This is a genomic window from Clostridium sp. OM05-9 (assembly GCF_003481465.1).
GTDB classification, from domain to species: domain Bacteria; phylum Bacillota; class Clostridia; order Lachnospirales; family Lachnospiraceae; genus Coprococcus; species Coprococcus ammoniilyticus.
The window spans coordinates 115,343-491,748 of sequence record NZ_QULF01000002.1; the positions used below are offsets into that span (position 1 = coordinate 115,343).

General features: G+C 40.6%; 336 protein-coding genes, 5 tRNA genes, 1 other RNA gene, 2 pseudogenes and 1 other annotated feature (1 of these 345 cut by a window edge). Of the genes and pseudogenes, 167 read left to right on the forward strand and 177 right to left on the reverse strand.

Features of this window, described 5'->3' with window-relative positions; genetic code table 11:
• The 9 genes from DXB77_RS03625 to DXB77_RS03665 form a co-directional block, all read left to right on the forward strand.
• On the forward strand, nucleotides 1–294 hold the final stretch of the coding sequence (locus DXB77_RS03625) for an insulinase family protein (protein ID WP_118662683.1). The gene continues 2,637 nt to the left of window position 1, outside the view; 294 of the gene's 2,931 nt are visible here — the last part of the coding sequence; its start codon lies off the left edge, out of view; its stop codon occupies nucleotides 292–294.
• A gap of 121 nt (nucleotides 295–415) precedes the next feature.
• The gene (gene era, locus DXB77_RS03630; RefSeq protein ID WP_008402838.1) at nucleotides 416–1,321 is read left to right on the forward strand and encodes a GTPase Era; all 906 of its coding nucleotides are present in this window, start codon (nucleotides 416–418) and stop codon (nucleotides 1,319–1,321) included.
• On the forward strand, nucleotides 1,318–2,061 hold the full coding sequence (recO, locus tag DXB77_RS03635) for a DNA repair protein RecO (protein ID WP_118662684.1): 744 nt from the start codon (nucleotides 1,318–1,320) through the stop codon (nucleotides 2,059–2,061). The genes era and recO overlap by 4 nt, the downstream gene beginning before the upstream one ends.
• A 65-nt stretch (nucleotides 2,062–2,126) precedes the next feature.
• Entirely contained in the window at nucleotides 2,127–3,524 is a 1,398-nt protein-coding gene (locus DXB77_RS03640; protein WP_021943736.1) for a glycine--tRNA ligase, read from the forward strand.
• Nucleotides 3,525–3,803: 279 nt separating this feature from the next.
• Nucleotides 3,804–6,440, forward strand: a complete 2,637-nt coding sequence (gene ppdK, locus DXB77_RS03645; RefSeq protein WP_118614923.1) for a pyruvate, phosphate dikinase — start codon at nucleotides 3,804–3,806, stop codon at nucleotides 6,438–6,440.
• 228 nt (nucleotides 6,441–6,668) lie between these two features.
• Nucleotides 6,669–7,631 (forward strand): cation diffusion facilitator family transporter, encoded by a 963-nt coding sequence (locus DXB77_RS03650; protein ID WP_118662790.1) that lies wholly within the window; start codon nucleotides 6,669–6,671, stop codon nucleotides 7,629–7,631.
• A 117-nt stretch (nucleotides 7,632–7,748) separates the two neighbouring features.
• The gene (locus DXB77_RS03655) at nucleotides 7,749–8,651 is read left to right on the forward strand and encodes an SGNH/GDSL hydrolase family protein (RefSeq protein WP_118662685.1); all 903 of its coding nucleotides are present in this window, start codon (nucleotides 7,749–7,751) and stop codon (nucleotides 8,649–8,651) included.
• Between the two features lie 511 nt (nucleotides 8,652–9,162).
• Nucleotides 9,163–10,149, forward strand: coding sequence for an FG-GAP-like repeat-containing protein (locus DXB77_RS03660; RefSeq protein WP_118662686.1), 987 nt, complete (start codon nucleotides 9,163–9,165; stop codon nucleotides 10,147–10,149).
• Nucleotides 10,061–16,777 carry a fibronectin type III domain-containing protein gene (locus DXB77_RS03665; RefSeq protein ID WP_118662687.1) on the forward strand — a complete coding sequence of 2,239 codons (6,717 nt, stop codon included), beginning with the start codon at nucleotides 10,061–10,063 and terminating at the stop codon, nucleotides 16,775–16,777. The genes DXB77_RS03660 and DXB77_RS03665 overlap by 89 nt, the downstream gene beginning before the upstream one ends.
• A gap of 113 nt (nucleotides 16,778–16,890) precedes the next feature.
• On the opposite strand, the gene DXB77_RS03670 is transcribed toward DXB77_RS03665, so the two are convergent.
• On the reverse strand, nucleotides 16,891–17,592 hold the full coding sequence (locus DXB77_RS03670; protein ID WP_243023277.1) for a DUF6198 family protein: 702 nt from the start codon (nucleotides 17,590–17,592) through the stop codon (nucleotides 16,891–16,893).
• Nucleotides 17,593–17,874: 282 nt separating this feature from the next.
• Here DXB77_RS03670 and DXB77_RS03675 point away from each other — a divergent pair, with 282 nt between their 5' ends.
• The 7 genes from DXB77_RS03675 (at nucleotide 17,875) to sigG (ending at nucleotide 27,399) form a co-directional block, all read left to right on the forward strand.
• Nucleotides 17,875–18,783, forward strand: coding sequence for a LysR family transcriptional regulator (locus DXB77_RS03675; RefSeq protein ID WP_117822716.1), 909 nt, complete (start codon nucleotides 17,875–17,877; stop codon nucleotides 18,781–18,783).
• A 120-nt stretch (nucleotides 18,784–18,903) separates the two neighbouring features.
• Complete coding sequence (locus tag DXB77_RS03680; protein WP_118662688.1) at nucleotides 18,904–20,556, forward strand: alpha-amylase family glycosyl hydrolase; 1,653 nt, start codon at nucleotides 18,904–18,906, stop codon at nucleotides 20,554–20,556.
• A 377-nt stretch (nucleotides 20,557–20,933) separates the two neighbouring features.
• Entirely contained in the window at nucleotides 20,934–23,507 is a 2,574-nt protein-coding gene (locus DXB77_RS03685) for a tubulin-like doman-containing protein (RefSeq protein WP_118662689.1), read from the forward strand.
• Between the two features lie 153 nt (nucleotides 23,508–23,660).
• Complete coding sequence (locus tag DXB77_RS03690; protein ID WP_118662690.1) at nucleotides 23,661–24,365, forward strand: 4'-phosphopantetheinyl transferase superfamily protein; 705 nt, start codon at nucleotides 23,661–23,663, stop codon at nucleotides 24,363–24,365.
• A gap of 51 nt (nucleotides 24,366–24,416) precedes the next feature.
• Entirely contained in the window at nucleotides 24,417–24,920 is a 504-nt protein-coding gene (locus tag DXB77_RS03695) for a helix-turn-helix transcriptional regulator (protein WP_117822707.1), read from the forward strand.
• A gap of 2 nt (nucleotides 24,921–24,922) precedes the next feature.
• Nucleotides 24,923–26,521 (forward strand): peptide chain release factor 3, encoded by a 1,599-nt coding sequence (locus DXB77_RS03700; RefSeq protein WP_008400679.1) that lies wholly within the window; start codon nucleotides 24,923–24,925, stop codon nucleotides 26,519–26,521.
• Nucleotides 26,522–26,622: 101 nt separating this feature from the next.
• Nucleotides 26,623–27,399: an RNA polymerase sporulation sigma factor SigG gene (gene sigG / locus DXB77_RS03705; RefSeq protein WP_021943748.1), complete on the forward strand. Its 777-nt coding sequence runs from the start codon at nucleotides 26,623–26,625 to the stop codon at nucleotides 27,397–27,399.
• A gap of 292 nt (nucleotides 27,400–27,691) precedes the next feature.
• Here sigG and DXB77_RS03710 read toward each other — a convergent pair whose 3' ends face one another.
• Nucleotides 27,692–27,919 carry a hypothetical protein gene (locus tag DXB77_RS03710; RefSeq protein ID WP_118662691.1) on the reverse strand — a complete coding sequence of 76 codons (228 nt, stop codon included), beginning with the start codon at nucleotides 27,917–27,919 and terminating at the stop codon, nucleotides 27,692–27,694.
• Nucleotides 27,920–27,934: 15 nt separating this feature from the next.
• Nucleotides 27,935–29,320: an argininosuccinate lyase gene (argH, locus tag DXB77_RS03715; protein WP_118662692.1), complete on the reverse strand. Its 1,386-nt coding sequence runs from the start codon at nucleotides 29,318–29,320 to the stop codon at nucleotides 27,935–27,937.
• A gap of 199 nt (nucleotides 29,321–29,519) precedes the next feature.
• On the opposite strand from argH, the gene DXB77_RS03720 reads away from it, so the two are divergent.
• From DXB77_RS03720 to DXB77_RS03755, 8 genes are all read left to right on the forward strand, one after another.
• Complete coding sequence (locus DXB77_RS03720; protein ID WP_226801002.1) at nucleotides 29,520–30,587, forward strand: transglutaminase domain-containing protein; 1,068 nt, start codon at nucleotides 29,520–29,522, stop codon at nucleotides 30,585–30,587.
• A 91-nt stretch (nucleotides 30,588–30,678) separates the two neighbouring features.
• Nucleotides 30,679–31,203 carry a DUF1700 domain-containing protein gene (locus tag DXB77_RS03725; RefSeq protein ID WP_117785011.1) on the forward strand — a complete coding sequence of 175 codons (525 nt, stop codon included), beginning with the start codon at nucleotides 30,679–30,681 and terminating at the stop codon, nucleotides 31,201–31,203.
• Between the two features lie 119 nt (nucleotides 31,204–31,322).
• A tRNA-Val gene (locus tag DXB77_RS03730) sits at nucleotides 31,323–31,395 on the forward strand.
• Between the two features lie 15 nt (nucleotides 31,396–31,410).
• A tRNA-Met gene (locus DXB77_RS03735) sits at nucleotides 31,411–31,484 on the forward strand.
• A 145-nt stretch (nucleotides 31,485–31,629) separates the two neighbouring features.
• Nucleotides 31,630–32,178, forward strand: a complete 549-nt coding sequence (gene ispF / locus DXB77_RS03740; protein WP_117807645.1) for a 2-C-methyl-D-erythritol 2,4-cyclodiphosphate synthase — start codon at nucleotides 31,630–31,632, stop codon at nucleotides 32,176–32,178.
• Between the two features lie 12 nt (nucleotides 32,179–32,190).
• Nucleotides 32,191–33,117 (forward strand): GNAT family N-acetyltransferase, encoded by a 927-nt coding sequence (locus DXB77_RS03745; RefSeq protein ID WP_118662693.1) that lies wholly within the window; start codon nucleotides 32,191–32,193, stop codon nucleotides 33,115–33,117.
• A 59-nt stretch (nucleotides 33,118–33,176) separates the two neighbouring features.
• Complete coding sequence (locus DXB77_RS03750; protein ID WP_118614950.1) at nucleotides 33,177–33,698, forward strand: DUF6106 family protein; 522 nt, start codon at nucleotides 33,177–33,179, stop codon at nucleotides 33,696–33,698.
• Nucleotides 33,699–33,764: 66 nt separating this feature from the next.
• Nucleotides 33,765–34,181 carry a hypothetical protein gene (locus tag DXB77_RS03755; RefSeq protein WP_021943756.1) on the forward strand — a complete coding sequence of 139 codons (417 nt, stop codon included), beginning with the start codon at nucleotides 33,765–33,767 and terminating at the stop codon, nucleotides 34,179–34,181.
• 138 nt (nucleotides 34,182–34,319) lie between these two features.
• Here DXB77_RS03755 and DXB77_RS03760 read toward each other — a convergent pair whose 3' ends face one another.
• On the reverse strand, nucleotides 34,320–34,553 hold the full coding sequence (locus tag DXB77_RS03760) for a hypothetical protein (RefSeq protein WP_021943757.1): 234 nt from the start codon (nucleotides 34,551–34,553) through the stop codon (nucleotides 34,320–34,322).
• A gap of 148 nt (nucleotides 34,554–34,701) precedes the next feature.
• Between DXB77_RS03760 and DXB77_RS03765 the strand changes: the two genes are divergently transcribed.
• From DXB77_RS03765 to DXB77_RS03790, 6 genes are all read left to right on the forward strand, one after another.
• Complete coding sequence (locus DXB77_RS03765) at nucleotides 34,702–35,355, forward strand: epoxyqueuosine reductase QueH (RefSeq protein ID WP_347475288.1); 654 nt, start codon at nucleotides 34,702–34,704, stop codon at nucleotides 35,353–35,355.
• A gap of 165 nt (nucleotides 35,356–35,520) precedes the next feature.
• On the forward strand, nucleotides 35,521–36,594 hold the full coding sequence (locus DXB77_RS03770) for a carbamoyl phosphate synthase small subunit (protein WP_117807642.1): 1,074 nt from the start codon (nucleotides 35,521–35,523) through the stop codon (nucleotides 36,592–36,594).
• On the forward strand, nucleotides 36,594–39,797 hold the full coding sequence (carB, locus tag DXB77_RS03775) for a carbamoyl-phosphate synthase large subunit (protein ID WP_117784906.1): 3,204 nt from the start codon (nucleotides 36,594–36,596) through the stop codon (nucleotides 39,795–39,797). Before DXB77_RS03770 ends, carB begins: the two co-directional genes overlap by 1 nt.
• A gap of 80 nt (nucleotides 39,798–39,877) precedes the next feature.
• On the forward strand, nucleotides 39,878–41,536 hold the full coding sequence (locus tag DXB77_RS03780; RefSeq protein ID WP_117807641.1) for a putative manganese-dependent inorganic diphosphatase: 1,659 nt from the start codon (nucleotides 39,878–39,880) through the stop codon (nucleotides 41,534–41,536).
• 26 nt (nucleotides 41,537–41,562) lie between these two features.
• Nucleotides 41,563–42,210, forward strand: a complete 648-nt coding sequence (locus tag DXB77_RS03785; protein WP_118614953.1) for an HAD-IIIA family hydrolase — start codon at nucleotides 41,563–41,565, stop codon at nucleotides 42,208–42,210.
• A 118-nt stretch (nucleotides 42,211–42,328) separates the two neighbouring features.
• Nucleotides 42,329–43,207: a TIGR01212 family radical SAM protein gene (locus DXB77_RS03790; protein WP_118662694.1), complete on the forward strand. Its 879-nt coding sequence runs from the start codon at nucleotides 42,329–42,331 to the stop codon at nucleotides 43,205–43,207.
• Between the two features lie 33 nt (nucleotides 43,208–43,240).
• Here DXB77_RS03790 and DXB77_RS03795 read toward each other — a convergent pair whose 3' ends face one another.
• Nucleotides 43,241–43,633: a helix-turn-helix transcriptional regulator gene (locus DXB77_RS03795; RefSeq protein WP_021943764.1), complete on the reverse strand. Its 393-nt coding sequence runs from the start codon at nucleotides 43,631–43,633 to the stop codon at nucleotides 43,241–43,243.
• Nucleotide 43,634: 1 nt separating this feature from the next.
• Entirely contained in the window at nucleotides 43,635–44,051 is a 417-nt protein-coding gene (locus DXB77_RS03800; protein ID WP_117807639.1) for a helix-turn-helix transcriptional regulator, read from the reverse strand.
• Between the two features lie 181 nt (nucleotides 44,052–44,232).
• Here DXB77_RS03800 and thyA point away from each other — a divergent pair, with 181 nt between their 5' ends.
• From thyA to mnmA, 17 genes are all read left to right on the forward strand, one after another.
• Nucleotides 44,233–45,063 carry a thymidylate synthase gene (thyA, locus tag DXB77_RS03805; RefSeq protein WP_118662695.1) on the forward strand — a complete coding sequence of 277 codons (831 nt, stop codon included), beginning with the start codon at nucleotides 44,233–44,235 and terminating at the stop codon, nucleotides 45,061–45,063.
• Between the two features lie 131 nt (nucleotides 45,064–45,194).
• Complete coding sequence (locus tag DXB77_RS03810) at nucleotides 45,195–46,304, forward strand: heavy metal-binding domain-containing protein (protein ID WP_117807637.1); 1,110 nt, start codon at nucleotides 45,195–45,197, stop codon at nucleotides 46,302–46,304.
• A 2-nt stretch (nucleotides 46,305–46,306) separates the two neighbouring features.
• On the forward strand, nucleotides 46,307–47,329 hold the full coding sequence (locus DXB77_RS03815) for a rhomboid family intramembrane serine protease (RefSeq protein WP_117807636.1): 1,023 nt from the start codon (nucleotides 46,307–46,309) through the stop codon (nucleotides 47,327–47,329).
• A gap of 40 nt (nucleotides 47,330–47,369) precedes the next feature.
• Nucleotides 47,370–49,877: a hypothetical protein gene (locus DXB77_RS03820; RefSeq protein WP_118662696.1), complete on the forward strand. Its 2,508-nt coding sequence runs from the start codon at nucleotides 47,370–47,372 to the stop codon at nucleotides 49,875–49,877.
• Between the two features lie 57 nt (nucleotides 49,878–49,934).
• Entirely contained in the window at nucleotides 49,935–53,477 is a 3,543-nt protein-coding gene (locus tag DXB77_RS03825) for a hypothetical protein (protein ID WP_226801004.1), read from the forward strand.
• Nucleotides 53,478–53,703: 226 nt separating this feature from the next.
• Nucleotides 53,704–54,690 carry a rod shape-determining protein gene (locus DXB77_RS03830; RefSeq protein WP_021943771.1) on the forward strand — a complete coding sequence of 329 codons (987 nt, stop codon included), beginning with the start codon at nucleotides 53,704–53,706 and terminating at the stop codon, nucleotides 54,688–54,690.
• A 17-nt stretch (nucleotides 54,691–54,707) separates the two neighbouring features.
• A complete protein-coding gene (locus tag DXB77_RS03835; RefSeq protein ID WP_118662697.1) occupies nucleotides 54,708–56,741 on the forward strand; it encodes a YgiQ family radical SAM protein in 2,034 nt (677 codons plus the stop codon).
• 217 nt (nucleotides 56,742–56,958) lie between these two features.
• Nucleotides 56,959–58,143, forward strand: a complete 1,185-nt coding sequence (locus DXB77_RS03840; RefSeq protein WP_008400709.1) for an acetyl-CoA C-acetyltransferase — start codon at nucleotides 56,959–56,961, stop codon at nucleotides 58,141–58,143.
• A gap of 49 nt (nucleotides 58,144–58,192) precedes the next feature.
• Entirely contained in the window at nucleotides 58,193–58,984 is a 792-nt protein-coding gene (locus tag DXB77_RS03845; RefSeq protein ID WP_008400710.1) for an enoyl-CoA hydratase-related protein, read from the forward strand.
• Nucleotides 58,985–59,135: 151 nt separating this feature from the next.
• Complete coding sequence (locus DXB77_RS03850; RefSeq protein ID WP_117822690.1) at nucleotides 59,136–60,008, forward strand: 3-hydroxyacyl-CoA dehydrogenase NAD-binding domain-containing protein; 873 nt, start codon at nucleotides 59,136–59,138, stop codon at nucleotides 60,006–60,008.
• Nucleotides 60,009–60,044: 36 nt separating this feature from the next.
• A complete protein-coding gene (locus DXB77_RS03855; RefSeq protein WP_008400712.1) occupies nucleotides 60,045–61,211 on the forward strand; it encodes an acyl-CoA dehydrogenase in 1,167 nt (388 codons plus the stop codon).
• Nucleotides 61,212–61,227: 16 nt separating this feature from the next.
• Nucleotides 61,228–62,013, forward strand: a complete 786-nt coding sequence (locus tag DXB77_RS03860) for an electron transfer flavoprotein subunit beta/FixA family protein (protein WP_008400713.1) — start codon at nucleotides 61,228–61,230, stop codon at nucleotides 62,011–62,013.
• Nucleotides 62,014–62,040: 27 nt separating this feature from the next.
• Nucleotides 62,041–63,102, forward strand: a complete 1,062-nt coding sequence (locus DXB77_RS03865) for an electron transfer flavoprotein subunit alpha/FixB family protein (protein ID WP_118662698.1) — start codon at nucleotides 62,041–62,043, stop codon at nucleotides 63,100–63,102.
• Between the two features lie 245 nt (nucleotides 63,103–63,347).
• Nucleotides 63,348–64,871: an MATE family efflux transporter gene (locus tag DXB77_RS03870; protein ID WP_118662699.1), complete on the forward strand. Its 1,524-nt coding sequence runs from the start codon at nucleotides 63,348–63,350 to the stop codon at nucleotides 64,869–64,871.
• 130 nt (nucleotides 64,872–65,001) lie between these two features.
• Nucleotides 65,002–66,189, forward strand: coding sequence for a cysteine desulfurase NifS (gene nifS / locus DXB77_RS03875; protein WP_118662700.1), 1,188 nt, complete (start codon nucleotides 65,002–65,004; stop codon nucleotides 66,187–66,189).
• Nucleotides 66,190–66,288: 99 nt separating this feature from the next.
• Nucleotides 66,289–66,729 (forward strand): Fe-S cluster assembly scaffold protein NifU, encoded by a 441-nt coding sequence (nifU, locus tag DXB77_RS03880; RefSeq protein WP_118662701.1) that lies wholly within the window; start codon nucleotides 66,289–66,291, stop codon nucleotides 66,727–66,729.
• Between the two features lie 75 nt (nucleotides 66,730–66,804).
• The gene (gene mnmA / locus DXB77_RS03885) at nucleotides 66,805–67,893 is read left to right on the forward strand and encodes a tRNA 2-thiouridine(34) synthase MnmA (RefSeq protein WP_118662791.1); all 1,089 of its coding nucleotides are present in this window, start codon (nucleotides 66,805–66,807) and stop codon (nucleotides 67,891–67,893) included.
• 102 nt (nucleotides 67,894–67,995) lie between these two features.
• On the opposite strand, the gene DXB77_RS03890 is transcribed toward mnmA, so the two are convergent.
• Nucleotides 67,996–68,811 carry a histidinol-phosphatase HisJ family protein gene (locus DXB77_RS03890; RefSeq protein WP_118662702.1) on the reverse strand — a complete coding sequence of 272 codons (816 nt, stop codon included), beginning with the start codon at nucleotides 68,809–68,811 and terminating at the stop codon, nucleotides 67,996–67,998.
• Between the two features lie 414 nt (nucleotides 68,812–69,225).
• Here DXB77_RS03890 and gap point away from each other — a divergent pair, with 414 nt between their 5' ends.
• The 8 genes from gap to eno all read left to right on the forward strand — a co-directional run bounded on the left by gap (nucleotide 69,226) and on the right by eno (nucleotide 77,833).
• Entirely contained in the window at nucleotides 69,226–70,263 is a 1,038-nt protein-coding gene (gene gap / locus DXB77_RS03895; protein ID WP_021943780.1) for a type I glyceraldehyde-3-phosphate dehydrogenase, read from the forward strand.
• Between the two features lie 146 nt (nucleotides 70,264–70,409).
• Complete coding sequence (locus DXB77_RS03900) at nucleotides 70,410–71,621, forward strand: phosphoglycerate kinase (protein WP_117807626.1); 1,212 nt, start codon at nucleotides 70,410–70,412, stop codon at nucleotides 71,619–71,621.
• 78 nt (nucleotides 71,622–71,699) lie between these two features.
• Nucleotides 71,700–72,452: a triose-phosphate isomerase gene (gene tpiA / locus DXB77_RS03905; RefSeq protein ID WP_021943782.1), complete on the forward strand. Its 753-nt coding sequence runs from the start codon at nucleotides 71,700–71,702 to the stop codon at nucleotides 72,450–72,452.
• Nucleotides 72,453–72,711: 259 nt separating this feature from the next.
• Entirely contained in the window at nucleotides 72,712–73,485 is a 774-nt protein-coding gene (locus DXB77_RS03910) for an ABC transporter permease (RefSeq protein WP_117807625.1), read from the forward strand.
• A 10-nt stretch (nucleotides 73,486–73,495) separates the two neighbouring features.
• Nucleotides 73,496–74,329, forward strand: coding sequence for an ABC transporter ATP-binding protein (locus tag DXB77_RS03915; protein WP_117807624.1), 834 nt, complete (start codon nucleotides 73,496–73,498; stop codon nucleotides 74,327–74,329).
• Nucleotides 74,330–74,346: 17 nt separating this feature from the next.
• Entirely contained in the window at nucleotides 74,347–75,891 is a 1,545-nt protein-coding gene (gpmI, locus tag DXB77_RS03920; protein WP_118614974.1) for a 2,3-bisphosphoglycerate-independent phosphoglycerate mutase, read from the forward strand.
• An 18-nt stretch (nucleotides 75,892–75,909) separates the two neighbouring features.
• On the forward strand, nucleotides 75,910–76,335 hold the full coding sequence (gene mscL, locus DXB77_RS03925; protein WP_118662703.1) for a large conductance mechanosensitive channel protein MscL: 426 nt from the start codon (nucleotides 75,910–75,912) through the stop codon (nucleotides 76,333–76,335).
• Nucleotides 76,336–76,543: 208 nt separating this feature from the next.
• Complete coding sequence (gene eno, locus DXB77_RS03930; RefSeq protein ID WP_021943787.1) at nucleotides 76,544–77,833, forward strand: phosphopyruvate hydratase; 1,290 nt, start codon at nucleotides 76,544–76,546, stop codon at nucleotides 77,831–77,833.
• Nucleotides 77,834–77,840: 7 nt separating this feature from the next.
• Here eno and DXB77_RS03935 read toward each other — a convergent pair whose 3' ends face one another.
• Nucleotides 77,841–79,088 (reverse strand): nucleotidyltransferase family protein, encoded by a 1,248-nt coding sequence (locus DXB77_RS03935; RefSeq protein ID WP_118662704.1) that lies wholly within the window; start codon nucleotides 79,086–79,088, stop codon nucleotides 77,841–77,843.
• A gap of 322 nt (nucleotides 79,089–79,410) precedes the next feature.
• Here DXB77_RS03935 and recA point away from each other — a divergent pair, with 322 nt between their 5' ends.
• The 12 genes from recA (at nucleotide 79,411) to DXB77_RS03995 (ending at nucleotide 91,381) form a co-directional block, all read left to right on the forward strand.
• Nucleotides 79,411–80,442, forward strand: a complete 1,032-nt coding sequence (gene recA, locus DXB77_RS03940) for a recombinase RecA (RefSeq protein WP_117807620.1) — start codon at nucleotides 79,411–79,413, stop codon at nucleotides 80,440–80,442.
• Between the two features lie 19 nt (nucleotides 80,443–80,461).
• Nucleotides 80,462–81,067 carry a RecX family transcriptional regulator gene (locus tag DXB77_RS03945; RefSeq protein ID WP_117807619.1) on the forward strand — a complete coding sequence of 202 codons (606 nt, stop codon included), beginning with the start codon at nucleotides 80,462–80,464 and terminating at the stop codon, nucleotides 81,065–81,067.
• A 143-nt stretch (nucleotides 81,068–81,210) separates the two neighbouring features.
• Nucleotides 81,211–82,767, forward strand: coding sequence for a ribonuclease Y (rny, locus tag DXB77_RS03950; RefSeq protein WP_021943791.1), 1,557 nt, complete (start codon nucleotides 81,211–81,213; stop codon nucleotides 82,765–82,767).
• Nucleotides 82,768–82,855: 88 nt separating this feature from the next.
• Entirely contained in the window at nucleotides 82,856–83,395 is a 540-nt protein-coding gene (locus DXB77_RS03955; RefSeq protein WP_117807618.1) for an NUDIX hydrolase, read from the forward strand.
• Between the two features lie 133 nt (nucleotides 83,396–83,528).
• On the forward strand, nucleotides 83,529–84,023 hold the full coding sequence (locus DXB77_RS03960) for a hypothetical protein (RefSeq protein ID WP_147340246.1): 495 nt from the start codon (nucleotides 83,529–83,531) through the stop codon (nucleotides 84,021–84,023).
• Nucleotides 84,024–84,189: 166 nt separating this feature from the next.
• Nucleotides 84,190–85,068 carry a site-specific tyrosine recombinase XerD gene (gene xerD, locus DXB77_RS03965; protein ID WP_117807616.1) on the forward strand — a complete coding sequence of 293 codons (879 nt, stop codon included), beginning with the start codon at nucleotides 84,190–84,192 and terminating at the stop codon, nucleotides 85,066–85,068.
• 253 nt (nucleotides 85,069–85,321) lie between these two features.
• Nucleotides 85,322–86,170, forward strand: coding sequence for a formate/nitrite transporter family protein (locus DXB77_RS03970; protein ID WP_118662705.1), 849 nt, complete (start codon nucleotides 85,322–85,324; stop codon nucleotides 86,168–86,170).
• A 189-nt stretch (nucleotides 86,171–86,359) separates the two neighbouring features.
• Nucleotides 86,360–86,755: a hypothetical protein gene (locus DXB77_RS03975; protein WP_117807614.1), complete on the forward strand. Its 396-nt coding sequence runs from the start codon at nucleotides 86,360–86,362 to the stop codon at nucleotides 86,753–86,755.
• 56 nt (nucleotides 86,756–86,811) lie between these two features.
• Nucleotides 86,812–88,014, forward strand: a complete 1,203-nt coding sequence (locus DXB77_RS03980) for an ABC transporter permease (RefSeq protein ID WP_118662706.1) — start codon at nucleotides 86,812–86,814, stop codon at nucleotides 88,012–88,014.
• Between the two features lie 30 nt (nucleotides 88,015–88,044).
• The gene (locus DXB77_RS03985) at nucleotides 88,045–89,328 is read left to right on the forward strand and encodes an ABC transporter permease (RefSeq protein WP_182439428.1); all 1,284 of its coding nucleotides are present in this window, start codon (nucleotides 88,045–88,047) and stop codon (nucleotides 89,326–89,328) included.
• A complete protein-coding gene (locus DXB77_RS03990) occupies nucleotides 89,329–90,006 on the forward strand; it encodes an ABC transporter ATP-binding protein (RefSeq protein ID WP_117807611.1) in 678 nt (225 codons plus the stop codon).
• Nucleotides 89,972–91,381 (forward strand): hypothetical protein, encoded by a 1,410-nt coding sequence (locus DXB77_RS03995; protein WP_117822658.1) that lies wholly within the window; start codon nucleotides 89,972–89,974, stop codon nucleotides 91,379–91,381. Before DXB77_RS03990 ends, DXB77_RS03995 begins: the two co-directional genes overlap by 35 nt.
• A 231-nt stretch (nucleotides 91,382–91,612) precedes the next feature.
• Here the strand turns inward: DXB77_RS03995 and aroC are convergent, their stop codons facing one another.
• The gene (aroC, locus tag DXB77_RS04000; RefSeq protein WP_118662708.1) at nucleotides 91,613–92,710 is read right to left on the reverse strand and encodes a chorismate synthase; all 1,098 of its coding nucleotides are present in this window, start codon (nucleotides 92,708–92,710) and stop codon (nucleotides 91,613–91,615) included.
• Between the two features lie 345 nt (nucleotides 92,711–93,055).
• On the opposite strand from aroC, the gene rpsO reads away from it, so the two are divergent.
• The 20 genes from rpsO (at nucleotide 93,056) to DXB77_RS04100 (ending at nucleotide 118,956) form a co-directional block, all read left to right on the forward strand.
• Entirely contained in the window at nucleotides 93,056–93,322 is a 267-nt protein-coding gene (rpsO, locus tag DXB77_RS04005; RefSeq protein ID WP_008400751.1) for a 30S ribosomal protein S15, read from the forward strand.
• A gap of 216 nt (nucleotides 93,323–93,538) precedes the next feature.
• Nucleotides 93,539–95,641 (forward strand): polyribonucleotide nucleotidyltransferase, encoded by a 2,103-nt coding sequence (locus tag DXB77_RS04010; RefSeq protein WP_117807608.1) that lies wholly within the window; start codon nucleotides 93,539–93,541, stop codon nucleotides 95,639–95,641.
• Between the two features lie 28 nt (nucleotides 95,642–95,669).
• A complete protein-coding gene (locus tag DXB77_RS04015; protein WP_118662709.1) occupies nucleotides 95,670–98,066 on the forward strand; it encodes a N,N'-diacetylchitobiose phosphorylase in 2,397 nt (798 codons plus the stop codon).
• 169 nt (nucleotides 98,067–98,235) lie between these two features.
• Nucleotides 98,236–98,895 carry an ATP-dependent Clp protease proteolytic subunit gene (locus tag DXB77_RS04020; RefSeq protein WP_118615031.1) on the forward strand — a complete coding sequence of 220 codons (660 nt, stop codon included), beginning with the start codon at nucleotides 98,236–98,238 and terminating at the stop codon, nucleotides 98,893–98,895.
• Nucleotides 98,896–99,018: 123 nt separating this feature from the next.
• On the forward strand, nucleotides 99,019–99,894 hold the full coding sequence (locus DXB77_RS04025) for an undecaprenyl-diphosphate phosphatase (RefSeq protein WP_118662792.1): 876 nt from the start codon (nucleotides 99,019–99,021) through the stop codon (nucleotides 99,892–99,894).
• A gap of 27 nt (nucleotides 99,895–99,921) precedes the next feature.
• Nucleotides 99,922–102,687: a DNA translocase FtsK gene (locus tag DXB77_RS04030; RefSeq protein WP_118662710.1), complete on the forward strand. Its 2,766-nt coding sequence runs from the start codon at nucleotides 99,922–99,924 to the stop codon at nucleotides 102,685–102,687.
• 111 nt (nucleotides 102,688–102,798) lie between these two features.
• The gene (locus DXB77_RS04035; RefSeq protein ID WP_118662711.1) at nucleotides 102,799–104,469 is read left to right on the forward strand and encodes a formate--tetrahydrofolate ligase; all 1,671 of its coding nucleotides are present in this window, start codon (nucleotides 102,799–102,801) and stop codon (nucleotides 104,467–104,469) included.
• Nucleotides 104,470–104,486: 17 nt separating this feature from the next.
• On the forward strand, nucleotides 104,487–105,329 hold the full coding sequence (folD, locus tag DXB77_RS04040) for a bifunctional methylenetetrahydrofolate dehydrogenase/methenyltetrahydrofolate cyclohydrolase FolD (RefSeq protein WP_117807603.1): 843 nt from the start codon (nucleotides 104,487–104,489) through the stop codon (nucleotides 105,327–105,329).
• An 18-nt stretch (nucleotides 105,330–105,347) separates the two neighbouring features.
• Nucleotides 105,348–106,664 (forward strand): 30S ribosomal protein S12 methylthiotransferase RimO, encoded by a 1,317-nt coding sequence (gene rimO / locus DXB77_RS04045; protein WP_118662712.1) that lies wholly within the window; start codon nucleotides 105,348–105,350, stop codon nucleotides 106,662–106,664.
• Nucleotides 106,661–107,191, forward strand: a complete 531-nt coding sequence (gene pgsA, locus DXB77_RS04050) for a CDP-diacylglycerol--glycerol-3-phosphate 3-phosphatidyltransferase (protein ID WP_117807601.1) — start codon at nucleotides 106,661–106,663, stop codon at nucleotides 107,189–107,191. Before rimO ends, pgsA begins: the two co-directional genes overlap by 4 nt.
• A gap of 275 nt (nucleotides 107,192–107,466) precedes the next feature.
• Complete coding sequence (locus DXB77_RS04055) at nucleotides 107,467–108,879, forward strand: carboxyl transferase domain-containing protein (protein ID WP_117807600.1); 1,413 nt, start codon at nucleotides 107,467–107,469, stop codon at nucleotides 108,877–108,879.
• Nucleotides 108,880–108,895: 16 nt separating this feature from the next.
• Nucleotides 108,896–109,828 carry an OadG family protein gene (locus DXB77_RS04060; RefSeq protein ID WP_118615007.1) on the forward strand — a complete coding sequence of 311 codons (933 nt, stop codon included), beginning with the start codon at nucleotides 108,896–108,898 and terminating at the stop codon, nucleotides 109,826–109,828.
• An 18-nt stretch (nucleotides 109,829–109,846) separates the two neighbouring features.
• Nucleotides 109,847–110,230: a biotin/lipoyl-containing protein gene (locus tag DXB77_RS04065; RefSeq protein ID WP_008400765.1), complete on the forward strand. Its 384-nt coding sequence runs from the start codon at nucleotides 109,847–109,849 to the stop codon at nucleotides 110,228–110,230.
• Between the two features lie 38 nt (nucleotides 110,231–110,268).
• Entirely contained in the window at nucleotides 110,269–111,399 is a 1,131-nt protein-coding gene (locus DXB77_RS04070; protein ID WP_008400766.1) for a sodium ion-translocating decarboxylase subunit beta, read from the forward strand.
• Between the two features lie 39 nt (nucleotides 111,400–111,438).
• On the forward strand, nucleotides 111,439–112,845 hold the full coding sequence (locus DXB77_RS04075) for an oxaloacetate decarboxylase subunit alpha (protein ID WP_008400767.1): 1,407 nt from the start codon (nucleotides 111,439–111,441) through the stop codon (nucleotides 112,843–112,845).
• Nucleotides 112,846–113,015: 170 nt separating this feature from the next.
• A complete protein-coding gene (locus tag DXB77_RS04080; protein ID WP_118662713.1) occupies nucleotides 113,016–114,398 on the forward strand; it encodes a potassium transporter TrkG in 1,383 nt (460 codons plus the stop codon).
• A gap of 10 nt (nucleotides 114,399–114,408) precedes the next feature.
• Nucleotides 114,409–115,056 carry a TrkA family potassium uptake protein gene (locus DXB77_RS04085; RefSeq protein ID WP_226801005.1) on the forward strand — a complete coding sequence of 216 codons (648 nt, stop codon included), beginning with the start codon at nucleotides 114,409–114,411 and terminating at the stop codon, nucleotides 115,054–115,056.
• Nucleotides 115,053–116,300, forward strand: a complete 1,248-nt coding sequence (locus DXB77_RS04090) for an NAD(P)/FAD-dependent oxidoreductase (protein WP_118615010.1) — start codon at nucleotides 115,053–115,055, stop codon at nucleotides 116,298–116,300. The genes DXB77_RS04085 and DXB77_RS04090 overlap by 4 nt, the downstream gene beginning before the upstream one ends.
• 29 nt (nucleotides 116,301–116,329) lie before the next feature.
• Nucleotides 116,330–116,983 (forward strand): (d)CMP kinase, encoded by a 654-nt coding sequence (gene cmk / locus DXB77_RS04095; protein ID WP_117807596.1) that lies wholly within the window; start codon nucleotides 116,330–116,332, stop codon nucleotides 116,981–116,983.
• A 20-nt stretch (nucleotides 116,984–117,003) separates the two neighbouring features.
• Nucleotides 117,004–118,956 (forward strand): bifunctional 4-hydroxy-3-methylbut-2-enyl diphosphate reductase/30S ribosomal protein S1, encoded by a 1,953-nt coding sequence (locus DXB77_RS04100; protein WP_118662714.1) that lies wholly within the window; start codon nucleotides 117,004–117,006, stop codon nucleotides 118,954–118,956.
• 149 nt (nucleotides 118,957–119,105) lie between these two features.
• Here DXB77_RS04100 and DXB77_RS04105 read toward each other — a convergent pair whose 3' ends face one another.
• A complete protein-coding gene (locus DXB77_RS04105) occupies nucleotides 119,106–120,170 on the reverse strand; it encodes a ribonuclease H-like domain-containing protein (RefSeq protein ID WP_118662715.1) in 1,065 nt (354 codons plus the stop codon).
• Between the two features lie 133 nt (nucleotides 120,171–120,303).
• Here DXB77_RS04105 and ruvA point away from each other — a divergent pair, with 133 nt between their 5' ends.
• The 8 genes from ruvA to DXB77_RS04145 all read left to right on the forward strand — a co-directional run bounded on the left by ruvA (nucleotide 120,304) and on the right by DXB77_RS04145 (nucleotide 129,218).
• Entirely contained in the window at nucleotides 120,304–120,906 is a 603-nt protein-coding gene (gene ruvA, locus DXB77_RS04110) for a Holliday junction branch migration protein RuvA (RefSeq protein WP_117807593.1), read from the forward strand.
• Nucleotides 120,907–120,918: 12 nt separating this feature from the next.
• Nucleotides 120,919–121,926: a Holliday junction branch migration DNA helicase RuvB gene (ruvB, locus tag DXB77_RS04115; RefSeq protein WP_347465363.1), complete on the forward strand. Its 1,008-nt coding sequence runs from the start codon at nucleotides 120,919–120,921 to the stop codon at nucleotides 121,924–121,926.
• Nucleotides 121,927–122,033: 107 nt separating this feature from the next.
• On the forward strand, nucleotides 122,034–122,435 hold the full coding sequence (locus DXB77_RS04120; protein ID WP_008400777.1) for a cell division protein ZapA: 402 nt from the start codon (nucleotides 122,034–122,036) through the stop codon (nucleotides 122,433–122,435).
• Entirely contained in the window at nucleotides 122,425–124,800 is a 2,376-nt protein-coding gene (locus DXB77_RS04125) for a U32 family peptidase (protein ID WP_118662716.1), read from the forward strand. The genes DXB77_RS04120 and DXB77_RS04125 overlap by 11 nt, the downstream gene beginning before the upstream one ends.
• The gene (locus tag DXB77_RS04130; RefSeq protein ID WP_118662717.1) at nucleotides 124,800–126,185 is read left to right on the forward strand and encodes an FtsW/RodA/SpoVE family cell cycle protein; all 1,386 of its coding nucleotides are present in this window, start codon (nucleotides 124,800–124,802) and stop codon (nucleotides 126,183–126,185) included. The genes DXB77_RS04125 and DXB77_RS04130 overlap by 1 nt, the downstream gene beginning before the upstream one ends.
• Nucleotides 126,127–127,608 carry a penicillin-binding transpeptidase domain-containing protein gene (locus DXB77_RS04135; protein ID WP_243100137.1) on the forward strand — a complete coding sequence of 494 codons (1,482 nt, stop codon included), beginning with the start codon at nucleotides 126,127–126,129 and terminating at the stop codon, nucleotides 127,606–127,608. Before DXB77_RS04130 ends, DXB77_RS04135 begins: the two co-directional genes overlap by 59 nt.
• Nucleotides 127,609–127,751: 143 nt before the next feature.
• Nucleotides 127,752–128,204 carry an NUDIX domain-containing protein gene (locus DXB77_RS04140; RefSeq protein ID WP_008400781.1) on the forward strand — a complete coding sequence of 151 codons (453 nt, stop codon included), beginning with the start codon at nucleotides 127,752–127,754 and terminating at the stop codon, nucleotides 128,202–128,204.
• A 120-nt stretch (nucleotides 128,205–128,324) separates the two neighbouring features.
• The gene (locus DXB77_RS04145) at nucleotides 128,325–129,218 is read left to right on the forward strand and encodes a class B sortase (protein WP_182439429.1); all 894 of its coding nucleotides are present in this window, start codon (nucleotides 128,325–128,327) and stop codon (nucleotides 129,216–129,218) included.
• 134 nt (nucleotides 129,219–129,352) lie between these two features.
• On the opposite strand, the gene DXB77_RS04150 is transcribed toward DXB77_RS04145, so the two are convergent.
• Nucleotides 129,353–129,436 (reverse strand) — tRNA-Leu (locus DXB77_RS04150).
• A 76-nt stretch (nucleotides 129,437–129,512) separates the two neighbouring features.
• On the opposite strand from DXB77_RS04150, the gene DXB77_RS04155 reads away from it, so the two are divergent.
• Nucleotides 129,513–129,734 carry a hypothetical protein gene (locus DXB77_RS04155; RefSeq protein WP_021943823.1) on the forward strand — a complete coding sequence of 74 codons (222 nt, stop codon included), beginning with the start codon at nucleotides 129,513–129,515 and terminating at the stop codon, nucleotides 129,732–129,734.
• A gap of 7 nt (nucleotides 129,735–129,741) precedes the next feature.
• Here DXB77_RS04155 and sigE read toward each other — a convergent pair whose 3' ends face one another.
• Nucleotides 129,742–130,440 carry an RNA polymerase sporulation sigma factor SigE gene (gene sigE, locus DXB77_RS04160; protein ID WP_226801017.1) on the reverse strand — a complete coding sequence of 233 codons (699 nt, stop codon included), beginning with the start codon at nucleotides 130,438–130,440 and terminating at the stop codon, nucleotides 129,742–129,744.
• 7 nt (nucleotides 130,441–130,447) lie between these two features.
• A complete protein-coding gene (locus DXB77_RS04165; RefSeq protein WP_309295070.1) occupies nucleotides 130,448–131,107 on the reverse strand; it encodes a sigma-E processing peptidase SpoIIGA in 660 nt (219 codons plus the stop codon).
• Between the two features lie 135 nt (nucleotides 131,108–131,242).
• Between DXB77_RS04165 and DXB77_RS04170 the strand changes: the two genes are divergently transcribed.
• On the forward strand, nucleotides 131,243–132,940 hold the full coding sequence (locus DXB77_RS04170; protein WP_117807589.1) for a S8 family peptidase: 1,698 nt from the start codon (nucleotides 131,243–131,245) through the stop codon (nucleotides 132,938–132,940).
• 48 nt (nucleotides 132,941–132,988) lie between these two features.
• On the opposite strand, the gene DXB77_RS04175 is transcribed toward DXB77_RS04170, so the two are convergent.
• Together DXB77_RS04175 and DXB77_RS04180 are read right to left on the reverse strand one after the other, a co-directional pair.
• Nucleotides 132,989–133,366: a metal-dependent transcriptional regulator gene (locus DXB77_RS04175; RefSeq protein WP_117822648.1), complete on the reverse strand. Its 378-nt coding sequence runs from the start codon at nucleotides 133,364–133,366 to the stop codon at nucleotides 132,989–132,991.
• Between the two features lie 79 nt (nucleotides 133,367–133,445).
• Nucleotides 133,446–133,592, reverse strand: a complete 147-nt coding sequence (locus DXB77_RS04180; RefSeq protein WP_117784873.1) for a FeoB-associated Cys-rich membrane protein — start codon at nucleotides 133,590–133,592, stop codon at nucleotides 133,446–133,448.
• 261 nt (nucleotides 133,593–133,853) lie between these two features.
• On the opposite strand from DXB77_RS04180, the gene DXB77_RS04185 reads away from it, so the two are divergent.
• The 54 genes from DXB77_RS04185 (at nucleotide 133,854) to DXB77_RS04460 (ending at nucleotide 188,651) form a co-directional block, all read left to right on the forward strand.
• Entirely contained in the window at nucleotides 133,854–134,066 is a 213-nt protein-coding gene (locus DXB77_RS04185; RefSeq protein ID WP_117807586.1) for a FeoA family protein, read from the forward strand.
• Between the two features lie 162 nt (nucleotides 134,067–134,228).
• Complete coding sequence (locus DXB77_RS04190; protein ID WP_008400791.1) at nucleotides 134,229–134,450, forward strand: ferrous iron transport protein A; 222 nt, start codon at nucleotides 134,229–134,231, stop codon at nucleotides 134,448–134,450.
• 97 nt (nucleotides 134,451–134,547) lie between these two features.
• Entirely contained in the window at nucleotides 134,548–137,037 is a 2,490-nt protein-coding gene (locus tag DXB77_RS04195; RefSeq protein ID WP_118484843.1) for a ferrous iron transporter B, read from the forward strand.
• A gap of 332 nt (nucleotides 137,038–137,369) precedes the next feature.
• Nucleotides 137,370–137,687 (forward strand): thioredoxin, encoded by a 318-nt coding sequence (gene trxA, locus DXB77_RS04200; RefSeq protein ID WP_117822644.1) that lies wholly within the window; start codon nucleotides 137,370–137,372, stop codon nucleotides 137,685–137,687.
• A gap of 114 nt (nucleotides 137,688–137,801) precedes the next feature.
• Complete coding sequence (locus DXB77_RS04205) at nucleotides 137,802–138,515, forward strand: IMP cyclohydrolase (RefSeq protein WP_118662719.1); 714 nt, start codon at nucleotides 137,802–137,804, stop codon at nucleotides 138,513–138,515.
• 27 nt (nucleotides 138,516–138,542) lie between these two features.
• Complete coding sequence (locus DXB77_RS04210; protein ID WP_117822641.1) at nucleotides 138,543–139,721, forward strand: phosphoribosylaminoimidazolecarboxamide formyltransferase; 1,179 nt, start codon at nucleotides 138,543–138,545, stop codon at nucleotides 139,719–139,721.
• A 16-nt stretch (nucleotides 139,722–139,737) separates the two neighbouring features.
• Nucleotides 139,738–140,568: a tetratricopeptide repeat protein gene (locus tag DXB77_RS04215; protein WP_118662720.1), complete on the forward strand. Its 831-nt coding sequence runs from the start codon at nucleotides 139,738–139,740 to the stop codon at nucleotides 140,566–140,568.
• A gap of 27 nt (nucleotides 140,569–140,595) precedes the next feature.
• Nucleotides 140,596–141,396, forward strand: coding sequence for a GTP pyrophosphokinase family protein (locus tag DXB77_RS04220; RefSeq protein WP_117784869.1), 801 nt, complete (start codon nucleotides 140,596–140,598; stop codon nucleotides 141,394–141,396).
• A 3-nt stretch (nucleotides 141,397–141,399) separates the two neighbouring features.
• Nucleotides 141,400–142,782, forward strand: coding sequence for an RsmB/NOP family class I SAM-dependent RNA methyltransferase (locus DXB77_RS04225; RefSeq protein ID WP_117822639.1), 1,383 nt, complete (start codon nucleotides 141,400–141,402; stop codon nucleotides 142,780–142,782).
• Nucleotides 142,779–143,537 carry an SDR family NAD(P)-dependent oxidoreductase gene (locus DXB77_RS04230; RefSeq protein ID WP_243100138.1) on the forward strand — a complete coding sequence of 253 codons (759 nt, stop codon included), beginning with the start codon at nucleotides 142,779–142,781 and terminating at the stop codon, nucleotides 143,535–143,537. The genes DXB77_RS04225 and DXB77_RS04230 overlap by 4 nt, the downstream gene beginning before the upstream one ends.
• Nucleotides 143,538–143,614: 77 nt before the next feature.
• Nucleotides 143,615–144,190 (forward strand): hypothetical protein, encoded by a 576-nt coding sequence (locus tag DXB77_RS04235; RefSeq protein WP_118662722.1) that lies wholly within the window; start codon nucleotides 143,615–143,617, stop codon nucleotides 144,188–144,190.
• Nucleotides 144,191–144,199: 9 nt separating this feature from the next.
• On the forward strand, nucleotides 144,200–145,186 hold the full coding sequence (locus DXB77_RS04240) for an RluA family pseudouridine synthase (protein ID WP_118662723.1): 987 nt from the start codon (nucleotides 144,200–144,202) through the stop codon (nucleotides 145,184–145,186).
• A 58-nt stretch (nucleotides 145,187–145,244) separates the two neighbouring features.
• Nucleotides 145,245–145,778 carry a Holliday junction resolvase RecU gene (locus DXB77_RS04245; RefSeq protein WP_008400805.1) on the forward strand — a complete coding sequence of 178 codons (534 nt, stop codon included), beginning with the start codon at nucleotides 145,245–145,247 and terminating at the stop codon, nucleotides 145,776–145,778.
• Between the two features lie 129 nt (nucleotides 145,779–145,907).
• The gene (hisZ, locus tag DXB77_RS04250) at nucleotides 145,908–147,164 is read left to right on the forward strand and encodes an ATP phosphoribosyltransferase regulatory subunit (RefSeq protein ID WP_117784865.1); all 1,257 of its coding nucleotides are present in this window, start codon (nucleotides 145,908–145,910) and stop codon (nucleotides 147,162–147,164) included.
• A 67-nt stretch (nucleotides 147,165–147,231) separates the two neighbouring features.
• Entirely contained in the window at nucleotides 147,232–147,879 is a 648-nt protein-coding gene (gene hisG / locus DXB77_RS04255; protein WP_021943839.1) for an ATP phosphoribosyltransferase, read from the forward strand.
• Nucleotides 147,880–147,881: 2 nt separating this feature from the next.
• On the forward strand, nucleotides 147,882–149,171 hold the full coding sequence (gene hisD, locus DXB77_RS04260; RefSeq protein WP_021943840.1) for a histidinol dehydrogenase: 1,290 nt from the start codon (nucleotides 147,882–147,884) through the stop codon (nucleotides 149,169–149,171).
• Nucleotides 149,172–149,281: 110 nt separating this feature from the next.
• On the forward strand, nucleotides 149,282–149,875 hold the full coding sequence (gene hisB, locus DXB77_RS04265) for an imidazoleglycerol-phosphate dehydratase HisB (RefSeq protein WP_117784862.1): 594 nt from the start codon (nucleotides 149,282–149,284) through the stop codon (nucleotides 149,873–149,875).
• A 9-nt stretch (nucleotides 149,876–149,884) separates the two neighbouring features.
• Entirely contained in the window at nucleotides 149,885–151,147 is a 1,263-nt protein-coding gene (gene hisIE / locus DXB77_RS04270; protein ID WP_008400812.1) for a bifunctional phosphoribosyl-AMP cyclohydrolase/phosphoribosyl-ATP diphosphatase HisIE, read from the forward strand.
• A 45-nt stretch (nucleotides 151,148–151,192) separates the two neighbouring features.
• On the forward strand, nucleotides 151,193–153,826 hold the full coding sequence (gene alaS / locus DXB77_RS04275) for an alanine--tRNA ligase (protein WP_347559472.1): 2,634 nt from the start codon (nucleotides 151,193–151,195) through the stop codon (nucleotides 153,824–153,826).
• Nucleotides 153,827–153,959: 133 nt separating this feature from the next.
• The gene (gene rpsU / locus DXB77_RS04280; protein ID WP_008400815.1) at nucleotides 153,960–154,136 is read left to right on the forward strand and encodes a 30S ribosomal protein S21; all 177 of its coding nucleotides are present in this window, start codon (nucleotides 153,960–153,962) and stop codon (nucleotides 154,134–154,136) included.
• Nucleotides 154,137–154,634: 498 nt separating this feature from the next.
• Nucleotides 154,635–154,817: a hypothetical protein gene (locus DXB77_RS12935; RefSeq protein ID WP_147353800.1), complete on the forward strand. Its 183-nt coding sequence runs from the start codon at nucleotides 154,635–154,637 to the stop codon at nucleotides 154,815–154,817.
• A gap of 357 nt (nucleotides 154,818–155,174) precedes the next feature.
• Nucleotides 155,175–156,392 carry a sporulation protein YqfD gene (gene yqfD, locus DXB77_RS04295; RefSeq protein WP_182427474.1) on the forward strand — a complete coding sequence of 406 codons (1,218 nt, stop codon included), beginning with the start codon at nucleotides 155,175–155,177 and terminating at the stop codon, nucleotides 156,390–156,392.
• A gap of 22 nt (nucleotides 156,393–156,414) precedes the next feature.
• Nucleotides 156,415–157,446 (forward strand): PhoH family protein, encoded by a 1,032-nt coding sequence (locus tag DXB77_RS04300; RefSeq protein WP_118484126.1) that lies wholly within the window; start codon nucleotides 156,415–156,417, stop codon nucleotides 157,444–157,446.
• An 8-nt stretch (nucleotides 157,447–157,454) separates the two neighbouring features.
• The gene (gene ybeY, locus DXB77_RS04305; protein WP_021943846.1) at nucleotides 157,455–157,967 is read left to right on the forward strand and encodes an rRNA maturation RNase YbeY; all 513 of its coding nucleotides are present in this window, start codon (nucleotides 157,455–157,457) and stop codon (nucleotides 157,965–157,967) included.
• Complete coding sequence (locus tag DXB77_RS04310) at nucleotides 157,954–159,039, forward strand: DUF3048 domain-containing protein (RefSeq protein WP_117784858.1); 1,086 nt, start codon at nucleotides 157,954–157,956, stop codon at nucleotides 159,037–159,039. The genes ybeY and DXB77_RS04310 overlap by 14 nt, the downstream gene beginning before the upstream one ends.
• Nucleotides 159,040–159,155: 116 nt before the next feature.
• On the forward strand, nucleotides 159,156–159,620 hold the full coding sequence (locus DXB77_RS04315; RefSeq protein WP_118662726.1) for a hypothetical protein: 465 nt from the start codon (nucleotides 159,156–159,158) through the stop codon (nucleotides 159,618–159,620).
• 37 nt (nucleotides 159,621–159,657) lie between these two features.
• Nucleotides 159,658–160,926 (forward strand): aminoacetone oxidase family FAD-binding enzyme, encoded by a 1,269-nt coding sequence (locus DXB77_RS04320; RefSeq protein WP_118483976.1) that lies wholly within the window; start codon nucleotides 159,658–159,660, stop codon nucleotides 160,924–160,926.
• Nucleotides 160,913–162,550, forward strand: coding sequence for an FAD-dependent protein (locus DXB77_RS04325; protein WP_118483978.1), 1,638 nt, complete (start codon nucleotides 160,913–160,915; stop codon nucleotides 162,548–162,550). The genes DXB77_RS04320 and DXB77_RS04325 overlap by 14 nt, the downstream gene beginning before the upstream one ends.
• 15 nt (nucleotides 162,551–162,565) lie before the next feature.
• Nucleotides 162,566–163,423, forward strand: coding sequence for a glutamate 5-kinase (gene proB / locus DXB77_RS04330; protein ID WP_008400827.1), 858 nt, complete (start codon nucleotides 162,566–162,568; stop codon nucleotides 163,421–163,423).
• A gap of 102 nt (nucleotides 163,424–163,525) precedes the next feature.
• The gene (locus tag DXB77_RS04335) at nucleotides 163,526–163,747 is read left to right on the forward strand and encodes a DUF896 domain-containing protein (protein WP_021943851.1); all 222 of its coding nucleotides are present in this window, start codon (nucleotides 163,526–163,528) and stop codon (nucleotides 163,745–163,747) included.
• Nucleotides 163,747–164,322: a 5-formyltetrahydrofolate cyclo-ligase gene (locus tag DXB77_RS04340; RefSeq protein ID WP_207665153.1), complete on the forward strand. Its 576-nt coding sequence runs from the start codon at nucleotides 163,747–163,749 to the stop codon at nucleotides 164,320–164,322. Before DXB77_RS04335 ends, DXB77_RS04340 begins: the two co-directional genes overlap by 1 nt.
• The gene (miaB, locus tag DXB77_RS04345; RefSeq protein WP_182439430.1) at nucleotides 164,315–165,766 is read left to right on the forward strand and encodes a tRNA (N6-isopentenyl adenosine(37)-C2)-methylthiotransferase MiaB; all 1,452 of its coding nucleotides are present in this window, start codon (nucleotides 164,315–164,317) and stop codon (nucleotides 165,764–165,766) included. Before DXB77_RS04340 ends, miaB begins: the two co-directional genes overlap by 8 nt.
• Before the next feature lie 48 nt (nucleotides 165,767–165,814).
• Entirely contained in the window at nucleotides 165,815–168,412 is a 2,598-nt protein-coding gene (gene mutS / locus DXB77_RS04350) for a DNA mismatch repair protein MutS (protein WP_182429576.1), read from the forward strand.
• A 9-nt stretch (nucleotides 168,413–168,421) separates the two neighbouring features.
• Nucleotides 168,422–170,467 (forward strand): DNA mismatch repair endonuclease MutL, encoded by a 2,046-nt coding sequence (gene mutL, locus DXB77_RS04355; RefSeq protein ID WP_118662727.1) that lies wholly within the window; start codon nucleotides 168,422–168,424, stop codon nucleotides 170,465–170,467.
• 31 nt (nucleotides 170,468–170,498) lie between these two features.
• Complete coding sequence (miaA, locus tag DXB77_RS04360; RefSeq protein ID WP_118483984.1) at nucleotides 170,499–171,440, forward strand: tRNA (adenosine(37)-N6)-dimethylallyltransferase MiaA; 942 nt, start codon at nucleotides 170,499–170,501, stop codon at nucleotides 171,438–171,440.
• Nucleotides 171,441–171,460: 20 nt separating this feature from the next.
• Nucleotides 171,461–172,747, forward strand: coding sequence for a methionine gamma-lyase family protein (locus DXB77_RS04365; protein ID WP_118483986.1), 1,287 nt, complete (start codon nucleotides 171,461–171,463; stop codon nucleotides 172,745–172,747).
• A 61-nt stretch (nucleotides 172,748–172,808) separates the two neighbouring features.
• Nucleotides 172,809–173,516, forward strand: coding sequence for a DNA repair protein RadC (radC, locus tag DXB77_RS04370; protein ID WP_021943858.1), 708 nt, complete (start codon nucleotides 172,809–172,811; stop codon nucleotides 173,514–173,516).
• The gene (gene mreC, locus DXB77_RS04375) at nucleotides 173,503–174,360 is read left to right on the forward strand and encodes a rod shape-determining protein MreC (protein WP_117807561.1); all 858 of its coding nucleotides are present in this window, start codon (nucleotides 173,503–173,505) and stop codon (nucleotides 174,358–174,360) included. Before radC ends, mreC begins: the two co-directional genes overlap by 14 nt.
• 44 nt (nucleotides 174,361–174,404) lie before the next feature.
• Nucleotides 174,405–174,911, forward strand: a complete 507-nt coding sequence (gene mreD, locus DXB77_RS04380) for a rod shape-determining protein MreD (protein ID WP_117807560.1) — start codon at nucleotides 174,405–174,407, stop codon at nucleotides 174,909–174,911.
• Nucleotides 174,912–174,930: 19 nt separating this feature from the next.
• Complete coding sequence (locus DXB77_RS04385) at nucleotides 174,931–177,768, forward strand: penicillin-binding transpeptidase domain-containing protein (RefSeq protein WP_118483988.1); 2,838 nt, start codon at nucleotides 174,931–174,933, stop codon at nucleotides 177,766–177,768.
• A gap of 65 nt (nucleotides 177,769–177,833) precedes the next feature.
• Nucleotides 177,834–178,631 carry a septum site-determining protein MinC gene (locus DXB77_RS04390; protein ID WP_117807558.1) on the forward strand — a complete coding sequence of 266 codons (798 nt, stop codon included), beginning with the start codon at nucleotides 177,834–177,836 and terminating at the stop codon, nucleotides 178,629–178,631.
• Between the two features lie 50 nt (nucleotides 178,632–178,681).
• Nucleotides 178,682–179,476, forward strand: coding sequence for a septum site-determining protein MinD (gene minD / locus DXB77_RS04395; RefSeq protein ID WP_117784848.1), 795 nt, complete (start codon nucleotides 178,682–178,684; stop codon nucleotides 179,474–179,476).
• Between the two features lie 18 nt (nucleotides 179,477–179,494).
• Nucleotides 179,495–179,818 (forward strand): cell division topological specificity factor MinE, encoded by a 324-nt coding sequence (locus DXB77_RS04400; protein WP_021943864.1) that lies wholly within the window; start codon nucleotides 179,495–179,497, stop codon nucleotides 179,816–179,818.
• Nucleotides 179,757–180,902 (forward strand): FtsW/RodA/SpoVE family cell cycle protein, encoded by a 1,146-nt coding sequence (locus DXB77_RS04405; protein WP_182427476.1) that lies wholly within the window; start codon nucleotides 179,757–179,759, stop codon nucleotides 180,900–180,902. The genes DXB77_RS04400 and DXB77_RS04405 overlap by 62 nt, the downstream gene beginning before the upstream one ends.
• 10 nt (nucleotides 180,903–180,912) lie before the next feature.
• The gene (locus DXB77_RS04410) at nucleotides 180,913–181,308 is read left to right on the forward strand and encodes a methylglyoxal synthase (protein WP_021943866.1); all 396 of its coding nucleotides are present in this window, start codon (nucleotides 180,913–180,915) and stop codon (nucleotides 181,306–181,308) included.
• A 17-nt stretch (nucleotides 181,309–181,325) separates the two neighbouring features.
• Nucleotides 181,326–182,297, forward strand: a complete 972-nt coding sequence (locus tag DXB77_RS04415) for a serine hydrolase (protein ID WP_117784847.1) — start codon at nucleotides 181,326–181,328, stop codon at nucleotides 182,295–182,297.
• Between the two features lie 54 nt (nucleotides 182,298–182,351).
• A complete protein-coding gene (locus tag DXB77_RS04420) occupies nucleotides 182,352–182,771 on the forward strand; it encodes a twitching motility protein PilT (RefSeq protein ID WP_117807557.1) in 420 nt (139 codons plus the stop codon).
• 54 nt (nucleotides 182,772–182,825) lie between these two features.
• Entirely contained in the window at nucleotides 182,826–184,217 is a 1,392-nt protein-coding gene (locus DXB77_RS12980; protein ID WP_173783615.1) for an HlyD family efflux transporter periplasmic adaptor subunit, read from the forward strand.
• Between the two features lie 12 nt (nucleotides 184,218–184,229).
• Nucleotides 184,230–184,925 carry a YggS family pyridoxal phosphate-dependent enzyme gene (locus DXB77_RS04435; RefSeq protein WP_117784845.1) on the forward strand — a complete coding sequence of 232 codons (696 nt, stop codon included), beginning with the start codon at nucleotides 184,230–184,232 and terminating at the stop codon, nucleotides 184,923–184,925.
• Nucleotides 184,926–184,937: 12 nt separating this feature from the next.
• Complete coding sequence (locus DXB77_RS04440) at nucleotides 184,938–185,531, forward strand: cell division protein SepF (RefSeq protein WP_021943871.1); 594 nt, start codon at nucleotides 184,938–184,940, stop codon at nucleotides 185,529–185,531.
• Nucleotides 185,532–185,591: 60 nt separating this feature from the next.
• A complete protein-coding gene (locus DXB77_RS04445; RefSeq protein WP_117822630.1) occupies nucleotides 185,592–186,338 on the forward strand; it encodes a DivIVA domain-containing protein in 747 nt (248 codons plus the stop codon).
• 89 nt (nucleotides 186,339–186,427) lie between these two features.
• Nucleotides 186,428–186,943 carry a signal peptidase II gene (gene lspA / locus DXB77_RS04450; RefSeq protein WP_118483992.1) on the forward strand — a complete coding sequence of 172 codons (516 nt, stop codon included), beginning with the start codon at nucleotides 186,428–186,430 and terminating at the stop codon, nucleotides 186,941–186,943.
• A 3-nt stretch (nucleotides 186,944–186,946) separates the two neighbouring features.
• On the forward strand, nucleotides 186,947–187,864 hold the full coding sequence (locus DXB77_RS04455; protein WP_117822628.1) for an RluA family pseudouridine synthase: 918 nt from the start codon (nucleotides 186,947–186,949) through the stop codon (nucleotides 187,862–187,864).
• Nucleotides 187,865–188,036: 172 nt separating this feature from the next.
• Nucleotides 188,037–188,651 carry a cytidylate kinase-like family protein gene (locus DXB77_RS04460; RefSeq protein ID WP_021943875.1) on the forward strand — a complete coding sequence of 205 codons (615 nt, stop codon included), beginning with the start codon at nucleotides 188,037–188,039 and terminating at the stop codon, nucleotides 188,649–188,651.
• Nucleotides 188,652–188,778: 127 nt separating this feature from the next.
• Here DXB77_RS04460 and DXB77_RS04465 read toward each other — a convergent pair whose 3' ends face one another.
• Nucleotides 188,779–189,834 carry a tyrosine-type recombinase/integrase gene (locus DXB77_RS04465; RefSeq protein WP_021943876.1) on the reverse strand — a complete coding sequence of 352 codons (1,056 nt, stop codon included), beginning with the start codon at nucleotides 189,832–189,834 and terminating at the stop codon, nucleotides 188,779–188,781.
• Between the two features lie 278 nt (nucleotides 189,835–190,112).
• On the opposite strand from DXB77_RS04465, the gene DXB77_RS04470 reads away from it, so the two are divergent.
• Entirely contained in the window at nucleotides 190,113–190,868 is a 756-nt protein-coding gene (locus tag DXB77_RS04470) for an ATP-binding protein (protein ID WP_118483994.1), read from the forward strand.
• Between the two features lie 163 nt (nucleotides 190,869–191,031).
• On the opposite strand, the gene DXB77_RS04475 is transcribed toward DXB77_RS04470, so the two are convergent.
• Entirely contained in the window at nucleotides 191,032–191,358 is a 327-nt protein-coding gene (locus DXB77_RS04475; RefSeq protein WP_117822627.1) for a LysM peptidoglycan-binding domain-containing protein, read from the reverse strand.
• A 281-nt stretch (nucleotides 191,359–191,639) separates the two neighbouring features.
• On the opposite strand from DXB77_RS04475, the gene lexA reads away from it, so the two are divergent.
• Nucleotides 191,640–192,263 carry a transcriptional repressor LexA gene (gene lexA, locus DXB77_RS04480; protein ID WP_008400862.1) on the forward strand — a complete coding sequence of 208 codons (624 nt, stop codon included), beginning with the start codon at nucleotides 191,640–191,642 and terminating at the stop codon, nucleotides 192,261–192,263.
• Nucleotides 192,264–192,408: 145 nt separating this feature from the next.
• Here lexA and DXB77_RS04485 read toward each other — a convergent pair whose 3' ends face one another.
• The 37 genes from DXB77_RS04485 to DXB77_RS04665 form a co-directional block, all read right to left on the reverse strand.
• Nucleotides 192,409–193,596: an HD-GYP domain-containing protein gene (locus DXB77_RS04485; protein ID WP_021943888.1), complete on the reverse strand. Its 1,188-nt coding sequence runs from the start codon at nucleotides 193,594–193,596 to the stop codon at nucleotides 192,409–192,411.
• A 19-nt stretch (nucleotides 193,597–193,615) separates the two neighbouring features.
• Complete coding sequence (gene rsfS, locus DXB77_RS04490) at nucleotides 193,616–193,969, reverse strand: ribosome silencing factor (protein WP_021943889.1); 354 nt, start codon at nucleotides 193,967–193,969, stop codon at nucleotides 193,616–193,618.
• A 71-nt stretch (nucleotides 193,970–194,040) separates the two neighbouring features.
• Nucleotides 194,041–194,640, reverse strand: a complete 600-nt coding sequence (gene yqeK, locus DXB77_RS04495; RefSeq protein WP_021943890.1) for a bis(5'-nucleosyl)-tetraphosphatase (symmetrical) YqeK — start codon at nucleotides 194,638–194,640, stop codon at nucleotides 194,041–194,043.
• A gap of 62 nt (nucleotides 194,641–194,702) precedes the next feature.
• Nucleotides 194,703–195,350 (reverse strand): nicotinate-nucleotide adenylyltransferase, encoded by a 648-nt coding sequence (nadD, locus tag DXB77_RS04500; protein WP_182427477.1) that lies wholly within the window; start codon nucleotides 195,348–195,350, stop codon nucleotides 194,703–194,705.
• Nucleotides 195,351–195,366: 16 nt separating this feature from the next.
• Nucleotides 195,367–195,657: a ribosome assembly RNA-binding protein YhbY gene (gene yhbY / locus DXB77_RS04505; protein ID WP_008400872.1), complete on the reverse strand. Its 291-nt coding sequence runs from the start codon at nucleotides 195,655–195,657 to the stop codon at nucleotides 195,367–195,369.
• A 66-nt stretch (nucleotides 195,658–195,723) separates the two neighbouring features.
• Complete coding sequence (obgE, locus tag DXB77_RS04510; RefSeq protein ID WP_117784837.1) at nucleotides 195,724–197,013, reverse strand: GTPase ObgE; 1,290 nt, start codon at nucleotides 197,011–197,013, stop codon at nucleotides 195,724–195,726.
• A 94-nt stretch (nucleotides 197,014–197,107) separates the two neighbouring features.
• Entirely contained in the window at nucleotides 197,108–197,395 is a 288-nt protein-coding gene (gene rpmA / locus DXB77_RS04515; protein ID WP_004850948.1) for a 50S ribosomal protein L27, read from the reverse strand.
• Between the two features lie 5 nt (nucleotides 197,396–197,400).
• Nucleotides 197,401–197,727, reverse strand: coding sequence for a ribosomal-processing cysteine protease Prp (locus tag DXB77_RS04520; protein WP_117807548.1), 327 nt, complete (start codon nucleotides 197,725–197,727; stop codon nucleotides 197,401–197,403).
• Nucleotides 197,728–197,733: 6 nt separating this feature from the next.
• Nucleotides 197,734–198,042, reverse strand: coding sequence for a 50S ribosomal protein L21 (gene rplU / locus DXB77_RS04525; protein WP_008400876.1), 309 nt, complete (start codon nucleotides 198,040–198,042; stop codon nucleotides 197,734–197,736).
• A gap of 104 nt (nucleotides 198,043–198,146) precedes the next feature.
• Entirely contained in the window at nucleotides 198,147–199,313 is a 1,167-nt protein-coding gene (locus tag DXB77_RS04530; RefSeq protein WP_118662728.1) for a ribonuclease E/G, read from the reverse strand.
• On the reverse strand, nucleotides 199,313–200,011 hold the full coding sequence (locus tag DXB77_RS04535) for a TIGR03936 family radical SAM-associated protein (RefSeq protein ID WP_118484000.1): 699 nt from the start codon (nucleotides 200,009–200,011) through the stop codon (nucleotides 199,313–199,315). The genes DXB77_RS04530 and DXB77_RS04535 overlap by 1 nt, the downstream gene beginning before the upstream one ends.
• Nucleotides 199,986–201,854, reverse strand: a complete 1,869-nt coding sequence (locus DXB77_RS04540) for a TIGR03960 family B12-binding radical SAM protein (RefSeq protein ID WP_118484002.1) — start codon at nucleotides 201,852–201,854, stop codon at nucleotides 199,986–199,988. The genes DXB77_RS04535 and DXB77_RS04540 overlap by 26 nt, the downstream gene beginning before the upstream one ends.
• Before the next feature lie 20 nt (nucleotides 201,855–201,874).
• Nucleotides 201,875–203,239, reverse strand: a complete 1,365-nt coding sequence (locus DXB77_RS04545) for a PFL family protein (protein ID WP_008400880.1) — start codon at nucleotides 203,237–203,239, stop codon at nucleotides 201,875–201,877.
• 36 nt (nucleotides 203,240–203,275) lie between these two features.
• A complete protein-coding gene (locus DXB77_RS04550) occupies nucleotides 203,276–203,548 on the reverse strand; it encodes an ACT domain-containing protein (RefSeq protein WP_008400881.1) in 273 nt (90 codons plus the stop codon).
• A 116-nt stretch (nucleotides 203,549–203,664) separates the two neighbouring features.
• A complete protein-coding gene (locus tag DXB77_RS04555; protein ID WP_118484004.1) occupies nucleotides 203,665–204,468 on the reverse strand; it encodes an MBL fold metallo-hydrolase in 804 nt (267 codons plus the stop codon).
• 86 nt (nucleotides 204,469–204,554) lie between these two features.
• Complete coding sequence (locus tag DXB77_RS04560) at nucleotides 204,555–205,955, reverse strand: ASKHA domain-containing protein (RefSeq protein ID WP_118484006.1); 1,401 nt, start codon at nucleotides 205,953–205,955, stop codon at nucleotides 204,555–204,557.
• Nucleotides 205,955–207,184 carry a threonine ammonia-lyase gene (gene ilvA / locus DXB77_RS04565; protein ID WP_021943901.1) on the reverse strand — a complete coding sequence of 410 codons (1,230 nt, stop codon included), beginning with the start codon at nucleotides 207,182–207,184 and terminating at the stop codon, nucleotides 205,955–205,957. The genes DXB77_RS04560 and ilvA overlap by 1 nt, the downstream gene beginning before the upstream one ends.
• 108 nt (nucleotides 207,185–207,292) lie before the next feature.
• A complete protein-coding gene (gene ftsY, locus DXB77_RS04570) occupies nucleotides 207,293–208,267 on the reverse strand; it encodes a signal recognition particle-docking protein FtsY (protein WP_021943902.1) in 975 nt (324 codons plus the stop codon).
• A gap of 13 nt (nucleotides 208,268–208,280) precedes the next feature.
• Nucleotides 208,281–211,838 (reverse strand): chromosome segregation protein SMC, encoded by a 3,558-nt coding sequence (smc, locus tag DXB77_RS04575; RefSeq protein WP_117822622.1) that lies wholly within the window; start codon nucleotides 211,836–211,838, stop codon nucleotides 208,281–208,283.
• A 3-nt stretch (nucleotides 211,839–211,841) separates the two neighbouring features.
• On the reverse strand, nucleotides 211,842–212,534 hold the full coding sequence (rnc, locus tag DXB77_RS04580; RefSeq protein WP_021943904.1) for a ribonuclease III: 693 nt from the start codon (nucleotides 212,532–212,534) through the stop codon (nucleotides 211,842–211,844).
• 2 nt (nucleotides 212,535–212,536) lie between these two features.
• On the reverse strand, nucleotides 212,537–213,553 hold the full coding sequence (plsX, locus tag DXB77_RS04585; RefSeq protein ID WP_021943905.1) for a phosphate acyltransferase PlsX: 1,017 nt from the start codon (nucleotides 213,551–213,553) through the stop codon (nucleotides 212,537–212,539).
• A 235-nt stretch (nucleotides 213,554–213,788) separates the two neighbouring features.
• Nucleotides 213,789–213,971 (reverse strand): 50S ribosomal protein L32, encoded by a 183-nt coding sequence (rpmF, locus tag DXB77_RS04590; protein ID WP_008400890.1) that lies wholly within the window; start codon nucleotides 213,969–213,971, stop codon nucleotides 213,789–213,791.
• A gap of 13 nt (nucleotides 213,972–213,984) precedes the next feature.
• A complete protein-coding gene (locus tag DXB77_RS04595) occupies nucleotides 213,985–214,500 on the reverse strand; it encodes a DUF177 domain-containing protein (RefSeq protein WP_021943906.1) in 516 nt (171 codons plus the stop codon).
• A gap of 97 nt (nucleotides 214,501–214,597) precedes the next feature.
• Nucleotides 214,598–215,785 (reverse strand): acetate kinase, encoded by a 1,188-nt coding sequence (locus DXB77_RS04600; RefSeq protein WP_117807541.1) that lies wholly within the window; start codon nucleotides 215,783–215,785, stop codon nucleotides 214,598–214,600.
• Nucleotides 215,786–215,897: 112 nt separating this feature from the next.
• A complete protein-coding gene (gene coaE, locus DXB77_RS04605; RefSeq protein WP_118662729.1) occupies nucleotides 215,898–216,581 on the reverse strand; it encodes a dephospho-CoA kinase in 684 nt (227 codons plus the stop codon).
• Entirely contained in the window at nucleotides 216,568–219,204 is a 2,637-nt protein-coding gene (gene polA, locus DXB77_RS04610; protein ID WP_118662730.1) for a DNA polymerase I, read from the reverse strand. The genes coaE and polA overlap by 14 nt, the downstream gene beginning before the upstream one ends.
• Nucleotides 219,182–219,790, reverse strand: a complete 609-nt coding sequence (locus tag DXB77_RS04615; RefSeq protein WP_117807538.1) for a zf-HC2 domain-containing protein — start codon at nucleotides 219,788–219,790, stop codon at nucleotides 219,182–219,184. Before DXB77_RS04615 ends, polA begins: the two co-directional genes overlap by 23 nt.
• Before the next feature lie 42 nt (nucleotides 219,791–219,832).
• Entirely contained in the window at nucleotides 219,833–220,330 is a 498-nt protein-coding gene (gene greA, locus DXB77_RS04620; RefSeq protein ID WP_117807758.1) for a transcription elongation factor GreA, read from the reverse strand.
• A 136-nt stretch (nucleotides 220,331–220,466) separates the two neighbouring features.
• The gene (gene ilvC / locus DXB77_RS04625) at nucleotides 220,467–221,489 is read right to left on the reverse strand and encodes a ketol-acid reductoisomerase (RefSeq protein WP_008400897.1); all 1,023 of its coding nucleotides are present in this window, start codon (nucleotides 221,487–221,489) and stop codon (nucleotides 220,467–220,469) included.
• A gap of 91 nt (nucleotides 221,490–221,580) precedes the next feature.
• Entirely contained in the window at nucleotides 221,581–222,069 is a 489-nt protein-coding gene (ilvN, locus tag DXB77_RS04630) for an acetolactate synthase small subunit (RefSeq protein ID WP_008400899.1), read from the reverse strand.
• Nucleotides 222,070–222,171: 102 nt separating this feature from the next.
• On the reverse strand, nucleotides 222,172–224,595 hold the full coding sequence (locus DXB77_RS04635) for a homocysteine S-methyltransferase family protein (protein WP_118662731.1): 2,424 nt from the start codon (nucleotides 224,593–224,595) through the stop codon (nucleotides 222,172–222,174).
• Nucleotides 224,588–225,073 carry a ribonuclease HI gene (gene rnhA, locus DXB77_RS04640; RefSeq protein ID WP_118662732.1) on the reverse strand — a complete coding sequence of 162 codons (486 nt, stop codon included), beginning with the start codon at nucleotides 225,071–225,073 and terminating at the stop codon, nucleotides 224,588–224,590. The genes DXB77_RS04635 and rnhA overlap by 8 nt, the downstream gene beginning before the upstream one ends.
• 87 nt (nucleotides 225,074–225,160) lie before the next feature.
• A complete protein-coding gene (locus DXB77_RS04645; RefSeq protein ID WP_118662733.1) occupies nucleotides 225,161–226,081 on the reverse strand; it encodes a purine-nucleoside phosphorylase in 921 nt (306 codons plus the stop codon).
• A 26-nt stretch (nucleotides 226,082–226,107) separates the two neighbouring features.
• Nucleotides 226,108–226,195: transfer RNA gene (locus DXB77_RS04650), tRNA-Ser, on the reverse strand.
• Nucleotides 226,196–226,332: 137 nt separating this feature from the next.
• Nucleotides 226,333–227,970, reverse strand: a complete 1,638-nt coding sequence (locus DXB77_RS04655) for a peptidoglycan binding domain-containing protein (protein ID WP_118662734.1) — start codon at nucleotides 227,968–227,970, stop codon at nucleotides 226,333–226,335.
• A 12-nt stretch (nucleotides 227,971–227,982) separates the two neighbouring features.
• Nucleotides 227,983–228,846, reverse strand: coding sequence for a metallophosphoesterase (locus tag DXB77_RS04660; RefSeq protein ID WP_118662735.1), 864 nt, complete (start codon nucleotides 228,844–228,846; stop codon nucleotides 227,983–227,985).
• An 11-nt stretch (nucleotides 228,847–228,857) separates the two neighbouring features.
• Nucleotides 228,858–230,102 carry a D-alanyl-D-alanine carboxypeptidase family protein gene (locus DXB77_RS04665; protein WP_243100139.1) on the reverse strand — a complete coding sequence of 415 codons (1,245 nt, stop codon included), beginning with the start codon at nucleotides 230,100–230,102 and terminating at the stop codon, nucleotides 228,858–228,860.
• A gap of 194 nt (nucleotides 230,103–230,296) precedes the next feature.
• On the opposite strand from DXB77_RS04665, the gene DXB77_RS04670 reads away from it, so the two are divergent.
• The gene (locus DXB77_RS04670) at nucleotides 230,297–231,325 is read left to right on the forward strand and encodes a 3-deoxy-7-phosphoheptulonate synthase (RefSeq protein ID WP_118662737.1); all 1,029 of its coding nucleotides are present in this window, start codon (nucleotides 230,297–230,299) and stop codon (nucleotides 231,323–231,325) included.
• A gap of 162 nt (nucleotides 231,326–231,487) precedes the next feature.
• On the opposite strand, the gene DXB77_RS04675 is transcribed toward DXB77_RS04670, so the two are convergent.
• From DXB77_RS04675 to DXB77_RS04730, 11 genes are all read right to left on the reverse strand, one after another.
• Nucleotides 231,488–231,814 carry an SCP2 sterol-binding domain-containing protein gene (locus DXB77_RS04675; RefSeq protein WP_021943919.1) on the reverse strand — a complete coding sequence of 109 codons (327 nt, stop codon included), beginning with the start codon at nucleotides 231,812–231,814 and terminating at the stop codon, nucleotides 231,488–231,490.
• 15 nt (nucleotides 231,815–231,829) lie between these two features.
• Entirely contained in the window at nucleotides 231,830–232,501 is a 672-nt protein-coding gene (locus DXB77_RS04680) for a DivIVA domain-containing protein (RefSeq protein WP_021943920.1), read from the reverse strand.
• Between the two features lie 155 nt (nucleotides 232,502–232,656).
• A complete protein-coding gene (gene dtd, locus DXB77_RS04685) occupies nucleotides 232,657–233,103 on the reverse strand; it encodes a D-aminoacyl-tRNA deacylase (RefSeq protein ID WP_117807531.1) in 447 nt (148 codons plus the stop codon).
• Nucleotides 233,104–233,117: 14 nt separating this feature from the next.
• Nucleotides 233,118–233,624: an acetolactate synthase small subunit gene (gene ilvN, locus DXB77_RS04690; RefSeq protein ID WP_021943922.1), complete on the reverse strand. Its 507-nt coding sequence runs from the start codon at nucleotides 233,622–233,624 to the stop codon at nucleotides 233,118–233,120.
• A gap of 13 nt (nucleotides 233,625–233,637) precedes the next feature.
• Nucleotides 233,638–235,362, reverse strand: coding sequence for a biosynthetic-type acetolactate synthase large subunit (gene ilvB, locus DXB77_RS04695; protein ID WP_021943923.1), 1,725 nt, complete (start codon nucleotides 235,360–235,362; stop codon nucleotides 233,638–233,640).
• 87 nt (nucleotides 235,363–235,449) lie between these two features.
• Nucleotides 235,450–235,713, reverse strand: a binding site (T-box leader).
• An 80-nt stretch (nucleotides 235,714–235,793) separates the two neighbouring features.
• The gene (locus tag DXB77_RS04705) at nucleotides 235,794–236,843 is read right to left on the reverse strand and encodes a DUF58 domain-containing protein (protein ID WP_118662738.1); all 1,050 of its coding nucleotides are present in this window, start codon (nucleotides 236,841–236,843) and stop codon (nucleotides 235,794–235,796) included.
• Nucleotides 236,844–236,859: 16 nt separating this feature from the next.
• Nucleotides 236,860–239,178 (reverse strand): transglutaminase domain-containing protein, encoded by a 2,319-nt coding sequence (locus tag DXB77_RS04710; protein WP_118662739.1) that lies wholly within the window; start codon nucleotides 239,176–239,178, stop codon nucleotides 236,860–236,862.
• A gap of 2 nt (nucleotides 239,179–239,180) precedes the next feature.
• Nucleotides 239,181–239,828 carry a hypothetical protein gene (locus DXB77_RS04715; RefSeq protein ID WP_118662740.1) on the reverse strand — a complete coding sequence of 216 codons (648 nt, stop codon included), beginning with the start codon at nucleotides 239,826–239,828 and terminating at the stop codon, nucleotides 239,181–239,183.
• Nucleotides 239,829–239,876: 48 nt separating this feature from the next.
• Nucleotides 239,877–240,824: a MoxR family ATPase gene (locus DXB77_RS04720; protein WP_117784818.1), complete on the reverse strand. Its 948-nt coding sequence runs from the start codon at nucleotides 240,822–240,824 to the stop codon at nucleotides 239,877–239,879.
• Nucleotides 240,825–240,842: 18 nt separating this feature from the next.
• Nucleotides 240,843–244,019: an InlB B-repeat-containing protein gene (locus DXB77_RS04725; RefSeq protein ID WP_118662741.1), complete on the reverse strand. Its 3,177-nt coding sequence runs from the start codon at nucleotides 244,017–244,019 to the stop codon at nucleotides 240,843–240,845.
• A 14-nt stretch (nucleotides 244,020–244,033) separates the two neighbouring features.
• Complete coding sequence (locus DXB77_RS04730) at nucleotides 244,034–247,555, reverse strand: InlB B-repeat-containing protein (protein ID WP_118662742.1); 3,522 nt, start codon at nucleotides 247,553–247,555, stop codon at nucleotides 244,034–244,036.
• Nucleotides 247,556–247,999: 444 nt separating this feature from the next.
• On the opposite strand from DXB77_RS04730, the gene asnB reads away from it, so the two are divergent.
• Nucleotides 248,000–249,856 (forward strand): asparagine synthase (glutamine-hydrolyzing), encoded by a 1,857-nt coding sequence (asnB, locus tag DXB77_RS04735; RefSeq protein ID WP_118662743.1) that lies wholly within the window; start codon nucleotides 248,000–248,002, stop codon nucleotides 249,854–249,856.
• A gap of 271 nt (nucleotides 249,857–250,127) precedes the next feature.
• Here the strand turns inward: asnB and DXB77_RS04740 are convergent, their stop codons facing one another.
• The 35 genes from DXB77_RS04740 to DXB77_RS04915 form a co-directional block, all read right to left on the reverse strand.
• Nucleotides 250,128–250,712, reverse strand: coding sequence for a dipicolinate synthase subunit B (locus DXB77_RS04740; RefSeq protein WP_117822617.1), 585 nt, complete (start codon nucleotides 250,710–250,712; stop codon nucleotides 250,128–250,130).
• A gap of 181 nt (nucleotides 250,713–250,893) precedes the next feature.
• The gene (locus tag DXB77_RS04745) at nucleotides 250,894–251,751 is read right to left on the reverse strand and encodes a dipicolinate synthase subunit DpsA (RefSeq protein ID WP_182439431.1); all 858 of its coding nucleotides are present in this window, start codon (nucleotides 251,749–251,751) and stop codon (nucleotides 250,894–250,896) included.
• A gap of 96 nt (nucleotides 251,752–251,847) precedes the next feature.
• On the reverse strand, nucleotides 251,848–253,209 hold the full coding sequence (locus DXB77_RS04750; protein WP_118662745.1) for a D-alanyl-D-alanine carboxypeptidase family protein: 1,362 nt from the start codon (nucleotides 253,207–253,209) through the stop codon (nucleotides 251,848–251,850).
• A gap of 54 nt (nucleotides 253,210–253,263) precedes the next feature.
• Nucleotides 253,264–253,959: an SMC-Scp complex subunit ScpB gene (gene scpB, locus DXB77_RS04755; RefSeq protein WP_243175740.1), complete on the reverse strand. Its 696-nt coding sequence runs from the start codon at nucleotides 253,957–253,959 to the stop codon at nucleotides 253,264–253,266.
• Nucleotides 253,940–254,827 carry a segregation/condensation protein A gene (locus tag DXB77_RS04760; protein ID WP_243100140.1) on the reverse strand — a complete coding sequence of 296 codons (888 nt, stop codon included), beginning with the start codon at nucleotides 254,825–254,827 and terminating at the stop codon, nucleotides 253,940–253,942. Before DXB77_RS04760 ends, scpB begins: the two co-directional genes overlap by 20 nt.
• Before the next feature lie 62 nt (nucleotides 254,828–254,889).
• A complete protein-coding gene (gene spoIVA / locus DXB77_RS04765) occupies nucleotides 254,890–256,362 on the reverse strand; it encodes a stage IV sporulation protein A (protein ID WP_117822614.1) in 1,473 nt (490 codons plus the stop codon).
• 143 nt (nucleotides 256,363–256,505) lie between these two features.
• Entirely contained in the window at nucleotides 256,506–257,507 is a 1,002-nt protein-coding gene (locus DXB77_RS04770) for an NAD(P)H-dependent glycerol-3-phosphate dehydrogenase (RefSeq protein ID WP_021943932.1), read from the reverse strand.
• Nucleotides 257,508–257,558: 51 nt separating this feature from the next.
• Nucleotides 257,559–258,236, reverse strand: a complete 678-nt coding sequence (gene plsY / locus DXB77_RS04775) for a glycerol-3-phosphate 1-O-acyltransferase PlsY (RefSeq protein WP_118662746.1) — start codon at nucleotides 258,234–258,236, stop codon at nucleotides 257,559–257,561.
• On the reverse strand, nucleotides 258,236–259,558 hold the full coding sequence (der, locus tag DXB77_RS04780; protein WP_021943934.1) for a ribosome biogenesis GTPase Der: 1,323 nt from the start codon (nucleotides 259,556–259,558) through the stop codon (nucleotides 258,236–258,238). The genes plsY and der overlap by 1 nt, the downstream gene beginning before the upstream one ends.
• Nucleotides 259,551–260,426 carry a peptidoglycan editing factor PgeF gene (gene pgeF, locus DXB77_RS04785; RefSeq protein WP_347559468.1) on the reverse strand — a complete coding sequence of 292 codons (876 nt, stop codon included), beginning with the start codon at nucleotides 260,424–260,426 and terminating at the stop codon, nucleotides 259,551–259,553. The genes der and pgeF overlap by 8 nt, the downstream gene beginning before the upstream one ends.
• Nucleotides 260,427–260,443: 17 nt before the next feature.
• Nucleotides 260,444–260,842, reverse strand: a complete 399-nt coding sequence (locus tag DXB77_RS04790) for a YraN family protein (RefSeq protein ID WP_347559473.1) — start codon at nucleotides 260,840–260,842, stop codon at nucleotides 260,444–260,446.
• A gap of 3 nt (nucleotides 260,843–260,845) precedes the next feature.
• Nucleotides 260,846–261,619 (reverse strand): ribonuclease HII, encoded by a 774-nt coding sequence (locus DXB77_RS04795; RefSeq protein WP_021943937.1) that lies wholly within the window; start codon nucleotides 261,617–261,619, stop codon nucleotides 260,846–260,848.
• Between the two features lie 60 nt (nucleotides 261,620–261,679).
• Nucleotides 261,680–262,591: a signal peptidase I gene (gene lepB / locus DXB77_RS13435; protein WP_347559469.1), complete on the reverse strand. Its 912-nt coding sequence runs from the start codon at nucleotides 262,589–262,591 to the stop codon at nucleotides 261,680–261,682.
• Nucleotides 262,592–262,596: 5 nt separating this feature from the next.
• Nucleotides 262,597–263,454, reverse strand: a complete 858-nt coding sequence (gene ylqF, locus DXB77_RS04805; protein ID WP_118662748.1) for a ribosome biogenesis GTPase YlqF — start codon at nucleotides 263,452–263,454, stop codon at nucleotides 262,597–262,599.
• Nucleotides 263,451–264,023 carry a signal peptidase I gene (lepB, locus tag DXB77_RS04810; RefSeq protein WP_021943940.1) on the reverse strand — a complete coding sequence of 191 codons (573 nt, stop codon included), beginning with the start codon at nucleotides 264,021–264,023 and terminating at the stop codon, nucleotides 263,451–263,453. Before lepB (DXB77_RS04810) ends, ylqF begins: the two co-directional genes overlap by 4 nt.
• A gap of 80 nt (nucleotides 264,024–264,103) precedes the next feature.
• Complete coding sequence (rplS, locus tag DXB77_RS04815; protein WP_021943941.1) at nucleotides 264,104–264,454, reverse strand: 50S ribosomal protein L19; 351 nt, start codon at nucleotides 264,452–264,454, stop codon at nucleotides 264,104–264,106.
• Between the two features lie 167 nt (nucleotides 264,455–264,621).
• Nucleotides 264,622–264,968, reverse strand: a transfer-messenger RNA (tmRNA) gene (gene ssrA / locus DXB77_RS04820).
• 44 nt (nucleotides 264,969–265,012) lie between these two features.
• Nucleotides 265,013–265,390, reverse strand: coding sequence for a hypothetical protein (locus tag DXB77_RS04825; RefSeq protein ID WP_117822610.1), 378 nt, complete (start codon nucleotides 265,388–265,390; stop codon nucleotides 265,013–265,015).
• A gap of 151 nt (nucleotides 265,391–265,541) precedes the next feature.
• Nucleotides 265,542–266,009, reverse strand: coding sequence for an SsrA-binding protein SmpB (gene smpB, locus DXB77_RS04830; RefSeq protein WP_117784805.1), 468 nt, complete (start codon nucleotides 266,007–266,009; stop codon nucleotides 265,542–265,544).
• Complete coding sequence (gene rnr, locus DXB77_RS04835; protein WP_118484049.1) at nucleotides 265,972–268,158, reverse strand: ribonuclease R; 2,187 nt, start codon at nucleotides 268,156–268,158, stop codon at nucleotides 265,972–265,974. Before rnr ends, smpB begins: the two co-directional genes overlap by 38 nt.
• 74 nt (nucleotides 268,159–268,232) lie before the next feature.
• Nucleotides 268,233–268,475, reverse strand: a complete 243-nt coding sequence (gene secG, locus DXB77_RS04840) for a preprotein translocase subunit SecG (protein ID WP_117807518.1) — start codon at nucleotides 268,473–268,475, stop codon at nucleotides 268,233–268,235.
• A 97-nt stretch (nucleotides 268,476–268,572) separates the two neighbouring features.
• Nucleotides 268,573–269,373, reverse strand: coding sequence for a bifunctional hydroxymethylpyrimidine kinase/phosphomethylpyrimidine kinase (gene thiD / locus DXB77_RS04845; protein ID WP_118662749.1), 801 nt, complete (start codon nucleotides 269,371–269,373; stop codon nucleotides 268,573–268,575).
• A gap of 94 nt (nucleotides 269,374–269,467) precedes the next feature.
• A complete protein-coding gene (locus DXB77_RS04850; protein WP_117822607.1) occupies nucleotides 269,468–270,118 on the reverse strand; it encodes an HAD family phosphatase in 651 nt (216 codons plus the stop codon).
• Between the two features lie 2 nt (nucleotides 270,119–270,120).
• Nucleotides 270,121–270,774: a thiamine phosphate synthase gene (gene thiE / locus DXB77_RS04855; protein WP_117807516.1), complete on the reverse strand. Its 654-nt coding sequence runs from the start codon at nucleotides 270,772–270,774 to the stop codon at nucleotides 270,121–270,123.
• 15 nt (nucleotides 270,775–270,789) lie between these two features.
• Nucleotides 270,790–271,611 (reverse strand): hydroxyethylthiazole kinase, encoded by an 822-nt coding sequence (gene thiM, locus DXB77_RS04860; RefSeq protein WP_117807515.1) that lies wholly within the window; start codon nucleotides 271,609–271,611, stop codon nucleotides 270,790–270,792.
• A gap of 1,214 nt (nucleotides 271,612–272,825) precedes the next feature.
• Nucleotides 272,826–273,554 carry a hypothetical protein gene (locus tag DXB77_RS04870; RefSeq protein ID WP_117807513.1) on the reverse strand — a complete coding sequence of 243 codons (729 nt, stop codon included), beginning with the start codon at nucleotides 273,552–273,554 and terminating at the stop codon, nucleotides 272,826–272,828.
• Nucleotides 273,555–273,573: 19 nt separating this feature from the next.
• Nucleotides 273,574–274,053, reverse strand: coding sequence for a pantetheine-phosphate adenylyltransferase (coaD, locus tag DXB77_RS04875; RefSeq protein ID WP_117807512.1), 480 nt, complete (start codon nucleotides 274,051–274,053; stop codon nucleotides 273,574–273,576).
• 2 nt (nucleotides 274,054–274,055) lie between these two features.
• Nucleotides 274,056–274,613 (reverse strand): 16S rRNA (guanine(966)-N(2))-methyltransferase RsmD, encoded by a 558-nt coding sequence (rsmD, locus tag DXB77_RS04880; RefSeq protein WP_021943953.1) that lies wholly within the window; start codon nucleotides 274,611–274,613, stop codon nucleotides 274,056–274,058.
• Between the two features lie 62 nt (nucleotides 274,614–274,675).
• Complete coding sequence (locus DXB77_RS04885; protein WP_117807511.1) at nucleotides 274,676–276,334, reverse strand: cellulase family glycosylhydrolase; 1,659 nt, start codon at nucleotides 276,332–276,334, stop codon at nucleotides 274,676–274,678.
• Nucleotides 276,331–277,602, reverse strand: coding sequence for a hypothetical protein (locus DXB77_RS04890; protein ID WP_118662751.1), 1,272 nt, complete (start codon nucleotides 277,600–277,602; stop codon nucleotides 276,331–276,333). The genes DXB77_RS04885 and DXB77_RS04890 overlap by 4 nt, the downstream gene beginning before the upstream one ends.
• Complete coding sequence (locus DXB77_RS04895; protein WP_118484063.1) at nucleotides 277,592–278,713, reverse strand: DUF58 domain-containing protein; 1,122 nt, start codon at nucleotides 278,711–278,713, stop codon at nucleotides 277,592–277,594. The genes DXB77_RS04890 and DXB77_RS04895 overlap by 11 nt, the downstream gene beginning before the upstream one ends.
• 1 nt (nucleotide 278,714) lies before the next feature.
• Entirely contained in the window at nucleotides 278,715–279,665 is a 951-nt protein-coding gene (locus tag DXB77_RS04900; protein WP_243100141.1) for a MoxR family ATPase, read from the reverse strand.
• Nucleotides 279,666–279,678: 13 nt separating this feature from the next.
• Nucleotides 279,679–281,709, reverse strand: coding sequence for an ATP-dependent DNA helicase RecG (gene recG, locus DXB77_RS04905; protein WP_118662753.1), 2,031 nt, complete (start codon nucleotides 281,707–281,709; stop codon nucleotides 279,679–279,681).
• 15 nt (nucleotides 281,710–281,724) lie between these two features.
• Entirely contained in the window at nucleotides 281,725–283,407 is a 1,683-nt protein-coding gene (locus DXB77_RS04910; RefSeq protein ID WP_118662754.1) for a DAK2 domain-containing protein, read from the reverse strand.
• A 17-nt stretch (nucleotides 283,408–283,424) separates the two neighbouring features.
• Nucleotides 283,425–283,784 carry an Asp23/Gls24 family envelope stress response protein gene (locus tag DXB77_RS04915; protein WP_008400960.1) on the reverse strand — a complete coding sequence of 120 codons (360 nt, stop codon included), beginning with the start codon at nucleotides 283,782–283,784 and terminating at the stop codon, nucleotides 283,425–283,427.
• A 283-nt stretch (nucleotides 283,785–284,067) separates the two neighbouring features.
• Between DXB77_RS04915 and rpmB the strand changes: the two genes are divergently transcribed.
• On the forward strand, nucleotides 284,068–284,253 hold the full coding sequence (gene rpmB, locus DXB77_RS04920; protein WP_008400961.1) for a 50S ribosomal protein L28: 186 nt from the start codon (nucleotides 284,068–284,070) through the stop codon (nucleotides 284,251–284,253).
• Nucleotides 284,254–284,604: 351 nt separating this feature from the next.
• Here the strand turns inward: rpmB and DXB77_RS04925 are convergent, their stop codons facing one another.
• From DXB77_RS04925 to DXB77_RS04950, 6 genes are all read right to left on the reverse strand, one after another.
• Entirely contained in the window at nucleotides 284,605–285,012 is a 408-nt protein-coding gene (locus DXB77_RS04925; protein ID WP_021943960.1) for a spore germination protein GerW family protein, read from the reverse strand.
• On the reverse strand, nucleotides 285,012–286,085 hold the full coding sequence (locus DXB77_RS04930; protein ID WP_243100142.1) for a DUF2953 domain-containing protein: 1,074 nt from the start codon (nucleotides 286,083–286,085) through the stop codon (nucleotides 285,012–285,014). The genes DXB77_RS04925 and DXB77_RS04930 overlap by 1 nt, the downstream gene beginning before the upstream one ends.
• A 14-nt stretch (nucleotides 286,086–286,099) precedes the next feature.
• Nucleotides 286,100–286,429, reverse strand: coding sequence for a hypothetical protein (locus DXB77_RS04935; RefSeq protein WP_117807505.1), 330 nt, complete (start codon nucleotides 286,427–286,429; stop codon nucleotides 286,100–286,102).
• Nucleotides 286,430–286,461: 32 nt separating this feature from the next.
• Entirely contained in the window at nucleotides 286,462–287,889 is a 1,428-nt protein-coding gene (locus DXB77_RS04940) for a hypothetical protein (RefSeq protein WP_118662756.1), read from the reverse strand.
• A gap of 40 nt (nucleotides 287,890–287,929) precedes the next feature.
• Complete coding sequence (locus tag DXB77_RS04945; RefSeq protein WP_226801013.1) at nucleotides 287,930–288,772, reverse strand: hypothetical protein; 843 nt, start codon at nucleotides 288,770–288,772, stop codon at nucleotides 287,930–287,932.
• A 210-nt stretch (nucleotides 288,773–288,982) separates the two neighbouring features.
• Nucleotides 288,983–289,318: a LysM domain-containing protein gene (locus tag DXB77_RS04950; RefSeq protein ID WP_008400969.1), complete on the reverse strand. Its 336-nt coding sequence runs from the start codon at nucleotides 289,316–289,318 to the stop codon at nucleotides 288,983–288,985.
• Nucleotides 289,319–289,566: 248 nt separating this feature from the next.
• Here DXB77_RS04950 and DXB77_RS04955 point away from each other — a divergent pair, with 248 nt between their 5' ends.
• On the forward strand, nucleotides 289,567–293,793 hold the full coding sequence (locus DXB77_RS04955) for an acyl-CoA dehydratase activase-related protein (RefSeq protein ID WP_347559470.1): 4,227 nt from the start codon (nucleotides 289,567–289,569) through the stop codon (nucleotides 293,791–293,793).
• 224 nt (nucleotides 293,794–294,017) lie between these two features.
• On the opposite strand, the gene hisF is transcribed toward DXB77_RS04955, so the two are convergent.
• From hisF to DXB77_RS05065, 22 genes are all read right to left on the reverse strand, one after another.
• Nucleotides 294,018–294,779, reverse strand: coding sequence for an imidazole glycerol phosphate synthase subunit HisF (gene hisF, locus DXB77_RS04960; RefSeq protein ID WP_118484078.1), 762 nt, complete (start codon nucleotides 294,777–294,779; stop codon nucleotides 294,018–294,020).
• Nucleotides 294,780–294,783: 4 nt separating this feature from the next.
• Nucleotides 294,784–295,395 carry an imidazole glycerol phosphate synthase subunit HisH gene (gene hisH / locus DXB77_RS04965; protein ID WP_118662758.1) on the reverse strand — a complete coding sequence of 204 codons (612 nt, stop codon included), beginning with the start codon at nucleotides 295,393–295,395 and terminating at the stop codon, nucleotides 294,784–294,786.
• A 38-nt stretch (nucleotides 295,396–295,433) separates the two neighbouring features.
• Entirely contained in the window at nucleotides 295,434–297,713 is a 2,280-nt protein-coding gene (locus tag DXB77_RS04970) for a DNA topoisomerase (ATP-hydrolyzing) subunit A (RefSeq protein ID WP_118662759.1), read from the reverse strand.
• A 17-nt stretch (nucleotides 297,714–297,730) separates the two neighbouring features.
• Nucleotides 297,731–299,635, reverse strand: a complete 1,905-nt coding sequence (locus DXB77_RS04975) for a DNA gyrase subunit B (RefSeq protein ID WP_008401000.1) — start codon at nucleotides 299,633–299,635, stop codon at nucleotides 297,731–297,733.
• A gap of 67 nt (nucleotides 299,636–299,702) precedes the next feature.
• Entirely contained in the window at nucleotides 299,703–301,310 is a 1,608-nt protein-coding gene (locus DXB77_RS04980) for a HAMP domain-containing sensor histidine kinase (protein ID WP_243100143.1), read from the reverse strand.
• Nucleotides 301,285–301,986, reverse strand: coding sequence for a response regulator transcription factor (locus DXB77_RS04985; RefSeq protein ID WP_118662761.1), 702 nt, complete (start codon nucleotides 301,984–301,986; stop codon nucleotides 301,285–301,287). The genes DXB77_RS04980 and DXB77_RS04985 overlap by 26 nt, the downstream gene beginning before the upstream one ends.
• An 80-nt stretch (nucleotides 301,987–302,066) precedes the next feature.
• On the reverse strand, nucleotides 302,067–302,792 hold the full coding sequence (gene trmD / locus DXB77_RS04990; RefSeq protein ID WP_021943971.1) for a tRNA (guanosine(37)-N1)-methyltransferase TrmD: 726 nt from the start codon (nucleotides 302,790–302,792) through the stop codon (nucleotides 302,067–302,069).
• A 17-nt stretch (nucleotides 302,793–302,809) separates the two neighbouring features.
• Entirely contained in the window at nucleotides 302,810–303,319 is a 510-nt protein-coding gene (rimM, locus tag DXB77_RS04995; protein ID WP_044945007.1) for a ribosome maturation factor RimM, read from the reverse strand.
• Nucleotides 303,320–303,389: 70 nt separating this feature from the next.
• Nucleotides 303,390–303,617 carry a KH domain-containing protein gene (locus DXB77_RS05000; RefSeq protein WP_008401006.1) on the reverse strand — a complete coding sequence of 76 codons (228 nt, stop codon included), beginning with the start codon at nucleotides 303,615–303,617 and terminating at the stop codon, nucleotides 303,390–303,392.
• Nucleotides 303,618–303,638: 21 nt separating this feature from the next.
• Nucleotides 303,639–303,884 (reverse strand): 30S ribosomal protein S16, encoded by a 246-nt coding sequence (rpsP, locus tag DXB77_RS05005; RefSeq protein ID WP_021943973.1) that lies wholly within the window; start codon nucleotides 303,882–303,884, stop codon nucleotides 303,639–303,641.
• A gap of 41 nt (nucleotides 303,885–303,925) precedes the next feature.
• Nucleotides 303,926–305,272 carry a signal recognition particle protein gene (gene ffh / locus DXB77_RS05010; RefSeq protein ID WP_008401009.1) on the reverse strand — a complete coding sequence of 449 codons (1,347 nt, stop codon included), beginning with the start codon at nucleotides 305,270–305,272 and terminating at the stop codon, nucleotides 303,926–303,928.
• A 32-nt stretch (nucleotides 305,273–305,304) separates the two neighbouring features.
• On the reverse strand, nucleotides 305,305–305,661 hold the full coding sequence (gene ylxM, locus DXB77_RS05015; protein ID WP_165853025.1) for a YlxM family DNA-binding protein: 357 nt from the start codon (nucleotides 305,659–305,661) through the stop codon (nucleotides 305,305–305,307).
• 95 nt (nucleotides 305,662–305,756) lie between these two features.
• Nucleotides 305,757–306,686, reverse strand: coding sequence for a bifunctional riboflavin kinase/FAD synthetase (locus tag DXB77_RS05020; RefSeq protein WP_117784784.1), 930 nt, complete (start codon nucleotides 306,684–306,686; stop codon nucleotides 305,757–305,759).
• A gap of 14 nt (nucleotides 306,687–306,700) precedes the next feature.
• Entirely contained in the window at nucleotides 306,701–307,633 is a 933-nt protein-coding gene (gene truB, locus DXB77_RS05025; protein WP_118662763.1) for a tRNA pseudouridine(55) synthase TruB, read from the reverse strand.
• Nucleotides 307,627–308,574: a bifunctional oligoribonuclease/PAP phosphatase NrnA gene (locus DXB77_RS05030; protein WP_243100144.1), complete on the reverse strand. Its 948-nt coding sequence runs from the start codon at nucleotides 308,572–308,574 to the stop codon at nucleotides 307,627–307,629. The genes truB and DXB77_RS05030 overlap by 7 nt, the downstream gene beginning before the upstream one ends.
• Nucleotides 308,564–308,953, reverse strand: coding sequence for a 30S ribosome-binding factor RbfA (gene rbfA / locus DXB77_RS05035; RefSeq protein ID WP_008401014.1), 390 nt, complete (start codon nucleotides 308,951–308,953; stop codon nucleotides 308,564–308,566). The genes DXB77_RS05030 and rbfA overlap by 11 nt, the downstream gene beginning before the upstream one ends.
• Nucleotides 308,953–311,880 (reverse strand): translation initiation factor IF-2, encoded by a 2,928-nt coding sequence (gene infB / locus DXB77_RS05040; RefSeq protein WP_118662765.1) that lies wholly within the window; start codon nucleotides 311,878–311,880, stop codon nucleotides 308,953–308,955. Before infB ends, rbfA begins: the two co-directional genes overlap by 1 nt.
• A gap of 3 nt (nucleotides 311,881–311,883) precedes the next feature.
• Complete coding sequence (locus DXB77_RS05045; protein ID WP_021943979.1) at nucleotides 311,884–312,207, reverse strand: ribosomal L7Ae/L30e/S12e/Gadd45 family protein; 324 nt, start codon at nucleotides 312,205–312,207, stop codon at nucleotides 311,884–311,886.
• Nucleotides 312,197–312,466, reverse strand: a complete 270-nt coding sequence (locus DXB77_RS05050; RefSeq protein ID WP_008401017.1) for a YlxR family protein — start codon at nucleotides 312,464–312,466, stop codon at nucleotides 312,197–312,199. The genes DXB77_RS05045 and DXB77_RS05050 overlap by 11 nt, the downstream gene beginning before the upstream one ends.
• A 69-nt stretch (nucleotides 312,467–312,535) precedes the next feature.
• Nucleotides 312,536–313,717, reverse strand: a complete 1,182-nt coding sequence (gene nusA, locus DXB77_RS05055) for a transcription termination factor NusA (RefSeq protein WP_021943980.1) — start codon at nucleotides 313,715–313,717, stop codon at nucleotides 312,536–312,538.
• A 24-nt stretch (nucleotides 313,718–313,741) separates the two neighbouring features.
• Complete coding sequence (rimP, locus tag DXB77_RS05060; RefSeq protein WP_226801019.1) at nucleotides 313,742–314,212, reverse strand: ribosome maturation factor RimP; 471 nt, start codon at nucleotides 314,210–314,212, stop codon at nucleotides 313,742–313,744.
• 108 nt (nucleotides 314,213–314,320) lie between these two features.
• Nucleotides 314,321–314,965, reverse strand: a complete 645-nt coding sequence (locus DXB77_RS05065; RefSeq protein ID WP_118484087.1) for a bifunctional precorrin-2 dehydrogenase/sirohydrochlorin ferrochelatase — start codon at nucleotides 314,963–314,965, stop codon at nucleotides 314,321–314,323.
• A gap of 237 nt (nucleotides 314,966–315,202) precedes the next feature.
• On the opposite strand from DXB77_RS05065, the gene DXB77_RS05070 reads away from it, so the two are divergent.
• Nucleotides 315,203–316,444, forward strand: a complete 1,242-nt coding sequence (locus tag DXB77_RS05070; protein WP_117807492.1) for a peptidoglycan-binding domain-containing protein — start codon at nucleotides 315,203–315,205, stop codon at nucleotides 316,442–316,444.
• Nucleotides 316,445–316,997: 553 nt separating this feature from the next.
• On the opposite strand, the gene DXB77_RS05075 is transcribed toward DXB77_RS05070, so the two are convergent.
• Complete coding sequence (locus DXB77_RS05075) at nucleotides 316,998–317,390, reverse strand: PH domain-containing protein (protein WP_243100145.1); 393 nt, start codon at nucleotides 317,388–317,390, stop codon at nucleotides 316,998–317,000.
• A gap of 188 nt (nucleotides 317,391–317,578) precedes the next feature.
• On the opposite strand from DXB77_RS05075, the gene DXB77_RS05080 reads away from it, so the two are divergent.
• Together DXB77_RS05080 and htpG are read left to right on the forward strand one after the other, a co-directional pair.
• A complete protein-coding gene (locus DXB77_RS05080; protein ID WP_008401024.1) occupies nucleotides 317,579–318,064 on the forward strand; it encodes a DUF5721 family protein in 486 nt (161 codons plus the stop codon).
• Nucleotides 318,065–318,308: 244 nt separating this feature from the next.
• Nucleotides 318,309–320,246, forward strand: coding sequence for a molecular chaperone HtpG (gene htpG, locus DXB77_RS05085; protein ID WP_118662767.1), 1,938 nt, complete (start codon nucleotides 318,309–318,311; stop codon nucleotides 320,244–320,246).
• A 273-nt stretch (nucleotides 320,247–320,519) separates the two neighbouring features.
• Here htpG and DXB77_RS05090 read toward each other — a convergent pair whose 3' ends face one another.
• Together DXB77_RS05090 and pyrE are read right to left on the reverse strand one after the other, a co-directional pair.
• A complete protein-coding gene (locus tag DXB77_RS05090) occupies nucleotides 320,520–321,389 on the reverse strand; it encodes a methionyl aminopeptidase (protein WP_118662768.1) in 870 nt (289 codons plus the stop codon).
• A 17-nt stretch (nucleotides 321,390–321,406) separates the two neighbouring features.
• A complete protein-coding gene (gene pyrE, locus DXB77_RS05095; RefSeq protein WP_044944879.1) occupies nucleotides 321,407–322,081 on the reverse strand; it encodes an orotate phosphoribosyltransferase in 675 nt (224 codons plus the stop codon).
• 239 nt (nucleotides 322,082–322,320) lie between these two features.
• Between pyrE and DXB77_RS05100 the strand changes: the two genes are divergently transcribed.
• From DXB77_RS05100 to DXB77_RS05110, 3 genes are read left to right on the forward strand one after another with little or no spacing between them, the layout of a single operon-like run.
• A complete protein-coding gene (locus tag DXB77_RS05100) occupies nucleotides 322,321–323,286 on the forward strand; it encodes a TAXI family TRAP transporter solute-binding subunit (RefSeq protein WP_117807488.1) in 966 nt (321 codons plus the stop codon).
• A gap of 25 nt (nucleotides 323,287–323,311) precedes the next feature.
• A complete protein-coding gene (gene gltS, locus DXB77_RS05105) occupies nucleotides 323,312–324,499 on the forward strand; it encodes a sodium/glutamate symporter (RefSeq protein WP_008400636.1) in 1,188 nt (395 codons plus the stop codon).
• 15 nt (nucleotides 324,500–324,514) lie between these two features.
• Nucleotides 324,515–324,718 (forward strand): hypothetical protein, encoded by a 204-nt coding sequence (locus DXB77_RS05110; protein WP_117807487.1) that lies wholly within the window; start codon nucleotides 324,515–324,517, stop codon nucleotides 324,716–324,718.
• Between the two features lie 41 nt (nucleotides 324,719–324,759).
• Here DXB77_RS05110 and DXB77_RS05115 read toward each other — a convergent pair whose 3' ends face one another.
• The 6 genes from DXB77_RS05115 to DXB77_RS05140 form a co-directional block, all read right to left on the reverse strand.
• Complete coding sequence (locus DXB77_RS05115; protein WP_118662769.1) at nucleotides 324,760–328,581, reverse strand: EAL domain-containing protein; 3,822 nt, start codon at nucleotides 328,579–328,581, stop codon at nucleotides 324,760–324,762.
• A 54-nt stretch (nucleotides 328,582–328,635) separates the two neighbouring features.
• A complete protein-coding gene (locus tag DXB77_RS05120) occupies nucleotides 328,636–329,547 on the reverse strand; it encodes a dihydroorotate dehydrogenase (protein ID WP_117807485.1) in 912 nt (303 codons plus the stop codon).
• Nucleotides 329,547–330,311, reverse strand: a complete 765-nt coding sequence (locus DXB77_RS05125; RefSeq protein ID WP_117807484.1) for a dihydroorotate dehydrogenase electron transfer subunit — start codon at nucleotides 330,309–330,311, stop codon at nucleotides 329,547–329,549. Before DXB77_RS05125 ends, DXB77_RS05120 begins: the two co-directional genes overlap by 1 nt.
• Before the next feature lie 99 nt (nucleotides 330,312–330,410).
• Nucleotides 330,411–331,331 carry an orotidine-5'-phosphate decarboxylase gene (gene pyrF, locus DXB77_RS05130; RefSeq protein ID WP_118662770.1) on the reverse strand — a complete coding sequence of 307 codons (921 nt, stop codon included), beginning with the start codon at nucleotides 331,329–331,331 and terminating at the stop codon, nucleotides 330,411–330,413.
• A gap of 26 nt (nucleotides 331,332–331,357) precedes the next feature.
• Nucleotides 331,358–332,212 carry a chorismate mutase gene (locus DXB77_RS05135; protein WP_117822583.1) on the reverse strand — a complete coding sequence of 285 codons (855 nt, stop codon included), beginning with the start codon at nucleotides 332,210–332,212 and terminating at the stop codon, nucleotides 331,358–331,360.
• A gap of 104 nt (nucleotides 332,213–332,316) precedes the next feature.
• On the reverse strand, nucleotides 332,317–333,009 hold the full coding sequence (locus DXB77_RS05140) for a VanZ family protein (protein ID WP_118662771.1): 693 nt from the start codon (nucleotides 333,007–333,009) through the stop codon (nucleotides 332,317–332,319).
• 303 nt (nucleotides 333,010–333,312) lie between these two features.
• Here DXB77_RS05140 and DXB77_RS05145 point away from each other — a divergent pair, with 303 nt between their 5' ends.
• Nucleotides 333,313–334,188 carry a DUF6709 family protein gene (locus DXB77_RS05145; protein WP_118662772.1) on the forward strand — a complete coding sequence of 292 codons (876 nt, stop codon included), beginning with the start codon at nucleotides 333,313–333,315 and terminating at the stop codon, nucleotides 334,186–334,188.
• 115 nt (nucleotides 334,189–334,303) lie between these two features.
• Here DXB77_RS05145 and DXB77_RS05150 read toward each other — a convergent pair whose 3' ends face one another.
• The 11 genes from DXB77_RS05150 to rho all read right to left on the reverse strand — a co-directional run bounded on the left by DXB77_RS05150 (nucleotide 334,304) and on the right by rho (nucleotide 346,577).
• The gene (locus tag DXB77_RS05150; RefSeq protein WP_117807480.1) at nucleotides 334,304–334,846 is read right to left on the reverse strand and encodes an NADH peroxidase; all 543 of its coding nucleotides are present in this window, start codon (nucleotides 334,844–334,846) and stop codon (nucleotides 334,304–334,306) included.
• Between the two features lie 177 nt (nucleotides 334,847–335,023).
• Nucleotides 335,024–335,887 (reverse strand): DegV family protein, encoded by an 864-nt coding sequence (locus DXB77_RS05155; RefSeq protein WP_118662773.1) that lies wholly within the window; start codon nucleotides 335,885–335,887, stop codon nucleotides 335,024–335,026.
• Nucleotides 335,888–336,065: 178 nt separating this feature from the next.
• Nucleotides 336,066–336,737 carry a hypothetical protein gene (locus DXB77_RS05160; RefSeq protein WP_117807478.1) on the reverse strand — a complete coding sequence of 224 codons (672 nt, stop codon included), beginning with the start codon at nucleotides 336,735–336,737 and terminating at the stop codon, nucleotides 336,066–336,068.
• Between the two features lie 143 nt (nucleotides 336,738–336,880).
• Nucleotides 336,881–338,713 (reverse strand): DUF4173 domain-containing protein, encoded by a 1,833-nt coding sequence (locus DXB77_RS05165; RefSeq protein WP_182439433.1) that lies wholly within the window; start codon nucleotides 338,711–338,713, stop codon nucleotides 336,881–336,883.
• Between the two features lie 209 nt (nucleotides 338,714–338,922).
• Nucleotides 338,923–339,645: a hypothetical protein gene (locus DXB77_RS05170; protein ID WP_021944163.1), complete on the reverse strand. Its 723-nt coding sequence runs from the start codon at nucleotides 339,643–339,645 to the stop codon at nucleotides 338,923–338,925.
• 3 nt (nucleotides 339,646–339,648) lie between these two features.
• Nucleotides 339,649–341,025: a Mur ligase family protein gene (locus tag DXB77_RS05175; protein WP_021944162.1), complete on the reverse strand. Its 1,377-nt coding sequence runs from the start codon at nucleotides 341,023–341,025 to the stop codon at nucleotides 339,649–339,651.
• Nucleotides 341,026–341,227: 202 nt separating this feature from the next.
• The gene (prfA, locus tag DXB77_RS05180; protein WP_008400612.1) at nucleotides 341,228–342,304 is read right to left on the reverse strand and encodes a peptide chain release factor 1; all 1,077 of its coding nucleotides are present in this window, start codon (nucleotides 342,302–342,304) and stop codon (nucleotides 341,228–341,230) included.
• A gap of 65 nt (nucleotides 342,305–342,369) precedes the next feature.
• The gene (gene prmC, locus DXB77_RS05185) at nucleotides 342,370–343,215 is read right to left on the reverse strand and encodes a peptide chain release factor N(5)-glutamine methyltransferase (RefSeq protein ID WP_243100146.1); all 846 of its coding nucleotides are present in this window, start codon (nucleotides 343,213–343,215) and stop codon (nucleotides 342,370–342,372) included.
• A gap of 42 nt (nucleotides 343,216–343,257) precedes the next feature.
• A complete protein-coding gene (locus DXB77_RS05190) occupies nucleotides 343,258–344,262 on the reverse strand; it encodes a DUF1385 domain-containing protein (RefSeq protein ID WP_021944160.1) in 1,005 nt (334 codons plus the stop codon).
• A gap of 82 nt (nucleotides 344,263–344,344) precedes the next feature.
• Nucleotides 344,345–344,554, reverse strand: coding sequence for a 50S ribosomal protein L31 (gene rpmE / locus DXB77_RS05195; protein ID WP_008400609.1), 210 nt, complete (start codon nucleotides 344,552–344,554; stop codon nucleotides 344,345–344,347).
• A gap of 118 nt (nucleotides 344,555–344,672) precedes the next feature.
• Entirely contained in the window at nucleotides 344,673–346,577 is a 1,905-nt protein-coding gene (gene rho, locus DXB77_RS05200) for a transcription termination factor Rho (protein ID WP_117822577.1), read from the reverse strand.
• A 287-nt stretch (nucleotides 346,578–346,864) separates the two neighbouring features.
• On the opposite strand from rho, the gene DXB77_RS05205 reads away from it, so the two are divergent.
• Nucleotides 346,865–347,413 carry a DUF4364 family protein gene (locus DXB77_RS05205; protein WP_118484101.1) on the forward strand — a complete coding sequence of 183 codons (549 nt, stop codon included), beginning with the start codon at nucleotides 346,865–346,867 and terminating at the stop codon, nucleotides 347,411–347,413.
• A gap of 59 nt (nucleotides 347,414–347,472) precedes the next feature.
• Here the strand turns inward: DXB77_RS05205 and yihA are convergent, their stop codons facing one another.
• The 25 genes and pseudogenes from yihA to DXB77_RS05330 form a co-directional block, all read right to left on the reverse strand.
• The gene (gene yihA / locus DXB77_RS05210) at nucleotides 347,473–348,078 is read right to left on the reverse strand and encodes a ribosome biogenesis GTP-binding protein YihA/YsxC (RefSeq protein WP_118500624.1); all 606 of its coding nucleotides are present in this window, start codon (nucleotides 348,076–348,078) and stop codon (nucleotides 347,473–347,475) included.
• On the reverse strand, nucleotides 348,075–350,405 hold the full coding sequence (gene lon, locus DXB77_RS05215; RefSeq protein ID WP_118662776.1) for an endopeptidase La: 2,331 nt from the start codon (nucleotides 350,403–350,405) through the stop codon (nucleotides 348,075–348,077). The genes yihA and lon overlap by 4 nt, the downstream gene beginning before the upstream one ends.
• A gap of 55 nt (nucleotides 350,406–350,460) precedes the next feature.
• Nucleotides 350,461–351,753 carry an ATP-dependent Clp protease ATP-binding subunit ClpX gene (gene clpX, locus DXB77_RS05220; RefSeq protein WP_021944155.1) on the reverse strand — a complete coding sequence of 431 codons (1,293 nt, stop codon included), beginning with the start codon at nucleotides 351,751–351,753 and terminating at the stop codon, nucleotides 350,461–350,463.
• 17 nt (nucleotides 351,754–351,770) lie between these two features.
• A complete protein-coding gene (gene clpP / locus DXB77_RS05225; RefSeq protein ID WP_008400599.1) occupies nucleotides 351,771–352,352 on the reverse strand; it encodes an ATP-dependent Clp endopeptidase proteolytic subunit ClpP in 582 nt (193 codons plus the stop codon).
• A 38-nt stretch (nucleotides 352,353–352,390) separates the two neighbouring features.
• The gene (gene tig, locus DXB77_RS05230) at nucleotides 352,391–353,677 is read right to left on the reverse strand and encodes a trigger factor (protein WP_008400597.1); all 1,287 of its coding nucleotides are present in this window, start codon (nucleotides 353,675–353,677) and stop codon (nucleotides 352,391–352,393) included.
• A 263-nt stretch (nucleotides 353,678–353,940) separates the two neighbouring features.
• A complete protein-coding gene (locus tag DXB77_RS05235) occupies nucleotides 353,941–354,156 on the reverse strand; it encodes an alpha/beta-type small acid-soluble spore protein (RefSeq protein ID WP_021944153.1) in 216 nt (71 codons plus the stop codon).
• A gap of 127 nt (nucleotides 354,157–354,283) precedes the next feature.
• Nucleotides 354,284–355,351 (reverse strand): butyrate kinase, encoded by a 1,068-nt coding sequence (buk, locus tag DXB77_RS05240; RefSeq protein ID WP_008400594.1) that lies wholly within the window; start codon nucleotides 355,349–355,351, stop codon nucleotides 354,284–354,286.
• A gap of 51 nt (nucleotides 355,352–355,402) precedes the next feature.
• Complete coding sequence (gene ptb / locus DXB77_RS05245) at nucleotides 355,403–356,323, reverse strand: phosphate butyryltransferase (RefSeq protein ID WP_021944151.1); 921 nt, start codon at nucleotides 356,321–356,323, stop codon at nucleotides 355,403–355,405.
• 116 nt (nucleotides 356,324–356,439) lie between these two features.
• On the reverse strand, nucleotides 356,440–356,922 hold the full coding sequence (locus tag DXB77_RS05250) for an S-ribosylhomocysteine lyase (protein WP_021944150.1): 483 nt from the start codon (nucleotides 356,920–356,922) through the stop codon (nucleotides 356,440–356,442).
• Between the two features lie 20 nt (nucleotides 356,923–356,942).
• The gene (locus DXB77_RS05255; RefSeq protein WP_118500625.1) at nucleotides 356,943–357,641 is read right to left on the reverse strand and encodes a 5'-methylthioadenosine/adenosylhomocysteine nucleosidase; all 699 of its coding nucleotides are present in this window, start codon (nucleotides 357,639–357,641) and stop codon (nucleotides 356,943–356,945) included.
• Between the two features lie 42 nt (nucleotides 357,642–357,683).
• A complete protein-coding gene (locus tag DXB77_RS05260; RefSeq protein WP_117807466.1) occupies nucleotides 357,684–358,193 on the reverse strand; it encodes an isochorismatase family cysteine hydrolase in 510 nt (169 codons plus the stop codon).
• Entirely contained in the window at nucleotides 358,168–359,304 is a 1,137-nt protein-coding gene (locus DXB77_RS05265; protein ID WP_117822573.1) for a hypothetical protein, read from the reverse strand. The genes DXB77_RS05260 and DXB77_RS05265 overlap by 26 nt, the downstream gene beginning before the upstream one ends.
• Before the next feature lie 118 nt (nucleotides 359,305–359,422).
• Nucleotides 359,423–360,076, reverse strand: a complete 654-nt coding sequence (gene fsa / locus DXB77_RS05270) for a fructose-6-phosphate aldolase (protein WP_117807464.1) — start codon at nucleotides 360,074–360,076, stop codon at nucleotides 359,423–359,425.
• A 110-nt stretch (nucleotides 360,077–360,186) separates the two neighbouring features.
• Nucleotides 360,187–361,077 carry a ribokinase gene (locus DXB77_RS05275; protein ID WP_118662777.1) on the reverse strand — a complete coding sequence of 297 codons (891 nt, stop codon included), beginning with the start codon at nucleotides 361,075–361,077 and terminating at the stop codon, nucleotides 360,187–360,189.
• A gap of 39 nt (nucleotides 361,078–361,116) precedes the next feature.
• Nucleotides 361,117–361,375 (reverse strand): annotated as a pseudogene (locus DXB77_RS05280) (RbsD/FucU domain-containing protein).
• Nucleotides 361,376–361,509: 134 nt separating this feature from the next.
• Nucleotides 361,510–361,752: pseudogene (locus DXB77_RS05285) on the reverse strand (ABC transporter permease); the annotation flags it as partial.
• Nucleotides 361,753–361,981: 229 nt separating this feature from the next.
• Nucleotides 361,982–363,073 carry a DUF2974 domain-containing protein gene (locus DXB77_RS05290; protein WP_118662778.1) on the reverse strand — a complete coding sequence of 364 codons (1,092 nt, stop codon included), beginning with the start codon at nucleotides 363,071–363,073 and terminating at the stop codon, nucleotides 361,982–361,984.
• A 19-nt stretch (nucleotides 363,074–363,092) separates the two neighbouring features.
• Nucleotides 363,093–363,569, reverse strand: coding sequence for an acyl-CoA thioesterase (locus DXB77_RS05295; RefSeq protein ID WP_008400583.1), 477 nt, complete (start codon nucleotides 363,567–363,569; stop codon nucleotides 363,093–363,095).
• Between the two features lie 173 nt (nucleotides 363,570–363,742).
• Complete coding sequence (locus DXB77_RS05300; protein ID WP_118662779.1) at nucleotides 363,743–366,187, reverse strand: 6-pyruvoyl-tetrahydropterin synthase-related protein; 2,445 nt, start codon at nucleotides 366,185–366,187, stop codon at nucleotides 363,743–363,745.
• 5 nt (nucleotides 366,188–366,192) lie between these two features.
• Complete coding sequence (locus DXB77_RS05305; RefSeq protein WP_117822570.1) at nucleotides 366,193–366,636, reverse strand: 6-carboxytetrahydropterin synthase; 444 nt, start codon at nucleotides 366,634–366,636, stop codon at nucleotides 366,193–366,195.
• 4 nt (nucleotides 366,637–366,640) lie between these two features.
• On the reverse strand, nucleotides 366,641–367,774 hold the full coding sequence (locus DXB77_RS05310; RefSeq protein ID WP_118662780.1) for a hypothetical protein: 1,134 nt from the start codon (nucleotides 367,772–367,774) through the stop codon (nucleotides 366,641–366,643).
• A complete protein-coding gene (locus DXB77_RS05315) occupies nucleotides 367,767–369,140 on the reverse strand; it encodes a TIGR03111 family XrtG-associated glycosyltransferase (RefSeq protein WP_118662781.1) in 1,374 nt (457 codons plus the stop codon). The genes DXB77_RS05310 and DXB77_RS05315 overlap by 8 nt, the downstream gene beginning before the upstream one ends.
• Nucleotides 369,127–369,717 (reverse strand): exosortase family protein XrtG, encoded by a 591-nt coding sequence (gene xrtG, locus DXB77_RS05320; RefSeq protein ID WP_118662782.1) that lies wholly within the window; start codon nucleotides 369,715–369,717, stop codon nucleotides 369,127–369,129. Before xrtG ends, DXB77_RS05315 begins: the two co-directional genes overlap by 14 nt.
• A 3-nt stretch (nucleotides 369,718–369,720) precedes the next feature.
• The gene (locus DXB77_RS05325; RefSeq protein WP_182439434.1) at nucleotides 369,721–371,151 is read right to left on the reverse strand and encodes a Firmicu-CTERM sorting domain-containing protein; all 1,431 of its coding nucleotides are present in this window, start codon (nucleotides 371,149–371,151) and stop codon (nucleotides 369,721–369,723) included.
• Nucleotides 371,152–371,226: 75 nt separating this feature from the next.
• Nucleotides 371,227–371,667 (reverse strand): 6-carboxytetrahydropterin synthase, encoded by a 441-nt coding sequence (locus tag DXB77_RS05330; RefSeq protein WP_118484120.1) that lies wholly within the window; start codon nucleotides 371,665–371,667, stop codon nucleotides 371,227–371,229.
• 370 nt (nucleotides 371,668–372,037) lie between these two features.
• On the opposite strand from DXB77_RS05330, the gene DXB77_RS05335 reads away from it, so the two are divergent.
• Nucleotides 372,038–373,354 carry an aspartate kinase gene (locus DXB77_RS05335; protein WP_118662784.1) on the forward strand — a complete coding sequence of 439 codons (1,317 nt, stop codon included), beginning with the start codon at nucleotides 372,038–372,040 and terminating at the stop codon, nucleotides 373,352–373,354.
• A 784-nt stretch (nucleotides 373,355–374,138) separates the two neighbouring features.
• Here DXB77_RS05335 and DXB77_RS05345 read toward each other — a convergent pair.
• From DXB77_RS05345 to DXB77_RS05355, 3 genes are all read right to left on the reverse strand, one after another.
• Nucleotides 374,139–374,357: a ferrous iron transport protein A gene (locus tag DXB77_RS05345; RefSeq protein WP_243100147.1), complete on the reverse strand. Its 219-nt coding sequence runs from the start codon at nucleotides 374,355–374,357 to the stop codon at nucleotides 374,139–374,141.
• Between the two features lie 206 nt (nucleotides 374,358–374,563).
• A complete protein-coding gene (locus DXB77_RS05350; protein WP_118662787.1) occupies nucleotides 374,564–374,875 on the reverse strand; it encodes a type II toxin-antitoxin system RelE/ParE family toxin in 312 nt (103 codons plus the stop codon).
• Complete coding sequence (locus DXB77_RS05355; RefSeq protein WP_117807451.1) at nucleotides 374,865–375,125, reverse strand: type II toxin-antitoxin system Phd/YefM family antitoxin; 261 nt, start codon at nucleotides 375,123–375,125, stop codon at nucleotides 374,865–374,867. Before DXB77_RS05355 ends, DXB77_RS05350 begins: the two co-directional genes overlap by 11 nt.
• Nucleotides 375,126–375,288: 163 nt before the next feature.
• Here DXB77_RS05355 and DXB77_RS05360 point away from each other — a divergent pair, with 163 nt between their 5' ends.
• Nucleotides 375,289–376,176, forward strand: coding sequence for an IS3 family transposase (locus DXB77_RS05360; protein ID WP_182439435.1), 888 nt, complete (start codon nucleotides 375,289–375,291; stop codon nucleotides 376,174–376,176).
• A gap of 45 nt (nucleotides 376,177–376,221) precedes the next feature.
• Here DXB77_RS05360 and DXB77_RS05365 read toward each other — a convergent pair.
• Nucleotides 376,222–376,292: transfer RNA gene (locus DXB77_RS05365), tRNA-Trp, on the reverse strand.
• Nucleotides 376,293–376,406 lie beyond the last annotated feature (114 nt).

Below are 376,406 nucleotides of genomic sequence, written 5' to 3' on the forward strand. Positions count from 1 at the left end.
GATGCAAGCGACAGAGATATGACCAAATATCTGATCGGTGCGATCGCGAAGTTAGATTCTCCAATGACACCATCAGCAGAAGGAGCATTCAGCCAGACCTGTTACTTTGCAGGTATTACAGATGAGCAGCTTCAGAAAGAACGTGATCAGGTGCTTACTGCAAATGTAGAAACGATCCGTTCACTGGCACCTGTGATCCGGGCGATCACAGATGGCGGGGTTATCTGTGCAATCGGTGGGGAAGATAAGATCGAACAGAATCGGGCAAAGTTTAAAGAAGTAAAAGATCTATAGTTTTTACAGAAGTAACGAAAGAAGATAGAAGTATATAGATTTGTAAATAGTTCTCCGGCAGGTTACAGAATTCTGTGCCGAATGGAGAACATGAATACATACAGAGTATGGAAGGAGAAGTATGAACGATACATACAAATCAGGATTTGTTGCGATCATAGGAAGACCAAATGTAGGTAAATCCACACTGATGAATCAGTTGATCGGACAGAAGATCGCTATAACGAGCAGTAAGGCGCAGACAACAAGAAACCGTATTCAGACCGTGTATACCTCGGATGAAGGACAGATTGTTTTCCTCGATACACCTGGAATCAACAGGGCCAAGAACAAGCTTGGTGAATATATGTTAAAGGTGGCAGAGGGAACATTAAATGAAGTAGATGTCGTTATGTGGATCGTTGAAGCAACGACATTTATCGGAGCAGGAGAACGGTATATCATTGAACAGTTAGAACGTGTTAAGACACCGATCATCATTGTGGTAAATAAGATCGATGCGGTAAGTGAAGAAGAAGTATTCAAGGCGATCTCGACCTATAAGGATGCCTGCAGTCATGCGGAGATCGTTCCGGTATCGGCATTAAAGGGAAAGAACAAAGATGAACTGATAAAGACGCTGTTCAAATACCTTCCATACGGACCACAGTTCTATGATGAAGACACGATCACCGATCAGCCGGAGCGACAGATCGTATCCGAACTGATCCGGGAGCAGGCTTTAAGACTTCTGGATAAAGAGATTCCACACGGAATTGCGGTTGTTATTGATTCGATGAAGGAACGTCCGAATGGACGGCTTATGGATATAGATGCAACAATCATCTGTGAGCGGGATTCCCATAAGGGTATTATTATCGGAAAACAGGGCGCAATGCTGAAAAAGATCGGCAGCAATGCAAGGTATGGCATTGAACAGCTATTAGATACACATGTGAATCTGAAGCTTTGGGTAAAGGTGAAGAAGGATTGGCGGGATACCGATACCCTTCTTCGAAATTATGGTTATAAGATGGATGAATCATGAAGGATGAGATAGTATTAAACGGAATCGTGCTTTCCTCCGGTCTTCAGGGAGAATATGACAGACGGCTTGTTATACTGACCAGAGAGCAGGGGAAGATCACAGCATTTGCAAAGGGAGTCCGACGACCAAGCAGCCAGTTGATCTCAAAGACGCAGCTGTTTGTCATGGGAGCATTTACTGTATATCCGGGAAGAAATGCATATACACTTATCAACGTAGATGCAAAGGAATATTTTCATGAACTGACCTTTGATATGAACAAATACTGTTACGGATCTTACTTTTGTGAGATGATGTCATATTTTACAAGAGAAGGTGACCGGTCGGCAGATTATCTGAATCTGCTGTTTGTCAGCCTGAATGCATTAAAAAAAGGACTGCTGCCGGTGAAACTGATCCGTTGTGTATATGAACTGAAGATCATGGATATCTTTGGACAGGGACTGCAGAGCTTTCATTGCCCGATCTGTGGAAGCGATAGGCTGACACGGATATTTGATCCCTTATCCGGTGGAATCCTGTGTGAGAACTGCCGGAGCAAGGCTAAGAAAAGTATCCATATATCAGAGGACGCCAGATATGTGCTTCAGTATATTAATGGAGCAATGCTTGGAAATCTGTATAATTTCACGGTTTCAGACAGCGTGCTGGAAGAACTTATGATGATCGCAAAGGAATTTCTAGCGGTATATGTAGACCGAAAATTCAATTCTGTAGAAATAATTGAATCCCTGTCTTGAAAAAAACAGGGAGAGAAGGTACAATAACGTACAAATATAAAGATGAAATATAAATGGAGGACATTATGGAAAAGACATTAGACAAGATCGTTGCTTTAGCAAAAAACAGAGGTTTTGTATATCCGGGTTCAGAGATTTATGGTGGACTTGCAAATACATGGGATTACGGTAACCTTGGTGTTGAGTTAAAGAACAATGTAAAAAAGGCTTGGTGGAAAAAGTTCATACAGGAGAATCCATATAATGTAGGCGTTGACTGTGCGATCCTGATGAACCCACAGACATGGGTAGCATCCGGACATCTTGGCGGTTTTGCAGATCCTTTGATGGACTGTAAAGAGTGCCATGAAAGATTTCGTGCAGATAAACTGATCGAAGACTACATGGCAGAGAATAACATGGAGATCGAAGGTTCCGTTGATGGCTGGTCAAATGAAGAAATGGAGAGCTTTATCGAAGAAAAGAATATCTGCTGTCCTTCATGCGGAAAACATAATTTTACAGGTATCAGACAGTTTAACCTGATGTTCAAGACATTCCAGGGTGTAACAGAGGATGCAAAGAACACAGTATATTTAAGACCTGAGACAGCACAGGGTATCTTTGTAAACTTCAAGAATGTACAGAGAACATCCAGAAAGAAGATCCCGTTTGGTATCGGACAGATCGGTAAGTCATTCCGTAATGAGATCACACCGGGTAACTTTACGTTCCGTACCAGAGAGTTTGAGCAGATGGAGCTGGAATTCTTCTGTGAACCGGGAACAGACCTTGAATGGTTTGATTACTGGAGAAGCTTCTGTATCAACTGGCTAAAAGACCTTGGTATCAAGGATGAAGAGATGCGTGCCCGTGATCATTCACCGGAAGAGCTTTGCTTCTACAGCAAGGGAACAACAGATATAGAGTTCTTATTCCCATTTGGATGGGGTGAACTTTGGGGTATCGCAGACAGAACGGATTATGATCTGACTCAGCATCAGACTGTATCCGGCGAACCAATGGATTATTTTGATGATGAGAAGAAAGAGAAATACATTCCATATGTTATCGAACCATCACTTGGTGCTGATCGTGTAACACTTGCATTCCTTTGTGCTGCATATGATGAAGAAAATATCGGAACAGAGGAGAAGCCGGATGTAAGAACTGTATTACATTTCCATCCTGCACTTGCACCTGTTAAGATCGGTGTCCTTCCACTGAGCAAGAAACTCGGCGAGGGAGCAGAAAAGGTATATGCTGAATTATGCAAATACTACAACTGTGAATACGACGACAGAGGAAATATCGGTAAGCGTTACAGAAGACAGGATGAGATCGGAACTCCGTTCTGTGTAACTTATGATTTTGATTCAGAAGAAGATGGTGCTGTAACTGTCCGTGACAGAGATACCATGGAGCAGGAAAGAGTAAAGATCGAAGATCTGAAGGCATATTTTGAGAAGAAATTCGAATATTAATCAGACGAAATGAATCAATATCTCAGATAGAGTATCCGGTTGATCGAATCTGTAAAATAAAAGGGACATTTGTCGGAAAAGAACATTATCTGGCGGATGTCTCTTTCTTTTTGAAAAAGATTCCGGAATATGCGGTTAAAAAGAGAAAAAAATTGAAAAAAATGGTTTAATATTATTAGGTCATATGATATAATCACGTCAGAGTGGTGGGAAAATTCTGCCCTAAAGCAGGCTTTTTTCAGCATATATTTAATTAGATACGTAGGAGGTAATAAACAAATGGCAAACAAGTGGGTTTATATGTTTAGCGAAGGCGACATGACCATGCGTAATCTTCTCGGTGGTAAGGGTGCAAACCTTGCAGAGATGACAACAATTGGTCTTCCAGTTCCACAGGGTTTCACAATCACAACAGAGGCTTGTACTCAGTACTATGAAGATGGTCGTAAGATCAACGACGAGATCATGGCACAGGCTATGGAAGGTGTTAAGAAGATGGAGGAGATCAACGGCAAGAAGTTCGGAGATCTTGAGAATCCATTATTAGTATCAGTTCGTTCAGGTGCTAGAGCATCTATGCCGGGTATGATGGATACAATCCTTAACCTTGGTTTAAATGACGAAGTTGTTGCTGCAATGATCGCACACAACCCAGATCCAGCATTCGAGCGTTTCGTATATGATTCTTACAGACGTTTCATTCAGATGTTCTCAGACGTTGTTATGGAAGTTGGTAAGAAGTACTTTGAGCAGCTCATCGATAAGATGAAAGAAGAGAAGGGTGTTAAGTTCGACGTAGAACTTACAGCAGCTGATCTTAAGACTCTTGCAGAGCAGTTCAAGGCTGAATACAAGAACCAGTTAGGAACAGATTTCCCTTCAGACCCAGTTGAGCAGTTAAAGTTAGCTATCGAAGCTGTATTCCGTTCATGGGACAACCCACGTGCAAACGTATACAGAAGAGATAACGATATCCCTTATTCATGGGGTACAGCAGTTAACGTAATGCCTATGGTATTCGGTAACTTAAATAATGAATCTGGTACAGGTGTTGCATTTACTCGTGACCCTGCAACAGGTGAGAAGAAGCTTATGGGTGAGTTCCTTATCAATGCACAGGGCGAAGACGTAGTTGCCGGTGTTCGTACACCAATGCCAATCGCTCAGATGGAGCAGGAATTCCCAGAAGCATATGCAGAATTCCTTAAGGTATGTGAGACTCTTGAGAATCACTACCATGATATGCAGGATATGGAGTTCACAGTTGAGAACAAGAAGCTGTACATGTTACAGTGTCGTAATGGTAAGAGAACAGCTCAGGCAGCTCTTCAGATCGCTTGTGACCTTGTTGATGAAGGACATAAGACAGAGGAAGAAGCAGTTGCAATGATCGATCCTCGTAACCTTGATACACTTCTTCACCCACAGTTTGATGCAGCAGCTCTTAAGGCAGCTACACCAATGGGCAAGGGACTTGGTGCTTCACCGGGTGCTGCTTGTGGTAAGATCGTATTTACAGCTGACGATGCAGAATCATGGGCAGCTAAGGGCGAGAAGGTTGTTCTTGTACGTCTTGAGACATCACCAGAAGATATCACAGGTATGAAGTCAGCACAGGGTATCTTAACAGTTCGTGGTGGTATGACATCACATGCTGCTGTAGTTGCTCGTGGTATGGGTACTTGTTGTGTATCAGGTTGTGGCGATATCATCATGGATGAAGAGAACAAGAAGTTCACACTTGCAGGCAAAGAGTTCCATGAGGGAGATTTTATCTCAATCGATGGTACAACAGGTAACATTTACGATGGAGTTATTAAGACAGTTGATGCTTCAATCGCAGGTACATTCGGTCGTGTTATGGCATGGGCTGATAAGTACAGAACACTTAAGGTTAGAACAAATGCTGATACACCAGCAGATGCTAAGAAGGCTCGTGAGCTTGGTGCAGAAGGTATCGGTCTTTGCCGTACAGAGCATATGTTCTTTGATCCAGAAAGAATCGCAGCATTCCGTGAGATGATCTGCTCAGATACAGTAGAAGAAAGAGAAGAAGCTCTTAATAAGATCCTTCCATATCAGCAGGGAGATTTCAAGGCTCTTTACGAAGCACTTGAAGGTAACCCGGTTACTATCAGATTCCTGGATCCACCTCTTCATGAGTTCGTTCCTACAGAGGAAGCAGATATTGAGAAGCTTGCAAAGGCTAAGAATAAGTCAGTAGAAGAGATCAAGGCACTTTGCAACTCACTTCATGAGTTCAACCCTATGATGGGTCACAGAGGATGTCGTCTTGCTGTAACATATCCAGAAATTGCTAAGATGCAGACAAAGGCTGTTATCCGTGCAGCTATCGAAGTTCAGAAAGAGCATCCAGATTGGAATGTTGAGCCAGAAATCATGATCCCACTTGTATGTGAAGTTAAAGAGCTTAAGTATGTTAAGAAGGTAGTAGTTGAGACAGCTGATGCTGAGATCGCTGCTGCTGGTGTTGAGCTTAAGTACGAAGTTGGTACAATGATCGAGATCCCTAGAGCAGCTCTTACAGCTGATGAGATTGCTAAGGAAGCTGACTTCTTCTGTTTCGGTACTAACGACCTTACACAGATGACATTTGGTTTCTCAAGAGATGATGCCGGTAAGTTCTTAAATGCTTACTATGATGCTAAGATCTTCGAGAATGATCCATTTGCTAAGCTTGATCAGACTGGTGTTGGTAAGCTCATGGATATGGCTGTTAAACTTGGCAAGCCAGTTAATCCAAAGCTTCATATCGGTATCTGTGGTGAGCACGGTGGAGATCCTTCATCTGTTGAATTCTGCCACAAGATCGGTCTTGATTATGTATCATGTTCACCATTCCGTGTACCTATCGCTAGACTTGCTGCTGCTCAGGCTGCAATCGCTAACAAATAATAGACTGCACGAAAACGTGAATTATAATAGTCAATAATAAAAAGTCTCTGTTACTGTTATATTGCAGTAACAGGGGCTTTTTGTTAATAATGAAAATTATATGTTTGCACATAATTGTGAACAATACAAAGAATCCCGTTTGGTGTATGCCGGGCGGGATTTTTGTGTTATAGTGGTAGTTGTGAGATTGAAGAATAGAAAAAGATGAAAGTAAGAAAGAGAAAACAGATGAAGACAGATAATAGTACGAAGAAAAAGGACAGTGTAAAGAAAGAACGTAGGGAAAAGAAAGAACGTAGGGAAAAGAAAGAGAAACTGACGATTGAAAAGAGAATATTACAACTATCATTTCTTGGAAGTGTATTGTTTATAGTAGCGGAAGGTGTGATGGCATGGTTTACCCATTCCCATTCTTTGTGGACTGATTGTTTGTTTGATGCAGCGGATTTAGTGATGATCGGACCGTTTCTGGTGCTTGTGCCCCTGCTTTATAAACCGGTGACAGAGAAGCATCCATATGGATATGCACAGGTAGAATCGTTGTTTTTACTGGTAAAGTACAGTGTATTATTAGCACTTACCTGCAATCTAATGGTTGAAAATATAAAGCTGTTATTACATGGTGGACATGAAGTTGATGCCGGCAGTATTGCTATATTTGAATTGCTTGTATGTCTTGGCTGTGCAGGCATGTATCTGTTGCTTGGCCATTACAGTAAAAAGTATGAGTCTACGACGATCAAAGCTGAGCTTTATATGTGGAAGCTTGATGTTATAAGCAGTATGGGAGTAGCCGTAGCATTTGCATTTCAGATGATATTGTTTACAACGAGATTTCGGTTTCTGACGCCATATATTGATCCTGCAGTAGCTGTAATTATGGCACTGCTCCTTATAAAAGAACCGGTAAAGGAGATTTTCCAGAGCATTAAAAATCTGATTTTATTTGCGCCGGAGGAAGATGTCTTAAATCAGATACGTGGAATCGTGGATAAACATATGAATGATTATCCCTATGAGGTTACATTCTTAGATGTTATCCAGACCGGACGGAAGCTTTGGGTTGAAGTATATATTGGAAATAAAACAGACGTTATACATATCAGCATTCTGCATCGTGTCCGAGATGAGATCAAGCAAGAACTGAAATACAAATACGATCAGGTATATATAGAGATTATACCGGATTAGGATAATACGAAAGGCTTCGGGTTGGCGCCGGGTATGTAAAATGCTAATTCGTTAGCCTGTAAATATAAAATAGTGTTATATTATAAGGGAGTATTATATAAGACAGAGGTGATCGATATGAAGAAATGGAAGGCTGCCGGACTGATCACAGTAGCCGGGGCATGTGTTATTGCAATCGTCTGGGGATTGCATGGTCGGACAAAGAATAATGCAAAATTGTTGCAGTTAGATGAGCAGGTATCGGATGATTCTGTTATATATGTAGCATTGGGAGATTCGATTACATATGGATATTCATTAGAACACGCAGAGAATGAACGATTTTCTGCAAGAATTGCTGCTTATATGAAACAACAGGGGATGCAGGTTGTCGAATGTAATCAAGGTGTAAATGGTCAGCTCAGTGGCGACATGTGGCAAAATATCAAGAAAGGCAAGGTAGATCTGTTAGACCATGCTGATTATGTGACATTTTGCATTGGTACGAATGATGCACTTCTTCCGTTTGAATTCTTTGTTATGCAGTATGAAGATTATTTTTATGGATATTCCGGTGCAGGAGATGATTCTCCGCTTTGGGGAAAAATTAATAAAAAGACATTTGTCCGGGACTTTGAGGAGGCAGACCGGTCTGCGGAAGATAATCTGAATCGGTTTTATAATAATCTTTCAGATAGTATAGATCTGATCCGTAAGGCTTCGCCGGATTGCCGGATTGCAATCATGACATTATATAATCCATATCGTAATATGGATTATGAAATATCGGCAGGAGGGATAACGGTCAATATCGGCCAGTATGCAGAAGAAAAGATCAGTCAGGCAAATACGATCATTCGTACAGTATGTAAAGAAAAGAATATTGTACTGGCAGATTGCTATGAAGCATTTGTTTCCTCAAATGATATTGTGCTTAATAATCAGAATGCAGAAAATTATATAGATCCAGATGATCATCCGACTGCAGTGGGACAGCAGTTAATCGCAGATGTGTTTATAGAAGCATTGTTTACAAAGTAAGATGTAATCAGACACAGTATTTACTTACAAAGTAAGAAGTGATCAGAAGACAGCATTTATTTACCAAGTAAAATGGAAATAGAATAGCATTCATTCATAATAGAACAGCAGTTTAATGAATAAAAAATAGAATAGTTGGAGCACATAATAAGACATTTTCGTATGAGGTTACAGTTTAAGATATGTCCGAAATTTGGGATATATTTTTATAAGGATATCATATGAAAATGTCTTTTTTTGAAGCAAGAGGGGTATAATTTATGATTTGATCCGACAATATTTGCATAACATTATGCGTTTTAAATTGTATCTGCTTCTAACAAACTAACGCGAATTGTCAGAATAAATACACATATTGTGTTTGTAAGATGAATATATTTATAAAATGCATCTATTTTTCTTTCTTTTTGGCAAATATTTCGATATAATTATTATGTAACTGGAGGTTTGGATGCAGAGACAGCATTCAGAAACAAGAATAACGTTTATGTAAGAAAGGGATGATGAGAACATGAACAGAAAATGGGGAAAGAAATGGATGGCAGCAATGCTTTCGATTTCGATGGTGATCGGTATGTTTCCTGGGGTTGGAAATCCGGTCAGAGTTCTTGCGGATGAGCCGCCGGGGCAGGCGGTCACGCAGGCAGATACCTCAAATGCAGATAACAGCGGAAAGGATAAATATGGATTTAATCTGACGACACCAAGTTCATTTAATGCAAATGACGGTGAAAATCCATACGGTTCCGGCTATTCTGCATTTAATGAAAAGATGGAAGCATTTTTATGGTATCGATCCAGTGGAAAGAACCGAAATGCTGAGACGTATAACTATACGAAAAGCTCGGATATCAAGGGCTATTATGTTGGACCGGATTCGAAACGGAACAACAATGGATTTATGCAGAGCCGTACAGCATCCGGCGCAGCTGATGTCAAGTATGTAAATGTAGACGGTTATGATCCGTATGGAACCGGCCGTGATAATATGGTTGCACTTGTTGGCGCATCACTGGGAAAAGATCCGCAGCTTGTTGTAGCAAGATACAGTGCATCCGGTAAAGGTCAGGAATTAAGAAAGACCTTCAGCCTTGGATCGGGTGATGATAATGACTGGCTTCGGGATAATCAGTTGGAAAAATACAGTGCCTATAAGAATTATTTTACATTAAAGGCAGGAGATTTTGATGGTGATGGAGATGAAGATATCGCAGTCTATGTTCCAAAACGTGGAGATCCGTATATTATGATCCTGGACGGAATCACCTTATCGCCGATCAGTGATAATATTCCGGTTCGTAGTTTTATGGGAAATACCGGAGCGGATATGGCAGGTAAATTTACCAATAATGGTAAGACAGCAAGAGCAACGATCAACATGTCGATAGAAACTTCGGATATCAATCGGGATGGTAAAGATGAGATCCTTCTGGTTGGTTCCTATTCGAATATCCACGATGACAGTGATGGAAAGAAGCTCTGTATTTGCCTGTTATAAGGTAGAGAACAAGAAACCACAGCAGATGAATAAGTATGTAATGGATAAGGATACATGCAGTGTATATATGCGTTACGCATCTGTAGCAGCAGGTGATATTGATTTTGATGGCTTCCCGGAAGTTGTAGTTGCCGGTGTATACAGTGATAATGATGGCCCGGATGGAGATAAATCCGGTTCAAATAAAAAGTATATGCTGGTAACATTGAAATACGATCCAAATGAAGAGGTGGAGACATTAATTCCATCCGGCGGAAACGTAATGGATATGTGTAATTTTGTAAATGCAGGCTTTGATAAAGATGATAATGTGCATCCGCTTCCTGCATTGACCTGTGCGGCAGTAAACGGAAGAAATGATGCGGAGCAGGTTTTCTTAGATGGTGTTTTCTGGAAGTTTGAAAATGAATCATGGAAAAAGGACTATACAGCCAAGGTATGTCAGAGCAGTGATAAAGGAATCGGCGGTTATATCATATCCGATACCTGGGTAGATGGCTGTGTGGCAGGAAACTTTGATGAAAATGATCTGGGAATTGAACAGGTCTTATATACGACCGGATATAAGCAACAGAGCTTTAACCGGTACTTTTACCGGGTGAACATGTCCGGTAAGGAACAGAACAAGGATTCATCGACCGGTATCTGTACACCGGGCAGTTATTTTGATTCGACTTCAAACGAGCTGATGCGGCATGTCGGCATGAGTGATTTCCCATGTCTGGCGATCGCAGCAGTTGATGCGGATAAAGATACGGATGTATTTACCTTTAAGAGCAAGAAATATACATACAGTAATGTAGATATTCTGGCTGTATTACAGGCTGCTCCATATTTTGGCGAGCTTCAGGATAATTATTATAATGGAAATATCGGAGAAACCTTATACGGTAAAGTATCTGGAAAAGGAACGGTAACCAGTAAAACGAAGATGGCATCCATTGGAGCATATGCATCATTTTCCATCGGTTCTTCAGCATTGCAGTTCCATACGGAGGCGTCCTATACCCATGACTGGGAGTGGTCATACGAGGATGAGCTTTCCCATGAGTATTCGATCAGTTTTGAAAATGATGGTACGAAGAATCAGGTAGTGCTTTATCGAACACCGGTTATTTTGTATGAATACGTCATCACGCCGGCCGACGGAAGTGCGTCGTATACCATGGAGGTCGGAGTGCAGCAGCAGCCGGTCTATTCGACCATGGATGTAGATTCCTTTAATCGGTTTGCAGCAAGCGATGAAACTCTGCAGAATAAGGTGATCACGAAGGATATTCTGTCCAGTACGCCGGGATGTCCGGATACCTATGCGACCAGTTCACTTGGAATGAAGGGGTTTGTTGGCTATCCGAACTGGGTAGAGATCAATAATAAGGTCAATGACCAGACAACGGTAGCGATGAATATCACGGATAGTACACAGAGCAGTAAGACAATGACCCAGACGAACAGCTTCGAACTGACACTTGGTGTAGAAGGTGAGATAGATGCCAAAGTGGTGAAGATGAATTATGGCGGTGGTGTCAAGCTTGGCGGTGGCTGGGGCTCCGGTAAGACAACATTTGATTATTCATCAGTATCGAAGGAAGGCGTGGTAGCTTACCCGCCGGCGACGGATTCCCAGTACAGCTTCAGTACAAAATTTGGTATCTGGCAGGCAAAACTTGGCGACAGCAATGTTCCAATCCTTGGCTTTGTTGTAAAAAATGTCGAACAGCCGCCATCTCCACCGGAAGATATCAGTGTGGATACCGTGACTGCAGATTCCGTAACGCTTGCATGGGAAAGTGGTTATAAGAAGGCAGAGAAATATGAGATCTATCAGGTATTTAATGATGGTATCACAACCAATAAATACAGTCTGTTAGATACGATCAGCGGTGACAGTGCTTCTTACACCTATGATGGATTGAAACCATCGACGGAATATGAATTTGCACTTCGTTCAGTTGGAACAAACAGCGGAGGTGAGACTGTATACTCCGAATACACACCGGAGGTATCCGTTCATACACTGGCTGACAGTGAGAAACCGGATATCTTAAGCATGACAAGTGTACAGAGAGTTGTTGTCGGCGGTAATGCAAGCTTTGTGATCGATGCACTTCCATCTGCAAATGCAAAAGGCGGTCTGTCCTATGCATGGCAGGTTCGAAAAGCAGGTTCGGTCAATTGGGTAAACCTGACGGACAAAGAAGCTTCCGATATAAATGGAAGTACATTGAAGTTAAATGGTATCACAGAGGATATGGATGGCAATTCTTATCGATGCGTTCTTTCTGAGCTGATAAAGGGTGTGCGGTTATACGCATATGGAGCACCCGGCATCCTGCATGTCGGAAGGGCTGACAGTATGGTGACAGCAACGATCAGCAATACACAGTCCGATAGTGCAAATAAGGGAACTAATACAGCATTTGGACAGTACACACAGACACGGACGGTTACGAATGAACGTACGGTATCGAAGACTGTAGCGGTTACAATCGGAACACAGAAGGAGACATTTGTCCAGTATAAGAATGGTGCAGTGGTATCCGCTGTATATCCGGATGCAGTAATACCGGAATTTATCTATTTTGACAGCCAGACAAATGAATGGTATGTACTGGAAGGATATAATGAGACAGCAGGAACAGCAACTGCAAAGGTGAAATTAAATGAAGTAATACCAAATGTATTCCGGAGTGGAACAACCGGTGATGCAGCCGCTCTCTGGAATGGAGTTGATGCAGATACAATAAAGCCTGTGACAGAACAGGTGACAGAGACTGCAGCGGGCAAGACTTATTATGCATATACAGCAGTAACAGCCGATGGTGAGATATTGTTGTACAGCACAGATGCTATGTCAGAAGCAGTTACACAGTGGTATCAGTTGGAACAGGGTACAGATGGAGCAATTACAGCAAAAGCGTATGCCGGTACTGTTCAGTCCTATGTGCCTGCTTATGCCGGATATAAAGAAGAATCTGCTGGCACTACAAATCAGCAGTATATCGAGGTTGATGGAACAACCTGGTATCTGTACTGGCCGGAGGCATACGAAGGAAATAATGCTTATATCATGTATTCAAAATCCGCCGAAGCAGATCGGACTGCGGATGAGACCTATTATTACAAGACTGAGCAGACGGTAACAGATGAGAACCAGCAGGAGCAGATCATTACAACATTTAATGAATTAAAGATCGCTACGGATGATGCCTTTTCTCTTATGGGAAGTGGAGCATCTAAGCAGTATGGTGTTACCCCTGGTGAGGTTGTTACCGTAAATGAAACATATGATACACAGGTTGAAGATATCATAAAGGGAGATCAGACAACGGTTCAGATCCATGTTGCAGAGGCAGTTACATCTTCTGTCAATATCGATAAAACAGGAATTGTAAATGTAAACTTCTTCAATAACCGGACCGGTTCTATTCGTGATATATCAACCGATGTAGATAAGAATGGTAATGCTTCTGTTGTATGGAATCCGGAAGAAGCCGGAGATTATACGGTGACTGTATCTTATGGCGGAAATACATCATTATATCCTACTGATACACAGACTGTTTATTATGTAGTAGATCGTACGGATAATACGGTATACGTTCTTTCCGGAAACAATGCGGAATATGGCAATACCATTAAGTTAGAAGTCAGACAGGGAAAACGGGAAAACGATACATCCGGCAATATAACGACAGAACCGCTTGCAGCAGATGCTTCTGTATCTTATCAGGTATCCTATGTGGATGGAGATGATAAGGTTGTAACGGAAAATATAGCCAGCAATACATTTACTCCAAAATGGCCGGGACAGCATACATTTGTTGCGACGATAACCAGACAGAACGGTACCAGTCAGGCCAAATCATATGCGATGAAGATGCTTACCGTAAGCAAACGGCCGATCGTTATTACTGCTCCATCAAAGGATGGTATATCAGAGGATGACACGGCAGATAAAGTATTAAGCCTGTCAGATGTTGTTGTAAAATATTCGGGTGATGACACAGAATCCGGTATCCTGGATTCAGATGCAGCTAAATATAAACTGTCGGATTTGATGACAATAGAGGCTGAGCCGAAGTTAGATGAAAATTCGACAGCAGGTGTTTACCAGACCGGAATCGCATGGCTTACAGTTGGAACCGAAGAAGACAGTGAGTATATAGATTTGGTAAAAGAATTCCTGAAGAAATATAACGTCACTCTGAACAGAGGAAAATATCAGATCGTATCGAACCAGTATACAGTCCGATATGAGTCTGATGGCAAGGGAACGATAAAAGGATATTGTGGAGACTCCAAAGAGCCATTTGCATCCGGAGCCGGATTAGCAGATCAGAGCAAGGTATCCTTTAAAGCAATTCCAAAGGATAATTATAAGGTCAAAGCATGGAAGGTAACAGGAAGTGATGGAAATGATCTGGTTCTCGGAACTGATTATATGGTAAATGGAGATACATTGATTATTTCAGCATTGAGCAGCAGTGTTCATGTCAGTGTATCCTTTGCAGCAAAGACCTACCAGTTGAATTACGATCAGCCGGAAAACGGAAGTCTTCAGGCATATTATGTAAAGGCCGGAAGCTATGGAAGCAAGATCGATACAGGTGAGACCGTCCTTACGGGAAAGAGTATCCTGCTTCAGGCGGTTCCAGATGAGAATTATGTCGTAAAACAGTGGACGGTTTCTCATGGTGGTTCAGCAAAGATCCAGAAAAATACTGACGGAAGTATCTTTGCCGGAACAGAGATCACACTCGATAATGTGGAGACAGATACTGTTGTGGCCGTTGAATTTGAACCGGTAGAGACATATTTATTTGAGACAGAAGTGATCGCAGAAGATCCAGATACATCGGTTGCAGGCTGTAAGATCAATGTCTCAGAACAGGTTCAGGATGGCAAGGCAGCAAAGGGATCAACGGTGGCACTTACAGCAGATCTTCCGGAATCCGTTACTGTATCAGAATGGAGAATCTATACCGATGATACACATTATACTGTAGCAGCAACGGGTGGAGACCGGTATGTAGTATCCAATGTGCAGAAAGACATGAAGATCAAGTTGGTTGTCAATATGTTCCAGATGGAAACACTTCATTTTGAAGCGGTAAATGAACAGGGACAGCAGGTAGATGATGTTGTTACGGCATGGAGTGATTCTGTACAGATCAATAACGATACAAAGATCGTAAAGAATCTGTCCGTTGTTATGAAAGCAGATGTACCGGAGCAGTATCAGATCGCAGAGTGGAAGCTGTTTACCGGTTCAGAAGAACAGACGATCGCGACCGGAAAGGATGCGAAGGAAAGTTCATTTAACAGTGTAAACAAATCCATGCGTGTTGTACTCGTTCTGCTTGATCGTCCAACTGTCACATATAACAGTGATAATAACGGAACACTGAAGTGTGATGTTGTATCCGGCGGTTATATCGACAGATACCGTATAGAAGATATTGTTATGACAGCAGTACCGAAGACCGGATATGAAGTGGATCAGATCACAGTAATGATGGATGGTGCAGCTTACAGTGATATGACGGTTTCTGATATAGAAAATACAGACAATAAGCAGATCAAGATTCAGGCACCAGATACAGGCTTTGAGAAAAATGTAGAGGTTGCAGTTACTTATAAGGAGATTCCAAAGGTAGAACTTCAGTATGAGTTGGTATCAGCAGATGGAGCAAAGGCAGAAACAATAGCTGTTCATGTGGATCGCAAAAAACAGAATGATCTTATGCGGGATGTATCCGCCGGATCCGGCAGTCTTGAAGTATATCGGGACAGCACGGTTACAATGACAGCATCGGTGATCGCTGGCTACGAGATCAATGCATGGAGTATGAATGGTACAGATATCACAGCAGATGTCCGTACGAACAATACAGATCTGAGCAAACTGGTATGTACCGTTGATGAGAAACTGTTACAGAATGTACCGATTAAGATCACGGTAACGGTTGTTAAGACGCCGGAGCCTCCGGTAGAACCGGTTGTAGAGGAACTGACTAAGAAGCAGATCGAGAAGAATTCACAGACACTTTCCAGCAAACAGAAGGTTGTCTGGACACAGAAGGGAATCCAACTGACCTGGAAAGCTGTTAAGGGGGCACAGGGATATGATGTCTATGCAGCTCCATGTAACAGAAAGAAGCTGACTGTTGTTAAGACGATTTCAGGTGCAAAGAAGAACGCAACAGTACTGAGTAAGTATAAAGGCAAGAAGCTGAACCGGAAACAGTCATACAGAGTCCGTGTCAAGGCATATCGTATTGTGAATGGGAAGAAGCAGTATATTGCTACAGGACTGACACTTCATATCGCAGGGCCGAAGAACAAGACATATACAAATGTAAAGAAGATTCAGTGCAAGAAGACAGAGTATACCTTAAAGAAAGGTAAAACAGCAAAGATAACAACTAAGCTTATCTTACAGGATAACAAAAAGAAACTGTTATCCAAAGGGCATGGTGCTAAACTTCGCTACAGCAGTACCAATAAAGCGGTTGCTGTTGTAACGGCAAAGGGTACGATCCGTGCAAAGAAAAAAGGAACCTGTTATATCTATGTTACTGCATTAAATGGAGTAAATAAACGGGTGAAGGTCACAGTAAAATAAAACTGCAAATTTAAGTTAAAAAAATTCCATGGTGGGGTAACATGGGAGCGTTCCGGCTCCCTGTTATCCCATTTATGGAATTTTATTTTTCTTCAAAATATTTATATGAAAATTTATTTCTTTCGGGACAGGTAGGTAACAAAAATCATGCGTTTATCAATGATCTGTCCGGCGATAGCAATACCTTTTCCCATTGTAAAAGCTGCAAGGATCGTTCCGATTCCAAGACCTTTGATGTGACCGAGGAAGAAGCCTGTCATACAGGCAGTTGTAAGCAGGCAGATAACGTCAAAAGAAATCTTAACGATTGAATATTTCTTCTTTATGATCTGCGACAGCTCGCGTGGAAAAAGGTCGGTAGGAACGATTGGCAGACCGCAACGGTTGGAAAGCGCGATACCGATACAGATCAGCACATAACTAATTATAAAATAAAGAATCCGGTATCCGATAGCGGTTGGAAGAATGTTGATCCACATTTCATGGACATCAAGCAGTTTCCCGAAGAAAAAACCAACGATAAAACTGCACAGATATTGAGGGACAAATTTCTTCCGTAAAATCATCAGGGTGAGAACCAGAAGTCCCTGAAAGATGTAGGTCCAAGTACCCAAGCTGAACTTTGGGAGCACCTCGGAAAAGGCGTAAGGAACACTCGAAATCGCAGAAATCCCTGCACCGGAATATAACATCAGAACGACTGCGAAGCTGTTTATGCATACGGCAACGATCAGGGCGATCTCTCCATACATGATCCGTTGTGTCATATGAGCATCCGTTTCAGGAATGATCTGTTTTTGTGCATATGTATTCATTTTAAAGTGACATCCTTTCATTTGCGCTTATCATAGATATCTGTAATAGAAGATTTTGATATCATATGTAAGTGTATTTACTTCATTTTATTTATCTTTCACGGTTCCGTATTGTAGCACTCCATGCAAATGATAACAAATAAATAGTTTTTATAATTCTATAGATATTGTCTATATATGATTTGCGAGTATAATTGAGAGAAATGAGAGATATAAATAATTTTGTACGAGAACAGGGAAAATGGATCGAACATCAAAAGTCAGATAGAAAGAGGTAAACGAATGAATTTATTTTACATACGATATTTCGTGGAACTGGCAAAGGAACAGCAGTACACGAAGGCAGCAAAGAATCTGAACATCACACAGCCGAGCTTAAGCCATGCGATTCACCAGTTAGAAGAAGAACTTGGGGTATTATTATTTGAAAAGACAGGACGTAACACTGTACTTACGAGGTATGGAGAAGAATTTCTGGTCTATGCGGAGAATACGATCCGGACGCTTGATCAGGGCATCCGCCTGATGCAGAAGGCAGCACATGGAGAAGGTGTCATAAGATTAGGGTTTGTCCGACCGCTTGGTATGGACTTTGTTCCGGGACTGGCTGATGATTATAGGAAAAGGTTACAGGATGAAACGGTTCAGTTTTCATTTCATACAGGAACAACACATGAGTTAATAAATGGACTGAAGGAGAAACAGTACGATATTATATTCTGTTCCAGACCGGTGGATGAAAGCGGTCTGTCTGTTCTTCCGGTTGGCAGACAGGATCTTGTCGTGATCACCCCGGAGGAACACCCGCTCGCAGAAGAGAAAAATGTAGATCTTGCGGACACATTAAAATATCCGCAGATTTATTTTGCGGAAGGTTCTGGTATGCGGGATGTGATAAACGAATTATATAGCTTGATAGGTGAGACACCGCAGATTGCTTATGAGACAGAAGAAGATGAAGTAATTGCCGGCCTTGTAGCGCATAACTTTGGAATTGCTGTTGTTCCTTATATGAAGCTCTTAGAACGGCTTACGGTAAAAATCCTGAAGCTAAGAAAGCCCCGGGCAGACCGGATGTATTATATGGTCTGTGACGCGACTGCTTATAAGCCTCCCTGTGTACAGCGTTTTTATGATTATGTGTCGGAAAAAAATGAAATGCAGGAAGATAAATTTATATGGAATATATAGAAAATCGGAATTTGCATAAAAGTTTCGCGTATACGACAGGTTTGTGGTATAATTTTACATGAGTGATATGTATGGCTTTTTGCAATATGTATACAAAAATGATAAAAGGAGATAAAGACTATGGCATGGTATGACAGCGCAGTATTTTATCATATTTACCCACTTGGATTGTGTGGATGTCCACATGATAACAATGGAGAGACAGGAGCACATTTTGACAAGTTAAATGAATGGGCGGAGCATGCGAAGCGGATCGGATGCAATGCGATTTATATAGGACCGTTATTTGAATCCGGTTCTCATGGATATGATACAACCGATTATCGGTTGGTAGACAGACGACTTGGAACAAATGATGACTTCAAGCAGTTCGTAAAGAACTGTCATGCAAATGATGTAAAGGTCATCGTAGATGGTGTATTTAATCATACAGGCAGAGATTTCTTTGCATTTCAGGATATAAAACAGAACCGGGAGAATTCCAGATACAAGGACTGGTACTGCAATGTGAATTTCTGGGGTAACAACGAATATAACGATGGATTTTCCTATGATAACTGGGGCGGATATAATCTGCTTGCGAAATTAAACCTCTGGAATCCGGAAGTGAGGAATTATCATCTTGAAACCGTAAAGTTCTGGGTTGAAGAATTTGATATTGATGGAATTCGTCTGGATGCTGCGGATGTACTTGATTTTGGCTTTATGAAAGAATTACGTTCCTTCTGCAATGGTGTGAAACCGGATTTCTGGCTGATGGGCGAGGTTATTCATGGAGATTATTCGAGATGGGCAAATAACGATATGCTCCACTCCGTAACAAATTATGAACTGCATAAGGGCTTATATTCCGGACATAACGATCATAATTATTTTGAGATTGCGCATACGATCAAGCGTTTAAATGGCATTGTAGGCGACAAGAAGTTATATACTTTCTGTGATAACCACGATGTAGCAAGAATTTACAGTAAATTAAATAACAAGGCGCATATGTACAATGTAGCGATCCTTGTATATACCGTACCGGGAATTCCGTCGATCTATTACGGTTCTGAATTCGGTATACCGGGCAATAAGGAGAATGGTTCAGACTGGAATCTGCGTCCGGATCTGAATCTGGCTGATTTTGATGAAAAAGATGAGCTTCCTGCATTATATACAACGCTTGGACATCTGAAACAGAGATTTCCGGAACTGACCTATGGAGACTACCGGGAATTGTATCTGACGACCGGACAGTTTGCATTTGCAAGATGCCTGGATGGACGTGCGGTTGTAACGGCATTGAATAATGCAGATAACGGTGCACACATGGAGATTAATCTGCCGATTGGTGCAAATAAAGCAGTCAACCTCCTGACGATTGATCAGACAGCAGAAGCGCAGGAGGATACCTGTACCGATGATGCAACAGCAAAGGCATGGGGAAATGCACGAAATGAGTTGCTTGATAAAGCCGGTCAGTTGGTCGGAGCCTCCGGTGAAATCCGCTATAAGGCAGAAGATATCCGTAAGGCATTAGAAGCACTGGAAACAGGCGCAGACTTCGGCCAGGCAGTATGGAATCTGTTTGGAAATCTGAATGATACCATGAATAACATGCATCGTGTGATCGGTGAATTTGAACAGACAATGCATAAGCAGGAGAGAAACTCTGTAGCCGCAGGCGGTGACTGTACAGGCGGAGAAAGCCTTGAGATCCGCGATGGGAAGCTGATCGTAGACCTTCCGGCAAACAAGGGTGTTGTCGTATATTTAACCAATGAATAATATATAATTTGCCTACATTTTACTTATAGTAATGAAAATTACTATGAGAAGATGGTATTAAGTATTTTGTATAATATTTTATTAGAGAAATTTATAGACAGAAAAAGTCCATCAGACTTGTTTTCTGAATGAGCAAGTCTGATGGACTTTTTTGTCGCAAAAATTTATGCATAAAGAATAAGAACTATGCGTAGAATATTAAGATTGCATAGAAAAAAGAATGCAAAACCTCTAAAAAATATGTAGTTTTTTGTTGAAAATCACATAAAATAGTGTTAGCATAAATATATATGTTAGTATATTTGTAACGAGACTGCACAGAATTGACGGAAACCGCTTCTGTGCCGGGGGAATGGTTATAATTAAGGAGATTGTATATGATACTTATTGATACGCAAAAAGAAGAATTTAGCAAGCTGAGGGATATCCGCGTATTTGGAAGAATCAGTCACGATGACCGGTTTAATGGGAATCTGCTGGTGATCGGTCTTGGCGGTGTCGGAAGCAGAACCGTTTGTAACTTAAAGGGGATGATGGTTGATGATATCATACCGGAGGATAATATTCATTTTCTGATGATTGATTCAGACATTCCTGAGATGGAACAGACAATTGAGGACAGCAAAGAGCATGTTGGTTTTAATGCACTTGAAGTATTAAGTATCTACAGACCGAATATTGAAAATATACTTGCAGATGGAATCAAGAAAAATCCGGTACATCCGAATCTTGCAAACTGGATGGATGCAGACTTTCCGGATGTTACAGTGACAAAAGACGGTGCGCATGGCAATCGTCAGATCGGACGACTCATGTTTTCAAATGCTTATGAAGATATCCGTATGCTGTTATTTGACAGACTGGAAGAGATTCATGATAAGGCGAATGGTAATTGGATGGATGTGATCATTGTATCCAGTCTTTCCGGCGGAACCGGAAGCGGTATCTTATCCGATCTTACATATAATATCCGGGCGTATGGAAAAGCAAAGAAGTGGGCGAATCTTCGAATCGGAGGCTGCCTGTTGATGCCGGATGTTATATTTGGCAACAAGAGCGTAACGGAAGATCCGGAGTTAATGTTCCGGATGATGGCAAATGGCTGTGCTGCGTTAAAAGAAGTCGATTACTATATGAAGCTTTCAGAAAAGGATGATGCATATATATTTGAAAGCACCACCCACAAGCTGGTGATCCGGGAGAATCTGTTCGATGCCTGTATGCTGGTATCCGGTAAGAAGGACAGCCAGGGATACCTGCCGGAGGGTACAGTTCTGATGGACACAGCAAGCTTCCTATATAAACTTGCATGTAACAAATATATCGGTAACAATGATGTAAACGATGACAGAAAGCTGCTTCGGGATGTATTCTTTGACAATGAGAAATATTCTGTGACAAACTGGAAGATGGAACATTCGGATTCTGAGATTGCGACAGCAAATTGTTATTATAAGGTTGTCAGTGAAGCAGATTACAAGATACCGATCCGTGAGATTGAGAATATCTGTGAGAGTGATCTGTTTAACAAAGCATATAAGCGTTTGTTTGTTTCACCATTTGACAATCCGCAGATTGAAGCGGATATCAAGGATGCGTTAAAAGAGCTGGATGATTTTCTTCATGCAGAACCGGGGGATGAGATCAACCTCAGTGTGAACGGATTAATCCAGTTTGGACAGTTTACGAAGCCAACCTATAAGATGATCAAGAAGCATACAGATGGACTCAGAGAACATATGGGTGAGAAGCTTGATAATATGGATAAAGAGCTTCCGGTCATGATCAAGTCCATTAAGAATAAATTGTGGAATTCTTTAGATGCTGTAATTGCCAGATATATCAAGGTATGCGGTCCGTATGCAGCGATTGATATTATCGGAGCACCAACAGCCGGTGTAGCAGATTCTACCAGAGGTATGATGGCAGAGGTTAAGAAGCTGCAGGAGCTTCACAGCAAATATACACCATCCGGTGAATATTCTAGAATTATAGAATCTATATGTGAGATTGTAGCAAAACGTTTCTTCACTTTTCCGTCTGCAAAGCGTGAGACAGAGAATGGATATTATGATGCCTGTATCAAAGAGACACTTGCTTCAGAACGAAATCGGATCATGGATGAGATTGATGCACAGGATCTGTTTGGTGATACACTTCGTTGGTTGCAGCAACGGGCAGAGCGTTTGGATGAGATCTATTCCCAGTTCGGAGAAGATCTGAAGAATTCAATCGAGGATCTTGCAAATGAAGGTAAGGTAACAACGAAGAATATATTAAAGAATGCAGCCAGACATGAATTCCTTCCAACTGATTATGTAAATGACAGTCGTATCAATGAGGTAAAGGATGGACTGATCCGGTTGATGTTAGATAATGAAGCAAATATTGATAACGGAAGAGTTGTTCCAGTCAAGGATGCGATGGAGAAGATTTATCGTCGTTTATTCAGCGGTATCGGAGCATATGGTCCGGAGAAGATGTTATCCGTTGCATTCTCAGATAAGAAACTTGCAGAGAATGATATCAATGTTATGTTTGGTTCACCGACAAATGACCGACGGGATGAAGTTATGCAGAAGGTAGCTGCTGCATTTGTAAATGATATTCAGGAAGAAAAGCAGTTATGTGTGCTCAAGGATGGCTACAAAGAACTTTTGTTGAATAAGAAATATATATCAGTGCCAAATGTAATGCCGTATTTCAGTAGGGCAGTAAAAGGAATCTTGATGGATAAACCATATAATGAGAAGGAGGATTCCATTACATTGAATCCTGGTGAGATCGAGATTTCGATCAATGATATGTATGTCGGCGTGCCTGCATCTATGATGGCATGTACAGCAGAGATGCAGAAAGCCTATAATGCAGTAGATAGTTCTTACAAGGGACTGCATATTGACGAAGTGAATAGGGATATGAGAGATTTCCCGAATCTTTGCACGTTATAATAAATAGTATGAAAGAATCCTGCATGTGGAGGTGTATGAAACCGTTAGTGTTTTTCAAACTTTCGTATGTGGGGTTTTTTTAAATTTGATTTTTACCGGAATATGGTTATACTGGAAAAAGGTTTACATGAATAGATAGAAAGGAAAATTTCCATGTTGATTTGGTATGCGGATGTGTCGGATATGACAGAGGAGCAGATGAAAAAGTATCTGGAAGAGCTGTCTGAGTATCGTTTGGAAAAAGTGAATAGGCTTCGATATGAGAAGGATAAGAAATTGTCGGTTGCTGCGGGAATTTTGCTTGACCGGGCGTTAAAAGAGTGTCATTTGTCTGAGAAAGACTGTCGCTATCAGATCATGGAGCATGGCAAGGTTTATCTGGCAGATCACCCTGAGATAGCATTTAATATCAGCCACAGCGGATGCATTGCAGCGCTGATCTTTCACAAAGAATCGAAGTGTGATTTGTCCTGTGGCATTGATATCGAGCTGATCCAGGGTGGACGGGAGAAGATCGTGAATCGGTTATTTTCAGAAGCGGACAGAGAACAATATAAGAAGTTGGATCCGGATGCGGCTGCGTTATATTTTGCACGGGTCTGGACCCGGATGGAATCATTTGGTAAGATGACAGGAAAAGGACTTGATTTTTCAGAACCGACTCAGAAAAAAATTATGGATCGTTCAGAGATGAAAAAGAAAAATATCTATTTCCGGGAATTCAGAATAACAGATAAAACAGGTCGGAAATATAATCTCTGTGCCTGTGCAGATAAAGAAGGTTTGTTAGAAGAAACTGTATTTTCTGATATGTCGATTCTTTTTTCTTCTCAGAATGTAGATTGTGTGGTAATATGATGATGAAAATTTATGTACTGATACATAAGTGAAGTTTTGGAGGAACATGATATGAGTAAAAAAGCTACGAAAGCACTGAATAATCCGTATTATATCGCAAGATATAATGCATCAAAGAATAATCCAAATCTTACCAGCCGGGAAAAGACGGCTGAGATTTTAAATATTGACCGGACGCGGTTATCACGGATCGAGCTTGGCATGTCAGTTCCTTATCCGGAAGAAGTTCTGGGGATGGCGGATGTATATGAGATACCGGAGCTTTGTAATATGTATTGCTCAGGGGAGTGTGCAATCGGTCGTGAGACAGTGAAACCGATCAATGCAGATAGCCTGGATCGACTGATCCTTCAGTTCCTTGGATCTTCTCAGAAGATGGAGAATATCACGGAGCAACTGATCAATATCACTTCCGATGGAATTGTAGATGAAGGAGAACTGGAGCAGTTTGATTCGGTTCTGTCTGAATTGGAAAAAATGTCGGTCAACATTCAATCGTTGATGATGTGGGCTAAAAAAAATAAAGATTCAATTATGAGTAAAAGAGGAAATTAGAAATGGCAGACAAGAATATCGAAAACGAGATTAAGAAAAGAAGAACATTTGCGATCATATCCCACCCGGATGCCGGTAAGACAACTTTAACAGAGAAGTTTCTCCTGTTTGGTGGTGCGATCAATACGGCAGGATCGGTAAAAGGAAAAGCAAATTCCAAATATGCGGTATCCGATTGGATGGATATTGAGAAGGAGAGAGGTATATCAGTTACCTCATCCGTTCTTCAGTTTAATTATGAAGGCTACTGTATCAATATTCTTGATACACCGGGACATCAGGATTTCTCAGAAGACACATATCGAACCCTGATGGCTGCGGATTCTGCTGTTATGGTTATTGATGCATCAAAGGGTGTAGAGGCACAGACGATCAAGCTTTTTAAGGTCTGTGTAATGCGTCATATCCCGATTTTTACATTTATTAATAAGATGGATCGTGATGCAAGAGATACATTTGAATTGTTAGATGAGATTGAAAATGTCCTTGGAATACGTACCTGTCCGATGAATTGGCCAATCGGTTCCGGTAAGGAATTTAAGGGTGTCTATGACAGAGAGACCAAGATGGTCGATACCTTTGAAGCTATCTCAACCGGTGGTGCGAAGAAGGCTGCGGAGACGCAATATCATATTGAGGATCAGGAGCTTAAGGATCTGATCGGACCGTACCTGTATGACCAGTTTAAGGAAGAAATTGAATTGGTTGACGGTGCAACCGATGAAGTCGATCTCGAGAAGGTTCAGAAGGGAGAGCTTTCACCCGTATTCTTTGGTTCTGCACTGAATACATTCGGTATCGATATGTTCCTGAATTATTTCCTGAAAATGACGACACCTCCGCTTGGAAGAATGTCGGATCAGGGTGTGATCGATCCGGTTACAGAACCATTTTCAGCTTTTGTCTTTAAGATACAGGCAAATATGAATAAAGCGCATCGTGACAGAATCGCATTTATGCGTATCTGTTCAGGTAAATTTGAAGCCGGTATGGAGGTTTACCATGCAGCCAGCAAGCGTAAATTAAAATTATCCCAGCCGCAGCAGCTTATGGCGCAGGATCGTAAGATCGTAGAAGAAGCATATGCGGGTGATGTAATCGGTGTATTTGATCCGGGATTATTTTCAATCGGTGATACTCTTACATTTCCGGGTAAGAAATTTCAGTACGAAGGAATCCCGACATTTGCGCCGGAGCATTTCTGCCGAGTTGTTCAGATGAATACGATGAAACGTAAGCAGTTTGTACAGGGTGTTACTCAGATTGCACAGGAGGGTGCAATTCAGATCTTTCAGGAGTTTACAGCAGGATTGTCGGAGATTATCGTAGGTGTTGTAGGTGTTCTTCAGTTTGATGTATTAAAATACAGACTGGAGAATGAATATGGATGTGAGATCCGTTTAGAGCCGATCCCTTATAACTATATCCGCTGGGTAAAAGATCCATCTACAGATCTTACAAAGCTGAAACGTGTCAGCGATGTTAAGAAGGTGAAGGATATGAAGGGTAATCCATTGTTATTATTTGCAAATGAATGGGTTATCAATCAGGTGCTTGAGCATAATGAAGGACTGGAACTGTTAGAGTTCAGAAAGAATTAAATAAATGAATAATCTACCCTGAAAATGTAAATCCTTTTCTTATGAGGCCTAAGAAAAAATCCGTTTGACGGACAGGCAGACATAAGCAGGAGGAACATGATATGGCACTGAACAGGGTAGTGATATGTGGTGTGAATACAGCCAGACTTCCGTTACTGACAGACAAGGAAAAGGATGAATTGTTTGACAGGATCGAGCAGGGAGATATGGCTGCCAGAGAGACCTTTATCAAGGGCAATCTGCGACTGGTTCTGAGTGTGATCCAGAGATTTTCGAATTCAAATGAGAACCCTGACGATCTGTTTCAGGTTGGATGCATAGGATTGATAAAAGCAATTGATAATTTTGACCGGAGTCTGGATGTGAAGTTTTCGACGTATGCAGTTCCGATGATACTCGGAGAATGCCGGAGGTATCTGCGGGATAATAACAGTATCAGGGTATCCAGGTCGTTAAGAGATATTGCATATAAGGCGATCTACACAAAGGATGCTTTGTTAAAGAAGCTGGATCGGGAACCGACCGTGGATGAAATTGCAAAGGAGATCGATGTAGCACCGGAAGATATCACGACAGCACTGGATGCCATATCGACACCGGTTTCATTATATGAGCCTGTTTATCAGGAAGGCGGAGATACGTTATATATCGTAGATCAGTTAAGTGATAAGAAGAATAAAGAAGAAAATTGGGTAGAGAATATTTCATTGAAAGAGGCAATGAAGAAATTAAATGAGAGAGAATATAATATATTAAGGCTCCGTTTCTTTGAAGGAAAGACACAGACCGAGGTCGCATCGGAGATCGCCATTTCACAGGCGCAGGTCAGCCGTATCGAAAAGAGTGCAATCAAATCGCTAAAAGGCTACCTTCGATGAGACATGAACGATAAAGAGGTATCTATATATTATTTCTACAGAGCATTTTCATTCTATTTTACGCTGTATAACTTCGAACTAACCTCGGCTGATAGCCTTGGTAAGGTCTCAGTTATCACGTAGCGGTACTAAACGCACCGCCTTGCGGTTTGTTAAGGACCGACATGAAAAGGGTCAGTAGAACAAAATATAGATACCTCTTTATCTGTTTACGGGTAAATCTGTGTTATTGTGATTTCCCATATTATAGTATAGTTTTTTACATTTATTTTGCTTTTTTGCTTTGACCTATTTAATTTTTTTGTTTGGCTTCTAATTGTGACTTGGCTTCGGTGGCAAGCTCTGCCATATAATCCTGAACGGTTGTGCTGCCGGTGTCGCTGTTTTTCATGAGATTTGCTTTCAGCTTTTCTACTTCCTCAAGTGGAAGATCACTCATCATGGCAACTTCGGCCGGTTCGATGTGAACATTTAACATTCGTTCTGCCAGATCATATTTTGCTTTTGTTGTTCGATTCAATTCTGATTCATCTCCTTACTTATTCAGATCCTTCAGATAAGCTTCGTTGATCTCGATGATCTTATTCATGGCTTCCGGCCCCGGAGCACCAATCGTATTACGTTTATTGACACATTCTTCCATACTGATCGCCTGATAGATGTCGTCTTCAAATACCGGGCAGATTGCCTTGTAGTCGTCTAATGGAAGCTCATCCAGTGAGATGTTCCGTTCGATACAGGTGAGAACCAGTTCACCTACGATGCCGTGCGCATCCCGGAATGGAACACCGTGGTTTACCAGATAATCGGCAGCATCCGTAGCATTTGTAAATCCGTTCTTTGCAGATGCTTCCATACGGTCTTTATTTACAGTCATAGTCTTTATCATACCATTAAATAATGCGATACATCCCTTTACAGTATCAATTGCATCAAAGGTAAATTCCTTATCCTCCTGCATATCCTTATTATAAGCAAGCGGAATTCCCTTCATTGTGGTAAGGAGAGAAGTCAGTGCGCCATAGACACGTCCAGTCTTACCACGAACCAGCTCTGCGATATCAGGGTTTTTTTTCTGTGGCATGATCGAACTTCCTGTGCTGTATGCGTCATCCAGTTCAACAAACTGATATTCATTTGTATTCCAGATAATGATCTCCTCTGAGAAACGGCTCAGATGCATCATGATCGTTGAAAGAGCGGATAATAATTCGATGCAGTAATCACGGTCTGCGACAGAATCCATACTGTTAAGAGTAGGACCTGCAAAATCAAGCAGGGAAGCAGTTAACTCACGATCCAGAGGGTAAGTTGTGCCGGCTAAAGCACCGGAACCCAGTGGACAGTAATTCATTCTTGCATAGATATCACACAGACGGCCGTAATCACGCTTGAACATCTCCATGTATGCACCAAAGTGATGGGCGAGAGTGATCGGCTGCGCCTTCTGTAAATGTGTAAATCCGGGCATATATGTGTGAATATGTTCCTTCATCAGGGAATGTAAGGTGTTCATTAATTCCAGCACAAGAGCTTTAATTTCGACGATCTCATCTCTTACATAGAGCTTCATATCAAGAGCTACCTGATCATTACGGCTTCTTCCGGTATGTAATTTCTTACCGGTATCACCGATACGGTCGATCAGATTTGCTTCTACAAAGCTGTGAATATCTTCATATTTGGATGTGATTTCAAGTGTGCCATTTTTTACATCGGTAAGGATGCTGTTTAAGCCGTCGATGATCTGATCACGTTCTGCTTCCGTAAGAATGCCGGATGCTGCAAGCATAGTAACATGTGCGATGCTTCCGCGGATATCCTGTTTATAGAACTTCTGATCAAAAGAGATCGAAGCATTAAAGTTATATACTAATTGGTCTGTTTCTTTTGTAAAACGACCGCCCCAGAGCTGTGCCATAATGTAGTTCCTCTTTTCTCTAAATTTATTTTAACTGTTTCATTTTACAACAGGATGAGAGCTTAATCAACAAAAACAGGGATTAGCAGAAGAATTTTGCACGGTAAATATCAAATTTTTATGAAATAGATATTTACAGGTTTACAGCAGTTGCGGACAGATGATAAAATAACCTAAATTGTCAGAATGGATGGATTGGATGAAGAAACGACATTTTATTTTGAAAGGAATCATTACGGCACTTGTGCTGATCGTTCTTTTCTATACAGGAAGATGGGCATTTTTTAATATATTTCATCGTCAGGATGTTGTGGACGGACTGGTAGCATTACGAACAAATGTGATGCATTCGATGGAAGATGGAAATGATTCTGATATCTTTTATGTAAAAAATGTAAAGATAAAGGATATAAGTGATATCAATAAATATGTGGATTCGGCATTTGGAAGTGTAGATACCTATCGAGTACTGGTGTCCTCCGGCGATTATCTTGCAATTCAACTTTCTTTTGATCGGAGTGAGAATTATTATGTGATCCGGAAGGTGCTTTTTGATGAAGAGATACCATCGGATAAAAAGAAAGCACTTGCCATGTATGATTCATATATAGAATTTTACAAGACCTGCATCAAAGAACCGATGAGCGATTTTGATAAGGAGAAAGCAGCACATGATTATCTGATAAAGAACTGTGTATATGGCTTTCCAGAGGAACAGCAGGATGCATATGATGCTTATGGTGTTCTTGTATCCCATAAGGCGGTCTGCGATGGCTATGCAGAGGCATTTTTTATGCTGATGACCTGTTTGGATATTCCTTGTGATATTGTGGTAGGGACTGCGGATGGAGATCTGCATGCATGGAATCAGATAGAACTTGACGGGGAATGGTATAATATTGATCTGACCTGGGATGATGCGGTTCCGGATATGGGTGAATATGTAAAACACACATATTTTAATCTGACAGATGATACACTTGCCGAAAATCATACATGGGAACGGGAGTTTTACCGTACCTGCACAGATACAGATATGAATTATTATGTGAAGACGTTTGCAGTATTTGATGATTTTGAAGCATATAAGAAAGGAATCACGAAGCAGATCGGACGCTCGGATGTGCTCGAAGCAATTGTTTATTATATGGATACGGACAGACCGGATCTGTCATTTCTCTATGACAGTTCGGCTATAAAAAAACTTAAGTATCTGGTTGAAGATATGGGAGAATATTATGTGATCATTGTATATGTAAATACATGATTTTATTATTGTAAAACAAAATGCCCGCGACAGTACGGGAGAAAGGAAAACTCAATGTCTGATGAACAGGCGAGGGTGAAGTGTGATAGATATGAGCAAGAAAGAATTTATGGATCAGCTCAGAGAAGGGCTGGATGGCAATGTATCATATGAGAAATATTGTGAAACAATAGAATATTATGAGTCTTATTTCCGGAGAAAACTGGCAGAAGGAAAGACTGAGGAGGAGATTGTTGCGGAACTTGGCTCCGGGCGACTGATCGCAAAGACGATTGTTGATACCGCAGGAGCTGACCGGACAGAACAGAGTTATACTTATACAGAGACAACAGGCGGCAGACGCGGAAGTGTGAGCCGAGATGGAGAAGACGCACCAAAGGGCTGGCATGTCAAAATGGATGAAAATGGAAATACCAGTGTCTGCTTTGGAAAACTTGATTTTTCTACAACGCTTGGGAAGGTTGTGATCGGAATCGGACTTATTTTATTACTTGCATTGATTGTATTGCTTGTTGTGATTGGAGTTAAGATTCTTGTATATGTGATCATTCCGGTTGCTGCAATTTTGTTTATTGTGAACCTGATTATCAGTCTGATCGACAATCATCGAATGTAGTCGGAAGTAGAATTTTTAACAGATAAAAAAGTTTTAAAAAAAGTTGAAAAAAGTTCTTGACAATTATCGGTATATCCCTTATACTAGCAAAGGTGTTCGACAGAGAACACAAACGAAATGGGATCTTAGCTCAGCTGGGAGAGCATCTGCCTTACAAGCAGAGGGTCACAGGTTCGAGCCCTGTAGGTCCCATTTAAAATAAAATATGGCGGGATAGCTCAGTTGGCTAGAGCATGCGGTTCATACCCGCAGTGTCGAGGGTTCAAATCCCCCTCCCGCTACTAACCTTTAATCGTCATGAATGTCATGACGATTTTTTTCTTTGCCGAAAAGTTTGTTGATTATGAATGGATAAATTATTATAGAATGGATAAACATTTTATCATCGGGTGAGATGGGTAAATAAGAAATAAGGAGAAATCAAATATGCGAGTTGGAATGGGCTATGATGTTCATAAATTGGTAGAAGACAGAAAGTTGATCCTTGGCGGAGTGGAGATTCCATATGAGAAAGGACTGCTTGGGCATTCAGATGCAGATGTTCTGCTACATGCGATCATGGATGCGCTTCTTGGAGCAGCGGCACTGGGAGATATCGGCAGGCATTTTCCGGATACAGATGACCGTTATAAGGGTGCAGACAGCATGGTGCTGTTAAAGGAAGTGAAGAAGCTTCTGGACGAGAATTTTTTCTTTATAGAGAATATAGATGCGACAGTGATAGCACAGCAGCCGAAGCTTGCCCCATATATAGAAGATATGAGAAAGAATATTGCAGAATGTCTGGAGCTTCCGGTGAACAGGGTGAATGTGAAGGCTACGACAGAGGAAAAGCTGGGATTTACCGGAGCAGGCCTTGGAATCAGTTCACAGGCTGTCTGTCTGTTAGAGACTGTTGGAAACTATGATTATGATGTTATGGGAATGAATCAGGGAGGCTGTGCCGGTTGTCAGGGCTGTCCGGTCAGGCAGTAGGTAGTTTCGGGTATGAATGAAGAAAGATACGATCATATGGATTGTAAATCGTTTGATTCGATCAGGATAGAGATTGCCGGAGCGGAAGATTTGAACGAGATACGAAAACTCTGGAAACAGTCATTTGACGATCAGGATGCATATATGGATTATTATTTTTCAAGTGTAGCAATAAGGAATCAGATCTTTGTGGCAAAGAATGGCTCTAAGATCATTTCCATGGTGCATTTAAATCCATATACTCTTGCTGAGACGACAGCAGGAGTGACAGCATATAAAAAGGGCGGTTATGTTGTCGGAGTTGCGACAGTCCCGGAATTTCGCAAACAGGGAATTATGTCGATGTTAATGAAGTATGTACTGTCATATGCGGCAGAGAATAATTACGATTATATTTATCTGATGCCGGAGAAAGAGATCTATTATAAAGGACTGGGATTTGCTCCGGTGGTAGAAAGCGGCTTTTATAATATAACAGATCTGAAACCTGAGAAGAATAATTATGAGCTTTGTGGGCTGGAAGATATAACAGATGAACAGTTGGAGAGCTTTTCTGAAAAACTGACACAATGCTATAATCTCTTTGTACCACGAACCAGAGCCTATCTGGAGGATCTTGGAATGGAATGTCAGTCTCTATTCGGTGATGTATATATCATAAAGGATGAGAATGAGATAGCGGCAGTATATGGAACTATGTATGATGGAGATTATGCAGAGATCGTTCAGTATTGTACAGATACCGGTTCACTTGATCCGTTGTTATATGGCGTTTGTGAGAGTGGCATCCGGGTATTTCCGGAAATCGAACTGTTTGGAACTTATGCGAATCATAAGATGATAAAGAAAGGTCATGGGATCATGTTTTATGAGCCGTATATGGAGTGCACAGAATTATATAGAAAATTAGATCATATTTTCATAAATGAAGTGGTTTAAAAAAGTATGGATACCATGTATAATAATTATAGAATGTATATACAAAAAGGAGAAATAAAATGACAACAGATGGATATGTAGAACATATAGTGAAAACAAAGACTTCTGCCGGAATCATGGCATTGATCGTACTTGGAGCAATTATCACTGTGGTGGGAGCATTTTTTATGTTCTTTGTACCGGGAGGCGCAATCTTTGGACTTCCGCTTGCGGTTGTTGGTGTGATTATATTTTCACTTGCAATCAATCGAAAAGAGTGTGAGTTTGAATATTTGTTCGTAAATGATGATGTTGAGGTTGCAAGGATTACCGCAAAGAGCAGCAGAAAACAGATGTATCATTTTGAAGGCGGAGAAGTAAAGCAGATCACGACTGTAGATTCAATCTATAGGGATAATGAGCATCAGGCAAATTCCGGTATTAAAACGATGAATTTCACTTCAAAGGATAAGAACACAGAGAATCCTGTTTATTCTTTTATTCTGAATAAGAATAACCGCACAGAGGAAGTCCTGTTAGAGCTTGATGCAAAGACGATTGAACATGTAAAACAATTTTTTAAGGGAAAAATCCGGGAATAGAGAAAGTCAGGAACAGACACATATTTATAAGCAGAAAGACAGATACTATAAAAAGAGGTGCTTGCGATGAAGATTACTTTTTTTAAATATCTGTCTTTGTTTTTGACCGGAGGGATGGTATATTATTTTCTTGAGATATTTACCAGAGATTATTCTCATTATTCCATGATAATTTGTGGGGGGCTGTGTATGATTGCCTGCGGAGGTTTGAATCAGATGTTCCCGAGAATGCCGATTCCGCTACAGATGATTTTATCGTCAGGGATCATAACTTTGTTTGAATTTGTAACCGGAGTTATCGTAAATCTGATCTTTCATGTTGGAGTATGGGATTATTCATACCTGCCATATAATGTAATGGGGCAGATATGTCTGCCGTATTCTGTGCTGTGGATGTTTCTTTCATTGATCATAATATTTGTGGATGATGGAATCAGGCATTTTCTGTTTGGAGAGGAATTACCGGAGTACAGATTATTTTGAATAAATGAAATGAGAGTTTTTTATTGCTGAAGAAGCTGCGACATTTAGAGTAATAAAAAAAGCTTATAACAGATCCGGTCTGAAACCCGGACTTCTGATGATAAGCTTCTTTTATGTGGTGTGAAATTAAATACGAAATTATGGCTGAAGAGGAGTCATCTTAAGTCCTTTATACAGTTTGGTATAAAGACTTCTTTCGTCGGAGTAAAGCATGATTCCCCGTGCACCATCTTTAACAATGTAGGCGTATTTATTCTTCTGTACATTCATGTACAAAACTTCCTCCACATTCAGTTCTTTGGCCTTCACTTTAGCAACACTGACACTTACCGGCTGTAATTTATATTTTTTGATTGCCTGTTCAACTGTCATGATAAACACCTCCATCATATAGTATGCCTATGTTTGTTTGAATATAGTATATTGTATAGATAGCACAAAGTCAACTGTTAATAATGCACAAAAAGGCAAAAAAAGGAAAAAACTTCCGTTATTTTTGATAAAAAAGGAGAGATAAATAGTGAAAAATGCAAACTATTATACTATGATGGAAGAAGAATTGAAGAAAATATCGGATTCCGGCAGTAAGAAGAAGCTTCTGCTTCATTGCTGCTGTGCCCCGTGTTCCAGTCATTGCCTGGAAGTTCTGACCGATTATTTTGATATTACTGCTTATTTTTATAATCCAAATATCACAAGTGATGAAGAATACGGGAAACGCTGGAATGAATTAAAACGCTTTGTTCATGAAGTATATCAGGAGAATGGGGTGGAGTCATATCTGGAAGAGCATGAGAGCGAACGGTTTCTTGAAATGGCAAAAGGAATGGAAGAAGAGCCGGAACGCGGGATACGGTGTTATGCCTGTTATAAACTTCGTCTGGATAAAAGTGCCGCGTTTGCAAAAGAACATGGATATGACTATTTCACTACAACCTTGTCGATCAGTCCACATAAAAATGCAGACTGGCTCAATGAAATCGGAGAAGAGCTGGGTGAGCAGTATGGTATAATGTTTTTACATAGTGATTTTAAGAAGAAAAACGGATATAAACGCTCAATCGAGCTTTCAAAGAAATATAATTTATATAGACAGAACTTCTGCGGTTGTGAGTTCAGCAGAAGAGCGTATGAAGCAACAGAAAAAATGAAGCAGGAAGCTGCTCAGAAATAAGTTGACGAATTTCGATGAAAAAGTGTTGTCTAACAATAACAAATGTGTTAGAATTGACAAAACTAGAAAAAAGAGGCAGATGAGGATCTTTGTATGTGTGCACAGATTCTCTGTTCACTCTTTTTTTTTGAGCAAAAATAGAAAAAAGAAGAAAGGAATTGTATTATGAAAGCTTTTTTGATACTTGAAGATGGACATGTATTTGAAGGCACCAGTATTGGAGCAACCGATGAGATCATAAGCGAAATTGTTTTCAATACGTCTATGACAGGTTACTTAGAGGTGTTGACAGACCCATCCTATGCCGGGCAGGCAGTTTGTATGACATATCCGTTGATTGGTAATTATGGTGTATGTCTGGAAGATATGGAGGCTGATAAACCATGGCAGTCAGGATTTATTGTAAGAGAGATTGCGAAGAAGCCAAGTAACTTCAGAAGTGAACAGAGTATTAACCAGTTCCTTATTAATAACAATATAACAGGTATCGAGGGAGTTGATACCAGAGCATTGACAAAGATCCTCAGAAATCAGGGTACAATGAAGGGCATGATCACAACAAATGCTTCTTATGACCTTGAAGATTGTCTGAAGCGGATCAAAGCATGGGAGATGGGACATGTTGTTCTTGATGTTACATGCAAAGAAAAGAAAGTTTATCCGGGAGATGGCTACAAGGTAGCTGTTATCGATCTCGGTGTTAAGAGAAATATTATCAAATCTTTATTAAAGAGAGGCTGTCAGGTTACCGTATATCCTGCTGAGACACCTGCGGAGGAGATCATCGCAGATGCACCGGACGGCATCATGTTAACAAACGGACCTGGAGATCCAAAGGATTGTAAGGTTACAATCAAAGAAGTGAAAAAACTTTTCGATACAGATATTCCTATTTTTGCAATATGTCTTGGACATCAGCTGCTTGCACTTGCAAATGGCGGCGATACCGTAAAGATGAAATACGGTCACAGGGGTGCGAACCATCCTGTAAAAGATTTAAAGACCGGAAAGGTTTATATTTCAACCCAGAATCATGGATATATGGTAAAAGAAGAGAGCCTTGACAGAAAGGTTGCCGAGGTCAGCTTTATCAATGTAAATGATGGTACAGTAGAAGGTGTTCATTACCTTGGTAAGAATGCACAGACCGTACAGTTCCATCCGGAAGCATGTGCCGGTCCTCTTGATACAGACTTCTTGTTTGATGTATTTATGAATATGATGGAGGTGTCTAAGTAATGCCAAAGAATCCGAATATTAAAAAAGTTGTTGTAATTGGCTCCGGTCCTATCGTAATCGGACAGGCTGCAGAATTTGACTATGCCGGTACACAGGCTTGTCGTTCATTAAAAGAAGAAGGTCTTTGCGTTGTTCTGATCAACTCCAATCCGGCTACGATCATGACAGATAAGGATATCGCAGATAAGGTATACATTGAGCCATTAACAGCCGATGTTGTAAAAGCAGTGATCGAGAAAGAAAAACCAGACAGCCTTCTGCCAACACTGGGTGGTCAGGCAGCTTTAAATATCGCAATGGAACTGGAAGAATCCGGTTTCTTAAGAGAACATGATGTTATGTTGATCGGTACATCTTCTTCAACAATCAAAAAAGCAGAGGACAGACTGGAATTCAAGAAAACCATGGAGAAAATCCATGAGCCTGTAGCACCATCTGAGGTTGTTACAACGGTAAAAGCCGGTCTCGAATTTGTTAAGAAGATTGGATATCCGGTTGTACTCCGTCCGGCATACACCCTCGGCGGAAGCGGCGGTGGTATCGCTGAGAATGAAGAGGAGTTTGTCGAGATTCTGATGAATGGTCTGAGACTCAGCCGTGTCGGTCAGGTTCTGGTAGAGCGTTGTATCGCAGGCTGGAAAGAGATCGAATACGAAGTAATGCGTGATGCAAATGGTACCTGTATTACAGTTTGTAATATGGAGAATCTGGATCCGGTCGGTGTCCATACCGGTGACTCTATCGTAGTAGCACCATCCCAGACATTGGGTGATAAAGAGTATCAGATGCTTCGTACATCTGCATTAAATATTATTTCTGAATTAAATATCCGTGGTGGCTGTAACGTACAGTTTGCATTACATCCAACTACATTTGAATATTGTGTAATCGAAGTAAATCCTCGTGTAAGCCGTTCGTCGGCACTTGCATCCAAGGCAACCGGTTATCCGATCGCCAAGGTTTCTGCAAAGATCGCACTTGGTTATAATCTGGATGAGATCAAGAATGCAATTACCAAGAAGACATTTGCAAGCTTTGAGCCTGCACTGGACTATGTTGTTGTTAAGATTCCTAGACTTCCGTTTGATAAGTTCATCAAGGCAGATCATGATCTGACAACACAGATGAAGGCAACCGGTGAGGTTATGAGTATCTGCACAAACTTTGAGGGCGCATTGATGAAAGCAATCCGTTCTCTGGAACAGCATGTAGATGGTCTTCATTCCAGCAGATATAAGAATATGTCTGACAGTGATATCTTAAAGCTTCTGCATCATGTAGATGACAGACGTATCTTTGTTATTGCTGAGGCGCTTCGCCGTGGCATTACACAGGAAGCAATTCACGATATCACAAAGATTGATCTTTGGTTCATTGATAAGATCAACAATCTGGTTGACTATGAACAGGAGATCCGTGATTCCAAGGGAGATATCTCCAAGGAACTGATGAAGGAGATCAAGCGTGTAGAATTCCCGGATAAGGTAATCGCACAGCTTACAGGAAAGACAACAAAAGAGATCAAAGAGCTGCGGTATGGCTATGGTATCCGTGCATCTTTCAAGATGGTTGATACCTGTGCTGCAGAGTTTGAAGCATCTACACCATACTATTATTCCTGCTTCGACGGTGAGAGTGAAGTAGAGGAAGATCATTCCGTAAAGAAGGTTATGGTTCTTGGTTCCGGTCCTATTCGTATCGGACAGGGTATCGAATTCGATTACTGCTCCGTACACAGTACATGGGCATTTGAGAGAAAGGGATACCAGACCATTATCGTAAATAATAATCCTGAGACAGTCAGTACAGATTTTGATATTGCAAATAAGCTGTATTTCGAGCCGCTGACAGCAGAGGATGTAGAAGCAATTGTAGATCTGGAAAGACCGGATGGTGCGGTTGTTCAGTTCGGCGGACAGACAGCGATCAAGCTGACGGAAGCACTGATGGAGATGGGTGTTCCGATCCTTGGTACAAGTGCAGAGAATGTAGATGCCGCTGAGGATAGAGAATTATTCGATGAGATCCTTGAGAAGTGTTGTATCCCAAGACCTGCCGGAAAGACGGTATTTACCAGAGATGAAGCCTTAGAGGCAGCCAATGAACTCGGTTATCCGGTTCTGGTAAGACCTTCTTATGTATTAGGTGGACAGGGAATGCAGATCGCGATCTCTGATAAAGATATTATTGAATTCATGGATATCATCAACAGACATGTTCAGGAGCATCCTGTTCTGGTTGATAAATATATCATGGGTAAGGAAGTAGAAGTAGATGCCGTATGTGATGGAGAAGACATCCTGATCCCTGGTATCATGGAGCATGTAGAGAGAGCCGGAATCCATTCCGGTGACAGTATCTCTGTATATCCTGCACAGACACTTTCACCAAAGATCAAACGTGTAATTGAAGATTATACAAGAAAGCTTGCAAACAGCCTTCATGTAATCGGTCTGATCAATATACAGTTTATCGCATACAATGATGAAGTATATGTAATTGAGGTAAATCCTCGTTCCAGCCGTACTGTTCCATATATCAGCAAGGTTACCGGTATTCCGATCGTAGATCTTGCAACCCGTGTTATCACAGGTGAGAAGATCAAGGATATGGGATATAAGCCGGGACTTCAGCCGGAAGCAGAATACTTTGCGATCAAGATGCCTGTATTCTCATTTGAGAAGATCCGTGGAGCTGAAATCAGTCTGGGACCGGAAATGAAATCAACAGGTGAATGTCTTGGTATCTCCAAGGACTACAACGAAGCCCTTTACAAGGCGTTCCTTGGTGCAGGTGTAAATCTTCCAAAGACAAAGAAGATGATTCTTACAGTTAAGGACGCAGACAAGATGGATGCAGTAGAAATCGGCAGACGTTTTGCGGCTCTTGGTTATGAGATCTTCTCTACAAAGAGCACATGTAGAATCCTGAATGAGAATGGAGTACCTGCTGAACTGATCAACAAAGTAGAGGAACCATCACCAAATCTGTTGGATCTGATCTTAAGTCATGAGATCGATCTGATCATCGATACTCCGTCACAGGGAATTGAACGAAGCAAGGATGGTTTCGTGATCAGACGTCATGCAGTTGAAACCGGTGTTACCTGTCTTACAAGCCTTGATACAGCGAATGCGCTGCTTACAAGTTTGGAGTCATCCGCAAACAGACGATTATCACTGGTTGACATCAGCGAATTATAAGTATAATATGATACAACCTGACAAAACAGGCTGCTGCATTTTGCAGCAGGCTGTTTTGCGTTCTTAATAGGAGGTGGAATATGCATAACATTCCAAGAGATGAGGTATTTGTGATCGGACATAAGAATCCGGATACGGATTCAATTTGTTCAGCGATCGCGTATGCAGATCTTAAGAATCAGTCAGAAAATAAATATATTCCCAAAAGAGCGGGTAATATCAATAAAGAAACAGAATTTGTATTAAATTATTTTGATGTGGAAGTGCCGGAGTTGATCAAAAACGTGGACACCCAATTGAGTGATATTTCTTACCGACTCGTTTCCGGTGTACCGGGTGATACAACAATGAAGAAAGCATTTGAGATCATGCAGAAGAATGATGCAACGACGTTGCCGGTTGTGGAGAATGGAAAGATTCGTGGAATATTAACTGTCGGAGATATTGCAGAAGCTTATATGTTGAATTCGGAGGACGACATTCTGTATAAAGCGAGAACCAGATGCCGTCATATTATTGAAACGATCGATGGTGAGATGGTTTGTGGAAATCCACACAGCTATATCACAAATGGAAAAGTTATCATTGGAGCGGCTCATGTGGAGTTGATGGAGCATTTTATAAAACCGGGTGACCTTGTTATCTTAAGTGACCGGAAGGAATCCCAGCTGATGGCAATTGAAAAGGGAGCAGGTATGCTGATCCTTTGTCTGGTAGATAAGGTAGATGATGATGTAGTAAAACTTGCAGCATTTAAGGGCTGTTCGATCATCATATCACAGAATGATACCTATAAGGTGGCCAGACTGATCGGTCAAAGTATACCGGTAAGATTCTTTATGGTTCGTGATAATATCATGACATTTAATGAGGATGATTCGGTTGAAACGATCAAAAGCGTAATGTCGAAGACGAGAGTCCGTTATTTCCCTGTCGTAGACAAGAGCGGGAATTATCTGGGATTGGTTTCCAGACGTAACTACATCAATGCCAGAAAAAAACAGGTGATCCTGGTCGATCATAATGAACGTACCCAGTCGGTTGATAATATCGACAAGGCAGAGATCCGGGAGATCATCGATCATCACAGAATTGCAAATGTAGAAACACTTGCACCGGTTTATTTCAGAAATCAGCCGGTCGGCTGTACATCTACGATCATATATCAGATGTACAGAGAACAGAATATTATACCGGATAAGAAGATTGCGGGATTGATGTGTGCGGCTATTTTATCAGATACGCTGCTGTTTAAATCGCCGACCTGCACCTGCGAGGATAAGAATGCAGCATATGCTCTTGCACAGCTTGCAGAGATAAATGTGAATGATTTTGCAATGGAAATGTTCGATGCCGGAAGTAATCTGAAGGGAAAGACGATTGATGAGATTCTGCATCAGGATTATAAGAAATTTGAGATTGACGGACGTACCTTTGCGATCGGACAGATCACATCGATCAATACCAGAGAGATTGAACAGATACAGAAGAGTATGTACGAGTATCTGACCGATTATACAGAAAACGGCTGTGATGTATTTTTGTTTGTAATGACAAGCATTTTAGACGATAGTTCCGGAATGCTGGCATTTGGAGATGAGGCAGAGGAGATCTGTTCCCGTGCGTTCCAGACGAAATTTGTAGATCATTATGCATATCTGGAGGGCGTGGTTTCCAGAAAGAAACAGATTGTTCCGGCACTGGTTCGGGCTGTACAGGAACTCGATCAGCCGGAATAGAATAAAGGCAGAAAGGCAGATGTACAATGAAGAAATATCAGGCAGTTATATTTGATTTGGATGGAACACTTTTAAATACATTAGAGGATCTGGCGGACAGTACAAATTATGCACTTCGTCAGATGAATTACCCGGAACGGACAATCGATGAGGTCCGCCGTTTTGTAGGAAATGGTGTAGAAAAGCTGATGGAGCGTGCAGTTCCGACGGGAACTTCAGAAGATGATACATTAAAAGCACTTGCGATATTCAAGGAGCATTATTCAAAGAATATGTTGAATAAGACAGGCCCTTATGAGGGAGTTATCGATGTGCTTAAGGTGTTAAAAGAAAAAGGAATACCGGCAGGGATCGTATCGAACAAATTTGATGCTGCAGTAAAGGGACTGCGGGATCAGTTTTTTGGAGAGTATATTTATACTGCGATTGGGGAGTCTGCAAATGTAGCAAAGAAACCGGCACCGGATACCTGCATCGAAGCAATGAAGGAAATGCAGATCGGACGGGAAGGTACAGTCTATGTAGGAGATTCAGATGTGGATATCATGACCGCGAAGAACAGCGGACTGGAATGTATCTCTGTTACCTGGGGCTTTCGTGATGAAGAATTCCTGTTAGAACATGGTGCTACCCAGATCATCCATAAGCCGGAGGAGCTGCTCGAATTCTTTTAAACGGTAGAGCTGCTGCCTGACTGATAAGGAAGTTGGATGGGCTTATGAATCGGTTTGATATGAAAGATATGCACTATGCAGATGTACATGGCGGATCAATGTATAAGGAATATGTAAGATGAATATATATACAGCGAATCAATATATAAAGGATACCTTCGGGGAGAAATTATACAAGCTGTCATTAAATGCCGGAACCACCTGCCCGAACCGGGATGGAACGGCAGGAATTGGCGGTTGTATTTTTTGCAGTAGTCTAGGATCGGGTGATTTCAGCCCAAAAGCGGATATGGACATAGATCGACAGATTGAACAGGCAAAACAGCTGGTTGCTTCGAAGTTCAAAGGTAAACATTATATTGCATATTTTCAGTCATTTACGAATACATATGGTGATATCGACCGTTTGCGGGATATTTATAGAAAGGCAGCGATGCGGTCAGACATTGCGGTTATTTCAATTGCAACCAGACCGGATTGCCTGGGAAATCAGGTGATCGATATGCTGCGTGATATACAGAGGATTAAGCCGGTGTGGGTAGAACTCGGACTTCAGACGATACATGAGGAAACGGCAAAGCTTATCAATCGCGGATATCCCATTTCGGTATATGACGAGGCGGTAAAAAAACTCAGGAATCTTGGTGTACATGTGATCGTACATATGATACTGGGACTTCCGGGAGAGACGCAGAGAGATATGATCGAAACAGCAGAGTATATAGGAAAGAGCGGTGCACAGGGCATAAAGCTGCAACTACTTCATGTCCTTAAAGGAACAAACCTTGCTGAATTGTATCAGAATGGAGAATGTTCTGTTTTATCGCTGGAAGATTATACAGAATGTGTTGTTTCGTGTCTGAAGGTACTGCCGCCGGATATGGTGATCCACCGTCTGACCGGAGATGGGCCAAAGAAACTATTGATCGCACCGCTTTGGAGCGCAGATAAGAAAAAAGTAATGAATACGATAAATGCAGCAGTCAGGCAGGCATAGCCCGGGAAACTGATTGCTGCATTTTTGTTGTTTCTATATCTGCTGATTGCAGATAGATGCTGCTTCTAAAAAAGTAGAAGCAGCATGTTTGTAGACATCGGAAAGGGAGTTATATCGTTCAAACAATTCAAAAAAGTCCCAGGAAAAGGTGTGCCCGTAGGTAAACAGACGGAACAATTCTTCGTTTTTTAGATTTTCGAAAGAAGCAAGATCAATGCAGACGAGAAAGATCAGAAATTCAATATTGATATGATAGTATACGGCTGTGCGGAAGATCAGCCGGATATCCGGATAACTGCGGCCATGTTCATAATTGGAATAGGAGGAGGGTGTGAGTTTCAGATGCTTTGCTGCTTCCTGAATGGTAAGATGGTTTCCGGTTCTGAGTGCGGTAAGAGCACTTCCTATATTTGTTTTCGTTGTCATATTAGAAGTTCCTTTCATTTGTAGTTTTACTGTCTGAAATACGAAGATCTATATAAGTGTCGATCAGCTTTTGATCGATGGATGACAGACAGGCGATTTTTGCAGATCGTTCATTGCTCTGTGCATCTGTGGGCAGAGCCGGAACGGCAAGGTATGGATTTTCTTCATAAACTGCTTCCGGCATTGCACCGGCCGGAGCATTCTGGACAGCCAGAGTATAGGCAAACAGAAAGTCGTGCTCTAATATCCGGGACAATTCCATGATATGCTGCATGCCGGGGATGATCCTTCCGGTTTCGTAACTGGCATAGCTGGCACGGGATACAGACAGCTGTTTTGCGACCTGTTCCTGAGTCAGATGTTTCTTCTTGCGGAAATACTTTAATAAGTCAGGAAGTGGATTGTTTTCTTTTTTCATATTGGATTCCTTTCATTTGTTTTTTTTCGATCATAACAGAAAAGGTGGCTGCAGGAGTGTTGATGTAATAACTTGTATGGTTTGATGTAATAACTTGCATGTTTCGGGATAAAAAGTTGCGTTTTTAATATTGATACGGTACAATTACAAAAGTTCAGAAGATAAAAATGGAGGTATAAAAATGAGCCGTGCAGATGATATATTTATTTCAATGTGCCGTTCGATCATAGAGAACGGATACAGTACAGAAGGGGAAAAGGTTCGTCCAAAATGGGAGGATGGAACCAGTGCCTATACGATCAAACAGTTTGGTGTTGTGAACCGGTATGATCTTTCAAAAGAATTTCCGGCGATCACACTTCGCAAGACGTATGTGAAATCTGCTATTGATGAACTGCTCTGGATCTGGCAGAAAAAATCAAATAATATCCATGATCTGAAGAGCCATATCTGGGATAGCTGGGCAGATGAAGATGGCTCGATCGGAAAAGCATATGGTTATCAGATGGGAGTAAAACATCAGTATAAAGAGGGTATGATGGATCAGGTGGATCGTCTGATTTATGACCTGAAACATAATCCATACAGCAGACGTATGATAACCAATATGTATGTGCATCAGGATCTTCACGAAATGAATCTGTATCCATGTGCATACAGTATGACCTTTAATGTGACCGGAGACCGCCTGAATGCAATATTGAATCAGCGTTCACAGGACGTACTTGCAGCAAATAACTGGAATGTGGTCCAGTATGCAGTGCTGGTTCATATGATCGCGCAGGTGACAGGCTTCAAACCGGGTGAACTGGTTCATGTGATCGCAGACGCACATATTTATGACCGCCATATTCCGATCGTGAAGGAACTGATCGAGAGAGAAACCTATCCTGCACCGAAATTTAAAATGAATCCGGATGTAAAGGATTTTTATGAGTTCACAGTAGATGATTTTACGATCGAAGATTATAAGGCCGGACCTCAGGTGAAAAATATTCCAATCGCGATTTAACGGATATTTGTAGTTATTTGAATAAAATTACTAAAAAAAGATTGTATTTTAAGATAAAATTCACAAAAAGTATTTGTCTATTCTAAAAACTTGTGGTACAATTTTCATATATTTTTGGAGGTGCGTTACACATGGAAGATATTATGATTACATCTGGCACAAGTTTTGAAGGATATGAGATCTCAGAATATGGTCCATATAGATTTGTGCAGACAATTTTAAGTTCAAACTTTCTGAAGGAGATTGGTTCATCAATTGCAGATATTGCTACAGATCGAAGCAGCATATATCAGGAGAAGCTGGATGGAGCAATGAATGAAGCAATCAAGTCATTCAAGGAGATGGCCGGCAAGACAAAGTACAATGCAGTTGTAGGTTTCCATACAAATGTAGTAGATTACTCATCTAATATTACATCTGTTGTTGCTGCGGGTACATTGGTTTCTATCAAGAAAGAATATCAGTCCGAATTTGAGAAGAGTGTATTTGTCAGAAAAGAGTTATATGTTAATAACTATTATGACAAGCTTGTTCCAAGAGCTGTAAAGATCGTTCTTGCTTCAGAAGGAAAAGGAACCAGAATATCAGCATGGTTTAATAATTACAATATGGAAGATATCAAAGCAATCAAGGCAGATATTAAATTTACAAATATTTATGGTGATGAGATCACATTGACCGGAGTTGATTTCGTATTTGATAAAACAGGTCAGTCGCTTCTGAAGTCTGATTATATTGAATGTAAGCTTCCGGATAAGTACATAAAGATCATTTCAAGCTCAAAGGTATATATCCAGAAGTATGTAACTTCCCGTGGAGTATATTCCTGCGGAGATGATCCGATCGATGTAGATCTCAGTCCATTAAAGTTCAAAGCCCTTAAGATGAAAAAAGGTCTGGATGCGGTATGTAACTATAAGTCAGACGGACTGGTATGGACCTGTAACTGTGGTCATGTAAATGAGGGCGGAGCAGAAGAATGTGTGATCTGTTCCAGAAAACAGGATGAGATGAAGAACACGGTTTCCTTTAATTATGAGCCTATGATTGAGGAAATGCGTCAGAAAGAATATGTTATGGAGATCAAGGATGTTCTTATGAAGCACATTAAGGACATTGATTCCGGCCTTCGTATGCAGTTGTTGGAAATCATGGAGTCCGGTCTTCAGTATGAGAAGACCCGTGGCAATATGAAGGATACGGTTATTGAAAAGGTAGAGAATCTGTTCCTTGGATTATAAAAATGCAGCAATATGTTCTACAGATAATTGAGCATCTGGAAGAAATGGGATATAAAAAACTGAATCCTGAAAGCAATAACGTATATGGCAGACTGGGAACAGATGCCATATATGTTGTTGTGCTTGGAAGCAGCAGAGATCTGAGGGCAGAAAGCTTACAGAAGTTTAACAGACAGATCATACATGACTTGTCTGCAGACAGTGATAAAAGAATCGAACTGCTTAATATATTACTGACACCGAATGGATTGTTTGATGATTCTGTAAATGAGATTGTTTCAAAGATGAGCAATGTCTGGCTGTTCAGTGAAGACTATGGCAAACTGTATGTGTTTGAAAATCAGCCAATGGATTTTGATGGCTTGCAGCCGGTGCTTGACAAACAGATCCTGCAGGAAAAGGGCAGGAATCTTTCAAGGATCCGTAAAACGTTTGGTGTAATAACACCGATATTGATATTAATCAATATTATTATTTTTGTGATATCTGTATATACAAGAGATGCAGCGGGAAATTCTTGGCTGGAGGAATTGCTTGCGGATAATTTGTATGACGTAATCGTAGAAAAGCAATATTATCGAATCATAACATCCATATTTTATCATTTTTCTCTGATTCATCTATTCAGCAACATGGTTGTTCTGGTTGCGCTGGGAGCGAGAGTTGAGAATCTGATGGGACGGATTGGCTTTCTGATTTCATATTTGTTTTGCGGGATCACCGCTTCAATATGTTCGTTGATCAGCTGTTATCTGGGAAATTATTATACATATGCAGGTGGCGCATCCGGGGCAATCTGTGGATTGATGGGAGTGCTGATCGTATTTGCATTTTTTAATAAAGGACATATTTCAGGAATTTCGTTAAAAGATCTTTTGTTTTTATCCGTGCTCACAATATTAAATGGATATGTTTCAGATGGAATTGATAATGCAGCGCATGTAGGCGGCCTTATCGCTGGACTTTTAGTTGGTATAATTGCGATCCTGATTCATAAGGCTGTTGTAAAAGATAAACCTATGTGATAAAATTAAGAGATGAAAAAATTGTTAGGAGTATGGTTTGATGGGTACTGGAATAAGTATGTCAAGTGTGAATAAAATTAAAGAACTGGCTGAAAGCAGAGACTATAGTCTTGCTTTGGATATACTTGAACATCAGGATTTGACCAAGTCCCTTTCGCCACAGTTTATTAAGATCTGTGGTGAAGTTTATTATGAAAACGGGCGGTATCAGGAAGCCCGTGCTGCTCTTGTAAAAGCACATTCCATGGCACCTGTAGGGAATAAGATCATATATTCTCTGATCCGGGTATATTTATCCATGGGCTTTTATTCACTGGCAAATACCTATTATGAAATATATAAATTTAATCAGAATGAAAAAGATGCGGGTACATACAGGATCGAATATATGCTTGCGAAAGCAGAAAGAAAACCATACAAGGAATTGTATGGTATTCTGATATCGGCAAATGAAAAAGAAACAAGTGATATCTGGGATTTTGAGATGCTTTTATTGTATAAAGCAATGGGAAATGAAGAAAAATTCCAGTCGGAAGCCGAGATGTTCTGTGCAACTTATAAAGGTTCATCTTATATTGACAAGGTGAATCAGTTAAGAGAGAAATTATATGATGTTGATAAAGCCATCTATTGTTATCCTGAAACGGAAGCAATGGATGACGATATCGCGCAGCAGGATGTCCGTCTGATGGAAGAGAAAGTATTAGAAGCAGATGATTTGAGAATCCATCCGAAAGATCCAAAGATCACATTGATGGTTGAGGATCGGGAACCAGTTACGAATTCTATGAAGTTTAAACAGATGCTTCTGAAGTCGAAAGAAAAGAAAGAATCCAAGAAGTTACAGAAACAGGGAAAAAAAGCAGAACAGCAGAAAGAACAGACAGATCAGGAAGTATTGGATACTCCGGAGAATTCTGATCAGGAAGAGAATACCGGAAAGAAAAAGTGGTTCCTTAAGAACCGGATGTCAAAGAAAGAAGAAGAGGCAATTGAGGAAGCATTTGCGGAGCAGGAGAACTCAGAAGTAGACCGTGATCAGCTTCTTGGCGAGATTGTAAATCCGGAATCTGATGAAACTGTCGCTGAGAATGGCATGGAAGCTGAAGCAGAACCGGTTGCTGATCCTACAGGGGATGAGAAGAAGCCGAGAAGTCTGGATGAATTATCAGAGGATTCATTTGAAGATGGCGTTGACGATTTTGATTTTGATAACGAAGAATATGATTCTGTATTGATGGTAGATGTGGATGATGCAATCATGCCGGAACCATCGAATGAACATACAGAAGAGATTCTCGAAGAAGCTCCGGAAGAGATTATATCTGAAGATATAACTGACGCTTCAGATGTTGAGAAACCTGAGAATGTTGAATCGGAAGAACCTGAAAAATCTGAAACCGATGAGCAACAGATTGAGAAGAAATCAGAATATACGGAATCTGTTGAAGATCATGAGATTACTGAGGCGGAGACAAAAGATGCTAAAGAACCTGAGACATCAGAATCGAATGAAGAAGATGCCGATAGTGCTGAGACGCCAGGGCCGGCCGGGGAAGATGATGATTCTGTTGTTATAGAGGAAGTAGAAGAAACTGAGAAATCTGAGCTTGAAGAAACAGCAGAAACCGCTGAGCCTGCAGAAGATGCTGAAAAGGCAGAGATGCTGGAGGAAAATCAGGAACTGGAGTTAGAATCAACGGATACAATGGAGAAAACAACTTCTGATGATCCGTTTGATATAGATATAGCGATTCAGTCGCTTGATGAATATACATTTGACGCAGATACCTGGAAAGATGATTCATTTGAACAGGCATATGAGGATGATGATATTGTGGAGATCGAAGCAGCAACTGGATCTGACACAAAAGTGGAAGCCGAAACAGAGAATGAAGCTGAAGAGGAAGTAGAAATCGAGCCGGAAGTGGAGGTTAGGGCTGATTCCGATCCTGGATCAGAATTAGAAGTCGAAGCTGAGGCTGATTCTGAGAAAGAATCTGAGAGTAAGACGGAAGCTGAGAAGGATGTTGAAATAGATTCTGAAGCTGTGGTTGAAATGAATTTAGAGGCCGAGGTCAATCCGGAATCTGAAACGGAACAAGAACCAGAATACGAGATTGAATCGGAGAAAACGGCACATAGACGGGACTTCCCGATATTTCGTTCAAGTCTGTTTCCGGATTATAACAGCGACAAACCTCCAGTTGTAGAGTTGATGAAAGAAACGGTTGATATGAAGGCTGAATATGACAGAAAAATGTCAGATAATCTGGAAAAAGAAGAACAGCTTATTAATCAGGCAGATGAATTACTGGCAAGACTTGGTATAGAGCTTGGAACCAAATATGCATCAAATACAGACTACTTCAATATGCATAGTGATAGTTTTGTTAACCTGATTGAAGATGAAACAGACGTCGAAAAAGCGGATCTGTCATCTGATGAGAAGGGGATATCGGAACAAGAAGATAACAGAAAAGAACAGCTTGAGCACCTAGATAAAAAACAGGAGAAGAAATACAAGCTTAAGAGAAATGACAAATAATTAGATTAATATATAAATATTATTTTTTATTTGATAATGTGGAAGGAGGCGTACAAATTGGCTGTAGATCAAACAGAAGCTATGATTGCTGCGATAAAGGCACAGCTTGAAAAAGAAAGAGCCGCTGAAGCTGCAAAGCAGAAGAGACTGGAAGAAGAGCAGGCACTGAAAAATCTGAGCAGTAATAAAAAGAAGTCTTCAGATAGTGGAAGCAAGAGCCAATATAAGACTTTGTCTGCTGAAGAACTTGCGCGTATTGAGGAGAAGAAACGACGTAAGAGAGAAGAAGCATTGGGTATTGTTCATGAGGATAAGCCTGAAGAGACAGAGAACAACGAAGCAGAAACTAATAAGCCAGATACAAATAAAGAGGCAGAGGGTGAAGCAAAAGAAGCAAAGACAGAGGATAAGAATGACAAGCAGAAAATGCCGAAAATCAGTCTTAACCTTGGTGGTATTGCCGATGAAGGCCTTGGCGGCCTTGGCGGCGGTTTAGGAAGCGGACTGGGAGAAGGTCTCGGTGGCGGACTTGGCAGCGGTTTAGGAAGCGGACTTGGTGGCGGACTTGGCAGTGCACCTTCAGAAGGCGGATTGTCCGGAAAAACAGAGGACGCAGGCAGTGGCCTTGGTGCTTCATTAAATATTAAAGGTAAGGTGGATGATTCCCTTTCACCTAGTAAAGTTGGTGAAACAGAGAAACAGACACTTACAGATGATTCTGTACGTTTTGATGAGGATGATATGTCTTCTGTTGCTGCAGATGATGCAGAATGGACACCAGGAAAGAATGTTGAGGTAAAAGAAGTAAAGACACCAAAGGGTAATGATAAAAATGGCGACTTGTTCAGTATTTTACCTGACAGAAACAAAAACGCATCTGATGTTTCGTCCATGTATGATATAGATGATGATGACGATGATGATGATTTCCTTGGTGCCGGCATTAAGAATCTGTCAAATATAGATGAGACAAGTGAAGAAGAAGCAGCACGGATCAAGGCAGAAGAGGAAGCTAGGAAGAAAGCAGAAGAGGAAGCTAAGAAGAAGGCAGAAGAGGAAGCTAAGAAGAAAGCAGAGGAAGAAGCCAAGCGTAAAGCTGCAGAAGAAGAAAACCGTAAGAAAGTAGAGGAAGCCCGCAAGAAAGCTGCTGTAGAAAAAGCAAAGATCGAGGCTGAAACAAAGAAGAAGCAGGCAATCGAACTGGCTGAACGGAAAGCACAGGACGCAAAGAATGTTGTTGAGACCGCTCAGAAGACCATTGCAGATTCAGAGAAAGAAGAAAAAGAATTAAAACTTCAACTGGAAGAATGTGCAAAGAAGAAGGCTGCTTATGATGACAAGGTAAAGGCTGAATTTGATGCAAAGAAGAAGGCAGATGAAGAACTCCTTGCAAAAGAAGATGCAGAGCTGGATTCAAAGGTAACTTCGATCAAGAAAGAGATTGAGGATACAAACAAAAAGGCACAGAATGAGTCTGATAAGGTATTAAAGGAATGCGATCCTGAAACCATTAAGACAAAGATCATCAATGATGCGCAGGCTGTTGCAGATGCAGCGATCAAGAAGCTGGCAGATGCAAAGAAGGCAAATATCGAGAAGCATGAAGCTGAATATGCGAAAGCATGTAAAGATGCTGAAACATCATCAACCAAGCTTGAGGAAGATAAGAAGAAAGCAATTGAAGCTGCTAAGAAGAAGAAAGAAAAGCAGAATGACAAAGCTAAGAAGCTGATGGATGATGCAGAACAGAACAAGCAGCGCGCTGGCGTTATCTTTACAGATTCAAAGAAAGCAGAAGAAGAGGCAACATCAAATCTTAAGAATACAACTGAGATGGAATCTGAGTCATTGAAGGCGCTTGCAGGACTTGAAAATAAACTTGCTGAAAGTGAGACCAAGTTAAAGACTGCAATGAACAATAATGATTCCGCAGCAAAAGCAATAGATACAGCAAAGAAAGCTTTAAAGGATGCAGAAGCAAAAGAAGCAGAAGCATTAAAGAAACTGGAGGAGGCAAGATCTGCAAAGGCAGCGGCTGAAACCAGAATTTCCAAGGGCGAGGCTGATAAGAAGAAGCATCAGTCTGAAATTGATACGCTTAATGAAGAGAAGAAGACTACAAATGCAGATATTGCAGAAACAAAGAAGAATGTAGAATCCTTCAAGGCTGCAAAGGCAGAGGCACAGCAGGCTTTGGATGCTGCAAAGAAGTCGGTAGTTGAAGCGGAAGATCTGCTTTCAAAGGCTGAAAATGCAGAGGAAGAAGCTGAACAGATTCTGGAAAAGGCTAAGATCGAAGAAGAAGTTGAGATCCAGAATGCCGAAAAGACTGCAGCAGATGGTAAAGATAATCTGGAAAAAGAAAAGAAAGCCAGAGATGATGCGCATGAGAAATTCCTTGCAGATGAGGAAGAAAAATATGCAACAGGAGAGGCTGCAGAACTTGAAAAGGTTCAGTCTGCTGCAATGACGGCAGAAAAAGAAGCTGCTGATTCCCGAAAGAAGGCAGAAGAAGCTGCAAAGAAGTTGCTGGATGCTGCAAAGAAGAAAGAAGAAGAATTAAAGAAGAAGATTGCGGATCTTAAGACGGAACAGGCAGAACGTATTGTAGCTAGAAAAGCTGCAGATGAAGAAGCAGTTAAGAAAGCAGAAGAAAAGAAGAAACATGATCTTGATTCTCTGTTAAAAGAAGAGATCAGTACAAAGAAGCAGTTAGAAGAAGTTACAAGCAGAGCTGCAGCGGCAGCAAAAGTGCTTGAAAAAGCAGTTAAGAAGGAAGAGGAAGCAAGAAAACAGGCGGAACTCTTGAAAGCCGGAAAACTGGATGAAGCTGCAAAGATTGATGTTTCATTAGAAGCAACAGATGAAGCTGCTGTAGAAGCAGAACAGAGTGAGATCAATCAGGAAATGAAGAAAGCATTACCTGCAGAAGCAAAATATCTGTATAAATATCTGTGTGTAAATCCTGCGGGAGCACAGATTGTAAATGTTCTTCAGGCTATGAAGGTTGATCCAAAGAGGTCAAAGAACCTGGTAATCCTTGGATTACATGGATTTGGTTCTGCCAAAATCGGAGAAGATTTTGCAGAGTGCTATTATGACCTTGGCTTCTGTACATCTCCTGCAAAGGCAAAAGTAAAGGCAAAAGTAATCAACAGTGGTAAACTTGCAGGTGCAGTTACAAAACTGAAGGGTGGCTGCCTGATCGTTGAGAGTGCCGGATTGATCACACCGGAGCGTTTCAAAGAAATGGTTGATCTTTGTTCCACAGAAAAGAATGATGTAAAAGTTATTCTTACCGGTGAAAAAGTTGCACTCAGCAAGATGCTTGCAGATAATATGACACAGGCGAGAAGTTTCAATAACAGAGTATATTTCGATCAGATCAAGGAAGAAGATTTGATCGTCATTGCCAAAGAATATATCATTGAAAAAGGTTATAAGTATGAAGATGGTATTGATGGCAATATTAAAAATGTACTTATGGCAATGGAATCTGGTAATATTGACAGATTATTGACAGCTATCGATGAAGCAATCGAACGTGCAGATGCAAGAAATGCAGAAGCAAAGAAAGTTATGAAGACGGATATAAAATAAGAAAGAAAAATAGCAGTCGTATGATTGTATTTTCCAGCTTATATTTTGGTTGAAAAAAATGGTGCCAATGTTTATAATATTTATTATTGTAAACTTGGCACTTTTTTGTGCGGTGATGAGGCAAGATTTGTATTTAAAGTAGATTTTGACAACTGCCGCGATAACTTTAGAAACAAACAAAAATTTGTTTCTTATAGTTGTTAACTTTAAGGAGATATAAGATAGTATGGATATTGGAGTAGATTTGGGAACCTCAAATGTGCTGGTATATGTTAAAGGTCGTGGAGTAGTCATCAACCAGCCATCTGTTGTAGCATATGAAAAAAACTCAAAGCGCATTATTGCGATTGGAAATAAAGCGAAGAAGATGATCGGGAAGACACCGGAGTCAATCGAGGTCGTAAGACCGCTTGTAAAGGGAGTTGTTTCAGATTATACCGTTACAGAGCGAATGTTAAAAGTATTTATCCGTAGCGCGATGGAGAAACGGACCGGAGTTGGCAGACCGAAAATCTGTGTCTGCGTTCCGAGTGGGGTAACGGAGGTTGAACGAAGAGCGGTCGAGGATGCGGTCTACAGGACGGGTGCAAAAAGTGTCTATGTTATGGAAGAACCGCTTGCGGCAGCAATCGGTGCTGCTGTTGATATTGAAGAAGCGAAAGGAAATATGGTCGTAGATATCGGAGGAGGTACAACGGATATTGCGGTTATATCACTTGGTGGAGCAGTTGAAAGTCAGTCGATCAAAGCAGCGGGTGATGATTACAATGCATCGATGATCCGTTATATCAGAAGAAAGTATAATCTTCTGATCGGAGAACAGACTGCGGAGAAAGCAAAGATAGCGGTAGGATCGGTCTATGAGAGGCCGGAGGACATCACCTATGTTGTAAAGGGAAGAGATCTGATCAAGGGACTTCCAAAGGCGATCACGATCACCGCAAATGAGACAATAGAAGCATTTGCAGATACAACTTCTCATATTTTGACGGCAATTCATGGGGTACTTGAGACGGCTCCGCCGGAGCTGGTCGCGGATATATCGGTAAATGGAATTGTTCTGACCGGTGGTGGCAGCCTGATGTATGGAATGGATAAGCTGATCAAGGAAAAAACGGGAATTGATACGTATGTTTCGGATAAAGCGTTAGAAGCAGTTGCACTTGGTGCCGGTATGTCGGTTGATATTGCAGCAAGAAAAGAAGAAGCATAGAAAGCAGAGAAAAGAAAATGACAAATACACATAATTTTCTGCCGGTGAATAAAAAAGATATGATAGAAAGAGGATGGGAACAGCCGGACTTTGTGTTTATTACCGGAGACGCTTATGTGGACCATCCTTCTTTTGGACCGGCAATTATCAGCAGAGTTTTGGAAGCACATGGATATAAGATCTGTATGATTCCACAGCCGGATTGGAAAGATGATAAGAGTATAGATGTATTCGGCAGACCAAGACTTGGTTTTCTGGTTTCCGGTGGCAATATGGATTCTATGGTCAATCATTATACTGTTTCAAAAAAACACAGAAGTATGGATTCCTATTCTCCCGGTGGAAAGATGGGGCTGAGACCGGATTATGCAACAGTGGTATATTGCAATCTGATCCGTAGAACGTATAAGGATGTTCCGATCATTATTGGTGGGATTGAAGCAAGTCTCAGAAGACTTGCACACTATGATTACTGGTCGAACAAATTAAAGCATTCAATTCTGATCGATTCACAGGCAGATCTGATTTCCTATGGCATGGGCGAACACAGCATGGTTGAGATTGCAGATGCGTTAGACAGCGGAATAGATGTCAGGGATATCACATTTATCAGAGGCACAGTCTACAAGACAAAAGATCTGTCCGGTGTAGAAGCTCCGGTGATCCTGCCTGATTATGCAGCACTTCAGGAAGATCGTTTAAAATATGCAGAAAGCTTTTATACACAGTATATCAATACAGATCCATATTCCGGAAAAGTGCTGGTGGAAGGATATGGCAACCGGGGATATGTTGTTCAGAATCCTGCGGCATATCCACTCACGCAGATGGAGATGGATGACGTATATGGGTATGATTACATGAACACCTATCATCCAATGTATGAAAAGGATGGGGGAATCCCGGCTATAGCAGAGGTGAAGTTCAGTCTGGCAAGCAACCGTGGATGCTTTGGCGGATGCAGCTTCTGTGCACTAACTTTTCATCAGGGCAGGATTGTTCAGACCAGAAGCCATGAATCAATCATTGAAGAAGCAAAGCACATGACGAAAGATCCGGAGTTTAAAGGATATATTCATGATGTTGGAGGACCTACAGCGAATTTCAGACATCCGTCTTGTGAAAAACAGATGAAATATGGTGTGTGTCAGAATAAACAATGTCTGTTTCCAAAACCATGTCAGAACCTGAATGCCAGTCATAAAGATTATGTTGAACTGCTCCGTAAATTAAGACAGATACCCGGTGTGAAGAAGGTATTTGTAAGATCCGGTATACGATTTGATTATCTGCTTGCAGATCATGATGATACCTTTTTACGGGAGCTTTGCCAGTATCATGTCAGTGGACAGTTAAGAGTTGCACCGGAGCATATCTCAGATAATGTTCTGAGGTACATGGGAAAACCATCCAATCAAGTATATGAGACATTTATAAAAAAATATGAGAAAATCAATGAACAGTATGGGTTGAAACAATATGCAGTACCGTATCTGATGTCATCACATCCGGGTTCTACTTTAAAAGATGCAGTCGCGCTGGCAGAATACATCCGTGATATCGGATATATGCCGGAGCAGGTACAGGACTTTTATCCAACACCATCGACAATCTCGACCTGTATGTATTACACAGGGGTAGACCCGCGAACGATGGAACCGGTATATGTGGCGAGAGATCCACATGAAAAGGCAATGCAGCGTGCACTGATCCAGTACAGAAGACCGGAGAATTATGATCTGGTAAAAGAAGCTCTGATAAAGGCGGGGCGGACAGATCTGATCGGATTCGAAAAGCATTGTTTGATAACTCCAAGAAAGATGGATAGGAATACTTCGGGACATAAAGATGTCCATAAAAAGAATCCGTCAGGACAGGCAACACGGAATCAGAATAACAAGAACAGTAATCATAGAAAACAGGATAAATCCGGTAAAAATTCAGGAAGTTATAAATTCGGGCAGGATAACAGAAACAGCAGAACCGGAAAACCTGCAGGACAAAATGATAAAAAATATCAAAAACAGAAAACAGGAAAGAAAAAACACTGATATTTTATATAAAATTAAGAAAATAACCAGAAATGAAAAAATAATGATTTCTAATGCGTGCATTTCATTTTTGGTTGCGTGGTACTTTCTTTTGTGCTAGAATGTAGCCAGAAAGTGTGCTGTTATGTCAATAATGGTCATTATTGTGCCATTTACAGCATGAATGTACCATGATATAACACTTACATTATAAAAAAATACGGAGGATTTCATTATTATGGCAAAGAAAATTGTATTAGCAGGCGCATGCCGTACAGCTATCGGTACTATGGGCGGATCATTAAGTACAACACCAGCTCCAGTACTTGGTTCAATCGTTATCAAGGAAGCTTTAAACAGAGCAGGAGTTCCTGCAGATCAGGTAGATCATGTATATATGGGTTGTGTAATCCAGGCAGGTCTTGGACAGAATGTTGCACGTCAGGCATCAATCAAAGCTGGTCTTCCAATTGAGACAACTGCTGTTACAGTTAACGTTGTTTGTGGTTCAGGTCTGAACTGTGTAAATATGGCTGCTCAGATGATCGAAGCAGGAGATGCTGATATCGTTGTAGCAGGTGGTATGGAAAACATGTCAATGGCTCCATATGCTGTAATGCAGGGACGTTTCGGATACAGAATGAATGATGGTAAACTTGTAGATACAATGGTACATGATGCTCTTTGGGATGCATTCAATGATTACCATATGATCAAGACTGCTGATAACATCTGTGAGCAGTGGGGACTTACTCGTGAAGAACTTGATGAGTTTGCAGCAAAGAGCCAGCAGAAGGCTGTAGCAGCTCAGGAGTCAGGTGCATTTGACGCAGAGATCGTTCCAGTTATGGTTAAGAAGAAAAAAGAGATGGTTGAGTTCAAGAAGGATGAGGGACCAAGACCTGGTACAACAGTTGAGACACTTTCAAGACTCAGAACTATCAATCCAAATGGTTTCGTAACAGCAGGTAATGCTTCAGGTATCAATGATGGTGCAGCAGCTATCGTTGTTATGAGCGAAGAAAAGGCTAAAGAACTTGGTGTTAAGCCAATGGCTACATGGGTAGCAGGTGCTCTTGGTGGTGTTGATCCATCTATCATGGGTATCGGACCAGTTGCTTCAACAAAGAAGGTAATGGCTAAGACAGGTCTTAAGATCGAAGATTTCGATATCATCGAAGCAAACGAAGCATTTGCAGCTCAGTCAGTTGCAGTAGCTAAGGATCTTGGATTTGATGTTGACAAGCAGGTTAACCCAAATGGTGGTGCAATCGCACTTGGACATCCAGTAGGAGCTTCAGGATGCCGTATCCTTGTTACACTTCTTCATGAGATGCAGGCAAAGGGTGCTAAGACAGGTCTTGCTACACTTTGTATCGGCGGTGGTATGGGCTGCTCAACAGTTGTTAAGATCGAAGACTAATCCGGTCGGCTGAAAAACCATATTACATTTCTATATAAGGAGATAAACGATGGAATTTGTAACATATGAACAGGACGGATTTGTTGGTGTTATCACTATTAATCGTCCAAAGGCATTAAACGCATTAAACAGCACAGTTCTTGAAGAACTGGATGCAACATTCAAAGCTGTTGACCTGAATACAACAAGATGTCTTGTACTTACCGGTGCAGGAGAGAAATCATTTGTAGCAGGTGCAGATATCGGAGAGATGTCAACACTTACAAAGGCTGAAGGCGAAGCTTTCGGTAAAAAGGGTAATGACGTATTCCGCATGATCGAGACATTCCCAATCCCTGTAATCGCAGCCGTAAATGGATTTGCACTTGGTGGTGGATGTGAGATCTCCATGAGCTGTGATATCAGAATCTGTTCTGAGAACGCAGTATTTGGTCAGCCTGAAGTTGGCCTTGGAATCACACCTGGATTTGGTGGAACCCAGAGACTTGCCCGTCTTGTAGGTGCAGGAATGGCAAAGCAGCTGATCTACACAGCAAGAAATATCAAAGCTGATGAAGCATACAGAATCGGTCTTGTAAATGCTGTATATCCATTAGAGGAGTTATTACCGGCAGCTAAGAAGATGGCTTCTATCATCGCAGCAAATGCTCCGATTGCAGTTCGTAACTGTAAGAAAGCAATCAATGATGGATTACAGGTTGATATGGATCAGGCAATCGTTGTAGAAGAGAAATTATTCGGCGATTGCTTCGAGACAGAGGATCAGAAGGCAGGAATGGGCAACTTCCTTGAGAAAGATAAGGAAAAGAAATTAAAGGTTGTTCCTTTCCAGAATAAATAAATCAACAATCTTGATATTGACGTTTAGGGTGGTTATTTTGAAATCGAAATCAACCATCCTAAATGTTTGATATACCAAAGTGAGCATGTCAAACGAAACGTATATGAATTTCTCATGTTTGCTTAAAAATAATTTTTAGGAGGATATTAAAATGAAAGTTGGCGTTATTGGTGCAGGAACCATGGGTCAGGGAATTGCTAAGGCATTCGCTCAGGTTGATGGATATGAAGTAGCACTTTGCGACATTAAGCAGGAATGGGCTGAAGGCGGTAAGGACAAGATCGCTAAAGGTTATGCCAGACTTGTTGAAAAAGGAAAGATGACACAGGAGAAGGTTGATGGTATTCTTGCCAGCATCACTCCAGGTCTTAAGGAAGACTTATGCGCAGATTGCGACCTTATCGTAGAGGCTGCTTTCGAGAATATGGAAGTTAAGAAGACAACATTTTCTGAGCTTGACAAGATCTGCAAGCCAGAGTGTGTATTTGCATCAAATACATCTTCACTTTCCATCACTGAGATTGGAAATGGTCTTACCCGTCCTATGATCGGTATGCACTTCTTCAATCCAGCTGACAGAATGAAGCTTATCGAAGTTATCGCAGGTGTTAACACACCGGCAGAGACTGTTGATAAGATCGTTAAGATCTCAGAAGAGATCGGTAAGACACCTGTACAGGTAAATGAAGCTGCCGGATTTGTTGTAAACAGAATCCTGATCCCAATGATCAATGAAGCTGCATTTATCAAGATGGAAGGTGTGTCAGATATCGCTGGTATCGATTCAGCTATGAAACTTGGTGCAAATCATCCAATGGGACCTCTTGAATTAGGTGATTTCGTTGGCCTTGATATCTGTCTTGCTATTATGGATGTACTCTATAACGAGACAGGCGACAGCAAGTATCGTGCATGTCCATTACTTCGTAAGATGGTACGTGGCGGCAACCTTGGTGTTAAGAGTGGTAAGGGATTCTATGTATACAATGCTGACCGCACAAAGACACCAGTTGATGCTCAGTAATTGACTGATAAATATATTTATGGAGGAAGAAATAGAATGGATTTCGCTTTAGACAAGAAGTATGAAATGGCGCAGAACTTATTCAGAGAATTTGCGCAGAATGAAGTAAAGCCTCTTGCTCAGGAAATTGATGAAAATCACAGATTCCCTAGAGAGACAGTAGAGAAGATGGCAAAGTATGGTTTCTTAGGAATACCTGTTTCTAAGGAAGATGGTGGACAGGGTTGTGATCCTTTAACATATGTTATGTGTGTTGAGGAACTTTCAAAGGTTTGTGGTACTACTGGTGTTATTGTTTCCGCACATACATCTCTGTGTGTAGATCCAATCCAGACATACGGTACACCAGATCAGAAAGCTAAGTACCTCCCAGATCTTGCTTCCGGTAGAAAGCTTGGCGCATTTGGTCTTACAGAGCCGGGTGCTGGTACAGATGCACAGGGTCAGCAGACAAAGGCTGTTCTTGATGGTGATGAGTGGGTTCTTAACGGATCTAAGTGTTTCATTACAAATGGTAAAGAAGCAGATGTATATATTATCATTGCAGTTACAGGTACAATTGAAAAACGTGGTAGAAAGCAGAAAGAGATTTCAGCATTTATCGTAGAAAAAGGCACTCCGGGATTTACATTCGGAACAAAAGAAAACAAGATGGGTATCTGTGGTTCATCCACATATGAACTTATCTTCACAGATTGTCGTATTCCTAAGGATGCACTTCTCGGACAGAAGGGCAAGGGATTTGGTATTGCAATGCATACACTTGATGGTGGTCGTATTGGTATCGCAGCTCAGGCTCTTGGTATTGCTGAGGGTGCTCTTGATATCACAATCGACTATGTTAAGGAAAGAAAGCAGTTTGGTCGTTCAATCGCTCAGTTCCAGAATACTCAGTTTGTACTTGCTGATCTTGCAACAAAGGTTGAAGCAGCTAAGTTACTGGTATACAAGGCAGCTAAGAAGAAAGAGCAGTACCAGGCTGATCACAAGACTTCATACTCTGTAGAAGCTGCTATGGCTAAGCTGTATGCTGCAGAAGTAGCTATGGAAGTAACAACAAAGTGCGTACAGTTACACGGTGGTTATGGTTATATCAAAGAGTATGATGTAGAACGTATGATGCGTGATGCTAAGATTACAGAAATCTACGAAGGAACTTCAGAAGTTCAGCGTATGGTTATTTCTGCAAACTTATTAAAATAATTAGGAGGTACTTAACGTGAAGGTTATAGTTTGTATAAAGCAGGTACCTGATACAAAGGGTGGCGTTCAGTTTAACCCAGATGGTACATTAAACAGAGGAGCAATGCTTACAATCATGAACCCTGATGATAAGGCAGGTCTTGAAGCTGCACTTAGATTAAAGGATCAGTATGGAGCAGAAGTTACAGTTCTTACAATGGGTCTTCCAAAGGCTGCAGATGTTCTTCAGGAAGCAATCGCTATGGGCGCTGACAAGGGCGTTCTTGTAACAGATCGTGTTCTTGGTGGAGCTGATACATGGGCTACATCAACAACAATCGCAGGAGCACTCAGAAAGCTTGATTATGATCTTATTATTACAGGTCGTCAGGCTATCGATGGAGATACAGCTCAGGTTGGACCACAGATCGCTGAGCATCTTGGAATTCCAGTTATTTCATATGCACAGGAAATCAAGGTTGACGGAGATTCCGTAATCGTTAAGCGTCAGTATGATGATGGATATCATATGTTAAAGGCTAAGATGCCTTGCCTTGTAACAGCACTTTCAGAGTTAAATGAGCCTAGATACATGACTCCAGGTGGAATCTTCGATGCAGTTAATGCAGAGATCACAACACTTGGCAGAGCAGACCTTGTAGATGTTGATGATTCAAACCTTGGTCTGAAAGGTTCACCAACAAAGATTGCAAAGGCTTCTGATAAGGTAAGAAAGGGTGCAGGCGAGAAGGTTGTACCTGATTCTCCAGATGAAGCAGTTAGCTATATTGTTGGCAAGTTAAAAGATAAGCATGTAATCTAATATAGTAAAGGAAAAGTGGTGAATAAAATGGGCGCAATGAACGCAGAAGATATGAAGAACTACAAAGGCGTATTTGTCTTTGCACAGCAGGTAGATAATAAGTTAAGTGGTATTTCATTTGAATTAATCGGTGAAGGAAAGAGACTTGCAGATAAGCTTAATGAAAAGGTTACAGCAGTCCTGATCGGTTCCGACGTAAAGGATCTTGTAGACGAACTTGCAGAGTACGGTGCAGACAGAGTTATCGTTGTTGATGATCCAGAATTAAAAGAATACAGAACTGAGCCATATGCACATGCACTTGCTTCAGTTATCAATGAGTATAAGCCAGAGATCGTTTTGGTTGGTGCTACGGCTATTGGTCGTGATCTTGGTCCTACAGTATCAGCAAGAGTAGCTACAGGTCTTACAGCAGACTGTACATTACTTGAAATCGGTGATTTCCCTCTTGTTGCACTTCCAAATCAGGAGCAGAAGCACAATCAGCTTCTTATGACACGTCCTGCATTCGGTGGTAACACAATCGCTACAATCGCATGTCCTGATAATCGTCCTCAGATGGCAACAGTACGTCCGGGCGTTATGCAGAAGCTTGACAGAGTAGCTGGCAAGAAGGCAGAAGTGATTGAGTACAATCCTGGATTTACTCCAAACAACAAGTATGTTGAGATCCTTGAAATCTCAAAGGCTGTTTCAGATATCAAAGATATCATGGACGCTAAGATCCTTGTTTCAGGTGGTCGTGGTGTTGGTTCAGCAGAGAACTTCAAGCTTCTTGATGATCTTGCAGAAGTACTTGGCGGACAGGTATCATGCTCACGTGCAGTTGTAGATTCAGGCTGGAAGCCAAAGGAGCTTCAGGTTGGTCAGACTGGTAAGACAGTTCGTCCACAGGTATACTTCGCAATTGGTATTTCAGGTGCGATCCAGCATGTAGCCGGTATGGAAGAGTCAGATATCATCATCGCTATCAACAAGGATGAGGATGCTCCTATCTTTGATGTAGCTGATTATGGTGTTGTTGGAGATCTGAACAAGATCGTTCCTGCTCTTACAGAAGCAATCAAGGCTGAGCTTGCTAACAAGTAATTCAGTTTATAATTGAAAATGAACATTTCGAACTGCCGGGTTTTATACCCGGCAGTTTGTGTGTAAATGGGCCGACAGGCGAGATGGGGCATGAAAGAACATGAGAATGTTCTTTCACGCACAAAAGGGTGTGTCCTATTACATATTTTTCTGTTGAAACAATAAAAACAATGCTGTATGATAAATACTGTTGTGAAAAAGACAAATGACAGTTAGATAAAAGAAGAATAAGGTTGAAGAGACAAATGAGTAAGTATGAAAAACATGAAGAATTGAAACGAGAAGAATTAAGCCAGGAAGAGCAGCTGTTAAAAACAGAAGCTAACAACACAAAATTGACAGACGACAGTAAGAATGTAAAAATGACAGATGCGTGTGAAGAAAGCAGAACAGAAAATACTGCAAGAGAAAATAAGATGGGAACCATGCCGATGGGGAAGTTGTTGATTTCAGTATCACTTCCAATGGTAATTTCAATGTTGGTACAGGCACTTTATAATGTAGTCGACAGTGTATTTGTATCGCATTTTGATCAGGATGCACTGACGGCAGTATCGACGATATTTCCGTTACAGAATCTTATGATCGGAGTGACCTCCGGTCTCGGTGTCGGTTTTAATGCATTGATCTCCAAATCCCTTGGTGAAAAAAATCAGAAAAAAGCAAATGATGCAGCCGGGCAGGGGATCTTTCTGGAACTTATTGGATTTGCAATTTTCTTATTGATCGGTTTATTTGGTATCGAAGCATTTATGAAGAGTCAGACGGATGTTGCAAAGATCATTGATTATGGAGTAGATTATGGACGTATCTGCTGTATCTGTTCCTTTGGTATCTTTGCACAGATGACATTTGAACGTATGTTACAGTCGACAGGTCGGACGCTTTACACAATGAAGACACAGGCACTTGGAGCTATTATCAATATTATACTTGATCCGATTATGATCTTTGGATATTTTGGACTTCCGGCAATGGGTGCTGCAGGTGCGGCAATAGCAACGGTTATCGGACAGTGTATTGCGGCATTACTTGCAATCTATTATAATCTGAAAAAGAATCCGGATATCCAGTTATCATTGAAAGGCTTCCGTCCGGAAGGTGATGTGATCGGAAGGATTCTTTCCATTGCAGTTCCTTCTATTGCGATGGTTGCGGTAGGCTCGGTAATGACATATGGATTTAACCGTATTCTATTTACATTTACGCCGATCGCAGTTTCAGTGTTTGGTATTTTCTATAAAGTACAGAGCATGGCATTTATGCCGGTTTTTGGTCTAAATAATGGTATGATCCCGATAGTATCATATAATTACGGAGCAAAACAGCCGGATCGAATGCTCAAAGCTGTTAAATATACAATGATGGCTGCAATCTGTTTCATGCTGCTATGTCTGACTGCGATGCAGGTGATTCCGGACCTAATTCTTAAGGTATTTGATGCACAGGAGGATATGATGGCGATTGGTATTCCGGCACTTCGTACGATGAGTATTTCATTCCTGTTTGCAGGAATCTGTATTGTATGCTCCGGTATGTTCCAGGCACTTGGTAAAGGTGTGTACAGTCTGATCGTATCCCTTGCCAGACAGTTGATCGTTCTGCTTCCGGTTGCCTATGCATTTGCAAAATTTACGCGTAATCTGGAACTGGTATGGTTGTCCTTCCCGATTGCGGAGGTTGTCAGTGTTATTCTTTCGATCGCCATGGCGTTACAGACAAAAAAGAAGATTATCGATCCTTTAAAGAATTCTGTGAAAACAGTATAGGTATAAGCAGAACATTTGTCATAAAATGGCATATTCTATAAAATAGCAGAATGTTTCATAAAGGATCAATAGAAAACGACGGTTCGGGATATAGATATGGTACATAAAGAATCAGAAAGAAGGAAATGAAATGAGTGATTTGATCTATCTCGATCATGCAGCAACGACGGCAGTTCATCCGGACGTTTTAAAAGAAATGCTGCCATATTTTACCGATAAATTCGGAAATCCATCCAGTGTTTATGGATTTGCGGCAAATAATAAAAATAAACTGACAGAGGCAAGAGAGATGATAGCCGGAGCACTTGGTGCAAAGCCGGAAGAGATTTATTTTACAGCCGGTGGTTCTGAGTCTGATAACTGGGCATTAAAATGTACGGCAGAAGCCTATGGAGTACATGGGGGACATATCATTACAACAAAAATCGAGCATCATGCTATCCTGCATACCTGCAAGTATCTGCAGAATAGAGGGTATGATGTAACTTATCTGGATGTAGATGAAAATGGATTGGTTGATCTGAATACACTTGAGGCGGCCATCCGGCCGGATACTTTTTTGATCTCGATCATGTTTGCAAATAATGAGATTGGAACGATTGAACCAATAAAAGAGATTGGAGAGATCGCACACAGACACGGTATTTTGTTTCATACGGATGCAGTTCAGGCATTTGGACAGATCCCGATTCACGTAGATAAAATGAACATTGATATGTTAAGTGCGAGCGGACATAAGTTTAACGGGCCAAAGGGAATTGGTTTTTTATATATCAAAAAAGGTTTAAAGTTAAAGAGCTTTATTCATGGTGGCCAGCAGGAGCGGGGACGCAGAGCCGGTACAGAAAATGTACCGGGAATCGTAGGTATTGCAAAAGCGTGTGAGATTGCAATGGCAGAAATGGAAGAACGGATGAAAAAGGAGACGGAGCTCAGAGATTATCTGATCGAACGGATATTGAAGGAGATCCCGTATACCAGACTGAATGGACATTCAAAGAAACGACTGCCAAATAATGTCAATATCAGCTTTCAGTTCGTGGAGGGAGAATCCATTCTGATCATGCTTGATATGGCGGGTATCTGTGCATCCAGCGGCTCTGCCTGCACATCGGGTTCTGTTGATCCTTCTCATGTGCTGCTTGCGATCGGACTTCCGCATGAGATCGCACATGGTTCTCTGAGATTAACCCTTGGATATGAGAATACGAAAGAAGAAATGGATACGGTTGTCGATAATCTGAAACGGATCATTACAAATCTACGGAATATGTCACCGTTATATGAGGATTATGTCAAGAAAAATCATATACAGTAAGATTGTTAAAAATGAAAGATCAGATTCGGTCGGAGTGAATATAACAGTGCAGTTGTGAAATGCATGAGATAAAACGCCTCAAATGTGAAGGAGAATGATATGTACAGTGATAAAGTGATCGATCATTTCCAGAATCCAAGAAATGTCGGTGAGATCGAGGATGCCTCCGGTGTCGGTACGGTCGGAAATGCTAAATGCGGGGATATGATGCGGTTGTATCTGAAAATTAATGAGGAGCAGGTGATCATAGACTGTAAATTTAAGACCTATGGATGTGGAGCTGCAGTAGCATCCAGCTCCATGGCAACGGAGATGATTAAAGGAAAAACAGTTACCGAGGCAATGAAGCTTACAAATAAAGCGGTTATGGAAGCATTGGATGGACTTCCTCCGGAAAAAGAACATTGTTCTTTGCTTGCAGAAGAAACACTGCATGCAGCTTTGTGGGACTATGCAGAAAAACATGGGATCGAGATTCCGGGACTTATAAGGCCGGTACAGGATATTGAAGACCGGATGGTGAGAGAATTGGATGATTAAACAGTATTTGTATACTTGACAGCCGGAGAAATCCGGTTCTATACTGCAAACAGGAATTGCAGGAAGGAAGATAAGATGGATAAAAAGACAGTATGTGTCGGTATGTCAGGAGGCGTGGATTCTTCTGTAGCCGCATATCTTTTAAAAGAACAGGGATATAACGTGATTGGTGTGACCATGCAGATCTGGCAGGATGAGGATGCAGATCAGATTAGTGAGCATGGCGGTTGCTGTGGCTTGTCGGCGGTAGATGATGCGAGGCGAGTAGCTGCACAGCTTGAGATTCCTTATTATGTAATGAACTTTAAAGAAGATTTCCGAAAATACGTCATTGACTATTTTGTAGATGAATACCGGAATGGAAGAACTCCGAATCCCTGTATTGCATGTAATCGGTATGTAAAATGGGAGTCGCTGTTAAGGAGGTCGTTAAGTATCGGTGGAGACTACATTGCTACCGGACACTATGCAAGAGTGGAACAGCTTCCAAATGGCAGATATACCTTACACGTGGCAAAAGGAATCGAGAAGGATCAGACCTATGCACTTTATAATCTGACACAGGATCAGTTATCAAAGACGTTGATGCCGGTTGGAGAATATAATAAGACACAGATCCGGCAGATTGCCGCAGATATCGGTATCCAGGTAGCAAATAAACCGGACAGTCAGGATATCTGTTTTGTACTGGATGGTGATTATGCCGGATATCTGGAACGGGAAGAGGGCTTAAAGGCAGTACCGGGAAATTTTGTAGATATGAATGGAAAAGTCCTTGGTACACATAAAGGGATAATCCATTATACAATCGGACAACGGAAGGGACTTGGACTTGCAATGGGACACCCGGTATTTGTTGTGGATATTATCCCGGAGACAAATGAAGTGGTGATCGGAGAAAATGCAGATACATTTTCAAAAGAGCTGATTGCAGATAAGACCAATTTTATGTCTGTCGAGCATCCGGAAGATGGTATGCAGGTGATCGGAAAGATCCGGTATGCACATAAGGGTGTGCCATGCAGAATTTATATGTTGGATGATGCCAAGGTTCGTGTTGTATTTGACGAACCGGTCCGGGCAGCGACCAAAGGACAGGCGGTTGTTTTTTACGAAAATGACTATATCGTCGGAGGCGGTACAATAAAAGAGATTATACGATAGGGGTAAAAATGACGCTGGTGTGGATGCTATTATTTAAAAAAATATTATTGTTCTGCCACATACTCACCTATTATTACGCAAGACACTTCCGTTCTAGTCCTCTTATAATTTATGAAATACAGGCTTCATCTGTTCAAAGGTGCAGTAATAGTGGAAGCCTGTGGCGGTCAGGATGTCTCTGGCATAGGTTTCAAAATCATAGCCAATGTATTTTGGAACATGGGCATCACTTCCGATGGTGATGATCTCACCGCCAAGTTCTTTGTATAGCTTCAGGATTTCAGGATGCGGATGTGCATAGGTCATGTTCTTATACAGACTTCCGGTATTGATCTCGATGCCCTTCCCATGTTCGATGATTGTTTTCAGAATTGCTTCAAAGACATCTCCATAATCAGAAAAGCGGAAGGCTGCTTCGCCGGATGGGCAATAACGGACGGCATAGTCCAGATGACCGTATATGGAATAATTATCAAAGGTCTGTACATTTGCAAGAATGGATTCAAAATATTCCAGCAGTGCTTCTTTTTCCGAACGTCCTTCATAGTAAGCGGGATAGTAGGGATCCTTGCCATATACAAGATGAGAAGAACCTATAATAAAGTCAAAATCATGATATTTATCTGTGTAAGCAATGATCTTGTCTGCGATATGAGACATCAGACCGAGTTCGACACCGAGGCGGATTGTAAGTTTATCCTTGTACTGTTCCTGCAACTTTCTTACAGCAGAAATATACCGGCTTGTATCTAACAGAAAGGTATGACCTTCCTCGTCTTTTGGATAATCAATATCATGATGATCTGTAATACAGATCTCAGACATGCCGAGGTACAGTGCCTGTTCAGCAATATCTGTAAGTTTTGTTTCAGAATCATCGGAAAATTCAGAATGTAAATGATGATCGCAAAGCTTCATATGTAAAAACCTCCTGTTGGATGTTAACGTTGTGAAATTGATATTATTATAGCACGTCAGGAAACAAAACACACCTGCAGGAACTGAAAAATAGTGAATACGAACAGAAGATAAGAAAAAATCTTACAAAAGAAGTATATATCGGCAACACAAGAATCATGTGTGAAATATTTCGAAAAAAGGGTTAAATGGTTGAAATAAATATGAAAATATCATAAAAAGTTGATTCTTTGTACATTTTGCAATATAGTGTTTGTTTATTTTTGCGTGAATTGGACAATTTTTTTTTGAGAAAGACTTGAAATTTACACACAAATTAGGTATGATTTTGTTGTGTGAATAGCACGATTAATTACTGCGCTTTGCAGTATATTATAAATACTTTTATTATTCAAAACTTAGGAGGAATAAAAAATGGCAGTAAAAGTAGCAATCAATGGTTTTGGACGTATTGGTCGTCTCGCATTCAGACAGATGTTCGGAGCAGAAGGATATGAAGTTGTTGCAATCAACGATTTAACAAAGCCTTCAATGCTTGCAGATCTTCTCAAGTACGATACAGCACAGGGTGGTTACTGTGGTAAGATTGGTGAGAACCTTCATACAGTTTCAGCTGATGATGAGGCTAACACAATCACAGTTGATGGTAAGACACTTACAATCTACAAGGAAGCAGATGCAAACAATCTTCCTTGGGGTAAGATTGGTGTTGATGTAGTTCTTGAGTGTACTGGTTTCTACTGCTCAAAGGAAAAGTCAATGGCTCACATCAATGCAGGTGCTAAGAAGGTTGTTATCTCAGCTCCAGCAGGAAATGATCTTAAGACTATCGTATTTTCAGTTAACCAGGATACATTAACAGCAGAGGATCAGATTATCTCAGCTGCTTCATGTACAACAAACTGTCTTGCACCAATGGCTAAAGCTCTTAATGATTATGCTCCAATCCAGTCAGGTATCATGTCAACAATCCACGCTTACACAGGCGATCAGATGATTCTTGACGGACCACACAGAAAGGGAGACTTAAGAAGAGCAAGAGCAGGTGCTGCTAATATCGTTCCTAACTCAACAGGTGCTGCTAAGGCTATCGGTCTTGTTATCCCAGAGTTAAATGGTAAGTTAATCGGATCAGCTCAGAGAGTTCCAGTTCCAACAGGTTCAACAACAATCCTTACAGCAGTTGTTAAGGGTGCTGACGTAACAGTTGATGGAATCAACGCTGCAATGAAGGCTGCTGCATCAGAGTCATTCGGTTACAACACAGATCCTATCGTTTCATCAGATGTAATCGGTATGAGATATGGTTCATTATTTGATTCAACTCAGACAATGGTATCAAAGATCGCTGATGACTTATATGAGGTTCAGGTTGTATCATGGTATGATAATGAGAACTCATACACAAGCCAGATGGTTAGAACAATTAAGTACTTCGCAGAGTTAGCATAATTGACTGACAAATTGTAGTAATTAATTTGACCTTACAAGGGGTCCGGTCTTCATGGACCGGGCCCTATATTTCTTTTACAGAGATGTATTTGCGTTCTGTAACAAATATGAAGATAAAAGTATAAAAATCAGGAGGTTTAATAGTAATGTCATTAAACAAAAAATCAGTAGATGATATTAATGTAAAGGGACAGCGTGTCCTTTGCAGATGTGACTTTAATGTACCATTAAAGGAAGGTAAGATCACAGACGAGAACCGTCTTGTAGCAGCACTTCCTACAATCAAGAAATTAATTGCTGATGGTGGAAAGGTTATTCTTTGCTCACACCTTGGCAAGGTTAAGACAGAAGAAGATAAGAAGACAAAGACTCTTGCACCGGTTGCGGTAAGACTTTCAGAGCTTCTTGGACAGGAAGTTAAGTTTGTTGCTGAGCCTGAAGTTGTTGGACCAAAGGTAAGAGAAGCTGTAGCAGCTATGAAAGATGGCGAAGTTATCTTACTTGAGAACACACGTTTCAGACCGGAAGAGACAAAGAACGGTGAAGCATTCTCTAAGGATCTTGCTTCTATCTGTGATGTATTTGTAAATGATGCATTTGGTACAGCTCACAGAGCTCACTGCTCAAATGTAGGTGTTGCAGGTCTTGTTGATACAGCGGTTGTTGGATACTTAATGCAGAAGGAGATCGACTTCCTTGGAAATGCAGTAGAGAATCCGGTAAGACCATTCGTAGCTATCCTTGGTGGAGCAAAAGTTGCAGACAAGTTAAATGTTATCTCTAACTTACTTGAGAAGTGCGATACACTGATCATCGGTGGTGGTATGGCGTATACATTCTTAAAGGCAAAGGGATATGAGATCGGTAAGTCATTAGTTGACGAATCTAAGATCGACTACTGTAAGGAAATGATGGAAAAGGCTGAGAAACTTGGTAAGAAGTTATTACTTCCGGTTGATTCCGTTATGATCGACGATTTCCCTAATCCAATCGATGCTCCGGTTGAAACAGAGATCTTTGATGCAGACAAGATGTCAGCAGACAAAGAGGGCTGTGATATCGGACCTAAGACAATCGAATTATATGCAGATGCTGTTAAGACAGCTAAGACAGTTGTATGGAATGGACCTATGGGTGTATTCGAGAATCCTACACTTGCTGCTGGTACAAAGGCTGTAGCTGCTGCTCTTGCTGAGACAGATGCTACAACTATCATCGGTGGTGGTGATTCTGCTGCTGCTGTTAACCAGTTAGGATATGGTTCTAAGATGAGCCACATCTCAACAGGTGGTGGAGCTTCCCTTGAATTCTTAGAGGGTAAGGAACTTCCAGGTGTTGCTGCTGCAAACGACAAATAAATTATGTACATGCTCCATCTGGATCGGATGGAAGAATATACAGATAATGAAAATAATATTTTCAAGGAGATAAAAGACATGTCAAGAAAGAAAATCATCGCTGGTAACTGGAAGATGAACATGACTCCAAGCCAGGCTGTAAAATTATGTGAAGAGTTAAAGCCATTAGTTGCAAATGATGACGTAGATGTTGTATACTGCGTACCTGCAATTGATATTGTACCTGTAGTAGAAGCTGTTAAAGGCACAAATGTAGAAGTTGGTGCTGAGAACATGTACTTCGAAGAAAAGGGTGCATACACAGGTGAGATATCAGCAGAAATGTTAGTTGACGCCGGTGTTAAGTATGTCATCATCGGACATTCAGAGCGTCGTGACTACTTCAAAGAGTGTGACTGTCTCTTAAATAAGAAAGTTAAGAAGGCATTTGAAGCAGGTCTTACACCTATCCTTTGCTGTGGTGAGTCATTAGAGCAGAGAGAAATGGGTATCACACTTGACTTCATCCGTCTTCAGATCAAGAGTGATCTGAAAGATATCACAGCAGATCAGGTTAAGAACATGGTAATCGCCTATGAGCCAATCTGGGCTATCGGAACAGGCAAGACTGCTACATCCGATCAGGCACAGGAAGTATGTAAGGCAATCCGTGACTGCATCGCTGAAGTATATGATACAGACACAGCAGAAGCTGTAAGAATCCAGTATGGTGGATCTATGAACGCTGGTAATGCAGCAGAGCTTCTTGCAAAGCCTGACATTGATGGTGGACTTGTAGGTGGTGCTTCACTGAAGGCTGACTTTGGAAAGATCGTAAACTACAATAAGTAATTTTAATGCCGGATTTCATATTGAATCTGTAAAATCAGGAAAATGATCTGGTAAAAAAGATACCGTGAGGGATCGGGTGACCAATAATATGACTGCCTGGTGTCCGCGGTATTTTTTGTTATTCTATTATTCATACGAAATGAATAGATTTGTGGGATTTTTTTGTACATTTACGAAAAGTATACTTCGTTGACGATTATGTATAACTGTGATATAATTCAAACGATTTTTGAACAAATACGCAGAAAAGGAATTGACTATGGAATATTTAAAGACATTCTGGAGCAGAAGATATCTGCTTGAGGAACTGGTAAAAAAAGGTATTAAGTTAAAGTACAGGCGTTCATATCTTGGAATCTTATGGTCTTTGCTGGAGCCTATTTTGACAACGATCGTATTGACGATCGTATTTGGAACGTTATTTGATAACAGCAATAAAACCTTCCCGGTTTATATTTTGAGCGGTCGTCTGTTATATTCATTTTTCAGCAGCGGAACAAAAGCCTGTGCAAAATCGATACGGTCAAATGCAGGTATGATCAAGAAAGTATATGTTCCGAAGTATCTGTATCCGATGTCTTCCGTATTATTTAACTATATTATATTTTTGATTTCGCTGATTGTTATGATCCCATTGATGGTATTTTGTCATGTGAAGCCAACCTGGTCATTATTACTGGTTATCCTTCCGCTTATTCTGCTTCTGATGATTACATTTGGAGTAGGCATGGTACTTGCGACGGTTACGGTATTCTTCCGTGATATGGAATATTTGTGGGATGTTGTATTGATGATCATTATGTATACATGTGCGATTTTCTATTATCCACAGAGATTATTAAAGAGTGGATTTAGCTGGCTGTTAAAATATAATCCGTTATATTGCGTTATCCATAATTTTAGAGCATGTTTTCTGGGTGATCCGTTAAACTGGAATTATATGTTATATGCGTTCGTTTTCTCTGTTTTTGCAATCTTGATCGGAACGTATACATTCTATAAGAAACAGGACGAATTTATTCTTCATATTTAAGGAGACAGACATGGGCAAGGAAGCATTGATCGTTGATGATGTAAGCATGAAGTTCAACCTGAGCAGTGAAAAGGTTGACAATATTAAAGAGTATATAATTAAATCAATAAAACGACAGATCAGTTATGATGAATTCTGGTCATTAAAGCATGTCAGCTTTTCATTGGACAAGGGTGACAGGCTGGGAATCCTCGGCTTAAATGGTGCAGGAAAGAGTACCCTTTTAAAGGTTATTTCCGGTGTATATAAGCCAACAGAAGGACATGTGATCAAGCATGGAAAGGTTGTTCCGTTGCTGGAATTAGGAGCAGGCTTTGACGCACAGTATACTGGAAAGGAAAATATTTTTTTGTATGGTACAGTGCTTGGATATTCCAAGAGTTATCTGGAAGAAAAGTATGATGAAATCGTTGAGTTTTCGGAGCTTGGTCGTTTTATTGATGTCCCAATCAAGAATTATTCATCTGGTATGAAATCAAAATTGGGATTTTCAATTGCAACGATTGCAAATCCGGATATTCTGATTCTGGATGAAGTATTATCCGTGGGTGATGCCAGATTTAAGAAGAAGAGTGAAGCGAAGATCATGCAGCTTATGGAAGGCGGAACAACAGTATTATTTGTTTCGCATTCTCTGGAACAGGTACGACGGATCTGTAATAAAGCAATGATCCTGGATCATGGAACATTGAAATCCATTGGCGATATTGATACAATATCAGAGGAATATACGAAAATGATCGCGATTCCTGCTAAGCCAAAGAAGAAAAAAGCAGATGCTGGAAAAAAGGCTTCTGAAAAAAAGGCAGATGAGGAAAAGGCTGCTGATAAGAAAGAAAAATAATTAAAAGGAGAAAAATAATGAGTAAAAAACCTGTAGTTTTAATGGTACTTGATGGTTATGGAATTAGTGACAAGACAGAAGGCAATGCAATCGCACTGGCAAATACACCTGTTATGGATCAGCTTAAGGCTGAATATCCTTATGTAAAGGGTGCTGCTTCCGGTCTTGCAGTTGGACTTCCGGACGGACAGATGGGTAACTCAGAAGTTGGTCATATGAATATCGGTGCAGGAAGAATTATATATCAGGAATTAACAAGAATTACAAAGTCCATTCAGGATGGCGATTTCTTTGAGAATGCAGAGATGTTAGAAGCAATCGAGAACTGTAAGAAGAACAATTCCGATCTTCATGTATGGGGACTATTATCCAGTGGTGGTGTACACAGCCATAATACACATCTGTATGCAATTCTTGAGTTATGTAAGAAACATAATTTTGAAAATGTATATGTTCATCCATTCTTCGATGGCAGAGATACAGCTCCAGCATCAGGAAAGGGCTTCTTAGAGGAACTGATCGCAGAGATGAAGAAGATTGGTGTAGGTAAGGTTGCATCCCTTTCCGGTCGTTATTATGCTATGGATCGTGATAACAGATGGGATCGTGTTGAACTTGCATATAAGTCACTTGTAACAGGTGAGGGTGTACAGGCAGAAGATCCTGTTGCTGCAGTACAGGCATCTTATGACAAGGAAGTATATGATGAGTTTATCCTTCCTACCGTTATTACAGAGAATGGTAAGCCGGTATCACTTGTAAAGCCAAATGATTCCGTTATTTTCTTTAACTTCAGACCAGACAGAGCAAGAGAGATCACCAGAGCATTCTGCTGTGACGATTTTGACGGATTCAACAGACCAGACGGAAGATTTCCATTGGTATATGTATGCTTCAAAGATTATGATGAGTCTATACCAAACAAGATCGTTGCATTCAAGAAAGAAGAAATCGACAATACATTTGGTGAGTACCTTGCAGCGAATGGTAAGACACAGGTTCGTATTGCAGAGACAGAGAAGTATGCACATGTTACGTTCTTCTTTAATGGAGGCGTAGAAGAACCAAATAAGAACGAAGACAGAATCCTTGTTAAGTCCCCTGCGGTTGCAACATATGATCTCCAGCCTGAAATGAGTGCTCCGGAAGTATGTGAGAAGCTGGTAGATGCTATCGGTTCTGATAAATACGATGTGATCATTATTAACTTTGCAAATCCTGATATGGTAGGTCATACAGGCGTGATCCCTGCAGCGATCAAGGCAGTTGAGACTGTTGATGCCTGCGTAGGAAAGGCAGTTGAGGCAGTTAAGAAGGCAGATGGTGTATTATTTATCTGTGCAGACCACGGTAATGCTGAGCAGATGATCAATTATGAAACTGGTGAACCACATACAGCCCACACAACAAATCCGGTACCATTCGTACTTGTAAATTATGATGAGGGCTATGGTTTAAGAGAAGGTGGATGTCTTGCAGATATCGCTCCAACACTTCTTGAGATCATGGAACTTCCACAGCCTAAGGAAATGACAGGTAAATCACTTCTTATCAAGAAATAATGAAAGAAGGACAGACAAATGAAGAAATTTTTTCAGGAGTTTAAAGAATTTGCATTAAAGGGAAATGTTCTGGATATGGCGATCGGTGTTATCATCGGTGGTGCTTTTTCAGGACTGGTAACTTCACTGACAGACTGTTTTATCAATCCACTCATTGGATGTATCGGTGGTGCCGAAGTACAGGGCAAGATTCATTTGTTGGGAGACCAGTATATTGATTATGGCTCGTTCATTACAGCAGTGATCAACTTCATCATCATGGCATTTATCATTTTCCTTCTGATGAAAGGAATTAAAAAGCTGTTATCTCTTGGAAAGAAAGAGGAAGTTGCGGCACCTTTAACAAGAAAATGTCCATATTGTTATGGTGACATTGATGTTAAGGCTACAAAATGTATGTATTGTACATCTGACGTAGAGTCAACTGTAAAAGCAGAAGAATAAAAAGAACGATGTTCTGTGTTATATGGACACAGAACGGAGTAACAATATAAAAACAAATAAAAAATACCTGCCGGAGAAGCATAGTTACAGATGCTTTATCCGGCAGGTATTTTTTATAAGATGAATACTTTGGAAAAAAGTGTGAATACTATAAAAGAATAAAATTTGCCAATAATTGTACGGATAGAAAGGCAGAATGGAGAATCACATGAATAGATTGGAAATTATTGAAATTAAAGCGAGAGAAATACTTGATTCCAGAGGAAATCCTACAGTTGAGACCGATGTTACGCTGGCATGTGGATGCAAGGGTAGGGCAATGGTTCCGTCCGGTGCATCCACCGGACAATACGAAGCGCATGAGCTTCGGGATGAAGAAAAACGTTACATGGGACAGGGGGTTTACGGAGCCTGCAATAATGTAAATAACAGAATTGCAGATAAACTGATCGGAATGGATGTAACAAGACAGATTGATATTGACCGTATTATGATCGAGGCAGATGGAACTGAGAATAAGACACGATATGGTGCAAATGCCATGCTGAGTGTATCCCTTGCCTGTGCCAAGGCGGCTTCGCTGGCACTTGGAATGCCGCTTTACAGGTATCTTGGTGGAGTGAATGCAAAGCGTCTTCCGGTTCCGATGATGAATATATTAAATGGTGGAAAGCATGCGGATAATACTGTTGATTTTCAGGAGTTTATGATTGCTCCGGTAGGGGCAGAATCCTTTAAAGAGGCAATGGAGATCGCCTGTGAGATTTATCATACGTTGAAGATTGAATTGAATGTCAGAAATCTGAGCACAGGAGTTGGAGATGAAGGTGGATTTGCACCGAATCTTGCAACCACATATGAAGTGTTGGATCTGTTAGTGGAGGCAATCGCAAAAGCCGGGTATAATCCGGGAGTCGATGTACAGATCGCAATGGATGCGGCAGCATCGGAATTATATGACGTAGCTTCTGACCGGTATATCTTTCCGGGAGAATCCAGGATGACCGGAAAGGAGATCCGGAGGAATTCAGAGGAGATGGTCCAGTTCTATGAGGATCTGGTGACAAGATATCCGATCTATTCGATCGAAGACGGACTGGATGAGAATGATATGAATGGCTGGAAGGTTCTGACCTACCGGCTTGGAAATCGTATCCAGTTAGTTGGAGATGATCTCTTTGTTACAAATAAAAAACGACTGAAAAATGGAATTGAAGATGGAATCGCAAATTCGATCCTGGTAAAGGTGAACCAGATCGGAACTCTGACAGAGGCGATGGATGCTGTGGAAACGGCTCATAAAGCCGGATATTCATCGGTGATTTCCCATCGATCCGGCGAAACAGAGGATACATTTATTGCAGATCTGGCAGTGGCTATGAATTGTGGGCAGATCAAGACCGGAGCACCAGCCAGAAGCGAGCGTACAGCGAAATACAACCAGCTTCTTCGGATTGAAGAGGAGCTTGGCAAAAATTCCATATACGGAATGGAATGATCACCGATTAAGAACGAACAGGAAGCCGGGCGGTAAAATCGTCCGGTAATTCTGTTTTGTAGGCTGCATAGACAGCCGTGTTATATAAGCGCGTTGCTTTGATATCCTGTTCAAAAAGTAAACGGCCGGTATCGGAAAGGAAACGGATGCCATCTGCCGGCTTTGTAAAGACAGGAAGGTCACTGTTTCTCTTAATCTGACGGATCACATCGGAGCCGGATCGGTTCAACGCAAGAATATGTCCATAGTGATTCCACCCGCTTTCTTTATACATGGACATAGTATTCTTTCGGATGCCCAGAATAAAATGCAGCAATGCACGGTTGATCCTTGTCTGGGTAAGATCTTTGGATTTTAAGGATTCAGCAATTGCAGCATATGACTGCAGAAGATTTGTTTTTTTCAGTTTATTATACAGCTCGTCTGTCATATCAACCGTGTCAGGAGCATCGTTCTGCATGATCAGACAGTACTGCAGAATAGATGTTAAGTGATCTTCAAAAATCGGATAGGTATGCAGATAGTCTGTCTTTAACAGGTCGGCAGAGGCGGTTGGAAGAACCTGGTAAAAGGTTTTAAATAATGCATCCGATTCTGTGATATGGGTTGGACAGGTTTCCTGTAATAAATGGCGGATCGCAGAAGCAGAGCAGATTGATCCGGTGATATCATTACTGTTATATCCTGTAGAGATTCTTTTTATAACATATGGTTTTATAGAGGAATGTGTTTTCTTCAGAGCTGACAGGTATTCGACTGCAAGGATGTTGTTTGGTTCCTTCAGAAGATCAGCACCGGCAGGACAACAGCTTTTTATGGCATCTGCCCGTGCTGACGGATAGGACATTCCTTCCGACAGATTTTTTTTCAGACATGCAGAAAATGAGGCTGGTTCATCGATCAGAATTTCAGCTACAGATTCCAGAAGAGCCAGATCATCGCATTCCGCACCAAAAATCAGATAATCTACAGTGTTCAGTTTGTTCAGAAGGTCGACACCCGCATAAGCAAAATCCCTTGCGCTTGCTGTTGCATAGACAACCGGAAGCTCAAATACCGCATCGACTCCGGAGGCAACAGCCATTTCGGCACGCATAAACTTGTTGCAGACAGCAGGAAGTCCTCTTTGAAGAAAATTACCGCTCATAACAGAAATAATATGGGAACAGTCAAGTTCGGAATGGGTCTGTTCGATCTGGTAGCGATGTCCATTGTGAAATGGATTATATTCTGTAATGATACCTGCAGTCAGCATAAAAATTCCTCCTGAAATAAAATATATTTTCTAAATTATATTTTATATTTTTTCTTCTGTAAAGTATGATATAATTGGGATGTGCATGAAGATAGGGCTTTGTCCCTACGGTTTTGATGCACTTTTTTATTGCGTTTTTGAAAATGATGTACGATATTTTACGCATAACAGGTAGTATGGTATAGAAAGGTAGAAAAAGACTGTTAGAAATACAGAAATGAAAAATATCCGTAAGATCATAGATTAAGGATTGACATTTCGATAAAAGTTGAGTAGTATAATAACAGGAATCGAACATTTGTTTATGGAGGTAGTTTGAAAGATGATTAAAGATGATGATAAGAAGAAAGCGCTGGATGCAGCGTTAGCACAGATTGAGAAGCAGTATGGTAAAGGATCTGTTATGAAGTTAGGAGATTCTTCAGCCAATATGAATATAGAAGTAATACCAACAGGATCATTAAGCCTTGATATTGCACTTGGACTTGGTGGAGTTCCGAGAGGAAGAATTATAGAAGTATTCGGACCTGAGTCCAGTGGTAAGACAACAGTTGCATTACATATTGTTGCAGAGATACAGAAACGTGGCGGTATTGCTGGCTTTATTGATGCAGAACATGCATTGGATCCTGTATATGCGAAGAATATCGGTGTCAATATTGATGACCTCTATATCTCACAACCGGATTGCGGTGAACAGGCACTTGAGATCACAGAGACAATGGTGCGCTCCGGTGCAGTAGATGTGATCATTGTCGATTCGGTTGCAGCCCTTGTTCCAAAGGCAGAGATCGATGGTGAGATGGGAGATTCTCATATGGGACTTCATGCAAGACTGATGTCACAGGCACTTCGTAAGCTGACGGCAGTCGTAAGCAAAACAAATTGTGTTGTAATATTCATCAATCAGCTTCGTGAGAAAGTTGGTGTTGTATTTGGTAATCCGGAAGTAACAACCGGTGGACGTGCATTGAAGTTCTATGCATCTGTTCGTATGGATGTCAGAAGAATTGATACTCTGAAGATGGGTGGAGAGATCGTTGGTAACCGTACCAGAGTAAAGGTTGTGAAGAACAAGGTTGCACCTCCGTTCAAAGAGGCTGAATTTGATATTATGTTTGGTAAAGGTATTTCCCGTGAAGGAGATATCCTGGATCTGGCAGTAGCAAATGATATTGTAGATAAGTCCGGTGCATGGTATGCATATATGGGAGATAAGATCGGACAGGGACGTGAGAATGCAAAGGCATTTCTTGCAGAGAATCCGGCTATCTGTGCTGAGATCGATGAGAAGATCCGTGAGAAGCTTGGCTTAGTTGAAACTGAGGATGCAGAGGGAACAGAAACAGAATAAGTAGAGGGTGCCTGTATATATGCTTGTAACAGATATTAAGAAGATTGATGATAAGAGAAGCTGTCTGTATCTGGATTATGAGGCGTTTGGTCCGTTATATGCATCTGATATACGAAGATTGAAGCTGACGGTCGGATCAGAAACTGATGCAGAGAAAATGCAGCAGTTCCGGTCAGAATATTTCTTTAAACGTGCGATGAACAAGGCGGTTACAGCTATTAAGTATTCTGAAAAATGTGAATATGACATCCGGCAGAAGTTAAAGGAACTTTGCTATGATGAAGAAGTGATCGATACGACGCTTGATAAACTAAAAAAATATAAGTATATTGACGATGCCAGATATGCATCAGTTTATGTCCGGAGTCATATCCAAAGGAAAAGCAGACGAGAGATCACATTTGCATTGTCATCCAAGAAAATATTGAATGAATGGATTGAACAGGCATTTGAAGAAAACCAGCTTCCGGATGAAAGAGAGATCGTAGAGAAACTGATCCGGAAAAAATGTCCGGTTTCGGAACTTTCAGATAAAAGAGAAAAAGTAACAGCATTTCTTGTCCGAAAGGGATATCCGTATCGTCTGGTTGCTTCCTGTATCTCGGAAATATTAGAAATGGGGTAGTCAGTAATATAAGAAAAGTTGCACAGAAAACAGGGCGAAAAATTGTTGTTTTTGTTTGTTTTCACTTGACATAATTAGTAAAAAATATTAAACTTAAATAGTTGTATAAGTGTACAATGAAAACTTAATAAGGAGGTGCTCCTGTGAGTGGTGATATTGCGTGGATAATCATTTATATTTGCATCCTTGTTGTATGTATCGTTGCCACATGGTTTATTGCTATTGCATATAGAAAAAATATTGCAGAAGCGAAGATTGGTAAGGCAGAAGTAGCAGCAAGGGAGATTATAGATGAAGCTCAGAAGGATGCTGAAGCGAAAAAGCGTGAGATTTTGCTTGAGGCAAAAGAAGATGCTTTGAAGACGCGGAATGACCTTGAAAAAGAAGTCAAGGACAGACGTGGAGAGATTTCACGAATGGAGAAACGAGTTCTCGCCCGTGAAGAAAGTATCGACCGTAAGACGGAAGCTATCGAGAAAAAAGAAGCAAGTCTTGCATCCAAGGAAGGTCAGCTTGAAAAGCAGAAGGCAAAAGTAGAAGAGCTTCAGGCAAGACGTTTACAGGAACTGGAAAGAATTTCAGGTTTAACCTCTGAACAAGCGAAGGAATACTTATTAAAAACTGTTGAAGATGAAGTAAAACATGAAACAGCAGTTATGGTCAAGGAATTAGAAACCAGAGCTAAAGAAGAAGCGAACAAGAAGGCAAAGGAATATGTTGTATCTGCAATCCAGAAATGTGCAGTGGATCATGTAGCAGAAACAACAATTTCACTGGTACAGTTACCTAACGATGAGATGAAGGGTAGAATAATTGGTCGAGAGGGTAGAAATATCCGTACTCTTGAAACCATGACAGGTGTAGATCTGATTATTGATGATACACCGGAAGCAGTTATTCTCTCAAGCTTTGATCCTGTTAGAAGGGAAGTTGCAAGAATTGCACTTGAGAAGCTGATTGTCGATGGAAGAATCCATCCGGCAAGAATCGAAGAGATGGTAGAAAAAGCGCAGAAGGAAGTAGAAACCATGATGCGTGAAGAAGGTGAAGCAGCAACCCTTGAGGTTGGCATTCACGGAATTCATCCTGAATTAGTGAGACTTCTTGGTAAGATGAAGTTTAGAACAAGCTATGGACAGAATGCATTAAAGCATTCTATCGAAGTAGCACATTTATGTGGTTTATTGGCCGGAGAAATAGGTGTCGATGTCAAAGTTGCGAAACGTGCCGGATTACTTCATGATATCGGTAAATCTGTAGATCATGATATGGAAGGCTCTCATGTACAGATTGGTGCTGACTTATGTAGAAAGTATAAGGAATCACCGATTATTGTAAATGCAGTAGAAGCTCACCATGGCGACGTTGAACCAGAATCCCTGATAGCATGTCTTGTACAGGCTGCAGATGCAATCTCAGCAGCAAGACCGGGTGCTAGAAGAGAGACTCTGGAGACTTATACTACACGTCTTAAGAAACTGGAGGATATTGCAAACTCCTATAAGGGTGTAGAGAAGACATATGCTATTCAGGCAGGTAGAGAGATTCGAGTAATAGTTGTTCCTGAACACGTTAATGATTCCGATATGGTATTACTTGCAAGGGATATTGCAAAGCAGATTGAAAATGAGCTGGAATATCCTGGACAGATCAAGGTTAATATCATAAGAGAGTCTCGCGTTGTAGATTATGCTAAGTAATTATTTTCAGCCTGTGGAATAAAATGTTCCACAGGCTTTTTTAGTGAATGAAAAATATGAAAAAATATGGATAGCTGGGAGGCAACAGATGGATCAGAAATTTATCAGAGAGAAAAAAGAACTGGCATATCATGCTCATATATTTGATGTATATAATGATTATTTGAGACTGCCGGATGGAAAACATGTAGTATATGATCTGGTCAATCATGTAGATGGCTGTTGTGTCTTGCCGGTGGATGAAGATGGAAACCTGATCCTGGTAAGTCAATATAGAAATGCGGTAGATGATATAACCTTAGAGGTTCCTGCCGGCTGTATGGAAGAGGGAGAAGATCCGGGTCAGTGCGCAGTCAGGGAATTGGAAGAGGAAACCGGATATATTGCACAGGAACTTCGATTTGTAACAAAGACATATCTTGCGATCGGTACCAGTAATGAGCAGACCTATATTTATATTGCAACCGATCTGAAAAAGGGAATCAGACAACTGGATCCGGAAGAATTTATCCGAATCCGGCGGCTTTCATTGGCAGAAGCCATGACTATGATACAGACAGGAGAGATCGTTGATTCAAAAACTATTATTGCAATCCTGGCATATGCTGTAGAACAAATGAAGAAATAAATACCAGATGCAGTATAGCAAAAATAAATCACCATGAGTATATCCAGACGAATCATAGTAGATGAGAATGGTGGTTTTATTGTTTGTTGCATATATTGGGACAGGAAAACATATGTATACGAGGGGGGATGATATGAAACGTAAATTTATATGGGCAATGTTCTGGATCGGCCTGATCCTTGGAACCTTGCTTGTAAACACACAATTAAATGTGCAGGAGATATTAGACCAGACAGGTATACAGACCGGAAAACAGGAACTGATCGCTTTGATCTGTAAAAGAATCGTGGAGCTGGTAGCGGTTGTAGCTCTTTTGAAGCTTGTTCCGGATAAAGCATCCGATGGTGCTCTTATGGGAATATCCGGACTGATCACCGGTATGATGGTTTCACTATATGCGATGAACGGAACTATGTTGTGTGCGTTTGCATTTTATATGATTGTTTTGATTATTGTGGGATTATATGCAATTGTTGTTAAAATTATATGTGGAACAACAGGAGAAGGGATGAGTCAGATTGCTGCTATGGTTGTCAGATTGCATAATTCTTTTTGGGGAACGGCAATTATTGTTACAATTTTATTACTGAATATTATTCTAGAAGTAAAAATTCTGAAATTTTTTTGAAAAAGTTTTACTACATGTGGTATACATAATTCTGTATAGACACATGATTTGGTGAAAACAAAGAAATTACGAAAAAACCTTGATTTTGCTTATAAAAATTATGTTTGATTTTATAGAAATTTGTATTTATAATGATATTTAGTCTACATAATAAGGGGAAAAATGCGTGGAAATTTACATAGAGAAATATGTTGATTATCTCAAAAATATTAAGAAATCAAGTGAAAATACAGTAGCTTCTTATCAGCGCGATCTTGTGAAGTTTTCTGATTTCTACCGGGAGAATGGAACAGAGGATATTCGTTCGATAAATGAGACAAATATCAACACTTATGTTCTGTATTTAGAAAAAAACGGAAAATCAATGGCTACTGTATCAAGAAGCATAGCTTCGATCAAGTCATTTTTTGGATTTCTTTTTCGAGAGAAAATACTGATGGATGACCCGTCAGTTAATATCAAGCCTCCAAAGATTGAAAAGAAAATGCCGGATATCTTAACGATAGAGGAAGTGAACCGGCTTCTTGACCAGCCGGGAGACCAGTCTCCGAAGGAAATTCGTGACCGGGCAATGTTAGAGCTGTTATATGCGACAGGAATCCGTGTATCGGAGCTTGTTACATTGAAGATTACAGATGTGAATCTGAAGATGGGTTACATTGAATGCCATGACCTCAGAAAGTCGAGAATTATTCCAATCGAAGATTCAGCACAGCGCGCACTTGATAATTATATCTCGAATGTTCGAGTCGATATGTGTAAGGATTCAGAATATTTATTCTCAAACTGCAAGGGAACACCGATGACCAGACAAGGCTTCTGGAAGATTATCAAGGTATATGCCGATAAAGCAGGAATAGATAAGGATATTACACCACATATGATCCGTCATTCGTTTGCGTCACATCTTGTAAATAACGGTGCAGATTTAAAGGCTGTACAGGAAATGTTGGGACATGCAGATATCTCAACGACACAGATTTATCTGAACAGCAGGCAGAGCCGCTTAAAAGAGGAATATCAGAAAGCACATCCGCGGGCATAGGCGGAATGAATATAGCAGAAAACGATAAATGTCAGTCGACGGGCTTGTTGGCTGGGCAAAGCATAAGTTGCGGAATGAACATAGCAGAAAACATATTTGTGGGCGGTTGTGCCGTATACAATGTTAATACGCAGCAAAGTATGGATTGTACGAAAAAAAGTACATGGAAATAGTTGCATCTTGTCTGTAAAATAGAATATAATCCTTTCGGTTGATAAAAGTTTAAAAGTGTAGAACGACAGGAGAAAGAAAAATGGAGAACAATTATTACTCACCGGTACAGATTCTGGAAAATAATATAAAGGCAGGCATCAATAAAGCAAACATGGGTCTGCTTAAGATGATATTACTTGGTATGTTCGCAGGTATGTTTATTGCGATCGGAGCAGAGGGGTCAAACCTTGCAGCTCATAATCTGACAGGTGTAGGCGTTGCAAGAACATTAACAGGCGTGGTTTTCCCGATCGGTCTTATGATGTTAGTTGTAACCGGCGGTGAGTTATTTACAGGAAACTGTATGCTGACAATGGCACTTGCAGACCATAAGATCAAAGCATTACAGATGATAAAAAACTGGGTTGTTGTATATTTCAGCAATATGCTTGGCTCTATACTGACAGCAGCTTGTGTATATGCTTCTGGTCAGTATGATTACTCAGATGGAGCACTTGGAGCATTCACGATCAAGGTTGCCATGGGTAAAGCAGATATTGATATCAGCAAAGCAATCTTTTCCGGTATCCTTTGTAATATTTTGGTATGTATCGCAGTATTGATGAGTAGTGCAGCGAAAGATCTGATCGGTAAGCTGTTTGGAGCATTTTTCCCAATCTTGATCTTCGTTATCTCAGGGTTCGAACACTGTGTTGCAAATATGTACTACATTCCGGCAGGAATCATTGCATCAGGCAACAGCAAATATTTAGATAAAGCCTGTGAGCTTTATGGATATACATCAGCACAGATTTCAGATACACTTACAGTTGGCGGTTTTGTTCATAATCTGCTGCCGGTTACGCTTGGTAATATCATTGGTGGCGGCATCGTCGTATCACTGGGACTGTATGCGGCGCATCTGGTGCTTGATAAGAAAGAAAAATAAAAAAGAAAACAGCATTTTGGATATGTTAAAAAGGTCTTGTAGTTATATATAACTACAAGGTCTTTTTTTGTAATTTTAAAATACTATATGTCAACATATATTTAGAAAATATAAATATATGTTGACATATATAATACGCATATGCAATACTACAATTGCAACCATTATATTGCATAAAAGGGAGGAAAAATGAAGAAGATAAAAAGGAATATAATATTATTGGCATGTTGTATTACATTATTTAGTTCATTTGTTGTTTCGGCAACATCGGCGAGTAACTCTATAACTAATGGAGCTGCAACATTAACAGGATCGGCTCGTATGTATGATTATAGTAAGAAAAAAGATAACTGCATCATGACTGCAGCATTGGGGGGAGGAAAGGCAACTGAAGCTACATCAGGTTCAATATCTGGTAAAATACAGGGTATAGATGTAAAAGTAAAAAGAATGGATACGGGTAATTTAAATAAAAAAAATAAAACCTATAGTGATTCAAAAATTGTTAGTGATGCATATTGTGTATTTACTGTTACAATATCATTAAAAGGTGCAGATTCTAAAGAAATATATGCACACGATTAATATATAATACAAGAAGATGTACATATAATGGTTGTAGATTATCAAAGGAAGTTAAAATGAGGATAAGAGATAAAGAATTTTTTAGGTTGTTTTTGGTCGTTTATACACTTATATTTATAATTATTTTTCAATGCTTTGATATTATTAATAAAATGCAGGCTGAGTTAAAGGGAAGGTTATATAATGGCAATTATTCTAATTTGGCAGGAATTGAAACAAAGTGTGATGTATGTATGAATCATCTTAAGGCAGAATATAATCAGGCGGGTGAACTTGAAGCTATGTCGATTGATGTTCCAGATAGGCATAGACAGAAGGAACATCTTGAAACTGCCAAAATGATCATAAAAGCAATGTATGGAAGAAAGTTCACGGTGTATTCATATGCCAATGTTCGGGTTAGTGGAATGCTTCAGGAAAGGTCAGAACTGGCAGTTTTTTCATTGAAGGATGAATTGCCATTTAATATCACTAAGGGGCGATCAATATGTTCGGACGATTTAGAGAAAAAAGCTCGAGTTGCAATTGTATCTGAGGATATGATAAATACAATGGTGAAAAAAGAAGAATATTATTACATAAAAATTAATAATGAAGAGTATCAAGTTGTTGGAATTTATGAACCTGTTGCAGATAAGGCAGATGTGTGTTTTGCCTATTTTCCTCAAACAGAATATCAATTTGAGGAATTCTGCAGGAATTTTATAGATAATATTTTTTCAATTTCTAATATGAAGTGGGGAATATTTGGAGTTTATATTGGATCAGAAAATAGTTTTGATATAAATGAAATAGATGAATTTATTTCGGAACTTGAAAAAATATCCGATACAACATTTGATATAAAAGTAATAGATCGTTCGATTGCATCACCGAATGAAAAAATAAAAGCGTTAATTATAATATATGTATTATTGTTATTCTTTTGTATTGTTGTTTATATTCAGGTGATTGATATGTTTACAAAAAAAAGATATAAAGATTATGTAATATATCGTGCCTGTGGTTGCAACTGCAATATGATCGCAAGAAGATTATTTATGGAGATGTTGCCAATGTTTATCTGTTCATTTATTGCAGTTTTTATTGCAAATAGCGTATATAATGTCTGGCTGACAGATTCTGTATGGTATAGTATTTCATATGAAGGTGTTGCGTTTATGGCAGGAACATCTGTTGTTCTTGTTTATATGTCAATTTTCATCATAATTATGAAGTTGCGTCGGATTAATCTGGCAGAAGGGATTATGGATCTATAAATGAAACTTAGGTATTTATGGAAAATTACGTTGGATAATGAATGGAAACAAGGAATTCGAAGTTTTTTTAATGTTATTCTATATATTGTTGGAATTACAATAATTGGACTTCTGGTGTATTTTGTCAGTCTAGAAACAGATACGAAGAAGTCGGTAGAGCGTTCTATACGAAAAGAAATAAAAACATTAGGAAGCATAAGTGTTGAAGGGAATCCTTCAGATATTCAGTATAATTCAAATTTTGATCTTTTGAAAGTTGTTAAAAGTTTTAGTGGCATAGATGCATGTTCATCTGGATGGGGAAATGGTTCACTGGCAATATCCGGAGACTGGCGTATCGAATATGATGCATCGGAATACAGAGATGAAGACTTGAAATTACTGCAAGATATACAAAAAAAGAATGTTTATGATCCCGGATATGCAATACAGGGGAAAAGTTTGGAAACTACCTGGCTGGACGCTGGAGCGTGGGATATGATGAAAATTGATCTGCTGCAAGGCAGATGTCCTTCTGAGATTGATTATGCTTTATATGGTGATGCGATTCCAATCTATCTGGGGTATCGTTATAAAGATAAAGTGCAGCTGGGAACCCGCCTTATACATGGAGAAGAGGTTTATGTTGTAGAGGGGATTCTGAAGAAGTACAGTGTATTAGCTCCAAATAGTGATGATCTGATGAACATGTATCCGGAAGACCAGAATGCGATACCTTATCAAATACTTGATTATAGCATTTTGATAATTTTAAATTCAGAAATGGACAATACATATAATTGTTTTTTTACATTAAAAGATGGTTATTCATTTGATGATGTTCAAAGTTATCTGGATGCGTTAAATTTGAACCCGGATGTAGAATTTTACATCAATAGTGTAGAAAAATATCTGGATAATATGAGCAGGGAGTCAGAAAGGAAAGAAATGACTGGGTTATTTGTGTATGTCACTGTGATTGTGTGTTTGATTCTGTCGTGTTTTGAAATTAACACCATATTGGCACAGAGAAGAGAGTTTGGGATACTTCTTGCTTATGGGCTATCGCATAGAGATATTATAAAGATGGTATTGATTGATAATATAAAAAAATTGATCATTGCAATTCTGATTATGACGTGCGTAATAGCCGGTAAACTGGCAGCGGACATTATGGTAGAGAATATGACATTTTATATGCTGAAGAATACGATTTACAGTCGGTTGGTCTTGACGATTGGAATGATAGGGATATTGCTTGTTCTTTTGGTCTGTATTGTACCGTCAATTCTGTTAAAGAAAATATCTCCGGCGGAATTACTTGGAGGAAAATAAATGATTCAATTAAAAGAAGCAAAAAAAATATACAAAAATGGCAGGACAGAATATCCTGCGTTGAATGGGATAGACCTGACGATAGAAAATGGAGAATATGTTGCAATTATTGGAACATCCGGATCGGGAAAAAGTACACTTTTAAATATCATAGGTGGGATGGATCAGACAACAGATGGTCAGTATCTGTATGATGAAAAGAATGTTAGCAAAATGAATTCTCATGCGCTTCATTTGTTTCGAAAGGAATATGTGAGCTTTGTATTCCAACGATTTGCACTATTGAATCAGTATAGTGTATATGAAAATGTGGAAGTACCGCTTCTTGCAAAGGGAATAGAGAAGAATGAACGTAAGAAAAAAGTTCTTTCCGCATTGATGCAGGTTGGAATTCAGGATCTGTATAAGAAAAAGCCAAGTGAGCTTTCGGGAGGGGAACAACAGCGGTGTGCAATTGCCAGAGCGTTGGTTATGGATACTCCTGTTGTACTTGCAGATGAACCGACAGGTTCTCTGGATAAAAACTCAGGCATTAAGGTTATGAAGCTTTTAGAAGGACTGCATGAGCAGGGAAAGACCTTGATAATTGTAACACATGATATAGATATAGCAGAGCATGCTGATCGTATAATACAGATTGAGGATGGAAAGATTATTGCTGATACAAAAAAGAATTAAAAAATATTTATTATTGATAGGCGGAATTGTTATATTGCTTTCAGGTTGTGATAAAAAAGAAAGCAGTGATATGTTTGTGCTGGATCAGGAGAAAAAGTCGATACAGGGAGAGGTTCAAAATAGTGAATTAGGGGAAAAACTGAAAGTACCGCAAAGCGTTGATTGCAAGATGGAAACAGAAGATGCCGACTTACAAGCAATATTGATATCAGATAAGTCTGTCTGTATTCCAGATGTAGAACAACTTTATACAATGAAGTGCAGCAGAGAGAGACTGGATGCATCATACAAAAAGAAAATTTCAGAAGCAATATTTGGCGAAACAGCCCTGTATATATATGATGGCAACCCATTAATATCTGAATGTGATGAACAAATCCAATATTGCAAAAACAAGCAAAATATTTCGGATACATTTTATAAACAATATTACCAGGCGAGTATAGAGGAGCTAGAGCAACAGAAAAAAACTGCACAGGAGATAAGAGAAAAGAATATTGATTTTTCGGCGGATCAGTACATTGGTATGATTAACGATCAAAAATATCTTCTTACATTTTATGGAAACGAAGACTATTGTGAATCCTTTGAACTAATGTTGTATCCGGAGAATTCAATGGAGAAATTTTTTGAGATTGATAACGGATATGGACTTGTTCAACCGACAGATATATTGTCTGAAAATGAGTTGCTGTATTCGGATCTTTTGAATTATAGTGAAAATGAAGAAGATCTTTCAGCCGGGAATCAATGTAGTAAAACAATAGAGGAAGCGATAGATACCGCTTTGGGCTATGCTGGTGCATGTGTCTCATTGCCTGTTGATACGGGATGTGTAGAACCATTTTGTGTATCCTATATAAAGGGTGAAACAGAGGAAGAAGTACTTTTGTGTGATGGATATTCTATAACATTTCTTCCGAAAATTGAACAAGTTACTCCTTTTGTGTCAGATTTGTATTATGTAGAAAGTATAGCAGGTCAATATGACAACAGAAATGACAGCCAATCAAGCATTATGACAAACGGTTTAATATTACGCATTGTAATATCTTCGAAAGGTGTGGTTGGCATTGGTTGTGTAATGCCGGTGAAACAGGATGAAAAAGCGAAAAAAGTGGAACGGCTTTTAACGTGGGATGAGATTATGGAAGCCTTGAAAAATGGCTTGCCGGAATACCTCAAAAAGCATGGTGCGTCATATTCGCAAATTGCATTTAATCATGTAGAACTAACATACTATTTAGAAGAAACAGAGGAGGGATATTGTTATATTCCTGTATGGCTTTTTGCAAATATTGATGCACAGTTACAGGTTCCAGATCAGCTTATTCTACTGGATGCAAGAAATGGAAGATTTGTAGAAATAAAATAATATTCCAGATATACAAAATACAACTGCCCTATATAGAATAACATTGTGAAGATTTCGTTTTTTCGATGTATATTGCCAGTAAATACAAGTGCTTGTTTGATCCGTAGGTGAGTTAACACAGGAGTATTACGAATCAGGCATATACATCGAATAGAAATTGCAACAAGTCATCTGTATGGGGCAGTTGGTTGTATGTGGGAAAGTCCATACTGTAGAGAACAGCAAATCTCACTATTTATAAAACTCCACCAGCTTGTCCATTCTTGCGGACATGTTGTCAAACAGCGCATTCACGATTGTGATCGCAGCCATAGATTCTACAACGACTACAGCGCGGGGACCGATGATTGGGTCGTGTCTGCCGCGGATCGACACATCAATATTTTCACCGGATTTATTGATTGTTTTCTGTTTGCTGGCGATCGATGGTGTAGCCTTGAAATGACAGGTGAGCAACAGATCAGAACCGTCGCTGATTCCGCCAAGGATTCCACCGGCATGGTTCGAGTTCTTATTTACAACACCATCTTCGATATGGAAACCGTCATTATCATAAGAACCGGTATTTTCGGATACCATGATGCCATCCCCGATCTCAACCGCTTTTACGGCACCAATCGACATAAGGGCTTTGGCGAGATTTGCATCTAATTTATCAAAGACCGGATCACCAAGACCTGCCGGAACACCGGATACGATACATTTGACAGTAGAACCGATCGAATCATTTTGTGCCATGATATCAGAAAGATATGCAGATGCAGCTGCGAAGCTTTTTGCATCCGGCATGTTCAGTTCATTCTTTGAGATATAGTCTGCATCAAAGTCGGCAGGGTCGGATACGATATCGCCGATCGATGAGACATAGGTTGTAAATGAGATATTCAATGTCTTTAAGATCTTTGCAGCGATCGCACCGGCAGCAACTCTGCCGATCGTTTCTCTGCCGGAGGAACGGCCGCCACCACGGTAATCGCGAAAACCATATTTCTGGTCAAAGGTATAATCAGCATGTCCCGGACGATAGTAGGTAGCGATGTCACCGTAATCACCGGAGCGCTGGGAGGTGTTCCGAACCATCAGTGAGATCGGAGTGCCTGTGGTCTTTCCCTCGAATACACCGGAAAGGATCTCTACCTGATCGGATTCCTTTCTTGGAGTGGAAAATTGGGAGAAGCCCGGACGCCTGCGGTTTAAGTATACCTGAATATCATCCTCGGTAAGTGGAAGACCGGCAGGACAGCCGTCAATGACAACACCGAGTGCTTTTCCATGGGATTCGCCCCATGTAGTGATCTTGAATTTATTTCCAAATGTTGAACCTGACATAATAAGTAATCTCCTTCATGTAGAATAAACACAGACAGCATTTTACATTTGATGTGTCTGTGTCAGATGTCTAAAGAACAGTATATTTATATTGCTCTCCATATCGTCATGATGCTATTATATAGTAGTTGAAAAACAAAAAGCAACAGAAAATGCTTGTTATATAGTAGTTGAAAAACAAAAAATATGTTTTGCGCAGCCAAAAACACAGAAAACCCTGATTTTAAAGTTGACACACCTTTGAAAGTGTGGTAGTCTGACAAAGGTCAGCCTGTACTTAGTTTAAGGAGTCTCCGTCCTTTTACCCAGTTCAGGCCAAGTATAATATTATGGAGGATTGTTATTATGATAACAAAAGAGCAGAAACAGGAAATCGTTGCTAAGTACGGCAAGGATGCAAATGACACAGGTTCAGCAGAAGTACAGATTGCACTTCTTACAGCAAGAATCAATGATTTAAACCAGCACTTTAAGGCTAATCCTAAGGATCACCACTCAAACCGTGGTCTGTTAAAGATGGTTGGTCAGAGAAGAAATATGCTTGCTTACTTAAAGAGCAAAGACATTGAGCGTTACAGAAAGCTGATCGAGAGCCTTGGCTTAAGAAAATAATTTCTGCATCAGAGATAAGAAAGACAGGTTGTTCCAATGTATGTTGGGATGACCTGTTTTTTTTGGATTCAATCTTGTATTTGAGATATGAGTATGCTAAACTTTAAGAGATTGCGGCATGGCAATTCGAGACTACTACAAGACCGATCTATCAGGTATGTCTTGTAGTTGTTTCGAGCCTGCTGCGGTTAATAATAGAAAATAGGAGAAAAGAAAATGAGCAAAGAATTCAAGACTTATTCTATGGACATTGCCGGCAAGACACTTCGCGTCGATATCGGCAGAGTAGCAGCACAGGCAAATGGCGCTGCATTTATGCATTATGGTGATACAACTGTATTATCAACAATCACAGCTTCTGAGAAGCCAAGAGACGGAATCGACTTTTTCCCATTAAGCGTTGAGTATGAAGAGAAGATGTATGCAGTAGGAAAGATCCCTGGCGGATTCAACAAGAGAGAGGGAAAAGCATCTGAGAACGCAGTACTTACATCCCGTGTTATCGACCGTCCGATGCGTCCGTTATTCCCTAAGGATTACAGAAATGATGTTACATTGAACAACCTTGTTACATCTGTTGATCCTGAGTGCAGACCGGAGCTGGTTGCCATGCTTGGTTCTGCTATCGCAACTGCAATTTCAGATGTTCCATTCTGTGGACCATGTGCAATGACACAGGTTGGTATGATCGATGGAGAATTCATCATTAACCCATCTCAGAAACAGTGGGATGAGGGTGATCTGAAGCTTACAGTTGCATCTACAAGCACAAAGGTTATCATGATCGAGGCTGGTGCAAATGAGATTCCTGAAGACAAGATGATCGAAGCAATCTATAAGGCACATGATGTAAACCTTTCTATCATTGAATTCATCAACAAGATGGTAGAAGAAGTTGGTAAGCCAAAGCATGATTATGTAAGCTGCGCAATTCCGGAAGAATTATTTGCAGCTATGAAAGAGATCGTAACTCCTGCTGAGATGGAAGTCGCTGTATTTACAGATGAGAAGCAGGTAAGAGAAGAAAATATCAGACAGATCAGAGAGAAGTTCGAAGAAGCATTTGCTGACAATGAAGAATGGCTTGCTCTGATCCCTGAAGCATTATATCAGTATCAGAAGAAGACAGTAAGAAAGATGATCTTAAAAGATCGTAAGAGACCGGATGGACGTGCGATCAACCAGATCAGACCACTTGCTGCAGAGGTTGATATCATCCCTAGAGTACATGGTTCTGCAATGTTCACTCGTGGACAGACACAGATCTGCGATATCGTAACACTTGCTCCATTATCAGAGATCCAGAAGATCGATGGATTAGATGAGAATGTAGTATCCAAGAGATACATGCATCACTATAATTTCCCATCATATTCTGTAGGTGAGACAAAGGTATCCAGAGGACCGGGACGTCGTGAGATCGGACATGGTGCACTTGCTGAACGTGCATTACTTCCTGTATTACCATCTATAGAAGAGTTCCCATATGCGATCCGTGCCGTATCTGAGACATTTGAGTCAAATGGTTCTACTTCCATGGCATCTACCTGTGCATCCTGTATGTCACTGATGGCTGCCGGTGTACCATTAAAGTCAATGGTTGCAGGTATTTCCTGTGGTCTGGTTACAGGTGATACAGATGATGATTATGTAGTATTAACAGATATTCAGGGCCTGGAAGATTTCTTCGGAGATATGGACTTCAAGGTAACAGGTACTTATAAGGGTATCACAGCAATCCAGATGGATATCAAGATCCACGGACTGACAAGACCGATCGTAGAAGAAGCTATCGCAAGAACAAGAGAAGCAAGATTATTCATTATGGATGGCGTTATGAGCAGTGCAATTCCTGCACCAAGAACACATGTTAATGAATTTGCTCCAAAGATCGTTCAGATCAAGATCGATCCTGATAAGATCGGCGAAGTAATTGGACAGAGAGGAAAGACAATCAATACGATCATTGAGGAGACAGGCGTTAAGATCGATATCGATGATGATGGAAACGTATCTGTATGCGGCGTTGATCAGGAGAGCATGGACAAGGCTATGAACATGATCAAGATGATCGTTGAGCCACTTGTTGTTGGTGATGACTACAAGGGTAAGGTTGTCAAGATCCTTGATTGTGGTGCGATCGTTTCACTTGCACCAAACAAAGACGGTCTGATCCATATTTCAAAGCTTTCTGATAAGAGAGTAGCAAAGGTTGAAGACGTTGTAAATGTAGGCGACGACGTTGTTGTTAAGGTTATCAAGATCGACGAAAGAGCTGGACGTATCAGTCTCAGCTTAAAGGACGTTGAGAATAAATAAAACAAAAAATATACGGGAGGGTATGTGTGTGAAATACGGACATTTTGATGAAACCAGAAAAGAATATGTAATAGACAGACCGGATACTCCTGCACCTTGGGCGAACTACCTTGGTTCGCCTGCCTATGGTGCAATTATCTCCAATAATGCAGGTGGTTACAGCTTTGAGAAGAGTGGTGCAAACGGAAGAATTATCCGTTACATCTTCAATAGCTTTGACCAGCCGGGAAGATATGTATACTTAAGAGATGACGATACTTCAGATTTCTGGTCAGCATCCTGGCAGCCGGTAGGCAAGAGCCTGGATGAGTATAAGAGCGAGTGTCATCACGGAACTGCATATACGAATATTATGGCAGATTATTCCGGTATCCATTCTGAGGTACTTTATTATGTACCGCTGGATAAGACACATGAGGTATGGAATGTAACTCTTACAAACAAATCCAATAAGACCAGACATCTGTCTGCGATCGGTTTCTGTGAATTTACAAATGACTGTAACTATGAGCAGGATCAGGTAAACTTACAGTATACATTATTTATTTCAAGAACCTATTACAGAGATCAGAAGATCCTTCAGGTGATCAATGAGAATGTAGTTAATGATTCAGTGGATGGAAATGCTGTAAACAAGCGTTTCTTCGGACTTGCAGGCAGTGAAGTTGCTTCTTACTGTGGAGATAAAGAAGAATTCCTTGGTATGTATCACACATATGCTGACCCGGTTGCTGTTATCAATGGTGACTGTGGTAATAAATTAAACTATAACGAGAATTCTTGTGGCGCGCTTCAGACAAAGGTGACGCTTGCACCTGGTGAATCAAAGACATTTTCATTCATCCTTGGTATGAAGGACGAGGCTGCAGCAAATGAGATCATGAAAGCCTATGAAGATGAGAAGACCTGTGCTGCAGAGCTTCAGGAGCTGATCGATTACTGGCATGGCAAGTTGAATAACTTCCAGGTTAAGACACCGAGTGAGTCATTTAACAATATGATCAATACATGGAATTCTTATCAGTGCTTTATGACCTTTATCTGGTCAAGAGCTGCATCCTTTACATACTGTGGCCTGAGAAACGGTTATGGCTACAGAGATACCGTACAGGATATTCAGGGTATTATCCATCTTGCACCGGAAATGGCACTGGAAAAGATCCGTTTCATGTTATCCGCTCAGGTAGATAATGGTGGCGGACTTCCACTGGTTAAGTACACACACAACCCTGGTCATGAGGATACACCGGATGATCCATCTTATGTAAAAGAGACCGGACATCCTGCATATCGTGCAGACGATGCATTATGGTTATTCCCGACCATTTATAAATATATCGCAGAGTCAGGTAATATCGGCTTTATAGATGAGGTTATCCCATTTGCAAATAAGGATGAGGGAACTGTATATGAGCATTTGAAGAGAGCAATCGACTTCTCTATGAATCGTCTGGGCGACAATGGAATGCCTGCAGGACTTCATGCAGACTGGAACGATTGCTTAAGACTTGGCAAGCGTGGAGAGTCTACATTTGTAGCAATGCAGCTTTATTATGCAATGACTGTAATTAAGTATTTTGCAGAGTTAAAAGATGATGCAGATTATATTGACTATATCAATGAGATCCAGTATAAGATGGGTAACACCATTCAGGAGAAGTGCTGGGAGGATGACCGTTATATCCGTGGATATAAAGAGGGCGGTATGGTGATCGGTTCCAAGAATGATCCTGAAGCAAGCATGTGGCTGAACCCTCAGTCATGGGCAGTTATCAGTGGCCTTGCTACCAGAGAACAGAGCGAGCTTGCATTGGAATCTGTTCACAGAGAATTAAATACACCATATGGTGTCAGACTGATGTTCCCGCCATATAAGGAGCATGCGTTTGACGGAGCACTGATGCTTCTGTTCAATGCAGGAACAAAGGAGAATGCAGGTATCTTTTCACAGCCACAGGGCTGGATCATCCTTGCTGAAGCATTGATGGGACATGGTAATCGTGCATTTGAATACTTTGACGAGAGTTCACCGGCATCTATGAATGATAAGGCCGAGGTTCGTAAGTTAGAGCCTTACTGCCATGGTCAGTTCACGGAGTCAGTTGGAAGTCCTTATGAAGGCCGTTCCCATGTTCACTGGCTGACAGGAACAGCATCCACCTGTATGGTTGGATGTGTTGAGGGTATCATGGGTATGCGTCCTGATTTCTACGGAATTAAGATCGCACCTGCAGTACCATCCGACTGGAAAGAGTTCGATATCACAAAGAACTATCGTGGCAAGAAGTTAAATATTCATGTTACGAATCCGGACGGACATGAAAGTGGCTGCCAGAGCATGACTGTAAATGGAAAGGCGATGGAAGATAACTATATTCTATTTGATGAACTGGATGATGTAAATGAGATTACACTCGTTATGTAATTTATGAATAATTTCATATAAAGTATCAAACAATAGGCAGGAAGAAATGAAAAAATCTTCCTGCCTGTTATTTTTTTGCAAAAAAGTTATGGTTGAATGGGAAAGCAAAAATGATATTCGTATTTATACAGGCGGAACATTTCTGACTATAAGAAAGGAAGTCGTTTATATGGATCAGGAATTAAAAAGACAGGAACTCATTGTAGAAAATGGTCAGATCATCATAAATGGAAACAGTGAAAAATATAATATATTGTTACTTGATATCATCGGGGAGATTGAGGGGCATGTCAGTCTGCCATCCGATACCAAGACTACAAAATATGAGCATGTATTGCCAGAGCTTGCGGTTGTTCAGGATGACGAGAGCATCAAAGGTGTGCTTGTATTATTAAATACAGTAGGCGGGGATGTAGAAGCAGGTCTTGCAATAGCAGAGATGCTGGCATCAATCAGCAAACCGGTTGTTACACTGGTGCTTGGAGGAAGTCATTCAATCGGTGTGCCACTTGCAGTATCAGGTAATGTATCATTTATCGTACCGACAGCAACGATGGTCGTGCATCCTCTCAGAGTATCCGATACTGTGCTAGGTGTGAGACAAAATTACGAATATATCGAACGGATGCAGGATCGAATCATACAGTTTACGTCTTGTCATTCCAAGATCGGTGAAGATTCATTAAGATCGATTATGTTCAATACACAGGAATTATCCAAAGATATCGGTTCGGTTCTTGTTGGAAAAGAAGCGGTCGAATGCGGCATTATTGACAGGATCGGAGGAATATCGGCTGCATTAAACAAACTCTATGACTTGATAAATTGATGGAATGATAGTAAAATAGGCTGATGGTTCGTTTTTTTACGGCTATTGGCCGGTACATAGAAAAACGGTATAGATGGAGAAAACAATAAAACAGTGCTGGTTATACAGCAGATCGGAGCAATTATGTCACTATTAGAATCAATCATTATGGGAATCATTCAGGGAGCAACCGAGTTTCTTCCCGTCAGCAGTTCAGGACATCTCGCAATCTTTAAGAACATGTTTCATGTAAATACAGATACAGGCATCATGTTTGATATCCTGCTTCATTTTGGCACACTGGTTGCCATCTTTATTGTGTATTGGAAGGATATTGTTGAACTGATCGTAGAAGGATTTACGATTATCGGTCTTGCCTGCTGCAATGTAGGGAGATTTTTTGCAAATCTGTTTTCCAAGGAGAAGAAACCATATCGTAAGATCATTGAAACGGAATACCGTAAATTCGTAATGCTTGTTATTTTATCAACACTTGTAACTATGGTGATCGCACTTCCGTTTGAGAGTAAGATTGAAAATGCCGGAAATACTTTATTAGTTCCGGGATTTTGTCTCTGTATCACATCTGTGATTTTATTTATTGCTGATCGTGTTCAGAAGGGCAATAAAGGACCGGCAGAGGCTACATATAAGAATTCGTTATTTATCGGTCTGGCGCAGGGGATTGCAACTCTTCCCGGTATTTCAAGATCGGGCTCTACGATCACAGCAGGTCTTGCATGTGGATTCAACAGAGAATTTGCAGTAAAATATTCATTCATCATGTCGATTCCGACAATCCTTGGGGCATGTATTCTTCAGATCCCGGATCTGGCAGGTGCAAGTCTTGCCGGATCAGAGATCCTGAATTATGTGATCGGTATGATCGTTGCGGGCGTTGTAGGCTTTCTTTGTATCAAAGTGATGCTGAAATCAGTAAAGAACAATAAATTCAAGGGATATTCCATTTATTGTTTATGCGCAGGTGTGATATCTGTTATTTATTATTTTGTACGTTAATTTAAGTTAAGTAAGTGGGAGAAGAAAATGGCTGAAACCAGAAAGAAAAACGGGACGGCAAAACAGAACGGAACGACCAGAGCCACCGGTGGAACCGGAAAAAATGGTACGGGAAAGAAAAATAGTACAGCTAAAAGGTCAAATACAGTATCGAACCCAAACACATCAAAAAAACAGATGGAACAACAGATAGAAGAAGATAACAGGGAAGTACGTCTGGAAGTAATCCTGTTAGTCATTCTTGCTTTTTCCATATTCTTGATGATCGCTAACTTTGGCAAATGTGGAAAGGTCGGCGATGCAATATCCGGTTTCCTGTTTGGTGTGATCGGATTTGCCGAATACATATTTCCGGTATATCTTTTTATATCATCGGCATTTATTATTTCCAATCTTGGTAATAAAAAGGTTAGAAATGAAGTAATCTATATCGGTGTGGTTCTGATGATCATATCGATGATCAGCCAGATGATCTTCACAACCGATTATTTATCTGTAAAACAGTTATATCTGGATGGATATAAGGAGCATATGGGCGGTGGAATTATCTGTGGCGGTTTGTTCTTTATTTTCAGAAATACGATCGGTATCGTGGGCGTAACACTGGTAATGATCCTTGGTGCGCTTGTTATGTTTGTCCTGATCACGGGAATTTCAGTGATCGATACATTTAAGAATCTGATCAACAGCTTTTACAGGGAAGAAGAATATGAAGAACCGGAGCAGGAGCGCAGACCGGTTAAAAAGAATAAGAAAAAGTCCGGAAAATCCGGAAACAGCCAGGTAAGGCTTGAGAACCTGAAGGTCTATGAAAGCGGTGAAAAGCATAAGGGCAAAGCGAAGGATTTCTTTGAGAATGAGGATGAGATCCATGAAATAAATGTACCAGATGACGATTTTCTTACATTTAATAATGATGTAGAGAAGATTGTACTTCATGATGAAAGAGAAGAACAGATACCGGTATCGTTTGCGAAGAAAACGTCGGTTACAAAGAGCAGGAGAAAATCAGAACCTGCTCCTGTAGAAACGGCAGCCGGTGTTTCGTCGGCAGTTCCTATGGGTGATACACAGGAGATTCCTGTTCAGCAGACAAAAGATATCTTTGATGCTGAATTTGAGGATGAAGAAGATGTTCTTTCCGGTGCGATCAATGGAAATGAGCATCCGGAGGTTGTCAGTGTGATACCGGATGATTATGATCCGGATATGGATTCTGCATTTTCCAGTGTGACAGGAAAGACAGAGAACTCTCAGGCAGTGAAGAAGCCAGCACCGGCGGCAGACAAGCCCGGACAGAAGAGCTATAAAGAGGGAGTAAAGTATAAATTTCCGGGATCCAATCTTCTGGCACAGCCACCGAAGAATCACAATGCGAACCGGGATGCACAGGTACGCTCTACAGCGATCAAGTTAAAGAATACATTGGAAAACTTTGGTGTTAATGTTACGATTACAAATTATAGCTGCGGGCCGGCGGTTACCCGGTTTGAAATGCAGCCGGAGCAGGGCGTGAAGGTCAGTAAGATCCTTGGTCTTGCAGATGATATCAAGTTAAATCTTGCAGCCGCGGATATTCGTATCGAAGCTCCGATCCCCGGCAAGGCAGCGATTGGAATCGAAGTACCAAACAAAGAAAATTCAATTGTTGCATTTCGTGAACTGGTGGAATCGGATAATTTCAAGAATTCCAAATCCAAGATCGCATTTGCAGTCGGTAAAGATATCAGTGGACAGGTTATCGTTACGGATATAGCCAAGATGCCGCATCTGCTGATCGCCGGCGCCACAGGCTCTGGTAAGTCGGTCTGTATCAATACGCTGATAATGAGTATCTTATATAAGGCAAAACCGGAAGAAGTAAAACTGATCATGATCGATCCGAAGATGGTAGAGCTTGCTTGTTATAATGGCATTCCACATCTGCTGATCCCGGTTGTAACCGATCCGAAGAAGGCATCCGGTGCACTGAACTGGGCGGTAGAGGAAATGACCAGAAGATATCAGATGTTTGCAGAATGTGGAGTCAGAAATATACAGGGATATAATGACAAAGTAGAACAGGCACTTGCATCCGGATCAGCAGATGATGAGAAGTTAAAGAAAATGCCGACGATCGTTGTGATTGTGGACGAGCTTGCCGACCTGATGATGGTTGCTCACGGAGAAGTGGAAGACGCGATTGTCCGTTTGTCACAGCTTGCCAGAGCAGCAGGTATCCATCTGGTTATAGCAACTCAGCGTCCATCGGTAGATGTTATTACCGGTCTGATCAAGGCAAATGTTCCATCGAGAATTGCATTCGCTGTATCATCCGGTGTAGATTCCAGAACCATCTTAGATATGAATGGTGCAGAGAAGCTTCTCGGTAAGGGTGATATGTTATTTTATCCGACCGGTTATCCAAAACCGGTTCGTGTACAGGGAGCTTTTGTTTCTGATGAAGAAGTGTCAGCCGTTGTGGAGTATCTGAAGAAACAGAACGGTGTCGGAACGTATGATGATGATATATCTAAGTCTATTACACAGACCGGAGCGGCCGGTGCACCCGGTATGAGCGGTGGAAGTGATAAGGATGATTATTTTGTAGAAGCCGGACGCTTTATCATTGATAAAGAAAAGGCCTCAATCGGAATGCTGCAGCGTGCGTTTAAGATCGGCTTTAATCGTGCGGCACGTATCATGGATCAGCTTGCAGGTGCCGGGGTTGTAGGTCCGGAGGAGGGCACAAAGGCAAGAAAGATACTTATGACGCAGGAAGAATTTGACGAATATATAGATAATAATCTATAATACAGATTCAAATGATATTTATACAGGGAAAATGCCGGTGAAGGGATATAGCGTGCATAGGCAGATTTTACCTGCTATAGGATAAAATTACACTCAGGGAGGACATATTAAATGTTAAACGACATCGAAATTGCACAGCAGGCAGAGATGAAGAATATAAAGGAGGTTGCAGCAAAGCTTGACATCAAAGAAGATGATATCGAGATGTATGGAAAATATAAAGCAAAGTTGTCAGATGAGCTGATCGCTTCCGTACAGAAAAATGAGAATGGTAAGCTGATCTTAGTTACAGCGATCAATCCGACTCCTGCAGGAGAGGGCAAGACAACGATCACAGTCGGACTTGGTGAAGCTATGGGCAGACTGAACAAGAAAGCGGTTATCGCACTTCGTGAACCATCACTTGGTCCGTGCTTTGGTATCAAGGGCGGTGCTGCCGGCGGCGGATATGCACAGGTAGTACCGATGGAGGATCTGAATCTTCATTTTACTGGTGATTTCCATGCGATCACATCTGCAAACAATCTGCTTGCAGCAATGATGGATAACCATATTCATCAGGGAAATGCACTCGGCATTGACGTGAACCGTATCGTATTTAAAAGATGTATGGATATGAATGACCGTGCGCTGCGTCATACCGTGATCGGACTTGGAAAGCGTGTAGATGGTGTGCCAAGAGAAGATGGCTTCGTGATCACGGTTGCATCAGAGATCATGGCGATCCTTTGTCTGGCAGCGGATTTCAATGATCTGAAGGAAAGACTTGGCAGGATCATTGTTGCTTATAATTATCAGAACGAGCCTGTAACAGCAAAGGATCTGAAAGCGGTTGGTGCTATGGCTGCACTCTTAAAGGATGCGATCAAGCCGAATATGATCCAGACGTTGGAGCATACACCTGCACTTGTGCATGGTGGACCATTTGCAAATATCGCACATGGCTGTAACAGTGTAATCGCAACAAAGACAGCATTAAAGCTGGCAGACTATGTAATTACAGAGGCTGGATTCGGAGCAGATCTTGGTGCAGAGAAGTTCTTTGATATCAAGTGCCGTATGAACGGGCTGAAGCCGGATGCAGTTGTTCTGGTTGCAACCGTAAAGGCATTGAAGTACAACGGCGGCGTACCGAAGACAGAGCTTGGTCAGGAGAATCTGGAGGCATTAAAGAAGGGTATCGTAAACCTTGAAAAGCACATCGAGAATCTTCAGAAGTATCAGGTTCCTGTTGTCGTTACTTTAAACCGTTTCATCACAGACACAGATGCGGAACTTGCGTTTGTGGAGAAATTCTGTAAGGACAGAAACTGTGATTTCGCTCTTGCAAATGTATGGGAAAAAGGCGGCGAAGGCGGTATCGAGCTTGCAAATGCAGTATTAAATACACTTGAGAACAAAAAGAGTGATTTTAAAGTATTATATAAAGATGAGCTGTCAATTAAAGAAAAGATCTCATGCATTGCAACAGAGATCTATGGTGCAGCAAATGTAACATACAGTCCGGAAGCAGATCGTGCGATCGCTAAGCTTGAAGAGATGGGATTTGGAAACTTCCCTGTATGTATGGCAAAGAATCAGTATTCACTTTCGGATGATCCAAAGAAGCTTGGAAGACCGGAAGGATTTGATATTAATATCCGTGAAGTATATGTCAGTGCAGGTGCCGGCTTTGTGGTCGCGATCACAGGTACGATCATGACAATGCCTGGTCTGCCTAAGGTGCCGGCTGCTGAAAATATCAGTGTAAATGATGATGGTGTAATTTGCGGATTGTTCTAAGGAGGAATAAATCAAATATGGCTCAACTGATTGATGGAAAAGCAATATCAAAACAGATAAAAGATGAATTAAAGGAACAGGTTGCAGAGCTTTCGGCAAAAGGTGTAAAGATCTGTCTAGCAGTTATCCAGGTAGGAAATGATCCGGCATCTTCCGTATATGTCGGCAATAAGAAAAAGGCATGTGCCTATATCGGCATTGATTCTTTGTCTTATGAGCTTCCGGAAGAGACAACGGAGGAAGAACTGTTAGAACTGATCGATAAATTGAATAAGGACGATGCTGTAAATGGAATTCTGGTACAGCTTCCGGTTCCAAAACATATCGATGAGGACAAGATCATTAAAGCAATCTCACCATTAAAGGATGTTGATGGCTTCCATCCGATGAGCGTTGGAGCATTAAGTATCGGTCAGCCTGGATTTGTATCCTGTACACCGGCTGGTGTGATCCAGCTCTTAAAGCGTTCCGGAATCGTGATCGCAGGAAAAGAATGTGTCGTGATCGGCAGAAGCAATATCGTAGGCAAACCGATGGCTATGCTGTTATTACGCGAGAATGGAACGGTTACGATCTGTCATTCAAAGACAAAGGATCTGAAAGAGGTATGTAAGCGTGCAGATATTCTTGTAGTTGCGATCGGCAGACCGAAGATGATCGATGCATCCTATATCAAAGAGGGCGCAACCGTGATCGATGTCGGAATACACAGAGATGAGAATAACAAATTATGCGGCGATGTTGATTTTGAATCAGCAAGCAAGGTTGCAGGAGCAATTACTCCTGTACCGGGTGGAGTTGGTCCTATGACGATCGCAATGCTTATGCATAACTGTGTAGATTCGATCAATATAAAATAACCTGAGGAAAGAACATATATGAAAGTATTGATGGTATCATTGGGCTGCGATAAGAACCTTGTGGACAGTGAGGTAATGCTCGGACTTCTGCATAAGGCAGGACATGAGATCACAAATGATGAACATGAGGCAGAGGCAGTTGTTATCAATACCTGTGCATTTATCAAAGATGCGCAGGAAGAAAGTATTAATACGATAATAGAATACGGAGAGCTGAAGAAGACAGGATCATTAAAGAAGCTGATCGTTACCGGCTGCCTGTCACAGCGATATAAAGATGATATCCTTGCAGAACTGCCGGAGATCGATACGATCGTCGGAGCTGCAAATTATGACGCGATCGTAGATGCGATCAGTTCCGATGAGGAACATTCCTTTGTTACGGATATTAATTATATGCCGGAGGCAGTTGGCGGACGTATCGTTACGACCGGCGCTTCTATGGCATATCTGAAGATCGCAGAGGGTTGCGGAAAAATGTGTACTTACTGTGCAATCCCATATATCAGAGGAAAATACAGAAGTATTCTGATGGAACAGCTTCTGGCATCTGCAAAAGAGCTTGCTGCACAGGGAGTAAAAGAACTGATCCTTGTTGCACAGGAAACAACACTCTATGGAGTGGATTTGTATGGTGAAAAGACACTTTCAAAATTATTACATGAACTCTGCAAGATCGAGGAAATCAAGTGGATACGTTTGATGTACTGCTATCCGGAGGAGATCACAGACGAGCTGATCGATACGATCGCAGAGGAAGAAAAGGTCTGTCATTATCTCGATATACCGATCCAACATTCAGAAGATTCTGTATTGCGACACATGGGAAGACGTACCTGTAAAAAGGATATTGTGGAATTGATTGCAAAGCTTCGGATCCGGATTCCTGATATCGCAATCCGTACGACACTGATTGCTGGTTTCCCGGGTGAGACAGAAGCAGATCATGAGGCGCTTATGGAATTCGTGAATGAGTCAGAATTTGACCGCCTGGGTGTGTTTACATATTCACCGGAGGAAGGAACACCTGCCGCATCATTTCCGGATCAGATTGAAAATGAGGTTGCAGAAAAATGGCGGGATGATATAATGGCATTGCAGCAGGAAGTATCATATGACAAGAACCAAGAGCTGCTTGGCAAGACTCTTACAGTACTGATCGAAGGTTATGTTGCGGAAGATGATGTATATGTCGGAAGAACCTACAGGGATGCGCCCGATGTAGATGGTATGGTATTTGTTGATGCACCATATGAGCTGATGTCCGGTACCTTTGTACAGGTTCGGATTACAGATGCGAATGAATATGATCTGACAGGGGAGATGATAGAATGAATTTACCAAACAAATTAACAATATTGAGAGTTATAATGATTCCATTTTTTGTTGTGTTTATGTATCTTGATTTTGCAGCAGCCAAATGGATTGCGCTTGGTATCTTTATCGCTGCGGCAATCACGGATACATTAGATGGACAGATCGCAAGAAGATGTAATCTTGTCACAACATTTGGAAAGTTCATGGATCCGTTAGCAGATAAACTTCTGGTATGTTCTGCGATGATTGCATTAGTTGATCAGGGACGGATTCCTGCATGGATCGTTATTATCATCATTGCGAGAGAATTTATCATTAGCGGATTCCGGCTGATCGCAGCAGAAAAGGGTGTTGTTATTGCGGCTGGTATCTGGGGCAAATTAAAGACTGTTGTCCAGATGGTCATGGTTTGTTTTCTAATCGGTAATCTTGGAGGGAAAGTGATATTTGTGATTGAACAGGTGCTGATTTATGCTGCACTTGTATTAACGATCATTTCACTGATTGATTATCTGATATCAAACAAAAATGTCCTGAAGGATTAATATAAAATTAAAAGCTGTATAGTTATGAGCAACTAACTACAAAACAGACAATTATGGGGAAAATGGGGTATTTTCTGACAATTACTTCCACTTTCCCCTTTTGTTTTTTAAGTAAAAATAGTAGGGATGTTCGATTGTTAAAAAGTGCTGAAAAAACTGTGTCGTAATGATAATTTTACTTGAAATAAATTCGTAAAGGCTTTACAATAAAATCGGCATAAATTTGGAATTACTTTTATGTAACTCCTAAAAATAAATTTAATGGAGGGCTAGAAATGAGCAACAAACTCACCCTGTCAGCAAGCGATAGAATTAATGCATTGCTTGATGACGCAAGCTTTGTTGAAATCGGTGCTTATGTGAAAGCAAGAAATACTGATTTTAACATTCAGGATAAGGATACTCCAAAAGATGGTGTTATCACCGGATATGGTGTTATCAATGGCAATTTAGTGTATGTATACAGCCAGGACGCTAAAGTTTTAGGCGGTTCCGTTGGTGAGATGCATGCCAAGAAGATTGCAAAAATTTATGACATGGCTATGAAGATGGGCGCACCTGTCATCGGAATGATCGACTGTGCAGGACTCAGACTGCAGGAAGCTACAGATGCACTGAATGCATTTGGCGAAGTATATGGCAAGCAGGTTATGGCTTCAGGTGTTATTCCTCAGATCACAGCTGTTTTTGGTGCATGTGGCGGCGGTGCTTCCCTTGTTCCATCATTATCTGATTTCACTTTCATGACAAAGGAAGGTGCAAAGTTATTTGTAAATTCTCCAAATGCCTTAGCAGAGAACAATATTACAAAGCTGGATACTTCCGCTGCTGAATATGTAAGCGAGAATACAGCAAATGTTGATGGTGTATTTGAAACAGAAGAAGAATTACTTGGTATGATCCGTGCACTGGTTGAAGTTCTTCCAAGCTGCAATTTGGACGACAAGGAAGCTTCTGCAAATGACAATCCAAACAGAATTATCCCAAATCTTGATTCATACAAGAATGATCCAAGAGCAGTGATTCAGAATATCGCTGATGATTCTCTTGTACTTGAGATGAAGAAGGAATATGCAGGAGATGTTGTTACAGCCCTGATCCGTATGGATGGTATCACAGTTGGCTGTGTTGGTAATCAGGAAGATACGATCACAACAGCAGGTGCATATAAGGCAGAAGAATTTGTAGATTTCTGTGATGCATTTAACATTCCTGTTCTTACACTTGTAAATGTAACAGGCTTTGCTGCAACAGTTGAAGAAGAGAAGACAATCTCAAAGGCTCTTGCAAAGCTTACAAATGCATATGCAGATGCAACCGTTCCAAAGGTTACAGTTGTTATGGACAAGGCTTATGGAACAGCATATACAGTTATGAACTCCAAGGCAATCGGAGCAGATATGGTATACGCATGGCCGGATGCAGTGATCGGTACTATGGATCCTGAGATGGCAGTTAAGATTATGTATGAAGATGAGCTTGCAGCAGCAGATGACAAGCTTGCATTCATCAAGGAAAAGAAAGCAGAATATGTTGCAGCTCTTTCAGGAGCAGCTTCAGCAGCATCCAGAGGATATATTGATGATATCATCGAGCCTGATGCTACAAGAAAGAGAGTGATCGCAGCGATCCAGATGCTCCTTTCAAAGGAAGAGATGAGACCTTATAAGAAGCACAGTACTATATAAAAGGAGTGACAACTAAATGAAGAAAAAATTATTATTAATAGTTTCTATGTTAGCTGTTACTTTTATGTTTGCCGGATGTAGTGCTTCTGATGATAACGGAGTAAAATTTGCTTATAACGATCAGGAGATCGCTCAGGTAGCAAAAGATGCCTGTGAGACATATCAGAAATATGCAAGCGCAGATGAGACCTACAACTATGTTGTAGAAGCAGGCTCTGATGCAGGAATTTCTGAGAATGAGATTGAAGCAGTTAAGTCTTTCCGTAATATCGGAGATGAGTGCGGTGAGTTTAAAGATTTCACAGGTGAATACAAGATTGCAGAAACAGAAGGAAATGTAATCGTTACTCTTTATGCTGACTGTACAGAAAAAGAAGCGTTGATCAAGGTAACATTTGTAGACAACAGTGCAACATATAACTTACAGAGATATCAGTTAATGAATCAGTATGGTTACAGTGAAGAGCAGGCTGATGAAGCCCTTTCTTCACAGGGTATGTACCCATATAAGTCAACTGATGTTGAGATTGCAGCAAACATGACATTTGAAGATAAGATGAAGGCAGCCGGAACCAACACCCTGATCGGTATGGCAACTGTATTCTGTGTTCTTATCTTTATATCATTTATCATCTATCTGTTAAAATTTGTTCCTGGCTTCTTTGATAAAGAAGCAAAAGCAGTCAAGAAGGCAGCTAAAAAAGCAGCAGAAGCAGCTAAGACAGAGCCTGTTGCTGAGACAAAGGCAGAAGATGCAGGATCTGCACCGGCAGGACAGATTGTTGACATCGTTAAGACAGAAACAGGTGAAAGCGTAATGAATGATTCTGAACTGGTTGCAGTTATCACAGCCGCAGTTGCTACTGCATCAGCAGGACAGAATGCATATACAACGTATCCAAGCAAAGATAAGCTTGTGACACGTCCGATCAGACGTATTAAGAGATAATAATAGGAGGATATATCGATGAAGAATTATAGAATTACAGTAAATGGTACATCATATGATGTTTCAGTTGAAGAATTAGCAGGTGGCGTTGCCCCTGTAGCAGCACCAGTTGCAGCAGCTCCTGTAGCTGCACCGGCACCAGCGGCAGCACCGGCACCAGCACCGGCAGCTAAGTCAGCAGGCGCAGGTTCCATTAAGGTTGCTTCTCCGATGCCTGGCAAGATCCTTGATGTTAAGGCAAATGTTGGTGATGCAGTTAAGAAGGGACAGGTTATTCTGATCCTTGAAGCTATGAAGATGGAAAACGAAGTTGTTGCTCCGGAAGATGGTACAGTAGCAAGCATCGACGTTGCATCAGGTGCAACTGTTGAAGCAGGAGATACATTAGCAACTCTGAACTAATGCTGTACTTGTATAAATCTGATAGGAGGAACGACTAAATGAGTAGTATAGTTGACGTATTGTCAAATTTAGCAAATCAGACAGGTTTTGCAAGTCTTGACTGGAAAAATTACGTTATGATCCTTGTAGCGTTCGTTTTCATGTTCCTTGCAATTAAGTTTGGTTTTGAGCCACTTCTTCTGGTACCAATCTCATTTGGTATGTTACTTGTTAACATGTTTCCAGATATAATGGCAGAAGGCGGATTATTACATTACTTCTACATGTTGGATGAATGGAGTATTCTTCCTTCACTGATCTTCATGGGTGTAGGTGCCATGACAGATTTTGGCCCGTTAATCGCAAACCCTGCAAGCTTTCTTCTTGGAGCTGCAGCACAGTTCGGTATCTACGGCGCATATTTCCTTGCTTTCCTGATGGGATTCAATGGTAAGGAAGCAGCAGCTATTTCTATTATCGGTGGTGCAGATGGTCCTACATCTATCTTCCTTGCCGGTAAACTTGGAATGGGTGGTACATTACTTGGACCAATCGCAGTAGCAGCATATTCTTATATGTCACTGGTTCCGATCATCCAGCCACCTATTATGAAAGCACTTACAACAAAGAAAGAGCGTCTGGTCAGAATGCCACAGCTTCGTCCTGTAACCAAGCTGGAAAAGATTCTTTTCCCAATTATCGTTACAGTCGTAGTTGTTCTGATCCTTCCTACAACAGCACCACTGGTTGGTATGCTGATGTTAGGTAACCTGTTCCGTGAGTGTGGTGTTGTAAAACAGCTTACAGAGACAGCATCCAATGCTATGATGTATATCGTAGTTATCTTACTTGGTACATCTGTTGGTGCAAGTACAAGTGCAGAAGCTTTCTTAAAGATCAGTACTTTAAAGATCGTATTACTTGGTCTGATCGCATTTGCATTCGGTACAGCAGCCGGTGTATTATTTGGTAAGTTAATGTGTCTGGTAACAAAGGGTAAGGTTAATCCGCTGATCGGTTCAGCCGGTGTATCTGCCGTACCTATGGCAGCCAGAGTTTCTCAGAAGGTAGGTTCCCAGTATGATCCTACGAACTTCCTTCTGATGAATGCAATGGGACCAAATGTTGCAGGTGTTATCGGTACAGCAGTTGCAGCAGGAACATTCCTTGCAATCTTTAATGTACAGTAATGATCATAATCATATGAGAATATATTCAGGAGGTTCGAAATGGCAGAAAAGAAACCGGTTAAGATTACCGAAACTGTATTACGTGATGCGCATCAGTCACTGATCGCTACCCGTATGACAACAGAACAGATGCTTCCAATCATCGATAAGATGGATAAGGTTGGATATCATTCTGTTGAGTGCTGGGGTGGTGCTACATTCGATGCATGTCTCAGATTCCTTAAGGAAGATCCATGGGAGAGACTTAGAAAATTAAGAGATGGTTTTAAGAATACAAAGCTTCAGATGTTATTCAGAGGCCAGAACATTCTTGGTTACCGTCATTATGCAGATGATGTGGTTGAGTATTTTGTTCAGAAGTCAATTGCAAATGGTATTGATATTATCAGAATTTTCGACTGCTTAAATGATATCAGAAACCTTGAAACTGCTGTTAAGGCATGTAACAAGGAAAAAGGTCATGCACAGGTTGCACTTTCCTATACATTAGGTGATGCTTATACACTTGATTACTGGAAAGATATGGCTAAGAGAATTGAGGATATGGGTGCAGATTCTATCTGTATCAAGGATATGGCAGGCCTTCTTGTTCCATATAAGGCAACCGAGCTTGTTCAGGCATTAAAGGAAGGTTCTTCCCTTCCAATCCAGCTTCACACACACTATACATCAGGTGTAGCTTCCATGACATACATGAAGGCTGTTGAAGCAGGATGTGATATCATTGATACAGCAATTTCACCATTAGCACTTGGTACAAGCCAGCCTGCAACAGAAGTTATGGCTAAGACATTTGAAGGTACACCATATGATCCTGGATTTGATCAGAACCTTCTCGCTGAGATCGCTGATTACTTCAGACCATTAAGAGAAGAGTGGATTAAGTCTGGTCTTCTGAATCCAAAGGTTCTTGGTGTTAATGTTAAGACATTATTATATCAGGTACCAGGTGGTATGTTATCAAACCTTGTATCACAGTTAAAGGAAATGAACGCAGAAGACAAGTTTGAACAGGTTCTGGAAGAAGTTCCTAGAGTTCGTAAAGACTTCGGTGAACCACCTCTTGTTACACCATCCAGTCAGATCGTTGGTACTCAGGCTGTATTAAATGTTGTTACAGGCGAGAGATACAAGATGTGTACAAAGGAAGCAAAGGCACTTGTTGCTGGTGAGTATGGTCAGTCTGTAAAGCCGGTTGATCCAGAAGTTAGAAAGAAAGTAATCGGTGATCAGGAGCCTATCACATGTCGTCCTGCTGATCTTCTTGAAAATGAGCTTGGTAAGATCGAGAAAGAAATGATCCAGTACAAGGAACAGGATGAAGATGTATTAACATATGCATTGTTCCCACAGGTTGCTGTTGATTTCTTCAAGTTAAGAGAAGCAAAGAAGACAAAGGTTGATGCAACACTTGTAAACAAAGAGGATAAGGCATATCCGGTATAAGATTATAAAGTGTTATGTCGTTTGAAAAATGACATATGCAGGTATACTATGGGAAGAGCAGACTGGTGGTATCCGGTCTGTATCTTCCCATGTTTATATCATGAATTTTGTTATCTGTCAGATATAGCAGAGGCAGGGGATTGTTTTGAGTAGAGGTCTAGAGAAATATCATGAATAAGAAGAAATATGTGAACCGGAATTATCTTACAACAACGAGAATTATAGCACTGGGCTTTCTGATTACAGTTATTGTAGGAACGATATTATTATCATTGCCGATTGCATCTGCAAACGGAACATGGACAGATCTCCTGACGGCTGCGTTTACATCGACGACATCCGTATGTGTGACAGGTCTGGTAGTCGTTGATACATTTTCCTATTGGAGTTTGTTTGGTAAAGGTGTGATATTAATTTTGATCCAGATCGGCGGACTCGGAATCGTTTCGATCATCACACTGTTTATGTTGTTATTAAGAATGAAGATAACCTTGAAAAGTACAATGCTGTTGCAGGATGCATTTAACCTGAACAGCAAGCAGGGACTTTTGAAGTTTACGATAAAAGTAATAAAAGGAACATTTCTGATCGAAGGGATCGGAGCACTTATTTACAGTTTTTATTATTGCATAGAATACGGATTTTTAAAGGGAATCTGGTTTTCGGTATTTCATGCTGTTTCAGCATTTTGTAATGCCGGTATCGACATTATGGGTGCGGACAGTCTGATTTCATATCATTCCAATCTTTTGATGATGCTGAATACGTCGTTTCTGATCATTATGGGCGGAATCGGATTTATTGTATGGTGGGATACGGTTGAAGCGTTTCGAAGAATCCGTACAAAGAGATGCAGTATCCGGTCGGCATGGAATGGCGTTCATTTGCAGACGAAGATCGCGATTTTTATGACATTGCTGTTATTGATCGGCGGTACAATTGTTATCTATTTCCTTGAACGTTCCAATCCGGACACTCTTGGTAATTTATCCGAAAAAGACCGGATATTAAATGCTTTTTTTCAGTCGGTAACATTCCGTACGGCGGGATTTGCGGCAGTATCTCAGGTGGCACTTCGACCGGTGACAGCTTTCTTTGGAGTGCTTCTTATGATGATTGGCGGTTCTCCGGTTGGAACGGCAGGAGGAATGAAGACCGTAACCATCGCAGTTATTTTCTATACCTTTGCTGCCATGATCAGAAACCATGAGGATACAGAGGTTTTCAAGAGAAGCATTCCGGTATCCGTTGTAAAAAAAGCAGTTGCAATTGTATTCTTAAGTATGAGTACGATATTTATTATGACGATATTATTGCTGGCTACAAATGATGTGAATCTGCTGGATGCTCTGTATGAAGTGGCAAGTGCCGTCTGCACAGTTGGCTTATCCAGAAATCTGACTCCTGTTTTGAACACGGCAGGAAAGATCATTATTATAATCTGTATGTATATTGGACGAGTTGGACCGATATCTATGGTGGTAGCATTTAATACACAAAACGGAAAACATCGGCTTCTTCATTATCCGGAAGAAGATGTGATCGTTGGATAAGGAGAAAAGTATGAAAAAATCATTTGCGGTAGTAGGACTTGGACGATTTGGAACGAATGTTGCCCTTACTTTGATGGAGTCCGGTGCGCAGGTTCTGGCAATCGACAGTAATCCTGAATGTGTGAAGCGGATCTCATCACAGGTTACATGTGCAGTGACGGTTAATGTATGTGAGACAGAGAGCCTGAAAGAAGCAGGACTTGAGAATATGGATGGTGTTGTAGTTGCAATGGGTAATAATCTGGAAGCCAGTGCAATGACGATCATAACAGCAAAAGAACTGGGCGTTCCATATATTCTTGCTAAATCGAATAACGATGAAGCAGCAAAGATCCTGTCCAAGATCGGAGCGGATAAAGTTATCTATCCGGAAAAGGATGCCGGAATCAATGTTGCAAGAAAGCTCTTATGCAGTAATTTTCTGGAATTCTTTGAGATTTCGGATGACATCAATGTAGCAGAGATCTCGGTTCGACCGGAATGGGTCGGCAAGACATTAAAAGAACTTGATTTCAGAAGAAGTTATAATATGAATATCATTCTGGCAAAGGAAGACGGACGTTCGATTGACCATATCACCCCGGAGCTACAGTTAAAAGAAAGCTACAGACTGCTAGTGACTATATCGAATGAAGGTTTAAAGAGGATGATGCAATGAAAAAAATAATAGTAGTCGGTGGTGGTGCGGCCGGCATGATGGCTGCGATCACAGCTGCGGAAAATGGCTGCGAGGTTGTATTATTTGAAAAGAATGATCGCCTTGGAAAGAAGTTATTCATTACAGGTAAGGGGAGATGCAACCTGACAAATGCAGGGGATGCAGACCGCTTTTTTCAGTCGGTGACAACAAACAGTAAATTCATGTACAGTCCGTTTTATACCTTTGATAATCAGATGACGATTGATTTCTTTGAGAAACTTGGACTAAAGACAAAGGTAGAACGCGGAGATCGTGTATTTCCGGTCAGCGATCATTCATCTGACGTGATCGGAGTATTAAAAACGAAATTAAACCGAAATCAGGAGATTACAGTAGAACTACAGACGGAAGTTCAGAAGCTTATTATAGAAGATCAGGTAGTAAAAGGCGTACAGATCAAGACGGCACATGGAAAGAAAGATGTGTATGGAGATGCAGTCGTCATAACAACTGGCGGGATATCGTATCCGCTTACCGGATCGACCGGAGATGGTTACCGGTTTGCAAAGAGCGCCGGTCATGCGATCAAAGTGCCTTTACCATCCCTTGTTCCATTTGAATTAAAGAATGAATTTTGCAAAGAACTTATGGGACTATCATTAAAAAATGTAGAGCTTGTGATAAAATGTGGTAGGAAGTGTCTGTTTGAAGAACAGGGAGAACTTTTGTTTACACATTTTGGCATCAGCGGCCCTCTGGTAATAAAGGCATCTGCATATCTTCACAAATATCTGGATAAAGATTTAAGTATGTATATCGATCTGAAGCCTGCAATGACGGAAGAAATGCTGGATGATCGTATTCTTCGGGATTTTAGTAAATATACAAATAAAGATTTTCATAATTCGCTTGGTGATCTGCTTCCTGTCAAACTGATCGATGTAGTTATAAAACGTTCAGAAATCGATCCATATAAGAAGGTGAATTCAATCACAAAGGAAGAACGGAAGAATTTAGTAACCGTACTCAAACATTTTACGCTTTCGTTTCAGGGGCTTCGCGGCTTTGATGAGGCAATCATTACAAAAGGCGGTGTCAATGTAAAAGAGGTTGATCCTTCAACGATGCAATCGAAGCTTGCAGATCACCTGTATTTTGCAGGGGAGGTTCTGGATGTAGATGCACTGACGGGCGGATTTAATCTGCAGATAGCATGGTCGACCGGATATCTGGCAGGACTTGCATGCTCAGAAGAAAGTTAATAAAGTAAATAGATAAAAGGAGAGAAAAAATGAATATAGCAATTGATGGACCTGCAGGAGCAGGAAAAAGTACAATAGCAAAATTGGTAGCAGGAAAACTCGGATATATTTATGTAGATACCGGAGCAATGTATCGTGCAGTTGCACTTGCATTATTGAATGCAAAGATCGATGTAACGGATGTAGATGCAGTTGCTAATGAGATAACAGGGATTGAGATCACAATCTGTTATGAAGATCATGCACAGCAGGTATATCTGAATGGTGAGAATGTAACCGGAAGCCTCAGAAAAGAAGAAGTGGGTAACATGGCATCCAAATCATCTGCTATCCCATGTGTAAGAGAAAAACTGTTAGATCTTCAGAGAAAGCTTGCAAGAGAAAATGATGTTGTTATGGATGGTAGAGACATCGGTACAAACATTCTTCCAAATGCAGAAGTAAAGATCTATCTGACCGCTTCTTCTGCAGTTCGTGCAAAGAGAAGATACGATGAACTGATAGCAAAGGGTGAAACACCGGATATTGATAAGATCGAAGCTGATATTATTACAAGGGACAAACAGGATATGGAACGTCCAATCGCGCCGTTAAAGCAGGCAGATGATGCTGTATATCTTGACAGCTCAGATCTTGGTATCAATGAGGTTGTAGCTAAGATCATCAGCATCGCAGAAAAATAAAACCGGAGTATGGACAAAATATGGAAATTATATTAGCAAAGTCGGCCGGATTCTGTTTTGGGGTACAACGTGCCGTTGATACAGCGTATAAAGAAGCCGGGAAACAGCATGTATATACCTATGGCCCGATCATTCATAATGAAGAAGTAATCGAGGATCTGAGAAAAAAGGGAGTATTGGTGATCGAAGATCTTGCAGAGCTTGATCAGCAGGAAGATGAAACGGTTATTATCCGGTCGCATGGAGTATCAAAAGATGTCATGGAACAGTTAGAAACCAGACATGTCAATGTGGTAGATGCAACCTGTCCGTTTGTGAAAAAAATCCATACGATCGTACAGGATGAGAGCCAAAAAGGGAACCGCATAATCATTGTTGGAAATAAAGATCATCCGGAAGTTGAGGGTATAATTGGCTGGTGTGAGACGAAATCATATACAGTACAAAGCGTTTCAGAAGCGGATAATTTGGTGAAAAATATAGAAAATGAGCCGGATTTTGAGCATATTAACTTCAGTTTAGTATCACAAACCACCTTTAATAAGAATAAATTTAAAGATATTGTTGATATTATTCGAAAAAAATTGTATAATGTGGTTGTTCATGAGACAATCTGTAATGCAACGGCAGTTCGACAGATGGAAGCAAGAGATATTGCAAAGACTGTAGATGCTATGATCATTATAGGTGGTCGAAACAGTTCTAATACTCAGAAGCTATATGATATTAGTAAACAAGAATGTGAGAATACTTACTATATACAGACACTCGTTGATTTGGATTTGACTACTTTTGAATCCGTTAGTAGGGTAGGTATTACTGCGGGGGCATCTACCCCAAATTATATTATTAAGGAGGTTCATAGTAGCATGGCAGAGTTAAGTTTTGAACAGATGTTAGAAAATGATGAAAGCAAGGCGTCAATCAGACAGGGAGAGATTATCGACGGTACAATTATTGGTGTTAAGCCGGATGAGATTGTAGTTGATATTAAGTATAAGTCAGACGGTATCATTACCAGAAATGAATATACAAACACTCCAAACGTCGATTTAACAGAGTTGGTAAAAGTTGGGGATCCAATCACTGTTAAGGTTATCAAGACAAATGATGGTGAAGGACAGGTAGCTCTTTCATACAAGAGAGTTGCAGCAGAGAAAGTAAACGAGAAGTTAGAAGAAGCATTTAACAATGGTGACATTCTTACAGGTAAGGTTGTTCAGGTTGTAAATGGCGGCTTAAATGTTCTTTACGAAGAGACAAGAATCTTCATTCCAGCAAGTCTTGTATCTGACTTATATGAAAAGAACCTTGATAAGTACTTAGACCAGGATATTGAATTCCAGCTTACAGAGTTCAATCCTAAGAAGAGAAGAATCATTGGTAACAGAAAGAAACTGATTGTTGAGAGAAAAGCTGCAGCTGCAAAAGAATTATTCGAAAAGATTGAAGTTGGCATGACAGTAGAAGGTACAGTAAAGAATGTAACAGATTTCGGTGCATTCATTGACCTCGGTGGTGCTGATGGACTTCTTCATATTTCAGAGATGTCATGGGGCAGAGTAGAAAGCCCTAAGAAGATGTTCAAGGTTGGTGATACTGTTAAGGCATTCATCAAGGACATCAATGGTGACAAGATCGCATTAAGCTTAAAGTTTGATGAGACAAACCCATGGTTAAATGCAGAAGAGAAATATGCTGTTGGAACAGTTGTAACAGGTAAAGTTGCACGTATGACTGACTTTGGTGCATTCGTTGAATTAGAGCCAGGCGTTGATGCATTACTGCATGTTTCACAGATTTCATACGATCACGTTGCAAAGCCAGAAGATGTATATAAGATTGGTGATGAGATTGAAGCTAAGGTTGTTGACTTCAAGCCGGAAGAAAAGAAGATCAGCCTGAGCGTAAAGGCATTACTTCCAGTTCCGGAAGAGACAGAAGAAGTTGTTGAAGCTCCAGTAGAAGAATAATCAAAGATTGTTTTTTATAAAATGTAAAATACCCACTGATGAATATTCATCAGTGGGTATTTATTGTTTTATGTATGTTCCAGTTTGATCTGTACCCCTGCTCTTATTCCGCAATCTTGAAACTTTCGCTTTTGCAACATGTTCCAGAACTATTTGATCTGCTTTAAGATATTGAGAAGATATTCTTTTAACTGTATCCTGTCATTGATGAAAGTATCGTTCAGTTCAATATATCCATCTTTGTCAGTATGTTCATATTTGAATATGTGTGACTGCTTGAACTTGTTCTGGCGGATAAACGAACTTGTTTTTGTAGTGTATGCCGTTTCCGGGCGGGCTTTTTCTTTATAAGCACTTTCGACATAACAGGCAACATCCTTGTGGATAGCAGTCTGTTCTAGTGGCAGATAGAAATAATTTTTATAGTCCTTATAAAAATATTTCAGTGTATCATGGATAACTGGAATATCGATCGTCACGACTTCATCTATGCCTGATATATGTATATCATTACAGTTGGTATCAAATGGAATCGCAAGCCTTCCTGTCTGTATACAGATCGTAAACTGTGTATCGGTACAGGTGGTTTTCGATATAGCAAAATTGCCTTCAAAGAAGGAAGTAAGTGTAAGGGAACCGGATACATAGAAAAGTCCATAGATGTCATCCTTATTATGAGATAAAAGCATATCCTGTAATTGTGTATCTTTTGTACCTAAATAGTCCTGGTAGGTATCGATCAGAAGACCGCCGGAGTGAAATTCATCCCGTTCCATTCCCATAACAGATTCCAGAGCGGACTGTTTCATTGAATCCATCTGAAGCAGCTTTTTATATTTTCTTATTTTCCGATAGACATCGATACTGGTAATTGAATCGAAGGATATCTCCTGACGGAACTGTCGGTATTTTTCCTTTATATATGGCAGATCGAAGGTGTCGCCATTGTATGTAACGAGATATTTGTAATCAGCCAATATATCCTTAAATGCAGCGAGCATCTTTGGCTCGGAACAACCGTCATCATTGAATAATAAGGTAATACGAAACTGTTCGTCGTTTAGAAGCGTTCCATATCCGATCAGATAAAGATCTGACCGGGCAGCGCTTAATCCGGTTGTTTCAATATCAAAGAACAGATATTGATCCGGCGTTTCTTTCATCCAGTTCAGATTAACTGAAGAAAGTGGCATCGTATAGTCGTATTGAATCATAGTATGTAACCTCAAATGTAAAAAAATCGAATAATCTCATGATATGCCCCTGCGGTCAAAAAATCAATCAGATATTTCCATAATGAGAAAACTGTGTTATACTTGGCATAGTAAAATTTGGAGACATATTATTATGATAGCATACATTTCAGGAGCACTTGTCAGTGCAGGAGAGAATTATATAGTGATCGATAACCACGGTATGGGATATCGGATCTTCGTATCTGGTAAGTTTCTTGAGCATATTCCAGCATATGGAACGCAGATTAAAATATACACACACATGTATATAAGAGAAGATGAATTGACATTGTATGGGTTCCATTCAGAAGAGGAATTATCTGTATTCCGTATCTTGATCGGAATCAGCGGGGTAGGTCCAAAAGTCGCTATGGCAATCCTTACAGCGCTTACGATCCAGGAGCTTCAGCTTGCGGTGATCTCAGAGGATGCGAAGACGATATCAAAAGCAAATGGTGTCGGTGCCAAGGGCGCATCAAGGATCATATTGGAATTAAAAGATAAGTTAAAGATGGAAGATATGATGGATGCAGCCTATGAGCAGTCGATCGTACAGGATACACAAGATTTAAATGCAGCAAGAGATGCGATTCTTGCACTTGTAAATCTGGGCTATTCGAATTCCGAAGCAGCACTTGCCGTAAAAAAGATTGGGGATACCAGTCAGATGGATATAGAATCGATATTAAAGGCAGCATTGAAGAAATTAATATAAAAACAGATACAGGTGGACACAGTGGGTAGAATTATTTCAACAGAAGCAGATATAGAAGAATTAAATAGTGAATATAGTTTGAGACCAAAGTATCTGGATGAATATATTGGACAGAATAAAGTAAAAGAGAATCTGAAGATTTTTATTGAGGCGGCAAAGAGGAGAAATGAACCGTTAGATCATTTACTCTTATATGGTCCGCCGGGCCTTGGTAAAACGACATTAGCATCCATAGTTGCAAATGAGATGGGTGTTAATATCAAGATCACATCAGGACCGGCAATCGAGAAGCCGGGCGAACTGGCAGCTATTTTAAATAATCTGTCAGAGAATGATATATTATTTATTGATGAGATTCACAGATTAAACAGTCAGGTAGAGGAAGTCTTATATCCTGCAATGGAAGATTTTGCGATTGATGTCGTGATCGGAAAAGGAGCAGGAGCAAGGTCAATCCGTCTGGATCTTCCGAAATTCACATTGATCGGAGCAACGACAAGAGCCGGTATGCTGACAGCACCGCTTCGTGACCGATTTGGCATGGTTGATCGGTTGGAATTCTATTCACCGGAGGAATTGAAGCAGATCGTAATACGGTCCGGGGATGTACTGGGTGTAGAGACCGATGATGCGGGCGCACTTGAAATTGCAAAACGATCCAGAGGAACACCAAGACTTGCCAATCGTCTGTTAAAGAGATGCCGGGATTTTGCACAGGTATGCCACAATGGCTGTATCGATTATGAGGTTGCAAAGACAGCACTGGATAAGCTTGAGGTTGACTCCATGGGACTTGATAATACAGACCGGAACATATTAATGACAATGATAGAGAAGTTTGGTGGAGGTCCGGTGGGACTGGATACTCTGGCTGCTGCCATCGGGGAAGATTCCGGCACGATTGAAGATGTATATGAGCCATATCTGATCAAAAATGGTTTTATCAACCGGACACCGAGAGGACGGGTTGTAACAGAACGGTGTTATAAGCATTTCGGACTGGATGCATTTATCGAATAGGTTATTTTAGTCCATACAATAAATGAATTACGGGAAAATAATACCTGTATGGTACAGGTAAAAAATATATATGAAAGAAATAAAATGAAATATAAAGGAGGAGAGTCATGTCACAAAAAAATGATATCCCGGTGGTTATTAACAATAAAGTGTATACATTGAGCGGATTTGAAAGTGAAGAATATCTCCAGAATGTAGCTTCTTATATCAATGGTAAGATCCAGGAATGTCAGTCTTCCGAAAGTTACCGCCGTTTTAATGCAGAATATCAGAGTGTATTACTTGCACTTAATATCGCAGATGATTATTTCAAAGCGAAGCTTCAGGTAAATCAGATGCTGACGGAGGATGACGATAAGGACAAACAGATTTATGACCTCAGACATGAAGTGATCGAGACACAGATCAAATATGAATCTGCACAGAAAATGATTGATGAATATAAAGAAAAAGTCAATGCTCTGCAGAGAGAAATAATAAAGTTGGAAGCAGAAAATAATGTTAAATAGACCTGAGATTTTAGCTCCGGCAGGCTCTATGGATGCGCTGAAAGCTGCGGTAAGTGCAGGCGCTGATGCATGCTATGCCGGAGGCGATATGTTCAGCGCCCGTGCATTTGCCGGAAACTTTGATACAACAGAATTACTGGAAGCAATTGATTACTGCCATATTCATAATGTGAAGTTATATATGGCAGTTAATACTTTGCTCAAAAATAGTGAAATGAAGAAACTGATTCCTTACCTTGAGCCTTTTTACAGGGAAGGTGTAGATGGGATTATTGTACAGGATGTCGGTGTTATAAGAAGTCTTTCACAGGCATATCCGGATCTGCCATTACATGGAAGTACACAGATGAGTGTATGCAGTACCTATGGGGCAGAATTTCTTAAAAATCTTGGGCTGACAAGATTTGTTCCTGCCAGGGAATTATCCTTAAAAGAAATAAAATCAATTAAAGAAGCAGTTGATATTGAGATTGAAACATTTGTGCATGGTGCGATGTGCTTCTGCTATTCAGGAAAATGTCTGATGAGCAGTTTTGCAGGCGGAAGAAGCGGCAATCGTGGACGCTGTGCGCAACCATGCAGAAAGGCATATAACAGCAGAAAGTTTAATCATGAATATGCCCTCAGCATGAAGGATATGTGTACACTTGCGGATTTACCACAGTTAATCGAGGCTGGGATTGATTCCTTTAAGATCGAAGGAAGAATGAAGAAGCCGGAGTATGTAGCTGCGGCAGTTCATGCATATTCTGAGATCACAGATGAATACATAAACGGTCATGTGAATGAGAAACGGATCAAATATCATACAGACCGGCTGATGGATATCTATAACCGCGGTGGTTTTTCTTCCGGCTATTATTATATGAAGAACGGTAAGGAAATGCTTGCAAACAAGCGTCCGAATCATACCGGTACATTGATTGGTAAAGTGGAAGCTGTGGAAGCACCCCATGTATACATCCGTCTGGAACGTGGAATTCAGGCAAAGGATGTTCTGGAGATCCGTACCGGAACAGAACAGAATATTGAACTGACTTCGAATATAACCGCACAGGCCGGACAGAAGATCCGACTGAATGCGAATAATCTTCGGCAGATCCGAAAAGATATGCAGGTCTATCGGACAAGAAATAATGCGCTTATTGATGATATTAATGTAAGGTTTATACAGAAGGAAAAACAGACGGATATCTATGGAAAGGTGACTGCAAAGATTGGAAAGCCGATTATGCTGGAGTTGTTTTCAGATGTGGATGATATCTCGGTAAAGGTAAGCGGAGAATGCGTGTCACAGGCTGCAAAACGTCCGGTTGAGACAGTGCAGATCGTAGATAAGCTGTCAAAGACCGGTGGAACAGGATTTAACTTCTATCTGGAAGCGGAGTGTGATGAGAATATATTTATTTCTCTTGGAAGTCTGAATGTATTAAGACGGGAAGCCGTCTGCCAGTTGGAGCAGGCATTGATCGGACGATATAAACGGACGATACCGGATGATAAGAAGTTGCTGGCGGAGGAAACTGTTTATGATCAGAAACAGACAGATACCAGAGATGCTATGGAATGCGGTTGCTATGTATCTGTAAAAACAATAGAACAATTTCGAATTGTTAATAATTATAAATTGGTACAACATGTTATAATTGATCATAATATCGTGCATGAAGCAGAAATCGGAAAAATGAGAGGAGATAAAAAGATCTATGTTTCCTTTCCGGATATCCTGCGTGAGAATAAGAAACAAGGAATAAAGGATCTGTATTTTCTGTCTGGAATGTTTGAGGGTATCTATATTAAGAATATAGATGAGATTGGTTTTCTGAAGAAGCAGGGATATAAGGGAATGGTATTGCTTGATCCATTCTTATATGCATATAATGATGAAGCTGTTTTATTCTATAAGGAGCTGTTTCCACAGGTAATGCTGATCGGTTCTGTGGAACTGACACATCAGGAATGGAGCGGCCTCTGTGAAACAGATATTGAAAGATTATATGGATATCAGCCGGTTATGATCACAGCCCAGTGCTTTGTCAATAACTATCTGGACGGATGTGGTTATAATAAACGAGAACGTTTCTCGTTCCGGGATGAAAAGGGCAATCGCTTTTATAATGTGAATAACTGCCGGGACTGTTATTCTGTTATATATAATGGGGTTCCGACAAACAATATCAAACAGTTGACAAATAACAGAAATACTGATATAACCAATGAATATTTGATTGATTTTACCATCGAAAACGAAGATCAGACGAAGAATGTGATGGAGCTTCTCATGAAGTTCCATGCCGGAGATATGGATGAAGAATTCGATGAGATGGATTATACAAGAGGACATTATATAAAGGGTATTGAATAATGGCAACTATTATTACAGAAATATCAAAATACTTGATCATATTTTTTATGGTTCTGTATACAATTAAATGTTTTACGGTGCTGAAACCGGTGCGGGAAGATAAAAAGAATCATGCATTAAATGTGCAGATCGTCTATGTGTTTATTATACATTTTTTATGTTATCTGACACTGTTTTTAAAATATAAAACGATCAGTATCGTGATCTTTTATCTGTTGCAGATGATCGTTTCTATTGTATATATGGTATCGTATCATGGAATATACAAGAAATCTTCCAGACTGATCACAAATAATATGTCATTTTTACTGTTGATCGGATATGTCATGTTGACCAGACTGGATTTTGATCTGGCAAAAAAACAGTTTGCATTTGCAACGATCACACTGGTGATCACGGCATTTATTCCGCTTGTGATCATGAAATGCAAAAATCTGAAAAACTGGGATATTTTTTATGCAATCCTTGGAATCGGTTTTCTAAGTACAGTCTTTGTTCCATTTCTTGGAGTATCCAAATACGGCTCTACAAACTGGATCCAGATTGGATCGATTTCCTTGCAGCCGATGGAGTTTGTAAAGATTATATTTGTATTCTTTCTGGCAAGCGCTTTAAACAAAGCAAAGGGATTTAAAGATTACATTAAAGTAACACTTGTTTCCGGTATCTTTATGCTGATCCTAGTAGCGGAAAAGGATCTGGGTGGTGCAGCAATCTTTATGATGATCTTTATCATGATGATCTATCTGGAAACACAGAAGACAATGATCCTGATCGGTGGTCTGGGTGGTGCAGCAGTCATTGCAACGGTTGGATATTCGCTGTTAAAAGACAAATTCAGTCATGTAACAACCCGAATCAACGCGTGGTTAGATCCATTTTCCTATATTAATGACGCCGGATATCAGATCTGCCAGTCACTATTTGCAATCGGATCGGGCGGGATGGAAGGAAGAGGTCTGGGTAAAGGGCTTCCAACAGCAGTTCCGGTAGCGTCCAGTGATTTTATCTTTTCTGCGATCTGTGAGGAACTGGGTGTTGTGTTTGCACTGTGTCTGATCCTGATGTATATCAGTTGTTTTATATATTTTATAAATATATCCATGAAGATCCGTAACTCATTTTATAAGAATGTTGCATTTGGATTCACGATCTGTTTTATATTCCAGACATTTTTGAATATTGGCGGTGTAACAAAGTTTATCCCGTCTACCGGTGTGACACTTCCGCTTGTCAGTTATGGTGTAAGTTCAGTTGTGAGCACATTATTCCTGTTTGGAATCATTCAGGGAATCTGTGTACTTGAAAATAATGGAGTTGGTGGTAATGAAGAGCAAACGGTCTACAAACAAAGCAATCATGAAGAAGTATTCTCAGGGGAGTAGAGAAGCACAGGAAAAACAGAAAAATGACAAAAAGAATGTTCCTGTTCTTGTGATCACATATTTTGTTATATTTATTTTTATCGGCATGATGGTGCATCTTGTTAAATATGTTGTCATCGATGCAGATTCAGATATTGCAAATTCATACAACAAAAGACAGAATCTGTATGCAGAAACAGTAATAAAAGGTCAGATCATTTCAGATGACGGAGTTGTTCTGGCGGAGACAAAAACGGATGATGATGGAAACGAAACCAGAGTTTACCCATACAGCAATATGTTTGCACATGCAATTGGTTATGATAGCAATGGACAGGCAGGTCTGGAAATGGTTTCCAATTATTATCTGCTGACATCTAACCAGAATATTTTATATCGTATTTATCATGCATTATCTGATAAGAAGGATATGGGAAATAATGTGATAACAACACTGGATTATGATCTGCAGAGTACAGCATATAATGCACTTGGTGATAATGATGGTGCGGTCGTAGCGATCGAGCCATCAACTGGAAAGATCAAAGCAATGGTTTCAAAGCCGGATTTTGATCCGAACCAGATCTCCTCTGTTATAGAAGAAACAGCAAATTCGGACAGCTCCTGCCTGCTAAACCGTGCAACCCAGGGAATGTATCCGCCGGGATCGACATTTAAGATCCTTACAACACTGGAATATATAAGAGAAAATCCCAACTATAAGTCATATTCCTATGAATGTGAGGGAGATGGCATATTTAACAGTGTATCCATTCACTGCTATAATCATAAGGTGCACGGAACCGTTAGCCTGGAGGATTCTCTGGCGTATTCCTGTAATACATCCTTTTCCAATATCGGAACGAAACTTGATATGGATGCATTAAATAAATTGTGCGGAGACTTTCTGTATAATAAAGAATTGCCGTATGATGGCTATTATAAGAAGTCCAGTTATACCATGACATCAAAAACAGACAAGTCCCTGATTCCACAGACAGTAATCGGACAGGGAGAGACACTGATCACGCCGCTTCATAATGCGATGATCATGTGTGCAATCGCAAATGGTGGGGTTCTTATGAAGCCATATATGATGGATCGTATTGAGAACTGTGACGGAAGCGTTGTAAAAAAATTCTCCAAGGATTCTTATGGCAGGATCATATCCTCAGCAGAAGCACAGACATTGACAGAGCTTATGATGTCGGTAACGGAATATGGTACAGCGTCCGATTATTTTTCAGGAGCTGAGTATACAGTAGCAGGTAAGACGGGAACTGCAGAGTTTAATGAGAACAAGGATTCCCACTCCTGGTTTATAGGTTTCTCCAATGTCAATAATCCGGATCTGGTGGTCTGCGTTCTGATAGAAAATGCAAGTAATACCGGAGCATCTGCAACATCAATCGCCAGAAAGATATTTGATGCATATTATAATTAATCAGCTTGAAATAATGCAGTAATACTGATATACTTATAACCAATTAAGGACTGGCAGGGTAAGCCGGTTCAGAGTTTTATTCGTAGTCGAATGTGAGTAGAACTTGAAGCATTTACAACACCGAAAAGACAGGAGGAACTGCTGTGATCGAAGCAACAAGCTGTGGAGGTGTGGTAATCTTCAGAGGAAAAGTATTATTACTGTACAAAAACTACAAAAACAAATATGAAGGATGGGTTCTCCCGAAGGGTACAGTTGAGAAAGGTGAAGAACATAATCAGACTGCACTTAGAGAAGTAAAAGAGGAGACAGGTGTTAGCGCATCTATTATTAAGTATGTAGGAAAAAGCAATTATACATTTAATACTGCTTTTGATGTGGTAAACAAGGATGTACACTGGTATTTGATGATGGCGGACAGCTATTACAGTAAACCGCAGCGTGAAGAATATTTTGTGGATTCCGGTTACTACAAGTATCATGAAGCCTACCACCTTCTGAAGTTTCCGAACGAAAAGGATATTCTGGAACAGGCATATGCAGAGTATGTAGAACTGAAACGGAATAATCTTTGGGGAAGCAGAAAGTATTTTTAAGGTTCAAAATCTGACTGTTTATTATGAATGGTCAGATTTTTTACTTTCAGGATAATGAATGGTAGGCGTACAGAAATAACACAAAAATGAAAAAGTGATCAAGGAAGGATGTTGGTTCGGATGAACGGATTAACAGACAGGAAAGAAACAGATAACAGAGAAATGGCAACGCAAAACAATGACCATAAGAATTCATCACAGAGTGGAAGAAAAAAGAATGGAATATTGTTAAATCTTATACTTGCAGTATGTGTACTTGTTTTCCTTGGCTGTGGCTGCTATCTGGGTGTTTATTTTTTTACCAGCAGACAGGCAGAGTCAGCGTTTGCAGAGATCAAACTGGAAGTGGAGCAGGAAAATTGTACGGAAGAAACTGGAAAACCGGTTTATACAACAGTACAGGAAAAAAAGGTTTATAAAAAGTACGCATCTGTATATGAGGAGAATACAGACTTTGTTGGATGGCTGTATATATATGGAACAAGAATCGATTATCCGGTCATGTATACGCCCGAGAATGAAGAATATTATATCCATCGGAATTTTCAGGGGGGTTACAGTGCTGCTGGTACGTTATTTGCAGCAGCAAACTGTTCTCCGACAGGGAAGGTATCTGACAATGTCATTATATACGGACATAATATGAAAGCAGGGACGATGTTTCATGATCTGTTAAAATATGAAGATGAAGATTTCTATAAAGAACATCAGACGATCATATTTGATACTTTAGATGGACCGGGTACATATATAGTGATCGCAGCCTTTTATACAAAAGCCTATCCGGAAGGGGATACAGAGCATTATAATATATATGACTTTGCAGATGCGGGATCAAAAGAGAAATTTGATGATTATGTCAGCCGGGTAAAAGAAAATACACCATATACGATCGAAGAAACGGCATCCTATGGGGACAAGCTGCTGACCTTATCCACCTGTGCGTATCATACAGAAGATGGACGGTTTGTTGTGGTTGCAAAGAAGATCGGCAACAACAGCCGGCTGCAGTAAAAGAGTCTGTATTTGGGTGTGCATCTAGTGGGCAAATATTGGGCAAAACAGTTGAAATGCCTGCATTTTGAGTAATAAAAAAAGCCACAAAATGGCTTAAAACTTAGATTTTTTATTAAGCAAAATACAAAGAGTGCCGGCAGCGGGACTTGAACCCGCACGATGTTGCCACCAACAGATTTTGAGTCTGCCTCGTCTGCCAATTCCGACATGCCGGCATCTGTGAACCTTTGTAATAGTAACACATGGCTACAACAGTGTCAATGATTATTTCCTGAAATGAGGTACGAAACAATGATGAAACGTAGTGTAAAACAACAACTGAATGCAAAGCTGAATGAGATGAATATGAATCTTGCAAACAATTATAAGGATCTGGCACATGATGCCTTAAAGGAGCTGGATCAGATGGTGGAAGATCTGAAACAATCCGGAGATCTAAAGGAAAAGGATTACCAGAAAATGCGCCAGATGGTTGACGGATATAAGGTAAAGCTTTCCGATTATCATCATTAAAGGCTGATCAGCTCATTTTAATTATTTCTTTTTTTAGTTTCTTTATGATCTTTTTTTCAAGACGGGAGATATAAGATTGGCTGATTCCTAACAGGTCAGCCACTTCTTTCTGGGTGCGTTCTACACCGTTAATCGTGTTGATCCCGTACCGCAATTCAATAATGGTACGTTCCCGTTCTGTCAGGTGAGAGACTGCTGCCGTTAACAGGGAATGATCCATTTCTGTTTCCATATTCTTGTAAACCGTATCTTCCTCGGTTCCAAGAATGTCAGATAATAATAATTCATTTCCATCCCAGTCAACATTCAATGGTTCATCAATCGAAATCTCCATGCGGAGTTTGCTGTTCCTGCGGAGATACATAAGGATTTCATTTTCGATGCATCTGGATGCATAGGTTGCCAGCTTGATGTTTTTGTCGCATTTAAAGGTATTGATTGCTTTGATCAGTCCAATCGTACCGATTGAGATCAAATCTTCTACGCCAATTCCGGTGTTGTCAAATTTCTTTGCAATATAAACAACCAGACGAAGATTCCGTTCAATCAGTATTTTTTTAATCTCCTGATCGTCGCCGTTCCCAAGTCCGGCTACCATGGCACTTTCTTCATATGGTTCTAATGGGGCAGGAAGAATATCACACCCGCCTATGTAATGGACATCTCTGGAGGATGAAGGAAATAAGGTCATAATATTGGATACCATTGAAAATTTAAAATCTCGATTTGCGAATGTGTTTATCATAGTTTCTTACCTTTCTCATATATACTGAATTTAATAAAATACATTTCTTCATATGACTGATCTGTAACGTATGTCTGCTGATCCCGATCAGTGGCCGGTTGCAGATTATATGATTATTAATAAAGAAAAAGTCACAGTCAAATGCCAGCATCAGATCCGATTCCGAACTGATCGTTCGGTAGGGGATCAGGTGGATGCCCTCCGGCATATATATGGAGGACTTTCGATCAAATGGCTGGATCCCATTTGTATAATCGTATACAAGCGCATGAAGCTGCAGGGGCAACAGGTCATACATGATTTCCGGTGAGGCGATGACCACATGTTTGCCGGTTGAAATATCTTTCAGCGTATTGCCGGTATCCAGATAGCCGGTTGCCTGTACAACATTCTGTTTTCTGCCAATAAACAAATTGGAAAAATAATTCATATGTTTTTCTTTCAATTGATTTGCAAATGCAATTATATATAGATGCGGTGAAATAATACGTCGGATTAAGGAATTTGAAACCAAGGAATACCGACGTAAAATGACAAATGTGGATAAACAGGGGATAAAATCCCTGTTTTTTAGACTGAAAATCCTATTTTTGTGTATAAATCTGTTGATAATGTGGAAAAGTTCCAACTTTACTTACATTTTTCGATATTTTCAAACAATTAACAACATTTGATGAAATCATAAGAATATTCTAAATATCAATAAAAAATCATATGATTAAGAGATAAAAATAATACATAAAAAGCGGGATAGTAAGGGAAAATGGAAAATAATATTGATACGCAATTGGAACTTGCACTGGAGACCATGCAGTCATATGAGGACAGCGAATCGGAGCTGTATGTTGGATACAATGCAAAAGATCGGAGTTGGCAGCTTCTGATCCGTTATAATGATGATATTACAGATTTGGTGGATCGATATCTGACACGGATCTATTATCTGCTGGCTGGATATGCAATTATAGAAATAAAGGAAGTGTATATCAATGCATTTGCAGCAGATTCCAGAATCCTGTATGTGGATAAACCAAAGAGTGTAGATCAGCAGGTATCCTATGCGCAGTATGCCTCCTGCCTGTCCGGAACCTTCATTAATAACTACGGACTGGATGGAAACGGAACCCTTCTTGCAGTTATAGATTCTGGTATTGATTACCGGCATAATGAATTTATACGTGACGGAAAAAGCAGGATTCTGGAATTATGGGATCAGCAGGCAGAATATCAGAAGGAATATGTGAATCCATACGAACTTGGACGCATTTATACAAATGAAGAACTGAATGCAATACTAGATGGAAACTACACAGGAAGTCTTCCGTCAGAGGATCGCTCTGGTCATGGTACGCAGGTGACTGCCATAGCAGCAGGAACCAATATCGGTGTAGCTCCACAGACGGAGCTTCTGATCATTAAAGTAGGAAGTGATACGGCATCCAGACTTCCGACTACACTGGGAATGATCCTTGGAATTGATTATGCACTGCGAAAGGGAATAGAACGTAATCAACCGATATCTGTAAATCTTAGTTATGGTAATAATTATGGTTCTCATAAGGGTGATTCGTTGATGGAAAATTATATCAATGACGTTTCAAGGCTTGCGGTGTGTTCCATATCTACCGGAACCGGAAATGATGCGATTAACCGGAGACATCAGCGGGTAATCCTTGGAAATACTTCCTACCGTATGATCGATCTGCTGGTCAGTGATTATGTGACATCCTTTAATCTGCAATTATGGAAAAATTATAACGACCGGTTTGATGTTATGATCATTACACCAAATGGTGATATCGTTCTGACTTTGAGTGAATCGCAGAATATTGGAACCGGAACTTATCGGAATACATTTGTCAAAGGAATCTATGGAACGCCGAATCCATATAACCGGAATCAGGAGATATTTGTCTCATTTCAGGGGAAGGATAATTATATTGATAAAGGACAATGGAAGGTTTTGATCCATCCGAAGCAGATCGTCAGTGGGGTAGTGGATGCTTATCTGCCAATCCGTGCAAGTTTGACCGGAAATGTTGAGTTCTTAAATCCAACAGAATTTGGGACATTAACGATTCCTTCTACGGCGGAAGGACTGATCACAGTAGCGGCCTATGATCAGAATGTCGATGATTTTGCATATTTTTCCGGACGGGGTTATACAGCAAATGATCAGATTAAACCGGATCTTGCTGCACCCGGTGTGGATATTTATACTGCATATCCGGGAAATGATTATTCCTTTGCGTCGGGAACATCTATGGCGGTACCATTTGTATCAGGTTCTGCATGTCTGCTGATGCAGTGGGGAATTGTGAATGAAAATGACCCATTTCTGTATGGAGAAAAACTGAAAGCTTCGTTGATCCGGGGAGCGAAAAGGATAAAATCAGCGAGAACGTATCCAAATATCTATGTCGGCTGGGGAACTTTATGTGTAGAAAATTCTATCCGATAGAAACTTGCGCCGTAAGGCACACATAAAAAGAGCCAGTCACTAGAAAATCTAGTGATTGGCTTCACTTAATACATGATCTTTAATTGCTTTAAAACTTTCTTTACTGATTACATGCTCAATCTTGCAGGCATCGGCAGATGCGATATCGGGATCAACACCAAGCTGTATAAGCCAGGCAGAGAGAAGCTCATGTCGTTCATATATCATCTCAGCAATTTCTTTTCCTGAATCGGTGAGTGAAATAAACCCTGCATCACTCATTGTTATGTAGTTATTCTCACGAAGATTCTTCATAGCAACACTGATGCTTGATTTCTTATAACCAAGTTCATTTGAGATATCAACCGAACGGACAACAGGAAGCTTCTTGCTTAATACCAATATCGTTTCCAGATAGTTTTCAACTGATTCATTCGTTGTTAACATAGCTTTACCCCATTAAAAATTTATTTACAGAAAATTATATCACAAACCGGAATAAGGTTCAAATGAAAGAAAGATAAAACTAATGGCATCCGTGACAATTGTTACAGTTTCCTCCGCACTGAACAGATTTTCCGGACTTTTTATCTTTTATCATTGAACGAATTGCAAGTACGCATACAATTATAATAATGGCAGCAACAATAATAGTTCCTATATATTTCTCCATAATAATCCAACCTTTCAATTTTATAATCGTAATTAGTTTAAACTAACCATTTGAAAATGTCAAGTATAATAAATAAATTTGCATTTTAAAAATATAGCTATGTTATATACGACTAAGATGCGTTAACTACTTCTAAATGATGTTATAATTTTCTAAAAAATGTTATTGACTTCTAATGAGGGTTAGTATATACTAACGATGAAATTTGAAACAGCATATTGCTTAATGATAAATTTATACGATTATGAAAGAAGATGGAATATGATGCCTTTAACTTTTATGAATATTGGAGAAACAAAGACCATTACCAAAGTTGGTGGAAAAAATGAAACAAGACAGTTTCTTGAGAAGCTTGGCTTTGTCGTAGGTGGAGAAGTAACAGTTGTTTCAGAGATAAACGGTAACATGATCGTAAATGTAAAAGATTCCAGAGTTGCCATCGGAAAAGATATGGCAGCCAAAATTATGGTATAAGGATACCGAAAAAAACTGAAATATAAGTATTTGCACATTGGCATCTGCCGGTGCAATTGTTTATATACAAAAATGTATAAGAAGAAAAGCCATCACAGAATCCGGTCTGAATATGTGGAGACTTTCTTATATGTATAAAGAAAAAAGAAGGAGCGAAATGGTATGAAGACATTAAGAGAGGTTGCCGTCGGTCAGACAGTTAAGGTAACAAAACTTGTTGGCGAAGGACCTGTAAAAAGACGTATCATGGATATGGGAATCACAAAAGGTGTAGAAATCTATGTCAGAAAAGTTGCACCGCTTGGTGATCCGGTTGAAGTAACAGTACGCGGTTATGAGCTTTCTTTAAGAAAAGCAGATGCCGAAATGATCGTTGTTGAATAAATGTGTGGATCGCACCGATCCAACATACAACGAAGCAGATGATTTACTTATTTGATGAATCATAGAAAATGACAGACAAAAAGGAAGGAGCATAAAAATGTCAGTTAAAATAGCGTTGGCAGGTAATCCAAACAGTGGAAAGACAACATTATTTAACGCACTTACAGGTTCAAACCAGTATGTAGGTAACTGGCCTGGTGTAACAGTAGAGAAAAAAGAAGGAAAATTAAAGGGTCACAAAGATATTATCATCACTGACCTTCCCGGTATCTATTCACTTTCTCCATATACATTAGAGGAAGTTGTTGCCAGAAATTATCTGATCAAGGAATATCCGGATGCGATCATCAATATTATTGATGGTACGAACATCGAAAGAAACCTGTACTTATCAACACAGTTGATCGAGTTGGGAATCCCGGTTATTATGGCAGTTAACATGATGGATCTTGTAAAGAAGAATGGTGACAAGATCGATATCAAGAACCTGAGCAATGCACTTGGGTGCGAGGTTGTAGAGATCTCGGCATTAAAGGGTACTGGAATTGATGAAGTAAAAGAAAAAGCAGTCGCAGCAGCACAGAAGAAAGTACAGAATAAGCGTGTACATAGCTTCGATCAGGCTGTTGAAGATGCAATTGACAGCGTAAGTGCAAAGCTTACAGTTGAAGAAAGAAAAAAGAGATTCTTTGCGATCAAGCTTCTTGAAAAAGATACAAAGATTGCAGAACAGATGGACAGTGTTCCGGATTGTAAAGACGAGATTAAAGCATTGGAAGACAAATTTGATGATGATACAGAGAGTATTATCACCAGTGAGAGATATGCATATATCTCATCTATCATTGGAAAGTGTGTAAAGAAGAATGCAAAGGGCGAAAAGCTTACAACTTCAGATAAGATCGATAAGATCGTTACAAACCGTATCCTTGCACTTCCGATCTTTATCGTTGTAATGTGGCTGGTTTATTATATCGCAATGTCAACCGTCGGTGCATGGTGCACAGACTGGACAAATGATAATCTGTTTGGTGACGGTTTCCATTTATTCGGTATCGGAAGCAAAGATTATGAAGAAGCATCCGGTGATTATGATGCAGCATCAAATGCACTTGATGCATATGGCGTACTTGTAACAGATGATGAAGATGCTGTAGATGTTGATGCAACAAAGGCAGCGATCGAAGCAAATACAAATACAGAAGCAAGTGTGAAGTATCAGATGGAAGATGAAGAAACTCTTGATACTTACGATATCGATGTATATTATTCAGAAGTACCTGCCGGTGCAAAAAAAGATAAGACAAATGCTATGTCTTATTTAGATGCAGTAGAATACTTCAACAAGACAGAAATGGCAGAGATCGATCCTGCTGATTATGGTGTGTTTGTTCCGTCCATTCCTGATCTTGCGGAAAGAGGTCTTGATAAGATCGGATGTGCAGACTGGTTAAAGGGACTGATCCTTGACGGTATAATCGCCGGTGTTGGTGCTGTACTTGGATTTGTACCTCAGATGCTTGTATTGTTCATCTTACTTGCAATCCTTGAGTACTGTGGCTACATGGCACGTATCGCATTCATCATGGACCGTATCTTCAGAAAATTCGGCCTTTCGGGAAAGTCCTTCATTCCTATTCTTGTAGGTGTAGGTTGTGGTGTTCCTGGTATAATGGCATCTCGTACAATTGAAAATGAAAAAGATCGTCGTATGACAGTTATGACAACAACATTTATTCCTTGTGGTGCTAAGGTTCCGTTTATCGCTATGATCGCAGGTGCGATTTTCGGTGGATCTTCACTGGTTGCTACAAGTGCTTACTTTATCGGTATTGCAGCAATTATCTGCTCCGGTATTATCTTAAAGAAGACAAAGATGTTCGCAGGAGATCCTGCTCCATTCGTTATGGAGTTACCTCCTTACCATATCCCGACAATCGGTTCTGTATTAAGAAGTATGTGGGAGCGTGGCTGGTCATTCATTAAGAAGGCCGGTACCATCATCCTCCTCTCAACAATCCTTGTATGGTTCACAACATACTTCGGTATTCTGGATGGTAAATTCCAGATGCTTTCAGAAGATCAGATCGACCACAGTATCTTAGCTAAGATCGGTGGAGCAATCTGCTGGATCTTCAAGCCACAGGGATGGGGCGACTGGCAGGCAACTGTTGCATCTATTACAGGCCTTGTTGCTAAGGAAAACATCGTTGGTACTATGGGTATCCTTTATGGTGGTGGGGAAGGCACAGTATACAGCGAGCTTGCAAAAGCATTCACAACAGCAAGTGGTTTCTCATTCCTCGTATTCAACTTACTCTGTGCTCCATGTTTCGCAGCAATGGGTGCTATTAAGAGAGAGATGAACAGTGCAAAATGGTTCTGGTTTGCAATCGGATATCAGTGTGGTTTCGCATACCTTGTATCCCTTGTTGTTTACAGAATTGCAGGACTCTTCACAGGTGCATGCTCATTCGGTATCGGCACTGTTGTAGCAATCCTGATCATCGTTGCTTTCTTCTTCCTGTTATTCCGTCCGGATCCAAACAAGAAGGTCAAGACAAGCAAAGAATTCTTAAATGCATAATTATAAAGGCTAACATATAATACACATACACAAAATGCGCGCTTCCCTTTGTGGCAGCGCGCATTTTGTGTATCGGTTATTATACAGAAATCAGATTTATATAAATTCCTGTCTGCCGGCTGGCGTTCATAGAATTGACAGACAAGATGACAAATGTAGATATTTATTAAAACTCCGTGAAATGAGTTGACAAATAAATGTATGATAGAGGAAAATGAATGTATACTATAATACAAGAGCACTTACTTGTCAGAAATGTTTTTTGAAAGTACAGATGTAAGATGATTGAGATGTCTGTATAATTAACGAATGACGAATTGGAGGTTTTTACTATGGCAGTTACACATTTAAATGAAAAAGAATATGAAGATCAGGTTTTAAAGGCAAAGGGACTTACGCTGGTTGATTTCTGGGCCACCTGGTGCGGACCATGCAGAATGGTTGCACCGATCGTTGAAGAATTGGCTGACGAATTTCCAGAGGTAAAGGTATGCAAGGTAGATGTAGATGAGAATCAGGAACTTGCACTTGCAAACAAGGTTGTATCAATTCCGACATTTTTATTATATAAAGATGGAGAAGTTATAAAGAAAATCGTGGGAGCAGTTCCAAAATCCGAGCTGATCCAGGCAATCCGCCAGTTTCAGTAGATAAGAATGCAGTCCAAAACGCTTGCAAAAGAAAGCATATTATTATAAGATGAAAGACAGCGACCAGATAAATGGGTACATGAATTGACTAATTTACTAAACGGAGGTTTACAAATGAAAATGTTATCATTATCAGAGGAACTTAAGGGTAATTCTTATCCCGGCAGAGGAATCGTGATCGGACGTTCGGAAGACGGAACAAAGGCAGTTACTGCATACTTTATCATGGGTAGAAGTGTGAATTCCAGAAATCGTGTATTTGTTACAGAGGGCGAAGGAATCCGTACAGAAGCATTTGATCCATCCAAGCTTGAGGATCCGAGTCTTATCATTTACGCACCGGTTCGGGTTCTTGGCAACCGGACGATTGTAACAAATGGTGATCAGACCGATACGATCTTTGATGGAATGGATAAAGAGCTTACATTTGAACAGTCACTGAGATGCCGCGAGTTTGAACCGGACGGTCCAAACTATACACCGAGAATTTCCGGAGTTATGCATATTGAAGGCGGACAGTATGACTATGCAATGTCTATCTTAAAGAGCAATAACGGAGATTCATCGGCATGCAACCGATATACATTTTCATATGAGAATCCAGCAAACGGAGAAGGACATTTTATTCATACATATATGCATGATGACAATCCACTTCCAAGCTTTGAGGGAGAACCGAAGTTAGTTGGTATATCAGGTGATATCGATACATTTGCAAATATGGTATGGGAAAGCCTGAATGAAGATAATAAGGTATCTTTGTTTGTCAGATATATTGATATCGCAACAGGAAAGTATGAGACAAGAATCATCAACAAGAATAAATAATCATCATGAATCGGGAGGAAATACAGAATGAACGAAATTCAATTAAAATACGGATGCAATCCAAATCAGAAGCCATCAAGAATCTATATGGAGGATGGAAGTGATCTTCCGGTTACAGTATTAAACGGTAAACCGGGTTACATAAATTTTCTGGATGCATTTAACGGCTGGCAGCTTGTAAAAGAATTAAAGGCGGCAACAGGACTTCCTGCAGCTACATCTTTTAAGCATGTATCACCAGCAGGTGCAGCAGTAGGACTTCCTCTTACAGATACACTTGCAAAGATCTACTGGGTAGATGATCTTGGTGAACTGTCACCGCTTGCATGTGCATATGCAAGAGCCAGAGGCGCAGATCGTATGTCATCCTTTGGTGATTTCATTGCATTGTCAGATGTCTGCGATGCAGATACAGCCCGCCTCATTAAGCGTGAAGTATCAGATGGTGTAATTGCTCCCGGGTATACAGACGAAGCTATGGAGCTTCTTCTGAAGAAGAAGAAAGGTAATTATAATATTATCCAGATCGATGAGAATTATGTTCCTGCTGAGATTGAACGCAAACAGGTATTTGGAATTACATTTGAGCAGGGAAGAAATGAACTGAATATCGATAAGGATCTTTTATCCAATATTGTAACAGAGAATAAAAATATACCGGAAGAAGCTCTTATCGATATGAAGATTGCACTGATCACATTAAAATACACACAGTCTAATTCTGTATGCTATGTAAAGGGCGGGCAGGCAATCGGTATCGGGGCCGGTCAGCAGTCCAGAATCCACTGTACAAGACTTGCCGGTCAGAAGGCAGATAACTGGTGGCTTCGTCAGTCTCCTCAGGTTATGGGACTTCAGTTTGTTGATGGCCTTGGACGTGCAGACAGAGATAATGCGATCGATGTATATATGGGTGATGAATATGAGGATGTTCTCCGTGATGGCGAATGGCAGAAGCGTTTCAAGGTAAAGCCGGAAGTATTCACAGCAGAAGAAAAGAAAGCATGGCTTGCCGGAAATCAGAATGTTACACTTGGTTCTGATGCATTTTTCCCATTCTCAGATAACATTGAACGTGCGAAGAAGAGTGGTGTTGCATACATTGCTCAGCCGGGTGGATCTGTCAGAGATGATCTTGTAATCGAAGCATGTGATAAATATGGAATGGTAATGGTATTTACAGGAATCCGTTTATTCCATCACTAATCAGGAGTTTATTGCTATGGCAGGAAGAAATCGTAGAAGACACAGAAAAAGAAAATCCAATATAGATTTTGGTAAAGTGTTTTTCTTTTTAGTCACCTGTCTGGTCATTGTTTTTGCGGCTGTTGTAATATTATCAAAGATCATATCGCATAAGGACCGCTATTTTGATGAAGGACTGGCATTTTATCAGAATGCAGAATACGATAAGGCACTTGACCGGTTTGCCGATGCACTTTCTGAAAAACAGATCTTTTCTCAGAATAAAGACAAGAATACCAGACTGTATATGGCAGATATTTATATGAAGACCGCTAATTATGATAAAGCGGTAGAAGAATATGATACTATTTTACAACAGACATCTGCAGATAAAAAGAATGTCGGTAAAATGAAGGAGATCGCCCAGGCATTGGCTGACTTTTCGGACAGCAATTATGCCGGGGCACTCCCGGTTCTGGAGCAGTATGTAAAGGATTATCCGGAATTATATCTGTATATAGGAACCTGTTATGCATCTATGAATGATGCAGAGCATATGTTTGAGAATTATGAAAAATACATAGATAAATATGGATATAATTCATATCTGTATGCCCAGTATGCCGCTTATTATATCAGTATCGGTGAGATGGACAATGCATATGGGTATATTAATAATGGACTTGCAAGCGATAATACCTTCCAGAAAGAGTTGCGTTTGCAGGAGATCAGTTATTATGAAAAGATCCAGAACTATGATAAGGCTTATGAACTTGCGAAAGAATTATATGAGCTTTATCCGGAGTATCAGGATGGTGTAGATGAATATAATTTCCTTTATACCAGAGTATCCCGTGATGATGAATAGTTAGAATTGGCAGGAGGCATTTTATTCGTGGAAATACAATTATGGAAAGAGATATTATCTCCGTATGAGCAGGCTGTAGATGAACTGCTCTTGAAATTTAAGCATATTATAAAAGATTATCGAAGTCAGGGACTGTATTCTCCAATTGAGAATGTAACCGGACGTGTAAAAAGAATTTCAAGTATTTTGGATAAGATGCAAAAGAAACATATTCCGATGGATCATATCGTGGAAGAGATGGATGATATCGCCGGAATCCGTATCATGTGCCAGTTCGAAGAAGATATTTACAAGGTTGTAGAGATCATAAGGAATCGCAGGGATATGTCAATCCGGGAAGAAAAAGACTATATCACGAATGCAAAAACAAGTGGGTACAGAAGTTTTCATATTATATTAAATTATGATGTATATACGATTAAAGGGCTTCAGACGATTCAGGCAGAGATTCAGATTCGTACAATGGCGATGGATTTCTGGGCAACGATAGAGCATTCCCTTCAGTATAAGTATCGTCATAATATGCCGGAACATATCCGGAAAAAACTGTTAAATGCAGCAAATGCAACTGTGGCGCTGGATCAGGAAATGTCATCTGTCCGGGGTGAGATTATGGATGCACAGAATTCGTTTAATTATAAGGCATCTATCGTTGCAGATATTTTAACAAATATTCAGAATTTGTATTATGTAGGCAACCAGCGTGAGGTTGTGAAGATACAGAATGAATTTTATGATATTTACCAGAAGGATGATCTGGAAAAGCTGGAGGATTTTTCCAAACAGCTTGATATTATCGCAGAAGGATACAAAGCACAGGGGTTATAGATTATGAACTTACCGGAGTCATTTACAAACAGGATAAAGACACAGTTAGGAGACGACTATGATGCATATATGAATTGTCTGGATCAGGGCATGCATCATGGACTTCGCGTGAATACAAATAAAATCAGTGTGGAAGATTTCTTGAAAATCTCTCCATTTGAATTAAAGCCTGTACCATGGACAACAAATGGTTTTTATTATGATGATAAAGCATGTACACCATCCAAACATCCATATTATTATGCAGGTCTTTATTATATTCAGGAACCGAGTGCGATGGCACCGGCGAGTATTCTTCCTGTTGAAGATGGGGATGTGGTTCTTGATATCTGTGCAGCACCGGGAGGTAAATCAACCGAGCTTGCAGCAAAACTTCATGGCACCGGGTTTCTGATCTCAAATGATATCAGTAATTCCAGAGCTAAGGCATTATTAAAAAATCTGGAATTATTCGGGATCGGTAATATGTGTGTGGTAAGTGAAGCTCCGAATAAGCTAAGCACAAAATTCTATCAGACCTTTGATAAAATTTTGATTGATGCGCCTTGCTCCGGTGAAGGAATGTTCCGTAAATCCCAGTCAATGGTAACAGCGTGGGAAAACAATGGTGTTGAGTTATTTGCCGGTTTACAGCGTGGAATCTTAAATGAAGTTGTAAAAATGTTAAAACCGGGTGGAACCATGCTGTATTCGACCTGTACGTTTTCTCCGGAAGAAAATGAACAGTCAATCGAATATCTTTTATCACTGGATGATACATTAGAATTAGTCGAAGTTCCGAAGTATCCGGGTTTTTGCAATGGAAATCCTGCGTGGGGAAAGACCGAAAATGCAGAACTTGAAAAATGCGCAAGATTATGGCCGCATCATATCGAAGGGGAAGGGCATTTTGTTGCACTTATTCATAAAAAAGAGGCAGAACAGACACAGGTATTTCAGTCATGGATACACAGAGGCTGTAAACCGGATAAAAATGCAGAAGAATTCCTTGCGCACGTTTCATCGGATGCCGGGATCCGGTCTGCATATATTGAGGAAAATAAAGGAAGACTGTATTATATGGCAGAACATATGCCGGATGTATCCGGGCTTCGGATGTTAAGACAGGGATTGTTCCTTGGCGAGATCAAGAAGAACCGGTTTGAACCGAGCCAGTCACTTGCTATGTATCTGAAACAAGGACAGTTTGATAATGAAGTAAATCTGACTTCTTCAGATGACCGTGTTTTAAGATATCTGAAAGGCGAGACGATCGAAGTATCGGATCAGAAAATTAAAAATGGATATGTGCTTGTTCTGGTGGACGGATATCCGCTTGGATGGGCAAAAAATACAAACGGAACGTTAAAGAATAAGTATTTATCTGGATGGAGGATGATGTCATGAGTAAAATAGCAGTCGTTACCGGAGCTTCTTCCGGACTGGGCAGAGAGTTTGTTGTTCAGATCAGTGAAAAATATAAGACAATCGACGAGATATGGGTGATCGCCAGACGTGCAGAACGCTTGTATGCCTTAGAAAGAGAGATTGAAGGCAAGAAGATTATTGTTCTCCCGCTGGATATCACAAAGCAGGAAGATCTTGAAGCCTATAAGAAGATGCTTGCAAAGGAACATCCATGGGTACGTGTTCTGGTGAATGCAGCAGGATATGGCATTATGGGACATGTAGAAGATGTTGTATGCGAAGAACTTACCGGAATGATCGATGTTAACTGTAAGGCTTTAGTTGCCATGACGAAGATTACTCTGCCATATATGAAAGAACAGAGCAATATCATTAATATTGCATCATCAGCGGCATATCTGCCACAGCCATCCTTTGCTGTATATGCAGCAACAAAATCCATGGTTAGAAGCTTTTCAAAAGCATTAAATAAAGAATTGGAGGACAGAGGTATTACAGTGACAGCAGTATGTCCGGGACCGGTCAATACAGAGTTCTTTGATGTTGCCGAGAAATATTCCCATACAAAGGCATTTAAAAGATTGTTCCGTGTAGAAGCAAAGAATGTGGTAAAACGGGCGTTATTTGATGCGTATTACCTGAAGACAGAATCTACCTACAGCATAACGATGAAAGCGTTTAAGGTTGTAACAAAGCTGCTGCCGAATGACTGGATCGTTTCCATGATCAAATAGAGACAGATATCCGTTAAATACAGAGATTTGCCGGGGTATGAAGAACATTATAATAAAAACAGAACAGGACAAAAACAATGGAAAAAGGACAGTATGGATATATAAAAAAACATAAGAAAAAGATCATAACCAGTATTATTATACTTGGTGTTATGATCCTGACAGGAGTAATTCTTTCGCTTGCCATGTTTAAAACAACAAAAACCTTGATCATCATACTTCCGATATTGATCAGCCTGCCATTTGCCAAACAGATCGTAGCACTTATCATGTGTTCCAAATTCAAGCCTTTAACAGAGGAAGAACACAGGAAGATAGAAAAAGGGATCCATTATGAGAACCGGGACGGCATCCTGTATGATATCTCGCTCAGTCGATATGAAGGAATGTTGTTTTTCCCTGCCGTGATCGTGCGGGATGGCAGAATGTTATTCTTATATCAGAAAGCATTTGACAAGAAGATTCCGGATGTGGAATTCCTGAAAAAAGAAATTACACGTTCCTTTGAAATGATAAAGAAACCATATGTTATCGTTACAGCGTTAACCGTGGATGAATTTATAAAGAAAGCGGAAACGATCAAAGAACCGGATGAAGATTATCTGGTAAAGGATCAGTCTATGCGTGAAAAATTATTTGAACTTGGTGTATAGGAGTCGGGCATGAAAGAGATCATTATATCGCAGAACGAAGCGGGACAGCGTGTGAACAAATTTCTTTTGAAATATCTGAATAAGGCACCGTCAAGCTTTGTTTATAAGATGATACGAAAGAAAAACATCAAATTGAACAATAAGAAAATTGAAGGAAACGAATACGTCTATATCGGAGATACGATCCAGATCTATATGTCTGATGAAACGATCGCCAATTTCAGGGAAGATGTCAGTGGAACACACAGCACTTCCTCTAAAAAGAAGATTCCGGTTGAGATCATCTATTTGGATGAAAATATTCTGATCGCAGACAAACCGACTGGCGTCCTGTCACAGAAGGCATCAAAAGATGATTACTCTTTTAATGAAGCATTGATCGACTATCTGCTTGATAGTGGGCATATCACAACTGAAGAACTGAGAACTTATCGTCCGTCTGTATGCAATCGTTTAGACCGCAATACATCCGGACTCATTCTTTGTGGGGTGAGTCTTACCGGAAGTCAGGAATTATCCAGAATTATAAGAGAACATTTATTACATAAATATTATTATACACTTGTACGGGGACGTGTGACACAGAAGCTTGACAGTACATGTTATTTACAGAAGGATAATGCAAAAAATATAGTTCGGATATCAGATTACCCATGGGAACAGGGCAAGAGTGAAGAAATTCATTCAATCTTTTATCCGGTTAAAAAAAATGATGATTATACATTGGTAAAGGTTGAGCTTATTACAGGTAAGTCTCATCAGATCCGTGCACAGTTAAAGCATCTGGGATATCCGGTAGTCGGCGATACAAAGTATGGCATACCTGTAGTGAACCGGTATTTTGCAGATGCTTATCATGTAAAGCATCAGCTTCTTCATTGCGGAAACATTATATTTAAAGAAACAGACGGTCCGCTTTCTTATCTGGGCGGAAAAGAGTTTTCGGCATTTCTTCCGGAACCGTTTCGGACGATCGAAAAAGATTTATTTAGGTAATTTGGAAAATAACTTTGATAAAAGCAGAATCGGATAAAAGATAAAGAGGCAGAATCGAATGGCAACTTGGAATTCCAGAGGACTTCGTGGTTCCTCACTTGAGGAACTGATCAATTATACAAATGAATATTATCGGGAAAAGAAGCTGGCAGTTGTTCAGAAGATCCCGACTCCGATCAAACCGATCCGTATGGATAAAGACAGCAGCCAGATCACGCTGGCGTATTTTGAAAAAGATTCTACGGTCGATTACATCGGTGTCGTACAGGGCATTCCGATATGCTTCGATGCGAAGGAATGTGCGGTTGATACGTTTTCTTTACAGAATATACATGAGCATCAGTATCATTTTATGAAAGAGTATGAGGAACAGCAGGGAGTCAGCTTCCTGATCATATTTTTTACGCATAGAAACAAATATTACTATTTACGTTTTTCGGAATTAAAGACTTATATGGATCGCGTGAACGAGGGACATGCAAAGAATTTCAAATATGAAGAACTGAATCCGGATTTCTTTATTCATGCAAAAAATGGAGCACTGGTTCATTATCTGGAGCTTCTGGATAAAGATTTGCAGTTAAGAGCATAAAGAATCAGGAAAAATCTTGACAAATGTCAACGTCTCACCTATAATGAGCACATTGTTGAAATAACTAATTATCGTGTTATCACTTTAATACGATAAAGCAAATAGACATGGATAAAAGGAGGAAAAGAGATGCAGGATAAACTGTTACAGACTCCGGACGGAGTAAGAGACACCTATGATGTAGAATGTAAAAAGAAAAGAAAGATTATTGAGAAGCTGCATCATACTCTGGAGTTATACAGCTATCATGATATAGAGACACCTACATTTGAGTATTTTGATATATTTAACCGTGATAAGGGATCTGCACCGTCAAATGAAATGTACAAGTTCTTTGACCGTGATAATAATACGCTGGTATTACGCCCGGATATCACACCTAGTATTGCAAGATGTGTAGCAAAATATTACAAGGATGAACAGCTTCCGATCCGTCTGTGCTATACAGGAAATACATATTCAAACCCAAGAAAATTGCAGGGAAAATTAAAAGAAGTTACACAGATCGGTGCTGAGCTTATAAATGATGATTCTTCTGCAGCAGATGCAGAGATCATTGCAACTGTTGTTGATTCTTTTAAGGCGCTTGGAATCGACGAGTTCCAGATCGAGATCGGACAGATCGATTACTTTAAGGGAATCGTTGCAGAAGCCGGAATTACAGAAGCCGAAGAACTTCAGATCAAGGAATACATCAATATTAAGAACTTCTTTGGTTTGGAGGAATATCTGAAGAAACTGGATCTGAGTCCTGTTTTAAAGAAAGCCTTTCTTGCATTTGACTCTTTATTCGGTGGAGAATCCATGTTAGAGCAAGCAGAGAAGCTGGTTACGAATCCGGTATCACTTGCAGCCGTTCACAGATTACAGAGAATCTATAAGGCATTATGCTGTTATGGATATGACAAATATATCGGCTTTGATCTCAGTATGTTAAATGGTTATAACTATTATACCGGCGTGATCTTCCGCGGATATACCTACGGAACCGGAGATGCAGTTGTAAAGGGTGGCCGATATAATAACCTGTTAAAGCAGTTTGGCAAAGATGCACCGTCTATTGGTTTTGCATTTACCGTAGAAGAACTGATCATGGCACTGTCCAGACAGAATATCGAGGTTTCGGTTGAATATTCGAATACGATCATTCTCTATGATATCGAGAATCAGGAGCCCGCGATCAGTCTTGGTAAGAGTCTGCGCCAGAATGATAAGAAGATTGAATTGATACGCAAATCTGTCAGAAAGTCAGTGGAAGATTATCTGGAATATGCAAAAAGAGAGCATTTTTCCGGACTGTTTTATTTTGAAAACAGTGATACGGTCAAGGTATTTGATCTTGTGTCCGGTGATGAGAACGAGGTGGCTATCGCATCCTTGAAATAAGCGGACAAAAACAGAAAGAAATTCAAAATTAGAATTTGATCGATGGATAGATTGGAGAGATAAATCAATGAGATATTTAACATTTGCACTTGCAAAGGGCAGACTTGCAAAGAAAACCCTTGCATTGCTTGAACAGATAGGAATTACCTGCGATGAAATGAAAGACCCGGATACCAGAAAGCTGATCTTTGTGAATGAAGAAATGAAGCTGAAGTTCTTCCTTTCAAAGGCAACAGATGTACCAACCTATGTAGAATACGGTGCAGCAGATATCGGTGTAGTTGGTAAGGATACGATATTAGAAGAAGGCAGAAACCTGTACGAGGTAATGGATCTCGGATTCGGTAAATGCCGGATGTGTGTCTGTGGTCCTCATAAAGCAAAAGAATTATTGAAGAAAAATGAGATCATCCGTGTTGCCAGCAAATATCCGAATATTGCAAAAGATTATTTTAATAATCAGAAGAACCAGACGGTTGAGATCATCAAATTAAACGGTTCGGTCGAGCTTGCGCCGATCGTTGGCTTATCAGAGGTGATCGTTGATATCGTTGAGACTGGAAGTACTCTTCGTGAAAACGGACTGGAAGTTTTAGAAGAAGTTTGTCCGTTATCTGCAAGAATGGTTGTAAATCAGGTAAGCTTAAAGATGGAAAATGAGAGAATCAGAAAGCTGCTTGCTGATTTAAATTCGTTGATTAATAAGGAGGCATAAAAATGAGAATTGTAAATCTGACGGAAGAAACCAGAAAGAACATTTTAAAGGATCTGTTAAAAAGAAGCCCAAGCAATTTCGGATCTTATGCAGATACAGTAGAGAAGATCGTAAATGATGTCAGAGATCGTGGAGACGAGGCATTATTTGGATATACCAAGCAGTTTGATAAAGCAGATATCAACGCCGGAAATGTTCTGGTTACAAAAGAAGAGATTGAATATGCTTATACACAGGTAGATGAGAAACTGATCGAGGTTATCAGAAAAGCAAAAGAAAACATTCGCACCTATCACGAAAAACAGCGTCAGTACAGTTGGTTTGATTCTGATCCGAAGGGTATCATGCTTGGACAGAAGGTAACAGCATTGGAATCTGTCGGAGTATATGTACCGGGTGGAAAAGCTGTGTATCCATCTTCCGTATTGATGAACATTATGCCTGCAAAGGTAGCAGGTGTTAAAAATATTATAATGACCACTCCTTGTAACAGCGAGGGTGAAGTATATGCGACTACACTGGTTGCAGCAAATGAAGCCGGTGCGACTGCTATCTACAAGGCAGGCGGCGCACAGGCAATCGCGGCTCTTGCATATGGAACGGAATCCATTCCAAAGGTTGATAAGATCGTAGGACCCGGAAATATCTTCGTTGCACTTGCAAAACGTGCGGTATACGGACATGTCAGCATCGATTCGATCGCAGGTCCATCCGAAATCCTTGTAATTGCAGATGAGACAGCAAATCCAAGATATGTTGCAGCCGATCTGTTATCACAGGCAGAGCATGATGAGATGGCATCCGCCATTCTGATCACAACTTCAAAAGAACTTGCCGAAAAGGTATCAGCTCAGGTCGATGAATTTATAAAGGTATTATCCAGAAAAGAGATCATTCGGAAATCCATTGATACATACGGCTATATCTTATTAGCTGATAATATGGCAGATGCGGTTGAAGCAGCAAATGCAATTGCTTCCGAACATCTGGAGATTGTAACTGCAAATCCATTTGATGTTATGACAAGGATCAAGAATGCCGGTGCGATCTTCATCGGTGAATATTCGTCCGAACCACTGGGTGATTATTTTGCCGGACCGAACCATGTACTTCCAACAAACGGAACAGCGAAGTTCTTCTCCCCGTTAAGTGTGGATGACTTCATTAAGAAATCAAGCATCATCTATTATTCCAGAGAAGCTCTTGAAGAAGTACATGAAGACATTGAAAGCTTTGCAAAATCAGAGCAACTTACAGCACATGCTAATTCTATTGCAGTAAGATTTGAATAGTGGTATAATATGAAACCAAGATTGCACAGGCGTCTGTATTATCAGTCCGCCTGTGCTTGTAGTTGCCAAAGTATCGGAAGAAAAATGTATAAAAACAAGGGAGAAAAGATATGGCGGATAGAGCAGTAAAATGCACAAGAAAAACCAGCGAGACAGATATTGTTCTGGAATTAAATCTGGATGGAAAGGGAGATGCAAAGATCGATACCGGTATCGGATTTTTCGATCATATGCTGACAAGCTTTGCCAAGCACGGATTTTTTGATCTGAATCTGACCGTAAAGGGTGATCTGTATGTGGATTGTCATCATACGATAGAAGATACGGGAATTGTTCTCGGAAAAGCGATCAAAGGTGCGCTTGGAGATAAAAAATCCATTAAGCGTTTCGGTAATTTCTTTCTTCCTATGGATGAAACGCTTGTTATGTGTGCGATCGACCTTTCCGGAAGACCATATCTTGTTTATGATCTGAACTTGACAACAGAGCGGGTTGGATATTTTGATACACAGATGGTAAAGGAATTCTTCTATGCAGTATCCTATGGTGCGGAGATGAATCTGAACCTGAAGCAGTTCTCCGGTTCCAATGACCATCATATCATCGAAGCAGCTTTTAAGGCATTTGCAAAAGCTTTAGATGAAGCAACTTCTATAGACGACAGATTAAATGGTAAAGTGTTATCTACCAAAGGTTCACTTTAAGGAGGTACTATGAGTTATAAGAAAATTATTCCATGTCTGGATCTTGAGAATGCACTTGAAATGGCAAAGTTCTATAATGATGCCGGTGCAGATGAGATTGCATATTTTGACAGTAAAGCAACAAAGGAAGGCAGAGAAGCGAATATTGCAGTTATCAAAGAGATCTGCAAGAATGTCGATATTCCATTGATCGCATGTGGTGGAGTAAGAAGACTGGAAGATATCAAGAAGATGTTATATGCAGGTGCTTCCAAGGTTTGTATGAAATCAGCAGCATTAAATACACCGGAGCTTGTAACGGAAGCCGCTGACCGTTTTGGTTCAGAACGTATCATCGTAACGATTGACCTGAGCGAATGTAAAGAGCCTGTAGCCTATGCAGAGCAGCTTAAGGAACTCGGAGCGGGTGAGCTCCTGTTATTACATAATAATATGGTTCCTGAATATATGGATATCGTAAATGAGATCAAAAACCGTGTAGCACTTCCTGTTATTGTTTCCACCTATTCAACAAATGGGGAAGCAATCTGTGAGATGCTTGAAAAGACAAATGCTGAATCCATTTCTTTATATAATCTGAAACAAATGGATATAATGGAGATAAAGCAGGAATGCAGAAAAGAAGGCATTCCGGTTAATACATTTGAAAGTGCAGTATCCTTTGATGAATTCAAGCTGAATTCTGACGGGCTGATTCCATGTATCACACAGCATTATAAGACCGGGGAAGTTCTTATGATGGCATATATGAATAAGGAATCCTTTGAAAAGACGATCGCAACCGGCAGAATGACATATTACAGCAGAAGCAGACAGGAGCTTTGGACAAAGGGTGAGACATCCGGTCATTTCCAGTTTTTAAAATCATTAAAATTAGACTGTGATAAAGATACCCTGCTTGCAGAGGTTTCCCAGATCGGTGCAGCCTGTCATACCGGCAGCCCGACCTGTTTCTTTACAGATCTGGTTAAGAAGGAATACGATAATACCAATCCGTTAAAGGTATTTGAAGAAGAATACGATATTATCGTTGACAGAAGAAATCATCCAAAGGAAGGTTCCTATACAAATTATCTGTTTGACAAAGGAATTGACAAAATACTGAAAAAGGTTGGCGAAGAGGCAACAGAGATTGTAATTGCTGCCAAGAATCCTGATTCAGATGAAATAAAATATGAGATATCAGATTTCCTGTATCACCTTATGGTTCTTATGGTTGAAAGAGGTGTCAGTTGGACTGATATTACCAAAGAACTGGCTGATAGAAGGTAGGAGGAGAAAACAGTGGAAAAATATGGCGTAAATCAGTTAAGAAAAATGTTTCTGGAATTTTTTGAGAGCAAGGGACATCTGAAGATGAACAGCTTCTCACTGATTCCACATAATGATAATAGTTTGTTATTGATCAACTCAGGTATGGCACCATTAAAGCCTTACTTTACAGGACAGGAGATCCCTCCAAGAAGACGTGTGACCACCTGCCAGAAGTGTATCCGTACCGGTGATATCGAAAATGTAGGTAAGACTGCAAGACATGGTACATTCTTTGAAATGTTAGGTAACTTCTCATTCGGCGATTACTTCAAGCATGAAGCAATTTCATGGTCATGGGAGTTTCTGACCAAGGTTGTAGGCTTAGATGAGAACCGTTTATATCCATCTATCTACGAGGATGATAACGAAGCATTTGATATCTGGAATAAAGAGATCGGAATTGCACCGGAGAGAATTTTCCGTTTTGGGAAAGAAGATAACTTCTGGGAGCATGGCGCAGGTCCTTGTGGTCCATGTTCCGAAATCTATTATGACAGAGGCGAAAAGTACGGATGCGGTAAGCCCGGCTGTACAGTAGGTTGTGACTGTGACCGTTACATGGAAGTATGGAACAACGTATTTACCCAGTTTGAAAATGACGGCCATAACAACTATACAGAACTGGTTCAGAAGAATATCGATACCGGTATGGGACTGGAGCGTCTGGCTGTTGTTGTTCAGGATGTAGATTCCATCTTTGACGTTGATACGATCAAAGCGTTGCGTGATAAAGTATGTGAGATGGCTGGCGTGAAATACATGGAAGACGAGAAGACAGATGTCTCGATCCGTGTTATTACTGATCATATCCGTTCTGTTACCTTTATGGCATCTGACGGTATCCTTCCATCAAATGAAGGACGAGGTTATGTATTAAGACGTCTTCTCCGTCGTGCAGCAAGACATGGCAGATTACTTGGTATCGAAGGCAGATTCCTTGCAGAACTTTCAAAGACAGTAATCGAAGTTTCTAAGGATGCATATCCGGAGCTGGAAGAAAAGAAAGCACATATCTTTACCTGTATCAATACAGAAGAAGAAAACTTCAATAAGACGATCGATCAGGGATTATCAATTCTGAACGGCTTCGTTGAGGAGTTAAATAACAGCGGCAAAAAAGTAATAAATGGCGAAAATGCATTTAAGTTATATGATACCTATGGTTTCCCTCTTGATCTGACAAAAGAGATTCTGGAAGAAAAGGGCATCGAGGTTGATACGGAAGGCTTTAATAAGGCTATGGACAAGCAGAGAGAGACTGCTCGTAAATCAAGAAAAGTATCAAACTACATGGGAGCAGATTCAACTATTTATGAAGACATCGACACAGCTCTTACAAGTAAATTCATTGGTTATGACAAGGTAGAAGCATCTTCCAATATCATTGCCATAACAGCAGAATATAAAGAGGGCGATCAGGTAACATCCGAACTGGTTGATGTTATTCCCGAAGGCACAAACGGTTCGATCATCACAGCAGAGACACCATTTTATGCTACTATGGGTGGTCAGATCGGTGATTCCGGTGTGATCGAGACAGAGAGCGGACGTTTCATCGTTAAAGATACGATCAAGGTTGCCGGTGATAAGATCGCACATCTTGGCTATGTTGAATCCGGTGAATTAAAGAATGGAAGCACAGCGAAGCTTTCTGTAACAGCAGACAGACGTGCACTGATATGTAAGAATCATTCCGCTACACATCTGCTCCAGAAAGCCTTAAAGATGGTCCTTGGTGATCATGTAGAACAGGCTGGTTCTTATGTATCCGAAGACCGTTTAAGATTCGACTTTACACATTTCCAGGCTATGACTCCTGAAGAGATCGCCAAGGTGGAAGCAATCGTAAATGAACAGATCGATAAGGATCTTAAGGTTAAGACAGAGGTTATGAGTATTGAAGATGCCAAGAAGACAGGTGCTATGGCATTGTTTGGCGACAAGTACGGTGAGAAGGTTCGAGTTGTATCTATGGATGACTTTTCTGTTGAGTTCTGTGGTGGTACTCATGTTCCAAATACCGGTGTGATCGGTACATTTAAGATTATCTCTGAAATGGGTGTTGCTGCCGGAGTAAGAAGAATCGAAGCATTGACTTCTGTTGGCGCATTTAATTATTATAAAGAGATGGAAGATGAATTAAAAGCAGCGGCAAAGGCAGCAAAAGCTGAACCTGCAAAGCTGGCTGAAAAGATCGAGACAATGCTCGCTGAGATCAAAGCTCTTACATCTGAAAACTCCAAGTTAAAGGATAAGCTGGCAAAGAATTCTGCCGGAGATGCACTTGCAGATGCAGTAGATGTAAATGGCGTAAAGGTTCTTGCTACCAGCGTAGAAGATACAGATATGAATGCACTTCGTAATCTGGGAGATGATTTCAAGAACAAGCTTGGAACATCGGTTGTCGTTCTTGCTTCCGCAAAGGATGGTAAGGTAAATCTGATCGCTATGGCAACAGACGATGCTGTAAAGAAGGGAGCACATGCAGGAAATATTATCAAAGCGTCTGCAGCACTTGTAGGCGGTGGCGGCGGTGGTCGTCCAAACATGGCTCAGGCCGGGGGAAAGAATTCTGCCGGTATTGCAGATGCACTTGCAAAAGCAGTAGAAATAGCCAAAGAACAGTTAAATGCCTAAAAATAGAAAATAATAAAATTTTTTGTTGACGTTTCAATAATATATGTTATAATTGACTTCGTGCTTAAATAATACCCAAACAGTTGTTATTTTATTAGCATAGTACACAACTGGAGGGAGGTCAGGTGAGAGAATGTCAAATGTAATAGTTAAAGAAAACGAAACATTAGATAGCGCTCTTCGCAGATTCAAGAGAAATTGTGCGAAGGCTGGTATCCAGCAGGAGATTCGTAAGAGAGAACATTACGAAAAGCCAAGCGTTAGACGTAAAAAGAAATCAGAGGCAGCTAGAAAGCGCAAATATAAATAATCTATAGTTTGGATTAGTAAATATGATTTTTTTGAGTACCGAGCAATCGGTACTCTTTTTTTGCGTAAGTGAGCCAAGCACAGATTTCGTGTTTACACGAAAATCTGTATTTGGCGAACGAGCGGCATCGAGCCGATAGGCGAGATGGTGCGGCGTAAGAACATGAAATGTTCTTATAGACGCAAAAAAAGAATATATAAAACGGATGCGAAACATTTAGGCGAGATGGTGCGGCGTAAGAACATGAAATGTTCTTATAGACGCAAAAAAAGAATATATAAAACGGATGCGAAACATTTAGGCGAGATGGTGCGACGTAAGAACATGAAATGTTCTTATAGACACAAAAAAAGAAAATATAAAACGTATGCGAAACAATTAGGTATGATGGTGCGGTGTAAGAACATGAAATGTTCTTACAAACGCAAAAAAGTTGACGCTGACATCACTATAATATATGATGAAATTAATATACAAAAACGAAAGGGACAAACGAATATGAAAAACGCAATTAATATTCTTGCAATAATTTTTGCCTGGGAAGCACTGATCTTAAGTATTTTTGCATTTGGCGATATGACCGGAAATATATTAAAGGCAGTTACCTATGGATTGATTGTAGGAAATGCCGTTCTGGTTAATTTTATCTGTGTCCATAATCTTAAAGAGAATAAAGAGTAAGTCATAATCCGATACCCAACCAACATAATATAGATATAAAGTCAGTTGGGTATCAGATCATGCAGCTTCCATTTAATCATAACAGTCTATATGATGTGCCGGATGTCACACCGGACATAAAAAAAAGTTCATCCAAAATCACAATTCATGATAATCACATTATCTATATTGAAAACTATAAATGTATTATATCCTGTTCGGATACCCGGATCCTTGTAAAAACAAAAAAGAATACCATATCGATAAATGGAATTTGCCTGAAAATTGAATATTATTGTCCGGAAGAACTGAAGATATCAGGCAACATTCTATATATCAATTATGAATAATATTGTGTACATAGAAGGGGGAAACCGGATGTTTGATATTATATTAAAGTATCTGTATGGATTTGCAAACATTCATCTTCGCGGCATTCATATCAACCGTTTTGTAAATCTGTGCAAAGCCAGAGATATTAAACTTTGGAATCTGGAGCAGAAAGAAGATGAAATATTCTTTTTTACTGCTTCAAAGGATATAGCACGATTGGAAGAACCTGCACGGAAAACAGGAAGTGATGTAGAGGTTCTAAGAGTATATGGTATTCGCGAGTTTATTCGAAAAAATAAAAAAAGAATTCCGTTTGTGGCTGGGTTTATCTTGTTTGCTGTTCTGATCTATATTCAATCGTTATTTATATGGGAAATTTCCGTTTCCGGTGAATCAGATTATACATCGGATGAGATACTACAACATATCAATGAATATTATGTGCAGACCGGAACTCCAAAGTCAAAAGTAGACTGCGCAGAGCTGGAGAAAAATCTCCGGAAAGACTTTGAAGATATCGCCTGGATATCATGTGCGCTTACGGGAACAAAGCTGTCGGTGGAGATCACGGAAACATTGAATGTATTTACGGATACCTCCATGAAAGAACCATGCAACATCATTGCTTCACAGGACTGTACGATCACGGAGATCGTAACAGCATCCGGAACACCGGTAGTAAAGGCTGGAGATGATGTGAAGAAAGGCGATATCCTGATCTCTGGTGCAGTTTATCTGTATGATGATAATAATGAAGTTCTGGATACAAATTATGTATCTGCAGAAGGAACTGTATATGGAATCTGTGTATATCATTACAAAAATACAGTTCCGTTATCCTGCTATTCCAAAGAATATACAGGAAATGAAAAGAGCTATTATTCCTTTGGTGCATTTCAGTACAGCCTTACCCCTTATGTACCAAAATGCTCTTTCGAAGCATATGATTTGTTCAGTGATACGAGCCGGCTTCATATAGGTAAGAATTTTTACCTGCCATTTCAGATAGAAGCATACACAATAAAGGAGTACCGGTTAAAAAAAGAAACAGTATCCATGGAAGCGGCGGCTGCGTCAGTAAAAGAAAAATTAAGTCGTTATATTGGCAATTTGCAAGAAAAAGGGGTGCAAATAATAGAAAATAATGTTAAAATAACGAATAGCGGAGATGAATGTCTTGCGGAAGGAGATATAACCGTAAGACAGTTGATCGGGATTCCGCATGAATTACAGATTATAAGTGAGGAACAGACGCTTGAGTGAATTCAGCAAATCAATTACAGTTATGTCCGAATACGTTCAGAATGTATTTGGACAATTTGATGTACATGCAAAAAAAATAGAAAAAGCATTTCATGTTTCTATGATTCTACGCGATGATAAGCTGAAGGTTTCAGGAGAAGAAAAAGACGTGGAGCAGGCGGTTCATGTACTGATCCAGTTATTTGCAGTTGCAGCCAGAGGTACTGCGATCGATGAACAGAAGGTTGATTATACGATCGCCATGTCTAAGGATCATCCTCAGGAAACACAGGAAAATATTGCTGATCTGGATCGGGATATCATATGTCACACGATCAATGGCAAACCGATCAAACCAAAAACACATGGACAGAAGGCATATGTAAATGCAATCGATAAATCCATGATCGTATTCGGTGTAGGTCCTGCTGGAACCGGTAAAACATATCTCGCAATGGCAAAAGCGATCACTGCTTTTAAGAATGGTGAAGTAAACCGGATCATTTTGACACGTCCGGCAATTGAAGCTGGCGAAAAGCTTGGATTTCTTCCGGGAGATTTGCAGAGCAAGGTCGATCCTTATTTAAGACCGCTTTATGATGCATTATATGAGATCATGGGACCGGAGTCCTTTGCCAAGAATATGGAAAAAGGTCTGATTGAAGTAGCACCACTTGCATATATGCGGGGACGTACACTGGACAATGCTTATATTGTACTGGACGAGGCACAGAATACAACACCGGCACAGATGAAGATGTTCTTAACCCGTATTGGTTTTGGATCGAAAGCAATCATTACCGGTGACCTTTCCCAGAAGGACCTTCCGTTTGAGACAAGATCGGGACTGGAAGTAGCTTTGACCGTTATCAAAAATATCGAAGAAATCAGTGTCTGCCATCTGACAAGTCTTGATGTTGTAAGACATCCGCTGGTACAGAAGATCGTAAATGCATATGAGGTTTACGAGGAGAAGCAGAACAGGCAGAAAAAACAGCGTTCGGAGCAGGAAAATCGTAACCAAAACGATGGCAGACGATACGGAGAGAACCGAAATAATAAAAGAAAAAGGTAAGAAATACAATGTCATTAAATGTAGAAAATGAATATGGAGAAATCCAGATCCCTGATTATGAACATGTGATCGAAACAGTGATCGGACAGGCTCTGGATTTTATAAAGTGTCCTTATGAATGTGAGATTTATGTATTGCTCACAGATAATTCGGGCATACAGACTATCAATAATTGTCAGAGAAATATCGATGCACCGACAGATGTATTGTCATTTCCTCTGATTGATTATAAAGAACCGGGAGATTTTAGTGTTGTAGACGGGGATACCTGTGATTATTTCAATCCGGAAAGCGGAGAACTGATGCTTGGAGATATCATTATTTCCATGGATCGCGTATATGAACAGGCAGAAAGCTACAATCACTCGAACACCAGAGAACTGGCATTTCTGGTAGCGCACAGTATGCTTCATTTGTTTGGTTATGATCATATAGATGAAGAAGAGCGCAAACAGATGGAAGATCTTCAGGAACAAATACTTAATGAGAAAGGATACACAAGGGATTATGAAGAAAACTAAATATGCAATTGCTTTAGCAGCATTAGGAGTTTTATCACTTGGTGTTATGGGATGTGGTAAGAAAGAGACATCAACAGAAGCAACCACAGAAACCACAACGACAGAAGCAACAACAGAAGCTACCACAGAGGCAACAACAGAAGTACAGCATGAGGGCGTATATAACGACCTGACTGGCGAATGGGTTACAGACCGGACGGAAGAGTACGGTCGTCCGATCGCAGTTATGTTAAATAATATTTCTGACGCTATGCCACAGTGCGATATAGGTAAAGCAGATATCGTTTATGAGATGAAGGTAGAAGGTGGAATCACCAGACTGCTTGGTATTTTTAACGATTATTCCAATCTTGAAAAACTTGGATCAATCAGAAGCTGCCGTCCATATTATGTAACCGTTGCTATGGAATATGATGCAATCTATATGCATTACGGTCAGTCCCCACAGGGTGAGGAAAAACTTTCAAGCTCAGGAATCAATAATCTGAGTGGTTTAAGTTCAGAAGGTGGAGTAACATACTACAGAGCATCTGACAGGGTATCACCACATAATGTATTTACAGATACAGAAAAGATCAAAGCCGGCATCGAACAAAAAGGATATGAAACAAAGCATAGCGATAGTTTCAAGAGTGTGTTCTCATTTAATGAGGAGATTACAGCTCCTGCTGGCGGTGAAAAGGCAGAAAAGATTACAACTCCGATCAGCAATTACACAACACCTTGGTTTGAATACCATGCAGATGATGGCCTCTACTACAGATTCCAGTATGGCGGAGAACAGACAGATGGAAATACAGGTGATCAGCTTAAGTATGAAAATGTCCTGATCCAGTTTGCTCATTATACAAGCATTGATGATCATGACAGACAGCAGCTTGATCTGGTTGGTGAAGGAACCGGACTTTATGCTTCCAATGGAGTGATCGTTCCTGTAACATGGAAAAAATCATCTGAAAATGCGATCACAAAGTATTATACAGAGGACGGCAATGAATTAAAGCTGAATCCTGGAAAAACATGGGTGACAGTATTTGAAAAAGACAAAGCTGACAGCGTAACATGGGAATAAGCAAATAAATATATAAGAAAAAAGGAAAACAGGCAGGTAAAAGCTAATAATTACCAGCCTGTTTTTTGCATAGATCTGATGGATGTGCAGATAATCATGATAAGAGGTGATTATCTGTGAAAAAAATTTTATTGATTCTTGGTGGGATGCTCATTCTGTTTTTGCTTGCTTTTTGCTGTTCCTATACGATATACCAGAAAACTGACAGCTTTTCGGATGATTCATATGCCGTAGAAACAATAACAGGCAAAGGACGATCCGGCAAACGACAAGAGATTCAATACGATCCAATTTCAGAAGAAAAAACATCAGAAGAAAAAACACCAACATATGGAACGACAACCGGAGAACGATCGTTGTCCGAAGATGCTTCCACACAGGTGGCGGCGGAGTCGTATCGTTTTCTGGTAAATGAATTAAATGGATATGTAGCGGTCTTTACAGCAAATGGCAGTTTGTATGAATTTACCGATATCCGGATCAAGAATCTGGACAACATTCTAAAAAACAGGATCATAAATGGTATTAAATTTCAAAAAGAGAAAGAATTGTTTACTTTTCTTGAATCATGTTCCAGTTAATGCTAGAATATGGATGGTTTAAAAGGAGTAAATAAAAATGATATATGACTTGATCGTAGCAGGTGCAGGTGCTTCTGGTATGACTGCAGCTATCTGCGCAACGGATGCAGATATTTACAAACAGTTTCAGCATAAAGCAGATCAGACCCGGAAGCGTTCTGTACTGATCATTGAGAAAAATAAAAAGATCGGAAAAAAACTATATGCAACCGGAAATGGCAGATGTAATCTGTCAAACAGCAGTTTTCGTCTGGAATGTTATAACAGTAAAAATGAATTTTTCCCATATAAGGTGATCGGAGCAAAGGATTATCAGATTGTAAATCAATTTGCGGAACAGCTTGGTGTAGCTGTCAGCGATGAACACGGATATTATTATCCAATGTCCAGACAGGCATCTACGATCGTCTGGGCGTTCAACGACCGTCTGAAGAAAAATCAGATCCAGGTTCATACCGGAGAAATCGTTATAGGTCTGGAAGAACAATCCGATCATACATATTGTATTCAGACGGATCAGGGACAATATTATGCAAGAAATATAGTTCTTGCATGTGGTGGAGCTGCAGCACCTGCCCTTGGTGGTACAAATGCAGGCTGTAGTCTGTTAGATCAACTGGGTATTCCGTATTATCCATTTCAACCAGCACTCTGTAAGCTTCAGGTAAATGAAAAGATGTCTGGGTTGGCAGGTGTTCGTTCAAAGGCACTGGTAACAGTAATGGATGCATCTTCCGAAATCCACGCACAGGAATTTGGCGAGGTCCAGTTTACCGGTCAGTCATTATCAGGAATTGTTATATTTAATCTCAGCCATACAGCCGGGGAGATGCTGCAGAATGGTGAGAGCGTTAGCCTTTGTTTGGATCTTGTACCGGATATAAATGAAGCTGATCTGTATATGCATTTCAGGAAATTCCGGACAAATAATCCGGAAAGGTCGCTTCAGGCGTGTCTGAATGGCTTTGTACATGAAAAACTTGCGACTTATATACTAGAACAATGCAGATGGAAACAGGAAAGAATATCGGAACTAAATGATGTTGAACTGCAGAAGCTGGCAGATCAAATAAAGAAACTGACCTTTCATGTCACAGCAACAGCCGGAGCAGAAGATGCACAGGTATCAAGAGGCGGCGCAGACACTCGTTTTATAGATCCGGAAACTATGAAGCTTACTGTACAGGAGCATGTATATGTGATAGGGGAGCTTTTGGATACCGACGGAATCTGCGGCGGCTATAATCTGATGTGGGCGGTCATAACTGGGATGAAAGCGGGATTTAGTATTTATGATTCGAATTAATAATATTAAGTTAAAAATTGGATACAAAAACGAAGATATTGAACAGGCAATCCGGAAAAGTTTAAGGATAAATAGCTTTCTATCCTATAAAATGGCTAAATTATCGATTGACAGCCGGAAGAAGGATCAAATCCATTATGTTGCCTCTGTAGATGTGTCCTGTGATCAGGAAGAGAAAATCCTAAAAAAAGTTCACAATAACAATATTATGTTAATTAAAGGGACGGATTTTAAAATCCCGGAGCATGGATCGATGCCGATGCAGTATCGACCGGTTATTATCGGAAGCGGTCCGGCAGGTTTGTTTGCAGGTCTTTTTCTTGCAAGAGAGGGCTATCGACCGATCATTCTGGAACGTGGTATGGCAGTTGATGAACGAACAGCCTGTGTAAATGGATACTGGAAAAAGGAACATCCGTTAAATCCAAACTGTAATGTTCAGTTTGGTGAAGGAGGGGCCGGAACATTTTCTGACGGTAAATTGAATACCGTAATTAAGGATAAATCAGGAAGAAGGACTGCGGTTCTTAAGACATTTGTCGAATTTGGTGCAGATCCGTCAATCCTATATGTGAATAAGCCTCATATCGGTACAGATGTGTTATTGACTGTAGTCAAGAATATTAGAAATGAGATTATAAGGCTGGGTGGAGAGGTGCGATTTGAGCAGCTTGTAACAGATATAGAAGTGATAAATCCTGAGACAACGCTCTTACATATAAAGAAGCTTTTGAAACCGGAAGAAACATATGAATTAAAAAGCAATGCGGTGATACTTGCGATCGGTCACAGTGCAAGAGATACCTTTGAAATGCTCTATAAGCGTGGAATTCCGATGGAACAGAAGCCGTTTGCAATGGGACTACGAATCGAACATCCAAGAACCTTTATCAATGAAGCACAATATGGATATCATCCCGAGTATGAAGATTTACTGCCGACAGCAGATTATAAGCTGGTGCATCAGGCAGCAAACGGACGGGCGGTCTACTCCTTCTGTATGTGCCCCGGTGGTTACGTTGTAAATGCATCCTCAGAATCCGGAAGGATATGTGTCAATGGTATGAGCTACAGTGACCGGAAAGCGGATAATTCAAACAGTGCGATCGTTGTGAATGTTACGCCGGAAGATTATCCGGGAGATCATCCGCTTGCCGGTATGTATTTTCAGAGAGAGCTTGAAGAAAAGGCGTATCAGGCAGGAAAAGGAGCAGTTCCGGTACAACGTTTCGGTGATTTTAGAATGAACAGACTGTCTGAAATAGCCGGCAAGATCAAGCCTTGCATAAAAGGGGCTTATACGTTTTCCAACCTGAATTGTTGTTTGCCAGAGTATATCAGAGATGCTATAATAGATGGTGTTTTGTCATTTGACCGGGTGATATCCGGTTTTGCAGATGATGATGCAATATTAAGCGGCGTGGAAGCAAGAACATCTTCGCCGATAAAGATACTACGCGATGCAGATCTGACATCTGCACATACTTGTATTTATCCATGTGGCGAAGGTGCAGGTTACGCGGGAGGTATAACATCCGCAGCCGTTGACGGAATAAAAGTTTTTGAGGCAGTTATGTCGAAATTTATGATACCGGAAGCATCAACCGGAAATCAGAGAATGTGAGGTTTCAGATTTAAAATGGAAGATCGTTTATACTTAAAAAATAAAAAAAGAATCGTGATCAAGATCGGTTCATCTTCATTGATCCATGAGGAGACGGGTGGGCTTGATTACATAAAACTTGAAAAACTGGTACGGATCATCAGCGATCTGAAAAATCAGGATAAGGATGTTGTATTGGTATCCTCCGGTGCAATCGGTGTTGGTTCGAAGTCGTTAGGGCTTCAGAAAAAGCCAAAGACAACATCACTCAGACAGGCATGTGCAGCAGTTGGACAGGGACAGCTCATGATGGTATACCAGCGTCTGTTCTATGAATATCACCAGATCGCAGCTCAGGTTCTTCTGACGTTTGATGTAATCACATCTCAGGAAAGAAGACATAACGCTGTAAATACTTTTAATGAATTATTACAAATGGATGTTATTCCTGTAGTTAATGAGAATGATACAGTTGCAATTGAAGAAGTGGATATAAACTTTGGAGATAATGATACCCTTTCCGCTATCGTAGCCAACATGATCAATGCTGATCTTTTATTATTATTAACAGATATTGATGGCTTGTACACGGACGATCCAAGAAATAATCCGGATGCAACATTGATCCCTGTCGTAGAACGCATCGACGATAAGATCAAAGCAATGGCAAAGGGCGCCGGCTCCGGATATGGAACCGGTGGTATGACGACAAAGATTTCTGCGGCGAAGATTGCTGCAAATTCAGGAGCAGATATGCTTATTTTATCAGGAGATGATATAGGAAATCTCGGTCGGGCATTAAATGGTGAATCTGTCGGAACCTTATTTAAAGCATATAAAGAGCCGAATTTTGATGTCGTAAGATACATTACACATAAGGAATATCTGCAGTAGCAATGGATATAGTATGTACCATCGTATCATATATAAGATGGGTCTGATCAAACAGAAGCAGTATCCGATTCCGAAATAACAGAAATGAACAGGTGAATAAGAATGGACGAAAAAAAGATTGCAAGAATCAATGAATTATATAAGAAATCCAAGACTCCGGCAGGACTTACGTCGGCTGAAAAGGAAGAACAGAAAAATCTCAGACAGGAATACATTTTTGCCATGAAACAGAATCTGAGAAGTGTATTAAATAACATTGATATCAAAGAACCGGATGGTAGTATTACCAGGCTGGAAGATATCGATCCAACAAAAAAAGTATGATGGAACAGACAAAAGCAGAACTAAGAAAACAATATAAACAAAAGCGGCGTGCCTTAACACCGGAGCAGGTGACCGTTGCTTCAGCGCAGATCAGGAAGCAATTTCTGAATTCAGATGAATATAAAGATTGCAATCATCTGCTGATCTATGTCAGTCAGGATAATGAAGTGGATACGGTCGAGATTATAAAGCAGGCACTTACAGATGACAAAGTCGTTGCTGTGCCAAAGGTATACGGAGATCATATGCATTTTCATCGGATCCATGGAATGAGCGATCTAAAGGTAGGTACGTATGGCATCTTAGAGCCTGCCGGCTGTGAGATGCTTCATCCGACGGAAGGAATTCTGATCGTCCCGGGAATTGTATTTGATATAAACGGACATCGGATCGGATATGGCGGTGGATATTATGACCGTTATATGAAGCTTCATCCGGAACTTACTGCGGTTGCATTTGCCTATGATTATCAGGTGTTGCCGGAGATTTCATGCGAATCATTTGACGAAAGACCGGATCAGCTTCTGACTCCGTCAGAGATATACAGCTTTATGGAGAACAATAAATATGATTAATGAAATAAATAAAAAAATAGATAAAATCGATATAACAGAACCTTGTCCTGCCGAAGAACCATTTCGGCAATATTATTTTATAAAAAAAGCAAGGGGTTATTACCAGGAGCTTGCGAAAAAAGCAGGAAGAAACCTGACCTGTTCGATCCAGACCTATGGATGTCAGATGAATGTAAGAGACTCCGAGAAGCTGACCGGTATTCTGGAAGAAATCGGATATACAAGCAGTGATTCTGAGGATGCAGACCTTGTTATATATAATACCTGCACAGTCCGTGAGAATGCGAATCGAAAAGTCTACGGACATCTTGGAATCATGAAACATGACAAAGAGACACATCCAGATAAGATGATCGGGCTTTGCGGATGTATGATGCAGGAACCGGATGTTGTAGCTACAATTCAAAAGAAATATCGATTTGTAGATATGGTATTTGGCACGCATAATGTATTTAAACTGGCTGAAATCTACTGCAACCGTATCGAAGCCGGCGGACAGGTAGTGGATATCTGGAAGGATACCAATCTTGTTGTGGAAGATCTTCCGGTTAAGAAAGAATTCCCATTTAAGTCCGGTGTCAATATTATGTTCGGATGTAATAATTTCTGTACATATTGTATCGTGCCATATGTTAGAGGCAGAGAACGCAGCAGACAACCGGAGGACATCATAAGAGAGGTTAAGCGGCTTTCAGAGGAGGGTGTAAAAGAGATCATGCTCCTTGGTCAGAATGTGAATTCTTATGGAAAGACGTTAGAAGAACCGATGACATTTGCCGAATTATTGCAGAAGGTGACAGAAGTTGATGGAATTGAACGTGTTCGTTTTATGACCTCCCATCCAAAGGATCTGTCCGATGAATTGATCGATGTGATCGCGGCAAATGAAAAGATCTGCCGTCACATCCATCTTCCGATGCAATCCGGCTCATCCAGGATATTAAATCAGATGAATCGTCGCTATACAAAGGAATCCTATCTGGAATTAGTAGACAAGATCCGCAGACAGATTCCTGAAATATCACTTACAACCGATATTATTGTCGGTTTTCCCGGAGAAACAGAAGAAGATTTCTTAGAGACAATGGATGTAGTGAATCGGGTAAGGTTTGATACAGCATTTACATTTATATACTCCAAGCGTACCGGAACACCGGCAGCAACATTTGAGGATCATGCAACAAAGGAAGAGATCCAGAACCGGTTTGATCGCCTGATCAAGCGAGTATCAGAGATCAGCGGTGAGGAGATCTGCCGTTATAAAGGGCAGGTCATGCCTGTACTGATTGAAAGCGTCAGCGAACAGAATCAGGAACTCTTAACCGGTCGTCTGTCAAATAATATTCTGGTACATTTTAAAGGTGATCCATCTATGATCGGCGAGATCCGGGATGTTTCGCTGGATGAATGTAAAGGCTTTTATTATATGGGAAATCTTGTATAAACCGAATTTATAGAATAGGGGTAAAAAACAGTGGCAGCTTTAACACCAATGATGCAGCAGTATATGGAAGTGAAGAATCAGTACAAGGACTGTATATTATTTTACAGACTTGGTGATTTCTATGAAATGTTTTTTGATGATGCCCTGACCGCATCCAAGGTTCTTGAGATCACTTTGACCGGAAGGGACTGTGGACAGCCGGAACGTGCACCGATGTGCGGCGTTCCATATCATGCCTGTGATGTCTACCTGAATAAGCTGATCGAGAATGGTTTTAAGGTAGCGATCTGTGAACAGGTTGAAGATCCAAAGCTTGCAAAAGGCATAGTTAAACGTGAGGTTATCCGGGTGGTAACACCGGGTACCAATATGTCAAATGCAATTCTTGATGAAACAAGAAATAATTATCTGATGAGTATTGTTGAAAACGATGGTGCATTCGGAATTTCACTGGTAGATATCACGACCGGTGAGTTTAAGACAGCGAGAGTTCCATCCTTATCAAAGCTTACGGATGAGATCAACAAATATTCTCCTGCCGAGATCATCGGCAATCATTCTTTCATGAATTGTGATCTGGATTTCATTTATCTTAGGGAGAAAATGAAAATTTCCATTTCTGAAGCGCCGGAGCATTATTTCAATCAAATGCTCTGTGAAGATGCAATTATGAGGCAGTTCGGAGTTAATAATATGGACGGACTTGGACTGAAGGATTTCCCTGACTGTATTTTATCCTCCGGAGTTCTGCTTCAGTATCTGCATGAGACACAGAAGAATTCCCTTGCACATATCAATCATATCGTGCTGTATTCTATCGACGATTTCATGATTCTTGATTCCGCAACCAGAAGAAATCTGGAGCTTTGTGAGACACTTCGTGACAAACAGAAACGAGGTTCTTTGTTATGGGTATTGGATAAAACCAAGACAGCAATGGGTGCGAGAATGCTTCGAAGCATGATCGAGCAGCCTTTAATATATAAAAAGGATATCGAAGCAAGACTTGATGCAGTAGATCAGTTAAATAATGATATGATCAATCGTGATGAGATGCGGGAATATCTGAACCCGATCTATGATCTGGAACGACTGATGACAAGGATTTCCCTACGATCCGCAAATCCACGCGATATGATCGCATTTAAGACATCCCTTTCATATCTGCCGTATATCAGACAGCTTTTACAGATCTATCCGGATGGGCTTCTTGCAGATATTTATGAGAAAATGGATGAATTACAGGATATTTATGACCTGTTAGAGCGTTCAATCAACGACGATCCTCCGATACTGATTCGAGAAGGCGGTATTTTCAAGGATGGTTATCTGGAAGAAATCGATACTTTAAAATCGGCAAAGACAGATGGCAAGACATGGCTTGCAGAATTGGAGGAACGGGAAAAGCAGAAGACAGGAATAAAGAATCTTCGCATCAAGTTCAATAAAGTATTTGGCTATTATTTTGAGGTGACTAATTCCTATAAGGATCTGGTACCTGAATATTTTATAAGAAAACAGACACTTGCAAATTCAGAACGATACACAACAGAAGAATTGGACAATCTTGCAGGTTCGATTCTTGGTTCTGAAGATAAATTATATGCACTGGAATATGAAACCTATGTTGCGCTCAGAGATAAGATTGCGGGTGAGATCCTGCGTGTGCAGAATACAGCAAGACAGATCGCTTTATTAGACTGTCTCTGTTCGCTGTCATATGTGGCATCTGCCAATCAGTTTGTTCGTCCGGAGATTAACGAAGATGGTGTAATTGATATCAAAGAAGGTCGCCATCCTGTCGTTGAGAAGATGATGAACAACGGTATGTTCATATCAAATGACACCTATCTGAATAATTTTGAGAGCCGAATATCGATCATAACCGGACCGAATATGGCTGGTAAATCCACCTATATGCGTCAGACGGCACTGATCGTTTTAATGGCGCAGATCGGAAGCTTTGTTCCTGCTGCTTCAGCAAATATCGGTATCTGTGACCGTATCTTCACCAGAGTAGGGGCATCCGATGATCTTGCAAGCGGTCAAAGCACTTTCATGGTAGAGATGAGTGAGGTCGCAAATATTCTTCGAAATGCCACGAAGAACAGTCTGCTGATCTTAGATGAGATCGGACGAGGAACCAGTACATATGACGGACTTAGTATTGCATGGGCAGTTGTGGAATATATTAGTAACAGTGAACTGCTTGGAGCAAAAACGTTATTTGCCACCCACTATCATGAACTGACAGAATTAGAGGGTAAGTTATCCTCTGTAAACAACTACTGTATAGCAGTAAAAGAAGACGGTGATGATATCGTATTCTTACGAAAGATCGTAAAAGGCGGAGCGGATCGAAGCTATGGTATTCAGGTAGCCAAGCTTGCCGGAGTACCGGATATCGTGATCAATCGTGCAAATGAGATCTGCAACCAGCTTATCGATACGGATATAACGACGAAATTAAAAGATATCAAGATAACAAATGATTTTCATAAAAGTGCTTCCGATACCCAGATGTCATTTCTGGCAAATCCGGAAGAGAGTGCCATTCTGGAGGAGATCAAGAATGCAGATCTGTCCAACATGACACCGATGAAAGCATTGTTATATCTGAATGAATTACAGGAGCGAATCCGTTAAGGAGAACCTATGATAAAATTACTGGATCAATATACAATTGATAAGATCGCAGCCGGTGAAGTGATCGAACGTCCCGGCTCGGTTATAAAAGAATTAGTGGAGAATTCCATCGATGCGGGTGCAACTGCGATCACCATCGAGATCAAAGAAGGTGGTATGAGCTTTATCCGTATCACAGACAATGGATGTGGTATCTCAAAGGAGGAAGTTCCGGTTGCCTTCCTTCGTCATGCAACCAGTAAGCTTCAGACGGCGGATGATCTGTTAAAGATCGCATCCTTAGGCTTCCGTGGCGAGGCGTTATCTAGTATAGCCGCAGTTGCCCAGGTAGAGCTGATCACCAAGCAGGAAGATGCGCTTACCGGAACCAGATACCAGATCCACGGCGGAAAAGAGATCTCAAATGAGGAAATCGGCGCACCGCTTGGTACAACGATTGTTGTAAGAAATCTGTTTTATAATACACCTGCCAGAAAGAAATTCATGAAGACGCCTGCAACAGAGGGCTCGTATATCTACGATCTTGTCTGTCGTATGGCAATGTCACATCCGGATGTTTCATTTAAGTTTATTATGAATGGAACAGATAAGCTATTTACATCCGGCAACGGCAGACTAAAAGAGATCATCTATCATATATATGGTAGAGATATTACGAATAACCTTCTGGAAATCCATGCAGCAAATGATCAGGTAAAGATCACAGGATATCTTGCAAAACCGAGTATATCCAGAGGTAACCGTTCATTTGAAGATTATTATGTAAACCAAAGGTATATAAAGAGCAATATATTAACAAAGGCAATCGAAGATGCATATCGTACCTTTGTTATGGTTCATAAATTTCCATTTACAGTTATCAATTTTGAGATTGATCCATCTCTGATCGATGTAAATATCCATCCTGCAAAACGGGAATTGAAGTTCATAAATGAACCGGATATGTATGATTTTACTTATATCAGTGTCAGAAAGGCGCTGTTATTTAAAGAACTTATCCCGACTGTTACACCGGGAAAGGATAAGCGGCCGGAGACACTGGCAGAACGCAAGGTGGAGAAGCGCCCGGAGCCATTCGAAGCTAACAGGAGAGCCGCAGAGCTTCCTCCGCAGCCGGCAAGGCCAGCGCAGCAGGAAAAGCCAGGCATGCCAATGCAACCGGCAAATTCAGGTATATCTGCTCAACCAACACCGACACCATCTGTTACGATGGAAAACAGAAGCAGCTCGCCGGTTGAAATCCAATATTTGAAAGAAGATAATCAGTCTGGTAAAAATATCACAAATAATATGGTTGCTGAAAATATTGTTCCGTATTTGACACAACCGGCAAAGACAGCATTAAATTCTGCTGAAGCGAGTGTACAGACTAACGAAACATCAGAACAGAAGAAACAGGAACCGATCACATCGGAAGCTAAGATTAAATACGAGCAGATGGATATGTTTGAAGATAAATTTCTGACACCGGAAGCTAAGAAAAAGCACCGGATCATCGGGCAGTTATTTAAGACATACTGGCTGATCGAGTACGAAGATAAGTTCTTTATCATGGATCAGCATGCCGCACATGAAAAGGTAAAATTTGAGGAATTAATGGCAAACTATAAGAATAAGACTGCCATTCCTCAGTATCTGATGCCACCTGCGATCGTATCCTTGAGCGGAACAGAATCAGAGTTCTTACGGGAAAATCTGGAATTTTTCCAGAATCTGGGATTTCAGATTGAAGGCTTCGGTGGAAAAGAATACAAGCTGTCAGCCGTTCCGGCAAATCTGTTCGGATTAGACGGCAGAGAATTATTTCTGGAATTTATCGGAGAGTTATCCGAAAACGGACAGAAGCAGACGATTGATACATTTATCAGTAAACTTTCCACAATGGCATGTAAAGCTGCGATAAAGGGGAATACTTCCATTAGCTTTAAGGAAGCAGACATCCTGATCGATCAGTTGATGAAGCTTGAAAATCCATATACCTGTCCGCATGGCAGACCAACCCTGATCTCCATGACAGAGACAGAACTGGAAAAGAAATTCAAACGAATTGTTTAGTAATTAAACTTATATAGAAATGGAGCAGCAAATGAAGCCTCTTGTTATATTAACCGGACCGACAGCCGTAGGTAAAACAAATCTGTCGATCGGTCTTGCAAAAAGAATAAATGGTGAGATCATTTCTGCAGATTCCATGCAGGTCTATCGAAAGATGGATATCGGAACTGCCAAGATCATGCCGGAGGAAATGGATGGCATTCCCCATCATCTGATCGATGTATTAGATCCGAAGGAGCCGTTTAATGTTGTATTATTTAAAGAACTTGCAACAAAGGCGATGGATGATATCTATGCCAGAGGACGGATACCTGTCATTGTCGGCGGAACCGGCTTTTATATTCAGGCAGTTTTATACGATATTCATTTCGATGAAAATGACGATGATAAAAGCTATCGTACTTATCTGGAACAGCTTGCGGAAAAACATGGAAATCTCTACCTTCATCAGATGCTTGAAAAAGTGGATCCGGCGTCAGCCGCAGCCATTCATTATAACAATCGCAAACGTGTGATCCGGGCGTTGGAATTCTATAAAGAGACAGGAAACCCGATCTCCGAACATAACGAGAAAGAATCCAAACGGATTTCTCCATATAATTTTGAATATTTTGTGTTAAATGATGCAAGATCAAAATTATATGATAGAATAGACAGGCGAATTGACATCATGGTAGAACAGGGATTGATCGAAGAGGTAAAGGCATTAAAGGATCAGGGATATACAAAAGATCTGATATCCATGCAGGGGCTTGGATATAAAGAGATCCTCGATTATCTGGATGGTGTAACATCTCTGGATGAAGCCCTATATATCTTAAAACGTGATACCAGACATTTCGCCAAGCGTCAGATCACATGGTTTAAGAGGGAAAAAGAAGTCACCTGGGTGGATAAGAGTGAATTCACATCAGAAGATACCATTATGGATTTCATGCTTGAACAGTTGCGGTCAAAGGGAATTATTTCATAAAATAAAATGGAGCAGATAAAATGAACACATTATTAAAAGATTATTATACATCCTTACACATTGATGAACGGGTATTTGATTACTGTCAGAAGATTGAAGACAGCTTAAAGGACCGTTTTGCAGCGATCGATGCCATCTGTGAGATCAACCAGATGAAGGTCATCAAAGCCATGCAGGATAATCGTCTGGCGGAAGCACATTTTGCAGGTTCCTCCGGATATGGTTATACCGATGACGGACGAGATGCACTCGAACGGATCTATGCAGATGTATTCCATACGGAAGATGCGCTGGTCCGTTCTCAGATCACCTGTGGAACACATGCGATCTGTACGGCGTTATTTGGTAACTTAAGACCGGGAGATGAACTGCTTGCAATCTCAGGAAAACCATATGATACGATGGATGAGATCATCGGACTTCGCCCTTCACCGGGTTCTTTGGCAGAATATGGTGTTACATACGCCCAGGTAGATCTGACACCGGAAGGAGAGTTTGATTTTGAAGGGATCCGAAATGCGATCAATGAACACACAAAGCTTGTGGAGATCCAGCGTTCCAAGGGTTATGCCGTACGTCCGACTTTATCCTGTGAGAAGATCGGAGAAGTGATCACATTTGTAAAGAGTATCCGTCCGGACATCATCTGTATGGTAGATAACTGTTATGGTGAATTTGTTCAGGATCAAGAACCAACAGACTATGGCGCAGATCTGATCGCAGGTTCCCTGATCAAGAATCCGGGTGGCGGACTGGCTCCGATCGGTGGTTATATCTGTGGTAAGAAGGAATATGTGGAAAATGCCGCATACCGTCTTACAACTCCGGGACTTGGCAAAGAGGTTGGTGCATCTTTAAATAATACAAAGGCTTTTGCGCAGGGCTTATTCATGGCTCCATCGGTTACGGCAAGTGCTTTAAAGGGTGCGATTTTTGCTGCAAATGTATATGAAAATCTTGGTTTTAAGACAGTCCCGAATAAGACAGAGGATCGTTTTGATATCATACAGGCAGTTGAACTTCAGACACCGGAACGTGTGGTTGCTTTCTGTGAAGGGATTCAGGCGGCTGCACCTGTTGACAGTTATGTAAAGCCTGTACCATGGGATATGCCTGGATATGATTCTCCTGTCATCATGGCGGCCGGTGCATTTGTATCCGGTTCTTCAATTGAACTTAGTGCGGATGCCCCTATGAGAGAACCGTATGCTGTATATTTTCAGGGAGGACTTACCTATCAGCATGCAAAATTTGGAATTGTAATGACATTGCAAAAAATGGTAGAAAATAACCTTATAGTGTGGTAGATTTAGTTCGAATGTCACCTTTCTTTCAGACATTGGAGAGGCGGAGAGAAAAGGAGGACATATGAATTCTAATTTTACAATGCGGGATATGGCTGTTACAGAGCGGCCATATGAAAAATGTCAGCAGAGTGGTCCATCCGCTTTGAATGATGCTGAACTGCTTGCAGTTATACTTCGAAGCGGAAGCCGAAAAGAAAATGCACTGGTTACAGCCCAGCGTATTCTGAACCGTCATTCGGTTCATAAAGGCTTAGTCGGGCTGAAGCATCTGACATTGGAAGAACTGATGTCGATTGATGGGATCGGATATGTAAAAGCGATCCAGATGCAATGTATCGGTGAATTATCAAGACGGATAGCGGAAGCGGAATATAAGCCATTTCTGACATTTGGCAATCCGCAGAGTATAGCAGATTATTTTATGGAACGTACCAAATATCTGGATAAAGAGCGGGTTTACAGCCTGTTGTTTGATTCCAGACATTGTTTGTTGGGAGAAAACTGTATATCAGAGGGAACGATCGATCATGCAGTTATATCTCCAAGGGATATCTTTATAGATGCCTTAAGCTATCACGCAGCATATGTTGTTTTGCTGCATAATCATCCATCCGGGAATCCGGAACCAAGCAGACAGGATATCTGCTTGACAAAGAGAGTAGCAGAAGCAGGCAGAATGCTTGGAATCCTGTTATCTGATCATATTATTATAGGGAATAATTGTTTTGTCAGTCTGGCAGAAAGAGGAATGTTGAATGAGACGTCGTAACAGAAAAAGAATAGAAATAACTCCAAAATATTTTTTGCTTGCATTAACGATAGTATGTGTAGTTTTAATGATCGCATCACTGTTTTTTGACAGTATAATGCCGTCAGTCCGTAATGCAACAAACACGTTTATTCTTCCAATGCAAAAAGGAGTAAATACAGTAGGAAGCTGGGTAGAATCCAAGGCAGAAGCACTGAAAAATTACGAAGATATCGTGGCGGAAAACGATCAGTTAAAGGAACAACTGGATACCTATAGATCCACACTTGCCCAATATGAACAGAACTCTTATGAGCTGGACCGGCTGCAGAAGCTGTATGAGCTGGATGCACAGTATACTGATTATGATAAGACAGGAGCAAGAGTTATATCTAAGGATACCGGAAACTGGTTTGATGTCTTTTATATTGACAAAGGAACCGATGATGGACTGTCTATTGGTTGTAATGTATTATATGGAAATGGTCTGTGCGGAATTATCACAGAGATTGGAGCGGATTATGCAAAGGTCCGTTCGATCATCGATGATACAACAAATGTAAATGCAACAATCCTGCCGGCTCAGGCAATCTGTAATGTATCCGGAAGCCTAACGAATTATGCAGACGGCTACCTGCTTGCGGAAAATATAGATAAAGATGCAGATATATCAGAAGGAGATCAGGTTGTGACCTCACATGTTTCGAGCAAATATCTTTCTGGAATCAATATAGGCTATATTGCAAAGATAGAAAATGATTCCAACAATCTGACCAAGACAGCGTATATTACGCCGGCTGCTGATTTTTCTAATATTGAAGAGGTTCTGGTGATCCGCCAGACAAAGAAAAATGTTACAGATTAAAAACAATTGACAGAACTAAATGGTAGAAGAAGGTTGAAACAGAATTGAAACGAGTATTTACATTAGGAATTTTGATCATTATATGTTTTGTATTACAGACTGCATTATTTCCCTATATAGAAATTGCCGGAACAGCACCGGATCTGATGCTGATACTGACAGTTTCTTTTGGTCTTATGCGCGGTAGAAAAGAAGGAATGCTGGTTGGTTTTTTCTGCGGTTTTCTGTATGATCTGTATTTTGGATATGCGATTGGACCGTTTATGATACTTTATATGATTCTTGGATATTGCAATGGATTTTTCCACCGTTTATATCTGGTGGAAGATGTTCTTTTACCAATGCTGATCATTCTGATCGACGATCTGTTTTTTAATTTTGCAACATATATTATCTTTTTCTTGTTGCGGAACAGGCTGGAATTTTCAACCTATCTGAAGGATATCATTCTTCCGGAAATGATCTATACAGCATTGATCACACTCTTTATATTCAAGTTTTTTGTATTTGTGAACAAGACACTGAAGCGTCTGGAAAAAGCAAACGAATAAGAACTGGAAGGAAAATACAATGATAAAAGAATTTTTGAATCTGATAAAAGAAAATATTGTAGAACATGTAAAACACCGGTTGTTTGTTGTGACATTGATCGTTCTGGTTCTCTTTGGTGTACTGGTTTACCGTCTGTTTGATCTACAGATCGTAAACGGAGAAAAGTATCAGGAAAGCTTTACCTATAAATCAGTGAAAACAGTCTCGGTGAAAGCAACCCGTGGAAATATATACGATTGTAACGGAAAACTGATTGCTTATAATGAAGCTTCCTATACATTGTCATATAACAGTGCTACCGATCTGTCAGAGATTGCTGCTGCACAGGGAACAACATCCAACGAACTGCGAAATGATATAGTATATAAAACAATCCTGATTCTGGAGCAGAATGGAGATAAAATATCAGTCAGTCTGCCGATCAAGCTGACAGGAAAAGGATTTGAGTTTACAGTATCAGGAACATCATTGAATACTTTTCTTATGAATGTATACAGTGCCAGCTCTGTCGATAAACTGACAGATCAGCAGGCATCCTCAACAGCAGAAGATGTATTCCGTTATATGAGAGGAAAGGATCTCTTCAATATTTCAGATACTTATTCGGATGAAGCAGCATTAAAGATTCTTGCCGTCCGGTATGAGATCTGGCTGAACCGTTACCAGCAATACATGTCTGTCCAGCTTGCGGATGGTATCAGCGAGGAAAGCTATGCAACGATCAAAGAAAATTCAAATGAACTACCAGGCATGGAAGTAAACGTAGAATCCCACCGTGTCTATAATGATGCTATTTATTACGCACATATTATCGGATATATCGGAAATATCTCAAATGAAGAGATGGACAAATATAACGAGAATCTGGATGATTCCGAAAAATATACGGCTGATGACATGATCGGAAAGGCCGGGTTGGAAAGTGAATTTGAATCTTATCTGCGTGGTAAAGACGGATATCAGAAAATGTATGTAGATAATCTGGGGAAGGTGATCGAGGTTATTGATTCGCAGGATTCTGTAGCAGGAAATGACATTTATCTGACGATTGACTCGGATCTTCAAAAATACTGTTATAATGCTCTGGAAAAGGAAATTACTTCCATCCTGCTTGCACATATTAAAAATGTAACAACATCAAATGACAAAGATGATATCCCGATCACTGACGTTTATTTTGCATTATTTGATAATAACATTATCAGCATTGACGATCTGGCAGCAAAGGATGCCACAGATCTTGAGCGTTCAGTAAATGATACATTTCAGAGTTCCAAAAGCTATACACTTGGAAGACTGGATGATATCCTGAATTCAAGTCATATACCATTATATAATCTGACAGAACAGTATCAGGATTATATGGAATTTATCTGCGAACAATTAAGTGATGCAGGCATTTACAGTTCAAGCAAGATATCAAAAACAGATGATACCTATGTATCTTATATCAATAATAATATTTCGCTGTGTGAGTATCTGAAATATGCGATCAGCCAGGGCGCAATCGACATTTCCTGTATTTCAACGAAAAGTGACTATTATGATACAGATGAAATCTACAATGTGCTGACGGAATATATTTTAAAAGAATTTGAAAATAATACCAGTTTCGACAAACTTGTTTTCAAATATATGATAATATCAGGAGAACTTACAGGAAGTCAGGTTATTAATCTGTTATATGACCAGGGTATCTTAAATATGGCAACAGATGAGGACTATTCCGATTATAAGGCAGGATCCATCAGCAGCTTTGACTTTATGTGTAAAAAAATAGAACAATATGAGATAACTCCTGCCATGCTGGCACTGGATCCATGTTCCGGCTCGATCGTTGTGACTGATCCAAATTCCGGAGCTGTAAAAGCAATGACAAGTTATCCAAGTTATGATAATAATCAGCTCACAAATTCCATTGATGCAGATTATTATGCAAAAATTACGTCGGACAAGACAACACCAATGTACAGCAGAGCAACGATGCAGCAGACAGCTCCCGGATCCACCTTCAAGATGATAACTGCATTTGCAGCAATGAATGAAGGCGCAATCGGTATTAATGACGTGATCCAGACCAAAGGATATTTTGATAAAACAGAAACACCTGCGAAATGCTGGATTTATCCATCAGCACATGGGACAATCGGTATATCCAAGGCAATCGAAGAATCCTGTAACTATTTCTTCTATGAACTGGGTTACCGTATGGCAACACAAGATACCGGAACCTATAGCGATATCACTGGTGTAGAACGGCTTCAGAAATATGCAGGTATGTTTGGATTTGACAGCACCTCCGGCATTGAACTGCCGGAAAGTAAACCGCAGATATCAGATGCGGATGCGATCCGTACTGCGATTGGACAAGGTACAAATAACTTTACAGCAACACAGCTTGCCCGATATGTTACAACACTAGCAAACAGTGGTACATGCTATGACCTGAGTCTTGTTTCAGATATCAAGGATATTAACGGTAATGTTGTATATAAAAATGAGCACAAGGTTCACAACCAGCTCGATTTTCCTGCCGAGCAATGGAATGTTGTCAGACAGGGCATGCGTCAGGTTGTTTCCGTCCATACGAGCAGCAGTGCTTTGATTAATCAGATCAATGTTGCAGTAGCCGGCAAAACAGGTACGGCCCAGCAGAGTGATGCCAGACCGAACCATGCGTTATTTGTATCATTTGCACCATATAAAAATCCTGAAGTTACGGTTACAAGTGTAATCCCGTTTGGATATTCTTCCGGTAATGCAGTCGAATTGACCGGACTTGTATATGCCTATTTATACGATCCGGATGTACTTGAAAATACAACGATCACCGGTAACAATGCACTTTCAGATTAAAAGATAAGATACGTCGGATAAATTCATTTTTGAACAGTTATATTTATGAAAACGAGGTAAGAAACATGAATACCGACGTTATTATTAAGGCGAACAGCCACGGGATCAGAATTATATTTCATAATGATGATCCATTGGAGCAGCTCCTGATGGATATAAAAGAAAAATTACAGCATCAAAATGCATTTTTAAAAAAAGAAGGAAAAATTTCTGTTTCTTTTGAAGGACGGGAGTTGAGCCGAGAGGAGATTGCGCAGATTCTGTTTGCATTAAATCATCTGCCGGAGACTGAGGTGGAATTTATTTGCGATATTCCTGATAAAGGGAGAACAGAGGATCTCTGCAATCAGATTGATATTCCTCCGCACAGGTCAAAACACCGGCAGCCCGCCGCTGTCGGACATACAGCACATGTGGATCATGTTATTAGACATGAAGCTCCTGCTACAGATACGGCCGCTTCAAATAAAAAAGTATCACCAGATGATACCGCAGGTCAGAATGTTTCATCTTCAGAAGATAACAACCTGTTTTTTTACGGAAACATTCGGAGTGGTCAAACACTTGAAGTAAAAAAAAGTATTATAATAATTGGTAATGTTGAAAAAAGAGCAAAAGTTATTTCCGGTGGAAATATCATTATCCTCGGCAACTTGCATGGAAGTGCAGTCGCCGGAAAAGATTTGCAGAAAAAACGCTTTGTACTGGCTCTTACCATGGAACCGGTTCATATAAAGATCGGAACTGTCAGCTATGCAGCAAAACGACAGTTCCATGATAAATTAAATACAAAGGATGCAGTGATAGCATACTGTGAAAATGACCAACTGATCTTTCAGCCGCTGTCGCAAGCTTCACTATAAGATAAAAATTCTAAAAATCAGTATGAAAAGATAATTTACGGAGGTGTTTTATGAGTGAAGTAATTGTTGTTACATCAGGAAAGGGAGGCGTTGGTAAAACCACAACTTCAGCCAATATCGGCACAGGTCTTGCAGGTCTGAAAAAAAGAGTGGTCATGATCGATACGGATATCGGACTGCGAAATCTGGATATCGTCCTCGGACTGGAAAACCGTATTGTTTATAATCTGGTTGATGTAGTAGAAGGAAACTGCCGCTATAAGCAGGCATTGATAAAAGACAGGAACAATCCGGAGCTTTTTCTAATGCCATGTGCACAGACCAGGGACAAAACCGCTGTTTCTCCGGAACAGATCATAAAATTGATCGATGAAATGCGTTCGGATTTTGATTATATAATCATTGATTGTCCTGCCGGAATCGAACAGGGATTTAAAAATGCTATTGCAGCCGCAGACAGAGCAATTGTTGTTACAACACCAGAGGTATCTGCGATCCGGGATGCAGACCGTGTTATCGGGCTGTTAGAAGCAAATGAGATTACGTCGATTGACCTTATCATCAACCGGGTACGATATGATATGGTAAAAAAAGGTGACATGATGTCTGTCGATGATGTTGTTGATATTCTAGCCGTCAACCTTCTGGGTGTAATACCGGATGATGAACAGATCGTTATATCAACAAATAAAGGAGAACCACTTGCTGGAAGCAATACAACATCCGGCAATGCCTATATCGATATCTGTAAACGGATTCTTGGCGACAGTATTCCCTTGACTGATTACAATACATCGATCCGGCGAAACCCTTTCAAACGGTTATTTCGAAAAAAACATGCATAAAAGGGGTGAGTGGTAGGAATGAAAGATATCAAGGTAATCAACAATGTTGTAAGTTATAATTCTGGTCATTATGCCAGAGAACGTTTAAAATATATCCTGATGGCCGACCGGATCGGATGTACGCCAGATGTCATCACAAGGATCCGGGATGATCTGTGTAAATGCGTTTCTAATTATGTTAATATTGATTCGCCAAATACAACCGTACAGCTTTCAGAATCCTTCCTGATCGCCAAGATCCCGGTTAAAGGAATACATATGAAAAAGGAAAAAGAAAAAGATGAAACACTTCAAACAGATGGACATATCAACGGAGAAAAAGTACAGACTGATCAATTATAATTTTAAGCTGATCCTGTTCGTGATCGCAGCCATGATCATGGGAAGCATTACGATCTGCAGCGTTCGTCCGGACTTCCTGACGAAACAATTGATCGGTGTCAGTGCATGTATCATCGGTATGATCGTTGTATCACTGATCGATTATAATTTTATTTGCAAATATTATATGGTACTCTATGTCATCAATATCGGTCTGTTGTTTCTGGTTCTTGTCGCAGGTTCCGGTGGCGGAGATACAGGAGTTCATCGATGGTTTTATATATCAGATTCGTTCACCATTCAGCCATCAGAATTTGCAAAAATCATTCTGATCCTGTGTACGGCTGCATTTCTGGAAAAAAATTATGAAAATCTTAACACGCCAAAAGTACTTGCAAAGCTTGCAGTATTTTTGGCTGTTCCTGTTGGACTGATTGTGGCCGAACCAGACCTTTCAACCTCAATCTGTGTTATGGCAACGCTTTTTATCATTATATTTGTCGGAGGGCTGAGTCTGAAGCTGATCGGTATCATGATTCTGGTCCTGGTTCCCGCATTTGGAGGATTTATCTGGTATATTCAGCAGGATAATCTGCCTCAGTTTTTGAAAACTTATCAGATTAATCGTATTCTGGGACATATATACGGAAGTGAATATGGTGCTTCGTCTGACCAGCAGGATAATTCAGTTATGGCAATCGGTTCCGGTCAGCTATCCGGAAAAGGGATCAACAATTCAACGGTAGCTACCGTAAAAGATACCAATCTGATTTCTGAGCAGCAGACAGATTTCATTTTTTCGGCGGTCGGAGAAGAATTAGGATTCATTGGAAGTGTTATTATTATTGCAATTTTATGCCTGATAGTGTTACAATGTATTCGGGTTGCCAGGCATGCAAAAGATAAAAAAGGAATGTATATTGCGACAGGTATTGGGGCGCTTGTTGCATTCCAGACATTTATCAACATCGGAGTTGCAACAGCACTTTTGCCGAATACAGGACTGCCGCTCCCGTTCATCAGTTACGGACTAAGTTCGCTTGTCAGTATGAGTGCCGGAATCGGACTCGTTTTGAACATAAACCTGCAAAAGAAAAAGTATTAGGAGGAGAGCTATGAATATAGGGTTAATAGCACATGACGCAAAGAAAAAACTGATGCAGAATTTTTGCATTGCATACAGAGGAATCTTAAGCAAAAATGAATTATATGCAACAGGAACGACAGGACGTTTGATCGAAGAGGTCACAAACCTTAATGTTCATAAATATATCGCTGGACATCTCGGAGGGGAACAGCAGTTAGGTTCCCAGATTGAAAATAATGATATTGATATGGTTATTTTTCTGAGAGATCCATTACATCCAAAGGCTCATGAGCCGGATATCAATAATATATTTTTACTTTGTGATATGCACAATATTCCATTAGCAACCAATCTTGCGACTGCAGAGCTTCTGATCAAGGCGCTTGATCGGGGCGATTTGGACTGGAGAGAATTTTACAAATAAACAATGGAGAGTTTGATATGAAATATCAGATAAAACTGCTGATTTCCATCCTGACAATCGGCATCCTGTTTACCGGATGTGCCAGACGAAGCTATGATACCAGTGATCAGCTTGTGCTTGGAATATCAGAAAATCTGCCGCTGTACAGTACAGACAGTTTCGGAGAAAAACATACGGTCATTCCGGATGGTGAAAGCCTGGCGGATGATAATTATAAAGATACAAAAGCTGCGGTACTGTTGAACGATACAACACAGGAAGCGTTGGTCGTCCATAATGCACATGATAAAATATATCCTGCCAGTATGACAAAATTAATGACAGGACTTCTTGTGATTGAAGCGATTGAAGATGGTTCCTTATCGCTTGATGAAACCATTACTTTAAGTCATACCGTTACCTTTCAGGAAAATAACGTCGGAGCTAGTGACCTGACAAAAGGATGTAAAGTTACAGTTAAGAACCTGTTATACGGATTGCTGATCCGTTCCTATAATGATTGTGGTGTTCTTCTGGCAGAACGGATTGCCGGCAGCGAAGATGCATTTGTTGAAAAAATGAATGAACGGGCATATGAGCTTGGAGCTACGAATACGCATTTTGTGAACTGCCACGGCCTGCATTCGGATGACCATTATACAACTGCATATGATCTTTATCTGATCTTTTCAGAATTTATCAAACATGATCTGGCATATCTGATTGATTCCCTGACATCTTATGATTTTACATATACAGATGCAAATGGTGAAACAAGAAGCGTTACATTAGAAGCGACGAATGGATATATTTCAGGTGAATTTCAGTTCCCGGAAGGATATTCTTTGGGATCCTGGAAATCGGGAACGACGACGGCTGCGGGTAATTGTCTGATCCTTGAATTTGTAAAGGATGATACCGGCGACAAATATATCGCTGTTATCGCAGGTGCAGAAGACCGTAGTACGTTATATAATGATATGACAATGTTGATCAATACTGCAAAATAAACAGTTAATCAAATAACTGTTTTAATATATTTTAAATCATTCAGGAGGTTTATTATGATTCAGATTATTACAGGTGATAAAGGAAAAGGAAAAACAAAGGTTTTAATTGACAAGGTCAATAATGAAGTAAAGGTTGTAGCAGGTTCTGTTGTATTTATCGACAATAATAACAAGCACTTATATGAGCTGAGTAATCGTGTCCGTATGATCAACTGCACTAATTATGAAGTTAATAATCTGGAGATGTTTGCAGGGTTTGTTCTCGGAATAATTTCCCAGACAAAAGATATAGAGAAGATTTACATTGATAATTTTACATCTGTTGCTTATGTCAATAAAGAGCAGGTAAAAGTAGCACTGGATATCATTAATAATATCAGTGAGAAATTTAATATCAGTATTATAATATGTTTTGCAACGGACAGTTCCGATGTTCCGGACGAATATAAAGATAATATCATTGCTGCTTTATAGTTCCATATCAACTGTCTTATACGCACATATTATATGGAGTAAAAGGAGATATATATGGCTTCCATAAGAAGAAAGAAGAGAAAATGGCAGCCGGTGAAGATCAGTTTTGGATTTATCATATTTGCAATTATGTTTGTATACATGTTGATTCGTATCATTATGTCGCTTGGTGACCATGATCTGAGTGTATTTCAGGTGGAAGAGAGCAATTATGATACGAATTTTACTGCCACCGGACTTGCTGTGAGAAAAGAAACTTTGAATTACAGCTCTACCTCCGGATATGTCTGCTATTATATCCGGGATGGCGAAAAAGTTGCAAAGGGTGCCAGTGTATATTCTGTTGATGAAACCGGTTCCATGCAGGATGCATTGTTTGATGTTCAAAATAGCGGAAGCAGTGTGTTATCCGATAATGATTATAAAGATCTAAGCAAACAGATTCAGATTTTTAAAGCAGGATTTTCACCGTCAGATTTTTCAGAAGTATATGAATTTAAAAATTCCATGGACAATAAGGTTCTGGAAATGTATGAAGATATGGCGCTTGAGCAGTTATCTTCAAACCAGTCATTTGATTCAACTTTTTCAGCTTCGAAATCAAATGTCAGCGGTATTGTAACCTATTACATGGATGGCTTTGAAGGTTATGATATCAACAATCTTTCAGCAGATGATTTTGATAAAACAAAATATACCAAAGAAATGCTGAAAAAAAGCGATGTGGTTGAGTCCGGGAAACCTATATATAAGATCATAGATGATGAAAACTGGAAGATTGCAGTCATGCTTACGAAAGAAGAATATGAAAAAATCAAAAAGAACGAAACAATCCGGTTTACAATCAATGATTCATCCAGACGGTTATCTGCAAAGTATGAAACAGTTGAACAGGATGGAAATTATTTCATTATTATAAATATGCACCGTTATCTGGCAGAATATGTCGCTGATCGTTATTTGAATATCACATTTGTATTCTCAGAAACAAAAGGACTAAAGATTCCGAATTCAGCGATTACCGAAAAGGATGTTCTGATGATCCCAGTCAGCTATCTGACTGGAGGAAGCGGAACAACCGAGAAAAAATATTTTAATAAGATCGTATTAACAGCGGATGGAACAACTTCGGTTGAACAGATATCCCCTACTATATATTTTACAGATGATCATTTCTGTTATGTGGACCCGGCAGATATAGATGATAATACCGTTCTTGCAGCAAACGAATCAGATATTACATTTAACACATCTACCGCCGGCACATACAAATTAAAAGGTGTTTTCTGCGTTACACAAGGTACTGCAGTATTTAAGCAGATTGATGTTATTGTAGATGGTGATGATTATTCGATCATTGATCCAAATACCGCATATGGTATCTCTGCTTACGACAGGATCGCATTGGATGCCACCTCCGTAAAGGAAAACCAGATCATATATTAGGAGTGATGAATGATGTTACAGGAAAATTACGAAAGCATAGATAAAAAGATCACAGAAGCATGCAAACGGGCTGGTCGGAACAGGGATGCGGTTACTCTGATCGCTGTCAGCAAGACCAAACCGTTAAGTGATATTGAAGAATTATTACAGAATACAGATGCTGAAAATTTTGGAGAGAACAAGGTTCAGGAACTGGTCGATAAATATGAACATATATCCAGACCGGTCAAATGGCATATGATCGGGCATCTGCAGACGAACAAAGTCAAATATATCGTTGATAAGGTCTGCCTGATACATTCTGTTGATTCCGTGAATCTTGCAAAAACGATTGAAAAAGAAGCAGCAAAGCATAATGTTGTTGTTCCTGTTTTAATAGAAGTAAATGTTGCAGGGGAAGAAAGCAAGTTTGGTGTATCCGTTGAGGAAACGGAAGACCTGATCCGGCAGATCAAAGACTTTCCTCATATACATATTGATGGACTGATGACGATTGCACCATTTGTAGCCAATCCGGAAGAGAATCGCGTGCACTTCCGTCGCCTTAAGGAATTATTACTTGACATCAATTCTAAAAACATTGATAATGTTCATATGAATGTCTTATCAATGGGTATGACAAATGACTATGAAGTAGCTGTCGAGGAGGGTGCTACCATGGTCCGAGTTGGAACCGGTATCTTCGGTGAAAGAAATTATAATATTTAAAGGAGAACCATTATGGCAAAGAATGGAAAAAAAAGCTTTCTGGATTTTTTCAAAGTAGATGAGTCCAGTGATGAATATGAAGATGATTTATTTGAAGATGATGAATATGATGACGATGACGAAGAGGATTTCGAAGAGGATTATGTTCCAAAGACCAAAGCTGTAAACGGACGTGCATCTTCCTTTACCGCTGCATCACAGACAGCAGCCCAGCCTGCAAAAAAGCAGAAATTTACAAAAGCTGCCAGAACATCAGCTCCAGCATCATCAGGCAATTCAAAACTTGTATCTTTTAACAACAGAAGCCAGGGAGGTTCCCAGCAGGTATTTGTTATTAAACCAGATGAATTTGATGATGCCCAGATGATCATTGACCATTTAAAGGGTGGTCAGGCGATTGTGATCAATATGGAAGGTATGGAGTTATCAACAGCCCAGCGTATCATTGATTTCATTGCCGGCGCATGTTATTCCTTAGATGGTTCATTACAGGCGATATCCGGTAATATATTTATTGCAGCACCTGCTGACATCTATGTATCAGGCGATCTCAGAGAAGAGTTATTAAATGATGCTTTTCTTTCTCCTGAATTAGGAAAATATTAAGTCAATTTTGATATCAGTCTGTATCAACATATTCTGAAGGTATGATAGGGAGGATTACAAATGCTTACACCTGTTGATTTACAACAAAAGAAATTTCAGCATGGCATGGGGTATACAAAAAAAGATGTTGACTCATTTTTTGACATTGTTGTCATGAGTTATACGGAATTATATAAGTCTAATGCTGAATTAACAAATCAGGTAAAAACACTTACCGATAGTCTGGTTCATTACAGAACAACAGAATCGAAGCTTCAGAAATCACTTATGCTTGCAGAGAAGAATGCAGAAGAAGCTACGAAGAATGCAAATGACAAGGCTAAGATCATTGAAAATGATGCCAAAATCAAGGCAAATAACATAGTTCATCAGGCACGGGAAGAGCTGGATCGGATTGAAGACAGCATTGAAGGAATCAAACAGCAGTATCGTGATTATACAATGGCATTTAAAAATCTGATGGATTCTCATCTTCAGTTTCTTGCTACCAATCCAATTAATGAAGAATTGGGAGTAGACTTTGATGAGATCATGAAGGATGCCAAGTATTTCAACGGAAATGCTGCCGTCTATACACCAGGTTCATCTGGCAGTGAAAACGCCGGATCAGGTTCCTTTGCATCCTTTGGAGGAGATCCTCAGGGCAGAGAAGAATCTACACTCGGCGGTGGCGGAGGCTCAGGAATGGGCGATTCCACACTTGGTGGAAGTGCAGACAGCAGCAATGTTGCCAGTGATTCTTCTGTTTACACAAAAAATTTAGGTGGTGGATCATTTGTTGATCCATTCAAATTCAGAAACGAATAATATAATAGAATTTTTCTTTAATTCCCTGTCTGAATGAATGTCGGACAGGGAATTGCTAATAAAAGATATACTCCAGAAAGGTAACGATAATGAAAAAAAACAGTATTCTTGCATGTATAAGTATACTTCTTTTGATCGGACTGGATCAGATTGTGAAATTTCTGATCACAAGTCATATGGCTTTATATGACACAATACCTGTTATCAAACAGGTTTTTCATATTACATATATTCAAAATAAAGGAGCTGCATGGGGCAGCTTGCAGGGAAAGCGTTATTTTCTACTGGCAATAACCATTCTTGTTCTGGCATTTCTTGTATATTTTTATGTTCGGATGTTAAAGATGAATAGGTACAAAGATCTTCGGATTTTATTTATTTTTGTTTTTTCCGGAGCTGTCGGAAATATGATCGATCGTATCCGTCTTGGTTATGTAATAGATATGTTTGATTTCCGTCTGATCAATTTTCCGGTCTTTAATGTTGCAGATATCTATGTAACCTGTAGTATGATCATCCTGTTGGTTTTTATCCTGTTCAAATACAAGGATAATGAACTGGACGATCTATTTGGAAAGTCAAAGAAAGATTCAGAGCAGGAATAATATATGGAAACTTATAATATTGAAGCAGATGAAAACTGGAAAGGCAAACGGGTTGATAAAAGTTTAGCCGATTACTTTGACGATTATTCGCGCTCATTTCTGAAAAAACTGTTAGATGATGGAAATGTACTGGTAAATGATAAAAAGGCAAAACCAAGCTTGAAAATCGCGTCTGGTGACAAAATAGATATTACGATCCCGGATATTTTACCTGTAGAAATTGAACCGGAAGATATTCCGCTTGATATCGTATATGAAGATGATGATATCATCATTGTAAACAAACCAAAGGGCATGGTCGTTCACCCGGCTCCCGGACATTATTCCGGAACACTGGTAAATGGTCTGATGTATCATTTCAAGGATTCTTTATCTGGCATTAACGGAGAACTTCGTCCCGGTATCGTGCATCGGATTGATATGGACACAACCGGGCTTCTTGTTGTCTGCAAAAATGATGCTGCACATAATTTTCTGTCGGAGCAGCTTGCCGTTCATTCGATTACAAGAAAATACTATGCGATCTGCTATAATTATTTTACAGAAGATGAAGGTATGGTAGATCTTCCGATTGGAAGACATCCAACCGACCGTAAAAAAATGGCGGTTAATTATAAGAATGGCAGACATGCAGTCACCCATTATAAAGTTCTGAAAAAACTGAAAAACAATTTCTGTCTGATCGAATGTCAGTTGGAAACCGGACGGACACATCAGATCCGTGTCCATATGGCACATATCAAGCATCCGCTTTTAGGAGATGCCGTATATGGACCTAAAAATCAGCCATATCACCTGCAGGGGCAGACACTTCATGCCGGTGTACTTGGTTTTATTCATCCGTCTACAAAAGAATATGTGGAATTTTCAAGTGAACTCCCTGAGTATTTCCAGAAACTGTTAAAACAACTGGAGCTTTAAAATTCGTTTTATATTAAAATTAATATAAAACGAATTTTTTGATTTACATTTTTTTGTGGAAATGTTATAATTTTTACTATAAAAAGTAAACAAATTTATAGTTTTTATACAGAAAACAGTTGTTTATTCTTTATAGCAAATTAAAATCATACTTGCAAAGGGGGCTTTTATTATGGCTTGCAACAAAATCATTACAATAGGACGACAGTTCGGAAGTGGCGGAAGAGAAGTCGGACAGAAACTTGCTGAAAAGCTTGGTATTCCATTTTATGATAAGGAACTTTTAAAGATCGCGGCAAGAGATAGTGGCATCTGCGAAGAATTATTTGAGAATTTTGACGAGAAACCAACAAACAGTTTTCTCTATACATTGGTAATGGATCCGTATTCATTGGGATTCGGAACATCCGGCGAGCTACCACTGAATCATAAGGTATTCCTGGCTGCATTTGACACGATCAAATCTATTGCGGAAAAAGATGGTTCCTGCGTATTTGTAGGTCGTTGTGCCGATTATGCTTTAAGAGATTATTCCAATATTGTAAATGCATTTATATATGCAGATATCGATGATCGTATAAAACGTATTGCGCAGAAATATGAACTGACTGATGCGAAAGCTAAGGATCTGATCCGTAAAGAAGATAAGTCGCGTGCATCTTACTACAACTATTACACATCCAAGCGTTGGGGCGAGATGAAAGGCTACGATATCTGCCTGAATTCCAGCCAGTTTGGAATTGATAATTGTGTAGATATGTTATACGATGCCGTTACCAAATATTAATGCAATATATAATACATATAATTAATAACCATTCATACAGGTATTCTTGATAATACTTTATGACTCGGATAAATGACAAATGATTTTACATAATGAAAAATGTGCTGAGAAAAACTCAGCGCATTTTTTAATTGTCGCGTTTTTCCCGCAACTGAACACGATTTCTTGCACTTCGTCGTCTGTCCTCATCCATATCTGCATAATGTTTTCTTGTCGTATTTACATCACTGTGTCCAAGGACATCAGCAACCAGATAGATATCACCGGTTTCCCTGTATAATTCTGTACCATAGGTACTTCTTAATTTATGTGGAGTGATATGCTTCATAGGGATAACACCTTCAGAATATTTCTTCACCAACATTTCAACAGAACGAACAGACATTCGTTTTCTCTGACTGGATAAGAATAGAGCATTTTCATGTCCGGATACAGGCTCTATATGTTTGCGTTCCTCAAAATAATCCGTTAAAGCATCTGTAACTTCATCACCGAAATAGACATAAGATTCATAACCGCCTTTTCTGGTTACCTTCACTCGACCATTATTAAAATCCACATCATTCAGATCGATGCCGACGCATTCCGATACCCTTATGCCGGTTCCCAGCATAAGGGTTAGAATTGCAAGATCACGAACCTTTGTTTTTGCATGATATGCCTGTTGGTGCTCGGTTAAATGATCACCATATTCAACAGCATCTAAAAAATCCGCAATCTCATTTATGTCTAATCTGGTTATTGTTTTTCCATGAATCTTTGGCATATCTACTTTTTCAGCCGGATTTGAACTTATACGGTTATTTTTATAGAGATATGCATAGAATACACGTAAAGCCGATAATTTACGTTTAATTGCCTGTTCACCGTTCGTATAGATCTTTCCGTTTTTTTCATAATATTTCAAATATTCCAGATATTCCTCGATGTCTTCAGCCTCAAGCCTTGAAATATCATCCAAGGTGATATCGATCGGCTTACGTCCACGAAACTGTGGACATTCGCTGCATAAAAAGTTATAAAATGTCTTTATGTCGATGGCATAACCAAGTCGCGTTCTGGATGAAGCCTTATTTTCAATTCCTCGAAAGACAACCTTGACATATGAAGGAAGCTCTGCAAGAATATCTCTTAGTGAAATTGTATTTTTTATATTGATGTCATTTGTATATTCATTTGCCATAATAGATTTACCTTCCTATTATTCCGACACAACTTTTCGTAAAACCTGAGTTTAGCGAATAGTTATGCCTGTTAAATTAGTTATATCACACTCTGACTCCAAATGCAATTCTTTATTTCATGTCAAACAAAAATCCGTTTTATTCTTGTAGAATTTCCTTCATATGTTGTTAAGATTGTCTTTCGAAGAATTGTATAGATATCTCCTTGAAACAAATTTCATTTATAAGTATAATATACACGGTTATGAAACAAATCTTATCATTTTGAGGTAATTATATGAATTTACAAAAGTTATTAAGTTATACTAGACGTGCCATCGATTCATATGAAATGATCGATAATGGTGATAAAATTGCAGTTGGAATTTCTGGTGGTAAGGACAGCCTGACTTTACTCTATGCTCTGGCTGAATTACGACGATTCTATCCAAAAAAATTTGATCTGATCGCTATTACAGTTAATCTCGGTTTTGATAATTTTGATACTACAAAGATCGAACAATTATGCAAAGAACTTTATGTTCCTTATTATATTGTAGATACAGAAATATATGATATAGTATTTAATATCCGTAAAGAGAAAAATCCATGTTCTCTATGCGCGAAAATGCGAAAAGGTGCATTAAATCAGAAACTAAATGATCTCAGATGTAATAAGATCGCTTATGCGCATCATAAGGATGATTTTATTGAAACCTTTTTAATGTCCTTATTATTCGAAGGCAGAATCCATACTTTCTCACCAAAAACATATCTGGATAAAAGCAAATTGATGGTTATTCGCCCTCTTATGTATATAAACGAAGGTGAAATTATCTCTTTTAAAAATGATATGCAGCTTCCTGTGATTAAAAGTCCATGTCCTGCCGATGGATATACGAAACGTGAATATGCAAAACAGGCACTGGCGGAGCTGGAAAAGGAAACTCCCGGTTGCAAACAACGGATTTTTTCCGCTATTGAACGAGGAACTCTGGATGGCTGGCCTGTAAAGATTGACAATCCAAGACTTTACAATAAAGATGCCAGATAATCGGATTTAAGTATAGAATTTATTCTGTATTCTATACTTGTTTTATGATTATATATATACTCCTGTTTTTAAAAATAAAAAGTATCTGTTTTTATGTTATATGGTAAATCTTAATTCAAACAGACAGTCAATATAACATTGCATAACAGATACTTTTTATTATTTATTCGTAATCATTTACTTTATAATATGGAATCAGTAAATTAGTTCCATCTACGATGACATCTGTATTCAGATTATTCATCGCAAGCACTTCATCGATATAATCCTGTGTGGAAGCATACTCTTCCGTCTTGTATTCATTTGCGATGTCCCAAAGGGTATCTCCTTCTTCTATGGTGATACATTTATAATATTTCTTACTTGCGTTCGATGCGCTGGTTGCCGGTGAATCCTTATGTGATATAAGGATATACAATACTGTAACCAGAATAATACCTGCTATAATGAAAATCTTCTTTGTACTGATAAATCTTACTACGTTCTTCATGTTCTTTTCCTCCTTAAAACTCAATTCTATATATAATATAATCTTCTGAACAAATGTTTGAATAAATTATATCGAACAGTTGTTCATTTGTCAATATATTTTCGAACATTTGTATGGATTACTCGAAAATACATTCGTCATATCCCGATCACTCCTTTATAATACCAATATGGATGGGGAAAAAAACACACACAAGAAAAAGAACATTTGTTTGCAAAACAAACAATTGTGTGCTACTATTATTTATATAAGTTTTTAAATACATTTAGGAGGATTTACATATGGGTAAAGAAAAGCTCACGGATAAGCAAACGCAGATCCTTGAATATATACGTCATGAGATTCTTGCAAAGGGGTATCCGCCATCAATCAGAGAAATCTGTCAGGCTGTTGATCTGAAGTCTACTTCTTCTGTACATGCTCAGTTATCATCATTAGAGGCAAAGGGCTATATCAGAAGGGATCTGACAAAGTCCCGCTCAATTGAGATCATAGACGATGATTTTTCACTTACCAAACGGGAACTGGTAAACATCCCTATCGTTGGAACGGTTTCTTGTGGTCAGCCTATCCTTGCTGAACAGAACATCGAAGACTATTTCCCTGTTCCACCGGAATATATTCATAATACGAATAACCAGACCTTTATGCTTCGTGTAAAGGGTGACAGTATGATCAATGTAGGTATTTATGAAAAGGATCTTGTAATTGTTGAGCAGTGCTCTTCTGCCAGAAATGGCGAAATCGTCGTTGCATTGATCGAGGATTCTGCAACAGTTAAGACATTTTATAAAGAAAATGGTTATATCCGGTTACAGCCGGAAAATGATTATATGGATCCGATCCTTGTCGAACATTGCGAGATCCTAGGCCGTGTGATAGGTCTGTTCCGCAATTTTATCTAATCATACTTAATTTGTTCAAATTTTTTATAAAAATGCACCTCAAACGATATCAGGCATAACAAATACCTGACAAACTGATATTCCACCTGTCTACTCGACAAGAGGAATATCAATTAAGAGGTGCATTTTATTATATCATCTTTAATTAATATACCTGTTTATCCGGCTGTCTCTCTGCGATCTCCTTGAATGCGTCAAAGTTCTGCTTGAACAGCTCTACAACCTGTGGATCAAAATGCTTTCCGGACAGGCTTACGATCTCATTATACGTCTCTTCTACGGACCATCCGCGCTTGTAGTACCGTTCAGAGGTAAGTGCATCGAAAACGTCACATACCGCCATTAAACGGCTGATATAGGCAATCTCCTCACCCTTCATACCTAGATATCCTGTTCCGTCCCAGCGTTCATGATGCTCCTTTGCAATCGTTCTTGCAATCTGCATGATCTCACCCGGACAATGCTCCAGAAGTGCATCACCATAGAGAACATGACTTTTCATGATCGCAAATTCTTCATCTGTCAGTTTACCGGGCTTATCCAGGATCTCCTCACTGATCATAAGCTTTCCGATGTCATGCATCATGGCAGCCGTTGACAGCTTATCAACGTAATCATCATCAAAACCGGATGCCTTTCCGAGCACCCGCATGTAATCTGCTACACGTTTGATGTGTTCTCCTGTATATTTGGATTTACTCTCGGATAATTCAGCAAATGCAAATATCAGCTCTTTCTGATTGCTCTTTACTTCTTCTGCGTTATCAATTACGGAATTCAGCATCGTAGAGTTCCTGGATACAATGAAATATGCAACGAGTGACAGGATCAGAATCGTGATCACACATGGAAATACCGATAAGACCATGCTGTCTGTATAGTCCAGATAAATCGGCGCAACCATGAAATCACAGTATGTAAGATTGATAAAATCTGCAAGGATAACACCGACAGTAGACATCAGCGCAGTAAATACGACCAGCGTCTTATTATAATATAACGATGTCAGCAGGATCGGGAAGATCCAGACAACCAGTGCCATATGGGAAAATACAGAGCTCAATATCATACAGTTAAAAACTGCGATACATATGACTACATATTTGATTGCCTCATTCCTGTCATGCTTGAAAAAGTCAATAACAAGTGTTGGAATAAGCGAAAAAATACAGCAGAGAACCATACATATCGTAACCACTACAAGGTTACATTCTCTGCTGAAAAATGCAAATGCCCATAACGCAACTATCAGTGCAACAAAAAAACGCATACACTTCGCTGCTATATGATTGATCTTTATATAATTGTCTTTTAATAATCTGTTATCGTTCATACCTACCCCAAAAACATATCTATGAAAGTAAATCCTTTGTTACATCGGCTGCATCATTCCAGATGCGTTCGATATCATAGAATCTGCGTGCCTCATCCGAAAAGATATGAACAATTATATCATAATAATCTAACAAAATCCATCCTCCCTGTGAATATCCTTCCACACTTTTTAAAGAATATCCGGCTTTGTGCATTTCTTCTTCCACACTGTCGCACATCGCCTGTACCTGATTCTTGTTTGTTCCGTCTGCAATAACAAAATAATCAGCTACAGCAGAGATCTTTTTAATATCAAGTATCTTAATATCAAAGGCTTTTTTATCATCCAGGGCTTTATAAACAATTGCTGCCATTTCCTGTGCTGTATTCATATATGACGCTCCTCCTGCTCTGTATATTGATTTTAATATTGTACCCCATCCGTTTATTTATTGTTGCCTGTTTAAATATCGTCTTCTTTCAGCTTATCCGCTACCGATTGATGAGCAACATAATAATTATAAGTATCGATTGACATCGGATCAGTATCATCCGTTGTGGTCTCAAGATACGATAAAGTATTTTTCAGTATATGAACGATGCATTTGTCAATATCGGTAAATGCTTCCTTCCGGATCTCCTCGATCTCCTTTAATGGTTTCCGGTTCGGCTCGATATAGTCTGCAACAAACAGGATCTTCTCAAGCATATTCATTGCCGGTTTTCCGGTGGTATGACATGCGATTGCAGACAGGATATCCGGATCCTTTACATCGTACTTTTCTCTTGCGTAGAATGCCCCAAGCTTGGCATGTAAGAGTTCCGGATTATTATATTCACATTCGCTGATCGGAAGATTATTCTTCGTACAACGCTCGATCTTTTCTTCCGGTGAAAGGCACTTTGCACAATCATGTAATAGTCCTGCAGTCAGTGCTTTTTCTACATTTACACCATGTACCATAGCCAGACAGCCTGATACATATTCTACCCCTAACGAATGCTCAAATCTTCGATCTGTCAGTTTCTTCTGAAGTTTCTCTCTCATTTCCTGTCTGTTCATTGTTCTGCCCCTTCTCCTGTAAATTGTTTCTGAGCTATATTATACTGTTTTACCAATCTGCGTCAATTATTTGTCTGTTGATCAAGGTTTTGATCAAGGTTTTCATCCGTCTGATATAGCCCATATTCCTTAATATAGCGGTATACTGCCATTGGTACGGCTCCTGATATATCCTGTCCGTTTTTAATGGCTTCCCGGATGCCGGACGATGACACATCAACCGGATGGATCTGCATCTGTCTGATATCCGCATCTGCATATAGTTTCTTTAAATGCCGGATCTTAGCCTCGATATCTTCCGCCTGGATCTGATCTCTCGTTGTAACGATCAATTTAGAGAGAGAAAGAATCCTGTCCGGTTCTCTCCAGCTGTCAAATGCAAGGATCGAATCCCCACCCATGATGAAATACCATTCCGTATCCGGATACTGTTCATGTAGCTGTGCCAGTGTATCAACGGTATAGGTAACTCCGCCACGCTGTAATTCCAGATCCGAACAACGAAGTCTGTCATGATCCTTTACTGCAAGCTCTACCATATGGAGTCTGTCTTCATTTGTAACCGATCTGTCCCACTTCTTGTATGCCGGGATATGATTCGGCATCAGCCAGATCTGATCCAGTGCAAACTGCGCCAGAGCCTGTTTTGCAAGCTCCAGATGGCCGTTATGAACCGGATTAAAGCTGCCGCCTAAAATACCAATCTTCATGTTCTGATCTTTCATATTATTTTGGAAGCTCGATTTTCTTATGCTCTTTGGATGGACGATAGAATACGATCTTACGGCCGATGACCTGAACGACTTCTGATTTGGTACGTTCTGCGATCATGGCAGCCATTTCTCTCGGATCATCCAGACAATTCTTTAATACTGAGATCTTAACCAGCTCTCTGGCCTCTAACGCTTCATTTACAGACTGTGTAAATTCCGGTGTCAGGGAACTCTTGCCGATGTTTAAGATCGGATCGATATTCATTGCCAGTCCTTTTAAATATGCTCTCTGCTTACTTGTCATAGTATACTCCTAACTTATATCCTGTAACCGGCAGAATCACCTGCCGGTTTGTTATCACATTTATCTTTATTTATAATAATCAAATTCCAGTCCATACATACGAACGGTATCGCCTTCGCCGATTCCAAGCGCTTCCAGCTGGTCTAAGATACCGTTTGTCTTTAAGAATTTCTGGAAGAACTCAAATCCTTTTTCTGATTCCAGATTCGTATATCCAAGCATACGTTCAATACGAGGTCCCTCGATCACATATACGTCATCTTCTTCATTGTAGCTGACCTCAAAAGGAAGATCCGGATTATCATGGAAATCGAGATCAACCTCCGGTTCGAATTCGACTACATCATCCGGTGCATTCTTTACAAGGTCGTTGACATACCATAAAAGCTCGGAAATACCCTTACCGGATACTGCTGAGATTGGGAATATCTTCACACCGTCTTTTTCGAATTCTTCCTTTAACATCTCGATCACAGTCTCGTAACCGATCTCATCTAAGGCATCGATCTTATTTGCCGCTATAACCGTTGGACGGCTTTCGATATCCTTGTTGTATTTTTTCAATTCTTCATTAATGATCTTTACATCATTGACCGGATCTCTGCCATCGATCGAAGCTGCGTCAACAATGTGGATGATCACCTTTGTACGTTCGATATGACGCAGGAATTCCAGACCAAGTCCGACACCCTCTGCTGCGCCTTCGATGATTCCCGGAATATCCGCGATAACAAATCCATTATGCTCTCCGAGATCTACAACACCAAGATTTGGTGTCAGTGTCGTAAAATGATATTCTGCAATCTTTGGTCTTGCATTTGTAACTCTTGCAAGGAAGGTTGATTTACCTACGCTTGGGAAACCAACAAGACCGACATCTGCGATACACTTAAGTTCCAGATCGACGATCAATTCTTTTGCCGGCTGTCCCGGCTGTGCGTACTTTGGAGCCTGCATGGTTGACGTAACATAATTACGGTTACCTCGTCCACCTCGTCCACCCTTTAACAGTACGACCGGTTCTTTCTTATCTGCCATATCAAGGATCACTTTTCCTGTCTCAGAATCCTTAATGACAGTTCCTGGCGGAACTTTTAATACAACATCTGCACCATTTGCGCCATGACAGTTTCTCTTACCGCCCGGTTCGCCATCCTGTGCTCTGTACTTTGTTATATGTCTGAAATCAGTCAGGGTGTTCAAACCTTCATCTACTACAAAGATCACGTCTCCACCTTTGCCGCCATCTCCGCCATCCGGACCTCCGTCCGGCACGTATTTCTCACGACGGAAGGATACATGTCCGTCTCCGCCTTTTCCTGCTCTGATAAATATTCTGGCTCTGTCTGCAAACATTGCTTTCCTCCTTTATACATACATCCGTATGTAAAGAAAAAGCCGGAATAAACTATATTTACTCCGGCTAATAACATGCATAAACTAAGTAATATTACTCATTTACTACAGGGTAAATAGAAACCTGCTTCTTATCTCTACCCTTTCTCTCAAATCTAACGATACCATCAGCAGTAGCGAATAATGTATCATCTCCGCCGATACCAACGTTAAGACCTGGATGAATCTTTGTTCCACGCTGTCTGTAAAGGATGTTTCCAGCCTTAACGAACTGACCGTCAGCGCGCTTAGCTCCTAATCTCTTAGACTCGGAATCTCTGCCATTCTTAGTAGAACCCACACCTTTTTTATGAGCAAAAAACTGAAGTTCCATCTTCATCATTTCAATTACACCTCCTTAAAGGTTATACAAACAAAATCACTATAGGATTCACTGATATCCGTAATACCTGTCTCAAACACTCCCATGATCAGTAAGGCATCATGTCCCGGCTGTTCATCAAACAGAAACTTCATATCTCCGTTTTTCTGATCGCTGTCTACATGAAATGCTTCCTCACAAAAGCGTTCAACAGAATTCACAACCGTGATCGCAAGTGCCGATACAGCACTGCATACGATATCAGATCCTGAATCTGCATATCCTGCATGACCGGATACATAAAATCCCATTGTGTCTGAATTAGCGTTTTTATAAATGGTTACCTTTATCATAACAGATTATGCGTTGATTGACTTGATCTCAACCTGTGTATAAGCCTGTCTGTGACCATTCTTCTTATGATAGCCAGTCTTTCTCTTGTACTTGTAAACAACTACCTTCTTAGCCTTGCCATCACCAATTACAGATGCTGTAACGGTTGCGTTTGCAACTGCATCACCACATTTAACGTCTGAATCAGTACTTACTAAAATAACGTCGTCAAATGTTACTTCGCTGCCAGCTTCTGCTCCAAGCTTCTCAACTCTGATTACATCTCCTTCAGCTACCTTGTACTGCTTACCGCCTGTTGCTATAATTGCGTACATAGGGTTTACCTCCTTAATCAAACTCGCCAGTTGTGGTGTCGCATAAAAATATGCGAACTTATACCTCACTGTGCGGCACACTAGTACACTCTACCATTTTGGTTTTATTTTGTCAACTGTTCTTTCAACGATTTGCGAATTTTTTTTCGGGTCAATTCTACCAGAGAAAGCTTAGTAACATCCACAAATGCTGCCGGAACAGAATCCTTTGCCAGCTCCTGTTCAAGGATATCTTTTATAATATCCATTGAGCCCGATTGCTTCATATTTATAAAATCAACTACGATGATCCCCGACAGATTCCGCAGTCTTAACTGTCTGCATACCTCGACTGCCGCTTCAGAATTGATACGGAGCAGATGTTCCTCAAAAGAATGTTTATCGACCGATTTACCGGTATTTACATCGATCACGACCATCGCTTCTGTCTGTTCAATCACCAGATATGCGCCCGACTTCATCCAGACCCGTTCCTTTTTCAGATTTTCCAGATCTCTTGGCAGATTATATAAAGTCAGCAGATTACAGTTCTTATCATTATACATGGTAAGCTTCACATCCGTAATCTGTTTCTCTGACAGATAGGTCTCGAATTCATCAAATACCGCCTTCTGATCCGTTACGATCTCTTGAAGCCCTGCATTATGCTTTAATATAAAATAATCGAGATATTCCGCATCATTCTTATACAGACAGGAATAACAGGTTCTGGTCTTTGCTGTCTGTATGATCTGTTCTAATTTTTCAGATAGTTCGTTTAAATTCGACAATATAACTTTATCCGGCAGCTCCTGACAGACAGTTCGTAAGATACAGCCAAATCCATCCGGCAATACTCTCTTCGCCAGTTGGTGCAGATGATCTCTTGTCTCTTTCTTTCGGATCTTCCCGGATATACCAATCCTGCCTGATGTATTCACAAGAAGATTTTCTGTCTTCAATTCAATTTCCGACGTAGCGACCGGATTCTTTGTCTTGATTGCATCCTTGCTTACCTGTATGAGAATCTCGTCTCCGGCTTTTAACACAGAATCTTTTTTTGCATTTAAAAATATATGTTTATTATCAGTGATACTATAATAGCACGGAAGCCCTGTACCGATATCGACAAAGGCTGCGTCTATATTGGACACGATATTTTCCACCTTGCCGACATAGATATTCGATAAGATGGATTGTCGATCAAATAACATCAGATCTGACAGCTTTCCATCCGAATAAAGAGCTTCCAGTATATGATCTTCATAATTTGTTATTACAAGCTTATTCATCAGAATTCTTCACCTGCCATATAAAGCGGCTGTAACGAGCCGTCTTTGTCATAATACGTTTCCAGTCGGTGAATATAGATCCGGAAGAAATCATAGGTCTCACCGCAAAGGTCATATAATGCCTTTACCACTAATTCCGGTTTCAGATTATAGACACTTCCGGTCTGTAACAGCATGTAGATACTGTCACCTCTCCGTTCCAGCTTTAAAATACCCGGACGGATATTTTCTTCTTTTTCACTCTTTTTTGTTTTCTTTAATACAATGATCTCGTCCTGTTTATTCAACTCTTCAACGGAAGCAAGCAGTTTTTCACTGAGATCATTCTGCTCCCGGAATGTGATCTCATAATCCGATGCAGCAACGATCGACATAGCATTCTTTGCATTCTCCGGGATCTGCACACATTTCGTAACATGTATCTCATCAACGGATACCGCATTTAAAGCTTCGATCATCTCAGCCGAAGTTGTCACAGAATTAAATTCTGCATCAAAATATTCACCATCCGATGTAATCCCAAGTGCAAGCGGTGCTGCAAATGAAATGATCTGGTGTGGAGAATAACCTTTGGAATAACTGATATCCAGCTTTGCCCGGCGGATCTCCTTCTGGAAATAACGCATGACATCCAGATGACCGATAAATTTCAGATTTCCAAGTTTGGAGTATTTAATTCTTATTTTCAAAACAAACACCTCCTCCAAACTTCGCTGCGCCGCAGCCGGAACACTTCATCCGGCAGTTTGGTGTAACGACCTCTGCCTGTGCGCGCTCCCATTCCTTTTCCATAAACTTTCTTGTCACTCCGATATCTATGAAATCCCACGGGAGGATCTCATCTACACATCTGTCACGATAGGTATAGAAGCCGATATCAATATGATTCTTTTCAAGCGCATTGTCCCAGTTTGATTTATCAAAATATTCCGTCCACGCATCAAAAATCTGTCCGGACTGATAGACATCATAGATTACCTGACAGAGCTTACGGTCACCTCTGGCAAGCAAACCTTCTAAGATGGTGATATCCGCTTCATGGTATGCGAATTTCAGACTCTTGTGGTTCTTTGCTTCACGGAATTTATCTTTAACAAAATACGCACGCTTCTGGAATTCCTCCGGTGTTATCATCGGCGCCCACTGGAATGGTGTAAATGGCTTTGGTACGAAATAAGATGCGGAAGCCGATACCATGACACGACCATCCCGTTTCTCTTTTGGTATATTTGCAAAATACAGTTCACTGATCTCCTCTGAGAGGTCTGCAATACCTGTAATATCATCATAAGTCTCTGTCGGAAGTCCCATCATAAAGTACAGCTTGACCTTATTCCAGCCGCCAAGGAACGCCTGTAACGAACCGTTTAATATATTCTCTTTTGTCAGACCTTTATTTATAACATTTCTTAATCGCTGTGTTCCGGCTTCCGGTGCAAATGTCAGGGAATTCTTCTTGATATCTTGAATCTTCTGCATAACATCAAGGGAAAATGCATCGATTCTGAGGGATGGAAGGGAGATATTGACATGATTGTTGTCCATCTTCTCGATCAAGCAGTCCGTAAGCTCAGGAAGTGACTGATAATCACTGGAACTAAGCGAACTGAAGGTAATCTCCTCCTGACCGGTATTGTCTAACATAGCCTCCGCATAATGCTTCAGTACGTTTACATCCTTCGGTCTGGTCGGACGATAGATCATACCCGCCTGACAGAATCGGCATCCACGGATACAGCCACGCATGATCTCCAATACAACACGGTCCTGTGTAACCTTCATATAAGAGACAACCGGCTTCTCCGGATAGACAGCGGATGACATATCCGTAACCACCTGTTTCAGAATCGTCTTTGGAACACCTTCATATTTCGGTCCAAAGGATGCGATCGTTCCATCCTCATGATAAGTGACATCATAAAGAGCCGGCACATAAAGCCCCGGAATCTGTGACACCTTGATCAGGAATTCTTCTCTTGTCATATCGGAATGTTTATAGATCTTATATAATTCGATCAGATCACCATACACTGTTTCGCCCTCTCCGATATAGAAAATATCAAAGAAATCAGCGATCGGTTCCGGATTGTAAGAACAGGGACCACCTGCGATCACAATCGGATCCCCTTTTTTCCGGTCTTTCGACCAGATCGGAATCTCAGCCAGATCAAGCACCTGCAAGATATTCGTATAACACATTTCGTACTGAAGAGTGATGCCAAGAAAATCAAACTCTTTTAAAGGATCTTGAGACTCTAGGGCAAATAACGGAATGTGCTGTTCTTTCATAACCTTATGCAGATCCGGCCACGGAGAATAAACACGTTCACACCAGGTATCTTCTCTCCGGTTGAACATGTCATATAAAATCTGGATGCCGAGATGGGACATTCCGATCTCATACACATCCGGGAAACACATGCAAAATCTGACATCGACCTGTTCCTTGTCCTTCATGACACTGTTATATTCCCCTCCGATATATCTGGCAGGTTTTTCGATACTCATTAAAATCTCATCTGATAATGCAAGCTTTCTCATTTTATTCTCCGTTATTTATATTAGTTCTTGAAACTGTGGATAGGTGCAGGGATTCTGCCTCCACGGTTGATAAATTTTTCACATGAAAACCGGTTGACCGGCATGATCGGTGCATAGCCAAGCAGTCCACCAAATTCAGCCTGATCACCAACGCCCTTGCCGATAACAGGGATCAGACGTACAGCCGTTGTCTTCTGATTGATCATACCGAGTGCCATCTCATCTGCAATGATACCGGAAATGGTAGCTGCTGATGTATCACCGGGAATTGCGATCATATCAAGTCCAACAGAACATACACAGGTCATTGCCTCTAATTTTTCAAGAGAAAGTGCACCTGCTGATACCGCATCGATCATACGCTGATCTTCACTGACAGGGATAAATGCACCACTTAAACCACCAACATAAGAAGAAGCCATAACACCGCCCTTCTTTACCTGATCATTTAATAAAGCAAGTGCTGCTGTAGTTCCCGGAGCACCGGCATATTCCAGACCAATCTCCTCAAGAATCTCACCAACACTGTCTCCGATTGCGGGTGTAGGTGCAAGTGACAAATCTACGATACCAAACGGAACACCGAGACGTTCGGATGCTTCCTTTGCAACAAGCTGTCCAACTCTTGTAACCTTAAATGCTGTCTTCTTGATCGTTTCACAGAGAACCTCAAAATTCTCACCACGAACTTCTTCCAATGCACTCTTAACAACACCGGGACCGCTGACGCCGACATTGATAACGCAATCGCCCTCTGTAACGCCATGGAATGCACCAGCCATAAACGGGTTATCATCCGGTGCATTACAGAATACTACGAACTTGCAGCATCCAAGGGAATCTTCCTCTTTTGTAAGCTCTGCTGTCTCTTTTACCATTTCACCGATCAGTTTTACAGCATCCATATCGATACCTGTCTTTGTAGAACCGACATTTACAGAGCTGCATACCTTACCGGTACATGCAAGTGCTTCCGGAATGGAACGGATCAGAAGTTCATCGGATGGAGTCATGCCCTTACATACAAGAGCGGAATAACCACCGATAAAGTTTACGCCTACGGCATCTGCAGCCTTATCCAATGTCTTTGCGATCGTTACATAATCATCTGTTGACTTACAAACAGAACTTCCGATCAATGCGATTGGTGTGATTGAGATTCTTTTATTTACGATCGGAATACCATATTTTCTTCCGATATCATTTCCGATAAATACAAGATCCTTTGCCTTTGTTGTGATCTTGGTGTAGATCTTCTCACAGGTTTCTCCTACATCCGCACCAACGCAGTCTAACAGGCTGATACCCATTGTGATCGTTCTGACATCCAGATTCATCTTGCTGATCATGGCATTGGTTTCAATTACTTCATTTATACTAATCATAGTGTGACCTCTTTTCGCCTTTTTCTATTCTAAATCTTAGATTCTGTGCATGGTTTCAAAGATTTTCTCATGCTGTACCTTAATCTGTACACCAATCTCATCGCCGATCTCTTTCAGTTCATTTGCGATAATTTCTGTTGACTTTGAAGATTCCTGTATATCAACGACCATCATCATATTGAAGTACCCGCCTACAATTGTCTGTGCAATATCAAGGATATTGACACTGTTCTCTGCAAGGTATACACAGACCTTTGCTGTGATTCCGATGCTGTCTTTACCAACTACTGTAATAATTCTTTTTTTCATGATGTATGTATCCTCCTATATATCACCATTTATTTGGTTTTATAATAAATTCTTTTGATATGCAAAAGAATCTTCTTCAAATAGTATTTTTATAATTGATGAACAATTCATTATCATTAATTTCCGGCTGTGAGCAAAGCACCGGGCCGATCGCGTCTCGCTACCTCAAGACCGAATTCCCTGACATCCGATGCATATTCATTATCTGAAAGCTCAAGCTTTACCGTCTCATATGCCAGTTCTTCAAAATTATTTTCCTTACTCAGGTGACCAAGCAGGATTGCTTTGATATGACTGTTTAACAATGCTTTTATTAACTGTCCGGAACGCTCGTTGGACAGATGTCCGCGGTTTCCCAGAATACGCTGCTTCAGATAATATGGATATGGTCCCGCCTGAAGCATCCGTATATCATGATTTGCTTCGATCACCATGATATCGGAATTCTTTAATTTATTTACAACATAGTCATCAAAATTCCCCATATCCGTTGCAATGGAAAATTTACTTTTTCCGTCACTGATACTGTAACATACCGGATCAGCGGCATCGTGCCAGATCGCTGATGCATCGATCGACAGATTGTTAATAATGAATGGTTCATCCGGTTCGATCTCATGAAACAAGCTGTCATCAATCGTTCCAACGGACGACATTTTCTTAATCTCAGAGATCGTTCCCCCTGTTGTATAGATCGGTATGCCATGCTTTCTCGCCATAACACCAAGTCCTTTTACATGATCAATATGCTCATGTGTTACAAGAATTCCATCCAAATCTGACGGTTTCCGGTCGATCTCATTTAATGCTGTTTCAATTTTCTTACCACTTACGCCTGCATCTACAAGCAGATGTGTCTCTTCGTTGCCTACATAATAGCAATTTCCACTGCTACCACTGGCAATACTCAGTAATTCCATATTCTACGCCTCAACTCTGCATCTCCAAAATGTATGAAAAAGCTTCCAGAATATCAGCTTACTCTATCTTTCATACTTATTCCGGTCTAATATATCCGAAACGGCAGATGCTCGATATATATTGTATTAAAATCCGAACGATTACTCAGATCCACATACCGGATCTTCTCTTTAAACCTGTTTATTGTATCAATAAAACCCGGTTCAATCAAGGACAAATATGCGCCCTCAAGTGAAGTATTGCCAAGAACCTTCATTTTCCCCTGAAAGCTCTGCGGGAATAGTCCCAGTGTTACTGCATTTGTCAAATTTAGATGGAATCCAAAGCCTCCTGCAATACAGACTTCAGCAATATCGGAAAGCTCAATACCGATCTCTCTTACAAGCATCATGATTCCTGAAAGAATTGCTGATTTTCCAAGCTGAAATGCCCGAATCGTCTCCATGTCAATCTTCATGTTGCTTCCCATCGAGATACCGGATTCAAAATACGGTTCCGCAAGCACTCCTTCCGCATCCATCTGTCCCCGTTTTAACAATAATGCCAGCATGTCAAATATATTCGAACCGAATACATTTGCTGTACGAAAACATCCTTCAAACGCTGAACCACAGGCAGCAGAGGTCGCCACTCCGTATTCCTTATTACAGAGAATGATCTCCCCGTTTGTTCCAAGATCAATCAGCATACGATATGAGAAATCCCGATCAATCTCTGCGGCAACTGCGCCTGCTGCAATATCTGCGCCGGAAAATGCAGCAATATTCGGCAGACAGATAACATCCGAAGCCGCATTCTCAAAAGATGGAGAAACGATAAAGTCATTCTGTTCTATCACCCGGATATCCGAATTCTTAAGTGTAAACGGATATCCAAACAGATTCTCTGTCGTAAGCCCTTCTGCGATCGAAAGCATCGTTGCATTTCCTGCCAGAACATATCTGCGGATATGATCTACAGCTTCCGGCGTATTTATAAGCATATGGTCAACACCCTTTTGAATATCCGAAAACAAAAGTGACCGCAGATGCTTAAGACCTTCCTTTGTATCTGCCGCTTGAATCCTCGCTACGACATCAGCACCTGTCGCGATCTGTGAGTTAAGCGTACTGAATGAGCATTTAACTGCTTTCTCATTCAGATCCACAAGCTCCATACCGATCGTAGTCGTACCGATGTCAATGGCAATGCCATATGCGGAAGTAACAGACTTCTTTCTCTGTTCGGTTGGCAGATTCATCTTATGCCCTGTAATACCGGTAAGCTGTTCTTCCTCCAGCCGTATCGAGATATCCCTATCTACAATGTACTGGCAGCTTTTTACAAAACTGCCAGTATCCTGATTCCATACCAGACACCGGTTACAGCGTCCTTTCATGCCGCAGTTTCCTGCGAAGACATATCCTGCCGCAGTCAGTACCTGATACAGATTATCTCCTTTATTACATTTGATCTGTTCTGTTCCGTTTACAGTTACATTTATCATTAATTATAAATTCCTGTTGTCATTTTTTCCTTTGGTCTGTAACCATGTTCTGCGAGCGTATTAATGATCAGCTGCTTATGTTCCGGACCAAATGCTTCCAGTGTGATCACAAGTTCAACTGCCGAATTACGGTTGATCGATACAAACTGGTTATGCTCCAGTTTGATGATATTTCCCTGTAAATCTGCAATAATCTTGGAAATATTCATCAATGCGCCCGGCTTATCCGGAAGCAAGGTTGAAACTGTGAAGATACGGCTTCTGGCAATCAGTCCGTGCTGTACTAAGGATGCAAATGTGATCATATCCATATTACCGCCACTTAAGATGCTGACAACCTTCTGTCCCTTCACATTCAGATGCTTTAAGGCTGCAACAGTAAGCAGACCGGAATTTTCAACCAGCATCTTATGATTTTCCAACATATCAAGGAAGCAGACGATCAGTTCATTGTCTTCTACTGTGATGATACCGTCCAGATTCTTCTGAATGTATGGGAAGATCTTTGATCCCGGAGTCTTAACTGCTGTACCATCTGCGATCGTGTCTACCATTGGAAGTGTCGTTACTTTCTTATTCTTCAAAGAAACCTGCATACAATTTGCGCCTGCGGGTTCTACACCGATCACTTTGATATTCGGATTCATCATCTTGGCCAGTGTAGATACACCGGTAGCCAGTCCGCCACCACCGATCGGAACAAGAATATAATCTACAAACGGAAGCTCCTTGATGATTTCCATTGCGACAGAGCCCTGTCCGGTTGCAACATCCAGATCATCGAATGGATGAATAAAGGTATAACCCTTATCTTCTGCAAGCTCTAATGCATATGCGCAGGATTCGTCGTATACATCTCCATATAAGATAACCTCTGCACCATATGATTTGGTGCGGTTTACTTTGATCAGAGGAGTTGACGATGGCATAACGATCGTTGCTTTTACCCCATATGCTTTTGCTGCATATGCAACACCCTGTGCATGATTTCCGGCCGATGCAGTGATCAGACCTTTCTGTCTTTCTTCGTCTGTCAGTGTACTGATCTTATAATATGCTCCACGGATCTTATACGCTCCGGTAAGCTGCATATTTTCCGGTTTAAAAAATACTTTATTTCCTGTCAGGTTGCTGTAATATTCGCTCTCTACCAGCTTTGTTGGTAAAACAACTTTTTTAATTATATTATATGCCTCTTCAAATTTTTCTAATGTAAGTTCTTCTGCCATTGTCAGTCTCCTTTTTCTGTATTTCATATTCAGACAGTTATTATCCACCATTGTCATTACTTTTTTATTTTCTAACAGTTACTAGAATAAACTGCACGATTTTCATAATTATAGATCAGCTTCATCCATAAGAATGTCAAGCTCGCTTCGGTCTTCGTCAAAGCCTGAGAACAGTGCTTCCACATATGCGGACGGATCAAAACGCTGTAAGTCGTCAATCTTCTCACCGATTCCGATAAATTTAACCGGAACATTCAATTCTGCCTGAATTGCAATCGCGATACCACCCTTGGCTGTACCGTCTAGCTTTGTGATCACGATACCATCAATCTCCGTTACATTGCTGAACTGTCTTGCCTGCTCTAATGCATTCTGTCCGGTCGTTCCATCTAACACGATCAAGGATTCTACATTTGCATCCGGATAATCTCTGGAAATGATGCGGCGCATCTTAGCCAGCTCATCCATCAGGTTCTTTTTATTATGAAGTCTTCCGGCTGTATCGATCAATAAAATATCGGTATTTCTTGCCTTTGCAGCAGATACCGCATCGTATACAACTGCCGCAGGATCTGCGCCCTCATTATGAGAGATCATCTCTACACCTGCACGATCCGCCCAGGTCTTTAACTGATCGATCGCGGCTGCACGGAATGTATCAGCGGCTGCGATCAGAACCTTTTTACCGCTCTTCTTATACTGGGCTGCCAGCTTACCGATCGTAGTTGTCTTACCGACACCATTTACACCGATCACAAGTATAACTGATTTTTTCTTTTCAAAATCATATGCACTTTCATCCACCATCATCTGATCTCTTATGATATTGATGATCAGTTCCTTGCATGCCGCAGGTTCTTTGATCCTGGCCTCCTTGACACGTTCTTTCAGGTTTTCGATCACCTTTTCCGTTGTCTCATATCCCATATCAGCCATGATGAATGTCTCTTCCAGTTCTTCATAAAAATCATCATCAATATGGGATGCTCCGAACACGGAAGAAAAACTGTCTACGATACTATTTCTTGTCTTACTGAGTCCTTCTTTTAATCGTTTGAAAAATCCCTTTTTTTCCTCAGCCATAGCTTGTACCTCCTTATTTGTCCAGATCGTTCTCGATCAGATTTACGGATACCAGAGTGGATACACCCTTTTCCTGCATCGTAATACCATACAGGATATCGGCTGCTTCCATGGTTCCCTTTCTATGTGAAATGACAATAAACTGTGTGTCCTTTGTCAATCGGTTCAGATACTGTGCAAATCGTCTTACATTTGAATCATCCAGTGCTGCTTCGATCTCGTCCAGCAAACAGAATGGTGATGGTTTCAGACTCTGGATCGCAAATAACAGTGCAATCGCTGTCAGTGACTTTTCACCACCGGAAAGCTGCATCATGTTCTGTAATTTCTTTCCCGGCGGCTGTGCAATGATACGGATACCGGTCTCTAAAAGATTGGTATCATCGACCAGTTCCAGTGCACCTCGTCCACCACCGAACAGCTCTTTAAAGACCTTGTCGAACATAACCTGGATCTCTTTGAACTTCGTATTGAACTGTTCCTGCATGGATACATTCAATTTCTCGATCACATCTAACAGATTCTTCTCTGCAAGAACGATATCATCATGCTGTCCCTTTAAAAACTCATATCGTTCTGATACTTCTTTATAGTCCTCGATCGCATTGACATTGACATCACCAAGTGATTTGATCTTTGCTTTTACTGCGGTGATCTCTTTCTTTAAGGATGAAAGATCGTTTAATTCCTCATCCCGGAACTCTGCCGCCATATTTAATGTCAATTCATATTCTGCCCACATATAATTTGACAGCTCATCCGACTTCTCCGTATTCTTCTCAATCGCTGAATCAAGCTTGAATACTGCCTTTTCCAGACCTGCGATCTTCTCGGATAATTCTTCCCGGATCGCAAAGAATTCTTTATGACTGGCTGTCATATCATCCCGTTCTTTATGATATGCTGCAAGCTGTTCTTCCTGATCAGATACTTCATCGGAATCTTTCTCGATCGTCTTACGGATCGCCTCTGCCTGTTCTTCTAACTTCGTGATATCTGTGCCTGTCGCCTGTACCTGTGTTATATAGGATGCCAGTTCTTCCTGTAATTTCTCATCATCCAGACGGATACGTCTTATATTCTCCTGAATAAAGTCATCCTTCTGTTTTACTGAGTTATATTCGATCAGTAATTCAGATACCTTCGTATTTGCCGCTGCAAGCTTGCTCTGTGCTTCGATAGCCTTGGCTTCCAGTTCCTTGATCATTTCTTCACACTGAACCTTGGCAGCTTCATGCTTCTTATTATTATCAGCAAGCTGATCTTTATTTGTATTAATCTCCGCTATCTGACTGTTCAACTCATTGATTTCTTTCTGGATCGATGCAAATGCTTTCTCAGACTCTGCAAGCTTGGATGCTACCTGCTCCATATTTAAAGACAACGTATTCTTCTCAAGATATGCCTGCTGAAGCCTTGTGTTTAAGCTCTCAATCTGCGCGCGGAGTGCATCTCTTGACGTTTTTAATTCTTCATCCAGTCCGGCTGCATCCTTTGCGATCAGATTTAACTCATCGATCTTTTCCCTGATCTCATCCAATTCTCTCTTTCGTCCAAGAAGATTACTGGAATTACGGAAAGCACCACCTGTCATTGATCCGCCCGGATTGATCAGTTCACCTTCGATCGTAACCAGTCTCAGAGACTGATTGTATTTTCTCGCAACTGCAAGTGCATGGTCGATGTTATCTACAACCACGATCCTGCCAAGCAGATTCTTAACGAGTCGATCAAATTTTGCATCTGCCTTTACCAGAGAAGAAGCGATACCGATCACCCCCTGTTCTGACAGAACTTCATTTCGAACCTGTCCACGGTCTGTGATCGTATTTAACGGAAGAAAAGTTGCACGACCATATTTGTTCTGTTTTAAGAACTGAATGATCTTCTTTGCCGTGCTGTCATCCTCCGTAACAATATTCTGAATGCTTCCGCCAAGTGCCGTCTCGACAGCAACCTCATACTTCTTATCTACATCGATTATATCAGCAACAACTCCAATAATGCCCGGATTGTTCTTTTTCTGCTCCATAACACGACGGATGCTGTTGCCATAGCCATCATAGCGTTCTGTAATATTCCGGAGTGCTTCCATCTTGGATCTGGTCGCTGATAATTCTTCGTTTGTATTATGTATCCGCTCACGATTGACTTTATTTCTGCTCTGATTTTCTTCCAGATCCTTTTCTGCAGTTTCGAGTTCCTTGATAATGCCGGATACATTCTGATCCAATACAGATAGCTTTGCCTGTAACTCATCATGTTCCTTCCGGTCGTTATTATCATCACTTTTAAATTGCAGATATCTCTGATTTAACTGGGTCTTACGGAAGTTGATGTTCTCAAGCATCGCATCATATCTTCCGACCTTCGCCTGAAGATTTCCACTCTCATGGATATATTCGATGATGTCGGATTTACATTCTTCGATCTTATCCTGACATTCATGGATATAGGCATCCAAGCGGCTGCTTTCTCCTTTTGCAGTATCCAGAGAACCGGAAATGGTTGAAACCTGATCTCCAAGGGCATCCTTTTGTCCTTGATAATTCTCCATCTCTTTCCGATCAGTTTCCCGCTGACGGCTGATCCTGTCGATCTGTTCCTGTATATTCTTATCATTCTGTCGGGAGTTCAAGATCTGCTGGTTGATAACGTTGATCTCACCTTCCAAACGTTCATTTTTTAACCGGAGCTCATGCACCTGATTCTTGGATGCATCGATTGCCTGATTGATCTCCTCTAACGCCTGCTCGATACGCTCATATTCTTCCTTTGTATGCTCCAGTTCTTCTTTATTCTGCGTGAGATCATTATTTAAGATTTCCCGATTCTCTGTATCTTTATCAAGAATCTCTTTTAAATGCTCCATTTCAAGGAAAAAAGCATTGATATCCAGTTTCTTCAGTTCGTCCTTAAACAACAGATATTTTCTCGCTGTTTCTGACTGCTTCTGTAATGGACCGACCTGCTTTTCCAACTCATATAAAATATCATTGACACGACTTAGATTGTCACGCTCTGCTTCTAATGATTTCTCGGCTGCCGCTTTGTTCTTTTTAAATTTTACGATTCCTGCCGCTTCATCGAACAGTTCCCGTCGTTCCTCCGGTTTACCATTTAAGATCTTCTCAATCTGACCCTGTCCGATAATGGAATATCCCTCTTTACCGATACCGGTATCAAAGAACAGCGAATTTACATCCTTTAAACGACTGACTGTGCCATTAATAAGATATTCACTTTCTCCCGAACGATACACACGTCTGGCAACCGTTACTTCATTATAATCAATCGGCAGATGATGATCACTGTTATCTAACGTGATCGCTACATAAGCAGAACCCTGTGGCTTACGAAGCTGTGTACCGGAGAAGATTACATCCTCCATCTTAGAGCCTCGGAGACTCTTTGCACTCTGTTCACCAAGTACCCAGCGGACAGCATCCGCTACGTTACTCTTTCCCGAACCATTCGGTCCAACGATACAGGTTATTCCATGATTGAATTTGAATACGATTTTATTTGCAAATGATTTGAAGCCGTTTACTTCAATACTTTTTAAATACATATATTAACCCTGCTTTTTCTTTATTTGTAACAGTGCATTATATGCTGCCGTCTGCTCCGAAGCCTTTCTGGATGCTCCTTCACCTGTTGCAACATGCTCCCCGTTAATGCACACCTCGGATACATAAGATTTATTATGATCCGGCCCCTTCTCCTCTAACAAGGCATAAGTAAGGGTTTTTTCTTCTTTCTGCGCAAGCTCCTGCAAGGTTGACTTGGCATCATAAAACAGTGAATGTGTCTCAACATCATCAAGTAAAAAACGGTGGACAAATTTCTTTGCCTCATCTAAGCCGCCATCCAGATAGATTGCACCGAGAACTGCCTCAAACAGATCACACATGATCGAGTTCCGATTTCTCCCTCCGGTCAGATCTTCTCCCCTGCTTAACAGAACATAATGTCCAAACTTTAGTTCCTTGGATATCTGAGACAAGGTAAATTCACATACCAGACTTGCTCGGAGCTTTGTTAATTTTCCTTCCGGGTAATCCGGATAATTTTTATAAAGATATTCACTTACAACGAATTCCAGGATTGCATCCCCAAGGAATTCCGATCGTTCATAGGATTCTACTTTATTGATCTTCCGCTCATTTGCATAGGACTTATGTGTTAACGCTGTTACAAGCAGTTCCAGATCATGAAAGGTATACCCAATGATATCTTCTATATTATGAAATCGTTCTGTGTTCATAATTACTTCGCCACTTCTTTTCCAATATTCTCGGCAATTTTTTCATTTACACCATTTTCCTTGAAATTAATACACTGGAAAATAGCGCTCTTAACCTCTTCGTTATGAGAATTACCGTGGATCTTTACAACAAGGCCCTTTAAGCCAAGCAACGGTGCACCACCTTTGTTCTTCGCATTAAAACGTTCCTTCAAGCCATTCAATGAACTCTTGATCAGAAGTCCTCCGATCTTGGTTTTAAATGAAGACATAATCGTATTCTTGATCTCACCTAAAAGCATCTTTGCAAGACCTTCATACAACTTTAAGATAACATTTCCGACAAATGCTTCACAGACAATGACATCTGCTGCACCATTTGGAATCTCTCTTGCCTCGATACTTCCAACAAAATTAATGTCCTTACATTCTTTTAATAATGGATATGTCTCTTTTACAAGAGCATTTCCCTTTTCTTCTTCATCGCCGATATTTACGATTGCAACTCTTGGATTCTTTACATGCTCGATATTCTCCATATAGATAGAACCCATCTTGGCAAACTGTAGCAGATGCTCCGGTCTCGCATCGACATTCGCTCCACAATCGATCAGAAGGGAATAACCCTTTGATGTAGGAAGTAATGGCGCAAGTGGTGAACGCTTTACACCTTTGGAACGTCCGACTACCAACTGTCCACCTGCAAGGATCGCACCTGAGCTTCCGGCTGAAATAATCGCATCAGCTTCTCCGTTCTTTACCATATTCAGGCCAACCACCAGTGAAGAATCCTTCTTGCTTCTGACAGCCTGTACCGGGGCTTCATGACAGGTGATCTCCTCTGTTGCATTTACAACCTCGATCTTTGACTGATCGTAAGTATATTTTGCAAGTTCCTTCTTTATTACATCTTCTTTACCGGTCAGTATTATCTGTGCCTTTGCGCCTTCATTGATCGCTTCTACTGCACCTCTTATGATCCACTCCGGTGCATAATCTCCACCCATGGCATCTACGACTACTCTTGTTACTTCGCTCATCTTATTCCTGCTTCCTTTCTATACCGGAACTATTCCGGCATTTCCATATTTCTTATTATACGAATCGGAGTCCAGACTCCTACGCAGACCAACCCCAGGGTTTGTCAGAATAGGACTCTGCTCTGACCGTATAAATGCACAAAGCTATTATATATTTTGCCTTTCTTAAAGTCAACAGGGGATATCGGTGCAAAAAAATAAAGCCTTCCGATTGCTCGGAAAGCTCTATTTATAATTACTCACCTACTGAGATAATCTCTTTCTTGTTGTATGAACCACAATTCTTACATACTCTATGTGGAACCATTAATTCGCCACACTTGCTGCACTTTACTAATGCAGGAGCAGTCATCTTCCAGTTAGCTCTACGCTTATCTCTTCTGGCCTTTGAACTCTTATTCTTTGGACAAATTGACATTAATCACACCTCCTCAACCTTTCAAGATGTTTGCAAAAACTGATAATCTTGGATCCGGAACAAAATCATCACAATCACATGTTTCATGATTCAGATTTGCTCCACACACTTTGCACAGACCTTTGCAATCATCTTTGCATAATATCTGCATCGGGACTAAAGTCATTAGTTCCTTCTGTAAAAGCATGTCCATATTAATAATGTGATCTTCCAGATAATCTAATTCCTCGATCTCATCAACTTTATCTGTTTCAAAGATAGCCATATCGATCATCTCGTCTATGTCCACTTCAAAATCCTCTGTAATTTCATCCAGACAACGGTCACATAGCATCTTAAGTGTGACAACACAGCCGCCCTTAAGACTTGCTTTTCTCTTACCTTCATTTCTGGCAGTAAGATGAAAATCCTTTACATTATCGACTACATATACATTTCCGTTGAAAGAAAATTCCTTCAATTCAGATATAACATCGTAGTCTTTTACCTGTCCTTCTGTCGATAAAATCTCTGATAAATCAATTAACATAATATCTCCTAAAAATCGCACATTGGTTATTATACATATTTGAATACTCTTTGTCAACGATAAAATCACATATTTTTTGCCATATTTTTCTTTTTCGTTACACTAAAGCAACAGTCTCTCTTGCAATCGCAAGCTCTTCATTTGTAGGGACTACGAATACCTTTACCTTGGAATCCGGTGTGGAGATCAGCTTTTCATCTCCCATAACCTTGTTTGCTTCCTGATCGATCGTGATACCCATGTATTCCATATCTGACATTGCAAGATTTCTGACATATGGATTATTCTCACCGATACCGGCTGTAAATGCAATCGCATCTACACCACCCATTGCTGCGGCATATGCACCGATATACTTCTTGACACCATATGCAAATACATCAAGTGCAAGACGACATCTGTCATTTCCTTCTTCCATACCCTTGCCGAGATCTCTGAAATCACTGAATCCACCGGAGAGACCATAAACACCGGACTTTTTATTTAAGATCGTATTGATCTCTTCGATATTCTTTCCTGTCTTGTTTGCAAGGAATTCGATAATGGCAGGATCGATATCACCGGATCTTGTTCCCATGATCACACCTGCAAGCGGTGTCAGACCCATGGTTGTATCTACTGATTTTCCACCCTTAACCGCTGTAATACTGGAACCATTGCCAAGATGACATACGATGATCTTTGTATCTTCGATATTTTTTCCAAGAAGCTCTGCTGTTCTCTTTGATACAAAGCTGTGGCTTGTGCCGTGGAAACCATATCTTCTAATCTTATAGTCTGTATAATATTCATAAGGAATACCATAGATATATGCTTTATCCGGCATTGTCTGATGAAACGCTGTATCAAATACACCGACATTCGGAACACCCGGCATCAGCTTCTGGCATGCACGAATCCCGATCAGGTTTGCCGGATTATGTAATGGCGCAAGATCGTTACATTCTTCAATCGCAGCAATTACTTCATCTGTAATCACAACAGACTTGGCAAATTTCTCACCACCATGTACGATTCTGTGACCTACCGCATCGATCTCGGACAGATCAGTGATCGCACCTGTCTCTTTATCTGTTAATGCTTCTAATACATAACTGACTGCTGCATTATGATCCGGCATAGGAAGATCCTTTGTATATTTCTCTTTTCCTGTCGTTGTATGGGTAAGTCTTCCATCTACAGCGATACGTTCACATAAGCCCTTTGCAAGAAGTTCTTCTGTATCAGAATCGATCAACTGATACTTCAACGATGAACTGCCACAGTTAATAACTAAAACCTTCATATTAAATATCCTCACTTTATATATTTTGTTCTGACCGGCACAACGCCTGTCGTATATAACATAATTTATTTATACAGTTATCTGCTTGAATCTTTATGTGTCAGACAACACATTATATTCTACATTCATCTAATATGTGCTTCAAGTCTTTTTTCGTATTTTCAAGCGACCCGGAATTATCAATCTTATAGTCGCAGGCTTCCAGATAAAAAGCTTCCGACTCCTGTGAATCGATAACCGCCTGCGCTCGTTCTTGGGTAAAGCCACGATATTCGCAGAGTCTGGATATCCGGACATCCAAGTCTGCATAGACATAGCACATCTTATCACAGATACTCTTATATCCATCCTGAATCAGCAAAGCAGCTTCAATCACGAACAGCTTTTTTCCGGCATCCTTCTGTTCCTCAATCCGGCGCACGATTTCTTCTTTCACTAACGGATGTGAGATACTGTTCAGCAAAGCCAGCTTATCTTTATCGTGGAATACGATATCTCCAAGCTTCTTTCTGTCAATCGAGCGGTTAACCGTTGATTGACCGTTGTCTGTCACTGCATTCCCTTCAGCAGGTGCAGATATATCTATATCAGTATCCATCAAAACCTCCATACCAAATGCATCCACAATTCCCTGATAAACCGTTTTTCCGGGTTCCATTAACTCATGTGCCAGACGGTCTGCTTCTATTATATATGCATCATATTCTTCCTTTAATATCGTAAGAACTGCTGTCTTTCCGCAACCAATGCCTCCTGTTAGTCCAAGGATCAACATCTCATCTTTATTTTGCATCATACCAGTTATCTCCTTCACTGATACCGATCTCAAGCGGTACTGCCATGTCGGCTGCACCCATCATTTCCTTTTCCATGATCTCTTTTACAATGTCAATCTCATCCTTTGCAGTCTCTACCAGAAGTTCATCATGGATCTGTAAGATCAGGCGGGATTTCAGTCCTCGTTTTTTCAGTTCCATATTCACACGGAACATAGCAATCTTAATAATATCTGCCGCCGTTCCCTGAATCGGCGAATTCATTGCAACGCGTTCACCAAAGCTTCTGGTCATGAAGTTTGAAGACCGAAGCTCCGGTACAGGACGGATACGGCCGAACATCGTCCGTACAACACCATCTGCTTTTGCTTCTTCCACCTGACGGTCAAGGAATGACTTTATATTCTTATAGGTTACAAAATATTTCTCAATATAATCAGCCGCTTCTTTTCTGGATATTCCAAGATCCTCAGACAAGCCAAATGCACTGATTCCATAAACAATACCGAAGTTAACTGCCTTTGCATTTCTTCTCTGCAAGGATGTAACCTGATCGATCGGAACATCGAACACCTCAGAAGCTGTCGTAGCATGGATATCTACGTGATTCAGAAAGGCATTCTGCATAACCTGATCTCCAGACAAATGAGCAAGTACACGAAGTTCAATCTGAGAATAATCAGCATCCACAAATACATATCCATCCTCCGGAATAAATGCCTTTCGAATCAGTCTGCCAAGTTCCAACTTCATCGGAATATTCTGAAGGTTCGGATCAGTCGAACTGATACGGCCGGTCGCTGTGATCGTCTGGTTAAAGGTTCCGTGAATCCTGCCATCTTCTGATATATATGTCGTCAATCCCTGCGCATAAGTGGAATTCAGCTTCGTAAGCTGACGATATTCCAGTATCGCAGGTATGATTGGATGGTCATTCTTTATCTTTTCCAGCACATCAACGCTGGTGCTGTATCCGGTCTTGGTCTTCTTGCCACCGGGAAGTCCCATATCTTCAAATAAAATAACACCTAACTGTTTTGGTGAATTAATATTAAACTCTTTTCCTGCATAACCGATGATATCAGTATGCAGTTCGTCGATCCTGCTCTGCAGCTTTACGCTGTAATCATCCAAAGCTTTTCGGTCAACCCGGATTCCCCGGTGCTCCATATCATAAAGTGTATATACAGTTGGCATCTCGATCTCATTATAGAGGGAGAACATCTCCTGTTTTTCCAGACGTTCCATCAGAAGATCACCTGCAAGATATGGGATCAACGCCTTATATGCAAATAATTTCTGAAAGGGTTCATTTACAAAAGAAAACAGATTCAGTTCATCTTTTCCAACCAGTTCTTTTTCGGATGGCAGTGTTGCACCAAGATAATCCCTTGCGACCGCATCATAGGAATATACATCCTCCATCGGATTTAAGAGATATGCCGCTACACCGATATCATGCACCTTTGTATCACTCTCATCAAACGGAAAGACTGACAATGCTTCCTTTAAATCCAGAATATCGATCTGCATACCGTTCCTGGTGGCTGATACTATATTCTCTGTCAGTCTGTCATGCTCCATTCCATTCAGATTCGACAAAATATAGACCTCTTTATCAGATATGGCAGCAGACAGCCCGAATAAAGTTCCATCCTTCCAGATTGGATATAAACCGATCTTATCTATATTTTTCATCTTATCGGCAAGAAAACCATCTATCTGCTCCGTTGTTTCAAGCAAGGTGATAACCGGATCGATCTCCGCTGTCTCTGTCACTGTGCCAAACTTTTTTAACAGACTGTTAAAGCCTAATCGTTTAAAAATCTTATATGAATCATCATTGAATAATGATTCGATCGTCATTTCATCCAGAGAAATATCCAGCTCGCAGTCCAGTTTGATCGTTGCAAGATCCTTTGACATAACTGCAAGATCCATGTTCTCGGTCAGATTCTTCTGAACACGCGGAGGCTTTACCGTATCCAGATGATCCAGAATATTCTCCATGCTTCCGTATTCAATCATCAGCTTTGCCGCTGTCTTTTCTCCGATTCCCGGAACTCCGGGAATATTATCAGAGGTATCGCCCATAAGCCCCTTCATATCTATAAACTGAACCGGTGTAACACCATATGCCTCAACAACATCCTTTGCATAATAATTTTCTATCGTTGTGCCGCTTGCTTTTGTTTTTGGGATCCGCACAAGGATCGTATCTGTTGCAAGCTGCAGAAGATCTCTGTCACCCGATACAATCACAGTTGCATAGCCATTTCGTTCTGCCATCCTTGATATCGTACCAATGATATCATCTGCCTCATAACCGCCTTTTTCCACAATCGTGACATGCATAGCTGTAAGCACTTCTTTCATAAGCGGAACTTGTTCACGAAGTTCCTCCGGCATCGGCTTTCTGGTTCCTTTATATGCGCTGTATTTCAGATGACGGAATGTCGGTTCATGCACATCAAATGCTACACACATATGATCCGGTTTTTCCTCGTCCATGATCTTAAATATAATATTAAGAAAACCAAGAACTGCATTTGTATGCAGCCCTTCATAGTTTGTGAGATCCGGCAGACCATAGAATGCACGGTTTAATATACTGTGTCCATCAATTAATAATATTTTCTTCATTTTCCAAATCGTCCTTCTCTGCCGTTTCTTCGGCGACTTCCAGATAGTTTTTGTGTGTCTGGTTATATCTCTTTATTTTATCCATAAACTGTACGTTTTTATCACTGGTTCCGGGAAGATCATCCTTTTTATATAAAATTTTCTCCAGATATTCGATCATATATTTATTGTCAAAAAACAGCTTTTCTCCAAAAGTATCACTATAATAATATTCTGTCTGCGATTTCTGTTTGGCATTCTGCTCATAATGATATACTTCTTCCAGAACTCCACTATATACCCATACAAGTCCGATCACAATTGCAGCCAGAACCAGAACGATTGTAGAGGTTGCAATTCGTTTAACGGCTGTCATACGTGTCATTTCTTCATCCAGCTTATCATCCAGTTCCTTTTTGAAGTTCGTGGAAAGATTTTCTTCATTGTCCAATTCTTTCATACCAACGATCAAGGTATAGTAGATTTCCAATTCTTCCGAACAGTTTTCACAATTTTTGACATGCTTAATAAACTCCTTCAATTCATCGTCCGGGAGTTTGTTCTCTATGAATGCCATGATCTTTGATTGTGCTTCCAAACATGTCATCTGACTGTCACCTTCTTCATCCTGTCCGTATATTTTTATCTTCTATCGAATATGATCCTGGGATTCATCGGTTGTCTTAACAATCTCCCGTATCACAATATGGAAAGGGTCGCCCTTTCCCGGAACAACCTCTACACGGTCACCGACTTTATGACCAAGCAATGCTTTCCCCATCGGAGATATATTGCTGATAATACCATTTAATACATCTTCGCGGACTGTCGTTACGATACGATAAGTATCTTCTTCATCATCTTCTTCAAAATAAACACGAACAGTATTATTCAAACCTACTTCATCATCTGCTGACTCATCTTTTATGATCTCAGCAGTTCTTACCATACGATCCAGATAACGGATTCTTTTTTCATTCGCATTCTTATCCTTCTTCGCTGCATAATACTCGAAATTCTCACTCAGGTCGCCCTGTGCTCTTGCTTCCTTTACAGCTTCCAGCTTTTCTTTTCGAACTACTACTTTTCTATATTCGATTTCTTCTTCCATCTTCTTGATGTCAGATTCTGTTAACTGATTAAACATAAAACCAACCACCCTGTTCACATTTTTGCTAACAGTATAGCACAAAACATTTTTGGATACAACAAAAGCAGATCTTACGTCCGAAAACATAAAATCTGCTCCTGTTATTATATGAAATAAATTTATTTACTTCAGATTAGTTGTTGATGAGCTTGTCTTCACCATTCCAGCTGTACAGCTTTCTGATGCTCTCGCCAACGATCTCTGATGGATGCTCAGCAGCTTTCTTTCTCATAGCCTTGAAGTGAACCTGACGTCCTGCAGGTGACATATCAAGTAAGAATTCCTTAGCAAATGTACCATCCTGAATATCAGAAAGAACTTTCTTCATAGCCTTCTTTGTATCTTCTGTAATGATCTTAGGACCTGTTACATAATCACCATACTCAGCAGTATTTGAGATAGAATATCTCATTCCCTTGAAGCCTGACTGGTAGATCAGATCTACGATCAGTTTCATCTCATGAATACACTCAAAGTATGCATTTCTTGGATCGTAACCGGCTTCGCAAAGTGTCTCGAAACCAGCCTGCATAAGTGCACATACACCACCGCAAAGAACTGCCTGCTCACCAAAGAGGTCTGTCTCTGTCTCTGTTCTGAATGTTGTCTCAAGAACGCCAGCACGAGCTCCGCCGATACCAAGTGCATAAGCTAATGCTCTGTCAAGAGCCTTTCCTGTGTAATCCTGCTCTACAGCTACAAGACAAGGTGTACCCTTTCCTGCCTGATACTCAGAACGTACTGTGTGACCAGGTGCCTTAGGAGCGATCATGGTTACATCAACATTCTTAGGTGGAACAATTGTTCCGAAGTGGATATTGAAACCATGAGCAAACATTAACATATTGCCTTCTTCAAGGTTTGGCTCGATATCGTTCTTGTACATATCAGCCTGTAACTCATCATTAATAAGAATCATGATAATATCTGCTTTCTTAGCAGCTTCTGCAGCTGTATATACTTCAAATCCCTGTGCTTCAGCCTTTGCCCAAGACTTGCTTCCTTCATAAAGACCGATAATTACGTTACAGCCTGATTCCTTTAAGTTAAGGGCATGTGCATGTCCCTGTGAACCATAACCGATAATAGCGATTGTCTGTCCGTCCAGTAATGATAAATTACAGTCTTCCTGATAATAAATTTTTGCTTCTGCCATTATTTTGTCCTCCTGATATAAATGACTTCTTTATAATAATTAACTGCATAATTGCAATCAATCTATCAATAGTTAACTAAGGTGCGCATGATTAATCCTGACGCTGACCTCTCACCAGTCCTGTCAGACCGGTACGAACCAGTTCAATGATCTCAAATCCATCTAACAGTCCGAGAAATGCTTCACACTTCGAGGTTGCACCTGTTAGCTCAATGATCATGGAACCTTTTGAAACATCAACGATGTTTGCTCGGAATATATTTGCAATGGACATGATATCCTGACGGGTATCCTTATCACTTCTCACCTTTACGAGTACAAGCTCTCTGCATACTGATTTGCCCGGCTCCAGTTCAACGATCTCTACGACATCCTCGAGCTTATTCAACTGTTTCTTGATCTGGCTCAGACTTGCATTATCTCCGCTTACTGCTACAGTCATTCTGGAATATGCAGGATTCTCCGTAACACCTACCGTAACGCTGTCGATATTATAACCTCTGCGGCTGAATAAACCTGAAACTCTGCTCAGTACACCTGATGTATTATCTACAAGAAGTGACAAAACTATATTATCCATCAATAAGTACCACCTTTCAAACCTATGAAACGGCTGTATAATCAATACAGCACAAATCCTTGTTTTATTATAGTTATCTTGTCAATTATTGTCAACGAAGAATTACTCAATACCAAGCAATCTTTTTACAACCTGAACACATTCTGCCGCATCCTCTGAATAACCATCTGCATGAATCTCCTCAGCAAAGCTCTCTGTGATAACAGCTCCGCCGATAACGACCTTAATATCCAGATTTTTTGCTTTTACCAGTTCCACGACATCCACCATTTTCATCATAGTTGTTGTCATCAGTGCCGAAAGTCCGATGACCTTGGCATCATTTTCTATGGCTGCATCAACGATCACATCCGCAGGTACATCCTTTCCAAGATCGATAACCGGGAATCCGTAGTTTCGAAGCATCAAGACAACCAGATTCTTTCCGATATCATGGATATCTCCCTCTACGGTAGCAACCACGATCGCAGGCATTGACTTTCCATCATCCTCCCGTACGATAAGTGGTGTGATTTGATTGATCGCAAGCTCCATCGTCTCTGCGCTGGCGATTAACTGTGGCAGAAAGTATTTTTTCTGTTCAAATAATTTTCCAACACGGTTAATTGCCGGAATCAGCTCATCATCAATAATCTTCTGCGGATCTATCCCCTGTTCCAGTTCTTTTTTGACATCTTCTGTAATATTTCTTTTATTTCCTTTTACAACATCTGTGTAGATAACACTTTTTTCTTTTTCATCCTCCTGACTGCCTCCATTCTGTACAGGTGCAGCCGTTGTGATCCCGAGAGGTTTTACATTCTGGATATACCGGATATCTCCTTCGTCTTTGTTAAGAAGCATATCCGATGCATATGCCATATTCATAAGCATGGTCTGTGACGGATTTGCAATTGCCATCGTAAGACCATTCTGGATCGCCATCGTAAGAAAAGCTGCATTTACAAACATACGCTCCGGCAATCCAAATGAGATATTCGAAAGTCCACATATCGTAGCAAGCCCCATATCATGACAATAACGGATTGTTTTCAGGCAGTTGACAGCAGCAGCTTTCTCTGCTCCGACTGTTGCAACCAGACCATCGACCACAACATCCTCTTTCTGAAAGCCCATCTTATAAGCAGCATCCAGAACTGTATGTATAATACTTTCTTTTTCATCACTGTCCTTTGGAAGTCCCTCATCAGAAAGCGGAAGCAGAATGAACATCGCACCATATTTTCTGACCAACGGAAGGATCTCCTGCATTTTTACCTTTTCCAGAGATACAGAATTCACAAGTGCACGTCCCGGATAGATACGAAGTGCCGCTTCGATAACAGCAGGGTTACTGGAATCAATACATAACGGAAGATTCACTGCCTGTGACACCTCATATACAACCCTTACCATCATTTCTTTCTCATCAATACCATTCATGCCGACATTGATATCAAGAATTGATGCCCCCTTTTCCATCTGTTCTTCTGCCATCGTCATAACAGTATCGAGAACTCCTTCCCGAAGCTCCGCCTGCAGTTTCTTCTTACCGGTTGGATTGATTCGTTCTCCAACTACCATAAAAGAACCATCTAAGTTGATCTGTCTTGTCATGCGTTCTGATGATAGCAAACGTTCTTTCTTGTCTGATATCTCAGGAATATCCATTGTCTTTGCCATATCGGAAAGTGCTTTGATATGGGCAGGAGTTGTTCCGCAGCAGCCGCCGACCATACCGGCTCCTGCTTCTATGATCATCTTCATATCTTCTGCAAAGGTTTCCGGTGTCATGGCATATACACTTTTACCATCCACAAGTTCAGGCATACCGGCATTCGGCTTCGCAAATACGGGGACAAATGCTACCTCTTTCATGACAGCCACAAGCTCTGTCATCTTGTCCGGTCCTGTGGAACAGTTTACACCTATTGCATCCACGCCAAGATTCTGTAATACATTGACCGCGGTTACCGGATCCGTTCCATACAAGGTTCTTCCGTCCTCGTTAAATGTAAGGCTCGCCATGATAGGGAGATCACAGATCTCATTTGCAGCGATCACAGCAGCTCTGGTTTCGGCAAGGCTCATCATTGTTTCTACAACAAGAAGATCACAGCCCGCCTCAACAAGAACTTTGATCTGTTCTTTATAGATATCAACCAGCTCTTCAAACTGAAGTTTTCCCATCGGATACAGCATCTCACCTGTCATGGTAAGATCACCTGCGACATAACCATGCCCGCACTCGGCAACGGCCTGCTTTGACAGAGCTACCAGATCCATATTCATCTGATAGAGATCAGTTTCCAATCCATATTCACGAAGTTTTAAACGATTACAGGTAAATGTCGGAGCATATAAGATATCTGTGCCTGCATTCAGATACGACGTCTGAAGTTCCAGCATAACTTCTTTGTGCTCCAGTATGTATTTTTCCGGACATACACCAAGTGGCATGCCTGCATTCATCAGATTTGTTCCGGTTGCTCCATCTAAGATCAGTATTTTCTCATTGAACAGTTGTCTAAATTCGTGTTTATTCATTCGTTATCACACCTTCGTCGTCTATTTTGTTATCTCCGTCTGCCGCTGTCGTTGCAAGCATATCACATCGTTCATTCATCGGATGTCCTGCATGTCCCTTTACCCAGTGAAAGGTTACTGTATGCGGCTCTTTTGCTTTTAACAGTCGTTCCCACAGATCCCGGTTCTTTACCGGTTCATTCTTGCCACGTTTCCAGCCCTTCTTGATCCAGCCCCAGATCCAGCCATCGTTAAATGCTTTTACAAGATACTGGGAATCTGAATATAATTCCACATTACAGGGTTTTATCAATGCTTCTAACCCAACAATAGCGGCCATAAGCTCCATGCGGTTATTGGTCGTCTTATTATAGCCCTGTGAAAATTCCCGTTCATGGAGCGTTCCTTTTCCATCTATAAACTGGATAACCGTACCATATCCGCCCGGTCCGTCCGGATTTCCTCTCGCTGCACCATCTGTATATATCTTTACATCCATTCTTTTCGCACCTCATATCTATTCTAATTAATCCATATCCGCTTATAAATGACTGATTATCACTTTTCATCAAATGATCGGAATATTTTATTCTATGCCATCACTATAACTTTCGATCAATTCTGTAAGAAGTCTGCTCATTTTATCAGACATCTCCTTACTGCGATCCAGAATATCCTCATGCTTTAATTCAGCACCAAGTCCTGCCGCTTTATTTGAAATTGCCGAAAAACCGGATACCCGGATTCCCATATGGCAGGCCGCGATTGCCTCACATGCTGTACTCATACCAACCGCATCTGCGCCAAGCATATGAAACATCCGTATCTCGGCCGGCGTCTCATATTGAGGTCCTGATGTCTGAAGATAAGTACCTTCCACAGTATGAAGTCCCATTCTCTCAAATATTTTCCTGCTTATCTGTATTTTTTCTTCGTCATATATATGGCTCATATCCGGAAATCTGACACCAAACTTGTCTATATTCCTTCCAATCAATGGAGATGGAACAAAGCTTGATATCTGATCCGAAATGATCATGATATCTCCCGGTACCAGTTCTTCACTGATTCCTCCTGCCGCATTGGTAAGGATCAGCCACCGTATTCCAAGATGCCCCATCAGTCGGATTGGTTTCACGACATCCTGCATGGAATATCCCTCATAGTAATGAACTCTGCCCTGCATGACAACAATCGGCTTTCCGCAGGAATAACCAAATATAAACCGTCCCTTATGACCGGCAACTGTCGAAACAGGAAAGCCCGGAATCTCTTTATAATAAACATACACCGGATCATCTACGGTAAATGCATCACCCAGTCCGCTTCCAAGTACGATCCCTATCTCCGGCTTCATCTTTATTTTGTCAGTGATATAACGAACAGCCTCATCATACATAAATAACATCTCCTTATCCCAGTGCCGCAGCTCACCTGTACCCAGTCTCTGAAATACATAATTCTGATTTTCCACATATATCCATATGGTAAAAAAGCTGACACCCATCTGAATGTCAGCTTATTTTCATAAAACGGAGATAGAGAGATTTGAACTCTCGCGCCGGTTGCCCGACCTACCGCTTTTCGAGAGCGGACCCTTCAGCCACTTGGGTATATCTCCTTTTCCTATGACTTTGCTATAATACCATTAATACACAAAATATACAACTATTTTTTATTTGTAAAATACGATTTCGCCTGTATTAAATGAGTTGTGCTCACAATATCAACCTGCTTTTTTCTGATAAAATAAACATCTTAATAATAACAGATCACAGGCATACCTGCGTATATATTTTCATAAATAACCGCTGCTTTCTGATATGGCAGATTAACGCAGCCATGCGAACCGCCGGAATAATAAATGTCTCCGCCGAACTCATCACGCCATGTCGCATCATGAAGCCCGATTCCACGATTAAAAGGCATCCAGAAATTCACCTTTGTCTCGTAATCTTCACCTCTGAGAACCGATGGTGATTCCTTATATGTAACCGAATATAATCCATCCGGTGTACCATGACCGTTCTTCACGCATCCGGTAACACAAGGGGAATCTGTGACCAGTTTTCCACTTACAATCAGATAAACATGCTGGTTCGACAGATCGACCTCTACATAAGAATAACCGATATCCCCGTATTTGTTATATGCCGCTCCTACCTGGGAAAACTCCGGTGTACGCTCCTGTGATTTCCCACTTGCAAGTGCTTCCCGCAAGCCCTTTGTCTCCGCTTCCACATCAATTGCCCATCCATAACGATTGCCTGTTTCTTCTACATATCTTCCGGTATAGGTCTGAAAGGTTCTCGTTGTTCCGACAGTATCATATGTCTCTGCAAGTTGTCTCACATATGCCTGAACCGATTTCTTTTTGAACTTCCATTTTCCGTTATCATAATAGAGCCAGCTGCCAAATGTTGATGCATCAAGCGTCCATGTTACACGATCAATGCTGTAGTTGATCTGAACCGCAAGATATGTTTCCAGTGCTTTTTTCCGGTCTGCGATCTCCTTACTGTCTGCCGTGATCTCTGCATTCTCATAACACGCTTCTTTATCAAGGTCTGTAGTAGCTTTCACCTGTTCAAGTGCCGTTTCTATCACTTCCTGCACCTTATCTGTATCCAGATAACTGCCTTCTGTCTCTGGTATGATAACCGCCTCGCTCTTTTCAACTACTACATAGGCATCCTTTGGCTTATCCATATTCTTTTCCTGCATACAGTCCTGATTTTTTAAGAACTGATACAACTTTTCTTTATCATATGTTACTTCGTAACTGGTTTTATAATCTTTCCGATTATCATTCAGATACAAAAACCACAGAAAGCCATTTTGTTTCTTCTTGATGCTTTTCTCATTGGAAACTGCCTGTATCGTCATATCGATATCTTCCGGACGGATCACAAATGATGCATGTTCTCTGCCGTTTACGCTTAAAGAATATTCACTCATATATGTATCGATCGTGTTTTTTACGGATTTTACTGTATGATAGGATACATTCTGTCCGTCAATATATGTATTCTTGTTAAAATGAAAACTAAACCAGATCGACAATGTAAGATAACAAAGTAAAATAACTCCGCCCACAGAAATTGATATAATAGCAGCGATCTTTTTTCCTTTTTTCCGTTTATCGATCTGTTCATAGACACTCTTATCGACAAAGACATCCGATGGTATGGCAGCAGCCGTGGCAGCAACCTCCGGCTGGTCTTTTGTTTCTATTTCTTGAGTCTCTGTCTGGTCTGTCTCTTTGACTGCTTCCATCTCAGCCCCAGTCTGCTCAGCCTCTTTGTCCGCCACGTTTTCGGTTTCTTTGTCTGCGCCGCTTTCTGTTGGCTCTGCTTCACTCTCTGTCTGCTCTACTTCTTTGTATTCCTCACTCATAATCTTCCCCTGTTATTCTCCTTCCAGATGGATCACGCATATCTCCGGTTTATTATTGACCCGGAACTTTAAAGTATGACCACCAAGTCCACCTGTTAAAATCATTTTTTTATTACGATATTCATACATACCCCGGTAATATTTCGGAAACAGCCGTACCATCGGTGATATCACTCCCCCAAAAAACGGAAGTATGATCATGCCCCCGTGTACATGACCGGATAACACCAAATCTGCTCCCCATTCCGCATAAACCGAAAAATAATCCGGGTTATGCGCCAGTAGAATCGTATATGCATCCTGATGCCTTGTTGGAAGAAGCTTCACCAGATAGTCCGTCTCCATCTTCTGAAGCCGGAATCTTCTGTAATAAGCTGCATCCATGTCAAGCCCCACGATCTGAATGTTGTCAGATGCCAGAGTAGCTTCCTCATTTATAAGCCAATGAACGTAATTCTTTGTCTGTTCATACAGGCATTCCCATATATCTCCATACTGCTCTGTATATAAAACGGTTCGCATCTCATGATTTCCCTTTGAAATATAAACAGGGAATTCACTTCCAAGCTTTTGCAGAAGGTCTATCGCAACACCCGGTCTGACATCTTTCTTTCCGACTATAACATCTCCTGCAATCAAAACTGCATCAGGAGCAATCTTTTTTATCTCTTTTATGAGATCCTCATTTTTATCTCCGAATTCTGCATTATGAAGATCTGCGATCATCGCAAATGTAGCAGACTTTTTTATCCTTTTATCCGTGATTGTATAATGAGATACCGAAAGCATATGATTCTCCCGTCTGCTTTCGATCAGAACTGCGCACAGACAGATAATCGCAAATATACAGATGATACTGATAATATCGAATAACATTTTCTCTTCCTCTAGGAACGAAAGGCAAGATATAATACTTTTTTAAAGCTGTAGCCAAACGTCATTTTCTTTATATTTTCTGCTGCAACGACCTCGACTGAACCAAGGATACGACCATTGATTGAATATTCTATATGACCGACAACATATCCTTTTTTTATCGGTGCTGTAAGCGATTCATCCTGAACCAGTATCTTCTTTACATCATCTGCCTTTTCTCCGCGAAGCAGAACGGATGAGAAGTCCGATACACTGTCAATCGCCAACTCGTCACTGATACCATTTTCTATAGAAACGCTGCGGGTGTCAAGTACATTTTCATCTTTATACAGATTGCAATTTGCATATCCATAATCTAATAGCTTGCAGGCCTCTTTATTTCTGATATCCTTTGTTTCAGCTCCCATGATGACTGCGATCAATGTAATGCCGTTTCTGTTTGCCGTCGCCGACATACAGTATTTAGCTGTCGCCGTATATCCGGTTTTAAGCCCGGTTGCCCCGGTATACATATTTAGGAATTTATTTGTATTAGCAAGGTCAAATCTTGACTCTCCCCTTGCGGTTTTATGTACGATTGAATCCATCCAGATACCGGAATAATTCAGGATCTCAGGATGTTCGTCAATCAACTGTCTGGACATGATCGCAATGTCTTTTGCCGATGTCTCATGTCCATCTGCATCCAGTCCACATGCATTGACGAAATGTGTATGCTCCATTCCAAGTTCCTTTGCCCGGTCATTCATTCTCTGAACAAAGGCTTCCTCGCTTCCTGCCGTGAATTCTGCCATAGCAACTGCCGCATCGTTTCCTGATGCAATAATGATACATTTTATCATATCTTCAACCGTCTGCTGTTCCCCGGTCTCAAAGAAGCATTGTGAACCACCCATAGAAGCTGCATGTTCACTCACAGTTACAATATCAGACATCTGATAATCACCTGCCTTCATTGCCTCAAAAATCAGAAGCAGCGTCATTACCTTTGTGACGGATGCAGGTTTCCTTGCTTCATCTGCATTTTTCTCATATAATACCGTTCCTGTCGTTGCTTCCATAAGGATACATGATTGTGATTCCAATTGAAGTCCGGACTGATCTGTCGCTATTTCATCTGTTGCTGTTCCATCTGTTACAGCAACACTATATATTACCGATTGGCCGATATGTCCGACTACAAGTGCTATTCCAAGAACCGTACCTGCAAATGCTCTGCCTATCCTCTTTCCCATTTTTACCCGTTTCAATAACATCCCTCTAATCTGTTCATTTATACAATTTATGCTTAAAAAAATGAATAAAGAATGTTTGTGTTGATATTTTTCTTTCATAATTAATTATATTCTGCTATAATACTACAGAATTATGCGCAATATGCGGTAATTTAAGAAATAATGACACTTTCGTCATTTATTAACTGGACAAATTATAACAGGAGGAAAAATCAATGAGTATGAAATTGGTCAAACGAGTACCAACCGGTGAAGAGATCAAAGAGTTATATCCTCTCTCACAGGAACTCAAAGACATTAAAGCAAAACGAGATGAAGAGATCAGAAAAATTTTTACCGGAGAAGACAAGCGATTTATATTTATAATTGGTCCATGTTCCGCTGATAACGAAGATGCTGTATGCGACTATCAGAACAGACTTGCAAAGGTTGCAGAACAGGTCAAAGATAAAATTCTTGTAATTCCACGTATATATACGAACAAACCAAGAACAACGGGTGATGGATACAAAGGGATGTTGCATCAGCCGGATCCGAATAAGGCTTCTGATATGTTAGAAGGTTTATATGCAATCCGTAAAATGCATATCCGCGCGATCAAAGAAACCGGACTCACAGCAGCAGACGAAATGCTCTATTCCGAGAACTGGCAATATGTTGACGACATCTTATCCTATGTAGCGATCGGTGCACGTTCCGTTGAGGATCAGCAGCACAGATTAACGGCAAGTGGAATGGACATTCCGGTTGGCATGAAGAACCCAACCAGTGGGGATTATACTGTTATGATGAATTCTTGTCTTGCTGGACAGCATCCGCATACTTTCTTATATTCCGGATGGGAAGCCCACACAGACGGAAACCCACTGACCCATTGTATATTAAGAGGTGCATTAAACAAACATGGTCGTTCCATCTCAAACTACCACTACGAAGATCTTCGTCTTTTATATGAATCATACCAGAAGTTCAATCTGGTAAATCATTCATGTATCGTTGATGCAAATCATAACAATTCAGGCAAAAAATTTGATGAGCAGCCACGAATCGTAAAAGAAGTTATCCACAGCCGCAATTACGATCCTGATATCAAAGGACTTGTAAAAGGTGTTATGGTTGAAAGTTATATCGAAGACGGTAATCAGCCGGTTGGTGGAGGATGCTATGGCAAATCCATCACAGACCCTTGTCTCGGATGGGATAAGACAGAACGTCTCTTAAAGGAAGTTGCTGATCTGTTATAAAAATCTGATACCGTGTAATGCAATGATATCAAACATCTTTTAAGTTGAGATGTAATGCAACGATATCCAAGCTTCTTTTATAAATAAAGATATAACACATCGTTTATAGCTATAAAGGCAAAAAGAAACCTGCCAGTTAACATCTGACAGGTTTCTTCTTTTTTACTCTTTGATGATGCGTGACAGGAAATTTCTTCCCAATGACACATCACCAGCAATATTTAATTTTCCTGTAGCATATGCATAAATCGGATCCATTACTCCATTTATCACCCGTTCCAGACTGGATATTGTAACGATAAACTGAACATTTCGTTGTTTATATTCCCCCGAAATGACCTCAAGTGTACCATCTTTCAAATGAATATAAAAATGTCCACTGTCACGTCCAATAACATCAAACTGGAAATAGGTATCATCCTGTAATCCATCTATGTTCCTATGTACTGATAATTCATGAAAATAATCGAGACATTCCCTATATGTCATACAAATCAGCCTGCTTTATAAGAATTCGAAATCGTCATCTTCATCGCCATCACCGATCAGAACCTGATTGCGTTTAACGCCTTCTTCGATTTCTCCTACGATTACTTCGTCTTCTTCATCCTCTGTTACAGCACTCTTCCCTGCAAATGCCTGTGGCTTGCTTTCCTCTTTTGGCTCTTCCTTTGGCTTCATCTTCAGCTTCTGAGGTTCTGCTGTTGTCTGAGACTTCATCTTCAGCTTTGTGATCGGATCAGCTTCTAACGCATCTTCATTGATTGATGAAGCTGTCGTGCTGGCTGTTGCTGTTACAGTACCGCCATTTGCCTTAAGCTCTTCCATCTCCGCTTTTAACTTTGCAAGTTCTGCCTTTGCATTGGAAAGAACTTCATTTGCACGTTTCTTTGCATCGTTAATGATTTTGTTTGCTTCACTGTTTGCCGCATTCTGTTCCTTTTTGGAACCCGGAGCAGCCTGCTCTAACTGTTTCTCTAATTCATAGATCTTTACACTATTATCTCTGAGAGAATTCTGAGCCAGTTCATTTTCTGCTACAGCGGCATCATATTTTGCCTGTAATGAAGCAAACTCATCCGATACTTCTCTCATAAATGAATTTACTTCATCTTTATTATAACCAAAAAGTCCCTTTTTAAAGGTCTTTTCTTCAATGCTTTCCTTTGTTAACATTATAGCGCTTCTCCTTTACGTGTTTATTTAACATAACCTAAACTCAATTATATTAATTCTTTGTATGTTTTTCAAGAAATAATCGTATGTTTTTGAAAAAAATTTACAATTTTTCATGCAAGATATTCAATTTGGATCCATTCCCATGTATTTTTTTACATTTCACGGCTATCAAACAGGATCGTAAACGGTCCATCATTGGACAGATCCACTCTCATGTCCGCACCAAAAATACCGCTTTCTGTAACTGCGATTTTTTCCCTGCAAGCAGACAGGACATATTCATATAACGCATTTGCTTTTTCAGGGTTGCCTGCCTTTGTAAAAGATGGGCGGTTTCCTTTCTTACAGTCTGCACATAAGGTAAACTGTGATACGATCAGAAGCTCACCGTTTACATCTGTAAGAGAAAGATTTGTCTTGCCATTTTCATCCGCAAATATACGAAGTCCCAGCAGTTTACGGATTAATTTGTCTGCAGCTTCTTCTGTATCTTCTTCGAATACACCTACAAATACCAACAGACCTTTTCCGATCTTTCCTACCTCTTTATCATCTACTGTTACACTTGCATGATTCACTCTCTGAATCAGAAATCTCATAATTTTTATCCCCTTTAGCGCTCCGACATGCTGATTGCTTCTACTGCAACGCTTCCTCCACGGACAACCTCGATCCGATTTGGAAAACTCTGCTTGAATAACTTGATCGCATCATTGTTCTGATTTTCTGTCTGTAAACATTCCACCAGAATATTCTTTCTGTCATAGTCCGTGATCTTGAAGTTAAATGCATTTGCAATACGGAATACTTCATCCTTATCATCGGTATTACATTCTTTTACCTTGATGAATAAGATCTCTTTATTATGGATCGGAATATCCGTATAATCAACCACCTTGATCACTTCCACGCTGCGGTTCAACTGCTTCTTTACCTGTTCAAAAGTACGGTCATCACTGGTAAAACTGATCGTCATTCTGGATACCGTCGTATCCTCTGTTTCTCCTACAGTCAGACTGTTCAGGTTATAGGATTTACCGGAAAACAGACCGGAGATTCTTGCAAGTACACCTATTTCATTTTCAACATATAAACATATCCATCTTTTCTTTTCACTCATCTGTCTATCCTCCTTAACAATCCATGATCATATCATTTAATGACTTGCCACCCGGAACCATAGGGAATACATTTGCAGTCGGATCAATATAGAACTCTATAACTGTAGGTCCCTTTGTATTTGCCTTTGCCTGCTCAAATGCTGCTTTGATCTCTTCTTCCTTTGTAACACGGATTCCAAGCGCCTCATAGCTTTCCGCCAGTTTTACAAAATCCGGTGTATATTTCGGACAGCATTTGTCAGGATTCTGGCAGTCATGATTACAGCTCTTTCTGTATCTCAGACAGGTACTGCTGTAACGCTTGTTGAAGAACAGCTCCTGCCACTGACGTACATTTCCAAGATAACCATTGTTTAAGATACAGATCGTGATCGGAAGCTCCTGTGCAACCGCAGTCGCCATCTCCTGAATATTCATCTGTACACCACCATCACCGGAAATGCAGATAACATTCTTATCCGGGTTACCGATCTTTGCCCCGATGGCAGCAGGAAGTCCATATCCCATCGTACCAAGACCGCCGGAGGTTAAGAGCTGGTTCTCACCGCCAAGTGCAATATACTGTGTTGTCCATAACTGGTTCTGTCCTACATCTGTAGTAATAATGAGATCGTCATACATCTCATTGATCGTCTTAATGATCTTCTCAGGTGTAACACCTTTATAAGAATTCATGTTGATCGGATACTGTTTCTTCACTTCCATGATCTCAGCAACCCAATCGGATATATCTAATTTCTTTGCATATTTTAACATCTTCGTGATCGCAAGCTTTGCATCTGCTACGATTGGGATGTCTACCTCGATATTTCTGGAGATTGATGCTGCATCGATATCGATATGTATGATCTTTGCATTCTTTGCAAATGTGTCAATCGTACCGGTGATACGGTCATTAAATCTGGTTCCGATCGAGAATAAGACATCACATTCCATGATTGCTTTATTGGATGCGAGATTTCCATGCATTCCGATATTACCAACATATAAAGGATGGTCCGTCGGAATTGCTCCCTTACCCATGATCGTAGTAACAACAGGGATTCCTGTTAATTCACATAATTCCTGCATTTCTTTTCTTGCATGTGCGATATTCACACCGCCACCGATCAGAAATACCGGTTTCTTTGCATGGTTTAATTCTGCCAGAGCCTTCTTAAGCTGACCAGAATGTACACCCTCTGATGGCTTATATCCTCTGATATTTACTTCATCCGGATATTCATCCGAACCCATTGCAAGCTGGATATCTTTTGGTATATCAACCAGTACAGGACCCGGCTTACCGGTTCTTGCGATATAGAATGCATTCTTGATAATTCTTGCCAGATCTTCTCTCTTTCTGACTGTTACTGCATATTTGCAGATGTTTCTGGTGATACCTACGATATCGACCTCTTGAAAGGCGTCGTTACCGATCAGATTCATCGGTACCTGTCCGGTAAAACATACCAGAGGAACACTGTCATAATTTGCTGTTGCAATTCCTGTAACCAGATTCGTTGCACCAGGCCCGCTTGTAACCAGACATACACCAACCTTTCCGGTTGATCTTGCATATCCATCTGCTGCATGAACAAGTGCCTGCTCATGTCTTGGAAGGATCATATCGATTCCCTCTGCATCGTATAATGCGTCAAATAAGTCGATCGCTGTTCCACCCGGATAGGCAAACAGTGTATCAACATGTTCTTCCTGTAATGCCTTTACAAACATCTGTGCTCCATTAATCTCCATAACCTATATCCTCCTTTAATTGTCATCCATATAAATTTCCAAAAAGAGCGTTTCCCATCCACTAAAAAAGCCCTAAGCCGTATATCAGCTTAGGGCGAATAATCATATCCGTGGTACCACCTAAATTCAGGTTCTTCCTGCTCTCATCCAATACTTACAAATCTTATCTGCGTTATATTGTATTCCTGTAACGGGGAAATCCGTTGAATCCTACTCAGCACTTCTTACGAAGTCATGCTTTTCAGTCCACTGCTCGAAGGCTACTTCCATACATCCTAGCTGAAGATTCTCACCACCATCTTCTCTCTGGGAGCCGGTCCTGTATGTACTCCTCCTTGTCATTGCATTTGACATATAAACTGTTGTTACTTTAGCATAAATGAGAAAAAAAGTCAATGCGTTTTCTGGGAAAAATCACCAAAACACCTGCATCAAACATACAGGACAATCCCCTTTTCTAAACGTTCGATCTCAAAGGCTGCATCCCGGTTGGCATCATATGTAATAAAGATCACCTTTGCAAACCGATGAATAATTCCACGCTCCAAAATATAATCCAGAACACGGTACTCACTCTTATCCGCTACCGTTTCCAGAACCTCCTGAAGCATAACATCATATTCCGTAAGTTCAAATACCCCACGGTGAACAACACGATTTTCTTTTGTATCCATATGATAGATCGTATGACCTGTTGACAGACGGATCAGCTCATGACTGACAGATGCAAGTGCTTCGATCAGCTTCTGATTCGTCTTCCTGTCTTCCTTAGGAGCATAATCAAAAAATATCATGACGGAATTATCATTTGGTGTATCCAGTTCTTTTACCATGGTCTTTCCCATCTTAGCTGACATTTTCCAATGAATATTTTTGATACTGTCACCTTTCATATATTCCTTGATCTGAAGGATCTCTGAAATATCATTTCCTTTTACATGCTTGTAATTCACATCATTCTCGCTCACAAGACTGCCTTCTACATCATACAGATCCATGGAACGCTCTTTCGGATATTGATAAAACATACAATCCTTATGCGAACGAATCTCCGCTTTCGTCAAACCGAAATAGTCATAAATATAGATTTTATATATTTCAACATTAATCTGTCCGCAGTACTTACTCTCTATCGGAAACTGGTATTTCTCTCTGCTTTTTCTTGCCGCCGAACATTCGATATAAGTAGGAAATTCTGTTCCAAATACAACATTTTCACAGTTAAACTCTATCCTGATCTTTGGAACCGGAAAAAAAGATGAATTCTCTATTTCAAGAAGTAAGGCAGGATCTTCCTTTAACTCATTGATAATATCAAACTTCACTGCAATCTTCCCCGCATTATACCGATTGATAAAAAACATCGGAAGCCAGATAATCCCAAACATTCCAAACAGCCATAAGGTCTGCAGTTTGTTTGTCCAGATAAATAAAAGCAACAGGATAACGATAAAAATAATATATGCAATTTTTTTCTTCATATCGTTTTCTCTCCTCCTATATCAGACATTTGACAAACCGCATCCTGCATCTGCCCCAGAGATTACTGGAATGATAAACCTCTTGTTTTACCGTTTGTGCATAGTCTCTTACAACCGCAACATCCGTATAGTCAAGTTCTTCTCTACTGAATCTGTTTTTCTGTAAAACCGTAATAACTTCTGACGGAAGGGATTCTTCCATCTTCTTACCGGCATATTTGTACAAGGCTTCTATATACAGACTGGCTGCTGCAACTGCTTTTTCCCGGTTTTCACTCTTCATTGCTTTTTTTCGTTTGCTGCAGATCACTGCACGTCTGACAATAACAACGATCAGGAATAATACGAGCAGTGAAACAATTGCGATCAGAATATATAACAGATTGATCTCCGTTGAATCATCATTATCATTATTGTCCTGATCACTGCTGGAATCTTCTGATTCCGAATCCTGATTATCGGAACCACTGACCGCACCGTTACCAATGGTACTGTTATCATCCTCAGAATAGAAGCCCGGTGTAACTTCAACCGGAATAAATCCAAGCCCATTTACATAAATCTCTACCCATGCATGTGCATCCTGATCCAGAACATCAATCGATGTCTCTCCCTCTTCCGGAGCAACCAGATATCCTTCTACATATCTTGCCGGAATATTATAATATCGGAACATCATAGCAGCGGCTGTTGCAAAATGAACGGAATATCCTTCTTTTTTATTCTCGATCAGATCCTCTACAAAATCTATTCCGGGATCATTAGCTGTTACATCTTCACTGTAAGTTATAGTGTCCCGCAGATAATGTCTGACTACATCAATCGCATCAAACGGATTTAGTTTTTTCCCGGCTTCCGGCAGAGTCCGGTCAAAATACTGCTTCATTTCATCCGAAACCTCTGTATAATTCTTGCTTGCAAAATAAGCATATGTCTGTTCACAGTCAATAAAATCCGTATCACCGGTGCCTTCCGTATACCAGCTTTCATTATAGATACTCTCATAGTCATTCTTCGAAAGTGTATCCATATAAAATCTATACGGCTTTCTGTTTCCAAATCCCTGTGCTACAAAATTTACATCCTTCTTTGGTGCATAAAGATCTGGAAGAGAATCGTAGGTCATATTTTCAGGCAGATATTGATATTTACTGCTTGCAGCCAGGTTTTCAACCTCAACCGATATAATATCTGACAACGGCATATCTGCATCATTGATCTTTGTAATATCCATATAACTTGCAAGTGTTGCTAAAGGATAATAATTAAATTTTGCAAAGTATTCAAATACACCTTCATAATCTTCGCCGTAAATATCCTTATCGTTTTCTGTCCAGCCGTCTTCCGTGTATTTGGAACCGACATAGCCCCGAAGATACATCACAGCAGGCTCTGACATCTCGATATGGAGTTTTTTGCTTCCATTTGTTTCAACTGTATGAAACCGTTTGAACGATCCCTCCGGATAATCATTTTTGCCATAGATCAGATTGCCGCCGTTATATACAATTGAATCTTTTATATCATCAACCACCGGGATCGGTATGTATGTGAGCAGTATAAAGATCAGACATGCAGCTCCTGCCAGAACTCCTGCAAATACAAGCATTCCTGCATACATGTCCTTCGTGATCCGTCCTTTGATATTGCCAGCAAGCAAAATTCCCACCATCGTAACTCCGGCAAGTACGAGCGTCCATACTGACGGAATACATTTATACATGAATCCGGATGCACAAAGCAGGAATTGGAGCACCACTACCCAGGCATTCAGATGAAACCGAATGAGAATTGCAAATACAAATGTTACGAGCAGAGAAAGAATTATGGATGCAATATATTCATCTGCAGCCAGACTGTCCTCATTCACAACAAACATCAGATTTGCCATCGCCATATTCTTATTGACCGATCTGAGTACATCATTTGCGATTGCTGAAAAACCATTTGAAACACTGTTCAACAGGATCACAGACAGGACAGCGATCACAATAGCCATCCCTGTACCGCCGATCCAGCCTGACTTTTTCCTGAGAAAAAGGATTTGGGAAATAACTGCCATAACAAGTGCCGGAACCGCTGTCACAATCAGTGAAACTTTAACCTGAAATGCACTGAAGCAGCAAAATAATACACTCACCGATGCCAAAAAGGTAAGCACTATACGAATTGCAAGATAATTGGATTCTTTTACGGAAAGTGCCTGCAGATCGAGCCGGATCTCCTGTCTGTTATTTTGCAGCTTTAATCCATTTTGCAGCTTACGTTTTGGAATCATTCGTTTTTTTCTGTCTTTTTTATGTTCTTTCTCTATCTGTGTCTTTTTGTTTTTCATAATTATTCAACCAAATCTACATCTATATCCGGAGCATCCAGATCTTCATCATCGTCGTCTGATCCCTTTTTATTGCCGGATCCACTTCCGTCGCCATCGCCGTTACCGTCACCGTCGCCAAAATCATCTCCGTCACCAAAATCATCACCACCATCACCGCCATTGCCATCATTATTATGTTTATCACCGTCTTTTTTTGATGAATCACTGTCGTCTGATGTTTTTTTACTATCCTTTTTCGGGTCATCCTTTGGCTTTTCAGTATTAGCTTCCGTATTCTGTGCCGGTGCATCGGTTTTAGGCTCAGATGTCTTTTCTTCTGTTGTCTGTTCCTGCTCTGTAGATTCTGTCGTCATTTCAGTCGTCGTTTCTGTACTTGATTCCGTTGTAGACTCTGTTGTGATCTCGATCATAGCATTGCCACCCTGCATTTCCGTCGTTGCATCACTCTCTGTCGTAGTATCTTCCGTATTCTCTGTATCGTCTTCTGAACGGTCCTGTCCGGATAACTTAGCCGCCTGCTCCTTATCTGCCTCCTGATTTTTCATATAATCCTCACGTTCGAATTCCGAACGGTCACGCTTACATGCAGTCAGGGAACATCCAAGAGTCAGACACAATGCAAATAACAAGATTTTTCTTTTTCTCATTTCATCAGGTCCTTTCTCGCATCTTCTTACCTTAACTCAGCTTCTGTTTTAATTGGATCTTTCTCCCGCCATAGAAGGAGCTTCTGTCGTCTGACAGATATCGTAAATAATATTTTCTGCTCCATTCTTCTCTCTGCGTGCAGAAGGGGTCAAGATCAGACGATGTTTGAATATATCATAAATAACATACATAACATCCTCCGGAATCACATAGTTACGATCATACATATAGGCACATGCTTTTGCCATATTAGCGAATGCCTTTGTACCTCGTGGACTGATACCACACTCAATCTTATCATGATGTCTGGTTGCATCAACCAGTCTGGAAATGTAATCTGCAATCTCATAAGAAATATATACATTCGCTACCTCTGTACGCATTTGTATCAGATCCTCTACACTCATGACAGGCTGTACTGCATCAATCGGATTCTGACCATGATCCTCCATCAGCATCTCTACCTGACTCTGTACATCAGGATATCCCATACTTAAGCGCACCATAAAACGGTCAAGCTGGGAGTCCGGAAGTGCCTGAGTACCACCACTGGTGATAGGATTCTGTGTAGCGATCGTTATAAATGGTTTTGGAAGCTGATACGTAACATTATCAACCGTTGCTGTTGCTTCTGCCATAGCCTCAAGCAATGCCGCCTGTGTCTTACTGGAAGTACGGTTAATCTCATCAGCTAACAGCAGATTCGTGAATACCGGTCCTTTCACAAACTCCATCTTTCCTTCCCGCTGATTATACATGGAATATCCAAGAATATCACTTGGCATTGTGTCCGGTGTAAACTGGATACGATTATCCTGCATAGAAGTTGCTTTTGAAAATGTCTTTGCAAGTGTTGTCTTGCCAAGTCCCGGATTATCCTCCAAGAGGATATGTCCGGATGCAAGAACGGTCATAATGATCTTAACAATGATATCATCCTTGCCTTTAATGACTTTGTTCATTTCCATTCTAAGATCTGCAATTTTTTTATTCATCTTTTTCTACCCCGTATGTTATTTCTTCTTCCATTTTGCATAAATCACAATGTTTTTATCTTTAATCTTTGTACTGTTCTTTACCTTAACTTTTTTGTTGTCCTTATTGATGTAATACCAGCCGACCAGTTTATAACCTGCCCTCTTTGGCTTTAATGTAGCAAGTTTTCCTTTTAAGAATCCAGTCGCTACACTCTGATTTCTTACTACTTTTACTTTCTTTGTACTCTTACTGCCAAATTTTCCTTTATTCGCATCGAAGGTTACACTGACTTTATCTGCTCCGACATCATAGATCTTTGTCCATTTGCTGTAAATCTTTGCCCCGGTCGAATCATAACGATAACTTCTGACTTCAAAAATTGCATAGGTCTGCAGGCTGATCGCAGGAAGGATCTTTTCTTTCTTATTTCTGATATCAAAGGTCGTTGCATTGCTTAACTTTTTAGCAGTTGGTGCATACCGATATTCATATCCATCGGCTTTTTCACATTTCCAGGTTAATGTAACTTTATATTTTCCTTTATTTCTGCCTCTTGTTATCTTGTTAAAGGTAGTCTTTTTCGCTGTAACCTTTTTCGCTTTGACCTTTGTCCATTCTGCAGTCGCTGTGACATTCTGTTTGATCGCCGTTCCCTGCATCAGAGTATAAGTCTTTGTTCCTGATTTATAAGTCCACCGGGAGAACAGGTATCCGGCACGTTTTGGTACAGGAAGTGTTCCATTTTTAAATCCGGTATTGGCAGAATCTTCAAATTGATAAGTTTTCACATAAGATGACTTGTTGTTTATTTTTCCACCGTTTGCATTATAGGTTACTTTATATGTATTCTTTTTCCAGAATGCATACAATGTAACATTATCCAGTATCGTTACACGATCTGTGCTCTTTCGCACCTTTAACTGCTTTTCATCTGTTGACCAGCCCTGAAAAGTATATCCGGTTCTGGTTGGATTTTTAAGATTATTATATGTAGAACCATAGGTTACATAAATCGTTCCTGAAGTATTCGCCTCTCCATCGTTATAGATCAGAGTGACCTTATACCGGTTTGCCGTCCATTTTGGATACAATGTGATCGTCACATGGTTATCTTCCGTTTTTGTATCCTTTAATATCTGATTCAGATTTTTCTTTCGGATGATATCCCCTGCAAAAAAGTCCGTTCCGGTTCCATCTTCCCTTGTATTCCATCTGTCAAAGGTATATCCGGCTTTGTAATATTGTTCATCCACATCTGATATGGTTACATTCTCACCATACAGGAAATCCTTTGGTGCGATCACCTGATTACCAAGCTTATATTCCAGACGATAATTAAATGCCACCCATTTAGGAACCAGTACAACATCCTTTCCTGCTTTTGTTGTCAGGTTTTTCTTATATGTTTCGCCCGGCTCAAAAACAGTATTCCTTATATCCTCGGTCACATTCTTTGTATCATCCAGAACCCAGCCCGCAAATACATATCCCTCTTTACTGAACTGGGAAATATCATATGCAGGGATCGTATATTCCGCATCATATGTACATGCTATGGATTCCGGTGCTGTTCCGATTACATCATCATCCGAATTCTCCAGACTGAATGTGATCGTATAATTAATCGGCTCCCATAACGCATATAATGGTATGGTATCCGTTGTGTCTACAAAATTTGTAACATCTGCCCCATCTGCCAGTACCTGTTTCGCAGGAATCTCTGTATACCAGCCGGCAAATGTATAACCAGCTCTCTTGTATACACATTTATCTAATTTTGCCGCTGTATCATAATAACATTTTTTATCCGGCTGTACGCCACTTACGGTATAGCCCGGATCATCGTTTGTGCCATATTCTTTATACGGATAAAATGTAAATGTATATGACTTTTTCTCCCAGACCGCATACAGTGTCACATTTGCTTTATTTGTAGTTGTAAGATTGATCATATTGGCTCTTGGCGCATAATCAACTGTTGATCTGTCCGCCTTTCTGGACCATCCCATAAATGTATAGCCGGTACGCCCCGGAATATTCTTTGGCAGGCTCTGATCATAAGTTGCATTTACAACCTCCGGAGTCTTGTCATCTCTTTCCACAAAAGTAACTGTATATGTGATCGGTGTCCAGACAGGGAATAAACATATGATCTCTGTTTTCGTTGTCAGGTTCTTTACACTTGCCTGATCTGCATATACAACTTTATCCGGATTGCCATTGACCGCCCATCCTTTAAATATATAACCAACTCTGGTAAACTTACACGGATCTAATTTTGCTGCTTTATCATAGGTTAATGTCATATCCGACATAGCACCCTTTTCTGTTGAATATCGATGCTGAAAACGAATATTATACTGGATCGGTGTCCACTTAGCATATAATGTGATCACGCCAGTCTTTGTAATTCCCTTAACAGACTGTCCTGCCTTGTAGTTGGTGCCGGTTCCATCTGCTTTTGTATTCCAGCCGCCGAATGTATATCCGGTTCGTGTCAACGCATTGGAAGACAATGTAATGTTTGTTGTATATACAGCACTTGCCGCAGCAGGTACTGTTCCGCCGGTTTTTCCATTTCCATTATAAGTAATCGTATAGTTATATGCTACAGGTGAAGAAACTAACGTACCACTTGCCTTAACTTTATTATATGATCCGCTGTTCTTTACCCAGATATTTGTAGTACTCTTTCCTGCCTTTGAAAATGCATTTGCTGCAACTCCGGTCAGGTTTGAATTTTTAAAATTGAATTTCGTAACTGCAGTACAGTTTGCAAATGCAGTACCGTAAATCTTTGTCAGAGAATTTGACATACTGAAATCCACATTTGTAAGTGCTGTACAATTCTGGAATGCATTTACATTGATCTGAACCAGGGAGCTTCCGGATACCGTTTTTACAGATGTGATCGTTTTATTATTTGCATATGCAGATCCTGCGATCATGGTTACCTTATACGTTTTACTATTCACTACAACTGTATTAGGAATTGTGATTGCACCCTTGCTGACACCTGCTACTCCTGTTTTTGCAGGTTTGATCGATACTGTCTTTGCCGTCCCATCTACGATTGTACAGGTCCATTTGCCCGACTTATCGGTATATGTTGCTGCAGATGCATTCCCTGATATACTGAAAATACAGATTCCGCAGCAAAGAACTGCTGCAACTGCCAGGATCAGCTTTTTAAATCTTATACTATTACTCATCTTACTTGCCCTCCTTATGGTATTTTTTTACTGATCGTACTTCCAAATTTTCCATATTTCTTCTTGCCATTCTTTACTTTGTACTGTCTGGCTCTGAAATAATATTTTGTTCCATTTTCAAGTCCGCTGATCATCGTTGATAATGATGTCTTTGAACTCTGTATCTTAACAGATTTTGCATTTGAGAAATCACTGTATTTTGAATAATAAATAATACAGCCTTCCGCACCTGCATATTTCCGGATCGTCAACCGGACATTTACCTTGCCGGTTGATTTGGATTTCCAATGCGCATAAATCTGTGTATCTTTTGCAAATGTCGTTCCTGCCGTTACCTTGGAGCCTCCGGTATAATCCGTCCACCATCCATCAAAGGTATAATTCTCTTTTTTTGCTCTAGGAAGTCCCGTAATTCCTGTTCCGGTATCAATTGAAAATTTGCTCTTATTTCCATTGATCTTGCCACCTGCAGCATTCAATGTAACCGTTATCTTCTTTGCCTGCCATCTTGCATATAACGTCAGACTGCCTTCCAGATCCACAACTGTTGAACTGGTATACTGAATTTTTCCGGACTTGCTTGTAAACCAGCCTTTAAATTCATATCCATCCCTTACCGGTGTTGGAAGCGTGCCACAGGTATCCCCATAGCCTACAACCTTGCTGGTCCGTCCAACGGTTCCGCCATTTGGATTAAATGTGATCGTAACATCATTTTCTGTCCATCTTGCATATAACGTCACGGTTCCTTCATAAGGAAGCAGATTCTTTACAGTTGCCTGATCTTTATAGACCTTTCCACCTGTCTTATCGGTACTCCAGCCATGGAAGGTATATCCCGGTCTCCGATATGCTGATGCTTCAAGTTTAATGGATTCTCCATATGTAACAGTCTCACCCTTCATGCTTCCATATCCTCCGTTCGCATTATAAACGATACGATAGGTTACCGGGCTCCATACTGCATATAACGCAATACCATCTTCCGTATTATGCAGGATCTCTGCTTCATCTTCATATACAACAACATTCTTATCTGATTCCTCTGCCCATCCGATGAACTGATATCCATCCTTTTCATATGTACACTTTGGAAGCTTTGCTGTTTCTCCACATTTAAAGACAACTGCTTCCATATATCCTTCACCATCTGTTTCGTCGAAAACAATACTGTATGTTTTCTGTTCCCAGACAGCATTTATCCGAACTTCTGTATTAGCCCCATATAATTCCCTGAGGTAGGAATACAGTTTGCTCAATCTCCAGGATTGTATGGTTTTGACCGGATAGATTGTTTCATCCTTATCAAACTGGAAACCGATCAAAGAGCTTCCCTCTTTCTGAAAATCCGTTGAGAAAATTTCATATGCTGTTTTAGAATCATCCAGAGTATCTGCTGAGAGCACAATTTTCTTTTCCGTACCAGTTCCGCCATTCGGAACAAGTGTCAGATTATATCCGGAGGCATCACTCCACACCGCCAGAAATTCATAATATCCGGATGCCGTTGCATAAATATTCTGTGTATCACTGAATTCTGCCTCATCCTCGTAGGTTCCGACAATAAAGCTATGGGAATCATCCGAATTCGTATATATCCATTGCCATCTGTAAAATTTCTTTCCAGGACAGGTAAATGTACACTTTGGAAGCTTCAAGGTTTCGCCCTGCTTTACGGTAGCCTCCTGCATGGTTCCCTGACCTTCACCGGCAGAGAAACGGATCTTAATGCTTCTCTTTTCCCAGATCGCATAAAGTGTAATAGAGCTTTCGGCTGTCAGTTTTGTGACCTTCTGACCTTCTTTATAAGATGTTCCTGTTCCATCCGGCTTTGTATTCCAGCATTTGAAGACAGAATCGCTCTTCATAAAATTATTCTGTCGCAATTCTATATACTGGTTATACACAACCCCATCCTGAATGTTCATAGAACCAATACCACCGTTTGCATTGTAGCGGATCTGATATGTATTTGGAACAGCCGATACATATAATACGACATCTCCCTGTCCGGAAGGATCCACCTTCTGACCATACTTATAAGTTACTGTATATCGTTCTCCATCACTGTCTGTCAAAGTACCGGTAAACTTTAAACTGTATCCTTTATATACATTTTTATCATATGATGGATTCAGTGTTACCTGCGTATTATATCGAAGGTTCGTCTGTTCTACTTTATTATAAGTCTTAGAGCCTACTGTCTTTGGTATCATATATGTAATCTTATATGGTCCGGTGTAGACCGCCTTATAATCAACATTTCCATAATTTTCTTCATTCTGCAGCTCTTTTATCATTCTTTGATATGTCGCTTTATTGGCAGTATAAATTGTTTTATTACCCGTGCCAAACGCACTTCCCATTTCCAGATCAGCGGTATCAAAGGTAATATTGTTATTTGGCAGATATACATTTCCAAGATCACATTCATCGAATGCCAGTCCACCAATAAACTTTAATTTAGAACCACTTTCAAATGTAATCTTTCTCAAACCAGAATAAGCGAACGCTGCTACACCTATCCTTTCTACAAGCTTTGGTATAACAATTTCTTTTAAATTCACACAGCTATAAAATGCAGCCTCATCTATCTCTTTCAAACATGAACCTTTTTCAAATATAACCTTTTTTAATTCACAACTCATAAATGCATTTTCACCAATGATGACACAGTTCTTTGGAATCGTGATATTGGAAATCGATTCATCACATGCGAAGCAATCCTCACCAATCGAATATACACTATACTTCTTATTCGCAGGGTTTGTAATTACATTAGGGATTGTATATGATGCTATTTTCTTTGTTGATTTTGGATCATACATTATCAGTTCTGCTTTACCGGGATTATTACCGTTCGGTTCTGAAATTATACGATAATTATAGATTTCATCGGCGGTCCACCATTCATTCACCCACCAATAACTGCCCTTTTTCATTTTTGATATATCTTTGAATTTCGATCCTTTTTCAAAATTAACTTTTAATACTCCGGCATTAAATGCTCCGGCACCAATTGAAACTACAGACTTGGGAATGGTAATTGTAGATATCGTTTTTTTGGTAGAAAATGCTTCTTCTCCTATTTTTTTTAATTTCGAGCCTGATTCAAAAGTTACTTTTTTTATATTCATATCTTCAAATGCATAATCACTTATTGTTTCGCAATTTTTTGGAATTGTGATCTCAGTGATTTTTTCTTCTACATTTGAATAATCGTTCTCGTCAACTGACATACCATCAATCTCTACAACAGTATATTTCTTTTTATTTTTACCTATGATCGTATTTGGGTAAACTATCTTATTGCCAAAATGCCCACCTGATACTTCAGCAGAAATTGAAACCTTTCCAGGTGTCTTTCCCTTTGGATCGGTAATCACTTCATACCAGAACTTTCCATCTGAAGTATTACCACAATCCCCTTCCTTTGCATTTGCTGTACCAGAACAGAATAAACTTCCTGTCAGGATCAGGATGCCCGTTATCATCATGATCATAAAATGTCTGAATGCCTTTGAATGATTCCTCATATTCTTCTCTCCCTTTACAATATTTAATCGTTATACCTCTGTATTCAAAATAATTTTTTATGTAAAAAAAGTGATGTAAAAAACATATGCCTTCTCCATATGCTTTTTACAACACTATTCGGTTCAGATATAGAATTGTCTGTTGTCCATCTATGTTCCCCCTGCCGGATCTTTCCGGCTTTCATGAATCTATTTCCAATCTCTTCCTTATATTTTGTTAATTTCTATGTCGCACCTCGTATATTATAGCAATCTGACCAATTTTTGTAAATAGTTTTGTATATATATTATATTTTACTTTTATCAATTCCGCAAACATCCAATCGAAACAACTTTATTTTGTATTTTTCGGCACTTTTGTTTTGTATTTTTCGGATTTCTTTTTCTGCATATTTTACTGCCCTGTTTCATACAATTATACGACGAAACCGAAACGAGTTATCTATGTGTTCTATTTCTGGATTTTATAATGTACATGGCAGATACCTGGAAACGCCCGGACATTTTCGTGATATTCTGTCTGCCATGAATGCAAAGCAAAAGCATCGCGGGCCGGATGATGATGGTATTCTTCTGATGGATACATGCGGACTGTCTCATACAAGATTATCCATCCGGGATATCAAAGCCGGACTTCAACCCATGTCCCGCACTGTACAGGGAAGAACGTTCACTATCGTATTCAATGGAGAAATCTATAATACAGATGAACTGAAAAGGGAACTGATCTTACGCGGTTATTCCTTTTCCACAACATCCGATACCGAGGTACTGCTGTTTTCATACATATACTATGGGCCTGACTTTGTAAAACATATCAATGGTATATTTTCTTTTGCGATCTACGATCATGCCGAAGAAGCCATTTTCCTTTACCGGGATCCATTCGGTGTAAAGCCTTTATATTATACCTTTTTATCTGACCGGACACTTGTCTTTGCATCAGAGCGAAAGGCACTGTTCTGTTATCCCGGCACATTTCCAAGACTGGATAAAAAAGGCTTATGTGAGATTTTTGCTCTTGGCCCGTCAAAAACACCCGGTTGCGGTGTCTTCAAAGGAATCGACGAACTAAAACCCGGTCATTATATCCGGTATGACCGATTTGGCTGTTCCACCACCTGCTATTTCCGGATCCAAAGCATACCTCATACCGATGACTATCAGACAACCGTGGAAAAGACCTCTGATCTGTTAAACGCTGCAGTAAAACGACAGATCGTATCCGATGTTCCGATCTGTACCTTTCTGTCCGGCGGTATCGATTCCTCGATCGTCAGTGCCATCTGTGCGGAAGAACTGAAGAAACAGGGGCAGATATTAGATACCTATTCCTTTGATTTTACCGATAATTCACGCTATTTTAAATCAAATGCTTTTCAGCCGGAACAGGATCGGCCATATGTAGATCAGATGGTCTCTTTCCTCGGAACGAAACATCACTACCTGACCTGCAATATGGAAGAGCTTGCCGACCTGCTTTATGATTCCGTTCTTTCCAGAGATCAGCCGACCATGGCAGACGTTGATTCATCCCTGCTGTATTTCTGTAAGCTGGTATCTGAAAACAATAAGGTTGTGCTGACCGGGGAATGTGCCGATGAAATATTTGGCGGATATCCATGGTTCTACCGGGAAGATCTGCTTGCATCCGATACTTTTCCATGGATGACCGATCTTACACCGAGAAAGCAACTGTTGGATCCGGAATTTGCAGATGCCCTGCAGATGGATGACTATGTGAAAAATCTTTACCATCAGATCATCTCCGAGATTCCGGTGCTGCCGGAAGAATCCAATATCGAAAAATCCCGTCGCCGGATCGGTTACATGAATATCCGGATGTTCATGCAGACCCTGCTTGACCGTATGGATCGTACCAGTATGTATCATGGTCTGGAGGCAAGAGTACCATTTGCTGACATCCATCTTATGCAGTATGTCTTTAATGTGCCATGGAAATACAAATACCGAAACCAGACAGAGAAAAGCCTGCTCCGTCATGCCGCTGTAAATCTGGTTCCAAATGAAATCCTGTTCCGGAAAAAAAGCCCGTATCCTAAGACCTATAACCCGCTTTATGAAACGATCCTTGCCGACCGGTTAAGAGAAGTGATCCACGATCCTGCAAGCCCTGTCAACCGGTTTCTGGATAAAAAAGCAGTTCTACAGTTTCTGGAATCTCCGAAGGATTATGGAAAACCATGGTATGGTCAGTTAATGGCAGGCCCGCAGATGATGGCATACCTGCTGCAGGTCAACTACTGGTTAAAGGAATACCAGATTGCTGTTGAACTCTGATTTCTGTTTTATACCATAAATAAAATGCAGGCAGAAACTTGTGTCTGGTGAAATCCACAATGGTGTCCATATAAATAACATCGACATTCGCGTTATTTCGTTGCGAGACCCGCGCTAACTGTCAGCATCAAGCCCATGTCTGAACCCGTCAGGGTGAGTTTGGGCGACTGCTGACAAAATAAGTGCACGTGTCGAGCAGAAATGAAGCGAGTCGTGTATTTATATGGACACCATTGTGGTTTTTTCCGGGCACAAGTTCCTGCCTGCGTTATCACTTGTCACATAACACCGGCTGAAGCTGCTTCCCCTTTAAAGCCTCCTCTATCGTCTCCGGTATCATGGACAGTTTTCCGATCAGGGAATTCGGCTTCTTTACCGGATCATCCTGATAAAATGGAACAAAATAAATATTCTTCATATTCATCAGCATTCCGATATTCTTAAAATTCATCCCCATCGCATCATTTGTTGAAATGCTGATGATCAGCGGTTTATTATTCCTGATATGCGCCTTCGCTGCCATCAGCACCGGAGAATCCGTGATACCGTTACATAACTTTGCAAGTGTGTTGCCTGTACATGGAGCGATTACCAGTACATCCAGATATGCTTTTGGTCCGATCGGTTCTGCCTCCTGAATGGTAAAGATCCCTTTCTTCCCTGTTATCCTCTGAATGTCTTTTACAAAATCATCCCCTCTGCCAAATCTGGTATCGTACGTTGCAGACCGTTCGGAAAAGATCGGATATACCGATATTCCAAGCTTTGTCATTTCCTCTATCTCTATCTTTACTTTATCAAAAGTACAAAACGAACCGGTTATTGCAACGCCGCAATTGCACCCTGATAAACTCATATCTATAATCCTTTCCATTCAATACAATCCATAAAATCATTCTGATCCATACTGTTTTATCAATTCCAAGCTGTTGTGTCTGGTTCCAACTATTTAACAGAACCAGACAAATACTACTGCCTGACAATGATTTTATGTTTATTATAGTGTATGCAGGATCATAAATTATGTGACTGTTTTATCAAAGATACGACAAAACTGCCTCGCCCAGGATCTCACCGGAAGTTTTTGGCGAATACCGTCCCGGAATCCCCAGACTATGTTTATAACAGATTCCCTGCTCATCCAGATATGCAAAATCCGTTCCGCCCGGTTTGGATGCTATATCCAGAATAACAACATCCGGACGAAGCTTTGACAAGACTGCCCGATCAAGCACAGGCGCCGGTATCGTATTGTAACAGAAATCAAATGTATCCAGCTTTTCACAGGAAGCCAACTGATTCAACAATATCGTATGACAATCCCCCATGGCTGCCTTAATACAGGCCTCCACACTTCTGGCTGTAACCGTCACCTCCGCTCCCATACGAAGCAGCTTCTGTGCAAGGACACGCCCGCATCTTCCATAACCGGTAACCAAACATTTGCTGTTTTCTATATTGATATCACTCATCATAAAGCTTTCCGTGATCGCACCTTCTGCCGTTGCAACCGCATTTTTTAGTGCAACACAGTCATCTTTCATATAATCATGACATGGTATACCTGATTCTGCACAGGCTTTTGTCAGTTTCTGTGAGATCACGCCCCCACATACCAGACCAAAGTCCCCCACCATGAAAGCAAGTGCTTCTGCCGTAAGCCCTGAGCAGCCATTGATATGGATACCGTCCTTTGTAACCGGAACCGGAAGCAACAGCCCGGTTTCTTTTAAAGTATCATCGGTCTTGAGATTTCCAATTATATCCTGTAATTTTTCTCCGGTATCTGCAAGTTCCGGCACCTTCCATGTAAAAACCGGATAGCCCTGTTCTTTTAAATATAAGACCAGATAGTGGCAACGCAGGTCACCACCCACTACAACAAACTGTTTCAAATAATAACCTCCCTGTCTCTTTTCATCAATCTTATGCTCCATATTATATAGTAACCTGTCATCTGTTGCCCGTATAATACAACTATAATTCAACGATCAGGAATAATTTCTATCAATATAATACTTTATGTACCCACTTATAAAATCCTTCCATGTCATTCCGGATATTGTTTCTGTAATAAATACCGGATAAATAGCATAGACCTTACTGTTAATTGACAGAACAACGGAACCAATCTGCATCCCGGTCTCTAACGGAAGTCCAAGTACTTCCGGCAGAATATACCGGACAGTGATCTGTTCATCTTCCCGCAGCAGCAATGTTTCTGAAAAACTGCAGTCCCATGCGATCGTGTCCGTTTCTTCCCCCTGCTGTTTTCGGTAATTGGGATCATACTGAATCGGAATGCCTGTTTTTTGCAGAATATCATCCTTTATGGTATGTTCCTGATAATGATCCAGTCCATAGTTCATAAGCTTTTTCGTATCTGCCCATTTATAAGTTTTATTCCCCGGCCAGCCGCATCCAAGCAAAGCTACGATGAACAGTTTTCCATCCCTTTCTAACGCTCCAACATAACAGTAACCGGCTGTTCCTGTAAAACCGGTTTTACCTGTCAGTGCTCCATCCATCATATTCAGAAATGCATTATGATTATTGCAGGTAAAACTTCTGGTTCCTGCAAGATTGGTAAAAGAATAGACAGACGTTCTTGTGATCGTAAGAAATGTATCCTTTTCAGGCGACTCTTTGATACAATACCGCAGGATCCGAGCCAGGTCAGCAGCCGTTGTTCCATGTATTCCATGTTTATCCTTTGCATCTAAGCCATTTGGCGTAATAAAATGTGTCTTCATGCAGCCAATATCCTCTGCCTTCTGATTCATCAGCTCCGCAAATTGTTCCACACTTCCGCCAATATGCTCTGCGATCGCAATCGCACTGTCATTATGGCTTTCCAGCATCAGCGAATACAGAAGATCTTTTAACTTATATTCCTCTCCCTCTCTGATATTAAGCTGTACATCCGGCATCTTTGCTGCATAGGAAGATATGACCACCGTATCGTCCAGATCACCATATTCAAGTGCCAGGATACAGGTAAGGATCTTCGTCGTACTGGCATTTGCACGAACTTCTTCACCTGCTTTATCATACAGGATCCTGCCGTTTTCTCCATCCATAAGAACAGCCGACAATGCATGAAGATCATTGTCTGTGATCTTTTGCTCTGTATCTACCTGAAGGGTATTACTGTTCTGTTTGCTGCGGTTATTCCAATGAACTATCCTTTGTTGCTGCGGCTGCATCACAAATGCTTTCGCAGGAATCACAGAACAGAGCAATACTGCAGCGACAAGGATCCATACAAACAGAAAACCTGCGGGAATCTTCTGTCGCCTTCTTCCTACAGGTTTCTGTTTTCTTTTATGATATTTGAAATATAACCCTAACATACAATCACCGGATATATTCTTTCTTCATAAAAATATATTCCGGATCTGTCGGTTTTATGACTCATTATCCAGCCCGAGTGTGATCTCATTTGCCTCTTCCTGTGCTTCCTTCTTAAAGTCCTCGATCTTATCCGGACTGATCATCGGAAGCTCCTCTGTCGATGCAACGCCGAAGCTTCGCAGGAATTCCTCTGTCGTTCCAAACAGGATCGGTCGTCCCGGAGCATCCAGTCGTCCAACCTCATCTACCAGTCCGTATTCCATCAGCTTATTGATCGCATGTGCACAGGAAACTCCACGGATGGCTTCAATCTCCGGTCTGGTGATCGGCTGCTTATAGGCAACGATCGACAGGGTTTCAAGCAGTACATCCGTAAGATTTGGTTTCTTCGGTGTACAGACAACCTTTGTCAGCACATCGTAGTACTCATTTCTGGTACACAACTGATATGCATTTTCAAGCTCGACCATCTTAATGCCCCGGTCAGACTGATTATAAATTTCCAGCACCTCTTCCATCTGCTTGGACAGCTTCTTTGTCTCCATCTCCAGTGCCTTAGCCAGTCGATCTACTGACACAGACTCCCCAATGGAAAACAGTATTGCTTCAACTGCAGAAACCAGATATTCTGTACTGTATTCTTTATAAACAACCGGCTGTTCTTCTACATTTTCCAGTGTTATCTCATTTACTGTTGCTTCGTTCTCTTTTATCTCACCCATACCCATCTTATCCTCGTTCTGTCTCATTGGCTTCACCATCTGCCTGATGAATGGTTTCTGCATTTGTCTCTATTGAATCCGGCACATCTGCATCTGTTTTATCTGTATCAGTATTCTGGCTGTTCAACTCATATGCAGCAATGTCATCTCTGGAATCAATGATGATCTCTCCAAATATCTCTTCCTGCCGGATCTGAATGGCTCCAATCTTCATAAGCTCTAATATTGCAAGAAATGTTACGATAATATTCGATCTCGATGCCTGCATTTCAAGCAGTGTCCGGAAATTGATGCCTGCAAGTCCGCGGACCTGTTCCCGTACCTCCGCCATCTTTGCTTCCAGTGAGATCTCCTCTCTCTCGATATTTTTGAACTTACTACGGATCGGATCTACCTTTTCAACCTGTTTCCGCATCACGGATTTGAAGATCTCATTCAGTTTTTCCAGATTCATATCATATTCCGAGATCAAAGCAACCGGATCCACTGTCGGCTTGAAATTTTTCACCTCTGCAGGAATGCTTTCTTTTTTATAAAATGCCTTTGCACCGTCAAGCTCCAGATCTTTCAGCTCACTTGCCGCATATTTGTACATCTTATACTCCAGCAATCTGCGGACAAGCTCTTCTCTCGGATCCTCTTCCTCCTCATCCTCTTCTGTTACCTTCGGAAGAAGCATCTTGGATTTGATACGGATCAGAGTCGCCGCCATGACCAGGAATTCACTCATAACATCCAAGTCTTCCTCTTCCATATAATTCACATAATCCAGATATTGCTCTGTGATCGTTACAATCGGTATATCATAAATATTTACTTTATTCTTTTCGATCAGATGAAGGAGCAGATCAAGTGGTCCTTCAAATACATTCAGTTTTACATCGATTGCCGACATATTGTCTCCCTTTATCCCATACAGACGCCATCAAGTTTTTTTCGCATCTGTTCTCTGTATGCCTATATAATAATGCAGACCAGTCCGCCATTTCCATCATTTACGATCTTCTCCATGGTATCCTGAAGCTTCTGCTTGCTTTCTACATTCATCTTATTTGTCTTTGTATTTAATCCATCCTCTACAAGCTGCTCGATCGACTTGCCAAAGATATTCACATCCCAGATATCTTCTCCATTCTCTCCGGTGCTTGTTTTGATATATTCGACCAGATCCTCCGCCTGCTCCTTCGTACCAACGATCGGTGCGATCTCTGTTGTAATATTCGCTTTGATCATATGAACCGATGGTGCCTCTGCCTTGATCTTTACTCCATATTTGTTGCCTGCCTTGATCAGCTCCGGTGTTTCCAGTGTAATATCCTTCTTTTCCGGCATTACCAGACCATAACCGCCGTTTTTCACACTGTCAAGTGCATTTATAACCCCATTGCAGAACTTTTTCTTTTCTGCCATATCTTTGATCTCTGTAATAAAATCATACTCATTATGGATTTCTGTCCCAAGCATATCGGAAAGCATCTCATAATAATATCTTCCATAGATCGTAACCTGAACACTCAGCGAACCGTCTGCAAGATTTACATTGTTATATGTATACTTTTCCACATATTCATTTTCCGGAAAAGCAAAATGAACCATATCATATATGTGCTGATTGCTGTTCATGATGTCCATGGCATTCTCGATCACACTCTTTTTGATCTTATTGTCATTCTCGGATACCTCCAGCCACTTTGGTATCACAAAATTAATACAGGTGATAGGAAAACTATACAGCATCGAAGTAAAGATCGCATTGATATCATTTCTGCTCAACTGATCACAATTTACGGGAAGAACTGCAACACCATATTTATCTACCATCGTTGCTGCAAGCTCTTTTGTTTCATTTGCTCCCGGTCGATTTGAATTCAACAGGATCACAAACGGCTTTCCAATAGCTTTTAATTCCGCTATCGTTTTCTCTTCTGCTGCAAGATAGTTTTCTCTTGCCAGATCGCCAAAGCTGCCATCACAGGTCACCACGATCCCGATTGTTGAATGACTGTTGATCACCTTCCTGGTTCCGATCTCTGCCGCTTTTGCAAATGGAATATCATAATCAAACCATGGAGTCTTGACCATCCGTTCTTTTCCATCCTCCATCTGACCTTCCGCTCCATCTACAACATAGCCAACGCAGTCGATCAGCCGGACACGCATATCGATCTCATCATCTACCCGGATCTCAACGCCTTCTTTGGGTATGAATTTGGGTTCTGTCGTCATGATCGTCTTACCGGACGCAGACTGTGGCATTTCATCCAGCGCAATCTCACGGTCATTCTCATCTTTTATATTTGGAATGACCATCATTTCCATAAACCGTTTGATAAATGTTGATTTTCCGGTTCGTACCGGACCTACAACACCTATGTAAATTTCACCATTTGTTCTGGCATTGATGTCGTTGTACACATTAAAGCCTCCCATATATACCTCCTGCATTTCTTACACATTTTCCGTTTCTGCTCCTGTATTTGTATCATAAAAAATGGAAATACAAAATCTGTTTCCTATGTAAAGATTATCATATAAGTAATATATGAAAGAGCTTTTACAAGTATGTCAAAAACTTACTCCTCTACAGATATCTCTGCCTTTCTGTCTCTGGTAAGCAGATCCACAACTGCTTCACGGGCAGGCTTTCCCTCGAATAATACCTTATTTACCTCTTCAACGATCGGCATATCGACTCCGTACTTCTTTGCAAGCTTCAGTGTCGCCTTTGCAGAATATACCCCTTCTACTACCATCTTGACCTCAGCCATTGCTTCTTTGTAGCTCTTGCCCTGTCCGATCAGATAACCGGCATTCCGGTTACGGCTGTGCTTGGACGTACAGGTAACGATCAGATCACCCATACCGGATAAACCGGCAAGTGTCTCTACATGTGCTCCCATCGCAGTTCCGAGTCGTAAGATCTCTGCCATTCCTCTGGTCATTAACGCTGCCTTCGTATTATCTCCAAAACCAAGACCATCCGTAATTCCTGCAGCCAGCGCAATAACATTCTTAACAGATCCGCCAAGTTCGATTCCGGTTACATCTGTACTGGTATACACACGGAATACATCATTCATAAACGTATTCTGGATCAATTTAGCTGTATCCATATCGCGTGCTCCGGCTACTACTGTTGTCGGAATACCAATACCAACCTCCTCTGCATGGCTTGGTCCGGAAAGAACTGCAACCTTTGCTCCAGGGATCTCACTCTCGATGATCTCTACGATCGGAGTCAGGGTTGCCTCCTCAATGCCCTTGCTGACATTGACGATCAACTGATCGTTTGTAATGTAAGGCGCGATCTTCTTTGCTGTGCTCCGGATAAATGGGGACGGAACTGCACAGACGATCATTTTTTTCCCTTTTATCGTCTGTTCCAAATCTGTTGTAAATGTGATTGTTTCATTCAGATGAACACCTGGAAGACGATCCCTCTGCTCCCTGTATGTGTTCAGCATTTCAATCTCTTTTTCATCAATGGACCAGACGGTAACATCATGTCCATTCCCCGCCAGCAGGTTTGCAAGTGCAGATCCCCAGCTTCCTGCTCCTAAAATACCTATTATCATACTAAATACCTCTCCATCTTTATAACTTTGTGGTCGATATAATTTAACATACTATGCCTGTTCTTCTGTTGCCTTATTTCTTCCCTTTAAAGAGAATTTATTCTCTGTTCCTTTGATCAGTCTGACAATATTCTGTTTATGACGATAGATTGCAAGCAAGGTAATAAGTCCTAAAACAATGCAGCTTTCAAGTTTCATCGAATCGGATGTAAAACCATAAGAACCTGTATATGCAAATATTGTATAGGAAACTAAAAGTCCCAGGACAAGGCAGATAGAACCTACGGATACATATTTGGTTACAACCACACAGAATACGAATAATCCTAGTTCAATAAGCGCAACTCTCCAATCCAGTAAACCGATTGCGATTCCGGATGTCGCTGCAATTCCTTTACCACCTTTAAACTGCATGTAAAACGGAAAATTATGTCCAAGTACAACGCCTGCCGCTGTATAGATTACAAACAAATATACGTTTTCAATGCCAAGAGCATTCATGATAATATGTGTGATACTGCATGCGATCACTGATTTAAACAGATCACCAAGGAATACAACTGCTCCAGCCTTCTTTCCAAGTACACGGAGTGCATTTGTCGTTCCTGCATTACCACTTCCATATTCCCTTATATCAATACCATGTAATTTACCGTAAATATAGCTTGTCTGGATGATACCAAAGAAATATCCTCCAACCAGACATATGATTCTCGCCAGTACTAACATTATTTTTCTTTTCTCTCCCTGATAATAAATTTTAAAGGTGTTCCCCGGAAACCAAATGCTTCTCTGATCTTGTTTTCAATATAACGTGTATAAGAGAAATGCATCAGTTCTTTATCATTTACGAATATAACAAATGTAGGCGGCTTAACAGCTACCTGCGTAATATAAAACAGCTTCAGACGTTTACCTTTATCTGTAGGCGGCTGCTGCATCGCAACTGCTTCTGTCATGATCTCGTTCAATACACCAGTCGCAACACGAAGCGAGTGATTCTCGATGACAGCATCGATTGTTTCAAATAATTTCGGAAGTCTCTGTCCGGTCGCTGCCGATACGAATAACAGCTCTGCATAAGGCATATAAGACAGCTTTTCCCGGATCTCCTTTGTAAACTTATAAATGGTCTTGTCGTCTTTTTCCACAGCATCCCATTTGTTTACAACGATGATCATACCTTTTCCACGTTCATGTGCAATACCTGCGATCTTCGCATCCTGATCTGTGATACCCTCTGTTGCATCAATGACCAGAACCGCTACATTACATCGTTCAACAGCCGATACAGTACGGATGATACTGTAACGCTCAATATCTTCTTTGATCTTGCTCTTTCTTCGAAGTCCTGCAGTATCAATAAACACATACTCCGTTCCATTTCTGACGATTTCGGTATCGATCGCATCTCTTGTCGTTCCGGCAATATCAGATACGATCACACGGTTTTCACCCAAAAGCTTATTGATGATCGATGACTTACCTACATTCGGCTTACCGATAATGGCAATTCTAGGTCTGTCATCTTCCTCTTCATTTTTTGATTCTTCATCAAAATGAGACACAACTTCATCTAACATATCTCCGATTCCAAGTCTGGATGCACCGGATATTGGAACAGGATCGCCCAGTCCGAGATTATAGAACTCATATACATCATTCATATATTTCTCAAAGCTGTCCACCTTGTTTACAACAAGGATCACCGGCTTCTTCGATTTACGGAGCATCTGGACTACCTTATGATCATCGTCCACAAGTCCCTGTCTGACATCTGTCATAAATATGATAACATCAGCAGTCTCAATGGCGATCTCTGCCTGCTCCCGCATACTTTTTAAAATAATATTGTCGCTTTCCGGCTCAATTCCACCGGTATCTATGATCGTAAAATTATAATCGAGCCAGCTCACATCTGCATAGATTCTGTCTCTGGTTACGCCAGGCGTATCTTTTACAATTGAAATTTTCTCTCCTGCCAGTGCATTGAACAGGGTAGATTTACCTACATTTGGACGTCCAACGATGGCTACTATCGGTTTACTCATTTACGTTTCCTCCGTCTGCTGTCGATTTCAGCATGATAACAGCTCCCAGATTGCCACGTTTCCCATGGCTCGCCCTGTGTGAAAACAGGAAATCCGGATTGCAGCATGTACATATGTCGGTTACATTTATATGGTCAGGCAATATACCTGCACCAGTCAGATTATAATAATTTGCCCGATGTAAATCAAGCAAATACTTACCATTTCCAATTTTTTTTGTCATTTTATCATACTGTTCCGGTAAATAAGCATCCTGAAATGCCTCAGCTACATCCTCGCTTACCTCATAACAGTTCTGACAAATAGACGGTCCGACCGCACAGATCAGATCCGAAGCCTCACATCCATACTCCTTATTCAAGGCTTCGACCATATGGAGGCTGATATTCTTAACGGTTCCGCGCCAGCCGGAATGATTCATGGCTACAACCTCTTTTACAGGATCATAGAAAAAGACCGGTACACAGTCCGCATAAAACGTGATCAATGGCAAATCCTTTACATTCGTCATCAGACCATCTGTTTCCGTTATATCCGATTCTCTTGTGATACCTTTTCCGGCATCTTCCTCTGTTATTTTACGGATCACAGTTTCATGTACCTGATCAGAAAATACCAGTCTTCTGTAATCATATCCGACTGCCTGTGCCAGCCTCCTGTGATTCTCCATAACTGCATCCATATCATCTCCACGATGAAAGCTCAGGTTCATCGTAGAATATATTCCTTCACTGACCCCACCATGTCTCGTTGAAAATCCATGAACTATCCCCGGCAGTTCCAGATTCTTAAATACAATATATGGAACTCCGTTTTCCTCTTTTATCTCTGTTGTCTTATCCTGATTGATATATGTTATGTTATACATTTTCATACCTCATAACCTTAATAATATCCCTGATAAGGGAAGGCATCTTTCATATGATGGATCTCATTCTCCGCCACCGCAACCACATCGAATCGTACCGGTGTATTGTAAGGATCATATCCATATCGTTTCATATAATACAGGGCTACCCTGCTGATCTGACGCTGTTTGACAGGTGTTACCGCCGCCTCCGGCGATCCGTATCTGCTGTTGCTCCGATATTTTACTTCTACAAATATCAGATACCCATCTTTTGATACGATCAGGTCGATCTCTCCGGATGCGACCCGGTAATTTCTCGCAAGTATCCGGTAACCTGCATCTTTCAGATATGATGCAGCCATCTCTTCATATTCTGTTCCCTTTTTTCTTGTATTATAATGGTCGATACAGTTGTTCTCCTTTTTTCTGTCTATCTTCTATTCTTTCCAGAAATGTGTGATAAAAGATCTTCTGTGGATCTCACATGGTCCAAGTAATTTTAATGCTTCTATATGCTCCTTAGATCCATACCCCTTATTCTTTGCAAATCCGTATCCCGGATAGATCTCATCATAAGAAACCATCAGACGGTCTCTTGTTACCTTCGCTATAATACTAGCGGCAGCGATCGAAGCAGATTTTGCATCTCCTTTTATGATCGAAACCTGTGGGATCTCTACCTCCGGTATCTTAACCGCATCGTTTAATAACAAATCTGGCTGAACCGTAAGCTTACGGATTGCGATCCGCATGGCTTCATAATCTGCATTTAAAATATTGATCTGATCGATCAGCTTCTCATCTGCCATACCGATTCCGTAAGCAACCGCTTTTTCTATAATCTCATCATATAATTCTTCACGCTTCTTTTCAGAGAGCTGCTTGGAATCATTCAGGTATAGAATATCGCAATTCTCCGGCAGAATGACAGCCGCAGCTACTACCGGACCTGCAAGCGGGCCACGGCCTACCTCATCAATTCCACAGATATACTGACAGTCCGCATGCTGTCTCTCATATTCAAACATATGCTCCATCCGGTCAAGCTCTTTTTGATGTGCTGTAAGCTTCTTTTCAGCAGAAAGGATCAGTTTTTTTACACCTTCCCTGTCATCCTCTGCATATCTTTCCATCACATGTCTGACTGAATGTATATCTGCATTTGCAAATTCGGATTTAATCTCTGTTATACTTTTTCTTTTATTTTCCATCTCATCCTCATATAAGCATAAATGGCTGTTGTTTCTTACACGACAGCCATTTATCTGTACTTATTGTTCTTCTTTATTTAAAAAACCGAATCCACCGGTAAACCGGAATACTGCTTTCCCCACAAATTTATTCTTATGGATATTACCGACATCCGACAACCGGCTGTCCCGGCTGTTATTCCGGTTATCACCCATAACAAAATACTCATCATCACCAAGTGTGACCGGTTCTGCCGCAAGCCCTCTGTGATTTTCTTCTATGACTTCTTTTCCATAATCTTCCTCCAATGGTTCATCATTGATATAGATCACACCATCTTCATCAATATATACGGTTTCACCCGGAAGTCCAATGATACGTTTGATATAATAGGTATCATCTTCTTCCTCGTATGGAAATACAACAATATCAAAACGTTCCGGATCTTTAAAATGATAGGACAGTTTATCGATCCAAAGGCTGTCACCATTATGAAGGGTATCATTCATGGAGTCTCCGCTCACCTCTGTACGCTGTCCAACATATGTAAGGATCAACCAGCATACTGCAACGATCGCCAGAATATATAAAGCGAGACTGATTAAATCTTTTACGATATTGATCTCTTCTTTCTCCTGTTTCTTCTTTTTCTTGTCTTTTTTCTTCTTTTTTCTCGGCTGTTCTTCTTCCTCCAGTACATGAGTATTGGAGGATGCATCTGAATCAGCAAAATAATTCGTTACTGTTTCTCCGGCTTCATTTACAACATCAGACGCTGCTTCATTCTTTTCTTCCGTCTCTGCCTGCTCCGAAGGAATTGTTTCTGTTTCTTCCTTCTTCTGCTCCGGATCTATTCCCTTTTTCTTTAACTTTGCAAGCTGCTTTTCACGCTTCTCTTCAAGCTTTTTAATCTCTTTTTCCCGTGCTTTTTTTGCGGGATCATCGTCAAATATAGCATTCAGTGCTTCCACACGTTCGTTATCATCTTTCATATCAACTACTTATCCTTTACAACAGCCGGTCGTTCCAGTGATATCCTGCCAAGCTTTCCTGCCCGGAAATCATCCAGTAGCTGCGCTGCAGCTTTATCGATATCCAGTTCGCCGCCTTTTTTTATACATGCCCTTTTTTCTGCGATCTGTTCCAGAATATGAACAGAATCGACATCCTCATTAATATTATACCTATCAACAAGGCTCTGACAATAGTTTAATTGTAAAAATTTGATCAATTCATACGCAAGGTCGGTAATACTTAAAATCTCATCATTGATCGAACCGATAAAAGCAAGTCGTAATCCAACCTCTTTATCATCAAATTTGGGCCACAATATTCCTGGGGTATCCAATAATTCAATATCTTTTCCAAGACGTATCCATTGCTTTCCCTTTGTAACACCCGGCTTATTTCCAACCTTTGTACATGCTTTTCTGGCATAAGAATTGATAAATGTAGATTTACCGACATTTGGAATACCAACAATCATCGCACGAAGCGGACGGTTAATGATACCACGCTTTCTGTCCCGCGCGATCTTTTCTTTACAAGCTTCCTTTACCACATTACTGATATTCTTCATGCCATCACCGGATCTTGCATTGATCTTTGCTACAAAAAATCCTTTTTCTTTATAATAATTTTCCCATTCTGCTGTTGCTGATGCATCTGCTAGATCTGTCTTATTCAACAGGATCAGGCGGTATTTGTTCGCTGCAAGTGCATCAATATCCGGATTCTTGCTGCTATATGGCACTCTGGCATCGATCAGCTCGATCACAACATCGATCAGCTTGATATCTTCCTGCATCATACGTTTTGCTTTTGTCATATGTCCGGGATACCATTGTATATTCATCGTGTCTTTATCCTTCCTAATATCTCTGCTTTTTTCACATTTCCCACTTTCAGGAATCTGGAATCTTCACTGTTATTGACATTATCACCAAGCAGGAAATACTCATCATCCCCCAGCTTTACTTCATTCTCTGCCAGTCCTGCTGTAAATATATAATCATCAAATGGCAGATCCGTCCGTTCACTGCCATCAATATATAATTTTCCATCTCTGATCTGAACGGTCTCTCCCGGCAATCCGATCACACGTTTAATATCATAATAAGCATCCGGCGTATCAACACTTCGGTATGCAACAATGTCATATCGATCCGGAGAGCTAAGAAGGTAACATAACTTATTTACTGTAACCTTCTCCTGATTAGTACACACCGGATTCATGGAATCACCAACGACATACACAGACTGAAAACAATAAGAAACCATTCCATATCCCAGCACAACTGCGATCAGAACGGACAACAGCCAGCCAAATATCGTTCTGACCGTACGCCTAAAGCTTCTTTCTTTTCTTCTCTGCCGACGTTTCTCCCGCCGTATTCTTTTTCTGCGTTCACTTTTATCGCTCATATCTCTACTCCGATAGATTCATATTACAAAAATGGCTGGAGCTATCAACCCCAGCCACTTTTTCATGTAACCTGTAAAAATTATTTAACAAGCTCTTTAACCTTTGCAGCTTTACCAACTCTTGAACGTAAGTAGTAAATCTTAGCTCGTCTTACTTTACCATGTCTAACTACTTCAATCTTCTCAACAAATGGTGAATGTACTGGCCATGTCTTTTCTACGCCAACACCGTTTGAGAACTTTCTAACTGTGAAAGTCTCTCTGTTGCTTCCACCCTGTCTCTTAATAACAGTTCCTTCGAAAATCTGGATTCTCTCTCTGTTACCTTCTTTGATCTTGTTGTGTACTTTAACAGTATCACCTACTGCAAAGTCAGCAACTTCTGTCTTCATCTGAGAAGCTTCAAGATTCTTAATGTAATCGCTATTCATTTGTGTGACCTCCTTGATATTTAGATGTTCTTACTACCACACCGGTACAGAGGACCATCGATTTTTTTCACAACTCGTTCAGTTTACCATACAAATAAAAAGAATGCAAGAAAAATCTACACCTTTTTTGGGTGTACGACCTTGCATCCTTTTTGCCATAGTTCATGCTATGGAGCTGGTGGGATTCGAACCCACGTCCAAAAGCTCATTCATCACGGCATCTCCCATCACATTCCGTATTTTAACATTTCCTCAGTACCACGCCTACGGACAGGCTGGATACATCAGTAGCTTCATGAATTTTCCGATACCGCAAAGCTTAAGCACCGGAGTTTCCCGTTGGATGATACCAGATCTGAAAGGTACGGGGGACCTTAAAGCTGGCAGTTGCCTTTAATTAGGCAGCGTAAGCTAAATTATCGTTAGCGTTTATATTTAATCTAAGTTTTAACGTGGTCCTAGTCCACGGATGGCTTCCATGACTGCAAAACCCCTGTCGAAACCAGTCAACCCCTGGTTTATAAAGGAAAGCTCTGTTGTCAGGTGCTTTCTTATATATTACTCAGCAGCTTCTGTTGTGTCAGTCTCTGCTGTAGTTGTCGTTTCAGATGAAGCATCTGCTTCAGAAGCTGTATCTTCAGAAGTATCACTGTCAGTATCCTCTGCATCGGATGCTGTAGCTGTACTGCTGTTCTCAAAATAGCTTCCATATCCCTGTTCTGCCCATGTCTGGCTGACATATGCGCCAAGCTTCTCAGCTTCTACATACTTTGGAATCGCTTTGTATATCTTTACACCCAGTGTAGCTGCAAGAATACATCCAACTAACACGCCAAATATGCACCATCCAAGGATTTTCTTTCTCTTTTCACGCTTCATGATCGCTGCGCGGTTCTTCTTCTCATATTTTCTTTTATCTACTTTACTCTGGCTCACTTACCTGACCTCCCAGTAAAAATCTTATTGGAGTATATCACATCTGTATGAAATATTCCAGTATTTCACAAAATCTTTAAAACTTCATATGAAATATCGGGAATTATCCAGTCCATCAGCCTCGGAGATTCTGGAAATCCTGTATCAAATCTTACAAATTACGGATCTTGAACTCACGCTCATTCTCACGCTTGACATCCTTCTTCGCAATGTCCTGACGTTTGTCGTATAATTTCTTACCTTTTGCCAGTCCGATCTCCATCTTAACCAGACCGTCACGGATATAAACCTTTAAAGGAACGATCGTGTATCCCTTCACCTGCTGGGCTCCCATCAGCTTATTGATCTCGTATTTGTGAAGTAGCAGCTTTCTGGTACGAAGCGGGTCTTTATTAAATATATTACCCTTTTCATATGGGCTGATATTCATACGGTAAATGTAGATTTCTCCTTTATCGATACTGATAAAGGATTCTTTGATGCTACAATGTCCTTGTCTGACTGATTTTACTTCTGTTCCGGCCAGTGCGATCCCTGCCTCGTACTTTTCTTCTATGAAATAATCAAAATATGCCTTTTTGTTATTTGCGATGAGTTTGTTTCCTCTTTCCTTTGCCATGTCCTGCTTCATCTCCTTCTTTGGCATCTGACCGGATCACGAATTCGATCCGTCTGCTCTGTTTGTCTGCCAGCTTTACTTTTACCTTAACGGTATCACCGATCGAATATTTCTTTCCGGTTGATTCTCCGATCATAGCATATTCATCCTGCGAATACACATAAAAATCGTCATAAAGTGTCGACACATCTACAAATCCCTCAATAGTATTTGGAAGCTCTACAAAAATACCACGGTTGATGACTCCTGATATGATACCTTCAAATTCTTCTCCGATATGATGCTCCATGTATTCCACTTTCTTTAAACGCTCGACCTGACGTTCTGCTTCTTCTGCGCGGCGTTCTTTTCTGGAATTATCATCGCTAACCTTTGGAAGGATCGTATCATAATGCGAAAGTCTCCTGTCATCCAATCTTCCATGAATATTATCCTTGATGATCCTGTGGATCTGAAGATCCGGATATCTTCGGATCGGCGATGTAAAATGGCAGTAATATTTACAAGACAATCCAAAATGTCCTTCACATTCCGTCGAATATCTCGCCTGCCGCATCGTACGAAGTGTCATACGGCTGATCAGATTCTCACATGGCTCACCCTCGATCTTTGATAACAGCTTCTGGAACTCCTTCGGATGAATATTCTCTTTGGATGCCTTAAAGTAATATCCAAACTTGCTGATCAGAATGGATAACTGCTTTACACGCTCCGTATCCGGTGCTTCATGGATACGATATTCAAATGGAATCTGTTGCCAGAAATAGTCCTCAGCGATTGTCTCATTTGCAGCCAGCATAAAGTCTTCAATGATCTGATTCGAACGTCTTCTCTCATACACTCCGATATAAGATACCTGACCGTCTTCATCAACTGTGATCTTAGACTCATCAAAATCAAAATCAATCGAACCTCGCTCATGTCGGATCGTTCTTAACAACTCTGACACATGAAGCATTAATTCAAACATCGGAACCAGTTCTTTATATTTTTCTGTTTCTGTCGGATCATGATCCTCTACGATCGCAGATACACTTGTATATGACATTCTGCGGTTAACATTGATCACCGATTCACAGATCTTATGATTGATGATCTTGCCGTTTGCATCTATATCCATCAGGCAGCTAAGCGTCAGACGGTCTTTTCCCTCATTCAGTGAACAGATACCGTTTGACAGCTTATGCGGCAGCATCGGTATGACCTTATCGATCAGATAACAGCTTGTTCCACGCTTCAACGCTTCTTTATCAAGTGGAGAATTCTCCCTTACATAATGTGTAACATCTGCAATATGAACGCCAAGCTTATATAACCCGTTTTCCTCATAGAGTGTGATCGCATCATCCAGATCCTTTGCATCCTCTCCATCGATCGTAACGGTCTGCAACTGTCTGAGATCGGTTCTTCCTGCCATCTCTTTCGTTGTTACCTCATCCGGTATATTCTTCACCTCTGCCATAACAACATCCGGAAAATCAACCGGAATATCAAGATCTCTTACAACCGATAATACATCCGTCTCCGGATCATTAATATGTCCAAGTATCTCAACGACACGTCCCTCTGCAGATTTAGACTTTTCTCCATAATTTGTGATCTCCACAACAACCTTATGTCCGGTTACTGCTCCCATGGATTTCTTCTCCGGTATAAAGATGTCACTGTCTAATTTACCGTTATCCGGTATCACAAAACCAAAGTTCCGGTTCTTCTGATAGGTTCCGACCAACTGTTTTAAACCTCGTTCCAGAATCCGTTCTACATGCGCTTCTGTTGATCTGCCCCGGTTGCCGGATGCAACACGGATCAGCACTTTATCATTATGGAATGCTCCCATCGTATACTTCTGTGGGACAAAGAAATCTTCCTTATATCCTTCCACACGGACAAATCCAAATCCTCTCTGATTGCTGATGAATGTACCGACAAGGACACCCTTTCCAAGCTTCTGATACTTACCTTTGGAGGTTTTCTCGATCCTGCCCTCATCGACAAGCTCATTTAAGATTTCTAACAGATCATCCTTATCACGTCCTCCGATCTGAAGCAGATAACAAAGCTCTTTAAATTTCAACGGTCTGTAATCATCGTCATTGATCAGGGTATATATATTCTCTTTTCTTTCATTCTTTAATTCTTCTGTCATAAATACCTCTCCGTATATCTAAAAAGTGCTTACATATAGGATATATGTAAGCACTGATAAATTCTGTATATGAACTAGAACAGCTTAGAATCAAGAAGCAATGCAATTACTATAAAAAGAATACCAAGCACTGTTGTGATCTTTCTGAGAACCGCATCTTTTGAACTTCCTTTATTCTTGCCCCAGTATGAATTATCATAATTACCGCCGGTAATTGAACTTGTCAGACTGGCTGATTTACCTTCCTGTGACAGGACAATAATTGTTAATGCTATACATATAATTACATATACGACCATGATAATTGTCTTTACCATATTGCCACCTCCATTCCAAGTGTTCTGGTATCAAATGCGCTTTTACACCAACTTTGTCCATAATAACATAGTCATTTGAGATTCGCAACCACTTTTTTCATGATTCTGCAAATCTGCTTTTCAGATCAAAGCCATGATTCATAGGTCCGCTTCCATGTCCCAGATCCATGCCATCCGCAAGCGCACCAGATATATAATCTTTTGCGTTTCTTATCGCCTCATCGATCTTATACCCTTTTGCAAGATTTGATGCGATTGCACTTGATAGTGTGCATCCGGTTCCATGAGTATTCGGATTATCGATCCGTTTTCCATAATACCAGTTGACTTTTCTGTCCGAATATAAGACATCATTTGCATCGTTGATACTGTGTCCTCCCTTGCAGAGAACCGCACAGCCATAGACTTTTGATATTTTTTCAGCTGCACGAACCATATCCTGTTCATCACGGATCGTCATTTTGGCCAATACCTCTGCTTCTGGAATATTCGGAGTAATGACCTCTGCGATTGGAAGCAGACATTCTTTTAAAGCACCGATCGCATCTTCGTCGATCAGCCGGTGTCCACTGGTTGATATCATAACAGTATCCACTACCACATGTTCTGCCTGATATTCCTTTATTTTATCTGCGATCACACGGATCAACTTCTCGGAAGCGACCATACCGATCTTAATCGCATCCGGCCGAATATCCGTAAATACGGCATCAAGCTGTAAGGCGAGCATCTCGGATGATGTTTCCTGAATTCCTGTTACCCCCAGCGTATTCTGGGCGGTTAATGCAGTGATCGCACTCATGGCATAACAACCATTTGCCATAATGGTCTTTATATCTGCCTGGATTCCCGCACCGCCGCTGGAATCACTTCCGGCTATTGTAAGAACTGTCTTCAACCCTTTTGTCTCCTTTACTTTTACAAATACTTTCGTTACCGGTCTGTTCCTGTCTGCTGTACATTTTTATCAATTCTGTATCATACCGGTTTCTTTAAAGGAAGAAAATATTATATAATTCCTTTGTATTGTCAACATACAGCGTACTATATTTTTTCAACTCATTTATATGCTCCGCACTTGCAGCATCATAGATGCCACATACTTTGAAACCTGCATCAAATGCTGTTCTTGCGCCATGATAAGCATCTTCAAACACCCATGTCTCAGCAATGTTCGTCTGCATACACTTTGCTGCCTGAATATAAATATCCGGATGTTCTTTCCCAATTCCTACCTCCGAGCAGGTAAGGATCTTTTTGAAAAACTGATCCATATGATTATGCTTCAGTACGGCTTCGATATGAACCCTGTCTGTCGCAGTCGCTACTGTCATTGGGATCTTCCGCTCCTGTAAGGCAGATAAGAACTCTATGATCCCCGGCTTTGGTTCTGCTTCATTTCTGTAAAATGCACCAATCGTTTCATTGATCCCATCTATGATCTCAAGAATCGTTTTTGATAAACTGTAATTCTTCTTAAGATATTCTGCCGATTCTGTAATCGTAAAGGTATACAGTTTTTTCTGGAGATGGGGTTCTGCTTCGATACCCATTCCTGCCAGATACCGTTCTGCCGCATGTTCCCACATTTCCATAGAATCGATCAGTGTTCCGTCTATATCAAAGATCGCACCTTTTATCATCCTTATTCTCCTAACATCTTCTTTGTCTGTTTTTTTAGATCTGCCGTGGCAGCCTCAATATCTGTCTGACCAAAGATCGCGCTGATAACTGCAATACCACAAATTCCACTTTGATTTAATTTCACAACATTATCTCTGGTTATGCCGCCGATTGCAATAACCGGGATATGCACATGCTCACAGATTTCCTTTAACGTCTCAAAACTGACTTCTGTTGCATCATCCTTGGATCCGGTTGGAAATACCGCACCAACGCCCAGATAATCCGCTCCATGCTCTTCAGCCAGTTCTGCCTGTTCCACTGTCTGTGCAGATACACCGATGATCTTATCGTCTCCCAGCACCTTTCTGACATCTAAGGCCTCCATATCCGACTGTCCGACATGAACACCATCCGCTCCGATCTTCTTTGCAAGCTCTACATTGTCATTGATCACAAAAGGAACCTTATAGTTTCTACATAATTTCTGGATCTCAAGCGCTTCTTTATAAAATGCTTCATCATCCAGATTTTTCTCACGAAGCTGGATAAAGGTCGCTCCGCCTTTTAATGCTGCCTCTACCTGACTGATCAGAGTTGCACCGTTCAACCAGTGTCTGTCTGTTACTGCATATAGCAGAAGCTCCTCCGGTTTTGTATTTGTCTGCTTACTCATAGCCTCATTCACTCCTTATCTGATCTCACACTTTGCCATACTGCAAAGCTTATCTGCATCCATATTATAGATTGCGTCAATAATGCGGTTTCTATAAGTTGAATTGCCATCTGTAGACTCCATATTCGCAAATCCGACTTCTCCGGCAACTCCCATCAGTATAACGGCAGTTGCAGCAGCTTCCAGTTTGTTATCCGGATTTGCTGTCAGATAAGCTGTCATAAGACCGGACAACTGGCATCCGGTTCCTGTGATCTTACCCATCTCCGGTCTTCCGTTCCGGATCACATAACAGGTATCTGCATCTGCTACCAGATCGATTGCTCCTGTAACAGCAATGATACAGCCAAGTTTTCCCGCAAGTTTCTTCACAAAAGTAACTGCCGGATCGAGAGTATCTTCTGTGACTGCATCTGCCACATCTGCATCTACGCCTTTTGTACTGCCGGAACCAAATGCAAGTGTCTTGATCTCGGATATATTTCCACGAATCACATCAAATTTTATTTCATTTAAAAGCTTTATCGCTGTCTCCGTACGAAGTCTGCTGGCACCTGCGCCCACCGGATCAAGCAGCACGGCATGTCCCAGCTCATTTGCCTTTTTGCCGGCGGCAAGCATAGATGGGATCGTATTCTTATTTAAGGTTCCAATATTAATATTTAAGCCACCACAGATACTGGTGATATCTTCTACATCGTCAATATCATCTGCCATGATCGGACTTCCTCCACATGCCAGAAGCACATTTGCAACATCGTTTACTGTTACATAATTCGTGATATTATGCACCAGTGGAGTTTTCATCTTTACATTTTCAAAACATGTTTTTATCATTTTATCTACCTCCTGTAATAGCAGCTTAACTATACTCAGTTTTCTTCTCTTTTTCAACTATTTTTATTTGAAAAGATATTCTCTTATTTAAAATTCCTGCCACCAGCCTGCCCGGCTGATTTATATTAATTAATGTCTACTTCTTTCAATTTATAATTCATAGTAATCACGCTTTTTTCATAAAATACTGATGAACACATGAACTGGAGTTTTCCTTATGAAGCATCCTTCTGTCTTATCGGTCCGCTCATTCTTCTTATATCCGGCTTTCATCCTGCTTATTATCGTCCTTTGCCTGAATTCTTCCTTTGTTTCCAAAAGTTTCGCAGAGGGTCTTGTGTTGTGGTATAACAATCTGGTGCCCCTTCTGCTCCCATTTCTTCTAATCTCCGGCTTCTTTCTCTCGATGATCGACTGGAACCATCCAAACCGGGCAGGCTGTCTGATTCTGTTATTCTTATGCGGTCTGTTCTGCGGCTACCCGGTCGGCGCGATTGCTATAGGCAGGCTCTACAAAAATCAAGTCATATCAAAAAATTTCGCCCATGCCATTATGCCCCTCTGCAACAACATCAGTCCTATGTTTCTGATGGGATATGTCTGTAACCAATATCTGAACGGACAGATAAATACTATCACCGTACTGGCAATCATCTACCTGCCACAGATCTGCTATGCTATCCTGTACTATCTGCTATCAAAAAATTCTTTACATATTTCGCTTTTTAAACAAAATAAAAAAACAGTTCACAGATCTCCTAATGATGCGAAAGATCTCCAAATACCTCTCTCTGAAACTACGGGCACTATGTCCGAATATGCTGCAGCACAGGATATCGGCAATTCACCATCTGTTATCGAAAACAGTATAACAACCATCACCGTTATAGGAATCTATGTCGCTGTTTTCTCCGTTTTGTATAACCTTGCGATTGCATGTGGAGGAAATATACCAACTTTCCATATTCTGGCATGCTACCTGGAGATAACAAAAGGTCTGTCCGAATTATCCGTTTTTCCACTTTCTTCCATACAAAAAACAGCTCTGATCCTTTCTGTTACATCGTTCGGAGGAGTCTCATCCCTCTTCCAGTCCATGCACATTTTAAAAGATACAAAGCTGTCTTTTGTACGCTATACATTCGGTAAATGTATCTGCGCTGTATTCAGTTATCTAATGACTCTTTTATTCTTAAATTACAGGATATAAATTCCTAATCATCTAAAAAATCATCGTCAAAATCATCATCCTCGTCATCTTCGTCATCATTGGAGTATTCTGTCTTACCATATACGTTATAATCCTGCTCATTTTCTACAGTTGTATTATTCTCCTCTGATGCTGTCTGTGTAGCTTCTTCAGGAGCTACAGCCTGCTGTGCTGCTCCGGTCATATTTGCAATATCTCCATTAATCTCATTTGTATTATTCAATACAATATCCAGATTTGACTGTAAGGACTGAATCAGGTTATCGTAATTTGTCTTTTCAGCCTCTAATGTTGCATTAATATAATTGCTGACCTCTGTAAGCTTATCCTTCGTGTAATACATAGAACCCAGACGAATCTCGTTTGCATCTGCATTTGCTTCGTTTACAATCTGATCAGCCTGACTTCTTGCCATATCTAAAATCTCATTCGCACGGATATTTGCAAGTTCTACGATCTGACTCTGATCAACCAGCTTATTTGCCTCTGCAACAGATTCTGTAATAATGGAATCTGCCCTTGTTCTGGCATCTGCAAGTATGGCTTCCTTGTTACGCATGATCTTCTTGCAACGCTCAATTTCATTTGGAAGCTTTAATTTTAATTCATTCAGCATCTGTTCCAGATCATCCTTTGGAACAATAATCATACTGGATGACAATGGTTTATACTTACAATTATCTATAAAAATCTCAATCTCGGAAATCATTTCCTCAATGCCTTTTTTTGCCATGACTTATTTCCTCCTAATACTATCTGCTATATTTTTCTTTTATCCGATCGACAACTCCTGCTGGTACAAACTGTTCCACATCTACACCAAAGCTGGCATACTCTTTTACGATACTGGAACTCAGATATGCATAATCAATACTGGTTGTCAAAAATACGGTGTCTATCTCAGGAGCAACCTTGCGATTACTCTGCGCGATCTGTAATTCATATTCAAAATCGGTTACAGCCCTTAAGCCTCTGATGATCGTCTTCACCCCATTCTGTCTGGCAAAATCAATCAGCAGACCTCCAAAACTCTCAACACGAACATTCGGTATGTCTGACACCACTTCAGACAACATATTAACACGTTCTTCTACAGAAAACAATGGAGTTTTTGAAGTATTATTCAAAACACCGATTATAACTTCGTCAAACATCTCCGCAGAGCGTCTGATAATATCAAGATGTCCTAATGTTACGGGATCAAAGCTTCCCGGATATATTGCACTGCTCATTTTTATAGAATCTCCTGTATAAATGTATGCTTATTTGTCTTGTATTTCTTCACACGATCGATCTCATATCCTATATCGGTCAGATAATCGTATTCCGTATCCAGATCTGATTCTACAATGATCCAGGTATTCTTATCAACAATGCCGGATGATGCAAGACGGTTCAGCACCTGTTTTTCCAATAATTTTCCATATGGCGGATCCATAAATATAATATCAAACACAAGTCCTGACCGTTCCAGACTGTCGATCGCTGCAACACAGTCTCCTGTGATGACTCTTGCCTTATCTTTCAATTTCGTAAATTCCAGATTCCGGTTAATGCAGTCAACCGCTTTCCGGTTCTGTTCTACAAGGACTGCCTGTTTTGCTCCACGACTCAATGCTTCGATCGCAATCGCACCGCTTCCGCTGAACAGATCCAGGAATGTACAATCCGGCAATTCTCTCGATATGATATTAAATAAGGTCTCTTTGATCCGATCGGTTGTCGGTCTGGTATCCATCGTGTCGATCGTTTCCAGCCGAAGACTTCTGGCAGTTCCCGCTATTACTCTCATAAATCATGATCTCCCATAGGTTGTTAAAATCTTTTTTTATTGTATATATTTCATCCCTTTTGTCAATAGAAACTCTCAATTTTTTCCTTAATATACCTTCCGCTGTCTGACAGATCATCATCTGTAAAACCGCTTGTCTTTGTACAGGAGGAATCAAATAATGATGACGTTTCAGCTTTGTTTGAGATATTCCATGCCGCATAGCTTAAGTTCTTATCATTGATCAGATCAAACCATGCATCAGACTGATCATAATCAATCGAACCGTTTCCTGATGCATCACACAAGCCAAACTCTGATACAAAAATCGGGAGTCCGGAATCAAGTGCCGACTGAACCTTATTTCTCAGATCATCCTTATGGGTTGCGGCATAGAAATGAACCGCATACATCAGATTGGTCTGATCTGTGATCGGATCTGCAGCTGCCACATCCACATCCTGACTCCAGGTTGGTGTTCCGACAATGATAATGGCATCCGGTGCATTTTTTCGTATGATCGGGATGATCGTTTCCGCATAGCTCTTTACAGAATCCCAGGTTGTACCACCATTTGGTTCATTTGCGATCTCATAGATCACATTTCCGTAAGAAGCATATTTCTTTGATATCCGGTCAAAGAAATCCTTTGCATCATCTATATGCATATTTGGATCATTGTCATTTAAAATATGCCAGTCAATTATCACATACAATCCAAGATCCGTTGCTGCATCAACACCTTTTCCCAGAAGCTCCTCGATCTCTGATTTATTTCCGCCTGAACAATATCCATAGGAATCTCCTGTATCTGTATACATAGCAAAACGTACCAGATTGATACCAAAGGAATCTTTGAAATACTGATAAGTGTCCTTGCTTACAAAATCAGCAAACCAGGTAAGTCCGTGTGTACTGACACCTTTTAACTGGAATTTACTGCCTGATGCATCCACCAGATCCGTTCCTGATACCGCAAGCTTTCCATGTGCCTTATACGGATTATCTTCTTTTTTACCGTTTTTAGTATCTGTGACCTTATTACTTCCGGACTGATCTTTTTTATCACTGTCAACAGACTGCCCATCTGTCTGAGCTGCCTTCTCACCGGTATTTGTTTTCACTTCTGCGTTCTCATCATTTTTCTGCTGATCATCACCGGTGACAGTTGTTACTTCTTTTCCTGCGATCATCAATGTACAACGAACAGGCTTCACATCCGATGCTGATAAATTATATCCAAAATCAATGCTGCCACCAGCCGGTATCTCCTCATTATAACTTTCTGCGGTTACATGAACCACCGATTCATCTGCCGTATACTTTCCATTCCAGAGCTGGTCGATCGTTACTTTCCCGGAAAATTCCAGATCAACGCTCCAATCCGTTGCAGCTTTATCGGTCTTATTATAGATCGTGACCGTCTCTGTAGCGGCTGTCATTCCATTATTCTCCCATGTACTTCCAACCGTTACTTCTGCATATAAGGTCTTCTTGTCATCTGTCGACTTCTGAGTATCGGATGCACCCTTTTCCTTCTTTTGATCAGCGCCATCCTCAGCCTTTTGCTCCGCATCCTGCCCGGATCCCTCTATCACAGCTTCTGTTCCGGCATTCTTCTGTCCGTCCGGGTCATTATTTTTCCGACTTTTTGTCACCAGTATAACTGACAGTGCCACAACAGCCGCTGCAAGTACTATGATGACTCCCCATAATACGATCGTCTTTTTCTTCTGGTTCATTTTTGCACTACTCCCTTTTTATTTTCTTTTTTATTCACCCTTTTATTCTGGACTGATGCTGCTTTCATTTCTCGTATAACATAGTTGTCCACTTCTCCTGCTCCATATCGGATCTGTTCATATATGGCAGAAATACCCTCTACATTTCCAACCTCCGTCTCTGTTATCTCCTGCCTGATATCTTCACAGGTCATCCGTTTGTTAAGTGTAATCACATCCTTATATCGCAGGATCGACTTCTTATAAATTTTTCTTGCCTGTTCTTCAGCTGTCAACCTGTGCATTATGCGTCTGTTTGTTATACGTTCTTTATATTGATTCGGTTCTTCGGCGATAAGCTCGATCACATCATCTGCATAACTTCTCGGTTTCAAAAGGAAACGGATCACCTGCAACAATATCCGTACCAGAAAGAATATCAGAAGAAGAACTACAAATACCTTTAATATCAAGGTAAATACATCATATCCCTTTACACTGTTCTGATAATATTCATTTAAAGTATCCTGATAATCGAGACTGGTTGCTGCCGGTCCTCCCTTCGTAAGCAGCGTCAGCACAAATACCCATATGACCATGATCGCACCAAATACTGTCTGAACAACCTTTGCAAATGCACGCGCAAGTACAGTTACAAACCCGGACAGATCAAGGAAACGACAGGCTCCCATTAATAACAACACAAGCACTGCAAGGAATAATACAACCCTGCCATTTATAAATGCGATATCCCGGATGGATTGCTCCGATACTTCTGTTGTCTGTGAGATATAGCGTTTCAACCCCTGTATATACCGGATCATCATATATATAGCCATAAGTAATGCAACTGCAATATAAGACAGGTTCGACAAAACAGGAAGCTCCATGCCGATACTTGCAAAATAAACAATAATTCCTGCTAAGATCGATGGCCATGGTTCGCTCATATCTGTAAGTCTGGAACCTCTCTTTGCATAAGCTACCGCACATGGCAGCAGATACCCGATATCATAAATCCCTGTAACCGTTCGGATCCATACTGTGCCCGGCAAAATAACTAAAAGTCCCGCAAGCACCAGATGTCCAACGGTAAGTAATATATGATTCGGTGCAAAATCTCTGATCAGATAGGACAACAGAAATATTCCTGCGATCCAAATGGCATCCACAAACCGCGGATCTTGTCTCATAAATATCATGCAGAATGTATACATGAACAATTCCGCCGTTACCACCTCATAAAGATAACGCAATCCTCGCTCTGCCCAATATATCTTATGTGTCATTTAACTCTACCTCCATTCCATGAAGATAAGGTCTGATATCATCGCACCTCTGTATATCCAGATATGGAACTATCATATAAATGTTTTTTCCTTTTTCAGCCATATGATCAAGCTCATCCAGCAAATCCTTTTTATGGTATGCAGATACGATGAGATATGTTGTATTGCTGTCTACATCTGTCACTTCCTGCTTCAAGACTTCAACAAATCTATCGATCCCGGCATTTTCCGTTATTCGTGCCAGATATTTATCAACCGTAAATCGATGTTCTCCGGAAGAACCAAAATCCACCCATTCCATCTCACCGGATAACAGATCATATCCATTTGCCCGTATCATGACAGGAATCCGGTTATCCAGAAAGTAAGATGCTGCCGTGGATGCTATACTGATACACATTTCCTGTATATAATGAACTCTTATCATGGTGTTCGGCTCCAGACAGACAAGTATCTTCACCCTCTGTTCTGCCGTGTGCTCATATACATTTACCATCAGGTCGTCGCATCTGGCTGTTGCTTTCCAGTTAATGCTCTTTCTCGGGTCTCCCACGCTGTAAGTCCGCAGGCCGGAAAAAGCAAACGGATCCGGAAAAAGACTTCTCCTTGATGTCAGATCACCCAACATACCATCTAGGACCGTATCAAGCTGTATATTAGAAAGTTTTTCAGGGAAAACATACAGAAATGCCTGATTTTCTACAGACAGCGCAAATGTCTTCGACATCAGAAAATCCTTTGCCATCAGCTTTACAGCACTGATAAAAAACAAGCCTCGCTCTTTCGCCGTAAATGAAAGCTTTCTGACTACCTTCCGGTTTCCCATAATCGAAAACGGATCATTTCTATGATAAAAATCCGTAACAACCGCATTCTCATTTTCCTGAAACTGTAAGGATCTCGCTGTGGAAAACTTCACATGTAAAGTTGTAAGAGGCAGCATCTTTTGATTTGTAATTGTCTCTGTTATCCCTGATTTATCGCCAATCTCCAGATACCTGTCATCAAAATCCAGATCAAGAGAAAGCCCCTGATCCCAGTATTTGCGGTAAATAACAGTCTGTCCGAGATAGATCACCAGAAAACACAATACTGCTATCAGTATCTCCATATTAATTCTCCCAATCTTCAACCGGAACAGCGATCTGATCGACCAGTTCCCTGATCACTGTCTTTTCCTTTTTCTCATCCATGTGTCCTGCCATGATCACACGATGTGCAAGGACATATGGTGCCATATAACGGACATCATCCGGACGGACAAAGGTTCTGCCCTCCATAGCAGCATATGCCTGCGACAGACGAAGAAGCCCTATCGTACCTCTGGAGCTTGCACCAACCTGTATCCAGCTGTTATTCCTGGTCGCAAGGATTATGTCTGCAATATATTCCTTTACGCAAGAATGAACAAAAACTTCTCTGACCGCTTCCTGCATCGTCTTTATATGATCTGTATCACAGACCGTCTGAAGTGTATCAAACGGATTCTCAGACATAAAACGATCCATGATCGAAACCTCTGTAGCCTTTGAATTATCTCTCATGGAGATCTTTATAAGAAAACGGTCAAGCTGGGCTTCCGGAAGCGGGTATGTACCGGTAGTCTCGATCGGATTCTCTGTTGCAATAACAAAAAACGGTGCTTCAAGCCTATGACTTTCTCCATCGATCGTCACCTGCTGCTCTTCCATTGCCTCAAGCAAACTGGATTGTGTTCTCGGTGTTGCACGGTTGATCTCATCTGCAAGCAGGATATTTGTAAATACCGGTCCCTTCACCAATACAAAATCTTCTGATTTACGATTATAAATACTTAAGCCTGTAATGTCGGATGGCATAAGATCAGGTGTGAACTGAACTCTCTTAAACTGCCCTCCGATGCTTTTGGCAAATGTCTTTGCTAAAAGTGTCTTGCCGGTTCCCGGTCTGTCCTCCACCAGCACATGTCCTCCTGCATAAAGTGCCGCCAGTATCACCCGTATCTCTTTCTCTCTGCCGATCAACACCTTTGATATATTCTCACAGATCTTATCTGCCTGTTCTTTTACCTCTGTTATCTCCATCGTTCTAATCTCCTTATAATATCGGTTTTCCATACATCTCATTTCTTGCTGCGACACTTCGGTCAAATTCCGTCCGTATACGACTACCATATTTCTCATAGACATCCGATGCTGCCTTTAACATGTCGGCATGTTTATAGATATCTCCCATCTTAAACAGCACATCTCCGCTCTGTCTGATACCAAAGAAATCTCCCGGTCCTCTCCGTTTCAGATCTTCTCCCGCAATATAAAAGCCATCGTTTGAATCTGCAAGTACATTTAACCGTTCCATCACTTCTTTATTTTTCTTTCCACTGATAAAGATACAATAAGACTGCAGATTTCCACGTCCCACACGCCCACGGAGCTGATGCAGGGCTGCCAGTCCAAACCGTTCTGCATTTTCTACCATCATAACCGTGGCATTCGGATTATTGATTCCTACCTCGATAACCGTTGTAGATACCAGTACATCAACCTTTTTTTCATAAAAATCCGTCAGGATACGGTTCTTCTCATCCCCTGTCATCTTGCCATGCAAATAGGCCACATGTATGCTGCTGTCAAGCTTCTGTGACAGATCTTCCGAATACTCAACTACATTTGCCACATCATCTAAGGCTTCGCTTTCCTCCACCATCGGGCATACCACATAGACCTGATGTCCTTTTTTAACCTCTGCCCGGATAAACGCCTGTGCTTTCGGGCGGTAGCTCTCATCCACTACACAGTTTTTGATCGGAATCCGTCCTGCCGGCAGTTCATTAATTACCGAAATATCAAGATCTCCGTACATAATGATCGCAAGGGTTCTCGGAATCGGTGTCGCACTCATAACAAGAACATGTGGCGTTCCCCCTTTTAACGATAATTTTTCTCTCTGTCTTACGCCAAACCGATGCTGCTCATCCGTCACAACAAGCGCCAGATTATCATATTCCACCTTGTCCTGTATCAACGCATGCGTTCCTACGATCACATCCGCACGATGCTCTGCAATCTCCTGATACGCTTCCCGTTTCTCCTTTGCCTTCATCGAACCGGTCAACAGCGTAACATGGATTCCATATGGCTCAAATAAGCCGGTCAGTTCTTTAAAGTGCTGATTTGCAAGTACCTCGGTCGGCGCCATGATCACACCCTGATAACCCTGCGTCGCACAGGCAAATAAAGCGATCGCAGCAACGATCGTTTTACCGGAACCGACATCCCCCTGCACAAGACGGTTCATCACATGCTCTGAATTCATATCTGCCATGATATCTCGAACCGCATCCATCTGTGCCCCAGTCAGACGATACGGAAGGCTCTCGATAAACCCTGTCACCTGCTCCGTAAATGGTATCTTCGCCTGATTGTATTTCACCGTATCATTTTCTTTCAAACTATGCATATTCTCTATAAATTCATAAAATTCATCAAAGGCAACCCGCTTGATCGCAGCTCTTAAGTGATCCTCCGTATCCGGGAAATGGATATGGGTTACGGCTTCATTTGCCCGCATCAGATCATATTCATCCCGAATGTCCTCCGGTATATAATCTGAAAGCGTCTGAATCAGAGGAAGCGTTCCCTTTACCGCTTTCTGGATCGTCTTGCTTGTAATACCCGCCGTACAACCATATACAGGCTGCCATTCTTTTAAAATTTCCTGATATTGGGGCACTGTATAGTACTCCGGCTGGCTCATCGTATACATGCCATTCTTATATTTCACTTCTCCGACAAAGATATAACGATCTCCAATATGAAAATAATTACGCAGAAAAGGACAATTAAACCATGTCAGTTTAATTGTCCCGGTATAATCTTTGGCATAGGCAGTCGCAATCGAGAATCCGCGAAGCTTCTTCACTTCCACCCGACTGTTGATCGTCACACTTACTGCCTGACGCTCATCTGCCTGTATATCCTGAATGTCAACAGGATCCATATATGTAATATAAGTTCTTGGATAATAATGGATAAGGTCACTCACTGTAGAGATACCAAGCTTCGCCAGATTACCGGCTGTTTTTTCTCCTATCCCTTTAATGCAAGTTACCTTATCCTTTAATTCCATGTAGCTTTTCTCCCTTTATTCTACAGAAACAATGTAATAATAGATCGGCTGACCACCATAGTAGTTCTGTACATCGCAGTCCGGGAAGTTTTCTTCCACTCTTGCCGCAAATGTCTCTGCATCCTCCTTCTTTACATCTGCTCCGTAATAAATACTGATCAGTTCGCTGTCTTCATCTACTGCATCTTTGATCAGATCGAATGTAACATCCGAAATGTCATTACCAACGGATACCAGTCCCTTATCACCGATACCCATGATATCTCCCTCATGGATGGCTTTTCCATCGATGGAGGTATCTCTGACCGCATATGTTACCTGTCCGCTCTTTACATTTGATACAGCTTCTAACATATTGTTTTTGTTATCCTCTAATGTCATCGTACTGTCAAACGCTATCATTGCACTGATACCCTGTGGCGCATTTGCCGTTGCAAGGACGATGATATTCTTATCTTCACATAAGCCGGCTGCCTGATTGGCTGCAAGAACAACATTTTTATTATTTGGGAATATAAATATATTCTCGGCATGAACCTTCTCGATCGCATTCAGCATATCCTCAGTGCTTGGATTCATCGTCTGACCACCTTCGATCACACAATCAACTCCAAGCTCCGTAAAGAACTCCTTTAATCCATCACCCATGGATACTGCGATGAAACCATATTGTTTCTTTGGCTGCTGTTTTTCTTTCTCTGCCTGTCTTGCAGCTTCCTGTCTGGCTGCTTCTTCCCGTTCTGCCTGCTTAATGACCTTCTCATGATGCTCCAGTCTCATATTATCGACCTTCATATTTGACAGATAACCAAGGGTAAGACCTTTTTCAAATGCCTGGCCCGGATGGTTTGTGTGAACATGGATCTTAACGATCTCATCATCTGATACGCAGACAATGGAATCACCGATCGACTCTAAGAACTGTTTCAGATCGTCTTCTTCTTTTATGCCGTATGGTTTTTCCAGATTAATAATAAATTCTGTACAATATCCGAACTTGATATCGGCTGACAGATCTTCAGAATACTTTGGATTGTCAACACCTGATACTCCTGCTCCGGAAGGCTTTGTATCTGCAATTACGACACGTCCGAGAATACAGTCAACTGCACCTTTTAATACTTCCATCAGACCCTGTCCGCCGGAATCCACAACACCGGCTTCTTTTAATACCGGAAGCAACTCCGGTGTAGAAGCAAGCACTTCATCTCCATGCTTAATGATGGTTTCGCAGAATTCCTCCAATGTAATATCTGTACCTGCACATTCTCTGGCCTTAGTAGCAATACCTCTGGCAACTGTAAGGATCGTTCCTTCCTTTGGCTTCATAACAGCCTTATAAGCTGTCTCAACCGCCTTCTGGAATGCATCAGCAATCTCGATTACTCCGATCTCTGTTTTATCCCCGATCTTCTTGCTGAAACCACGAAGAAGCTGAGAAAGGATTACACCTGAATTACCTCTGGCTCCACGAAGGGAACCGGTTGACATTGCCTTTGCGATATCACTCATTGTCTCCTTACAGGATTCAACTTCCCTTTTTGCTGACATAATCGTCATTGTCATATTTGTACCGGTATCTCCATCCGGTACAGGGAACACATTCAGCTCATTAATATAATCTTTTTTATTATCAAGGTTATTCGCACCGGCTATAAATGCTTTCTTCAGTGCAAGTGCATCAATCGTATTTTTCACTTCTACAGTTCCTCCGTCTAATCCAGAATCTTTACATCTTCAACAAATACATTTACCTGACTGACTTTAAGAGATGTAAAATCTTCTACTTTATATTTTACAGACTGCATCAGATTATCTGTTACAGCCTTGATGCTGACACCATATGCCACAACGATATGAAGCTCTACCACAATATCTCCATTCTCATCAAACGTAACATGAATTCCCTGCGTGATATTGTTTCCTTTTAACTGTTTTACGATTCCGTCTTTTACACTGACAATACCCATACCAACAATGCCAAAGCAATCGAGTGCTGTCATACCTGCTACCTGTGCAACCACATTCTCATCCAGACTGACGGTTCCATTATCATTATTTATATATTCGTTCATAGAAAACCTCCCATGCTTTTGTCCTGTTATATGATGTGCAGGAATCCCATCTCCTTGTCATTCTGAAAAGTGTATTTTAAAATAGGCAAACCTGTCTCACCATAATTATAAACATATAGTTCTATTATAACAGAGAATATGCAAATTTCAAGACAACCGTTTATTGTCTATTCTTTTTAAAAAAATTAAAAATATGCTTGCATATAACAAAATTATCTGATATAGTAACATTTGTTGTGAACTTATGAGAGGATAAGTTTAATAAAAATAAGGAGGTGCTATCATGGCAAAATGTTCAGTTTGTAATAAAGGTGCTCATTTCGGTATCAAAGTGAGCCATTCACATAGAAGAGCAAATAAGATGTGGAAATCAAATGTTAAGTCTGTTAAGGCTATCGTAGATGGTTCTCCAAAGAAGATTTATGTTTGTACTTCATGTTTAAAATCTGGAAAGGTTGAGCGTGCATAGTTCACCTCGTATTCTTTCTAAAAAAGACTGCCATAAAACAATGGCAGTCTTTTTTGTTTTCTTTTTTCAGACTGCCGGCCAAACTTCTATCATAAATTCTCAAAATCTCTCCTGACGTAACCCGATCAGGTCATTGGCTTTTAGCATCTGCAAAATAATATATATGCCATTAAAAAAAAGATTACAATAATCAAAAATTCCAGAAACCCTTCTACCAGATAGCTGAATATCATTCCGATCGCAACGAAAAAGAGAGCAAATCCAACTACACGCTTCAAACAACATCACCGCCAAAAAAAGACTTCACATACCACTATAAGATATGCAAAGCCTTTTTCTTTTATGTCTGTTTTATTCCTCTGCCGGTTTCGATGCTTCTTCTACCGCCTGTTCGATCTGCTCTTCTTCCTCTGTCTTTTCCTTCTTAAAGAAGCTGGTGATCCGGTCAACGATCTCAGGTGCCATATCAATGATCTTGCTGATGGCATCCTGATTCTTAATATTAACAAGTCTTGTCTTACCATTTGAGATAACCAGAACCGCAGCCGGACTGAGCTTTGCTCCGATACCACCGGCCGCATTATTGCCGGTCTGTTTATTGAACGCACCGGCCGCCATACCAAAATTCACATCAAGAAGTGGAATAATGATCGTATCTCCTACCTTGATAGGATCTCCCACTACAGATTTGGATGAAACAAATCCATCCATTCCATGAAACAAAGTGCTGATCGTTCCGTCAATATTTGTATTTGCCATTACTTATTTCCTCCCGAAATCTTTTTTAAATATGCCATAGATCTTTTCACGTATTTATTAAAGTATACCTTGCAGCAATAATATAATATATTATAAACCCTGATTCTTCCTTTTATGAAAATATCCCCTTCCAATATCTTCTTGGAAAAATCCGGAGTTATATCTATTTTATTATAATATAACGGTAAAATCAAACTCAGATATCCAAGCTGTTTTCCGGTAGATGCCGGATCTCCTGAACCATATGTTACCTGCCCTTTGATCTTTGTCGGATTCAGATGCTTTAATAACAGGATCACGTTTCGCTTTAACACCTGAAATGCCTGCTTCGTTGTACCCGCCCGGACGAATTTCTTATACTGCTCCGCCTTATCTTTCATATGGCGCAGTTTTCTTACAACTGCTTCGATCTTATCCTTTACCGCAATAACAAATCGGTCGAACTTCTGACCGATATGGGTAAATATCGTCTCCGGACTTTTTTGAAATTCCGAATGATCTTCTGCAAATTCCCGGTTAGCATCTCTATCTTCTCTGTCGGGAGCTGCATCCTGCATCATCTGATCTGACAAACCATCCGGCTGATCGGATTCAGCATCTTCTGCTTCCTGCTTTTCCGTTTTTTTCGCTTTTTCGGCTTCTGCCTGTTCGCGTTTTTCCTGTTTCTTTGCTTTTCGAGTCTCTGCCTTTTCCTGTTTTTTCAGTTTTTTTGCTTCTCTGACTTCAGCTTTTTCCCGCATACGAATTTCTTTTTCACTTTCTGCGGCTTCTGTCTCCGTATCTGTTTCTTCCTGGCTTTCTTCCGAAAATCCATCTTCATTGGATACCAGCGTTCCGCCGAATGACCGCAGCCAATATACAAAGCCGTTTTCATCATAATTTGCTTTGAAGCAGAATACAAAACCCAACCATGAGGCTTTTAATTTGCATATAAAATTGTCATGTTTTTCTGCATAAAACCGATACCGGACAGGAACGAATAATAATAAAAGCAACAGTACAAGTACAAGCCCTATCAGGATCAATACTGTAATCAACAGAATCTTTAATATCAATAAGAAAATATGTAACATATGCTCCCCTTATATCAGCACACTGTCATGTCATATAGAAAATAGTCCTTACAATCAAACTTTCCGGTCGTACCATATACATCCCGGATAATATCCCGTATAAGAAAAAACGCTCCGGCCTTTGTCATCGACATTCCAACGATAACGATATCATCCGTTCGTTTCTTATAGTACGGCTGCAGGAATTCATTTGCCTCATAAACCTCTAACAGCCCGTCCTCAAACAATGGAAGTGTTATGACATAAACATCCGCACAGGGCTTCCGCTTTTTTATTCTTTTTATCAGTCGGGATGCCGTCTTATCCGGCATAACTCCGGTATAAAGCCGCTTTACTATTGTCATTTTTTCACTCCCCTGCTCTGTCAGACCTCTCTCTAATCTTCCATAATTCCCTGAATGATCACATAACATGCAAGAACCTCGCTGCGATTTGAACAGCGCACCAGTGCATTATCAATATAATCTTTGATCTCCTGCTGTGTATTAAAGAACACAGGAATTGTAGAAAGTATCTTCGCCATGACCGCACGATTAACTACCTGTGAGTTTCCGGTAAATACCTCTCCGAATTCTTCTATGAGTTTATCCTTTTTTGAAATAATATATTCAGAATCCGCAAGTGCGCCTGTCTCAATCTTCACATGATCGATATCTACAAACATACTGCCGGATAACAGTTTTTCCAGTGTATCAATACGATGATAAGCATCCTCCAGACCAAGGCGGATAATATCCGGCTGATTGGAAGATATGATATCATAGATCGGAGCTTCAAGCACCATCCGGTGTTCTCCCGCTTCCTCCTGTGCGCCTTCATTTGCAACCAGCATATCATATGCATCCGTTGGAAATTCATCTTCATTTTCCATGGATTCATAGATACGTCTGATAATAGATAATGCCCGCATACAGGATTCCGATACTCCTGACTTGCATTCAGCCGCAAGTATCATGCTGTACAGATCATTTACCAGCTCGATCAGCATCATATAATCAGATACAACATCATTGATAAAGCCTGCACTTTTATCCAGAACCGTTGACAGATTCCTGTATCCGTCAAAATCAAGATGTGCATAATCTCCCTCTTTAATAATCTCGTACGCTTCATGCAGAGAAGAATATTCTGTCTCGAATTTCTCCGGAAGCTGTAATAAGGCAGTTTCTTCTACTGTCTCTATAAAATCATCCAATGAACTGATCTCACAACCATTATAAATTGATAAAGTCTGTCCGATAATATCGTAAAATCTTGCCTTTGTCATACGAAGCGGAAGCTGACCTACGATCTGCTGGATCTTCGCATTTACCGCTACCTTATCCTTATCTGCAAAGATGAAGTTAAAGACCTCCGCGCTGAACTGCTCTGCATCAAATTCCTCAAACATCTTCTCAAGTTCTTCGTCCACATTTTCCTCGAATCCATATTCTTTTCGGTTCAGGATATATTCGTACAACTCAAACGCATCAGTATATGCAGTAAGTACCTTCATCTTCTCCGTGATCTTATTTCTCATTTCGGAGATAAGCGCCAGATCCTTGTCATCCAATTGATCCGCATCTCCTGCCAGATATGTTCCGACCAGCTTATTGATGCCCATAACACATTCATAAATATATGGATCCTCTGCAAAATCTTTGTCTGCCATCAGTTCACGGATCACGACATAGTTTAATGCAAATTTCTGACAGGCATATTCGAAATCAGCCGTCATGACTGCATCTGCAAATTTTGCAAGATTCTCATCCATATTGTTCTTACGGGTTATCTCTGTGATCAGTTTTTTATCTTCATTATACATAACTATCTATTATCCTCTCATCCTTAATTAAATCCATCTCTTATTTATGCTCATGCGTGAACAAGTGATCCTGGCAATATTCCTTGTTGCCTGTACATCTGGAACAATAACGGAACTGCATGTCCGGTGCTTCCTTATCTGTGATGCCGCATACATAACATTTATGTGTCACATTCTCTGAATTGTTGACACGCACCTGCTTCGCATAATTTCTCCTTCTCTTGATCTGCTTTGGAGAAAGCCGTCTGAAATCTTTTGTGCTGAAATAGAAAATTACAAAGTTTAAAAGCGACATTACGATATTTACACGTCCCATCAGGTTTGCGTTCATAAAATAATATCCTATAAACACCAGATACAAAACAGATAACCATTTCATCTTAACCGGAATGATCATTGCATACAGTACCTGCATATCCGGATAACAAGCTGCAACTGCCAAAAATAAAGACAGACAGATATAATAACTGGATACGATATAGATATGAGAATCCCATGACATCGGAATATGAAATACATACTGACAAAGTATATATGCGATCATCGTTCCTGCCATTGTTAGGAACATACCACCAAATATATACAGGTTGTACAAAAATGTACCGATTGAACGTTCTAACAGATTACCGATACTGTAATAAAAGAACAACATAATGATAGTAAAGATACTGACACTTAATTCCGGAGGAGTGATTACCCATGTAAGTAATCTCCAGACTTCACCCTGCATAACAAATGCAGGAACAAGTATCAGTTTTGATAAAACCTGTGGTGCAAACATCAGAAGCAGATAGCCAATGACATATCCAAGGATCAGATACAGGGACAGATTCTTGATCGCATACCGACCAAACTTCCTTTCAAGCTTGTTTATCATCTTCATGAATGGATCTCCTTTTAATTTCATTCATACTATTTGTTTTCGGTATATAAACAGATTTGCCAACATCCGTTATATCCACAAATCAGGGAACTGCCATATTCCCATCCAATGAGAATATGGCTGATAGTATCCCAACATTATCAAATTATATAATAGAACGAAAAACTTTACAACAGCACAATCATGAAGAATTTCTAACTTTTATATATCTTAATCCACAACCAGCTCCAATCCTTCCGGCAAAACGACCTGATACAAGTTCTTATTGTTCTCAAATAATTCCTGTGGACCGACACCAAAATACATGAATACAGATTCAAAGGTATCTCCTTTTTTCACTGTATAATGCATCTTTCCATCTCCGGAGCCTTCCTGTTCTATCGGAATACAGATTTCTTCCCCTTCCTGCATATTATAGACATTTACATACGGATTTGCAGTTATGATGTCACAGAGATTACATTTGTAGTGTTTTGAAAGCTTATATAATGTATCCCCTTTTTCTACTACATGGATCACTCCATTGCAATGATCATAATTTTCCATTTCATACCATCCGGCTTTTTTATTATTATATTCGGAATCTGAAAAATGTTCCCTTTTCTTCTTATTAAAATATAAATCTTTCTCTGCCTTTTTCTAAAATAAAAATTAAATAATAAAAAATCAAGGAAAATCAATCCTAAAATAAATATTAAGTTCGTCAGAAAAGGGAAAAAATCATTGTTTTTTGTAAAACGTTCCACTATAATAGATTCGGTTCAATAAAGAGAAAATTTTGCAAAAAGATTAGGATGGTTTTTATGTACAAATTAGGAATTGACATCGGCTCAACAACCGTAAAAGTTGTTGTTCTTGATGATTCACACAAGATTTTATTTTCTGATTACAAAAGACACTACGCAAACATAAAGGAGACATTACAGGCTCTTATAAATGATGCAAAAGCCAAGCTTGGTGATGTAGAAGTTACTCCGGCGATCACCGGCTCCGGCGGTCTTGCGCTGGCAGAGGTTATCGGTGTACCTTTTACCCAGGAGGTAGTCTGTGTTTCAGAAGCATTACAAGACTATGCTCCACAGACGGATGTTGCGATCGAGCTTGGTGGCGAAGATGCTAAGATCATATATTTCACAAATGGAATCGAACAGCGTATGAATGGTGTCTGTGCCGGTGGTACAGGTTCCTTCATCGACCAGATGGCTACTCTTCTTCAGACAGATGCCAGTGGTCTGAACGAATATGCAAAGGACTATGATACGATCTATCCGATCGCTGCCCGCTGTGGTGTATTTGCCAAGACAGATATCCAGCCTCTGATCAATGAAGGTGCAACCAAGCCGAATCTGGCTGCGTCTATCTTTCAGGCTGTTGTCAACCAGACAATTTCCGGTCTTGCATGTGGTAAGCCGATCAAAGGAAATGTTGCGTTCTTAGGCGGCCCGCTTCATTTCCTCCCGGAACTGAAAAATGCATTTATCCGTACTCTGAATCTGACCGGGGATGCGATCATCGATCCGGGTCATTCTCATCTTTTTGCTGCAACAGGTGCTGCCCTGAATTCCAAGCCGGAGGTATCCAGAACGCTCGGCGAACTCAGCCATTCCTTAGACGGCGAGTTACATATGGCTGAAAATGTACTCCGTCTCCCTCCATTATTCGAAGACGAAGCAGCCTATGAAGCATTCAAGGAGGAGCACAATAAATATAAAGTAAAACGCGGTGACCTTGCTACATATAAAGGAAACTGCTTCATCGGTGTTGATGCCGGTTCTACAACCACCAAGGTAGCTCTTGTCGGTTCAAATGGTGAATTATTATACGACTTCTACAGCAGCAACAACGGAAGTCCGTTAAATACAACGATCAAAGCGATCAAGGATATCTATTCCAAGCTGCCGGAGGGTGCTGTCATCGCCGGTTCATGCTCTACCGGTTACGGTGAAGCCCTGATCAAGCAGGCACTATCTCTTGATTTTGGCGAAGTAGAAACGATCGCCCACTATACGGCAGCAGCATTCTTTGATCCTGAAGTTGACTGTATCCTCGATATCGGCGGTCAGGATATGAAATGTATCAAGATCAAGAACAAAGTCGTAGATAATGTCATGTTAAATGAAGCATGTTCCTCCGGCTGTGGTTCTTTCATTGAAACATTTGCAAAATCCTTAAATTATGATATTGCTGATTTCGCAAAGATTGCTACAACTGCCAAGACTCCTATCGACTTAGGTTCCAGATGTACGGTATTCATGAATTCAAAAGTAAAACAGGCACAGAAGGAAGGTGCATCCGTAGCTGATATCTCAGCCGGTCTGGCATATTCCGTTATTAAGAATGCACTTTTAAAGGTTATCAAGCTGACGGATCCAAAGGATCTCGGTAAGAACATCGTCGTACAGGGTGGTACCTTCTACAACGATGCTGTCTTAAAGAGCTTCGAGGTGATCTCCGGCAGAACCGCTATCCGACCGGATATCTCCGGTATCATGGGTGCTTTCGGTGCTGCCCTTATTGCCATGAATAAATATAAAGAGGGCTTTAAGACTTCTATGCTGTCGATCGATGAGATCAGCAAGCTGACTTATACCACAAATATGACCAGATGTAAGGGCTGTACCAACAACTGTCTGCTGACGATCAACCATTTCTCAAACGGTAAGAACTTCATTACCGGAAATCGTTGTGAAAAGGGTGTCGGTCTTAAGAAGAATGCAGATAACATTCCAAATCTGTTCGAATATAAATTAAACAGGATCTTCGACTATACCCCGCTTACACCTGATATGGCAAAACGTGGTGTGATCGGCATTCCTCGTGTCCTGAATATGTATGAAAATTATCCATTCTGGTTCACTTTCCTGACAAAGCTCGGATTCTCGGTAGTACTTTCTCCAAAGTCATCCAGAGATATCTACAGTCTTGGTATTGAATCGATTCCAAGTGAATCCGAATGTTATCCGGCTAAGATCTCACACGGACATGTTATGTGGCTGTTAAAGAATGGTATCACATCCATTTTCTATCCTTGTGTTCCATACGAAATGAACGAAACACCGGAAGCAAATAACCACTACAACTGCCCGATCGTTACATCCTATGCCGAAAATATCAAAAACAACATGGAAGAATTAAAGGATGACAAGATCACCTTTATCCGTCCGTTCGTCGCACTGGATAATGAACAGGCTCTTGTCGATCGTATGTATCGTGAAATGAAAAAATACTACGATGTTACAACCGATGAGATCGCATCTGCTGTCCGTGCTGCATATGAAGAAGCAGAAAAAGTAAAGACCGATATCCGTGAAAAGGGCGAAGAAACTCTTCGATATATCGATGAACACGACATCCTTGGAATCGTCCTTGCAGGTCGTCCATACCATATCGACCCGGAGATCAACCACGGTCTTCCGGAACTGATCAACTCGTATAAGATCGCTGTTCTGACAGAGGATTCCGTTGCTCATCTGGGACAGGTAGATCGTCCGCTTATCGTATCTGACCAGTGGATGTACCACTCCAGATTGTATAAGGCAGCAAACTATGTTAAGACCTGTGACAATCTGGAACTGATCCAGTTGAACTCCTTCGGCTGTGGTCTGGATGCCGTAACAACCGACTGTGTAAATGATATCCTGACAAAATCAGGAAAGATCTATACCGTTTTGAAGATTGATGAAGTAAGTAACCTTGGTGCTGCCAGAATCCGTATCCGTTCACTGATCAGTGCAGTTAATTCCAGAAAGGAACAGAACTACAAGACCTGCCCGTCAAGCAGTGCGATCAACCGAATCGAATTTACCAAGGATATGATGAAGGACTACACCGTTCTTGCTCCACAGATGTCACCGATCCATTTCAATCTGCTGGAATCTGCATTCAAGGTTATGGGACTCAATATCGAGATCCTGCCGGATGCAACCAAGGAAACAATCGATGTCGGATTAAAATATGTAAATAACGATGCCTGTTATCCTTCTCTGATCGTCGTTGGTCAGTTGATGAGTGCCATCACATCCGGTAAATATGATGTAAATAAACTTGCAGTTATCATGAGCCAGACCGGTGGTGGCTGCCGTGCAACCAACTATGTCGGATTTATCAGACGTGCGCTTGCAAAAGCAGGTTACGGCCAGATCCCTGTAATTGCATTATCAGCTCAGGGATTTGAGAAGAACTCCGGTTTCCCTATCACCTTAAAGCTTGCAAAGCGGGCAATTCAGGCACTTGTCTATGGTGATGTCTTCATGCGTTGTCTTTACCATACAAGACCATACGAGAAAGAACCGGGATCTGCAAATGCGATCCATGAGAAATGGGAAAAGATCTGTAAGAAGACACTGGAAGAAACAGGAAGCACAGCAAGATTTAAAAAGAATATCAGTGGAATCGTACATGACTTCGATACTCTCCCACTTCTTGACATCAAGAAGCCAAGAGTTGGTATCGTTGGAGAGATCCTTGTAAAGTTCCTTCCTTCTGCCAACAACCATCTGGTTGATCTGCTGGAATCAGAAGGTGCTGAAGCTGTTATGCCTGATCTGCTTGATTTCTTCATGTACTGCTTCTACAACAGTAATTATAAATATGAATATCTGGGCAAGACACACAAAGGCGCAATCATCGGAAATGCAGCCATCTCGCTCCTTGAGCATATGAGAAAGCCTGCAACTGATGCTTTAAAGGCAAGCAAACGTTTTGATCCACCTACACCGATCACGCATCTTGCAGAATATGCCAGACCTTTTGTATCCATCGGCAACCAAACCGGTGAAGGCTGGTTCTTAACAGGTGAAATGATCGAGCTGATCAACAGCGGTGCTGCAAATATTGTCTGCGCACAGCCATTTGCCTGTCTGCCAAACCACATTGTCGGCAAGGGTGTTATCAAGCATCTTCGTGAGGCTTATCCGGATGCTAACATTGTGGCAGTCGACTACGATCCAGGAGCATCCGAGGTTAACCAGATCAACCGTATTAAGCTGATGCTGGCAGCGGCCAACAAGAAGCTCCGGTAACAAAATACATACAGTTATAGCTTACAATATAAAAAACAGCTACATATATCTTCTATTCCGCAGATCACTTGCGTTCTGTTTTTCACGTAACGGTACTAAATTCACCGCTCTCGCGGTTCATTAAGGACCGACGTGAAAAAAGGTCTGCTTCATAGAGATATTTGTAGCTGTTTTTATTTACCCTTTTTTCTGCATGTATTTTGTTCTTATAGTAAGATAATATCTTACATCATCCGCATAGGGATGCCACGTTCATTTAAATACTTCTTCAAATCTGATATTTCAAGCTCTTTGTAATGGAATAATGATGCCGCGAGTGCAGCTTCTGCTTTTCCTTCTGTCAATGCATCATAGAAATGTTCTTTGGTGCCTGCACCGCCAGAAGCAATAACCGGTACATTTACATTCTCTGCAATCGTTCTGGTAAGGTCGATATCGTAGCCGGCTTTCGTACCATCACAATCCATACTGGTAAGAAGGATTTCCCCTGCACCGAGTTCAACTGCTTTCATTGCCCATTCTACTGCATCGATACCGCAGTCAATTCTACCGCCATGTTTGAAGATATTCCACCCACCATCCGGACGTCTCTTGGCATCAATGGCAAGTACAACGCACTGGCTGCCGAATTTGTCGGCTGCTTCTGCAATCAGATTCGGATTATCGATTGCGGCTGAATTTACAGATACCTTATCTGCACCTTCACGAAGAATTGCCTTAAAATCATCTACTGTTCGGATTCCTCCGCCTACAGTAAACGGAATAAATATCGTCTCTGCCACACGTCTGACCATATCTACTACGATATTTCTCTGATCGGAGGATGCTGTGATATCTAAGAATACCAGCTCATCAGCGCCTGCTTTATCGTAAGCAGAAGCTACCTGAACCGGATCGCCTGCATCGATCAGATTTACAAAATTTATACCCTTAACAACACGTCCGTTTTTGACATCCAGACATGGAATAATTCTCTTTGTATGCATATGATCACGCCTCCAATTCTATAAAATTCTTCAGGATCTGAAGTCCAACGGTTGAACTTTTCTCCGGATGGAACTGGCAGGCAAATACATTGCCATGTTCGATCGAAGCATGGATATTCCTTGAGTAAAATGTGGATGCAGCTACATCTTCCTCATGATCTGCCTTCAGATAATACGAATGAACGAAATATACATATGGATGTTCCGGAAGTCCTTTAAATAACCTTGCTTTCGGATTGATATCAAGTGAGTTCCATCCGATCTGTGGAATCTTAAGTCCCGGTGCATCCGGAATCCGAAGGATCTGTCCATCTACGATTCCCAATCCTGTTACTCCCGGTGTCTCCTCGCTTGTCTTAAATAATAACTGAAGTCCAAGACAGATACCCAGAAATGGTTTTCCCGAATCAACGACATCATAAATAACATTTTTCAATCCATATTCATTGATTTTTCCCATTGCATCGCCAAAACTTCCAACACCCGGAAGAATAACTCCAGAGCTGTCCATAATGACATCCCTGTCTCTTGTAATTATGGCTTCTTCGCCAAGAAATTGTACGGCTTTTTCGACGCTTTTGATGTTACCTGCATCGTAATCAATAATCGCTATCATTTGTTTTTCCGTTTTAACCTTTCTCTATGTTTTCTTCCCTACAACCGCAGCTTTGTTCCTTTACTGCCACGTTTACATGCTTTGATTCGTGTAAACAGGACCTCTGTGTTATCTACAAAGAAGCTGTCCTTTGTGCTGCCGACTGCTACTTCTTCGATCTCGTCATCGTCGGTGATGTTCACCAGGCGGATGCAGCCTGCACCTTTTCCTTTGACCGGGATCTCGCTGATCTGGATTCTTGCATAGTAGCCAAGCATACTCTTTACAACGATGAAATCTTCCATCTCGGCATCATGGATAAAGATGATATCTTCTTCCTGCTTGGATGCCGCGATCATCTTACGAAGTACATCGTAGTTATTTCCCGGAACCAGCTTTGCCTGGCCATGCTTAGTCACAAATAACAGGTTCTTATCTATGATCTGCTCGATGCAGCACATATATAATATGTTTTCATTTCCATTCATATTGCAGAATTCAAAGATCTGAATACCCTTATCCGACAATCTGCCGATCAGACCGGAACCATTTCCCTTTTTACCGGTATTCTTCTTTGCCTGAAGCTTGATGATATCAGCAACCTTGATCATATACATCTGATTATTATCTGCAAATACACCGACACGTTCTGTGTTCTTACATTTGAATGAGAACCGGTAGTCTTTGTCGATCTGCGCTTTGTTTTTATCATAAAGATTGGCATCAACGACCTTGATATAATAGAAACGATCGAGAAGTACAGCAACCTCTGTCTCGACCGCCTGTGCATTCTTAACGACAACTTCGCCACAGTCTGCGATCATAGTCTTTCTTGGAATCGCATATTTCTCCTTAATCTCTAACATATCTGCGATCATCTGCTTCTTCATATTGCTCTTGCTTTCAAGCAGCTTTGAATACTTCTTGATCAGCTTCTCTGCATCTTCCAGTTCTTTCTTAAGGGCATTTACTTCCAGACCGATGAGCTTCTGTAAACGCATGGCAAGGATCGCATCTGCCTGTTTCTCGGTAAAGCATAAGAACTTTGCATCTGCCTCTGAACCTTTGAACCGGAATGTAATATTGGAGGTATCTCCATGCATCAGACATGCCTTTGCATCCGCTACCTTCTTACTTCCACGCAGAATCTCTATGATCAGGTCGATACAGTCAACCGCTGTAAGAAGACCGGTCTTGATCTCCCGTACTTCCATCTGATTTTCTAACAACTTCGTGTATTTGGTATTGTATAGTCCGTATTTGAAATCTGTATAGATTGACAGGATCCGCTTCAGTCCCATGACCTCCGGCTTGCCGTCATAAATACAGTTGATATTTACACCAAAGGTATCCTCAAGTCCTGCCTTTTTATATAAAATATTAATGATATTCCGGATTTCTTCATCTGTTGTACCCTTCTTTACATCGATACACAAACATTCTCCGTTCTTATCTCCACGGTCAGCGATATCTACAACGGCCGGTAATTCACGGTTTCTGGTAAGCTCTGCAACCGTATCCAAGAACTTCGCTGTTCCACCGATCATCGTAAATGGGATCTCGGTTACACAGATACTTTTTCTTCCATGACCGATATCACGGATCTCCACCTTACCTCTGACCTTGATCCTGCCAAGTCCTGTTTCATAGACCTGCATCAGATCTTCCTTGGATGCATTGATGATGCCGCCGGTTGCAAAATCCGGTCCTTTCATCACATCTAACAGATCCTCAAGCGGTACTTCCGGATCATTCAGATACATCACGGTTGCATCGATCACTTCTCCGAGATTATGTGTCGGAATATTGGTTGCCATACCAACTGCAATTCCGGTCGAACCACTGACTAGGATATTCGGAACCTGAAACGGAAGAAATGTAGGCTCTGTCTCTGTTCCGTCGAAGTTTGGAATAAACTGATCCTTAAAGAAAGACAGATCCTTCATGCAGACATCCTCGGTGTATTTGGATATTCTTGCCTCGGTATATCGCATTGCCGCTGCACCAGAGCCATCTACCGAACCGAAGTTACCATGCGGATCTACAAGCGGGATCGGAAGCTTCCAGTTCTGCGCCATATTTACAAGACCTTCATAAATTGAACTGTCTCCATGTGGGTGATATTTACCCATCGTATCACCGACGATTCTCGCACATTTACGATGTGGCTTATCTGAACCTGCCAGACCATTTAATGAATACAGGATACGACGCTGTACCGGCTTTAAACCGTCCCTGACATCAGGGAGCGCACGTTCTGTTATAACGCTCATGGAATAATCTACATAGGATTGTCCCATTTCACTTTCATAATCAACATTTAAGATTTTTTCAGACATAGATTTCCTCTTTCCTCTTAGATATCAAGCACTGCATCTGTACTGTGTGTCTCAATATATTCTCGTCTCGGTGCTACTTCTGTTCCCATCAACGTCTGTGTCAGCTTATTTGCTTCCACGATACTGTTGATCGATACCTGCTTTAACACACGGCTCTCCGGATTCATCGTTGTCTCATAGAGCTGGTCTGCATCCATTTCTCCAAGACCTTTGTAACGCTGGATCGTGAATTTACCGGTATGCTTCTTTCGATAACGGTTCAGTTCTTCATCTGAATACAGATACTGCATATGCTTGCCCTCGCCCACTCTGTAAAGCGGCGGGATTGCGATATAGATGTGACCCTCATTGATCAGATCCGGATAAAACCGATAGAAAAATGTCAGAAGCAATGTAGCGATATGCGCGCCATCGACATCGGCATCAGTCATAATGATGATCTTGTCATAGTTTAATTTATTAATATCAAAATCGTTGCCATAGCCCTGCATAAAGCCGCATCCAAATGCATTAATAAGTGCTTTGATCTCGGCATTCTCAAGAACCTTGGCTACTGTTTTCTTCTCTACGTTTAAGATCTTACCACGAAGTGGCAGGATCGCCTGATATTTACGGTTTCTGGCTGTTTTAGCAGAGCCGCCGGCAGAATCACCCTCGACTATGAAAATCTCGCATTTGGACGAATCATTGGATTCCTGCTTGGCAAGCTTTCCATTTCCTTCAAAGGAGAATTTATTCAGATTGATCTTGGATTTTTCCAGAGCCTTCTTCTTAGACAGGCTGACTGCCCGATCACAGATATCCTTTAAGACATCGTAATTACGGTCAAAATAAACGGTAAGCTGTTCTTTTACAATATCATCGACTGCCTTTGTAACGTCTGTATTCGACAGCTTCGTCTTCGTCTGCCCTTCAAACTGCGGATCCGGATGCTTTACAGATATGATCGCCTGCATACCGGAACGAATATCCGCACCACTTAAGTTCGCATCCTTTTCCTTTAATAACCCAAGCTCATTTCTTGCATACGAATTGATCAGCTTTGCAAATCCTGACTTAAAACCTGTTACATGTGTTCCGCCTTCCGGATTCGTGATATTATTTGTAAAACCGATGATGTTTTCTTCCCCATCCTCTGTCATAACGAATACGATATCAGCAGTTATATTCTCTTTCTCTCCACTGATCGCAATGATCGGTGAAGTATGTGTAAGTCCTTCCGATATATCCTCTACAAATGCGGACAGACCGCCCGGCTGATGGAATACGACCGGTTCCTTGCCGTCTCTCTTATTATGAAATGTGATCGTAAGCTCCGGATTCAGATATGCCGTTTCCTTGATTCTCTGCATGATCGCATCGGCTTTGAATTTTACTGTTTCAAAGATCGTATCATCCGGATATAGGGTTACCTTTGTTCCGGTTCGTTTCTCTTTTAACCGGGTACGCGGCAGATTTCCTTCCGGAGTCAGCTCCGTTACCGGAACGCCATACTCATAGCTGTCCGTGTAGAGATATCCGTCTCTTGCGACCTCAACCAGCAGCTTCTTTGATAATGCATTTACAACAGCAGAACCTACACCATGAAGACCACCACTGATCTTATATGTGGAGCTGTTGAACTTACCACCGGCATGCAGTACGGTATATACGACACGTTCTGCAGGTATTCCCTCTGTCTCATGTATATCAACAGGAACACCCCGTCCATCATCTGACACGGTCGCTGAACCGTCTTCATTGATACTGACATATATATTTTTACAATAACCTGCAAGGTGCTCATCCACGGAGTTATCGATCAGCTCCTGAATCAGATGGTTCAGACCGCTTCTTCCGGTGTTACCGATATACATACCCGGTCTGAGTCTTACAGGCTCCAGTCCCTTCAGCACCTCTATATTTTTTGCACTATACGACATAACATTTCCTCTCTATCCACATAATCATTGATTAGTATATTCTGTATTCCATTTTTTTGCAAAGAAATTATTCTGTTTCTTTCTTTTCAATACCGATTTTTTCTTCGATATCGTCTGTCTCCCCAATAATATCCAGATCAAAATAGAATACAACTCCATCTTTTACATTATACACACCATAACACTTCTTATGTGCCTGCATGGTAGCCGCGACAATGGACAGACCAATGCCGCTTCCGCCATATTCTCTGGTTCTTGCCTTATCTACCTTGTAGAACTTGATGAACAGCTTCTCCAGTTCGCCCTCCGGTACATTTGGTCCCTGATCATATACATAGACACGGAGATTTCCAAGGATCGATCCTTCTTCATATGTGGCTCCCGGTTTTTCATACATATATTTTTCTGTCCAGACACGGACTTCTTTCTCTTTATAGCAGTAATGGATCGCATTTGTCAGATAATTACGGAAGACTTCTTCGATCATGAATTCGTCCGCATAGACATTGATCGGATCTACATCATCATAAACGATCATAACCTGACTCTGCTCTGCAAGGATTGCAGACGAATCGATGGAATTATGGATCAGATCAACGATATTGAACATTTCCTTATTCACTCGGTTCTGCCCGAATTCTATCTCATTCAGATCAAGTAACTGCTTTACCAGCTTATTCATCTTGTTTGCTTCATCAACAATGACATCACAGTAAAAGTTCTTGCTTTCTTCATCATCATTGATATTATCCCGCAAGCCTTCTGCATAACCCTGTACCAGTGCGATCGGTGTCTTTAATTCATGTGATACATGTGACAGGAATTCCTTACGCATCTCGTCAATCTTGATCTTCTCATCAATTTCCACCTGAAGCTTCTGGTTTGTCTCCTTAAGCTCCGTCAGCGTCTTATTCAGCTTATACGACAGATCATTCATATAACAGGACAGCTCACCGATCTCATCATTAGACGGATGCTCGATCCTTGCATCAAAATCAAGAGTTGCCATTCGTTTTGCAACCCTGGTAAGCCGTTTGATCGGTCCGGCAAATATCTCACTGACAAAATACATCAGAATACAACTGATGATTGCTGTTGTAATCAGTACAGCCATAAAATATTTGATCGTTGTCTGGATCGTGGAATCCACTCTGGCAATTGTGGTACGCACGATAATAACAAATCCATTATCCAGAAATCCGAGCAGATCAAAATAACTCTGAGCTGTATCCTTATCCTTTGTGATCTGTATCTTATAATCCTTATGCTTCTCGACCTCTTCCCGTTCGATCTGAGAATTATTCGCATCTATACTGTCTGAGAACATCAGGAACTCACCGATACTTTTCAGATTGTTAAATACAGCCGTATCCTCATTTACCGTTGTATAGATCTTCATATGAACATCATCCACAATATAGATCATCGCATCGGATTTATTCTCGAGCAGGCTCTCCATGCTGTCAAGGTCATAGCTGCCATCTCTGTTCTTATTTGATGAATCTTTGAAAAAAGCATCACATTCCTGATAGGTCTGGATCAGATTATTTTTCAGTTCATTGTAGTAATATTTTTTAATGAAGATAACGGACAAAATGCCTGACAGCAGGATCATCACAGTAATGATCGCCATCAGACAAAGTGTTATCTTACTCCTTATCGACCTTTTTCTCATCATCCACCTCGAACTTATATCCCATGCCCCAGATCGTCTTGATATAGTCACCTTTATCCTGCAGCTTGCTTCTGAGCTTCTTTACATGGGTATCGATCGTTCTGGCATCTCCAAAATAATCATAATTCCATACATTATTCAGTATCTTCTCTCTGGATAATGCAACTCCTTTATTCACCATAAAATAATTCAACAGCTCAAATTCTTTATAACTGAGCTCGATCGGTTCTCCATCGATCGTTACGATATGGGCTGCAAGATCCATCGTGATACCGCCTGCTGAGATCACACTGTCAGCCGGTACATCACTGGTTCTTCTTAAGATTGCTTCTACTCTGGCAACCAGGATCTTCGGACTGAACGGCTTCGTGATATATTCATCAATACCAAGTTCAAATCCCAGAAGTTCATCTCTTTCATCTGACTTTGCAGTCAGCATGATGATCGGAACCTGTGAGAACTTCCGTATCTCCTTACAGGTCTCCCAGCCATCCATCTTCGGCATCATAACATCTAAAATGATCAGTCCGATGTCTTTATTATTCATAAAGATATCAACCGCTTCTTCACCGTCTCCTGCTTCCAGAACGATATATCCTTTCTTACTCAGGAAATCCTTGACCAACTTACGCATTCTGCTCTCATCGTCAACTACCAATATCTTTATACTATCCATATGCGACCTCCTGTTATTTCCATTTCTTGCTGTATTCTAACAAACATCTATGTCATAAATGTGAATTTCAATCGGGAAATTTACCTTTTTCTCTTTTTCTTCTCCACAACCGGGTGATTTGCTTCATATTTCGCATACAGATCCGGTCGCCGTTCTTTTGTCCGGCTGATCGACTGTTCCAGTCTCCATGCCTCTATATTCTTATGATGACCGGAAAGCAGCACATCCGGAACCTTCTTCCCCATGAATTCTACCGGTCTTGTATATTGTGGATATTCTAACAGATCGTCATGAAAGGATTCGATCTCCGCACTGTCATCATTGTTCAATACCCCAGGAACCAGTCTGGATACAGTATCAATGATTGCCATTGCCGGAAGCTCACCGCCGGTTAAGACAAAATCACCGATCGATACATAATCCGTTACGATCAGCTCCAGCACACGTTCATCGATACCCTCATAATGTCCGCATAAAAGCACCAGATCATCTTCAACGGCAAATTCTTCTGCCACCTTCTGTGTAAATGTCCGTCCCTGCGGTGTCATATATACAACCTTTAATTTCTTTCCTGTCTTTTCACACAAATACTGATAGGCATTATAAACCGGCTCCGCCTGCATCACCATTCCGGCTCCGCCGCCATACGGATAATCGTCTACATGCTTATGCTTATCCTTTGTAAAATCCCTGATATTCACTGCTTCAATATGGATCAGCCCTGCTTCCATCGCCCGGCCGGTAATACTGGTTCTAAGCCCGTCCATGATCATATCGGGGAATAATGTAAGAACATAAAAATTCATCATTCTCTCCATTCGTTCTAATCTTCTGCGATTTTCAGAAGATGTACCTTTACCGTTTTATTTACCGTATCAATATCTGTTACCCATTCCTTTACAACCGGAACGTAGATATCGTCCTGTCCTTTTTTCTTTATAACAAAGATATGATTCGCCGGCGTCTCCAGTACATCATCGATCACACCGATCTCTGTGTCATTCTGATCGTATACCTTTGATCCGATCACATCACAGATAAAGAACTCACCATCCTCTAAGGCTACGGCATCCTCTCTGTTTACAAGAATATCATACTGTCTTAAAGCTTCTACATCATTTATACTATCATACCCTGCAAACTTCAAAACTACCATGTTTTTTAAAAATTTACAGGATGTACATTCAGTTTCAATCTCTTTGCTGCCTGATACCAGAAAACACTTTTTCAGGCTTTTAAATCGATTCAGGTCATCCGTTGTCGGATATACTTTTACCTCTCCCTTGATACCATGCGGTGCTGTGATCACACCCACTCTCAGTCTGTCTTCCAAAATTATATCTTTCCTCCACTATAACTAAAAATGGGGGAGTTATGATAACTCCCCCAAAAAGATCTTTGTACTACTTAATATCTACAATTACCTTTTTGTCACCCTTTGAAGCAGCTGCTTTTACAACTGTACGGATGGATTTGGCAATTCTGCCTTGTTTTCCGATAACCTTGCCCATATCCTCTGGTGCAACAGTCAGTTCAACTTTAATTATATCGTCTTTCTCTGTCTCAGTAACAGATATTTGCTCTGGATGATCTACTAGGGATTTTGCAATGATTTCAACTAAATCTTTCATTTAAACACCTCCCTGGTGATATTATTTTTCAATACCTGCCTGCTTGAATAACTTAGCAACAGTCTCAGTTGGCTGAGCACCTGTCTGAAGCCACTTCTTAGCTGCTTCTTCATCGATCTTTACTACGCTTGGCTCCTGGTTAGGATCATATGTTCCAATCTCCTCGATGAATCTACCATCTCTTGGGGATCTTGAATCTGCAACGATTACTCTGTAAAAAGGATGCTTCTTATAACCCATTCTTCTTAATCTGATTTTTACTGCCATTTTGTTTGTTCCTCCTGAAATAAAATATAAAATATAAAAATTTATTTAAATCCAAACGGAAGCTTGAATCCACCGTGGCGTTTCTTGCCACCCATCATACCGGACATCTGCTTCATCATTTTCTTGGATTGTTCAAACTGCTTTAAGAAACGGTTGACTTCCGCGATCTGAACGCCCGCGCCGTCTGCAATACGTTTCTTTCTGGATGGTGAGATCGGATCCTTCAGACATCTCTCATTCGGTGTCATGGACTGAATGATCGCCTTCGGCTTCTTGCCTGCATCTTCATCGATCTGTACATTCTTCATCTGACTGGACATTCCGGGCATCATGGAGAGCAGGTCTCCGATTCCACCCATCTTCTCAAGCTGATCCATCTGTTCCATAAAATCATTGAAATCAAAGGATGCTTTCCGGAACTTCTGTTCCATCTCTTTCGCTTTCTCATCATCGATCGCATTCTGTGCTTTCTCGATCAGCGATTCCACATCACCCATTCCAAGAATACGGCTCGCCATACGGCTCGGATAAAATGGTTCCAGATCTGTCAGCTTCTCACCCATTCCTGCATACAGGATCGGCTTTCCGGTAACAGCCTTAATGGAAAGTGCCGCACCACCTCTGGTGTCACCATCTAACTTCGTTAGGATCACACCATCTATACCAATCTTATCGTTAAATGTCGTTGCAACATTGACAGCATCCTGTCCTGTCATCGCATCAACGGTAAGAACTGTATATGTAACATTGATATTTTCCTTGATCTCCGCAAGCTCATCCATCATATCTTCATCTACATGAAGTCGTCCGGCAGTATCGATAAATACCAGATTCATATGATTCTTTTCTGCATGCAGGATCGCAGCCTTGGCAATATCAAGCGGCTTATGATTATCTCCCATCGTAAAGACAGGCACGCCAACCTTTTCACCATTGATCTGCAGCTGCTTGATCGCAGCCGGTCTGTATACATCACAGGCAACTAACAATGGTTTCTTGCCTTTATTCTTAAACTGATATGCAAGTTTTGCAGCCGTTGTTGTCTTACCGGCACCCTGAAGACCGCACATCATAATGACTGTAATCTCATTTGACGGAAGTAATTTCAGCTCTGTTACATCAGAACCCATCAGCTTATCCATCTCTTCTTTTACAATCTTAATGACCATGTGTCCGGGATTCAAACCCTTAAGGACTTCTTCACCAACAGCTCTGTCACTTACAGCTTTGATAAATGATTTAACAACCTTGAAGTTTACATCGGCTTCCAGTAAAGCACGCTTTACTTCTTTCATTGCCTCTTTTACATCATCTTCTGTAAGAACACCCTTGCTTCTCAGTTTCTTGAAAACATTTTGAAGCTTGTCAGATAAACTGTCAAAAGCCATGAATATCTCCCTTCGTTCCTAACACTCATCTACTAAAACTCGTCCAGTATCCGATCCGATAACCGGTCGATTGCTTCTATCTTCAAATTCAGCCTGTCATCCTGATTCTCTTCCATCAGCTCCGAAATGCAGTCTTTCATCTTCTCGACCTGTTTTCTCGCTTTCATGAATTTATCAACAAGCTGTAACTTATCTTCATATTCTTCCAAGATCTTATCGCAGCGCTTGATCATGTCATAGACACCCTGTCTGCTGATCTGATTCATTCTGGCAATCTCGGAATAGGACATATCATTATTGACCACATCTTCATAAATTGCTTTCTGATGCTCCGTCAAAAGCTCTCCATAAAAATCATATAATAAAGACTGTCTGACTATTTTCTCCATACAATCACCGCCTGTAAAGTATTTTCCCTTTACCATGGGTTATTCTATACCATGCCTGCATCGTTGTCAAGTAAAATATCTTGACAAATTAATTTTTATCCGAATATCCTCTGTTTTGCCACTTCCATGTCTGCAAGCATCTGTGCTTTTAATTCTGAAACACCTGAAAATTTCTGCTCTCCGCGAATAAAGGATAACAATTCCACGACCAGCTTCTGTTCATAGATATCCTCATCAAAATCAAAGATATGCGTCTCGATCGTTACCCTGCGATCTGTATTCACCGTCGGATTGTCTCCGATATTCGTGATCCCATAACAGACCCTGCCGTCCTCCAGATGTATCCTTGATGCATAAACACCCGTCACCGGATAGATTTTCCCATGCTTTGGAAGCAGATTTGCCGTTGGAACCTGGATCGTCCTGCCAAGCTCTCTGCCATGCACTACATGACCGGACAGAAAATAAGGTCTGCCAAGGAAGGTTTCTGCTTCTTCCATTTTTCCCTCACTGATCAACATTCTGATATAAGTGGAACTTACAATAACATCATGGATCTTTTTCTTTTCTATCACGATCACCTGATAGCCGTATTCGCCGGCCATCTTCCGCAGAAGCTCTACATTCCCGCGTTTCTTTTTTCCGAATCCGTAATCGGTTCCTACGACTACATATCCGGCATGTAACCTTTTTACAAGGATATCCGTTACGAAAGCTTCCGGTTCCATCGATGCAAATGCATCATCAAACGGATACTCCACCAGTACATCGATTCCCATCTGTTCTGCAAGCATACATTTTTCTTCCGAGGTTATGATGCTTTGAAGCTTATCTACATCAAAGATCGAATTTTTACGAATATCAAAGGTAAATACGACTCCGGTATATCCATCCCTCTGTAAACGAAGCACCTCGTCAAGCAGCAGCTTGTGGCCCTGATGAAAACCGTCAAACTTGCCAAGTGCAACGACGGAACCTTTTTCTGTATTGATCTGTATATCTTTCTGATTAAAATAATGCTGCATTGTCTTCTATCCTATCATTTATCTGTCTCTGCATTCTTCGGGAACATCTTTACCGGCTGGCAGCTGCCCTTTTCCGTTTCATACCGGTATATCGCAGCAAAGCTGTCCGTTTCATCATAGACACGGATACCCGGAACATCTGTAACCGTTTCCGGACTCACAGCTTCCGCAAACTGGGACAGCTGAAGTTTGTTTCCATTTCTTAACAGCTTTCTTGCATATTCATCTGTACCGATATGAAGCTCCGGATATTCCGGCAGCAACAGCTCTTTCTTCATTACATATGATCCGATCGTTCCCTGATCTCTCGCCTGCTCGATCTCCGCAAGTGTCAGACTGTCTTCAGCCCTGAAATTCTTCACTTCAGTACGGACCAACTTCTCCATGACTGCTCCGCAACCAAGCTTTTCTCCGATATCCCGGCATAAGCTTCTAATATACGTTCCCTTGGAACAATGTACGGTAAATGTAACCCTTGGAAGCGACACATCTTCTATCTTTAATTCAAAGATCGTTACCTCTCTCGGGCTCCGCTCGATCTCAATTCCCTGTCTGGCATATTCATAGAGCTTTTTGCCGTTTACCTTGATAGCCGAATACATCGGCGGTATCTGGTCATAAGTACCGATAAAGCTGTTTACCGTTTCTATTACCGATGCTTCGTCCGGGATATCTGCTGTCTCTGTAAGGACTTTTCCTGTTACATCCTCTGTATCTGTTGTCTTTCCGAGCAGCATGACACAACGGTATGTCTTATCCTTATCGATCAGCATTTCGCTTAATTTTGTTGCCTGTCCAAGACACACCAAAAGCACACCTTCCGCCATCGGATCAAGTGTGCCTGTGTGACCGATCTTCTTCTGTTTTAAAATACCACGAAGCTTGGCTACTACATCAAATGATGTATAGCCCTGCTCCTTGTATACATTTAAAAAGCCGTCTAGCATAACTGTTCCTTAATCTCCTCTATCACGCCAGCAAGGATCTCTTTGATATCTCCCTTCATGCTGAAACCTGCAGCACGAACATGGCCACCACCGCCATGATTGCAGGATATCCTGCTTACATCAACGATATTATTCGACCGAAGTGAAATCTTGTATTCATCTTCTCCCGTCTGATAGATAAATACCGCCGTTTCCGTTCCCTCTGTGATCCGAAGCTGATCGACGATACCATCCGTATCGATCTTACCTGCACCACTTTTTCGGAAATCCTCTGCCTCAAGCACTGTGCTGATGATCCTGCCATCTGCATGCTGCTCTGCTTTTGTCAGAGCGATTCCAAGCAGCTTATTTGCGACAAATGTCTTCTTATAGAAGGTTTCATCTATAATAAATGACGGATTTGCACCCTTTTCGATCAGATCACCCGCTATACTCATCGCACTCTTTGTTGTATTGCTGTGTTTGAATACGCCTGTATCATGTACAATTCCCATATAGAGTGCTTCTGCAGCATTCTTATTAATCTTATCCTGTTCCACCAGCTTATAAAGTGCTTCTGCCGCGGAACACGCTTCTGCATCCACATAGCATACCTCACCAAATCCCGGATTGGAGATATGATGATCCACACACATTGTATGCTTCGCATGTTCAAAGATCGGAAGAAAATCTCCCTGTCTTTCCTTATCACCACAATCCACCGCAATACACAGATCATAGACCTGATCTGTCGGTGTATGACTGATCTTATCTGCATCATGTAAAAAGAGAAAATCCTTGGAGAATTCCTCCAGATAGATCTGTACCTGCTTATCATAATTGCTGATGATATAATTATATAATCCAACCGTTGAGCCTACACAGTCGCCATCCGGACGTACATGTCCGGTTATAGCGATCGTGTCTGCCTGCTCGATCATGGTAAGAAAATCATTCTTCATTTTCTGTATCATCCTCATCATCTTCGATGTCTTTTACAACATCATCAATCTTTTTGGACATTGTTACACCGTATTCGATCGACTGATCCATGATAAATGTGATCTCAGGTGTATTTCTGAGATTAATGGAATGTGCAAGTTCTCTTCTGATAAATCCCATTGCACTGTTCAGTCCCTCCAGTGTGGAGTTTACGGAATCCTGATCTCCAAGGACACTGATGTATGCCTTACAGTATTTCAGATCCGGTGTTACAACCGCCTCTACTACGGATGTCATCGGATTAATGCGAGGATCCTTGATCTCTCTGCTGATGATCCGTGAGAGTTCTCTCTGAACCTCTGCATTAATTCTTGTATTTTTTACACTGTTTTTTCTCATTATTTTCTTGGAACCTCTACCATCTGATATGCTTCAATCTGATCCTCTACCTGAATGTCATTAAAGTTCTCAAGAACAATACCACATTCAAATCCTGACTTAACTTCTTTCACATCATCCTTGAATCTCTTTAAGGAAGCCATCTTGCCTTCGTAGATCAGATTTCCTTCACGGGTTATTCTTACGCTGCAGTTCCGGTTGATGATACCATCTAATACATAAGAACCTGCGATCATACCGACACCGGAAGCCTTGTAGGTCTGTCTGATCTCTGCATGACCAATTACCTGTTCTTCAAAGATAGGATCTAACATACCCTTCATTGCAGACTCAATATCTTCAATTGCATTGTAGATGACTCTATATAAACGAACATCTACACCTTCTGTCTCTGCTGTCTCTTTTGCTCTTGCATCCGGCCGGATATTGAAACCGATTACGATCGCATTGGATGCGGATGCCAGAATGATATCTGACTCGTTGATCGCACCAACACCGGAATGGATACATTTTACTGCAACTTCATCATTTGAAAGCTTTAACAGACTCTGCTTAACAGCCTCTACAGAACCCTGTACATCAGCTTTGATAATGATGTTCAGTTCCTTGACATTACCTGCCTGGATCTGGCTGTACAGATCATCCAGTGACATTCTGGATTTCGTCTCAGCAAGCATCTTCACTCTGCTCTGCGAAATGTATGTCTCGGAAATCTGTCTTGCCTCCTTCTCATTATCAACCGCCATAAAGATCTCACCGGCTGATGGAACTGTATCCAGACCAAGGATCTGCACCGGAGTGGATGGAGTTGCTTCTGTTACACGGACACCCTTTGAATTGTGCATTGCACGAACCTTACCATGGGAAGATCCGACTGCAAGATAATCTCCTACATGAAGTGTACCCTTCTGCACTAACATAGTTGCAACAGGACCACGTCCCTTATCAAGCTCTGCTTCGATTACGATACCACGGGCATTTCTGTTTGGATTTGCCTTTAACTCAAGAACCTCTGCAGTTAACAGGATCATCTCAAGCAGATTATCCAGTCCTTCACCTGTATGTGCGGAAACCGGACAGAAGATCGTTGATCCGCCCCAGTCCTCAGGGATCAGTTCATATTCTGTAAGCTCCTGCTTTACACGCTCGATATTTGCACTTGGTTTATCGATCTTATTGATCGCAACGATGATCTCGATACCGGCTGCCTTTGCATGGTTAATAGCCTCTATCGTCTGTGGCATAACACCATCATCTGCTGCTACAACAAGGATAGCAATATCGGTAGACTGTGCGCCACGCATACGCATAGCTGTGAACGCCTCATGTCCAGGTGTATCTAAGAATGTGATCGTCTGTCCGTTGATCTCTACTACAGATGCACCAATCGCCTGTGTGATACCACCGGCCTCGGCTGATGTTACATTTGTCTTACGGATCGCATCAAGAAGGGATGTTTTACCATGGTCAACATGACCCATAACGCAGACAACAGGTGGTCTGGAAACCATATCCTTCTCATCTTCTTCATCCTCTTTTAAGAGCTCCTCGATCACATCAACTTTTTCTTCCTCTTCAGCAATACAATTATATTCCAACGCAATCTCTGCTGCTGCTTCAAAGTCTAACTCAGAGTTCACGTTATACATCTTACCTGCAAGGAAGAGCTTCTTGATCAACGCATTTACAGGCTCTTTGATAATGTCTGCAAGTTCTTTGATCGTTACAACCTCCGGAAGTGTGATCGTACGGATCGTTTCCTTATCCTCTGCCTGCTGCTGTGGCTGCTGTGGCTGATGATGCTTGTTTCTGACATTTTTAGCCAGTCTGCTGATATCTGCCTCAACCTCTTCCGGAGATCTTCTGTTGCCCTTACGAGGCTTATTCTTATCTCTGTTATAATTGTCTCTGTTCTGGCTCTTTAAATCTTTGCCCGGCATCTCTTTTGCTTCAAAATCCTTACGGGTATTTGCTTTTGGACTTCTTCTCTGATTGTTATTATTATCATCCTCGTCATCCTTGCCAAATCCCATCGGAGTATTGTTTCTGTTATTGTTGAACCGGTTGTTTCTGTTATCCGGTCTGTCACCGAACTTCGGCTTGTCAAAGCCACCCTGACGATCTCCATTGCCTGAAAATCTGCCACGATCCTGACCACCACGGCCATTGTTTGAGAATCTTCCTCTGTCCTGACCATTTCTGTCATTGTTAAATCTCGGTCTGTCAGAATTATTTCTGTCACCGGAATTATTGTATCTTGGTCTGTCATTGTTATTTCTGTCAGTGTTATTTCTGTCAGTGTTGTATCTTGGTCTGTCGGAATTGTTTCTGTCATTACCGTTTCTGTCATTATTATATCTCGATCTGTCAGAATTATTTCTATCACCATTTGTAAATCTTACACGGTCACCGTTATTTCTGTCATTGTTATATCTTGGTCTGTCATTTCCCTGCTTGTCGCCAAATCTTGTCTTATCAGAATTCATACGCTCACTATTGTTAAATCTTACTCTCTCATTATTTTGTCTGTCGGAATTATTTCTGTTTCTGTCATCTCTGACAAATCTCGTATGTCCCTCATCTTTACCCTGTTTCGGCTTATTCGCTTCCCCTGTAGCCGGTCGATCATTTCTTACAGCCGTTTTCTTAGGCTCTTCTTTTACAGAAATCTCTTTCTGAACCTTTTCCGGTGCTGTCTTTGCCGCCTTTACGTCCTCCGACTTCTTTTCCGGTACAGGCTTTGCTGCCGGCGCATCTGCTTTCTTTGTACCGGTTCCGCATGCCTTCTTAACGATATTGATCATATTCTCATCAACAGCCGACATATGGCTCTTGATCTCGATACCATTTTTGCCAAGGATTGCTTTGATTTCATTGTTGCTTATATTCAGCTCTTTTGCCAATTCGTGTACTCTCAGTTTCGTCAAAAGTTACACCTCCATATTTTCACTCAAACTCATGTATTTTATGATCTGTTTCGCAAATCCTTCATCTAAGATCGCGATCGACGTCCGGAATTCTTTTCCAACGAATTTTCCCAGACTGTCTTTGTCTCCAAATTCAAAATATGGAATCTCATAAAAATTACATTTTTGATCAAATAGTTTCTTTGTATTATGGGCTGCATCACATGCCACGATCACAGCACATGCGCTTCCGTTTTTTACGGCCTTTTCTACTGAAAAGTTTCCACTTACCAGCCTTCCGGCCTTTGCACATAAGGAAATCATGGAATAAATCTTCTTACTGTTCAATTGCCTCTAACTCCTTATCCAGTTTCTCATAAACCTCTTTTGGAATCTGCATCTTGAATGAGCGTTCCAGAGATTTACTCTTCATAGCTTTTTTCAGGCACTCTGCCTTACGGCATATATATGCCCCCCGTCCATTCATCTTGCCGGTCAGGTCGATCGCAAAATTATTCTCATTATCCTTCACGATACGGATGAGTTCTTTTTTCGGTATCATCTCATTACAACCAAGGCACTGTCTGAGCGGTATCTTCTTTGCCATAACATCACTTCCTATGCTTATATATTTATCTCCGTTCCAATCGGCATGGTACCCGGTCAGAACTTCATTTTATTCTTCGTCTTCTTTTACTTCTTCTGCATCCTGCTGCTCCAGAGATTCTTCATAAGAACCATCAACGATATCGTCAATATTGTCAAATGCTTCTTCCTGCTCCGGCTCTTCGTAGTCATCATTTTCTTCTGAGAAATATCCCATCTCTTCTGCCTGTGACTCACTCTTAATGTCGATCTTATATCCTGTCAGCTTTGCAGCAAGTCTTGCATTCTGACCTTTCTTACCGATTGCAAGTGATAACTGATAATCCGGTACAACGACAAATGCGCTCTTTTCATTCAGATCTACATCAACTGCAATAACCTCTGATGGACTTAATGCATTCTTGATGAAGATTGCCGGATTCTCATCCCAACAAATAATATCGATCTTCTCACCGTTCAGATCTTCTACTACGTTGTTAACACGGCTTCCATTTACACCTACACATGCACCTACCGGATCTACATTCTCATCATGAGAATAAACAGCGATCTTGGAACGGGAACCGGCCTCACGGCAGGAGCTCTTGATCTCTACTGTACCGTCTGCGATCTCGGTTACTTCCTTTTCAAATAAACGCTTTACCAGATCAGGATGTGTTCTGGATACTGTGATCTTAGGTCCTCTGGAGCCTTTCTTTACTTCTGTTACATATAATTTGATACGGTCACCTCTGTTATATACTTCGCCGGGAACCATCTCAGACTCTTTTAATATTGCTTCTGTCTTATCATCCAGACTGACATTGATGTTGTTTCCAACATATCTCTGAACGATACCTGTGATGATATCCTTCTCTTTTGTATAGAAGTGATCGTAGATCGCATCTCTTTCGCTCTCATTAATTGCCTGAACGATTACATTTCTTGCTCTCTGTGCTGCGATTCTTCCGAAATCCTTTGTTGTGATCTCGATGTTGATGATATCTCCGAGATCATATTTGGAATTCATCATCTTAGCTTTTTCCAGAGAAATCTGTGTCGCAGGTCTTTCAACCTCTTCTACAACCTCTTTCTTCGCATATACATGAAACTCACCGGTCTCACGATCCATAACAACATCGATATTCTCATCGGTATCAAAGTCCTTCTTGCAGGCCGCCTTTAAGGATCTTTCGATCGCATCCAGCAGAATATCCTTGCTGATGTTTTTCTCCTTTTCTAATTGATTTAATGCTTCGATAATTTCTGACACTTTTTTATCCTCCCGCTTCTTTTATTAATATACAAATGCAAGTCTTATCATCGATATATCTTTTCTTGCAATCTTCAGTTCTTTCTCATCTTCTGTCAAAATGGTAACTGTTTCTTCATCGTACGCTGTAAGTTCACCTTCAAAATCTTTACAGTTATCGATCTTGGTATATGTCTTGATCTCTACGATCTTGCCAATACTCCGTTTAAAGTCATTTTCCTTCTTTAATGGTCTTGTAAGCCCCGGAGAGCTGACCTCAAGAATATAGGCATCCTTAATGAAGTCATCTGCATCCAGCAGATCACTCATGGCTCTGTTCACGATCTCACAATCTCCGATCGTTATTCCACCTTCTTTATCTGCATAGATCCGCAGATAATAATCACTGCCTTCTTTTACATATTCCACATCAACCAATTCAAGGTTATTTGCTTCAATGATCGGCAGAACCATCTCTGTTGCTTTTGCTTCAATATCTGTTTTCTTCGTAGCAATACCACCTTTCTACAAAAACTAAGAGTGGGCCAAAACCCACTCTTAATAGTTACCATAATCTTACTAAAACAAGATTATAACACGTTATAAGGAAAATGCAAGTATTTTTTATCGCATACCCTTCGCTCTCAGCTCATCTTCCTTCGCATAACGATCCAGAATCTTATTTGCCTTTCGGTCATCGATCATATACTTATTGCTGGTTGCCTGTTTGATGATCTCATCCAGTGCCATTTCCCTTAAATAAGCATCCTTGATATTAATGGACGCAATCTCTCGGTATGCTCCCATCTTTCTGGTCAAGGTTCCATACTCATAAGGAATCAGCTTCTCGATCATATTACGGATCTCCTTTGCTACATTTGAACTGTAGCCTCCTGTTGTGACCCCTATCACCAAGTCTTCACGCATAACAATTCCGGGGAACAGGAAGCTGCTGACATCCTTGTTATCTGCTACATTGACCGGAATATTATGTTCGTTACAATACTTTCCGATCTTAGCATTTACATCATCCCTCTTAGTCGCTGCAATTACCATATCTGCCGTATCAAGCGCATCTAATGTCATATTCGACTCATGTACACTGATTCCTGGTACTGTCTTGATCTCATCGCAGATCCTCGGTGCGATAACTGCGATCTTACAGTCAAACTTTATCAGAGAGTTAATCTTTCGAAGTGCGGTCTTTCCTCCGCCAAGTACGATTACTTTTTTGTTTTCCAGATTGATAAACATTGGAAAATATGCCATAGTGAAACCTCCTGTCGCTTCTTTTCTTTTATATTACTTTTCAATAAATTCTTTTTTCATATACCTCATCATTATATACCATGCATAACACTTGTTTCTGTCGTTTAAATCTTCTAAACGATCATTACACCACGCATAACATACATTCTTTCCTGCTTCTGCATTGATAAAGTATTATTGGCATGAAATATGATTTTGTCTCATATAATAAACAGATTATAATTCAGGATTACTAAAATGGCAAATGGAAACAATAACGGAACATTAAAAATCAGGATCATCTCGGAACAGACTGCATATCCGGTAACCGGTGCGGTCGTTTCTGTCGCATCAACCGGAACTCCGGATGAAGTTATAGAGGAACGGCAAACAGACAGCGACGGTATCATCGATGGCATCACCCTTGAAACTCCTCCACTGGAATACAGCATGGAACCATCTGACAACCAGCCATATTCCGAATACAATCTGAAAATCAATGCACCCGGATTTGAACCACGTATCATCTCCGGTGTACAGATGTTTACCGACGAAAAGGGCATTCAGTCAGTTAAGCTGCGTGTTTCTGATACTGACCAATCGAGCTATAACCCAACGGTGATCGGTGCTCATACCCTCTGGGAAGAATATCCGCCAAAGATTGCTGAGGATGAGATTAAAACAGTTGCAGAGACAGGCGAGATCGTCTTAAGCCGTGTCGTGATTCCGGAAACCATCGTGGTACATGATGGAGCTCCTTCCGACCCAACTGCAATCGACTACTATGTACCTTACAAAGACTACATAAAGAATGTTGCATCAAATGAAATCTACTCCACATGGCCGGATGCTTCCCTTCGAGCCAACATCCTTGCAATTATGTCCTTCACCTTAAACCGTGTCTATACAGAATGGTATCGTGGAAAGGGATACGATTTTACGATCACATCTTCAACCGCTTACGATCAGAAATGGATCTATAACAAGACAATATATAAAAATATCTCCCGTATCGTTGATGAACAATTTGCCAATTATCTATCAAGGCCGGGTGTCACCCAACCGATCTTTACACAATACTGTGACGGGAAACGGGTCACCTGTCCAAACTGGATGACCCAATGGGGTTCCAAGTATCTTGCCGATCAGGGACTGTCTGCGATAGAGATCTTACGCTACTACTATGGCGATTCCATTTATATCAACTCTGCCGAAACCATTGCCGGTATTCCATCCTCTTATCCGGGATATGATCTGTCAATTGGCGCAACCGGTGACAAGGTTCGTCAGCTTCAGGAGCAGTTAAATCGTATCGCACAGAATTATCCATCCATACCAACTGTTGCCGCCGATGGCATCTATGGACCTGCCACTGCCGATGCCGTCAGACGCTTTCAACAGATCTTCGACCTGCCCGTTACCGGCATCACCGACTACTCCACCTGGTACAAAGTCTCCCAAATCTACGTTGGCGTCACCAAGATAGCCGAGAATATCTGATTTTCTGACGACAGAGACCCCTGCCATACCCTTTATTACGCAGAACACTTGCGTTCTATTTTTCACGTAACGGTACTAACCTCCTCACCTTCGGTGACTCGTTAAGGACCGACGTGAAAAAAGGTCTGCTCCATAAAGGTATGCAGTGGACTCTGTCTGTCTATAATAAGATATATTCTTCTTCGATACTTGATTCCACAGACAGATCAAAAATGCGTTGTTGCTTTTATATCATGGTATCTTGCTTTCATATCGTAAAAGATCGTATCTGGTTGTTCAGCAATCACTTTACCTTATAATTTAAAATGAGAACTGATATTACTATTATGAAGCAAGCCTGCCTGAGCGTTGGTACTTAGGCTGCGTCTTTTGCAGCCTTATGTACCACTACGTCGAAGGTAGAGCGAAAGCGTCTTGCGGAATAATATGTAATATCAGCTCTCATTTAATCATCAAAGCATACCTCTTGCTGAACAACCAAATACGATCTTACATTACCGATCAAAGCAAACTACTATCGTATAAAGCAGCAACGTACTTTTGATCGTCCTCGTTAATATGTATCGTGGTCGTCGTAATCGTCGAATTCATCGCGTTCATGATCCATGAACTCACGGCTGGAAACCTTCTTTTTGGTACGTTCATCTTCTACCATATTTGATAACATTTCCTTGACCTCTCTGGACTTCTTGATGTTCTTGATCTCGAAATCTCCCATTGTCTTATCTGCGGAACAGCATTTGATCGTTCCAAGTCCGCACATTCTCTGCCATAATTTACGTTCCAATGAAACATCCATGATGCGATAAAGTCGTACTTCATCTTCTTGCACACTGAAGAACCCCGTACTGATAAATAACCGATCCTCTGATAAGCTGTACTTTGTAAATGTCCATGGTAATCCGAAAAATATACGTTTGCGATCCTTCCATATAATCTCTGCCATTTCAAAACCTCCCATATTTTTATAAATCTGTAAAAATACTAACACACCTCCCGCTAAAGTTCAACAAATGGATTTTCTCATCCGGCTGTTTTCAGATTTCCGATTGCAACCTTTCCTCTTTTCCTGTAAACTAGAGGCAAGAATTTTATCGCAATCCGTTGTTTATTGCAGGGAGGTAAGAGCTTTATATGCTTAATATAGAAATTACTGAAACAAAAAACTTCGTTAAAAAGCTTTTGATGGAACCGGTCTTTGACACATTTTTGCTAGTGGAAGCCTATGTCCGTTCTGACGTTTCTTATACGATCGACGGCAGACTGAATCCATCTTTTTTTGATACGGAAGAACTGGAAGAAATGACCTCAAAGACTTATACGACATGGGGGGCTGTCAGACATCATATCTTCAATGTCATCAAGGGCAATAAACTCCCATTAAACTTCAAGATCGTGCTGATCTTATCAGACGCGAACATTAACCGGATCATTGAACAGAACCATCTGAATCTCACGACATCCGACATTGCAAATCTGTCTTTAAACATCTACTTTGACGGAGAAAAGATCTCACTTACAACGATGGCATCCATGAACATTTTCTCCATGGATAAAACACTTGCAAACATCTGGGATGCAAATGTATCTGCTTTTTTTAAACAGAATCAGATCTTTTAACCACCTGCTACAGCACTCATTTCTAAATAAACCATAAAATATTTATGAATTATTAGCACTCGACATATTTGAGTGCTAATTTTGTCTTGACTTCTATTTTTTTCTGATTTATGATACCTGTTAGTGATAACACAGAACAGATAGGGCAGATATTTCTCGCATTACACATATATAGATATTTGCGTATTCCGATTTGTTCTGACAACTGGAATAATATAGAATTTATATAAGGAGATGCATTTTTATGAAAAAAGGAAGTTTATCAATTAACAGCGAAAACATTTTCCCTGTCATCAAGAAATGGCTATATTCCGACCATGATATCTTTGTCCGGGAATTAATCTCAAACGGCTGTGATGCTGTAACAAAATTAAAGAAATTATCTCTGATGGGCGAATTTGACGAACCGGACGAACCTTATCGTATCGATGTGATCGCAAGCCCGGACAACAAGACCTTACAGTTTATTGATAATGGTATCGGTATGACTGCTGAAGAAGTCGAAAAGTATATTAATCAGATTGCATTTTCCGGTGCTGCTGCTTTCCTTGAGCAGTACAAGGACAAGGCAACAGAGGAACAGATCATCGGTCATTTCGGACTCGGTTTCTACTCCGCATTTATGGTTGCCGATAAGGTAACGATCGAATCCCTTTCCTACAAACAGGACGCAGAACCTGTATATTGGGAATGTGAGAACGGAACGGACTTCTCCATGGATAAAGGCGACAAAGAAACCAGAGGTACTGTTATCACCCTGTATCTGAATGAAGACAGCTATGAATTTGCAAATGAATACCGTATCAAAGAAGTAATTGACAAATACTGCTCTTTCATGCCTGTAGAGATCTACTTTACAAATGCAGATGCCCCTGCAAAAGATGAAGAAGAAAAGGCAACCGAAGCTGAAGCATCAGAAGAAGCTACTGCTGAAACCGATGAAACAAAGGATGCTGCCGAAAAGAAAGAAAAAGAAGCACCAAAGCCTTTAAATACTACAACACCTCTCTGGACCAAGCATCCAAATGACTGTACAGACGATGAATACAAAGACTTCTATCATAAAGTATTCCATGATTACAAAGATCCATTGTTCTGGATCCACCTGAACATGGACTATCCATTTAACCTGAAAGGCATTCTGTACTTCCCGAAGATCAATACCCAGTACGATAATCTGGAAGGAACGATCAAGCTGTATAACAACCAGGTATTCGTAGCTGATAACATCAAAGAAGTTATCCCTGAATTCCTGATGCTGTTAAAAGGTACTATCGACTGTCCGGATCTTCCGCTGAACGTATCCAGAAGTGCTCTACAGAATGATGGATTTGTTAAGAAGATCTCCGATTACATCACAAAGAAGGTTGCCGATAAATTATCCGGTATGTATAAGGTTCACAGAGAAGATTATGAGAAATACTGGGATGATATCAACCCATTTATCAAATTCGGCTGCTTAAAAGATGAGAAATTCTTAGAGAAGATGAAAGATTTCTGTATCTATAAGAATCTGGAAGGCAAATACCTGACTCTGCCGGAATATCTGGAAGCCGGAAAAGAAAAATACGAAAACAAAGTCTTCTATGTTACGGATGAAGTTGCTCAGTCACAGTACATTAACATGTTCAAAGAGGAAGGCATGGATGCCCTGATCATGACACAGACGATTGACAGCCCATTTATCACGCTTCTGGAACAGAAAAATGAAAATGTACATTTCTACAGAATCGATGCAGATCTGTCCGATAATTTTGTAGATGAATCATTATCCGAAGAAACAGCAAAGGATTATACCGACAAGCTGACCGAACTCTTCAAGAAAGCACTGGATGTCGAAAATATCACGATCAAGGTAGAAGCATTAAAGAATAAAGACTTATCTTCTATGCTGACCTTATCTGAAGAATCCAGACGTATGCAGGAAATGATGAAAATGTATGGTATGGCCGGTATGGGCATGGATCCTGCCATGTTCGGCGGCAAGGGTGAAACACTGGTATTAAATGCCAACAATAATCTGGTCAAATATGTCCTTGACAACCCAGAGGGCGAGAACACTCCTACCATCTGCTGTCAGTTATATGACTTGGCAGTTCTTGCCAACAGACCATTATCTGCCGATGCCATGACCAAGTTCGTCGCAAGAAGCAACGAGATCTTAAGCATTCTGGCAAAATAATGCCATTCATTTAAAATATAAAACACAGGGATTGCCCCTATACAGACCATAAGCCCCATTATAATATGACATTTAGTGAAGGTTTCGTCGTGAAATGCATATTGCCAGTAAATACGAGCGCTTGTCTGAGCCAACATTTAGTTGGCGAGTTAGCGCAGGAGTATTTACGAATCAGGCATATGCATTGAACAGAAACCGTAACGAGTCATTTATAATGGGGCTTATGGTCTGTATAGGGGCAATCCCTGTGTTTTGTATAATTATGTGAAAGTATTATTTTGCCAGAATCTCAATTCCGTGCTCGGTCATAAGAAGGGTGTATTCCCACTGGGCAGATGGCTTGCCATCATCTGTACGAATCGTCCAGCCATCGTCAGCATCCTGCCATACGTCAGGCACACCTAGATTGATCATTGGCTCGATCGTAAATGTCATGCTTGGAGCAATCACATAATCCTTGCCCGGCTGTCCGATATGGCTGACATACGGATCTTCATGGATATCAAGTCCCACACCATGTCCGCCGATCTCACGGACAACAGAATAGCCCCGCTCTTTGGCAAATGTATTGATCGCATATCCGATATCACCGATCGTTGAATATGGCTTACATACTTCTACTCCAAGATCCAGTGCTTTCTTTGTATCCTCTACCAGCTTCTTCCAGACCGGATCAACATCTCCGATCATGAACATACGGGACGAATCACCAAAATATCCATTATATTTCGTTGTACAGTCAATGTTGACAATATCTCCATTTTTCAGGATTGTTTTCTCATCCGGGATACCATGACATACAACATCGTTGATCGATATACAGACACTCTTCGGATATCCTTCATATCCAAGGCAGGCAGGTATTGCATTGATTGATTTCGTATATTCATAGATTCTTCGATCAAGCTCACCTGTAGATACTCCTTCTTTTACAAATGGAGTGATGAAATCAAGCACCTCTGTATTTACCTTGGATGCCACACGGATCCCTTCGATCTGTTCCGGTGAACGCATCATTCTTCTTGTCGGGATCTTATATCCCTTTAGCTTCATTTCTTCCAGTTTGCTGTCGATGTTCAAATGGCAGGATTTGTATTTCTTTCCACTTCCGCACCAGCAGATATCATTTCTTCCTAGTTTCATTTTTCTACCAACCGTTTCTACTTTACGCCATAAATGTCATAATAAGCATCGATCGCAGCCTTTAACTTATCATCGATTATGACTTTTCCCTTATATTCTTTATTATATAAATGCTCTACAACCTCTGCCATTGTAACAATAGCAGTTGTCTGGATACCATATTCTTCCTGAATCTCTGTCAGTGCACTCTTCTTGCCCTGTCCACGCTCCATACGATCAACAGAAACAACAAGTCCCATAACATCTACATCTCCCTGTGCCTTAATAATCGGCATAGTTTCCTGGATCGATGTTCCGGCTGTTGTTACATCTTCAATGATAACAACCTTATCACCATCTGAGATCGGGCTTCCGAGTAAGATTCCCTTATCTCCGTGATCCTTGATCTCTTTTCTGTTTGAGCAATATTTGATGTCTTCATCATACATTTCTGCAATTGACATGGTAGTTGCTACTGAAAGCGGAATTCCCTTGTATGCAGGTCCAAACAATACATCAAAATCAAGACCAAACGCACTGTTGATTGCTTCCGCATAGAACTCACCCAGTCTCTTTAACTGTGCCCCTGTTCTGTAAAATCCGGTATTTACAAAGAAAGGTGTTTTTCTTCCACTCTTTGTTGTAAAATCTCCAAATTTTAATACATTACAATCGATCATAAATTCAATGAATTCCTGTTTGTACTGTTCCATTTTTCTTTCATTCCTCCTTGATTTCAGACCATTTATGTACCCTTTAGTTAGGCATTTCGAACTCATTCTAGCACAAATGGTTTCGAAACACAAATGGTTAATTTTTCTGTTCCATTTTGTATCTAATTGTTGTACAATAGCCAAAGGTCTATATTTTTCGACATACCTTTAGAACAATTCCGTCCTATATTACCATATTTACGAAAAAATATATACATTAGAAAGGAAATTTTATCAATATGAAGAAAAAAACAGCACTTTTTCTCTGTCTGATCCTGCTTATTTCCACTATCGGAACAGGATGCAGCAGCAAAAAAGACGCCATCCGATTCGGTGCAGCGGATATCGGCGGTATCTATTATACCTTTGCAAATGCTTATGCCGGTCTGGTCAACAACGATGCCCCTGATTACAGCATTGAAGCAAAGAAGACTGCTGGATCTGCGGCAAATCTACGACTGCTTGCCGACGGTTACATTGATCTCTGTATTGCACAAAATGATATGATTGATGACGCAGTAAATGGAACAGGCACATTTGTGGGGAAATCGATCAGTGGATATTCCGCTATCGCCTCTCTGTATCCGGAAGCCTGCCAGATCATTGTAAAAAAAGATTCAAACATTAAGTCTCTCGATGACCTGACCGGAAAAACCATAAGCATCGGAGCATCCGATTCCGGTACGGAACGAAATGCAAAACAGATCCTTGAGGTTGCCGGTCTGAATAACGATCTGGTCAAAACCACAAACCTTGACTATATCGATGCTGCCGAAAGCCTGGTTTCCGGTGAAATTGATGCTTTCTTTGTTACAGCAGGCATTCAGACCACGGTCATTGAAGAGCTGACAAGAACCTGTGATATCCGTTTGATCGGACTTAACGACAGTTGTAAAAATAAGCTATTGTCTGCTTATTCGTATTACTCCGATTTTATCATTCCCGCAAATACCTATTCCGGTCAGACCGAGGATGTATCAACGGTCTGTGTGCAGGCTGTCATGCTTGCAGATAACGACTTATCGAAGGATACTGTAGAAGATCTTACGAGGCTTCTGTTTGAACATGCAAATGATCTGCAATATTCACTTTCGATCGATATGCAGTTAAATGAACAGGCAGCAACAAAGGGCATCACGATCCCATTTCACAAAGGGGCTGCTGCTTACTACAAAGAAAAAGGGATTACCGTTGATGTACGATAATTTCTGAACATAAGAAAGGGTAATTATGAAAATTCAATTAGATATGTATCAGACACTTGCGATTGCCGTCCTTGTGTTGATGCTTGGAACATTTTTGAAAAAAAGGATCTTCTTTCTGGAAAAATTCTGTATACCTTCTCCTGTTATCGGCGGACTCTTATTTGCAATCTTCACCTGTATCTGTTACAGTACGGGATTGGCAGAATTTTCCTTTGATGATACCCTACGGGAAGTCTGTATGGTATTCTTCTTTACCTCTGTAGGTTTTCAGGCAAATCTGAAGGTCTTAAAGAGCGGTGGCAAATCACTGGCGGTCTTTCTGGGGCTTGTTATTGCTCTGATCGTACTTCAAAACCTGCTTGCTGTCGGTATGTCCAGGATCCTTGGACTTGACCCTCTGATCGGTATGTGTACCGGATCAATCCCAATGGTCGGCGGACACGGAACCGCAGGTGCCTTCGGTCCGGTTCTGGAAGACTTTGACATATCCGGTGCAACCACAATCTGTACCGCAGCTGCAACCTTTGGTTTGATCGCCGGAAGTCTGATCGGCGGTCCACTCGGAAAACGACTGATCGAGAAAAAGAATCTGTTAGAAACGGTTGTGCCTGAAGATGACAGCCTTTTGATCGAAGAAGAAAAGAAACATGAACGTCATACAAATATGTATGCAGCCGCTGTTTTTCAATTGATCCTTGCAATAGGACTCGGAACGATATTCTCATGGTTACTGACAAAAACCGGGTTAACTTTTCCAATCTACATCGGTGCTATGATCGCAGCCGCACTGATTCGAAATATCGGTGAATATTCCGGTAAATTCACGATTCATATGGGTGAGATCAACGATCTTGGCGGTATTGCTCTCTCCCTGTTCCTCGGTATTGCAATGATCACATTAAAACTATGGCAGCTTGCATCTCTCGCTCTTCCATTATTTATCCTGCTGACCAGTCAGGTTATTCTGATCTGTCTGTTCACATACTTTGTTGAATTCAACATCATGGGACGTGACTACGATGCTGCTGTTCTGGTTGCCGGAACCTGTGGTTTTGGAATGGGGGCAACACCAAATGCCATGGCAAATATGCAGGCAATCTGTGATAAATATTCGCCATCCGTAAAAGCCTATCTCCTGATTCCGCTTGTTGGCAGTTTATTTGCAGACTTTATCAACAGCCTTGTTATTACATTCTTCATCAACCTGTTATAAAAGGAGGATATTCTCATGTTCGGACATAGAAAAGATAAGAAAAAAGATTATAATCTGACTTACGACAATCTCGCAATCCCTGAAATTCATACGCAGTCAGACTCGGATTCGAATGACGCTGACACTTCGAATCCTGTACATACAGAATCTTCCAAGGAGGAAGCGAACATCTCCTATGATGTCGCCATCCCTGAAGTTCATATCCGGAAGAAAAAATAAAAAACTCCCTACAGTCGATATCACTGTAGGGAGTTTTTTATTTATTCATCACGCTTCATATAGACCTGCTCGAAGGATTCAATATTCACAGGCTTACTATACAGATAGCCCTGAATATGGTTGCATCCCATTTCCTTCAGGTATTCTGCCTGTTCCTTGGTCTCTACTCCTTCCGCTATACATTCCACTCCAAGATCTGTGCACATCTCAACCAGATGTCTTAGAATCGTTCTGCTGGCTATATTCTTGTCTATATTATAAACCATACTCCGATCCAGCTTGATCACATCAAACTTCATAGAAGAAAGAATCGATACATTGGAATATTTTGTTCCAAAGTCATCCATGGCAATCCTGAAACCTGCAGTATGCAGTTTATTTGCAATTCTGGTAACCATCTCATGTTCCATCTCACCAACAGACTCTGTAATCTCGATCTCGATCATATCCTTTGGAACTCCATAAGATTCAACAATCGCATTGATACGCTCCGGCATATCTTCTTCCAACAGAGATATTCTGGAAAAATTACAGGAGACCGGGATCAGATTATACCCTTCTTTTTTCCAACGTATAAGCATTTTACATACATTTTCAAGCACAAAGAGATCCATATACTTTATATTTCTGCTTTTTTCCAGACGATCGATCACATTTGCGAGGTTATCCGGTTTGGCATATCTCACCAGTGCTTCTGCACCATAACAACGACCATTCGAATAGTCCACCTTCGGCTGTAAATACACAAAGAACATTCCGTCTTTAATGTCTTTTTTTACAAGCTCTCTCGTTAATGTACTCCATTTATAAGAATGTTCATCCTTCTGATCGTACCACTTCTGTTTCTCCATATAGAGCATATCATACGCATGGTTTTCCATCCGCTTGATATCTTTCTCATAATCATCCCATACATATCCGATACATGCCGTAAAATCGCCAATCTTAAGCTGACCTTTCAATGCACGAACCTGATCCAGGAAATCACACTGTGAAATATTCTCACAAATTACAGCAAAATCGTCATCCCCAATCCGATAAATACAGGATTTCGGAAATACCTTATCTAACAGTCTGTAATAATCAATCATCAGATTATCAACAAAGGACTGTCCAAATTCATCAAATATATTACGCACTTCATTGATATCAATAATCACGATACCCACTGATTCCAGATTCTGTCTGCGGTTTATATAATCCATATAGCAGATACGATTATATGCTCCCGTTATACGATCATGCGTCACTTCATAATTTCGTTCTTCTGCAAGCGCCCGGCTGACAATATCATTTCCAATATACAAAGACAAAAGATTCATAAGCTTCAGGTCACCACTGTGAAGCTGCGGATTAAAGATAATGATCCTTCCAATAATCTCAGACTTATTGTCTTTGATCGGAACAGAATACATTGACCATATCCTGTTTTCCAAAAAAAACGAATACAGATCCGATGTTTTGTATGGGTAGTCCGAAATATGATTAATGATCAGTGCACCTTTTTTACTAGATATACTCTGCAGTTCTTTCCGGACAGTTTCTTTATAAAAGATCTCCAGTTTTTTCCCATACGAATTACTATTTGCTGATTTCCATTCATGACATTCATATAACTTATTGGAATCACATTCCACCAGACAAGCATGTTTTGCGCCATAATACTCTCCAAGTGTTTCTAACAGTTTGCTGTAATTTAAGGAATGCTCTACTCCTGTAGAAATCTGTGTAATACTGGATACCAACGCATCCTCAATATCATAACGGTTAGAAAGAACCTGTGTTACTTTATCGGCATCAGAAATATCAACAGCCATCTCCATACGACACTTTCTTCCATGCCAGTTTACAATCCTGTCTTTTAAAACATATTCTTTTCCGTTATTGAGATTCTTATGATGCGAGATAAAACTCTTCTCCGTTGATAACAGCTTATTCGTGCAGAAGCTGCACGGAAGATCCATACCCTGAAGCACCTTATAACAATGCTTGTCAATATAAGAAGTATCATCTTCATCCAGACCAACACCAAGCTTGGCTGCCTTATTCATATATTGTAGCTTATAAGAATTCATCTCCGTTACATATACAACATCTGAGATGTCATCCAACAGATAATCCTCTTCATCCGAATAACTGCTGAACTTGGAATTTAATACCGGTTTAGCCTCATCCATCTTCTCACAGAAAAGCATACAGCGGTCTTTGCCCTGCCGCTTGGAATAATATAACGCCTGATCTGCTTTATAATATAAAGAATCGAATTTTAATGACTTTGATATAGTATCAACTGCAATACCGATTGATGCCGAGTGCTCCGCCTTACATTTAATCGCACGAATTCCTTTATTAAGTGTCTTCGCAACCATACATGCCGTATCTTCATCGACTATATCCGGAATAAACATAGAAAATTCATCTCCACCGAGACGACCACAAAATCCACCATATGTATTTGCAACACTCTCCAGAACAACTGCTGTGTCACACAACAAATCATCTCCGGCATAATGTCCCAATGCGTCATTTACTAATTTAAAATCATCCAGATCGATCATATAGAGTGCACACAGCGTCTCATCAAATTCCACAAGAAACCTGGATACTTTAGACACAAAGGTGCTATGATTATAAACCCCTGTAAGGGAATCACGTTCCGCACGCAGAATTAATTCCTGACTCTGCAGTTTCTCCTCATGAATCGAATACAACTTACCTACAATCTTTTTTACCACACCGTTTGTATCAGCAACACTGACAAGCATTGCACGATGCCAGAGATACATACCGTTACCGATAAAATCGACCCTGATTTCAACGGTTTCGGTATCCTTAACAGCTGTCAGTTCAGCCAATACGTCTGATACCTCTTTTTTGTCTTCCGAGTAGATCAACTGACACTGAGCAAGGTTTGCAATAAAATCTTTATCATCAAAAACCGTTACGGTTCTGCCATCCATATATTTAGATATAACCATGCTGTCATCTTCAACCGTATAGGTAAACAAGAGTTCATCACTTCCCTGCGCCACTAACTTCAACATCTCGGTCTGTGCACTCTTTTCCAGTTCTTCTTTCTTTTTATTCGTAATATCTACACAAACAGCGCATATGGAAAAAACGCTTTTTCTTGCTGCAAGGAGCGACAGGCATACCTGCACCCAATAATATGATTCCGGATTATTTTTATTAATAAAGCGATATTCACCAATTGTCATCTTATTTGACAACAAGGTCTCCTTAATCTGTCGTTTCAGTTCTTTCCGATCTTCTTCAAATGCCAGATTGATATATTCATTTCCTTCTGTACCAAGCTGACCTTTTTCCAGATTGAACATCTTATAAAAGCTCTCACTGATATATTCTACTGTAATTTTCTTATTTCCGATATCAAATACTCCGACACCACCCGCCAGATTATTGAGAATGGACTCCAGCATACGGTTCTTATCCGCTAATTCCATATTAAGTTCAGAATTAATATCGGTCAGATTTTCAAGCTGTTTCGACAGCTTCTTGGTATTTGTTATATCTGTAATAAGGATTTCTCCGCACATTTCTCCTTCTTCCGACTGAAATGCCCGCCCAAAACAGAATACATATATAACTTCACCATTTTTCTTTTTTAACCGATGTCCCAGATATGCTTCTCCCCGGCTCGTCATCTTTGTATAGATGATCTGTGTATAATCCTCCCAGTCTTCATCTAGCATAATATCCTTTACATGAAGCTGTAAGCGTTCTACATCTTCCGCAGAGTAACCTAGGATCTGTTCAAATCCCTCATCTACCTTTAGAATCCTCATATCTCTGATACGTGCCTGATATCTGGAATATATAATTTCTTCAAATTGTTTTTCCATAACCAACTAACTGCCTCCCCAATACATCCTGTAAAGCAGATAACCCAATATCTTTTATTTTACACACCCAATTAACTCATTTATATCATCAATCTGATTCTCGATCAGATATTTTTCAATTCCATCTGCAATCTCCACTGTTGCATATGGATTATTGAAGTTTGCTGTACCAACTGCGATTGCCGATGCACCTGCCAGAATCATTTCAAGAGCATCCTCAGTCGTAGCGATACCACCCATGCCTATGATCGGAAGCTTGACAGCATTTGCAACCTGATACACCATCCGTACTGCGATCGGATGGATCGCAGGACCTGATACACCGGCAGTCTTATTCTTTACAGCAAATGTACGACGCTTAACATCAATCTTCATGCCTGTAAGTGTATTAATAAGTGACAGTGCATCTGCTCCACCTGCTTCCGCAGCTCTTGCCATCTCAGTAATATCTGTAACATTCGGACTGAGCTTCATGATCACCGGCTGCTTTGCAACCTTCTTTACTGCCTGTGTTATATCATAAAGAGCTTCCGGCTTCTGACCAAATGCAATTCCTCCCTCTTTTACATTCGGGCAGGATACATTCATCTCAAGCATATCAATATCTGTATCTGCCAGCCGTTCTACGACATCTATATAATCTTCCTTTGACTTTCCGCATACATTTACGATCACTTTTGTATCATATTTTGCAAGGAACGGAAGATCTCTTTTTATAAAAGTATCAATACCCGGATTTTGAAGTCCGATGGCATTCATCATTCCGCCATATGTCTCTGCAATTCTGGGTGTCGGATTGCCCGGCCACGGAACATTTGCCACACCCTTTGTCGTAACTGCTCCCAGACGGTTCAGATCGACAAATTCCGAATACTCCATACCTGAACCAAATGTACCGGATGCAACTGTAATTGGATTCTTCCATTCTACTCCTGCGATGTTTACCGCCATATTTACTTTACTCATTACAGTTCCACCTCCTCAGCATAAAAGACAGGACCATCTGCACAAATCCTTGCATTGTGTACCTTTGAATGCTCATCCACATTCTTTGTCTGACAGACACAGGCAAGACAGGCGCCTACACCACATGCCATCTTTTCTTCCAATGAAATCTCACAACGGATATTCTGCTCTGCCGCATACTGTTTGATTCCCCGAAGCATCGGAGTCGGGCCACAGGCATATATGATATCACCGGTTACCGCACATGCTTTGATCGCATCTATTACATTTCCCTTTGTTCCATGCATTCCATCTTCGGAAGACAGATACACACTACCATATGGTTCAAATTCTTCATTTAAGAAAAGCTCATCCCGGTATCCAAGTACGATGGACTTCTCACAGTCCAGCTCTTTTGCGAGCTGCAGCATCGGTGGAATTCCGATTCCTCCACCGATCAGAATTGCTTTTCCAGACTCCTTCATAAAGCCATTTCCAAGCGGACCAAGAATATCAACCGTATCTCCTGCCTGTAATTTTGAGAACTCATTTGTTCCCTTTCCAGCGATACGATATACCAGACGAAGCGTACCTGCTTCTTTATCAATTCCACATAAACTGATCGGTCTTGGAAGCATGCGGCTTCCATCCTTTGAATATACAGAAACAAACTGACCTGCAACCGCCTGCGATACAATCTCCCCTGCTTTCAAGATCAGACTATATATATCTGTTGCTATACAGGTCTGGCTCACAACCTCTGCTGTTATCTTTACTTTTCCCATGTATCTATGTCCTCCCGTGATCTCTTGCATATGATCTGTACGCCTCCACTATCACCACGCATCGTGTACTGCATACTGTTTTTCTGATAAATCCGATATTTATAATACGCTGTTGATATCTTCGATCATATCAACAACAGCCTGACGGGAAGCATCTGCATAATTTACTTCGCCAAATGAAGCATATTTCTCCTGCTTGTATGCTGCAATGATCCCTCTGGATGAATTTACGATCGCACCAAGTCCGTCTTCATTGAAATAATGTACCAGATCAGCAGCCTTACCGCCCTGTGCTCCGTAGCCCGGAACAAGAATAAATGACTTCGGCATGATCTTACGAAGTACCTTACCCATCTCTGGATACGTTGCTCCTACAACAGCACCGACACTGCTGTAACCGCTCTCACCGATCGTATCTTTGCCCCATTCATTAACCATAGCGCCAACCAGCTCATATAACGGCTTACCATCGATCAGACGATCCTGGAATTCACCGGATGAAGGATTTGATGTCTTGACCAGTACAAAGATTCCCTTCTTCTCTTCCTTACATACATCTACAAAAGGCTTGATTCCATCGGTACCAAGATATGGATTTACAGTTGCAAAATCTTCACCAAATACGGAATATGTCTTACTTCCGACCGCAACCTTTCCAAGATGTCCGACTGCATATGCTGCAGATGTTGATCCGATATCGCCTCTTTTAATATCTGCGATCACAACCAGATCCTTTGACTTACAATAATCAACCGTCTTCTGGAATACCTTTAAGCCCTCGATACCAAACTGCTCATACATAGCAATCTGCGGCTTAACAGCAGGGATCAGATCATGAACTGCGTCCACAATACCCTTATTGTACTGCCAGATGGCTTCCGCTGCGCCCTCTAAAGTCTCACCATATTCATCAAATGCTGTCTTCTTTATATATTCCGGCACATAGGAAAGCATCGGATCCAGTCCAACAACGATCGGTGCCTTTGTCTCTTTGATTTTTTTTACTAATTTGTCTATCATGTCTTTTCTCCCTTATATATAAAAATTTATTGTTCACAATAATAGCTTCCAAGTATCTTAAATGTCTCTGTCTCATTTATCAACTGGAATACAAGTGCCTGGATCTCTTTCTGAAGCAGGTTTCCGTTTAACTCGATATAAAACCGATAATTCCATTCTCCTCCACGGAACGGCACCGAATGGATCTCGGTCAGATTCACGCCATAATCGGATATCATCGATAATACACTCGCCAAACTTCCGCTCTTATTCTTGCATACAAATACGATCTTTAACCGGTTATGCTCCGGCAGAACTACCAGTTGTTTCCCGAATGTAACGACCTTCTTCCGGTGTCCCTCGTCCAACACCTCATCACACCTGTAAATATAGAGATCATTCATGGCAAGTGCTTCATGCAGGGAATCCGATACGCCATAGCTGATATCCTCAAATATACCCATTCCGGCATCTGCTTCATCCTTCCGGATCAGCTCCATGACCTGTTCATAATCACTGACCGTATTTACCAGATCTCTGGAATAGCCCTGACATATGTAAAGTTCATGCTTCAGCATGGCAAGCTTCTTTACCTTCGGTTCCTCCGTCACAAACGATACATTCAGACAATTACGAAGTTCTAATGTTCTCCCATACTGATACTTTCTGCTGACCTCCATAATACGCTTGATCAGTGCCGTATATTCTTTCTTGATGCTGTCGTCTACATCCCCGGTCAGCTTCGTTATGATCGCTTCTTCCCGATCCGGCTTATATATAGCATCCTCTGATTCCGCCTTTACCCTTGCGACTTGATCTGCAAGTATCATTCGTTCCTTAAACAGCGACTTGATCTGCTTATCAACCACGTCGATCTGCTTTCTAACTTCCTCTAATGTCATTTCTCCGGCTCCTTTTGGCATAACATATATTCATTAATATATCATTTTTTCAGCATGAAGTAAACCGCTGCACACGGAAATGATCGAAGTCCTGCGTCAGTTTTTCAAAACGGGACAAATAGCAGAACGACAAATGCTGCAACCAACAGCACTCCCAAAAGTACTCCACAAATGATCTTCCATTTCGTATTCTTAGACAGAATCATACATATTAGAACAATCAACACTCCTGCCATATCGATCCCGACATCGATCATTTTTCCGCTCCTGCCCGGAACCAATAACTGATGCATCTCATCCGAACATGCATATAATAACGAAATTAAGACAGCTATGCTTCTGTTATAGAATCTGCTCTGGCTCATGGATTTCTTCACCGTTGCCAGATATGAAAGTAAGAACAGGATCGCATATTCTGTCATATGTGCAGTCTTTCTTATAACAAGCTCCAGAATATCCTGTAGCTTCTGCATCTCCTGCGGTGAATCCTGTCGTACCTTTTCCAAGAGATTTGTTATAAACAAACTGATCTTCCCACTCTGTCCTGAAGATTCCTGTCCGGTCTTTCCTGACATATAGAATATAAATACCATCCATATGATAACCGGAATTATATAAAGAAACCTTTTTTTACTTTCTTCTGTATTCTGCTTTCTTTTTCCTGATGAGAACTTACTGTTTGCCGATCTGTCTGTATTTTTATTTGCTTTTCTATTTGTTGTTCTTGATCCGCCTGAAGTTTTAGCTTTATTTGCATTTGTGGATTTTGCTTTATTTATTGAATTATTCTTCTGCATCTCTGTCCAAATCCTTTTCTGATATGTTCATTCGACTCATTCTTTATTCTTTTACCTTACTGTTCTTTCATCTTGCCATTTCTTCTCCCGTGTTTTTCTAAAATAATTTACTCTGGTCAAATTATCCAAAAAATAATATTCAAACATCCCGTATACCTTTATAATAGCTGCTTTTTTTCAGCAGATTTCACATTGTCGAAAAATGGCAGATTTGATAAAATTTCAAAAGAGCGTAACTTGTATTCTATTGTACTACAAAAAGAAGAATTTTGCTCACAAAAACAAAAAATGGGAGGACATTATATGTTTAACAAAAATAAGAGGACGAAGAAAGTTTCCGATCTCCTGATCCCAGGCATTATATTGATAATCATCGGTATCGTATTTGCCTTTCAGGGAATCCGGGATTACAGCAAACTGAATGGGGATCTGCTCAATCTGAATACCGCATCTGAAAAGGATCTGGATGCCGGCAAATATGTAGAGATTGATGTTGACTATGCTTTTTATTCTTTCTGTGAGAATGTTGAAACTACAAATTATGTATTTAAAAGAACAACAGACCAGTATTATCTGATAAGTGCACTTAAAGACAACGAATACTACATTGGACTGAATATTGCTGAATCAAAAAAGTCTGAGCTTGAAGCTTTATCCGATCACACCTGGTCTCAGTCAGGTGCAGATCCGGGTACATTACACTACATCGGCAAATTATGCAAATCAGACAGTGAGATTATGGGATATATGAGAAATTATATCTACGATATGTATGAATCTGCCTATGATATCACTCTTACCTCCACAGAAAAAGCTACACTGGATTCTTATATGCTTCCATACTATATTAAGATCATGACAAAAGAGGGATGCCGTACATCTATCATTATTGGTCTTGTAGTTCTCGGTCTTGGTATCCTGCTCATTATATTAGGTATTATCCGTCACAAGAACACTGTATACGGTCCGGATATCCAGCCAGAACCATATACCGGTGCTTATGGCAATCCGACAACTCCTGATATGACCACCGGCATGAATTCAGGCTATACCGATCCCAATGCACAGGAGCCAACGACTCCATTTTCAGATAACAATACATCTGAAGCAACCACAAGCGGCTTAGATCCTGACACCTTTGATGACAATGGAACTTCATCTTTTAAATTAAAAGACTAACACAAAATCCGACTGATGGGAAATTCCTGTCAGCCGGATTTTTATTAGAGTGTATTATATATTTACTTCTTAATTATTGAGTTGTGCGGCTCTTGCACCATCATTCATAGAATGATTAACCGAAATATCTCTTTAAGAGACCTTCAAATGCCTTTCCATGTCTTGCCTCATCCCTTGCCATCTCATGAACAGTATCATGGATTGCATCCAGATTCAGTGCTTTTGCACGTTTTGCAAGATCTGTCTTACCGGCAGTTGCACCATGCTCTGCTTCTACTCTCATCTCAAGATTCTTCTTTGTTGAATCTGTAACTACTTCACCAAGAAGCTCTGCAAACTTAGCCGCATGCTCTGCTTCTTCATAAGCTGCTTTCTCCCAGTAGTTACCAATCTCAGGATAGCCTTCTCTGAATGCTACACGAGCCATTGCAAGGTACATACCAACTTCTGAACATTCGCCCTGGAAGTTTGCTCTTAAATCTTCCATGATATCTTCCGGTGCACCCTGTGCTACACCTACAACATGCTCAGATGCCCATGTCTTATCATCACCCTGTTTGATAAACTTCTCAGCAGGTGCCTTACATACAGGGCACTGTGCAGGAGCTTCTTCTCCTTCATATACATATCCACATACACTACATACAAACTTTGCCATAATTAAAATCTCCTTTGCTTTATGCTATTATTATTCTTATTGAGAAACGTTATCAATTTCTATGATTCTATTTTACACAATTTTTGATAAATGTCAATAGTTATTAGGAATGATTCTCAATTATTTTTTTATTTATTCAGCATTTGACCTGTCTATCTTTATTCTGTAAGAAGCTATTTATCTGTGTTCTCCAAGGAAGAACAATGCCAGTGTTCCGGGACCTGAGTGTGCTCCGATCACCGGACCAACATAGGATATCGTGATCCTGTCATTTCCGAACCGCTCTTTAATAATGGAAGCAAGTTTCTCTGCATCTTCTATACAATCACCATGACTGATAAAAATATCCTGATCTTCCGGATGTACCGCCAGCTTCTCCATCCGGTTTGCAAGCTCTGTGATCGCTGCTTTTCTTCCTCTGACCTTACTTACATTGATCAGATGTCCCTCGTCATCCACATGCAGGATCGGCTTGATCGACAGCATTGTGCCAACTGTTGCTGTCACACCTGATATACGGCCTCCTCTTTTTAAGAAGAAAAGATCGTCTACTGTAAACCAATGGCATAGCTTTAACTTGATATCTTCTATATACTGTGCATTCTCCTTCAGACTTTTTCCTGCATCTTTTGCCTGACATGCCTTATATACCAGAAGTCCCTGTCCCATAGATGCCGCAAGGGTATCAACACTGATCATCTTTCGTTCCGGATACTCCTCCATTAATTCCTGACCAGCCATATACACGGTCTGATAAGTAGAACTAAGTCCGGATGAAAAGCCCAGATATAAGATATCTTTCTTCTGATTAAATAATGCTTCTATGGCCTCCGATGCCTGCGAGATATTCGCTGCAGAAGTCTTGATATTTGCCCCATTTCTTAATTTGCTATATACTTTCTCAATGTCTGCCTGATCATTATGAAAGCTTCCCTCTCCTTCAACAATAAAATCAAGCTGTAAGATCTTCAGTTGATATTTCTTTACGATATCATCCGGCAGATCACAGGATGAATCTGTCAATATAACATAATCATTCATTTTAACATCCTCCATTACCATTTTATGGCAAATATGGTTTTTAAAACCACATGATATATTTTACCAAATCGCTATGTAAAGTATACCACACCTTATAAACAGGCACAACAAAAAGGTGCTGACATATAATCTGTTCTGATTTATATATCAACACCTTTTCATTAATTCTATGTTTTAATTATCTGTATGTTACCATTAAAGACTCTGTAAGTCCTGTACTCTTCTGGTACATAACAACGATCACATCTGAATATTTCTTACTTAATGTAATCTTCTTGGAATAACTGGATTTATTTACATTATAATATTTGCTTCCACCATTATATACGCTGACTGACTTAATGGTCCATCCCTTTTTAGCCTTTACGCTCAGTGTCTTCTTTGATACTTTCTTTGAAGTATAGGTGTAAGTATTCTTTGCAAAGCTTGATGTATAATTCTTGCTTCCAATCTTGATTGAACTTACAGGATTGGTATATTTCTTTACAGTAAATGTAGTTTTCAGCTTAACACCCTTTACTGTACATGTAATAGTTGCCTTACCAGCTTTCTTTCCATAGTCTACACGAATATATCCATCTTTGGCTGATACTTTCATGTTCTTGTTTGAACATTTTAACTTTTTGATCTGAGATGCCTTTGTACATCCCATGATACTGATAACACCGGATGCCTGAGTTACACGTCCCGGCTTATAGGAAACGACTCTGTCACTATACGGGTTAATATACACAGTCTTACTGGTTGCAGCGCTGACATCCTTCATGCTTGTTGCAGGTACTGCTAATAATGTGAATACCATTGCAAGGGCTAAAAATGCAGCTAATAATCTCTTTGTTGCTTTTTTCATTTTTCTACTACCTCCATAAAATCATCTTTTATCCGGCGGCATTCTGACCTCTCATCTGTATGCCCCAAATTTAGTTTTATTTTATACTATTTCCCATTTTTTTACAATAGGTGCAACGTATTTTAATCTTAATTTAACGCACTTTATTCTTCTTTCCCGTACCATTTAAAGAAACGTTTTGCATACTTCTCTGCCTTGTTCCTTGAAAAGTTAAATCCACGGATCGCACCTTTTTCTTTATAGGTATCCCGAATTCCATTAAAATACCATTCCATTCTGTTATACGAGAATCCCTTGATATCCTTATAATTATTATATTTGTTATAATAATCGTCGTATTGGTAGTTATCGTACTCGTAGTAATCATCATCCTGTCCCGTCATATAGTTATCTACAATGAACTCATATACTTCTTCCGCTCCATCTGCACCAAGTGACGTCACATACCGGAAATCCACATCCTTCGGATCCTGATTTTCCAGATTATATCTGGCAACCAGATAAGCCGGACGAAGGAACGATACGATGATATATACAGTAACGATCACAAACATCGAATAACGTACCAGCGGGAAATGGTCAGTATAGATTCTGACGATCACTCCTGCAAGTATCACAGCAAGAACAGCCAGTGCTGCAAACACCAGTATTCTCATATAAGTAAGATCATATGCTTTGATATACATAGTCATACGAAGCGCCGAGGATGCGATCATCACATAGGTACAGGCTGACATAATAGTCAGTACGATATTAAGCACTGTGCTTTTACGAAAGATTGCATGACAGATCAGCACCAGTATCACATTCAGCACCGATACGAACATAAGCTGGAAGAATCCCTGTCTGGCATATTCCGCATAAGTCATATCATCCGGCAGTGACATATTATTTGTAAACAGATATAGGATCTGGATCACTGAAAACAACAGATACACCAGGGTAAGCAGTCCCATTGCCGTGATCGCAATGATCGGTTCATGTGTTCCTTCTTTTGTCTGTCTGTGATATCTGCTTCCAAACGGTGCTGACACAATGATACCATATGTAAATAATAACGCCGCAAATGCAAATACAAGAAACCAGATTGCATCCCATGATAGGAAAATATTTCCAAGTAATGTTTCAACTGCATCTCCAAAGATCTGATCTGCACTGGAAAGCAGGCTGATCATTACGAACAGCAACGGAATCGCAACGACAACACCGATCAGAATATAGACAAATTTCGCACGTTTTCTTGCATTTTCATGTTCTCTGTTATATTGTCTGTAGTCTGAGAAAAAACGGTCAAAACAGGTAAACGGCTCTGCCATCTTCTCGATAACCGTAAGACCATATTCGACAAATCCCATGTTTTTAAAATCATCAAAATACCGGAGAAGCCCTGCACACACAAGGAATAAAATGCAAAGATGATCCAAAACGATCAAAAATGAATCATCGGTCCTGCAAACTGATACCCCAAGCAAAAGGATACCTGCATAATGCGGAATCAGCTTCGTCTGCTTTCCAAAAAGTTTCCCAAAAGATAACGATTCTCCGTCATTTACCGGCAGATTCTTCTCATGGCGCATGATACTGAAACTCATAAACAAAACGGTCATAACTGCCATGAATACAGCACAGATACTTGCATAATTCCGGTACATCAGCACACTGTAGATCATGGCATAACCAAACGCAAAACCGCCAAAAATCTCAAACCGTTCGGGCGATACCCCCGGTCTTGATCTTCTCGGCTTATAATCGTAATTTGACTGCCATCCAAAATTTGGCGGCACATTATTATAGTTTGATTGTCCTCCAAAATTCGGTGGTACATTATTATAGTTTGGCTGTCCTCCAAAGTTTGGTGGCACATTATTATAGTTTGGCTGTCCTCCAAAGTTTGGTGGCACATTATTATAGTTTGGCGGTACATTATTATAATTCGGCTGTTCTCCAAAATTTGGCGGTGTATTATTTATATCCATATTAAGTAACCTCCCATTCCTTCCTGTAACAAAAAATCCTACATCCATAGTTTCATGTTACCTGTTTTTTGTCAAGTGAATATTTGTTAATATACTTATATAGCAAAAACGCCAACTCTCCTGATAACTTTGTAAAATAAAAACTTCCGGATAGGAACCTCTGTTTTACAATACAAGGTCATATCCGGAAGTTTTTCCTTTATATTCTCTTACTGATATTTTAATTTTTCATCTTCAAACTCTTCCAAACGCTGTCTGTATGCTTCCATAATAACGGATTCATACGCAAGAACCGGTTCTTTTATACCAAGTAATTGCATCAGATATTTCACAAACAACGGATTCATAATAAGAAATGGTCCAACTGTATATGTTGCAAAGAAATTCTTTCTCTTCAAACCTTCTTGTTTTATTCCCGGATGAAAACCATCCCCGCGAATCACATCATAGAAATAATCCTTTGAATTATCTCCATAAGAATGACTGAACTGCGCTTTAAAACCAACCAGCTTTATATCTTCATACTGTCCAAATACAAGAGAATGATATCTATGCATCATATCTCTCTTTGCATAGGTATTAAAAATACCAAGTCCTTCTATTCGACTTCCATCTTCATTCTCAATGTACTGTTCAACGATCTCGACTGCATTCCCGGTAAAGAGAAATACTGTTCCAGCCTCGATTTGCTCTTCCAGTTCTTTCTTATATGGTTTCAATGCCTGAATCGCCAATTCCTGCTGATTCTCTGTCATTGCTCCCATATATACAAGGTTTGCCCTGCCCTCTGTAAATGCCGGTTTATCATATAAGCCGGTATAAATAACTGTTGCCTCCGGCATACAGTCTTTTAAATAATTTACGTTCTGTAATTCACCGAAAAGATTGGCAAATTCTCCATATAGAACTTCTATTGTAATATCTGTTCCCATTTGTTATGCCTCTCTTTCCTTCAAATATTGTTTCAGATTATCCCGAAGTACAAGCGCTGTATCATTTTCATGAATATCATGAAGAATGTATACACTGTCTGTTCCATCCAGATTCAGGGATTTATATGCACCTGCTTCATCCGTTGTCTCTTTGATCTTTTCTTCCGGAACCCCGGCCATCATTAAACGGAGCTTATAATCTTTCGTCCGCAGACCACCTATTACGATGTTCGTAATATTCGGCTGATTTAAGAACTCAAAATCCGTATCAAAGATCCATGTCATATTTTCAGATGAATTTTTCCGGTCAAATATATCTTCCAGCAAAAGAATGACCTCTTTATTTCCCGGTTCCTTAGACACATAATCAAATACACAGGAACATGCAATTGGATTCTGTCCTTTTGCCATATTGGTCACTATCGTGATCCCATCCACTGTACTTCTGGAATATCTCGATTCCACAATATTAAGATTCTGGATCGCGTTCCGGATCTGCTCACCTGTCAAACCAAATTCACGAAGAGCGGTAACTGCAGTCAACTCATTGTACAGATTAAATGTACTGTTACTGATCATCGGATACTGTTCCCTGCTCTCATTATGTGTAACTGTTATTACTTTGTTCTCATAATCAACATCTGCCTTATAATCGCCTTCCGGTGACGTATATCCACAGAACTCACAGACAGCTTTTCCAATATGATGATACCGGACATAGTTATATTTTAATTTATGATGACACTTTGGACAGATCCGCATATCATTGATCAGATTAATACATTCCTCCCGGTCAGATGGAAGTCTGTTGATTGAAAAGTATGTTTTTTCATTTTCCGATCCAAGATTTGAACTAATCAGATCATCCGCATTTAAGATCAGATGTGATTCTTTTGGCATATTATTATTGATAAAGTTAAAAATAAACTCCGGGTTTGCATTTCTCTGAATGGAATCACGGAACAGGTTCGTACATACCGCATATGTTGGCTTTACATATGGATAGATCAGCTTTGAACTTCTTTCATCGACTTCAAATACTGCATATTCTTTCTTTGCCTTTCCTGTCAGAGTACTTCCTGCGATCAATGAACTCGCTACTCCAGCATTCACATTAGAACCAGCACGGTTGTTCAAAACGTCATAGCCATTTGCCTCCAAAATATCTATGATCATATTACATACTGTTGTCTTGCCGTTGGTTCCTGTTACTGTTATGATCGTTTTCGGTTTATCTATACATCCCATGAAATCCGGACAAAGCTTGACTGCCAGCTTTCCCGGAAAATAACTTGCGTTCATCTTCAACATTCTCTGCATGGTTCTTGCCAGTTTGCCCATGAACAAAGCAAAAAAGAACCTTACATTCTTTTTATACATCTAGCTACCTCATTTCATATCTGTAAATTATCATTAGTATGTCCATTTAAGCCACATATAATATAACCACTTATTCAAAAATATGTCAATCAATTTGAACTATTTATTCGGTTTATTTCGCCAACACCCTCTTTTACTTAAAAATGGCATCTGCCGGATCAGGCAGATGCCAACTTGTTTTTTTCAATATCGAGGGTTTCTTTTATTCTTCCTCATTCACCTGTGAAAGCTTGGCTGCCTGGTCTGCTGCGATCAGACTGTCGATAATCTCATTCAGATCACCGTTTAAGATCTGTTCCAGCTTATACAAGGTGAGTTTGATTCTGTGATCGGTTACACGGCCTTCCGGGAAGTTATAAGTACGAATCTTCTCTGAACGATCTCCGGTTCCGATCTGGCTCTTACGGTCTGCAGCTTCTGCATCATGCTGTTTCTGAAGCTCCATATCATACAGCTTGGAACGGAGCAGCGCAAATGCCTTCGCCTTATTCTGAAGCTGGGACTTCTCGGTCTGGCTGTAAATTACGATACCGGTTGGTATATGTGTCAGACGAACGGCTGAATCTGTTGTATTGACACACTGACCACCATTACCGGATGCTCGCATGACATCAATACGGATATCATTTTCATTGATCTCTACATCAACTTCCTCTGCTTCTGGCATAACTGCAACTGTTACAGTTGAGGTATGGATTCTTCCGCCAGACTCTGTCTTCGGGATTCTCTGTACACGGTGAACTCCACTCTCATATTTCATCTTGGAATATGCACCATCACCTGTGATCATGAATACCGCTTCCTTGAAACCACCGATTCCATTCTCATTCACGCTCATCAGTTCTACTTTCCATTTGAACTGATCAACGTATTTCTGATACATTCTGTAGATCTCATATGCAAATAATGCGGCTTCATCTCCGCCTGCACCTGCACGGATCTCGACGATAACATTCTTGGAATCGTTCGGATCTTTTGGAAGAAGCAGAATCTTTAATTCATTTTCCGTCTTTTCTACTGTTGCCTTTGCTTCATTTAATTCTTCCTTCGCCATTTCACGAAGCTCTTCATCATTTTCTTCTTCAAGCATAAGCAGACTGTCTTCGATCGTCTGTTTTGCATCTTTATATTCTTTGTACTTTTCTACGATAGGAGTCAGTTCACTCTGCTCCTTCATTAATTTGCGGAATTTGTTCTGATCAGATACGATATCCGGATCTGTCAACTGGTTATTTAATGTATCAAGTCTGTCTACTAAATCTTCTAATTTATCAAACATAATAATCCTCCTGCAGCACATGCTCATTTCCTGTTCATGTGTCTGTTAATATATCCAGCCTTTTTTCAGGCTTTTCTTCCAATTACAACCCTGTCATTTTCTGCGAGGTCTTTCACTACGCGTACATCTTCAAAATGCTTATCTACAAGGAGCTGCTGCACATCATGTGCCTGATGATTACCAATTTCAAATAAAATATATCCTTTTTCATTTAAATAACTCTCCGCATTTTCTATAATTGCTCTGTAAAACTTCAATCCGTCCGCATCGCCGTCCAATGCCAGCCTCGGCTCATAATCCCGAACCTCCGGCATCAATCCGTCAATCACTTTGCTCTCTATATATGGTGGGTTGGACAGGATCATATCATATCTTTTATCTATCTTATCAAATAAATCTGATTTTATAACAGTATAATCAGATACTTCTAATCGTTTCGCATTTTTTGTCGTAAGTGTGATCGCGGAATCTGAGATATCACACAGATCTATATGAATATTCTGATTCATAAGTGCTACCGACAATCCGATGCACCCGGAACCACAGCACATATCCAGCACAGACATCTTATCAGAATGTATGTCCTGAATCAAGCGGTTTGCCTGTTCCACCAGAACTTCTGTGTCAAATCTTGGAATCAGTACATCCGGTGCAGTCTCAAAATCATACCCCATAAAGCACTGTATGCCTGTTATATATTGTAACGGAATACGTTTTGACCTTTTATCGATCAACGCTTCATAGGAAGAACGAATTGTTTCGGTAACATCTTCCTGCCGGTTCATAATATATGCCATCTTATCCTGCTTTGATACAAAGAGCCATAATAACTCTGCATCGATATCTGCATCCGGCACATTATGTTCGTTCAGTTTTTCTTTTCCTGCTGTTACAAGCTGATACTGAGTCATACGTCTATTTCCTTTTACATTCACTGGCATCATTTCAACTTCTTAATCTTCGATCTCTCCACGCTTCATAGCGTCCTGATAAGCACGCCAGTCGATCACCGCTTCTACCGAACGAATTGCCACCTCACACATCTCAAGATCCGGTTCCTTCGTCGTAAGACGCTGTACCCACATACCGGGTACACTTAATATATTCGCAAGCTTTGAGTCACTTCTGCCTGCAAACATGATAAATTCATACGAGATTCCCGCAATAATCGGAACCAGAAGTACACGCGACAGCAATCGCAGCCACATAGACTTCACATTTATAAACATAAATACAATAATGCTTATGATCATAACGACTACCAAAAAACTGGTTCCACAGCGTTTATGGTATCTGGAATGTTTCTTTACATTTTCCGGAGTCAGCGGATCGCCTGCTTCAAAACAGTTGATCGTCTTATGCTCTGCACCATGATACATAAATACACGTTTGATATCCTTCATCAATGATATTAATACTACATATGCAAGAAAGATCACCAACCGAAGCACACCTTCCGCTACCGCTATCAATACATTGCTTTTTGTCACATGCTCAAGCAGTCCTGCAATAAATGCCGGAAGCAGCATGAATAATGCGATCGCAATGGCAAGTGATACAATAACGGTTCCGATCATCATCAGATCATCTCCTGTACTGCTTTCTTTTTTATTGTTTTTACTGCCGTTCTCACCTGAACCGCTTCCATTATTACTTTCTGTATCTGACAACCTGGAATCATCTTTATTTTCACTCTTTCCAGTCGGTTCTTCCTCTTCATAAAAATCGGCTGAATATGTCAGCGTTTTAACTCCAATTACCAGCGACTCAAAGAAATTAACCACTCCACGAAGAATCGGCAATTTCAGGATTTTATATTTTTCACCTATCGGTGTATAGCTTTCTACTTTAACTTCAATTTCCTGATCCGGCTTTCTGACTGCTACTGCGTACTGATCCTCGTATTTCATCATTACGCCTTCGATCACCGCCTGACCACCTATTCTGGCTCTTTTCAAATTCTATACCTCGTAAAATTGTTTCCTAAAACAAAAATAGGCTGAGATTAAAAGCTTTAACCTCAACCTATCATCCTTTTTATTAGTTTGACTGTGAAACACCGTACTTACGGTTGAACATATCAATTCTACCACGAGCCTTAGCTGCCTTCTGCTGGCCTGTATAGAATGAATGACACTTTGAGCAAATTTCTACATGAATTTCTTCTTTTGTAGAACCTGTAACAAATTCGTTTCCGCAGTTACATACAACCTTTGCCTGATAATAATTTGGATGTATTCCTTCTCTCATTTAATCTCACCTCTTTATTATATTATTGATATATGAGAATAGGCCATCAGCCTCACTTCTTCATAAAACACAGCTTTTGTATTCTAACACAAACCGACATAGAAATGCAAGTGTTTTTTTATTTTCTTAATAATGATTTTTTAACATAATAGATAAACTCTTTATTATTCTTGGTTCGGACGAATAATTTCAGTACATCCTCCAGCATATCCTCTGCCTTATTACCGGATAATATCTTGTGAAGTGCGTATACAACTTCCTGTTCTTCCGGTGATAATAACAGATCATCCCGTCTGGTACTGGATTTTGCAATGTCGATTGCAGGGAAGATTCTCTTTTCTGCGAGCTTCCGGTCAAGCACCAGTTCCATATTACCGGTTCCTTTGAATTCCTCGAATACGACATCATCCATCTTGCTTCCTGTCTCAACCAGCGCTGTCGCAAGGATCGTAAGACTTCCACCCTCACGCATATTACGGGCAGCACCAAAGAATTTCTTCGGCATATGTAACGCCGCAGGATCAAGACCACCGGATAAGGTTCTTCCACTTGGTGGAACTGTAAGGTTGTACGCTCTTGCAAGTCTTGTAATACTGTCAAGTAAGATCACGACATCTTTCTTCTGCTCTACCAATCGTTTTGCACGTTCGATCACCATTTCCGATACACGCTTATGATGCTCCGGCAGCTCATCAAATGTCGAATAAATAACTTCTACATTTGGTCCCTCTATGGATTCCCTGATATCCGTTACTTCCTCCGGTCTTTCATCAATCAGAAGCACCAGCAAATGAATCTCACTGTATCTGGTACTGATACATTTTGCGATCTGTTTCAGCAAGGTTGTCTTACCTGTCTTTGGAGGGGAAACGATCATACCACGCTGTCCTTTACCGATCGGTGACAGCAGATCGATCATACGGATCGGAATCGGGCTGTCCTCCCCATCCATATTGATCCGTTCATTCGGGAAAATCGGCGTCAGATCTTCAAATGCTTTTCTTCCTGCAATGCTTGCAGGACTTTCTCCATTGACAGAAGCTACATATAATAATGCGCCAAACTTTTCTCCCTGCGTCTTTACGCGGATATTTCCCATTATGATATCTCCGGTCTTAAGTCCAAATCTACGGATCTGCGCCGGTGATACATAGATATCCTGATCTCCCGGCAGATAATTGGCACTTCTTATAAATCCATATCCTTCCTGCATTACTTCCAGGATTCCATGTGCCATCTTACCGCTGTCAAGCTCCGGTCCATTTGGTTCCTGCTGAGCAGATGATCCTTCCTGCCTGTTCTCAAGCTTCGTCTCCATTCTTACCTCTGCTTTTATCTCTGTATCTGCAGCCGTATTTTTTTCTTCTATAACTGATTTTTCATATGCTGCTTTCTTTTCTGATACTACAGAACTTTCAACAGCTACTTTTTTCTCTTCCATTGCAGACTTTTCAAGAACTGCTTTTTCCATATTCATTTCCAGCTTTGTCATCTCGGCTGCAAGCGGTTTGTTCTCCTGAACATGGTCTTTTCTTCCGTTATTTACAATTGGTGTATTGTTTCCATGATTGGAATTGTTATTTCTGTTATTATACCCCTGTGACCGATAGTCCTGTCTTTTTCCATTTCGGTTGGTCTGTCTTCCGGCAGTATTCCTATGCTGTCTTCTTCCGGATTCTCCTGATCTCTGACCATTTTCTGTCTGGTTTCTATCCACTTTTTTTACAGCATCTTCTTCGGATTTCTCCGGCTGCTCTGTGTGCTCCGTTTTTTCAGTCTGTTCTGCTTTTTCTGGCGGCTCTGCCTTTTTCGGTTTCCGTGTTCTTCCTGTCTTTTTTATTTTTTCAGCATCTTTTTTCTGTGATTTCACGTTCTGCTTTTCTTCCGCATGTCCTGCTTCATCACTATAATTTTTTTCAAGGAATTCGATCAGAGCCGGTTTACGAAGTGCTGATACACCCTTTATCTTATGCTCCTTTACGAATTGCTTCAATTCCTCTAATGATGCATTTTTGAAATCCATCTTTTACTCCTTCCAATTTTATCCGTTTTATTTAATTCACACACATTCTTATTCTTGGGGATTATCCTAATGAATTCTTTTCGAAACAGGTATATCAACTGTATGACTTACCTGTGCATCCTGCTTATCAGATCTCCGGATGCCATATGAGCGTTGTATTTAATAGCCTTAGTATAGCATAAAAAAAAGTTTTGTAAATCATTTTCTTTCACCGCAGTATTGCTTCATTGATTTTATGCTTTTCTTGTGATACATTTATTCTTACAAAACATACAAAGGATATTATTATGAATACTGAATCGATCGTCTTATACAAATTAATTATATTATATATGTTGGATCGTGTGGATTTCACACTAACCAATTCCCAGATTTCCGATTTTGTTCTGACAAAGGGATATACGAATTATTTCACGCTTCAGGAAGCCATTAATGGACTGATCGAGTGTGATTTTGTCTATGTATCCACAATCCGGTCTTCTTCTCATTATAAGATCACTGACAAAGGTGAAGAAGCCTTAAGCATGTTTGAAAATCGTATTCCTTATGCGATTAAACAGGACATTCTCGATTATTTTGATAATCAGAAGATCAATCTGAAAAATGAATCCGAGATCTATGCCGATTATGCCTTAAATGACTATGGTGAATACGTCGTTACCTGCGTGATCAAGGATCGGAAAGAAACTCTGGTCGATCTGAAATTTAACGTACCAACAAAAACGCACGCCATCGCTATCTGTGATAACTGGCGTGCGAAAAGTGCCGAAGTATATGACTATCTCGTCAATACTCTCTGGCTGTATTCTGATGATAAAGGTGAAAAACATTCCTGATTATTTATATGTATTTCTATAATACATATAAATGATCTTTTCATTTTTCTGCTCATAAGTTATTCAGATTCAGGTTCTGATTCTGCAATCCGGTCTTCGATCAGCTGCAGAATCTCTTCTTTTCCCTGCTTGGTCTGTGCAGAAAAAGGAATTATGATCGTTCCCTCTACTGGCTGGATCTTCTGTCTGATGATCTTCAGATTCTTCTGAATCTGACTTCTCTTGATCTTATCAAGCTTTGTTGCAATAATCACCGGTTCATATCCATTTTTTACGATCCAGTCGTACATGATGCAATCATTCTCTGACGGCTCATGACGGATATCGATCAACAAAAATACAAGCCGTAACTGCTTTGAGGTATGCAGATACCGTTCTACCATCTTACCCCATTTTGCACGGATCTCTACGGATACCTGTGCATAGCCATATCCCGGAAGATCGACAAAATACAGATCATGATTAATATTATAATAATTGATCGTCTGTGTCTTACCCGGCTGTGACGATGTTCTGGCAAGTGACTTCCGGTTTAACAATCCATTGATCAGTGAGGATTTTCCTACATTTGACTTACCGGCAAACGCGATCTCCGGCATCTCTGTCTCTGGAAGTGTACTTGTAATTCCACATACTGTTTCAAGTTCAGCACTCTTAATTATCATTTCTTTTCTCCTTTTGCAAGTGCAAGACTAAGCACCTGTTCCATTGTTTTCACACAGGTAATATCCAGTCCGTCTGTAATCTCTGCACTGATATCATTAAGATCTCTGCGGTTCATCTCAGGGATCAGCACCTTCTTAATACCGATCGTTTTTGCTGCCAGAAGCTTTTCTTTTAAACCACCGATTGGAAGCACACTTCCTCTCAGAGTAATCTCTCCTGTCATCGCAAGATCTCCCCTTACAGACTTATTAAATATTGCGGAATAAATAGCGGTTGCCATCGTGATTCCCGCAGAAGGTCCATCCTTTGGAACTGCTCCTTCCGGAATATGGATGTGGATATCATGCTTTTCAAAATAATCTTCACCCAGTGGCTCTGATTCCTTCATCGTACGAATATACGATAAACCGGTAACAGCAGACTCCTTCATGACATCTCCTAATTTACCGGTAAGCTGTATGCTGCCATTTCCGGGCATAATATTTACTTCTATATTAAGTGTTACACCACCTACCGCTGTCCATGCAAGGCCTCGTACAGAGCCTACTTTATTGGTCAGATCATAGCTGTCATCCATGTACTTCTCTGTTCCGAGAAGCTGCGGTATCATTTCCTTTGTTACTTTTACAGTCTCTACATGTTCTGTAAGTATCATTCTGCACGCTTTTCTGCATATTTTATCGATATTCCGCTCCAGATCACGCACACCTGCTTCTCTGGTGTAATGACGGATGATATATTTGATCGCTGATCCATTGATCTTGAACTGCTTCTTAGTCAGTCCGTTTCTTTCAATCGCTTTATTGACCAGATACAGCTTCGCAATGTTAAACTTCTCATTTTCCGTGTATCCACTGATCTCGATCATTTCCATACGATCAGCTAACGGTCCCGGAATCAGGGATGCATCATTTGCTGTTGCGATAAATAATACTTTGCTCAGATCGATTGGCACTTCAAAATAATGGTCGTAAAATTTATTATTCTGTTCGCTGTCTAAAACCTCTAACAGAGCAGAGGATACATCTCCCTTGTAGTCGCTGCTTACCTTGTCTATCTCATCAAGCAGTACCAGTGGATTCTCAGTCTTTGTCTTTGCGATCGACTGTGCGATCCTGCCCGGCATAGCACCGATATAAGTTCTTCTGTGTCCACGGATCTCTGCTTCATCCCGAACGCCACCAAGCGACATACGGATATATTCTTTTCCTGTCGCAGTAGCAATTGATCTCGCGATCGAGGTCTTACCGGTTCCCGGAGGTCCAACCAGACAAAGAATCGGCATATTACCTTTTTCGTTTAAAATATGGACAGCCAGATAATCTATGATACGTTCCTTTACTTCTTCTAATCCATAATGATCCCGTTCCAGAATCTTAATGGCCTTTTCGAGATTATCGTTCTCCTTTGAGGATTTACCCCAAGGATAGTCGAGCAACGTCTCAATATAGTTTGTAAGGATGCCGGATTCAGCAGCCATAGGCGGCAAAGCACGAAGTCTGGATATCTCTTTCGTAAGCTTCTCTTTGACTTCTTCCGGAACTGTCAGTTCCTGCAGGCGCTCCATATATTCATCTGCCGCTTTTTCTGTATTATCATCCTCGCCAAGTTCTTTCTTTATGACCTTCATCTGTTCCCGGAGAACATATTCTCTCTGGTGCTTATTTACACAATCCTGTAATTTCTCCTGAATCTCCTGACGGATGGCTAAAATCTCCATCTCTTCATCCATCGTCTGAAGGATCTTCATTACACGTTCTTTCACATCGAGCGTTTCCAGAATCTCCTGCTTCTTCGTATATGGCGCAGGAATGAATTCTGTCACTCCATCGGCAAATTTTGCAAGGTCATCGATCGTAAGCAGTTTTTTATATAACAGCTTATTTGTTCCCATTCCATTTGCAAATGCTTGTCTGAGCTTATCCGTAAGCATACGGATCAATGTTTTTTCCTCTACTTCATCCAGATGGTTTGTTTCTTCTGTATCTATATATTCAAAGTCTGCATTATATGCTCCGTCTTCCTTATAAAATGAAACGATCCTTGCACGTTTTTCTGCTTCAATCAGAATACGGACTGTTTTGTTCGGCATTTTCAGATATTGTTTGATCTTTGCTGTAACACCGATCGGATAAAGATCAGGAACCTTTCCATTCTCCTTTACTTCCTTTGCCGTAACCAGCAGGATGCTGCAATCACCCTTCATCGCATTGGCAACTGCTTCACAGGATTCCTTGCTGATCACATCCAGATGGGAGGAAGTATCCGGCATTATAACAATATTATTCAAAACGATCATCGGCCTGTTCCAGACGATATTATCCATACTTTTATCTCCTTTATATCAAAAAACCGGGATGCATAACATCCCGGCTTTCTGCTTAAGCTATTTCATCACTGTTTTTTACTGAACGCTTCTTCTTTATCTGCTTTTTCTCAGCCGGATTATCAGAATAAGTGATTTCTGGTTGTGCTCCATCCGTTATAACTTCTTTTGTGATCACGCATTTTGCAACTCTGTCATCCGATGGAATCTCATACATAAGATCTAGCGTTGCTTTCTCTATGATAGAACGAAGTCCTCTGGCTCCGGTCTTTCTCTCCATCGCTTCTTCTGCTATAGCGTAAAGCGCATCCTTATCAAATTCCAATTCCACGCCATCTAATTCAAATAATTTCTTATACTGCTTGCAGATTGCACTCTTTGTATCTGTCAGGATTCTTACAAGCGCATCCTTGTTCAACAGATCCAGTGTAACCGTTATCGGCAGACGTCCGACAAATTCAGGAATCAGTCCATATTTTACAAAGTCCTGAGGAGTTACCTGCTTTAACAGCTCTCCGATATCCTGTTCTGTCTTATCAACAACCTCTGCATTGAAGCCGATAGCTTTCTTGCCGATTCTGTTGTCAATGATCTTCTCCAGACCATCAAATGCACCACCGCATATAAATAAAATATTTGATGTATCGATCTGTATAAATTCCTGATGTGGATGCTTTCTGCCACCCTGTGGTGGCACTGATGCAACCGTTCCCTCCACGATCTTTAACAAAGCCTGCTGTACACCTTCACCGGATACATCTCTGGTGATGGATACATTCTCACTCTTCTTCGTGATCTTATCGATCTCATCAATATAGATAATTCCATGCTCTGCACGTTCTACATCATAATCGGCCGCCTGAATCAGCTTCAGCAGAATATTTTCTACATCTTCACCAACATATCCGGCCTCCGTCAATGCAGTTGCATCGGCAATGGCAAACGGAACATTCAGAATCTTTGCAAGTGTCTGTGCCAGATATGTCTTACCGGAACCGGTTGGTCCGACCATGAGAATATTACTCTTTTGAAGCTCTACGTCAAAATCTTTATCTGCCATGATACGCTTATAATGATTGTATACCGCAACAGATAATACCTTTTTTGCTTCTTCCTGACCGATTACATACTGATCCAGGAATTCACGGATCTCCTTGGGTTTCAGTAAATTAATGGAATCTTCAGCACCTGTTTCTTCCAGTTCTTCATCAACGATCTCTGCGCATATCTGTACACATTCATCACAAATATAAGCGTTTGGTCCTGCTATAAGTTTTCTGACCTGATCCTGCGTCTTATTGCAGAAGGAACATCTAAGTAGTTTTCTATCTTCACTACGATTTGCCATTCCAATACCTCTTTATACTATCTTTTTGCGATTACACTATCGATCAGACCATATGCACATGCTTCTTCTGCTGACATCCAGTTATCTCTCTCTGTATCAGCAGCAATCGTTTCATATGGCTTTCCGGTATTCTCGCTTAACATTCTATTTAATTTCTCTTTTGTCTTTAAAATATGCTTTGCAGCAATTTCAATCTCTGTAGCCTGACCCTGCGATCCGCCGGATGGCTGATGGATCATGATCTCGGCATTTGGAAGTGCAAATCTCTTACCTTTCGCACCACCCGCAAGCAGGAATGCACCCATACTTGCTGCCATTCCACAGCAGATTGTAGATACATCACATTTGATGTACTGCATTGTATCATAGATTCCAAGTCCTGCTGTTACAGAACCGCCCGGACTGTTGATATACAATGAGATATCCTTGGATGGATCTTCGGACTCCAGGAACAGGAGCTGTGCGATCACTATACTTGCTGATGTATCATTTACTTCTTCTCCCAGAAAGATAATTCTGTCTTTCAGAAGTCTTGAATAAATATCATATGAACGTTCACCACGGCTGGTCTGTTCAATGACATAAGGTACTAAACTCATATTTACACCTCCAAAATATCGCAATCAGAAATTATGGATTAAACTTCCTTTGCGTTATCTACAACAACCTTAACTGCCTTTTTAACAGCAAGATCCTTTTTAATGCTATCCTTTTCTGCATCACCCATGAAGCCTTCGATATCTTCTACATTCATCTGATACTGTTTTGCCATAGCTTCCAGTTCTTCATGTACTTCATCGTCTGATACCTCAATATTTTCAGCAGCAGCAATTGCTTCCAGAACAAGACGGGATTTGATTCTCTTCTCTGCGTCTGGTTTGATTCTCTCCATTAATGCTTCCTCTGTAATATTGCAAATCTGCATATACTGCTCAAGGTTGATTCCCTGATACTGAAGATTCTGAGCGAACTCATCTTTGATTCTTTCCTGTACATCTGCAACCTGTGCATCTGCAACATCCATCTTTGCATTCTCGATTACTTTCTCGATCAGCTTGTTTTCTTTCTCGTTCTCAGCATCCTTCTGCTTCTTCTCAGCAGCCTTACTCTTGATATCTTCTTTATATTCATCTAATGTCTCAAAGTCTGAAACTTCACTTGCAAACTCATCATCTAATTCCGGTAATTCTACAGCCTTGATCTCTTTGATCTTGCATTTGAATACTGCCGGCTTACCTGCTAAATCTTCTGCCTGATAATCTTCCGGGAATGTAACATTTACTTCTACATCCTCATCGATGTTCTTGCCAACAAGCTGATCTTCAAATGTATCAATGAATGAATGAGAACCAAGAACGAGCTTGTAGTTCTCAGCTTTACCGCCTTCGAAAGGAACACCGTCAACAGATCCTTCGAAGTCAAGTGTAACTTCATCATCCATCTGTGCAGCTCTGTCTGTTACAGGGTTGTATCTTGAGTTCTCTTTCTGAACCTTTAAAAGCTCTGCCATAACTTCATCATCTGTTACTTCTACGTCAGCCTTTTCTACTTCGAGTCCCTTATAATCACCAAGTTCAACTTCAGGCTTAACAGCTACTTCTGCTGTAAAGATAAAATCCTTGCCCTTTTCGATCTGAGTTACATCGATAACCGGTCTTGATACAACATCAACATCTGATGCGCTTACTTCCTTTGGATAATACTCATTAATTAATGAATTAGCTGCCTCTTCATAAAATACTGCAGGTCCATACATCTTCTCAATAAATGCCTGTGGCACATGACCCTTTCTGAAACCAGGTACATTGAATTTACCTTTCTGCTTATTGTAGGCAGTTGTCATTGCCTTACCAAACTCCTCTGCCGGTACTGTGATTGTAAGTTTTGCCATACTGTGTTCCAGATTTTCTACTGCTAAACTCATTTTTTATTTCCTCCTTAAAATTATGCAAATGATGCCTTATGCCATCATCTTTTAATAATATATAAGGCATTATTTAGCATCCATTTATCATTTCGTTTTTATTGTGGGCATAAAAATACCCGCATCAATCATCCGATTATACCATATATACCGGATATATGTCCAGTCCATTTTCCATAATAACACAGAAAAAGGTTATTGTCTTTTCGACAATAACCCCTTCCTGCTAAGCAAAAGCTATAAGATATCTCTTATTTTACTGCTTATCTGCCTGACATCTGTTCTTCCTGTCTCTTGATCATCTGACGAACCATCTCGCCACCGATTGATCCGCTCTGAGCAGATGTTAAGTCACCATTGTAACCATCCTTGAGGTTTACACCAATTTCCTTAGCAACCTCCATTTTGAACTTGTTCATAGCGTCCTTAGCTTCCGGAACACTCATCTTGCTTGTTCCTGTTGAATTTGAACTTGCCATAATACATTTCCTCCAATACATTTATTTAAGACTTTGTTGTCTTGATTCTATTATGTGTATTATAAGAAAAACTATTATGCCAATTTTTGTATTTTTATAGTTCACAGGCAAAATATCAATCATCAAATTAATATGTCATCGGCTCTTCTTCGCCATTCATAACTCTTAATGCTCCCTGTGCAAGTGCAAGAAGTTCATCCTCACCAGGATATACTGTAAACGGAGCGATAAATCCGGCTCTCTTTTCCAGTTCTGCACATGTATGCTTGGAATATGCGATACCACCTGTTAAGATGATCTGATCTACTTTTCCGCAAAGTACGGTTGACATAGCCCCGATATCCTTTGCTACCTGCTGATGAAATGCGTCCTGAACAAGCTTTGCATGCTCATCACCTTCCTGAACGAGTTTCTCGAGATCTCTTGCATCATTGCTGCCGATATATGCATTGAATCCGCCGTTACCGACAAGTTTCTTTGTAACTTCCTGCTGTGTATATTTTCCTGAAAAGCACATCTTAACAAGATCACCTGATGGAACTCCACCTGCTCTCTCCGGTGAGAATGCGCCTTCACCATCTAATGCATTGTTAACATCAACGATACGTCCGTTTAAGTGAGCACCAACAGATACACCGCCGCCCATGTGTACAACGATCAGGTTCAGATCTTCATATTTCTTACCATGCTCTTTTGCATATCTCTTTGCAACTGCCTTCTGGTTTAATGCATGGAATACACTTCTTCTTGGAAGCTCAGGCACACCGGATAAACGGGAGGATGGCATCAGCTCATCTACAACAACCGGATCTACAATGTAAGATGGAATTCCCAACTCATCGCCAATCTCTCTTGCAAGGATACCACCAAGGTTGGATGCATGCTGACCCTGTTTACCGATCTTTAAATCCTCTAATAATTCATCACTAACAGGATATGTACCGCCCGGAATCGGCTTTAACATACCACCACGACCTACACATACATCTAATGTCTTGATGTCAAAATTTTTCTCTGCAAGAATATCAAGGATAACTTTCTTTCTGAAGTCCTTCTGCTCAACGATAAGGTTGAAGCCCGCAAGTTCCTCTGTTGTGTGTCTTAATGTTTCTTCAAATAATAAATTCTCGTCTTCAAATACACCTATCTTTGTAGATGTTGAACCCGGATTGATAATCAAAATTTTGTATGACATGTTCTTCCTCCAAAATTCTTATATATTTATTCCGTAACCATAACGGTCTGATTACTGCTCATTCTTGATTGCTTCTGCAACAACTGCTGCAAGAGCGATAGAGTTCATCTTTACTTCAAAGCTGTCTGATCTGGATGTCAGGATAACCGGTGCCTTTGTTCCTGTCAGGATACAACCGTTCTTGCTTGCTGTTGTATGTGTCAGGCACTTGTATACAAGGTTTCCGGCGTGGATATCCGGGAATAAGAGGATATCTGCATCACCAACGATCTTACGGTCTTCTGCTCCCTTATGTTTAGCTGCTTCCGGATCGATCGCAAGGTCAAGTGATAATGGTCCGTCAACGATACATCCTGTGATCTCGCCATTCTCGTTCATCTTTGTAAGCTCTGCTGCATCTACAGTTACAGGCATCTTAGGATTTACAACTTCAACTGCCGCAAGCGGAGCAACCTTTGGACATGGAATACCACAAGCATGAACAACTTTTACTGTATTTTCAATAATCGCTTTTTTATCCTCAAGAGATGGATATGTCATGAATGCTACGTCTGAAAGATATAATAATCTGTCAACACCCGGAACCTCAAAAACTGCTACATGTGATAATGGCTTACCGGTTCTTAAACCTACTTCCTTATCCAGAACGCTCTTTAAGAAGTTCTTTGTATCAATGATACCCTTCATATACATATCTGCTTTATTATTATGTACCAGCTCAACAGCCTTATGTGCAGCCTGAATGCTGTCCGGTTCATTTATGATCTCATACTCATCCAGATTCATATCAAGTTCAGCAGCGATCTTTCTGATCTCAGCTTCATCACCGACGAGAATCGCATCTGCAATACCTTTTTCCTTTGCCGCCTTAACGGCTTCCAGAACCGGCTTGTCCTGAGCACATGCTACAGATACTGTCTTCTTGCTGCATTTTGCAACCTTGGCTAATAAATCTTCAAAACTCTTACTCATTCGTTTACACCTCTCGCGATTTTTATTCTTTTTCCCATAACGCATGAACTTATTATGGGTTGCCGCTCTCTTCCGGCAATCTTTATCTGTTATCGTATCACTTTGAAAAAAAAAGGTCAACCCTCTGGATAGTTCAGGCGATCTTCGCCTATATTATAAAGAACCTCTTTTAAGAACTTCTCTGCAAGGTAATTTGCCATGTTCAGATTCATGTCCTGATAATTTCCACATTCTCTCGGATTTGCACCCGGAATCGGATCATGATAATGACGTATAAATTCAAACATTGAAATCATCAGATCTACGATATCCTCTGACTTATAATCACCTGCAAGGATCAGATAAAATCCGGTTCTGCATCCCATCGGTCCAAAATAGATTACTTTGTCCTTATAATCCTCATGATTTCTGAGATAAGTAGCTGCCAGATGCTCAATCGTATGAATCTCCGCCGTATTCATGACCGGTTCAAAATTTGGCTTTGTCATGCGGATATCAAAAGTCGTAAGGACCGCATCTCCAGCCTTATCCTTTCTGGATACATAGATTCCAGGATTTAATAATAAATGATTGATCTGAAAACTTTTAATCTTTTCCATAGTTTTTCAACTGCCTCCTTTTAACATAACTTTACAAATTCTGTCATAAGTGCAACACTGTTATCGATCGCCATAGCCGCAAAAGACGGATAATCCATTTCTGCACTGTCATCTGCTTTATCTGAAATCGCACGGACAATCAGATATGGAATCTTGTTCAGACTTGCGACATGTCCGATCGATGCTCCCTCCATCTCTGCACAGGTTCCGTCAAATGTCTCAACCAGCCATTCTTTCTTATCTTTCCTTGATATGAACTGATCTCCGCTGACTACACGTCCGGTAAAGATGTTGACGGAAAGCTCTGCCTGCTTTGCTGCGGCAAGAGCAAGCTCCAGCATTTTGACATCTGTCTTGAAAATATTTTCATCATCTTTTAAATCCGGATTGATTCCCGGAGCATATCCAAGAGCAGAGACATCCATGTCATGCTCTAATGCATCCTTTGCCAGCACGATATCTCCGATGTTGATGTCTGCATTTAACGAGCCTGCAATTCCGGTATTTACAATTCCATCTACCGGGAACAGGTCGATCATTGCCTGTGTACACATTGCTGCATGAACCTTACCTACACCACATTTTACCACAACCACTTCATGGTCACACAAAGTACCTCTGTAAAACTGCATACCTGCTTTTTCAATAATATGCACCTGTTCCATTTTTTCTTTTAACTTTGCAACTTCTTCGTCCATTGCTCCTATAATTCCAAGCATGTCTTCTTTCCTTTCTTACTGCATTTGTTCTCTTTATCCTGCTTATTCTTCACCAACCAGCTCAATCTGGCACATCTTCATCGTTTCAAGTGCAGCCACCTTTGATTCCGGTGTCACGCCTGCCGTACATCTGACATCGACTGCCACGCGAATCTCCGGATATAACGCCTTTATGATAAGAGCATTTGAAACTACACAGATATCGGTACAAAGCCCGATCAGACAGACATCTTCAAATTCATACCGATCCCAACCTGTATACCCAAAGGATGGCTTATCTATGATCTTACAGCCATCTGCATATATTCCATCTGCGATCTTCCATCCGTTAGTTCCCTTTATACAGTGTTCCACCGGCAGATGTTTCCCCTCGTTCGTCTGCAGATAATCTGCCCCATGGGTATCTCTGGTATAAAGCACCTCATCTCCCCTGTTTTTATATTCCTGTATCAGATTTCTTACCGGATCCACGATTGCCTCTGCTTCTTTTGTACCAAGTGAACCATCAATAAAATCATTCTGCATATCAATTACGATCAGGGTTCGTCTCATTCTTTTCACCATATGACCAGTTCAGGTCACCTTTCCATACATATTTCCATGCGATTACTTTTCGCCAGTCCGTTATAAAAGTCTGATCTGAAAATTTGATCACAAACTGTCGTTTCTTTGATACATATTCTCCGATCTGCCATTGATATATCCCGTTTTTTGTCTTCCAGACATAGATACATCTGGTACCATTATCCGGATAACCGAACTTATTTACAAAATTAAAATCCGAAAAATCCAACTGAAAATCGATTGGATCATCTTTTCTGTTATCATCTGTCTGATTTTTAGATTCATCTTCTTCCTGCTTATGAAACACATAACGAAATGCTCGTGCCACCCGTGACCAGAATCCCATTTTCCCTGTTTCATTCTTTTTCTGTTCCAACATCGCTTCCCGTTCATGCACCCGATGCATGCTCCACGAATATGTTTCAATATTTTCGATAGCATATTTAATCTTTGTATTAGAAGTAAATTCGCTCTGGATATGAAAACCTTTTTCAAATTCCCTGTGTTCATCCACTATATGATAATTATTATGCAGAAGTCTGACATTTCCCGGACTGTCTAAATATACGATCTTCCATGTATCTTCTTTATGATGGATTGTAAGCGTATCCCCATTTATCCTTGTCTTCATATCACAATCAATATACATATGCCGGATCATCTCTACAGACATCATCATAAGTCGGAATAACGCATCATATTCTGCCAATTTGTCATAATCTTCTGCCCCATATCTGAGATACGCTTCTATCGCACACTTCGGGCACTGTTTCATCCACTTCGGATAATTTACCAGATACTTCAGATCATAGTCTTTAATATTCCTTGTAAGAATACAGCTTTTATCATGGATCACATCTTCATTTCTGGAACAGATAAACTTCACATTATCATCCGCCATAATCTTACGTCTGAGTTTTGAATCATTCATCTGTCTGCCGGAATTTCCCTGCTGTCTCTTATCATAATACATTTTCTGACTCAGGTTCTGTTGTCTGTTATTTCCATTTCGGTAATTTTTCTTTTTTTCATAAGTATTTCGTTCCCCATATACAGATTTATTCTCTCTCTGGCGGTAATTATTCCTATACTCTGCCAAGTTCCTCTCTCACCACCTTTCCTATCGTTTTTACTTTATAGGACAAATGTACCGTAAAGTATAAATCGAGCTTATTGTAACATTTTATTCCAACATCTACAATAAATCTAAAAAACTCTTATTCGCCAAATACAGCCTTGTAATCTGCCTGAAACTTTGCAATACCCTGATCTGTTAACGGATGCTTTGTCATCTGCTCGATTACCTTGTATGGTACAGTTGCAATATGTGCGCCTGCAAGAGCACAGTCTGTAACGTGGATTGGATTTCTTACAGAGGCTGCGATGATCTCTGTATCTAAACCATAATTGTCAAATATTGTTACGATATCTTCAATCAGGTTGATACCTGTTGTGCTGATATCATCTAACCTTCCAAGAAACGGAGATACATAAGATGCACCTGCTCTTGCTGCAAGAAGCGCTTGATTTGCCGTAAAGATCAGAGTTACGTTTGTCTTGATTCCTTCTGCCGATAACACCTTGACTGCCTTTAAGCCTTCAACTGTCATAGGGATCTTAACAACCATATTTGGGTGGATCGCTGCGATCTCTCTTCCTTCTTTGATCATGCCTTCTGCATCTACAATTGTTGCCTTTACTTCTCCACTGATAGGACCATCTACAATTGTTGTGATCTCTTTGATAACTTCATTAAAATCTCTGCCTTCTTTTGCGATCAGAGATGGGTTAGTTGTTACACCACAGATTACTCCCATGTCATTTGCTTTTCTGATGTCATCTACATTTGCTGTATCAATAAAAAATTTCATATTCCTTTACCTCGCTTTATTTTCTTTTTATTTACAGGCATGTCATTCATGCTTTGCTTTTATATGCATACATGCAATTTCATGCTTTGTTTTCTCCTTTATCTGCTGTATCAGTCTGCCGACAATGCTGCCTCTACTTCTTCTCTCTTTGGAATTGACTGAACGGCTCCATTTCTGGTTACTGCTATAGAAGATGCCTTCGCACTCATTCTTAAGATATCCGGTATCTCCATGCCGCAGATCAGTCCTGCGAGGAAATATCCGGTAAAGGTATCTCCGGCTGCTGTCGTATCGACTGCTTTTACTGGAAAGATCGGCTGTTCATACTCACAGTCCTTGTCTGAATACCTTGCGCCATCTTTGCCAAGTGTCAGTACGATCTTTGCTTCCGGGAAACGCTTTCTCATGGAAGCAAGTATATCATCCGGCTCTGTCAGTCCTGTGATCTGTGCACCCTCGATCTCATTTAACAGGAAGATGCTGATCTTTGAAAGATCACAAACTTCAATCTTTTCATTATATGGAGATGGATTAAGTGCGATCACAAGCTTTCTGTCATATGCCCGGTCAATGATATAATCCAGCTTATTAACTTCGTTCTGAAGTAACAGAATATCTCCGGCTTCAAAATGTTCTAATACTTCATCTATATATTCTTCTGTCAGACTCTGATTTGCTCCTCCAAAGAGCAAAATGCAGTTCTGTGCATCCTTGTCTACCTGAATGATCGTGTGTCCGGTCTTCTCATCGATCGTACGGATGAATTCATCATGCACACCATGTTCTCTGCATGCATCCAAGAATACCTGTCCGTCTTCTCCGATCATTCCGCCATGATAGATATCTACGCCTGCCTTTGCAAGTGCAATGGACTGATTAATTCCTTTTCCTCCGAGGAATACATTCATTCCGTAGGTTGCCTGCGTCTCACCCGGTGCGATAATATGATCGACACTGTAGACATAATCAAGGTTCATGGAACCAATATTTAAAACTTTCATCATTCACCTCCAAAATCTGTATTTTTCTGTCGTTATTACTTATGCAGGAAATGCGACTCCTGCTGTAAGGATAATATTTGGATATGGTGTAAATTCACCTGTCCGAATTGCAAATTTCACGAATCTGTGTCTCATCAAGGACTGCATCCATTACCTGCTTAAATGTCGGTACACCTCCACAGAGTGCCAGATCTACAATCTCTACTCCCTTTGGAATTGGCATTCCGCCATCACCGATCATAAATGTATCCTTATGTCCAAGCCCTGCGATCAGACCTGCAAGCTGTGCATTAATGATACCTCTTTTTTTTCATATTATCTGTCCTCCATACCTATCTGACATATGTTTATCTTTTTAAGAACGTGGACATGAAGCGATTCTCCATGTCCACGTTCCTTAATATTATCTCCGTCTTTACGATATCTTCGATATTATTTGTTCTCATTTCTTGCCTGTAATGCCATCTTTGCCTGCATCTTTCTCTGGAACTGGTCAATGATAACCGCTACGATGATAACCAAACCTTTGATAACCATCTGCCAGAATTCAGATACACCACACATAACCATACCATCATTGATAACACCGATTACGAAAGCACCAACGATTGTTCCGCCGATCGTACCAACACCACCTGCCATGGATGTTCCACCAAGTACGGCTGCTGCGATCGCATTCCTTCCACAAGACGCTTTCGCTCTACCTTCGACGTAGCGGTACTAAGCTCCCGCTTTCGCGGGTCGCTAAGGACCGACGCTCAGGCAGGCTTGTTGCATAATAATATGATATCTTCTATTTTTTATTTACTAATTATCTCCGCATGAATAGCTTTCTTCTAATTCAATCAAATAAAAGTGTTCTGCAAAATAAAGTTAAATCTTTCTCGCCTGTATATGACATTTTCTAATCTTCTGATCTGTTTGATACATTCTTTCTTGTGATCTTTAACAGCGACAGGATTGTCTGGCTAACGACTTTTCGGCTGGCTTCGTCCATCTTCTTGATCGAAGTCAGGATTCTTCCGATATCCTTATACCAGTTATTTTGCAGATCATCCGTGGTCTTCGCATCGCATTCATCTAACAGTTCGAACAGGGAATTTACGAACTGCCTGCGCTGGTCGTAGTCCATATTGTCGATCCATTCTTTTAAGGAAGCATTTAATAAACGACATTCATCTGTGATCCCCTCCTCATGGATCAGGGATGGTCCAAGAACCTCCCAACTATATACATCATGCTGCATGAAGCCCTCCTGCATACTTCGGATCACGACATATTTCTCTCTGTGCTCAAGCAGCATTCCCACTACGGAATTCTGTGGTATGTATGTGATCATCCGTGATAGCATTCGGTTGTAACCGGCAAGCTCTAACACATTTGGTTCAAATCCCGGACCATCCATACTGCATACCTTCAGAATCCTATCCTGCAGAGTACGTTCACAGGTTGCTGCTGCATAGATTGCAAGATTTCCGCCTTTGGAATGTCCGCATAGCAGGAATGTTCCGGCTATCTGTTCTGCTGCCTGCCGCAGATACTCGACTGCTGTCCGCTGAGACGGAACCGGTGAAAGGAATGCCATATTACAATCTTCCCGCCAACCGACAACTGTTTTATCGGTTCCTCGGTATACCACACAGCTTACATCGTCAAATAATTTTACTGTGACTGCTGAAAACTGCTTCTGTATCTCCTCATCCAACTGATTCACATAACCGCATAAGCGCAGATCACCAAATCGTCGGCTTGCTCCCATTGCAGCAAGCAGTTTCAGATCATCTTCATAAATCACCTGTGTCATGCGCTTCGCATCTCCTAAGAAACGCTCTGCCGCCTCTGCTACCGTGACTGCATGACTAAAATCATCCGGCACGATCCCCTCAAACGGTATATATGAAAATCTTGAAAATACAACTGCATCCACCTCATTAAAAGCCGATGCCTCAAACGGCAGATCACCCCGCCATTCCAGATAGTCTAATATATTTGCCATATTCACACCCCCGGCTTATCTAAAAACCTTCTTTACGTCTCTGCCCTCTGAGTTCTCTCCGTTTCTCTCCTGCCAGCCATTCTGCTTGTTCACTTTCGTTCTCAAGTGTCAGCCCCGGAACCGGTCTTGGTTTGTCATTTTCATCGACAGCCACCAATGTCAGATACGCCCGATTGATTGAGCGCCGGATTCCTCTGTGATCCTCGATATAAGTATCCACACGGACATCCATCGAGGTATGTCCGACATAGGTAATACGGCCTACTAATACGATCAGATCCTTCAGATAAGCACCTCGCATGAATTTCAGATTATCAACCGAGGCTGTGATCACATCTCCATTTGAATGGCGGATCCCAACAAGACCTGCAACTTCATCGATCCATGCCATTAACTGTCCGCCAAATAATCGTCCGGCACCATTTAAATGCTCCGGCCGTACCTGAAAGACCTGCTCTACCATTGAATCACTGACTTTTTTCGTATTTCGCTCCATATACACCGTTCCCTTTCTTTATTTTCATCCTGTTTATAATTGGAGTATTCATCCGGTATTATTCCTGTTCTGCTCATTTTATCATAACAGACGCAAATACACAATCGGCAGCCGGTCTGTCCAACAATACCCTTTTATTCCGTCTATCCTGCAATGCTCTCTTGTCCGGTCTGTTAAACAATATGCTTTCTTCTGTCGCGTACATCCATACATATGCACAGTATAAAACATATAAATCCTGATATCGTGATAATAATTCCCGGTACAAACATAGGATATACAAAGGAAATCTCTGTATGCCTCTCATGCACAACAAGAAGATTCATCTGCTCGGAAATCTCCTGATCAGATGTAAATATGTCCTGTGCCGCAATCGACGTATTGACACCTGTTTCCTGATCAAAATCCGCATCAACATCGATCGATAGTCCATCTTCTTTATAAGCTATTGTGATTGGAACAAGTTCTCTGTCCGGAAGCTGTTCATTTGATATCCCGAGCACATCATTTAAGATGTCAACCAGTGCCGCATCCTTCCTGCTAACAGCTTCATACATCAGATTCAGTCCGAGGAAATATACATTTGGCAGATCATCTTTCATACCTAAAAACGTCAGCTTCTGATTGCCCATCTGAAACGTTCCGATCTCGGTATCGGTTCCGGTTATATAAGCTGTACTAAAATCCCTGTCTTCCTCCGCAAAGTCATCACTTCGGATCTCGCTGTTCTGATAAGAAAGAACCGGATACCGTTCATCAAAATGGATCTGCTGTGCAAATACACCGAGAAACATTTCCTGTTTATTACTCTTATTAGCCGGAACATGGGTACTGTCGATCACAACTCTGGTACCTGCTGCCGCCACGTCCGTAAGTATCGCTTCTGCCTTACTCTGATTCCTGTATTCAAATCCGGTTAAGAACAAAGTATCATACCGGCTCAGTTCTTCCACTGAATAATCCTCGATCACATCCGAGCTTCCTGCCACAAATGCCGGATAAAGCAGAGTCATTTCATTTGCATATTTTCCGATTGCAAGCCCATAGTATCCGGTGACCGTTCCAAAGTTCTCCGGTGTCTCACGTTTATAAGTATATGCAGTCGTCATTTCCTGCACCATAGAATAACCGCTGGCTGCCGCATCCTGCTCAATATCAGAGATTGTGATATCCTGCTTCTCAAGATCACTCTTCCGTATCAGAACCGTATCAGCCCCAAGCTCTACTGCCCGATCAAACAGAAAACGATAGTATTTTCGGTCAAGTGCTTCATTTAACAGAACAATATTATCCCCAGTCGCAGCACCCTGCCAAGCCCAGCCATACGTGTACATCGTATGACTGCTGCCACTGATTCCATAAGATGGATAAGAACCATAAGAACTCTTATCGATAACAGCCGTCCGCTGGTCTGTCAGTTCCGTAAGCTGCTGCATCTCCATTTTTGTTTCATCTGATGTAGCAACGCTGTAAAAATCCAGATTCATACATGATATACTGTCTACACACAGAAGTGCAGCCAGAAGCACACAATATTTTTTCTTCAAGCGAACCCATTCCAGACATGCACTGAAGAAAAAACCATAGATCATCGGCGCAAACCGGGTCATCCAGAACAACTGGCTGAACGGAAGCTTTACCAGTATCCGGTATGCAGCAGGCGTTGTACAGGCAAGCATGATCAGTAAAAATACAAAACCGGCTTTCTTTCCGCCTCTTGCAAGCAGGATTCCGGCTATCGCGATAAGTACTGCTGCCAGTCCGAAATAAAAGCTGTCATTTCCTGCACTCAGACGTTTAAATGGATTTAATGACGTCGTAAGTGGATAGATCAAAGTTGACATAACACTTCCGTCTCCACTCTCTGACGTCACAAGCCCGCCTTTTAAAGAAGGAATCACCCATATACCCGCTGTCAGGATTCCACAGATCATATAGATAAGAGCAAATATTTTTCTTCTAGTATCCTTATTCCATATCTGATCGATCAGCAGATATAAAAATGCAGATACGCCCATGATCGCAGTAACCATCAGATGCGTAAAACTCATCAATGTCATACAAACAAACAATCCGACAGCTGCACAATTATTCTTCTTTCTTACATAGAGCCATAAGAACCAGATCGCATATGGTACAAGCATCGTCGTCACCATCTGCGGCAGATTTCCCGCTGTAAAATAAATTCTGATATGCTCCGGCATAAAGAACCAGAGCAGTCCGAAAAAGGTTCCAAGCACTCTGCGGTTCTCATGGATCCCCCAGAGAATCCACGGAAGTCCACCGACTACGAATATAACAAAGGCAAGCAGCCTGTAAGCCAGAAGAAGATCGCCCCCTGTAAGAAACATCAGTCCCGCCATAATATAATAAGAGAGCGGTCCCCAATATCTGAAAAGCTGGATTCCGTTATACCAGTATGGGGAGAACAACGGAAAGACGTTTCCTTTTTTCAGGCTCTCATACATTTCCTGCGACTTATAGAGATGTCCCCAGATATCACCACCGGACGGCTCATATCCTGATAGCACAAGATACAGTGCAAGCCCTGCACCTGCAAGTAACAAGATACTTATACATATGCAGTTTTTCCGAATTCTCTTGTGACTGTCTGTCATATTTCTTACTCTCCAATATGTTTTATCTCATCTAAGATCAGGTCTGTAAGCGTCTGCACCGTCTGATTCTGCTCCATCTCCTGCTCATCCAGCATACTGATCACATATGTTCTTCCCGGTGTCTCACTCATCTCGATCATCAGAAAGATCCATCCCATTGCATTTAATATCTCCTGCAATTTTTCTTTAAAATACAGGCATACGTTTTCGATCGTTGGATTTAATATATCAAACGGCTTTATATCATTCAGATAATTATTCTGAAAAGGTTCCAGAAATTCCTCAACTGCCTTTTCAAGTATATGAAATGGTTCAAAATTCTCCTTTCCCTTCACCACATGCAGAACGATCTCCCAGGTATGCGGATGTACTTCGCCTAATTTTCCACCGATATAGATAGCATGCCTGGCATCCATATAGAATTTGAATTTATACTGTTGATATCTCATTCCGCTACGCCTCCTCCTGCTTTCTGGTATAAGCATCGTACACATCCACCGGTTTTTTTACCCCAACATCGATTAAGTCATATCGTATCGAGCGATATGCATTCTCGGACTTTCGGATACAGTACCGATAAATCTCATCCGCCCTGTCTTTTGCCTGCTGTTCATCCAGCCTGTAAAGCAGAATAACAAAAAATCCTTTCTTCACCTCACCCATGATCTCATTTTGATAAAGTCCGGAACGAATCTTTCTCATAAAATGAAAGATCTCCTGTCTGCTGTAATAACGATCCAGCATATCCAGATGAATAAACATATAATGGATCGGTTTTAACGCTTCATCATCCGATTTCTGAAGCATAATACGAAGAAAATTATTATCATAGAATTCATGCGAACTGTTATATTGATTCTGCACATAGATATTCTTTGCTACCTCGTCATCTGAAGTCTTTTCAAACCCCATATTTCCGGCATTACTCGTCACCTTTTCAAGCTTCCTGTTACGTTTGTCCAGTTCTTTTTTCGTACCCTTCAGATTTTTCTCTGCCTTGTTCCATGATTCCAACAATGCAATCAACAGACTGAGCAGAACGACACTTACCAGTCCTGTTGCAATTACAACATAATATCCATGCTTTATTGTAGATGTCCGTTCCAGAATACTATCCATATCAGACACCACACTGATCGTACATTCTTCCTGTCCGACCGTCCATCTGACTGTATTCACTACAACATCCTGTTCTTGTATCATCTTCCAGAATTCTGTGATCTCTGCATATTTGCCTAATGTATTCGTTGTATTCTCATTCTTTGCCCACAGCACTTCCGAACCTCTTGTATATACAAAGAACCGTTCTCCTGCGGAAACTGTCTTCTCTTGTAAAAAAGCAAGAACCTCTGCATCTTTTCCTGACTTCTGAACTGACTGAATGTTGTAGGCTAATAACTGTAGATAGTCCTCCTGATCAGCCTCATATGCCTGTATCACTGCTTCCCGGTTCTGTAATAACTCATAACAGATACATCCCATAAATATCATAATAAACAGGATCACGGTTGCGGATATCGAAAAAATCCTATGATTCGGTGATGTATATAATTTTTTTATCCATGATTGTTTTTTCTCTTTATTCACTGGTATTTACCTCATCTCTGATCTTCTCCAGCACCCGGTGTGCTCCTGCAAAATCATGCATCACGACCTGTTTAAAGTCATGCCATTCTTCATGCAGGTCTCTTGTCCGCCATGTTCTCGTTTTTCTGGTTGAATTAATAATTCCTGCAAACCGGAACCAGAATACAATAAAATTAAACAGCGGAAGTAAAAAGATCAGATACCATTTCCTTGCATAATATTTTCTCAAATATGGAAAATCCTTTAAAAACAGAATAATACAGATATACAACAGGAAGTTGGCCATACTGTATAAAAAGAATAAGAATACGAGTGATGTCACAATAAGCTTCATCGGATAATTGATAAATGCCAGACAGATAATCGCAAAATACCAGATCATTCGAGGAAACGCAAACGTATGATCATACACAAGGATCCGCATGACGAAATCTTTAAAGAAACTCCTGCCAATGTTCATCTTGTCCTTTCGGAACATATGAAGCACTTCCAGTTCACCGCTCTGCCATCGCTGTCTTTGAACATATAGTTTATTTAAGCTCTCGATCGGATCTACAAAAAAGATCGCATTCGGACAAAGTGCCACACGCTTCTTCATCTGAAACCGTACCTGAAAAGTTACATGAGTATCCTCGCACAGGGTATCCGTATTATATAACTGCGTCTTCATGATCGCAGATTTACGGAACGCCGAAAAAGCACCTGACAGAGTAAAGATACTGTTCAGCTCCGACTGGAAATTACGGCCGGATAGAAATGCCTGACAATATTCACCAAACTCCATCTTCTGCAGTAACCGTAAAGCGCACCGATTCGTCTGATCGATCAACTCCGGATTCGTCAGTACTGTTCCGGTCAGGCTGTGAACTTCTGGTTCATTCTCAAACATTGTAACAATATTTCTGATAGCATCCGGTTCTAACATTCCATCACTGTCAATATGGATAATATATTTACCCTGGCAGTTAAACAATGCCAGATTAAGGGCTTTGGATTTTCCCTGCTTCGAATTCATCCAATTGATCGAGAGATTCGGGAAATCCTTCTGACATTTGCTGTATATCTCAAAGCTGTTATCCTTGCTCATATTATTGACAAGCAGAACAAATATCTTATCCTTCGGGTAATTCGATTGATAGATCGACTGCACACAGGCATACAAGGTTTCTGCCGAATTGTAGACCGGAACGATCAGAGATACCTCCGGATAATGGGATAACGGCTTATATTTCTTCTTCATGATCCTGCGTTTTAACAGGATGATAAAATTCCCGACTGTTGGGATCACTTCCATGATCAACGGAATGACGATCCATGCCACCCAGAAGATCACGGAAGACATAAGCATATTTTTAATTGCTGTCATAACGGAATGCACCTACCTTCTGTCTGACAATCTGTGGTTTCGTGAATACATAGAAATACAGGAATACTGTACATCCATAGAACAAGATTCTGGCAAATATCGTATGTGCAAAGAAATACATATCGATGCCCCATATATGAACTAACAGGCAGATAAAGAAGATTCGAAGTACATTTGCGAGGAAGATCGCCATCACTCCGATCATACTTACAACCACTCTCTCATATTTGTCATAGACCGGAAAGAACCAGAGCAGTGCAAGAAACGCCAGCATCTCGATCACACCGGAACACTCAAAATCAATATATAAGGACAGACTGGTTCCGCCATTCTGGATAAACAGAATTCCCTGCTGAAAATAAGAATCATAGAGATGCGTCAGCCCACCGATCACACCGGCAACAGCAGAGACGGCCTTTTGAAGCGAAACTACGACATACGGTTCTATCAGTATCAGACTGAAAATAAACAATCCCACACTTCCGCAGATATAATACCAGAAATTCAATTTTGCCCGATATAATACTGTTAATATATAGATCCAACCAAGAAGACAGACAAATACCAGCCAGTTCATCCTCTACCTTTTATCCTTTCTTTTCTTTGCAACATAGCCTGCTGCCAGTAACAGAGCGATCAACACACCTACGGCCGGTCCTGTAGAAGATCCGGCAATCGACACACCCTGACCTCCGATATTCGGATTCTGGATCGTGATAGTTCCCATCTCATCCGCAGGAATACCTGTTAATTCTGCCAGACGTTTCAGACTGAGCGAGAATTCCACCTCATCTCCCGGCGTATTATCCTTATGTTCTGCATCATACACTGTATATGCTACTTTACTGTCACATTCATTATTATTTCCATATCCGATAAAAGCTTTCAAGTTAGTATGGATTCCTTCTGATCTCGGAGCCTGCGTACTCCAGTCGATATTTCCGTTCTTTTCCGGCTGGATCTGCATGGCAAATGTCTTGCCGTTGATCGTCAGATACCAGATCTGAAGCTGCATACCGGAGGTATATAATTCATTCATCTTAAAATGGCCATATAAAGTATCCCCGTCTAATGCAAGCTGACCATAATGATTACACTGTTTGTTATTACTGGAATATGTAATCTCCGTCTTCGGTCTTCCTTCCCAGTCATCATAATAGCCATCGATCTGGATATTGCCGCCTACATGGATTCCGCCCGTTGTATCTGTTGTTGCCTCATCCGTCATTTCTCCGGTAGTGGTTGCACTATTGTTATCCTCCGATGTAGTCTCAGGAGTTACTGCACTGCTGTCTTCTGATTCCGTACTGGAAATCTCTGTTGTACTCTCACCAGTACCGTCTGCAGTAGTATCTTCACTTACTGCTTCAGTAACACTCTGTTCCGTTGTCCCGGAAACTGTTGTATCATTTTTTTCAGCTTCAGTTGTATCTTCGGTCGTCAGAATTTCTTCCGTTGAGTCCTTCTCTGTAGCAGATGTAATTTCTTCCGTATTTTCTGTAGAAGCTTCTTCCGTAGTATTCTTTGTACCAATCGTAACTTTCGTGCTCTGCCCTTTATATGTTACCTTCAGCGTATCAAGACTAAAAGCCTCATAAGTATCAAGTGGAACCTGAATCTTCCATGTCATAAATTCATATCCGTAATATTGTTTTTTTCCGGTATTTGTAACCGTTCCGGAAGCCCCGCTGATTTCCGAACTCCATGCATCCTTTACTGAAAATGAACTTCCGTCTCCATTATTTCCATTATTCAATATGATCGCATTCAATCGATCCAGTGACACTCCGTCTGCCGACAGGTCAAAGCGCTCATTCAGATATCCTGACCAGCTTCCATTATACCGAATACACAAATAATCATTATCCGTATATATATCTACTGTATTTCCATTATCTTCAAACGTTGCTGCCTGACTCCTCATTCCTGTCATTGGCATACAAGAAACAGCGATCAACAATACCGCTATCCCTACAGCTATTATTTTTTTACAGATTTTCTTATGTCTCATCATACATGCCTTCTTTCTGTCTGTTTTATGACATTCCACACAAAAAAGACCCATCTTATCCGAATGAGTCCCTATCTATTTTTTCTGGTCAGGCATCTGTTTCTTATAGAACAAGATTGCCTCCAGATTTTCTCTGCTCCGTTTCTCATTAACCGTCGGTAACAAAATGCGATCACACACCTGATACACCCCAAGCGGTGTATCCCCTATATCAAGCTGCATCAGCTCCGCATTCAATTCCGATAATTTTATCTTTAATTGTTCGTAAAAATAATCTCCGATTGCCTCTATACTTGCATTCCCGGCAAAACAGGGAAGTTCATTCAGATATAAGCCCTCATATCTGCCGAGAAAAATCTCAATCATTCTGTCTAGCCGTTTAAAATCCATATCTCGACCGGAATGATTACGAATATACAGTATCATCGTAAATGTATGACTGTGTGCCTGTTCTTTATTTCCATCAAAGCTATGGCTGGCATTAAAATGATACTGACACTTATAAAAATCAATCACATTATCACCTCAATCTTCTAGCCATTTGGGCATTATGCTACCTTTTCGACTGCTATTCTAGTATAGAAAACAAGCAAATTCAAGGAAGTACAACATTTTTTCACATTCGGAGATAACGAATTTTTTCAGCTGTTTCAGTCATTTTGCACAATTTACGTGTGAAATCCATATTCTTATATTTCATCTATCAAAAATCTCAGATTATTTCTGAAAAGGTTCAACATTTTGCCTAAAACAAAACCATTATACAAGAGGTTTTTATTCGATCATTCAAAATTCAAAAAAATCACATTTTTTCCTTGTCTAATCGGCACAATAATATTAAGATAGAGATAATTTGTAAATAAAAATAAAAATGCAGGAGTTTATTATGAAGAAAGTTGTTAAATTTGGTGGAAGTTCCCTGGCAAGTGCAGAGCAGTTCAAGAAGGTCGGTAAAATCGTCCATGCAGATGATAGCCGTGTATATGTTGTTCCTTCTGCTCCGGGAAAAAGATTTGATGGAGATACTAAGGTAACCGATATGTTACTTCATGCATATCAGACCGCCAGCGAAGGCAATGATGTTGACGAAGAATTAAAGGCGATCAAAGCAAGATACGATGAGATCATCACAGGTCTTGAGCTGAAGGATTTCAGTCTGGATGACGATTTTGCGGAGATCAAAAAGAACCTCGCCGAGAATCCTCAGAGCGATTATGCTGCATCCAGAGGTGAATACTTAAACGGTAAAGTCATGGCAGCTTACCTTGGTATTCCATTTATCGATTCGGCAGAAGTCATCTTCTTCAACGAAGAAGGAAATCTGAACGATTATAAGACATACAAGCGTCTGACCGAGCGTCTCGCTCAAAATGAACGTGCCGTTATCCCCGGCTTCTACGGAATGGGTAAAGATGGAAATGTTAAGACCTTCTCTCGTGGTGGTTCCGATGTAACAGGTTCTATCGTTGCAAGAGCCAGCCGTGCAGATGTATATGAGAACTGGACAGATGTATCCGGTTTCCTTGTAGCCGACCCAAGAATCGTTCCGGATCCAAAGCCGATCAAATATATCACATACCGCGAGCTTCGTGAGTTATCCTACATGGGCGCTTCCGTTCTCCACGAGGACGCTATCTTTCCTGTAAGAAGCTGTGGTATTCCTATCAATATCAAGAATACAAATGCACCGGAAGATGCAGGAACATGGATCGTTGAAAGTACCTGCCAGAAGCAGGATTATGTTGTAACAGGTATTGCCGGAAAGAAAGATTTCTGTACGATCTTCATTACAAAAGCAATGATGAATTCAGAGATCGGCTTCGGCCGTAAGGTTCTTCAGGCATTTGAAGAGAACAATATCTCCTTCGAGCATATGCCATCCGGCATTGATACTATGACCATCGTTGTTCATGCAGACGAATTCATCGATAAGGAACAGAGCGTTGTATCTGCTATCCATCGTCTGGCAGAACCAGATTCTGTTGAGATTGAATCCGGTCTTGCACTGATCGCAGTTGTTGGTCGTGGCATGAAGTCAGCCAGTGGTACAGCCGGAAAGCTCTTCACTGCTCTCGCAAACAAGGGCATCAATATCAAGATGATCGATCAGGGTTCTTCTGAACTTAACATCATCATCGGTGTTGAAAACCGTGACTTCGAGACAGCAATCAAAGCAATCTACAGCACCTTTATTACAAAATAATATTTATATCGTGGGCAATTATCAGAGCACATTGTATAAATACAGACTTTAGCTTACTGTCCTCGCACAGGTAATACAAACGCCTGTCATTGGTTCTTATTCAATCCAATGGCAGGCGTTTGTATTCATATTAAATATATTCCCATTTTACCAGACATCATTATAATTCTGATATGTAATTTTTTTAACTTTCCTAATGATTTTACTTTTTTCTGATAAGCTTTTTTTGTTGTTCTCTTACCATTTACATAATACTCGTTTATTGTTTTATACGTTACCGGATCCATCCGTGTGCTATATTTCGCGACCTCTGTTCCACCCGACTTTGTCTTTTTGAAATATGTCTTTATATACACACCCATACGTCCGATAAATTCATCTACAAATGCTTTATCAGACATTTTTGTTATACGTGTATATATACCATGTTGGTCACTCTTTGTACTTTCGCTTCTAAGCTTTCCTTTATAATAATATTTAAACTTTAAAGGTTTCCCATTTGTCTTATAAAAATATTTATCCAAACACTTCTTGTATGTTGCCTTTGCTTTTTAGTAAACTTAGATGCTGTCTCGCTTCCACTACATGGCAGTATGAGTGCAATGATCAATAATGCACATAATAATAAAATACTTCTTTTTCTTTCGTAAATGTCTCCCTCCAAATTATTGATATATAAATAATAATATATATTATTTATTATTTCAACCAACTCATTTTCATTTAACATTTACACAATAAAACATTTGCCCACGAATTCAAGAACAGTTATAAATTTTATCTCTTACTGTGCGTCCGGCTGGCACATCTTGATCCGCTCTGCCGCATCCTTGGTAATTGCAAGGCATCTTCCGTGTACCCGGACGATGACATTTCCGAAAAACGATGATACCACCTGAACCTCATCCCCCGTATCTAACGGACAATCTCCAAATAATGCTTTATCTGCACAGTTCCACGCGATCGTTGAACAAAATCCATCCGCTGCATTTGATAATGACATCATAATAACCACCCTTTCTTCTAACAAATATGTGTCAATCATCTGCTGATATATGCTTAGTATATCCCCGATTATATAAATTATACTTCCGCACTTCCTGTGCAAGTCAATGCTAATTATTGTTCAACAATCTAATCTTTCTTATCAGAAACTAACTATCTGGTCAACCATGCTTTAGAAACCTTTTTGTTCACAAGTTCTGCTATTTATATTTTGTGTGAATAGTTCTCAAGTCGATGAAAAAAAACTAGAACATTCACAACATTTCCATCAATACTAAATACAACCACATAATTCATCTGTGGCACAACCACCTCATGGTATCCTTTTTGATCAAGAAAGTTATCTCTGCATCGTGGAAACTGCAATGGGTTTTCTTCCAATCTTTCATATATATCATTGATACTATCCAACAAGTGTCTGGCAGCCTGTTCATTCTTAAGTCGATAAAGCAAATAATAAACAAGTCTATCTAACAGTTTCTCTGCATGTTTTGTTATTCTCAAATTATAAGCCATACTTTCCCCTTGTTTCTTGAAGCGAGATTCTTGCATCCCTTACTTGACCTTTTCTTATTTGCTGTTCTGAAATTTCTATATCATGATACATCGCTATTCGATTCATGGTATTTTCGTAATTCTCCATACTCATAATAACCATATCACCATATCCATTTTTTGTAACATAAATTGGTTCTTCAGACTTGTGACACATATCTGATATCTCTGCTGTATTCTTTAATTCCTTAATTGGTATAATCTGTGGCATAATACCCACCTCCTACTTTATAATGGTATTATTATACCATAATTGTATTCTTTATAAAAGTAAATAACCGTAAAATAAACGGGCATACGGACGAAAAGTTGGACTGTGTAATGTCTGACATGTTATGAGGTACACACAAGAACAAATATCGACAGCACTTGTATTGCTAAAAGCGACAGGATCCCCAGACAAAGTTGTCCAAACCTTAGGGTATCCATCTGCACCAATGCTTTATCATTGGCATAAAAAGTATCCCGAATATTACGATGTTCCAAATCAAAAGCATTGGAGACAAGCTCCAACTGAATTGAAACATGACGTAATTAAACGTTGCCTTATTAAGGGCGAGCCTGTAAAATTAGTGACAGAAGAAATCGGATACATACCTTCCTTGATATATAAATGGATTAGGGAGTATCGGGAGAAGGGATGTTTTCAACCCACGAAAAAAACTACTGCCAACATTAATGTAAATCCAAACGATATCACATCTGCGGAAGATATCAATGAGCTTAAAGTTCAGATGCTTGATATGCAGATGGAAATAGATATTCTTAAAGAAACAATCAATGTATTAAAAAAAGACCCCGGCATCGATCAGACAGCTCTCTCAAATCGGGAGAAGGCAGTGATAATCGATGCCCTGAAAAATAGGTATTCACTGCCGGATCTTCTTAAAAAACTAAACCTTGCAAAAAGTAGCTATTATTATCAAGAAAAAACCATTTATGCAGAGGATAAATACTCCAATCTTCGCAAAAGAATCGTACAACTGTTTCATGAAAATCGTGATATATTTGGTTATCGGAGAATTCATACGCTGCTTCATCGTGAAGGTATAAAAGTTTCTGAAAAAGCGGTTCGTCGTATTATGAAGCAGGAAAAACTAATTATCAGACGAAAACGCAGACAGAAATATAACTCCTATAAAGGTGAAATAACACCTGCGGTGGAGAATGTTATAGCTAGAGATTTCCATGCTACAAAACCGAATCAGAAATGGCTTACTGATATCACAGAGTTTTCTATCTTCACAAAACAAAAAAAATAGCCTAAAAGCCAGCATTTATGCGACTTCTAAGGCTATTCCTAATAGCAGGGGATGAGAGAATCGAACTCCCACCAAAGGTTTTGGAGACCCCTATCATACCATTTGACCAATCCCCTATACTGCTTAAGTGTCCTAAATTGGGACACTTAACAGGTAGATGAAATATTTACTTTTCATGTACCTTCAGAATTTCATACAGAAAGTCTTGCGACTTCATTCTCTCCAATCTC

Excerpts from the sequence above, each read along its gene's own strand:
- DXB77_RS04070 (WP_008400766.1), top strand. The coding sequence starts at position 110,269 with ATGAGTAGTATAGTTGACGTATTGTCAAATTTAGCAAATCAGACAGGT.
- DXB77_RS04385 (WP_118483988.1), top strand. The coding sequence starts at position 174,931 with ATGATAAAAGAATTTTTGAATCTGATAAAAGAAAATATTGTAGAACAT.
- mreC (WP_117807561.1), top strand. The coding sequence starts at position 173,503 with ATGAGACGTCGTAACAGAAAAAGAATAGAAATAACTCCAAAATATTTT.
- rimO (WP_118662712.1), top strand. The coding sequence starts at position 105,348 with ATGAAAGTATTGATGGTATCATTGGGCTGCGATAAGAACCTTGTGGAC.
- DXB77_RS03760 (WP_021943757.1), bottom strand. The coding sequence starts at position 34,553 with ATGACAGTTGAACAGGCAATCAAAAAATATAAATTACAGCCGGTAAGT.
- DXB77_RS05155 (WP_118662773.1), bottom strand. The coding sequence starts at position 335,887 with ATGAATGATTATGTTATATTGACAGATTCATCCTGTGATCTGCCGGAT.
- DXB77_RS04925 (WP_021943960.1), bottom strand. The coding sequence starts at position 285,012 with ATGGCAAATACAAATATTGACGGAACGATCAGCACTTTGTTTCATGGA.
- dtd (WP_117807531.1), bottom strand. The coding sequence starts at position 233,103 with ATGAGATTTCTGATTCAGAGAGTGAATCATGCAAGTGTAACAGTAGAT.
- DXB77_RS03750 (WP_118614950.1), top strand. The coding sequence starts at position 33,177 with ATGACAACAGATGGATATGTAGAACATATAGTGAAAACAAAGACTTCT.
- DXB77_RS04410 (WP_021943866.1), top strand. The coding sequence starts at position 180,913 with ATGAATATAGGGTTAATAGCACATGACGCAAAGAAAAAACTGATGCAG.
- asnB (WP_118662743.1), top strand. The coding sequence starts at position 248,000 with ATGTGTTCTATTTCTGGATTTTATAATGTACATGGCAGATACCTGGAA.
- tpiA (WP_021943782.1), top strand. The coding sequence starts at position 71,700 with ATGTCAAGAAAGAAAATCATCGCTGGTAACTGGAAGATGAACATGACT.
- DXB77_RS04940 (WP_118662756.1), bottom strand. The coding sequence starts at position 287,889 with ATGTATAATGAAGATAAAAAACTGATCACAGAGATAACCCGTAAGAAC.
- DXB77_RS05065 (WP_118484087.1), bottom strand. The coding sequence starts at position 314,965 with ATGGCATATTTTCCAATGTTTATCAATCTGGAAAACAAAAAAGTAATC.
- DXB77_RS05160 (WP_117807478.1), bottom strand. The coding sequence starts at position 336,737 with ATGAAAAAAGCAACAAAGAGATTATTAGCTGCATTTTTAGCCCTTGCA.
- mnmA (WP_118662791.1), top strand. The coding sequence starts at position 66,805 with ATGGATAAAAAGACAGTATGTGTCGGTATGTCAGGAGGCGTGGATTCT.
- cmk (WP_117807596.1), top strand. The coding sequence starts at position 116,330 with ATGAATATAGCAATTGATGGACCTGCAGGAGCAGGAAAAAGTACAATA.
- DXB77_RS03660 (WP_118662686.1), top strand. The coding sequence starts at position 9,163 with ATGAACAGAAAATGGGGAAAGAAATGGATGGCAGCAATGCTTTCGATT.
- DXB77_RS04540 (WP_118484002.1), bottom strand. The coding sequence starts at position 201,854 with ATGAGAAAGCTTGCATTATCAGATGAGATTTTAATGAGTATCGAAAAA.
- radC (WP_021943858.1), top strand. The coding sequence starts at position 172,809 with ATGAATTCTAATTTTACAATGCGGGATATGGCTGTTACAGAGCGGCCA.
- DXB77_RS04655 (WP_118662734.1), bottom strand. The coding sequence starts at position 227,970 with ATGAGTGAGGAATACAAAGAAGTAGAGCAGACAGAGAGTGAAGCAGAG.
- DXB77_RS05090 (WP_118662768.1), bottom strand. The coding sequence starts at position 321,389 with ATGAAACTAGGAAGAAATGATATCTGCTGGTGCGGAAGTGGAAAGAAA.
- DXB77_RS05175 (WP_021944162.1), bottom strand. The coding sequence starts at position 341,025 with ATGTATAAAAAGAATGTAAGGTTCTTTTTTGCTTTGTTCATGGGCAAA.
- DXB77_RS03910 (WP_117807625.1), top strand. The coding sequence starts at position 72,712 with ATGGAATATTTAAAGACATTCTGGAGCAGAAGATATCTGCTTGAGGAA.
- ilvB (WP_021943923.1), bottom strand. The coding sequence starts at position 235,362 with ATGGAGATTAATGGAGCACAGATGTTTGTAAAGGCATTACAGGAAGAA.
- DXB77_RS04900 (WP_243100141.1), bottom strand. The coding sequence starts at position 279,665 with ATGGAGATAACAGAGGTAAAAGAACAGGCAGATAAGATCTGTGAGAAT.
- DXB77_RS03960 (WP_147340246.1), top strand. The coding sequence starts at position 83,529 with ATGAAACGTAAATTTATATGGGCAATGTTCTGGATCGGCCTGATCCTT.
- smpB (WP_117784805.1), bottom strand. The coding sequence starts at position 266,009 with ATGGCAAAGGAAAGAGGAAACAAACTCATCGCAAATAACAAAAAGGCA.
- DXB77_RS04400 (WP_021943864.1), top strand. The coding sequence starts at position 179,495 with ATGAAAGATATCAAGGTAATCAACAATGTTGTAAGTTATAATTCTGGT.
- lepB (WP_347559469.1), bottom strand. The coding sequence starts at position 262,591 with ATGAAAGATGATAACGAACGTGTGGAAGCACTGAATGCTATATTTGAC.
- rpsU (WP_008400815.1), top strand. The coding sequence starts at position 153,960 with ATGTCAAATGTAATAGTTAAAGAAAACGAAACATTAGATAGCGCTCTT.
- DXB77_RS04770 (WP_021943932.1), bottom strand. The coding sequence starts at position 257,507 with ATGATAATAGGTATTTTAGGAGCAGGAAGCTGGGGATCTGCACTTGCA.
- DXB77_RS04170 (WP_117807589.1), top strand. The coding sequence starts at position 131,243 with ATGGAAAATAATATTGATACGCAATTGGAACTTGCACTGGAGACCATG.
- DXB77_RS04915 (WP_008400960.1), bottom strand. The coding sequence starts at position 283,784 with ATGAACGAATATATAAATAATGATAATGGAACCGTCAGTCTGGATGAG.
- obgE (WP_117784837.1), bottom strand. The coding sequence starts at position 197,013 with ATGTTTGCAGACAGAGCCAGAATATTTATCAGAGCAGGAAAAGGCGGA.
- DXB77_RS03850 (WP_117822690.1), top strand. The coding sequence starts at position 59,136 with ATGAAAGTTGGCGTTATTGGTGCAGGAACCATGGGTCAGGGAATTGCT.
- DXB77_RS04485 (WP_021943888.1), bottom strand. The coding sequence starts at position 193,596 with ATGAACGATAACAGATTATTAAAAGACAATTATATAAAGATCAATCAT.
- DXB77_RS03695 (WP_117822707.1), top strand. The coding sequence starts at position 24,417 with ATGAGTAAAAAAGCTACGAAAGCACTGAATAATCCGTATTATATCGCA.
- hisB (WP_117784862.1), top strand. The coding sequence starts at position 149,282 with ATGGCGGATAGAGCAGTAAAATGCACAAGAAAAACCAGCGAGACAGAT.
- DXB77_RS04065 (WP_008400765.1), top strand. The coding sequence starts at position 109,847 with ATGAAGAATTATAGAATTACAGTAAATGGTACATCATATGATGTTTCA.
- DXB77_RS03855 (WP_008400712.1), top strand. The coding sequence starts at position 60,045 with ATGGATTTCGCTTTAGACAAGAAGTATGAAATGGCGCAGAACTTATTC.
- smc (WP_117822622.1), bottom strand. The coding sequence starts at position 211,838 with ATGTATTTAAAAAGTATTGAAGTAAACGGCTTCAAATCATTTGCAAAT.
- rpsO (WP_008400751.1), top strand. The coding sequence starts at position 93,056 with ATGATAACAAAAGAGCAGAAACAGGAAATCGTTGCTAAGTACGGCAAG.
- DXB77_RS04710 (WP_118662739.1), bottom strand. The coding sequence starts at position 239,178 with ATGAAAAACAAAAAGACACAGATAGAGAAAGAACATAAAAAAGACAGA.
- DXB77_RS04895 (WP_118484063.1), bottom strand. The coding sequence starts at position 278,713 with ATGGAGATACTGATAGCAGTATTGTGTTTTCTGGTGATCTATCTCGGA.
- DXB77_RS04055 (WP_117807600.1), top strand. The coding sequence starts at position 107,467 with ATGAGCAACAAACTCACCCTGTCAGCAAGCGATAGAATTAATGCATTG.
- DXB77_RS03745 (WP_118662693.1), top strand. The coding sequence starts at position 32,191 with ATGAATGAAGAAAGATACGATCATATGGATTGTAAATCGTTTGATTCG.
- DXB77_RS04460 (WP_021943875.1), top strand. The coding sequence starts at position 188,037 with ATGGCTTGCAACAAAATCATTACAATAGGACGACAGTTCGGAAGTGGC.
- DXB77_RS03785 (WP_118614953.1), top strand. The coding sequence starts at position 41,563 with ATGAAGAAATATCAGGCAGTTATATTTGATTTGGATGGAACACTTTTA.
- yihA (WP_118500624.1), bottom strand. The coding sequence starts at position 348,078 with ATGATAATTAAGAGTGCTGAACTTGAAACAGTATGTGGAATTACAAGT.
- ftsY (WP_021943902.1), bottom strand. The coding sequence starts at position 208,267 with ATGGCTGAGGAAAAAAAGGGATTTTTCAAACGATTAAAAGAAGGACTC.
- argH (WP_118662692.1), bottom strand. The coding sequence starts at position 29,320 with ATGGCACAGCTCTGGGGCGGTCGTTTTACAAAAGAAACAGACCAATTA.
- DXB77_RS05345 (WP_243100147.1), bottom strand. The coding sequence starts at position 374,357 with ATGTCATTATCAAATGCAGCGGATGGATTTTGTTCAACGATCGCGTGG.
- DXB77_RS03655 (WP_118662685.1), top strand. The coding sequence starts at position 7,749 with ATGAAGAAATGGAAGGCTGCCGGACTGATCACAGTAGCCGGGGCATGT.
- DXB77_RS04145 (WP_182439429.1), top strand. The coding sequence starts at position 128,325 with ATGAACGGATTAACAGACAGGAAAGAAACAGATAACAGAGAAATGGCA.
- DXB77_RS03795 (WP_021943764.1), bottom strand. The coding sequence starts at position 43,633 with ATGACAACGAAAACAAATATAGGAAGTGCTCTTACCGCACTCAGAACC.
- plsX (WP_021943905.1), bottom strand. The coding sequence starts at position 213,553 with ATGAGCGAAGTAACAAGAGTAGTCGTAGATGCCATGGGTGGAGATTAT.
- trmD (WP_021943971.1), bottom strand. The coding sequence starts at position 302,792 with ATGAATTTTTATGTTCTTACATTATTCCCCGATATGATCATGGACGGG.
- rpmA (WP_004850948.1), bottom strand. The coding sequence starts at position 197,395 with ATGATGAAGATGGAACTTCAGTTTTTTGCTCATAAAAAAGGTGTGGGT.
- DXB77_RS05145 (WP_118662772.1), top strand. The coding sequence starts at position 333,313 with ATGTTTAACAAAAATAAGAGGACGAAGAAAGTTTCCGATCTCCTGATC.
- DXB77_RS05050 (WP_008401017.1), bottom strand. The coding sequence starts at position 312,466 with ATGGCAAAGAAGATACCGCTCAGACAGTGCCTTGGTTGTAATGAGATG.
- DXB77_RS04240 (WP_118662723.1), top strand. The coding sequence starts at position 144,200 with ATGAAAGAGATCATTATATCGCAGAACGAAGCGGGACAGCGTGTGAAC.
- DXB77_RS03810 (WP_117807637.1), top strand. The coding sequence starts at position 45,195 with ATGGAAGATATTATGATTACATCTGGCACAAGTTTTGAAGGATATGAG.
- ylqF (WP_118662748.1), bottom strand. The coding sequence starts at position 263,454 with ATGAATATACAATGGTATCCCGGACATATGACAAAAGCAAAACGTATG.
- rpmB (WP_008400961.1), top strand. The coding sequence starts at position 284,068 with ATGGCAAAATGTTCAGTTTGTAATAAAGGTGCTCATTTCGGTATCAAA.
- DXB77_RS05250 (WP_021944150.1), bottom strand. The coding sequence starts at position 356,922 with ATGGAAAAGATTAAAAGTTTTCAGATCAATCATTTATTATTAAATCCT.
- pyrE (WP_044944879.1), bottom strand. The coding sequence starts at position 322,081 with ATGGAACAGTACAAACAGGAATTCATTGAATTTATGATCGATTGTAAT.
- mutL (WP_118662727.1), top strand. The coding sequence starts at position 168,422 with ATGATAAAATTACTGGATCAATATACAATTGATAAGATCGCAGCCGGT.
- DXB77_RS04010 (WP_117807608.1), top strand. The coding sequence starts at position 93,539 with ATGAGCAAAGAATTCAAGACTTATTCTATGGACATTGCCGGCAAGACA.
- DXB77_RS03800 (WP_117807639.1), bottom strand. The coding sequence starts at position 44,051 with ATGAAAAAAGAAAACAATCCACTTCCTGACTTATTAAAGTATTTCCGC.
- DXB77_RS04085 (WP_226801005.1), top strand. The coding sequence starts at position 114,409 with ATGAAAAAATCATTTGCGGTAGTAGGACTTGGACGATTTGGAACGAAT.
- DXB77_RS04210 (WP_117822641.1), top strand. The coding sequence starts at position 138,543 with ATGAACGAAATTCAATTAAAATACGGATGCAATCCAAATCAGAAGCCA.
- alaS (WP_347559472.1), top strand. The coding sequence starts at position 151,193 with ATGTTTCTGGAATTTTTTGAGAGCAAGGGACATCTGAAGATGAACAGC.
- DXB77_RS04950 (WP_008400969.1), bottom strand. The coding sequence starts at position 289,318 with ATGGAAAATTATGATCATTGCAATGGAGTGATCCATGTAGTAGAAAAA.
- ilvC (WP_008400897.1), bottom strand. The coding sequence starts at position 221,489 with ATGGCAGAAGCAAAAATTTATTATCAGGAAGACTGTAATTTATCATTA.
- DXB77_RS12980 (WP_173783615.1), top strand. The coding sequence starts at position 182,826 with ATGGCTTCCATAAGAAGAAAGAAGAGAAAATGGCAGCCGGTGAAGATC.
- spoIVA (WP_117822614.1), bottom strand. The coding sequence starts at position 256,362 with ATGGGAGGCTTTAATGTGTACAACGACATCAATGCCAGAACAAATGGT.
- rsfS (WP_021943889.1), bottom strand. The coding sequence starts at position 193,969 with ATGAATACAGCACAGGAAATGGCAGCAATTGTTTATAAAGCCCTGGAT.
- DXB77_RS05165 (WP_182439433.1), bottom strand. The coding sequence starts at position 338,713 with ATGGATATAAATAATACACCGCCAAATTTTGGAGAACAGCCGAATTAT.
- DXB77_RS05070 (WP_117807492.1), top strand. The coding sequence starts at position 315,203 with ATGGCAAATGGAAACAATAACGGAACATTAAAAATCAGGATCATCTCG.
- clpP (WP_008400599.1), bottom strand. The coding sequence starts at position 352,352 with ATGAGTTTAGTACCTTATGTCATTGAACAGACCAGCCGTGGTGAACGT.
- recO (WP_118662684.1), top strand. The coding sequence starts at position 1,318 with ATGAAGGATGAGATAGTATTAAACGGAATCGTGCTTTCCTCCGGTCTT.
- DXB77_RS05305 (WP_117822570.1), bottom strand. The coding sequence starts at position 366,636 with ATGAGATATCAACAGTATAAATTCAAATTCTATATGGATGCCAGGCAT.
- hisF (WP_118484078.1), bottom strand. The coding sequence starts at position 294,779 with ATGCATACAAAGAGAATTATTCCATGTCTGGATGTCAAAAACGGACGT.
- DXB77_RS05030 (WP_243100144.1), bottom strand. The coding sequence starts at position 308,574 with ATGAAGAATGATTTTCTTACCATGATCGAGCAGGCAGACACGATCGCT.
- DXB77_RS04715 (WP_118662740.1), bottom strand. The coding sequence starts at position 239,828 with ATGAGAAAAAGAAAAATCTTGTTATTTGCATTGTGTCTGACTCTTGGA.
- DXB77_RS03650 (WP_118662790.1), top strand. The coding sequence starts at position 6,669 with ATGAAGACAGATAATAGTACGAAGAAAAAGGACAGTGTAAAGAAAGAA.
- DXB77_RS04465 (WP_021943876.1), bottom strand. The coding sequence starts at position 189,834 with ATGGCAAATGAATATACAAATGACATCAATATAAAAAATACAATTTCA.
- DXB77_RS04230 (WP_243100138.1), top strand. The coding sequence starts at position 142,779 with ATGAGTAAAATAGCAGTCGTTACCGGAGCTTCTTCCGGACTGGGCAGA.
- DXB77_RS04675 (WP_021943919.1), bottom strand. The coding sequence starts at position 231,814 with ATGACATATAGGGAATGTCTCGATTATTTTCATGAATTATCAGTACAT.
- prfA (WP_008400612.1), bottom strand. The coding sequence starts at position 342,304 with ATGTTTGATAAATTAGAAGATTTAGTAGACAGACTTGATACATTAAAT.
- DXB77_RS03690 (WP_118662690.1), top strand. The coding sequence starts at position 23,661 with ATGTTGATTTGGTATGCGGATGTGTCGGATATGACAGAGGAGCAGATG.
- recG (WP_118662753.1), bottom strand. The coding sequence starts at position 281,709 with ATGGAATTAAAGGATAAGGTAACTTGCATTAAAGGGATAGGAGAAAAA.
- miaA (WP_118483984.1), top strand. The coding sequence starts at position 170,499 with ATGAAGCCTCTTGTTATATTAACCGGACCGACAGCCGTAGGTAAAACA.
- DXB77_RS05110 (WP_117807487.1), top strand. The coding sequence starts at position 324,515 with ATGTTCGGACATAGAAAAGATAAGAAAAAAGATTATAATCTGACTTAC.
- DXB77_RS03840 (WP_008400709.1), top strand. The coding sequence starts at position 56,959 with ATGGCAAAGAAAATTGTATTAGCAGGCGCATGCCGTACAGCTATCGGT.
- pgsA (WP_117807601.1), top strand. The coding sequence starts at position 106,661 with ATGAATTTACCAAACAAATTAACAATATTGAGAGTTATAATGATTCCA.
- DXB77_RS04320 (WP_118483976.1), top strand. The coding sequence starts at position 159,658 with ATGATATATGACTTGATCGTAGCAGGTGCAGGTGCTTCTGGTATGACT.
- lepB (WP_021943940.1), bottom strand. The coding sequence starts at position 264,023 with ATGAGCGATAAAAGTGAACGCAGAAAAAGAATACGGCGGGAGAAACGT.
- DXB77_RS04335 (WP_021943851.1), top strand. The coding sequence starts at position 163,526 with ATGGACGAAAAAAAGATTGCAAGAATCAATGAATTATATAAGAAATCC.
- truB (WP_118662763.1), bottom strand. The coding sequence starts at position 307,633 with ATGCTAGACGGCTTTTTAAATGTATACAAGGAGCAGGGCTATACATCA.
- lexA (WP_008400862.1), top strand. The coding sequence starts at position 191,640 with ATGGGTAAAGAAAAGCTCACGGATAAGCAAACGCAGATCCTTGAATAT.
- DXB77_RS04750 (WP_118662745.1), bottom strand. The coding sequence starts at position 253,209 with ATGTTAGGGTTATATTTCAAATATCATAAAAGAAAACAGAAACCTGTA.
- hisG (WP_021943839.1), top strand. The coding sequence starts at position 147,232 with ATGAGATATTTAACATTTGCACTTGCAAAGGGCAGACTTGCAAAGAAA.
- coaD (WP_117807512.1), bottom strand. The coding sequence starts at position 274,053 with ATGAGCAGTGCAATATATCCGGGAAGCTTTGATCCCGTAACATTAGGA.
- DXB77_RS04975 (WP_008401000.1), bottom strand. The coding sequence starts at position 299,635 with ATGTCGTATAGTGCAAAAAATATAGAGGTGCTGAAGGGACTGGAGCCT.
- DXB77_RS04390 (WP_117807558.1), top strand. The coding sequence starts at position 177,834 with ATGAATACCGACGTTATTATTAAGGCGAACAGCCACGGGATCAGAATT.
- DXB77_RS05135 (WP_117822583.1), bottom strand. The coding sequence starts at position 332,212 with ATGACATTAGAGGAAGTTAGAAAGCAGATCGACGTGGTTGATAAGCAG.
- rplU (WP_008400876.1), bottom strand. The coding sequence starts at position 198,042 with ATGTACGCAATTATAGCAACAGGCGGTAAGCAGTACAAGGTAGCTGAA.
- DXB77_RS04980 (WP_243100143.1), bottom strand. The coding sequence starts at position 301,310 with ATGAGAAAAAGGTCGATAAGGAGTAAGATAACACTTTGTCTGATGGCG.
- DXB77_RS04130 (WP_118662717.1), top strand. The coding sequence starts at position 124,800 with ATGGCAACTATTATTACAGAAATATCAAAATACTTGATCATATTTTTT.
- ilvA (WP_021943901.1), bottom strand. The coding sequence starts at position 207,184 with ATGGCAGAAGAACTTACATTAGAAAAATTTGAAGAGGCATATAATATA.
- DXB77_RS04195 (WP_118484843.1), top strand. The coding sequence starts at position 134,548 with ATGTCAGTTAAAATAGCGTTGGCAGGTAATCCAAACAGTGGAAAGACA.
- nifU (WP_118662701.1), top strand. The coding sequence starts at position 66,289 with ATGTACAGTGATAAAGTGATCGATCATTTCCAGAATCCAAGAAATGTC.
- DXB77_RS04545 (WP_008400880.1), bottom strand. The coding sequence starts at position 203,239 with ATGATTAGTATAAATGAAGTAATTGAAACCAATGCCATGATCAGCAAG.
- ppdK (WP_118614923.1), top strand. The coding sequence starts at position 3,804 with ATGGCAAACAAGTGGGTTTATATGTTTAGCGAAGGCGACATGACCATG.
- DXB77_RS03890 (WP_118662702.1), bottom strand. The coding sequence starts at position 68,811 with ATGAAGCTTTGCGATCATCATTTACATTCTGAATTTTCCGATGATTCT.
- gltS (WP_008400636.1), top strand. The coding sequence starts at position 323,312 with ATGAAAATTCAATTAGATATGTATCAGACACTTGCGATTGCCGTCCTT.
- mutS (WP_182429576.1), top strand. The coding sequence starts at position 165,815 with ATGATGCAGCAGTATATGGAAGTGAAGAATCAGTACAAGGACTGTATA.
- DXB77_RS03770 (WP_117807642.1), top strand. The coding sequence starts at position 35,521 with ATGAAAGCTTTTTTGATACTTGAAGATGGACATGTATTTGAAGGCACC.
- DXB77_RS03835 (WP_118662697.1), top strand. The coding sequence starts at position 54,708 with ATGACAAATACACATAATTTTCTGCCGGTGAATAAAAAAGATATGATA.
- era (WP_008402838.1), top strand. The coding sequence starts at position 416 with ATGAACGATACATACAAATCAGGATTTGTTGCGATCATAGGAAGACCA.
- lon (WP_118662776.1), bottom strand. The coding sequence starts at position 350,405 with ATGGATAATATCGTCTGGAACAGGCCGATGATCGTTTTGAATAATATT.
- yqeK (WP_021943890.1), bottom strand. The coding sequence starts at position 194,640 with ATGAACAGACAGGAAATGAGAGAGAAACTTCAGAAGAAACTGACAGAT.
- DXB77_RS05255 (WP_118500625.1), bottom strand. The coding sequence starts at position 357,641 with ATGCTTGGAATTATAGGAGCAATGGACGAAGAAGTTGCAAAGTTAAAA.
- DXB77_RS04325 (WP_118483978.1), top strand. The coding sequence starts at position 160,913 with ATGATTCGAATTAATAATATTAAGTTAAAAATTGGATACAAAAACGAA.
- DXB77_RS05080 (WP_008401024.1), top strand. The coding sequence starts at position 317,579 with ATGCTTAATATAGAAATTACTGAAACAAAAAACTTCGTTAAAAAGCTT.
- DXB77_RS04415 (WP_117784847.1), top strand. The coding sequence starts at position 181,326 with ATGAAATATCAGATAAAACTGCTGATTTCCATCCTGACAATCGGCATC.
- proB (WP_008400827.1), top strand. The coding sequence starts at position 162,566 with ATGGAAGATCGTTTATACTTAAAAAATAAAAAAAGAATCGTGATCAAG.
- DXB77_RS04060 (WP_118615007.1), top strand. The coding sequence starts at position 108,896 with ATGAAGAAAAAATTATTATTAATAGTTTCTATGTTAGCTGTTACTTTT.
- ptb (WP_021944151.1), bottom strand. The coding sequence starts at position 356,323 with ATGAGTAAGAGTTTTGAAGATTTATTAGCCAAGGTTGCAAAATGCAGC.
- DXB77_RS03720 (WP_226801002.1), top strand. The coding sequence starts at position 29,520 with ATGAAGAAACGACATTTTATTTTGAAAGGAATCATTACGGCACTTGTG.
- fsa (WP_117807464.1), bottom strand. The coding sequence starts at position 360,076 with ATGAAATTTTTTATTGATACAGCAAATGTAGATGACATCAGAAAAGCA.
- DXB77_RS03915 (WP_117807624.1), top strand. The coding sequence starts at position 73,496 with ATGGGCAAGGAAGCATTGATCGTTGATGATGTAAGCATGAAGTTCAAC.
- DXB77_RS05205 (WP_118484101.1), top strand. The coding sequence starts at position 346,865 with ATGAATACTGAATCGATCGTCTTATACAAATTAATTATATTATATATG.
- hisIE (WP_008400812.1), top strand. The coding sequence starts at position 149,885 with ATGAGTTATAAGAAAATTATTCCATGTCTGGATCTTGAGAATGCACTT.
- DXB77_RS04030 (WP_118662710.1), top strand. The coding sequence starts at position 99,922 with ATGGCTGAAACCAGAAAGAAAAACGGGACGGCAAAACAGAACGGAACG.
- DXB77_RS04660 (WP_118662735.1), bottom strand. The coding sequence starts at position 228,846 with ATGTTATTCGATATTATCAGTATCATCTGTATATTTGCGATTATCTGT.
- DXB77_RS04455 (WP_117822628.1), top strand. The coding sequence starts at position 186,947 with ATGGAAACTTATAATATTGAAGCAGATGAAAACTGGAAAGGCAAACGG.
- DXB77_RS04725 (WP_118662741.1), bottom strand. The coding sequence starts at position 244,019 with ATGAGTAATAGTATAAGATTTAAAAAGCTGATCCTGGCAGTTGCAGCA.
- DXB77_RS04245 (WP_008400805.1), top strand. The coding sequence starts at position 145,245 with ATGGCAACTTGGAATTCCAGAGGACTTCGTGGTTCCTCACTTGAGGAA.
- DXB77_RS03670 (WP_243023277.1), bottom strand. The coding sequence starts at position 17,592 with ATGAATACATATGCACAAAAACAGATCATTCCTGAAACGGATGCTCAT.
- secG (WP_117807518.1), bottom strand. The coding sequence starts at position 268,475 with ATGGTAAAGACAATTATCATGGTCGTATATGTAATTATATGTATAGCA.
- pyrF (WP_118662770.1), bottom strand. The coding sequence starts at position 331,331 with ATGATAGACAAATTAGTAAAAAAAATCAAAGAGACAAAGGCACCGATC.
- DXB77_RS03945 (WP_117807619.1), top strand. The coding sequence starts at position 80,462 with ATGCTTGTAACAGATATTAAGAAGATTGATGATAAGAGAAGCTGTCTG.
- DXB77_RS04310 (WP_117784858.1), top strand. The coding sequence starts at position 157,954 with ATGAAGAAAACTAAATATGCAATTGCTTTAGCAGCATTAGGAGTTTTA.
- DXB77_RS03900 (WP_117807626.1), top strand. The coding sequence starts at position 70,410 with ATGTCATTAAACAAAAAATCAGTAGATGATATTAATGTAAAGGGACAG.
- DXB77_RS05120 (WP_117807485.1), bottom strand. The coding sequence starts at position 329,547 with ATGAGTAAAGTAAATATGGCGGTAAACATCGCAGGAGTAGAATGGAAG.
- DXB77_RS04090 (WP_118615010.1), top strand. The coding sequence starts at position 115,053 with ATGAAAAAAATAATAGTAGTCGGTGGTGGTGCGGCCGGCATGATGGCT.
- DXB77_RS04300 (WP_118484126.1), top strand. The coding sequence starts at position 156,415 with ATGTCCGAATACGTTCAGAATGTATTTGGACAATTTGATGTACATGCA.
- DXB77_RS04435 (WP_117784845.1), top strand. The coding sequence starts at position 184,230 with ATGTTACAGGAAAATTACGAAAGCATAGATAAAAAGATCACAGAAGCA.
- thiE (WP_117807516.1), bottom strand. The coding sequence starts at position 270,774 with ATGAGTAAGCAGACAAATACAAAACCGGAGGAGCTTCTGCTATATGCA.
- DXB77_RS04795 (WP_021943937.1), bottom strand. The coding sequence starts at position 261,619 with ATGGAAAATAAAAGAAAAAGTATAACAGAGATTAAATCCGAATTTGCA.
- DXB77_RS04080 (WP_118662713.1), top strand. The coding sequence starts at position 113,016 with ATGAATAAGAAGAAATATGTGAACCGGAATTATCTTACAACAACGAGA.
- coaE (WP_118662729.1), bottom strand. The coding sequence starts at position 216,581 with ATGATGCAAAATAAAGATGAGATGTTGATCCTTGGACTAACAGGAGGC.
- DXB77_RS03725 (WP_117785011.1), top strand. The coding sequence starts at position 30,679 with ATGAGCAAGAAAGAATTTATGGATCAGCTCAGAGAAGGGCTGGATGGC.
- DXB77_RS05300 (WP_118662779.1), bottom strand. The coding sequence starts at position 366,187 with ATGACAGACAGTCACAAGAGAATTCGGAAAAACTGCATATGTATAAGT.
- DXB77_RS04155 (WP_021943823.1), top strand. The coding sequence starts at position 129,513 with ATGATGAAACGTAGTGTAAAACAACAACTGAATGCAAAGCTGAATGAG.
- DXB77_RS03955 (WP_117807618.1), top strand. The coding sequence starts at position 82,856 with ATGGATCAGAAATTTATCAGAGAGAAAAAAGAACTGGCATATCATGCT.
- DXB77_RS04445 (WP_117822630.1), top strand. The coding sequence starts at position 185,592 with ATGCTTACACCTGTTGATTTACAACAAAAGAAATTTCAGCATGGCATG.
- DXB77_RS05295 (WP_008400583.1), bottom strand. The coding sequence starts at position 363,569 with ATGGAGCGAAATACGAAAAAAGTCAGTGATTCAATGGTAGAGCAGGTC.
- DXB77_RS05150 (WP_117807480.1), bottom strand. The coding sequence starts at position 334,846 with ATGGCAAAGTTTGTATGTAGTGTATGTGGATATGTATATGAAGGAGAA.
- DXB77_RS05355 (WP_117807451.1), bottom strand. The coding sequence starts at position 375,125 with ATGCCACAGATTATACCAATTAAGGAATTAAAGAATACAGCAGAGATA.
- DXB77_RS05350 (WP_118662787.1), bottom strand. The coding sequence starts at position 374,875 with ATGGCTTATAATTTGAGAATAACAAAACATGCAGAGAAACTGTTAGAT.
- DXB77_RS05140 (WP_118662771.1), bottom strand. The coding sequence starts at position 333,009 with ATGCAGAAGAATAATTCAATAAATAAAGCAAAATCCACAAATGCAAAT.
- trxA (WP_117822644.1), top strand. The coding sequence starts at position 137,370 with ATGGCAGTTACACATTTAAATGAAAAAGAATATGAAGATCAGGTTTTA.
- DXB77_RS05260 (WP_117807466.1), bottom strand. The coding sequence starts at position 358,193 with ATGAGACGAACCCTGATCGTAATTGATATGCAGAATGATTTTATTGAT.
- DXB77_RS04720 (WP_117784818.1), bottom strand. The coding sequence starts at position 240,824 with ATGAATAAAAAAATTGCAGATCTTAGAATGGAAATGAACAAAGTCATT.
- DXB77_RS03640 (WP_021943736.1), top strand. The coding sequence starts at position 2,127 with ATGGAAAAGACATTAGACAAGATCGTTGCTTTAGCAAAAAACAGAGGT.
- ispF (WP_117807645.1), top strand. The coding sequence starts at position 31,630 with ATGCGAGTTGGAATGGGCTATGATGTTCATAAATTGGTAGAAGACAGA.
- lspA (WP_118483992.1), top strand. The coding sequence starts at position 186,428 with ATGAAAAAAAACAGTATTCTTGCATGTATAAGTATACTTCTTTTGATC.
- DXB77_RS03970 (WP_118662705.1), top strand. The coding sequence starts at position 85,322 with ATGGAGAACAATTATTACTCACCGGTACAGATTCTGGAAAATAATATA.
- DXB77_RS04100 (WP_118662714.1), top strand. The coding sequence starts at position 117,004 with ATGGAAATTATATTAGCAAAGTCGGCCGGATTCTGTTTTGGGGTACAA.
- rpmF (WP_008400890.1), bottom strand. The coding sequence starts at position 213,971 with ATGTCAATTTGTCCAAAGAATAAGAGTTCAAAGGCCAGAAGAGATAAG.
- recA (WP_117807620.1), top strand. The coding sequence starts at position 79,411 with ATGATTAAAGATGATGATAAGAAGAAAGCGCTGGATGCAGCGTTAGCA.
- DXB77_RS03865 (WP_118662698.1), top strand. The coding sequence starts at position 62,041 with ATGGGCGCAATGAACGCAGAAGATATGAAGAACTACAAAGGCGTATTT.
- miaB (WP_182439430.1), top strand. The coding sequence starts at position 164,315 with ATGATTAATGAAATAAATAAAAAAATAGATAAAATCGATATAACAGAA.
- rsmD (WP_021943953.1), bottom strand. The coding sequence starts at position 274,613 with ATGAGAGTAATAGCGGGAACTGCCAGAAGTCTTCGGCTGGAAACGATC.
- DXB77_RS05020 (WP_117784784.1), bottom strand. The coding sequence starts at position 306,686 with ATGCAGCATTATTTTAATCAGAAAGATATACAGATCAATACAGAAAAA.
- DXB77_RS04190 (WP_008400791.1), top strand. The coding sequence starts at position 134,229 with ATGAAGACATTAAGAGAGGTTGCCGTCGGTCAGACAGTTAAGGTAACA.
- hisD (WP_021943840.1), top strand. The coding sequence starts at position 147,882 with ATGAGAATTGTAAATCTGACGGAAGAAACCAGAAAGAACATTTTAAAG.
- clpX (WP_021944155.1), bottom strand. The coding sequence starts at position 351,753 with ATGGCAAATCGTAGTGAAGATAGAAAACTACTTAGATGTTCCTTCTGC.
- ilvN (WP_021943922.1), bottom strand. The coding sequence starts at position 233,624 with ATGAGTGAAAAGAAAAGATGGATATGTTTATATGTTGAAAATGAAATA.
- DXB77_RS03815 (WP_117807636.1), top strand. The coding sequence starts at position 46,307 with ATGCAGCAATATGTTCTACAGATAATTGAGCATCTGGAAGAAATGGGA.
- thyA (WP_118662695.1), top strand. The coding sequence starts at position 44,233 with ATGAGCCGTGCAGATGATATATTTATTTCAATGTGCCGTTCGATCATA.
- DXB77_RS04670 (WP_118662737.1), top strand. The coding sequence starts at position 230,297 with ATGAGTATGAAATTGGTCAAACGAGTACCAACCGGTGAAGAGATCAAA.
- prmC (WP_243100146.1), bottom strand. The coding sequence starts at position 343,215 with ATGACTCAGTATCAGCTTGTAACAGCAGGAAAAGAAAAACTGAACGAA.
- DXB77_RS04760 (WP_243100140.1), bottom strand. The coding sequence starts at position 254,827 with ATGTCGGCAATCGATGTAAAACTGAATGTATTTGAAGGACCACTTGAT.
- rho (WP_117822577.1), bottom strand. The coding sequence starts at position 346,577 with ATGGATTTCAAAAATGCATCATTAGAGGAATTGAAGCAATTCGTAAAG.
- DXB77_RS04740 (WP_117822617.1), bottom strand. The coding sequence starts at position 250,712 with ATGAGTTTATCAGGGTGCAATTGCGGCGTTGCAATAACCGGTTCGTTT.
- htpG (WP_118662767.1), top strand. The coding sequence starts at position 318,309 with ATGAAAAAAGGAAGTTTATCAATTAACAGCGAAAACATTTTCCCTGTC.
- DXB77_RS04970 (WP_118662759.1), bottom strand. The coding sequence starts at position 297,713 with ATGTCTGAAAAAATCTTAAATGTTGATTATGAAAGTGAAATGGGACAA.
- DXB77_RS04955 (WP_347559470.1), top strand. The coding sequence starts at position 289,567 with ATGGTTTTTATGTACAAATTAGGAATTGACATCGGCTCAACAACCGTA.
- ruvA (WP_117807593.1), top strand. The coding sequence starts at position 120,304 with ATGATAGCATACATTTCAGGAGCACTTGTCAGTGCAGGAGAGAATTAT.
- DXB77_RS04890 (WP_118662751.1), bottom strand. The coding sequence starts at position 277,602 with ATGACACATAAGATATATTGGGCAGAGCGAGGATTGCGTTATCTTTAT.
- eno (WP_021943787.1), top strand. The coding sequence starts at position 76,544 with ATGAATAGATTGGAAATTATTGAAATTAAAGCGAGAGAAATACTTGAT.
- DXB77_RS04560 (WP_118484006.1), bottom strand. The coding sequence starts at position 205,955 with ATGATAAATGTAACTGTAAACGGAACAGAACAGATCAAATGTAATAAA.
- DXB77_RS04550 (WP_008400881.1), bottom strand. The coding sequence starts at position 203,548 with ATGAAAAAAAGAATTATTACAGTAGTTGGTAAAGACAGCATCGGAATC.
- hisZ (WP_117784865.1), top strand. The coding sequence starts at position 145,908 with ATGCAGGATAAACTGTTACAGACTCCGGACGGAGTAAGAGACACCTAT.
- DXB77_RS03820 (WP_118662696.1), top strand. The coding sequence starts at position 47,370 with ATGGGTACTGGAATAAGTATGTCAAGTGTGAATAAAATTAAAGAACTG.
- der (WP_021943934.1), bottom strand. The coding sequence starts at position 259,558 with ATGAGTAAACCGATAGTAGCCATCGTTGGACGTCCAAATGTAGGTAAA.
- DXB77_RS03780 (WP_117807641.1), top strand. The coding sequence starts at position 39,878 with ATGCATAACATTCCAAGAGATGAGGTATTTGTGATCGGACATAAGAAT.
- DXB77_RS04730 (WP_118662742.1), bottom strand. The coding sequence starts at position 247,555 with ATGAGGAATCATTCAAAGGCATTCAGACATTTTATGATCATGATGATA.
- DXB77_RS04225 (WP_117822639.1), top strand. The coding sequence starts at position 141,400 with ATGAACTTACCGGAGTCATTTACAAACAGGATAAAGACACAGTTAGGA.
- DXB77_RS04420 (WP_117807557.1), top strand. The coding sequence starts at position 182,352 with ATGATTCAGATTATTACAGGTGATAAAGGAAAAGGAAAAACAAAGGTT.
- DXB77_RS12935 (WP_147353800.1), top strand. The coding sequence starts at position 154,635 with ATGAAAAACGCAATTAATATTCTTGCAATAATTTTTGCCTGGGAAGCA.
- DXB77_RS04555 (WP_118484004.1), bottom strand. The coding sequence starts at position 204,468 with ATGGAATTACTGAGTATTGCCAGTGGTAGCAGTGGAAATTGCTATTAT.
- greA (WP_117807758.1), bottom strand. The coding sequence starts at position 220,330 with ATGTTTAATCAGTTAACAGAATCTGACATCAAGAAGATGGAAGAAGAA.
- DXB77_RS05275 (WP_118662777.1), bottom strand. The coding sequence starts at position 361,077 with ATGAAAGTTTTAAATATTGGTTCCATGAACCTTGATTATGTCTACAGT.
- carB (WP_117784906.1), top strand. The coding sequence starts at position 36,594 with ATGCCAAAGAATCCGAATATTAAAAAAGTTGTTGTAATTGGCTCCGGT.
- DXB77_RS04470 (WP_118483994.1), top strand. The coding sequence starts at position 190,113 with ATGAATTTACAAAAGTTATTAAGTTATACTAGACGTGCCATCGATTCA.
- DXB77_RS04405 (WP_182427476.1), top strand. The coding sequence starts at position 179,757 with ATGAAACACTTCAAACAGATGGACATATCAACGGAGAAAAAGTACAGA.
- DXB77_RS03935 (WP_118662704.1), bottom strand. The coding sequence starts at position 79,088 with ATGCTGACTGCAGGTATCATTACAGAATATAATCCATTTCACAATGGA.
- DXB77_RS04075 (WP_008400767.1), top strand. The coding sequence starts at position 111,439 with ATGGCAGAAAAGAAACCGGTTAAGATTACCGAAACTGTATTACGTGAT.
- DXB77_RS04985 (WP_118662761.1), bottom strand. The coding sequence starts at position 301,986 with ATGGATAGTATAAAGATATTGGTAGTTGACGATGAGAGCAGAATGCGT.
- DXB77_RS05125 (WP_117807484.1), bottom strand. The coding sequence starts at position 330,311 with ATGGGAAAAGTAAAGATAACAGCAGAGGTTGTGAGCCAGACCTGTATA.
- DXB77_RS03980 (WP_118662706.1), top strand. The coding sequence starts at position 86,812 with ATGAGGATAAGAGATAAAGAATTTTTTAGGTTGTTTTTGGTCGTTTAT.
- DXB77_RS04530 (WP_118662728.1), bottom strand. The coding sequence starts at position 199,313 with ATGAATAAGCTTGTAATAACAAATTATGAAGATCATATACTGGAAGCT.
- DXB77_RS04705 (WP_118662738.1), bottom strand. The coding sequence starts at position 236,843 with ATGAAGAAAAAAATTGCATATATTATTTTTATCGTTATCCTGTTGCTT.
- DXB77_RS03675 (WP_117822716.1), top strand. The coding sequence starts at position 17,875 with ATGAATTTATTTTACATACGATATTTCGTGGAACTGGCAAAGGAACAG.
- sigG (WP_021943748.1), top strand. The coding sequence starts at position 26,623 with ATGGCACTGAACAGGGTAGTGATATGTGGTGTGAATACAGCCAGACTT.
- DXB77_RS05335 (WP_118662784.1), top strand. The coding sequence starts at position 372,038 with ATGAAGAAAGTTGTTAAATTTGGTGGAAGTTCCCTGGCAAGTGCAGAG.
- DXB77_RS04020 (WP_118615031.1), top strand. The coding sequence starts at position 98,236 with ATGGATCAGGAATTAAAAAGACAGGAACTCATTGTAGAAAATGGTCAG.
- yqfD (WP_182427474.1), top strand. The coding sequence starts at position 155,175 with ATGTTTGATATTATATTAAAGTATCTGTATGGATTTGCAAACATTCAT.
- DXB77_RS04175 (WP_117822648.1), bottom strand. The coding sequence starts at position 133,366 with ATGTTAACAACGAATGAATCAGTTGAAAACTATCTGGAAACGATATTG.
- minD (WP_117784848.1), top strand. The coding sequence starts at position 178,682 with ATGAGTGAAGTAATTGTTGTTACATCAGGAAAGGGAGGCGTTGGTAAA.
- rpsP (WP_021943973.1), bottom strand. The coding sequence starts at position 303,884 with ATGGCAGTAAAAATCAGATTAAGAAGAATGGGTTATAAGAAGCATCCT.
- rpmE (WP_008400609.1), bottom strand. The coding sequence starts at position 344,554 with ATGAGAGAAGGAATACATCCAAATTATTATCAGGCAAAGGTTGTATGT.
- rnr (WP_118484049.1), bottom strand. The coding sequence starts at position 268,158 with ATGACAGAAGAATTAAAGAATGAAAGAAAAGAGAATATATATACCCTG.
- DXB77_RS05075 (WP_243100145.1), bottom strand. The coding sequence starts at position 317,390 with ATGGCAGAGATTATATGGAAGGATCGCAAACGTATATTTTTCGGATTA.
- DXB77_RS04125 (WP_118662716.1), top strand. The coding sequence starts at position 122,425 with ATGTTAAATAGACCTGAGATTTTAGCTCCGGCAGGCTCTATGGATGCG.
- DXB77_RS04850 (WP_117822607.1), bottom strand. The coding sequence starts at position 270,118 with ATGATAAAAGGTGCGATCTTTGATATAGACGGAACACTGATCGATTCT.
- DXB77_RS03755 (WP_021943756.1), top strand. The coding sequence starts at position 33,765 with ATGAAGATTACTTTTTTTAAATATCTGTCTTTGTTTTTGACCGGAGGG.
- yhbY (WP_008400872.1), bottom strand. The coding sequence starts at position 195,657 with ATGACAAGTAAGCAGAGAGCATATTTAAAAGGACTGGCAATGAATATC.
- aroC (WP_118662708.1), bottom strand. The coding sequence starts at position 92,710 with ATGTCAGGTTCAACATTTGGAAATAAATTCAAGATCACTACATGGGGC.
- DXB77_RS04945 (WP_226801013.1), bottom strand. The coding sequence starts at position 288,772 with ATGAAGATGATAAACAAGCTTGAAAGGAAGTTTGGTCGGTATGCGATC.
- DXB77_RS04520 (WP_117807548.1), bottom strand. The coding sequence starts at position 197,727 with ATGATAAAGGTAACCATTTATAAAAACGCTAATTCAGACACAATGGGA.
- DXB77_RS03680 (WP_118662688.1), top strand. The coding sequence starts at position 18,904 with ATGGCATGGTATGACAGCGCAGTATTTTATCATATTTACCCACTTGGA.
- DXB77_RS04680 (WP_021943920.1), bottom strand. The coding sequence starts at position 232,501 with ATGTTAACAAAGGAAAGCATTGAAGAAAAGACCTTTAAAAAGGGACTT.
- nifS (WP_118662700.1), top strand. The coding sequence starts at position 65,002 with ATGAGTGATTTGATCTATCTCGATCATGCAGCAACGACGGCAGTTCAT.
- rplS (WP_021943941.1), bottom strand. The coding sequence starts at position 264,454 with ATGAATAGCGATTACATTAAGAATCTTGAAGCTTCTCAGATGAAGACA.
- scpB (WP_243175740.1), bottom strand. The coding sequence starts at position 253,959 with ATGAGACAGAACGAGGATAAGATGGGTATGGGTGAGATAAAAGAGAAC.
- DXB77_RS04600 (WP_117807541.1), bottom strand. The coding sequence starts at position 215,785 with ATGAAGGTTTTAGTTATTAACTGTGGCAGTTCATCGTTGAAGTATCAG.
- DXB77_RS05000 (WP_008401006.1), bottom strand. The coding sequence starts at position 303,617 with ATGAAAGATTTAGTTGAAATCATTGCAAAATCCCTAGTAGATCATCCA.
- DXB77_RS04105 (WP_118662715.1), bottom strand. The coding sequence starts at position 120,170 with ATGATTCAATACGACTATACGATGCCACTTTCTTCAGTTAATCTGAAC.
- buk (WP_008400594.1), bottom strand. The coding sequence starts at position 355,351 with ATGTCATACAAAATTTTGATTATCAATCCGGGTTCAACATCTACAAAG.
- DXB77_RS03665 (WP_118662687.1), top strand. The coding sequence starts at position 10,061 with ATGGTAAAGATGAGATCCTTCTGGTTGGTTCCTATTCGAATATCCACG.
- DXB77_RS05100 (WP_117807488.1), top strand. The coding sequence starts at position 322,321 with ATGAAGAAAAAAACAGCACTTTTTCTCTGTCTGATCCTGCTTATTTCC.
- ffh (WP_008401009.1), bottom strand. The coding sequence starts at position 305,272 with ATGGCTTTTGACAGTTTATCTGACAAGCTTCAAAATGTTTTCAAGAAA.
- rnc (WP_021943904.1), bottom strand. The coding sequence starts at position 212,534 with ATGAACACAGAACGATTTCATAATATAGAAGATATCATTGGGTATACC.
- DXB77_RS04215 (WP_118662720.1), top strand. The coding sequence starts at position 139,738 with ATGGCAGGAAGAAATCGTAGAAGACACAGAAAAAGAAAATCCAATATA.
- mscL (WP_118662703.1), top strand. The coding sequence starts at position 75,910 with ATGAAGAAATTTTTTCAGGAGTTTAAAGAATTTGCATTAAAGGGAAAT.
- plsY (WP_118662746.1), bottom strand. The coding sequence starts at position 258,236 with ATGTTAGTACTGGCGAGAATCATATGTCTGGTTGGAGGATATTTCTTT.
- DXB77_RS04935 (WP_117807505.1), bottom strand. The coding sequence starts at position 286,429 with ATGACAATAGTAAAGCGGCTTTATACCGGAGTTATGCCGGATAAGACG.
- DXB77_RS05170 (WP_021944163.1), bottom strand. The coding sequence starts at position 339,645 with ATGGGAACAGATATTACAATAGAAGTTCTATATGGAGAATTTGCCAAT.
- DXB77_RS04595 (WP_021943906.1), bottom strand. The coding sequence starts at position 214,500 with ATGTTAATTGATTTATCAGAGATTTTATCGACAGAAGGACAGGTAAAA.
- nadD (WP_182427477.1), bottom strand. The coding sequence starts at position 195,350 with ATGAAGATTGGTATTTTAGGCGGCAGCTTTAATCCGGTTCATAACGGC.
- pgeF (WP_347559468.1), bottom strand. The coding sequence starts at position 260,426 with ATGTATAACATAACATATATCAATCAGGATAAGACAACAGAGATAAAA.
- DXB77_RS03790 (WP_118662694.1), top strand. The coding sequence starts at position 42,329 with ATGAATATATATACAGCGAATCAATATATAAAGGATACCTTCGGGGAG.
- DXB77_RS04635 (WP_118662731.1), bottom strand. The coding sequence starts at position 224,595 with ATGAATAAACACGAATTTAGACAACTGTTCAATGAGAAAATACTGATC.
- DXB77_RS03830 (WP_021943771.1), top strand. The coding sequence starts at position 53,704 with ATGGATATTGGAGTAGATTTGGGAACCTCAAATGTGCTGGTATATGTT.
- folD (WP_117807603.1), top strand. The coding sequence starts at position 104,487 with ATGGCTCAACTGATTGATGGAAAAGCAATATCAAAACAGATAAAAGAT.
- DXB77_RS04615 (WP_117807538.1), bottom strand. The coding sequence starts at position 219,790 with ATGACATGTTTGGAAGCACAATCAAAGATCATGGCATTCATAGAGAAC.
- DXB77_RS03845 (WP_008400710.1), top strand. The coding sequence starts at position 58,193 with ATGGAATTTGTAACATATGAACAGGACGGATTTGTTGGTGTTATCACT.
- DXB77_RS03975 (WP_117807614.1), top strand. The coding sequence starts at position 86,360 with ATGAAGAAGATAAAAAGGAATATAATATTATTGGCATGTTGTATTACA.
- DXB77_RS03990 (WP_117807611.1), top strand. The coding sequence starts at position 89,329 with ATGATTCAATTAAAAGAAGCAAAAAAAATATACAAAAATGGCAGGACA.
- DXB77_RS04365 (WP_118483986.1), top strand. The coding sequence starts at position 171,461 with ATGAACACATTATTAAAAGATTATTATACATCCTTACACATTGATGAA.
- DXB77_RS04645 (WP_118662733.1), bottom strand. The coding sequence starts at position 226,081 with ATGGGTGTCAGCTTTTTTACCATATGGATATATGTGGAAAATCAGAAT.
- DXB77_RS04120 (WP_008400777.1), top strand. The coding sequence starts at position 122,034 with ATGTCACAAAAAAATGATATCCCGGTGGTTATTAACAATAAAGTGTAT.
- hisH (WP_118662758.1), bottom strand. The coding sequence starts at position 295,395 with ATGATAGCGATTATTGATTACGATGCAGGTAACATCAAAAGCGTCGAA.
- DXB77_RS05115 (WP_118662769.1), bottom strand. The coding sequence starts at position 328,581 with ATGGAAAAACAATTTGAAGAAATTATATATTCCAGATATCAGGCACGT.
- DXB77_RS04135 (WP_243100137.1), top strand. The coding sequence starts at position 126,127 with ATGAAGAGCAAACGGTCTACAAACAAAGCAATCATGAAGAAGTATTCT.
- rnhA (WP_118662732.1), bottom strand. The coding sequence starts at position 225,073 with ATGGATGTAAAGATATATACAGATGGTGCAGCGAGAGGAAATCCGGAC.
- DXB77_RS05235 (WP_021944153.1), bottom strand. The coding sequence starts at position 354,156 with ATGGCAAGTTCAAATTCAACAGGAACAAGCAAGATGAGTGTTCCGGAA.
- DXB77_RS04205 (WP_118662719.1), top strand. The coding sequence starts at position 137,802 with ATGAAAATGTTATCATTATCAGAGGAACTTAAGGGTAATTCTTATCCC.
- DXB77_RS04235 (WP_118662722.1), top strand. The coding sequence starts at position 143,615 with ATGGAAAAAGGACAGTATGGATATATAAAAAAACATAAGAAAAAGATC.
- tig (WP_008400597.1), bottom strand. The coding sequence starts at position 353,677 with ATGAGTTTAGCAGTAGAAAATCTGGAACACAGTATGGCAAAACTTACA.
- DXB77_RS04440 (WP_021943871.1), top strand. The coding sequence starts at position 184,938 with ATGGCAAAGAATGGAAAAAAAAGCTTTCTGGATTTTTTCAAAGTAGAT.
- DXB77_RS04870 (WP_117807513.1), bottom strand. The coding sequence starts at position 273,554 with ATGGCAAAAAAAGGCATTGAGGAAATGATTTCCGAGATTGAGATTTTT.
- xrtG (WP_118662782.1), bottom strand. The coding sequence starts at position 369,717 with ATGAACTGGCTGGTATTTGTCTGTCTTCTTGGTTGGATCTATATATTA.
- DXB77_RS04665 (WP_243100139.1), bottom strand. The coding sequence starts at position 230,102 with ATGTTATTGAAACGGGTAAAAATGGGAAAGAGGATAGGCAGAGCATTT.
- DXB77_RS04185 (WP_117807586.1), top strand. The coding sequence starts at position 133,854 with ATGATGCCTTTAACTTTTATGAATATTGGAGAAACAAAGACCATTACC.
- polA (WP_118662730.1), bottom strand. The coding sequence starts at position 219,204 with ATGAAGAAAATATTATTAATTGATGGACACAGTATATTAAACCGTGCA.
- DXB77_RS04035 (WP_118662711.1), top strand. The coding sequence starts at position 102,799 with ATGTTAAACGACATCGAAATTGCACAGCAGGCAGAGATGAAGAATATA.
- gap (WP_021943780.1), top strand. The coding sequence starts at position 69,226 with ATGGCAGTAAAAGTAGCAATCAATGGTTTTGGACGTATTGGTCGTCTC.
- gpmI (WP_118614974.1), top strand. The coding sequence starts at position 74,347 with ATGAGTAAAAAACCTGTAGTTTTAATGGTACTTGATGGTTATGGAATT.
- DXB77_RS05315 (WP_118662781.1), bottom strand. The coding sequence starts at position 369,140 with ATGACAGCAATTAAAAATATGCTTATGTCTTCCGTGATCTTCTGGGTG.
- thiM (WP_117807515.1), bottom strand. The coding sequence starts at position 271,611 with ATGATAAAAACATGTTTTGAAAATGTAAAGATGAAAACTCCACTGGTG.
- DXB77_RS04340 (WP_207665153.1), top strand. The coding sequence starts at position 163,747 with ATGGAACAGACAAAAGCAGAACTAAGAAAACAATATAAACAAAAGCGG.
- DXB77_RS03685 (WP_118662689.1), top strand. The coding sequence starts at position 20,934 with ATGATACTTATTGATACGCAAAAAGAAGAATTTAGCAAGCTGAGGGAT.
- DXB77_RS04885 (WP_117807511.1), bottom strand. The coding sequence starts at position 276,334 with ATGAACCAGAAGAAAAAGACGATCGTATTATGGGGAGTCATCATAGTA.
- DXB77_RS04930 (WP_243100142.1), bottom strand. The coding sequence starts at position 286,085 with ATGTTACATATTTTCTTATTGATATTAAAGATTCTGTTGATTACAGTA.
- rbfA (WP_008401014.1), bottom strand. The coding sequence starts at position 308,953 with ATGAGAAAAAACAGTGTAAAAAATACAAGAATTAATGCAGAGGTTCAG.
- DXB77_RS03870 (WP_118662699.1), top strand. The coding sequence starts at position 63,348 with ATGAGTAAGTATGAAAAACATGAAGAATTGAAACGAGAAGAATTAAGC.
- DXB77_RS03700 (WP_008400679.1), top strand. The coding sequence starts at position 24,923 with ATGGCAGACAAGAATATCGAAAACGAGATTAAGAAAAGAAGAACATTT.
- DXB77_RS05290 (WP_118662778.1), bottom strand. The coding sequence starts at position 363,073 with ATGGCAAATATATTAGACTATCTGGAATGGCGGGGTGATCTGCCGTTT.
- DXB77_RS04180 (WP_117784873.1), bottom strand. The coding sequence starts at position 133,592 with ATGGAGAAATATATAGGAACTATTATTGTTGCTGCCATTATTATAATT.
- DXB77_RS04025 (WP_118662792.1), top strand. The coding sequence starts at position 99,019 with ATGTCACTATTAGAATCAATCATTATGGGAATCATTCAGGGAGCAACC.
- DXB77_RS04475 (WP_117822627.1), bottom strand. The coding sequence starts at position 191,358 with ATGAAGAACGTAGTAAGATTTATCAGTACAAAGAAGATTTTCATTATA.
- ybeY (WP_021943846.1), top strand. The coding sequence starts at position 157,455 with ATGTCATTAAATGTAGAAAATGAATATGGAGAAATCCAGATCCCTGAT.
- DXB77_RS03995 (WP_117822658.1), top strand. The coding sequence starts at position 89,972 with ATGGAAAGATTATTGCTGATACAAAAAAGAATTAAAAAATATTTATTA.
- ilvN (WP_008400899.1), bottom strand. The coding sequence starts at position 222,069 with ATGGATAATATAGTTTTGTCACTTCTTGTAGATAATACATCAGGTGTA.
- DXB77_RS05325 (WP_182439434.1), bottom strand. The coding sequence starts at position 371,151 with ATGAGACATAAGAAAATCTGTAAAAAAATAATAGCTGTAGGGATAGCG.
- ylxM (WP_165853025.1), bottom strand. The coding sequence starts at position 305,661 with ATGGAGAAAATAGTCAGACAGTCTTTATTATATGATTTTTATGGAGAG.
- sigE (WP_226801017.1), bottom strand. The coding sequence starts at position 130,440 with ATGGTATCCAATATTATGACCTTATTTCCTTCATCCTCCAGAGATGTC.